The following is a 461373-nucleotide window of genomic DNA, read 5'->3' as shown; positions in this document are numbered from 1 at the left end:
GGGCGATCACTTTTTCGCCGCTGCCCACTTCCGCGACCACACCTGTCGGCAGGCTTAACGGCAGCAATCTCAGCCCGGCGCTTTCCAGCCAGTGGCGAATGCGCCGGGTGGTTTCAAACTCCTGCAGCGACAACTCCGGGTGCTGGTGTAACTCGCGTCGCCAGTCGATCAGTTGTTCCGCAAAGCTCATCCCGCCACCTCCTGTGCTGCTTTGGTGTTTGCGTGGGCCTGCGCCAGCCGCAATACAGAGGTCAGCCGCGCGCTGCCTTCGCTGATCGGCGTGTCGATAATAAATTCATCAATGGCGAATTGCTGATGCAGTTGATCCAGCCCCGCCAGAACCTGCTCTGCTGTTCCGGCGATCAGGGAGGGCTCGCGTTTAGCGATACGCACCGCCGGGCTGCCTGCCTGGCGAGCAAACGCATGGCCTTGCGCCTCGCTGGCGACGCTCACGCGCTGACCGTTTGCCAGCTCGACGCCCCAGACTTCAACCTGTTGCGCCAGCGCATGCGCCTGCTCTTCGGTGTCGGCAACAATCACCTGCACGGCGACCAGCGTGTCGCGCTGGCTCTGTTGCTGCCACTGCGTGACAACGTCACGTAAAAGAGCTTTGTCACCGTTGAGATGGGCGGCGAAAACGAAATTCCAGTCCAGTTTTGCCGCCAGCGCCGCGCTTTCGAGACTCGCGCCAAGCAGAAAACCGTCCGCAGGCTGCGGTGGCAGCGGCGTAGCCAGAACGGTTTCTTCCGCGTGGTCATCTTTTGACAGGGACAACCAGTTATCCAGTTGCGCCAGTTGATCGGCAAAACTGCCCTTTTCGGCGCTGTTTATTCCCTGCTGGAGTGCGCGGGTGGAAAGCGGCAAACCGCCGGGGGCTTTGCCGACGCCAAGATCAACGCGCCCCGGCGCAAGGGTTGCCAGCAGGTTGAAGTTTTCCGCCACTTTGAATGGGCTGTAATGTTGCAACATGACGCCGCCGGAACCGACGCGAATTCGCCGCGTCTGGCCGAGTATCCAGGCGATAACCAGCTCCGGCGACGGGCTGGCCAACTGGGTGGTGTTGTGATGTTCGGCAATCCAGAAGCGGTGATAACCCCAGTTTTCCGCCTGCTGCGCCAGTTGCAGCGTGCGGGCCAGGGCGTCCTGTGCGGTTTCGTTCTCCGCGATGGGGCTTTTATCCAGCAAACTCAGGCGATAAGACATGCAATTAACTCGCGTTAGAAGAGATAACCCCATTAATAGGGCGACGCGCGCATGCTGTGAAACAATTAATTTACATTAAATAAGCAAAAAATTTGCAAAGACATGGATGCCGGTGCTGCGGTTGTCATGATGACTGATAACAACCACGTAATAATTCTGTAAATTTGTTACACATTCTTTTTACTTATACAGGTTATTTCTGTTGCATTTTCCATCGGGTTAAATCATTTGCTCTGCTCGTTACCCTTAACCTCACAATTTCCGCTAATAGTCGGCTGCTATGGCACTGGTATGTTTTGCGTCGCATATCGATTGCGGTTACGATGCTGCGCCATGTTTGGTCTTATCCATACGAAGAAACACTGGAAAGACAAAACATTTTCCCGCGCCAGGCAATCGATTGGTTTTCTGCCTGCCGGGTAGAGGAATTCCGCAAGGTTCAGACAGGTAAACAGGTAACGCAATGAAAACAGACAACAACGTCACGGATCATCACGCCGCGAAACGACGCTGGCTCAATTCTCACGAAGAGGGCTACAACCGCGCGATGGGTAACCGCCAGGTGCAAATGATTGCTATCGGCGGCGCAATCGGTACAGGTTTATTTCTGGGCGCAGGCGCCCGACTGCAGATGGCGGGGCCGTCGCTGGCTATCGTTTATCTGGTGTGTGGTATTTTCTCCTTCTTTATTCTGCGCGCGCTGGGCGAACTGGTATTACACCGCCCTTCCAGCGGCAGCTTCGTCTCTTATGCACGTGAATTTCTTGGCGAAAAAGCCGCGTATGTTGCCGGTTGGATGTATTTCATCAACTGGGCGATGACCGGTATCGTGGATATCACCGCCGTTGCGCTGTATATGCATTACTGGGGCGCGTTTGGTGATGTGCCGCAATGGGTGTTTGCCCTTGGCGCGCTGGCGATTGTCGGCACCATGAACATGATCGGCGTGAAGTGGTTCGCGGAGATGGAGTTCTGGTTTGCGCTGGTCAAAGTGCTGGCGATTGTGGTGTTCCTGGTCGTCGGGACCATTTTCCTCGGCAGCGGTAAACCGCTCGATGGCGGCGCGACCGGTTTCCATTTGATCACCGATAACGGCGGTTTCTTCCCGCACGGCCTGTTACCGGCGCTGGTGCTGGTTCAGGGTGTGGTGTTTGCGTTCGCTTCTATCGAACTGGTAGGTACGGCGGCTGGCGAATGTAAAGATCCGCAGACCATGGTGCCGAAAGCCATTAACAGCGTTATCTGGCGTATCGGTTTGTTCTATGTCGGCTCCGTGGTGTTGCTGGTTCTGTTGCTGCCGTGGAATGCGTATCAGGCGGGACAAAGCCCGTTTGTGACCTTCTTCTCCAAGCTGGGCGTGCCATATATCGGCGACATTATGAATATGGTGGTGCTGACCGCGGCACTCTCCAGCCTGAATTCCGGGCTTTACAGCACAGGTCGTATTCTGCGCTCAATGTCGATGGGCGGTTCCGCACCGAAATTCATGTCCAAAATGAGTCGTCACCACGTGCCTTACGCGGGCATTCTGGCGACCATTTGCGTCTACATTGTTGGCGTGTTCCTGAACTACCTGGTACCGTCGCAAGTGTTTGAAATTGTGCTTAACGTTGCGTCGCTGGGGATTATTGCGTCATGGGGCTTTATCGTGGTGTGCCAGATGCGTCTGCGCAAAGCTATCCACGAAGGCAAAGTGGCGGATGTTAGTTTCAAAATGCCGGGCGCACCGGTGACCTCATGGTTGACGCTGCTGTTCCTGCTCAGCGTGCTGGTGCTGATGGCATTCGATTACCCGAACGGCACATACACCATCGGTTCGATTCCGCTGATCGCGGTGTTGTTGGTTGCGGGCTGGTTTGGCGTGCGTAAGCGCGTTAACGAAATCCACAGCACCGCGCCGGTTCACCCAGATGCCGTACCGAAGACACGTTCGTAACGCGTATAAACGCAAAAAGCCGCAGCGGAAACGTTGCGGCTTTTTTGTTGGTGAAAAAGCTACGCCTGCGCTTGTTTAAAACGTTGCCAGGCGGCAGTAATCTGCGGCGCAATCAACGCATAGTTTTCCTGGGTATTATCCGTTGGCAGCCCTGTCGCCAGCACGCGCTCGTACTCGTCAAAATAGAGCGGTTTCGTAATCGTCAGTGAAAGGAAAAGCTCCCCGCAGGGAGCTTAAGATATCAAACGATTACAGCGCAATACGTATCACATCATCCGGCTGCGTGGCCTCTTTTTCACGCGTTGAAGCCTGTTTCACACTGACGTACAGCGTGTTGCCGTCCGCTGACAGCGCCAGGCTGTTCGGATGGGTTGGCGTGGCGAAAGTTTTCACTACGCGATAAGTTTTGGCGTCGATAACGCTCACCTTTCCCGCTTCGCGGTGTGTCACGTAGGCTTCATTGCGTGTCGGGTTAAACAGCACTGCCAGCGATTCCGGCGCGGCGATTTTCTCCAGTACCTTGCCGTTACGGGTTTCCACAACCAGCACTTCCGGCGCTTTTGAGTCGGTGATAAACGCGCGATGTCCGGCGGTATCAAGGCTCAGGTTGAGATAGAAGTGCTCTTTGCCGTCATCCTGCAATTTTTTGCGTTCAAGGATGCGATTGTTGCGGGTATCAATGGTAATTAACTCACCGTCGGCGTTGGTGGTGTAGAGGCGTTTCGCCGCGCTATCAATAGCAAGGCCAGTGCTATATGTTCCCGTACTGGTAATAGTCGTTTTCAGTTTCAGCGCCGCGCCGTCCACTACCCATACCGCACTCTCTTTCCCGACGCCGGTAATGTAAACCGTGTTGGTCTCTTCATCCACCGCCAGCTCGCGCGGGCTGAGCGGGCGCACCGTTTCCGAGCGCTTACGCGCATCTAACACCACGCGGCCTTTAATGACGCCGGTTTTGGCGTCTACCGCCGTGACGGAACCGTCTGTGGTGTTACCGAACCACAGTGTCTGCGTGCGGCTATTGAGCGTAGCGCCAAACGGTTTTAAATCGCTGTGAATGGCTTGCGTAATGTCAAGCGAGGCCGGATCCAGACGGTAAATCACCCCACCTTTATCCGTTTTGCGGCTCTGCGCGGTCGCCAGCCACAGCGCATTTTCCTGCTGGCTGATGGCCATTTCATAGGCGCCTTTCCCGACGGCTTTGCGCAGCATCTCCTCTGCGGCGTGGGTGTTAAATGACCCCGCCAGCAGTAACGATCCCAGAACCAACGTCCGGCGCAAGCGCGGCGAGCATAATTGACGTAAAGACATGACGACTCCCTTTGTTCAACTTGGTGGTTACGTTTTCACATGCGTCCAGTGCACGAAACGGCGGTTTCGCTTATTGTTATAGTTGAGAATAGTAATCATTAATAACAAGAAAGTGGAGCGTTAATCTTCGCGACGCAGGATCCCATTTCCTCCGTTACACTCGTCGTTAACGTAATGTGCGTTTAAAGTTTTCAAATAATTTACATACGCTTTAACATATTGGCGTATTTCCTTTTTTTGGTTCGTCTTTTAACTTGGTTCCGTCATGAATATCATTTCCGCCACAAAGGTCACCCTGCCGGTGTTATTGCTACCGGCTGCGCTCTCCACTTCCGCTTACGCGGCCGACAACGAACAAACGATGATTGTCAGCGCCACGCCGCAGACCGTTTCCGAACTGGACAGTCCCGCCGCCGTGAGCGTCGTTCAGGGCGATGATATCCGTCAGGCCGCGCCGCGCGTGAATCTCTCGGAATCGCTGAACAACGTTCCCGGTTTACAAGTGCAAAACCGGCAAAATTACGCCCAGGATCTGCAACTGTCGATTCGCGGGTTTGGTTCGCGTTCTACCTACGGCGTGCGCGGCCTTCGCCTGTATGTTGATGGCATTCCCGCGACCATGCCGGATGGCCAGGGACAGACATCGAATATCGATTTAAACAGTGTGGAGAGTATTGATGTGCTGCGCGGCCCTTTCTCGGCACTGTATGGCAACGCGTCTGGCGGGGTGATGAATGTCACTACCCAGACCGGTCGTGAACCGGCAACCATTGAAGCCAGCAGCTATTACGGCAGCTTTGGTAGCTGGCGCTACGGGCTGAAAGCCACCGGCGCGATGGGGGACGGAACGCACGCGGGCGATGTCGATTACACCGTATCCAGCACCCGTTTTGTCACCCAGGGCTATCGCGATCGCAGCGGTGCGCGGAAAAATCTCGCCAACGCCAAACTCGGCGTGCGTATTGATGACGTAAGCAAACTGAGCCTGATTTTTAACAGCGTTGACATTAAAGCCAACGACGCAGGCGGATTAACCGAGTCTGAATGGAAAGACAACCCGCGCCAGTCGCCGCGCGCGCAGCGATATGATACGCGCAAAACCATTAAACAAACCCAGGCGGGCTTGCGCTATGAGCGCCAGATGAGCAGCCAGGATGATTTCAGCGTAATGATGTACGCCGGTGAGCGTGAAACCACGCAATATCAATCGATCCCGCGCGCTCCGCAGCTCAACCCAACCCACGCGGGCGGCGTGATTGATTTAACGCGCCACTATCAGGGTATTGATACCCGCTGGACGCACCGTGGCGAACTGGGCGTACCGGTAACCTTTACCGGTGGTCTGAACTACGAAAACATGAGCGAAGAGCGCAAAGGTTACGAAAACTTTGTGATGGATGGCACCATGCCGGTGTACGGCGAAAAAGGCAATCTGCGCCGTAACGAACGCAACCTGATGTGGAACGTCGATCCGTATCTGCAAACCGCCTGGCAACTGACCGATAAGCTGTCGCTGGATGCGGGCGTTCGTTACAGCTCCGTCTGGTTTGATTCCAACGATCGCTACATTACGGCGCGAAATGGTGATGACAGCGGCGAAGCCAGTTATCACAAATGGCTGCCTGCCGCGTCGCTGAAATATGCCATGACCGAGGGCTGGAATGTGTATGCCGCCGCCGGTCGTGGTTTTGAAACGCCTACCATTAATGAGCTCTCCTACCGCGCGGATGGCAAAACCGGTCTCAACTTCGCGCTGAAACCGTCGACGAACGACACCCTGGAGATCGGCAGCAAAACGCGTATCGGCAATGGCCTGCTGACGGCCGCGTTGTTCCGCACTGATACCGATAATGAGATCGTCACCGATACCAGCACTGGCGGGCGCACCACCTATAAAAACGCCGGAAAAACCCGTCGTCAAGGCGCGGAATTATCCCTCGATCAGCAATTCGCCGGGAACTGGCGGGCAAAACTGGCGTGGACCTATCTTGATGCAACCTATCGCAGTGAGGTGTGCGACGGCGGATGTAATGGCAACCGTATTCCGGGTATCGCGCGCAATATGGGCTTTGCCTCGCTGGGCTGGCTCCCGGACCAGGGCTGGTATGCGGGCGCAGATGTGCGCTATATGAGCGATATTATGGCCAATGACGAAAACAGCGCTAAGGCGCCCTCTTATACCGTCACCGGGCTGAATACCGGGTATAAATTCAGCTATGGCAACTGGATGATGGACGTGTTTGGCCGGGTCGATAACCTGTTTGATCGCAAATATGTCGGTTCCGTTATCGTTAACGAAGGCAATAACCGTTACTACGAACCGGCTCCGGGGCGTAATTACGGCGTTGGCTTATCGGTCGCGTATCAGTTTGAATAATATGCAAGCCCCTGTTAGCAGGGGCTTTTTTTATAGCGATAACGGCTAGGCATGTGACAACAGCGGGAACATCACCTGATGGTCGCGAAACACATTCTCTTTGCCGCTGAACAGAAACAGCGTGTCCTCATCGTCAATTAACGTGCATTCGCATTCGCGGGTTTCTTTGGGCGTAAAACCTAACACCACACGCTGGGTTTGCTGATTCGCTAATGCATTAACGATTTGCGTTAAAGACGAGCCCGATTCGGCAAAAATATCGAAACACAGCAGCGTGCCTCTGTTTTGCGTGGCAATGGCGATAGCCTGATGTTTTTCTGAAAAATAGACGCACGCTTTTAAATACGACGCGCAGTAAAACATCAACAACCCCAGATTGTTATTCATCGGCAGCGCCGAAAAAGGGTTGGATTTCGCGTAATAATGCAGCAACTGCTGCCTGTCGGCGTCGTCGTCCATATCCAGCCGGCGAAAGTCACTCGCCATCGGCGTGGCGCGCAGGGTGTATTGATATTCCCGCGCTTTCTCAAAGCCAAATTTCGGATAGAAATCTCGCACGCTGGCGTTTGCGTATAAATAGATTGCATCGGCCCGGTATTGCCAGTCCTGGATAATTTCCGTCAGCAGGTAACGGGCAAGTCCGTTATTGCGATAACGCTTATCGGTCATTACCGTGCCTATCTGGATATAGCGTTTTTCTGCGCCCATCCAGCATGTGTCGATAACGTTAACCGAGGCATTGGCGATAACCTGGTTGTCATCGACCAGCGCGTAGGGAATGTAGTTTTCTGTCCAGAACCCCGCCTGATACCAGGCCTCGAAGGATAAATCGAAGATATCTACGGCTAAATCAATAAAGCTTTGGCGCAATATGTCGTGCTGTTTTAGTTGTTTTACCAGAGGGTATTTCATACCGCCGTTTCCCATAAAAAAGCCCGGATGCATCGCGCTTCCGGGCTGCTACTGATGCGCGTATCAAAGGTTAAAAGGTGGTCCAGCCCTCATCGCTCGTGGCGATTTCACGCGGTTCGACGCTCTGCTTCACGCCGGGTTTGGCTGTAGGTTTGCCGGTTTTGGCTACCGGTTTTGCGCCATTCTGCTCAAGACGGAACGTGGCGACCAGCTCTTCCAGCAAACGCGCCTGCTCTTCCAGCGAACCCGCCGCCGAAGAGGATTCGCTTACCAATGAGGCGTTCTGCTGCGTGGTGCTATCAAGCTCGCCCACCGCACGGGCGATTTGCTCAATACCGCGGCTCTGTTCTTCGGAAGCAGACGAGATTTCGCCCATGATATCGTTAACACGGGTGACAGACTGCACCACCTGATCCATGGTTTCACCAGCTTTTGCCACCAGTTCGCTACCGACATTAATGCGCGAAACCGACTCGCTAATCAGCTGTTCGATATCTTTTGCTGCCTGCGAGCTGCGTTGCGACAGGCTGCGCACTTCGCTGGCCACTACCGCAAAACCACGACCCTGTTCACCGGCGCGTGCCGCTTCTACGGCAGCGTTGAGTGCCAGAATGTTGGTCTGGAAGGCGATGCTGTTAATCACAGCAGTAATATCGGCAATTTTGTTCGAACTGTTATGAATATCGCCCATGGTATTTACCACTTCGCGCATCACCGTACCGCCTTCGCTGGCGGTTTTCGATGCCTGGGCTGCCAGGCTGCTGGCATTACGGGCATTATCGGCGTTGTTTTTCACCGTGGCAGTCAACTCTTCCATACTGGCCGCGGTTTCAACGACCGCCGCTGCCTGCTGCTCGGTGCGGGAAGAGAGATCGGTATTGCCTTCAGCAATCTCCGTTGCCGCACGCGAAACCTGGCTTACGCTGTTGCGCACTTCGAAAATCATATCGCGCAGCGTATCGTTCATCCGGCCCATTGCACCGGTTAATTGCCCCAGTTCATCCGTGCTCTGCGCACGAATTTTCGAGCTGAGATCGCCACTGGCGATACGTTCCGCCAGCGCCAGGTTGCGATCGATAGGACGTGTAATCTGACGGATAACCCACCAGGAGACGATCACGCCAAGCAGGATAGCAATCACACCGATAATCGCCGCAATGGTACTGGAGGTGTATGCCAGTTCATCGTTGTGCGCTTTCACCAGCGTAATGATCTGTTTGAGCGAGGCGCTGCTCTCATCCCCACCCACTTTCACTTTATCTTCCGCGGCTTTTAATGCCTGGAAAGCGCTGAGATAGTTAAGGCTCAAATCGCGGTATTTCACCGTGTCATCCCACAGGGATTGCAGCGGTGATTGCAGCTCACCTGGTAACTGGCTTACCAGCGCCTGAACGCTCTTCTGCGTGGCGACAAAACGGGCATCCAGCGCCTCTTTAGACTCTTTACCCGGGCTGTAACGTACCACCAGTGCGGCGTCGCGCACCGTGCTGATCGCAAATAACTGTTCGTAAATTTGTGCCATCAGCGCAGGGTCGGCCACCGGCGTGCGCACCAGCGTGGTGTAGCGCGCAGAGAGATCTTGTGCGGCCAGTTTGTCGAGTGATTCGCGCACGGTCTTGATATCACCGGTGGCTTTTTGCATCTCGCCAATCGCGGCCTGGAACTGTTCCAGGTGGCTGGCGACATCGTTGATAATTTGTTTTTCGTTTGCAGACCAGGACATGTCGTCTGCGCTGGTGGTCAGCTCGGAAGCGTGGCGCACGTAGTTGGACATCACCTGCCCTGATTTATCATCGCCATAGAAGTATTTCAGACGGTTAATTTTAGCCTGAAATACTTCAATGTTGATGTTGTACATAAGGTTGGTTTTTTCGTAGACGTCGCGTATTTCTTTAAAGCGCAATACGCTGAGGACGGTGGCAATAGCAACCAGAAAGAGAACTAACCCAAAACCGACTGACAGCTTTCTACTAATTTTTATGTTGCTTAACCGCTGGCTAAATGACATTCCGGACTCCTTGCTAAATCCCAATGTTAGCGCCCAACAACTGCACGCACACATCGTTATCGGCAAAGAAACCAGGGATTTCAGGTGCTGGCTGGTCTTATCAGTCAAAAACGTGATATTGATGCGCCCCATTCGCAAATTTTTCCGGGGAGCATCAATATATAAAGAGAATGATTATGTCGTTGAATTGGAACTCAGCGATAGAATTGTTTGTGAACGATGTTTGCGCCCTCATCAATCGCACGCCATAACGCGCGTTCGCTAGCGAAAGCGTCTCCCTCTTCTAACGCCGCCAACAAATCACTGTAATTTTCGACGCGCGTTAGATCCTCAGAATGTGGATAAAGATAATTGTAACAAGGTCCAATTCGGACCCATAACTGCTCAATCAAGGCGGTTAGCGTCGGCATCCCGGCGTGGCTGTAAACGCTAAAGCGAAACACGCGGTTAGCCTGCAGGCCCTGCTCGGTGTTACCGCTTTTCATTGCTTCATGGAAATTCGCCGCCAGGATACGCAACTCACGAATTTTCTCCTTCGTCATATGCTGGCTGGCAGCGCGTGCGGCCATACCCTCAAGATTTTTACGAATCTGGTTAATTTCGTTATAGCGATCAAGGCTGACTTCCGGCACCAGAAAAGCCTGCGCCGGCGTGGCATGCAGCGCGCCTGCGGAGACCAACCGCAGTAACGCTTCCCGCACCGGTGTAATACTGGTGCCTAATTGATCGGCTATTTCCTTTGTGATGAGTCGCGCGCCCGGTTTAAGCGCACCAATAATAAGCGCACTCTTAAGACTCGCCTCAACTTGCATGGTGAGACTGGTCCGCTGCGCTTTTTCCAAATCAAGCATGTTTGTATCCCGTATAATTTCTTATTTATTCTCAGCCTGGTAGCGTGTCCGTGATTTGTGTCAATGAATATATTATATACACATGCCTGGTCTTGGATGGTCGCGTAAAAGTTAAAACAATTTGTATTTATTATGCACAACTACCAGGAACCGCTTTCACAAGGTCATCAGTTCCTTATGCTTATCTAATTAAAGACGTTTCTCAAAAATTTGCACGATTTCTGATGGCGGTTTTTCACCGCCATCATTCTTTTAGCTGAGAGGCCCGATTTGCACTACGACTTTACCGAAATTTTTCCCTTCGAGCAGGCCGATAAAAGCGTCTGGCGCATTTTCCAGCCCGTCGATCAATTGCTCACGGTACTGAATTATTTCTTGTCGTATCCATTGTTCCATTTCTTGTTGAAATTCATGAATACGATGGCCGTAATCCTGACCAATAATAAAACCTTGCAAGCGAATTCGTTTTTTCAGCAGTGTTGCCATTAATAACGGAATACGATCCGGACCAGCAGGAAGATCGGTGGCGTTATAGCCGCTGACTAATCCGCAAAGCGGAATTCGCGCGGAGGTATTTAATAACGGCAGTACCGCATCAAATACTTTTCCGCCGACATTTTCAAAATAGATATCGATACCTTGCGGGCACGCCGCGGCCAGTTGTTCGGCAAAATCCTCTGCATGATGATCAATGCAGTGATCGAACCCCAGCACATCCACGGCATGACGGCATTTCTCGCTGCCGCCGGCCACGCCGACTACGCGACATCCCTTAATTTTACCGATTTGCCCCACCGTGGCCCCGACCGGACCGGTTGCGGCAGCAACAACCAACGTTTCACCGGCTTTCGGCTTGCCAATATCCAGCAAGCCCATATAGGCGGTAAACCCTGGCATACCAAGAATGCCAAGCGACCATGACGGGTGCGGCGGATTGTCTCCCAGTTTGACCAGGCCTTCGCCGCCCGAAATGTCGTAATCCTGCCAGCCGCTGTAACCCAGCACCCAGTCACCTTCGGCGAAATCCGGGTGCTGAGATTTGACGACGCGGCTAACGGTAGCACCGCACATCACTTCACCAATTTTTACCGGCGGTGAATACGATGGCGCATCGCTCATACGCCCGCGCATATAAGGATCTAACGAGAGAAAAACCGTGCGCAGCAACACCTGCCCTTCGCCCGGCGTGGCGATGCCATCTTCTTCAAGGCGGAAATTATCTGCGACGGGCGCGCCATGCGGGCGGGAAGCCAGCACCCAGCGGCGGTTGCGGTGAGGATCTTGTTTCATTGTTCGCTCCTGTACGTGTCAGACTAACTATTGATACTAGTCCCTGACGGCCAGGAGCGCGTTTACATTACGAGCTGGAAGGATTTAGCCGCACCACCAGATAACGGCAAGGCGTGTCACTTTCATTAATAAAGCGGCAATCATTGGGCGGGCCGAGCTCCAGACAATCTCCGGCGCGCATCTCATGGCGTGTGTCGCCTTCAACGAACACCAGTTCCCCCTCCTGCAACCAGATAAGCTGGCGCGCCAGCGCATAGGCGGATGCAGGCATGGGAATATCGCTCCCGGCAGGCAGCTCGATTTGCACCAGGTCGATAGGCAAATCACTGCGCGGCGAAACGTGACGGCGCAGATAGTGACTTTGCGGATCGCGCCAGACGGGCTGATCGGCGTGGCGCAGCAATTTACCTTCCTGCATTTCCGCGCGCGCAATCAGCGTTGACATACTGATACCAAACGCGCCGGAAAGCCGCGCCAGCAGCGCCGCCGTCGGGCTACTTTCGCCGCGTTCAATTTTGTGGATCATCGCCCGCGACACCCCGGCACGCTCCGCCAGTTCGCTCAGCGACCAGCCGCGTGATTCACGTTCAACGCGAATTCGCGCACTGATCCGTTGATTTATATTGTCTGAGATAGTATTCATAACGTAATACTATAGTGTACAAATTTGAGGTTCAACCATGAATATTCGTTACGCCGGGAAAGACGATTGCGCGGCCATCGCCGCCATTTACAACCATGCAGTGGTTAATACCGCAGCCATCTGGAATGACCAGACGGTCGATATCGACAACCGTATCGCCTGGTTTGAAGCTCGCGCCGCGCTCGGCTATCCGGTGCTGGTCAGCGAAGAAAATGGTGCAGTTACTGGTTATGCCTCGTTTGGCGACTGGCGCGCTTTTGACGGTTTTCGCCACACGGTTGAGCACTCGGTTTATGTCCATCCGGAGCATCAAGGCAAAGGCATCGGCCTGGCACTGATGGAACACTTAATCGACGAAGCCAAACGCATCGGCAAACATGTGATGGTCGCGGGTATCGAAGCGCAAAATCACGGCTCGATTCATTTGCACAGCAAACTTGGGTTTGTGATCACCGGGCAAATGCCGCAGGTCGGCACGAAGTTTGGCCGCTGGCTGGATCTGACGTTTATGCAACTGCAACTTGATGACCGTACCGAACCGGACGCCATTTCATGAATCAGTCGCTCACCCTCACCTTTTTGATTGCCGCCGGTATTGGCCTGGTGGTGCAAAACACCTTAATGGTGCGCATTACCCAGTCGGCGTCAACCATTCTTATCGCCATGCTGCTGAATTCGCTGGTCGGCATTGTGCTGTTTGTCTCTATTTTGCTGATCAAACACGGTGTGGCCGGATTTCAGGAGTTGTACACCAGTGTGAAATGGTGGACGCTTATTCCCGGTCTGCTGGGGTCGTTTTTTGTCTTTGCCAGTATCAGCGGCTATCAGTATGTCGGTGCGGCAACAACTATTGCGGTGCTGGTCGCAAGCCAGCTTATCGGCGGGCTGGTGATGGATGTGGTAAGAAGCCAGGGCGTGGCGCTGAAAGCGCTGATTGGTCCGGTGTGCGGCGCGGTGTTGCTGGTAATTGGCGCCTGGCTTGTCGCCAGACGCCAGTTTTAATTACAGGATCTCGCCACCTTTGGTGAGCTGCTCGCGTCGCGCTTCCATATCTTCCTTGTGCTGCCGACCATGGTGCGCAATTGCCTGACGCAGGCGCTGTTGCTGGGTGTAGCGTTCGTCCCGGCTCAGCGCCGCATCATCGCTAAGCTCAACCAGCAACGTATTCATCCCGATAATAACGCCTTGTTCGATAGCCGCATCAACGCGGGCGATAACCTCATCCAGATGTGACATAGCCTCTCCTTTAATTCAGCTTCGCTTTCGAAAAATCGCTGCCCATCAGGCTGACGGTATAACCGCTGACGTTACTGCGGGTGGCGTAAAACGTTTTGCCGTTAGCCAACGCGATCCACGGCGCCTGCTGGTAGAAAATCTCCTGTGCCTGACCGTACAGTTTGGCGCGGACGGCAGGATCCGCCGTCAGCTTCGCTTTCTGCACCAGGGCATCATATCCCTTATCGCACCAGCGGGCGGCGTTAGATCCGGTTTTGATGCTGTTGCAACCGAGCAGCACATCGGCAAAGTTGTCCGGGTCGCCGTTATCCGACATCCAGCCGAACAGTGCGGTATCGTGTTCGCCTTTACGCATACCAGCCAGATATTCACCCCATTCATAGGAGACGATCTTCGCCTTCACGCCGACTTTTGCCCAGTCTGCCTGGATCATCTCGGCGATGCGCCGCGAGTTCGGGTTATACGGACGCTGCACCGGCATTGACCACAGTGTGGCTTCAAAGCCCTTTTCCAGCCCGGCCTGCTTGAGCAGCGCTTTGGCTTTCTCAGGATCGTAGCTGTAATCCTTCAGGTCTTTATTAAACCCGAGCATGTTCGGCGGCAGCGGTGATTTTGCCACCGTACCTGAACCGAGGAACACCGCATTGACGATTGCCTGTTTGTCGGTCGCATAGTTCAGCGCCTGACGCACCAGCACATTATCAAACGGCTTTTTCTCGGTGTTAAACGCGAGGTAGCCCACATTCAGCGCATCAATGGTATGCAGCGTTAAGTCTTTGTTGTTTTTGATCTGATCAAACTGCACCGGTGCCGGGGCGGGAATTATCTGGCATTCATTGGTTTGCAGTTTCGCCAGACGGGTTTGCACATCCGGGGTAATAGAGAAGATGAGATGTTTGGTAGGCACTTCACCATCCCAATAATTTGGGTTGGCAATGTAGCGGATTTGCGCGTCCGTTTTGTACTGCTGCAAGGCGTACGGACCGGTGCCGATTGGCCAGTTATCGACGTTTTCAGGTGTGCCTTTTTTCAGCATCGCATCCGCGTATTCCGCAGAGAGAATGGAAGCAAAATCCATCCCCCAGTCGGCAAGAAATGCGGCATTCGGCTCATTCAGTACAAACTGAACATGGTTATCATCGATTTTTTTCACTTCTTTGATCAGCTTATCAAGGCCGACATCGGTGAAGTATTCGTAATTACCTTGCGAAACATTATGATAAGGATGTTTCGGATCCATCTGGCGCATCACAGAGAACACAACGTCATCGGCGTTAAAGTCGCGCGTCGGTTTGAAATATTTATTGCTGTTGAATTTTACGCCCTGGCGCAGCGTGAAGGTCCAGGTCTTTCCGTCTTCAGAGACTTTCCAGTCGGTCGCCAGCGACGGTACCGGTGTGTTTTTCACCGGGTCAAAGGTGACCAGGCGGTTATAAAGCACCTGCGAGCTGGCAACAAATGTCGGCCCGGAGCTGGCAATTTGCGGGTTGAAGGATTCCGGTGACGCTTCGGAGCAGTAGATGATTGTATCGTTGGACGCCGCCCATGCGGCACTTGCCGGTAACAGTGTGCTCAGCGCAAGGGCGAGCAGCGTTTTTCCCGTGGACATTATCAGGAGCCTTCTTTTTTTATATGGAGCATTAATCTCAGCACAGCAGATGGGAACTGGCAAATAATGATTCCGCATCAGGTTATTCTAAAGCATTTGTTTTTGATGAAATATCCACCATTATTAATGAATAAATTTGTGTTAAATAAATTTCGTGCCGTCAAGCGGGTTCGGCGCGCTCAATGCGTCGAGAATTCAATGGTTTTGCGCTTTCCTCTGCCTTTTACTGGTAAGAAGTTTGCGTATAGTAGACGCGTGAAGAAGTCTATGGGATGAAAACGTGGCAAAAACTCTCTTGCGTAGCGGCGATTTGGATGATTTCCAGGCCGTTGGCGGCGGCGGTCAGGCCGTATTTGATTCGGCATTGCAAATTCGTGAAGCACTGCGTCTGCGTAAGCAGCAGGCGCTGGTAGATTGTCTGGCAATACCCCAGGTCAATGATGAAGGCGATCGGGTCGACTGGTACTCACCCATCGATGGTCGCGCCCAGGCATGGAAAGCGGCGGAACCCGAGGCGCGCGCCCGTGCGCTGCGTTACCTTGAAAGCACGCTGGACAGCGCCGCCGCGCTAAGTCGCAAATGCATGCAATCACCCAAAACCGCACAGCAACTGTTTGGCTCGCTGCTGGAAAAAGCGCTGCAATTCCCCGGCGAAAACCATGTTTTCCTCGTTGATGGCAAACCGGTCATCACCTTCTGGGGCTTTGTCAATCTCAATGAAAGCGCCCGCGAAAATGTGCTTGAGTGTCTGCAAGAGCCGGAGCCAGAAATCCCAGAAATTATTATCGAACCGGAGCCAGAGCCGGAAGAAGAGCCTGCCGTCGAGGTGACCTTCAGCCAGGCGGATGCACCGCTACTCACGCCGCAAGCGGAAATCAAACCGCAGCCCGTGACCGCACCGCCCGTGCAGGAAGCCGCACCCGTGGTTGCACCTGAACCCGCTCCTCAGCCTGAACCTGTGCCCGTGGTGAAAAAACGCCGCCGCTACGGTCTGTGGGCCTTACCGGTTGCTGCGGCTGTTGCGGCGGCAATTGCCGTGCCGCTGGTGCTCAATCAGCAACAACAAGAACCTGCGCCTGCACCTGCCGTAACCAAAGCAGAGCCGGTCGCAATTGCGCCGCCGCCGATGCAAGCAGAGCCGCTTCCTGAGCTGGCGGTGAAACTGCCGCTGCATCAGGCTGAAATTGTGGCGCCTGCCGCCAAAGCACCGGAAGTCAAACCGGAAGAGAAAGGACCGGTTGTTATCGCCGCCATCCCGAAAGATGTGCTGGTGATGGACGCGTTAGAGGTGAAAATCGGTTCCACCAAATTCCTTAACGGTAACTGGCGTGTGGCGATGGATGTGAAAGATCCGGTCACCGGCAAAGCTCCTGCCGTGCGCTACCAGATCCAGAACAACAAAGGGACGGCGCGTATTGTGATGGGTAAAAATGTAACCTGTCGCGCCGATCTATTCTCCGGACTGCATGAAACCGGCGAACTGCTGATTAAGAGCCGCAGCAACGCACGTTGCAGCGACGGGACGCGTTACCCGATGCCGGACATTTCCTGTAAAGCGAGCAGCAACGACGTCGCGGAATGCAGCGCGCGTTTTGACGCCCACACCACCGTTCCGGTGACGTTCAGAAAAACAGGTGACTGAGTTTATGCTGGTTAATCTTTGCGACTACAAACAGAGCGTGACGCTGATTGCCAATAGCGGCGTGCAGTTTCTTGATTTTGGCCTGACACCACAGGATTCTGCCAGCAGCGGTCGATTTGTGCGTAAAACCGCCAACGGCCCGCTGCTGCGTCTTGATTTCGATCTGGTCAACGAACGTTATACGCTGCCAAACCGCGACGGCGGTCAGCCGGAAGTGGTAAAACCCGAAAGCACGCATTCGCTGCAATATTCGTTGTCGATCCTCGATGGCGTCTGGCTGCCGATCCCTTTCCTGCGCTTTAACCCGCCCCGCACTTTCGTTGAGGGTCCGGATAACTGGGCTCGCGTGCAGATCCGCAAGCTCAGCGAACCGGACAGCGCCGGAAACACTCACCGCGTGGCGCTGGCACTCGACAGCCAGATTAACGGTAACTCGCCTGCCGCACTGGCACCGCTGGAAAACGATATTCTCAATGGCACGCGATTCTCGCTGGCCTGGCGTGACGATGAAGTGGCGGATTTCCTCGATCAGACCTGGGTCGATGGCTGGCTGCGCGAAGCATTTTTGCAATTCATTACGCAACATGAAACCCGCAGCGAGCGCGAAATTAATCAGGCATTGCGCGGTTTTGAATACCAGGCGCACTGGCTGAATCTGATGAGCCTGCTCGGCATGCAATTGCAGGTGCCGGAAGTCAAAATCGTTACGCACACGCTGAGCACTCCGGCGATCCCGGTCGATCTGATTCTGGATGTCGGCAACACCCACACCTGCGGCGTGATCATTGAAGATCACGGCGATGCCAATGATGGGTTGCGCCAGACAGCAGAATTGCAGGTGCGCTCGCTCAGTGAACCTCAGTTCCTGAATGAACCACTGTTTACCAGCCGTCTTGAGTTTTCTGAAGCGCGTTTCGGTAAACAGCACTTCTCTGTTGAGAGCGGTCGCGAAGATGCCTTTATTTGGCCATCGATCGTGCGCGTGGGCGATGAAGCCCGCAAGCTGGCAACGCAGCGCCTTGGCACCGAAGGCAACAGCGGCATCTCCAGCCCACGCCGCTATCTGTGGGACGAAACACCGGTATTGCAGGACTGGCGCTTTAGCCAGATGAACAGCAAAACCCAGCGCGAACCGCTGGCGACCGCCTTCCCGCTCATGAACCTGATGAATGACGAAGGCCAGCCGCTGTATAGCCTGCCGCTGGATGAGCGTTTACCGGTCTTCTCCCCGCAGTACAGCCGCAGCACGCTGATGACTCACATGCTGTGCGAATTGTTGTCGCAGGCGCTCGGGCAGATCAACAGTGTCGCCACGCGTCTGCGTTTGGGCTTTCCGGCCTCTCCGCGCCAGTTGCGCACCATTATTCTTACCCTGCCCTCGGCGATGCCGAAGCAGGAGCGTGAAATTTTCCGTCGCCGTATGTTTGAGGCCATTGCGCTGGTGTGGAAAGCGATGGGCTGGCATCCGCAGGATGAAGACTTCGCTAACCGCAAGCAGCAGGAAAAAAGCGTCGTACCTGTGCCGCACATTCAGATGGAGTGGGACGAAGCCAGCTGTGGTCAACTGGTGTGGCTGTACAACGAAGCGATTTCCCGTTTTTCCGGGCAAACTGAAACGTTTTTCGCCTCGCTTGCCCGCCCGGATCGCGAAGAAGCACCGGGCGCGGTAAAAGGCCGTTCACTGCGCGTGGCCTCCGTTGATATCGGCGGCGGCACGACAGATATGGCGATCACCCATTATCAACTGGATGATGGCACCGGCAGTAACGTCAAAATCACCCCGCAACTGCTGTTCCGCGAAGGGTTTAAAGTCGCCGGCGATGACATTTTGCTGGATGTGATTCAGCGATGTGTGCTGCCAGCGTTACAAACGCAGATGCAGAAAGCGGGCATTACCGATGCCGCAGCGATCATGGCGACGTTGTTTGGCGATTCCGGGCGTATTGATACCCAGGCCGTGCTGCGTCAGCAGACGACGCTGCAATTGTTTATGCCAATTGGTCACGCCATTCTTGCCGCGTGGGAAGAGAGTGACATTAACGATCCGCTTGCCGGGTTGCATGCCACCTTCGGCGAACTGCTCACGCAACTGCCGACGCGCAATGTCATGAACTATTTGAAACAAGCGATCGATCATGCGTTGCCGTCCGGTTCGGCAGAGTTCGATGTGTTGGCTGTTCCGTTGCAGGTTAATTTCCGTGAGTTGCAGGATGCGATGCTGGCCGGGCAATTTACCCTGACCGCCCCGCTGCATGCGGTTTGCGAAGCCATCAGTCACTACTGCTGCGATGTGCTGCTGATTACCGGCCGTCCTGGCTGCTTACCCGGCGTGCAGGCGCTGATTCGCCACCTGCAACCTGTGCCGGTTAACCGAATGATCTGGCTTGATAAATACCGCGTACATGAGTGGTATCCGTTCAGCCAGCAGGGTAAGATCGGCAACCCGAAATCCACAGCCGCCGTGGGCGCGATGTTGTGCAGCCTGGCGCTTGATTTGCGTCTGCCGCGTTTTAACTTTAAAGCGGCGGACATCGGTGCCTATTCCACCGTGCGCTACCTCGGTGTGCTGGATAACGTCGTCAATACCTTGCGCGATGAGAATATCTGGTATCACGATATCGATCTTGATAAACCCGGTGCGAAACTGGACGCGCGTTTACACTTCCCGCTGCGCGGCAATGTGACGCTCGGTTTCCGCCAGCTCGCGAACGCCCGCTGGCCTGCTACGCCGCTCTACACGTTGAGTATCAACTCGCAGGAACTGGCGAAAACCATCGCCGGCGACGGCGTGTTGAATGTCCGTTTGCAGTTCAGCGGCGGCAATAAACAGCATGGGCCGGAATCGTTCACCTTAAGTGAGGCCTGGCTCCAGGATGGTACGCCGGTCGCCGCAGACGCGTTAACTTTTAAACTGAATACGCTGGCCGATCGCCGCCATAGCGGCAGCCATTACTGGATCGACAGCGGGAGTGTGTATCTGAAATGAGTGCGAGCGTAAAAACCACCCAGGCACTGGCGACATGGATCAACGACAATCGCCAGCACGCACCTTTACTGGATGATGATGCCGACGCGCTGCTGTCGCGTCTGACGACTGCCGCAGCCGAGGAAAGCGCGCTGCGTGAAGCGGTCGACGCGCCCTGCACCGTTGGGTTGTATGGTCACTCACAAGCGGCTAAAGCGCATCTGCTGACAGCGCTGTGCGGCAGCGGTAACGGACGGCTTAATGTGCGTCCCGGCGAAAAAACACTGGATTACTTCACTCATATCAATCCCGGCCATGCCCTGACCAGCATGGCGCTGCGCTTTAGTCAGCATCTCGCGCCGATGGATGAGGGTTTCCCGCTGTGCCTGCGCATTATCAGTGAAGCCGATCTGGTGCAGATTTTTATTGCGCATGCCATTCAGCAGCCGGAATTGCGCGCCGTTGATAAATCGGTGATGGAAGACCGCGTCGCGAAATGGCGCTCACTGCGCCAACCGAATGCGGTGCCGGGGATCACGGCGGAAGATATTGGCGCAATTGCCCGCTTCTGGCGCGCGGCGGTGCCGTCATCGCAGCAGCAGATGGACGATGCGCTGTGGTATCAGTTTGCTTGCCTGTTGCCTTCCCTGGATCTCAGCGCCCGCGCCAGCGCCTGGTCGCTGTTATGGGGCGAGCAGCAGGAGCTCACGCAGCAGTGGTTGTCGCTGGCACACACCCTTCACCAGACCGGGAACGCGCAGGAACTGGCGGCACCGCTGAGTATTATGGTGGATACCTTTGCCCTGCCAACCGACGGTTTCTTAACACCATCGGAACCCGGTAGCGGTGAGATCCATGACGAAGTGGTAGTGCATCCGTGGTCAAATGAGCAGTTGCACAACGCGGTCAGTATTCCGCTGGCAACCCTTGCGCTGATTACGCGCGAACTGGTTTTGCCGGTGGAAAACGCGGTGTTAACGGCCGTGGATATTCTCGATATTCCGGCACCGGGTCCACAAGATGGCCAGCCGTTGTGGCGTAGCAAATGCCGCTGGCTGCTGGAAAGCTACCGCCAGCGCCTGCAACCGGATGTGCTGATGATTTGTAATGCGACGCTGGAACGTTCAGCCACCGCGACCACTGCGCGCGCATTATTAAACTGGGTCAAAGAGACGCAATCCGGTCAGGAAACGGCGCTGCCAGGGCTGGTGTGGGCGATTACACCGCAGGATGCGCGCTTTACGCTGGCGCAGAATCTGGACGAAGCCGTTCAGCAGCTTATTGGTAAACCGGGTCAGCACTGGGGAACGTTGCAGGCGCTGGATGCCAGCAGTTTGCAGCGTCTGCTTGAATGGCTGGTGCAGGCGACAGCGCCTGGCCTGCGTCAGCAGCGTTTGAAAGCGCTGACTGAGCGTCATCAGCGTGCCCTTCGCGATCTGCTGCAACCCTGGCTTGCCACCGCAGTAAAAGACGCGGTGGCGCAACGCGCGAGCGCGGAGTCCGTGGTGCGCGAACTGCAAGGCCAGGCTTCACGCCACGGTGAATTGCTGGAAGGTTTACAGCCGGATATGCAGCAGTTCGATACGCTGTGGAAAGTTCAGCAGCCGCGCGAAGAGAAAGTCAGCGGCTTGTTTAATGAATCAATCGATCTGTTTGCTGAATCCGCAGAAAGCAGCGAACCGCAGGCAGTGTCGAAAGATATCGGTCAACAGGCGCATGCTTTGTGGGTCAACCACGTACGCCAGTGGAGCCGCAACGATGATAACGCCGCGCGTTTGGGGCTCAGTCCTGCCGCGCTGCGCCAGATGGCGGAGATTGTTATCGTCAGCAGCTACCGGCTGAATTTACCTGATCAGTTGCAAAAAATTATGCAGCGCGATACCGCCTGCGCCGCGCAACTGTACGCCGCGATTGGTAACTTTGTCGCCTGGCTGGGATACGCGGAGATCGCGCAGGCGGATCGCCCGGAAAGCCGGGTAAACAAAGGCAGCACCATTTTTTCCAGCGGCACGGATGGCGCCACCCAGACGCGGTTAACCCGTCTGAGCGAGCAGCCAGTACACGCCGCCACCCGCTATGTTTATGACTGGCTGGTAGCGTTGTACCACCGGGCTATCGAAAACATTGGTTACAGCCATCCGCTGGATATCAGCCCGGCGGCGCGTAAAAAACTCAAATCCCTGCTTCCCTGAAAATCACCCGGCCATGCAAATGAGCCGGGTTCCTTTTTACTCATGCTCTGCAATAAATGCCGCTAACGTCTGCGCCAGCAAGGCTGGCTGTTCGTCAGACATGGAATGACCGGCACGCGGAATAATGCGCAGCTCAATCCCTTGTCGCAGCACACTGTCGGCATCGTTGTCCGGTAGTGACAGCTCGCCAAAAATCAGCGTCTTGGGGCGCGGAAACCGGGCAAATAACGACATCCACGACGGCTCTATACCATCAACCAGGCTTTTCGCGCCGCGCCACACCGCCCAGGACGCGCTGCTTTGCAGGCTTCCGGCCCAGGCGGTTTTTTCCTGCGCCAGCATTGCCGCGTAGCCGCAGGTGACAAAATCGGCCTCATCCAGGGCCGCGATAATGCGGCTAAACGCCCCGCCACCGGCGTGGAAATTAGGTTCAGATACCGCCAGCGCATTGACACGCTGCGGGATACGCGAAGCGACTTCAATCGCGATACTGCCGCCCATACTGTGGCCGTATAACCAGAAGGCATCGAGCCCAAGATGATCCAGCAGTTCAATCACCACTTGCGCCTGATCGCTGGTGCGATAAGAGAAGCTCGCCGGACGTTCACTGTAACCGTAGCCTGGCAAATCGATAAGAATGGCGCACCTGCCAGCAAACGCCGGATCGGCGACGATACGCGGGTATTCGTACGAAGACGCGCAGCCCAGGCCATGAATAAAAACGACCGGGTCGCCTTTGCCTGGTAACGCGTGCCAGCGCACCTGCCCCTGCGCGTGGAGTGAATAGAGACTGTCCATAACTGCCCTCTCTGCTACAATACTGGTTTTATATACAGTATCACAGCATTATGGCAAGGACACGACTAAAAGAGAGAAAAAAGTAATGCGACGGGAAAACTGATGGGCCAGGTCGCGCCGACTAACAAAGCGCTGAGCAGGCGGATTTTGCGGCTATCTTTGGCGAGAAACCAGGTTGCCACGGCGCATAACACCGCCATGACAACGTAGAAAATAAGCAGTTTGGTGTAAAGTTCCAACGTCTGTCTCCTGTCCTTAGGTAAAACATCCGCCTAACATGTTGCACTAATTTTCAAGGCGTTATCGCTTTCGCCGTCACGCTTTGCTGGCAAAATTTAGAATATGGAAAATAACAGCGCAACCGGGAAGCTCATGGGCCATGTCGACCCCACTAAAAACGCGCTCAGCAGGCGAATACGTTTACTGTCGTGAGAAAGAAACCAGGTAATCAGCGCGCAAATCAGCGCCATAACAAAGTAGAAAACCAACATTTTTTGGTATAACGACATAACAAACATTAACCCAGAAATAACAAAACGAACGCAATATGCTCTTTTTATTGATATATATCAAGTCGATTAAGGATTACCACGAAAGATGTAGCCGCCAGCTTTGATTTAACCTGCTGATAGAGCGAAAAATTCCTCTTGCCTTAGACCTGCTGATACGATTCACACCGCTGTGCCACAACCGGGTTGTAAACAGAGCAGAATGATGATTTATCAGTGAAAGAACGTTTCGGGACAAAGCAGGCTGGCAATATCTGGCGACATGCCGTTATGAAGAAAAAAGGTAAGCATGGTCAATCTTGCCCGTATTAAGGCGATTGGCACTGCTAAATTGTTGCGGAGAAAAATAGACAAGACCGACTCAACGCTGCTGATAAGATTCAGCAAGGTTGCCGTACAGAGAACTGGCGACATGACGCCGCCAGTTAAGGATATGTCAGCCTCTGCTCCATCCTGGATAGGTGCTCAACAGCAGAGTGAGTTTTGCGTGTTACCAGCGTTCCGCTCTGTTCAAATTATAAATTTCGTGACACCTGCTTAATCCTGAAATTTCCCCGGCATCATTCTTTTTAACGTGTTATCCCGCCAGATATAGTGATGCATCAGGGCTGCCGCTGCATGTATACCAACGATGAAATAACCGGTGTTAGCCAGTAACTCATGAATTTCCTTCAGATTGTGTTGTAAAAAAGTATTTTGAACCGCTGCTACTGGCATATTAATAAACAGGAAAACCCACTCTTTTTGCCCAAAATAGAGCGAAACTACGCCAAGAAGAGGAAGTACGATAAAAAGCGCATATAAAATAAAATGTACAACGGTAGCGCTGAGTTTCTGCCATTGCGGCAACGGTGGAACTACCGGTGGTTCCGGCGTGAGAAACCTGAATATCATTCTGACCAGCATCAGAATAAATACAGTAACGCCACAAGTGTAATGAGTAATAGCCATCCAGTAACGTCCTGCAGACTCTTTAGGGAAAATACCCTTAAATTCCATCGCTGCGTACGTTATCGCAATCAGCAGTAAAACCAGCCAGTGTAGCGCTATCTGACTACCCGAATATTTTTTCATTTTTAACTTTCCTGAGAATTAAACGATCTTCTAAGCCAGTACATGGCCGGCGAGTGTGCCGGCGCCCATCGAGACAGCCATTGCCATGGCACTCCAGAACGTGATTCTGAGTATCGCTTTCAGAGGTGGCGCTTTGCCCACAATCGATGAGATATAGCCAAGGAGAGTGAGTGAACATAGTGTTGAAAGGATGACGAAGGGAAAAACCAGTGTTGCGGGCGCTAACCATGCAACAATCAACGGCAACACTGCACCCGCAGAAAAACTCAGCGCTGAGAAAATAGCCGCCTGCAGAGGCTGTGCTGAATTCGTTTCCGTCAGTCCCAACTCCTCACGGGCATGTGCGTCCAGCGCATCCTTTGCCATAAGTTGCTGTGCGACCTGGTGAGCAAGAAGAGGCTCAAGCCCCCGCTGAATGTACAACGAAGTAAGCTCCAGCACTTCGCCCTCGTAATCGTCAACCAGTTCCTTTTTCTCTTGCGCGAGAGCCGCGTTTTCTGTATCCGTCTGGGAGGAAACGGAGACATATTCTCCTGTTGCCATCGACATTGCGCCCGCGACAAGCCCGGCGATCCCCGCCAACAAAATACCTGATGATGGGGTACCCGCCGAGGCAATGCCGAGGACGAGACTCGCTGTAGACACGATACCGTCATTTGCCCCCAGCACTGCCGCCCTTAACCATCCCACTGCTCCGATACTGTGTCGTTCCAGGTGCATTGTCCGGTTTTCCTTTTAATCAATAATTGATAATTCAAACATTACTAATATTAAAAAAGCTGCGTTACTCGATAATTTATTCTTTCAGCCTTAACGTCACATTAAGACCGCATGAGTATAATCTCAAATCTACTTTTTATTTCACGGCGCATCGATATGCGTAATGATAATGGGTGTCAGTAACGTTCAGCATTGACCTGAAAAATCACCTGCCGTGGGCTTCAAATTTATTTGATCGTTTATGTAGATGCTTACTGGAATATTTGCGCATCACAGGAGGTTGATTGCAGATAGTATTCATTCTCTTTCTGCTTTGGTCGCTGATGTTTTCGTGTTGCCTGACAATAACAAAATGGAAAAAAGTCTGACAGCACTCACCATTATCGGCACGGGCGGTATAAGAGAGATGCTGCAATGCTTTTAAACGATGTTTATTGCATCTAAGCACCCAGTAAATAGCGGCATCTGACAACACGGGTTGAGCTGCATATTGTCGCTTTATAGCTGACGCTGACGTTATTAATAATAAAAGACGGTTAATCCGGGCTGCCCTGAGTGTCCTGTTCCCTTCTTGCTGCAAAAGCATTGCGTTGCATCAGCGTGATACCTTAACAGCAATGAAACGACATATCTTTCAATTTACCTTAAGGATTAACTTATGCGTTATTACGGCCGTTAAATAACGCCGGGAAGTTTGGCGAGCTGGGATCATCTCTGATATTGTCTACCGGCAAGGCAGACATCAGATGAAACAAGGTAAGGTTATGCAGAAATATGACGACCTGTGGCAAGCCATAGAAGTTCGGGTGCGTGAAAACAATGACATAACGCACGTCGATATGACCACTGATACCGCCCGGGGCAATGCGGCCCGGCAGCGCATCGCGCAGATATTCGTCCTTGAAGTGTTGCTCTCTCGCCACCGGGAAAAGTACGCCAGCAGTTTCGTTCCGCTTGCCGGTGAAGAGGCGCTTTATCATTTAATATTCAAACGCACCGGCTGGAAACCCTTTGAAGTAAAACAACTCTCGTTTATTGATGCCATGTTCGTGCTGGCGGAGTTATTCCGCGAGGAAACGCTGCCAGCGGAAGTGCGCGCCGTTCTGCGTTCGCAGGGCGTAAAAGATGAGCCCTTCTCGACATATGATTTTTCAGAGAAAGATTGGGCACCGCGCGAAAATGAGGTGTTCCTGAAAAGGTAAGCCTGCAAATTAATTGCATTGTTAAATAAATAAGGGCTCAGATGAGCCCTTATTTTTTAATTCCGCATGGAGAGTGCTGTTTCATTACCCGAGGGACTTTCAACGCGGGCAAAATAAAACTCTTCCCCTTCGCAATAGTAGGTTTCGATTGGCATCCGGGCGCTTGCCGCCCCGCCATCGAGCCCCGTTATCGCCCATTGTACGGAGGTTTCGCCATCTTCAACGGTCAAAAATTCAGACGCGCCCCCTGGTACGAGCACGACTACGATTTTACTCATTACTCTATTTTCCTTGCCTGATTTTTTTAAAAGCCAGACATTCTCACCCAAGGCAATGACTGCCATTTTTCGCGTTGATGACATTCATATGACAACCAATAGGGCAATGTCTGTGTGCGGTCTTATTTAAATGTTTTTATTTCGCCACTCCGCTGATGGCTGGCTATTATTAAACCAGTTTTTCATTAATAACAACACACTTAATTTGCTATGCGATTTACCTCATGTTTCATAAGGAAATAAATGCGATAAACGCCGTCCGTGGCGTTTATTAGCGGATTAATGTTTGATCATCACATGACGTACGACGGTGTAATCTTCCAGGCCGTAGAGCGACATATCTTTGCCGTAGCCTGAGAGTTTCTGTCCGCCGTGCGGCATTTCGCTCACTAACATAAAATGCGTATTTACCCAGGTGCAGCCATATTGCAGACGCGCACTCAGGCGATGCGCGCGCCCCACATCTTTGGTCCACACCGATGACGCCAGCCCATATTGCGAATCATTGGCCCAGCCCAGCACCTGCTCCTCATCATCAAACACCGTGACGCTCACCACCGGGCCAAACACTTCCCGCTGTACAATGGCATCCTCCTGTTTTGCCCCTGCCAGCAGCGTTGGCGGATAATAATAGCCAGTGCCTTCATGTCTTTTACCGCCGGTCACCACGCGAATATGGCTGAGCGCTTTGGCCTCATCGACCGCCTTGCTAACTCGCGCCAGATGCGCTGCGGAACTGAGCGGCCCAAGTTCGGTGGATTCATCGTCCGGCGCACCCATTTTCAGGCTGGCCACCGCCGCACCCAGTTTTTCCACCAGCGCGTCATAAATGTCTTTTTGCGCGTAGATACGACATGCGGCGGTGCAATCCTGCCCGGCATTGTAAAAACCGAAAGTGCGCACCCCTTCCACCACCGCATCGAGATCCGCATCATCAAACACGATCACCGGCGCTTTGCCGCCGAGTTCCATGTGGGTGCGCTTAATCGACGAGGCGGTATGGCCAATAATGTGTTCACCTGTAGCAATCGAGCCTGTCAGGGAAACCATGCGCACTTTTTCATGACCAGTCAGCGGATCGCCGACGGTGCTGCCGCGCCCGAACAACACATTCAGCACACCTGCCGGGAAGATATCTTTCGCCAGTTCCGCCAGTTTTAACGCGGTGAGAGGCGTAATTTCCGACGGCTTGATCACCACGCAGTTGCCCGCCGCCAGCGCCGGGCCGAGCTTCCAGGCCGCCATCATCAGCGGGTAGTTCCATGGCGCAATAGAGGCAACGACGCCCAGCGGATCGCGGCGGATCATTGAAGTATGCCCTTCCAGGTATTCACCTGCCGCCAGCCCATTCAGGCAACGCGCTGCGCCAGCGAAGAAGCGGAACACATCCACTACCGCCGGAATTTCGTCATTCAGTACGCAATGAAAGGGTTTACCGCAGTTCAGTGACTCCAGCCGGGCGAAGGTTTCCGCATTATCTTCAATCATCTGTGCCAGTTGCAGCAGGCACTCGGCGCGTGCCTTCGGTGTAGTTTGTCCCCAACTGGCAAACGCGCGATCGGCAGCCTGCACGGCGGCGTCGACTTGCGCGGCAGACGCTTCGGCGATCTCCAGCAACACGTCACCGGTAGCCGGGTTATAAACAGGCTGCTTCTCGCCTTCGCCGTTAACCAGTACTCCATTGATAAATAGTTGATGTTGCATAGTTCTGTCCTTTCAGCGTGGTCAGTTATTTGCCGGTTCCGGCAATCGTGTCGGTATCACGGGTCAGCCACCAGGCCCCCAGAATCGGAATCATCGTTACCAGCATCACCAGTAACGCCACAACGTTGGTGACGGGCACATCGCGCGGACGCCCCAACTGGTTGAGCAACCACAGCGGCAGCGTACGCTCATGACCTGCGGTAAAGGTGGTGACAATGATTTCGTCAAATGACAACGCAAACGCCAGCATGCCACCCGCCAGGAGCGCCGAACCCAGGTTGGGTAACACCACATAACGGAAGGTTTGCCAGCCGTTCGCGCCCAAATCCATCGATGCTTCGACCAGGCTCCAGGAGGTTCGCCGAAACCTGGCAATCACGTTGTTAAACACCACCACCACGCAGAACGTGGCATGCCCCACGACAATGGTGAAAAAGCCCGGCTCCAGATTGACCGTTTTAAACGCGGTCAACAGCGCAAGCCCGGTGATAATTCCCGGTAAGGCAATCGGCAACAGCAGCAGTAAGGAAATGGCGTTTTTACCGAAAAACTCGCTGCGCCATAAGGCCATTGCAGCAAGTGTGCCAAGAACCAGTGCAATGACCGTCGCCAGCGCCGCGATTTGTAATGACAGTGTCACCGCATCAAGAATATCTCCCCTCGCCGCCGCCACGCTAAACCAGCGCAGCGTAAAGCCCTGCGGCGGAAAGCTGAATGCGGCGTCCTCGGTATTGAAAGCATAGATGGCGATGATCAAAAGCGGAAAGTGCAAAAAAATGACGCCGCCCCACGTGGCGACTTTGAGCAAAAACGGTGCGCGTTCAGAGTGCATCAAACGCTCCCAGGCGTTTTACAAACGCCAGATAAAGGGCGATCAACACCATCGGCACAAGCGTAAACGCGGCGGCCATCGGCATGTTACCAATTGCTCCTTGCTGCGAATAAACCATATTGCCAATGAAATAACCCGGCGGCCCGACGAGCTGCGGCACGATAAAATCCCCGAGCGTCAGCGAAAAGGTAAATATTGAACCCGCCGCCACGCCCGGTATTGCCAGCGGTAACACCACATAACGAAAGGTCTGACGCGGATGCGCGCCTAGATCGGCTGAGGCTTGCAGCAGCGATGGCGGTAAGCGCTCGAGCGCCGCCTGAATCGGCAAAATCATAAACGGCAGCCAGATATAGACGAACACCAGAAACCGCCCCAGCCCGGAAGTGGAAAGCGTATTACCGCCCACGGCGGGCAACGTCAAAAACGCAGCGAGTAGCGGCTCCAGCCCCAGATGGCTTAAAAACCACTGCGCAACACCATCTCTCGCCAGCAGCAACGTCCAGGCGTAGGCTTTAACGATGTAGCTCGCCCACATCGGTAGCATCACCGCGATATAAAAGAACGCTTTCCATTTGCCCTGTGCATAACGGGCCATATACCACGCCATCGGAAAAGCGAGAATGGCGCTCGCCACCGTCACACACATCGCCATTATCAGTGTACGAAGAATGATGTCGTAATTAGCCGGGTTAAACAGCGCCAGCAGGTTGGCGAATGTCAAATCCGGGGCAACCGACATGGTGAAATCATCGAAGGTGTAAAACCCCTGCCACAACAACGTGAGCAGTGAACCTAAATAGACAATGCCAAACCACATCAGCGGGCCGAGCAGCAGCAAAAGCAGCCCGTACACCGGTTTGCGCCAGAAGACAGCGCTAAGATTGACGCGGCGTGGCGAACGTTGCGCAATGCTCATGACCATCTCACCCCGCTCCCTGTAACGGCACCATCGCCTCGCGCGACCAGGAAACCCGCACCGATTGGCCCGGTGCCAGCGTTTCCGGCAGTAACGCATCGGAGAGGTTCGCCTGGCTGACCAGCAACTTTTCCCCCTGCGCCAGCGCCAGTTCAAAACGGGTCGATGCGCCCTGATATTGCACCGTTTGCACCACCGCGCTGGCTTCGATTTCCCCCGGCGTATTCAGGCGAATATGTTCCGGTCGCAGCGAGTAAACCCCGTTCATGCCGCAGAGTTTTTCCGCAAGCGCCGCATCAAACACATTAGACGTGCCGACAAACCCGGCGACAAACGGCGTGCGCGGACGCAGGTAAAGTTCGCGCGGCGTATCGATTTGCTCAATACGGCCATTATTGAACACCGCCACGCGGTCGGACATCGACAAGGCTTCGCCCTGATCGTGGGTGACAAAAATAAAGGTGATGCCGAGATCCTGTTGCAGCTTTTTCAGCTCCAGCTGCATCTGTTCGCGCAGCTTTAGATCCAGTGCGCCCAGGGGTTCATCGAGTAATAACACTCTGGGTTCATTTACCAGAGCGCGGGCGATGGCAACGCGTTGCCGCTGACCGCCGGAAAGTTGCGAGGGTTTACGCGCGTGCACAAAACCGAGCGCCACTTTCTCCAGCGCCTCACGAGCGCGGGCATGGCGCTGTTTTTTGTCCACGCCTTTCACCATCAACCCGTAGGCGACGTTATCGAGAACGGACATGTGCGGAAACAGCGCGTAATCCTGAAAGACGGTATTCACGTCCCGCTCCCAGGGCGGCAGCTCGCTGGCTTCGCGGCCAAAAATACGAATGGCACCGCCGCTGAGCTGCTCAAACCCGGCAATCAGCCGCAGGCAGGTGGTTTTGCCGGAGCCGGACGGCCCCAGCATGGAGAAAAACTCCCCGTCGTTGACGGCGAACGTTACGCCGTCAACCGCCCGGACATCACCATAGACTCTGGCGACATCCAGGAATTCTACCGCATAGGTCATAGCGCACTCCTGGCAGGTTAACGGCCGCCCATAATGGCGATGTAATCCTGCGTCCAGCGGCTATAAGGCACATATTTGCCGCCTTGCGCCACCGGCGTTTTCCAGAAGGCGATTTTGTCAAAAAAGCTGTAGCCGTTGGTTTCGCAGCCCTTTTCACCCAGCAAGGTACTGGCTTTGCACCCTTCCGGCACCACCGGCAGCGAACCAAACCACGCCGCCACATCACCCTGTACTTTCGGCGTCAGCGACCAGTTCATCCATTTATAAGCGCAGTTCGGGTGTTTCGCATCGGCATGCAGCATGGTGGTATCCGCCCAGCCCGTCACCCCCTCTTTTGGAAAGACGGTGGCAATCGGCTGATTTTCCCCTTTCAGGGCATTGGCCTGATAAGGCCACGCGCTGGAGGCCACCACGCCTTCATTCTTGAAGTCACTCATCTGAACTGTGGTGTCATGCCAGTAGCGGTGGATGAGCAGATGCTGATCGCGCAGGGTTTTCAGCACCGCCTGATACTGTGCTTCGGTAAGCTGGTACGGATCGTCAATACCCAGTTGCGGTTGCGTGGCTTTCAGGAACAGCGCGGCGTCGGCGATATAAATTGGGCCATCATAGGCCTGCACGCGCCCTTTATTACTTTTGCCATCTGGCAGATTTTGCTGCACAAAGACCACCGACCAGCTATCCGGCGGCGTCGGGAACGTTTTGGTGTTATACATCAGCAGGTTTGGCCCCCACTGATACGGCGTGCCGTAAGTTTTCCCCGCAACGTTAAACCATTCGCCTTTCACCAGCTTCGGATCAAGCGTTTTCCAGTTGGGGATAAGCGCGGTGTTTATCGGCTGGACGCGTTTCCCCATGATCAGGCGTAAAGAGGCATCGCCAGAGGCGGTTACCAGGTCATAGCCGCCTTTCGCCATCAGGCTCACCATCTCATCGGACGTGGCGGCGGTTTTCACATTCACCGCGCAACCGGTCTCTTTTTCAAAGGCGGTTACCCAGTCATATTGCTTATCGGTCTGACCGCGCTCGATATAGCCAGGCCAGGCGATAATATCCAGCCGACCTTCTCCCTTTCCCACTTCGGTTGGCTCGGCGGCGTGTGCAGTCATCACGGTAAGACCCAGCGCACACAGGCTGCTGCGGGCAAATTTCTTGCTCATTATTCTCTACTCCTGTCGCAATGAAAAAGTGCGGCAGCCTTGCCGTAAATATATCTCCCTTAATAAAAATAGACGGCGCGCTGACGGCATGAATGTGGCCCGTCGGAAATTTCGCAAGGATGTGACAGATGACGCATTGCGTTAACAATGAAAATGCTATTGCGCGCTCTTTTGGAGTATAGACAAGGGGTTAGCGAACGTCCGTTAATCTGTGTTGCTATTCACATTTCCTATGAATACCAGGTTCGGGAGCGCAGAAAATAATGACGGCGCACGTCATATTTACGCCGCCGTTATTTTTAACAGGAGAATAAGTTATTCAGAAAATAAGAAAGACGGGCGCGGTTAATTCATCATCTCGCGAATTAATTGACCCAGTTGCATTACCGCCCGTTCCTCTTTATCGCCCCAGACCCAGGCGCAATTAAAGCGGAAAAACGCACGCCAGTTGTCGGATGTCGAAAACATTTTCCCCGGAGCAATGCTGATATGGTGCGCCAGCGCCTGCTGGCTCAGTTCACCGGCATCCAGCCCGGCGGGCAACTCCAGCCATAAGAAATAGCCGCTCTCATTACGATAGATTTTCACGTCCGGCGGCAGATGGCGCAGCAGCGCCTGCCAGGCCAGATGTTTGCGCTCGGCAAGCTGTCTGCGCAGGCGGCGCAAATGGGCGTCGTAGTGATGCGTCGATAAGTAATCGACCAGCGCCAGTTGCAGCGGCGAACTGGTGGATAAGGTGCTCATCAATTGCAATTGCTGAATACGCCTTGCGTGGCGTCCGGCAGCGACCCAGCCGACGCGAAACCCGGCGACCAGACATTTTGAAAATGAGGAGCAGTGCAACGTCATGTCTTGCGTGTCCCAGGCTTTCGCCGGTAACGGTTGTTCGCGCCCGTAATAAAGCTCGCTGTAAACATCGTCTTCGATCAGCGTGACGTTGTGTTGTGCCAGCAGCGCGACCAGTTGCGCCTTTTTCGCCGCGCTTAATGTAAACCCGAGCGGGTTCTGCGCATTGGTCATCAGCCAGCAGGCTTTTACCGGATAGTCAGTTAATGCCTGCGCCAGCGCATCAAGATCGATGCCCTCTTTTACATCGGTCGGCACCGATAGCGCTTTTAACTTGAGCCGCTCCAGCGCCTGCAACGCGCCGTAGAAACAGGGGCTTTCAATAATCACCCAGTCACCCGGTTCTGTTACCGCCTGTAAGCTGAGATTCAGCGCTTCCAGCGCGCCGGCGGTGATAACAATTTCATCCGGCGAAATGTTCATCCCCTGGCGGGCATAGCGTTTAGCAATGGCGTGGCGCAACTGGCTGTTTCCCGGCGGCAGGTTTTCTATCACGCTCATGGCAGTGGCGCTTTTGCTCACCTTTGCCAGCGACCGATTGAGCTGCGGCATCGGGAACAGTTTAGGGTCGGGAAAGGCGGAACCAAACGGCAGCACCGAGGCATCGCAACTGGCCTGTAACACGTCAAAAATATAGGTATTGATGTCCACCGCTTCATCACGCGTAACCTTAGCCGCCGGCGTGCGCGGTAAGCCGGGCGCTGGCGCGACAAAATAGCCAGACTGTGGCCGCGCAATCACCCGCCCCTGGCTTTCCAGCAACTGATAAGCATGACCGACGGTCATAAAGCTCAGCCCGCTACTGGTCACCTGCTCACGCAGCGACGGCAGTTTCTCTCCTGGACGCCAGACGCCAAGATCAATTTGTTCTGCGATTTGCTGCGCCAGGCGCTGGTATTTTTTCATGATTTTTCACGTGTTAACAAAACACCTACATCATGGCACGCGGTGCGCCATCTTGCTATATCAGTTTATACAAAACAGCTCATTATGCGCACTGTTATGGTTACCGGTTCCCGCTTCGTCTGGACTAATCAGCAACCTGCCATACCCTTTACAGGGAACTGTTATACGAAAATTCCCCGTATCTGTTTCTGCAAGTTCACGCTTGCGCTCATTAACATTGACACCACAACATTGACATTGGGGTTGTGCATGTTTGGTTTAGACGCGTTTTATCTGGCGAGAATACAGTTCGCCTTCACCGTTTCTTTTCATATCATTTTTCCGGCAATCACCATCGGCCTTGCCAGTTACCTGGCAGTGCTTGAAGGTTTGTGGCTTAAAACCCGCAACCCGGACTGGCGCACGCTGTACCATTTCTGGTCGAAGATCTTCGCCGTTAACTTCGGTATGGGGGTGGTGTCCGGGCTGGTGATGGCGTATCAGTTCGGCACCAACTGGAGCGGTTTTTCCCAGTTTGCCGGCAGCATTACCGGACCATTACTGACCTATGAAGTGCTGACCGCCTTCTTCCTTGAAGCGGGTTTTCTCGGCGTGATGCTGTTTGGCTGGAACAAAGTCGGGCCTGGCCTGCACTTTTTCGCCACCTGTATGGTCGCGCTGGGCACCATTATGTCCACTTTCTGGATCCTCGCGTCCAATAGCTGGATGCACACACCGCAGGGTTTTATCGTCGAAAATGGCCAGGTGGTTCCGGTCGACTGGTTCAAGGTTATCTTCAATCCCTCCTTCCCGTACCGGCTGATGCACATGACCATTGCAGCATTCTTAAGCAGTGCGTTGTTTGTCGGCGCGTCTGCCGCCTGGCATCTGTTACGCGGCAATAACACACCCGCTATCCGCAAGATGTTTTCTATGGCGATGTGGATGGCGCTGGTTGTTGCGCCGATTCAGGCGATGGTCGGCGATATGCACGGGCTGAATACACTTGAACATCAACCGGCAAAAATTGCCGCCATTGAGGGCCATTGGGAGAACCCGCCCGGAGAAGCGACGCCGCTGCTGCTTTTTGGCCTGCCGGATATGGAGCAGGAGCGCACGCGTTACGCCGTGGCGATCCCGGCGCTCGGGAGCCTGATCCTGACACACAGCCTGGATAAGCAAGTCCCGGCGCTAAAAGATTTCCCGAAAGATGAACGTCCCTATTCGCCGATTGTGTTTTGGTCGTTTCGCATAATGGTCGGGCTTGGCGTGCTGATGATTGGTCTGGGTGTGGCGGCGCTGTGGCTGCGTTTCAAAGACAGGCTGTATCAGTCGCGGCCGTTTTTATACTTTGCGCTATGGATGGGGCCGGCAGGTTTGATCGCCATTCTTGCCGGTTGGGTCACGACGGAAGTGGGTCGCCAGCCGTGGGTGGTGTATGGCTTGCTGCGCACGGCTGATGCGGTTTCCGCGCATGGCGACTTGCAAATGAGCCTCAGTTTGCTGGCGTTCTTTGTTGTCTACTGTTCCGTGTTTGGCGTGGGTTACAGCTACATGGTGCGGCTTATCACCAAAGGACCAGATGAGCGTGATGAGCACGCGACACAAGGCACACCGGCGCGCCCCCTTTCAGCGGTGGGTGAACATCTCGACGCGGATGAGGATAAATAATGGGCATCGATCTTTCATTAATCTGGTTTGTCATTATCGTCTTCGCCACGCTGATGTATATCGTGATGGACGGTTTTGACCTTGGTATCGGCATTCTGTTTCCCGTCACGCGTGACGCGCACGATCGCGACGTGATGGTCAACAGTGTCGCGCCGGTCTGGGATGGCAACGAGACCTGGCTGGTGCTGGGCGGCGCGGGGTTATTCGGCGCGTTTCCGCTAGCGTATGCAGTGATTGTCGATGCGCTGACTATTCCGCTGACCTTAATGCTGATCGGGCTTATCTTTCGCGGCGTGGCCTTTGAGTTTCGCTTTAAAGCCACTCCGGCGCACCGGCCATTCTGGGATAAAGCGTTTATCTCCGGCTCGCTGCTTGCCACCTTTACCCAGGGGGTGGTGGTGGGCGCGGTGCTTAACGGTTTTCAGGTGACAGGCCGCACATTTAGCGGCGGTGCGCTCGACTGGCTGACGCCGTTTAATCTGTTTTGCGGTGTTGGGCTGGTCATCGCTTATGCCTTGCTCGGCGCGAGCTGGCTGGTGATGAAAAGCGAAGCGCCACTGCAGGGGAAAATGCGCAAAGCCGCGAGAAAACTGTTGCTGGCGATGTTAGTGGTGATTGCCGTGATTAGCCTGTGGACACCGCTGACGCATTCCGCGATTGCCGATCGCTGGTTCAGCTTGCCGAATCTCTACTTCTTCTCGCCAGTGCCACTGTTAGTTGTGGTACTGAGTGCCTGGCTGTGGCGCAGTCTCGGCAACCCGGACTCCCACACGTTGCCGTTTGTGCAGACACTGGGGCTGATTTTTCTCGGGTTTAGCGGCCTTGGCATCAGTATCTGGCCGCATATTATTCCGCCGGATATCACGTTGTGGCAGGCCGCGGCACCTCCGCAAAGCCAGGGCTTTATGCTGGTCGGCGCCCTGCTGATTATCCCAATTATTCTGGTTTATACCTTGTGGAGCTACTACGTGTTTCGCGGCAAGGTGCAACATGGCGAGGGGTATCATTGATGAAACAATCCTTTTTCAACCGGCTGATGTGGATGCTTTTAATCTGGGGAGGCAGTGTGCTGGCACTGTTTGCGGTCAGTATGGTGTTCCGGCTTTTGATGTCGGCGGCGGGGTTTAAATCGCACTAATTGTTCAGGTACAACGGGCGATCCTGGCTAGAAATTTCCGGGATCGTTCACTACGCTTTTTGTTGTCCAATTTAGATTAGAGCTGCGATTTTTCATGCATTTAGGGAGGAATAATGATTAACCTCGTTCAGACACCTTACAACCTCCGATCGGGTTACCCGATTGTCCGCCGTACGCTGGAAGACAAAAAGAAGCTGGTTAAACAAGATGGTTTTGGCCCGGAATCGTGCTGTGCCACCGTCGAATACACGCTGCGCGGTAATTCCCGTTACGCGTTTGGCAATAGCCAGATGCGTATTGAGATGCCACCGGATATTTACACCAATAACTGGGTAAAATTGCATGGTGAAATGGCGGCACTGATTGCGGCGATACGACGCATTGAGAAATCCGGCAATAGTGATGAACAGTTGCCGATCACCAGCGTCTATATCGAATTACGCCCCTGCGAAGCCAACTGCATGCAGGCGCTGCAAAATATCCTTCCTGATAACACCACCGTTTATTTCTCCTTTCTGCACCCCGATCAGGTTGATGAGTGGAAACAAAGCGCCCGCGCGCTTTGTGCTGCATAACACTGACCAGAGACGCTCGCGATTAGCGTCTCTGGTCATCTGCGACGTTACCCGTGCATCACCACACTTTTCTCAACGGGAATACGCGGCATGCGTGTTTTCGCAGACGGCGCAGACATATCGGCATAGCCAAACGAGATGCCGAACAGCAGGCGATAATCAGCAGAAACACCGAGTTCTTCGCGGATCATATCAGCGTGAAAACCCAGTAAGGTTTGCGGAATTCCGGCAAACCCGCGCGCCGTCAGTGACAGCAAAAAACTCTGTGCGTACATGCCGATATCTGAAGCAACGCGGATGTTGTCGCCAAAGGATGGCATAAACAGGAAAGCCGCATGTGGCGCGTTAAAAAACTGATAATTGCGCAGATAAGCCTCCTGGCGCCGCGCTTTATCTTCACGCGCCACGCCTATCGCATCGTAATAAATCCGCGCTTGCTCATGAGCGCGCTCGAAATAGTCGCCGTGAAAATCATCATAGGAAAAGGTGAAATCCGGCGTCTGGCGCCCTTCAAGATCGTTTTCCGTCATCCTTTTTCCAAGACGGTTTTTCGTTGCACCGGAAACCACATGCACATGCCACGGCTGCGTGTTGCAGTTAGACGGGGAAAATTGCGCATCCTGCAACACGTCCTGAATTTGCTCGTCCGTTAACGGCGTTGGTAGAAATGCGCGGGCAGAAAAACGCTGGCGGACGGTTTCATCGAAGGCTTTCACTACAGTGCTCATTATTTTTCTCCGTATTAGGTGTTCGCGTAGCTTAGCGATGAAACTTGTTCGTAAAAACACTACAATTCGCCATGGACCTTTGCATATTACGCACAGATGAATAAGCTCAGTCAAATTAGCGCCCGCTCAATGCAGCTGTTTCTCGCCATCGTTCGAGAAGGAAACTTATCCGAAGTCGCTCGCAACGAAGGTCTGGCGGCCTCATCCTTGTCGCGCGTGGTTCAGCAACTGGAGCTGGCGCTGGAAACCCAGTTGTTGTATCGCAACACGCGCGCGGTGATCGCCACCGAGGCGGGTCATATCTATGCCGACACGTTTCGCACCATGTTGCAGCAGCTTGCGGACGCGCAAACCCAGGTAGGCGAGCGTCGCGACGAGCCTGGCGGGCGCATTCGCATTAATGCGCCGATCTCGTTTGGCCTACGCCATATTGGCCCCAAAATCAGCGAGCTAAGTGAGCGTTATCCACGTCTGCATATCGAATTGAACCTGAACGATGACTATATCGACCCGTTTGCTGATGGTACCGATCTGTTGCTGCGTATTGCGGCGCTGCAGGATTCCGAGCTGCACGGTCGGCTGATTGCGCACCAGCAGTGCCATTTGGTGGCGACACCCGCCTACGTACGTCGTTATGGTCAACCGAGCACGCCGGAGGAATTGCAGTCGCACCGGTTACTGGCGTATCGCGGGAAAAGTGGTTTGCAGCGCTGGCGTTTTCAGCGAGGGGAGAAATCCTGCCAGTTTTCGCCGCAGGCCAAAATCGTTTCCGATAACGCGGAATTACTGTTACAAGCCGCACTGAGTGATGCGGGAATATTACTTTTCCCGGACTGGCAAGTGGGTGAAATGCTGAACCGCAACGAGCTTGTGGCACTCATGCCAGATTTTACCGCCAGTTATTCGCCAACGCCGCAGTCGCTGTGGTTGCTCTACCCCGGCGGGAAATACCCGTCGCTTAACACCCGCACAGTGATCGATTTTTTACTGGCGAGTTTCGGTTCTCCGCCCTACTGGCACTATCTTCCACCGCGCCTCCAGGAATAATCCCGAAGGCGTAACGCTCCATCATCCCTTCACTTTTTTATCGTCAAATCGTCGCCACGCAATAGAACGAGTAAGGATGTAGAAAATGAAAAAGATTGCACTGGTGTCTGCCATTCTGGCGATGAGCTTCTCTTCAATGGTGTTTGCTGACGAACGTCCGCCGCTACCGCCGGAACAGTACCAAAACGGCCAGCACCATAAAGGAGATAAAAAACCGTCGCACGAGGCGCCACCGCCGAAACACAAGCAGGATAAGCCGCCGCGTCCGGATAATAAACACAACGACAAACACAACGGTAAGAAACCGCCACTGCCTGACGATCAACGTCCGGGTGACGACCGCTAATCTATCCTGAAATGCAAACAGGCCTTTCGCCATCACGAAAGGCCTGTTTTTTTATCTTGTTGACACGGTTTTTAAGAACGCTTGCTTAAGAGATTACGATCCCATCGCTTTGGATAACCAGGACTTACAGATGCCGCGGCGTAAATTCCACGGTTTCGCCGGTTTATCCTGATAGCGGTCATACACTTTATCCAGATCGTCCTGGCTGGTGATATTCAAATCTGCCGGAATTTCAACTGCACCACGGGAGCTTATCGCCACATAGTGTTTGCCTTTTTCAAGGAAAAATGCGGTCTCATGGATCCACATCCTGCCGCTGGAATTATCCTGTACGATTAATGTCCAGTATTGATCGCCTTTCAGTCGGCTGGTAAAAAGCCTGTCAACCACGCCCTCCAGCATATTATTACTGATGTAAATCATCTCGGCGGAATTAAAGCAGTCACCTTCTTTGTTATAGCGCTGGAAATAAAAAAGCCCTTGATGAGCCTTATTAGCCTGCGTGTAAACCACTGTCGCGTCGCTACCGGTATAGGCCTGATAACGCTGCGTTCCGAGCGGGCCTGGCGTACAGGCAGACAACAAAAATGCACCCGCGACAAGCAAGGCGCTTAACGTAAATTTACGCATTTCCTCTCCATGAATATCATCAATAAGCCATTTCTTATTATTTCCGCCCAGCTAGATTAACGTATTACGGTTATTAACGCATGATTGTTCTTACCGCGGCGAGATAATTTATGGCTATTCAGGAGAATTGTTTTAGGGACAGTAAAAAAACAGGGTGGCAAAGTGCCACCCTTTGTTTATTTGCGTTTTGGCAACGTTTTTACTAAGTCGTCGGCGCTTATCGACGCCACGACGCTGCCCGGCAGAGGCATTTTCAGAATATGGTTCTTAATTTTGCCAATCACATGCATTTCACACGGACGGCAGTCAAACTTCAGCGTCAGCACTTCGTCGCCATGTACCAGTTGCATTGGCGTTGCACGCCAGCTTTTGATATTCCCTTTCGCCTGTTTCGGGCACAGGTTGAAGGCGAAGCGCAAGCAGTGTTTGGTGATCATCACCGGCACATCGCCCTTCTCTTCATGGGCTTCGAAGGCGGCGTCAATCAGTTGCACACCGTAGCGGTGATAAAATTCACGCGCTTTGTGGTTATAAACGTTAGCCAGGAATGACAAATGCGTTTCCGGGTAAATCGGCGCGGGTGTCGCCACCGGCTTGCGACTGCCGCGCTGGTAATTCGCCAGCCGTGCCTCTTCCAGCATCTCTACCGTTTCGCGGCGCAACTGGTTGAGCAGACTGTTGGGCACAAACAGCGCCCCCGGCAGATTAACGGTGATCGCCTGCGCGTAATACCGGGTTTGCCCCAGTTTCGCCAGCCCGTCTTTCAGGCTTTCCAGCGCTTTTTGCGCATTGTTGGCTTCGTCAAACTGCCCGTCCAGCGTGTGCGTCACGCTAACGCCATCTTCGCTGGTCAGCGTCAGCACCAGTTGCTCCTGCCAGCCGCCAAGCTCAATATCCACGCCGATACGCCGCTCACTGGAGGTTTTCAGTAGTGCCTGCTGCCAGTTGTGGTCAAGGTTACGGTTCAGCGCATGGTGCGGGCGCAACGTTCGCAGCGCATCCGGCATGTCGTTCGGGAATACGCGGTAACGGTTCTCGCCCGTTTTCTCGGCGACGTTGACGCGAAAACCCACCACTTCACGCTTCACCAGCACGTTCAGGCCATCACCGTTGGCCAGCGGTTCCGTCACCTCAACATCGAGGTGATCTTTCGCCACTTTCAGCACTTCACCGACCGGCAAGCCGATAAACTTCGGTGAATCAAACGCGCCGATATCAATTTTGCGTGCGTTGACAAAATAATCGGTGCTGCCGCGATGGAAGGTCTTGTCCGTCGAGGGAATAAAGAAATGTTCGGTACGCCCGGCGGACGCGCGCGCCAGGTCGCCGCGATCTTCAATAATGGCATCCAGCATCTGGCGATAGTGCGCGGTGATATTTTTCACGTAGCTCATGTCTTTGTAGCGCCCTTCAATTTTGAAGGAACGCACACCCGCATCGATCAGCGCCGCCAGGTTGGCACTCTGATCGTTATCTTTCATCGACAGCAAGTGTTTTTCATACGCCACCACGCGACCCTGATCATCTTTCAGCGTATAGGGCAAACGGCACGCCTGCGAGCAGTCACCACGGTTGGCGCTGCGCCCGGTCTGCGCATGGGAGATATTGCACTGCCCGGAGTATGCCACACACAGCGCACCGTGGATAAAGAACTCAATAGTGGCATCGGTCACGCTATGAATGGCGCGGATCTGCTCAAGGTTGAGCTCACGCGCCAGCACAATCTGGCTAAAACCGACATCGGAGAGGAATTTGGCTTTTTCCACGCTGCGAATGTCGCACTGCGTACTGGCGTGCAGTTCAATCGGCGGGATATCCAGCTCAAGCACGCCCATATCCTGCACGATCAGCGCATCGACACCGGCCTGGTACAGGTCATGGATCAGGCTCTGCGCCGGTTCCAGCTCGTCATCATGAAGGATCGTGTTCAGGGTGATAAACACTTTCGCGCCATAGCGATGCGCGAATGGCACCAGTTCGGCGATATCGCGCAGGCTGTTGCCCGCGTTATGGCGCGCGCCGAAGCCAGGGCCGCCAATATAGACCGCGTCAGCGCCGTGAAGAATGGCCTCACGGGCAATGGCGGTGTCGCGAGCCGGGCTTAACAGTTCAAGATGATGGGGGTGCAGGCGCATACAATCGTCGTTATCCATTATGTGCAAAATGGCGGCTATTGTAGTCACAACCGGGGCGTTTCACCACCTGCCGCAGGGGGAATTTGCGCCTGTCGGCAATGCAATGTCGAAATTGCTATTTCCACTGCGTTTCGTACGGCGATAGAGTGGTGGCTCGGACAATTCCTCGTCACGTTTAATCCACCGTACTGCCGGTTGCAGGTGAGGCTGAACTTTCCTGCAGCCCGGAGTATCGCGGGTCAACGTTGTCATGTTATTTATCGTCGTCGTTTTTGGCCGCAGGCGTGCTTGCGGCTTTTTCTTTTGGATAATGAATCAACGAGTGGAAATGCACGGTGTGCGCGGAACTGTTGCGATAGGCATGCGCTTCATCGCCCGCAAAGCGCACGCCCATTCCGCTGGTATATGTTTTCCACTGCCCGCCGAGACATAAATCCAGCGCGCCATTAATGACAATCACGTGCTCAATCACCCCGCTTTCGTGCGGCGTCGATTCACTTATCGCCCCCGGTGCCAGCGCAATTGAGAAGAGATCAAAGCGCAGCTTTTCATCCCACGGGAAAATGGGGGTGATCACCATCGCCTGCTGCTGAGGATCATAGGCGAGCGGTGTCTCGCTCTCCGGTGGAGCAATAAAGGTAGAAAACGGCACGTTCAGGCCGGTGGCAATTTTCCACAGTGTGGCCACCGTCGGGCTGGATTCATTACGCTCAATTTGCCCGAGCATCGCTTTGGAAACGCCCGTCTCTTCTGCCAGCCTGGAGAGGCTCCAGCCACGGCCCTGACGGAGAAGTTTTAAGGTGCTTGCCAGGTAGTCTGCGATGTTCATTACGCCTCCGGGAAGAAAAATCCGGGGCAGTATAGCGCAGCGTTTCTTTTTTAGAGAGCGAAACTATAACCACGCTAAATACCTTAATGTACTGCCAGCTTGTGCGTTATAGCGTCCAGTGATATTTTATGCGGATGCTATAACGCACAAGGATTATTTCATGTCGCACGCCACCTTTTCTCGCGCTTCTACTCTGCCTTTTTCCAGCCTGCTGGCTGGCTTTGTCGCGGTGCTGGTCGGTTATGCCAGCTCCGCCGCCATTATCTGGCAAGCGGCCTCGGCGGCGGGCGCAAGTGCGGTGCAAATTGCTGGCTGGATGACCGCGCTGGGGCTTGGTATGGGTTTCAGTACGCTGGTGTTAAGTCTGTGGTATCGCATGCCGGTGCTTACGGCATGGTCAACACCGGGCGCCGCGCTGCTGGCGACCAGCTTACAAGGCGTTTCACTGAATGAAGCGGTGGGTGTGTTTATCTTTGCCAATGCCTTAATTGTTCTGTGTGGCGTTACCGGGTTGTTCGCCAGGCTGATGAAAATCATTCCTCATACGCTGGCGGCGGCCATGCTGGCGGGCATTTTGCTGCGCTTCGGCTTGCAGGCGTTTAGCAATATTCAGGGGCATTTCATCTTGTGTGGCAGCATGCTGCTGGCCTGGCTTATTTACAAAGCATTGGCACCGCGCTATGCCATTGTCGCGACGCTACTGATCGGAGGGCTGGTTGCGTGGCTAAGTAGTGACGTTGTCACGAAAAATATCACTATCGCGATGGTTGTACCGACTTATACCGCGCCGGAATTCCACTGGTCGTCGCTGGTGAGCATCGGTATGCCCTTCTTTCTGGTGACGATGGCCTCGCAGAATGCGCCCGGTTTTGCCACCATGCAGGCGGCGGGATACCCCGTTCCGGTTACACCGTTGATTATTTTTACCGGCGCGCTGGCGCTGCTGTTCTCGCCGTTTGGCGTTTATTCAATTTGTATTGCCGCCATCACGGCTGCGATTTGCCAGAGCCCGGATGCTCACCCACAGGCAGAAAAACGCTGGCTGGCTGCGGCGGCAGCCGGGGTATTTTACCTGTTAGCCGGTCTGTTTGGCGGCTCGATAACCTCGCTGCTCACCGCCTTGCCATTAAGCTGGATCCAGACACTGGCGGGGCTGGCGCTGCTGGGTACGATGAGTGGCAGCCTGCACCAGGCGTTGATCACCGAGCGCGATCGCGATGCCGCGATTGTCACTTTTCTGGTGACCGCCAGCGGGGTCACGCTGCTGGGGATTGGTTCCGCATTCTGGGGCTTAGCCATCGGCGGGATTTGCTACGGGGCAATGCGCTTAGCGCGAGGCGCGTAGCTGCGAGGGAGTGATACCTTTCGCCACTTTGAAGCGGTTACTGAAGTGGCTGGCAGAGTTAAAACCGCAGGCCAGCGCAATGGTGGTCAGCGGCTGATCGCTGTGAAGCAACAGATCTTTCGCCCGCGCCATGCGCCGTTGCATCACGAACTGGTGCGGCGCAACGCCCATTGACTGGCGGAACATGCGGGCAAAGTGGTATTCGCTCAGCGCGGCCTGCGCGGCCAGATCCGCCAGCAGCAACGGTTCTGCCAGATGCGCATCGATATACTCCAGCACGGAGCGAAGCACTACTGGCGCCAAACCACCCGTTACCGTCGGCAGTTGCCACTGCACGTTGCTGTAGTGCTGAACTAAGTGCGTCAGTAACAGCGTCGAGGCGGTACTCAGCGTTAACTGGTTGGCGTTTTGCTGCCAGTCGCAACCAAGCAAAAACTGGCGATAAAGCGCAGTAATCCGCGCATCCTGGGAAAATGTTTTCTCATCCAGCGTGAACGATGCCGGGCTGCGATCCCACACCTGCTCACCCACTTCACGCAGATGCTCATCGGTGCAGTAAAGGTGCACAAAAGACAACGTATCGCGGATATCCCACACTGATTCGCTCTCTTTCGGCATCAGGCAAAAGCGATCCGGCCCGCCGCCATTTTTCCAGCCGTAGGCCGTTTTGTGATAGCTCTCATAGCCGTCGGCCACGTACAAACTCAGGGTATGGTGATTGCAATATTGGGTAATGTTGTCGCGTTTGTTCGACCAGGCCGCCAGTTGAATGCCAGAGTGTAGCGCCACCGAGTTGTGCAACACGGCGTTGTGTTTACTCAAGTTTTCAAAGGCTTCGTAGTGTTCAGACATTCACGGAAATTATTATAAATTCACCAGAACCCCAGTCTATGAATAGCTGGCGGCGGATACCAGCGTTGTGTAAAGAAAAGCGCAAGAATATGCAAGTCCGGCGCAAACCGGTGCAATCGCCTGCATTGCAGTTTTGCCACACTCAGCCTTCGTTTTACGCACTGGAACTCAACATGAACGCATTGCTGTACGGTTTGGTGGTGGTTATCTGGGGAACAACCTGGATTGCGATTTATCTACAACATGGACCGGTCGCCGCGCCGGTGTCGATCTTCTGGCGCTTTGCACTGGCCACAGTAGTAATGATGCTGGTGTTGCTGGCGCAGCGTAAATTGCGCGCCCTGCCGCTGCGCGATCATCTGTTTTGCCTGCTCCAGGGCTGCTGTGTGTTTGGTTTTAACTTCTGGTGCTTCTATACCGCTGCGGCGTGGATCAGCACCGGGCTGGAGTCGGTGATCTTCTCCATGGCGGTCTTATTTAACGCGGTAAACAGTTATCTCTTTTTTGGTCAAAAGCCCCCGGCACGCTTTTTTGTTGCCGCGATCCTCGGCCTGACAGGGATTGTGACGTTGTTCTGGCAGGATCTGGTCAACAGCGGCTGGAGCATAACGTTACTGCTGGGAATTGGCCTGTCGGCACTGGGCACGCTGGGCTTCTCATTTGGCAATATGATAAGCCTGCGCCATCAGCGCAAAGGACTGGAAACCATCACCACCAACAGTTGGGCGATGCTCTACGGAACGTTGATTATGGGGGCGATAGGCCTGCTGCGCGGTGACGATTTTACCCCGCAATGGACGGCCAGTTATCTTGGCGCGCTGGTCTACCTGGCGTTGTTCGGATCGGTGATTGGCTTTGGCGCCTATTTTACGCTGGTTGGTCGGATTGGCCCCAGCAAAGCGGCTTACAGCACCCTGCTGTTTCCACTGGTTGCGCTGACCGTTTCGACGTTCTTCGAGGGCTATATCTGGCACTTCAATGGCGTTGCCGGGTTACTGCTGATCCTTACCGGCAATCTGGTGATGTTTGCCCGCCCGGAAACATGGCTGGGCGGGCGAGGAGCACGGCGAAAAGCTAACGCTTGCTGATATCAAACATCGTCGCGTCGGTCGCCATATCGTCAATGACTTGTTTCAGAGAATCGACGGTGACCGGCGCATTTTCGTTATTCACATCTTTCCCTTGCCCCTGGCGCACCACTTTCAGCACCGGCGCATTGGTCTGCGCGTCGATGAGCTCGCCTTCAAAATAGAGGTGCGTGTTCATCGTGCGATGCCCGGTTGCCATCTGCGTTCCCGCCACAACCATTGCCACCGGCACCACTTCATAGAACTGCAATCCCTGTTTGCTGGCGTCCACGCCGGTTATCGCCCCACGGAAAATCAAGCTGTGCTGGCCTGGCGATGTTACCAGCGGTTTACGCGACGCGGCGGCAGCTTTCAGCTTGCTGTTGGTGTAGTTAAGAACGCCATCCAGCACCTGTTGATTCACCTGGCTGGTCGGTTTAGCCACTGGATAATAGACCACCGGGTGGTAGACGATACTGTCGTATTTCGCCGGATCAAAACCCGGTGCCACCCAGCGAAGCACCGGTTTACCAGTGGCGGATGTGGTTTCCTTCAGCCCTGAATAATCTTTTAGAAACCCGGAATATTTTTCCGGTTGGGTCACTTTTGACGCGCAGCCTGATAACGCCAGCAGGCCGGAAAAGACGGCAACGCTAACCAATGCATGAGTACGCATGAGGATGTCCCTGTGAGTGCGGAATTGCTCTTAAGGTATAGCAAACGCAGCGGCGTTTTGTGGGGGTAAAAACGGCTGCTTTGGCAACGCCGATAGCCTCAGCGTTAACGCGCAGTGAAATGGGCGAGCAAACCGCTAACGTCCAAGGTTTGCTCACCTGTTAATGGCTATTTCTTCAGATCAACTTGCCAGAAAATATGTTTACCAAACGGGTCAATTTCGTAGCCCTGAACCTCTTTGCGTACCGGTTCGAAAATCGTTGAGTGGGCAATCATCACCGCCGGCATTTGATCATGCATCATCTGCTGCGCTTCTTTATACAGCGCGACGCGTTTATCATGATCGGTGGTGACTTTCGCTTCGGAGACAATTTTGTCAAATGGCGCGTAACACCATTTCGCCGAGTTAGAACCGCCGTTGGCAGAGGTACAGGTAAACAGCGGGCCGAAGAAGTTATCCGGATCGCCGGTCGCCGTGGTCCAGCCCATCAGCGCCGCCTGGTGTTCGCCGCCTTTCACCCGTTTCAGGTATTCACCCCACTCATAGGTGACGATTTTGGTCTGCACGCCCACTTTCGCCCAGTCGGCCTGGATCATCTCGGCCATCCGTTTGGCGTTTGGGTTATAGGGGCGTTGCACCGGCATGGCCCATAAATCGATGGCTGTTCCCGGCACAAATCCGGCCTCTTTCAGCAGCGCTTTGGCTTTTTCCGGATCGTAGTCGTAATCCTGCAGTTCGCTGTCCGCGCTCCAGACGCCCGGCGGCAGCAGGTTTTTCGCGGCGGTGCCCGTTCCCTGGAACACAGCCTGGATGATCGCCGGTTTGTTGATCGCCATCGCCAGCGCCTGGCGCACTTTGACATTATCCAGCGGCGCTTTTTGCGTGTTGAACGACAGGAACCCGGTGTTCAACCCGGCTTTGCTCATCAGCGTGATGTCTTTATTCTCTTTCAGGCGCGGCAAATCGGCCGGATTGGGGAACGGCATGACCTGGCACTCGTTCTTCTCCAGTTTTGCCACCCGCACGGACGCATCCGGCGTGATACTGAAGACCAGACGATCAATTTTGGCTTTGCCCTGCCAGTAGCCGTCGAACGCGGTAAACAGAATGCGTGAATCTTTCTGGTACTGTGCCAGGCGGAACGGACCGGTGCCAATCGGGTCCATATCGACACGTTCCGGGGTTCCTGCTTTTAACATCGCATCGGCGTATTCCGCTGAGAGGATCGACGCGAAATACCAGCCAAGGTCAGCGACAAACGGCGCTTCCGGGTGCGCCAGTGTAAAGCGCACGGTATGGTCGTCGAGTTTATCAATCGCGGTGATCAGCGACCCAAACTCCAGACTTTCAAAGTTCGAGTAAGTACCGTTAGAGACATTGTGATAGGGGTTGTTTGCGTCTTTTTGCCGCATAAATGAGAAGATCACGTCATCGGCGTTGAAGTCGCGCGTTGGCGTGAAGTATTTGTTGCTCTGGAACTTCACCCCTTTGCGCAGATGGAAGGTGTAAACCTTGCCGTCTTCGCTGACATCCCAGCTTTCCGCGAGGCTGGGTTGCAGTTGCGTGGTGCCCACTTTGAAATCCACCAGCCGGTTATAGACCGGCACCGCGCTGGCATCCACGCTGGTGCCCGAGGTATAGAGTTGTGGGTTGAAGTTTTCCGGCGAGCCTTCCGAGCAATAGACCAGCGTTTTCGCCGCCACAGAAGAACTCACTATCATCGCGGCCAACGCCAGAGCAAGTGTTGTCGGTTTGCTAATCATAGTTTTTCCTGTTGTTTTATTGTAAAGGCTTGTTGTTTGCCCTCTCATAAATAACATTAAAGTGAATTTGCAAACACCTGATAATTCGAATAAAGAAGGAATCACTATGACGTCGTCGCTCACCAGTCAATTAACGCATCGCTTCTTTCGCTATCTCAACATCACTAGCCAAAGCGATCCCACTGCCACCACCTTACCCACCACCGTCGGGCAGTTTGATATGGCACGCGAACTGGCTAATGAGTTGAAAACACTCGGTCTTGAAGAGATCGTTATTGACGATCACGCGACCGTCACCGCCGTCAAAAAAGGCAATGTTCCCGGTGCGCCGCGCATTGGTTTTATCACCCATATCGACACCGTGGACGTCGGTTTATCCCCGCATATTCATCCGCAGATCCTGCGCTTTGAGGGACAAGATCTCTGTCTGAACAGTACGCAAGATATCTGGCTGCGCGTTGATGAACATCCGGAGATCCTCGCCTACCCGAATGAGGAGATAATTTTCAGTGACGGCACCAGCGTACTCGGCGCCGATAACAAAGCCGCGGTTACCGTGGTGATGACGCTGCTGGAAAATCTGACGCCAGAACAGCGTCACGGCGACATCGTGGTGGCCTTTGTACCCGATGAAGAAGTGGGACTGCGCGGTGCGAAAGCGCTGGATTTAGCGCGTTTTGATGTTGATTTTGCCTGGACAATCGACTGCTGCGAACTGGGCGAAATCGTTTACGAGAACTTTAACGCCGCCAGCGCGCAAATTCAGTTTACGGGCGTGACCGCGCACCCGATGTCGGCGAAAGGTGTATTGGTGAACCCGTTGTTGATGGCGATGGATTACATCAGCCATTTCGATCGCCAGCAGACGCCGGAGCAAACAGAAGGACGCGAAGGTTATATCTGGTTTAACGGTATCAATGCCGTGCAGAGTTACGCGACGCTGAACGCCAGCATTCGTGATTTCGACAGCGAGAGTTTTGCTAAACGCAAACAGCAAATTGCAGATATTGCGGCAAAAATCGCGGCTCAATATCCCACCGCGAAGGTCGAGTACAGCATCAGCGATACCTACAGCAATATCAGCAACGCGATTGGCGAAGATCGCCGGGCGATTGATTTACTGTTCACAGCCATGGAATCACTGGGTATTACGCCAAAACCGACGCCGATGCGCGGCGGCACCGACGGTGCAGCGCTTTCTGCTAAAGGTTTGCTGACACCAAATTTCTTCACCGGCGCGCATAACTTCCACTCGCGTTTTGAGTTCCTGCCGCTGCGTGCTTTCGAAGCCTCTTATAACGTTGCGCTGCAGCTTTGCCTGCTGGCGGCGCGCTAAAACAGACCGGTGATGGTGTCGCAACGGTGATCACTTCGTAATAATAACCCCATTTAACGAGCCGGATGCGGATCACGCGAATGTGCTGGCTGGCCTTACCATCCGGCATTTGCTGCGCCAGCGGTGACATGCCATCACCGTAATCCTCAAATAGTTTACCGGTGGCGTTTACCAGGCGAATAGCGGAACAGGCGTGGTACAGCGAGTGTTCATAGAAAAAATGGCGGACTGGCAGTAAAAGAACCGGTGGTATCCCTTTCGGCTCTTTTACTGTCGCAGCGGGAAATTTTACGCGGATTTACGTGCCAGCATCGTGGCAAAGCGCAATTTGATACGGTTACCGTTGGCATCGGTGCGATGAAGCTCACCCACTTCTTCGTTGTATTTCAGCAGCTCCCAACCGGCGTAGTAATCGCGCAACTCACCCTCTTGAAAGGCAAACGGGAAACCGACCGTGCACGGGAAATCTGCCGTGTCCATTGCCGCGACAATCAGGTTATAGCCGCCCGGTTTGGTGCAGCGCTGCATATTGGCAATCAGCCCTGGGATGGTTTTCGCTTCCAGAAACATCAGCACTACGGTCGAGAGAATAAAATCATACTCGCCGTCAAAACGCAGGTTATTGAGATCAACCGCCTCGATATGTAAGTTTTCCAGCCCTTCTGCTTCACGAATATTTTGTAAGTTGCTCAGACTGTTCGGGTTTTTATCCCACGCGGTGACATCAAAACCCCGGTTGGCGAGAAACAGGCTGTTGCGGCCATTACCGCAGCCGAGATCCAGCGCTTTACCCGGTTGGACATAATTAACGGCATTAAGCACTTCCGAATGGGTCGGCGTCATGCTGTATTTTTCAGTAAAGTAGTTATCAGTGCGGGTGGTCATGCTGTTCCTCAATACGTCGCGAATTTATAAGTTGCATTTTTTGTGCATTTTATTGGTTTCTCTGGCGGATAGCCAGTGGTGTAAAATTTGCTACGTTTAATTCAGGCAGATGGGGGAAATGTAGCATGAATAAGTATCGGCTCAGTGATGAGCAACGGACAATGCATTACCAGATTAGCGGCGAAAAGCGATCCGTCGCGCTGCGCCAGATTATCGCCCTGCACGATTTTAACGATGTTGTAGCGGGTAGCGCCGGTGGCTGGGTTGATAATGAAAACGTGCTCGATCAGCAAGGAAACTGCTGGATTTACGATGAAAACAGCATGGTTTTTCATGGCAGCGCGGTGCGGGACAATGCGCGGATCACCCAGCCGTGTGTGATTTGCCACGATGTCGTCATTGCGGATAACGCCTGGGTTGACGGCAGCGAGATAAGCCACGGCGCGCAGTTAAGTGACAATGTCACCGTTCAGGCCTCTACAGTGCGCGGTTTATGCCATTTACGCGGCGATGCGCGCATTCTCAGTGGTTGCGACATCATTGCCGCTCAGGGTTTAACGCTGGATAACGAACAGATTTTGCAGATTTACGACAGCGCCACCGTCAGCCATTCGCGCGTGGTGCATCAGGCGCAAATTTATGGCGACGCCATCGTTAATTACGCGTTTATTGAACACCGCGCCGAAGTCTTTGATTTCGCCCTGCTCGAAGGCAACGAGCTTAATGATGTCTGGGTGTGCGACTGTGCCAAAGTATATGGTCATGCGCGTGTGGTCGCCGGGACGCTTGACGATGAGATCCCGACCATTCGCTACAGTTCGCAGGTGGCAGAACACGCCGTCGTTGAAGGCAACTGTATTTTAAAACACCACGTGCTGGTGGGCGGTCACGCTTGGTTACGCGGCGGACCATTGCAACTGGATGAAAAAGTGGTGATTCAGGGCAATGCGCGCATTCACGGCAATGTGCTGATCGAGCACCAGATTGAAATTGGCGGCGATGCGGTCGTCGACGCGCAGGAAGGCGAAAGCATTCTGATTCGCGGGCCGAAAGTGATTAACGACACGCAGCACATTACCCGCACACCACTGGTTGGCTCTTTATAATTCGCTTGTCTGTTATTAATGCCGAAAATATAATCATCCGGCATTTTCCACTATGCCGTAGGCGTTACCGTCATCCAACGCGCCCAGGTTCCTGAGGGTCTCCGCGGAGAAAACAGGATCCCAAATGCAGGCGCGGCACTCACTTCTGATCTCATTTCCCGTTACCTTCCCGGTTGCGGGTTTGTGTCGTCGCCTTTCCATTATTCAACTGGAGAGGACGTTTTATGAACATTAGCGGCAACACTATTCTTATCACTGGCGCAACCAGCGGCATTGGCCGCGCGCTGGCTGAAGCCCTGTATGCGCGGGGTAACCAGGTTATCATTACCGGTCGCCGCAAGGCGCTTCTGGATGATGTGACACGTAACAACCCCGGAATGGCGGGATTCCCGTTGGATGTCGATGACGAAAAGAGCCTTAACGTACTCGTTAAACGCGTCAGCTCGCAGTTTCCCCGACTGAATGTATTGATTGCCAACGCCGGTATTTCAGGCAAAGAAGATTTTGCCGAAGGTAACCCAAACACAGAGATGGCGCAGGCGATCGTCACTACCAATATCCTTGGCGTCATCCGGACTGTCGCCGCGTTCCTGCCGATGATTCGACACCAACCAGCAGCCACGTTGCTGGCAACCAGTTCGGCGCTGGCGTTTGTACCGCGGACGGACTTCCCTACTTACTGCGCCAGCAAAGCCTTCTTGCATACGTGGCTGGTTTGTCTGCGCCATCAACTTCGCCATATTCCTGTTGAAGTACTGGAACTCTCGCCCCCTTACGTGCAAACCACACTTACTGGTGCAGAGCAGGCAACCGATCCGCGCGCAATGGCGTTGCCAGCTTATATCAGTGAAGTGATGTCAATGATTGAGTGCGGCGATCACCCGGGCGGTGAACTGGTGCTGGAGCGTGATAAACACCGGCGTTGGGCTGAAAAAGACGGCACTTTCGCCACACTCTTTGCGACGATGAACCCCTGATAAAAACGAGCCTGCAATGAAAATTCCGTTGCAGGCTTTTTTCACAAAAAAATTTTTTCTTCCGTGTGGAATAAACCCGCTGTTGCTTCGTCTTATCCGCTCATGATTAGCAGGTGAGCGACTATGACAAACACTCCTTTTACGACCGGCCAGATCCTTGCACGTCTTGCAGCGATCGCACTTGTTCCTCTGGTGTTGATTGTGCTGTTCCTGTGGGGCGGAGGCTGGTTAACTCCTGCGCGCCTGAGCGCCGATAAACTGGTTAATGTCTTACAACAAGCGGGAGGCGAACATCCGGGTTATCGGCGAAATCACGCCAAAGGGCTCTGCGTTACCGGCAATTTTATCTCCAGTGGCAATGCCAGCATGCTATCCCGCGCTTCGGTATTTGCCGCAGGTGAAACGCCGGTAATCGGGCGTTTCGCCATTGCCGGAGGAAACCCCGCCGCGCCGGATTATGCCGTGCCCGTACGCAGCCTGGCGCTGGCGTTTCAGTTAGCAAACGGTGAACAGTGGCGCACCGGCATGAATGCAATGCCCTTCTTCCCGGTCTCCACCGTTGAGCAATTCTATGAATTGCAGGTTGCCTCGCTGCCCGATGCGGCAACTGGCAAACCGAATGCCGAGAAATTCAAAACCTTTGTGCAAAAGAATCCGGAGATCATGCCGTTTCTGGCGTGGGCAAAACAGAATGTCCCTTCGTCGAGCTGGGCCAGTGATCGCTTTAATAGTCTGAACGCGTTCCGGTTTATTGATAAATCTGGGATGGCGCATCTGGTGCGCTGGAGCATGGTGCCGCACACCGGTTATCAGCCCATCAGTGCCGAAGAAAAGATCGATAAAAATTTCCTGCAAACGGATCTCAAACAGCGTTTGGCGCAGGGACCACTGAAATGGGATCTGCTGATAACCGTCGCCCAGCCGGGTGACGATGGCAGCAATGCGACGAAAGTCTGGCCTGCCGACCGGCAAACCATCAACGCCGGAACGCTGGTTCTCACCCAAGCCTCAGAACAGCAAAACGGGCCGTGTAATGATATCAATTACGATCCGCTGATCCTGCCGGACGGCATTGCCGCCTCTGACGATCCGTTACTCAATGCGCGTTCTGCGGCCTATGCTAAATCTTACAATGCGCGCACCCGTGAACAATCCGCCCAGGCAGGAGCTCATTTATGAAAAACGTTGCCTATTTCCACCCGGCGCTGCGCGTGCTGCACTGGTTAATGGCGGCGGCGATCATCACGATGCTGTTTATTGGCGTCGTGATGGTTTCCACCGTCTCATCCCTGCACAGCTTGCTGGTATCGATCCACAAACCGCTGGGTTTAATGATTTTGGTGCTGGTGCTGGTCCGCCTGTGGCTACGGTTTTATACTGCGACGCCCACGTTACCGGCGACCCTCGCCGTCTGGCAACGTGCTATGGCGCATCTTTCACACTGGGCGCTCTATGCCATGATGATTGCGCAACCGCTGATTGGCTGGGGAATGCTTTCGGCGGCGGGCTACCCGGTGACTGTCGGCGGTTGGGTGTTGCCACCTATCCTGCCGGTGAATAATGATACTTACGCGCTACTGCGGCCACTGCATTCCCTGGTGGCGCTGGCGCTGTTCGCAACGGTGATGCTGCATTTAGCCGCCGCGCTGTTTCATGCCCTTGTGCTCCGCGATGGCGTTTTTGAAAGTATGTCGGGAACCCGCAAGCGATGAAGGCAAGCTATGCAACTGACTGATGATGAGATTCGTCAGGTGATGCCACATTTGCAACGCTTTGCGCTGTGGCTAACCCGTAACCCACACAGCGCGGAAGATTTGGTGCAAAGCTGCCTGATGAAAGCGCTGACGCGTAGCCCAAATAGTGATGGCGAACGGAGCCTGCGCGCCTGGCTGTTCGCCATTCTTTACCGTCAATTTATTGACGGTGAGCGGCGCAAGCGGCGGTACATGAAAATCCTCGCCTTTTTCACCGGCGAGGAGGCCATCAGCGCGTCGACCGAATCACTGGCAATGGCGGATGATACGCTGGCGGTGTTCGCCACGCTGCCGACCGATTATCGCGCCATTCTGTTGCTGGTGAGCATTGAAGGGCTGAGTTATAAAGAAGTCGCCCAAACGCTAGATATCCCGACAGGCACCGTGATGTCGCGCCTGTCGCGCGCGCGTAAATTGCTACATGAGAAATTAGACGGTACGGCAGCGCCGCTGCCGCTGAGGAGACTGAAATGACGTTGCCACCGGATGAACACGATCTGCATGCCTGGATGGATGGCGAAACCGATGAGGCGACCTCAGCGCGTGTCGAGCGCTATCTGGCAGATAACCCCGCTGCCGCCGCGCAGGTTGCAGGCTGGCGACGTGACGCGCAGCAACTCCGCCAGGCCATGAGCCAGCAAACTATCGTTCTGGAAAAACCGGAGCCACACTATTTACGCCGCCAGGCACGCCAGCAGCGTCAATGGAAACTGGCCACCGCGTTCGCGCTGGTACTGGCGTTAAGCGTGGGTGGTTACACGGGCTGGCAACTGAAAGAGTCGCAAATGTTAATGACGCATCAGCCGATGGAGGACGCGGTCCAGGCCTATAAACTTTTTGACAACGCCGCCGTCACGCCAATGGATGTAGTGGCAAGCCAGCAAACCGAACTCACCCGCTGGGTCGCCCGGTATTTCATCAACGGCAACCAGCCGCCAAATCTCGAACAGTATGGTTTCACGTTATCCGGCGCGAGGCTTATCGCCACCGCGCAAGGCCCGGCGGCGCTGATTATGTATCAGGACAGGAACGGCACGCGGGTCGGCTGGTATATCCGCCCGTTAAGCCCGGTCAAACTTCCGCACGGGGAGCGCGAGGCAGACGATGTGATGGCGCAGTACTGGAGTGATGATCACTACAACTACGCACTGGTCACACCGATGAACTCACCGGCAGTAAACGGCCTGCGCAAAGCGGTTTCACAGGCCAACAGTTAGCGCGTTCAGAATTTATCGACGATCTTCGCCCAAATATTCTGATCGTCGTAGCTGCCGTTGAGAAACTCGGCCTGTTTAAGGCAGCCTTCTAGCGTAAAGCCGTTGCGCAAGGCCACCTGATTGCTGGCATGGTTCGCCACCCGGCATTTGATGACAAAGCGGCGGATATCGCCGCGGCGGGCGTAAAAATCGAGCATCCCTTGCATGGCCTGAGACAAAATCCCCTGCCGCTGGCACGCTTCATCCAGCCAGTAGCCGATATAAGCCGTTTTGTTTAACGGCTCAATCGAATTCAACGCCAGCACGCCCACCAGCACATCGTTGCGCACAATCATGAACATTTTGGCGTAGCCGCGCTGGTGCAACAGCATGTTGCTCTGCGCGGTTTTGCGGGTGTCATCAATGGATGTGACTGAGTGCGGCCAGTTGAGAAACTGCTGTAGCCAGTCGCGGTTTTTGACAATTAACTGGTGCAGATCGTGCACAAACCGCTCGTCGACGGCATGCAGCGCGAGATGGTCATTCACCGGAATAACGGTATCGTCCATTGCGGCTCCATAAAGCATTCGCCCCCTGACGGGGCGAAGTGGGTTTAGCGCATGATGCGGTCATCAACGTAGTGACGTTTGTCCGGCGCAGGCGGGAAGTATTGATAAAGCCAGGTTTCGCTGATGGCGTCGCCCTGGCAGCGCAGGAACAGACGCATGTCTACCGGATCGGTGGAATCATTGGTCGGATACCAGTCGAACAGAATGCGATACCCGTCAAACGGCTCAACATAAAGGATCTCAACCTGTTTCGCTTCCCCGTTTGAAAGCGTAATGACCGGCTCAATGCCTTTCGGCGCGGCTGCTTTCAGGTCACCACCAACAAAATCAATGGCGAAACGACGCGCCCATTTGTCCGGATAGTGTTCGCCCGGCGCCCAGCCTTCCGGGAAGCCGCCCATACCGGTACGGGTGGCGTAAACGCGCGCCAGCGGAGAACGCACCGGCGGCATCGCACTCCAGTACAGGCGGTACTGGAAGGCGAAATCATCGCCCGCTTTGACCGGTTTTTCCGGCTGCCAGAAGCAGACAATGTTATCCAGCGTTTCGCCGGTCGTCGGGATCTCCATCAGGCTGACCGCCCCTTTGCCCCATTTGTTACGCGGCTCGACCCACAGACTTGGGCGTTTGTTGTACCAGCCCATCACATCCTGATAGTGGGAGAAATCACGATCGAGTTGCAGCAGGCCGAACCCTTTCGGGTTTTCATCCTGGTAGGCGTTGAACTGCAATTTTTGCGGGTTGTTCAGCGGGCGGCAGATCCACTCGCCGTTACCGCGCCACATCGCCAGACGATCGGAGTCGTGAATTTGCGGATGAATGGTATCGCAGACGCGGCGTTCATTATTACCGCAGCTGAACATACTGGTCATCGGCGCGATGCCCAGTTGCTTGATGTCTTTGCGCGCATACAGGCGGTTATCGACATCCATGATCACCTGGCTCTCTTCGCAGTGGATCACGAACTTGTACGCGCCGGTAATGCTCGGGCTGTCGAGCAGCGCATAAACGGTAAAGGTGGTATCGGACGCTTTTGCCGTCTCAAACCAGAAGGCGGTGAAATCCGGAAACTCTTCCGGCGTGTCGGTAAACGTATCAATGGCCACGCCGCGTGCGGAAAGGCCATACTGGAAAGTGCTGTCTACCGCGCGGAAATAGCTGGCGCCGAGGAACGAGACAATATCGCGGCGCGCCAGTTCAGGCGCTTTAAACGCGCGGAACCCGGCGAAACCCAGATCGCTTTGCCCTTCCAGCTGTTTGGTATCGACGCCCGCGTCGTGGTAGTTAAACAGCTCCGGACGGAAGTGAATTTCACGCGCCTGGTGTGTCTCCTGGTCGAGGGAGAACATACGAACGCGGCGGCGAAACCCCATGCCGACGTGGAAAAACTGCACGTCCAGTTGGCGGCCATCAACGTTGTTCCACAGCGAGTGCTGCGCATCGTACTGAATGCTGTTGTAAGCCTGCGGCGTCAGGTTCGCCAGCGTGTTGGGGAGCGCTTTAGGCGCACCGCCCCACTGCTGTTGCGCCAGATCGTGCGCCATGGACTGCAGCACGGAGAAATCAAAACGGCGGCTCTGACCATCGGCAATGTCCGTTTCCGCCGCGAACGCCGCGCGGGAAAAGAGCGATGCAACACCGGTGGTGCCGTAAGTTGCGGCAAGGGCCATGGATGCTTGAATAAATCGTCTGCGGTTCATGCCTGGTAACACGTCCTTCTGGTCGTCAAATGGCATTTCGCGATGGCGCGAAACAGCGGCAAAAGCGTTCATTAATGAACGCATCACTCTAGACAAAATTCATTGAGAATCCAATTGTTGGCTGCCGAATATATGAACGAAACATGAAATATTTTCTGTCGATAAGAGCAGCCCGAAAGCGGCGTAAAGATCTGTATAACGGCAGTAGTTTGCGGCGGAAATAAAAAAGCGCCTGCCGGACATCAACGGCAGGCGCCAGAGTGGTCATGCTTTATTGTGCGCTGACACTAACATCAATGCCGGGGAAGTACTTTTCCGCCAGCGTTTTGATGGTGCCGTCAGCGCGGATTTTATCGATGGCGGCATCAAGTTGCTTTTTGGTGGCTTCGTCACCTTTGCGCAGCCCGAAACCGATACCACTGCCGAGGATCGTATCGTCCGATACCGGTTTGCCAATAAAGCCAAACCCTTTACCCTGCGGCTTGCTGAGGAAACCTGCCTGCCCCGCCGCTGACATCACCAGTGAGGCGTCGATGCGACCGTTCAGCAAATCTCCCCACGCCATATTCTGATCTTTATACGACACCACCGTGACACCGTGCTTTTCCCAGTGCTCTTTGGCGTAGGTTTCCTGAATCGATCCCTGCAACACGCCAATGGTTTTGCCTTTCAGCCCCTCTGCGGTCGCTTCCATGCCGTCGCCACTTTTGCCGACCAGTTGCGAAGGAATGCGATAAATCGGCTGAGTGAAATCGATGCTTTTACGCCGCTGTTCGGTAATGTTCATCGCCGAGTTGATGGCATCGAATTTCTTGGCAGTCAGCCCTGGGATCAACGCATCAAACGAGGTTTCCACCCAGCTACATTTCAGCTGCGCCGCTTTGCAGACAGCGTTACCCAGCTCGATATCAAAACCTTCCAGTTCGCCTGACGCGTTGCGGCTTTCAAACGGCGGATATTCCGCTTCCACGCCGTACCGCAGGGCGTTTTCGGCAAACGAGGAGAATGAGCAGAGCAAACCCATGCCCAGACAGAGTGCTTTATATTTCATCATTAACGCTCCTTAGCGTGGCTTAACACGACACAGGGCCTGCGCGCCTGCTCTTAATGTGGCCTCGTCTTTTGCAAAAGAGAGGCGGATCAACTTGTTATCTGTACCATCGGTATAAAACGCCGACAACGGAATAGTGGCGACACCGCAATCAATAATCAGCCTTTTTACCATCTCGCTGTCAGTTTCATCGCTGAAGTGGCTGTAATCCGCCAGCAGGAAAAACGATCCGGCGCTGGGTAGCAGGCGAAACGGCGACTCAGCGAGCAATGTTTGCAAAAGGTCGCGTTTACGCTGGTAAAACGCCGCCAGCGACAGCCAGCCTTGCGGGTCACGCATATGATCGGCAAAGGCGTACTGCATGGGTGTATCGGCGGAAAACATCAAAAACTGATGTACTTTGCAGATCTCATCCATCAGTTCCGCAGGCGCAACGCAATATCCCACGCGCCAGCCTGTCACATGATAGGTCTTGCCAAACGACGAGATAATCACGCTGCGCTCCGCCAGTTGCGGATGCGTTGCCATGCCGTGATGCGGTTCGCCGTCGAACACCACATGTTCGTAGACTTCATCGGAGAGGATCACAATATCAGTATGCCGGGTAATCGCCGCCAGTTGCTCAAGATCGGCGCGGGAAAACACCTGCCCGCTGGGGTTGTGCGGCGTATTCACAATGATCATGCGCGTGCGCGGTGTGATTGCCGCGCGCACTTCGTTCCAGTTCACCGCGAAATCCGGCACCGTCAGTTTGATAGCTACAGGCGTTGCGCCCTGTAAACGGACAATGGGCGCGTAGCTGTCGAATGAGGGTTCAAAGTAAATCACTTCATCACCTGGATGCACCAGCCCGCTGATAGCGGAATACAACCCTTCGCTGGCGCTTGCGGTGATAAGAATTTCACTGTCCACGTCGTAATCTGTGCGGTACAGTTCGCTGATTTTCTGCGCAATCCGCTCTTTTAACAGGCGCAGCCCGGTCATCGACGCATACTGGTTATGATTGGCTTGCATGGCGCGCGTCACCCCGGCAATCAGTTGCGGATCGCAAGGAAAGTTGGGCGCGCCCTGAGAAAGGTTAATCGCATTATGTTCGGCGGAAAGCTGGCCGATAACGGTAAAAATGGTGGTGCCGACATCGGGTAATTTAGAGCGAGTTTTCACCGGGGTACGCAGAGTCATGCCTGATCCTTTCACATAAAAAGTGCATAACCATTCAAACTAAACCCTATTGAGCCGACAACCGAATTGTTGTCATAATAGCCATGAATAAATTGCATAGCTGGAGTTGTCATGTCGCCCCGATCTTTGCCGCTGAATGCCATCGACGCTTTTCTGGTCACCGCCCGCCACCTGAATCTGACGCATGCGGCAAAAGAGTTGTGCCTGACGCAGGGTGCGGTCAGCCGTAAAATCGCCGCGCTGGAAAACTGGTTCGGCTTTCCGCTGTTTGAACGCCACGCGCGCGGTTTACACCTGTCACCGCAAGGCAGCGCCCTGTTGCCGGAGTTGCGCGGCGCGTATGAGCAACTGGTAACTGTCGCCTTTCAGGCACGCTCGCAACAAACTGTGGTACGCCTGAAAGCACCGACCTGTGCGATTCGCTGGCTGGTGCCGCGGTTGGTGAATCTGGAACAACGCTATCCGGAATTACAGGTGGCATTGACGACCACCACCGATCACACCATTAACTTCAAAACAGAACCTTATGACGCGGCGATTGTGTTTGGCACCCAATTAAGCGCCGGGGATCTGCTGTTTGAGGAGGCGTTAACGCCAGTGATTAGCCACGCGCTGGCGCAACGCCATGCGCTGGAAGCCGCCACATTATTGCACCCGACGCGGGATAAAACTGACTGGTCGCTGTGGCTGGCAAGGCAAAACGCTTTTCAGCCCGCCATGAGTAAAAATCAACACTTCGATACCATGGATTTAGCCATTACCGCCGCCATTCAGGGGCTGGGGATGGCCATCGCCGACGAAACGCTGGTTGCGGAAGATATCGAGGCCGGACGCTTGCTGCGCCCGTTTTCACAGAGTGTCAGAACCGGTGCCAGTTACCGCCTGGTGCTGCGGGAAACGGAGAATAAAGCCGCCGGTCTGGCGGCGTTCAGAGAGGGGTTGCTGGCGGCTAATCGAGCTTCACATGGTGGCGCATAACCCGGCGAAAGAAGCTCAGTCTCGCACGCATAAAGCGGTTAACCATGCGAAATCCTGCATGTTTATTCAATCCGATACGTAACAACCGGTCGCGCCCGCGTACGCAAGCCAGCCAGTTGACCGGGCCAGGTAACGCTTCTGTATGGCGCCCGGTCTGGGCGGCAAACCGCACCCAGTAATCGGCAATGTGCGCGGCAAAGGCGAGATCGCGTGGATTGACATAACTGCAGGATGGTTCCGAAAGCATAAGATTGTCGAATACATATGGCACTTCGTTACCGTGCCACGCGCCGTTGATATAGGTGTCGTGCGCCGCTTCGGCGACATAATCAAACCAGTAACGCCAGCAGGGTTGCCCGACACGCTGCTGGGCCTGCATCATCACCAGACCTAGCGTGGTAAAGGCCATATCGCGGCACACCTGGCGACCCAGTTCCGCATCCCCTTTCACTCCCGGATAAAGCAGGCGGATCAGCCCCAGTCCGAGCCGCTGTTCGCGGCGCATCTTTTCGATTTGCCCGGCGAGATCGACGCCAAACTCGGCCATCACGCTGGCTTCATCACTGTTCGACCCGATAATGACCGGCATCGGATGTTGCCGACCGGCGAAAAAGGTATCGAGCATCGGTTCCGGTAACACGCAATCACCCGCGATGGGTGCAGGCGCAATTTTCAATGGCGCTTCCAGCGGCCAGAACGCCTCAGCCGGCAGAGCGCGCAACTGTTCGGCGCTGGCTTTTTCCAACCCAAAATGCGCGGCAATCGCCTCACCTTTTGCCAGCGCGGCCTCGCGCGGCGTATCCGGTAAGGTATAACTGCTCTGAATAATACTTTTATGGAACAACCCTTTTGCCAGCGGCGAGGCCATCAGCGCCATCACACTGCGCGCACCCGCCGATTCGCCAAACAGCGTCACGTTGTCAGCGTCTCCGCCAAACGCGGCGATATTTTCCTGCACCCAACGCAGCGCGGCTATCTGATCAAGCAAGCCGAAGTTGTAAACGCGCTCACCCGCTTCCTCTTCCAGCGCCGGATGGGCGAAAAAACCAAGGTGCCCCAGCCGATAATTGATCGTCACCAGCACCACACCGCGCGCCGCAAGCGCTTTTCCGTCATACGGCGGCAACCCGCCGGAGCCGATAGTAAACCCGCCGCCGTGCAGCCAGACCATCACCGGCAGCGGTTTTGTCCGCGAAGCCGGTGACCAGATATTCAGATAGAGACAATCTTCGGCGAAACGTCCCGGATCACCGCCGCCGAGCTGCTGACAATACTCACTGTTTTGCCAGCTGGCGGCGGAAAAGGCGTCAGCCATGCGCACGCCCTGCCAGGGTTGCGGCGGTTGTGGCGCGCGCCAGCGCAATTCACCGGTGGGTGGCGCGGCAAACGGAATACCGCGCCAGACATGAAAGGTATCCTCACTGCATCCCAGCACACTACCCTGGCGGGTGTGTGCCAGCGGCGTTAATGGATTTTCCATAACAACATCCAGAAATAACTGATTTCTGGCAGATTACCTGTTTTACAGCAGACCGCAACGCCGTTTGCTGCGCGCTTCGGCTTCCGCATAGAGTGTAAATTCATCAAACACCGGGCAACCCAGCGCGGATTCAAACTGCGCCTGGCTGGCGTTGCCGTGGCTGCGCGCCTGCGTTTCGTTGCCGAGGTTAGACTGGAAGATCCCCGCCGCGCTGACCGGCAGAAAATCCTCATAAGTGATGGGCTGTGCCACTACCCAGCCGCGCTCGATCAGCGGTTGTGGATCGTCGCCGGGGCGAATCGCCTGGCGGTGCGCTTCGCCCGTTGGCGTCAAACGGTAACGGAACCACGCCAGCCCCTGCTTACGCAGCAGCATTTCGCTGTCCGGGAAGGCTTTAAACACCTCCTGTAAATGCAACTGATGCGTCAGGTTATCTTTGCCGGTTCCGGCGCTAGTCAACAGTTGATCATAGAGTGCGCGCCCTTTCTGGGTTAACGCGACGCCGCGCTGTTCGATTTCGCCAAAACGCGCGGTATGCGTGCCCTGATGCTCGCCGTTAAACAGCACCGGTTCATCCAGCGCTTTGAAACTGGTCTGGCGCAGCAAAATCGGCACATCGCGACGCGGGGGCCCTTCAATCAGGATTTTCGGTTCAATGCCGTACTCCGGCATCAGCGCCTGAACGCGGTCAATATCCAGCGTGCGTGGCGTTAAGTGATTGATATGGCAGCCAGGGAAACAGACCACATCGGCAATCAGGCGGTGCTCACCATGCAACGCCTGATAGGTTTGCGCATCCACCGTGGCATGGCGGTGCCAGCGGAACGTTTCCAGCGCTTCCTCAACAAAGGCTTTAGCTTGCTGCGGGGTAAAACCGCCATTCAGTTCATGCAGCTCAATTAGCTGGCGGCAAGCTGGGGTGAAAATGTCACGCTTTGTCAGAATGGCGGCGGCTTTATTGCGCAGGGCTTCGTTCCCGATAAGATCCAGGCGCAGCAGCGAGGTAAAAATACGGAACGGGTTACGCGCCAGCGCCGCGTCTTCGATCGGGCGAAAGGCGGTGGAGTGCACCGGAACGCCCGCCTGCGAGAGATCGTAATAGCTGACCGGGAACATCCCCATAATGGCAAACATACGCCGCAAAGTAGAAAGCTCCTCCGCCGTCCCGACCCTGATGGCGCCGTGACGCTCGACATTGAGCCGCGCTAATTCATCGGCGTTGGCCAGTTGTTCATGCAGACGCGGGTTGTTCTCCAGCACCGCCAGATTCACATCCGCTACCAGCTCCAGCAGCGTGCCGTATTGCGGAACTTCCTGCTGGTACATGGCTGACATCGCCTGTGAAAATTGTTCCCGAATCTCATCAGCCGTGATGCTGTACGCCATAGTGTAATCCCTCCAGTGTGTTCTCTCTGGAGTGTAGAGAAGCCTTTTTGCGTGCGTGATGGGAAATTTACAAAGTGTGATCGTGGCAGAAAACGCGCGTGCATAGCGCGGTAACGAACATAACGAAAGATTATGGAACAGCAGCGCAGAAAACCCTTATCAACATGCTGGTTACGTCACATTGCGGGCAGAATCCGTTTGTAACTCAAAGAGATTAAATGTTAATAATATTTTGCTATCTGGTTATCAAAATTAAACAACTTAACTTGCCAGCGGTTCTGCACGGTTTTTAACATCATCTTATGGAAAAAAACGGTCTGTTTTCACAGCGCATTCGTCTGCGCCATTTGCATACTTTCGTAGCCGTCGCTCAACAAGGAACTTTGGGGCGCGCGGCTGAAACCCTTAACTTAAGTCAGCCTGCGCTGTCGAAAACCCTCAACGAACTCGAGCAACTCACCGGTAAGCGCCTGTTTGAACGTGGTCGCATGGGCGCGCAACTCACCCTGGTGGGCGAACAATTTCTTACCCACGCCGTTCGCGTACTGGACGCGGTGAACATTGCCGGGCAGTCACTAAGCCACAAAACCGAACTCAAAAACGACCTGATCCGCATTGGTGCGCTACCCACCGCCGCGCTGGGGATCTTACCGGCGGTCATTGGTCAACTGCATAAACAGCAGCCGGATATCACCATTCAGGTTGCCACTGCCAATAATCCGATGATCCTCGCCGGGCTGAAATCCGGTGAACTGGATCTAGGCATTGGTCGCATGTCCGACCCGGATTTGATGAGCGGCCTGAGTTATGAACTGCTGTTTCTCGAGTCGCTAAAACTGGTGGTACGCCCGCGACATCCGTTGCTGCAAACCACGGTCACGCTAAGCAAAGTGCTGGAATGGCCGGTGGTGGTCTTACCGGAAGGTACCGTGCCACGGCAAAACACCGAAGATCTGCTCGCCAGTCAGAACTGCACGCTGCCGTCTGGTTGCCTGGAGACGCTTTCCGCCTCGCTGTCGCGCCAGCTTACTGTTGAATATGACTACGTGTGGTTTGTCCCTTCCGGCGCGGTAAAAGATGATTTGCGGCTGGGCTCTCTGGTCGCGCTGCCCATTGCGCCGCCCGGTATCGGCGATCCGATTGGCATCATCACCCGCGTGGATAGCCCCCTGCCACCCGCCGCTCACGCGCTGATTGCGGCGATTCGCAAAACGATGCCGGGTTGATCCCGGCGCGCTTATCTTCTCTTCCGGTTGCGCAACAGGTAAACAACGCGTTAATTGTGGGATAAAAATATTTGCCGAAAGCCTCCGGCAGCTCAGTCGATCGTCCATGGCTTGATCTGCTGCGCATCAAGATAGAGGAAGATGATGCCACTCTGGTGAAGAAACTTGACCGCCTTGGCCGCGACACCGACGATCTGATCCAGCTGATTAAAGAATTTGATGCTCAGGGCGTGGCTGACCAGTTTATCGATGATGGGACCAGTACCGATGGTGACTGGGAAAAATGGTGGTCACTATTCTGTCGGCTGTAGCCCCGAGCCGAGCAGCAGAGAATTCTGGAACATACTAAGGCAGACAGGAAGCAAAGCTGGAAGACACCCGCCTCGACCGCAGGCGAACAATGAACCGGGAACAGGTGCAGGCTCTATGGCAGGAAGGCCTGATGCATCAGAAATAGCCCGTCTGCTGAATATTGCCCTCTACGCGGTATATAAAATATCGGGTGAGGAGTAACCCGTATTTTCTTTGTCAGTGGACAATGCTTATTTAAATAAAATTTCGCTATTCTGCACTTTGATTAATTCTACAAATCTGACAGGGAGTCAGCATGATAATCAGCCCGCCATTTGTCCGTCCCCGGAACGCCGCAGAAAGTGACCTGTCATGGGTCAGCAGAATGATGCCCGTGGATATAAACCGGGATTTCCCCCTCAACAGACACGCATCATGGCACGGTGGGGTGCATGTTCTCCACACTGACCGCCGAGAGGAAGGCTACGACCGCATTGAGTTCGTCCGCGCCATTGCAGACGGGGAAGTGGTTTCTTTTCGCTCGCCGTCTTCCACAGCTAAACGCGATACTTTCCCGCTGAATTATGATGGCAGAACCGATGACGGCTATGTGCTGCTGAAACATCAGACCGATATCGGTGAAAACTGTCATGTCGAGTATTACTCACTGTACATGCATCTCATGGACCGACTGGACCCGGCAATCAGGGACGGAGCAAGAGTCTGGCGCAAGGAGCGCATCGGGCAGAGTGGTATGGTTAGCGAAACCAATGCCTTTCATTTTCAGGTGTTCTGTGACAACGAAAACATGCTGAAGCTGACCGGACGCACAACGGCCGAACTCGATATCACCCGGGACGGACGAACGGACACGGTTTACGGCGATATCCATTTTTATCTGCCTCCCGGCACACACTTTTACGAATCTGTATCTGACGCTGCCTCACCGGATACGAACCGCCTTAATGCCGTTCATACCAGTACCGAACCGCTGTTTGTCAGTATGACCTTCGAAAAAGGCGACTGCACGATGCTCACCCGCAGGCAGAACGCCACCACGGCTGCATTGTTCGACACGGTGGGGGAACCGCTGGTGAATACAGATGCTAATCATCTTGATGACAGCCGGAATTCATCGGGAAAGTATGAATACAATCTGTACCGGACAGCCTGCCGTCTGTACCCGCAGAACCCGTCTGCCGGGTTTGAACTGCTCCGCTTCGGCCGGGTCATCAGCGCAGAATATGAAACCCTGACACCTGCTGATGCCCCGCTGTGGCGTACCGTCAGCTTCCCCGGCGGAACGGGTATGGTCAATCTGGCCTCCGCTGATATCAAAAAATTCAGCGATGCCGATTTCCCGCACTGGACGGGCTGGCGGATGGTGGACGATGACACGGATAGTAACAGCCAGTGTCATTCCCCCCTTATCGCCGGATTGCAGGAAAGCGGGCATTTCAGCGACCTGAGCAGCCATCTGATCTGTCATTTTCCGCTGGAATGGAATGCCGCCACCTTTGACCAGCGCTATGCCTGGCTCAGAACCGGTACCGGTGATGTCCCGGCCATATCTGAGGAGGACTATGAACAGCTGAAAAGTCATGCCTCCGCGCTGTGTTTTGACACGGGTGAGCCTGGCACCGGCAGACTGTGGCATTTCCATCCGGTGGCCTTCATCACCCATTTCCGCAAGTGCTGCTGGCTCAGCAGGTCAGAGCTGAAACAGTTTGTTCCCCTGAACGTGATAAGAATGGCTCGTCGTAATAGTTATCTCTGGGAACCCATAGTCTATAGAGATCCGACTGGGAGTATGGCTGATAGTATTCATATTCACCTGAATAAGGGAATGCAAAAGTATCTGATTAATACACCTCTGCGTATTGCCTGCTTTCTTGGGAATGCCATACAGGAAACACAGTGGTTATCCCAAAGAGAAGAGGTTGGAAGCCGACAACTCTGGTATTATCCGTGGCATGGACGTGGGTTATTGCAACTAACTAGTCCAGGTAACTACTTTGACTACTTTAGTTTTTGTGGCCGCGGATACTCTAATGATATAAAAAACAGGTTATCTGCAGAATACAATCGCCTGTATGCAAACAGGAATATCAGACAAATAGATAATCATCTCACAGATACAGAGAATGATATTCCTGACAGTATCAGGATGTGGCGAAATAACGTCAGCAGTAACGATTATGACGTCGTTAGCAGTGCCGGTTTTTATTGGGCTTCGGCTTATATGGCTTATCATTCAGATGCAGAACATGAGCTTGAAAGATGTAGCGTAAATACAAACTCCAGAATAAAAATATACTACCGTAGCCCTGCCTTCTGGAAGGCCAGCGCTTCAGTTAATCTACCTGGAAGAATAAACACTCTATACTCAACTGCCCTCAATGGATTCACTGATCGCTGCTGCATATACGGCAGTGCTATTTCAGTACTCACTGAGCAAAAATTCCCAGACAGCAATGGCAATGTAATAGTCGAAAAACCTGAATCAAACCAGTTAAGGAAAGGGTGATGAACAGAGATCTATTATTCCCTATTTTAATTTTCTTTATCGCACCTCCACTTTTCGCTGCTCAACAACGCAGCCAACATGATGTAGAGTCTGACAATTCTGCATTGAGATTACTTTATAATACTATGACAGAGATGCTTCAAAATGAACCAGGACAAGGGCTGGAAAAAATAGCAGATAAATTCCCATTAAAAAACCATACTGACTTTACAATCAACACAGAAGCATCAATTAAAAAACCTTCCACCAAAATTAGTAATGATGAATGGCAGGCTTTTATCAACACAACTTTCAGTGCTGATTCGGAAAATGGAGAGGTTAATTGCAAACTTGTTGATCTTGATGGTGACGGAGAGCGAGACCTCATTATTAATAGCTACTCAGGTGGAACTGGATTATTTAGCTACACGGGAGTTCTAAAACGGGCGGGTAATAAATTCGTCGATATAAATAATAATACTGAAAATGACACTCAGACTATAACAGGTGCTCTATATTCAGAAAATGGGCGCGGAGCCAATCAGTGGGGACAGTGGGTTCGCATTAATGACCAAGTCTATGCACTTTGGTTTAATGGTGAATATGATGAAGATACCTTTTATTTGTTGCGGCCATTTAATAGAGGCAATAAAATTCCAAGTGTAACTATTTATTATCACTACGAATACGGTAGCTTTTCTATTCAACCGCAAGACGAAGGAAAGCCGTTAAATCCAACATTAAACGATCACGACAAAAAACAGTTAATTAAATCACTCAATACTAAAAAATATTATTTAAAAAAGCAAAAAGAAGAACAGGAACCTATTTGCCCAGTCCCTGCAGGTATATCATCTGAAGATGCAGCGCATTATAGAACTGAAATTGCTGGAAGTTATGTCACTCAACCTGTCGCAGTTATCCCTGTTTGGTTGAACGGGACGTGTTTCATCGGTTCTGTTGAAAGCTATTTTGGTCGTGGTGAGCTAATGACAATTAGTTCACCGAAAGATTTGAATATACTTGGCACTTATTCGATTACGGGGTTACGCCATATAAAATCAATAAAAACCGAATGGAAATCCAGAGAGGAAAACATTCCTTTATAATCGGAACTTTTGAAGATTCAGGAGAACCGGCTGCGCATGACATCCTCTGTCAGCGACGGTAGTAAGATACTGCGGCGTTGATGGAGGATCGTCTGCTAAATTAAAATTAACTATAAACAACGAATTATCGCCTTAACGTACGTTTCCGTTCCGTTGGACCTCAACCCCTTACGCAACTTACACTAACGCTGTAACAATCCGCAGCCGGAAGAAGAGATGAAATTCAAAACCGCTATTAAACCTTACCACGCTGCTGCCGGTGGTCTGGGCTCGCTGGAAGCGACAACGCGCTTCGTTATTGACAGTAAAAACGCGCTGAAAAATATGCGCAACCTGTTGCGCATGAACAAAGCGCGCGGCTTCGACTGCCCCGGCTGCGCCTGGGGTGATGACAATAAAAGCACTTTCAGTTTTTGTGAAAACGGCGCAAAAGCCGTGACCTGGGAGGCCACGCGCCGCCAGATTGACGCCACTTTTTTTGCGCAACACAGCGTGACAGCGCTTAACCGCCAGAGCGACTATTTTCTTGAATACCAGGGCCGGCTGACCGAACCGCTGCGTTACAACCCGCAAACCGATCACTACGAACCGGTTTCCTGGAATGACGCACTGGCTATGATTGGCGAGCATATTAAGGCGATGGATAACCCCAATCAGCTCGAACTGTATACGTCCGGTCGTGCCAGCAATGAATCGTCCTGGCTTTATCAACTGTTTGGCCGCATGGTCGGCACCAATAACTTCCCGGACTGCTCCAATATGTGCCACGAAGCGAGCGGCGCGGGGCTGAAACGCAGTATCGGCGTGGGTAAAGGCACCATTCACCTCGCTGATTTTGATCAAGCGGACGCGATTTTTGTCTTCGGGCAAAACCCCGGCACCAACCACCCGCGTATGCTGCATAGCCTGCGGCACGCCGCCGATCGCGGGGCGCGCATTGTCACCTTTAATACCCTGCGTGAACGCGGCCTTGAGCGGTTTGCCGATCCACAAAAACCGCTGGAGGTGGTCACGCCGATGGCGGGCACAATTAGCTCCGCTTATTATCAGCCCAATCTCGGCGGTGATATGGCGGCGGTGCGCGGGATGGCGAAAGCGTTGCTGGAAACGCAGCGCCAGCGGCTGGCTAACGGCGAGGCGAGTATTTTTGACGATGCCTTTATTGCGCAGCACACCCACGGCATTGAGGACTGGTTTGCGCAAATCGATGCCACCGACTGGCAGACCATTGAACAGCAATCTGGTCTGAAACAGCAGCAATTACGCGAGGCGGCAGCCATCTGGCAGAACGCAAAACGCGTGATTTGTACCTGGGCAATGGGCATTACCCAGCACAAGCACTCGCTGAACACGGTACGGGAAATCACTAACCTGCAACTGCTTGGCGGCCACCTGGGCAAACCGGGCGCGGGGCTGTGCCCGGTGCGCGGACACAGCAATGTGCAGGGCAACCGCACGATGGGGATCGATGAAAAACCGCCGGTCGCCCTGCTCGACAGCCTTGCCCGTCATTTCAACTTCGAACCACCGCGCGAGCACGGGCATCATACGGTGGAGGCCATTTCGGCGATGCTGCGTGATGAAGTGAAAGTGCTACTTGCCCTCGGTGGCAATCTGGCCGCCGCCGCGCCGGATACGCCACGCACCTGTGAAGCGCTGCGCCGTTGCGGGCTGACGGTCTACATCAGCACCAAACTGAACCGCAGCCATTTGATGCCGGGTAAACAGTCGCTGATCCTGCCGACGCTTGGCCGTACCGAAGAAGATATGCAGGCAAGCGGGCGTCAGTTCGTGACCGTGGAAGACTCCTTCAGCATGGTGCATGCCTCGGAAGGTATCGGCAAACCGCTGGCGGCGACACAGCGTTCGGAAACGGCGATTGTCGCTGGCATCGCCCATGCCACGCTGGGCAGTGAAAAGGTCGACTGGCTGGCGCTGGCGGGTGATTACAACCTGATCCGCGATCATATTGCCGCCACTATTCCGGGCTTTAACAACTTTAATGCCCGCTGTGAAGAGCCCGGCGGGTTCTGGCTGGGGAATGCTGCCGCAGATTTACGGTTTAATACGCCTTCCGGCAAAGCGGAATTCAGCGCAGCCGCCCTGCCGCTGTCAGTCTGTCCGGAAACGCAATCGCCGTTTGTGTTGCAGACATTACGCTCACATGATCAGTACAACACCACCATTTACGGGCTTGATGACCGCTACCGTGGGGTTTATGGGCAGCGCGACGTGCTGTTTATGCACCCCGACGATATTCGTTCGCTCGGGCTGAATGATGGTGACCGGGTGGATATTGAAACCCAGTCAACAGATGGTGTGCAGCGCCGCGTTGAGGCTTTTCGCCTTGTCGCTTATGACATCCCGCGCGGCAACCTGGCGGCCTATTATCCGGAAACCAACCCATTGGTTCCGCTGACGCGTTTTGGCGACGGCACCGGTACGCCAACCTCGAAATCCATTCCTGTTATCATCTCGCCAGCTAAAACACGCGAAACGCTGCGTATTGCCTGATCGCAACGCCCGCATTCTGCGGGCGTTCTCTCAAAAAAGCGTGTGCATATTTAACGGGTTTACTACCGGGTTACGGCGCGATCCGCTTGCCGTTGTGATCAACGACCTGCTCCCCGTCCTCTTTCGAGAACGCGCCTTTCTGCGCCTCAGACAGGATCTCCAGCACTACTTCCGACGGGCGACAAAGGCGTGTACCGCGCGGTGTAACAACGATAGGCCGGTTAATCAAAATGGGATGCTCAAGCATAAAATCGATGAGCTGCGCGTCCGTAAAGCGATCTTCTGCCAGCCCCAACTGTTCGTACAGCTCGACATTTTTGCGCAACAACTCGCGCACCGATTTGCCCATCGCGCTTATCAGTGTTGTGAGTTCATCGCGCGACGGTGGCGTCTCAAGGTAGTGAATAATCGTCGGCTCCACGCCGCTGTTGCGGATCAGCGCCAGCGTGTTGCGCGAGGTGCCGCAGTCCGGGTTGTGATAAATCGTAACGTTGCTCATAAATACTCTCACGACAAAGGAAAAGAGAGGCGCAGTGCCAGCGCCATCAGCGTGACAAAAAGAACCGGCAGCGTCATCACGATACCGGTTCGGAAGTAATATCCCCAGCTCACTGCAATCTTCTTCTGCGCCAGCACATGCAACCAAAGCAGTGTCGCCAGGCTGCCAATAGGCGTGATTTTTGGACCAAGATCGCAGCCAATCACATTGGCAAAAATCATCGCCTCTTTAATCACGCCCGTTGCGCTGCTGCCCTCAATCGACAACGCGCCAATCAACACCGTTGGCATATTATTCATGACTGACGAAAGGAACGCGGTAATAAAACCGGTGCCGATGGTGGTCGCCCACAAACCGTTATTGGCCAGCAGATTCAGAATCCCGGAAAGGTATTCGGTGAGGCCCGCGTTTCGCAGCCCATACACGACCAGGTACATGCCCAGCGAAAAGATAACGATTTGCCACGGTGCACCGCGCAGCACTTTGTTTGTATCAATCGCTGCACCTTTTTTGGCGACGGCAAACAGAATCAGCGCACCAACAGCCGCAATAGCACTCACCGGAATACCGAGTGGTTCCAGTACAAAAAAGCCCGCCAGCAGCAGGATCAGCACGACCCAGCCGGTGCGAAATGTCGCCGGATCTTTAATTGCGCGGCCAGGTGCTGCCAGTTTATCCACGGCATAAGTTTGCGGAATTTCACGGCGGAAAAAGAGGTGGAGCATGGTAAGTGTCGCCGCGATTGCCGCGATGTCCACCGGCACCATGATGGAAGCGTAGGCGGTGAATCCCAGGTGGAAAAAGTCTGCCGATACGATATTAACCAGATTCGAGACAATCAGCGGCAGACTGGCGGTATCGGCAATAAAACCTGCGGCCATCACGAACGCCAATGTGGCTCGCGGGCTGAAACCAAGCGCCAGCAACATGGCAATGACAATCGGTGTCAGGATCAGCGCGGCACCATCGTTGGCAAACAGGGCTGCGACCGCGGCGCCTAACAACACAATATAGGTGAACAGCAACCGCCCGCGCCCGTTGCCCCAGCGTGCAACATGCAGCGCTGCCCATTCGAAAAAACCCGACTCATCCAGCAGCAAGCTGATGATAATGACGGCAATAAACGTCGCTGTCGCGTTCCAGACGATATTCCACACCGCCGGAATATCGTTCATATGAATCACACCACAGACCAGCGCCAGCACCGCGCCAAGCGTTGCGCTCCAGCCAATACTCAACCCTTTGGGTTGCCAGATAACCAGCACGAGGGTGAAAATAAAGATGCTTCCAGCCAGTAACATTTCAGACTCCATGACATACGAATTGATGAATATGTTTTGTTATCAACACGAACCCAAAGGCACCGATTTCAGTTTGGCTCGCGTCTCTTCACGCAAGCAATCCCATGCTGTGTCAATTGTTGCCGCCGCCCAGGCGGGCATATGAGGTGACAGTCGATAATGGATCCATTTCCCCGCACGCCGATCAACGACCAGACCATATTCACGTAACATCGCAATGTGCCTGGAAATTTTAGGCTGCGACTCCCCCGCCGCTGCGCAAATATCACACACGCAAAGTTCACCGGCTTCTCTGAGCAACAGCACGATGGTTAACCGCGTTTCATCGGCGAGGATTTTAAAAAGCTGAACGGGTTGCAGCATGCGCTTACCTTAATGATGTCAAACAACAGATATGGTAATTCATATATGTTGCCTTTTGAAGAGGCAACGAGAGTCGCCAGAACATCCCTCCTTCACAGCAATTTTTTGCCCAGCTGCAACCAATGTTAAACAAACATTTCACTCATCGGACACGTATTCATAGCACTGATAAACTCAACAGTATCTATCACAGCGATCGGAAGGTTATTGCCATGCAATATGAAGAACAGCAGCTTATCAACGGCCTTTTCCAGCGTCTGAAACAGACCGAGCAACAGAACGGCCAGCGCGACGCCGAGGCTGAGCGTCAGATAGCGGAATTTGTGCGCCAGCAACCTGCCGCGCCGTACTACATGGCGCAATCGATCCTGATTCAGGAAGCGGCGCTAAAACAGCTCCAGAGCAAAGTTCAGCAACTGGAAAGCGAACTGGCAGCGCAAAAAAGCAAACCGCAAACTGGTGGTGGCAGTTTCCTCGGCGGCCTGTTTGGTGGCGGGAGAAGCCAGAGTCCGCAGCCGGACAATAGCTGGAGTGCTCCACAGCAGCCACAGCAGGACTATTCGCGTGCGGCAGCACCCGCCCCACGCGGAAGCGGTTTTATGGCCGGTGCCTTGCAAACTGCGGCAGGCGTTGCAGGTGGTGTGGTATTGGCCGAAATGTTGACCAGCATGTTCCATCAGTCCCGCCCGGAAGAGATCGTGAATATTATTGAAGAACCTTCGACGGCGGCGGGCAATTCGTCATTTGAAAACGCGCAGAACGACACCTTTAATAATGCTTCCGACACCCGTTTTCTCGATCAGAACGATTCGTTCGGCAATGACTCTTACCAGAACGATGATTTTGATGACACCGATTACAGCAACGATGACGACAGTTTTATTTAACGCAGCACACTCCTGAACCCAGCCCGGTGGCGCTGTCTGCCGGGCAATTTCACCTTTTTTCAAAACCTACCAATTCAGGTGGCATGCCCCTTGCCAACCGGGCATTGATGCTAACCTGTGCCGCGCTCAGCAATAATGAGTCGTTTTTTTCTTTTTTCGGACAAGGAGAATGGGATGTTCATCGCCAAACCTGTCGCACGTACGCTGGCGGTTGCCGCCTGCCTGCTGGCACTGTCAGCCTGTGACGACAAAACCACCAAAACGCAAGAAGCGCAGCCGTCAGCCGAACAGGCCGAAGTGCTGAAGTACAACGAATATATTGCCGCAGCTAACATGACCTCGGCCAACTTCGGTAAACAACTTGCTGAATACCAGAAGTACACACAGCCCGCTTTCGATGGCCAAAAGAAAATGGATGATCTGTTTTTTACTGAACCGCTCTCTATGGGGCGTATTAAAGAACATCTGGATAAAGCGCACAGCATGAAGCCGGATATGCCGGAACTGGATGAACCGGGGCGTCTTTACAGCGAAGCGCTGGCAAAAGCCGAACCGGTAAGCCGTGATATGTACAACTACATCAGCGCAAAAACGTACAAAAGCGATAATGGCGCTCATGGTCGCGAGATCCAGCCCGCGTTATTGAGCAGCATGCAGATGCTGGTCGTTGCGCAGGCGAATTTCTTTGAGGGTATCGAGGCAAAAGATCGTGCGCGCATCAAAGCGGAATTCGAACGTACGCAAAAAGGCACGCTTGAGCACGCGCAAATGGGGATGGTTTACTACCTGAAAGAGAGCCTGGATGCCGCCGGTGGCGTGCTGGATGGCAAAGGGCTGGGCGATAAGAAGGCGGCATTTAAGGATGCGCTCGATCAGTTCAACAACATGGCTACCGCTTACGATGCCAAAGTTCGCGAAAGCAACAAAACGGGCTGCTCGAGTCTTCTGTCTAAAGCCAATGACTATCTCTCCACCGGCCGCGACATTATTGAGCGCACCGAAAATGGCGAGTACGAGAAAGATGCCAAACAGCCAAAACAGTTTCAGCTGATGCAATCGCAGCAGACGCAGGACGCCCAGTCCCTGCTGCAAAACTACAACAACATGGTCAGCGCCTTAAACACCAACCAGTGTTAAGGTTTTGCGCATAAAAAAAGAGGCCTTTCGGCCTCTTTTTTGTTTCTGACTACTCAGAACGTTTCCCAGTTATCACCCTGCGCCAGCGCCGGGCGCTGCGGCTTGAAGGTTTTGCTGGTTGGCGACGCAGTATTACTCGGACGCTCCGGCGCTGCACCCGTTAAACGGAACGCACCCACAGCTTCGGTCAGGCGAGCCGCCTGCTCTTCCAGCGAGGCTGCCGCCGCAGAGGCTTCTTCAACCAGCGAGGCGTTCTGCTGTGTGACGTTATCCATTTCCGTGATCGCCTGGCTCACCTGGGTGATGCCTTTGCTCTGCTCATCAGAAGCGGCGGCGATCTCCAGCATGATATCGGTCACGCGTTTAACGGCTGTGACGATCTCACCCATGGTTTCCCCTGCGGAAACGACCTCTCCGGAACCCTGCTCAATTAAGCTCACGGATTCGCTGATCAGCGCTTCAATCTCTTTCGCCGCCTGCGCACTGCGGCTTGCCAGCGTACGCACTTCACTTGCCACCACCGCGAAACCACGCCCCTGTTCGCCAGCGCGCGCCGCTTCTACCGCAGCGTTAAGCGCCAGGATATTGGTCTGGAAGGCGATGCTGTTGATAACCGCTGTAATTTCGGAAATTTTGCGCGAACTGGTGGTGATATTGCCCATTGTTTGTACGACGCCAGAAACAATCTGCCCACCTTTGGTCGCTTTGCCGGAGGCATCGCGTGCCAGACCGCTGGCGTGGTGTGCGTTGTCGGCGTTCTGCTTCACGGTCGCGGTTAATTGCTCCATGCTGGCAGCCGTTTGTTCAATGGCAGCCGCCTGTTGTTCCGTGCGGGAAGAGAGGTCGGTATTACCGGCGGAGATTTCGCTGGTACCGCGATAGATCTCTTCCGCGCCCTGGCGAACGGTCGCCACCGTCGTGACCAGCGAATGTTGCATTGCTTGCAGATCGCTGCTCAGACGACCAATTTCGCTACGCCCGGCAGGCTCATCGGCTACCGTTAAATCCCCGGTCGCGATGCGTGAAATGCGCTGGGCCGCACGTTGTAGTGGGTTAATCACTACGCTGCGCAATACGGTAAAGGTGATAACCGTCAGCACCAGCGCCAAAGCAAAGGCGGCAGCCATAAACATCAGCCCAAGCTGGGTGCGGCTGTGCGCCTCTTCGGTCAGGCGCTGCGCACGTGCGGTACGGATATCAATGGCTTTTAACAACACTTCGTTATACGACGCATCCAGTTGGCGCGCCTGCTCACTTTCGTGGTTAATGATCGCTTCAAACATGCCGTTTTTGGCATATTTCAGCATCGGTTGCATGCCCGCGATGTAGGCATTAAAGCGGGTGGTGAGATCGGCATCCAGGGCAAGATCCGCCGGGGTTTTGACCGGGCGTTCCATGTATTGATTAAAACCGTCCTGCGACTGCTTAATGCGTTTTTCTGCTTCAGCCACGTTGTTTTTCATGTCTTCCATTTCGGCGATGCGACTGGCCGCGCCGGCGTGGATCAGACTGATACGCGCAACGCGTAAGTTGTTTGAACTGTTGGATAATCCCATGCGCACCTGGATTTCCTGTGTGACATCCTGCTGATCGCGATCCGCTTGCATCAGGAAGTAACCCGCCAGACCGGAACTTAATGCAAATAGCATTAAGATGCCGCCGAGAATGGAAGAAAACAGGGGAACCAATCGAATATTGTGCATAAATCCAATGCCTTGTGTTCTTTGCATCGCTGCTTTTTTATCCATGGCTATCGACTCTCATATTTGTCTGATACGTACAACAGGAATGATATATAGGCATCGGCAATAATTGGATTATTCTTATGGCGAAAAGCGCGTCAACGGTCACAGATTTGGAGTTTGGTTGCGCCAGCGGTGACACCGCTGGCGTGAGGGAGGGCTACTTTTCGCCGAAATGGATAACAGTGCGGATAGATTTCCCCTGATGCATCAGCTCAAACGCATCGTTGATCTGCTCCAGTGGCATACGATGAGTAATGAAAGGATCGAGGCGAATTTTGCCCGCCATCGCGTCTTCTACCATGCCAGGCAGCTGTGTACGACCTTTCACACCACCGAAGGCAGAACCGCGCCATACACGACCGGTCACCAGCTGGAAAGGACGGGTGCTGATCTCCTGCCCCGCGCCTGCCACGCCGATGATGACGCTCTCGCCCCAGCCTTTGTGGCAACACTCAAGCGCGGCACGCATGACGTTCACATTACCGATGCACTCAAAACTGAAGTCCACGCCGCCGTCCGTCATTTCGACAATCACGTCCTGGATTGGTCGGTCGTGATCTTTCGGGTTGATAAAGTCGGTTGCGCCCATCTCTTTCGCGAGGGGAAATTTGTCCGGGTTGGTATCGATCGCCAGAATGCGTCCCGCCTTCGCCTGAACGGCACCCTGAATAGCCGCCAGACCGATACCGCCAAGACCAAAGATAGCGACCGTATCACCTTCTTTGACTTTCGCCGTGTTATGCACCGCGCCAATGCCGGTAGTCACGCCGCAACCCAACAGGCAGACTTTATCCAGCGGCGCTTGTTCGTTAACTTTCGCCAGTGAGATTTCCGCGCAAACGGTGTATTCGCTGAACGTGCTGGTGCCCATGTAGTGATAAATCGGTTCGCCGTTGTAGGAGAAACGGGTGGTGCCGTCCGGCATCAGCCCCTTGCCCTGCGTAGCGCGAACGGCCTGACAAAGGTTGGTTTTCCCCGATTTACAGAACTTACACTCGCCACACTCTGCCGTGTAGAGCGGAATAACGTGGTCGCCTGGTTTCAGGCTGGTAACGCCTTCGCCAACTTCTACAACGATGCCGCCGCCTTCATGACCAAGCACCGCCGGGAACACGCCTTCCGGATCGTCGCCCGAAAGCGTAAATGCGTCGGTGTGACAAACGCCGGTATGCGTGATGCGCACCAGCACTTCACCCTTTTTTGGCGGCGCTACGTCAATGTCGACGATTTTGAGCGGTTGGCCCGGCCCAAAGGCCACAGCTGCACGTGATTTCATAAGTCGCTTCCTTTTTGTGTATGGCTTATTGCTTATTTTAGATAAGAGCGCAGAAGATGGCCGACTTCCGCCATGCGCACCGCACGTTGATCGGCCGTGGTTTCGCCGGTGACCAGTTCATCTTTGAGGTGAATTTCAACCATTTCGCCCATCAGGCCATTGGCTGCGCCGCGCACAGCGGCGATTTGCTGCAAAATCGCGATGCAGGGTTCGCCGCTTTCCAGCGCGCGCTCAAGCGCATCAACTTGCCCGCGGATACGACGCACGCGCGTAAGCACGCGTTTTTTATCTTCTGGTGAATGGGGCATGCGACCTCCTAGATACTATAGGGGGTATGGTAACTTTTATTCTATTACACTGTAAACATTATCTTTTATAGGGGTATCAGAGGGTTAGATGTTTCAGCATAACGACACTGCACGCCATAAAAGACTTTTCACCCCCAGCGCCGAAAATTGCCCCGGCCATGAAGATGAAACAGCCGTAACCAGGAATAACCGCTTTTGTCTTTTACCGGCAATAAAAAAGCCCCGGCGAATGCCGAGGCTGGTGATAAAAAATGGCGTTACCATTTCAAATCTTGTTTTGATGCCTTTTGATTCTCTTTGTACATCATTTCAATAGTCGTGTAGTTACACATGTCCAATGCCGAATGGCAGTATGTCTTAATGACGTTATCCATTATTTTTCGGTCTTTCGCTTGTGAGGCCTCTTTGAATGCGCGCAGATTTTCCTGCTCCATCATTCTTAAAGTCGTTTCCTGACACATATTGAGTTTGCTATTACAATAATCTTTCTGAACGCGATCTTTAATGTACTTAATAACATCCGCCTTCTGCGCCTCGGAACCATCAAAATCCATAGGATGAATGAATTTTGCGAAAGATAAAGAAGGCAGGAAACAGACCAAAAGCAACAGTGATTTTTTCATAAACATCCTTTTATTATTAATCAGAAACATGTCGTTACATTACATCAAATGAGTGTGTTTGGCACTGCCTATTTTTCGTTGAACCACCGGGTTCTTCCCTACACGTTATCGGCTTTGAGCTCGCGGACTGGCTGTCATGGATTGGATTTATTACCTGCCAATGAGTTTTCATTAATAGCCTGCAACAGGCCTTTCGTTTATCGACCAACGCAGTTCGATGTACATATAATTCTTTTATCGCTTGGTGGATCCCTCGCAACACAGATTTTTTGTATTAGATTATCGGCGTATGGTCGTGTCGATGTTATGGGAGAGAGTCAATTTGATGCTTACCGGATACGTTAAAACGCGAGACTGTTTTTTTATCTGTCTCGTTGCTGCATTTTGTCAATTGCTATATGGAATGCCGTTCAATCGTTTAACCATTACCGTTTCTATGCAACATTTCGCACGCTGTTCTCCACGACTGATGAAGCTGATGCCAATCCAATCTCATTCTTTGCGTTTGTCATTATGTTGTTTGTTTATGCATTGATTATTTTTGCGAACGTTAAATTAATTCTTCGCAGGAAAAAGAATTAATTCGCGTTTTAATACAAGCGAATATTGTCAGCCAGCGTTTTGACCGACAATATTTCCTGGTTACCAGTGTATAGCTAACTCCTTGCGAAACTCAGCATCGGTATTACTTCACAAGCGATGAATATATCAGCTTGATCCCCAAAATACTCAGCACCGTGGCCGTTGTTCTGTCCACCGCCGTTTTGATACGCAAATAGACGCGGCGCGGTTTCTCGGCTGAGAGCAGCAGCGCCACCAGCGAATACCAGCCTGCATCTATCACAAAGCTCATCAGCGGGATCACATAATAGAAGATCGTTGGAATAGTGGCTGGCAGCAGTGCGGTGAAAATAGACGCGAAAACGATCGCCGTTTTCGGGTTGCTTAACTGAATAAACAATCCATCTCGAAACGTCTTCCATAACCCTTTGGGTGCGTCGTTATGGCTTAAAGAGAGCGTCAATGGCTGCGATGCGCCACGAAAAATCTTCACTGCCATCCAGATAAGATATGCGCCCCCTGCTATCTTTAGCACCATATAGAGCTCCGGCACCGCATTCAGCACCCTTTGCAGTCCCAGCATCGCCATTAGTGCAAAAGTCGCCGCACCAACCCCCATTCCCAGCGAAGTCACTAAACCATGCACACGTGAGTGCGCCAGTGAATTACGCGCAACGTAAATAAAACTCGGACCAGGGCTCATTACCCCCATCATCAACACAGCGGCAATCGCAATCAGACTGGACAAAAGCACGGGAAACCTCCTGACACGGCGAGAATAAGGTAACGTGATGACTCTAGCAGAGTGAAAACATAATGTATTCATTGGGAAAAGATAAGGATCATTAAAATATATTGTACAAAATCTCGCCTTTTTTGTCTGATATCAAAATCCTAAGTAAAATTAATTAAATATATCGCAGGTTAATCAATGGAATATTAAATATAAAATTTAACTTAGGATTGACATGAATTATTTGATAAGATTTTTCTTAGTTAAGCATTATGCTATTAGCAAGGAGAATTTATGCGCTGGGATATTATGGATATGCTACTTTCCCCAACGACCGGTACAGCGTTTGCCGTCGCCAGGAATAGTGAGCATCTATCGGTTATTGTTTGGTATCGCGGCAACTATTTTTTGCGACCAAACAATTACTTACATACTGATGGCACACGCATATCCATTGACGGAAAACTACAGGACTTTCGCGTTATTCATACCATGCCCTTTTTCCCTGCTATCTGGCGGACTTTAAAAACGAGTTGTCATTGCCCCGGTAATGATAACGTTTCATTACGGAATTGTGAAAAGCAGCAGACGTGTTTATTCGAACTTTGTCCCTATGGAATAAAAATGATTTCCTAGGTTAATATCACGTTGATATTTATTCTCTGACCGGGCAAATAAATATTCCCCTATTGATAAAAGCGAAAGGAAATTCTCGGCGCATTACGCGCAGCAGGTGTACCCTGCTCCATAACAGCTACGCGCAATGCCCTGTTTCAGATTTACCTAATAGCCCGGAGGGATCCTCCGGGCAAGATGTCAGCGTTTTAGCGGTTGCCCTGCGGTTTCACGGGCGCGCAGCACTGTCAGGAAGGTGATGAGCGCAGCGCCCATCACATAGAAGGCCGGCGAAAATTTATCGCCAGTGCTGGTAATGAGCCAGGCGGAGAACCACGGAGTGATGCCACCAAAGAAGGCGACGGCAAAGTTATAGGCGATAGACAAACCACCATAACGCACACTGGTGGGAAAAAGCTCTGCCATTGCGGCGGTACACGCGCCATCAAACGCGGCGATAAACGCCCCCAGCATCACCATCGCCAGCACAGCAGAGAGCACATCGCCATTCGCCATCACCATCATGGCCGGGTAACTCAGCAGAATAAATCCGGCGCACCCGGCCAACATTAACGGTTTACGACCATATTTATCCGACAGATAGCCCATAAACGGTACCAACACCGCCACGGAAAAGAGCCCAATCGTGGTGATGGCGTAAGCGTTAAGTTTTGAAAAGTGCAACTCGGTGGAGAGATAGCTCGGCATAAAAGTTTGCAGCGTCCAGTGCCCGACCGCTTTGATCACCACAAAACCGACACAGAACAGCAATGCGCCCCACGCCGTGGTAACCGCTTTACGCAGCGGCGCGGATTCGGTTTGCCCGTTCTTCATGGCGTCGAGAAATTCTGGCGAATCTTCCAGATGTTTTCGTAAATACAGCCCGACCCAGCCCAGCGGCCCGGCGATCAAAAAGGGAATGCGCCAGCCCCAGTCGCTCATTGTGCTTTCACCGAGCGTTGCCGTCAGCAGAAACACCAGCCCGGAACCTACAACAAAAGCCATAAAACCAAAGTTATCGATCCAGCAGGTAAAATAGCCGCGGCGCTCCGTGGGGGCATATTCAGCAAGGTAGGTTGTCGCGCCCGAGCTTTCCCCCCCGGCGGCAAAACCCTGAATCAGGCGCGTTATCACCAGCAGCACCGTCGCGGTAATACCAATCTGATGATAAGTCGGCAGCAGGCCCATCACGAAGGTAGCGCCGGAGGTGAGCAGGATCACCGTTGCCAGCACTTTTTGTCGCCCTTTTCTGTCGCCCAGCGAACCGAAAAACAACCCACCAAGGGGGCGCATAATAAAGCCCGCGCCAAATACCGCGAACGATGAAAGCAGTGCGACGCTGGGATCACCCGCCTGAAAAAATTGCAGGCCGATAATGGCAGCGAGCGTGCCATACAGGCCAAAGTCAAACCATTCGACAAAGTGACCGATGCCGGTGGCGAGCAGCACTTTGCGTAATTTGCGCGATCCGGCAGTGTGTTCTTGTGTTGCCATCCGATCAAGAGACTCCTGTACTGGCTGTGTCATATCCCCTCCGCCCGATATTGTTTCTATAATAGATATACTATCTACACTGCTTGTACGAATTGCGCACAGCACGGATGGCGTAAAATGTGATTTCCACCCTGCTTTTCAATGTGGAAAGCCCGACAGGATCACATTTTAGACGCGCAGAAATGAAAAAGCCCCGCAGGATGCGGGGCCAGGTAACGAGGAACAGTTAGCCGCGTTTTTTTGGCATCATACGCAGCAGCGTGTTGTCTTTAAAAATGTAGTGATGCGCCAGCGCCGCACCGGCATGTAACGCAATGACAAAGTAACCGACGTTAGCCAACAGTTCGTGGAACTCTTTGAGTGTATCCACCAAATCATAATTCGCTTCTGCGGCGTACGGCATCGTAATACCGAAAGCAATCCACGGACCACCGCGGTTATACATCATCAGCAGGCCAAGGATCGGCAAGGCGATAAACAGCAGGTAAATGACCAGATGCCCAAGATGCGCCAGCCCGGTCATCATCGCGGACGGTTTCGGCATAATCGGTGGCGTCGGGCTTTTTAGCCGCACCAGCAGACGCGCCACCATCAGCACCAGAATCGAAATGCCGCATGAAACGTGTACCAGATTGAAATACGGACGATAGCTGCGCGGGAAGAATCCGCGTAGTTCCATGGCGCAATAAGCGCCAATAACCAGCAGGAATACCAGCCAATGAATGGCGATTTGTAATCCGGAATATTTGCTACGCATAAGGAACCCCAAAACGAACGAACCGGCGTTCAACATACCGGGCTTTCCTTAAAAATTCATTAACTTTTCCTTATCATTTTTCAGTCACTTACCGCAGCCTGTATGTGATTCATTTGCCCTATAACGCCCGCCAGGTTATCACTAAATAAGTGCAAAACAGTGATTGATTACATTCTGATGGAGAGATCTATGAGCAAAATTGGCATTAATGGATTTGGGCGCATTGGTCGCCTGGTGCTACGTCGCCTGCTGGAAACCAACAGCGGCGCGGAGGTGGTAGCGATCAACGATCTGACCTCACCCAAAGTGCTGGCCTATTTGTTAAAGCATGATTCTAACTACGGTCCGTTCGGCTGGAGCGTGGATTTTACCGAAGACGCGCTGATCGTTAACGGCAAAACCATTACGGTATATGCGGAGAAAGAGGCAAAAAATATTCCGTGGCGCAGCGCCGGTGCGGAGATCATTGTTGAGTGTACCGGTTTTTATACCTCGAGCGAAAAATCGCAGGCACACATTGATGCCGGGGCCAAAAAAGTGCTTATTTCCGCCCCCGCAGGCGAGATGAAAACGATCGTCTACAACGTTAACGACGACACGATTAATGCGCAGGACACCATTATTTCGGTGGCGTCCTGCACCACCAACTGTCTCGCGCCGATGGCCAAAGCATTGCAGGATAATTTCGGCATCAAAGTCGGCACCATGACCACCATTCACGCCTACACCGGTACGCAGGCGCTGGTCGATGGTCCGCGCGGTAAAGATCTGCGCGCCTCGCGTGCCGCCGCAGAAAACATCATTCCGCACACCACGGGGGCGGCGAAAGCCATTGGTCTGGTGATCCCGGCATTGAGCGGCAAGCTGAAAGGCCACGCGCAGCGCGTACCGGTGAAAACCGGCTCCGTTACTGAGCTGGTTTCAATATTAGAGAAGAAAGTGACGGTCGATGAAATTCATCAGGCACTGAAAAAAGCCACCGAAAATAATGAATCTTTCGGCTATACCGACGATGAGATCGTCTCTTCTGATGTTATCGGCAGCCATTTCGGTTCCGTCTTTGACGCCACCCAAACCGAGATCACCGAAGCTGGCGATCTACAACTGGTCAAAACCGTCTCCTGGTATGACAACGAATACGGTTTTGTCACTCAACTGGTTCGCGTGCTCGAAAAATATCGCGCACTGTAATCTCACCATCCACGCCGGGGAATGACCCGGCGTATTCAAACCAGGCAACACATGAGAAATATCAGCCCGGAAGATTTACTCACCCTGATGAACGTGGCAGTACAACACGCCATGACGTTCCCCGTCTGGCCGACCGGCGAAGCCCCTGGTGCTGCGGTAAGCCCGGTGCAGTTTCAACTTGAAGAGTGTCATACCGGCCCCTCGCTTTTTGACCGCTCCGTCACCGGCGTGCGCGCACCGCACATTACCGTTTACGCGCCACAAAACCCGAACGGTGTCGGTATTCTGGTCACGCCTGGCGGCTCTTATCGCCGTGTGGTGCTGGATAAAGAAGGCAGCGCGCTGGCACCCTGCTTTAACGCCAAAGGTTACACCCTGTTTGTCATGACTTATCGCCTGCCGGGCGATGGGCATGAGGAAGGCGCGAACGCGCCGCTGGCAGATGTACAACGTGCGATACGCGTTATTCGCGCCCGTGCGCAGGAATGGCGACTCGATCCTGAACGTATTGGCATTATGGGTTTTTCCGCCGGCGGTCACGCCGCGGCCAGCCTCGGCACGCGCTATAACGAGAACGTTTATCGCCCTGTTGATGAGATGGATAATCAAAGTGCTCGCCCGGCGTTTATGGCGCTGGTCTATCCGGTTATTACCATGCACCAGGAGATTGACCACCCGATGTCGCGCCAGCAACTGATTGGTGATACACCGAGCGACGAACAGATCCGCCGCTACTCCGCAGAGCAAATGGCCGATGAAAACACGCCGCCGACCTTTCTGTTGCATGCGGTTGATGACCCGGCAGTGAAAGTGGAAAACAGCGTGGTCATGTTCACTGCCCTGCGCCGCCTCGGCGTGCCGGTTGAGATGCACCTGTTTGAACAGGGGAAGCACGGCTTTGGCATTCGCGATGCGCTGGGTTTACCCGCAGCAATATGGCCGGAACTGATGATGGCGTGGATAGCAACCAAAGTATGAAACGCGCCCCTGCCAAACGCGGGGGCCACGTATATCAGGACTGCAGATAGACCATTTGCGTTTGCAGGTACTCATTCAGACCGTGGCGTCCATCCGCCCCACCGATACCCGATTTGCGCCAGCCCGCATGAAACCCCTGCATCGCTTCGAAATTCTCGCGGTTAATATAGGTTTCGCCAAACTTCAGCCCCCGCACGGCTTTCATTGCTGTCGTCAGATCGCGGGTATACACCGACGACGTCAGGCCATAATCGCTGTCGTTGGCCATCGCCAGCGCCTCTTCCAGCGTGTCGAACGCAACCACCGGTAGCACCGGCCCAAACGTCTCTTCATGCATGATCGCCATCTCCTGGCGCACATCGAGCAGCAATGTTGGCGGGTAAAAATAGCCTTTGCCGGTGACCGCTTTGCCGCCCAGCACCACACGTGCGCCTTCAGACACGGCGCGCTCGACCTTCTCTTCAACGCGTTGCAGTGCCGCCGCATTGATAAGCGGCCCCATCGCTATATCGTTGCGCTGCGCCGGATCGCCAAACTGCACGTCCTTCATGGCTTCGCCAAGTCGATTGACAAAACGGTCATAAATCCCTTTTTGTACATACACGCGTTCGGCGCAGTTACACACCTGCCCGGTGTTGATGACGCGGGAATCAACAATCGCTTTCACGGCCAGCTCAAGATCCGCATCGTCAAAGACAATCGCTGGCGCTTTGCCGCCCAGTTCCAGGCACACTTTGGTGATATTTTTCGCCGCTGCCGCCATGATTGTCTCACCCGCGCCAACGCTGCCGGTCATGCTGACCATCGCCACTTTCGGATTCCTCGCCAGCTCCTGTCCGACGGTTTCCCCGCGCCCTAGCACCAGGTTAAAGACCCCTTTTGGTAAGCCGATATCATGGACAATTTTTGCGAAGGCGATCGCGTTGTTTGGTGTAAACTCGCTCGGTTTAATCACGATGGTGTTGCCGGTAATCAGCGCAGGCGCCATTTTGCGGGCAATCAGAAAGAACGGGAAATTCCACGGCAAAATGCCGGTAGTCACACCCAGCGGACGTTTAAACACGAAGATATTCTCGCCCGGACGGTCACTTTGCAGAATTTCGCCCTCATAGCGCCGCGCCCACTCGGCCATATAGTCGATGTAATCAGCGGTAAAAGAGACTTCCACCTCCGCCAGTTGCTGGATCTTTCCCCCTTCGGCGACAATCTGCGCGCTAATCTCAGACGCTTTTTCACGAATACCCGCCGCGATTTTGCGTAACCAGCCCGCGCGCTCAATAGCGGGCAGCGCTTCCCAGCCTGGCTGCGCCCGTTCGGCGGCGTCAATGGCCTTTCGCGCATCTTCGGCTGTACCATCGGGGATACGCGCCAGGATAGCTTCGGTTGCCGGGTTGATGACATCCAACCACGTATCGCCTTGCCAGCTCACGAATTGACCATCGATAAACATAGGGTGCTGTACCGGTGCTGTCATGCCTCGCTCCTGTAATAACATTGTTTTTAACAAGTGAATTCATTGTTAAAAATCTATCTGCGCGCGGCATTATTCCCATAGCCAGGGGCAGCTTTTGTGAGAGAACGCATAAAAGAGGCGCGAAAAAGCAACAAAACAGTGACAAGGACAGCGGAGGAAATGCCCGTTTGCGGCAGCGTCTGCGCAAACGGGCATTAAGGTTACAACGCGCGGCTGCCGAGCGCAGCAGTAAGGGTTTTATCTGCCATTAAAACCTGCCAGGCAACGTCGACTTCCTCTGGAAAATCAACGTGAACGATAAAATCACGGCCGTTTGGCCCGTAGCCATTAACATCATCGCGCAGGCGCGGCACTTCCCCCAGCAGCAACGATAAATAACGCTCAACCGACCATAAGCCTCGCTGCTGCGGCTGGAATGCGAGACCTTCTGCCGTGTTAGTTAATTGGGGAATAAAACCGGGCCAGCTCAGCCAGTGCGGCGCATCGTGACACTGCTGACTGATGCGGGCAAACGTCGCCATTGTGCGGCGCTGCATGGTGGGATCCTGCACCACCATCACAGTTTTCGGTTTTACCCCCTGCGACATCAGCACATCAATGCTGAACCTGGCGTTTTCGCCGCAGTTAGTGGATTTATCCTCAATTAGGATCTGTTTCGCATCAATCTGCCAGAACAGGCGCGCAATATCGGCCAGGATCGCCGCTTCGCCGCGCCCGGTGGTACGCACGACGTTATAGCGTGGATGCCGTGCAATAGCGGAATAAAGAAAGGTGGTGGAGTGCCCGACGCCACCGCTTATCAGAAGCGGTGTTTGCTGCGCCGCCGCCAGCGCGCAGGCGGCATCGATGGTTGGAATGACAGCATTACCCGCGAGAATGACCACATCAGCCCGCACGGGCGTGGGTTTACCGACAAAATCATTTTGCGCCAGCCATGCACCCAGCGTATTTGCCGCCGCCAGCGTGCGATCTGCTACGGCAGGAAAAGTCGTCATCAGCATAGAACCTCCTTCGCTTTAACTTACAGCCTACCGCGTCAACACCCGCAGAACAGGGGATCACTCCGAATCCTGTTCGCAGCGGTTCAGGTAAGTTTCTGTAACCATTTTTGAAACATGTGCAATAACCCGCGATGTGCGGGTTGCCGCTGTATTTGCAGCCATTTAACTCTCGCGATAAGACAGCCTCTCTGACCCGGCGTTACGTGGGCATAAATGGCACATGTTATGTTCCGCACATTCGCAACGCTAACAAAGCCGTGCATCTTCACCACGTTCCGGTCATAACGCTTTTTCGAAACATACCGCTTCAAGCCGGCCAATATAGTTGCCGTAGTTTTCACGGATCCGAAAGCCGTTGCGCTGATAGAAGTCAACGGCACGCTGGTTGATTTTGCGCGTCTCCAGCCACAGCGCCTGAAATCCGCGTTCGCGTGCATGTTGCTCCAGCGCGCCGAGCAACTGCGCGCCTACGCCGCGCGTGCCGGGACATGCATACATGCGCTTGATTTCGCCGATCCCGGCGGACAATTCACGAACCGCAGCGCAACCCACCGCCACCGCGTTTTCTTGTGCCAGCAAAAAGAAGCCGCGCTCACCTAAGGTTGAGGCGTCAAACGAGGCTCTGCCACTGCTGCCAGTGAGGTGTTGTAGGTAATCAGAAAGCGCGTCCTGAAGTTGCAGGCACGCGGGATCGGTTGACTCGGTAAGCGTAATGGTTAGTGCACTCATTGTGACATTGTCACCTTTGGTTGTTTATTTTTATCAATAAAGCAGATCACTTAACGTCAGTAACCTATATTTTTCTTATGCGCTTGCATTGCCTTTGACGGCACAAGTAGAATCGTTAGCCCGCTAACCATTTACATTAACAACCTTTGTTTTTATATGGATAACTGCTGTTTCCGACACTTTGATGCGCGCACAACTCACCGTCGCGAACGATCACCCTTAGCCCCGGTCAGGAAAATGTAATGCGTTTGCCGAAAAGCGATCCCTATAGCCCACGCGAATGGCAGCCGCATGAAAAACCGATGCTGCTGGGTTCGCCTTCCACCCCCTATCACAGTACCCCTCGCCGTATCGCCTATGGTGTCGTTGGCCTGCTGGTTTGCATGACTGGCGCACTCGGCAACGCGATGGTGACAGCGAATCTACAAAATCTGCAAGGCACGTTTGCCGCCTGGTCGACGGAAATCGCCTGGCTGCCTGCGGTGTATGTGATGACCAATGTGTCGATTAATCTGCTGCTGGTAAAGTTTCGCCAGCAATACGGCCTGCGTGCGTTTACCGAAGGGTTTCTGGTGCTGTATGTACTGGTGACGTTCTTCCACCTGTTTATCAACGATCTCAGTTCTGCCCTGTTTGTCCGCGCCGCCCACGGCATGGTGGCGGCGGCACTCAGTTCGCTCGGTATTTATTATCAAATCCAGGCCTGGCCGGCGAAACATCGTTTAAAAGCATTGACCATTGGTATTACTGGTTCAACGCTGGCCATTCCGATTGCCCGCCTTTTTTCTACCGAGCTGCTGCAACTGGATGAATGGCGCGGGCTGTATCTGTTTGAACTGGGGCTGGCTCTGCTCTCGCTTGGCTGCGTGATCGCCTTAAAATTGCCGCCAGGCGATCGCAAAAAAGTGTTTGAAAAGAAAGATTTCATCACCTTCTTTCTGCTCGCGCCCGGTATGGCGCTGCTGTGCGCGGTGCTGTCGCTGGGTCGACTGGACTGGTGGTTCGAAGCGCCGTGGATCGGCTGGTCACTGGCTGGCGCCGTGGTGCTGATCGTCTCGGCTATAGCCTTTGAACACAACCGTAGTAACCCGCTGCTCAACACCCGCTGGCTCTCCAGCGGCAGTATTGTGCGTCTTGGGCTGATTATGCTGCTGATCCGCATTGTGCTCGCCGAGCAGAACACCGGCGTGTTTGGCTGGCTGCAATATGTCGGCCTGCAAAACGAGCAAATGACCAGCCTGGCGTGGTCGATCCTGGCAGGTATCATCTGCGGTATTACCGCCAGTTGCCTGACAATTAAACCTCAGCGGCTGGCATGGCCGATTGTCACCTCGCTGGCGTTGATGATTATCGCCTCGCTGCTCGATAGCCAGTCGACCAGTTTGACGCGGCCCAATCAGTTGATGTTAAGCCAGTTTTTACTCGGGTTTGCCAGCGCGTTTTTTATCGCACCGGCAATGCTGGCAGGGATTGGCGGCGTGGTGGCGGAGCCGCGCAACCTGGTCAGTTTCTCGGTGCTGTTTGGCATGAGCCAGAATATCGGCGGGCTGCTGGGTTCGGCGATCCTCGGCACGTTCCAGACCTGGCGGGAGAAATACCACTCTAGCCTGCTGGCGGACCAACTCACCACCTTAAACCCGCTGGTTAATGAGCGTTTGCAGTATTACAGCCAGATGTATCAAAGCATGATTGGCGACAGTTCGCTGCTCAGTACACAAGCGGCGACGCAACTGCAAACGGTGTCGACGCTGGAAGCGAATATTCTGGCTTACAACGATACGTATCTGCTGACGGCCAGCATTGCCGCCGCCACGCTGATTTGGATTTTATGGCGCTTGTTGCGCCTGCGCATTACTGCCCGCCTTGTGTTGAAGCGGGCCACTGGGAGCAAATAATAATGTTACTGGAGTGTCTATGAGCCAGCAAGATGCCGCCAAAGAGCGGGCCAACACCCGCAGCAATTTACGTGTGGTTTCTCTTTTTTCCGCCGCCGCGATTGGCCTGGTGGGCGTACTCGTTATTCTTTACGCCTGGCAGTTGCCGCCGTTTACGCGCCATACCCAGTTTACCGATAACGCCTATGTGCGCGGCCAGACGACATTTATCAGCCCGCAGGTGAACGGCTATATCACTGAAGTGCCAGTACAGGATTTCGCGGTCGTGAAAAAAGGCGATCTGATTATGCAGATCGATGATCGAATCTACCGCCAGCGCGTCGACCAGGCGAAAGCCACGCTGGCGATGAAGCTGGCAGCGCTGGATAACAACCTCCAGCAGCGAAAAAGTGCGCAGGCTGTCATTGCCCGCAACGAAGCCGCGCTCGCCAGCGCGAAAGCGCAGGATCTGAAATCGCAGGCGGATTTAAAACGCGTTAAAGCGCTGACCGCAGACGGCTCGCTCTCCATCCGCGAACGCGACGCCGCACTCGCCACCGCCGCGCAGAACACCGCCAGTATCGCCCAGGCACAAGCGACGCTTGAAATGTCGCGTCAGGATCTGCAAACCACTATCGTTAATCGCGGGTCGTTACAGGCAGATGTGGAAAACGCCAAAGCCGCGCTTGAACTGGCGCAAATCGATCTGCAAAACACCCGTATCGTCGCCCCTCGCGACGGGCAACTGGGGCAAATCAGCGTGCGCCTTGGCGCGTATGTCACCGCCGGAACGCACCTGACCTCGCTGGTGCCGTCGCAACGCTGGGTGATCGCCAACCTGAAAGAGACGCAACTGGCAAATGTGGTTGTCGGACAGCCAGTGCGCTTTACTGTTGATGCGCTTGACGGGCGCAGCTACCACGGGCGCGTGGAGAGTATCTCACCGGCTACTGGCGTGGAATTTAGCGCTATCAGCCCGGATAACGCCACCGGTAACTTTGTCAAAATCGCCCAGCGCATTCCGGTGCGTATCCAGGTGGAGGCGAAACCCGACGAGCTGGCAAGGCTGCGTCCTGGAATGTCGGTGCAGGTACATATTGATACGCGGGAGGCAGAGCAATGAAGCGGCGTCTCACCGTTGTCGCATTGAGTCTCACCCTTGCCGCTTGCCAGTCCGTCGATGTTCAACAAGCCCAACCGTCACTGCAGATCCCGGCGGCCTGGCGCAGCGAGGCGGGTCCGGTCAGCAAAACGGATAGCGTCTGGTGGCGCAACTTTCACGACAGCCAGCTAAACCGCTATGTCGACCAGGCACTACGCCACAACAGCGACGTACTGATTGCCCGCGAGCGGGTCAATGAATATCAGGCGCGGGTTTACGCCGCCGACAGCGCCCTGTTCCCTGAGCTGGACGCGGGGATTTCCGGCACCCGTGCGCGTTCCCAATCGGCCGCGACGGGTTTACCCATTTACAGCACCTTGTACAAGGGCAATCTGACGGCCAGTTATAACGTCGATATCTGGGGCGCCAGCCGCAGCGCGTCTCGCGCGGCAGACGCCTCGCTGGAGGCGCAGAAAGCCGCAGCAGCGGCGGCCGATTTGACAGTGGCGACGAATGTCGCTTCCGGTTATCTCACGCTGCTGTCGCTGGATGCACAGCTACAGGTCACGCAATCCACGCTGGCAGCGCGGGAAGACGCGCTCAAACTTGCCCGCCGCCAGTATGAGACCGGCTATACTTCACGACTGGAGTTGATGCAGTCGGATTCCGAGTTACGCAGCACGCGCGCGCAGATCCCGGTGCTGCAACATCAGATAAGCCAGCAGGAAAATGCATTGAGTGTGCTGCTGGGTAATAATCCGGGCGCGGTTAATCGTGGTGAATTTGCAACGTTAACGCCGCTGAAAGTGCCCTCGCAGTTACCGTCGAGTTTGCTTAACCGGCGACCGGACATTGCGCAGGCGCAGCGCCAGTTGATTGCCGCCGATGCCACTCTGGTTTCATCACAGGCGAAATTACTGCCGTCGATTAACCTGACGGCAACCGGCAGCATGCAGGACGATACGCTGCCCGGCTTGCTGGATAATCCGCTGCGGTTATGGAGCATTGGCGGCAGCATTCTCGCCCCGCTGCTCAACCGTCAGGCACTGAATGCGCAGGTCGATGTCTCCATGTCGCAGCGTAATCAGGCGCTTTACACCTATGAAAAAACTGTGCGCAACGCGTTCAAAGAGGTGAACGATAGTCTTGATGCCATCACCCGTCTGGGCGAGCAACTCACCGAGCTTGCCGGGCAAGTCGATGTCGCGCAGGAGACGTTACGCATTGCGCAAAACCGTTATCACAACGGTTATTCCTCTTATCTGGACGTGCTGGACGCCCAGCGCACGTTGTTTTCCACTCAGCTCAGCGCGGTACAGGTCAAAAACAATCTGTTACTGGCGCAGGTGGATCTCTATCGTGCACTGGGAGGTGGCTGGTCCGGGCTGAATTAAGTTTCTAATAAACCAGGAGTAATGCTATGCAGCAGAAGTGGTCAGCGGTTGATGAATACTTAGAAAAACAATTGATTCCAAAAGATGAGATCCTGACGCAGGTGCTGGCAAATAACCAGCGTGCAGGGCTTCCGGCGATTGATGTTTCACCTACTCAGGGGCAATTACTGGCATTGTTTGTGCGCATGACACGAGCGAAGCGCATCCTTGAAATCGGCACGCTGGGTGGTTACAGCACGGTGTGGATGGCGCGCGAGCTCCCCTCCGGCGGCGAACTGCTGACGCTGGAAGCCGATCCGCTACACGCGGCGATAGCGCGCGAAAACCTGCAGCTTGCCGGGGTGGCGCATCTGGTCACCGTCGCCGAAGGCCCGGCGCTGCAAACGCTGGAAAACCTGGGCGACCACCCGCCCTTCGATCTTATTTTTATCGATGCCGACAAACCCAATAACCCGAACTACCTGAAATGGGCAATGCACTATGCCCGGCCTGGCACACTGATTATTGGCGATAACGTAGTGCGTGACGGTGAAGTGACTAACCCTACCACCACCGATGCCAGCGTGCAGGGTGTGCGGAAATTCATTGAGATGATTGGTGCCGATCCGCGCCTGACGGCCACCGCCATGCAAACGGTCGGCGTCAAAGGCTGGGATGGTTTTACGCTTGCCTGGGTGAATGCGTAAGGTTACGGTGCAAATCATTGCCGGATGGCGAACTCGCTTATCCGGCGATGGCTGAAGTGATGGTGTTAGCCCGGTACCCGGGCTAACACCTGCCATCAGGCGCTAATCTGCTCCATTGCCTGCAGGATGCGCTTATCGGAGATGGGATATGGTGTCCCCAGCTGCTGGGCAAAGTAGCTGACGCGCAGCTCTTCGATCATCCAGCGGATCGCTTTTACATCCTCATCTTCCCGGCGTGCCGGCGGCAGTTTATTCAGCCACTGCTGCCAGGCTTGCTGCGTCTGCTCCACTTTCAGCATCTGCGCGCGGTCGCGGTGCGGATCGACAGCCAGTTTCTCCAGCCGCTTCTCGATGGCTTGCAGGTAACGCAACGTGTCACCCAGACGGCGGAAACCGTTGCCGGTAACAAACCCGCGATACACCAGACCGTTCATCTGCGCTTTGATGTCCGACAGCCCAAGCGCCATGGTCATATCAACGCGCCCTTTCAGTCGCTTGTTGATATTGAACACCGCCGTCAGGATCTGTTCGACCTGTTTGGCGATCTCCACTACCGTTTCGTTCAGCTCCGCACGCACTTTCTCATGCAGCGCAGCGAAGCCCTCTTCGCTCCACACCGGGCCGCCTGCCTCGTCGATAAGTTTATCTACGCCGCAGGAGATGCAGTCATCGATCAACTCCAGCATTTTGCCGTACGGGTTGAAATAGAGACCCAGTTTGGCTTTGTTCGGCAATTTTTCGTGCAGATATTTAATGGGCGACGGAATATTCAGCAACAGCAGGCGGCGGATACCACGCCACATCGCCTGTTGCTGCTCCAGCGGGTTATCGAACAGCTTGATCGCGACACTGTCACGTTCATCGACCAGCGCAGGCCAGGCTTTAACCTTATAATTACCGCGTTTTTGCTCGTAGCTTTCCGGAAGCTGACCAAAGCTCCAGATATGCAAACCGCGCTGCTCGATACCGTCATCAGCAACCGCAGAAAGAGTTTCCTGCACTTTGCCTTTCAGGCGCTCTTTCAGTTCGCTCAACGAGCGACCTTCGAGCAGCTTTTTATTTTTGTCATCCACCACGCGGAAGCTGATTTTCAGGTGATCGGGCACCTGATCCCAGTGCCAGTCGTCGCGGTCGACGGTAACGCCGGTCATCCGGCGCAGTTCACGCTCCAGCGCATCCAGCAACGGCAGTTCCAGCGGCGTGACGCGCCCAAGAAACGCTTCGGCGTAGTTTGGCGCAGGAACAAAGTTGCGCCGCGTTGGTTTCGGCAGCGATTTAATCAGCGCAATCACCAGTTCGCGACGCAGGCCGGGAATTTGCCACTCAAACCCGCTCTCTTCAACCTGGTTTAATAACGGCAGCGGAATATGTACCGTGACGCCATCGGCATCCGCGCCCGGTTCAAACTGGTAACTCAGGCGCAGCTTCAGGTTGCCCTGATGCCAGAAGTTGGGGTAATCGAGTTTACTCACCCCTTCAGCGCCCTCTTTGATCAGCATGCTCTTTTCGAAGTTGAGCAGATCAGGGGCTTCACGGCTGGCCTTTTTCCACCAGCTATCGAAATGGCGGGCGGAAATCACCTCGTGGCTGATGCGCTGGTCATAAAACTCAAACAGTGTTTCATCGTCCACCAGAATGTCGCGGCGGCGGGATTTATGTTCCAGTTCTTCCACTTCCGCGCGCAGTTTCAGGTTGTCGCGAAAGAAAGCATGCCGGGTTTGCCAGTCACCCTCGACCAGCGCGTGGCGAATAAAGAGTTCACGACAAAGCGTCGGGTCGATCTGGCTGTAGTTCACTTTGCGCGCCGCCACGATCGGCAGGCCATAAACAGTCACTTTTTCCGTTGCCATTACCGCACCCTGCGCTCGCTCCCAGTGCGGTTCACTGTATGAACGCTTAATCAGGTGCTGCGCTACCGGTTCAACCCACTCCGGATCTATGCGTGCGGCGATGCGCCCCCACAAACGGCTGGTTTCCACCAGTTCTGCCACCATGGTCCATTTCGGCGGTTTTTTGAATAACCCCGAGCCGGGGAAGATGGCAAAACGGGCGTTACGTGCGCCGGTAAATTCCTGTTTGTCGGCATCTTTCATACCAATGTGCGACAGCAAACCGGTTAACAGCGCGATGTGAATTTCGCGGTATTCCGCAGGCTCGCTGTTGACCGGGATCCCTAACTCTTTCACCACCTGGCGCAGTTGGGTGTAGATATCCTGCCATTCGCGCACGCGCAGATAGTTCAGGTAATCGACCCGGCACTGACGGCGGAACTGGTTTGACGAGAGCGCTTTTTGCTGCTCGCCCAGGTAGTTCCACAGGTTCACAAACGCGAGGAAGTCGGACTCTTTATCATGGAAGCGCTGATGCTTCTCGTCTGAAGCCTGCTTTTTATCCAGCGGTCGTTCGCGCGGATCCTGAATCGACAGCGCCGAAGTAATGATCATTGCTTCACGCACACAGCCATGTTTTTGCGCTTCCAGCACCATACGCGCTAAGCGTGGATCGACCGGCAGTTGCGATAGCTGGCGGCCGAGCGGCGTCAGTTTATACGCCGTCTGCTGTTCGTCGGTGGTGATCGCGCCCAACTCTTCCAGCAGGCGCACACCGTCCTGAATATTGCGTTTATCCGGCGCTTCAACAAACGGGAAGGCGGCAATATCACCAAGCCCCAACGCCGTCATTTGCAAAATGACCGACGCCAGGTTGGTGCGCAGAATTTCCGGATCGGTAAATTCCGGGCGTGACAGGAAATCGTCTTCTGAATAGAGACGAATACAGATCCCTTCCGACACGCGCCCGCAGCGCCCTTTACGCTGGTTCGCGGAAGCCTGAGAAACCGGTTCAATCGGCAGGCGTTGCACTTTGGTGCGATAGCTGTAGCGGCTGATGCGCGCGGTACCCGGATCAATGACATATTTGATGCCCGGTACGGTCAGCGACGTTTCCGCCACGTTGGTCGCCAGCACGATGCGCCGCCCGCTGTGTGGCTGGAATACGCGGTTCTGTTCACTGTTTGATAAACGCGCATATAGCGGCAGGATCTCCGTGTGGCGCAGATCGCGCTTGCTCAGGGCATCGGCGGTGTCGCGGATTTCCCGTTCGCCGCTCATGAAGATCAGAATATCGCCTGCATTTTCGCGCCCAAGCTCGTCCACCGCATCAAAAATCGCCTGTAACTGGTCGCGTTCCGTGTCATCCGCTTCTTCGACAATCGGCCGGTAGCGCACTTCCACCGGGTAAGTGCGCCCGGACACTTCGATAATCGGCGCGTTATTGAAATGGCGCGAGAAACGTTGCGGATCGATGGTGGCGGAGGTGATGATGATTTTCAGATCCGGGCGACGCGGCAGTAATTCACGCAGATAACCCAGCAGAAAATCGATGTTCAGGCTGCGTTCGTGCGCCTCATCGATAATGATGGTGTCGTATTGCATCAGCAAGCGATCCTGCTGAATTTCCGCCAGCAGAATACCGTCGGTCATTAGCTTGACCATGGTGTTATCGCTGACATGATCGCTGAAACGCACCTTATAACCGATGCAGCCGCCCGGCTCCGTTTTCAGCTCTTCGGCAATACGGTTGGCGACGGTGCGCGCCGCCAGACGACGCGGCTGGGTATGGCCAATCAGCCCTTTAATGCCGCGCCCCAGCTCCATGCAAATTTTCGGTAATTGCGTGGTTTTACCGGAGCCGGTTTCACCGGCCACAATCACCACCTGGTTATCGCGGATAGCTTCCAGGATAGCCTGCTTTTTCTGGCTGACCGGCAGGTTATCCGGGTAATCAATGGTCGGGCGCGCGGCTTCGCGCTGCGCCACTTTTCCGGCGGCTTCGCTTATCTCTTGCGCCAACGTCTGCAGCAGTGCTTGCTGAGATTCAGGATTTTTAACTTTCTTGCTGCCATGCAGGCGGCGGGCGAAGCGCTGCTGGTCGCGTAGCATCAGGGTGTTGAGCTGCGCGCTGAGATCGGTAATCGTCAATTTCTGTTGTTCTGTCATAGCGTTATTGGGCAGAGCACTGCCGGAAAACATCTTAAGTTCGCAATCGCAGTAGGATAGCACATCGCCGCAATCCTTTTCTTGTTCAAGAAATTCGAACATAGGATTCGATATATTGCGCTATTCATGTAGAGAGTTTGTGAATAGAGTGTCATGACGTCACGGGGCAACCCATTGCAAATACAATAAAGGAAACACCCAATGAGCAAAGTTTTAGTTCTTAAATCCAGTATTCTGGCAGGGTACTCACAGTCTGGTCAGTTGGCCGATTATTTCGTTGAACAGTGGCGTGAAAAACACGCGGCGGATCAAATCACCGTGCGTGACCTGGCCGCTAACCCGATCCCGGTGCTGGATGGCGAACTGGTTGGCGCGCTGCGCCCGAGCGATGCCCCACTGACACCGCGTCAGCAGGAAGCATTATCGCTCTCCGACGAACTGATTGCGGAACTGCAAGCGCATGACGTGATTGTCATTAACGCCCCGATGTACAACTTCAACATTCCGACGCAGCTGAAAAACTACTTCGACCTGGTGGCACGTGCTGGCGTAACGTTCCGTTATACCGAAGCAGGCCCGGAAGGTCTGGTGAAAGGTAAACGTGTCATCGTGGTTTCCAGCCGTGGCGGTATTCATAAAGATACCCCGTCCGATCTGGTTGCACCGTACCTGAAATTGTTCCTCGGCTTTATCGGCATTACCGATGTGAACTTTGTCTTCGCAGAAGGCATTGCTTATGGTCCGGAAGTGGCGACCAAAGCACAGACCGACGCAAAAGCCGCTATCGACAGCCTGGTGGCTGCCTAAGATTTTCCCCTCTCACCTCCTGGTGGGAGGGTGCTTTCTCCCGCTTTTCCGACTATTCGCCTTCCGCAATGTACTCTTTGGTAGTCAACAGAATGGTGGTAAGCGCCTTCTGCAAATGTGATAAATCCAGAGCGTTAAACACATCCCCCAGCACCGGCATTAACGCCTGCTGAACGGCATCATAGGTTGCCATTCCTGGCGCGGTGATTTTGATGGCATATTTACGACGATCATGCACATCCACGGCTCTGGCCAGGTATTTACGTTTCATTAATTGCTTAATAAGCTCGCCGACGCTCGGCTCTTTTAGCCCCAGCCGCGCGGCGATTTCCCGCTGGGTTAATAGGGCTGGCTCGTTGCGGATGAAAACAAGGACCATCCAGCTATTAAAGCCAAGCTCGTACTCTTTTACTTTCTCATCGATCAGCAGACGTAAGTTATGCGAAGCCAGATACAGCAAATGTACACTCGATAAGAGTCCCGGGTTGTCCATAATCGATCCTGGAAATACAGCATAAGAGGCGTGGTGCCGGGTGCCTCCCGGTAGGCTACGTTTGATCCCATAGCCTGCGCAGCAATGTGAAACCGACCAAAGCGCCCCGCCGCATAGGGGGATTCACCACGTTAATCAGCGTCGTTGGTTAAGACGCGTCGACAAGCCTATACCGGGCTAATTATAATGAAAATAGCCAATCACTTATCATTTCTATAAATATTCATTATGTTTAATCCGCATCTGTTACGCTCTTTTTCGGCGCTGATCCAGGCGGGATCTTTCACACGCGCCGCTGACAGGCTTGGCATTACACAGGCGGCGGTGAGCCAGCATATACGCCAACTGGAGCAGCAAACCGGTACGCTGATGTTACGCGGCAAACGCACGCTGGAATTAACCCCGCAGGGTATTGCGTTACGTGAATATTGCCTGGAACTGGAGCAGGCCAACAAACGCCTGATGCACCGGCTGGATGATAAAGCGCATCACGGTGGAGAGATAAGCGTGATAAGCCCAGGCAGTATTGGCCTGCGTATCTACCCGTTATTGCTCAATTTGCAGCAAGCCCGCCCCGAGTTAAGCATCCGCTATCGCTTTGCTCCCGATCACATGGTGATCACGGCGATTGTAGAGAACCGTTTTGAATTAGGTCTGGTGACTCAGCAGCCGGATGACACCCGTCTGATGGCAGATAAATTTACCGAAGAACCGCTGGAGTTATTGCTGCCAGCTGGATTTTCGCTGAATAACTGGCAGGATTTACACACGCTCGGGTTTATTAACCACCCGGATGGCAATGCGATGGCAACACGTCTGTTAAGCCGCCGCTTTCCCGGCAATCCGGGCATTCATACGTTGCCGGTGAGCGGGTTTATTAATCATATTGGGTTGATTGCCGAACCGGTGGCGCGCGGGCTGGGGTTTACCGTGCTCCCCCGCTACGCGCGGCTGGCTTATCCTCGCCAGGCGTTGTTGCAGGTCGACAGCGATCCGGTTCATGTGGTGGATACTCTGTGGCTGATTCACCGTGCCGAGTGGCCATTAACCCGCCGGGCCGAGGAGGCGCTGGCGTGGTTGCGCCAGCATCTTGCGCAGGAAGGTAACGCGCCGCTTACGGTTTCTTCAGCCATTTACCGTTGATGCCCTGCACATAGTCGCCGGGCTTCGCGCGCTCCACCAGTTTCTGACCGGCCATCCTGGCCACGTCATCTACCGCGATGTTGTTACGATCGGCCAGTTGCTGGTAGCTCTCAGTGCGCGCTTTGTTAATGCGCTCCACCAGCGCCAGTGTCTCTTTATCCTGGCTTATCGGCGCGACATATCCATTGAGCGTTTCACCGACGCGCCCCTGGGTGCGGGCTTCATCGAGCGTCAGCGCCTGAGCGGTTGCGCTAAATAGGCCAACGGCCAGCAGCGCGCTTATGACACGTTTTTTCATCATCGCCTCAGAATAAGTCGCTACGGGTTTTCAGCAGGGTTTCCACGTCTTTATCCACTTTGATGTGAATTTCATGCTCAATCTTCACATTCATATTGATGGTGATCGGCTCTTTTGGCGCCGCTACCTCAATGCGCGGCGTGCAGGCGGCCAGCAGCATTATCGCCATCAATACGGGCACGGCTTTCAGGGTTTTCATTTTTTATCCTCACACTCTTCGCCCTTCGCGCAGCGGGCTTGCGGTAGCGCCGCGTGTTGCTCAAGCCATGACTGCAAATTGTCGCCAAAACGTAAACTGCGCCATAAAGTGAATACATTCTCCTCATGGGTATAGTTCAAATTCACGGTACTGCTTTTGCCATCGACAAAACTGGTGCCGCGCAGGGTGGCCTGCAGCGTCAACAGCCCCAAATTATCCAGATTGATCTTCGTCCATGAGCGGGAAATTTCCATATAGCGCAGCCAGTTAATTGCCGCGCCCGCCGCCATGTTGTCTTTCACCACCGCATCGGCGGTATCTTTATCGATCCGCAGCGTCATCGGCCCGGGGTTATGCAGCCAGCCATCTTTAATGATCCATTGCGGGTTATCCAGCCACAGCGGCAGCGCGCCGTCAAACGGCCCGGAAAGCGCAAACTGCTTCGGATTCACTGCGCTTATCAACTCGCTGGCGGAAATGTGCTTCAGACGCAGCAGCGCCGGATCGTGCTGCGGCATACGTAACTGCTGCATAGTCACTTTCCCGCCCAGCACATCGACGCTGACATCGCTTAATACGAGCGGATTTTCCTCACTCCATGGCCACGCGCCCTGCAAGTCGGCGGTGACGTTTTTCGCCGTCACCTGGTTGGTTATCTCACCAATGCGCAGCGAAACCGGCCTGCGGGTGCCCAACTGCCAGCGCCCTTCCCGGTAGCGGAATGGCAGCACAAAATCGACGCCGCGAATTTGGTTGTCCGGTGTCCAGACACTGCCGCTCTTTAGCACGCCGTGACCGCCCGCCTCAAAACCTTGATCCGCTGCGGCGGAAAAGGCGACCTGCGCATACAGTGCGCCATCCAGCAGTTTCATTTTCCAGTCAGGGGGAATAAGCGGTTGGAATACCGAGAGCGCCTGCCGCGGCCACCACGCCTGCCCACGCAAACGCTCGCCATCCCAGCGGCCATTAACCTGCACCGGGCCAATCGTGTCGGCCTGCAACGCGCCCTTAAATTGAAACATGGTCGGATCGTCGCCTTCAACGCTGAATGTCAATGTCGAAGGCGGTAAGACGCTTCCCGCGCTGAAACTGGTTTGCCCGGCATCGAGCGTCAGTGCGCCGGTGAATTGCGGGTTTGTCGCATCACGCACCCACTTCACTGGTGCATCCAGCACTAACCGGGGCGTAGCCATGTGCATCGCGCCATACTGCAACTGGTCAAAGCCGGTCGAGAGATCGTTAAGCGTGATCGTGTTGTCATTCCATTCGCCACGCCCCGCAACATCCCAGCGTGCGTTCATCGGCGTGAAATTGCCGTCGCCCCAGTAGCGCCAGCGCCACAGGCCGTTATCGGGCAGAAAATCCTGCGCCTGGCCATCAAGATGCAGACGGAAATCCCCCATCGCATTTTCATGCGCGCGAAGGATCGCCTGCAAACGCCCGTCAATACCATGCTGAGTGAGTTTGACACCCGCCAGCGGCCAGCGCACTTCATCTATATTTAACGAATCAATCACCCGCCCGCGCGAGCGCAGCAGCGCGCCTGGCGTGAAGGCCAGGTGCGGATCGTCAACACTACCGCTCAGATGGGCGGGAAGCACCGCGTAAAACACCAGATCGCCCTGTTTTGCTTCGCCGGTCAGCTGCAGCGGCATATCGTTATTGTCGATACCAAGACGTCCGGGGCCAATGGTCAGCACCGCATTGCCTTTCCCGGCGTCGCCCTGCGTCAGCACGTTTAACCGGCCACTGAACTGCGCCTTTTCCAGCCCCTGCTGCCAGTTATCCACTTTCAAGCCAACACGACCGCTCAGCGGAAAGCCCTGATAGGGCCAGCTCCAGCGTCCATCGCTGATGGTCAATTGTTCGGGAGTAAGTTGCCACGGCAGATCGAGCAGCGGATCGCCCTGATCGCGCGCCATGACCACCAGTTGCCCTTCGTTATCACGCCAGTCGAGATCGACATCCACCACGCCCGGGTGCTGCGACAGCGTTAAGGTGCTTTCCATATGTCCGTTAACGGGAACACTATTTGGAACGTCCGGCAGGGTAAATTCACCACCGAGCGTAAACGGTGGCTGACCATCGACAAGACGCAGCGCCATGCGGCTAATCGTCAGCGTCTGCCCGCGCAGGCGCGCGCTGAGTTCAACGCGCTCGCCGGAGTAAGTGAGTTGCTGCAAATCCGGTGTCAACGACGCGGATAATTTGCCTGTCCATGTTTTCCACGGCGAGACGGTAAAACGCTCCACCGTCAGCCAGCTGTAAGGGAGCATGGCTTGCCATTCGGCCAGCGTGCGCGGCGCGTCAGAAACCGTTTCACTTTGTGGCAGTTTATTCAGGCAGGCGGTGTTAATATCCAGCGCGCCAATATGAAGCTGCCAGCGGCTGGGGTGTGTCAGTTCGGCGTCCTGTAATGACGCCAGTTGACAATCACCAGCCAGATAGCGCAGATCGGGGATTTTTAACGCATGTCGGGTAAAGCGCGGGCTCTCTTCCATGGCGATACGCGTGCCCGCCGGCAACCAGATCCCGGCCAGCGTCGGCACCCATTGCGCAAGCGTCAGCAGCAGCGTAAGCGGCAGCAGAATGACCAGTAACACCAGTGCGATGGCGGCTTTGTATTTACCCTTCATGGGTAGCTAATATCCTGATTTTGCATGTGATTAAGCCGATTCTGGTGGTTATTGTGGCATGTTTGGCCGCCCCTTTGAAGGCGCGAGCCATTTTAATCATAGTCTGGCGATTGCATTTTCAGTAGTTACAGAGAATAGTGTTTTAATATCATTAATTTATGGATTCAGCTTATGTTCACCAAAGGCTCTTTAATTCGCGGCTGGTTTATCGGCACAACCGTTTTTACCTGCTTTACCTTCAGCGATTATCTCAGCGCTAACTACTTTCACGATTCCAAAATTCCATGGCTTATCGGCGTATTCACCGCCCTGGCGATCAACTGGGGCGCCATTGGCTCGTTGAAACAATTGCGCTAGCAGCGGATATACTGAACTGGATACATTCACCGCGCCCATGGTTGTCAATAAAATTTGAACGTTTACATAATAATTTTAAAACGTGATAATGTGGGTAGAAAACTATTGGAGAAAGTCTTATGAAACTCGCGATATACAGCACAAAGCAATACGATAAAAAGTATTTGCAGCAGGTAAACGAGAAATATGGCTATGATCTTGAATTTTTCGACTTTCTGTTAACCGAAAAGACTGCCAAAACCGCGAATGGCTGTGATGGGGTCTGCATTTTTGTTAACGACGATGGCAGCCGCCCGGTGCTGGAAGAGCTGAAAAAGCTCGGCGTGAAGTTTATCGCCCTGCGCTGTGCCGGGTTCAACAATGTTGATCTCGACGCAGCAAAAGAGCTGGGTTTGCAGGTCGTGCGTGTTCCGGCCTACTCACCGGAAGCGGTGGCGGAACATGCGATTGGCATGATGATGACACTCAACCGCCGCATTCACCGCGCGTATCAACGTACCCGCGATGCTAACTTTTCCCTGGAAGGGCTGACCGGCTTTACCATGTACGGTAAAACGGCGGGCGTGATCGGCACCGGTAAAATTGGCGTTGCCGCCCTGCGTATTCTGAAAGGGTTTGGCATGCGTCTGCTGGCGTTCGACCCGTATCCGAGCGCAGCGGCGCTGGAACTTGGTGTGGAGTATGTTGATCTGCCGACGCTGTTTTCGCAGGCGGATGTTATCTCCCTGCACTGCCCGCTCACGCCAGAAAACTTCCACCTGCTTAACCGCGACGCCTTTGCTCAGATGAAAGATGGCGTGATGATCATCAATACTAGCCGTGGCGGATTAGTGGATTCACAAGCCGCCATAGAAGCGCTGAAAACGCAAAAGATTGGTGCGCTGGGAATGGATGTGTATGAAAACGAACGCGATCTGTTCTTTGAAGATAAATCCAACGATGTTATTCAGGACGACGTGTTCCGTCGCTTATCAGCCTGCCACAACGTGCTGTTTACCGGCCACCAGGCATTCCTGACGGCCGAGGCGTTGATTAGCATTTCCGAAACAACGCTGGAAAACCTGCGCCAGTTACGCGACGGCGAAACCTGCCCGAACGCGCTGGCCTGATTGTCCGGGGTTCCCCTGCCTGCACGGGAACCCTTTCGGACAAACCCCGATGACGCCCAGGCTTAGCCTGTTAGAATCCCCCACGTAATGGATAACCCCTTAGAGGACGAGATGAAGAAAATTATGACTTTGGTTGCGTTGAGCGTAGCGCTTTCTGGCTGCGTGAGTTCCCGCACCGACACATTGAAGCCACAGCAACTGGCAGACCAACGTTTTGTGCTGACCACTGTAAACGGTCAGGCCGTGCAGGGTAATGGCCCGGCGCCGGAAATCCGTTTTGATAAAGACCTGCGCGTGTCCGGCAAAATGTGCAACGGCTTTATGGGCCAGGGAAAACTCTCTGAAGGCAAATTGACCGTCAAACAGATGGGCATGACCATGATGCTCTGCCCTGACCAGCAGCGTAACGAACTGGATCACACCATTAATGCGATGCTCAGCGAAGGGGCACAGGTTGATCTTACTGACAACCAGCTGACGCTGGCGACGGCGACGCAAACCCTGATTTACACGCGCGCGGCGAACGCTCAGTAACTGCCGCAGCTTCCGGTGGCAAGCGACTGTTCACTGCAGCGTTTGCCATTTGGCAAAGCGCACATTCCCACCATTGAGCCATCGAGTTGCCGGGCAACTGACAACGAACCACCAATCATCGCGCAATTCGCCTGACCACCACTTGACATCGCGGCTTTAAGCCCTGGCGCAACATGTGCTGCGGTCGCTTGTTGAACGGGTTCACTGCTGCATGCCGATAATAATAAAGCGGCACATCCTACTAAAAACGCTGCGCGCATTTCTCTCCCCCTGCCCCTGTGTCCTCAGGATAATTAAAAAAAGCGAAACCCAAGCATCATAGGCAGCCAGGCGCAATACGTCGAGAGCTGAAAAGCATCTTTATGTGAATTCGAAACACTTTTTTGCGGTTTTTTGGGCGGGTGAACACAATTCATCGCAAACGGGGATTCATCGGGTATGCCAACTCAGAACCCGTGGCGGATTTCAAGGGGGCTCAACAGGCGACGTTGGCAAGTGCGGCAACATTGTACTCACCTTACGTTATTTCACGTTGTGAGATAACAACACGGTCGCGCCCTGACGATTTCGCCGCGTAAAGCGCCTCATCCGCGAATTCGATGAGTGTCGCTTCGTTACCCTTTAGTGCGGCGGCAGACCCGGCGGCAACACCAATACTCACACTCACGACGCCAAGCGGGCTTTGCAGGTGAGGAATATTCTCAAGCTTAATATTAAGGCCTATCTGACTGGCAATATGCTTAGCGGAGTCCGCATCCGTTTCAGGCAGAATAACCACAAATTCTTCTCCACCATATCTGGCAGCCAGATAAGGGGTTTCGTTAATGGTCTTTTTCAAATTTTCAGCGACAGCTTGTAAACAGCCGTCACCGGCGATATGCCCGTAATTGTCGTTATATTTTTTAAAGTAATCGACATCAATTAATAGCAGTGCAATCTGCTGTTTGTTACTGGCACATTTCGCTACTTCGGCCACTAAAGCCTCATCGAATTTGCGCCGATTCGCAAGCCCGGTTAACGCATCTTCCGTGGCGATAACTTGCAACTCTGCGTTCTCGGACGCCAGAGACGCTTTCGCCTCCGAGATCTCTTTATTGATGCGGATACGGCGGCGAACCTCTTTGATAAGGAAAAAACTGGAAAATACAACGCAGCCCATAAGGAAGAGAATAACAATGGCAAGTATTTCCGCCTGACGGCGCCACGAAGCCATAGCTTCATCCATACTGACGGCCACGGTGGTCACTAACCCATAGCGTTTATTTTTCTGGAAGGAATAGATGCGTTCAATTTTATCAAAGCGCGAAACGGACGTTGCGATCCCTGCGTTGCTCTTTTTCAGGTAAACCGTAAAGAGTGGCGAATCTGAAAGTTCGCGGCCAATAAATTTCGCATCAAAAGGGTAACGAATTAATAAGGTGCCCGTGCCGCTTGTTAACGCAATGGTACCCTCTTTTCCTATATCGAGCTTGCCGTAGGTTTGCAGGAAATTGGCAATATTGAGCGTCAATACCGCAACGCCATTAAATAGCCCCTCGCTATCTTCCAGCCTGCGGCTGACGGTTAATACCCATTGCCCATTGGTCCTGCTCACTACCGGCGGGCCAATAAAAACGTTTCTTGACGGGTTGTTGCGATGGTAGATAAAAAAAGATCGGTCAGCACCATTACTGTTGACAGAAGAGCCATCTCGCAAGGAGATGACTTTGTCGCCTCTTGCATCATAAATCACGATATTGTTGAGCTGTATAAGCAGCTGATCCTGTTCTGATAATATCCGTTTAAGATTAGCTTGTTGCTCAGAGTCCATACCGTAAATTTCGGTTATGTCAGAAATGTTTTTTATCAACATCTCACTTTGGCGAATAATCCCCTCGGAATAGGTATCCAGGGTATGGCTTAAGTTGGAGATATTGGTATTAAGATCGTTAAGCGTATGCGTTCTCGTACTTATTATTTGAGCAACTAACGTAATAGATATTGCAAAGAAAACCACCGTGATAAAAATTGCCGCAGCAAGGCGCTCTTTTTTCATGACATATTTCCCGTAACGACCCCACCTTAAGATTGGCTGTGGCGGTAAATTCTAACCGTTAAAAACCCACGTTCAGGCGTCTACCTATCTTAAGTTTTATAACCTGTTCACAAGCAGTTCAGGCAGCATGAGTTGAGTATAAATACCATTCAGATAACGCTCTTGCTCTATTATTGAGCGGCCCATCACACCCTTATTCGGTAATTTTGCCACGGTACGCTTTTTTTCCTCATTAAGCGTGCGCGCGTTCGCGCCACCAGCAAAGTCGGGGACACTCTTCTGGACAGGATCATCTTCCCGGCGGCAAACGGGGCAAATCTCCCACTGGCCTTTTTTGGCAATCGTTTCACGTCCATAGCAGGGACAGCGTTCAGCCCGACCGCTCATGTCCATCTTCTCGGTTGCTGAGCCTGTTTCATCCAGCAACGTAACAGAAAACGTTCGCCCCCGCGCAATAATGCCGTTTTCCTGGCGCGGTTTAAATGGCAATTCATTGATTCCAGTTATACCTCAGGACACAAAAGCGAAAATTGCGCGCACGTTGGTTTGCTAAAATAAGGAGATAACTACAGGGCTTGTCGCCGTTTCACAAGTTCCTTTCTATTGAGCAATGCAAGGGTGCCATATGATTACTATTGACGGTAATGGCGCGGTCGCCTCAGTCGCCTTCCGCACCAGTGAAGTTATCGCCATATACCCCATTACCCCCAGCTCGACGATGGCTGAACAGGCAGATGCATGGGCCGGAAACGGTCTGAAAAACATCTGGGGCGACACGCCGCGCGTCGTTGAAATGCAGTCGGAAGCGGGCGCGATTGCCGCTGTGCACGGCGCTTTACAGACCGGTGCGCTTTCAACCTCGTTTACCTCATCGCAGGGTTTGCTGCTGATGATCCCCACGCTTTACAAGCTGGCGGGTCAATTAACACCGTTTGTTCTGCATGTTGCCGCACGCACCGTTGCCACCCACGCGCTCTCTATTTTTGGCGATCACTCCGATGTGATGGCGGTTCGCCAGACCGGTTGTGCGATGCTCGCTGCCAGTAGCGTGCAGGAAGCGCAAGATTTCGCGCTTATTTCGCAGATAGCGACACTGAAAAGCCGGGTGCCATTCATTCATTTCTTTGATGGTTTTCGTACCTCGCACGAAATCAATAAAATCGTGCCGCTGGCGGATGACACGATCCGCAACCTGCTTCCTCAAGCGGAAATTAATGCGCATCGTGCCCGCGCGCTCAACCCGGAACATCCGGTGATCCGTGGTACTTCTGCCAATCCGGACACCTATTTCCAGTCTCGCGAAGCGACCAACCCGTGGTACAACGCGGTGTACGCGCACGTTGAGCAGGCGATGGACGATTTCGCCACCGCCACCGGGCGGCAGTACAAACCTTTTGAATACTATGGTCACCCACAAGCCGATCGCGTGATCGTGCTGATGGGCTCGGCGATTGGTACCTGCGAAGAAGTGGTCGATGAACTGCTGACGCGCGGTGAAAAAGTCGGCGTGCTGAAAGTGCGTCTCTATCGCCCGTTCAGCGCCGCGCATCTGTTGTCCGTGTTACCGGAAAGCGCGAAAACCGTTGCCGTGCTGGATCGCACTAAAGAACCCGGCGCCCAGGCCGAACCACTTTATCTGGATGTGATGACCGCGCTGGCAGAAGCATTTAATAACGGCGAGCGGGAAACCCTGCCGCGCGTCATCGGCGGGCGTTACGGCCTTTCGTCAAAAGAGTTTGGCCCCGAATGCGTGCTGGCCATTTTTAATGAGCTGCGTGCGGCGAAACCCAAACCGCGTTTTACCGTCGGCATTTACGACGATGTGACCCACCTTTCTCTGCCGTTACCGGAAAACACCCTACCGTCGCATGCCAAATTAGAAGCGCTGTTCTACGGGCTTGGCAGCGACGGTAGCGTCTCGGCAACGAAAAACAACATCAAAATTATCGGTAACTCCACACCGTGGTATGCGCAGGGTTATTTTGTTTATGATTCGAAAAAGGCTGGCGGCCTGACGGTCTCGCACCTGCGCGTCAGTGAAAAGCCGATCAACTCGGCTTATCTGGTGTCGCAGGCGGATTTCGTCGGTTGCCACCAGTTGCAGTTTATCGACAAATACCAGATGGCCGAGCGCCTGAAACCGGGCGGTATTTTCCTGCTGAACACGCCCTACAGCGCCGACGAAGTCTGGTCACGTTTGCCGCAGGAAGTGCAGGCGGTGCTAAACCAGAAAAAAGCCCGTCTCTATGTGATTAACGCCGCGAAAATCGCCCGTGAATGCGGGCTTGCCGCCCGCATTAACACCGTCATGCAGATGGCGTTCTTCCATCTCACCAATATTCTGCCGGGTGATAGCGCGCTGACGGAATTGCAGGGCGCGATTGCCAAAAGTTACAGCAGTAAAGGTCAGGAACTGGTGGAGCGAAACTGGCAGGCGCTGGCGATGGCCCGCGAATCGTTATTTGAAGTACCGCTGGAAGCTGTTAATGCGCAAAGCGCCCATCGCCCGCCGGTGGTCTCTGATTCTGCACCCGATTTCGTGAAAACGGTGACGGCGGCCATGCTGGCCGGTCTTGGCGATGCATTGCCCGTCTCCGCGCTACCGCCGGACGGTACCTGGCCGGTGGGTACCACACGCTGGGAGAAACGCAATATCGCCGAAGCGATCCCTATCTGGAAAGAAGAGCTTTGCACCCAGTGTAACCACTGCGTTGCCGCCTGCCCGCATTCGGCGATCCGCGCCAAAGTGGTCTCGCCGCAAGCGATGGAAAACGCGCCGTCAAGCCTGCATTCACTGGATGTGAAATCCCGCGATATGCGCGGGCAGAAATATGTGCTGCAAGTCGCGCCGGAAGATTGCACCGGCTGTAACCTGTGCGTGGAAGTTTGCCCGGCAAAAGATCGCCAGAACCCGGATATCAAGGCCATCAATATGATGTCGCGTCTTGAACACGTTGAAGAAGAGAAAGTGAATTACGACTTCTTCCTCGACCTGCCGGAGATCGACCGCAGCAAACTAGAGCGCATCGACATTCGTACCTCACAGCTCATTACGCCGCTGTTTGAGTATTCCGGGGCTTGCTCCGGCTGCGGCGAAACGCCGTATATCAAACTGCTGACGCAACTGTATGGCGACCGGATGATGATCGCCAATGCCACCGGTTGTTCATCGATTTATGGCGGTAACCTGCCCTCGACGCCCTACACCACCGATGAAAACGGGCGCGGGCCGGCGTGGGCGAACTCGCTGTTTGAAGATAACGCCGAGTTCGGGCTTGGGTTCCGCTTAAGTGTGGATCAACACCGCCTGCGCGTTATGCGGCTGGTTAATCAATTTGCGGAGCATATTCCGGCGGAACTGAACGCGGCATTGCATACGCAAGCGACCCCGGAAGAACGTCGCGCCCAGGTGGCTGAATTGCGTACCGCGCTGGCGTCTGTAGAAGGCGCACAACAACTGTTGACCGATGCCGATGCGCTGGTCGAAAAATCGATTTGGCTGATTGGCGGCGATGGCTGGGCGTACGATATTGGCTTTGGCGGGCTCGATCATGTGCTGAGCCTGACCGAGAACGTCAATATTCTGGTGCTCGATACCCAGTGTTACTCCAACACTGGCGGCCAGGCCTCGAAAGCCACGCCGCTGGGTGCCGTAACCAAGTTCGGCGAGCATGGCAAACGCAAGGCACGCAAAGATCTGGGCGTCAGCATGATGATGTACGGCCACGTTTACGTCGCGCAAATTTCGCTCGGCGCGCAGCTCAACCAGACGGTGAAAGCCATTCAGGAAGCAGAAGCCTACCCCGGCCCGTCGCTGATTATCGCTTACAGCCCCTGTGAAGAGCACGGTTATGACCTTGCGCTGAGCCATGATCAGATGCGCCAGCTCACCGCGACCGGCTTCTGGCCGCTGTACCGCTACGATCCGCGCCGCGAAGATGAAGGGAAAGTGCCACTGGCGCTGGACTCGCGGCCGCCGTCAGATGCGCTGGCAGAGACCCTGCTTAATGAGCAGCGCTTCCGTCGCCTGAACGCACAGCAACCGGAGGTGGCTGAACAACTATGGAAAGATGCCGCAGCCGACCTGCAAAAACGCTACGACTTCCTGGCTCAGCTGGCAGGTAAAGCGGAGAAAAACGCGGCAGAATAAGCCAGCCGCCGAAAAAGCCACCGGTTGACGCCGGTGGCTTTTTTAACGCACCGATTTTGCATGACACCCGCAGGAAGCTCGCTGATAATCACGGTTTCAGCCCGCACGGCAAGGAGCGAATTTATGCAGCATCACGCAGTTACCTCATCACGCATCGCTTCTGTCGGTTATGACCAACGCACCCGCACGCTGGAAATCTGTTTTCACGATAAAAGTGTCTACCAGTATCAGGGCGTGCCGGAACGTATCTTTTCCGTGTTTCTTACCGTTGTTTCCAAAGGCCGTTTTTATGATGGCGTGGTAAAAGGCAAATATCCGGAAAGAAAAGTCGCCTGAACAGGTAGCTACCGCTGCGTAAAATTCCTGTCAGGATGAAGATCAGACAACCTATATCAGGAATCGCTATGTCAGCATTCAACCACCCCACACCCTATTACGCAGTGATTTTCACCTCCGTGCGCACCGCTGTTGATGATGGCTACGGCACAATGTCCGATCGCATGATGGCACTGGCGGTAAACCAACCCGGTTTTCTCGGCGTGGATTCCGCCCGTGAAGAGGTTGGCATAACCGTCTCTTACTGGGCCTCGCTTGAGGCCATTAAGAGCTGGAAGATGAATGCCGAACATCTCATTGCGCAGAAAACCGGGCGTGAAAAGTGGTACAACTCGTTCACAACCCGCATCTGCCGGGTGGAAAAAGAGTATTCTTTTCAGGCGCTGGGCGAGTAACTGTGTGCTCGCGCACCACGTACAATGAGCGCAAAACGCACCGCATTGAACAAATAAGCGCACGCTTTTTCGTTACGCTGTATTCGACATTCACCGGAATGTAATGAAAACAAAGCGAGGATTATGATGACGTCCCGGACGCTTGAGCCAACGCCCGCAATCAAACGCCTGCAGTTGCAGGACATCACTGTCACGATACTCAGTGACGGTTACCTTGAAGGCGATTTTGCGCTGTTAAACGGTATTGAAACCGACCATGCCGAAGCGTTACTGACCGCGAGTTGCGCTTCGCCCCTGCCGCGCATGAATATTAATGCCTGCGTGGTCGAAACCGCCGGACACACCATTCTTATCGATAGTGGAACCGGTACGCCCGACGGCGCAAGTGGCGCATTACCGGCTGCCCTTGCCGCAGCGGGCATTGACCCACTATGTATCGACACCATCTTGTTGACCCACGGCCACCGCGATCATATTGGCGGTCTTGCCGGCCCGCAGCAGACCCCGGTTTTCAGTAATGTGCAGCGTCTGTTTGTGCATGAGAAAGAGCTCGCCTTCTGGCGTGATGAAACGCTGTATGCCAGCGCACCGGAGGGCCTCAAGCGCTCATATGACATCGCAAGGAATGCGTTCAGCACTTACGACGACAGGCTGGTGACCTTTAAACAAGAGGATCTTCTGCCCAGTGTTCAGGCGGTGCCGCTTTTTGGTCATACCCCAGGTCACAGCGGTTTTCTGCTTGGCAATGGGAATGACGCTCTGCTTATCTGGGGGGACATTGTCCATTTTCCGCATATCCAGATAGCCCGACCTGACGTCTCGATTGCCTATGATCGCGACCCAGCACTGGCAGCAAAAACGCGCAGCGCCCTGCTGGATCGCGTTGCGGCAGATAATATTGCCGTTTGCGGTATGCATTTTAACTTCCCGACCACGGCAAAACTTAGCCGTAGCGGTAAAAACTACGCGTTGCATTACGCGATGTAAGTTTCTCCGGCAGGAAAACCTGCCGGAACCAGCCTTGCAGAGAAGATCGAATGATAAGCCCCGCTTTACACGCCGATGCGCGCGAAACAGAAATATTGCTCAATGCGCTGCTGGATCTGGTCCGTTCCGAACACGCCTTTCCCTGCTGTTGCCTGCGCGCCATGCAAAGCTGGCAGGTTAATAAGTTTCAGGTTGACGGTGCGACCTTTTCCTTTCCACTGCGCGGCACATTTCGTTACCGCGAGCAGAATCAGTGGCTCTGCGTATCGCCCGGCGAGATGCTGGTATTCCCCAACGCCCGTAGCATCGATATTGAGTGTACGCCCGATCCCGACAGCGGCGAGTTTCTCGCGCTGACAGTGTTAATGGCAGAAGAGCAACTGGAGGCAGCCCGGCTCTTGCTGCGCGTCTTGCCCCCGGCAGAGCCAGGCAACATCGCCGCTGAACGGCTGGCACAATTTATCGCCCCGATGACCCGCTGGGTCGCCGCACTGCGGGCCGGAAACCGCACACTATCAATTCATGCGATGCTTGAGATTGTGCTCAGGTTGTTTGAGATGGGACATCACGGTTTGTTGCGTCTTCAGCCACCGGGTATAGCCATGACGATACGCAACATGGTAAGCGGTGATCCGGCACATCACTGGTCTACCGGTGAGATTGAAGAGCGGCTCAATATTAGCGGCGCCACGCTTCGTCGCCGTCTTGCGGCAGAAAATACCACGCTCAGCGCAGTGATCACCGATGCGAGGATTGCCGATGCGCTTCAGTTACTGATGACAACCCGCATACCGATAAAGTCGGTCGCCGCGCGTGTTGGCTATGCGTCGGTCGCCAGTTTCAGCCGTCAATTCAATAAACGCTACGGCGCTGAACCTTCAGTTTTTCGCTAAAGACGAACAGGCTCAATGGCGTATTAAGCACGCATCGCCTGTGCCCCGTTTCTCTATCAATATTCAGGGCACAGGATTTCGCAGCACACTTGCCTGGCGAAAAGCCGTGTTTCATAAGCCGCAATCAGCGACGCGCAGCGATTCAATTAGCTTTGCAAAACTGCTTAAGGAACACATACCCTGCGCATTCTTCTCACTGCACGCCTTGAGCGCAAGATCCACTCGACCCGGTGGGTTATCCCGCGAGAAAGCGCGCATCTCTCTCATCTCCTGCAAGGTCTGATAAACGAACGAGACCTGAACCCAGTCCGTGTTGTCGCTTACCCGCTTCCAGCGTTCGAAAACCAACTCTCCACCCGGCGGGGTATTATCGGGTTGTGATGGCAGCGACCAGTTAAGATCCAACGCACCACTGAGATTGGCAAGGTTGGTATCATGTCCGGCAATAAACAACACAGAAACAGGAAACGTGATGCCGTAATGATTCTGATCAGCGCCGTTGGTGGTCAATGCCGTGCGTATTAAATCAAGTAAGGGCGTCGCCCTGCTCCGCGCCACTTCAGGTGTTCTTTGTAACAGATCAAACTGGGCATTATGCAGGCTTAATAATGATTGCCATTCTTTGTCTCCAGCGATCCTTCCCCATGCCACGTCCGTCATTCCTTGTGCTTGCTGAAGGAGAAAGATTTCAGTGAGCGTTGAAGAAAGCCCCCACGCGCCAGGCAAGGAGACGTTATCAGGCCTGATGTTAAGTTTGGTGGGAATATCTCTGGTGAATGAACACACATGGTTTTCCCCGGCCGTTTTGCATTTCTCTGAGACAGGGAAATTTAAAACGTGCTCCAGAGCCTGGAAAGCAGGCTGATATTTCTGCGTATATTGCTCAATATTTCCTCCCGCTTTCGTTAAAATCGCCTCTTTTACCGCCGATGTGTTAAATGCGCATTTACCCGTTTTTATCGGGTTAAAAAGCGGGTCTGTCTTCGATTTTTCTTGCTGATAATGCACAGGAATAGGACAGTCAGGTGCCAGCCCCGTCAGGAATGCTTCGCCAGTTTTGCGCGTTCGTTGATCGGTATCGGCAATCACCGCCACACGCCCCGCGTCCGGGCAGGTTTTATCTGTCAGCAACCCGGCATCTGCCAGCCGCAGACGCTGATAATGCCCCAGTGCAGAAATGAGTTGCCCTCCGCGCGGCGTGAGCCATCCCAGCGGCACCTCCCACTGGGGCCACTGAAAAGGTGTCACTTCGCGCATTTGTGGCGTGAACTTGGTTGGCGCGCGCACACCGTGACGGCTAACAATCACCACGCGCTCCAGCTTCATTGCGGAGTCTTCTTTTGCCTGTAATTGAAATGAAAAAAAGAAAAGAATTAACACTCCTGTGCGAACAATCATTGCTCTTATCACTTTTACCTCCCTTCGATAATTAGATAACCGCTTGTTTCTTCACAAACTGATTACACATCCTGGCGAAAATGATTCTACTCCTGTATTGATGAATAGGTTTTATACCGCACCTGAAAAAAGGTGAGCGATGACCCTTTCATTTATTGCCTGCGCCTGGCACCAGCCGTAAAACGTGCTGGTATTCGCCGCCGGAATCCGTACCATACGCGACATACTTTTGCCTGCTGGTTTTTGACTGCCGGCACAAGCCCATTTTCATCGCCAGTTGACAGGCATGAAAGGGCAAAGGGTTTACGAAATTTACGGTGCATGGCGAGAGGAAATGAACCAGGATCAGATAGGCATGCTAATCAACAGTTGCCGTTTTATGATGTGGTTTGCCCCTGCGGTGCCCCTGCTTCCAGAGACAAAATAATGATTGAAAAGCAAGAGATTACAAAGAAAGAACAGTACAACCTTAACAAGTTGCAAAAGCGTCTGCGCCGTAACGTGGGCGAGGCCATTGCCGACTTCAACATGATTGAAGAAGGCGATCGCATTATGGTTTGCCTTTCCGGCGGTAAAGACAGTTACAGCATGCTGGAAATTTTGCGCAACCTGCAACAGAGCGCGCCGGTAAACTTTTCGCTGGTGGCGGTTAACCTCGACCAGAAGCAGCCGGGTTTCCCGGAACATATTCTGCCGCAGTATCTGGATACGCTGGGCGTGGAATACAAAATCGTGGAAGAAAACACGTACGGTATCGTTAAAGAGAAGATCCCGGAAGGCAAAACCACCTGTTCGCTCTGCTCACGCTTGCGTCGCGGCATTCTTTACCGCACAGCGACGGAGCTGGGTGCAACAAAAATCGCCCTTGGTCACCACCGCGACGACATCCTGCAAACGCTGTTTTTGAACATGTTCTACGGCGGAAAAATGAAAGGGATGCCGCCAAAACTGATGAGCGATGACGGTAAACACATCGTGATTCGCCCGCTGGCTTACTGCCGCGAAAAAGATATTGAGCGCTTCTCAGAAGCCAAAGGGTTCCCCATTATTCCGTGCAACCTGTGTGGATCCCAGCCGAACCTGCAACGCCAGGTCATTGCCGATATGCTGCGTGACTGGGACAAACGCTATCCTGGACGCATCGAAACCATGTTCAGCGCGATGCAAAACGTGGTGCCTTCGCACCTGAGCGATATTAATTTGTTCGACTTTAAAGGCATTACCCACGGTTCAGAAGTGGTGAACGGCGGCGATCTGGCTTTTGATCGGGAAGAGATCCCGCTGCAACCGGCGGGCTGGCAGCCGGAAGAGGATGATTCGCAACTCGATGAGCTGCGCCTCAACGTCATTGAAGTGAAATAAGATTATGCCTCTCTGGCGCGCCAGAGAGGCTATTTGCTTTATTTCAGCAACCGCACACGGCAGGTCTTGCCCTTAATTTTCCCGTTCTGCAATTGCTTCCACGCCTGACGCGCCACGCTTTGACGCACAGCGACATAAACGTGGGCGGGGTGGAGGGTGATTTTGCCGATATCCGCGCCATCCAGCCCCATTTCTCCCGTTAACGCCCCGAGCACATCACCGGCACGCATTTTGGCTTTCTTGCCGCCATCAATGCACAACGTTGCCATTTCGGCTTCCAGCGGAACGACCTTGACGTTAGCCGGTGGATTTAGCCAGTTCAGCTTCAGTTGCAGCATCTCGGCCAGAATATTCGCGCGCTGCGCTTCTTCCGGCGCACAGAAACTGATGGCCAGACCGCTGTTACCCGCACGCGCGGTACGTCCGATGCGGTGTACGTGAACTTCCGGGTCCCACGCCAGCTCGTAGTTCACCACCAGTTCCAGTGACTTGATATCCAGCCCACGCGCGGCAACATCGGTGGCAACCAGTACACGGGCGCTGCCGTTGGCGAAACGCACCAGGGTTTGGTCGCGATCGCGCTGCTCCAGATCGCCATGCAGCGCCAGTGCATCCTGCCCGACAGCGTTCAGTGCATCGCACACTTCCTGGCAATCTTTTTTGGTGTTGCAGAACACGACACAGGACGCAGGGCGGTGCTCGCTGAGCAGCTTTTGCAGCAAACTGGCTTTGCCGTTGCGGGAAACTTCAAAAAATTGCTGTTCTACGGCCGGCAGCGCGTCAACGGTGTCGATTTCAATCGTTTCCGGATTGCGCTGCACACGACCGCTAATGGCGGCAATAGCTTCCGGCCAGGTCGCAGAAAAGAGCAGCGTCTGGCGTGAAGCCGGGGCAAAAGCGATAACCTCATTGATGGCGTCGCTAAATCCCATATCCAGCATACGATCCGCTTCATCCATCACCAGCGTTTGCAGGTTATCGAGAGAAACGGTGCTTTTTTGCAGGTGATCCAGCAGGCGGCCCGGCGTGGCGACAATAATGTGTGGCGCGTGCTGTAATGAGTCGCGCTGGGCCCCAAAAGGTTGCCCACCGCACAGCGTCAATATTTTAATGTTCGGCATATAACGCGCCAGGCGACGCAGCTCGTTTGCCACCTGATCCGCCAGTTCGCGCGTTGGGCATAAAATGAGGGATTGCGTTTGAAAACGGCTGGCGTCGATGTGCTGCAACAGCCCTAAGCCAAACGCCGCTGTTTTACCGCTGCCGGTTTTCGCCTGAACCCGGACATCCTTACCTGCAAGAATAGCCGGCAGCGCCGCCGCCTGGACGGGCGTCATGGTGAGATAGCCCAGTTCGTTGAGGTTTTCGATCTGGGCTGCGGGCAAAGTATTCAGGGTTGAAAAAGCGGTCACAATGTTTTCTCGCGATAAAAAGGCATACGTTTAGCAGGCGCGTATCCTCTCAGATCTGCCTTTATAACGCGACATTTTAATCGGTTCTTCATCCGGCGGCGGATCCGGCATCGGTTGCGGGCGAGGAATTGGGTCAGGAACAGGAACCGGGTCCGTAGGCACCGGATCGCTCAACTGTGGGGAGAAAAAATAGAGTGCGTTCATCATTGCCTCCTTTTTGTGGGCTTCCCGTTAAGGGTAGACGGCGAGAACGCAGAGGCAAAAAAAAGCCGACTATTAAGTCGGCGTCGTACGAATCAATTGTGCTATGCAGTAATTCAAAAAAGGAAGTAAGACAATATGGAGCGCAACGCCCATCGCTTGACGTTGCATTCACCTGCGAGATGAATATTGCCCTGAACAGGTGTTTCGTTTATTGACCTCGCTCAATTAATGCGGCGTTTTTATGTTCAATTTTTGTTAAAAAAGTGAAATTTTACAGCCAGTTACTACGATGCAACCACCAGGTAACACCACCGATCAGCACTACCAACATCATGCAAAACAGCGCAAAACCAAAATGCCAACCGCCACCGGGAATACCGCCAAGGTTGACGCCAAACAGCCCCGTTAAAAATGTACTCGGCAGAAACACCATAGCCATCAAGGACATAGTATACGTTCGCCGCGCCAGCGATTCCTGCATTACCTGGGTGATTTCATCAGTCATCACGCCGGTACGGGCGATACAGGCATCGATCTCATCGAGCCCACGACCCAGGCGATCGGCAATATCCTGCATGCGTCGGCGCTGATCATCACTCATCCACGGCAAGCGTTCGCTGGCCAGCCGGGCAAACACATCCCGCTGCGGCGCCATATAGCGACGCATCACAATCAATTGCTTACGCAACAACGCCAGGATGCCGCGCGGCGGAATTTGCTGATCGAGCAGATTGTCTTCAAGGTCGATAATCCGGTCGTGCAGCGATTCAATAAACTCGCTGGCGTGATCGGTCAGCGCATCGCACACATCCACCAGCCAGCCGCCACAATCCGCCGGGCCGGTACCCTCCTCCAGATCGCTGACCACATCATCCAGCGCCAGTACTTTACGCTGGCGTGTCGACACTATCATGCGCTCGTCCATATAAACGCGTACCGCCACCAGTTGATCCGGCCGCTCGTCCGTGCTGCCGTTAATGCAGCGCAACGTAATTAACGTCCCTTCGCCCATGCGACTTACCCGTGGGCGCATGCTCTCCCCGGAAAGCGCCGTGCGCACACTATTCGGCAACACGGGCGTGGTTTCCAGCCACTGAGCGCTCTCTGGGTTGGTATAATTCAGATGCACCCAACACGGGGTGCTTGCGGTAATAACATCATTATCTTCCAGCGGTTTCACGCCGCCTTTTCCGTCCAACAACCAGGCAAATACCGCATCCGGAACGTTCACATCAGTTCCTTTAATTGCTTCCACAGGACCTCCACAATCCGCATGGTGTTTTGGCAAGTCTAGCCATATGGCAACGTTAAGCAATCATCACGCTGAATTTATTAACAAATTAACAAACAATGCAAAAAATAAGGCCCGGTTTCCCGGACCTTTGCATCAATGAGCAGAATCAGAACGAGTGCCAGTAATTTTCCCGCTTACCCAGCAGCGGAGCATTGACGCGTGGCGTGGAAACATTTGCCGGCAGCGCCTCACCCTGCGCTTTTACCGCTGCCAGGCGGAATTTGCCAATGCGTTGCAGCAAACCTTCTACCTGGTGTTGTAAAACATCCGACGAGCCCGCCAGTTCATCCACCATAGTGACGTTACTCTGCGTCACTTTTTCCAGTTCCGCCAGTGCAAGCGTGATCTGCGAGATCCCCTTCTCCTGCTGTAGCGTCGTGACGGCGATTTCATCCATTAATTTACTCACCACACTCGCCCCCGAAACAATCTCGTGCATGTTCTGCTCGGCTTCGCCGACGACGGTCGCGCCCTGATTAACGTTATCGGTGGTGACCGCAATCAGCGATTTAATGTTTTTCGCCGCCTCCGCACTGCGATGCGCGAGACTGCGCACTTCGCCCGCCACGACGGAAAAACCTTTGCCATGATCCCCGGCGCGCGCCGCTTCTACTGCCGCGTTCAGCGCCAGAATATTTGTCTGGAAAGCGATACCATCAATGATGGAAATAATTTCGGTCATCTGATCGGCACAATCGGTTATCGATTGCATATTTTTCGCCACCTGCCCCATTAAATCCCCCCCTTTTTGCGCGCAGGTTGTGGCATCTTTTGCCCGGGTACTTGCGAGGCGGGTATTGTCCGCATTGTTTTTCGTGCTGGAAGCCATTTGCTCCATACTCGACGCCGTTTGCACCAGCGCGGCTGATTGCTCTTCCGTTTTAACGGACAGATCGGCACTGCGTGAGGCGAGCTGCGCCGAAAGCTCCAGTGCGGTATCCGAAGACGCGCGAATTTCTTTCACCAGGCTCGCGATACTGGCAGAAAGGCTGTTAATACCTGGAATTAACCGACCCGCGCAATTATTACCAAACTCAGGAATAACGATAGACAGGTTTCCCGATGTGACTTCTTCTATGCTTTTTTTAACCGTGTTTATCGGCGTCACCAAATATTGCGTCATATAAAACCAGAGAAGCGTCAATGATGTGAGGGAAACAACACTTGTCGTGGCAAATAAAACGATATTTTTTGAGATAGTGATCACTAATGCATTCAAAACAATAAAAGAGACCAGAAGATATAAAATAATAAATGTTCTTACACTAATATTTCTTAACATAGGGAAACCCACCTGAACACCGGGGACGGTAAGATCCTTATAGCATTCGGCATGTACTTTTACACGGCGAAATTGATGCCGAATAATGTTTGCCTTTAAATAATATCAATTTCACTTAAGTTGATTCAAATGAGAAGTTTAAGCGCCGCCAAGCAGATACTTATATAAAAATACACGGAGAAAGCGGAATTGCCTGTTAACATATATCATATAATAAATGATGTATTTCAGAGTGATGAAATTATATTTTTCAGTTTAAGATAAATTCATCACATGATAAATCATTCACTTTATTTAAGTTATTGTTGTTCCAGCCGATGAATAAATGAAGAGCCATTATTAGTTTATTCGCCCCTGTAATAATAAAATTAGCGTAGCCATTAAATTCATTATGTTAGCTGCTAAAATTAGTGCCAGGATTACATATCACCTTTTTTGCCTGTGTGGATTGCATGATGCTCTACGTTTCGTGGGACCCCATTTTGATCGGCATCTCTTTTCTGGTCGCTTTCATTGCTTCATTTGTCGCACTGGATAGCGCAGGCAAAGTTGCGACGTCTGAACCGCGCAGTGCAATATTCTGGCGTTTTTCGGGTGGCGCCACCCTGGGCATCGGTATCTGGTCAATGCATTATGTCGGCATGCTGGCGATGAAAATGCCAGTGATGATGCATTACGATTTAGAGCTGACCCTGCTCTCATTTATTATCGCGATGTTGACGTCAATACTCGCTATCAATATTGCCGTGGCGGGCAAAACACTGCCGACAAAACGTCTGCTGTTCGCTTCCTTACTGCTCGGTACCGGCGTGGTCTCCATGCATTATCTTGGTATGGCGTCGATGATGGGGTTCATCACCATTTACTGGAACGCTGCGCTGATTGCACTTTCGGTAGCCATTGCCTTTCTCAGTGCCTGGGTTGCCCTTTGGCTGGCCTTTAGCCTGCGGCAAAATACCCACGGCGTCTTTATTAACCGCGTCTTTGCAGCACTGGTGATGGGCGGTTCTATCAGTGCTATGCATTACACTGCAATGAGTGCCGCCACGTTCAGTAGCGATGGCACTGGCATTGTGATCCGCGGCCATGCAACGACGCTGATGAGCCATGACGTCGGGGAATTGGGGCTTTCATTATGGGTTGCCACGACGACGCTGGTGATTTTCGGCATCATGCTGTTCATTTCGATGATTGATTCGCAACTGCGGACATCACGTTTGACGGACAGCCTGCGCCAGCTTAATCAGCAACTTGAAAAACAAGCCTATTATGACCCGCTAACGGGGCTGGCAAACCGATCCCAGCTCGACAATCTTCTTGATGCTTGCCTTGGCAAGGCCTCGGCGACACGCAGCACTTTCGCACTGATTTATATGGATTTAGATCGCTTTAAACTGGTTAATGATGCCTGGGGACATCACATTGGAGACCAACTGCTGGTGGCGGTTGCCGGGCGATTATCTGCCTGTATCAGCGAAAAAATGTCGCTGGCGCGCCTGGGCGGCGATGAGTTTACCCTGCTGGTACCGGATACCCACGAAGACGAGGTTGTGGCGCTGGTAAAACACCTTGTCGCCACCATTCAACAGCCCTTTTGCGAGCTGAACCATGTCATTAATGTTTCACTCAGCGCCGGGATCAGTTACTACCCGCAGCATGGCGATACCGCCCATGAGCTGAAACTGAAGGCCGACACGGCAATGTACAGCGTAAAACAGGAAGGCCGTAACAGTTGGGCTGTGTTTCATGCTGGTATGGCGCAGAAAACCGTCGACGATCCGCTGTTTTTGCAGGATTTATCGCAGGCGCTGTCGCGCGACCAGTTTGAACTCTGGTACCAACCGCAGTACCACGCACCGGAACATGCATTGGCAGGTTTCGAAGCCTTGCTGCGCTGGCGTCACCCAACACGAGGGATTTTGCTGCCCGCAACCTTTTTACCCATGCTGGAAAAAACGGGGTTAATCATCTCTGTCGGGCGCTGGGTGATTGATGCAGCATGCAGGCAACTGCAGCACTGGAACAACCAGGGGTTTCGTCATCTGACGCTTGCTATCAACCTCTCACCCAGCCAGTTTGAGCAGCATGATATTTACGACCAAATCACCGATTCACTGCAACGCTACCATATCGATCCCATGCAGTTGACGCTTGAAATCACGGAGAACACCGCGCTGAAAAACATCGAGCGCAGTGTGCAACTGCTTAATCAGTTCGCGCAAATGGGTATCACGGTCGCTATTGATGATTTTGGCACGGGTTACTCCAATATGCTGATGTTGAAACGGTTACCGGCAACAGAGCTTAAAATCGACAGAAGTTTTGTGAAGGATATTCGCGATAACAGTCGCAACGTAAAGATTGTCTCAACGATTATTGATATTGCACATTCCATGAACATGCATGTTGTGGCGGAAGGTATCGAAACGGCCGAGCAGCAGGCGTTGCTGACCAATCTGGGCTGTGCTTACCTGCAAGGGTTTCTTTTCGCTCGTCCTTTACCCGTCGAGAAAGTCGCAGTGCTGCTACAGCAAAAAAGATTTACTTTATCGCTGGAATGTTCAGATTCGTCACAAAAAAAGCCCGCATAAACCCCTAATTTTCAGGTATGTTGCAAGAAAGTCATTAAATTGCCGCTGATGTGTCACTCGTGACCGCGTTGCAACATACATGATTAAGGGGGAGTCGCAATGCTTAAACATCACCTGGATGCGTTGAATGTGCTCTCCACCCCGGTTTGGGTGGTTGCTCCTGACACAGAAGCGTTACTGTTCGCGAATGCGCAAGCGCTGAAAATCGCGGCGGGACGCTCACTCAATGAGATGCGAAACGGAAAATACTCTGCTTATGCGCAACTCAGCCTGGCCATGTACCTGCCCAGCTTGCAAAATCATGAAGATGTGGTCGAAATCTGGAGTGTTTGCCCGGATGGTGAAGAGACCACCATCAGTTGCCGTGTCGTGTTGCGCACGTTAGAAAACGCCGGTGAAGTGCTGCTGTTTGAAGGCATTTCAGGTGCCGCTGCGGCGGCGCTAAAAGCGCACCACTCGCCAACTTATCGCCCGCATAAGCAAGGTTTTTACGCCCGCTTCTTTTACACAACGTCCGCGCCAATGCTGCTTATCGATCCTATTCGTGATGGGTTGATTGTCGATGCCAACCTCGCGGCGCTGCGTTTTTATGGTTATGACCATGAAGAGATGCGCCAGAAACACACCTGGGAGATCAATACGCTTGGGCGCAGCGTATTACCGGTAATGCAGGAGGTATCTCATCTACCTGGCGGGCATAAGCCATTAAATTTTATTCATCAACTCGCTGACGGTTCCACCCGCCATGTACAAACTTACGCCGGACCGATTGAGATCTATGGCAAGCGTTTAATGTTGTGCATTATTCACGACATCACCGAACAAAAACGGCTTGAGCAGGAACTGGAATACGCTGCGCATCGGGACGCGCTCACCGGCCTGCTGAACCGTCGCCAGTTTTATCATTTGACGGAACACATTCTGCCGACGGGGCTGGATTTCAGTTTGCTGCTGGTCGACGCCGATCATTTCAAAGGTATCAACGATCAGTTTGGTCATCAGAAAGGTGACCAGGTGCTGGTTGAACTGGCGCGAATGCTTGAGACGAACTGCCGCTCAGGCGATTATGTTTTCCGCTGGGGTGGCGAAGAGTTCCTGCTATTGTTGCCGCATACCACCACGGATATGGCACTAAACGTAGCGGAACGGATACGTCAGGCCGTTGCCAGTATCAACATCGCGGATCTGCCTGGTTTTACGGTGAGTATTGGTGTTGCACACCACCTGCCTGATGAAGACATGGATGCGCTCTTCAAACGTGTGGATGAGGCTTTATACCTGGCGAAAAATAACGGGCGAAACCGGGTGCTGGCCGCATGATCGCAAGCAAAAAAAAGCGCCCGTCTGACGGGCGCATTGCAGTGATGTTGCTGAGTTAGTGGATACCCAGACGCCAGGCAAAATCAATCTCTTCTTTCAGCTCGCTGTGCGACAGCGTTAGCAAATCCGCAAACTCCAGGCGCAATTGTTTGAGTTTTTTTAAGTATTCCGCCGGTGTCAGCGTGCTTTTGTCGCGACGCAGATATTCAATTGCCAGTTGGGTTGGGTCTAATTCAGTCTCCATAGCATCCTCTTTCGTGGTGAAAACCTGACCACTATAGCACACTACGCTGTCTGTTTTTTGACCAAAATCGTATAAAGGCGGCATTTCGCGAGAGGAAGAGAATTTTAAGCAACCCTCATTTTAAAAGGGAGGCGCACTTGAACGATAAGATTATCTTCCTCAATAACGAAAGGTGGAGTAAACGACTGAAGTATTCTGCTCACGTTGCTTCGCGCATTTTCGTCTGCTCAACAAAACGGGCTTTTTATTGAAAAGTCAGGGAAAAGAGTAAAAATACGTCTCCTTATTTCCTCCATTGTCCCTTCACATTCCCTAAGTAAAATTTTCACCACTCCTGCTTAGACAGGAACCATTCCGTAATCAATGAGTTTCCCCTTACTTCCCGTGACGTAAGGGGATTTTTTTATCAGTGCTTCAAAATATAAAGCGTGCGGCTATACGCCACATCTTCGGGGTTATTGATCGGATAACCTTTCAGCCACGGTTTTATCAAACGCCCGTTGGTGTACTGGTAAATCGGTGCGATTGGCGCTTTTTCCGCCAGAATATGCTCGGCCTCGTTATAGTCAGCGTTTCGCGCTTTGGCGTTAGTTTCCAGCGCCGCCTGCGCCAGCACTTTGTCGTACGCCGCATCGTTGAAACGCGCAATGTTGCCGCTGTTTGTCGAGTTCAGCACCGACAGGAAAGTGGAAGGTTCATTATAATCTCCGACCCACGACGCGCGGATCACATCGAAGTTGCCGCTGTTACGGCTGTCGATATAGGTTTTCCACTCCTGATTCTGCAATTTGACGTCCGCGCCAAGGCTCTTTTTCCACATTGACGCCACCGCAATCGCGATTTTCTGATGGTTTTCTGACGAGTTATAAAGCAACGTCAGTTTCAACGGACGTTGCGGGCCGTAGCCTGCCGCCTGCAATAATGTTTTTGCCTGCGCATTCAACTCGGCCTGGCTCATCTGTTCAATGTGCGAGGGCTGTGGCGTAAATCCGGCGGTAACATCCGGCGTGAAGCGCCAGGCCGGTTTTTCACCGGTTCCCAGCACTTTCTGCGCGATCACCCGCCGATCAATCGTCATGCTCAACGCAAGCCGCACACGCGCATCGGCAGTCGGCCCTTTCTGGGTGTTAAACGCGTAATAATAAGTGCCAAGCTGCGGCGGCGTATAAACCTGTCCGGGAATATCTTTGAGCAACTTCTGATAGAGGTTTTTCGGGAAAGATTCCGTAATGTCGATACCGTTCGCCAGGTAACGTTTGGTGGCCGCAGACTCCTGATTGATCGGAACAAACGTGACCTGCTGGATAACCGTTTTCGCATCATCCCAATAGTGCTTATTGCGTTCGAGCACCAGCTTTTCATTCACCACGCGATCGGCAAGCACATATGCGCCATTGCCCACCAGGTTGCCAGGGCGCGTCCACTCCGCACCGCTTTGCACATTGGCTTTTTGCACCGGGTAAAAGGCAAAGCTGGCGGCTAAACTTGGGAACCATGGCAATGGCCGCTCCAGTTGTACCCGCAACGTGCGCGCATCAACGGCGCTAACGCCAAGTTTATCCACCGCCTCTTTACCTTCAGTAATGCTCTTCGCATTTGCAATGCCCGCAAGCGCAGCAAAACTGGCGAAGGGGGAAGTGGTTTTCGGATCAACCAGCCGCTGCCAGCTGTAGACAAAATCCTCTGCCGTCACCGGTGAACCATCTGACCAGCGCGCGTCATCCCGCAACGTAAATACCCAGGTGCGGTTATCGCTGCTTTGCCATTTACTGGCAACGCCCGGAACGATTTCGCCCTTCTCGTTCTGATTCACCAGCCCTTCAAAAAGATCGCGGATGACCTGGATTTCCGGCAAACCAACGGCTTTCGCCGGATCTAACGTGGCGGGTTCATCTTTAATATGGCGAACGACTTCCTGTTTCTCGGCGAGTTGGGTACCAGGCGGCACATCGGCAGCCAGTGCACTTGCAGAAAAACCGCACAGCCAGAGCGCGCAGCTCAGCGTTGAAACTCGATGCTTCATGGGATCCCCTCATTGGTATGACTTCCCGGCAAAAGATGAGGTAATTATTTGTTTTAACTTGGGAGAATGCAAACAGAGGACAGCGGAAAATTGAGGCTGGACGCCAAATAAACCCTCATGGCATGATTTGCGTCGCATCGCTTTATGCTCAACACTTGCTGTAAGTAAACGACAATAAAAAGGAAGCCTATGCCAGCCACACGCCCGCGAGCTCAACGAGGCGCATTTGCCCCCGGCAGTGAAGAGTTTGGTCGCTCGCTGTTAGGCGCGCCGCTAATCTGGTTTCCCGCGCCAATTGCCACGCGTGAAAGTGGGCTCATCATCGCAGGAACGCACGGCGACGAAAACTCCTCCGTGGTGACGCTCTCCTGCGCGTTGCGCACACTTAATACCGATTTACGTCACCATCACGTAGTGCTGGCAGTTAACCCGGATGGCTGCCAGCTTGGGCTGCGCGCAAATGCGAACGGCGTTGATCTCAATCGTAATTTCCCCGCCGCCAACTGGAAAGCCGGTGAAACGGTGTATCGCTGGAACAGTGCGGCTGAGGCTCGTGATGTCGTGCTGCTGACCGGTGACGCACCTGGTTCAGAACCGGAAACGCAGGCGCTCTGCCAGCTTATCCATCGAATTCATCCGGCGTGGGTCGTAACATTCCACGATCCGCTGGCCTGTGTGGAAGATCCACGCAAAAGCGCGCTGGGGAAATGGCTGGCGGATGGATTTTCCCTGCCGCTGGTCACCAGCGTTGGTTACGAAACGCCGGGCTCGTTTGGCAGCTGGTGTGCAGATATCAATTTGCACTGTATTACCGTTGAATTCCCGCCGATCTCCTCTGATGAAGCCAGCGAGAAATACCTTGCGGCAATGACATCGCTCCTGCACTGGGATCCTCAAAGATGAAGCTTACCGGTGCTAAAATTCAGCGCCGGTTCAACATCCACCGCCAGCCAGGTCGGGCCATCAAGATCGGCAAAACGCACCTTGCTGGCAAGCGGCAGCGCCGCCGCGATGGCGCGCGACGTACAGATCATACAGCCAAGCATCAGCGTAAATCCTTGTTGAGACGCCTCATGTGCCAGCGCCAACGCTTCGGTTAATCCGCCGGTTTTATCCAGCTTGATATTCACCATTTCATAGCGCCCATGCAGATGAGCCAGACTTTCGCGGGTGTGGCAACTTTCATCCGCGCAAATCGGCAAGGGATGAATAAAATTTGCCAGCGCATCGTCCTCGTCGGCTGGCAGCGGCTGTTCCAGCATGGCAACACCGAGATCCGCCAGTAACTGGCATCGTGCGGCAAGCCCTTCACTGTGCCAGGCCTCATTGGCATCCACAATTAATGTCGCTTCGGGCGCGGCAGCGCGAATTGCCACCAGCCTTTCACTGATCAAATGGTCATCCAGCTTAATTTTCAGCAGTTGTGCGCCCTTTTCACTGAGCGCGGCGGCGCTGGCCGCCATCTGTTCAGGTGTACCAATCACCACCGTTTGTGCGGTAACAATGGTTTGCGGCAAACTGACGCCTGCGGATTGAGCCAGCGTGATAGCCGCTTTGCGCGCTTGCAGATCCCACAAGGCGCAGTCAACCGCGTTTCGCGCAGCGCCTGGCGGCAGGAGGGTTTGCAACTCTTCACGCGTCAGGCGGTTTTCCAGTTGCGGCACAATCGTCATAATTTGCGCCACGACAGAGGCCTCACTTTCACCATAACGCGGGTACGGCGTACATTCACCGGCGGCTTTTACACCATCCTCTTCCAGCTCGACCACCACCACGCGCGCTTCGTTGCGCGCGCCGCGCGAAATCACAAATGGCGTATGCAGCGGCCAGGTTTCCTCATACACTTTGACGGTTCTCATTCCTCACTCCTCTGCCGCAGGTCTAAACCAGTATAGATATGAAAATTGGTTTGCCGTGCTCTTCGCGGATGGCATAAACTAGCGCCGACGTTAACTATATGTAAACAGGAAGATATTATGTCACAACTCGTTCATTTTCAGGGCAACCCGGTTCCCGTTGCAGGCGCTATCCCGCAGGCTGGCGCAAAAGCTAAGCCGTTTACGCTCGTGGCTAAGGATCTGTCTGACGTCGCACTGAGCCAGTTCGCTGGCAAACGTAAAGTGCTGAACATTTTCCCAAGTATCGATACCGGCGTTTGCGCGGCTTCTGTGCGTAAATTTAACCAGTTAGCAACTGAGATGAACAACACCGTGGTGCTGTGCATTTCTGCTGACCTGCCGTTTGCCCAATCCCGTTTTTGCGGTGCTGAAGGTCTGAGCAATGTCATTACCCTTTCGACGCTGCGCAGTGCTGACTTCCTCGAAAATTACGGTGTTGGCATCTCTGATGGCGCGCTGAAAGGCCTTGCAGCGCGTGCTGTGGTGGTTATTGATGAAAACGACACCGTTGTTTTCAGCCAACTGGTGAATGAGATCACCAACGAGCCGGATTACACCGCCGCGCTGGACGTGCTGAAAGGTTAATTAACCTTCCGCCCACAAAAAAGCCTCCGCAATGGAGGCTTTTTCTTTTCTACTCGTCGCCCTTCTTCTGGCTCAAGCCATATTCCCGCAGTTTATTGGCAATCGCGGTATGCGAAACGCCGAGCCGCTTCGCCAGTTTGCGCGTGCTGGGATAGTTACGATAAAGCTGGATCAGCACCGAGCGCTCAAAACGGCTGGTGATCTCATCCAGCGAGCCCTCCATGGCATCTTCGCCCACCGGCACGGTAGCGGCGTCATAATCCGGCAGTTGAATATCCTGGGCGCGCAGCTCGTAGCCTTCCAGCTGCGTTAACGCCCGGTAAATGGCATTTTTCAACTGGCGCACATTACCCGGCCAGCCATAGCGGTTGAGCAATTGATGCACATCCTGCGACAATTTTGGTCGTGGAACGCCCTGTTCGTCGGCAAAACGGGCCACAAAAAGCTCAGTCAGCGGCATGATATCCTGAGGACGATCGCGCAGCGGCGGTAAGTTCAGCGTCAGCACATTCAGGCGATAGTAGAGATCTTCCCGGAACAGCCCTTTTTGCACCAGCTCAACCAGGTTGCGCTGTGTTGCGCAGATCACCCGCACATCGACATGCACTTCATGGTCTTCGCCGACACGCCGGAAGGTACCGTCGTTAAGAAAACGCAGCAGCTTCACCTGCATACGCGGCGACATTTCGCCAATCTCATCAAGCAACACCGAGCCGCCGTTCGCCTGCTCGAAAAAGCCCTTTTTTCCTTCCGGTGCGTGACCAAACAACTCACTTTCAACGGACTCTTCCGGGATGGACGCGCAATTGAGCGCCAGATAAGGTTTCGCTGCGCGTGGGCTGGCAAGATGGCAGGCATGCGCCAGCAAATCTTTACCGGTGCCGGTATCGCCGGTTATCAGCAGCGGTGCGGTAAGCATCGCCAGTTTCCGCGCCTGTTCCACCACCTGACGCATTTTCTGGCTCACGGCAACAATCTGACTGAACGCGCTCACATCCTGTTGGCTCAGGTTTTGTAACTGGCGCCCCATGCGAATGGTCGAACGCAGCATCACCACCGCACCAGTCAACACCGGTTCGCCGGTTTCACCTTCCAGGTGCACTGGCGTTATCTCCATCAGGAAATTTTGCCCGGCGATAACAACGTGCTCGTTATGCGAATTTTGCGGGTTACCATCAAGCCAGCGCTGGAAATTAAACCCGCAATCAGCTGTACCGCGTTGTGATTGCGGAGTTTATCGGCATCGAGAGCAAAAAGCTGGCAACTGGCCGGGTTCGCCAGTTCCACTTTGCTTTTCATATCCAGCGACAATACCGGTTCTGGCAGCGCTTCAAGTAGCGCGCTCATCGCGCGGTGTTCGCGCTCGGATGGCATCCACAGCACGGTACGAACATCTGTCACGCCGGGGATGCGGCGAATTTCAGCCATCAGGCTACTAAAGGTGTTAAATTCGAGCGCGGCGAAATTCAGGTAGATCCGCCCGACAGGGTCAATTTCTATCCCGCGCAAGTCGATACCGCGCAGCACCAGTAAATCCAGTAATTCGCGAGTCAGACCAAGCCGGTCTTCACAAAAAACTTCAAGACGCATGGGAGTTCGCCCTTATTCATTCACGTAATGAAAGGATGATAAGCCAGTTCGCGGTTGGCAGGAAGATATCTGTCAACAAATATTGACAGTATGCGGAGAAAAGCGGCACTGCAGCGTAAAGGTAAGCGCGCAGCGCCGATTTTTTAGCCGGTGGGTCGTTTCTGTAGCGTCTCTTTTAACTGGCTAATCAACTGGCGACGAAAATCACCAAGGCGCGGTTTATCATCGTCAAACCACGGCAGCGGACGACACAGTTCCATCGCTTTAATACCGAGGCGCGCCGTCAACAACCCGGCGCCAATCCCCTGCGCGGCACGCGCAGAAAGCCGGGCCGCCAAATCCTGCGATACCCAGTCCATGCCAATTTCACGCACCAGTTCACTGGCACCCGCGAAGGCGATATTCAGCAGCACCAGGCGGAACAAACGCAGGCGGCTGTAGTAGCCGAGTTCAATGCCGTACAGCGTGGCGATACGGTTGATGAGTCGCAGATTACGCCAGGCGATAAAAGCCATATCGACCATCGCCAGCGGGCTGACGGCGATCATCAGCGCGGATTCCGCCGCCGAGCGGCTGATTTCACGCCGTGCCTGCGTATCCAGCACGGGCTGAACCAGATGCGCATACAGACTGACAATTTCACGATCGTTGTGCGTTTCGTGGATCGCCGCATACCAGCGCTGTAGCGCCGGATGCGCCTGGTCGATACCTGCCTGTCGTGCCAGCTTTTCGCAAAAAGCCCGCCCTTTTCCGGTCGCGTGGCTGTGCAATAAATCGCGCGCTTCATCACGTTCCTGCGCGCGCTGGCGCAAACGCCAAAGCCGTCGCCATTCGCTGGCGACCGAACCGACACCCGCGCCAACGATCAACGCACCGGCGGCACAGCCGCCCAGGGCAACCCAGTCCTGAGTCTGCCAGGCATTCATTGCCCACTGCACACCTTGCCCGACCACGCTTACGCCAAACAGCGTCAACCCGGCGGTCACCATTTTGCGCCACAGGCTGCGTTTTGGGCGCAGCGCAGCCTCGACTACCGCCTCGGCTTGCCCCTCTTCCGGCAGTTCATCAACCAGGGCGGGAGCAAAGTTTTCCGCTTGCTTATCATTAAAAGTCTGCGCACGTTTAAACTGCGCACTGCTTTCCGCTTCCAGCGGGCCTGCGAAATCGATTCTCGGTTTTAGCGGCTCGGTCATCGCAATTTATCTCCAATCAAAAACTCCAGCGCCGCATCCAGGCGGATATGCGGCAGCGGCGTATCGACATCCATCGCTGGCGGGCGAAACGCCTCAAAATTAAACCCTTGCTTATCCCAGAACGCCTGCCCCGGCAACCGCGCAGGCACTTCACCAGGGTAGACGGTTAGCGGCGCGCCATCGCTCAGACGATGCCCGCGCAGCGCCGGGATCTTTTCGCCATTCACATCAATGATGCCGCTTTGCGTCGCCTGCACAGAAGCCAGCCCCAGACAATCCATACTGATGCCTTCAAACGCCGCGTTTTGCCAGGCGTCCTGAATAAGCTGCTGCAACAACGACACCATATTGGCGTGCTGATCGACGGTAATATGATCGGCTTTGGTGGCGGCAAATAAGAGTTTGTCAATAACCGGTGCAAACAGGCGGCGAAACAGCGTGCGCTGACCGTAGTGAAAACTTTGCATCAGTTGTGTGAGCGCAAGCCGCATATCGTTAAACGCTTGTGGCCCGTTATTCAGCGGTTGCAGGCAATCAACCAGCACAATCTGGCGATCAAACTTGAGGAAATGGTGTTTATAGAAACCTTTGACGACATGCTCGCAATAGTAGTTGTAACGTTCACGCAGCATTCCGGCGTTGGTATGTTTACCGGCCTGCGCCAGTTTCGCTTCTCCGGTGCCGTCAACGTCCGGCCACGGGAAGAATTGCAGCGCCGGCGCGCCTGCCATATCACCAGGCAGAACAAAACGGCCTGGCTGAATAAAGTGCAGACCTTCGCGTTTGCACTGATGTAAATAGTCCGTCCACGCCGTTGCAATTTCTGCCAACCGGTTTTCATCTGCGGGTGCCAGCGGATCAAGCCCCGCGCACAGGGCGCGCCATTGCGCCGACCACGCCTGACGCTGCCCTTGCAACAAGCCGGTCATTTGCCGCGACCAGCTCAGGTAATCCTGTGCCAGCATCGGTAAATCCAGCAGCCATTCGCCGGGATAGTCGACAATTTCAAGGTAAAGCGTGGAGGTTTCTTTGAAATGGCGAAGCAGCGAATCGTTAGAGCGAAAGCGCAGCGCAAGGCGGATTTCACTGACGCCGCGCGTCGGCGTCGGCCAGACCGGCGGCGATCCATACAACTGCGCCAGCCCTTCGTCGTAGGTAAAACGGGGAATACCAAAATCACGCTGCGGCACGCGTTTTACACCAAGCAGTCGCTCTTCACGCACGGCGCTTAGCAGCGGCAGACGTGAACCTGCGTGAATATTCAGTAATTGATTAACCAGTGCGGTAATAAATGCGGTTTTGCCACTGCGGCTCAGGCCGGTCACCGCCAGACGCAAATGCCTGTCCATTCCGCGGTTAACCAGCGCATTCAATTCGTTACGAAATCGATCCATCGCCATTGCGTTTTGCCTTAGAGCTTTAGCCGTAATTCCTTATTTTATCTCGTTTTGCGACATGAAGCGGCGAGAAAATTTATTCGCAGCTCGCTTCAGCAGCGGCTCCAGCGCGAACGCCAGGAGCAGCTTCACCGGGCGTCGGGCGACGGATTTGACCGCCCAGCCCGCAACACCTGCCGGGCCGAAGCGCAGCGCGCTCAGCAACGCCAGCTTACCGACAATCTGTAAACCGGGTTTGACGTTGCGGTGAATCTGTTGCCAGCGTTGATTCATATTTTTCTCCTACAACTGACGGAAACGGCTGCGCAGCGAAAACGTATCTGAAGTGACATAACGTTCCATCTGGCGCAAACGGGTTTCTCCCGCAGCGAGCTGGGCGTCTACCGCGTCCAGCAATTCGCTGCTGCTCGGTACATTTTCGCTCTCGGCATAATTGTCCGGCAGCGGATCCAGCACAAAAAACAGTACGATGTACGCTGCCACGACAAAGAAAAACAGCCCGAAAAACATCGCCAGAATGGCAAGAATACGCACGACTTTGACGCGAATATCCAGATACTGCGCGATGCCCGCACAAACACCACCGATTTTTCCGCGCTGCGGGATGCGCCATAATTTTTTGTTAAGATCGAGGGTTGCCATTAGCGGTCTCTCCAGTTCGGGTGCTCAGCATCAAGAATATCTTCCAGCGCCTGAATACGTTCGCGCATCCTCGTGGCCTCTTCGGAAAGCTGGAGTAAGCGTTGCTGCTCGTTCTGGTTAAGTTCGCCGCGCGAAGTGCGATTGTTGTAATGCAGCCATAACCAGACCGGCAACACAAACAGGATGAAAAGTGTCAGGGGTATAGCCAGAAACAGCGTGCTCATGTGTACTCCTTACAGCGGATGAGGAGCGGCATCTTCTGATGCCGCCGTTATTATTATTCGTTGTCTTGTTTCATTTTTGCTTTCAACTGCGCCAGTTGCTCGCTGATTTCGTCATCGGCACGCAGTTCTGCAAATTGCTGATCCAGCGATTTTTGCTTACCAAAACCGTGGCTTTCCGCTTCAGCTTCCATCTGGTCGATACGACGTTCGAACGATTCAAAGCGCGCCATCGCTTCATCCAGTTTGCCGCTGTCGAGCTGACGACGGACATCGCGCGATGAGTTGGCCGCCTGATGGCGTAACGTTAATGCCTGCTGGCGGGCCCGGGTTTCGCTGAGTTTATTTTCCAGCTCGCCGATCTCTTTTTTCATCCGCGTCAGGCTTTCATCCACCAGCGTCACTTCCTGCTCAAGCGTTTCAATCAGCGCGGTGAGTTTTTGCTTTTCAATCAGCGCCGCACGAGCCAGATCGTCTTTATCTTTGCGCAGCGCCAGCTCGGCTTTCTCCTGCCACTCGGCCTGCTGCGCGCTCGCTTGTTCAATGCGACGCGTCAGCTGTTTTTTCTCCGCCAGCGCACGCGCTGAAGTTGAACGAACTTCCACCAGCGTATCTTCCATCTCCTGGATCATCAGGCGCACCAGCTTTTGCGGATCTTCAGCTTTTTCCAGCAGTGAATTGATGTTGGCGTTCACGATGTCGGCAAAACGAGAAAAAATACCCATAATCTGTTCCTCTTGATTTCTGTAATCGGGCTCAGCCCTGCTGCTGGACTATTACAAACTCCATGCCAAGTTTTTATCCCTTTGAATATAAAGCAGATGAATAGTTTTACCGCAACGATAACTTAGGCTAGAGTAGTTAATATCACTAACTAGTGGCGAATTTCATCATGTCGGAACAAAAGGATAACTTGCTCGGCGAGGCCAACAGCTTTATTGAGGTGCTGGAACAGGTTTCGCGCCTCGCGCCGATCGATAAGCCGGTGCTGATCATCGGCGAGCGCGGTACCGGTAAAGAGCTGATTGCAAACCGTTTGCACTTTCTCTCTTCACGCTGGCAAGGACCGTTCATTTCGCTCAATTGCGCAGCGCTGAATGAAAACCTGCTGGATAGCGAACTTTTCGGCCATGAAGCGGGCGCGTTTACTGGCGCACAAAAACGCCATCCCGGCCGGTTTGAACGTGCCGATGGCGGGACGCTGTTTCTTGATGAACTGGCCACAGCGCCAATGCTGGTGCAGGAAAAGTTGCTGCGAGTGATTGAATATGGCGAGCTGGAGCGCGTCGGCGGAAGCCAGCCGCTACAGGTCAATGTGCGGCTGGTTTGCGCCACTAACGCCGATCTGCCGCAAATGGTACAGGACGGTACATTTCGAGCAGATTTGCTCGACCGGCTGGCCTTTGATGTCGTGCTCCTGCCGCCGCTGCGCCAGCGCCAGAGCGATATCATGCTGATGGCGGATCACTTCGCGATCCAGATGTGTCGGGAACTGAAATTGCCGCTCTTCCCTGGCTTTACCGATCACGCGCGCGACGTGCTAATGGGCTATTCATGGCCGGGCAATATCCGCGAACTTAAAAACGTGGTGGAGCGCTCGGTTTACCGCCATGGCAGCATCGATACGCCACTTGATGACATCATCCTTGATCCTTTCAATCGTGATATCACTCCCCAACAACAAACCGGACAGGAAGCAGTTGACTTGCCAGCGTTGCCGCTGGATTTACGCAAATTCCAGTTCGATCAAGAAAAAGCACTTCTGCAAACCAGCCTGCAACAGGCGAAATTTAACCAGAAACGCGCGGCAGAGTTACTCGGGCTCACTTACCACCAACTGCGCGCGCTGCTTAAAAAGCACCAAATCAGCTGAAATCGCTGACAATAACAGCAGTCGTAAGCAGACATTTGTACGAAGCCATGGCAAGTGCGATACACTTTGCACATGAATTTAAAATCGTTGAAAAAATCATGCGTCTGGTTTTCTCTTCCCTGCTATTGACCGCAAGCCTGGCGGCAGGTTTTGCGCAAGCGGCGACACCGCTTTCTGAGCAAGCGGATATTCGCGACAGCGGCTTTGTCTATTGTGTCAATGGCCAGGTCGATACTTTTAACCCGCAAAAAGTCAGCAGCGGCCTGATTGTCGATACGCTGGCAGCGCAGCTTTATGATCGCCTGCTGGATGTCGATCCTTATACTTACCGACTGGTTCCGGAGCTGGCGGAAAGCTGGGAAGTGCTCGATAACGGTGCGACCTACCGCTTTCGCCTGCGCGACGGTGTGGCTTTCCAAAAGACAGCCTGGTTTACGCCGCACCGCGCGCTGAACGCCGATGATGTGGTCTTCACCTTCCAGCGCATCTTCTCGCGCAATCATCCATGGCATAACGTCAACGGCGGTAACTTTCCCTATTTCGACAGCTTGCAGTTTGCCGATTCTGTCGACAGCGTGCGTAAGCTGGATAACCGCACGGTTGAATTCCGCCTGAAAAAACCGGATGCCTCTTTTTTATGGCATCTGGCGACACACTATGCTTCGGTGATGTCGGCGGAATACGCCGCCCAGTTAGAGAAAAGCGATCGCCAGGAGTTGCTTGACCGACAACCGGTCGGCACCGGGCCTTATCAACTGGATGAATACCGTGCCGGGCAATATATTCGGTTACAACGTCACGAAAAGTTCTGGCGTGGTAACCCATTGATGCAACAAGTGGTGGTCGATCTTGGTTCCGGCGGCACCGGGCGCTTGTCGAAGTTGTTAACCGGTGAGTGCGATGTACTCGCCTGGCCTGCCGCCAGTCAGTTGACGATTTTGCGTGATGACCCGCGTTTGCGGCTCACGTTGCGCCCGGGCATGAACATTGCCTATCTGGCGTTTAATACCAACAAACCACCATTGAATAACCCGGAAGTGCGCCATGCACTGGCGCTGGCCATTAATAATCAGCGTCTGATGCAGTCGATTTACTACGGAACCGCTGAAACCGCCGCCTCGATACTGCCGCGTGCCTCCTGGGCTTATGACAACGAAGCGAAGATCACCGAGTATGATCCGGCGCAGGCCCGCGAACGCCTGAAAGCGCTGGGGCTGGAAAATTTGACGCTGCAATTATGGGTACCGACCAGTTCACAGGCGTGGAACCCAAGCCCGTTGAAAACCGCTGAGCTGATCCAGGCCGATATGGCGCAGGTTGGCGTTAAAGTGGTGATCGTCCCGGTCGAAGGCCGTTTCCAGGAAGCGCGACTGATGGATATGAATCATGATTTAACTCTTGCCGGCTGGGCAACGGACAGTAACGATCCGGACAGTTTTTTCCGCCCGATGCTCAGTTGCGCGGCAATTAACTCACAGACCAATTTCGCCCACTGGTGCAACCGCGAGTTCGACGAGGTGTTACAAAAAGCGCTGGCTTCACAGCAACTTGCCGCCCGTATTGATGATTATGACGAGGCTCAGCAAATACTGGCGCGTGAATTACCGGTGCTGCCGCTGGCGTCTTCCCTGCGTTTGCAGGCGTATCGCTATGACATTAAAGGCCTGGTGCTGAGCCCGTTTGGTAGTGCCTCTTTTGCTGGTGTTTCGCGGGAAAAACAAGAGGTTTCGCCACCATGATTATCTTTACCCTGCGCCGCCTGTTATTGCTGCTGGTCACGCTTTTTTTACTGACATTCGTCGGCTTTAGCCTGAGCTATTTTACGCCCCACGCCCCGCTTCAGGGCGCGTCGCTGTGGAATGCCTGGGTGTTCTGGTTTAACGGTTTGCTGCACTGGGATTTTGGTGTTTCCAGTATTAACGGTCAGTTGATTTCAGAACAGCTTAAAGAGGTGTTTCCAGCCACCATGGAGCTGTGCCTGCTGGCGTTTGGCTCCGCATTATTGGTAGGCATTCCGGTCGGGATGCTGGCCGGTGTGATGCGCGGCAAGTGGCAGGATAAAATGATCAGCGCCTTTGCGCTGCTGGGCTTCTCCATCCCGGTGTTCTGGCTGGCGCTGCTCTTAACCCTGTTTTTCTCGCTGAATTTAGGCTGGCTACCGGTGTCGGGTCGTTTTGACCTGCTATACGAAGTCAAAACCGTGACCGGTTTTTCGCTGATTGATGCCTGGCTCTCCGATTCGCCGTGGCGCGAAGAGATGATTATCAGCGCGTTACGTCATGTGGTGTTGCCGGTATTAACGCTGGCGGTGGCACCGACCACCGAAGTTATTCGCCTGATGCGCATCAGCACCATCGACGTGTTTGATAAAAACTACATCAAAGCGGCAGCGACGCGCGGTCTTTCGCGGCTAACGATTCTGCGCCGCCATGTTTTGCACAACGCCCTGCCGCCGGTGATCCCGCGCCTCGGCCTGCAATTTTCGACCATGCTGACGCTGGCGATGATCACCGAAATGGTGTTTAGCTGGCCAGGGCTAGGACGCTGGTTGATTAATGCGATTCGCCAGCAGGACTACGCGGCGATTTCCGCAGGCGTCATGGTGGTAGGCTCACTGGTGATTATTGTGAACGTGCTGTCCGATATCCTCGGTGCACTGGCTAATCCGTTGAAACATAAGGAATGGTATGCCTTACGATAGCATCTCTAAATCATGCAATTAAATCATTAAATATCAACCAGATAATAAATATTTATTCTGGTTTTTATTGGTTTTAGTACGCACCGATATACACATTTTTTTCGTAAGCTCCGGCAGTTTGTGTTTTGACAATGGCTGTCGGAGCTACCAACTACCCCTCACATCCCTGCTCCAGCTATTCTCTTATAGTTCCTATGCAGGAAATATCCGGCGTTGTCGGCATATCGACGGCCTCCAGTTCGTCCAGATAATCAAGCCACAGATTGTCCTGAACCCGCTCATCTCCCTTTAGACGCCCAATCACTGCTTTCCCTGGCCACTGTTTACTGTTCATGTAGGCATTAGCTTGGTCGATTCGGTTCTGCTTTTCAACATTTGCGGCCGCCAGTAATTCTTCATGGGTTGGCAGTGAGAATGTCTCCCCAGTGACCCTGACCCGAAATCCTGTGCCATTCAGAAACAGAATGCCGGCATGATCTACACTCCCTGAACGGAGGTGGTGCCGATGAAAAAATCACGATTCACCGAAGAGCAGATTGTCTTTGCCCTGAAGCAGGCCGAACTGGGGACATCCGTGCCGGAGGTCTGCCGCAAGCTGGGCATTTCCGATGCCACGTTTTATACATGGCGCAAGAAATACGGCGGGATTTCGCCCTCAGAACTGAAGCACATGCGTCAGCTGGAAGAGGAAAACCTGCGGCTGAAGAAACTGGTGGCCGATCTGAGCCTCGACAAGGCCATGCTGCAGGATGTGCTGGCAAAAAAGACCTGACGCTGGCACGGCTGCGTGAATGGGGCCGGGAGCTGCAGGCGCGTTACGGGGCCAGCGAACGGCAGGTCTGTTTTGCGCTGCAGGTCAGCCGCAGTTCGTTCCGTTACCGCTCTGTGGCGGCCGATGACAGTGCGCTGCGCCTGCGTATCCGCGAGATCACGGAAACCCGCGTGCATTACGGTTACCGGCGGGTTCACATCCTGCTCAGGCGGGAGGGCTGGCGGGATAACCATAAACGCATTTACCGTCTCTACAGCGAGCAGGGCCTGTCCCTGCGTCTCAAACGTCCCCACCGCAATAAATCGGCACAGCGGCGACAGCCACAGCCTCAGGGGCGGTATCCGAACCATGTCTGGGGCATGGACTTTGTCTCCGATGCGCTGTTTGACGGAAGGCGGTTACGCCTGCTGACGATAATTGATTTGTTCACACGTGAATGCCTGGGGATCTGTGTGGGCCAGAATCTGCGCTCAACGGAAGTGGCGGAGATGCTGAACAGTATTGCACTCAGACGCCCCTTACCACAGTTGCTGAAAACCGATAACGGGTCTGAATTTGCAGGAAAGATGCTGGACAAGTGGGTGTATGAACGGGGGATCCGTATCGACTTTTCCCGGCCGGGAACACCGACAGACAATGCCACGGTGGAGTCGTTCAACGGCCAGCTGCGCCAGGAGTGCCTGAACGAGAACGGGTTCATGTCCCTGGAGGATGCGCGGTGCAAAATCGAGGCCTGGCGCATACACTATAACCAGAGGCGTCCCCATTCTGCACTGGGCTGGATGACGCCATCTGAATTCGCTGAGAAGTCTGCAGGTTGCCAGAATATGCAGCCAGACTTAAGCCGGTTATTCCTGATTACGGCTGGATCATATTCGGGGTCAGGGTCACGATGCAGCTTAATGAGCTATACTGATCTTCAACAAATAATCAACAACTATTAATATATCCTATACACTGACAATTGTGATAAAGTGCATCAAGTAAATCCATATGCAAAAAAGTAGGGCAAAAAAAAGTAATGAGTCTCAATACCTTACAATCAACCGACAATATAAAAACAATGAATAAATACATCAATATTTTACTTGATGCATGTTTTTTATTTATATTTTCTTTACTATTAAACACAACGCTAATTAAACCCGAACTCGGGCTATCACATTTTTCCACGCGACATGAATTAATTCGCTTTGGTTGGTTGGCAAGTCCAGTATTATTTATATATATCACACTTCGCTTACTCAGAAGTTCTGCGATTTTTTCCGGTTATCTAACCATCAGTATAATACTTCTGCTGGATCACATTAATACAGAAAAAACGACACTTACGGGCGAGCCAATTTCATTTAACGACCTCGCCTCAGTAAATAATTTAAGCGTTGCTACTAAATACATAACGTCAAACAGCACTCTATTGTTTTTATCCTTTATCATTCTCGGCATCTTATGTTTTTTTATTGGTAAAAAATCCTCCACAACAAAAAAACACTATGCACTATTGATTGTTTCTTTTTTAATAACAACCCCACTAACTTTCTCCCCTTACGTTAATAATATTTTTGGCGACACAAGTTACATCACTCAAAAAGTTAACTTACTGTTTGTGAAGTATAATATTGCTTATCATCAATGGGACTGGAAATCTAACGTCATCACTCACGGTTTACCTATACACCTCGTGCAGACCAGTGTGCGGGAATCGATACCGTCTTTTTCGGAAAATAATCGAGAAACATATTCAACTTATAAAGCGAATGCAATTTCAGCCTTACATAGACCGAGGACTATTGTTTATATCCTGTGCGAGTCATGCTGGTACGACAGCAACAATTTCAAAACCGAATTTCAGCCACTAATCAATGCCGGATTCAAGGCCTTCCGCGCTACTTCACCGGTTTATGGCGGCGGCACTGCTAACGCTGAATTTGAAATGCTGACCGGCCTGCCAAGCAATTCAGGCGTACTCTCTGGTATTATCTATCAGGAATATTCCAGTCTGCTTAAGAACAATGCAGACACTCTACCAAGTAACCTGCAACACCAAGGGGCTCGATCAGTAGCAGTCCATAACTTTGCACGTGCTTTTTGGCACAGGGATATAGTGTATCAGAAATTTGGCTTTGATAAATTTATAGCGCTCCCTGATATGGGTGAACTTCCATCTGAATATGCAGTGCAAAGAAAGCCATGGCAATGGCAACCTGACGATTTTTTACTTTACCGTTCTGTATTGAACGAAATCAGCAACAATAATGACAAACCTCATTTCTTTCATCTTGTTACCATGTCAACCCATGGACCGAGTGACTTCGATAATGATTTTGGCGAGAAAGCCTATGCATTCAAAGTCCGTGAATCGATGTCCCGAATGATTGACTTTACCGAGAAACTGGCAAGTTTAGATCCTAATGCCCTCGTTGTTGTGTATGGTGACCATAAGCCAGCAATGAACCGTTACTTTTACGAAAACAAAGTTTTCCCCGCAAACTATTATATAAAAAAAGGGGTTAAAGATACTGATTTTTTCTTTAATAAAAATGTCACAGCAAAAGAATACGGTGATGTCCCTGTGTTTATTAAAAATAATGATGAGGAAAGTCTCAACAAACTTATTGCCGAAGCGAATGGAAAACCTTTCTTTTGCTTATCCGCCATCATTGATAAATATTTCATTCACTCAGGCTTGCCTGCCTTTAACTATAATATTGAGCATGGGTGCTTAGCACCACAAGACTATAATTACCAGAACATGATAAAAATAACGCCCTCATGGATTTATGCGCTATCGCTATTTTCATAAGGTTACATTGCAAACTTGAGTCTAAATTGATGACCTCGGTCAAGACCGTGCATCAGTTTAGACTGATGCTTACGCTCTGCTGCAGATTTAGCCCTTATGCAGCCTCCCGCTGGCGGCACACCTCCGGCAAGCTTGCGCGCACCAGCACCCAGCGAATGACAATCCACGCCAGACCGCGAATCGCTTTCTCTATTGGCTTTGCGCCTTTTACTCTTGAGAAGTGGCGACAGTCCGGAGAGAACCAGGCCAGACCGACGCGGCGGCCGACGGTCGCAATTTTTGGTCGAACGGCGTAGACGGACTCGCAGTAGTGCAAACGGGTGGTTTGTCGTGTGCATCGCCACAGCATTCGCATCGTGGTTGATGGCAATGTCCACGCTACGGTCGGTAATCAAGGCTTCATTGACAGTGATTGCATCGATTTTTTTCTGCTTTTCCAGCGCGGCCTGCCGTCGGGTGGCAACCCCTTCCGTCAGCCACTATCGGTATTACTGCCTGCGCTCTCTTGCCTGAGATAAGGATACGGTCGGATAATCGCCAATCATCAGCTGCACAGCTTTGCCGTCCCATCTGTAGCGATAAAAGAATGTTATACTGCCGCTCATGGGCAGCCTGACGTTCAGGTCATGAGAGTCTGAAACAATTTCGATTTTGTCTCTTTCCTTGCCAAGAGTTTTCTTAACCGGGTATCAGTAAACATATGTACATTCCGAAGTTCATATACACATAAGTGTACACATTATCTGTAAATTGAGAACCATCGAAGTTACCTGGATTAAACAGTTTAAAGCAGAGATGCGCGGCCAGGCCGCGCAGATAGCGGAAGCCTTAGAAAAACATAAAACATGTTCAACCAACATAAAACGGATTCATATGCCTTACGATAGCGTCTACAGCGAAAAACGCCCGCCTGGCGCGCTGCGAACCGCGTGGCGCAAATTTTATGGCGATACCACCGCGATGATCGGCCTGTATGGCTGCGGCGCGCTACTGCTGCTGTGTATTTTCGGTCACTGGTTTGCCCCCTACGGCATTGACCAGCAATTCCTCGGTTATCAGTTGCTGCCGCCCTCCTGGTCGCGCTATGGCGATGTTTCGTTTTTCCTCGGCACAGATGACTTAGGGCGCGATGTATTAAGCCGTTTGCTGAGTGGCGCAGCGCCAACCGTTGGCGGCGCCTTTGTCGTTACGCTGGCGGCAACGCTTTGCGGGCTGGCGCTTGGCGTTTTCGCTGGTTGCACCCACGGCCTGCGCTCGGCGGTGCTGAACCATATTCTCGACACGCTGCTGTCGCTCCCGACACTGCTGCTGGCGATTATTGTGGTGGCGTTTGCCGGTCCGCATCTCTCCCACGCGATGTTTGCCGTCTGGCTGGCGCTGCTGCCGCGCATGGTGCGTTCGGTTTACAGCATGGTGCATGACGAGCTGGAAAAAGAGTATGTGGTCGCCGCGCGACTCGATGGCGCTTCGACCATGAATATTCTCTGGTTTGCCGTGCTGCCGAACATTACCGCAGGTATGGTGACAGAAATTACCCGCGCGCTGTCGATGGCGATCCTCGATATCGCGGCACTCGGTTTTCTCGACCTGGGCGCGCAACTCCCCTCTCCGGAATGGGGTGCCATGCTCGGTGACGCACTGGAACTGATTTATGTTGCGCCGTGGACGGTAATGCTGCCGGGCGCGGCAATTATGGTGAGCGTGTTGCTGGTTAATATTCTTGGCGACGGTATTCGCCGCGCGATCACGGCGGGGGTCGAATAATGCCGCTTCTTGATATTCGTAATCTGACCATTGAGGTGAAAACCGGTGAAGACTGGGTAAAAGCAGTCGATCGCGTTAGCCTGACGCTGGCAGAAGGTGAAATTCGCGGGCTGGTTGGCGAGTCTGGCTCCGGCAAAAGTCTGATTGCTAAAGCGATCTGCGGCGTTACCAAAGACAACTGGCGCGTCACCGCAGACCGTATGCGCTTTGATGATATCGATCTGCTGCGGCTCTCCGCACGCGAGCGGCGCAAGCTGATGGGCCACAACGTATCAATGATTTTTCAGGAACCGCAATCCTGTCTCGATCCGTCTGAGCGTGTTGGCAAACAACTGATGCAGAACATCCCTGGCTGGACGTGGAAAGGTAGCCTGTGGCAGCGTTTTGGCTGGCGAAAACGCCGTGCGATTGAGCTGCTACACCGTGTTGGCATTAAAGATCATAAAGATGCGATGCGCAGCTTCCCATATGAGCTGACCGAGGGCGAATGCCAGAAAGTGATGATTGCCATCGCGCTGGCCAACCAGCCGCGGTTGCTGATTGCCGATGAGCCGACAAACGCGATGGAACCGACCACCCAGGCGCAAATTTTTCGCCTGCTCGACAGGCTTAATCAGAATAACAACACCACCATTATGTTGATCAGCCATGATTTGCAGATGCTGAGCAAATGGGCCGATCGCATCAATGTGATGTATTGCGGCCAGACCGTAGAGACCGCGCCGAGCGAAGAGTTGATCGCGACGCCCCATCACCCCTATACACAGGCGTTGATTCGCGCGATCCCGGATTTCGGCAGCGCGATGCCGCATAAAAGCCGCCTGAATACGATGCCTGGCGCAATTCCACTGCTGGAGCAGTTGCCGATCGGCTGCCGCCTGGGGCCTCGTTGCCCTTACGCCCAACGTAAATGTGTGGAAACGCCGCGGTTAGCCGGTGCAAGAAATCATCTCTTCGCCTGCCATTTCCCGCTGAATATGGAGAGTGAGTGAGATGGTCGAAACCTTGCTTGAAGTGCGCAATCTGAGCAAAACCTTCCGTTATCGCACCGGCTGGTTCCGCCGCCAGACCGTTGAAGCGGTTAAACCGCTGAGCTTTACTCTGCGGGAAAAACAGACGCTGGCAATTATTGGTGAGAACGGTTCTGGTAAATCAACGCTGGCAAAAATGCTGGCCGGAATGGTCGAGCCTTCTTCCGGCGAACTGGTGATTGACGATAAGCCGTTGCATTACGGCGATTACACCTTTCGTAGCCAACATATTCGCATGATTTTTCAGGATCCAACCACCTCGCTTAACCCGCGTCAGCGTTTGTCGCAAATCCTCGATTTCCCGTTACGTCTGAATACGGATCTTGAGCCGGAAGTTCGTCAGAAGCGAATTCTGGAGACGCTGCGCATGGTAGGTCTGCTGCCGGATCATGTTAGTTATTACCCCTATATGCTGGCGCCTGGGCAAAAACAGCGTCTGGGGCTGGCGCGCGCATTAATCCTGCGTCCGAAGGTGATTATTGCTGACGAAGCGCTGGCATCGCTGGATATGTCGATGCGTTCGCAGTTAATTAATCTGATGCTGGAATTACAGGAAAAACAGGGTATCTCTTATATTTATGTCACCCAGCACATCGGCATGATGAAACATATCAGCGATCAGGTTTTGGTTATGCATCAGGGTGAAGTTGTTGAGCGCGGCAGCACCGCCGATGTGCTCGCCTCGCCGCTGCATGATTTAACAAAACGTTTAATTGCCGGGCATTTTGGCGAAGCGTTAACAGCCGATGCCTGGCGAAAAGACCGCTGATTCAATAGTTTCAGTGGTCGGATTAACTCATCCGGCGACTCATGATAGAATCGCCGCGTTTTAACGACGATCGCCCCACATGATGGCGCTCGCCACAACAATGAATATAAGGATTAGAGCTATGGGTTTTCTTTCCGGTAAGCGCATTCTGGTAACTGGCGTCGCCAGCAAACTGTCCATCGCATACGGCATCGCACAGGCTATGCACCGCGAAGGCGCTGAGCTGGCATTCACCTACCAGAACGACAAGCTGAAAGGCCGCGTTGAAGAGTTTGCCGCCCAGCTGGGTTCCAGCATCGTTCTGGAATGCGATGTCGCTAAAGATGAAAGCATCGACGCCCTGTTCACCGACCTGGCAAAAACCTGGCCGAAGTTTGACGGTTTCGTTCACTCCATCGGTTTCGCACCTGGCGATCAGCTGGATGGCGACTACGTGAACGCGGTAACCCGCGAAGGCTTTAAAATCGCCCACGACATCAGCTCCTACAGCTTTGTGGCGCTGGCGAAAGCCTGCCGCGAAATGCTGAACCCGGGTTCAGCGCTGCTGACGCTCTCTTATCTGGGCGCTGAACGTGCGATCCCGAACTACAACGTAATGGGTCTGGCAAAAGCTTCTCTGGAAGCAAACGTCCGCTATATGGCGAACGCGATGGGTCCGGAAGGCGTGCGTGTTAACGGTATCTCCGCCGGTCCGATCCGTACGCTGGCCGCCTCTGGCATTAAAGATTTCCGTAAAATGCTGGCACATTGCGAAGCGGTTACCCCGATTCGCCGTACTGTGACCATCGAGGACGTGGGTAACTCCGCCGCGTTCCTGTGCTCCGATCTCTCTGCCGGTATCTCCGGTGAAGTGGTTCATGTGGACGGTGGTTTCAACATCGCTGCCATGAACGAGCTGGAAATTAAATAATCCCCATCGCCCCTTCTCCTGAAGGGGCGTTTTTCGATATGCCATTCTGATATTTATTATCACCTAACAATCTTTCATCCCTCTCCTTCATTACGCCAGGATTAAGCAGCAAAAAAGATCCGGCGACAATGATATGCCGTCGTATCCGGATCGCCACTTTCAGACCAAGGAACGACCATGGAACAACGCCGGATTGAAGGCAAAAGCCACTGGTATCATGAGACCCAGTCAAGTGCCAGCCGTGCACATGCGCTACCGTTGGTTCCCGAAGCCGCCACAGTAAACGACCCTTTTCTGCTCGACCTCGCCCTGCCGGAGAAACAAAAAGCCGACCTTGAAGGCATTGTCTCACCCGCACGTAAACTCTATACCCTGTTATTTCCGCAGCGTGTAAACACCAGCCGTTTACGCACCTTCAGCGCCTATGACCGGCTCAGCACCGCCCTTACGGCGGCGCAGGTTTTCGGCGTTCAACGGTTATGCAATCACTATGCAGCGCGGCTGGCGCCGTTATCCGGTCCGGACTCGTCACGGGAGAGCAACTACCGGCTGGCGCAAATTACCCAGCATGCACGGCTGCTTGCCGCCTCTCCCTCGGTTATCGACGCACGTGCGCGGCAACAATTAGAAGACGTGGGTCTGACTTTCTATGACCTGGTGATCATCAATCAGATCATCGGCTTTGTTGTTTTTCAGGCGCGCGTTGTCGCTATTCTGCAAGCATCGCTCGGCCAACCGGTGCGGTTTATACCCGGCATGGAAACCCAGCAAGAAGCGGACGCCGCACTTTTTAGCGATACCGCCACGGAATGGCAGCCCGGCATCGATAGTGTCGATTTACGTACTGCAAATGCGCCGCAAATGGAGTCACTTGCTCGCTGGCAACCGCTGCCGGAATTACGTCTGCTTGCCCCCTTGTTGGCCCATGAACATCTGCTGCTCAATGAACTGGGCGAAATGAGCGAACAGGTGGCAAAAATCAGCCCCAATAAACAGCAGAGCTGGCTGGTGGCGGCCTACACCGCGCGCATCAACGGCAGCACGTGTTGTTTTACCCGATGTGTGCAACGTGGCAATGACGATGGATTACTGGTGCAGGCACTGCGTGCAGGCAGCCGCGAGCTCAATCGTGTGCTGGCAGGGAAAAACAAAGAGAGCGCCCTGGTACAAGCGGTTCAGATGCTTACCTGCACACCGGACAGGTTTAGCCCCGCGCAATTTTTACAGCTTGAGGAACAAGGCTACAGCCGCCAGGCGGCAATGAGTTTGCTTGTCGCTTGTGCGCTGCACGGCTGGTTAAACCGGCTGCATATCGCCCTCGGGCAAAGCGTGTCGTGACAGGCGGGTATAGCGCTGCGTAAGTGCTCTTGCCACCGGTTGCACAGCATGATTTTGCTGAAACAGCGCTTGCCGCAACAGGAAGAATCGCGTAAAACTGTCAGCCGCTCTTTTAGCCACGAAAATACATAATTATGCTCCAGGACAACCCGCTGCTAGCGCAGCTTAAACAGCAACTTCATTCCCAAACTCCGCGTGCGGAAGGTGTTGTAAAAGGCACTGAAAAAGGCTTTGGATTTCTGGAAGTCGACGCGCAAAAAAGCTACTTCATTCCGCCACCGCAGATGAAGAAAGTGATGCACGGCGACAAGATTATTGCCGTCATCCACAGCGATAAAGACCGTGAAAGCGCGGAGCCTGAAGAGCTGGTCGAGCCGTTCTTGACCCGTTTTGTTGGCAAAGTGCAAAAGAAAGACGATCGTCTCTCTATTGTGCCTGATCATCCGTTGCTAAAAGATGCTATCCCCTGCCGCGCCGCACGTGGCGTTGAGCATGATTTCAAAGAGGGCGACTGGGCCGTTGCCGAAATGCGTCGTCATCCGCTGAAAGGCGATCGCGGTTTCTACGCTGAACTGACACAGTTTATTACCTTTGCCGAAGACCACTTTGTGCCGTGGTGGGTCACCCTGGCGCGTCACAATCTGGAAAAAGAAGCGCCAAATGGCGTGGCGACCGAGATGCTGGATGACGGTTTGCAGCGTGTAGATTTAACCACGCTGGATTTTGTCACCATCGACAGCGCCAGCACCGAAGATATGGACGATGCGCTGTATGTTGCACAGACCGCTGAAGGCGAACTGCAACTGACCGTGGCAATCGCCGATCCTACCGCCTGGATTGCCGAAGGCAGCAAGCTCGACGAGGCCGCGAAGATCCGCGCCTTCACTAACTATCTGCCGGGTTTCAATATACCGATGCTGCCGCGCGAGCTGTCTGACGATCTTTGCTCTCTGCGCGCCAACGAAGTGCGTCCTGCGCTGGTTTGCCGAATGACGCTGGATGCAGACGGCGCAATTAAAGACAATATCGAATTTTTCGCGGCGACCATCGAATCGAAAGCCAAACTGGCTTATGACGACGTCTCCGACTGGCTGGAAAATACTGGCAACTGGCAGCCAACAAATGATGCGATCGCGGGGCAGATCCGCCTGCTGCAGCGCGTTAGCCAGCTGCGCGCTCAATGGCGCCAGAACCACGCGCTGGTATTTAAAGACCGTCCGGATTACCGCTTTGTGCTGGGCGAGAAAGGCGAAGTGCTGGATATCGTCGCCGAGCCACGACGCATTGCTAACCGCATTGTTGAAGAATCAATGATTGCCGCCAATATCTGCGCTGCTCGCGTGCTTCGCGACAAGCTCGGCTTTGGTATTTATAACGTGCACCTCGGTTTCGACCCGGCGAACAGCGAACAACTGGCCGCGATGCTGAAGACGCACGGTATGCATGTTGATGCCGAAGAAGTGCTGACGCTGGAAGGGTTCTGCAAATTGCGTCGCGAGCTGGACGCTCAGCCTTCAGGGTTCCTTGATAGCCGCATTCGCCGCTTCCAGTCCTTCGCGGAAATTAGCGTTGAACCTGGCCCGCATTTTGGCCTTGGCCTGGAAGCATATGCGACCTGGACCTCGCCTATCCGTAAGTACGGCGACATGATCAACCATCGTCTGCTGAAAGCAATTATCAAAGGCGAAACGCCGAAACGTCCGCAGGACGATGCCACAGTGCAAATGTCTGAACGCCGTCGCCTGAATCGTATGGCGGAACGCGATGTCGGTGACTGGCTCTACGCCCGTTTCCTGCAAAACAAAGCCGGTACCGATACCCGTTTCGCGGCGGAAATTATCGATGTCAGCCGCGGCGGTATGCGCGTACGTCTGGTGGATAATGGTGCCGTTGCCTTTATACCGGCGCCGTTTATTCATGCGGTTCGCGACGAGCTGGTGTGCAGCCAGGAAAACGGCACCGTGCAAATTAAAGGTGAAACCGTCTTTAAAGTGACAGACGTTATTGATGTCACGATTGCGGAAGTCCGTATGGAAACCCGCAGCGTTATTGCCCGCCCGGTGCTGTAACGTTTTTTAATCATGGCGCTTTCCGGCTCTGGAAAGCGCCAAATCACTGTTGCGATATCACGCGCATTTTTTCTGAATTCTTCCCACAATCCTGCAAAAGCGACCACAATAAAACCTCAGGCAACTGTTTGTTTACTGCGGGTTTATGTTATTTATTACACATCATTTTTTCGATACCAGGCCGGCTTTTAACAAAACATTCCAAGAAGAAACAACACGTTCATGCCTGATTACCCCCTTTAAAAAGGCGGTTATCCGTCAATAAATTGTGTCCCCGTTGCGCTTTTATGTGGGTTGGGAGATTGCATGAAAGACTTTCAGGAACAGAACCTGCTGTTTCGCTACCTGGGTTCGACAAGCCCCTTTTGGCGTTTAACCGCCGACAGTAACGCTCTGCACTTTGCTCCGGACGAAAACGCCGATGTCAGCCAGGTTGTTGCGTTGAGCGACGAACAAGCTGCGCGCATCCGCGAAATGACGGTCATTACATCCAGCCTATCGATGCATCTCTCTTTATTCGGCGAGGACGTTGCCGTTCACCTTGTCGGCAGAAAAATATCCCGCAAAGCCTGGGCCGGTAGCGCATCGGCATGGCACGATACAACGTCAGTGGCGCGCGATCTGGTGCAAAGCCTCTCCTTCGCAGAGCAGGTTGTTTCCGAAGCGAATTCAGTGATAGTGATCCTCGATAAGCACGGCAATATTCAGCGATTTAATCGCCTGAGCGAAGAATACACCGGCATGAAAGAACAAGAGGTTATTGGGCAAAACGTTTTTAAACTGTTTATGAGCCGCAGCGAAGCGGTGGCCTCAAAACGCAACATCAGCGGCTTTTTTCGTGACGGTACGCCGTATGAAGTTGAACGCTGGGTTAAAACTCGTAAAGGCCAGCGCTTATTTCTGTTTCGCAATAAGTTTGTCCACAGTGGCAGCGGTAAAAATGAAATTTATCTCATTTGTTCTGGTACAGATATTACCGAAGAGCGGCGCGCGCAGGAGCGACTGCGGGTTCTCGCCAACACCGACACGGTGACCGGTTTACCCAATCGCAACGCCATTCACGAGTTAATTAGCGATGCGATAAGCGCGCGCGGAGAAACGCAGGTCGGTGTTGTCTACCTCGATCTTGATAACTTTAAAAAAGTGAATGATGCCTATGGCCATATGTTCGGCGATCAGCTCTTGCAGGCGGTCGCGCTGGCCATACTAAGTTGCCTGGACGAAGGCCAGGTGCTTGCCAGACTCGGCGGTGATGAGTTTATCGTACTGGCAACAGATACCTCACAGAGCCTGCTGGAAGCGATGGCATCGCGCATTCTGACCCGTTTACGGCAACCATTCCGTATCGGCCTTATCGAAGTTTACACCGGCTGCTCGCTGGGCATTTCACTGGCCCCACAGCACGGTAATGATCGCGAAAGCGTGATCCGTAACGCCGACACGGCGATGTATACCGCTAAAGAGAGTGGGCGCGGCAAATTTTGCGTCTTCTCCCCTGAAATGAATCAACGAGTATTTGAATATTTATGGCTCGATACCAATCTGCGTAAAGCGCTGGATAAAGAGCAACTGGTGATCCATTACCAGCCGAAGATCACCTGGCGCGGCGAAGTGCGCAGCCTTGAAGCGCTGGTACGCTGGCAATCGCCGGAGCGCGGCTTGATCCCGCCGCTGGACTTTATCTCGTATGCCGAAGAGTCTGGCCTGATTGTGCCGCTGGGGCGCTGGGTTATGCTGGATGTGGTGCGTCAAGTGGCGAAATGGCGCGACAAAGGCATATTTGTTCGCGTCGCGGTGAACGTCTCTGCGCGTCAACTGGCGGATCAGACGATTTTCAGCGATTTGAAACAAGCGCTGCTGGATCTTAAATTTGAATATTGCCCAATCGATGTGGAGCTAACCGAGAGTTGTTTGATTGAAAACGAGGAGCTGGCGCTGTCGGTTATTCAGCAGTTCAGTGCCCTGGGCGCGCAGGTGCATCTTGATGACTTCGGCACCGGCTACTCTTCCCTTTCACAACTGGCGCGCTTTCCGCTGGATGCTATCAAACTCGATCAATCTTTTGTCCGCGAAGTGCATAAGCAGCCGATATCACAATCGCTGGTGCGGGCGATAGTCGCCGTTGCCCAAGCGCTTAATTTGCAGGTGATTGCCGAAGGTGTGGAGAATGCAAAAGAAGACGCCTTTCTTACAAAGAATGGCGTCAATGAACGGCAGGGTTTTTTATTTGCCAAACCAATGCCCGCTGCCGTATTCGAGCGGTGGTTCAGGCGTTATCAGGCACGTAAATCGCGTTAGCCCGCTTTAAGCGCCACCGCAGCGTGACGATCCTGTAACAGGACTAAACGTTCCATATAGGCAATATCTTTCGGTTGCAAACAGAAAGCCGAATCCACCCAGTCTTCGGTAATATCCATCAGTTCACTGCGTGGTAACTGCAAAACGCGCTGGCGGGCGCGCAGCATTGCCCGCACGCCGTTCAACCGGGGTTGCAGGGTATCGATAAAGGTCCGTGTCGCAAGAAATCCCTGCCCGGATTCGAAAGAGACATCCACCAGCCCTTGCGCTGCATACCACTCTGCGGCATGCGACTCCCCTTTGTAGATCAACTCTTCCGCCAGTTTCATTCCCGAACGGCGCGCCACCAATGAGTAAGCGCCCATGCCAGGAAAAAGGTTAAAGGCGATTTCCGGGAAACCGAGCCGCGCATCGCGCTGCGCCAGCATGAAATGGTGCGCCAGCGCGGCTTCGAAACCGCCTCCCAGCGCGCTACCTTCGACCATCGCCAGCGAAATTGCCCCCGTGTCAAACCCTCTTGACGCGGCGTGAACACAATCCACGCAGGCACGGGCATAGGCGCGCAGTGCTTCGCGTCGGCCATTCTTGATACAATCAACGAAAAATTGTAGATCGCCCCCGGTGTTGAACATGCCGGGAACTAACGATCCCGTTACCCAAAAATCAACAGCAAATCCCGCTTGCCGGACAAGCCAGGAAATATTCATGATCTCCTCAATTAATGCATGGTTGAAGCATGGTCTTGGCCTTGCGCGCAGCATCATCCACACGGTGCGGCGCTCCTCCTCGTAATAGCCAGAAAGCTGTGTAAAGCGTTCATCGTCAGTAAACAGTTTTAAAGTGGTCTGGTTGATAATCGTCATTGCTTTATCCTCCGGTAATAAAAGCGCATTGCGCGCACTGCAAGACTAATCCACAGCCAGAGCCGGCTCTTTGTTGCGTAATGAATATATAATTGCCGCTTATAAGTTTTTGAGATTTCCTTTTTTTCCTTCTCTTTTTAAACTGTTTTCTGCATCATTGAATTCATTCGTTTTTCGACATAAAGGTGAAGGTATGGCAGACATCGACGTGAAACACCTTGCCGGCCGGATAGATACCGTTCTGGATATTCTGGTTGCGGGGGATTATCAATCCGCCATTCGTAACCTGGAAATTTTGAAGGCGGAATTATTGGATCTCGATAACAACGATAAGGCGGCCTCTTCTGGTGCGCCGAAAACGCCCTGGGAAATTTAACTACCCTTATTTTCGCCATTACGCGGCAGCCGGGAATGCGACGCGCGTGCTGGCGATTTCCGTTCTCTAAACCATTATTAGACATTTGTGGCTATGAATTCCCGACAACAACTTATTTTGCAGACGGTCATCGACAAAGGCCAAATGAGCGTTACAGACCTCGCGCGTATGACCGGGGTATCTGAAGTGACGATTCGGCAGGATCTGAATACGCTCGAAAAACAAAGCTATTTGCGCCGTACACATGGTTTTGCTGTGCCGCTGGATAGTGACGATGTTGAAACACGCATGATGAACAACTACACCGTGAAGCGTGATTTGGCTGATTTTGCGGCATCGCTGGTTAGTTCTGGTGAAACCATATTTATTGAAAATGGTAGTAGCAATGCCCTCCTCGCCCGCAAACTGGGCGAACAGCGTGATATCACCATTATTACCGTGAGCAGCTATATAGCCCATCTGCTCAAAGAGGCGTTGTGTGAAGTGATCCTGCTTGGCGGTATTTATCAGAAAAAGAGTGAAAGCATGGTCGGTCCACTGACTCGTCAGTACATTCAGCAGGTGCATTTCAGCAAAGCGTTTATCGGGATCGATGGCTGGCAACCGGAAACGGGTTTTACCGGGCGCGACATGATGCGTACTGACGTGGTCAATGCGGTGCTGGAAAAAGGCAGCGAAGCGATTGTGCTCACCGATAGCTCCAAGTTTGGCGTAGTCCATCCTTATACGCTTGGCCCGGATGAACGCTTTCAGCGGGTGATCACCGATTCAGCCCTTAAGCCGGAAGCGCATCTTCAACTGCAGCAAAAAGGCCTGATTGTCGATATCGTTAACACTGGTGGGTTTCGCTGATCCTGTTAGCCTGCAAGCGCGGGCTATCTGCCTCATATCTGAGACTATTCTGACGTTTCGATTAAGACTATTTACCTGTCTTGTTACCGGTCTGCGCGTAAAATTATTATTAGCGATATAACAGGAAGTGACTATCACTGACGTGATTGAATTACACCTGCGCAGCAAGGTTTCACGGCGAATCTTTAGGTGGGCTCACAGGCACTATACTTAAAGAGAACATTCTTCCGTGAATCGATTATTCAGGAGAAAGTATGATGATGTTAACAAGCAAAAAAATGGCCGCAGCAGTACTGGCAGTTACCCTGGCAATGTCTCTGAGCGCTTGTGGTCACTGGTCTAAACGCGATCGTAACACCGCAATCGGTGCGGGTGCGGGTGCGCTTGGCGGTGCTGTGCTGACGGACGGTAGCACGCTCGGTACGCTGGGCGGTGCAGCTGTCGGCGGTATCATCGGTCACCAGGTTGGTAAGTAATTGGTCATTTAAACGGCGACAATAATAAATAATACTTTCTTTTTCAGGTCTACGTTTCACAGTGTAAATAATAAGGCCGCGGTAATGACTGCGGCCTTTCTGTATTCAGGTTTAACCACCCGCTAATTTCACTTTCATCCCTTTTGCTTCCAGTAATGATTTCAGTAAATCACGTTTATCACCCTGGATCTCAATAACGCCATCTTTCACTGAACCACCGCAGCCGCATTTTTTCTTTAATTCTGCGGCCAGCTTAGCCAGTGCTTCATCATCTTCATCAATGCCCGTTATCAGGCACACGCCTTTGCCTTTGCGGCCGCTGGTCTGGCGCTGGATACGTACCACGCCATCACCTTTCGGACGTGTATATTGCTCTTTTGGCTCGTCAATGCGCCCGGTTTCGGTCGAGTAGACCAGACGGCTGTTGTCGTCTTTCATTATTCCCCCCCTTCCCAACGATGCATTAATCGCTTTAAGGGTTTTCGCCGGGTCGGCAGACTGCGTAACCGGGCGCCCAATCACCATATAGTCTACGCCTGCCGCAAGCGCCTGTTCCGGCGTCATGATGCGGCGCTGATCGCCAGACTCGCTGCCGACCGGACGAATTCCCGGCGTGACCAGTTTGAATGCTTTGCCTAATGCGTTTTTAAAACGGACAGCTTCCTGCGCGGAGCAAACAACACCGTCAAGGCCACATTGCTGCGTAAGACGAGCCAGGTGCTCCGCATGCTCTGCAGGCGATGCGTTGATGCCAAGATCCTGTAAATCACTCGCTTCCATGCTGGTCAGGACGGTGACTGCAATCAGTAACGGCGCATCTTTACCAAACGGAAGCAGCGCTTCTTTCGCCGCCGTCATCATCCGTGCGCCGCCAGAAGCATGCACATTCACCATCCAGACACCTAAATCTGCCGCCGCTTTCACCGCATGCGCTGTCGTGTTGGGAATGTCATGGAATTTCAAATCGAGAAAAATATCGAAACCGCGCTGTTGCAGATCGCGCACCAGTTGCGGGCCGAATAAGGTGAACATCTCTTTGCCAACTTTCAGGCGGCAATCACGCGGATCGATACGGTCAACAAACGCCATGGCCGTGTCGCGGTTATCGTAATCAAGGGCTACTACAATCGGGGAAGCAGTAACGGTGCGGGAAGTCGATAAAACAGTAGACGTCATGATCAGACCTTCTGAAATGAGGGCACCCGCTCAGGCGCGAGAAGAATAAACGGCGAGCATTCTACCCGCGAGCGCATAGAAATAACAGGTTCGATTTTTTGCTGCTAAGCGAATACCAGCGCAGATACTGCATAGTCAAAAATAATTAACAGTATGTTGTAACTAATGAAGGCATTTTTAAAAATTACTGACCATCAAGGCCACGAATCGGTTTTACGGTCGACCACGCGCGGCATGACGGGCAATGCCAGTACATGGTAAACGCGGTGAAACCGCATTTATGGCAGCGATAACGGGGCTTACTGCGCACCTGCTCGCCCACCATTTCGCGCAGCACCATCAGACTCTCTTTGGCGCGCCCCTCTTCGGCTTCGTTGAGGTGGTAATCCATTAGCTTATGGAAAACGCGCATGGTGGGATGCCGCTGCAGTTGTCGCGTAACATAGATCTGCGCCGCGTCAGGCCCATCGCGGCGCTCCATAATGTCTGCCAGCATCAATTCGGCAGTCGCACCGGTGTTTTCTTCCACGCAGCGCTGTAAAAATGCCGCCCACTCATCATTTTTACCCAATTGCTGATAGCAGGTTTGCAGCATTTCCAGCGTTTCGCTGACAAGTTCTTTGTCCTGGTCGATAACACGTAACAGACTGTCCACCGCTTTTGCATAATCGCCATCGGCCATGAACACACGGCCCATCATGATAGAGACGCGCGGGCTGTCACGATCGGCGGCAGCGCCTTTTTTCAGCAACGCCATCGCCCGATCCATCTCTTCATTTCCCATCTGCTGCAGGGCCAGTTCACAGTAGAAATGCGCGATTTCGCCCCGCTGCTTATCTTTGCCGAGTTTCACCAGCCGCTCGGCGACATCAATAGCTTTTTGCCACTCGCTGGTCGCCTGATAAATTTGCAACAATTGCTGAAGCGCACCGATTCGAAAATCGGTTTCATCCACCAATTGGTTAAACATATCTTCCGCGCGATCGTACATTCCTGCGGCCATGTAATCGCGCCCAAGTTGCTGGACTGCCAGCAGGCGCTGATCATAGGAAAGTGAGGCGCTTTCCATTAACGTTTGATGGATACGAATCGCGCGGTCAACCTCGCCGCGAGAGCGGAAAAGGTTGCCAAGAGTGAGGTGCGCTTCAACGGTACCGGTATCCTCTTTCAACATATCGAGGAACAGATCAACCGCTTTATCTTGCTGATTACTCAGTAAAAGGTTAACCCCGGCGACGTATTCACGTGACAGCCGGTTAGCCTCATCCTGTTTTGTCTGTTGAGCATTTCTGCGCCCCATATACCAGCCGTAGGCAGCCGCGACAGGTAACAACAGAAACAACAACTCCAGCATAAAATATTATTCCTTCACTGCCGTTGAGCCGGTTGCAACCGTAACATTTGTGGCAGGAGTAAGCTGGTGCTCAAGACGTTTGATTTTACGTTCGGCGCGCGCCAGAGAAACGCGAACGCGTAGCCAGAAAAGGCCGCAAATCAGCCAGCCGATAATAAAACCAGCAGCAAACAGCACGGCCAGCAGCGTGGAGATCCGGTATTCACCCTGTGCGAGCAAATAGTTGAACGTGACTTGCTGATCGTTTTGCGCGCCAAGAGTGATCGACACAACAAAAATCGCTAACACCAGTAAGAAAATGAGTAAATATTTCACATTACGTCCCGTTATGTGCTGCCGAGCGATGAATTTATATGCAACGACTGCATTCAGCCCTATAAACTACCATTTTAGCGCCCGGCGCGAAATGGAAATGCATGATGTTAAAATCTGATTTGCGGGCGAAACAGCGGAAATCAACCCTCTTGATCGCGAGCAATGATTTCCGGTACTTCCTCCGCAGGCGGCGTGAGCGGGCCACAAATGCGCTGAGCAAGCCAGGTCGCCAGCGTCACAAGCAACCAGGATATCAACGTTGCAACCACCAAATCGCGTGGCCAGTGCATGCCTAACAGCAGTCGGCTACCCATCACACCTGTCGCCCATACAAGCAGTACAGCAATCGTCCATGTCCGTCTGCGTGGCCACAGCAGCCCAACGGCTAATAATGCCCAACTAGCGGCAAACATGGTATGTCCGGAGGGAAACGCGAAACCCGTCTCTTTTTGCCAGTGTTTACGTAAAAACCCAGGAATATCATGCTGGCTGGAGAGTTGTTTTTTCACTAATTCTCCCCGATCCTTACGTTTCAAAGTGTAGAACTGTTCGGCCTGAACATCGTGCGTTTTTTCCAGCCAAAGGACGAAAGGTCGCGGTTCCTGAACACGCTCTTTGACAAAGGATTTAACCCCCTGTCCTGCCAGAATCGCGCAACCAAGAATAACGAACAGCATCACCGCAGCTTTGAGGCGAAAACGCAGGCACCAGAGAAACCACGCGCACAACGCGACATGCGTAATAATTCCCCATGGTTGGGTGACGGTTTCTGTTAACCAGTATAAAAAATGCAGCCACCAGCGGGTTTGCCCCGGCTCCCAGTTCCAGCCGGAAATCCACATTATCAGCGGCATAATCAATAGAATCGCCGCGCCTGCTGTTGTTCGCATTGCAATGGAAAGCATCTTTTCTCCTTCTGATTTCGCGAACCAATATAACTGAAAAATGACATTTCCGCTGAAACCTGCGCATTTGTGCGTTTAAACGGCAATGCGTGGGTCACCAGTAGGCGATGCTTAATGCATTGTGGCAAAATGAGGTTATACAGAAGGCCAACAGGCTAAAGGTGCGCAGTGCACCACTAAAAATCCGGAGATTCACATGCAACTTAAACGTGTGGCAGAAGCCAAACTGCCAACCCCATGGGGCGACTTCCTGATGGTGGGTTTTGAAGAACTGGCAACCGGGCAGGATCATGTCGCTCTTGTTTACGGTGATATTTCCGGGCAACTGCCCGTACTTGCACGCGTTCACTCCGAGTGTCTGACCGGCGATGCCTTGTTCAGCCTGCGCTGTGATTGCGGTTTTCAGCTTGAAGCAGCGCTCAATCACATTGCAGAAGAAGGCCGCGGCGTATTGCTTTATCATCGCCAGGAAGGTCGTAACATCGGTTTGCTGAATAAAATTCGCGCGTATGCGCTGCAGGATCAGGGTTATGACACCGTTGAAGCGAACCACCAGTTGGGTTTTGCTGCCGATGAACGCGACTTCACGCTTTGCGCCGATATGTTTAAATTGCTGGCAGTAGACGAAGTTCGTCTGCTGACCAACAATCCGAAAAAAGTTGAGATTCTTACCGAAGCGGGAATTAACATTGTGGAGCGCGTACCGCTGATTGTCGGGCGTAACCCGAAAAACGCGCACTATCTGGATACCAAAGCTGAAAAAATGGGGCACCTGCTGAAATAAGCGCCCCATCGGTGATGAAACAGGCCTGCAAATGCAGGCCTTTATTTTTAGTTCAACATATTACGGATCACGTAATGCAGAATGCCGTCGTTGCGGTAATAGGTAAGCTCCGTCGACGTGTCAATGCGACAGCGGCACGCCAGCGTCTCCTGTCTGCCATCGGCGCGAGTTAATGTGACGGCTAACGTTCCACCCGGCGTGATGTTTTGCAGATCGACAACGTCCAGCTTTTCCTCTCCCGTCAGTGCCAGCGTTTTTCGCGTGACACCTTGTGGAAACTCAAGCGGCAGGATCCCCATACCAATCAGGTTGGAACGGTGAATACGCTCGAAGGATTCAGCAATGACCACGCGAACTCCCAACAAGCGCGGCCCTTTAGCCGCCCAGTCACGGCTGGAGCCAGAACCATACTCTTTGCCAGCAATCACCGCCAGCGGCGTGCCCTCTTGCTTATAGCGTACAGCAGCATCATAAATAGAGACCACTTCACTGCCCGGCAGATGACGTGTCATGCCACCTTCTACGCCCGGCACCATTTCATTGCGAATGCGGATATTGGCGAATGTTCCGCGCATCATCACTTCATGGTTGCCACGTCGCGAGCCGTAGGAGTTAAAGTCCCGGCGCTCAACACCATGGCTCTGCAAATAGCGACCTGCCGGGCTGTCCGCTTTGATGCTACCTGCCGGCGAAATATGGTCGGTGGTGACCGAATCGCCCAGCATGGCCAGGATCCGCGCACCATGAATATCTTTCACCGGTTTCGGCTGCGCCTGCATATCTTCAAAGAATGGCGATAACCGGATGTAAGTCGAGTCATTCTGCCAGCTATACGTATCGGAGTGCTCAACCTCAATCGCCTTCCACTCCGGCGTGCCTTCGAACACCTCGGCATACTCTTTGCGGAACATCTCAGTAGAGACTTGCTCAACCGCGCGGGCAATCTCACTGCTCGTTGGCCAGATGTCTTTCAAATAGATTGGCTCACCTTTACGGTCATGACCGAGCGGGTCGGTGACGAGATTGATATTCATATTGCCCGCCAGCGCATAAGCCACCACCAGCGGCGGTGACGCAAGCCAGTTCGTTTTTACCAGGGGGTGAATACGCCCTTCGAAATTTCGGTTGCCCGAAAGCACCGCACCAACGGTGAGATCGCCTTCACGGATCGCCTGTTCAATAGGCTCTGGCAACGGCCCGGAGTTACCAATACAGGTGGTACAACCGTAACCGACAAGATTAAAGCCCAGTTCATCCAGATAAGGCGTTAATCGCGCCTGTGCAAGGTAGTCAGAAACCACTTTCGAGCCAGGGGCCAGCGATGCTTTCACCCACGGCTGACGTTTGAGCCCGGCGGTGACCGCTTTTTTAGCCAGCAGGCCGGCGGCCATCAACACACTGGGGTTGGAAGTATTGGTGCAAGAGGTGATCGCAGAAATGACTACCGCCCCGTCCGGCAATTCGTATTTATGACCGTTCAATACATATTCAACCGGTTTACGATCTTTTTGCGCCGTGTTCAGTTCAAGCTCTGAACTGGCGGCAAAGGCTTTCGGCACATCGCTCAGCGCAACGCGATCCTGCGGACGTTTTGGCCCGGCGAGGCTCGCTTCAACATCTTGCATATTCAGTTCAAGGGTACTGGTAAAGACGGGTTCATCGCCCGGGTTACGCCACATACCTTGAGCTTTCGCATAAGCCTCTACCAACGCGACTTGCTCTTCGCTGCGACCACTCAGGCGCATATAAGCAAGCGTTACGCTATCGATTGGGAAAAAGCCGCAGGTTGCACCATATTCCGGGGCCATATTGGCAATGGTGGCACGGTCGGCAAGCGGCAGCGAATCAAGTCCATCGCCGTAAAACTCAACAAATTTACCGACAACACCGTGTTTGCGCAGCATTTGCGTGACCGTCAGCACCAGATCGGTTGCCGTGATCCCTTCTTGCAATTTACCGCTCAGTTTAAAACCGACGACATCAGGGATCAGCATAGAGACCGGTTGCCCGAGCATCGCCGCTTCGGCTTCAATCCCCCCCACGCCCCAGCCCAATACACCGAGGCCATTAATCATGGTGGTGTGAGAATCGGTACCGACAAGTGTGTCCGGATAGGCAACCCACTCTTTATCCTGCAATTCGCTCCAGACCGCTTTGCCGAGGTATTCGAGATTCACCTGGTGGCATATTCCTGTCCCCGGCGGCACCACGCTAAAACGGCTAAACGCCTGCTGGCCCCAGCGCAGGAAAGCATAACGTTCATGGTTACGTTCCATTTCAAGGCGGACGTTCTCTTCGAAGGCGTCATCGTCGCCGAAGTGGTCAACGGTCACAGAGTGGTCAATCACCAGATCCACCGGGGATAACGGGTTCACTTTGGCGGTATCGCCTCCAAGGCGTTTCACCGCTTCACGCATCGCCGCTAAGTCAACGACGGCGGGAACACCGGTAAAGTCCTGCATCAGGACCCTTGCCGGGCGATAAGCGATTTCACGATCGGCATGCGCACTGTTGAGCCAGCCGGCCAGGGCACGAATATCTTCTTCAGTGACGGATTCTTCGTCCTGCCAGCGCAGGAGATTTTCGAGTAAAACTTTTAGCGACTTGGGTAACCGTGAGATATCCCCAAGTTGTTTAGCGGCCAGCGGCAAGCTGTAGTAGTGATAAGTTTTGTTCTCTGCCTGCAACGTGTCCTTACTGGCTTCGCGTAGGGTTGACGACATGTGCTCCTCCTTAATGACAGGGATTGCTTACCCTGATGCTCTTCAGGGTCTGTCATTAAAGATAACACAAACATATCGTAACGTTTTGATAACAACCAAAATTGCTACAAAAGGGAAAATCTTTCAGGAGAAGGGATATAAAAAACCTCGCAGATGCGAGGTTTTTCAATTCATTACCGAAGGGTAGCCCAGACAATCTGTCCCCAGAAAAGGATGGAAACAGAAAAAGCGGCTAACCATGACCAATATTTCATTCCGCAATCATTACGCATAAATTTATTACCAGAAAATCTATTCATTAAAACTGAGTCATTACTCAATTCATTTATGCTGTGTATTAATTAAAGAGTACAAAAGAGCATATCAATGAATAGCCAGGATAATTTCCCATGTTTATTCTGATGATATATTTATTGTTTTTTGAAGTCGTCTTCAGAGAAGGCGTCAATAAAAGCTTGTTGCTGCGGCGTCAGCTTCCAGGAAGCCGGAATAGAGGTCACAGTTTTCTTTTTCGCTTTAGCTGGTGTGTCATGTAATTGACATACTTGCTTAACCGGTTCGAATCGACCCGCTATAGCCATTTTAACCCCAGAATTTCCAGATCAATAACGCAACGACTGCCCAAAACACGGCAGAGCTAAGAAATACCGCCAGCCAGGCTTTACGCTTAAGCTCAGGGTCCCTTTGCGGCTCTTCACTTCCTGATGGCATTGCTAACCTCGTACAATCGACATCACTTATCATTTTGGGTACCAACAATCGGTGTAATTAATCATGAGATGAGACAAATCCTAAAAGAACTTTAGCCGAAAATCCAGTGAATTTACTCACCAATTCCAAAGAAATATTTAATCTTTTGACCCGAAATAAATTATTGAAGTAATAAATTTGCAGAGCGGCAATTTAGTTTCTATTTTTGTCGCTAAATAGTGACAGTGTCGGCGTTAAAATTGTGAAGGCAATCACCCTGAAAGGTGATTGTATCAAAGATGAAGATAATTCTAATTTGGCTTTAGGAGACATTATGGGTATCTTTTCGGGCGATAAGATACCCTCCGGCATTATTTCTGCGGCAACTTAATATCTTTAAACATCGCTTCTATATCTTCATTAGAACGCAACGCCACAGCTGCATCGACAACGTCGCGCGTTAAATGCGGCGCGAAGCGCTGAATAAAATCATACATATAGCTACGCAGGAAGGTGCTGCGACGGAAACCTATTTTTGTGGTGCTGTGGCTGAAAATTTCGTGAGCATCCAGTTTAACCAGGTCCGGATCGGAGATCGGATCCACCGCCATGCTGGCAATAACCCCTACTCCCAGCCCCAGTCTGACATACGTTTTGATAACGTCTGCATCTGTAGCGGTGAAAACGATTCGTGGCGTCAACCCTGCACGATTAAACGCCGTGTCGAGCTCCGAACGACCGGTGAAGCCAAAGGTGTACGTCACCAGCGGATATTGCGCCAGCTCATCGATACTGACGGACTGCTTAGATGCCAGCGGGTGATCGGGTGTCACCACAATTGAGCGATTCCAGTGATAGCACGGTAACATCACCAGATCATCGTATAAATGCAGCGCTTCGGTGGCGATGGCGAAATCAGCATTGCCTTTAGAAACCGCTTCAGCAATCTGTGTTGGCGATCCCTGGTGCATGTGCAATGAAACGCGCGGATAGCGTTCGATAAACCCTTTGATCACATTCGGCAATGCATACCGCGCTTGTGTATGCGTGGTCGCGACATACAACGAGCCCTTATCCGGCCAGGTGTGTTCCCCCGCCACTGATTTAATTGCGTCAACTTTGGACAATACTTCACGCGCAATGCGGATGATTTCCTGCCCGGCGGGCGTCACCTGAGTGAGATGTTTGCCACTGCGGGCGAAGATTTGTATGCCGAGTTCATCTTCCAGCATGCGGACTTGTTTACTGATGCCAGGCTGAGAGGTATAGAGCCCTTCCGCCGTGGAAGAGACGTTGAGGTTGTGATTCACCACCTCGACGATATAACGAAGCTGCTGTAGTTTCATAACAGACCATCCGAAGTACGCAAACGGGGTTATCGCTTAATACGATTTGATAATAAGAAAGCGGTTAGCTATAACAACTATATCATTTATAGCTTCCGTGTATAGCAGCGAACAAAGAATAATAACGCGCAAAGAAAAAGGGCCGGAAAACCGGCCCCTGAAGGTATATGGCTGAAAAAACTACTTTTTCGCTTCAGTCCATTTATTGTCGATATAAAACGCTGACCACCCGGTCGCTTTCCCGTCTTTTTCCGAAGCAACATATTGCTGTTTGGTCTTACGGCTAAAACGCACAATGGTTTTATTACCTTGGGGATCTTCCTGCGGCGCGTCCGCAAGATAGCGCAGTTTTTCCGGCAAACGGTCGCGGAAGCGGTACAGTTCTTCTACCAGCGGCGCACGTGTTTCGCGAGATTTCGGGAACGTATTCGCCGCGAGGAACACACCGGCCGCGCCATCACGCAGAACAAAATAGGCATCCGATTTTTCGCACGGCAGTTCCGGCAACGGTACCGGATCCTCTTTCGGCGGTGCCACTTCACCGTTACGCAGGATCTTACGCGTGTTTTTACACTCGTCGTTGGTGCAAGCCATGTACTTACCAAAACGCCCCATTTTCAGGTGCATTTCAGAACCGCATTTTTCACACTCAACGATTGGGCCATCATACCCTTTGATGCGGAATTCGCCCTCTTCGATTTCGTAGCCATCGCAGGTCGGGTTATTACCACAGACATGCAATTTACGCTTCGGATCGATCAGGTAGCTGTCCATCGCCGTACCACATTTCTGGCAACGGCGTTTGGCGCGCAGCGCGTTGGTTTCCGCGTCTTCGCCTTCCAGCACATTGAGCACTTCGTTTTCCGGCACCAGGTTAATGGTGGTTTTGCAGCGCTCTTTCGGCGGTAACGCATAGCCGGAACAGCCGAGGAAAACCCCGGTACTGGCGGTACGAATACCCATTTTACGGCCACATGTCGGGCAGTCGATGCTGGTCAGTACCATCTGATTCGGACGCATACCGCCCGCTTCAGGATCCTGTTCAGCTTGTTCCAGTTGGCGAGAGAAATCGCCAAAGAAGCTATCCAGCACCTTGCGCCATTCCGCTTCATGGTTCGCCACGCGGTCGAGGCTGTCTTCCATCTGTGCGGTAAAATCGTAATTCATCAGCTCGCGGAAATTTTCTTCCAGACGATCGGTAACGATTTCACCCATTTTTTCCGCGTAAAAACGGCGGCTTTCAACACGTACATAACCCCTGTCCTGAATGGTCGAGATGATCGACGCATAAGTAGACGGGCGGCCAATACCGCGTTTTTCCAGCTCTTTTACCAGCGAAGCTTCGCTAAAACGCGCAGGTGGCTTGGTAAAGTGCTGTGCCGGTGTTAACTCTATAAGCGAAAGAACATCGCCCTTATTCACCGCCGGCAACGTACGATCTTCATCGCCTTTGCGCAGCGCGGGCATGACTTTTGTCCAGCCATCGAAACGCAGGATACGACCACGGGCTTTAAGACGGAAATCGCCCGCGCCCACTGTCAGCGTGGTGGAATCATACTGAGCAGGCGTCATCTGACAGGCGACAAACTGGCGCCAGATCAACTGATAAAGCTTCTGCGCGTCGGCTTCCATGTCTTTTAACGATTCAGCCAGCACCGCGACGTCAGAAGGACGAATGGCTTCGTGCGCTTCCTGAGAATTCTCTTTGCTGGCGTACTGATTAGCGTTTTCCGGCAGGTACTTTTTACCGAAATTATCAGTAATATAGCTGCGCACCATCGACACAGCATCCTGACTCAGGTTTGTCGAGTCGGTACGCATATAGGTGATGTAGCCCGCTTCATACAGACGCTGCGCCATCATCATGGTTTTCTTCACGCCAAAACCCAGACGCGTACTGGCGGCCTGTTGCAGCGTAGAGGTAATAAAGGGTGCACCCGGTTTGCTGCTGGTCGGCTTATCTTCCCGCTCCAGCACTGTATAACGCGCTTTTTCCAGCAGGCTGACCGCCGCCATGGTTTGCTCGCGATTAACCGGACGGAAGGCTTTATCACCTTCATGGGTCACCTGCAGCGGCAGCGTATCGCCATTCGGCGTTGCTGTGGCGGCGTCTATTTCCCAGAACTCTTCCGGCACAAACGCTTTAATTTCGCGTTCACGCTCAACAACCAAACGCACAGCGACAGACTGTACGCGGCCAGCGGAGAGACCGCGGGCAATTTTCTTCCACAACAGTGGAGAGACCATGTAGCCCACCACGCGGTCCATAAAACGGCGCGCCTGTTGAGCATTCACACGGTCAATATTCAGTTCGCCCGGCGTTTCGAAGGCCTGACGAATCGCATTCTTGGTAATTTCATTAAACACTACGCGGCTGTAGCGTTTCTCATCACCACCGATCACTTCCCGCAGGTGCCACGCAATGGCTTCCCCTTCGCGGTCAAGGTCGGTTGCGAGATAGATGTGGTCGGCTTTTTCCGCCAGCGACTTCAGCTCGGAAACCACCTTCTCTTTGCCTGGCAGCACTTCATAATGTGCATCCCAGTTGTGCCATGGGTCGATCCCCATGCGATTGACAAGAGCGCCGCGTTCATCCTTTTTAGGCTTCTTAGCCGTTTTGGCGGAGGCTGAGTCTGCGCTCTTTTTGGGTGTTGAGCCACTGGTCGGCAAATCACGGATATGACCAACGCTGGATTTAACCACATAGTCATTACCCAGATATTTATTGATCGTTTTGGCTTTTGCCGGGGACTCAACGATAACGAGAGCTTTACCCATATTCACCTTTACCTAATTAAATTCTTACAGAAATTCGTCGCATGTCGCTTCAACCCACCGGCGACGAGCATTCAATATTGCGGCGGCGTCAATGGATATCAACCCTTTTTTTAACAAAGCGCGTAAAACGGAGCGTTCAGGTGACTGAGTTTACAGGCTTTTTCGCGCCAGGGCGGAGTAGCACAACGATATTCTGGTCGAATGTCAAGCAAATCTGTTGCCAGATTGACGAAAGCGTCACACTGTACCTGATAAAATTTGTTACGCAACTTTATTAGCATGCAAAGGCGGATCGCGCCAGCACAACGACCGGGCAAAGCCCTTGCAAAAACAGGGAAAAATTGCCCGGGAACCGGGTCAGCGGTAAACTGACGAAATTTTTGAAGGAGTAGAAAAATGCAAGAGACAACTCAGCCAATCGATCGCCAGTCTCTGCTTGAACTGGCTAATAAACTGATCAGTGAGCATGAAGACACACTATCCGGTATCGTCGCAACCGGCGTCAGTCAGCGTAACGGCGTGCTGGTTTTCAGCGGCGAGTATTTTCTTGATGAGCAAGGCTTGCCGACGGCGAAAAGCACTGCGGTATTCAATATGTTCAAATACTTAGCGCATGAACTTTCTGAAAAGTATCATCTGATCGACTAAAAAGAAAACGCGAGGCCTGAGCCTCGCGTTTTTTACATCATTGGTTTTTGCCCGCGCTGCCACCAGCGCATCAGCAAATGATCGATGTTCTCCATCGCACTGCCCGTAAAACGCTCCATCAGTTTTTTACGCTGCTGATAGCGCACACCAATCACTTCGTGATCTTCGATTAGCCCCAGCAGCAGATCATCGCTGGTGCCAATGGCGTCGATCAGTCCTTTATCAAGCGCCTGGGAGCCATACCAGTGCTCACCCGTCGCCACGCTTTCAATGTCCAGTTCTGGCCGCATCTGGTGAACAAAACCTTTAAACAGATCGTGAGTTTCGTTCAGGCTCTCGCGAAATTTCTGCCGCCCTTCTTCTGTGTTTTCACCAAGCAGTGTCAGAGTTCGTTTGAACTGACCCGCTGTGTGCAGCTCAATGTCGATCTCCTTGCCTTTGAGGAAGCGGTTAAAGTTGGGGATCTGCGCCACCACGCCGATAGAACCGATGATCGCGAACGGTGCTGCAACAATTTTATCGGCCACACAGGCCATCATATAGCCGCCGCTGGCAGCCACTTTGTCGACGGCGATAGTCAGTGGAATGTGCTTGTCACGCAGACGTTGTAACTGGGAAGCGGCAAGACCGTAACCATGTACCACGCCTCCCGGGCTTTCAAGACGCACTACGACTTGATCCTGCGGTGTTGCCACCGCCAGCACTGCGGTTATCTCTTCACGTAATGCGTTGACTTCGCCCGCGTCCATGCTGCCTTTAAAATCGAGCACATAGGCACGCGGTGTGCCTTTTTCTTGCTGTTCACTGTCCTTCGCCTTCGCTTTTGCCGCTTTCGCTTCCAGCTTCAGTTTTTTCTTCTGCGCTTTGTGCCAACGTTTCTGTTGGTGCTCATCCAGCAAGGAGACTGACATCTCCTCTTGCATCTCTTTATATTGCTCACTCAAACGGGTGACTTTCAGTTCTCCCCGCTGGCGTTTGCGCTGTGTCAGATTGACAATCAGCACGGCCACAACGGCAATCGCCACCACCACAGTCGCGATTTTGGCCAGAAACAGGCCATACTCAGACAGTAATTCCATGCATACCACCTCGATTACACCACTCGACAATCGCACCAGTGTACATGAGCGATGCTGACACGTCTCGCGTAAGCCATTGGTACAATGTGCCATGTTGCTGAATTTTTTCGTAAAGGTTGCGCAACCTTCCCGCAGGCTGATTGAAATAGGCCTCTGTTTAAGGCATAAAGCCAACATGTGAAGGCGATAACAGGCCCCGGCCTGAGGAGAGAGTGTGCATTATCAGCCACAACGCGATTTGTTAAACGCTCGCATCATTCTGGTAACCGGTGCCAGTGACGGCATCGGTAAAGAAGCGGCGCTGACCTACGCCCGCCACGGCGCGAGCCTCATTCTACTGGGCCGAAACGAAGCGAAACTGCAGCAGGTTGCGCGTGAGATCGAAGAAGAAGGCCAACAGGCGAAGTGGTTTACCCTTGATATGGCAAACTGCACCCCGGAAATGTGCCAGCAACTGGCTGATACTATTGCGGCCACGGTGCCACGCCTGGACGGTGTGTTGCACAATGCCGGTTTACTCGGGAATGTATTGCCAATGAGCGAGCAAGTTCCAGCAGTCTGGGACGAGGTAATGCAGGTCAACGTGAACGCCACCTTTTATCTCACCCAGGCGCTTCTTCCTTTATTACTTAAATCGGATGGCGGCTCTCTGGTTTTTACCTCCTCAAGCGTTGGACGCCAGGGACGTGCGAACTGGGGCGCTTACGCTGTGTCGAAATTTGCCACCGAAGGGATGATGCAGGTACTGGCCGAAGAGTATCAAAACCGTGTGCGGGTCAACTGTATTAACCCAGGCGGTACGCGCACCAAAATGCGTGCCAGCGCCTTTCCGACCGAAGATCCAGACAAACTGAAAACCCCCGCCGATATTATGCCGCTTTACCTGTGGCTGATGGGCGATGACAGCCGCCGTAAAACCGGTATGAGCTTTGATGCCCAACCGGGTCGAAAACCAGGAATTTCACAATGAGCGAAGAACGATATCAGCAGCGCCAGCAGCGCGTAAAAGAGCGTGTCGATGCGCGCGTCGCCGCCGCCCAGGATGAACGCGGGATCATTATTGTCTTTACCGGGAACGGTAAAGGGAAAACCACCGCTGCATTCGGTACAGCAACACGCGCAGTCGGCCATGGTAAAAAAGTGGGCGCTATTCAGTTTATCAAAGGAACATGGCCAAACGGCGAACGCAACCTGCTGGAACCGCTGGGCGTGGAATTCCAGGTGATGGCAACCGGTTTTACCTGGGATACGCAAAACCGCGAAAGCGACACCGCAGCCTGTCTGGCAGTCTGGCAACATGCCGAACGAATGCTGGCCGATCCCGCGCTGGATATGGTGTTGCTGGATGAACTGACCTATATGGTGGCCTATGATTACCTGCCGCTGGAAACGGTACTTGACGCGTTACGCAAACGCCCGGCAAACCAGACGGTGATTATCACCGGACGCGGCTGCCACCGCGATATTCTTGACCTGGCGGATACCGTCAGCGAATTACGACCGGTGAAACACGCTTTTGAAGCAGGCGTAAAAGCGCAACAAGGTATCGATTACTGACGCAACGTAAGTCCGCCGACATCGAAGGCCGCGCTTTTTTGACCTGGGATAAGGGCCGGAAACCTTAACAAGCAGCTTCTGCCAGCGCGTGAGATTTCACACAAGCGATCAGGCTGAACCAAATCAGATTCACATCCAGGGTTTTCGGTTAGCAACGAAAAAGGGGCTTTCGCCCCTTTTCTCTTATTCTTTATTGCAATCAGTCGTTTTTATTCCGCGTACTGCCGGGGCGACGACCACCACCAGACTTGCCAGCCGGCTGGCTGTGGCGTTTCACCGCGCGGCGGATCTGATTCGCTTTCATGCGACGGCGATCTTTCTCCACGGCCACTTTGGATTGCGTTTCCGCGTCCAGCCCCACCAACTCGCGCAGGTAGTTGGTTTGAGCCAGATCAAGTTCCGTCCAGCCGCCGCGAGGCAAACCTTTTGGCAGCGGAATATCACCGTAACGTACGCGGATCAGGCGGCTGACCTGTACACCAACCGCTTCCCACAGGCGACGCACTTCACGGTTGCGCCCTTCGGTCAGGGTGACGTTGTACCACTGGTTAATGCCTTCGCCCCCGCTGAACTTGATGGTTTTGAACGCCGCCGGGCCATCTTCCAGCTGCACACCGCGCGCCAGATCGCGCAATTTCGCGTCATCAACTTCGCCAAAAACACGTACCGCGTATTCACGCTCAACTTCACGGCTCGGGTGCATCAGGCGGTTCGCCAGTTCACCATCGGTGGTAAACAGCAACAGACCGCAGGTATTAACGTCGAGACGACCTACCGCGATCCAGCGTGCGCCGCGCAGTTTCGGTAGACGATCAAAAACAGTCGGGCGTCCTTCCGGATCGTTACGCGTACAGAGTTCGCCTTCCGGTTTGTAGTACGCCAGCACGCGGCAGATCTGCTCCACGGATTCTTTCACCGAAATGAGGTGACCGTCGATACGGATTTTCAGAGCAGGCGTCACTTCCACGCGATCGCCCAGTGTGGCGATTTTGCCGTCCACGCTTACGCGGCCAGCCTCAATAATAGATTCGATTTCACGGCGGGAACCGTGGCCAGCTCGCGCCAGCACTTTCTGTAGTTTCTCGCTCATAGAGCTTCCTTCAGGTGTCGCCTTCACAGGCGTCGAATAGGGTCATCAGGTCGGCGAAGCCGCTGCTGAAATGGCCGCGTAGTATAGCGGCTTGCGTCACTATAAGAAAGGCTTAACGTCGCCAACCCCTTCGCGAATAACCTCTGGTGTCGATTCCGTTAAATCGACTACCGTCGTCGGTTGTTGGCCGAGATAGCCACCGTGGATGATTAAATCCACCACTTTTTCCAGCCGATCTTTAATTTCATCCGGATCGGATTCGGTAAAATCACTACCCGGCAGCATTAACGAGGTGGACAGCATCGGTTCGTTGAGCGTTTCCAGCAGCGCCAGCGCAATCGGGTTTGACGGTACGCGCAGACCAATCGTTTTGCGTTTTTCCTGCAATAAACGCCGCGGCACCTCTTTTGTACCTTTCAGGATAAACGTGTAATTGCCGGGCGTATTATTCTTAATCAGACGAAAGGCCACGTTATCGACAAAGGCATACGTCGACAGCTCCGATAAATCGCGGCACATCAGCGTAAAGTTGTGACCATCCGGCAGGTGACGAATGCGGCAAATACGCTCCATCGCCCCCTTGTCCTCAATTTTACAGCCCAACGCATAACCGGAATCGGTGGGGTACACAATGACCCCGCCTTTACGCACAATTTCTACCGCCTGGTTAATCAACCGCGGCTGGGGGTTTTCCGGATGAATATAAAAAAATTGACTCATACTTCCCTCTCTTTGTTCTGTTGCGGCTGCTCCCATTTCAGCCATACGCCCTCAACACCGGCCGGAAGCCAGAGTTTGCGCCCCAGTTCAATCCATGGGCAAGGCTGATGGAAATCAGAGCCTTGCGACGCCAGTAAACCAAACTGACGGGCATACGCGGCGAGCTGCGTTCTCTCGTTGGGAGCCTGCTGACATTGGGCGACTTCCATCGCCTCACCGCCGCACTGTGCAAAATACGCCAGCAGCCTTTTCAGCCATTTAGCAGAAAGGTTATAGCGACCAGGATGTGCCATTACAGCCGTTCCGCCAGAATGATGAATCACATCAATAGCTTGTTCTATTGTACACCACTGGGGAGGAACGTATCCCGTTTTCCCCCGTGCAAGATACTTTTTAAAAACATCGGCAATATTGCTCGCTTTGCCCTGTTCCACCAGAACACGCGCAAAGTGCCCGCGCGTTACGTTCGCCCCCTGCGCCAGCCGTTGAGCGCCTTCCCACGCACCGGGAATGTGCGCTTTTTCTAAACGTTCAGCAATCAGCTTCGCCCGCTGAACCCGGCGTTCAGATTGCGCCTGCAAAAAAGTGCGCAGCGCCGGGTGGTCAATATCAATATTCAGACCAACAATATGTATTTCGTGGTTTTCCCAGACGGTGGAGATCTCCACACCGCTGATAAGCTGCAAATCCAGTCCTGCCCGGACAATTTCCGCACGGGCTGCAGGAATGGCATCGGTGGTATCGTGGTCGGTTATTGCCAGCGTACCGACGCGCATCTCTACCGCGCGATGGACCAGTTGTTCGGGGGAAAGCAGACCATCAGAGGCCGTCGTATGGCTGTGAAGATCGTAAATAATGGCGTAATTCGTGTCGCTCAAAGCGGCTCCGCTAATTCATCTGGACGTCGGTTTGTCGCCTATCATACAGTCCAGAGAATATTTTCTGAATTCGAGGTTGACTTTCTTTTCCTGAACCAGTTAACTAGTACGCAAGTTCACACGACAAGGTATCGCAAACATGAATGCACATTTCTCTGTTACTCGCTGGTGGCGCACTCCCTGACAAGGGCTGTGAGATCACGTGCGCATTCAGCATACCGATACCAGGCCCGCTCACACAGCGGGCTTTTTTTTGAACAAAATAAATAATGAGAGCGACTATGCAAACGCAAAAACCAGCACTCGAACTTCTGACCAGCAACGCCAGCTACCGCAGTAACCCGACAGCGTTGTTCCATCAATTATGCGCTGCCCGCCCGGCAACCCTGCTGCTGGAATCAGCGGATATTGACAGTAAAAGTGACTTAAAAAGCCTGTTGCTGGTTGATAGCGCATTGCGTATCACCGCACTTGGTGACACTGTCACCATTACAGCATTAACCGAAAATGGTACAGCACTTCTGGGTCTGCTCGATAACGCGCTGCCTGCCGGGGTGGAAAACACCTTGCTGTCCGATGGGCGCGAACTGCGATTCCCGCCGGTCAGCAGTCTGCTGGACGAAGACGCCCGCCTCTGCTCGCTCTCTGTGTTTGATGCTTTTCGCTTATTACAAAATCTGGTCGATGTTCCTTCCGATGAACGCGAAGCCATGTTCTTCGGCGGCTTGTTCGCGTATGACCTGGTGGCCGGTTTTGAAGATTTGCCGCAGCTTACGCACGATCGCCGTTGCCCGGATTACTGCTTTTATCTCGCCGAAACCTTACTGGTGATCGACCACCAGAAACAGCAAACGCGTATACAGGCCAGCTTATTTACCCCTTCAGCACAGGAAAAAGACCGCCTGCTTCAGCGCATCGACACCCTGCGCCAGCAGTTGGATCGGCCTGCCGAGCCGTTGCCGGTCGAAAAAATTGAACATATGCGCTGCGACTGCAACCAGAGTGATGAAGAGTACGGCGCAGTGGTTCGCGACATGCAAAAAGCGATTCGTGCGGGCGAGATTTTTCAGGTAGTACCGTCTCGTCGCTTTACCCTGCCTTGCCCTTCACCGCTGGCGGCTTACGAAGTGCTAAAAAAGAGCAACCCCAGCCCGTACATGTTCTTCATGCAGGATAACGATTTCACCCTGTTCGGCGCCTCACCGGAAAGCTCGCTGAAATACGACGCCAGCAACCGCCAGATTGAGATCTACCCTATCGCCGGCACACGCCCGCGCGGACGCCGCCCGGATGGTTCGCTGGATCGCGATCTTGACAGCCGCATTGAGCTGGAGATGCGTACCGATCACAAAGAGCTGTCAGAACACTTGATGCTGGTGGATCTGGCGCGCAATGATCTGGCGCGCATTTGCACCCCGGCAGCCGCTATGTCGCCGATTTGACCAAAGTCGATCGCTACTCTTACGTCATGCACCTGGTTTCACGCGTGGTGGGTGAACTGCGTCAGGATCTTGATGTTCTGCACGCCTACCGCGCCTGCATGAACATGGGCACCCTGAGCGGTGCGCCAAAAGTGCGCGCAATGCAGTTAATCGCCAAAGCAGAAGGCTCACGTCGCGGTAGCTACGGCGGTGCGGTGGGTTATTTCACCGCCCATGGCGATCTGGATACCTGCATCGTGATTCGTTCTGCGTGGGTGGAGGACGGTGTGGCAACGGTACAGGCAGGCGCGGGTGTCGTGCTGGATTCCGTTCCGCAATCTGAAGCCGATGAAACCCGTAATAAAGCCCGCGCGGTTCTGCGCGCTATCGCCACCGCACACCACGCTCAGGAGACTTTCTGATGGCTGACATTCTGCTGCTTGATAACATCGATTCCTTTACTTACAACCTGGCGGATCAGCTGCGTGCGAGCGGACACAACGTGGTGATTTACCGTAACCATGTTCCGGCGCAAACCTTGATCGACCGGCTTGCGACAATGCAAAACCCGGTGTTGATGCTCTCGCCAGGCCCTGGCGCGCCGTCTGAAGCGGGCTGCATGCCGGAGCTGCTGACACGGATGCGCGGCAAGTTACCGATTATCGGTATCTGCCTCGGTCACCAGGCGATTGTTGAAGCCTATGGCGGCTACGTCGGCCAGGCAGGTGAAATCCTGCACGGCAAAGCCTCAAGCATCGAACACGATGGTCAGGCCATGTTCGCGGGCTTAAGCAACCCGCTTCCCGTTGCGCGTTACCACTCGCTGGTGGGCAGCAACATCCCGGCAGGATTAACCATCAATGCCCATTTTAACGGCATGGTGATGGCAGTACGTCACGACGCCGATCGCGTTTGTGGTTTCCAGTTCCACCCGGAATCGATTTTGACCACGCAAGGTGCTCGTCTGCTTGAGCAAACGCTGGCCTGGGCGCTGCAAAAACTGGAGCAGACGAATACGCTGCAACCGATTCTGGAAAAACTCTATCAGGCGCAAACACTCAGCCAGCAGGAGAGCCACCAGCTTTTCTCTGCGGTGGTGCGCGGCGAGCTGAAGCCGGAACAACTGGCGGCCGCGCTGGTGAGTATGAAAATTCGCGGTGAACATCCCAACGAAATTGCCGGAGCCGCCACCGCACTGCTGGAGAATGCCGCGCCATTCCCGCGTCCGGACTATGCGTTTGCCGATATCGTCGGCACCGGCGGCGACGGCAGCAACAGCATCAATATTTCCACCGCCAGTGCATTTGTCGCTGCTGCTTGCGGCCTGAAAGTCGCCAAACACGGCAATCGCAGCGTTTCGAGCCGTTCCGGCTCATCAGATTTGCTGGCGGCATTTGGTATTAATCTGGATATGAACGCCGATAAATCGCGTTCTGCGCTGGATGAGCTGGGTGTCTGTTTCCTGTTTGCGCCGAAGTATCACACCGGTTTTCGCCACGCGATGCCGGTACGCCAGCAGTTGAAAACCCGTACTCTGTTCAACGTGCTCGGCCCGTTGATCAACCCGGCGCACCCGCCGCTGGCACTGATCGGTGTTTACAGTCCGGAGCTGGTGCTGCCGATTGCCGAAACCCTGCGCGTTCTCGGTTATCAGCGTGCGGCAGTCGTGCATAGCGGCGGCATGGACGAAGTGTCACTGCATGCACCTACACTGGTTGCTGAGTTGCATGATGGCGAAATCAAAAGTTACCAACTCACCGCTGCCGACTTTGGCCTGACGCCGTACCATCAGGAGGCGCTGGCGGGCGGGACACCGGAAGAAAACCGTGACATTCTGACACGCTTACTCCAGGGTAAAGGTGAGGCCGCGCATGAAGCCGCCGTCGCCGCCAATGTCGCCATGCTGATGCGTCTGCACGGCGAAGAGGATTTACAGGCCAACGCGCAAAAAGTTCTGGATGTGCTGCACAGCGGAGCAGCCTACGACAAAGTCACCGCACTTGCGGCAAGAGGATAAAAAATGCAGACCGTTTTAGCGAAAATCGTCGCCGATAAAGCCTTATGGGTAGCAGCGCGCAAGGAGCAACAACCGCTGGCCAGTTTTCAGAACGATGTCGAGCCAAGCACGCGTCGCTTCTACGATGCCCTGCAAGGTGCGCGGACAGCGTTTATTCTGGAGTGCAAAAAAGCCTCGCCCTCCAAAGGCGTGATCCGCAATGATTTTGACCCGGCGCGTATTGCTGCTATCTACAAACATCATGCGTCGGCGATTTCCGTGTTGACGGATGAAAAATATTTCCAGGGCAGTTTTGATTTTCTGCCGATTGTCAGCGGTATCGCGCCGCAGCCAATCCTGTGCAAAGACTTTATTATCGACGCTTATCAGATTTACCTGGCGCGTCACTACCAGGCAGATGCGTGCCTGCTGATGCTCTCGGTACTCGACGATGAGCAGTACCGCCAGCTTGCCGCCGTCGCGCACAGTCTAAATATGGGCGTGTTGACGGAAGTGAGTAATGAAGAAGAGTTGCAACGCGCTATCTCACTGGAAGCGAAAGTCGTCGGCATCAACAACCGCGACCTGCGCGATCTTTCCATCGATTTGAACCGCACCCGTGAGCTTGCTCCGCGCCTTGGCACAGGTGTGACGGTCATCAGCGAGTCTGGCATCAACACTTATGCCCAGGTGCGTGAACTCAGCCATTTTGCCAATGGTTTCCTGATTGGCTCCGCGCTGATGTCCCATGACGATCTCGATGCGGCGGTGAAACGTGTTTTGCTGGGTGAAAACAAAGTGTGCGGGCTGACCCGCCCGCAGGACGCGCAGGCGGCACATCAGGCCGGTGCAATTTATGGCGGCTTGATCTTCGTTGCCAGTTCCCCACGCGCCGTAACGCAAGCGCAAGCACAAGCGGTGATGCAGGCCGCACCGCTGCAATATGTCGGTGTGTTCCGTAATGCCACGCACGAAGAGGTGGTGGCGAAAGTTAACGCACTGAATCTGGTTGCCGTTCAACTGCACGGTGATGAAGACCAGGCCTATATCGATACGCTGCGTGAGCGTCTGCCGGCGAAGACACAAATCTGGAAAGCGCTCAGCGTTGGCGACAGCCTGCCCGCGCGGCGCTTCCAGCAGGTCGATAAATATGTGTTTGATAACGGCCAGGGCGGCAGCGGCAAAAGTTTCGACTGGTCGCTGCTGGCAGGCGAACCGCTGGATAATGTGATTCTTGCTGGTGGCCTGAGCGCAGACAATTGCGTGCAGGCGGCCAAAACCGGCTGTGCCGGACTCGATTTTAATTCAGGCGTGGAGTCGGAACCGGGTATCAAAGATGCCAGCAAACTGGCCTCGGTTTTTCGCACACTGCGCGCTTATTAAGGAAAGAAGATAATGACGACACTACTGAATCCCTATTTTGGCGAGTTTGGCGGAATGTTCGTTCCGCAAATCCTGATGCCGGCGCTGCGCCAGCTCGAAGAAGCTTTTGTCAGCGCACAGAGCGATGCCGAATTTCAGCAACAATTTAACGATCTGCTGAAAAATTATGCCGGACGTCCGACCGCGCTGACCAAATGCCAGAACATTACCGCCGGTACGCGCACCACGCTTTACCTCAAGCGTGAAGATTTGCTCCATGGCGGCGCGCACAAAACCAACCAGGTGCTGGGTCAGGCGCTGCTGGCAAAACGTATGGGCAAAACCGAAATTATCGCCGAAACGGGGGCCGGTCAGCATGGCGTGGCCTCGGCGCTGGCGAGCGCTCTGCTGGGTCTGAAATGTCGCATCTATATGGGCGCAAAAGATGTGGAACGCCAGTCACCAAACGTGTTCCGCATGCGCTTAATGGGCGCGGAAGTGATCCCGGTACATAGCGGCTCCGCCACGCTGAAAGATGCCTGTAACGAGGCGCTGCGTGACTGGTCTGGAAGCTATGAAACCGCGCACTATATGCTGGGCACTGCGGCGGGTCCGCACCCATTCCCGACCATTGTGCGCGAGTTCCAGCGCATGATCGGCGAAGAGACCAAAGCGCAGATCCTTGAAAAAGAGGGGCGTCTGCCGGATGCCGTTATCGCCTGCGTGGGCGGCGGTTCTAATGCTATTGGCATGTTCGCCGACTTTATAGACGAAATGTCTGTTGGCCTGATCGGGGTGGAACCAGCGGGTCACGGTATCGAAACTGGCGAGCATGGCGCGCCGCTGAAACATGGTCGCGTTGGCATCTATTTTGGCATGAAATCGCCGATGATGCAGACAGATGAAGGCCAGATCGAAGAGTCTTATTCTATCTCTGCGGGTCTCGATTTCCCGTCTGTCGGGCCGCAGCATGCGTACCTTAACAGTACGGGTCGTGCCGATTATGTTTCCATCACCGATGACGAAGCGCTGGAAGCCTTCAAAATCCTGTGCCGCCATGAAGGCATTATTCCAGCGCTGGAATCTTCGCACGCCCTCGCCCATGCGCTAAAAATGATGCGCGAGAACCCGGACAAAGAGCAGTTGCTGGTGGTGAACCTTTCCGGGCGCGGCGACAAAGACATTTTTACCGTACATGACATCCTGAAAGCGCGAGGGGAAATCTGATGGAACGCTATGACAATGTATTTAAACAGCTGAGCGCGCGCAAAGAAGGTGCATTCGTTCCCTTCGTCACACTGGGCGATCCGTCTCCGGAACTGTCGCTAAAAATCATTGATACGCTGATTGAAGCGGGTGCGGATGCGCTTGAGCTTGGGATACCGTTTTCCGACCCGCTGGCGGACGGTCCAACCATTCAAAACGCCACGCTGCGCGCCTTTGCCGCAGGCGTGACACCGTCACAATGTTTCGAAATGCTGGCAGCTATTCGCCAGAAACACCCAACGATCCCCATTGGCTTGCTGATGTACGCCAACCTGGTTTTCAGCCGGGGAATTGACGAATTCTATGCCCAGTGCGCAAAAGTCGGCGTCGATTCTGTGCTGGTCGCGGATGTGCCGATTGAAGAGTCCGCGCCATTCCGCCAGGCGGCTTTGCGCCATAATATCGCGCCCATCTTTATCTGCCCGCCAAACGCGGACGACGATCTGCTGCGCCAGATTGCCTCTTATGGCCGGGGATACACCTACCTGCTTTCGCGCGCCGGGTAACGGGCGCGGAAAACCGTGCGGCGCTGCCTCTGCACCATCTGGTGGAAAAACTTACCGAGTATCACGCTGCGCCTGCGCTGCAGGGTTTCGGTATTTCCGCACCGGAGCAGGTGAGCGCTGCCGTAGAAGCAGGTGCCGCCGGCGCGATTTCCGGTTCCGCGATTGTGAAAATCATTGAGAAAAACCTCACCAACCCAACGGCTATGCTGGCTGAACTGAAAGCCTTTGTGCAGAGCCTGAAAGGTGCTACTTTGCCGCGTTAACCTCCCGCACCGCCTGTTGATTCAGGCGGTGTACTTTCCTGTTTATCCGCACATTTTTCCTGACGCATTGTTAAAAGGTTCATATTTTCTGTGGAATAATAATCCTAAAAATTATGAGACCGATAAAAACAACATGCGTGAGATCCCTGATTCCTGCTGGCAACGTCGCTGGCTGGCCCTGCTGCTGACCGGGCTACTTTCCGGTGCGGCTGGCATGTTGATTGCCCTTCTCCTTCATGCCATCCAGCACCTCGCTTTTGGTTATAGCCAGCAATCGCTGATTGGCGGCGCGCCGTTCCTGCAGGGCGTAACGGATGCCAGCGCCCTGCGCCGTTTTGCTTCTCTTGCTGCTGCAGGTGTGGTGGCTGGCTGGGGCTGGTGGCTCCTGGCACACTATGCAAAAAAACGCGTCAGTGTTGGCGCTGCGCTCAAAGATGTTCAACGCCCGATGCCTGCTTTCACCACCATAACTCATGCGCTCTTGCAAGTTGTTACCGTGGCGATGGGCTCGCCGCTAGGGCGTGAAAGCGCACCGCGTGAAGTTGGTGCCCTGTTTGGCGGTGGGATCGCAAGGCATATCGGCTTAAATGTACAAGAAACCCGACTGGTGATCGCCTGCGGCGCCGGTGCCGGGCTGGCGGCGGTGTATAATGTCCCGCTGGCGGGCGCGATTTTTACCCTTGAGGTACTGCTGGTCACGATCAGTTGGGATGCGGTCATTGCCGCCATTGTCACCTCCGCCCTCGCCGCGTTCGTGACATCGCTGGTGCTGGGCAACGAGCGGCAGTATCTCTTTACTGCTCCCGCAGCGCCCCTCTCTTTGATTATCTGGGCAACCTTATCCGGTCCGTTATTCGGCTATGCTGCCAGTCTGTTCCGGCGGATGACCAAAAATGCACGGGCGCAGGTGAAAAGCAACTGGCAGATGCCGGTCTTCTGCTTTATCGCTTTTGCCTGCCTCGGCTTGCTCGCTATCTGGTTTCCGCAATTACCAGGCAACGGGCGCGGTCCGGTACAGCTGAGTTTCGGCGGAGACGTTACGCTGCCGCTGGCGGCAATGTTGATTGGGTTAAAAGTGCTAAGTATCTGGATGGTGCTACGCAGCGGAGCCGAAGGAGGTCTGCTCACGCCCGGGCTGGCGATCGGCGCCCTGCTGGGTGCGCTGATGTTCCTGCTGGTAGGACAGTTTTTCCCCGATGGCAGTATGGCGGAATTCGCACTGACTGGCGGCGCGGCTTTTCTCGCCTCATCCATGCAAATGCCGCTCACCGCCATTGTGTTGCTGATGGAATTCACCGGCATGGATTTCAGCTTTTTTGTGCCGCTGACGCTCTGCGTTGCGGGTGCATATATGACCTGCCGCTATTGTGAGTAGCGCATTTCGGGGCGTTCGTTTGTGGTGCTGAATGTGTCAGCGGGCTTGTCGTGAATGCGCCATAGCTACGCGAAAGAAAGTCAGACGTTGGCATTCGTAATACGTCATTTCGCCTTCTGTTGCGCTACATTGTGTCTGAACAAATGAGAGTTTAACCGCTGCTTACAGTGTCTCTGTGTCTGATGTGCGCAGCGCGAGGGTGTTAGAAAACGGTTTAATACGCTGAAAGATACCCGCATGGTGATGTGGTGCAGAAATGCGTGGAAACTGGTTATCGATAAACCAGTTTCCACAATACGCTTAAAAACGGTAGCCAGCAGAGAACATAAACACCCACGGATCCAGGCGAGTATGTACGCTTTGTTGCTCACCATTCGCTTTAAAACGCACATCCGTATCGATATCCATCCACCATACGGACATGTTAATCAGCCAGTTGCGGTTGATTAAGTAATCCACACCGGCTTGCCCTGCCACGCCCCAGGAGTCTTTCAGGCTCAAATCCGACAGCCCGGCTTCTTTCCCGGTATCGTTAAATTTCTCATCAAAGAAAGTGGTGTAGTTTACCCCTGCCCCAAGGTACGGGCGCAGTTTGCTCTGTGAATCACCGAAATACCACTGCGCCATTAATGTCGGCGGCAGGTGGTGCACAGTGGCGATGTCGCCGGTTGGACCGGTGCCAACGCGGTGACGAAACGGCGTCGCGGCCAGTAATTCAACGCCGATATTGTCGGTCGCCATCCAGCTCATCGTCACACCCAGTTGGGTGTTATTGCTGACATTAAAACTGCCCAGAGCGCCTAAAACGTTATCTGAACCTTCCGTCGGACGTACCGTCGCGGAACCGGCTCGAATGAAAAACTCGCCAGCTTCATGCGCGTATACACCTGTAGAAAGACTACTCAGGATCAATGCTGCCACGGCTAACTTCTTCATATCCACTCCATGTTTAAGGTTTTTATCGCGCCGTGAATATACCTATAACTGAGTACAAAGTGATCCAACACAGATCACACTTGACCCCGTAATTTAACATTCATTGATCTGGGTTAATTTTCACTACTCGCTACACTCATTAACTTTTGTATTTAAATCAATTTTCGCTTTGTGGGGTGGTTAAAAAAATATCTGTTCGCCCATCTTGTGCGCCTTCTTCGGCAGCGATAATTTATTGGCCTGACAATTTATGTTGATGCGTCGTTAAATGCAGGTGCGCTATGAGTGATATCAATCCGTGCATGTCGTGCGGAGCCTGTTGTGCGTATTTTCGAGTCTCTTTCTACTGGGCAGAAGCGGATGACGCTGGCGGCCCTGTCCCGGCTCACCTCACCGAGCCGCTAACCCCCTTTCTGCGCTGTATGAGCGGAACTAACCAAAAGCAGAGCCGCTGCACGGCGCTACAAGGTACGCCAGGCGAGTCGGCCAGCTGCAGTATTTATGCGAACAGGCCGTCGCCATGCCGGGAATTTGCGATGTCCGGCGAAGAGGGAAAGGTCAATGAAGCCTGCGATCGTGCTCGCGCGCGCTACGGTTTAGCGCCTCTTTACAAAGATATGCTTTTCCATACAAGCAGCGATGCTGCCACTGAGAGTGTATTCGGGGTACAATTGCCCGCAATTTAACACCGCTATACTCAAGGAGAGTGCATGTCTATCACGGCGAAGTCCGTTTACCGTGACACGGGGAATTTTTTTCGTAATCAGTTCGTTACCATTTTACTGATCGCGTTGCTTTGTGCGTTTATCACATTCTTGCTGGGGAGCGCCTTTAAGCCCAGTGAAGAGCAGCTCTCCATTTTAAGTGAAGGGGATAATCTCGCAGGCAGCGTCGGGTTGTTTGAACTGGTGCAGAATATGACGCCGGAGCAGCAACAAGTGCTGCTGCGCGCCTCTGCGGCGTCGACATTTTCCGGGCTTGTGGGCAACGCCATTCTCGTCGGTGGTGTGCTGCTGATGATCCAGATGATTTCGGCGGGTCAGCGTATCAGCGCCTTGCGGGCGATTGGTGCCAGTGCGCCACTGTTGCCGAAGTTATTTTTACTGATCCTGCTGACCACGTTTATCGTGCAAATTGGCATCATGTTTGTGATTGTCCCAGGCGTCATTCTGGCGATCCTGCTCGCGTTCGCCCCGGTGATAGTGGTGCAGGATAAAACAGGGATTTTCGCTGCTATGCGTAACAGCATGCGCCTTGCCTGGGCAAATATGCGTCTTGTGGCTCCGGCGGTAATAGGATGGTTGCTGGCGAAAACATTCCTGCTGCTGTTCGCACATAACTTTGCGGTGTTCACTGTGGAAGGCGGCGAAGTGATTGCCAATACGTTGAGCAACCTGATTTCAGCGGCGCTGCTGGTTTATCTGTTCCGCCTCTATATGTTGATGCGTTCGTGATTGTTCCGGTTGCCTGCGTCTGCGGGCAACCCCTTATGATGGAATCGTAGAATGAAGCAGTTTCTTGATTTTCTGCCGTTGGTGGTCTTTTTCGCTTTTTACAAACTGTACGATATCTATGCAGCGACCACTGCGCTGATTATCGCGACCGCTATCGTGCTGATTTACAGCTGGGTGCGCTATCGCAAAGTGGAAAAGATGGCGTTGATAACTTTTGTGCTGGTCGCCGTATTCGGCGGGTTGACCCTTTTCTTCCATAACGATGAGTTTATCAAATGGAAGGTGACAGTGATTTATGCCCTGTTCGCTGCAGCGCTGCTCTTCAGCCAGTGGGTAATGAAAAAGCCGCTGATCCAGCGCATGCTCGGCAAAGAGATCGCGCTGCCGGAGGCCGTTTGGGGCAAGCTGAACATCGCCTGGGCGCTGTTTTTTATTCTGTGTGGTCTGGCAAATATCTACATTGCCTTCTGGCTGCCGCAGAATATCTGGGTGAATTTCAAAGTGTTTGGCTTAACCGCCCTGACCCTTCTCTTCACCGTGCTGAGCGGCGTTTATATCTACCGCCACATGCCCGCGCAGGACGACAAATCCTGAGACTAAAAGCCAGGCCACCGCGCCTGGCTTTTTTCTTTCCGAACGCCCCGCATTCGTAGTAGCATCCCGCCATAAATCCCTCATAGCAGAAGAGATAACAATGACAACCCTTCAGGACACTCCCCAGGGAGATCTTGTTTTACGCACATTAGCAATGCCAGCAGACACCAATGCCAACGGCGATATCTTTGGCGGCTGGTTAATGTCACAAATGGATATTGGCGGGGCAATACAAGCCAAGGAAATTGCGCATGGTCGCGTGGTGACGGTGCGCGTTGACGGCATGACGTTTCTTCGCCCGGTGGCGGTCGGCGACGTGGTGTGCTGCTACGCACGCTGCGTTAAACGGGGCAACACGTCGGTGACGATTAATATTGAAGTGTGGGTGAAGAAGGTCTCGTCCGAGCCAATTGGTCAGCGTTATAAAGCGACGGAAGCGCTGTTTATTTACGTCGCAGTGGATAATGAAGGTAAACCGCGCCCGTTACCTCAGGCATAAGAAAAAGCCTCCTTACGGAGGCTTTTTTATTCCATTGAGGCGCCGCCGTTCAGGCGGAACACGATATTCACAATTAATCCCGAACCCGGTTTCCCGGCCTCATAACGCCACTTGCGCATTGCCGTTTTTACTTCACGCTCGAACATATTTGCCGGTTGCGCTGACAGCACTTCGACATTTTCAACACGGCCATCTGAGGTGACATCAAACTTCACTTTTACCCGACCTTCGATACGCAGCGCTTGCGCGCGGGCCGGATACTGCGGTTGATTACGGCTCAGCGCACGCGGGCCGGCAGGAACAGCCGGCGCTGGCTGGGTTGCCGCCGACGGGGTCGGATTCGCGACCGGGCGCGCGGGCGCGTTATTCTGAAACGGCGAGGCCGGTTGCGGAGTTACCGGTTTGACTTCGCGCTTCGGCTGCTCGACCTTTTTCTCCGGTTTCGGCTTTGGCTTAGGTTTTGGCTGCGGTTTGGGCTTTTCAATCACCACAGGCGCTTCTTTCGGTGGCTCAGGAACCGGCTCAGGCTCGGGTTCCGGCTCAACAACCGGCTCCGGCGGTTGAGCAACTTGAGGTGGTTCCAGATCGGCAGGCGCTACCATAGTGACCGAAATGGGCTGCGCAGGTGCGGGCAGTTCAACGACCTGATGTACCGATGTATAGAGCAGACCCGCCACGACGGCACCGTGAATACCAACAGACAACAGCGTTGGCCAGGGAAAGCGGCGAGGTAAATCGAGGGTCATTGAAGTCATAATCGTGTCAGTTAAAAATCCAGAGCTAGATTTTAAATGCAAATAGCAATCATATTCAACAAGCCATCGCATACGCGGGCAATTTAGTCAGGTAAACGGGCAAAAAAGCCGCATATTTTGCAAGGATGTTACCGCCATTACCATCTTTACATTGCAGTCGTGCCACCTTTCACATACGGTATGGCTTTCTTTTCTGTGAGGAGTTCTGCCCGTGCTGTACGTTATTTTTGCTGAAGATATTGCTGACTCGCTCGAAAAACGTTTGTCCGTGCGCCCTGCCCATCTGGCGAGACTGCAACTGCTGCACGATGAAGGCCGCCTGCTGACTGCTGGCCCAATGCCCGCTGTCGACAGCAACGATCCGGGAGCGGCGGGTTTCACTGGCTCGACGGTGATTGCTGAGTTTGAATCGCTGGAAGCGGCGAAATCCTGGGCAGAAGCCGATCCCTACGTTGCTGCCGGGGTTTACCAGAACGTGACGGTGAAACCGTTCAAAAAAGTATTCTAAAAAGAAAAGACCCGCCACGGCGGGTCTTTTACTTTAAAATCTGCTTCAGAACCTGGCGGCACTTCACATCCGGCTGGTGAGTTCAGCACCTGCGCAAATCGCGGCGTATTAACGAACTCGCCCGACACCGATATATATGCTCGTCTGCTGCGAAAGAGATTTTTTAACAGGCAGATTGCTCTGGCGGTTTATTATTTAATGCCCAACGCTTTTGGAAAAAAGATTAATAATCACCACCCCGGCGATAATTAATCCCATCCCCATGATTGCCGGCATATCCAGTTTTTGCCCGTGTACAAGCCAGCCAGCAAGACCTATCAGCACAATACCGGCACCGGACCAGATGGCATAAATCACTCCGGTTGGAAGAGTGCGCATAGTAATTGTCAGGCACCAGAAGGCAATGCAATACCCGGCGATACTGATAAAGCCGGGTAACAAACGGGTAAAGCTGTCGGAAGATTTCAGCGCCGTGGTGGCAATCACTTCCATCACAATGGCAATACCGAGAAATATAAAGGCTTCTTTATTCATATGGGTTACCGGACAATATTAACGTTTACTGAGCGCCAGACGGGTGGCAAACAGCAAAAAAACCATCCCAGTGCAGCGATCCATCCAGCGTATAACTTTTTCTTTACGCAGGAATGACGCCAATGGGCGCGTGGCAGAAATCAGCAGCGTCGACCAGCAGGTGCCCAGTAAAAGATGAATAAAAACCAAGCCAAACGTCCACGCGATTAACGGTTGCCCCTGCGGAATAAACTGCGGCAAAAATGAGACATAAAAAATGCCCACTTTCGGGTTAAGCACGTTGCCGAACATCCCTTTGATAAACCAGTTTTGCGATTTCGTTTCGCTTGCGTCCACCGCAGCAAACGATCTGCGTGGGCGCAGCAGCATATTCAGGCCCAACCAGCATAAATAGGCAGCGCCGCAATATTTCAGGAGATTGTACGCCAGCTCAGATACCGCGATCAGCGCGCCCAGGCCAAACGCCACCATTGCGCCCAGATAAGACAACCGGTGTTGATCCCCATCTGCGCTTTAAAAGCCTCTTTGCGCCCTTCAACTGTCGCAGTGCGTAGTATCAGCGCCGTATCCAGCCCCGGTGTTAACGTCAAAAGCGTGGCAGCGAAGGTAAAAGCCAAAAGACTATCCATGACCGACATACGACAACTCCCTCTTTAGCATTAAGCCCAGAAACGATCGCGGGCACCTGTTTGGTGCCCGGATATTAAAGATCGTAAATAGCGAATAACAGCACATTACGATGACGGTTTACGCCACATTTCCTGATGGCGTGGATGCGCATATTGCGACGTGATTGCGCTTCCAGCCAGCGCGCTTTACGGCGGCTCATCTGCCGCAGCATACGCCAGCGCCCCACTTCCGTTCGACTACGCTTCATTTTTACAACTCAAAACTTAACAGAAACGCCATTATAGTCCGTCAACTTCGCCAGGCCAGCGCTTTTCAGCGTTTTTATTTGCCAGATGAATGCGGATGCGTACACTCATGAAATACGGTTTTTTTAAAAGGATTTTATCTATGTCCGCTTTTTACACGGTAATGAGTTGGCTGATTGTCTTAGGTTACTGGCTACTGATTGCTGGTGTAACACTGCGCATATTGATGAAACGCCGCGCTGTCACCTCCGCGATGGCGTGGTTATTGATTATTTACATCCTGCCGCTGGTTGGGATCATCGCCTATCTTTCCCTGGGTGAACTGCACCTTGGAAAACGTCGTGCCGAGCGCGCCCGCGCTATGTGGCCTTCCACCGCCAAGTGGCTGAATGATCTGAAAAATTTCAAACATATTTTTGCGACAGAAAACAGCGGTGTGGCGTCATCGCTTTTCAAGCTCTGCGAGCGACGCCAGGGGATCGCCGGGGTTAAGGGCAACCAGTTGCAGCTACTCACCTCGACTGATGATGTTATGCAGGCATTAATCCGCGATATTCAGCTCGCACGCCACAATATCGAGATGGTGTTTTACATCTGGCAACCCGGCGGAATGGCGGATCAGGTGGCCGAATCGTTAATGGCCGCAGCGCGCCGCGGCGTGCACTGTCGCCTGTTGCTGGATTCCGCGGGCAGCGTGGCGTTTTTTCGCAGCCCGTGGGTAACCATGATGCGAAACTCCGGTATTGAAGTGGTCGAGGCGCTGAAGGTGAATTTAATGCGTGTTTTTCTGCGCCGCATGGATTTACGCCAGCATCGAAAAATCGTGTTGATAGACAATTACATCGCCTACACTGGCAGCATGAATCTGGTCGATCCGCGCTTCTTTAAACAAGATGCTGGCGTCGGTCAATGGGTCGATTTGATGGCGCGGATGGAAGGTCCGATCGCTACGGCAATGGGGATTGTTTACTCTTGTGACTGGGAAATAGAAACCGGAAAACGCATTCTTCCCCCGCCGCCTGATGCCAACATCATGCCTTTTGAGGAAGCCAGCGGGCACACCATTCATACCATTGCTTCCGGACCAGGGTTTCCGGAAGATCTGATCCACCAGGCATTGCTAACCGCCGTCTACGCATCACGCGAATATTTAATTATGACCACGCCCTATTTCGTGCCCAGCGACGACCTGCTGCATGCGATTTGTACGGCGGCGCAGCGCGGTGTGGACGTGAGTATTATTCTGCCGCGTAAAAACGATTCGCTACTTGTCGGCTGGGCCAGCCGGGCCTTTTTTGGCGAGTTGCTGGCCGCAGGCGTAAAGATTTACCAGTTCGAAGGCGGTTTGTTGCATACCAAAAGCGTGCTGGTTGATGGCGAACTGAGTCTCATCGGTACCGTGAATCTGGATATGCGTAGCCTGTGGCTGAATTTCGAAATCACGCTGGTGATTGACGATGCTGGTTTTGGTGGCGATCTGGCGGCCGTGCAGGATGATTACATCTCCCGCTCCCGCTTACTTGATGCGCGTTTGTGGATAAAACGGCCGTTCTGGCACCGCATTGCTGAACGACTGTTTTACTTCTTCAGTCCGTTGCTGTAAAACGTGCCCAACAGACGTGAAGAGGTAATCATGGAAATGGATCTGAATAATCGCCTGACCGAAGACGAAACCCTTGAGCAGGCTTACGACATCTTCCTCGAACTGGCAGCGGACAATCTCGACCCGGCGGACATCATTCTTTTCAACTTACAGTTTGAAGAGCGTGGCGGCGCTGAGTTGTTTGATCCGGGCGAAGACTGGCAAGAACATGTAGATTACGATTTAAACCCGGACTTCTTCGCTGAGGTGGTCATTGGCCTTGCGGATACCGATGGCGGCGAGATCAATGACATTTTCGCACGCGTATTACTGTGCCGCGAAAAAGATCACAAACTTTGCCATATTCTCTGGCGCGAATAAGCGCGGAAAGAGAAAAGAAAAAGGGCTGACAGTTGTCAGCCCTTTTTATATGCGTGGATTATAGCGGGTCGACTTTCAGGCAGGAGACCGCATGACGGAAGCTGCCCTCCAGCACCGGACGTGTCTGCGCGCACTCAGGCCCGGCAATCGGGCAGCGAGTACGGAACACACAGCCCGACGGCGGGTTGATTGGTGACGGCAAATCCCCTTCCAGCAACTGTATTGTCTTGTTCTTTTCCCGATCCGGGTCCGGAACCGGCACCGCCGACATCAGCGCTTTGGTATACGGGTGCAGCGGGTTCTGGTACACCTCATCATAAGTGCCTAGCTCTACCGCATGGCCGAGGTACATTACCAGCACACGGTCGGAGATATGCTTCACTACCGCCAGATCGTGAGCGATAAAGATTAGCGACAGCCCCATTTCACGTTGCAGTTGCTGCAGCAGGTTAACGACCTGCGCCTGAATTGATACATCCAGCGCGGAAACCGGCTCATCACAAATGATCAGTTTCGGTTCGAGGATCAGCGCGCGGGCAATACCGATACGCTGACACTGACCACCGGAGAACTCATGCGGATAGCGGTTAATCAGGTTCGGCAGCAGCCCCACTTTCATCATCATCGTTTTAACGCGATCGCGCACTTCCTGGCGCGACATTTTCGGATGATAGGTGCGCAGCGGTTCGGCGATGATTTCACCGATGGTCATACGTGGGTTCAATGATGCCAGCGGATCCTGGAAAATCATCTGGATATCGCTGCGCACGTCGCGCCACTCTTCCTGCTTCATGCCCAGCAGATCTTTACCCAGCCAGGCCACTTTTCCGTCGGTGGCTTTCACCAGGCCAATAATGGCACGGGCGAAAGTTGACTTGCCGCAACCGGATTCACCTACTACGCCGAGGGTTTCCCCTTCGTACAGACGCAGCGTAACGCCATCAACTGCTTTCAGGGTTTTCGGCGGTTGCCAGAACCACTGCTTGCCATCTTTGATGTCGAAATGCACCTTTAAATCGGCGATTTCCAGCAGCACTTTTCTCTCATCAATCGCGGTATTCATACCAGTTCCTCCACCGATTTAAAGCAGGCGCGCAAACGGCCCGGGGCAAACTCCTCCAGCGGTGGAGCACTGTTACAGATTTCCATCGCGTGCGGGCAGCGCGGCTGGAACGGGCAGCCTTTCGGCAGCCGCAGCAAGTTCGGTGGGTTACCCGGAATGGTCAACAACGCTTCGCCTTCCGTGTCGAGGCGCGGTACCGCATTCAGCAGGCCGATAGAGTACGGATGCGATGGCTGGTAGAACACATCACGCGCTTTGCCATACTCCATGGTACGGCCAGCGTACATCACCAGCACTTTGTCACAGATGCCGGCAACAACACCCAGGTCATGGGTGATCATAATAATTGCGGTGTTGAATTCGCGTTTCAGCTCGTTCAACAGGGTCATGATCTGCGCCTGTACCGTCACGTCCAGCGCGGTAGTCGGTTCATCGGCGATAAGCAGTTTTGGTCGGCACATTAATGCCATTGCAATCATGACACGCTGGCGCATACCACCGGAAAACTCGTGCGGATACATGCGCATGCGTTTACGCGCTTCCGGCATTTTTACTGCATCGAGCATTTTGACGGACTCTTCAAATGCTTCCGCTTTGTTCATGCCTTTGTGCAACATCAGGACTTCCATCAACTGCTCACCCACGCGCATATACGGGTTCAGCGAAGTCATCGGGTCCTGGAAAATCATCGAGATCTGCTCGGCGCGCAGTTTGTTCAGCGCCTGCTCCGGCAGGTTAAGGATCTCTTTGCCGTTGAACGTCGCCGAGCCGCCAATGCGCCCGTTCGCCGCCAGCAACCCCATCAGCGCAAACGCCGTCTGGGATTTACCGGAACCCGATTCACCCACGATACCCAGCGTTTCACCGGCACGCAGCGAGAAGTTCAGGTCATTCACCGCCGTGACGTCGCCATCCGGGGTCTGGAAGGTAACACGCAGATCTTTCACGTCCAGCAGGAGATTGGATTGCTGCTGCGTCGCCGACGCGAATGAGGTTTCAGTTATGCTCATAACAGCACTCCTTAACGATCTTTCGGATCGAGGGCATCACGCAGGCCATCGCCGATAAAGTTAAAACAGAACAAAGTGATAACCAGGAAACCTGCCGGGAACAGCAGCAACCACGGCGACACTTCCATCGAGTTCGCACCGTCGCTTAACAGCGCGCCCCAGCTGCTCAGCGGCTCCTGGGTACCCAGGCCGAGGAAGCTCAGGAAAGATTCGAACAGAATCATGCTTGGCACCAGCAGTGAGGCATACACCACCACCACGCCCAGTACGTTTGGCACAATGTGGCGCACAACGATATTCGCGGTAGAAACCCCGCCGACCTGCGCCGCTTCGATAAACTCTTTACGTTTCAGGCTCAAAGTCTGGCCACGCACAATACGAGCCATATCGAGCCAGGAAACCATGCCGATAGCAACAAAAATGAGCAGAATGTTTTGCCCAAAGAACGTCACCAGCAGGATCACGAAGAACATGAACGGGAAGGAGTTGAGGATCTCCAGCAAACGCATCATCACCGAGTCCGTTTTGCCGCCCAGGTAACCGGAGAGTGAACCGTACAGCGTTCCCAGAATTACAGCCACCAGCGCGGCGGCAATACCGACCATCAGCGAGATACGCCCGCCGATCGCCACGCGCACCAGCAGGTCGCGACCGGAAGAGTCAGTACCAAAATAGTGACCGGACTCCATATCCGGCTTGCTGGACATCATGCCCCAGTCGGTATCGAAATAACTAAACTGCGACAGCATCGGCGCTAATGTCACAAACAGGGCTATCAGCAACAATACAATTAGGCTAGCTACCGCAGCGCGGTTATGCATAAAGCGACGGCGTGCGTCCTGCCACAGGCTTCGTCCTTCGACTTCAAGTTTTTCACTGAAGTTTTCCAGCGCCTCGCTGTTTTTCTTACTTAACATCATGGCGAACTCCAGTATTAATAACGAATCTTCGGATCGATAACGGCATAGAGCACATCAACAATCGCGTTAAACATGATAGTCAGCGTACCGACCAGAATGGTAAGACTTAATACCAGAGAATAGTCGCGGTTCAGCGCGCCGTTAACGAACAGCTGGCCGATACCTGGCAGACCATAAATGGTCTCGATAACCATGGAACCGGTAATGATGCCGACGAACGCAGGCCCCATGTAGGAGAGCACCGGCAAAAGCGCAGGCTTGAGCGCATGGCGGAAAATGATTCGGCGCATCGGCAACCCTTTCGCACGCGCTGTGCGGATAAAGTTGGAGTGCAGAACTTCAATCATCGAACCGCGGGTGATACGTGCAATGCTGGCGATGTAGGCCAGAGACAACGCCACCATCGGCAGGATCATGAATTTCAACGCCCCACCGTTCCAGCCACCCGCCGGCAGCCACTTCAGTATGATGGCAAAGATCATCACCAATAACGGTGCAACAACAAAACTCGGGATAACAACCCCGGTCATTGCCAGCCCCATCACCGTATAGTCCCATTTGGTGTTTTGGTTAAGCGCGGCGATAACACCGGCCGTAACGCCAAAGACAATGGCCAGAATAAAGGCCGCCGCACCTAATTTTGCGGAAACCGGGAAGCTTGCCGCTACCAGGTCATTCACCGTGTAGTCTTTGTATTTGAATGACGGCCCGAAATCGAAATGCGCCAGCTGCTTCAGATAACTGAAATATTGCGTGGTGATCGGGTCGTTTAAATGATATTTCGCTTCAATATTCGCCATGACCTCTGGCGCCAGCGCACGTTCACCGGTAAATGGACTTCCCGGTGCGAGACGCATCATAAAGAACGAGATGGTAATAAGAATGAAAAGTGTTGGGATCGCTTCAAGACAGCGACGTAGGATAAATTTCAACATTGCCCGTACCTTCTGGCCTGTGCCTTTTACACATTCTCTTTCAGGCGGTTAAGCCTGCGACCGATGTGTGTTCTGGTGCGATAAAATAAGACACTGTGGGGCAGGTAACCCTGCCCCACTCATTGCCATTAATGCTTGATAATATACAAGTTTTTAACGTAGATATTATCCATCGGGTCTTTACCTGTGTAGCCACCAACCCAGGTTTTTACCAGACGGGCGTTCACATAGTAGTAAACCGGAACGATCGCCGAGTCTTTATCCAGTTGCTGTTCAGCTTTGGAATAAAGCTCACTGCGCTGTGCTTCGTCAGTGACTTTCAGCGTGTCGCCGATCAGCTTGTCAAACGCCGGGCTCTTATAGTGCGCGGTGTTGTTGGAGCTGTCAGAAAGCATGGTGTTCAGGAAGGAGGTCGGCTCGTTGTAGTCCGCACACCAGCCCGCACGTGCAACATCAAAGGTGCCCTGATGACGCGTGTCGAGGAAGGTTTTCCACTCCTGGTTTTCCAGCTTCACGTCTACGCCAAGGTTTTTCTTCCAGATGGAAGCCACAGCAATCGCCAGTTTTTTATGCAGATCGGAGGTGTTATACAGCAGGCTGAACGACAGCGGTTTGTCTGCGGTGTAGCCCGCTTCGGCCAGCAGTTTTTTCGCTTCTGCGTTGCGCTGTTCCTGGGTCATTTTGAACCAGGCCGGTTCAGTCAATTTTGCACCATCGGTGTACGGCGGCGTGTAGCTGTATGCCGGCAGATCGCCCTGGTTTTTCACTTTGTTGACGATGATGTCGCGATCCAGCGCCAGTTTCAGCGCGGTACGAACGCGAACGTCTGTGAACGGGGCTTTCTGGTTGTTAATTTCGTAGTAGTAAGTACACAGGTACGGGTCAACGTGTACTTCTTTAGGGATCTCTTTTTTCAACTTCTGGAACAGTTCGATCGGCATGTTGTTATAAGTCATGTCGATTTCGCCGCTGCGGTAGCGGTTAACGTCTGTTACTTCAGAAGAGATTGGCAGGTAAGTGACCTGGTTAATAACGGTTTTCGCGTTATCCCAGTAATTGGTGTTGCGCTCAAGAACGATACGTTCGTTGACCACCCAATCTTTCAGTTTGTAAGCACCGTTGGTCACGATGTTCGCCGGCTGGGTCCATTTTTCGCCGAATTTTTCAATGGTGGCTTTAGGCACAGCGGAAACAGATGGGTGAACCAGCAGTTTATAGAAATAAGGAACTGGCTCGCTCAGGGTGACTTCAAAGGTGTAATCATCAATTGCTTTTACGCCAAGGTCGCTGGTCGGTTTTTTGCCAGCGATAACATCGTCGATATTGGCGATGTGACCGTACTGCAGATAGCTCGCATACGGAGAAGCGGTTTTCGGATCCGCCAGGCGCTGCCAGCTATAAACAAAATCATGCGCCGTTACAGGCGTACCGTCGGACCATTTCGCATTTTTACGCAGATGGAAGGTCCAAACTTTAAAATCTTTATTATCCCACGTCTCTGCAACACCAGCCGTCGGGTGACCCTGAACATCGGAGATCAGCAGACCTTCAAACAGGTCGCGGTTGATGTTGGATTCAGGAACCCCTTCGATTTTATGCGGGTCGAGAGATTGAACTTCAGAACCGTTGTTACGAACCAGCGTTTGCTTCTCCGCCAGTTGAACGCCTGCCGGTACATCGGCAGCCATTGCCGCGTTACCGGTAATCAGTGCAGTCAAAATCCCCGCAGCTACCAGACTTTTCTTTGTGATGATGGACATTGTGTTGTTACTCCACTCATTATAATTACTGACGTTCACGCCAGCGTGTTTCATCCCCTGTTGGGGGCCTGTATAGCGCAGGAGCTTTTTGGCGCTATCAGACATCTTTTTTTACTGCTGCTATCACCGACTTTTTTATTACGGACTGCTCAAACGGCAATCTTGCGTCGATTCTGTTACGCGCCTCCCCTGTCGAGGCGCGCGGTATTCACTATGACAACCGTTTTATATGAAAACGATTCTCATCTGAGCTGTTTATTCTGCAAATTATAAGGTCGAGAAACATAATGGGCGGAAAATAACAAATGCCCTCTTTTGTCGCCAATACATTTTGCAAATTTGTTAACCATTTCTCTTTTACGACACAGCATCAACCGACAGGCGATAGCTTTTCAGCCTCCCTGTTACTTTTTTATCTATTATTATCAATGAGATAAATGAACATCACCACCATGTGATGTTTTCAGACCGATGCTGTGCTTTTTTGCACAAAAAAGCAACAATTGACTACTTTTTAGCACATTCATCTGCGAGAACATTGAAAGTACTAATATCATTTCAATTATGTCACGGCAAGCCCAATAGTATTATGTGACAGAAATAACAGGTGCGATTGCGCGAATTCCGCACAGCAGAGATTCGTTATACTTATAATGCACTGATAGGAAAAAGATTTTCTGATTAGTGTAATTTATTATACTTTCCGCTGTTTTGCGGATTCGTCATATGTTTTGCTGATTTTGCGCGTTCCTTTACAGCGATTTTTCTATATACAACGGTCATCGCTATATAAAAGAAAGCATAACGACAACCGTTTATTTCCTTATTAAAGGAAGAAGTGAATCAGTTCAGCAAACCAGGAAATAGCGATCTCGCCCCCGCGACAATAAACTCAATACCTAGCGCCATAAGTAATAACCCCATAATACGTGTTATTACGTTGATACCCGTTTGCCCAAGCAAACGCACCAGCCAAGGCGCGATACGAAATAGCCCCCAGGAGCTGAGCGCAAATAGCGCGATCGCCACGGTGAAACCGATCAGATGCTCAACGGTGTGGTAGCGTGTTCCCCAAACTATGGTGGAACTGATTGCCCCCGGTCCCGCCATCAAAGGCAAAGCGAGTGGTACCACGCCGATACTTTCGCGAATGGCTGTCTCTGACTTTTCTTGTTTATTCTGCTTATCTTCCCCCAGTTTCCCGCTGATCATCGACATGGCGATAGTCACCACCAGAATGCCCCCGGCAATACGGAACGAATCGATCGAAATACCAAACAACTGCAATATGGCATCGCCAAGAAACAGTGCCGTCCAGAGAATAATGGCTACGGAAAGATTGGCGGTGAGATTCGTTTTATTCCGCGCGGCGGTCATCTGGTAGCTGGTCATGCTGATAAAAACCGGAATAATGCCGACCGGGTTTACCAACGCAAACAGGCCAATAAAAAATTTAAAATAGAGGGGAAGATCGAACACGATGTGCTCCACAGTAGGTTTTGTAACGGTGTCAGATAAATAACCTATCGGCGCGACAGGAAAATCCATGCAGAAGATACGCGTTTTCGCCGCGCAGTTCATCATGATTTCCGTGGAAATTCGCAGCAATACAGCATGTTATTCAGTTGTGGGAATTGTGATAATCTTAGAGCGCGCCTGGCCATATGCCATTAACATTTGCTACAAACGCCCAAAAATGGACTGCTGAAAGGTGTCAGCTTCGCTGAAATTTGATATAGATCACGCATTGCTTACTCAGAAGTGGGTAATCTTGATGGCACGAAAAGAGCTCAAAAGTGTCAGTAAGTGCGTTGTTTCCTCGAGGCTCTTTCAGTAAATCAGTGGTGGATGGTTTAGCGTTAACTCTTTGTTTTTATGAAACTTACGCAACCTGCAGCCGGTCTGTCTATACTTTCCCATTAGGCAGCTGGTTTACTAAAAGAGTTTAAACATTATCAGGAGAGCATTATGGCTGTTACTAATGTCGCTGAACTTAACGCACTCGTTGAACGCGTGAAGAAAGCCCAGCGTGAATATGCCAACTTTACTCAAGAGCAAGTAGATAAAATCTTCCGCGCTGCCGCTCTGGCCGCCGCAGATGCTCGTATCCCGCTGGCAAAAATGGCGGTTGCCGAATCCGGCATGGGTATCGTTGAAGACAAAGTGATTAAAAACCACTTCGCTTCCGAATATATTTATAACGCGTATAAAGATGAGAAAACCTGCGGCGTGCTGTCAGAAGATGACACCTTCGGCACGATTACCATCGCAGAACCAATCGGCATTATCTGTGGTATCGTTCCGACCACTAACCCAACCTCTACCGCTATCTTTAAATCGCTGATTAGTCTCAAAACCCGTAACGCCATCATTTTCTCCCCGCATCCGCGCGCTAAAGATGCTACCAATAAAGCAGCTGATATCGTACTGCAAGCAGCCATTGCCGCCGGTGCTCCGAAAGATCTGATCGGCTGGATTGATCAACCGTCTGTAGAACTGTCTAACGCATTAATGCATCACCCGGATATCAACCTGATCCTCGCTACTGGCGGCCCGGGCATGGTGAAAGCAGCGTACAGTTCCGGTAAACCGGCGATCGGGGTAGGTGCGGGTAACACCCCGGTTGTGATTGATGAAACTGCCGATATCAAACGTGCAGTAGCGTCTGTACTGATGTCTAAAACCTTTGATAACGGCGTTATCTGTGCTTCTGAACAGTCCGTTGTCGTAGTCGATTCTGTTTATGACGCGGTTCGTGAACGTTTCGCCAGCCACGGCGGTTACCTGCTTCAGGGTAAAGAGTTGAAAGCAGTTCAGGACATTATCCTGAAAAATGGCGCGCTCAACGCCGCTATTGTTGGTCAACCTGCTTACAAAATCGCTGAACTGGCCGGTTTCACCGTTCCAACGACCACTAAGATCCTGATTGGCGAAGTGAAAGTTGTCGATGAGAGTGAGCCGTTCGCACACGAAAAACTGTCACCGACGCTTGCAATGTACCGCGCGAAAGATTTCGAAGACGCGGTTGAAAAAGCAGAGAAACTTGTCGCTATGGGCGGTATCGGTCACACCTCTTGCCTGTATACCGACCAGGATAATCAGCCGGATCGCGTTGCTCACTTCGGTCAGAAGATGAAAACCGCGCGCATCCTGATTAACACCCCGGCTTCTCAGGGTGGTATTGGTGACCTGTATAACTTCAAACTCGCGCCTTCCCTGACCCTGGGTTGTGGTTCCTGGGGTGGTAACTCCATCTCTGAAAACGTTGGTCCGAAACACCTGATCAACAAGAAAACCGTTGCTAAGCGAGCTGAAAACATGTTGTGGCACAAACTTCCGAAATCTATCTACTTCCGCCGTGGTTCTCTGCCAATCGCGCTGGATGAAGTGATTACTGATGGTCACAAACGCGCGCTTATCGTGACTGACCGTTTCCTGTTCAACAACGGTTATGCAGACCAGATCACTTCTGTGCTGAAAGCGGCTGGCGTTGAAACCGAAGTGTTCTTCGAAGTTGAAGCAGATCCAACACTCACTATCGTGCGTAAAGGCGCTGAATTGGCGAACTCGTTTAAACCAGACGTAATTATCGCTCTGGGTGGTGGTTCCCCGATGGACGCTGCGAAAATTATGTGGGTAATGTACGAACATCCGGAAACCCATTTCGAAGAGCTGGCGCTGCGCTTTATGGATATCCGTAAACGTATCTATAAGTTCCCGAAAATGGGCGTGAAAGCGAAAATGATCGCTATCACCACTACTTCAGGTACCGGTTCTGAAGTTACGCCGTTTGCGGTAGTAACCGATGATGCAACAGGTCAGAAATATCCACTGGCAGACTATGCTCTGACGCCGGATATGGCGATTGTCGATGCCAACCTGGTGATGGATATGCCGAAATCCCTGTGTGCCTTCGGTGGCCTGGATGCGGTAACTCACGCACTGGAAGCTTACGTTTCCGTACTGGCCTCTGAGTTCTCTGACGGCCAGGCGCTGCAAGCGCTGAAATTGCTGAAAGAGAACCTGCCAGCCTCTTACAACGAAGGCTCAAAAAACCCGGTTGCTCGTGAACGTGTGCATAGCGCCGCTACCATCGCCGGTATCGCCTTTGCCAACGCCTTCCTTGGTGTGTGTCACTCCATGGCGCACAAGCTGGGTTCGCAGTTCCACATTCCGCACGGTCTGGCTAACGCCCTGCTTATCTGTAACGTTATTCGCTATAACGCGAACGACAACCCGACTAAGCAGACGGCATTCAGCCAGTATGACCGCCCGCAAGCGCGCCGCCGTTATGCAGAAATCGCAGACCATTTAGGTCTGACTTCTGCCAGTGACCGTACCGCAGCGAAAATCGAAAAACTGCTGGCATGGCTGGAAAGCATCAAAGCTGAACTGGGTATTCCGAAATCTATCCGTGAAGCTGGCGTACAGGAAGCTGATTTCCTGGCAAACGTGGATAAGCTGTCTGAAGATGCGTTTGATGACCAGTGTACCGGTGCGAACCCGCGCTACCCGCTGATCTCCGAACTGAAACAGATCCTGCTGGATACTTTCTACGGTCGTGAGTACAAAGAAGGTGAAGTAGCGGTAGTAAAAGCTGAAGCGGCTCCCGTTAAAGCAGACAAAAAAGCGAAGAAACCCGCTTAATGGTTAATGCTAATAAAAAAACCCGCTTCGGCGGGTTTTTTTATTACTAAAGAGAGGAAACGAAAAGCTAACCTCTGAGGCGTTGCTGGATCGCCGTTAGAGATCCCTCGTGCAGGGCTTCTTTGTAGTGTTTGCGGCACACGGATATATAGCGTTCATTGCCGCCAATAACCACCTGCTCGCCTTCGTTATAAGGGCGCCCCTCTTGATCAAGGCGCAGCACCATACTGGCTTTACGACCACAGAAACAGACAGTTTTCAGCTCAACCAGTTTATCTGACCAGGCCAACAAATATTGGCTACCCACAAATAACTCACCGCGAAAATCCGTGCGCAAACCGTAACAAAGCACTGGAATATCCAGTTGATCGACAACTTCAGATAAGGCGTACACCTGCTCGCGCGTTAAAAACTGGCACTCGTCAACCAGCACACAATGCACAGCTTGCTGTTGATGCTCAGCGTTGATTTCGTCAAATAACGACGAGTTGTGATTAAACAAACGCGCTGGTGAGGATAAGCCGATACGAGAGCTAACCTTGCCTGCTCCGAAGCGATCGTCAATTTCGGCGGTGTAAACCACCGTGCGCATCCCTCTTTCCTGATAATTGTAAGAGGATTGTAATAACGCCGTTGATTTCCCCGCATTCATTGCTGAATAGTAGAAATAAAGCTGTGCCATTGCGTGCAAAACCCCAATCAAAGTGTGATATTCCCGGCGCGGAGTGTAGCATATTTTATCTGCTCATCCTGCCGTTGCTCCGCGATTGAAGTAAATCAATCCTCGATAGCAGACTCATAGATATTCCAATAGTTAATCATCTGAGTTGTTACTGCCAAAGAAACAGCAATAAGAAATTCATGATCTTACAAATTTTTTTAATCGGAACATTCTCACCCCAGTATACGGAAATTATTAATAATTTAAGGAAGAAGCACATTCAACGCTGGAATACTCAAGGTCGATATTTATCCATAATGGCTATAAACACGGATCAGATTAATCAGAAGTTTATGCATAAACACGCCGTCAAAGGCGCTGCCAGTACATCGGTATAAGATGTTTTTTGTGCGTTTCTTCAAGAAAAATTTAAGTTAGCGATATTTATAAATCGACTTAATAAAGCGGCATTTTGAATTCCTTACATTCACAGCTATTGCACTGGCGAAATTAACGCTCTATTATTAGCCCGACAAACCACCCCAATATAAGTTTGAGATTACTACAATGAGCGAAGCACTTAAAATTCTGAACAACATCCGTACTCTTCGTGCGCAAGCAAGAGAATGCACTCTGGAAACGCTCGAAGAGATGCTGGAGAAATTAGAAGTTGTGGTTAATGAGCGCCGCGAGGAAGAAAGCGCTGCCGCAGCTGAAGTTGAAGAGCGTACGCGTAAATTACAGCAATATCGTGAAATGCTGATCGCTGACGGTATTGATCCGAACGAATTGCTGAACAGCATGGTTACCGCTAAAACCGGTACTAAAGCAAAACGTGCAGCACGCCCGGCTAAATATAGCTATGTTGATGAAAATGGCGAGACCAAAACCTGGACGGGTCAGGGTCGTACTCCGGCAGTAATCAAAAAAGCAATGGACGAACAAGGCAAACAACTTGACGATTTCCTGATCGAAGAGTAATCAAGCCAGATTTCAAAAGGATCCCGCCGACTGGTGGGATTTTTTTTGACCAAACACACATTCTCTTCACAAATATAGTGTATGGCATTTGGAATATACGTTTCTCAAACGCATATTGCTCAAATCCTGGTCAATTCATTTATTGTTTTTGCGATATCTCCTGCACAGCTCTGCCATAACCTTTTCATTCGGAACATTCACAAATAAAAAAGGCCGGAGATAAGCAGTGCAATGCACTATTATCCCCAGCCTTATTCAGACTAAAGAAAGCGTATTATGCTTTCCCGGCGCCGACGGTTTCTTCGAGCCAGGCTTTAAATTCCTCGCCCAGCGAATTGTGACGAATACCGTATTCTACGAATGCGCGCATATAGCCTAGTTTATTACCGCAGTCATGGCTTTTGCCTTTCATATGATAGGCTTCTACGGTTTCTTTTTCGATTAGCATATCGATAGCATCGGTAAGCTGGATCTCATCACCCGCTCCCGGAGGGGTTTTCGCCAGCAACGGCCAAATTTCTGCGCTCAGAACATAACGACCTACAACGGCAAGATTAGAAGGTGCTACGTTAGCTTTTGGCTTTTCAACCACGCCCACCATTGGAACACTATCACCCGGATTCAGCGTTGCGCCTTTGCAATCTACCACACCGTAAGCGGTAACATCATCCACAGGTTCAACCATGATCTGGCTGGCACCGGTTTCGTCAAAACGTTTAATCATCTCTGCCAGGTTATCCTGGGAGAGATCGGATTCGTATTCATCCAGAATAACATCGGGCAGAATAACCGCTACGGGTTCGTTACCTACTACCGGGTGCGCGCACAATACGGCATGTCCCAGCCCTTTCGCCAGCCCCTGGCGCACCTGCATAATAGTTACGTGCGGCGGGCAAATAGACTGAACTTCTTCCAGCAACTGACGTTTTACGCGTTTTTCCAACATTGCTTCGAGTTCGAAGCTGGTATCGAAGTGGTTTTCGATAGAGTTTTTAGATGAATGTGTTACCAGAACGATTTCAGTAATGCCGGCAGCGATACACTCATTTACGACATACTGAATTAATGGCTTATCAACCAGCGGTAACATTTCTTTAGGAATTGCCTTAGTCGCTGGTAACATCCTGGTTCCCAATCCCGCAACCGGGATTACTGCTTTAGTCACTTTCGAATTTATTGCAGCCATTGAAAATCTCCTGGACTGTCCATGCTTGAACATGTTCATGAATTAACTCGCGTCTGAGTATATCAGTACCAACCCATCGACCAGGTCTGAAAAGGACGCGCTTACATCTAATTAGGACTAATACGCATAAACTGCGGCGATAGTACCACCCGTTTTTATGCGGTGGGTAAATCTATCTGCAATGTATGATTCGATCGCTCATTCCGCGCTCAACATTAAACGCAGACGCCCGCCGGCGCCCCACACCTGACATTGCCAGGAGTCGCACCGCTGGCTCAACTGATTTAAATACGTATTGCCAAGCGTACCGAGAGGCACCCCATTGCTGATTTGAATTTGATGATCGCCGGTATTTAACGTTGCGTTAAGACCAGCCGAAACGAGTATCAGGTTTTTCAATTCACTGTGGTAATAACCCACAAGTAGCGGGAACTGGCCGGGTAAATTAGCCTGGTGCAATAATTGATTTACCTGCTTGAGCAGCGCGCCCATCTCGGGTAAACGCTGGCGCTGGTGAGAAAGTTGTTCTTGCAGTAACCCATTAAATAAGGCGCGCAACAGCAGCGCCGCCAGCACGCCGTTATTTTCTGCACGCGTCACGTCCAGGCAATAAAACGCGAGATCCTGACCTGATATCGGCGCGATATCAAGCACCAGACCGGGGCTTTCAACAGAAACAAGTTGCCGATAATTAACCCGACAGCCGGAAATAACTTGTTGTACCGGTGGCTGAAGTTCCTGCAATAAATTCGCCGCGGCCTGTGGATTATCGACCAGCGCGTCCCAATCCTGGAACAAGCGCTCCTCTTCCTCAACGCGTGAATTAAACATATTGGGATAAAGACAGGCGAAGAGCGTTTCTTTTAATCGATTAAGATCTTTAACGGGTTTAAGAACGACATCCTGAACGCCAAGACGCAATGCTTTGGCGATATCCGCCATGTTTTCTGTCGCCGATATCACAAGCACGGGCGTTTGCATTCCCCGATTGCGTAACGTCTCAATGAGAACAAGGCCATTCATGCGCGGCATTGCAAGATCGCAAATCATAAGATCGGGTTTATTTGCTGCCAACAATTCGAGCGCAACGACTCCATCTTCCGCCAGCAGCGTTATCGCGCCTAAAGATTGCAACCACGAATCCAGCAGAGAGCGGAAAACGGGCTCGTCTTCAACGATCAGTATCTGTTTTCCGGTCAACGGCTGCGTCATCTTATCTCCCCTGCCTGACGATAGATCAATAGTGGCATGCTTCGCCGATAATCGCCTGTCAGAATTTGCTGAAGTCTATAAAAACTCTACTTACGAAAGGGTCCGTACTAACGGAAGCAACTCATCCATTTTCTTTTCTGTCGCCAGTTGCCCCGCTGCAATAGCGGCGTCTGCCCGATGAAAATCGAGTGTCGAAATTTGTGGGCAGAGAGGTTGCAACAGAATATCTGGCGGATCGCCAGCCATACGATTACGTTTGAGCCGGTTTTCAAGCACCTGAATCGAGGTGCTCATGATTTCCATTGCTGTAGGCGCGATTGGCCGTTTTGGCGTTATCCGCCCCAGCCGTTCACGCAGACGTTGATGCCAGCGCTGCGTGGCAACCGTGTCGCTGTCTTTATCATTATTAGAAAGATTCACCGACAGCAGATCTTGCTGCATCAGATGGGCGTCATGCTGCAAATCTACGGCAATCACCACATCCGCACCTAACGCACGGGTAAGGGAAACCGGTACGGGATTCACCACCGCGCCATCCACCAGCCAGTAGCCATTATGCGGAACCGGTGACATTAATCCGGGCATACTACAGGAGGCGCGAACAGCATGATGTAAATCCCCTTCAGTGAACCATAGCTCGCGCCCGGTGCTAAGGTTGGTTGCCACGGCGCCGAAGCGTTTCTGGCAATGGCTAAAATCCGCGAACGGCAACAACTGGCGATACTGATTGAACACGCGTTCACCGCGTAACAGACCACCACGCTGCCAGGAGAGATCCATCAGCCGCAGCACATCCCAGTAACGAAAAGAGCGTACCCATTTTTCCAGCGCCGGCAGACGTCCACACGCGTAAGCGGCACCGACCAGTGAGCCAATCGAACACCCCGCCACAATATCAATTTCGATACCCGCGCGTTGTAATGCGTTAATCACGCCGATATGCGACCAACCTCTGGCCGCGCCGGAACCGAGCGCCAGACCAATTTTTACCTTTCTCATTACGCGTATTTTACTTCCCCCGGCTTACTGTAGCCACAGCGCTACGGCTCAGTTAACATATCGCTACCCTGGCGCCAACGCGCCGTTATTTTTATTCCTGGAATGCTATTTTGTCACAGTCTTGCCCTTGCGGTAGCGCTCTGGAGTATAGCCTATGTTGCCAGCCTTATCTGTCTGGTACGCAGGTTGCGCCGGATCCGTCACGCCTGATGCGATCGCGCTATACGGCTTTTGTGTTACATCAGTCAGAATACCTGGTAAAAACCTGGCACCCATCTTGTGGCGCTGAGGCGTTCCGCCAGCAAATTGAAGCGGGCTTCGCGGCGACCACATGGCGCGGTCTGACGGTATTTGAGCATGCTTACGGCGAAAATGATAATGAAGGCTTCGTCAGCTTTGTGGCGCGGTTTAATGAGCACGGTAAAGACGGCGCAATTATCGAACGTTCCCGATTCTTAAAGGAGAACGGCCAGTGGTACTATATCGACGGAACGCGGCCGCAATTTGGTCGTAACGATCCCTGCCCTTGTGGGTCAGGTAAAAAATTTAAAAAGTGCTGCGGACAATAATCCTGCCAGCACCTTATAGCAAACACCATCAACAGGATTTACCCGGCAATGCATTCAACACAACGTAAAATTTTGCGCACCATTTGCCCAGACCAGAAAGGCCTCATCGCGCGAATCACCAATATTTGTTACAAGCACGAACTGAACATTGTGCAGAATAATGAATTTGTCGATCACCGCACCGGGCGTTTCTTTATGCGTACCGAACTCGAAGGTATTTTTAACGACGCCACATTGCTTGCGGATCTCGATAGTGCGCTCCCGGAAGGTTCTGTACGCGAGCTGAATCCAGCCGGTCGTCGCCGCGTCGTCATTCTGGTCACCAAAGAGGCGCATTGCCTTGGCGATTTGCTGATGAAAGCAAATTATGGCGGACTGGATGTCGATATTGCCGCCGTGATTGGCAACCATGAAACGCTGCGTTCTTTGGTTGAACGTTTTGATATTCCGTTTGAACTGGTTAGCCATGAAGGCCTGACGCGTGAAGCCCATGATCAGCAGATGGCGCAGGCCATTGAAGCGCACCAGCCGGATTACGTTGTACTGGCGAAATATATGCGTGTATTAACGCCAGAGTTTGTCTCTCGCTTCCCGAATAAGATCATCAATATTCACCACTCGTTCCTGCCTGCTTTCATTGGCGCCCGCCCTTATCATCAGGCTTACGAGCGCGGCGTGAAGATCATCGGTGCCACCGCGCACTACGTAAATGACAATCTGGATGAAGGCCCAATCATTATGCAGGACGTGATTCATGTGGATCACACCTATACCGCCGAGGATATGATGCGCGCGGGTCGGGATGTCGAGAAGAACGTGTTGAGCCGCGCGTTGTATCAGGTTTTAGCACAACGCGTGTTCGTTTACGGCAATCGCACGATTATTCTTTAACCATTAATTCAATGCGTTGTTCGGCTTTGCATCGTTACGGGCAAAAAGCAGACAACTGATTCATTTTTCTCGTTTCAACGCTTTACAGCGGCGCGTCATTTGATATGATGCGCCGCGCTTCCCGAGATGGAAGCAGGCCAGTAACAAATAGCTTTACCCGTGGTGGGGTTCCCGAGCGATCATAAGGTAGCTGACTGCAAATCTGCCGTCATCGACTTCGAAGGTTCGACTCGAGTGCCAGCGAGAGAACGTTGCCAGAAGCAACGGCCTGAAGGGTGAGGAGCATTTGCTCCGAATAATCCTTCCCTTTCGTAACATCACAACAATGTAGTAGCCCCGTGGTGGGGTTCCCGAGCGGCCAAAGGGAGCAGACTGTAAATCTGCCGTCATCGACTTCGAAGGTTCGAATCCTTCCCCCACCACCATTATTCATCACAGCGATGTGATAACACCGTTAAGTGGTTCTGATGCGTGCACTTATCGGGAAGGGTGAGAACCTTCGATTAAGGTTCGACTCGAGCGAAAGCGAGAGAACGTTGCCAGAGGCAACGGCCCGAAGGGTGAGGAACGAAGTGACGAATAATCCTTCCCCCACCACCATCTACATCTTGCATCGACAATTTGATTTTCCCCTGGTGGGGTTCCCGAGCGGCCAAAGGGAGCAGACTGTAAATCTGCCGTCATCGACTTCGAAGGTTCGAATCCTTCCCCCACCACCATCTTTAAATAAATCCTCAGTCTCAATAATTGCGCCAATCCTTCACATTCTCCGTTTGGGGAAGGACGAGAACCTACGATTAAGGTTCGACTCGAGCGAAAGCGAGAGAACGTTGCCGCAGGCAACGGCCCGGAGGGCGAGGAGCGCAAGCGACGAGTAATCCTTCCCCCACCACCATCTTTAAATAAATCCTCAGTCTCAATAATGGCGTCAATCCTTCACATTCTCCGTTTGGGGAAGGACGAGAACCTTCGACCAAGGTTCGACTCGAGCGAAAGCGAGAAAACGTTGCTGCAACGGGGAAACCAGGCGCGTCGCGCGGCTGGCAGTCGAAACTTACAGCGGCGGTAACCGCCGTTTCACCGGCGAGCTTTTCACTATCGACGTATTGCACTGCGCATATTCGGCAATGCCATCCAGCAACGTATCCAGTTGCTCAATTGAGCGCACCACCAGCCGCACAACAAAACAGTCTTCTCCCGTCACTTTGTCACACTCGATACACTCCGGCAGTGCCTGGAGCATTTTATCCACCTTCTGCAACATACCCGGCATCGGACGGACGCGCACCAGCGCCTGCAAGCGGTAATCCAGCATGGTCAGGTTTACGCGCGCGCCATAGCCTTCAATCACGCCGCGCTCTTCCAGCCGTTTAACCCGTTCTGCCGTACTGGGCGATGTCAGCCCCACTCTCGCACTTAACACCTTCAGCGACTGGCGGGCATCCTCTGCCAGACAGGCCAGAATCGCTCTGTCGATATCGTCAATAAGGTAATCCATCATCTTCACCTAATTTTTAAAGGAATTAATCGCCATACACCTTACAACAACCATATAAAGCTGGTCGCCGTTTTTTCACAATATGCCCACAACGTTCAGGAGATGAAAAATGAAAACTATCCCTAATGGCACCTGGCAGATGAGCCTGGCAATGCTGATTTCCGGGTCGATTGGCGCATTTGTGCTGCTTAGCGGTCTGCCGGTAATTGATGTCGTTTTCTGGCGTTGCCTGATTGGTGCAGGCGCGCTTTTTCTTTTTATCCGCGTTGGCAGACAACCGTTCACACGCCTTGCGTTCCCGGTGTTACTGCTGGCGATAGCGGGCGGTATCGCGCTGGTGATTAACTGGCTGTTGCTGTTCGCTGCTTACAGCCGCATTTCAATAGGGCTGGCCACCGTGGTCTACAATACCCAGCCTTTTATGTTGGTGCTGATGAGTATGTTGCTCGGCGAGCGCGTTACGCTTACGAAGTGGGGATGGCTGTTACTGGCGTTTTCCGGAGTGGTGCTCCTGTTGCTCAGTGAATTACATCACCCGAACACGCAATGGCTTACCGGCATTGCCATGGCGCTGGGGGCTGCTTTTTTCTATGCTGTCACCGCGTTAATCACCCGCCACCTTAAGCAACTTCCACCGCAGCATATCGCCTTGATTCAGGTATTAACCGGCACGGTAATGTTATTGCCGCTGGTGCATCTGCCTGCGGCCGGCGGGACATTCCCGTGGGGTATTTTGTTAACGCTCGGCATTGTACATACCGGCGTGATGTACCAGTTGTTGTATAGCGCGATACAAAAGCTACCCACCCCGCTGATTGGCTCGCTGTCGTTTATCTATCCGCTGGTAGCGATTGTGGTGGATAACGCGCTGTTCGGGCATACATTAAGCGCGGTGCAAATGGCGGGTGGCGTGTTAATTCTGCTGGCAGCCGCAGGTAATAACCTTGGCTGGGGTGAGCGGAAAAGCGCGCCCGCGACAATGCCAACGCGACAGTAAAAAAAGCCCCGCGTTGCGGGGCTTTTTCTGATTAGCGACGGGCGCGAACAATCTGGTATTTGCGTGTCAGGTACTCTACCGGCGCGCTCCAGATATGCACCAGGCGGGAGAACGGAAACAGCACAAACAGTGTCATGCCCAACACCAGATGCACACGGTAAATAAAGGCCACGCCCTCAAGATGCGCGGAAGCGCCAACATGGAACGTCACAACTGACTGTGCCCAGCCCACCAGTTTCATCATTTCGCTGCCGTCCATATGCTGCGCAGAGAACGGAATGGTCAGCAGACCCAGCGCACACTGCACCATCAGCAGCGACATAATCAGGATATCCGCCGCAGTTGAGGTCGCGCGAATACGCGGGTTGAACAAGCGGCGTTTCAGCAGCAACAAACCGCCAACCAGACACAGCACACCGCTGGCACCGCCGCCAATCATTGCCATCTTCTGTTTCACTTCAATCGGCAGGAAGGATTCATACATCCAGTGCGGCGTTAACATACCGAGGAAGTGACCGGCAAAGATCCCCAGAATACCGATATGGAACAGGTTCGAAGCCAGCGTCATCCCTTTACGATCCAGCATCTGGCTGGAGCCCGCCCGCCAGCTGTACTGACCATAGTCGTAGCGCAGCCAACTGCCGAGCAGGAAAACCGCCCCGGCAATATACGGATAGATGTCAAAGAAGAACATATTAAGGAAGTGCATTAGCGCTCTCCTCCTGTTGTGATATTCAGATATTGCGGTGCAACGGCACCCGCAAAACGACGCTGATGCGCGGTGATATCAGAATCACCGCAGCCCTGTTCGGCGAAGAATTTCACCTGCTCTTCTTCCCACACGGCATCCAGCGCCTGCGGCGTATCATCACGGGCTTCACCGGCAATTTTTTCCGCGACCTGCGCGTTATCCACCTGCGTATTCGCCAGCGATAACAACGCATCGAACAGCGTTGCATAGTGGCTTTCGCGCTGCGCTAAACGTGCTTTTAACAGCGCGAGGATCGGCGCGATATCCTGCAAACCACCAATAGCCTCAGCAAAGGACAGTTGCGCCAGATACTCCAGATAGAGCGGCAGATGATCCGGCAATTCACGGCTATCCAGTTGCAAGCCGTGGCGTTCATATTGCGCCAGCAGATCGACCATCGCCTGCCCGCGATCGCGGGACTCACCGTGGACGTGTTCGAACAGCAGCAGTGAGGTTGCGCGACCACGATCAAACAATTCGCTGTAGTTCGCTTGCGCGTCCAGCAGATCCTGAGACGTCAGATCACGCAGGAAGATGCCAACCTGCTGAGCGTCGGCTTTGGTCAGGTTTTCACCCGACACCAGCGCATCGAAAACTTCCTGCTGATGCTGCCATAAGGCAGCATCCGGGTACTCAAGCAAACGGGAAATAACCACCAGTTCAATCATGGGTGCGGCTCCGTTTTCACTGTCACATCCACCGCGTCAATACGACGGCTGTTGAACAGGTTGAATTTGGTGTCCGAACCGTGGCAACCATCGCCGAAGCTAAAGCCACAACCGTTTTTCTCCGGGAAGGCTTCACGCGCCAGCTCACGGTGGCTCGACGGCACCACGAAACGATCTTCATAGTTAGCAATCGCGAGGTAACGGTACATCTCCTGTGCCTGGGCGGTTGTCAGGCCAACTTCTTCCAGTGCGCGGGTATCTTCAACACCGTCAACGGTTTCCGCACGTTTGAAGTGGCGCATTGCCAGCATCCGTTTCAGCGCCAGCAGAACCGGGCCGGTATCGCCTGCGGTCAGCAGGTTTGCCAGGTATTGCACCGGAATACGCAGGCTTTCAACATCCGGCAGGATGCCATTGCTGCCCAGTTCGCCCGCGTCAGCGGCAGACTGAATCGGTGACAGAGGCGGCACGTACCAGACCATCGGCAATGTGCGGTATTCCGGATGCAGCGGCAGCGCCAGTTTCCAGTCCATCGCCATTTTGTAGACCGGCGATTTCTGCGCCGCGTCAATCACGCTCTGCGGCACGCCATCTTCCAGCGCCTGAGCGATCACCGCCGGGTCGTTTGGATCGAGGAACACATCCAGTTGACGCTGGTAGAGATCTTTTTCGCTCTCGGTGCTGGCCGCATTTTCAATCGCGTCAGCGTCATACAGCAGCACGCCGAGGTAACGAATACGGCCGACGCAGGTTTCCGAGCACACGGTCGGCATACCCGCTTCAATACGCGGATAGCAGAAAATGCACTTCTCGGATTTGCCGCTCTTCCAGTTGAAGTAGATTTTTTTGTACGGGCAGCCGGTTACGCACATGCGCCAGCCGCGACATTTATCCTGATCGATCAGCACAATGCCGTCTTCTTCACGCTTGTAGATGGCACCGCTCGGGCATGTCGCGACACAGGCCGGGTTCAGGCAGTGTTCGCACAGGCGCGGCAGATACATCATGAAGGTGTTTTCAAACTGGCCGTACATCGCCTTCTGCATGTTCTCGAAGTTCTGATCGCGGCTCAGCTTGTCGAATTCGCCGCCCAAATCATCTTCCCAGTTCGGGCCAGCGGTGATTTTGTCCATCCGCTGACCGGTTATTACCGAACGCGGGCGGGCAATCGGCTGATGTTTACCTTCAGGCGCGTTATGCAGGCGCTGGTAATCAAAATCAAACGGCTCGTAGTAATCATCAATTTCCGGCATGTGCGGGTTAGAGAAAATTTTACCCAGCAGCATCGGACGGTTACCCATCCGCGGTTGCAGTTTGCCGTTAATTTTACGGATCCAACCGCCCTTCCATTTTTCCTGGTTTTCCCAGTCGGTCGGGAAGCCGGTGCCCGGTTTGGTTTCCACGTTATTGAACCACGCGTACTCCATACCTTCACGGCTGGTCCAGACGTTTTTACAGGTCACTGAACAGGTATGACAGCCGATGCACTTATCGAGATTCAGCACCATGCCGACTTGTGAACGAATTTTCATTTTGCGCTCTCCTGTACCTGGTCATTGCCTTCGCCATCCAACCAGTTAATGTTCTTCATCTTACGCACCACCACGAACTCATCACGGTTGGAACCGACCGTGCCGTAGTAGTTAAAGCCATAAGCCAGCTGGGCGTAGCCGCCGATCATATGGGTCGGTTTCGGGGTAATACGGGTAACGGAGTTGTGGATCCCGCCGCGCTGCCCGGTAATTTCTGAACCTGGCAGGTTCACAATACGTTCCTGCGCGTGGTACATCATGGTCATACCGGCCGGCACACGCTGGCTGACAACCGCACGCGCCGTCAACGCGCCGTTGGCGTTAAAGACTTCAATCCAGTCGTTATCCTCAATGCCGATCTCTTTGGCATCTTTATCGCTCATCCACACCACCGGACCACCGCGCCCCAGCGTCAGCATCAACAGGTTGTCGCTGTAGGTAGAGTGGATGCCCCATTTCTGGTGTGGCGTCAGGAAGTTCAGCGCTTTTTCCGGATTACCGTTGGATTTCACGCCCATAACTTCTTTCACTGAATGGGTGTCAATCGGCGGACGGTACACCAGCAGGCTTTCGCCGAAGTCACGCATCCACTGATGATCCTGATACAACTGCTGGCGACCAGAGAGCGTGCGCCACGGGATCAGCTCATGCACGTTGGTGTAACCTGCGTTGTAGGAAACGTGCTCATCTTCAAGGCCTGACCAGGTCGGGCTGGAGATGATTTTGCGCGGCTGCGCCTGAATATCGCGGAAGCGGATCTTCTCTTCCTCTTTATTCGTGGCCAGATGCGTATGGTCGCGGCCGGTAAATTCACTCAGCGCAGCCCAGGCTTTAACCGCCACATGGCCGTTGGTTTCCGGTGCCAGCGTGAGGATCATTTCCGCCGCATCGATGGCGGTATTGAGCATCGGCTGCCCTTTCGCCGGGCCGTCCGCTTTGGTGTAGTTCAGCTTACGCAGCAGATCCATTTCGCTCTGGGTATTCCAGGCGATGCCTTTACCACCGTTGCCGATTTTTTCCATCAGCGGGCCGATAGAGGTAAAGCGCTCATAGGTTGCCGGGTAGTCGCGTTCCACCGGAATAATATGCGGCGCGGTTTTGCCTGGGATCAGATCGCATTCGCCTTTTTTCCAGTCTTTCACACCCAGCGGCTGCGCCAGTTCCGCAGCGGAGTCATGCTGAATCGGCAGCGTCACGACATCGGTCTCTTTACCTAAATGCCCAACGCACAGCGCGGAGAAGGATTTGGCGATGCCTTTGTAGATTTCCCAGTCGCTTTTGGATTCCCATGCCGGGTCAACAGCGGCAGAAAGCGGATGAATAAACGGATGCATATCCGAGGTATTCATGTCGTCTTTTTCGTACCAGGTTGCGGTTGGCAGCACGATATCGGAGTAGAGACAGGTGCTGGACAGGCGGAAATCGAGGGTAACGACCAGATCCAGTTTGCCGTCGAGACCGTTGTCGTGCCATTCCACTTCTTCCGGTTTCACACCACCCTGTTTGCCAAGATCCTTGCCCTGAATACCGTGTTCGGTGCCCAGCAGGTACTTGAGCATAAACTCGTGACCCTTACCGGAAGAACCCAACAGGTTGGAGCGCCAGATAAACAGGTTACGCGGGTGGTTTTTGCCGTTTTCCGGCTGTTCCGCCGCGAAACGCAGTGAACCGTCTTTCAGTGATTTAACGGTGTAATCGACCGCGCTCATACCCGCTTTTTCCGCTTCAGCGGCGATACGCAGCGGGTTGGTGCCCAGTTGCGGCGCGGACGGCAGCCAGCCCATACGCTCAGCGCGCACGTTAAAGTCGATCAGATGGCCGGTGTAGCGGGATTTATCCGCTAACGGCGACAGGAACTCCTGCGCAGTTACTGTTTCATAACGCCACTGGCTGGAGTGGTTATAGAAGTAGGAGGTGCTGTTCATGTGACGCGCCGGACGCTGCCAGTCGAGGGCAAATGCCAGCGGCTGCCAGCCGGTTTGCGGACGCAGTTTTTCCTGGCCTACGTAGTGTGCCCAGCCGCCGCCGCTCTGTCCCACGCAACCGCAGAAGACCAGCATATTGATGATCCCACGGTAGTTCATATCGAGGTGATACCAGTGGTTCATCCCGGCGCCGATGATAACCATCGAACGGCCATGTGTTTTATCGGCGTTATCGGCGAATTCACGGGCGATGCGAATAATTTGTGACTGCGAAACCCCGGTTACTTTCTCAGCCCATGCCGGTGTGTAGGCTTTTATTTCGTCGTAACGGGTTGCGCAGTTTTCATCACCCAGACCGCGATCCAGGCCGTAGTTCGCCATGGTCAGGTCGTAAACCGTGGTCACCAGCGCAGTGGTACCATCAGCCAGTTGCAGGCGTTTAACCGGCAGTTTGTGCATCAGGACGTTATCGAGTTCAACGCCGGCAAAATGCTCAGTATTGTCACCACCGAAATACGGGAAGCCGACCTGCGCGATATCGTCCTGTTTACCCAGCAGGCTGAGGTTCAGTTCAACATCAGCACCATTGCTGCCGTCGCGCTGCTCAAGGTTCCACTTACCTTTTTCACCCCAGCGGAAACCAATGGAGCCATTCGGCGCGGTCAGGTTACCTTCGCTATCGAGGGCAACGGTTTTCCACTCCGGATTATTTTGCTGGCCCAGCGCATCCACCAGATCGGCGGCACGCAGCATGCGGCCTGCCGCGTAGTAACCGTCGCGCTCTTCGAGCATCACCAGCATCGGCATGTCGGTATAACGGCGAACGTAATCGGTGAAGTACTGGCTCGGTTTATCGAGGTGGAATTCACGCAGCATAACGTGGCCCATCGCCAGCGCCATTGCCGCATCGGTACCCTGCTTCGGTGCCAGCCACAAATCACACAGTTTGGCGATTTCGGCGTAGTCCGGCGTTACTGCAACCGTTTTGGTGCCTTTGTAGCGCACTTCGGTAAAGAAGTGGGCGTCCGGCGTACGGGTCTGCGGAACGTTGGAACCCCAGGCGATGATGTAGCTGGAGTTGTACCAGTCGGCAGATTCCGGCACGTCAGTCTGCTCGCCCCAGGTTTGCGGAGAGGCTGGCGGCAAGTCGCAGTACCAGTCGTAGAAACTCAGGCAGGTGCCGCCCAGCAGCGAGAGATAACGCGCGCCAGAAGCGTAAGACACCATCGACATTGCCGGGATTGGCGAGAAGCCCGCGACACGGTCCGGGCCGTACGTTTTCACGGTGTAAACGTTCGAAGCAGCAATCAGCTCGTTCACTTCCTGCCAGGAGGAACGCACGAAACCACCGCGACCACGCGCCTGTTTAAAGCTTTTCGCTTTTTCCGCATCTTCGATGATGGAAGCCCAGGCATTAACCGGATCGCTGTGCTGCGCTTTCGCTTCACGCCACAGTTTGATCAGGCGTTTACGCATCAGGGGGTATTTCAGGCGGTTCGCACTATAGAGGTACCAGGAGTAGCTGGCGCCACGCGGGCAGCCACGCGGTTCGTGGTTCGGCATGTCCGGGCGGGTGCGTGGGTAGTCAGTCTGCTGGGTTTCCCAGGTGACCAGACCGTTCTTCACGAAGATCTGCCAGCTGCACGAGCCCGTGCAGTTTACGCCATGGGTAGAACGCACGATTTTGTCGTGCTGCCAGCGGTTACGGTATCCATCCTCCCAGTCCCGGTTGGTGTTTAAGAGCTGGCCGTGCCCATCGGCAAAGGTTTCGCCTTTCTGTTTGAAGTAGCGAAACCGGTCCAGGAATTTACTCATCGGGGGTTCTCCTGTTGGAGCCTGTCAGGCTCTCTTGGTAAATCGACATTGCTGCAATTGCGGCGAAGGTAACCCTCACAAAGACAAAGAGAATTGATGGTGATCAAGCTGCTCAAGCTTCGTTTCTGCACGCATCTGACGGAGTACCCACAAAGAGTTAGGGCTTTCTATTTTTTAATCCATTGATTAATAATGGTTTTATATAAACTCGCAGCGGTACAAGCAGATAATTCCGCGTTCCGGGGTATTAAGGGGTAGATGAACCTGCAAAGTGATGTCTGTCACAGAGGTTTCCGCAGCACGACGCAGTGATAATTTATAGTATGTTGTAACTAAATAGGTGTAAAAAAAAGCGCGGCTTTCACCGCGCAAGGATAATCAACATTTACTGAGTGTTATTGTTTTTTACGCCCGTATATCGCCCAGGTGATCACCACGCAGGCGATATAGAACACGAGAAACACTTTCATCGCCCCTGCCGGTGAGCCGGTCAACGCCAGTGAAGTGCCGAATGCTTTCGGAATAAAGAAACCGCCAATTGCGCCAATTGCCGAGATAAAGCCCAGCGCTGCGGCTGTTTCGGTGGCGGCTTCACGCATTGCTTCGCTTTCACTGCCGCCGCGTTGTTGTACGCGTTCCATGGTTTTTTTACGGAAAATCACCGAAATCATCTGGAATGTCGAACCACTACCCAGCCCGGCCGTCAGGAACAGCACGAGGAAGACGCAGAAGAATGCAGTGAAATTGCCGCCAGTGCCGCCGGATGGCAGCGTCAGGAACAGCAAGGCACTGAAAATGGCCATCAGCACGAAGTTCACCAGCGTTACGCGAGTCCCGCCCAGACGGTCAGAAATCGCACCGCCTGCGGAGCGTGCCAGTGCGCCCACCAGCGGGCCGAAGAAGGCGAAATGCAGGATCTGCACTTCCGGAAACTGGGTTTTCGACAGCATCGCAAAACCGGCAGAAAAGCCGATAAACGAGCCGAAAGTTGCCAGATACAGGAAGCTCATAATCCACAGGTGCGAACGCTTGAGTACCGGAAGTTGCGCGCTAAGCGAGGCTTTAGAGGTCGCCAGCTCATTCATCCCGAACCAGGCTGCCAGAGTAAACACCGCCAGTAACGGTACCCATATCCAGGCCGCGTTTTCGAGGTACAACAACGAACCATCAGGTTGTGCAACACCGGTACCGCCAAAGGCGGCAAAAATGGAAAACGACACCGCCAGCGGTGCAATCAACTGCATCACACTCACGCCGAGGTTGCCAAAGCCACCGTTGATGCCAAGCGCGCCACCCTGCTTCTGTTTCGGAAAAAAGAAGCTGATATTCGCCATGCTGGAAGCAAAGTTCGCACCAGCAAAACCGCACAGCAGCGAGATAATGATAAACGTGCTAAACGGCGTGCTCAGATCCTGTACGGCAAAACCCAGCCACACACACGGAATGATTAAGATCCCGGTACTGAAAGCTGTCCAGCGACGACCGCCGAACACCGGCACCATAAACGAGTACGGTACGCGTAACAGTGCGCCGGAAACGGATGGCAACGCGGTCAGCATAAAGAGCTGGTCGGTGGTAAACTGAAAACCCACTTTCGGGAGATTGACGGCGACTGCGCTAAAAAGCATCCAGACACAGAAAGCCAGAAGAAGACAAGGCACGGAGATCCACAAGTTGCGGCTCGCAATCTTATTGCCCTGCTGTTGCCAGAATGCCGGTTCTTCAGGACGCCAGTCGGTAATAACCCGCGCTGACGAACTCTTTTCCGGGATGGTTGAGTGCTGCATATACACCTCTGCTGATCGGTTTGATGCCTGCCACCTTAGTTTTTATAGCGGTAGTTAAGTTGATATAAATCAAAGGAAAAGCAGCCCATTTCGCGCGTGAAAAATCGCTATGCTCATTTATGAGTAGCGTTTACTGGCAAAAAAGGTGTGGTTTTTCACGGCTCTGACCTTCCCTACTCAGATTGTTCCCACTCTTGTCGGCTCGCTGGCAATAAAGGAGTAATCCTTTAGAGGTATGGGTATACCCCAGGCGATCGCTGACAATAGCACCATCCGCATCGCACGCGGCCGAGGAGCCTTAATCACCTATGCTAAAACGCCTTTTTTCACCGATCTCGCTGGTTAACCAACTGGCGTTGTTGATGCTGCTGTCGACCGCTATCGGTGTGACGGGCATGGCAATATCCGGCTGGCTGGTACAAGGCGTTCAGGGCAGCGCACATGCGATCAACAAAGCCGGTTCACTGCGTATGCAGAGCTACCGCTTGTTGTCCGCCATTCCGCTTCATGAAGACGAGCAATATTTGCTCGACGAAATGGAGTACACCGCATTCAGCCCGGAACTGGCGCAGGCGGCACAGCGCGACGGTCAGCAAGCGCAGCTCGCTGCGTTGCAAAACTACTGGCGCAGCGAAGTCGTCCCGGCGATAAAACAGGCGCAACAACCGGCGCAAGCAGCGGAAATTATTGCGATTTTCGTTGGGCGAATCGACCGGTTGGTGACCTCGTTTGACCGCAGCACCGAACACCGTATTGAACAAGTGGTGGTGATGCACCGCCTCATGGCGATAGTGATGGGCCTGTTATTGCTGTTTGCCGTGGTCTGGCTGCGGGCGCGTCTACTCCGTCCGTGGCAGCAATTACTGAGCATGGCACGTGCGGTCAGCCAGCGTGATTTTACCCAGCGCGCGCGTATCAGCGGGCGGAACGAGATGGCGACGCTTGGCGAAGCGTTAAATAACATGTCGGCCGAGCTGGGCGAGAGCTACGCGATACTGGAACGCCGCGTTCAGGAAAAAACCGCCGGGCTGGAGCAAAAGAACCAGATCCTGTCGTTTTTATGGCAGGCTAACCACCGGCTGCATTCGCGTATCCCGATGTGCGAGCGCCTGTCGCCGGTGTTGAATGGTTTGCAGAATTTAACCCTGCTGCATGATATTGAGCTGCGGGTGTACGATCTGGAAGATGAGGAAAATCATCAAGATTTTACCTGCCAGTCAGATGCGAGCTGCGATGACAAAGGCTGCCACTTATGCCCGCGCAACGGTATTCTCACCGAATCCAGCGGGTTTGGCACCACGCTGAAATGGCGGCTGGCGGATGCGCACATGCAATATGGTTTGCTGCTGGCAACGCTGCCGCCGGGTCGCCATTTAAGCCATGACCAGCAGCAACTGGTCGACACACTGGTGGAACAACTCACCGCGACGCTGGCGCTCGATCGCCATCAGGACAGGCAGCAGCAGTTGATGGTCATGGAAGAGCGCGCCACCATTGCCCGCGAATTACACGACTCCATCGCGCAGTCCCTCTCGTGCATGAAGATGCAGGTGAGTTGCCTGCAAATGCAGGGTGACGCGCTACCGGAAAACAGCCAGCAGTTGCTGGGGCAGATCCGCAACGAGCTGAATACCTCCTGGGCGCAGCTGCGCGAGTTGCTGACCACGTTTCGTTTACAATTAACCGAACCAGGGCTGCGCCCGGCGCTGGAGTCCAGTTGCCAGGAGTACAGCGGTCGTTTCGGTTTCCAGGTGCGTCTTGATTATCAGCTCCCGCCCCGACTGGTTCCAGCGCATCAGGCGATTCACCTGTTACAGATAGCCCGCGAGGCTCTGAGCAATGCATTAAAACACTCCGGCGCAACCGCGGTCAGCGTCGCAGTGCAACAGCAGGAAAACCGGGTAATATTGCGCATCACCGACAATGGTTGCGGTATACCGGTCAATGCTGAAAGGACGAACCATTATGGATTGATCATTATGCGTGACCGCGCGCAAAGCCTGCGCGGCGATTGCCAGGTTCGCCCCGGAGCATCCGGCGGCACCGAGGTCGTCGTGACGTTTATTCCAGAGACGTTTCTCTCATCCATGCAAGGAGATACCCATGAGTAATCAGGATCCGGCCACCATCCTCCTGATCGACGACCATCCAATGCTGCGAACCGGCGTGAAGCAGTTAATCAGCATGGCTCCCGACATCACCGTCGTCGGCGAAGCCAGCAACGGGGAGCAAGGCATTGAACTGGCGGAATCGCTGGACCCGGATTTGATTTTGCTGGATCTCAACATGCCAGGCATGAACGGGCTGGAAACACTGGATAAGCTGCGGGAAAAAACCCTGTCAGGCCGCGTTGTCGTGTTTAGCGTTTCCAACCATGAAGAAGACGTGGTGACCGCATTAAAACGCGGCGCAGATGGCTACCTGCTGAAAGATATGGAGCCGGAAGATCTCCTGAAAGCGTTGCAACAAGCTGCGGCGGGCGAAATGGTGCTCAGCGAAGCGCTCACCCCGGTGCTGGCCGCCAGCCTGCGCGCCAACCGCGCCACCACTGACCGCGATATTACCCAGCTTACGCCGCGCGAACGCGACATTCTCAAGCTGATTGCCCAGGGGCTGCCGAACAAAATGATTGCCCGCCGCCTGGACATCACTGAAAGCACGGTTAAAGTTCACGTCAAACACATGCTGAAGAAAATGAAACTGAAATCCCGCGTCGAAGCCGCAGTTTGGGTGCATCAGGAACGTATTTTCTGACAGGTTACGGGTCTGGCAGCGTCCAGCCCGTGTTACTGTTTTCCGCTGGCGGGATCACCGGCTCCGTCAGCTTCAGTTCGATAGTGTTCGACTCCACGCGCTGCCCTTTCTCGTCTTCCACCAGTGCCGACAACGTCCAGCGGTTGGTCGCGCCTTCTGCGCTATCCCAGCGCGGCATGATCAATGTCCAGCCATCGCCGCTGCGCCCATTGGCCGGCGGCGTGAGGCTTAACGCCTGGGTGTCGCCCTGCCAGGTTATCGAACGTACACCGTGCGTGCTGTTAATTTGCAGTTTCAGCGCCACCGTCTCACCCGGCTGCAAATCCCACGGCGGCGTGGCAAGAAAGACTGATAACGTTTTACGCTGACGATATTCGAAAACCGGTGCATTGTTGCGCGTCGGGCTGTCGTAGCGGCTACCCCGTAGTGAACGGCTCTCTGCCACCTCGCTGGCAGAAAGCTGCTTCCACAGAGGTACACCAAAGCGATAATTCACTTTCAGCCCTAAATCGTTCTGACTAACCCCACTCTCCCCCTGGCGGTGTTCGGCGGTCAGCGTCACCAGCGGAACTGGTGTGTAATTCACCCCCAGTTTCACCGCCACCGGGTTGTGATAGCCCGTCCCGGTGTCAAAAAGATCAACGCTGTTGCCGAAATATTGCTCGACGCTGACGCTGGTATTGAGCTGCTGATAAAACGGCAATCGCGCCTGCGCCGTCACATCATAGCCCCGCGCCATGCGCTGTTGCAGCGTGGCGGTCTGGTACTCCCAGCTGTTTACTGGCTGGTAGTAGTTTGCCGAAAAGCGTAAATATTCACCCCAGGCTTCAGCGCCCAGCCCGGCGCGACCAATATTGTCATCAAGTAGATTGTCGTAAAAAGTGTTGTAACCCAGCAGCCAGTCACCGGCGATCCAGCGCTGACCGACGCCAACATTCCCCACCAGCCCGGCATCCTGCTGCGTTAGCCCAAGCTGGCTCCAGCTGAGATAGCGATTATTATCCTGCAATGGCACAAACCAGTCGCCGTGGCTGCCAGTGAACCCGCCTTCATTATCCACTTTGAAATCCACGCTGGCGCTGCCCCACGGCGAAAGCCAGGACTCCACTTGCTGATTCACTTCGTCGCTAACGACATCGCGCAATTGTCCGAAAGCAAACTGCCGCGCCTGCTCACCAGTGGTCAGGCCGTTATCGTTCATGCTGGCTTCGCCGAACGCTTTCGCCATCTCGGCGAAATGCTTTTCCTGCGCGCCATTTTCCGCAGCCATGCCAAGATCCGGCAAACCGTCGCCGTCATTATCAAAGGGGTTTTCTGCTTGCTGTACGAAGCTATTCTGCCGGGCACTGGCGACGCCGCTTATCAGTGACAGCATCAGAAGTGTAAGGAGAGGATAATTCATACCGTTAAGTTTAACGGTTTTGCCAGGGCTTTACAGCCGCAGACAAAATACCAGGAAAAACCTTATCCCGGCGCTTCGCTGCAGCTACAGTTAATGCACCCCTTACCGGAGAGCTGACATGAACACTAAGCATAAACTTTTGTGCAGTGCGATCCTGTTTTATGCCGCGCAGGCCAGCGCGAACGAGCTGTTTACCCTGCAATCTTCCGCATTTGCGGATAACGCCTTAATGGAGAAAAAATTCGCCGGTAACGCCAGCAATAACCCGAACTGTACCGGCGAAAATTATTCACCGTCGCTGGTGTGGAACAACCCACCTGCCAATACGCAGAGTTACGCACTGGTGGTTCACGATCCCGAAGGCGCGACCGGGCTGGGCGTAACGCACCTTGTGGCGTATAACATCGCCCCGTCCAGCACGGGCTTTGCGCAAAACGATCTGCGCGATGGCAAAGGCTATACGGGCGGCAGGAACACGCCGGGGAATCTGCGCTGGCATGGCCCATGCCCACCTCCGGGCAGCGGCGCGCATCATTACACCTTTACCCTCATCGCAACGTCGCTTAAACCAACGCTGCCCGAAGGGCTTACGCGCGAAGAATTATTCGCAAAACTGAAAGGTCACACGCTTGCCGCTACCGGGCTTATTGGTCGCTTTGGTCAGTAATTGTTGTGACTGCCTTTCGCCCGTTGCCAGGCCGCAGTAGCATAAGCGCCACAAGTCTGTTTATCGAAGGAGTGAAGATGCAAAAGATCGTGATTATCGCCAATGGCGCGGCATACGGCAGTGAGTCGCTATTTAACAGCTTACGGCTGGCCATCGCGCTGCGTGAACAGAGTAGCGACACTGAACTGCGGCTGTTTTTGATGTCCGATGCGGTAACCGCCGGGTTGCGCGGGCAAAAACCTGCCGAGGGCTACAACATCCAGCAGATGCTGGAGATTCTGACGGCGCAAAACGTACCGGTGAAGCTGTGTAAAACCTGCACCGACGGGCGTGGCATCACCGCGTTGCCGCTGATTGACGGCGTGGAGATCGGCACACTGGTGGAGCTGGCGCAGTGGACGCTGGCGGCCGACAAAGTATTAACGTTTTAATATTGCGGCGAGTTTAATATTTTTTTCTTATGGGTGGCGTTACGTCATCAAGTTTGCCTGCTGTGTTGCCGATAGCCCTTTAAGACAACACAGCAGGTACTATAACTATGTTCAGATCGATTAAGTCCCGTATTATTGCAGCAACGGCGGGATGTCTCGCCAGCGCTCTGCTGCTTAACACTATCATTAACTATCAGGTAACCAGCCAGCATAGCCAACAAACCCAGCAGGATATTCTCTCCAGCACCAGCGCCAGTCACAGCATCGCGATTGCCGACTGGGTCGCCAGTAAAATGAACATGATTGCCTCCTTGCAGAGCGTGGCGTTAACCGACGATCCCGTGCCGGTTTTCACGCAGATCGCGCGCGCCGGTGGGTTTATCAACGTTTATGTCGGTTACGCGACGAAAACGGCGAAATTCTCCGACCCGGGCGGCGTACCGGCGGATTACGACCCGACAATCCGTCCGTGGTATCAACAAGTGGTAAAAGCCGACGCGCCTGTCGTTACGGCACCTTATGTTGACGCCAGCACCGGTGCGCTGGTGGTAACGTTCGCCGTCCCGGTCAAAGAGAACGGGACGTTAAAAGCCGTGGTTGCAGGCGATGTATCGATGGATAGCGTGGTAGCTAACGTGCGCGGTATCAGCCCAACACCGAACAGCACCGGTATGTTGCTGGCGAGTGACGGCTCAGTGATTGCCGCCGCCAACGATAAGCTAACCATGAAACCCTTCTCCGAGGCGATTGGCGGTGTCAGCTTCGAACAGTTGCGGGCAGGAAAACGGGTGGCAGGTGTTTATGCCGGCGAAGATAAAGTGCTGCTGGCAAGTCCGGTCAAAGGCACCAATTGGTTGCTGGCGGTGGCGCTTGATAGCGCTGACTCTACCGCAGGACTGCGCGCGCAATTGAAAGCCTCCGCGCTGTCGTTGATTGTGCTGGTGCTGATTGCAGGCGCAGTGATGCACTGGATTGTCTCCACCCTGCTTAAACGTCTGCTGAAGGTGCGCGATGCGATGAACGCCATCAGCAGCGGCACCAACGATCTCTCGCAGCGCTTACCGGTGGATGGACATGACGAGGTTTCGCAAATAGCTCATGCCTTTAACGCCTTCAGCGACAAGCTTTCGGTGGTGATGGTTAAACTGCGCGATTCCAGCAATTCGGTACAAGTGGCCGCGCAACAGATTGCCGCTGGCAACCAGGATCTCTCCGGGCGAACCGAACAAGCCGCTTCCAGTTTGCGTGAAACCGCCAGTGCTGTTGAGCAAATCACGGCGTCGGTGGCGCAGTCTACAGACGCCGCAGCACAGGCCAACGATCAGGCGCATGTAGCCTCACAAGCGGCGTCGCGCGGTGGTCAGGTAGTAACGCAAGCGATCAATACGATGCAGTCGATTGAAGTGGCTTCGGCAAAAATCGGCGATATCACCAGCGTGATTGACGGTATTGCTTTCCAGACCAATATCCTGGCGCTCAACGCCGCGGTTGAAGCTGCCCGTGCGGGCGAACAAGGGCGCGGTTTCGCGGTGGTCGCAGGTGAAGTGCGCAATCTTGCCAGCCGAAGCGCACAAGCGGCGAAAGAGATCAAAACGCTGATCGACTCCACCACCGAAAGCGTGGCGACCGGTTCGCGCTTTGTCCGCCTCGCGGGCGACAGCATGACGGATATTGTCGCCAGCATCGACAGTGTGTCGGTGATCATGCGTGAAATTTCCGTCGCCACCAGCGAGCAGATGAAAGGTATTCAGGAAATTAACCATGCGGTGCTAGATCTTGACCGTATGGTGCAGCAAAACGCGGAACTGGTCGTTGAATCAACGGCCGCCGCTGGTGCGCTGCGCTCGCAGGCGACCGAGCTTGCTGAAACCGCCGGTCATTTCCGCATTTAATCTTTTATCGGCGCGTTTTAACCACGGTTTTACGCGCCGTCCTCTTCCCCTGCCGAATAATGTAATTTTTGTTTAATCGTTACGTCATTATTTGATCAAAATCAGCATTCGAACCCCTCCGTTTGGTGTTATGCACTGAGTGAATTGTGAACAAAGTCACGCACGGGGATCCTTCCCGCACGGATCGCGTTGTTAAAAAACTACGGGGTTAAAAATGGCGGTGGTAAAAGCAAGTCTGAAGTTGTTTGGTGGGGATACAGTAGTTGTTCGTTGTTCCGAAAGTTGTCACATTCATTTGATGAGCGAGAAGAGCCGAACGCCGAACGCTCAAACGGATATTCTGAGTGTCCAGAATCGCGCAAGCGCCTATCTGGCTGTGCCGTACAGCGGTGTCTGGAGTGTACTGATCGACAGCCACAGCCAGTCGCTGGAGCACTCGATCAGCTACGTCGCCGCTTAACGGTTGCGGTTAGCAGGCAAAACCAGGCTGCATTTCGGGGCCTGGTTTTTCTCCCTCCAGCAGCAAACGCACTTTGCCCACCAGATCGTTCAGACAATCATCCTGCATGCCGAGCTTAATCAGCTCCTGTTCCAGTGAAAAAAGATACTGCGCATTCGTGCCGAGGGGACCGCTGGCGGCGGCAATCAGCGGGGCAATGGTCTGCGCACGCGTATCGGATTCATATAGCGGATGACGCGGATCCATAATAAACACCAGCGCATTTACCGTGCGGCCATCATCAAGCGCCAGTTTGCACCAGCTTGGCATGTAACAGCCGGTGATCATTTCACGTTTCCACAACAGCGTCAGCTCATCGTGCAAGGTGTCGTCGGATAAACGGTACGCCACCCCCGTGGTGCGCCCGCCCTCTTTCAGGGCCAGCATGCGTCCAGGCTGGCAGGCGGTGCCGCGACCGGCGGTTAAGCGCAGGCAAAATGCGCGGTGCCAGCCCGTCAGTGTACCGGTGCAGGATTCGTCAAACTCCAGCGCCGGGTTCCACATCAGCGAACCATAACCAAAAATCCACACCGGGCCATCGTCTGGTCGACACGCCAGCGTCGCCGCAAGCGATGCCGCCCGCTGCTCCGCCGACCAAAGTAACGACTCGTCAATATCGCCGAATGCCGTTTTGCAATCTGCTGCTCGCAGAAAATCACGCGTTAACATCTTCTACCTCCGCCACTGCCTGCTTCCGTGCGACTGCTCTACTGCTGCCTTCCCGGCATATGCTGCTTTAAGCGCAGCTTACTACGACCTTATGCAATTCACAGGCCGCTGGCAATAGCGTCAATCCATCGAATAGAGCTATAAATGGCGAAAAGTAATTATTTCAGCGCGTTACTTCTTTTTATGCCATTTGTCATCGTCACCTTTCTGATAATCGTTTTTTACCGCCGCCCAGGCCACGCGGTGCGCTGTCTCCTCGCGGCTGGCATCACCCTTACGATCGTCTTTGTCCTTATATTGCTCCCAGGCGCTGTTAAACGCCTCTTTATAAATTTCCTGCGCATGCGCCGGAAGCACATGTTGCACGCTCTCAGGCAGATCGGATTTCGCTTTATATGGCATTTCACGCTCCTTTTAGCTTAAAAAAGTAAGCCTGGACGACAAACTCCGGGTGCGCCAGGAAAGGGTATAAATTGCCAGATAGTCACCTCTATCGCACTGTAATATCAATACAAATTAAAGGAGAGCGGATATTTCATTTAGTTGACGACAAAACGAAGCGCTGAGGGTAAAACTACGTAAAAAGCCCCATGAAAACAGTGATTTTTGGTATTTTATGAGCCGTTCTTTTTTTCTCTATAATTCGCAAACACCTGCACTGTGATGGAGCATCATAATGACAACAACGCACGAGGCGGTGAAAACCCGCCACAAGGAGACATCCCTTATTTTCCCGGTTCTGGCGCTGGCAGTGCTGCTTTTCTGGGGAGGTTCGCAGTCACTACCAGCGGTTATCAGCATTAATTTATTAGCGCTGGTTGGTATCTTATCCAGCGCGTTTAGCGTGGTGCGCCACGCCGACGTGCTTGCCCACCGGCTTGGCGAGCCCTATGGTTCACTGATCCTCAGCCTGTCGGTGGTTATCCTCGAAGTCAGCCTGATTTCCGCATTGATGGCGACGGGTGACGCCGCGCCGACACTAATGCGTGACACGCTCTATTCCATTATCATGATTGTCACCGGCGGCCTGGTGGGCTTTTCGCTGTTGCTGGGCGGGCGTAAGTTCGCCACGCAATATATGAATCTGTTTGGCATTAAACAGTATCTGATAGCGCTGTTTCCGCTGGCGATTATCGTGCTGGTATTTCCGATGGCGCTGCCAGATGCCAATTTTACGATTGGTCAATCACTGCTGGTGGCGTTGATCTCGGCTGCCATGTACGGCGTGTTTTTGCTTATTCAGACCAAAACGCACCAGAGCTTGTTCGTGTATGAACATGAAGACGAAAGCGATGATGACGATCCGCACCACGGCAAACCGTCCGCACACGGTAATCTGTGGCACACGCTGTGGCTGATTATCCATCTGGTTGCGGTCATTGCCGTGACGAAAATGAATGCGACGCCGCTCGAAGCGCTGCTAACAGAAATGAATGCGCCGGTGGCATTTACCGGTTTCCTCGTGGCGCTGCTGATCCTCTCGCCGGAAGGATTAGGAGCGTTAAAAGCGGTGCTGAATAATCAGGTACAGCGCGCCATGAACCTGTTCTTTGGCTCGGTACTGGCGACGATTTCCCTCACCGTCCCGGTTGTGACCTTAATTGCGTGGCTAACCGGTAATGAGCTGGTGTTTGGCCTTGGCGCGCCGGAAATGATTGTCATGGTCGCCTCGCTGCTGCTGTGCCAAATCTCCTTCTCTACCGGGCGCACCAACGTGCTTAATGGCGCGGCGCACCTGGCGCTATTCGCTGCGTATCTGATGACGATATTTGCCTGACAGGCAGAAACAAAAAACCCCGCACTCGCGGGGTTTTTTTGCTTACTCGGTATCGAGTTCGTCGAAGCTTTTCACCAGATCGTCAATCGCTTTGATCTGTTTTAAGAACGGCTCCAGTTTATCCAGCGGCAGCGCGGACGGGCCGTCACACTTGGCGTTGTCCGGATCCGGGTGCGCTTCAATAAACAACCCTGCCAGACCCGTTGCCATCCCGGCGCGCGCCAGTTCGGTTACCTGAGCACGACGACCACCAGATGCCGCGCCGAATGGGTCGCGGCACTGCAACGCGTGGGTGACATCGAAAATCACCGGCGAGTTGTTGGAGACTTTCTTCATCACGCCGAAGCCCAGCATGTCGACCACCAGGTTGTCATAACCGAAGTTCGCACCGCGATCGCACAGGATCACTTTATCGTTGCCGCCTTCGTGGAATTTATCCACGATGTTGCCCATCTGGCCAGGGCTTACAAACTGCGGTTTTTTCACGTTGATGACCGCGCCTGTTTTCGCCATCGCTTCTACCAGATCGGTCTGGCGCGCGAGGAAAGCAGGAAGCTGGATCACATCCACCACATCAGCCACTGGCTGCGCCTGCGACGCTTCGTGCACGTCGGTGATCACTTTCACGCCAAAGGTCTGTTTCAGTTCCTGGAAGATTTTCATCCCCTCTTCCAGGCCCGGTCCACGGTAAGACTTGATGGAAGAACGGTTGGCTTTATCAAAAGAGGCTTTGAACACGTACGGGATGCCCAATTTCTGGGTCACGGTGACGTAGTGTTCGCAAATGCGCATTGCCAAATCGCGGGATTCCAGCACGTTCATACCGCCAAACAGTACAAACGGCAGGTCGTTCGCGACGTTAATGTCGCCAATGCTGACCACTTTTTGTTTCATAAAATCGCCTTATCGAGTGTGAATCGGAACAAATCTTTAATGCAGGGTAATCTGCTTGTGCGCAATTGAATTGATTTGCGCGCGGATCATTTCGCTTATCGGATCCTCAGGACACTGCTCTACAAAGTAGTTCAAATCATTCAGTGCCACATGGTCACAATCCAGCTGCGCATAAATCAGACCGCGATCGCGGATCTCATACGGATCTTCGGGATTAAACTGCAACAGCGCTTCACTGGCGCGCAACGCCAGTTCCATTTGCTGCTCTTCCATCAGCGCCGACTTCAGTGTATCCAGCAGCTTGCGGATCACTTCGGCGTTATCGGCTTCATCGAGATCTTCATTAAACAGCTCGGCAATCGGACTGATATTACCCTTCAGCCACACTTCCAGCGTGTGTTCATCCAGCGTGTCGCCGTTAAAGGGGTTAATCAGCCACATTTCGCCATCCAGCCATTCGGCGCGCAGGATAAGCTGAGTCGGGAAAATCACCGGCGTCAGCGGAATATCCAGCTGACCGGCGACCCACAGTAAAATCGCGCCCAGCGATACCGCGCTACCCTGACGGTTTTGCAGCACTTTATCCAGCCATAGCGCGTCAGATAAACGGTACACGCCACGCGTATCTTTAAAACCCCATTCGCCGTAAAACAGCTCAACGAGTTTTTCCAGTTGCCAGTCCTGAGGCTTTGCCTGACCTATCTCCTCACGTGCCAGACTGAGCAACCGCTCCAGTTCGTCTTGCACATATTGTGAAGGAAAGTCATCGCGAATCAGCTCGGAAACAAGGATCATCCCGTCGCATAACGGCGCTTTGTTAAATTCGAAATCAGCTAACGATCTCATGTCTTACCCCAGTATCGGTACTTTTGTGGCGGCGAGTTTAATGATGATGTACAGCACCACCAGCCCCAGCAAAAAGGCGATAAAACCGGTTTGCTGGCTGCGCGGGCGATGTCGCCCCAGCGCAATAAAACCCAAAACGATGTAGATGATAACGCCAAACAGCTTTTCAGTCAGCCATGCGCCTTTAACCGTAAATGGCAAATAGCCTGTTACCCATATCAACCCTGCACCGCTTAGCAGCAGCACAGTATCCACCGTGTGCGGCACCACCCGCACCCAGCGGGCGTTAATACGCGGATCACCCGACCAACGCCACCAGTAACGCAAAATAAACAGGCTAATGGTGAGCGCAACAGACGTCAAATGCAATGTAATCAGCAATTTAAAAGCGTTCATTGCCTGTTACTCCTGTAACGGCCATTGCCCCAGCGTCAGGCGTTCGTTATCACCGTAGTCCCGGCACGTTGCGACGTGCTGCCAGCCGTAACGTTCGAAGATAGCGCGAACATCTGCCCCCTGTTGCCAGCCATGTTCCAGCAGCAGCCAACCGCCGGGCAACACATGCTGGCGGGCATCATCAATAATGGTCTGTAAATCTGCCAGTCCGTTGTTAGCCGCCACCAGCGCACTGAGCGGTTCAAAACGCACATCGCCCTGCGCAAGATGCGGATCGTGCGCATCGATGTAAGGCGGGTTGCTGACAATCATGGCAAATTGCTGTCCGTCAAGCGCACTGAACCAGAGGCTTTGCAGGATCTCAATATTGGTGATGTTCAGATGTGCAGCGTTGCGTTGTGCCAGCGCCACCGCATCCGGCATCAGATCGACCGCCGTGACGTTGCAATCCGGGCGTTCGCTCGCCAGCGCCAGTGCGATGGCGCCAGTGCCAGTGCCTAAATCGAGAATGCGACACGGTGAGGAAGGAAGACGCGCCAGCGCCTGTTCTACCAGACACTCAGTATCGGGCCGTGGAATAAGGGTTGCCGGAGAGACAAACAGCGGCAGTGACCAGAACTCGCGAACGCCAATCAGATGCGCTACCGGCTCGCCATTCACACGACGAGCCAGTAATGTCGCCAGCTGTTGCAATTGCCCGGCTTCAAGCAAAGTTTCGCCAAACGCGAGAATAAACGTGCGCGATTTGCCAGTAACGAAACCCAGCAGGATCTCCGCATCGCGGCGCGGGCTTTCGCTCGCGACCAGCTCATTTATCGCCAGGCGCAACCACTGTTGATAATCCATTAGTCCTGCTCGGAGAGCGCCGCCAGCTGGTCGGCCTGGTATTCCTGCACAATCGGTTCGATCAGCATATCCAGCTTGCCTTCCATCACTTCGTCGAGGCGATAAAGCGTGACGTTGATACGGTGATCGGTCACACGACCCTGCGGGAAGTTATAGGTGCGGTTACGGTCGCTGCGATCGCCGCTGCCCAGCAGATTACGGCGGGTTGAGGCTTCTGCCTGCTGGCGTTTCGCGGCTTCCGCCGCGTGGATGCGCGCACCGAGTACTGACAAGGCTTTCGCTTTGTTTTTATGCTGCGAGCGTTCATCCTGGCATTCGACCACAATCCCGGTCGGCAGGTGGGTAATACGGATCGCGGAATCGGTGGTGTTAACGTGCTGACCGCCCGCGCCGGAAGAGCGGAAGGTATCAATACGTAGATCGGCCGGGTTGATATCCGGCATTTCGGCTTCCGGCAGCTCCGGCATCACGGCCACGGTGCAGGCAGAAGTATGAATACGGCCCTGCGATTCGGTTGCCGGAACGCGCTGCACACGATGACCGCCGGATTCAAATTTCAGACGCCCGTAAACGCCCTCGCCGCTGATTTTGGCGATCACTTCTTTAAAGCCACCGTGTTCACCGTCGTTGGCACTCATGATCTCAACGCGCCAGCGGCGGGATTCAGCATAACGGCTGTACATACGGAACAAATCACCGGCAAACAGCGCCGCTTCGTCGCCACCGGTTCCAGCGCGAACTTCGACAAACGCATTACGCTCATCATCGGGATCTTTCGGCAGCAGCAACAGTTGCAGTTGCTGTTCAAGTTGTTCGCCTTTTTCTTTCGCGTCGCGCAGTTCATCCTGCGCCATGTCGCGCATTTCCGGGTCGTCGAGCATCATCTGCGCGGTTTCGATATCTTCCTGAACCTGTTGCCAGTCAGTAAAACAGCGCGACACATCGCTCAGCTGTGCGTATTCGCGAGACAGCGCACGGAATTTATCCTGGTCGGCGATGGTTTGCGCGTCACCGAGCAGCGCCTGAACTTCTTCATGGCGCTCATGCAGGGCTTCCAGTTTGGCAACGATAGAAGGCTTCATAGGCGTAAATGCACCTTTTAATAATAAGAGAGTGTTGTGCTAATCCAGCCCGAGGCTGTTGCGCAGAATATGCAGGCGCTCATCGTCCCCGTCACGGGCGGCCTGCTGAAGAGATTTGGTTGGGGCGTGGATAAGGCGGTTGGTCAGTTTCCACGCCAGGTCTTGCATGATAGCTTGCGGATCGCCGCCCTGTTCAAGCGCGGCAAGCGCTTTGGCGGTCAGCTCATCGCGCGCCGTTTCAGACTGACTGCGGTATTCGCGAATGGTCTCGCTGGCGCTTTGCGCACGCAGCCAGGCCATAAATTCACTGGTTTCCTGGGCGACGATAGTTTCCGCCTGCACCGCAGCGGCTTTACGCTGCGCCAGGTTGTGCTGAATAATACTTTGCAGATCGTCGACGCTATAAAGATAAGCGTTCGCTACTTTGCCCACTTCCGGCTCGACATCGCGCGGCACGGCGATATCCACCAGCAAAACAGGCTGATTACGCCGCGCTTTCATCGCGCGCTCCATCATCCCTTTGCCAATAATCGGCAGCGGGCTGGCGGTGGAACTAATCACGATATCAGCGTCTTTCAGACGCTCATCTATGTCGCTTAACGAGATGACTTCCGCACCGACTTCATCCGCCAGCACCTGCGCGCGTTCACGCGTACGGTTGGCGATGATCATTTTCTGCACTTTATGCTCGCGCAAGTGGCGCGCAACCAGCTCAATGGTTTCGCCCGCGCCCACTAACAGCACGGTGACCGACGCAAGGGATTCGAAGATTTGGCGCGCCAGCGTACAAGCGGCGAAAGCGACTGATACGGCACTGGCGCCGATATCGGTTTCCGTGCGCACACGCTTGGCGACGGAGAATGATTTCTGGAACATGCGTTCCAGATCGCTGGCCTTATCATGCCCGCGCTGTGAATCGGCAAACGCCTTTTTCACCTGGCCTAAGATTTGCGGCTCGCCGAGGACCAGCGAATCCAGCCCGCTCGCCACACGCATTAAATGGCTGACAGCATCATTATCCTGGTGCCAGTAGAGGCTCTGGCGCACTTCTTCTTCACGCAAATGATGATAATCACACAGCCAGCGCACCAGCGCTTCTTGCAGGTTATCCCGCTCTTCAACACTCAGATAGAGCTCGGTACGGTTGCAGGTTGACAGCACCACACCGCCTTGCACCATCGGCTGCGACAGCAGGCTTTCTAACGCCTGGTCAAGCGTTTCCGGCGAAAATGCAATGCGTTCTCGCAACGAAACGGGAGCCGTTTTGTGATTGATGCCAAGAGCTAAAAGGGTCATGAGCGCGGGAATAGTACCAACGTTGATAAGGTTAGACTGCACGCATCATACAGGATGAGTGAGGTCAATAAAAGAGACACTACCCTTTCGGAGTAATTGGTAATTTAATGATTTAAGACAACTTGAACGTAGACGCTGTTTCAGACCGGCGCTAGCATTAAGCGTAATACTGCAACCTTGCAAGGATTTCCCCTCGTTATGACTCTGCCAGACTTTCGCTTTATTCGCCTGCTGCCGCTGGCAAGCCTCGTGTTAACCGCCTGTACGCTCAATGCGCCAAAAGGGCCAGGACAAAGCCCGGATTCGCCGCAGTGGCGCGAACACCAGCAACAGGTGCGCAGCTTAAATCAGTATCAAACGCGCGGCGCGTTCGCTTATATCTCTGACGAGCAAAAAGTGTATGCCCGCTTCTTCTGGCAGCAAACCGGTCAGGATCGCTATCGTCTGTTGCTGACCAACCCGCTGGGCAGCACTGAACTGGAACTTAACGCCCAGCCGGGTAACGTGCAACTGGTGGACAACAAAGGCAAGCGCTACACCGCCGATGATGCCGAAGAGATGATTGGCAAACTGACCGGCATGCCGATTCCGCTTAACAGCCTGCGCCAGTGGATCCTTGGTCTGCCAGGCGATGCCACCGATTATAAACTCGATGCACAATATCGTCTCAGCGAGCTGAACTACACCCAGGGCGGCAAAAGCTGGAAAGTGGTATATGGCGGGTATGACAACAGCCAGCCTTCCCTGCCAGCCAATATGGAGCTGAGCGATGGCAAACAGCGCATCAAGCTGAAAATGGACAACTGGATTGCCAAATGACGACGTGGCCCGCTCCGGCGAAACTCAACCTGTTTTTATACATTACCGGCCAGCGCGCCGATGGCTACCATACGCTGCAAACCCTGTTTCAGTTTCTTGATTATGGCGACACGCTGAGCATTGAACCGCGCAACGATGGAGAGATCCGCCTGCTGACACCGGTCGAAGGCGTGCCAGACGAAGAGAACCTGATTGTACGCGCCGCACGTCTGCTCATGCAGCGCGCGGCGCAAAGCGGTCGTCTGCCTGCGGGTAGCGGCGCAGAGATCGCTATCGACAAACGCTTGCCAATGGGCGGCGGGCTCGGCGGCGGGTCGTCGAATGCAGCCACCGTGCTGGTCGCCCTCAACCACTTGTGGGGCTGCAAGCTGAGCGTCGATGAGTTAGCCGCACTCGGCCTGCAACTGGGTGCCGATGTGCCGGTGTTTGTGCGCGGTCACGCGGCTTTCGCCGAAGGGGTTGGCGAAATCCTTACGCCAGTCAATCCGCCGGAAAAATGGTATCTGGTCGCGCACCCTGGCGTCAGCATTCCCACGCCGGTGATTTTCAGGGATCCGGAGCTGCCGAGAAATACGCCGCAAAGGTCAATTGATACGTTATTAAAATGTGAATTCGGCAACGATTGCGAGGTTATCGCAAGAAAACGTTTTCGCGAGGTTGATGCCGCGCTTTCCTGGCTGTTAGAATACGCGCCGTCGCGCCTGACTGGCACAGGAGCCTGTGTCTTTTCCGAATTTGACACCGAATCCGCCGCTCGTCAGGTGCTTGAGCAAGCCCCGGAATGGCTGCACGGTTTTGTCGCGCGAGGCGTCAACCTCTCGCCGCTAGCGCAGACCATCGCCGGGCAAGCTGAGCTCCGGTGACAACGTCACACCTGTTCCAGACGTTGCATCGCGCTCTTTAATACACCGCATGGATAGAATTCAGCCCTGACCGCACATTTTGGCCGATTCTATCCACCACTGGACGCATGCCTGAGGTTCTTCTCGTGCCTGATATGAAGCTTTTTGCTGGTAACGCTACCCCGGAACTAGCACAACGTATTGCCAACCGCCTGTACACTTCTCTCGGCGACGCCGCCGTAGGCCGCTTTAGCGACGGCGAAGTCAGCGTACAAATCAATGAAAATGTACGCGGTGGTGATATTTTCATCATCCAGTCCACTTGTGCCCCTACCAACGACAACCTGATGGAATTGGTTGTGATGGTTGATGCCCTGCGCCGTGCTTCCGCAGGTCGTATCACCGCGGTCATTCCTTACTTTGGCTATGCCCGTCAGGATCGCCGTGTGCGCTCCGCCCGTGTACCGATTACCGCAAAAGTGGTTGCCGATTTCCTCTCCAGCGTCGGCGTTGACCGCGTACTGACCGTTGATCTGCATGCTGAACAGATTCAGGGCTTCTTTGATGTGCCGGTAGATAACGTATTCGGTAGCCCGATCCTGCTCGAAGATATGCTGCAACTGAATCTGGACAACCCAATTGTGGTTTCCCCGGATATCGGCGGCGTCGTTCGCGCCCGTGCAATTGCCAAGCTGCTGAACGATACCGATATGGCGATCATTGATAAACGCCGTCCGCGCGCTAACGTCTCCCAGGTGATGCACATCATCGGTGACGTGGCAAACCGCGACTGTGTTCTGGTTGACGATATGATCGACACTGGCGGTACGCTGTGCAAAGCAGCGGAAGCGCTGAAAGAGCGTGGTGCGAAACGCGTGTTCGCCTATGCGACTCACCCGATTTTCTCCGGTAATGCGGTAAATAATCTGCGCAACTCTGTGATCGACGAAGTGGTTGTCTGCGACACCATTCCGCTGAGCGATGAGATCAAAGCGCTGCCGAACGTACGTACGCTGACGCTGTCTGGCATGCTGGCTGAAGCTATCCGTCGTATCAGCAACGAAGAATCAATTTCGGCTATGTTCGAACATTAATCATTGCTGTATAAAAAACCCGCTCCGGCGGGTTTTTTTAGCTTTAAATATTATTTGTATGATTTATTAATTAGTTATCGAATGATTTCCAGGGGACGCAAGATCATTGTGAACAGATTGTTCTCACCTCATGTCATGCCTTTTCGCGCGCTAATCGACGCGTGCTGGAAAGAGAAATACACCACCGCCCGTTTCACCCGGGATCTGATTGCCGGCATAACGGTGGGTATTATCGCCATCCCGTTGGCAATGGCGCTGGCGATCGGCAGCGGCGTGGCGCCGCAATACGGGCTTTATACCTCGGCGGTTGCCGGGATTGTTATCGCCCTGAGCGGCGGCTCGCGCTACAGCGTTTCCGGCCCGACGGCCGCCTTCGTGGTTATCCTCTATCCGGTGTCGCAACAGTTTGGTCTGTCGGGCCTGCTGGTAGCAACGTTGATGTCCGGCGTGTTTCTGATCCTCTTCGGGCTGGCGCGCTTTGGACGGCTAATTGAATACATTCCGCTTTCTGTGACGCTCGGCTTCACCTCCGGGATCGGCATCACCATTGCCACCATGCAGATAAAAGATTTTCTCGGCCTGCAAATGCCGCACGTGCCGGAACACTATTTGCAAAAAGTCGGCGCGCTGGTAATGGCGCTGCCCACGGTCAATCCGGGTGACGCGGCAATTGGTATCGTCACCCTCGCCACGCTGGTGCTGTGGCCGCGCCTGCGTTTACGCCTGCCGGGACATTTGCCCGCGCTGCTGGCGGGCTGTGCGGTGATGCTGGTAGTCAATCTGCTCGGCGGTCACGTCGCGACCATCGGTTCACAATTTCACTACGTGCTGGCCGATGGTTCTCAGGGCAACGGCATCCCGCAGCTTCTGCCGCAACTGGTGCTGCCATGGGATCTGCCGGGCTCTGAATTTACCCTGAGCTGGGATTCGCTGCGCGCGTTGCTGCCTGCGGCATTTTCTATGGCCATGCTCGGTGCTATCGAATCACTGCTGTGCGCTGTCGTGCTGGATGGTATGACTGGCACCAAACACAAAGCCAACAGCGAGCTGATTGGTCAGGGGCTGGGTAATATTGCTGCGCCGTTCTTCGGTGGGATCACCGCGACCGCTGCAATTGCCCGTTCGGCAGCCAACGTCCGCGCCGGTGCGACATCACCCATTTCGGCAGTGATCCACTCCCTGTTAGTGATCATGGCGCTACTGGCGCTGGCACCCCTGCTCTCCTGGCTGCCGCTGTCTGCGATGGCGGCGCTGCTGCTGATGGTGGCGTGGAACATGAGTGAAGCGCACAAAGTGATTGACCTGCTGCGCCGCGCGCCGGTGGATGACATTGTGGTGATGCTGATTTGTATGTCACTGACCGTGCTGTTCGATATGGTGATCGCCATCAGCGTAGGGATTGTGCTCGCGTCGCTGCTGTTTATGCGCCGTATCGCGCGGATGACTCGCCTGGCCGTGGTAAACGTCAGCGTACCGGATGATGTGCTGGTGCTGCGCGTGATAGGCCCGCTGTTTTTTGCTGCCGCAGAAAGTGTGTTCAGCGATCTGGAAACCCGTATCGTCGGGAAACGCATTGTGGTGCTGAAATGGGATGCGGTGCCGGTGCTGGATGCGGGCGGGCTTGATGCTTTCCGTCGCTTCGTCAACCGCCTGCCGGAAGGCACGGAGCTGCGCGTCAGCAATCTTGAGTTCCAGCCGCTGCGCACGCTGGCGCGCGCGGGTATACAGCCAATCCCTGGCCGTCTGGCTTTTTTCCCTAACCGCGATGCGGCCTTAGCCGACCTGTCATCATGATGCGCGACGCCGCATCATGACTTCGATCGCCCGTTGTAGCCATTGCAGCACCTCGGGCGTCATCCACGTCCCTTTCATCAGATGCGGCTCCTGCTGCATCGCATTGCGGAATTTTTGCTGCGTCTGCGGATCGGTTCCGGCGTAAGACTGAAACAGTTCCAGCCAGCTAGCAGCCAGCCCCTGCGCCTCGTCAGACTCTGGATCTACTGCCTGGCGTTGAGCGGTATGCAGTTTCGCCACCAGCGGCGGCCACTCCATCATGCGGTCAAAATAGTGCGCGCGGGTAAACGCCATCTCTTGTGGAGACAAATAACGCTGCCAGATGGCGAGCTTACTTTCCGCAAAACTACGGGTAATAAAATCGACCGCTTCCTGCGTAATGCCCGTTTGCTCACGCATTTGGGGTTCCACGCGGTGCATCTCATTTAAGCGGGTCAGAAACTCCGGTTTGTTGGCGGTATCCTGCTCCAGCCGCGTCATCCAGCGGGTTGCCAGCACCATTGCGCGCGGATCATCCACCGGGCACTTCTGTGCTAAAAGGGTTTGTACTTCGCTCACCATTTGCGCCCAGAACCGCTCGCGTGCCTCATCGCGTGAGGCAAACGGTAATTCCTGTAACTCTTGCGGACTAAACCAACGATCGTACATTTTCATTAACTCCAGGGTCTGTAGCCAGGACTCCAGATCGGGCTCCACGCCGCTGGCGAGACCATCACGCAACAGCACAAGCTGTTCGCGCAGAGTGACAATATTGCGCATTTGCTTGTCGAGCAGCGTGATTTGGGCATCCAGTAATTCCGCCAGCGGGCGCGTTTCCCGCGCCAGATAATCCCCGATTGCCGCCAGTTCCATGCCCGCTTTCGCCAGCGCCTGGATCATATGCAGACGTTTGACATCAGCGAGCGCATAAAGCCGGTATCCGGCGGCACTTCGGGCAGAAGGCAAAAGCAGACCAATTTGCTCATAGTGGTGCAACGTACGCACACTAATCCCCGCACGTCGCGCTAACTCCCCCACCTGAATCAACATAGCTGCTCCTTTCTCGCCCACAGACTGGACTATCGAGCCTCACGTTACGTGAGGGTCAAGAAAAAAGCCAAAAAAAACGGTTCCCGCAGGAACCGTTATCGAAACTGATTTTTTAACTATGATGCTGGCGGTCCCTGCGGCAGCGCTTGTCATAATGACGCACCCACCAGTACTTATCGCACACCTGCTCATGACCACTTACGCGGGCGCCAGCGAGCCAGAGAACGGCGCCGAGGAAGATACTCAGCACAGCGCCATGGGCAAAAAACTGCGGCAGGTTAAGTTGTGGCAGCTGGTTTAAAATGGAATAACCAACGCCGACAACCATCACGACCAACCCCAACCCCATAAGCACATTACCGAGCAACGAAGCGTTTTTGCGTTTCATCTGTCACCTCCGGAACGACGGGTTGGATGGGATAACCCCAATCCTTGTGTGTAAAGTATAGACAGTCCCCCTTTTAGCGGTTGCGGGCACGATCACAATTACACATCGATGACTAACACAAATTTACAAATAACCCACTGAACTACTTGAAATTCGAATGGTTGATGTGAGCAATCATTATCATTTTTCGCGTTTAGCCGGGAGAATTTTGTCTTCGCGTCCCGCACAACGTAAACTACGCGCCGGACATTGATCTGGTCAGGAATAAAAAGTGACGATTAAACTGATTGTCGGGCTGGCGAATCCCGGCGCTGAATACGCCGCGACGCGCCATAACGCAGGCGCCTGGTATGTTGATTTGTTGGCGGAGAGAGCCCGCGCGCCGCTGCGCGACGAGCCGAAGTTTTTCGGCTATACCTCGCGCATCAATCTGGCGGGTGAAGACGTGCGCCTGCTGGTTCCCACCACGTTTATGAACCTGAGTGGTAAAGCGGTCGCGGCAATGGCGACGTTTTACCGCATCAACCCGGACGAAATCCTTGTCGCCCACGATGAGCTGGATCTGCCGCCCGGTGTGGCAAAATTTAAGCTGGGGGGCGGTCACGGTGGCCACAACGGTCTGAAAGATATCATCAGTAAATTGGGCAATAACCCCAATTTTCACCGTTTACGCGTTGGAATTGGTCATCCGGGTGATAAAAACAAGGTTGTCGGTTTTGTGCTGGGCAAACCACCGGTTTCCGAGCAAAAGCTGATTGACGAAGCCGTAGACGAAGCGGCGCGTTGTACCGAGATCTGGCTGAAAGAAGGTTTAACCAAAGCCACCAATCGCCTGCACGCCTTTAAGGCGCAGTAAGCGCGTTGCGGCGGCATTTTTGCCGCGCGTAACAGCGGTTACGTGTATAATAGCCAAAGTTATTCACTTTTCTACAATCTGTTTTTCGCAACAGGTTGATTATCAAGATATTAAGGTAATTACATCATGGGATTCAAATGCGGTATCGTTGGCCTGCCCAACGTAGGTAAATCCACCCTGTTCAATGCGCTCACCAAAGCAGGTATTGAAGCGGCGAACTTCCCGTTCTGTACTATTGAGCCGAACACCGGTGTCGTACCGATGCCCGATCCGCGTCTGGATAAACTCGCGGAAATCGTGAAACCGCAGCGCATTCTGCCGACCACCATGGAATTCGTCGATATCGCCGGTCTGGTAAAAGGCGCGTCTAAAGGCGAAGGTCTGGGAAACCAGTTTTTGACCAACATTCGCGAAACAGAAGCTATCGGCCACGTTGTGCGCTGCTTCGAGAACGACAATATCATCCACGTGGCGGGCAAAGTGAACCCGGCGGAAGATATCGACGTTATCAACACCGAACTGGCGCTTTCTGACCTGGATACCTGCGAACGCGCTATCCATCGCGTGTCCAAAAAAGCGAAAGGCGGCGATAAAGACGCAAAAGTTGAGCTGGCTGCGCTGGAAAAATGCCTGCCGCAGCTGGAAAACGCCGGTATGCTGCGTGCGCTGGATCTGAGCAAAGAAGAGAAAGAAGCGATTCGTTACCTGAGCTTCCTGACGCTGAAACCGACCATGTATATCGCTAACGTGAACGAAGACGGCTTCGAAAATAACCCGTACCTCGACCAGGTTCGCGCTATCGCAGAGCAAGAAGGCTCCGTCGTTGTGCCGGTTTGTGCCGCCGTTGAAGCGGATATTGCCGAGCTGGACGACGAAGAGCGTGACGAGTTCATGGCCGAACTGGGTCTGGAAGAGCCGGGGCTGAACCGTGTTATCCGCGCCGGTTATTCCCTGCTGAACCTGCAAACTTACTTCACCGCCGGTGTGAAAGAAGTGCGTGCCTGGACCATCCCGGTTGGCGCAACCGCGCCGCAAGCGGCGGGTAAAATCCATACTGACTTTGAAAAAGGCTTTATTCGCGCGCAAACCATCGCGTATGAAGATTTCATCGCTTACAAAGGCGAGCAAGGCGCGAAAGAAGCCGGCAAGATGCGTGCAGAAGGCAAAGAGTACATCGTAAAAGATGGCGATGTGATGAACTTCCTGTTCAACGTCTAATCACTCCTCTTGCCTGCTGCGGTGTTACTAAATCGCATGCAGACTGGCAAACTCTATAAAATCCACGCAATTGCGTGGATTTTTGTTTTCAGCACATCGCCTGTCATCTCACATAAGCGCAGCCAACATCCCCTGTAGCCTGAAAAAGCCGAAACCCGCGTTTAAACTACGCGGCAGGCTCGTCAGTAGATAATCCCCACTGACAAGCGTTTTTCAGCGCAACATGAGGAATGTTTTTAACGCCCCGTTACTGATTCACCCACACCAGTTGATCAACCCGGAAACCGAGACCTCGCGCGGTATTCAGGTAATCTTGTTTCACCGCCTCGGGCAGCGTTGGCGTGCGCGACAGGATCCACAAATAATCGCGGTTCGGGCCGCTCACCAGTGCGTACTGGTAATTATCGTCAAGTTTAATGACGTTATAGCCGCCGTAAAACGGGCCAAAGAAAGAGACTTTCAGCGCGGCTGTCGAAGGCTTGCCGGTGAAATAAGCTTTCCCTTCGCTTTCGCTCCATTTTTGCTTTTGCGGATCGTAGCCGCGGTTAAGGACGCTGATGCCCCCGTCGCTGCGCTTGCCGTAGGTTGCGGTCACCTGTTCCAGCCCGCGTTCAAAGCGATTCTCCAGACGGGCGACTTCATACCATTTGCCCAAATACCGGCTGGCATCAAAGCCGGTGATCGGCTGAACCCCTTTTGGCGGCGTCGGGGATTTACAGGCAACCAGTGTCAGGGCAATAGCAACACCGGTCACCACAGGCCATAGCTTCATGAGAGCTCCTTTCATTGTCGCAGTTGGCAGTAAAGTGTAGTGCAAACGGTCCGCTCTTCATTCAACTCATTAGTATTCGTAGTATATTGAGAGCATTCTCTCTTATCAGGTTTCCCCCATGTCTTACTCCATCGGCGAATTTGCTCAACTTTGCGGGATCACCCCGACAACGCTGCGTGCGTGGCAGCGGCGTTACGGCCTGCTTAAACCGATGCGTACCGGGGGCGGCCACCGACTGTACAGCGATGATGATGTCCAGCAGGCACTGAAAATCCTCGACTGGGTGAAAAAAGGGGTGCCGGTAAGTCAGGTGAAACCCCTGCTGGCGCGTCCGGAAGCGCACAGGACTAACAACTGGCTCACCCTGCAGGAGAGCATGTTGCAGCGGCTGAAAGAGGGAAAAATCGAATCCCTGCGCCAGCTGATTTACGATTCAGGCCGCGAATATCCACGCCCGGAGCTGATCAACGAAGTGTTGCGCCCGCTGCGCAGCAAAGTTTCAGCCAATATTCCTGCCATGATGACCCTGCGCGAAGTTCTGGACGGCATCATCCTCTCCTACACCTCGTTTTGCCTCGAAGGCGACAGAAAGGCGCCGGGCGATAACTATCTCATCACCGGATGGCACCTTACCGACCCGTGCGAAATCTGGCTCGAAGCGCTTAAACGTACCGGCCAGGGTCACCGTATCGACGTACTTCCAGTGCCGCCCACCACGCTGGCTCCGGAGATTTTCCCGCAGCGAAAGTGGCTACTGGTCACCACCGGCACACTCTCCGCCGCGCGTAAAAAGCAGATCGCGCTCTGGCAGGCCTCTGTCGTCTCCCTCGAAGTTATCTCACTCTAAATTCATTTTTCGCCACTCGCCCGCTTCGCAGCGCAACAGTAAAACGTTGCGGGTCTGCTGCAGGCATTAACATCGCATAATGACGGCATTTTCACCCCATTGAATTTCTTGCTAAATTAAAAATATCCTCAGCAAAACTTGGACAAATAAATTTAATTGTGTAAGTTTGAAGTATGCCGTAATACCACGTTATTTAGCGCCTCCGGAAGGTACATACCTCAGTGCCAACGTTCTCAAAGCATGGGCAAGGCATTCCGCAGGCAGGTGAAAGGCAACGGCAGTCATTACAGGACACTACGTAATACAACCGGGATGAAGACACCCGTCACGACCATTTGCGAAGCGGCATGTTTCTTCATCCATAACGCGCAGTAAGAGGATAACCTCATGAACACGCAACCCATCATTGGCATTAGCGGATGTTTAACCGGCTCGGCGGTACGTTTTGACGGCGGGCACAAACGCATGGGTTTTGTGATGGACGAACTGGCACAGTGGGTGACGTTCAAACCGGTGTGTCCTGAAATGTCTATTGGCCTGCCCGTACCTCGCCCAGCGCTGCGTCTGGTGCAGAACAGCGATTCAGCACTCCGCATGCGTTTCAGCCATGCGCCACATGAAGATGTAACGCAGAAAATGGCTGACTTCACCGGGACATATCTTCCGCAAGTCAGCGCGTTTTCTGGTTTTATCGTCTGTGCCAAATCGCCGAGCTGCGGCATGGAGCGCGTGCGGCTGTATGATGAAAAAGGCAATCGCGGGCGTAAAGAGGGTGTGGGCCTGTTTACCGGCGCATTGCTGGAGCGCTATCCGTGGTTACCGGTTGAAGAGGATGGCCGTCTGCACGATCCGCTGTTGCGGGAAAACTTTGTCGAGCGCGTTTTCGCTCTGCACGAACTCAACACGCTCAAGGCTCACGGGCTGACCCGTCGCGCGTTGCTGGACTACCACAGCCGCTACAAACTTCAGTTGCTGGCGCACGACCAGGCCGGTTACCGTGAGATTGGCCCCTTCGTCGCCTCGCTGCACGAATGGGACGATCTGGACGCCTTCTTTGTGGCATACCGCGAAAAGCTGATGGCGATCCTGAAAAAAACCGCGTCGCGGAAAAATCATACCAACGTACTGATGCACATTCAGGGCTACTTCCGTGAGCATTTGAACAGCCGCCAGCGCGGCGAACTGCGCGATGTGATCCTTCATTATCGCAACGGGCTGCTGCCGATCCTCGCGCCAATAACGCTGCTGAAGCACTATCTGGCCGAATACCCGGATCGCTACCTGTTAAAACAGAATTACTTTGCCCCCTATCCGGACGTGCTTGGTCTTCGCCTGACCGTCAACTGAATACCATCACAAGAAAGCTCGAATGACCCTGATACGGGCTCCTCACGTTCCACGTTTAGACGACATCTCTTGTCGTCTTTTTTTTCGTTGCGCGTAGCGCGACGGCCAGCGGCTCCTTCGCATGTCCTGATTGATATTTCGCTTTAGCACGTCGCGGCAAATCACTACCCGCAGGTCAATGCGCTGCGCAGACTAAGGTCGCATGATCCCACCACGGGTTAGGATTAACGCGGCTTGCCAGCACGGTAAATCGCGCTTTCTGCAACTCCTCCATTAAGTCCGGGAGGGGTTTTAACGTGCGCCAGGCTTGCCCCTCTCTAAGCAGGTGATGATGTTCGGTATCGTAATTCTCCCTGTCTTCCTGATAACGCGGCATCCCGCACATCGAACTGACAATGAAATGTCCTGCGGGTTTGAGCAATCGTCGCACTTCAGCAAAACAGCGTTGCCTTGCCTCGCCGATCAGGCAGTGCAAACAACTGCCATCAATAATCAGATCAAACGTTGCCGCTTTGCACTGAGGAAGATGGCAGACATCACCGACCCAAAAGTGCGCGCGCAGACCTGCTTGCGTAAAGCGTTCTTCAGCCCAGCGGATCGCGGTTTGCGCGAAATCCACGCCCCAGACATCGTCACCCCGCCGGGCAAAATATTCCGCAGCCATCGCGCCATTGCCACACCCCAGCTCAAGAACTGTTGCACCGGGTTGCGGGAGGTACTGGTGCTGCCCAAGCCATGAAAAAACTTGCTCCTGTTGCGCCTTCGCCCTGTGATAACCCTCTCCGGCCCAGGCGGCTTCTCCGTTTGCTATTCGTTCCTGATACTGTGTTTCGTAGATGTTCATTATTAACCGCTACCTTGCCCAAGCCTGTCATCAGTCATATTGTCGATGGGGCAAAACGCGATGAAGCGCGAAAAACGACATAATCCTCACCGTGCTCGCTGCGCGAGCCGCCGCGATTATCTATACTCCACGTCACCTGCCCTTTTCCAGTAAGGTTTCCTGTGTTAGCTACTGTTCTTGTTGCGATTGTCGCCGCCATTCATCTGTACATTCTGGTGCTCGAAATGTTTTTGTGGGACACCAAAACAGGCCACAAAGCCTTTAATCTTAGCGCGGAGTTTGCGCGCGACACCCGCGTGCTGGCTGCGAACCAGGGGCTGTATAACGGCTTTCTGGCGGCGGGGCTATGTTGGGGATTATGGCTGGGTGCAAGCGGCGTGCCGGTTACCCTCTTTTTCCTGATCTGCGTGCTGATTGCCGGGATTTTCGGTGCCGTAACAGCCAGCCGGAAGATACTCTATGTGCAGGCACTTCCGGCGCTACTCGCACTCATTGCCCTGCTGATGCAGTGAATGTTGCTTTTGTCTGTCAATGCCTGGGCTAATGTCACGCCCAGGCACCAACAACGATTATTCACACTTGCAGGTTACGGTGTTTTTCGTTCGGCAAAGTAGTGTGCTGGCGTACTGCCCATCGTTTTTCTGAACATGGTGATAAACGCATTCACGGATTCATAGCCAAGTTTTGTCGCCACGTTTTGCACGGATTCGCCGCTGGCTAACGCCTGCAGCGCAATAATCAAATGGAGTTGCTGACGCCATCGCCCAAAGGTCAGCCCCGTCTCGCGCAACATCAAACGCGCCAGAGAGCGCTCACTAAGCGCAAGGCGCTTCGCCCACGCTTTAAACGTGCTGCGATCTTCCGGATGGCTCACCAGTGTATCGGCCATGGCGCGAATTTTGGCATGCGCAGAAACCGGTAAACTGAAGTTCTGCTGTGGCATGGTGACCAGCTCATCAAGCGTAACCCGGGTTAGCCTCGCGGCATGGCTATCTGGCGGGTAATCGACATTTTCACGGGTTAAGCGATCAACCAACTCTTTAATCAACTGAGAAATGGCCAGCGTGCAGCAGCGATTCGGCAGTGCTGCGGCCCCGGGTTCAATAAAAAGATAATTCAGATGCGCGTTCCAGGTGGCACTGGCGCTGTGAGGCGTGCCGCCTGGGATCCATACCGCGCAGTGCGACGGCACAATCCAGATCTCATTTTCCGCACGACAGGTCACTGCGCCATACAGCGCAATGATTAATTGCCCTTTGCGGTGCGTATGAACCGGCATCTCGGCTTCGTAATCCACAAAATCGAGACGCCGGGCAACTGCCGGGCTGTGCGTGTCATCGGGGTCAAACACGGTTGTGGCGTAGTTAGGCTGCATACGATTGGCAACATTTAGGTATTTTTTGACAGAATAGAGTATTTAATGGCATGCGCAAGCCGGTAATACTTTGCGGCATGAACAAAATCGATTTCTCCCCCAGCCATTTGTTGTGCGATTTATCTGCCCTGCTTCGTCGTACAGGCAGAATGTTTGGTTCAGTCGCATTAACGGGCGATGCCAACGCGTTACTTTATTCCGCCAAGAGCTTTGCAGCGGCGATGCTCGCGTATTACATCGCCCTATCGATCGGCCTGGAAAAACCCTCGTGGGCGATCATTACCGTTTATATTGTGTCGCAAACCTCCGTTGGCGCGTCGCTGAGCCGAAGCGTCTACCGCTTAGCCGGTACGATAGTGGGTGCCGGCGCGACGGTGTTGATTGTGCCCACTTTCGTGAATACGCCGATTTTTTGTAGCGTGGTACTCACCGGCTGGATCACCTTTTGTCTCTATTTATCGCTGCTCGAGCGCACACCCCGCGCCTACGCCTTTGTGCTGGCCGGTTACACGGCGAGTCTGATTGGTTTTCCAGCGGTATTTCACCCCGGCGAGATTTTTGATACCGCCATAGTTCGTGTGCAGGAGATCGGAATTGGCATTTTCTGCGCGGCGCTTATTCACCGTTATGTGTTGCCAAAACGGATCTCCGGCCTGTTCAATAGCAAAATCGCGCAAACACTGAATTCTGCACGTCAGATGCTGGCAGACACGTTGGCGGGAAGTGCCAACGAAGCGGCCGATAATCTGAAACTGGCGCTGGCGTTACAGTTTCTGCAAGGCCTGAGCCACCATATTCCTTACGACTTTGCCTTCTCAGCACCGGTGCGTCATGCGCGCAAAGCGCTGCATGACAAGCTGGCGCGCTTGTTGATCGTCAGCGGTGAATTACACGATCGCCTGTTGATGGTCACTGCGCTGCCCGCCGATATCCAGACGCTGCTGGAAGCGGTGCAAAGCTGGCTCGCCGGGGAAGAGCGTGCAAAACGGAAAATCACCGGGCAAGCGCTGGCAGAACGCAGTGCGACGCTAACCAAACGACTCGCCCCCGCAGAGGCACTGACCTTTGAAACAGCACTCCAGATGAACCTTGTCCGCCACCTGCATGAAGCCATTACGCTTTTGCTGCAATGCGAGCGGCTCGCGGACGCCCTCACGCATGCAAAGCCGGCGCAACTGCCAGCCGAAGATAAACCGGCAAAAGGCTATGTCTTCCACCGCGACAGCCTGTCTGCGGTGCGCACTGCGCTGGGTGCTTTCGTCATTATCCTGAGTGGTTGTCTTATCTGGATTGATTCCGCATGGCCCGATGGCGCGACGGCGGTTTCTATCCTGGGGGTCTGCTGCACGCTGTTTGGCAGTTTCGATACTCCAGCGCCGCACATAGTGAAATATATGGTGGGTTCCGCCTGGGGCGTGATGATAAGCCTGCTTTACAGCTTTGCCCTGCTGCCTCTGGTGACTGAGTTTCCGCTGCTGGTTGCTGTGCTCGCCCCGGCCTATCTGCTGGCGGGATCGTTGCAGGCCCGACCAGCCACCACCTTTATGGCCATGGGGATCACCCTGACGCTACCTATTTTGTGCGAGTTGGGTGCCCACTACAGCGGAGATTTCGCCGTGGCCGTCAATACCGCTATCGCGCTCTTTGCCGCCACCGGCTTTGCGGTGGTCAGTATGAGCTTGCTACAAACCGTGCAGGCTGACGCCGCCATTGAACGCTTGCTACGCGCCTGCCGACGAGACGTTCGACGCAGCGTGAAAGGCGTATTCAAACCCGATGAAACCCACTGGACCAATCTGATGATAGACCGGACCGCATTGTTACTGCCGCGCTTGCAGCGAAGCGGGCACTCCGCAGAGCAAACGCTTAACCAGATGCTGCACGCGTTGCGCATTGGCCTTTCCGTTATGCACTTGCGCCGTTTTCAGGCGCAGAAAGACCGCCAAAAAGCGCATGACATCGGCGAGCTCCTCTCTCTGCTTGTCCGCGATACCGCACCGAGTGCGATACGTCAGCGGATTCAGGCCATGATTGGCCTTACATCCCTGCAACCCCATGAGCAGTCGCGCCAGTTCATTGACTGCCTGGTTAATCTGCACTGCGCATTACGCGAACCGTACACGGAGCGCGCCGATGATTAATGACATGAATCTCGGCGGGGTATACGTCCCAGGCCTGCTAGTGATCGCCCTTGCCGCCCTGTTCTGCACGCTGTTATGGCTACCACTTTTCGCTTTCAGCAGGCGCTATCGCCGTTTGCCATGGCGACCGCTGATGAGTTTATCCACTTATATTGTTACTTTTTTCCTGCTTATGCAGGGGCTGAACGCACTGGGGTTAGTTGTATGAAATCCTTTTTTTCTCTTTTAAGCCGTTATGCACTGACCTTAAGCGCTGTGCTGGTGGCTACCTTCCTCGCTTACATGATGTGGAAACATTATGCGCAGCGTCCCTGGACTCGTGATGGCCGGGTGCGTGCTGATGTGGTGCAGATAGCGCCGGATGTTTCCGGGCCGGTTGCAAATGTCGCCGTTCGCGATAACCAGTGGGTTAATCAGGGCGATGTGCTCTATTCAATCGATCCGCACTGGCTGAAGCTGGCGGTGGTCAGCGCGCAGGCGGATGTCGAGGCGAAACGCCATGAGATGTTGATGCGCCAGGATGCAGCGACCAGGCGGTCACAGATAAAAGGCGTGATCTCCAGCGAAGACTTACAACAAACAGGCAGTGCAGCCAGCATCGCGGCAGCAAATTATCACGGCGCGATGGCGGCGCTGGAACTGGCACAGCTTAATTTAGCGCATGCCACGGTGCGCGCGCCGGTAGCAGGCTACGTCACACATCTCCGGCTGCGTCCGGGGGACTACGCCACCGCCGGGGAAACCAAAGTGGCCATCATTGATGCGAACAGTTTCTGGGTTGTGGGCTATTTTGAAGAGACAAAACTGCGGCATATTCATGTCGGAAATCGCGCGCACATCGCGCTGATGGGCTTTGAACCTGTCTTAACCGGTCACGTTGAGAGCATCGGGCACGGCATCGGCGACAGCAATGATGAAACGGGCGGTCTTGGCCTGCCGGACGTTAACCCCACCTTTAACTGGGTGCGCCTTGCGCAGCGCGTACCGGTCCGTATTCATATCGACGAGCTGCCCGCAGGCGTGGAGTTAGTGGCGGGTTTATCTGCCAGCGTGTCGGTAGAGCCTGCCGGGCGGAAAACCTCTCCGTCGTTACTCGCGCGAATAATCGGTGAATAACCAAAGCGTTAAATGTTGTCTTGATTTTGTCCGCTGGCAGCCTGTTCAGCGCCAGCGGACGAGACTGCAACATCTTATTTAAACAGTTTCTGCACAAACTCGGCATAGGCGGGACGCCAGACATCCATTTCGTGTCCCAGGCCGGGATACTCTTTATAGCTAAACGTGATGCCTTTTTGCTCCAGTTCTTTTTTAAGCCCAGCAATATCCTGCCCGGTGACGGTATCTTTTTCGCCGACCACCACCGTGAAGTTATGCAGCTGCTTATTCACTTCCTGCGGCTTATTGAGCTGCGCTGTCACACCCGCATCCGGTACGGTGGCAGTGGTGACACCACTGAATGTCGCCAGCCAGCCGAAGCTGTCGAGATGGTTCATCCCGGAAACGAGTGCCTGAAAGCCCCCTTGTGAGAGCCCGGCCAGCGCACGTCCACCCGCATCCTTACGCACATTAAAGCGGGCATCGACCAGCGGAATAATGTCATGCATCAGTTCGCGGTCTGCCGCTTTGGCATTAAGCGGATAGAACATTTTGCGCCGCTCTTTCGGCGGATAATTTTCCGGGATCGCCTGCACAATATCCGTTTCCGTATCCGGCACCACCACCAGCATGGGTTTGATTTTCCCCTCGGCCAACAGGTTGTCCATTATCTGCGGCAACCGCCCCTGATCAATGGCGGAAAGGCCGGTATCGCCAAAGCCGTGGTAGAAATAGAGCACCGGCAGCGGTTCGCCTTTACCGCTGTAACCCGGCGGCGTCCAGATATACATGCGACGCTCTGAACGCAGTTCTTTCGCGTGGTAGGTCACCGTCAACAGATCGCCATGGGGCACAGCGCGGTCGTCGAGAATACTGCCCGGCACCAGAATCAGGCTGGTATTGACCTGACGCTGCGGTTTCTGAAACCGGCTTCCGGTATCCACAGAACGAAAACCATCGACATCAAAGTAATATTCGTAAAGATTCGCAGCCAGCGTGGCGCTTTTCCACGACCATATACCATGCTCATCTTTTTGCATGTCGTGTGAGACAACACTGTCCGGGGTAGAACCGGTCACCACAGATACCCGTTTTGCGCCCGGCGCGAAAAGGCGAAAGGTAATACTTTTATCGGCGTTAACCTGGGTCACATACTGACTCACTGGTATTGATAAATCCGGCGTTACCGGTAATGGCGCGGCAACGGCAGGAAGCGTCGCGCCCGCCACAAGCGCGCTGACAGTAAGCGCAAGCCAGGTGATGTTTGTTTTCATATCCACTCCCTCATTCTCTTTTTTGTTAAGGCAGAATTTGTTAGCGCATTCCCGCCACGCTTTAACCTGACGCCAGCACGTGTATTTGATAAATGTCACTCACGCAGGCTGGCAGCAAAAGTTTGCGTATTGAGCGGATTTTTAAAAACCTGTTTCTGTGCGTTTTGCGATATATGTTGCGTAAATCAGCGATTTTTAACCGCTTTGACCGGGGTTAAAAAGAGAGGACGTTCTCTGAACATCAGGCTGAGTTTCTGCACGGCGAGCTTTTCGACATGGGTCAGTGGCGCGAGTGTTGAAGGTGAGACAGGCTAAACGCGACCGGCGCGTTTCGCGAAGGGAATCTGGAAAATGCGGAGCACCCGTCGATGCAGGGTTTTAGAGAACCTCAACCACCGCGAACTCTTCCGCGACAAGTTCCATCTCTTCAGAGAAAAATCCCGCGCGGGTAAAAAAGGCTTTGTGCTCTTTGCGCCAGTATTCAAGGCTTAAATCGCCCTCGCCCTCTTTTCTGGCAAACTCTTCCGTCACATCGCAAAAACGCACCAGGCGCATCGATAGCATTCTGATGACGCATACCGGGGAATGTTGCCCGTCGAGAATAATATGATAACTGCCGATTTTAGGTGCCGGTTCTTCCGCCAGATACGAGGCAAGCGAGCCGCAGGAGGCCGTTTTTCTTCCACTTACCACTAAGCCTGCAAGCGCCTTTGCCATCTGCGGATCATCGCCAAATGACCATGCCTGTGCGCCGGGATACGCGGTTTTTAATTCATCAATGCTCTTCATCCAGAACCTTTTATCGGCGTAACTACGCGGCAATTCGCGTTTGTGTGAACAGTGCGCGGCCTCGTTCCTCATCAATTAACGTAACCGGCAGCGCTTTCAATTTTCAATCACTGCTCTTTTTTGCGCACAAGAGACGTAATAATAGCCGTCAATCCGCCGATAAGCGGCATCGGTCCCGCGCCTGCGAGGAAGTTTTCACGATCGATTTGGTTATCACGGCGAATATCCGCAAAGCGGGCAAGCGCGTTTTTCTCACTGGTCGCGCTGATCTCTTCAAACTGTTTTTCGAACCCCTGCGCCACCAGTTGAGAAGCGGCATCCACTTCCGCGCTTTTCAGCACAACGATTTGCTTACCTTTTTGATAAAAACTGTAATCCGTCATTTCTCACTCCCTCATAGAAAAGATTACCTGACAGGTAATATATCGGGCTTAAGCGAATTCTGAACCTGTTTTCTGCGTAATTTGTTAACATGATAAGAAACGCCTTTTTCTTTCTCTGCCCTGCGCCTTCCTGCAAGGATAATTCGCGTTTTTCTTCCCTTACTCTGACCGCTTTTTCAGTGTCTACCATGGCGTTAGTCGTATTCAGGTTTAGCTTAAGTCTACGTTATTGACCATTCCCCTTCGATAAGCATTCCCTGTGCAGCACGTTTAAAGATGCGATGCCGATAGCCACTCCATCGTCACTCCATATTAGCGGCAATATAAATCAATAAATCCTCTGCAGAATCTTTACTGTCCGCAGGAGGGAAAAATGAACAACTTTAAATATTTCATGAAATACACCGAGTATCTGGGTCGAAAACTTCTAACCGGTATGGTTCCGGATCAACAATTTCACAGCAAAAGATTAAAAAGGATCACGGGCAGAACCCCCGATTTGTTTAATCCGGTGACGCTGAGCGAAAAAATATGCTACCGAATGATGTATGACCATAACCCGCTTTACACGCGGCTGGCAGATAAACTGGCGGTGCGCGATTACGTTTCTGCGCGTACGCAAAGAGTACAATTACCCACACTGCTTGGCGTTTATAAAGACGTGCAAAGCATTGATTTCAGACTATTACCAGACAAATTTGTGCTGAAATGTAATCACGACAGCGGTAGCGCAGTAATATGCACCAACAAGGAAAAGCTCAATATTCCACGCGCGTTGCAGAAGCTGGGTTTTGCCCTGCGCAAAAATATGTATTACACCACCCGGGAATGGCAGTATAAAAATATTAAACCGCTTATATTGTGTGAAAAATACATTGATTTATTTTCCGAGAGAGATAAAAGCCGAACGCCTGAAATGCTGAGAATACATTGTTTTCATGGTATCGCGGGTTTTATCGAAGCGGATTTTACCGATGCTTCCGGTCATGGTTTTATTAATGTCTACAATCGTTGCTGGCAATTGCAGCCCTTTCAGATGGAATATCCCAATACACCAAGGGCGATACCCGAACCGGAATTATTGCACAAAGCGATAACCGCTGCGCAGGAGCTCTCCACCGGGATCGATTATTGCCGAATTGATCTTATGCTACAGCGTGATGTCATTTATTTCAGTGAAATCACCCTCAGCCCCCGACGCGGCAAGTTACAAATCTCACCGCCAGAGTGGGATACCCGGCTGGGTGAGATGTGGAAAATGACCGCGAGACAAACCAACCCGCAGTGGCATACACAGAAAGCGTAATCACTGTTTTTTCCGTAAGGGCCATGAGAGGCGAAAAATGGAATGGCCCTGATCGGTTAACGTGTAAGTTACGTCGCCCTGATGAGCAAGCATGATGGCTTTCAGCACTGATAATCCCAGCCCGCAACCTCCCGGATTGGTGTCCCTTGCGCTGGCGCCGCGCTGAAAGGGGTGAAACATAAATTTATGAAACGCCTCCGGGATCCCCGGCCCCCTATCTTCAATGACGATAAAGTTCTCGTGTTCACCGGCGCCGTGGCTGACAACCATGCTTTTAGAGCTGGCGTATTTTATCGCGTTATCGAAAAGGACTGTCAGGCACTGAATAATTCGCAGCGGATCGCACTGGCATAGCTGAGGATGTAATTCGGTCTCGACGGTAAAATGACTGCGTTTAAATTCCAGCGCAAAGGAGTCCACCGCGCTCTGAATAATCTCCTGCAAATCCACATCTGCAAGCGTTAACGTAAATTCGGCCCCGCCGGATGAACTCACCACCCGCAGATCTTCTATCAGGCTGGATAAGCCCTCTGTTTGCTTAAGAAGGTTGTTAAACAAGGTTGGATTCGGCTCGAATACACCATCAACCAGCCCCTGTAAGCGGCCTCGCAGAATGGTAACGGGCGTGCGAAGTTCATGGGCGATGGCGGCGTTCCAGGATCTGCGCTGTGCATCCATAGTCTGTAGCTTTTCAGCCATATCGTTGAAATCATTAACAAGATTATTAAGCTCGCCCAGATGGGAACTCGCGCAAAACGCCCGCGCACCCAGATCGCCCTGGGCTATTCTGCGCAGGCTGGTCGCAACGGAGCTTAACGGGGTCAGTATTCTTGCCGACAGTTTTACGGTAAAAAAAAGCGAGATCGATAAACTTATCGCGGAGGCAATCAGGATCCATAACCAGTCCAGATAGGTCATCTGATCCTCATTTCCGGCCATTGCCCCGCCGGGAATGTAATAAATGATAAAGGTATAAAACAGGTAGGAGCCGATAACCGAGACAGCAATAACCGTCAGCGTCAGCGAAATCATAAACGCCAGAACCTGGCGGCTTAACGGATGGCCTCTGTTCATTTGTTTTCACCTAACCGGTAACCCATGCCGCGAATACTTTCCGGAACCCCTTTCAACCCGCAGTTTTCCAGTTTTTTGCGCAGCTTGCTCATATGGCTGTCCACAGTGCGATCAAGCGTATCGCCTTCCGGCAGACAGGCGTTGAGCAACTCTTCACGCGAGCAGACTTTGCGCGGATTCCGCGCCAGGTAGGCCAGCAGCTTGAATTCGGTCGTGGTCAGGATGGGAGAGATAATCTCGCCACTGCCATTGATCTCCACATAAAAGTCTTGCGGATACACCGTTAAACAGGCTGTCCGGATAGGCTTATTGTGGAGTTGTTCATGACTACCCTTTGCCCTGCGCAGCACGGCTTCGATACGTGCCACAACCTCTGTGGGATTGAAGGGTTTAACGACATAATCGTCCGCGCCAAGCCGCAGCCCCATCAGTTTGTCGATGTCCTGATCCAGGGCCGTTACCATGATGACCGGAATATTGCTCTCTTTTCGCAGCGAGGAAAGGACAGTCCAGCCATCGAATACCGGCAACTGGATATCGAGTAACACCAAATCGGGCTTTTTCAGCCGGCAGGTATCTATTGCCTGCTCACCGTCCGCCGCGCGCAGGGTGCGCATTCCCGAACGCTGAATATAACTGGTCAGAATATCCGCTATTTCATCATCATCTTCAGCAACAAGAATAAGATAGTTATCGTTCATGATTTCTCCACTCACCCCTGATATGGCAGGCATTCTGTGACCTGTCTTGCGCGAAAGCATACACCGGTGTTTTCGCTGCGGTTAATGCACTGATGCAAATGCCGTTTTTCTAAGCTGTTTCTGAAGCCAGGCAATAACGCGCAGGTCATCAGCGAACATGAGACCCGCTTGTGCGACGAAAGTTGCATCCACATAAGCGCGCTGGCGTCTCATTTTTTCTCAATGCTGACAGCAACATCCGCAAGCGAATATTTACCAGACTGGCATACACACTCGCTCCACATTCGGGTAATCAATTTTCCATAGTCCTGGATAACAATAGAAAGTAAGACATATAAAATAACGCGTTACTGGAAAACGATGACATAAATAAACACGGTAAAAACATGTCATTTCATTACTGGTAGCGCGCGCTCTCGGAGTAGAAATATCAATGAAGTACTTACGGAAACTCACCGTTGAAAAAATCAGTTCATTGATGATATTTTCTTTATGGTTATGGGGAATGTTCTATGTATGGCTTATTTTGATGCACAACGTAGAGGAGAAAGTGGGCGCGACGCTACTTTCATCGCCGTTTATCTATGCTGCGTTAAGTGTTTCTCTAATATTGTTTTTGCTACAAGAAAAAGCAGGTGTACTGAAAGAACTGGCTGTCGTAACCTTCTTTTTGGTTATCATTTTTCTTCATCTTATTCTTATCTTTAACATTCTCTTACTCAGGCTCCCTGATATTTATGACTTTAGTTTTTATTATGAGTGTTTTTTGATTATTTTCCTCGGCGTCACACCGATGTATCTTTTATTAAGAATCATCTGAATATTATTGAATGTGAAGCGGTGAACTTTGCCGATGCGCATGGTGACAAGGAGTAAGAAAATCCTGCATCGTTACATCGCAGGGGAATTAGCCGCCTCCATAGAATCTCCATAAAACATGCATTCTGCGTAAACATCAAAACGATAGAGTGCATCAACGCAGTGTAATCCAGGTACATATCTTAATCGGCTCGCAATAAACGAGCATGAGTGATTAAGCATAAAAGCAGGCCAGGATTGTTCATCCATACCGTGTAGATAATTTTTTATAATGACGTCGATAAATAAAAACCCAGCGTCCTCTACTGAAAATGTGAAAAGGACATTAAAACATCTGGCCGTAAAAAACTGGAAAAAGCTCTCTGTGACTTTTTTGCTGGTTATCGCGGAAAATGTGACCTATTTACTGTATCCCGTGCTGGCAGGCATCGCTATCAACGCGATTCTGGCGGGGAATGCCCTCACAGCCGCGCTGTATGGACTGATGATCCTCTTTATCTGGATCCTCGGTGCAACCCGACGCAGTATCGATACGCGTACGTTTGCACGCATTTATGCCAGCCTTGCCGTATCGGTGATTATTGCTCAGCGTAAATATCAGCTTAATCACTCAACCATCGCCGCGCGGGTGGTGTTATCCCGCGAATTCGTTGATTTTTTTGAGATGCATCTGCCCACGCTGATGACCTCGATTATTTCCCTTTTCGGTGCCGCCATTATGCTGCTCATTATTGAGTTTCACGCCGGGGTGATGTGTGTGGTTATCGTCATTATTTTGTCGTGTTTTCTTAAAGGTTATACCCGTAAAAATGAGTTGCTGTTTAACCGGCTAAATAACCGACTGGAGAAAGAAGTGGACTATGTGCATAAAGCCACCACGCTCTCGCTTAATCGCCATTATTCATCCCTTGCCCGCTTACGAATCAGCCTTTCCGATCGAGAAGCGCTGGGATACCTTGCCATCGGCGCGCTGATCGCCCTGCTCTTTACGCTGACCATCATAGTAATGACCTCAACCCAGGGCGTGAACGCCGGGCATATTTATTCGGTCATGACCTACATGTGGATGTTTGCCACCAGCCTTGATGATGCTCCGCAGCTTCTGGAAAAGTTTTCACAACTTAAAGACATAGGTAAACGCGTCAAGACAGATGATGTTGATACCGGGACATTATCGCCGCAGCAGAAATCTTGATTTTAATGATCTTGCCTTAATTGTTCGGAAATTAATTCATGCCACAGTTTTTTATTGACCGGCCTGTCTTTGCCTGGGTTGTTGCACTGTTCATTATCTTGAGTGGGTGTTTATCCATTCCCCATCTTCCGGTCGCGCAATACCCGGCGGTCGCGCCGCCGAGTATTATTATTTCGGTCAGTTTTCCTGGCGCATCGCCTGACATGATGAATACCTCGGTGGTTTCACTTATTGAACGCGAGATCACGGGCGTAGACAACTTGCTCTATTTCGAGTCCACCAGCGACACCACCGGGATGGCGTCCATCACCGTGACCTTTAAACCCGGAACGGACAGCAAACTCGCGCAGATGGATTTGCAAAATAAGATAAAAACGGTGGAGCCGCGTCTGCCCCAGGCGGTGAGACAAAACGGCGTTAGCGTTGAAGCAGCCGAGTCTGGTTTTCTGCTGATGGTTGGTCTGAAATCCGATACGGGTGCCTATCAGGAGGCAGACCTGAGTGATTATTTCGCCAGAAATATCAGCGATGCGCTTCGCCGCGTGCCGGGCGTGGGTAAGGTTCAGCTATTCGGGGGTGAAAAAGCCATGCGCATCTGGCTTGACCCGGTCAAAATGCACCATTTCCAGCTTTCGGCCAGCGACGTTATCAGCGCGGTTAGCCAACAGAATGTGCTGGTTTCCCCCGGCAGATCGGGAGACGAACCGGCGCTGCCTGGCCAGGACGTCACTTATCCGTTAACCGTGAAAGGGCAACTCACCTCGGTTGCGGAATTTAAAAATATCACGCTTAAAGCGACCACGGACGGCGCGCGTCTGACGCTCGGCGATATCGCGCGCGTGGAGTCAGGGTTACAGAGTTACACCTACGGCATCCGGGAAAATGGTGTTCCGGCGACGGCAGCAGCGATTCAGCTTTCGCCTGGCGCGAATGCCATTAGCACTGCCGCCGGGATTCATCAGCGGCTGGCTGAACTGAGCACCGCGCTGCCAGAGGGCATGGCGTTTACCGTTCCGTTCGACACCGCCCCTTTTGTAAAAGCCTCGATCATCAAAGTGGTACAAACGTTAGCCGAAGCGATGGTGCTGGTTTTTCTGGTGATGCTGATATTTCTGCACAACATCCGTTGCACGCTCATCCCGGCCATTGTTGTCCCGGTGGCGCTTCTCGGCACATTCACTGTGATGCTATTAAGCGGCTATTCAATCAATATCCTGACCATGTTTGGCATGGTGTTAGCCATTGGCATCATCGTCGATGACGCGATTGTCGTCGTCGAGAATGTTGAGCGCCTGATGGCAGAAAAAGACCTTTCTCCGCGCGAGGCGACCCGCGAAGCGATGCGGGAAATCACACCGGCGATTATTGGCATCACGCTGGTACTCACCGCCGTGTTTATCCCCATGGCCTTTGCCAGTGGTTCGGTCGGGGTGATTTACCGCCAGTTCACGGTTTCGATGGCGGTATCGATCCTGTTCTCCGCTTTTTTAGCCTTAACGCTGACACCCGCGCTTTGCGCCACCCTGCTGAAGCCGCAGCAGAAAAATGCGACTTCAGCGGGAAGATTCGCCGCCGGGTTTAACCGTCATTTTCACCTGCTCACTTCGCGCTATACCTCGGGGCTGGGGTATGTGGTAAAGCGAACCGGGCGGATGGTGCTACTTTATGCCGCGCTGTGCGCGGCCCTGCTGATGGGGTTAATCACGCTGCCATCCTCCTTTTTGCCCGAAGAGGATCAGGGATATTTTATGTCCTCGATTCAGCTCCCTTCCGAGGCCACCATGCAGCGCACTCTCTCAGTGGTGAAACGCTATGAAGATGAGGTAGCCGCACGGCAAGCCATTGAAAGCAATATTATGATCCTCGGTTTCGGTTTTTCAGGCTCGGGACAAAACTCCGCGCTGGCCTTTACAACATTAAAAGAGTGGTCATCCCGCAAGGGCATCGCAGCCCAGGATGAAGCCGATCTCATCCAGTCAAAAATGCAGTCCGTACCCGACGCGGTCACCATGAGCCTGCTGCCGCCCGCTATCTCCGATATGGGCACATCTTCCGGCTTCACTTTTTATGTTGAAGACAGAGCGGGCAAAGGCTACGAGGCGCTGAAACAGGCCGCAGACACGCTGGTTTTACAGGCAAACAAGCGTGCAAATCTTGCGGATGTTTATATCGATGGATTACCCGAGGGCGCGTCTATTTCCCTGAACATTGACCGGGAGAAAGCTGAAGCGTTAGGCGTATCGTTTGAGGAGATCAATCAGGCGATTTCGGTTACCTCGGGTTCAAACTATGTCAATGACTACACCAATGCTGGCCGTGTCCAGCAGGTCATTGTGCAGGCCGATGCAGCCTACAGAATGCAGCCTGAAACGCTGTTAACAATAGCCGTCAAAAACAGACTGGGTGAAATGGTGCCGCTTTCCGCTTTTGTCACCTCGTCGTGGCGACAGGCTCCGCAGCAACTCAATCGTTATCAAGGATACCCGGCTATACGCATTACCGGCAGCGCTGCTCAGGGCCACGCCAGTGGTGATGCGATGAAAACCATGGAGCAACTGGCAAAGACATTACCGTCAGGATTTACCGGCGAGTGGGCGGGCAGTTCGTTGCAGGAGAAAGCCTCGGCTTCCCAGTTGCCAGGATTAATCCTCCTTTCTGTGCTGGTGGTATTTCTGGTGCTGGCGGCACTGTATGAAAGCTGGTCAATTCCCGTTTCCGTGATGCTGGCCGTACCGTTGGGGCTTATCGGCGCGCTGATTGCTGTCAGCGCGGCCAGTATGACCAACGATGTGTTTTTCAAAGTGGGCTTGATTACCCTAATTGGTCTCTCAGCCAAAAACGCTATTTTGATTGTCGAATTTGCCCGTCAGCTACGCCACCAGGGGATGAGCACCCTGGAGGCAACGTTACAGGCGTCCCGACAACGGCTTCGTCCGATTTTGATGACCTCGTTAGCTTTCACGCTGGGCGTTGTTCCCCTGATACTCGCCACTGGAGCCAGCGCCAGCACGCAGAATGCCATTGGTATTGGGGTTTTCGGCGGCATGATCAGCGGCACCTTATTCGCAATTTTCTTTGTGCCGGTATTTTTCATCGTGGTGACCACCTTTTTTGACAGGGGTTTGCGATCCTTAAATGAACCCAAAGCATGAGGTATAAACAGGTCGACAAAAACCGGATATGTTGGGGTAAAAGCCCCGGAAAGGGGCTGAACAGGCGTTAACTAGGGTGCGGGGGGAACGGGCGGCGCGGGAACGGGCGCCAGTTCCCTCACTTCCAGCCGGACTTCATAACGCTTGCCGTTTTCCAGCGCCGGAAGATTTTTAACCACATTGTTTAATGCATCGACCGGAGTGGTAGTTTGCTGGACGACACCATAAACCAGCGGTGCCGGGCCAGGTACAGGCGGGCTATCCCTTTGTAACGGTGGCGGTTTGATATCGTACTCTATTGCAGCACTGACAGAAAAAGTGCAGACCATAAAAGCAGTGGCAAACCATGTGCTGGTTACTCTTCTCATGCTGTTCTCCGCGTTTGTGGTTAAAAAAACATCACCAGAGGAAAAGTAGCCCGCCAACAAGAAGGGAATGTGAACGCGTTTCGCAAGAAAGGAAAATTGCCGGACAACATCGCGACATCATTGCCAGAAACGGCGTCGCGGCAGGCATTTCTTTCGCCAGCCATGTACGCTTTCGGCTTCCAGAACGGTAATCAGCATCGTAGCCAGACTGTAGTGGTGTCTATCCGGTGCGTTATGTCAGCTTCGTACTATTCAATAATATTGACATGACATTGGCTGTTGTTATTCCAGGCAAAAAGCACCAGATGCCAGAGCCCGGGCGCTTTACGCGAAGGGTCAATTAAACCATTAAAGCCGAGTGACTCAAGACGATTACGCACACCCCATGAGCCGGGAACACCGCCCTCCTTCACAATCTCCTGCCATGGCGCAATCGCATCTTGAAGATTAATGTCCGCAACCAGTACGGCATCTGCACTCCGGAGATCAAAAATTTTCTTTGCCATAACCCTAACTTTGACTATTTCCAGGCTGGCATTTCTGTTGTCGCGGTGGGATTGCATGGCCGCCTCTACACCTGCCGACGATGAACTCAGGTACAGCGTTGGTTGATGGCTGTCAGAATAGCGCCCTGGCGCTCGGGAACCGGCTAATGCAAAGTGCCGGTAGGCCGGATCAACTGCGCGATAAAAGACCCCGTCAACCTCTGTAAAATGCGTTGTCAGATCCATAAATCTCCTCATTGTGTTCTGAGAAAAAGTCTGCCATGGCAGCGGCGTCGATTCTGCTTCGTTTAATAGCCTGATTTCCGGTCTGCATGCCTGTGCTGATATGAGGATAAATTTGATGCTGCTCAATATGTAGTCCGATCCGCGTTGCAAGGTCAACAAGCGAGGCGTATCACCGTCGATGGCACTTTTGCCATTCTTTGGGGACGGAAACATGGCTGACAGAAGACCACTTAATCCAGACGTCGTCGTACCTAAACCTGGTGGTGGCACACAACCTCGCGATCGCAACAATAACGGCAGGGTTCGTGAGAAACGCTCGGACGCGGGTAAACCGAGAAAATGACGATCGGGGCCACCTTGCGGTGGCCTTTTTGTTTGCCCGATAAGCAAATTGGGATCGCAGTCTCGCTAAGACTTTGCGAAATAATAGGCTTAAGAAAGTACTTACAGGCGAGCAAAACAGACAGCCATGCAGCCATCCGGGTGTGTAAGTGGTTAAAATAAAAAAACATAAACATTGCCAAATCGAACTCGCTATGTCTTAATAGCGCCATCGGTTTGGAATACAGACCTTATGAAAGCAGTTTTAGTAAAGCAGTCCTCAGTTCAAGAGTTATCCAAAGATACCCTTCTTCGTGAGCCTCCTCCTAAGTGCCAAATAAGTCACTCTATAATCACAGGCCATTATCGCCGCGCTTCGTGGCTCATTAATTAAGGAAATATCGATGTCAAATAAAATGACTGGTTTAGTAAAATGGTTCAATTCTGACAAAGGTTTTGGCTTTATCACTCCGGACGACGGCAGCAAAGATGTGTTTGTTCACTTCTCTGCAATCCAGAGCGACAGCTACAAAACCCTGGATGAAGGTCAGAAAGTCTCCTTCACCATCGAAAGCGGCGCGAAAGGCCCGGCAGCTGGTAACGTTACTGCGCTGTAAGCCCCGCCCTTTTTCAGCAGCTTACCACAGCGATGACGGCAAACGGCCTGAGCAGTTAAGCACGACTGAGAATAAAAACCCGCCTGGTGCGGGTTTTTTGTTGCCTGCATGTCGGGAAAACTGACAGCACTGCTGCAAAACAGGCATGGTGCTGTTTTGGCAGGCCAGTAAAGCAACATTGAGAAATATCCTGCCAGACTAATAAATATTGCGAGCCCGCCCACATTTAATTCTCTGCTATCGCCAAAGAACATAGAGCACTAATTAAAACCAGGCTAGCCGGTAATTTTACATGCCTGGCAATATGAACAATGGCACATATAATATATTCCTTCTTAGTTTTACCGTTGCCAATAAAAACCTTTGCTGGCTCATGATTACAACGGTTAGCGAATAAAAGCACCCTGCTTTTTTGATATCCATAATGCAATGTGCCTCATTTACTTAAAATATATTTTTTCACCTTTAATTTTTTCTTTTTTTCATTAAACAAAGTGCGGCAAGTGTCGATAAGTAATTTGATAAGCCCTATCTCCAGCGTCCTCTTAAGAAGTGAAGACACCTGCAACCTGATAAGAAGTGAAAATGAAACCGTCTTTTGAATATTAAGAATTAATATTGAGGATACCTCTATGACAAAGCTGTTACCGTCAATAAAAAACCTGCCTGTCGCTGCCAAGCTGTTTGGTGGATTTGCGGTTTTGATAATTATCATTGTCCTGTCTTCACTTATCAGTATTCAGCAATCCAGCAATATCCGTGACCACGCGTTAAAAGGTAAATTAATTAATGAAATCAGTACGGAGCTAAATACCGCGCGGCGTAACCGTTTGACGTATCAATTAAACCACGATGAAAAATCCCTTGAAGCGAACAAAGTCGCCATCGCCAAAATGGATCAGAAAGCGATTACTGGTCTGGACTACACCTGGGACGATGACGCCCGCGTGTTGTTTGATGAACTGCGCAGCACTATCCCTGAGTACGCCACGCACCGGGACACGTTTGTTAAGCTGGAAAAAGTGACCGTAGAACAGTCACAAAACCTGACAGCAGTTGATATGAAAAGCCTGCTCGATCAATTCAGTACCCGCCTTGAGCAGCAGGAAACCACTTCAAAAAACGAGATAGCGTTGCTGAACCGCCTCAATAACATTTGGGCAACGGCGTATGAAATCCAGTCATCCGCTGGTAAGGAAGGAATGGACATTTTTGCCCGTCAACACGATGAAGCGACAAAAATGCTTAACGCTGAAAATGCAGCGTTTAGCGCTGAAGACAAAACGATGGCGCAGACTTTTCTCAGCAGTATGCAGGGACATGTTGCAGCGTATGCCGCTGCATTAAAAGAGTCGCAGCAGGCGGCAGTGGAATTGACGACCGTTGCGGAAAAAATCAATACCGTGACGTCGGATTTGGTGGTCAGCCAGACGCAGAAAAATATCGATATCATTCAGCGGGTGATGATCATCATGGGTGTAGTTGCCCTTTGCGCCGTACTGACGGGGTTACTGGTCGCCTGGCTGCTTACGCGGCAGATGACGCGGCAGATAAAACACAATCTGACGCTGGCAGAACGTATTGCCGAAGGTGATTTGACCGCCACCATTGAGCCGCAGTCCAAAGATGAACTGGGTCGCCTGACGCTGGCCATGGGCGTGATGAACGATAAGCTTCGCGAAATGATCACCCAGATAAAAGAGTCGGTGGTTCATGTTGCTAATGCCTCATCGGACATTTCAGCAGGCAATACGGATCTGGCCTCCCGTACAGAGCAGCAGTCTGCCGCCGTGGTTGAAACGGCGGCAAGCATGGAGGAGTTGACCTCGACAGTTAAGCGTAATGCCGACAACGCGCGCGAAGCCAGTCAACTCGCGGTGCTGGCGGCGGAACATGCGCGTTCTGGTGGGAAAATTGTCTGGGATGTCGTCAGCACAATGGAGACCATCACCGAAAGCTCAAACAAGATCACGGATATTATCAGCGTCATCAATGGCATCTCTTTCCAGACCAATATCCTTGCGCTTAACGCAGCCGTTGAGGCGGCGCGAGCAGGTGAACAGGGTCGCGGTTTTGCTGTGGTGGCAGGAGAAGTCAGAAGCCTTGCATCGCGCAGCGCCCAGGCCGCCAAAGAGATCGAAAGCCTGATCAAAGAGTCTGTACAACGCGTGGTAACCGGTTCAGAAATGGCCAATAAAGCCGGGACGACGATGGAGCAGATAGTCTCTTCTGTCACCAATGTGAGTGGCATCATGAACGAAATCTCAAGCGCGTCGGAAGAACAGAGCAGAGGTATCGATCAGATTGGTAAAGCGGTCACCGAGCTGGATTCAACGACACAGCAGAATGCCGCATTGGTTCAGGAGTCGTCGGCGGCTTCATCATCACTGGAGCAACAGGCTGAACAGCTGGCACAGCTGGTTTCCGTGTTCAAACTGCGTTCAGATACCGCGAAACCCAAATACACCGTAACGGCGAATCACCGCAAGACTGAACTGAAGCCAGCAACGTCGACAGGTCATAGTGCTGACTGGGAATCGTTCTGACGATTACTCTTTCCAGTAAGTGCCCTCCTGATGAGGAGGGCACGGTTCGCGGCCTGGTCATAAACAGGTAGCTGTCTATTGCCTGTCTGACAGATACGGTTCGACGATAGATACCTTGTGATTGTCAAAATCAATGGTGAGGGTTGAACCAAGAGGCAATGTCAGCATCGGATGCGTGTGGCAACAATCGAAACCATCTACGATCGGAACGTTTTCGTCACCTAAAACTTCCCGCAATACATCGTAAGGCGTCCGACCGCTTCCCGCGTTATCGAATAATTCATGTTTGCCAAGAAGGATCGCACGCACTTTTTTAAATATGCCATTGAGTTTCAGCATGGCGAATGAACGTTCAACGGTGGCAATGTCTTTTAAACTATCTTCAATAAACAGAATGTCACCGGATCGTATTTCAGGCATCCATTCGCTACCCCAGATACCCGACAAAGTATTAAGGTTACCGCCAATAACGCGCCCTGTTTGTAATCCCTGCCCTATAAACCGGCAGTTATTCGCATACAGTGTCTTAGTTCGTACCGGCTCGGCATCATCCCAGTTAAGCCGTTCATCAGTCCATTTCTCCGGTAAAACATAGTCGTAGTGACCGTTATTCTGTCCGCAAAGTATTTCAATAAAAGCGCGATATGTGGCATCAACCAGCGGCGGAAATTCACCAAATGAAGCAACCAACGCCGGGCCATAAAAAGTAATTAACCCTGTACGCGCGTAAATTCCCGCCAGTAACGCGGTGGTATCTGAATAACCGATGATTATTTTCGGGTCCGCTTGCAGGGCGTCATAATCAATATAAGGCAGCAAGGCGTTACTATTATTTCCCCCGATTGTCGACATCACACAGCGAATGTGCGGATCGCGAATAAGTTCGTTGAACTCCTGCGCTCGCTCAGCAATCGTACCGGAGCGATAGAAATCAGACTTGCCGGTCAGGCGACCGGCTTTAAGACGAAACCCTTTCTCCTCCAGGAAGCGTTTTCCACGGCTAAACCGATTTGGAGCCGTGGTGGTTACCGGCGCAGATGAAGAGAAAAAACCAATGGTGTCTCCGACCTGAAGAGGCGGGGCCAGAAGAGGCTTGCTGATATTAATCATTGGGATCCTTGTCTCTACTTACCTGCCAGCTTGCGGGCAAAACCTGTTTAGCACACGTATTTACAGCAACGCCTGACGACAGATTACCGACCTGCACAACGCTGATTTTTACGGGCAGAAGCAAACATTGCAGCGCTATTTCTTCTTATTGAGCATCGATTTTAAATCGGCAAACGGGTTATACGTCGCGGCTCCGACATCTTTTTGCGCGTCTTCGCCCGCCACCACGGTCGTGCCGTACTGATCGGCTTCCGTGTACTTCGAGTGTTCGTGATCATGGCAAAACAGACACAACAGCTCCCAGTTGCTGCCATCTTCCGGGTTATTGGTATGGTCGTGATCGATATGGTGAACCGTTAATTCGCGCAGATTTGAATAGACAAATTCGCGGGAACAGCGCCCACACACCCACGGATAAATTTTAAGTGCTTTCTCACGATAACCGCTTTCCAGCCGCGCGTAGTTTTTTGGGATCAAAGCCATTGCCAGTGCCACCTGTTATAAAAAGAGAGTTTTCTACTATATCCCAAAAAGAGCAGAAAGAGACGGACTGGCGTAACCCGCTGCGGTGAATGTGCTGACAACCCATCGCAGCGAGCCGGATTTTCAAACATATAGACGAGCAGCGGTTTTACCTCAGTTAAACAACCGTGCACGGACAGCCGCTTTATTGCCGCTGCATCGCGGTTCGACACCCGGCAAAGATATCCAGTGCGGGTTGATAAACACGGCTTTGCACAGTGAACAGCCCAAGAATCGAGTGATAGAGATTGTCATGGCTATAGCTGTTGCTATCGGCATGGCTGCGCATACAGGAGAGACTGAGCCCGGCATGCTGTGCAAACGCGGGCGAAAGCCACATCACCAGCGGGACATGAGTTTGCTCCTCGGGCGCAATAATGTACGGCGTACCATGCAGGTACATCCCCCGCTCGCCCAAAGACTCCCCGTGGTCGGAAACGTAAATCATCGCCACATCGCGCTGTGGTGCATAGCCTTGCAACACCTCGATGGTTTTATCCAGCATCCGGTCGGTATAGACCAGCGTATTGTCGTACGTATTGAGCAGCGCCTCGTTACTGCACTTCTCAATCTGATTGCTATCACAGGTAGGGTTGAAGATTTTGGCCTGCGCCGGGTAACGTTCGAAGTACGTTGGCCCATGGCTGCCAATCTGGTGCAATACAATTAATGCGTCCCCCGCCATCGCATCAATGCGCGCTGTAAGCTTGTGCAACAACACTTCGTCATAACAGGTGCCATCTTTATTGACGCAGAGACCGGCAATGTTCTGCGCGGGCATATCATCGGTGGGCACGCGCGCGCAGATACCTTTGCAGCCGCCGTTGTTATTATTACGCCAGAGAATATGGATGCCGGTGCGTTGCAGGATGTCGAGCAGGTTCTCTTCCGTCGCGGCACGCACGTCGTTGTATTGCGAACGGGTCATGCGCGAAAACATGCACGGCAGCGAAATGGCCGTCGCCGTGCCACAGGATGAGACATGTTTGAAACTGATGATATCCTCGCGCTGCGACAGCGTTGGGTTGGTCGGGCGCGCATACCCATTAAGCTGGAAGTTCTGTGCCCGTGCGGTTTCCCCGACCACAACAATCAGCAGTTTTGGCCGCTCCCCAGCCGTACGCGTGGCATCTTCCGCCACCGTGCGTAAAGGCTGCGATTTCACGCTGTACTTGCGTTTCAGGTAACCATTGGTATTGCGGACAACGTTAAACGGCAGCGCCTGGTCTTTTATCTGCATATTGTTGCGCAGCAGCGAAGCGTAATCCTTGTAGAACGCCAGCGTCACGGCGGCAAAAAGGGTTAACGTCACAACAACCTGGCATAGCCACCAGAACAGGTGTTGTACGGGACGGCCAATTTTTTTGCCGGGCAGCAACACCATCGCCGCCGCCGGCACCACGCCCAGAACAAGTAGCGTAAGCACCAGCGGAACAGAAAGATACGAAGTGAGCTCAGCCTGGTTAGTTTCAAAGAAATTCTGCACCATGCTGCGGTCGATCAGCACGTTGTAGCGCAGCATAAAATAGCTGCAACTGGCGCTGATAACAACCAGCGCCGCCAGCAGCGGTTTACGCAAGTACGGCAGCATCATTACCGGTGTCAGCAACACGTTAAAAAAGCAGAACAGGAAAACCGGCAGGCTGATAACAAACAGCAAATTGTGCAGACTGTTGATCTCAACTTTGGACCACAGCGTTTGCCACAGCGCAATATTGCCAAAGGTGGTAAAGAACAGAGCGGCGACCCAGGTCAGTTGCACCGGGTTGAGCCGAAACGACGACAGACGTTGAAACATGCGCGATTCTCAATGGGTTAGAAATGTGCGCAGTATCAACGCCCCTGTGTCAGGAAGTTGTTAAGGTAGCCGGCTCCTTTTTCCCAATGCCGGTTTTCTATGACTCGCCTGCTCATTATCGAAGATAACCCTGAGTTGGTGGCCAACCTGTACGACTTCTTTGAGCCGCTGGGCTACGTGCTGGATGATGCGCGTGATGGTGCCACCGGCCTGCGTATGGCCACGCAGAATGACTACGATGCCATCCTGTTGGATCTGATGCTGCCGCGCCTGGATGGCATGACGCTGTGCAGTAAACTTCGCCGCGAATATCAAAACCCGGTGCCGGTACTGATGCTGACCGCGCGCGACCCGGTCGATGACCGCGTGCAGGGTTTTGCGCTGGGCGCGGACGATTACCTGGTAAAACCCTTTTCACTCAAAGAGCTGGACGCACGTATCCAGGCGCTGGTGCGCCGTGCCCAGGGGCGGCAGGTGCAAGGCACGCTAAGCTGGGAAGATCTGCTGGTGGATACCCGTGCGCCGCAGGCATGGCGGCAAGGCCAGACCATCAATTTGACGCCCACCACCCATAAATTGTTGCTGAGTCTGATGCGCGCCGCACCCGGCGTCGTCAAAAAGCAGGAGATGGAGTACCTGCTGTGGGGCGACGAACCGCCGGAAAGCGGCGCATTGCGCACACATATTCATGATCTGCGCCAGCGAGTTGACAAAAACTTCACATCTGCACTGATAGAAACGGTACATGGCATCGGTTTACGTCTGCACAAGCCCGGGGAGGCTTGCGCAGAATAATCATCAGAGGCAGCGCATCCATTATGAAATCCCTTTACCAGCAGATGACGCTCAATACGCGCATTACTGTTTCATTTGTGCTGCTGATGGTCGCGGTGATGGCATTTGTGGTCGTGGCCGAGCAACTCGACTACGACGAACTCCGCGCCTGGGCGATGGCGGAAAGCCTGCGCGACGAAGCCCCCCGACTGGAAGAGGCGATTGCCAGCGGCAGTCTTCCGGTCATGCCGCAAGGCAGCCAGCTTTATAACGCCCAGACCGCGCCCGATAAGCTGCGCCAGTACACGCCAGGCTACCACCGGCTGAAAGCACCCGACGAACAGCACTTGCTGGTATTCATGCTGCATCACCAGCGCTACTACCTGCTACAGGATGGCAATCGTTATGCCTGGCTGGAGTGGATGATTGACGGTTTCGCGCCGATGATCATCCTGTTGTGCGTGTTGTGCGCCTTCTGGATTGGTCGGTTAACGTCGGCGCGCGTTACCGTTCCCATTACACGGCTGGCCAACGCCGTCGAGCGCAATCAAAAGCCGTTACCTTTTCAGGACGCGAGCGATGAGATCGGCGTGCTGGCGCGCGCGTTTGCCCAACACAGCGATGAACTGGAGCGGTTTCTCCAGCGTGAACGCTGCTTTGTCGGCGATGCCAGTCATGAATTGCGCACCCCGCTGGCGATCATTGGCGGTGCGGCGGAAACCATCATGCATCAGTTACCGGCTAACAGTCATCTGGTGCCAGGCGCGGAGCGGATCGTGCGTACCACCCAGGAAATGCAGCGCCAGTTGACGTGCCTGCTGCTGCTTTCACGCGATCCGCAAACCCTGCCCCGCAGCGAGGTCGCGCTTCGTCCTTTGCTCGAAGAGTGCATCGCGCGCTGCCAGCCCTGGCTGGCAAAAAAGCCCGTCGCGCTGATACTGGACGCCGCGGAGCAGACCCACATACAGACCAATGCCGAGCTGGCGCGCAGCGTTTTCTGGAACCTGCTGCGCAATGCCTGCCAGTACACCGCAGCGGGAGAGATCCGCCTGGCGCTGCATGGCGCAACCCTGACCATTTCGGACACCGGCCCTGGCCTGCCGTCGAGTATCGATCCGCGCCATTTTCAGCGCTTTCAGTCCGGCACGCAGCAAAATGGCGAGGGGCTTGGTTTATCGATTGTGCAACGCATTGTGGAGCATCTTGGCTGGCGCATGACGGTCGAAAGTTCAGATCAAGGCTGCCGCTTTACGCTGGATATGCAGCACATGCGCTAACCACGGCTGTTTATTGCCAGGTTTCTGCTTCCGATACGGTTTTGACAATTTCCTGACATCTCGTTTCGCATACTGCGCGTTCAAATCTTTCTTCAGGAGATGCACATGCAATCGTCAGACCCCTGCGCAACAGGTAAATATTCCCATGGCAAAACCGGCATCGCGCGGATCGTCAGTACGCTTATCTATTCGCGCGACGGTTTTCTTACCGCCGTGCATGGTGAGGCGGCGTTCCGCCAGTTGCTTGTTTTACATAGCGTATTGATGATTACCGCTTTGGTTGTCAACGTCAGCGGGGTTGAGCGCGCGCTGCTGCTGGCCGTGTGCTTTATCAGCCTGTTAGTGGAGCTGCTAAATTCTGCTATCGAAGCGGTAGTCGATCGCATTTCACTGGAACGCCACCCGCTGTCTAAAAACGCCAAAGATATGGGCAGTACCGCCCAAACGACGGCGCTGCTGATGGTCGCCGTTGTCTGGGGAGTGATTTTGCTGGCATAGCCGTTACGCACCGTCTGCATCGTCAGCCGCATTGATGATGCAGACTTACCACTCGTTTGCAGTCGACCACCTTTCACACTCCCCTTCACCAGCACGACAGAATGTTACAAATATGTATCACATGATTGACGTGAAAGCCGATTATTATCCCTTCTCACAGGTATGCGATAAGGCATCTGTTTTGTCTGCCACCCGCTGAAAGGGATCGCAATACACTTTCAGGATGCGGACCCCACCGATACTTCAGGAACGCTGCACCATGGACACAAAAAAGGCTTCTATGCCGTTACGATCGCTGCAGGCACTCTGTTTAGTGAACTTTTTCATGGCGGATGTCAGGGACGGCCTTGGCCCTTTTTTGGGGATCTTTCTCACTGAACATCACTGGCAAGCCGACAACATTGGCTGGATGATGACAGCCGGTGGTCTCGCGGGGCTGGTGGCGACCATGCCTTCCGGGCTGGTCGCTGACGCCACGCGCCATAAACGCGGCATTCTCGTCGCCTGCTGTTTGCTGATCACTGCCGCCACGCTGTTGCTCTGGGCGTTTCCGACTTTTTTTGTCGTTGGTTTTTCACAACTTGTCACTGGCATAGCCGCCGCGTTTATTGCGCCGCTGTTAATGGGCATTACGCTTGGCTTAACCGGCTCGCCAGGGTTTAACCATCAGATGGGCAGGAACGAGGCGTTTAATCACGGCGGAAATATGAGCGCCGCGATGCTGGCCGGCATACTGGTGTGGTACTTCGGTACTGATGCCGTTTTTATTCTGATGACCGGTATGGCAATATGCGCAACGTTCGCGGTATTTGCTATCCGCAATAACGATATTGATAACCGCGCCGCACGGGGTCTCGGTCACAATGAAGATCCGGCAATCGTCCCCCGACTTTCCGCGATTATCACTCACCCCGCCCTCATCGCGACCGGCGTGACGCTGATGCTGTTTCATCTGGCTAACGCGGCGCTGCTGCCGATGCTCAGCATGCGTGTGGCCTCCGCGCCAGGCGGGGAAATGAGCGCCGGTGTGTATGCGGCGGCGACCGTCATTATTTCGCAACTGGTGATGATTCCCGCCGCCTTATTCGCCGCCGCCAGGGCGGGAAAATATGGTTACCCGTGGCTGATTACGGCAGCGTTACTGGTTTTGCCGCTGCGCGCGGCACTGGCCTGCGTCTCGGCCGGGCCGTTTTTTATGATCCCGGTTCAGATACTGGATGGCGTGGCCGCAGGGCTACTGGGCGTGGCGGTACCCGGTTATATCGTTAAATTGCTGGAAGGCAGCGGGCACACCAACGCCGGGCAGAGCTTTATCATGCTATTGCAGGGCACCGGAGCCGCATTCAGCCCGGCGATGACGGGAACAATAGCGGCGAAATACTCCTACAGCGTGGCGTTTGCCGTGCTGGGCGCAATAGCCCTGCTGGCGCTGGTTATCTGGTGGCTACGCCGTCTTTTTTCCGGCGTTCGCACAGCGCGACAGTGTGATTGACGGCCGGCTGAAAAAGCGCGGCGGCGGTTGCAAATTAATAGCGCGTTGGCGGCACGCCGAACATGGCGCGAAACGCAAAGGTAAACGAGGCCGGGCTTGAATAGCCAAGCTCCAGCGCCACCTGCGTCACGCTGCGTTTGTTTTTTAACATCACCACGGATTCCAGCAAACGCACCCGTTTTTTCCATTCGCTGAACGCCACGCCGGTCTCCTTTTTAAAACGGCGTGAAAACGTGCGCACCGACATACCGCTACAGGAGGCCCACTGTTCGATGCTATGCGCGTCGCCGGGCGTTTTCTGGATCTGGCTGCAAACTTTCGTCAGCAACGGTGATACCGGCCAGGAGACCGATAACCCGGCGTCGGGTAAGCCTCTGAGCAGGGAAATCAGCACCTGCACTAACTGCGCGTCATCGCCTGCTGCATCATACTTTTCCGGCACGTTTTGCGTGGCGTAGTGAATATACTCACGCACAAAATCACTCACCACCACCACCTTACTGCCGCTAAAGGGGATAGTGGCGAAATCGGCCTCCACATACAGGCTTTCCAGCAATACGTCGCTGCCGGCAAGAAGACGGTGCGGCACACGCGCCGGGATCCAGACCCCATAAAGTACAGGCACCACCAGCGTCTTGCCTTCAATTTCCACCCGCATACTTCCTTCGCGCGCATAGAGAAATTCCGCGAACGGATGCTCGTGCATGTCCACGCCCGTATCGCCGCGTAAAGGGTAACTGCGAAAGTACACCGGGCGCGGCAAGGTCACCAGCACCGGCGCGGGCTGGCCGCTAATGGGCTGACGAGGCGGCAACACAAGCTTAGAGCACATAACAACCTGACCTCTATTCGATGAAGTTTGTCTTGATAGCACAGCGCAGGCAAAACGGGTTTCCTGAATAATGAGCGGGTCATAAATATATTTCACCCGTTGTAAACAATTTACCAGCCAGCTGCCTGAGCGATAAGCCTTTTTCGCACTGACGGGCAGTGAATGACGGGGAAATTACCGGCTGAGCGCACGCTACGTTGAAGGAAAGATGATGGCTAACGAATGTACCGTCGAGGTGATCAGTAAACCCGGCCACTGGCTGCGGATCGTCCAGGACCTGCTGTCTCAGGCAGGCATCAGGATTAATGGCCCCGAACCCTGGGATATCCGCGTGCATGACACGCGTTTTTTCAGGCGCGTGTTGCAGCAGGGTTCACTCGGGCTCGGTGAAAGTTATATGGAGGGCTGGTGGGATTGCAAACAGCTCGATGCGTTTTTTGACAAACTATTACGTGCCAGGCTTGATGAGCAGCGCCCGGCGCGTTTCGCCGATCTGATGCGCATCGCCGCGGCGCGCATCGTCAACGCGCAGTCCCGTCGCCGCGCATGGCAAGTGGGCGAAGTGCATTATGATCTCGGTAACGATCTGTTTAGCCGCATGCTCGATCCGCATATGCAGTACTCGTGCGGTTACTGGAAAAACGCCGATGAACTCTGTGCGGCGCAGGAAAATAAGCTCGCGCTGATCTGTGAAAAACTGCAACTTAAACCGGGCATGACGCTGCTGGATATTGGCTGCGGCTGGGGCGGTTTAGCACAATACGCAGCGCGCCATTATGGTGTCAGCGTGGAAGGCATCACCATTTCGGCAGAGCAAAAAGCCTACGCCGAAAGCCACAGCGAGGGGCTGGATATTCGCATCCTGTTGCAGGATTACCGCGATCTGGATAAACGCTATGACCGCATCGTCTCCGTCGGCATGTTCGAACATGTCGGTCCGAAAAACTATGCGACCTACTTTAACGCCGTCGATCGCTGCCTGAAGCCGGATGGTCTGTTTTTGCTGCACTCCATCGGGTCGAATAAAACCCTGCATAATGTCGATCCCTGGATAAACAAATATATTTTCCCTAATGGCTGCCTGCCCTCTTTAAAACAGATTACTGAAGCCAGCGAACCCTATTTTGTTATCGAAGATGTGCATAATTTCGGCGCCGATTACGATAAAACATTAATGGCCTGGCATCGCCGTTTTAATCAGGCCTGGCCGCAAATAGCAGGCAATTACTCCACGCAATTTCACCGCATGTTTAATTATTACCTCACCGCCTGCGCGGGCGCATTTCGCGCCAGAAATATCCAGCTCTGGCAAATCGTATTAAGCCGCGGCGTCACCGGCGGGCTGCACGTGGCGCGCTAAAGAGACGCGTAAACAGGTAAGCGCAAACGCCCTCGCCGCCTGCCTGAAATGAAAAATAACGTTATGCCGTTATCTTCGCTGGAAGCTAAATAATATGAACGTAAATTTCTTTGTTACCTGCATTGGGGACGCACTTAAATCGCGCATGGCGCGAAACAGTGTCCTGCTACTCGAACAGTTAGGCTGCCATGTTCAGTTTCCTGAAAAACAGGGCTGCTGCGGTCAACCGGCAATTAATAGCGGCTACATTCGTGACGCCGTGCCGGGCATGAAAGCGCAGATTGCAGCGCTGGAAATCAACGACTACCCGATTATCTCGCCTGCCGGTTCTTGCATGAACGCGATCCGCCACTACCCGGACTGGCTAGTCGATGAACCTGAGTGGGCGATGCGCGCCGCGAAGGTTGCCAGCCGCATGGTTGATCTCACCTCCTTTATCGTAAACCAGCTTGGCGTAACCGACGTCGGCGCACGCCTGCCAGGACGGGCGGTCTATCACCCCTCGTGCAGCCTGTTTCGCAAGCTCGGTGTGCGTGATGAGCCACTCATACTGCTGCGCGAGGTGCGTGAGCTGGAAATTGTGCCGTTTAACGCTCAGGAAACCTGCTGCGGATTTGGCGGCACTTTTTCGGTCAAAATGGCCGAAATTTCCGGCGAAATGGTGAAAGAAAAAGTCGCGCATATCATGCAAGCCAGGCCGGATTACCTGATCGGCGCGGATGCCAGTTGCCTGCTGAATATTGGCGGGCGTTTACAGCGTGAAGGACAGAACGTGCGTGTGTTGCATATCGCTGATGTGCTGATGAGCCGCTAAGGAAACACTATGTCGCTAAAAACCAGCAATGTTCCTTTTTATGACCGGGTACAGCAGCAAATTGACGATCCGGTAATGCGCCACGCTGTGGCCAACGCGCAGGATCGAATCGGTATCAACCGGCAGAAAATGGTCGATGAACTGGAAAACTGGCCCGACTGGCGCTCGCGCGCCGCTGAAATTCGCGCCCATGTTCTCGACAATCTGGATGCGTATCTCTACCAGTTAAGCGAAAAGGTCAGCGCCAACGGCGGTCACGTCTTTTTTGCTGATACGCGAGAAGATGCCACCCGCTATATTTTGCAGATTGCCCAGGAAAAACAGGCACGCAAAGTCGTTAAATCGAAGTCGATGGTGACCGAAGAGATCGGCATGAACGCCGCGCTTGAAGCGGCTGGCATTGAGGTCGTGGAAACGGATCTGGGCGAGTATATTCTGCAACTCGCCAAAGATGCCCCTTCGCACGTGGTAGTCCCGGCCATTCATAAAGATCGCCATCAAATTCAGCAAGTGTTGCGCGAAAAGCTGGGTTATGACGGCCCCGAAACGCCGGAAGCGATGACGCGTTTTATTCGCCAGAAGATCCGCGAGGATTTCCTCAGCGCCGATATCGGCATCACCGGGTGCAACTTTGCGGTCGCGGAAACCGGCACGCTCAGCCTGGTGAGCAATGAAGGCAATGCCCGGCTCTGTACCACCGTGCCAAAAACGCATATTGCCGTGATGGGCATGGAGCGCGTGGTGCCGACCTTCGCTGAGCTGGATATTATCCTGACGATGCTGGCGCGCAGCGCGGTTGGCGCCCGTCTGACGGGATATAACACCTGGCTTACCGGCGCGCAAGGCAGCATGGAGAGCGACGGACCGGAATCGTTCCATCTGGTTATTGTCGACAATGGTCGCTCGCAGGTGCTGGGTTCGCCTTTCCAGGACATCCTGCGCTGCATCCGCTGCGGGGCCTGCATGAATACCTGCCCCGCTTACCGTCATATTGGCGGACACGGTTACGGCTCGATTTATCCCGGCCCGGTTGGCGCGGTGCTCACGCCGTTGCTCGGCGGTTATGATGATTTCAAAAACCTGCCCTATGCCTGCTCGTTATGCACCGCCTGCGATGATGTCTGCCCGGTGCGCATTCCGCTGTCGTCACTGATCCTTGAACACCGCCGCACGCTGGCGGAAAGCGGAAGAACGCCGGCGATGGAAAGGCACACCGTTCATCTGTTCAATTACGCCAACCGCCATCCACGGCTGTGGAAGGTAGGCATGGTCGCTGGCGCGCGCGCCGCCCAATTGATGATCCGCAACGGCAAGATGCCCTTTACCATCTCAGCCATCGGCAAGTGGACGGAGGCCCGCGATCTGCCCGCTGCCGATGGCGAGAGTTTCCGCAGTTGGTTTAATAAACGCCAAAAACAGCATAAAAACGGGGAGCAAGCCTGATGGAAAACCGCGATGCGTTTATGCAAAAAATTGCCGGACGGCTTGGTCGCGAACCGCGTCAATCACCACAACCGTTGGAGTTCACCGGACACGCGCCGCTGATCAGCCGCTATGTCGGGCAGATCCAGCAGCACCCCTGCGACAGTTTTATCGAATACGCGACAACGGTTATGCAGGCTCACTGCGAAGTGGCTCCGCTGGCAAAAATTCCCCAGCTTGCCGAACGGATCTGTAACCAGTACGGCGGCGGTCCGCTGCTGATTAGCGGCGACGCCCGGCTGGCAAATGTCGGCATTACCGCGCATTTGCAGAACGCGTTTCCAGCACATTGCTGGGACGCAGCGGGTGGAGAAGAGAACCTGCGGCGCGCCGCACAAGCCAGTATTGGCGTGGTCTACGCCGAATATGGTCTGTGCGAAACCGGCGGTGTGGTGCTCTTTTCCTCCCCGCTACAGGGGCGCGCTATCAGCCTGCTGCCCACCACCACCGTGTTCGTTATCTATAAGAGCAGATTACTGTACGGCGTCACGCAACTGGCACACGTCTTGCGCCAGCGGGTACAGGAAGGCGAAACGCTTCCCTCGTGTATCAATCTTATCGCCGGGCCAAGTTCGACGGCCGATATTGAGCTGATTAAAGTCGTCGGCGTCCACGGGCCGCTGAATGCCGTCTACTTAATTATTGAAGATTGCTGATGCGGATCTCGCCCGCAAATACAGTGACACGTGACGCTTTTGCGTTTGGGGAGAAATATTGATGGCTTCCCCCAACGCTGCGCATTAACAGCAGGTATTAATATGAGAAAAAAGTCCTCGTTATATCTGATGAGCTTAACCATCCAGGATATTCTCCAGTGGATCGAGAGCAATATTGCCGAACCGTTACCGCTTGGCGTGTTAGCGAAAAAATCCGGTTATTCTGCCTGGCATTTCCAGCGCGGTTTTAAACAAATCGCCGGCATGTCGCCTGGTGTTTACATCCGCTATCGGCGAATGGTGATTGCGAAAGCGTTGCTGAGCGAAACGCATCGCTCTATTACGGATATTGCCCTGCATCTGGGTTATCAGCAGCAATCGACATTCTGCCGCGCGTTTCGCGAACAGTATCAATTAACGCCAAGACAGTATCGCCTGCATGCTCAGGAGCAGGCGACGCAGGAGTAAACCTGTCCCCGCGTTGCCACCAATCCAGGCTACACTGAAACGCTCGACCAGCGCGCAAAGGAAAAGGGATGTCAGTTCAGGATTTATCAAAAATGGGCGCCGCAAACGTGGCGCTTTTTGTTGATGAGCAAGGCCAGCGCGTCATTGAAAAATATCCGGTCAGTGACATCGAGTATGCTTTCTATCACCATGCGGCGCAGCGGCTCAACGCAGCAAAGATTGCCTCGCCAAAGCTGCTATTTGCCGATCCTGCGCGGCGTCTACTAAGGCTTGAGTATATTCCCCACCCGGTTTCTCAGGATACCGTGGCAGGCGATGAGACGTTAGCCATGCTGGCTCGCTTGCATCGCTTTTCGCCCGATGCGTCATGGCGCTATCACACGCATACATGGTCAGTTTACGCACTGGAAAAATCGCTGGCGCTGCTGGCGTTGCCGGAACAGGCATCGCAACAACTGCGCCGTTTTCAGCAATCTAGCGAGGTGCTATTTCGCCAAGTAGGTTTACTTTCCGGCGACAGCAATGCGGGCAACTGGGGGCGCAGGGATAACGGCGAGCTGGTGCTCTTCGACTGGGAACGCTTTTCCATGGGAAGCCCGGCGATTGACCTCGCGCCGCTGATAAAAGGGATGGGCACCACAAACGCTTTTCAGGCACTTGCCGAGCGCTATTGTCGTATTGCGGATCATGCAGCACCGCGCGAACTCGGCCGGGAGATTGCCATCGCCAAAGCGTGGATTGTCACCGAAGTGGTCACGTTACTTGCTGCGCGGCAAAAAACCGATCTCCCACGCTATCTCGAATGGTACCGGGAAAACCTGCCTGGCTGGTTAGCCAGCACCGTTACCCTGCTCTGATCGCGGTGGTTTATTGTTCGGTTCGCGTAGCTTTCACTACGGTTTCGGCATAGGGTGTTATGAGCATTAGCTCATTAACAGGAACCGTATAATGCGTGATCTCCCCCCCACTGCGACACTGCGCGCATTTGAAGTAGCGACCCGCCACCCCACCTTTACCGCGGCGGCAGAAGAGCTGTGTATTACGCAAAGTGCCATCAGCCACCAGCTGAAAAACCTGGAGGAAATCTGGGGATTGCCGCTGTTTCAGCGTGGAAAGACCCTCAGCCTGACGCCCGCCGGTGCCGCGCTTGCGCCGCTGGTGCGTGAATTTTTCAGCAAGCTGGAAACCACGCTGGCGGATTTGCGCGAGCAAAAAGGCCGGGTGCGACTGCGCGTCAACACCACCTACTCTTTCGCACTGAAATGGTTGCTACCGCGTTTGCCGGGCCTGGCGCGCTTACACCCGGAAATTCTGGTGACGCTGGAGAGCACCGATCAGGCCATTAATTTCGCCAGCACCGATGCCGATGTGGCGATCCGCTTTGGTCACGGGAATTATCCGGCGCTGCACACGGAATTTATGTTCCGCGAGCAGCTTTTCCCGGTCGCCAGCCCGGCACTTTTGCAGCGTTTTGGCACACCGGATGAACCGGCCGAACTGCTGCGCTACCCGCTGCTGACGCGCGATGGCGCCAATCTGGTTCCCAAATGGGACGCCTGGTTTAAGCAGGTTGGCGTCAACACCGACGTGCTGCACGAAAACGTGCGTTTCGCCGATACCAATATGACCATTGAAGCCGCGTTACTGGGCCAGGGCATTGCGCTGGCGCGCAGTGGGCACGTTGAAAAAGAGATTGCCGATGGCTCGCTGGTGCGGCTTTTTGACGTCCCTTTTCCGTCGCCCGCCGCCTATTATTTTGTCTGCCCGCAGGGGATCGAAACGCAACCGCACATTGTGACTTTCCGCAGCTGGCTGTTGGCAGAATCACAACAGGCACAACTTAACTATCGCTAAGCATGAGTATTTACTCATGCTTAAATGACGACACTTCACTTTTCATCCGGGCATGTGCTGATTAGCATCGATACATGCCCACTTACCTTGTTTTGCTGACGTTATTCGCCGCGCTGCTCCATGCCAGCTGGAATACGCTCTTACGCGGCGGCACGGATCGGTTATGGTCGATGACCATCATGTGCGCGACGATAGCCCTCACCTGCGTTGTCGTGGCACCGTTTTTGCCATTACCGGCTTATGCCAGTTGGAAATACGCGCTGCTGTCAGCGCTGCTGCATGTCGGCTATAACCTGTGTCTGGTACGCAGTTATCAGAGCGGCGATCTCGGGCAAACCTACCCGATTGCGCGCGGTTCTTCACCGCTGATGGTGACCTCGGCGGCGGCGCTGTTTGCCGGGGAAAAGGTGGCCGTGAACGCGCTGGCTGGCATTGGGTTGATTTCCGGCGGTATTCTGCTGCTTGCCCTGCAACACCGCCGACTGGCGCTACCGGGTCTGAAATATTCGCTGGCCACTGGCGCGTTTATCGCTGCCTATAGCGTGGTGGATGGCATTGGCGTGCGCATCGCCGGTGATGCGATCGCCTATACCGTGTGGATGAGCGCGTTATGGGGCGCGCTGATGCCCGCGCTCTATATCGGGCTTCGCGACGCCAAAAGTTTACTGCGCTGGCGGCCAGGCGTAGTGCGTGCGGCCACCGGCGGGCTGGTTTCGCTACTGGCTTACGGCATCATTATTTTTGCGATGGCGACCGCGCCAATGGGGGCTGTCTCCGCGCTGCGTGAAACCAGCGTCTTGTTTGCCGCGCTACTGGGTTATCTGTTCCTCGGCGAAACCTTAACGCTAAGAAAAGTGCTGGCGTGCACGGTGATTGCGACCGGCACGGTAATGATTGGTTAACCACATCAGGAGAACTCACCATGTCTGATTTTCCGACAATTGCGCTGCTTGGCCCGGGGGCTATCGGCACCACTATCGCGGCGGCGCTGCATGAAGTGGGCCGCGCGCCCGTTTTATGCGGGCGTACCGCGCACCAACAGTTAATTCTGCGCCACGATGAGGGGGAAATTGTGGTGCCCGGCCCGGTATTGAGCGATCCGGCAGCACTGGACAAGCCGTTCGATCTGGTATTTGTGGCGGTGAAAACCACGCAAGTTGCACAGAGCGCCGGCTGGCTGGCGACGTTATGCGATGAAAACACCGTTGTATGCGCGCTGCAAAACGGTGTCGAGCAGAAAAGTCAGCTGGCGCCGCTGGTTAACGGCGCAAGCGTGCTGCCGTCCGTCGTCTGGTTCCCGGCGCAGCGCGAGCCGGATGCGTCTGTCTGGTTGCGCGCCAAACCGCGCCTGACGCTGCCGGATGTGCCGCAGGCAAAACGGGTGGTGAAAGCGCTTCGCGATACACGCTGCGCGGTTGAATTATCCGCGGATTTTACCTCGATCGCCTGGCGCAAACTGTTGCAAAATGCGGTCGCCGGTCTGATGGTGCTCGCCAATCGCCGCGCCGGCATGTTCTCGCGCGAGGATATTACCGCGCTGGCGTTGGCGTACCTGCGCGAATGCCTGAGGGTTGCGCGGGCGGAAGGCGCGGTGCTCAGCGATAACGTGGCCCAGGAGATAGTTGACGGTTTTCACCGTGCGCCAGCGGATTTAGGCACATCAATTCTCGCCGACCGCCAGGCGAATCGCCCGCTGGAGTGGGATATCCGTAACGGCGTGGTGCAGCGCTATGGTCGCACACATGGCATTGCCACGCCCATCAGCGATGTGGTGGTTCCGCTGCTGGCCGCGGGCAGTGAAGGACCCGGTTGATCGTCCGGTTTTGGGCGAAAAAGGGAGCGTGATTCTGTTCATTTCGTCATCAGAAAACACGGTGTGCCAGGCTTAAAGGGAAATTTGTTCGCCTGCAAGGGCAACGCCTGGTTTACCTTCTGACGACGCGAGGAAAGCATGACACAGATATCGTCTCTCTCTGACCACGAAATTCAGCTGCTTGATCGCTACTGGCGCGCGGCCAATTATCTCTCTGTCGGGCAAATCTACCTGCTGGATAACCCGCTACTGCGCGAGCCACTCAGGCCGGAACACATCAAACCGCGCCTGCTCGGCCACTGGGGAACCACGCCGGGGCTGAATTTTATCTATGTACATCTCAACCGCGCCATTCGCCAGCGCGATCTCGATATGATTTATATCTGTGGCCCCGGCCATGGCGGGCCAGGCATGGTGGCCAACACCTGGCTTGAGGGGAGCTACAGCGAAATCTACCCGCAGATAAGCCAGAACGCCGAGGGCATGAAGAAACTGTTCCGGCAATTTTCCTTCCCCGGCGGCATTCCCAGCCACGCCGCTCCCGAAACGCCGGGCTCGATTAACGAAGGCGGCGAGCTGGGTTACTCACTCTCTCATGCGTTTGGCGCGGTGTTCGATAACCCGTCCCTGATTGCCGCCTGCGTGATTGGCGATGGCGAAGCGGAAACCGGCCCGCTGGCCTCCAGCTGGCACGGCATAAAATTTCTTAACGCCGCCCGCGACGGCGCGGTGCTGCCGATCCTGCACCTGAACGGGTACAAAATTGCCAACCCTACGCTTCTCGGGCGCACCAGCGATGATGATTTACAACAACTTTTTCGCGGCTACGGCTACGAACCGCTGTTTGTCAGCGGACATGAACCGGCAAGAATGCACCGCCTGATGGCACAAACGCTGGAGCAGGCGCTGAACAGCATCCGTGACTATCAGCAACAGGCGCGAAGCGGCAACGCGCAGACCACCGTGCCGCGCTGGCCGATGATCATTTTGCGCAGCCCCAAAGGCTGGACAGGCCCGCAGACAGTCGATGGTAAGAAAGTGGAGGATTTCTGGCGCGCGCACCAGGTTCCGGTCTCGTCATGCCGTGAAAACGATGAACACCGACAACTGCTGGAACAGTGGATGTGCAGCTATCAGCCAGACGATCTTTTCGATGCATCAGGGCAACTCAAAACAGAACTACAAGCACTGGCACCGGTAGGCGACAAGCGCATGGGCGCGTCGCCGTGGGCCAACGGCGGTCGTTTACGCCGGGAGCTGGTGACGCCAGACCTGCATCACTACGCCGTCGAAGTGAGCTTACCGGGCGAAACGCAGGCGGAATCCACTGCCGCGCTGGGCGCCTATCTGGCCGCTATTTTCGAACACAACCGCGACAATTTCCGGCTGTTTGGCCCCGACGAAACGGCTTCAAACCGGTTGAGCAAAGTGTTCGACGTAACGAATCGCACCTGGCAGGAGCCGCTTAAACCCTATGATGAACAACTGGCGCGCGATGGCCGGGTGATGGAGATCCTGAGCGAACATCAATGCCAGGGCTGGCTTGAGGGCTATTTGCTGACCGGGCGTCACGGGCTGTTCAACTGTTATGAGGCGTTTATTCATATTGTCGACTCGATGTTTAACCAGCATGCGAAGTGGTTAAAAGTGACGCGCAGCCTGCCCTGGCGCGCACCGATATCGTCACTCAACTACCTACTCTCCTCGCATGTCTGGCGCCAGGATCACAATGGTTACAGCCATCAGGACCCCGGTTTTATCGATCATGTCGCCAATAAAAAAGCGGATGTTGTGCGCATTTATCTACCGCCCGATGCCAACACGCTGTTGTGTGTTGCCGACCACTGCCTGAAAACCTGGGATCGCATTAATGTCATCGTGGCGGGGAAACAGCCTGCGCCTCAGTGGCTCAATCCCGACGAGGCGGCAAAACACTGCGCCGCGGGAATGGGGATCTGGTCCTGGGCCGGCAACGTGCCGCCTGATGAAACCCCGGATGTAGTGATGGCCTGCGCCGGCGATGTGCCGACCATGGAAACCCTCGCTGCGGTCGATCTGCTGCGCCATTACCTGCCCAGGCTGCGTATTCAGGTGGTAAACGTCGTGGATTTAATGGCGCTGCAAACCCAGGATCAGCATCCACATGGCCTGAGCGAAGAGGCCTTCGAAGCGATTTTTACTGCTGATAAGCCGGTGATTTTTGCCTTCCACGGCTACCCGAGCCTGATTCACCGCCTCACTTATCAGCGTAACAATCACCGTCATTTTCACGTGCACGGCTTTATGGAAGAAGGCACCACCACCACGCCGTTTGATATGACCGTGCTCAATGAACTGGATCGTTTTCACCTGGCGCAGGAGGCGATTTTGCGCGTGCCGTCGTTGCAGGGCAACGCGGATGACATCCTTGAGGATCTGGCGCAAAAAATTGCCGCGCACCATCAGTATGTTCGCGAATATGGCGAAGATTTGCCTGAAGTGCAGAACTGGAAATGGCCATCACAGCAAGGCGACGGCAACGCACCGGAGTAAACAGGCACCCAGCCCGCACGTGTCATGCCCCCTGCATTAAGCAGCAAACACGCCGTTCACGACGCACGGCGTGTTTGCATTGGGGGCTCATTGCTGGCGCATCTTTTGGTAGCAGCTATACCTGTTAAGACGATGATTTTGCTCGGGAGGTGTATGGAATATCTGGCCTGGACCGCTGCGGCGGGTTGTTTGTTGTTGTTTATGTCTCTCTCTTACGGCTGGATAAGCCGTGTCCCGGTGCCCATTTTTGGCCTCTATTTGCTGGTAGGCATTGCCTGCGGGCCGTGGATGCTGGGGCTGATTGGCATCGATATTGTTCGCCAAGCCCCGCTTACCAGCCGGATAACCGAAATGGCAATGGCGGCGTCGCTGTTTATCACCGGGCTCAAAATCCGCCTGCCGCTGGCCTCGCCTTACTGGCGCATGGGCATCGTACTGGCGCTGCCCGCAATGCTGTTGACCATTGCCGGGATTATGGTCGCCGCCCATTTTATGGCCAATCTGTCGTGGCCATTATCGCTGGCGCTGGCAGCCATTCTCGCCCCTACCGATCCGGTGCTGGCAAGCCTGGTCGCCATTAACGACGCGCAGGATGATGACCGCCTGCGCATCGCACTCTCCAGTGAAGCGGGTCTCAATGATGGCACCGCGCTGCCTTTTTTGATGCTGGCGCTGATCTGGCAAAAAGCCGGAGGCACAATCAGCGCCGATGAGTGGCTTCACTGGCTGAGTGTCGATCTGCTCTGGGCGCTAGTTGGCGGGCTGGGTATCGGTTTTGTTCTCGGACGCTTAATTGGCCTAGTCGCCACGCGCTCACGCCATGCTCAGGGGGAAGTGGCACCCAGCGACTTTATTGCGCTGGCGCTGATTTGCCTGAGCTTTTCGCTGGCGATGATGCTCAGCGCATCCGGTTTCCTTGCGGCGTTCGCTGCCGGTATCGGCCTGCGTAGCGCGGAGATGAGCGTACAAAAACGCCATAGCAGCGAGGATGATCACGACCTGCCCGCCGAGATGCAGGTGAATCCGCATACCCGGCACGGGCTCGAAGAGCATAACCCGATCAAATCCGTGGGTCTGGTGGTGGGCGATGCGCTCTCCTTTGGCGATACCGTTGAGCGGCTGCTGGCCGCCGGGCTGGTGATCGTGCTTGGTGTGACACTGTCACGCCACTGGGATGCCAACGCGCTGCTGCTGGCCTTCACCGTGTTTATCCTCATCCGTCCCCTCGCCGTCTGGTTGCTGACCTGGCGTTCGGGTGAATCCGTGCTGCATCGGTTAAGTCTTGGCTGGCTGGGCATTCGCGGGATCGGTAGTCTTAACTATATTGCCTATGCCTGGACGCATGGCCTGCAGAATGCGGGGGCGATTACCGATATCGCCATCACTATTGTGACGCTGAGCGTGCTGGTACATGGGATTTCGGTCACACCGTTACTCACCCTGCGGCGAAAACAGGAACAGCGCTGAAAGAGGCATATTCGCACGGCATAACGAGCAAAATATCCTGTGACAATGCGCGTGCGCGCGTATCATCAGACCCAGAGGGAAATAACGGTCATGCGCTGTCCGTTATTTCCTTTTCATGTGTAAAAAAATTTAACTTTTTCTTTTTAGTGCCGATGCCAAATATAGCCACTGACACAGGCTGTCACAACGCGATGATAACGTTTATCCCCTTGAACTTCCGGGTTTCCCCTGTTGTTTCCGGGAGTCAATAATCGATTTGGCGCTTGTTTAGCCAAACCTGGCGCTGACAAGAAAAAACAACAGCGTATTTATCCGCCATCGAACGACCTTCGCGTAGCTATTGCGACGAACTTGCTAAAAGGGACGATGTATTAATGCTTAACACACAGCAGCAATTTACAGAATATATGCAGAAGCTAACTACGCTTATGCAGGGATCAGAACTTGCCTGGGATCGCGCATTTCTCTCGCAACTTGAAAATACCGAACTTCTGCTCCCGGTCATTGGCGCGTTCAGCGCCGGTAAAAGTACGCTGCTCAACACCTTTTTGGGCATGGATATCCTGCCAGTGGGGATCGCGCCGGAAACAGAACTGGCGACGGAACTGCATTATGGCGAAAACCCCTGGCTGCAAGCCATCCGCCATGATGGCAGCGAAGAGCGTTTGCCAGTAGAGGCTCTGGCTGAAGTCAATAAAAACTCAGCGGATTACTCACATTTGCGCCTGCATATCGACAGCCCCGCGCTGAAAGCAATCGCACCTTTAGTGCTGGTGGATATGCCTGGCTATGGCTCGTCACTGGAAAATCATAATAAAGCGCTGGCCTATTATCTTCCGCGCGGTGCGCATTTCATTGTGGTCACAAGCGTTGAAGATGGAACCGTAACACAATCCATGTTGCGTCATCTCGACAGTATCAAAACCTTCGACAGCGATTTTTCCTTCGTTCTGAGCAAGACCAATTTACGTGCGCCAGAACAGGTTCAGGAAGTTTCGGGGTTTCTTGAAGAGCAACTGCAACTCTATTTTGATAAAGACATGAGCGTTATTCCGCTGGACAATAAATCGGCCACGGCTTTTTATGATACCCTTGTCGCGATTGATCCCGAGCGGTTATTCCACAATCTGTTTATCGATCGGCTAAAAGATCAGAATATCGATTTGCTCAGTCAAATTAACTTTGCCAGCAATGTCGTTAAAAACAGCAAAAAAGATAATGATAATGCCATTGTTTCGTTAGAACAGGCGCTGGAAGATCTGCTCAGGCAACGTAATCGCACGCAGCAAGAACTGACCTGGCGCTATTCCGGGCCGCTGATCACCCGCATTATCAACGCGATTGATAGCGATCTGCATAACCAACTTGATCGTCTGGCTAAGCTCACCGCCACCAGCAACGCCCCTTCTGCACTGGAGCGAGAAATTGTCGACATTATGCGTTCGAATTTAACGAACACATTAAAACGAGAAATGGACCAGATTTCTGCCGAGTTGGTCGAAGAGATAGCCGTCAGCCTCGCCCAAAGTAATAACACGATGGTGGCGCTGGATGATAACTGGGCGAAAAATATTGCTGATAAAACAGAAGGAAAGTTGAAAGCTGTCAGCGGTTTCGTCGAAACCCTCAGTGAAAAGTTCCCCAGTAAAGAAGGCGCAGGAAAAGCCTACCGGGTGCTATCCTCCATTCTGGCCATCACCACCAATGTCCTCAACCCGGTGCTGGAGTTAGCCATCGTCTTTTTGCCTGATATTATTCGCTTTTTCTCTTCACTTAACGCCGAGGAAAAAGCGCGCGATAAGCTGATGAATAGTGTGTTCCCGGGCATCAAAAGTGAGCTTCGTAAAGCCTTGCCCGAAATTGTCGACGAGCAATTGCAAACCTTACTGAATAACGTGAGTAATGAGTTTGAAGAGCAAATTAATCAGCAACGCACCTTAATTAGCACCTATCAACAAGAGCGCGAACAACAACAGGCCTCTATCGACCAACAACTTGACGCATTGCAGCAGCTTTCGCTTGCCCTGCAAGCGCTGGCAACAACTTATTTGTATCGTTAAGCAGGACACGGCTATGGAATATCAATATTTGATCGAGAAGACGCAAAAACTCGAAGCGCTCTTTCCCAACGTACTCGATCTCTTTGAACAGGAAATCCAGCAACTAAAGCAGCAACATTGCCTCGATTCGGCCAGCGCGTTATCTGCCGCATTTGAAAAAATCAGTACCGACGGGCGCTTGCTTAATATTGGTATTGTTGGGCGCGTCAAAGCGGGAAAATCTTCGCTGCTCAACGCATTGTTCTTTGACGGGGAAAACGTCCTGCCAAAAGCGGCGACGCCAATGACAGCGGCATTAACCACGCTCTCTTATGGCGAGCGTTTTCGCGCGCAGGTGGAGTTTTTTACGGTCGACGATCTCAAGCAAATCGAACACAATGCAAACAAATATACCTTTGAATTAAAAAAAATAACCGACAGAAAATACGCAGAATTCGCTTCCCGACCGGTCACATCCGCAACATCAGATGAGTCGCGGGTAACGGCGCATATCACCCGGCAAGCGCTGCAGGAAATCCAGAGCTCGCACCCCGAGCTTTGCGCGTCCCATGATCAATATACACGTATGCAAAAATCGGGGTTAACACTTGCAGATCTTGAGTATGTCGGCGTCATTGAGCCAGAAAATCGTGAAGCCCTCTCAACTGAGCTGCTCAACTATGTTGGCGCAGAGGGGAAATATATGCCCTTCACGAAAGTCGTCCATATTTCGATGCCGCTCGCCTCACTCAAGGATATTAGCGTTATCGACACGCCCGGGATGAATGACCCTGTCCAGTCGCGTGAAGCACGCACCGTCGATTTGCTGAAAACCTGCGATGTAGTGTTTATTGTCAGTCCGGCCGGGCAGTTTTTGAATGAAAACGATCTGGAAGTCATGGGACGTATCACCGCTAAAGAGGGTGTGCAGGAATTAGTGTTAGTCGCCAGCCAGATTGATACCCAACTGTATGGCAGTGAAAAGCGCCCTCACCTGAACCAGACGCTTGAAAACATCAAAAACTCGCTCATCAACAGAGCGACCAGTACGCTGAAAAACCTCAAGCAACATCATCCGGAAGTCGGCGCCGTGTTTGACAGTATCATTCGGGCACCGCAAGAACACCTTTTGCACTGTTCAGGTGTGACATATGGACTTTCCCACCGGCTGGCAACGCCCGAGACGTGGGATGCGAACGAAACCAAGACCTGGGACAATCTGACCGACGATTACGCCGATTTTTTTACCTTACAAAACCAACAACTCACCCAACACAGTCTGGCTTTGCTTGCGAACATCGACAACATTCACCGCAAAATCGAGGCGGTTCGCCGCAAAAAAGACGACATTATTCGTGAAAAAATGCAGGTACTGGTCACGCGTAAAAACCAGGTAGTAGCGGAGTTTACCGAGGCGCTTCTGCGACAAATCGAGCAGCGTATGACGCTGATTAACAGCTCAGACTTACACGCGCTGGCAAAACAGAGTGCGGCGCTGGAAAGTAAACGTAATATCCTTGATAAACGCCTCAACCGAGCTTATCGCGACTGCGTAGAACACTACTATCGGGAAGTGATTACCGAACTGAATCGGGAGGCTGATAAGCAGTTCCAGGTTACCCGCAGCGCCATCGGCGACCAAAGTACCAGTGAAACAACGCAATATACGCGCGAAAAACCAGGTGCTTATAACTGGGTTGCGCGCAAGTTATGGGGCGGCGGGACTGAAACAGTTAGCAAAACGGAGACGATTATCCATACCGGCCCGACGTCGGTGGCGTTAAAAGGGTTTGTGCATGAGGTGGGGGAAAAATTAAAAGAAGCCTCCGTTAAACAACATAGCGGCTTAGAAATGGCGATCAGTAAAAATGTGACCCCGCTTATCAAGGAAATCCTCGAGGGAGAATGTGAGGCGCTGATGATTGCCGATGTTATTCTCTCGGTGGCCGCAAAATTGCCGCGTCAGACGTTTTTACTGAATATCCCCGTTCCGCCTGAACTCGCGCCAAAAGGCAAGCTGAAGGGAAATGCGGCCGACGAGTATATAGACAGCGCAGATAATTTTGTCGCCAATGTACGGCGAACCGTTTATGACGATATCGATCACTATTTTTCCCGCATAAAAAACACCTTACCTGACACCATTTCATCAGTTTTTGTCACTGAAATGGACGCTAAAATTCAACAAATTGCGAATCAAGTTAAAAACAGTACCCTGACCCTTGACCGCTTACAGCGCTTTGCCGCGCAGATTCAGGGAGTCAAAAAATGAGTGACGCGCCGCACATTGACAAAGCGGTCTTTACCGACCTTGATACCCTCAGCCATTTCTGGTGCTTTAAGCGTAAGGCGATAGCCGCAACCGTCTCGCGCACGCTGAGTGACTACGAAAAACAGGTTGGCACAATTGTCGCGGAGTTGAAACTCAACCATCAGCAGCAATTGACGCACCTGGAAACGGAGCAGCAAGCGCAGCTACAGCATTTCAATGCGCAACATCAGCATGATATGGCACAACAAAAACAGGTGCTGACCACCCAAATCAACGCGCTCGAAGCACAGCGCATTGAGCAAAACCTGCGTAACGAACGTCTGGTGGAAAAAGTGGCATCGCTTGACGAGACAATCACCAACACGCAAGCGCTGTTATCGCAAAACCGCGCCAGTCTGCACGTGCTCGAGGAACTTAAGCAGCAACTGGACGTGTCGCATCAGCAGCTCCAGCAGGATTACTCCCAGCTTCATCATGATAACCTGACGCTGAGTGAACGCTTCGCACTGCTGCAGTCCATTTTATCTGCGCAACCTTCGCAAAATGCCGGGCTGGAGGCATTTCGCCAGCTACTGCATAGCGACTATGCCGCCTTTGCTGCTGAAGAATCATCGCTGGCGGATGAAGCTGGCGCGTTGCTTATTCTGCAAAACGTGCTGGCCGATCTTGAGCAACTCAACACCTTCCCGGCGGCCTCCGGTAAAACGGTCGTTGGCGTTGCAGGCGGGTTCAGCAGCGGCAAGTCGGAGTTCATCAATAGCTTTATTCAGGATAAATCCCTGAAGCTGGCGACCGGTATTAATCCCGTTACGGTGATCCCGAGTTTTGTTGTCTGCGCGACTGACTCTCGCATCTGCGGCTACGCCAAAAACGGTGGCAACGTGCCTTTAAGCAGCAAGCTGTATAAAGCGTTATCGCATGATTATCTGGCGGCCTTTGGTTTCGATCTACGCACCGTGATGCCGACAATTAGCCTGCAAGCGCCAATGGATGAGGCGTTGTTTGAGCACATCTGCCTGGTTGATACCCCCGGGTATAATCCCGGCGCGGTTAACAGAACGGAAGCGGCCGATCGTACAACAACCCTTGAATTCCTTACGCAGTGCTCCGCAATGATCTGGGTGATTGGTTTGGATCCTGCCGGAACGATTGCCCAGTCTGACATTGAATTTATTCGCCAGAGTGCTTTTGCCGCTGACGATGTTTATGTGGTTCTGAATAAAGCCGATGTGAAACCGCAGGAAGACATTGAGGCGATCATGGAAACCGTGGCCGACGAACTGCTGTTCACCGGGATCGGTTATGCCGGTATGACTGCCTACTCATCGACACGACTGACAAGCTATGCAACCAAGGGCTGCACGCTGGACGCGTTCCTGAAAAGCCATAATACGCGGCGCAACACCACCTCGCCTTATGAAGAGAAAATTGATCGCGTGTTTAGCGCCTATAACAAAGCGTTGCAAAGCGATATCGACAATATTCAATTGTTACGCGTCAGGCTCAAGGATTTGCAATTCAGAACCCTCGCGGATTCCGGTGCCAAAGCGTTAAAAGAGCTTCAGCCCGCGATCGAATTTTTCAACCCGCAAATGGCTGACGAGGCGCGACTACAGAAACTCCTTGAGCGTTCACAGCAGTTAAGCGCCGCCTTTAGGACAGCACTGCGCGAGGCTATTACGCTTACTCAGCAAAGTGATATTGCCCAGCGAAGTACTGCGTTTAACGCCTCGCTGAAAGTGCTTTCCTGATGTACAAAGGCCCTGTCTTCGGGCCTTTTTCCGACTGATAAACGCGGCCAATAAAAAAAACGATACCGAGCACAAGCAGCCCAACGGCAAGCTTTCTGGCAAGTGGGATGAGCTTAAAACCTGACATTGTGGCCCTTTATCGCCACAAAACGCGGCGATGGCGTTACGAAACTGTGCACAGAGGATAGTGCCACTTTTCAGATTGCGGCAAATCACAAAGCCAGCAGGCAAGCGTAAAAAAACCCTGGTGTGGCAGGTGTTGGCAAAGAGATGTTTTCAACAAGTACAAGCCAATAAAGGGAAGGCAAAAAACCGGTATTGGCCGATTATTGCCACCGTCTGGTTTCGCGGACGGTGGCAATAACCCCTCGTTCCTGAGGTCAGATATCATCCGTCGTATGGTGTACAACAATTTCCAGCGTATTGCGGATGATGTCGCTTCGTACCACATCATCCGTGCTTTCGATCATCCGGATTAACTCCAGAATTAACGCCTTATGGGTTATCCGTTCATCGGCTGCGACTATGCGTCTGATGGCGACACCAAGAATGGCTGATTCCTCTGCAAGCTTTTCACCACCGCTGCGAAAATATTCCATGAGCGAAAGATCAGGAAGATTTTCGTACCCATCAGAACTTTCAAGCATAGCCTGGCTCATTTCATTACCCCATGTTGAGTTCATTCTTATCAGCACTTAAGTCAGTGTTTTTTACTACTGCCCGGCTGCTTGTTGCCAAACAGTGGATAAATGTTATCCCTGCGATCCTCATTCCATTCCATGCCTACCGCGTCTTCACCACGCCGCCTTTCGCCGAAGGTGTTATTGCTGATTTCGGCAATAATACGCCCCAGCATCTTGCGCCGTTGGCTGTCAGGTTCACTGCTCTCCATCGAACGCAGCCTGGCTATCAGAGCCTGAGTGCTGATAGGAGAGTTATCTTTCAGGAGCGACAACACGGCCACTCCAATAAGTTCATCTGTCAGTTGCTCTATTTCACTACTGTTCATAACTGCATCTCGGGTTGCCGCCCGTTGCCGAAGTGCAATTGCGGCATAAAGCCAATTCTCATGTGGTAGCGTTCTGCCACAGCTTCTGGCGTCCCGTGAGAATTGACTCAAATAACCAGGTGATTTATCGCGATTAGTCTTTCCATCTTAACGATCAAACAGCAAACCAATCAGCGTGTGATAGTGGCTCTCCTCTTCCGGGCCAGATGCTTTTTCAAGCCGCGACAACAATTTGGTACAAATAGCCTTACGGTTCAGATTGCGGCCTTCGGTCAAGATCTCGACAGCAATGCGTCCTAACGTTTCTTGCTGCGTTGGCAGCGTCGCTTTATCAAAATAGCGCGTAACCGCATTCGCTGTGTTTGGAAGGAAACCATTCTGTTGCATCTGTCACTCCTCTAAAATCCATGAGTCAGGAAAGTACAATTAAAGTTATACAAAGATTGCCAATATGTACATAGAAATTGTACAAAATAGTTAGCCCTCTATAGAAACACTAAATAAATTCATAATAATCAATAAATTATCATGAAAACAAAAGCACTCATACGCGCCAGATTTGTACAAATTACCTGTATCGGTGTCTGCTTTATTGTTAACATTTCTGCATAATCCCCTGCGGTCATACACGAACTATTTGAAAACAAATGGAATAGCGGCGCGACGTCATAGCTATCCTCTGCTAAGGTAAATATTCCTAAATCTCCTGCCGGAACTTCAATGCTTACCACCATCATTTACCGCAGCCACCTGCATGACCATGTCTCGTTTACGCTGCTTGAAGAGATGGTCGCAGCCGCCAATATCAAAAATGGTCAGGCCAGCGTGACGGGGATCCTGCTGTTCAATGGCACTCATTTCTTTCAACTGCTTGAAGGGCCTGAAGAAAACGTTGCGGCTATTTATCAGGACATCTGTAACGATGACCGCCATTACAATCTGGTCGAAGTACTTAGGGACTACGCACCGTCAAGACGCTTCGGTAAAACGGGAATGGAACTGTTCGACTTGCGCGATCACGACCGTGAAGCGGTATTGCAGACCGTGTTTGATAAAGGCACAACGCGATACCAACTGACCTACGGCGATCGCGCGTTGCAGTTCTTTCAGACCTTCGTTGAAGACAGCGAGAAAGAGTTCTACTACGAAATTCCACCGGGTGATGCCTGGGAGTTTATTGACGATGGCAACGCGATACCCCTGCCACCAGGCGTCCCGGACAGCCGTGCCGGTTGCCATTTTGCGTTCCAGCCCATTGTTGACCCCTTTGCCCGCCAGATTGTCTCTGTCGAAGCCCTGCTGCGCACCCGCGTCGGTGGCTCGCCGCAGGACTGGTTCGACGACATGGCCGGGGATGATATTTACACCGCCGATTTACAAAGCAAGCGTGTCGCTTTTGCGATGGCCGCGTCGTTAAAGCTGGGAGTGCAGTCGCTCTCGGTAAATTTGCTGCCCATGACGCTGGTCAAGGTGCCAGGTGCCGCTGAATTTATTGTGCAGGCGATTAAAGAAAACGGGCTGGTTCCTGAACAGATCATCGTTGAATTTAACGAAAGCGCCGTATTTTCCTGCATTGATGCGTTTACCCAGGCGGTAAAAATGCTAAAAGGTGCCGGTATTCGCGTGGCAATCGATCATTTCGGTGCCGGGTTTGGCGGGCTGGTATTGCTGACGCAATTCCAGCCGGACAGAATCAAAATCAACCGCGCTCTGATTGCGGATGTGCACAAAAGTGGCTCCCGCCAGGCCATTGTCCAGGCGATTATCAAATGCTGTACCTCGCTGGAAATTGCCATTTCCGCCGTCGGCGTCGAGAAAGCCGAAGAGTGGATGTGGCTTGAATCGGCCGGTATTTCTCAGTTCCAGGGGCATCTTTTCGCGCGCCCGGATTTAAACGGCATACCGGCTGTCGCCTGGCCAGAAAAAAGAGATGAGATGATATAAGCTGTGCAGCGAAGTTGTACAAAAAAGGATTTGTACAACTTTGCAAAGTTAACTTAGTCTGTGAAAAGAGCACACTGGCGTTAAAGAGTACGAGGGAGCTATGGCTTTTTATAGTATCGGCGAGGTTGCCGAACGCTGCGGGATAAACCCGGTCACACTACGCGCATGGCAGCGTCGCTACGGACTGTTAAAACCACAGCGCAGTGAAGGCGGTCATCGTCAGTTCGATGAGTCGGATATTCAGCGCATTGTGGAGATCAAGCGCTGGATCGATAACGGCATTTCCGTAAGCAAAGTTAAAGCCTTGCTCGACGACAACAAATTCGCCGGGGAAACAAGCTGGGCATCACTGCAGGAAGAGTTGATGTCCATGTTGCGACAAGTGAATCCTTCCCGGCTACGCGCCACCCTTCACACGTTGAGTCAGACACACGCGGCGGATGTACTTATCGACGATATTCTGGTGCCGGTACGCCAGCGGCTCAGTCGTGATAAAAATACCGCGCGTGTAGTGTTAAGCCTGCTGGACGGCGTGTTAGTGGAGTTTGCCGCGTCAGGCATTGCCACCGCACGTGAACAGGCAGCAAAAACGGCGCTGCTGATCGCCTGGGGAAATGACGATCGCACCCATCTATGGCTCGAGGCATGGCGCCTGTCACAGCAGGGCTGGCGCATTGATGTCCTCGCCGAACCGCTCGACTCCCCTCACCCGGAATTTTTTCCCGGCCAGCATCTTTTTGTCTGGACCGGTAAACCGCTCACGCGCAGCCAGTCGCAGCAGCTTACCCACTGGCGTGAACAGGGGTTTGCTATCGCTCCCCATACGGGAAATGACTGAAGTAATGAGCAAAAATACAGTTAATAATCTCTTTCTTATCTTATTTATTATATGGCTGACGCTGTATCTCTTCTGCACTGAAATACCTTACATTAAGGCCTTTAAACCTGATGACATTCGCATACCATTAAATGTTTTTTTTGCAGTTATTGCCTTGGTCATAACCTATATAGATCGTTATTTACACTATCAACCACTGCAGGAAAAACCTTCACAATTACCAGAAACCAAAGGGCTATTTCTTCCATTGGGTTTAGCTGTTTTGCCTGTCACCTCATCTTTGACTGACCTGAGTTATGCCTCACCTAAAAATGTATTTATTCCCTCGTTCGCTTTATTAATACTCGGTGGGCTCACGATGGTGGAGGCAGCATTCATTTGTAATTTTCAGCAGAACCGTAAATTTGCTCTTCTGTTTATTACCCATATTCTCTTTGCCTGTATCTTTATTTCCGCTGCTCTGCTTTATTTGAGAAGCCAGCTAATGTAGTAAGATAAGCTCCCCTGTATCGCAGTTTTATTGCACGTTTTTACCATGTAAAAAAACCTACGTTTTTGCGTAGGTTTTTCGTCATTCAGTTACTACCCCATCTCACTTTCCAGCCGCTGGCGGTGGCGCAAACCGGGGAACCACTTCATCCAGAGGGCTACCACAATCAACGTGCCGACACCGCCAATCGCCGCCGCAGGCACCGCGCCGAGCCACGCCGCCAGCATGCCGGATTCAAACTCGCCGAGCTGGTTAGAGGTGTTGATAAAAATGGAGTTAACCGCGTTAACCCGCCCGCGCATCTCGTCTGGCGTATCGAGTTGCACCAGCGAACCGCGGATCACCATGCTCACCATGTCGAAACCACCGAGCGCAAACAGCGCCAGCAGCGACAGCCACATCCAGCTTGAAAAGGCGAACACCAGCGTCGCCACGCCAAACCCCGCCACGCACATAAACATGATCATGCCAACATTGCGCGTCAGCGCGCGATGGCTTAACCAGAAACCCACCAGCAGTGCGCCAACGGCTGGCGCACTGCGCAGCAACCCCAGACCAAACGGCCCGGTATGCAGTACATCATGGGCGAAAATAGGCAGCAGCGCGGTCGCGCCGCCGAGCAGTACGGCAAACAGATCGAGCGAAATCACTCCCAGCACATCCGGGCGATTGCGGATAAACCCAACGCCGGCAAACAGCGAGGATAACGTCGCCGGCGCGCGCGGCGGTTGCGCCTGTTCATAACGCAGGGTCATCACCAGCAGCAGCGACACCAGATAAAGCCCGGCGGTAACGCTGTACACCACATCGGCTCCCGCTGCGTAGAGAAAACCGCCCAGCGCCGGGCCGACAATCTGCGCCGCCTGGCCGGAAACCGCATTCGCAGCCGTTGCACGCGGCAAAATAGAGAGCGGTACCAACGCCGGCAACATCGAAACCATCGATGGCGACTCAATGGTTTTGGCGCAAGAAATAACAAAGATAAGCGACAAAATCACCCACACGCTGGCATCGCCCTGCCACGTTAACCACGCCAGCGCAGCGATAGCCAGCCACTCGAGAACCTGCGCCAGCAGCACCACGCGACGGCGGTCAAACTGGTCGGCGATATGCCCGGCAGGCAGCGCCAGCGTCAACGAAGGAATAAACTGCACCAGACCAATCATCCCCAGCCAAAACGCACTCTGAGTCTGGGAGTAAATTTGCCAGCCGACGATGATAGATAACATCTGAAAACCGAAGCTGGAACTGGTTCGCGCCAGCCAGAAGGCGACAAACGAACGATGCTGCAATAAACGACCATCACTACCTGGTAACACCGGAGCCATACGTTATTCCATCTCTGTTATTAGTGTCCTGCCGACGGCGCGCCCGGCGCACCGGAACGCACAAACGGCGGGCGGGCAAACCAAATCACCACAACCAGCGCCATAAAACCCCAGCCTAACAGCCAGAAATAGTCGATAGTCGACAGCATATACGCCTGTTGCTCAATAGTTTTATCCACCGCCGCCAGGTGTTGCTGCGTCACGCCGCCCATTTTATGCAGGTAGTCAGTGGCCGCCGGGTTATACACGGAGACGCTTTCCGTCAGGTTGGCATGATGGTAAACCTCACGCCGCGACCAGACCCAGGTGGTGAGCGACGAAGCAAACGAGCCGCCCAATACACGGAAAAAGGTTGCCAGCCCGGAGCCTTCCGCCACTTCGGCACCGTGCAGATTCGACAGCACAATGGTGGTTATCGGCATAAAGAAAAACGCCACGCCGATCCCCATAAACATCTGCACTTCCGCCACGGTGCGAAAATCGACACTGGTATTAAACTGCGCGCGGATAAGGCAGGATGCGCCCATCGTCAGAAATGACAACGACGCCAACAGGCGCAGATCAACTTTATGGGCATAGCGACCGATAAACGGTGTTAACAGCAGCGGTAAAAAGCCCATCGGCGCGGCGGCAAGCCCGGCCCAAATGGCGGTATAACCCATTTGGGTTTGCAGCCACTGCGGCAGAATAATGTTAATGGCGAAAAAAGCCGCGTAACCAAGCGTCAGCGTCGCGGTGCCGATGGCGAAGTTGCGATCTTTAAACAGCCGCAGGTTCACAATCGGGTGCTGCTCCCCCAGTTCCCAGATGACAAACGACGCCAGTGCAATGGCGGAAAGTACCGACATGACAATGATTTCCGTGGCGTTGAACCAGTCCATGTCGTTGCCTTTATCCAGCACCACCTGCAACAGGCCCACACCGAGCACCAGCAACGCAATGCCGATGTAATCGATTGGCGAATGAGAAGTGGTTTCTTCGCGCTCGCGCAGCTGCGTCCAGACCACAATGGCGGCGAAAATCCCAATCGGTACGTTGATATAGAAGATCCACGGCCACGAGTAATTGTCAGTGATCCAGCCGCCGGTGATCGGCCCGACAATCGGTGCGACCACGGTCACCATCGAGAGCAACGCCAGCGCCATGCTGCGTTTGCTGCTCGGGAAAATCACCAGCAACAGCGTCTGACACATCGGGAACATCGGACCGGCAAAAAAGCCCTGCAGCGCGCGGAAGATGATCAGCTCGGTCATGCTGTGGGCAAACCCGCACAGGAACGACGTCAGGGTAAACAGCGCCACCGAACCGACAAACAGCTTAAGCTGACCAAAGCGACGGGTAAACCAGCCGGTCAGCGGCAACGCAATGGCATTGCACACCGCGAACGAGGTAATAACCCAGGTGCCCTGATCCGAACTGACGCCAAGGTTACCGGCGATGGTCGGCAGCGCAACGTTCGCAATGGTGGTATCCAGCACCTGCATAAAGGTCGCCAGCGACAGCGCGATTGTCGCCAGCAGCAGGCTGGGTGGCGTAAACGCCGACTTATCTTGCATAACGTCTCTCTTAGCGGGCGTTTGACGCTACCGCCTGGCTGTTGTCATGAAGAATTTTCGCCACCAGCTGATCGGCGTTGTCCAGGGCATTCTGGTAAACGTCGGTGGTGAAGCGCGGCGCGGCAACCGTTTTCGGCGGCAGCAGATCGCCATCGGGGTTACGAATATCCACGCGAGCGAACATTGACAGCCCCACGCGCAACGGGTGTTTTTGCATGTCATGCGGGTCAAGCGTGATGCGCACAGGCAAACGCTGGATGATCTTGATCCAGTTCCCGCTGGCGTTTTGCGCCGGCAGCAGCGAAAACGCACTGCCAGTACCAATGCCCAGGCTCTCAATGGTGCCGTGGTATTCCACATCATCACCATAAAGATCGGCAGTCAGCGTCACTTTCTGCCCCAGGCGCATGGTGTTCATCTGGCTCTCTTTAAAGTTGGCGTCCACCCACACCTGATCCAGCGGCACAATCGACATCAGCGTGGTGCCGGAATCAACGCGCATCCCCAGTTGCACCGCGCGTTTTGCGACAAAGCCGCTGACCGGCGCAACAATGGTGCTGCGCGCGTTATCGAGGTAACGCTGGCGCAACGTGGCAATCGCGCTTTTGATTTCCGGGTGGCTATCGATAACCGTGTCATCGGTCATCGCCAGGTTAGTGCTTAACGCCTGTTGCGCCGCCGCCAGATCGCTTTTCGCCGTCGCAACCGCATCGCGGTAGTGCGCTAAATCCTCAACGGAAATCGCGCCGCTGGTGGCGATTTTTTGCCGACGCGCATAGTCGTTCTGCGCGGTTTGCAGCGCTGTTTGTTTCGCCGCGACCTGCGCACGGTAGTTATCGACCGTGCTGTACAAGCCGCGCACCTGACGCACGGTGCTGGCGAGGTTCGCTTCTGCCTGTTGCAGGGCGATTTCGGTGTCACTTGGATCCAGTAACACCAACGGCTGCCCTTTTTCGACATAATCGCCTTCATCAACGGAAACCTGCGTCACCGTCCCGCCGATTTGTGGCGTTAAGGTCACCAGATTGGCGTTGACATACGCATCGTCGGTGCTTTCGTAGTAACGGGCATAGAGCAGATACCAGGCCAGACAGCCTGCGGCGATAAGCAGCAAAACAACGAACAGGATAGCGAAGTTGCGCTTACGTTTGCTCGGCGCGCGTTCGGGTTGTGCAGATGAAGTTTGCATCTTGATACCTTTTCAGGACAGCTTAGCGATGTGGGCGGGTTGCCTCGTCCGGCAACATTTTTATCAGGAGTTCAACCAGCAGCCGCGACTCATCGGCGGTCAGGCGGCTGGTCAGCGTACTGAGAATCGAGGCCAGCGCCTCATTCTGAAAACGATCACAAATCACTCGCCCTTTGTCGGTCAGTTCGAGAATGACCTGGCGTTTGTCTTCCGGGTTGGTGGTGCGCACAATCAGATCGCGCTTGGCCATGCGTTCAAGCATCCGGCTCATTGCCCCGGCATCCATCAGCAAATTCTTGCTCACTTCAACCGGGCTATTAAAGCCTTTATAGATACTTATCAATACCTTGAACTGCGCAGCGGTGATATCCGCAGAGGAAAAGTACTGACTTATTAGCTGGTCTTTGAACTGGTTTGCCAGATGAATCAGCAAACCGAGATGAAGTTTAGGGTTGGGAATATCCGTAGCGTTGGTCATGATATTTGCCTGGTCAGTAATTACAAATGAAATTACTGACCAGGCAGTTAACTGTCAATGAATTGTCAAGATAAGCGCACATTTTGTCAGTTCTCACTGCTGCGCTTAGCTACCTGCCCATTTTCCCTTACCGCTAGCGCAGTGGGATAAAAACCTCCTCACAACGTTCGCTTGTTGTGGCACGTTCTGTTGCGGGTTTAACGACCTGTTTTCGCCTTTTCCCTTTTTGGACGCCCCATCGCGCTGAGATAGTTCTTAAACACACTGGTTCTACCGATATGAGCCGCTTGCTGAACGTAAAGAAATGTCAAAAAAGGCGACTAAAAAGCCAACCATACCTGCTAAAAATGAGTGATAGTGACGCATGTGATTAATGAAATCGAAAGTGTATTCCGTTAACTCGTTAATATTAAGGAAAATTTATTTTTATAAAAATAATAACAAGCGAAGCAGTGTGTCGAAAATATATTGAATCGACCCTGTTCACGCCTCGGTTTGACTAAATGAAGCCAGTGTCTAAATTTAATAACAAGCGATACACGTTAGCATGCAAATATAAAGCAGTAAGGATATCAGGATTACTATTTATCTATTTTATTCACCTCACGATAATATAAGAGCGCACCACTCCCCCTGATATTTCTTATTAATTGTATAACTGCTGAATACAGCGGCAGTGTCCCCTTTTTCTTATCCACTCACCCCTGAAAGGATTAGATATGACACCTCAAGAAAATTATCACGACTGGTTACGCGATGCACACGCAATGGAAAAACAAGCTGAGTCAATGCTTAATGCCATGAGCAGCCGCATCGATAACTACCCTGATTTACGCGCAAGAATTGAGCAGCATTTAACGGAAACACAAGGGCAAATAAAATTGCTGGAAACGGTGATGGATCGAAATGATATTAACCGTTCATTAATGAAAGATGCCACCAGCAAAATGGCAGCGATGGGTCAATCATTTGGCGGCATGTTTGCACCGGATGAAATTGTTAAAGGTGCAATCAGCAGTTATGTCTTCGAGCAATTTGAAATTGCCTGTTATACCTCGCTTATTGCCGCGGCTGAAAAAGCCGGTGACAGTGCCAGCATCGATATATTCAAACAGATCCTGGCAGAAGAAAAAGCGATGGCCGAATGGGCGATTAATCATATTCCGGATGTGACAGAACAATTTTTGCTGCGCAGTGCAGCGGAAGGCGTGGAAGCTAAAAAATAATAATTTTGACTTTTCAGGAGGCAAGCAATGTTTCGTCATGTAAAACAACTGCAATACACCGTGCGCGTCAGTGAACCGAACCCAGGGCTGGCCAACCTGCTGCTCGAACAGTTTGGCGGCCCGCAAGGGGAACTGGCGGCGGCATGCCGCTATTTTACCCAAGGGTTAGGAGATGAAGACGCCGGTCGCAAAGAGATGTTGATGGACATCGCGACAGAAGAATTGAGCCATCTGGAAATTATCGGTTCGCTGGTAGGCATGCTCAATAAAGGCGCGAAAGGTGAGCTGGCAGAGGGCACCGAAAGTGAAGCGGAGCTGTACCGTTCGTTAACCGAAAACGGTAATGACAGCCATATTACCTCGCTGCTTTACGGTGGTGGGCCCGCGCTCACCAATTCCGCCGGCGTCCCGTGGACCGCCGCTTATATTGATACGATTGGCGAAGTGACCGCCGATTTGCGTTCGAATATCGCCGCCGAAGCGCGCGCGAAAATCATTTATGAGCGCTTAATCAATGTCACCGACGATCCGGGGGTTAAAGATGCGTTAGGTTTCCTGATGACGCGTGAAGCCGCGCATATGCTCTCGTTTGAAAAGGCGCTCTACTCGATTCGCAATAATTTCCCGCCAGGAAAATTACCGCCAATCGAACAGTACACCAACGTCTATTACAACATGTCGGAAGGTGACGACCCTCGCGGTAGCTGGAACAGCGATGAGAACTTTGAGTATGTCGCCGATCCACAACCGGCTGTCGACGGTGGCGACGGTTCCGCTACCACCACGCTCAGCCCGGAACAACTGGCGCTGGTAAAAGCGATGGCAGAACGCACCAAATCCGATCCGAGTGTTGATCCGCTCACCGGTGCCGAACTCGGCTACGGTGAACCGCAACCGAAATAAGTTCCCCGAAAGCATCTGCCCTGCAGATGCTTTTTTTATCTCTTTTGTAAGGCGCGCAACGCCTGCGCATCGTGGCTGCAAAACGGCTGGATCTCCTCGCCATGCGTTACAGCCAGCTCGCGCAGACGTTGCTGGTTAACCCTACTGGCACCAGTATCCATCGCCATCATCCATTGATAAAAACGCAAGTGGCGTTCCGGCTGCCCGATTGCACGGCTAAAACCATGCTTACCGCCGCACAATAGCCAACCCTGCGACTGCGGTGAACATTCGTATTTGGCCGCGTCGTGCATTATCAATGAGAATGTTCAGTACCATCAGAGAGATTAACGGGCTTGATTTGAATCACCTGCCCCTGTTCCCAGGCATCCGCGCCCTGCGCCACCGGGTGCGCAGGCAGGTCTGCGCGCTGCTGCCTGATAGTCGGGGTGCTCACGCCAAAACGGCGATCGCGGTCAGCAAGCAGCGCCGGATCGAGTTGCCCATCTTGTGTAAATCCCATCATTAGCACGGGCACGCCCAGCGGCAGCGTCTGGTCACGCTCAGTGTGCCAGGTATGCCAGGTTTTGCCGTAGGTATTCACGATATTGCTCATCAGCGCTTTTTCCGCGACAGCTGGTAAACCCGGCGCAATAAGCGAGCCGGATTTCACTTCATAACGGTGGCTATGCCAGAGTTTTTTCTCATCCGGCGGCAGAGTTTTGAAAAGTCGTTCACTGATGATGTATTCCACGCCCATCAGCCGCGCATTCGCGGTATTCCCGTCATAAATCACCGCCTGCATAACGTCATTATTTAACACGGTGACATAATGATGGGCTTCCATTTGCCCTTTCCGTTCGCCGTTATAAAAATGAAAGCCGTCCAGGTAGGCGCTTATTGCCTCAATCGGCGGGCGAGATTGTATTAGCGCCGCGCCTGTTTCGAGGGTTTTCATTTTTGCGGAGGTTTTCTCGCCAGGTATAGCCGTTTGCGGTTCGCTATTATTGGCGCCACAGCCAACAAGCATCAGGGGAATAATAAGATGTAAAGCCAGACGCATTGATCTTTTTCCTTAAAGTCAGGTGGAATAATCAGGTTAGCGTATGCTGCGTATTCGGCCAGTTATATCGTGATAATGTGCAGTTACGTCATTATTAACGAAACGGTAAAAAAGAAAAAATATCTCGCTGCAGATAAGATTATCCGCAAAGCCTGTCCCACGACAGCAAGCAAATGCGTTATCGTCATTTATTTTTCATTGCGCAAACGCCGCGAAATGAACTTATGACATTGCGTGTTTATTCGCTCTGCCTTTTCGGTTGATTAAATTTACAAGACGCAGACAACGCAGCGAAACAGTATTTTGCACACGGTTATGGATATATTTCGATAAAACGTGGGCGTTTAATTTCGCCGGAAAAATACAAACCTGTGTTGCATACGCTTGCAGGCCGCGCCTGCTTGACTTGCTTTTGCCGTCACAAAAAATGCGCTACGCCCTGAAAAAAACCGTAACGGCAGTAGTGGAATTGCTAAGGTTTAGGAGTGGGTAGCGCAGTTAAGCGATTTGCGTCAAGTTTTTACCATTTTATAGAAAGGTATTAACTATCAAATCTGTAGATTCATTCAAATACCTTTATCAGGAAGCAGTGTATATCGTAACGACAGAACACAAGCAAATGGAGCCCGATATGAGCACGTCAGACGATCAATCCCTCTCGTCATCCGTCGAGAAATGCCCCTTTCATAACAAAAGCAATGAAAAAAGTGCAGGCCCGGTAACCAGTAACCGTGACTGGTGGCCTAACCAGTTGCGCGTAGATTTGCTAAACCAACACTCCAACCGTTCTAACCCGCTGGGTGAAAATTTTAACTACCGCGAAGAGTTTAAAAAGCTCGATTACTCCGCGCTGAAAGCTGACATTCGCGGTGTGCTGACCGACTCCCAGGAGTGGTGGCCAGCAGACTGGGGCAGCTATATCGGTCTGTTTATTCGCATGGCCTGGCACAGCGCAGGCACCTATCGCACCGTCGATGGACGTGGCGGTTCGGGTCGCGGTCAGCAGCGCTTCGCGCCGCTCAACTCGTGGCCGGATAACGTCAGCCTTGATAAAGCGCGTCGTCTGCTGTGGCCAGTGAAACAAAAATATGGTCAACAAATCTCCTGGGGCGATCTGATTATTCTGGCGGGCAACGTGGCGCTGGAAAATGCCGGCTTCCGCACTTTCGGTTTTGGTGCCGGGCGTGAAGATGTCTGGGAACCGGATATGGATGTCGACTGGGGTAATGAAAAAGAGTGGTTAAGCCATCGTCACCCGGAAAGCCTGGCGCAGGCCGCTATTGGCGCAACCGAGATGGGGCTGATTTACGTAAACCCGGAAGGCCCGAACGCCAGCGGCGAGCCAGTTTCTGCCGCCTCTGCCATTCGCGCCACCTTCGGCAATATGGGCATGAACGATGAAGAGACCGTCGCGCTGATCGCCGGTGGTCATACGCTGGGCAAAACCCACGGTGCCGCCACGCCGGATAATCATGTCGGGCCAGAGCCGGAAGCCGCGCCGCTGGAAGCGCAGGGTCTGGGCTGGATGAGCAGCTACGGTAGCGGCGCAGGCGCAGATGCCATCACTTCCGGTCTGGAAGTGGCATGGACGCAAACGCCGACCCAGTGGAGCAACTACTTCTTCGAAAACCTGTTCAAATATGAGTGGGTGCAAACCCGCAGCCCGGCGGGAGCTATCCAGTTTGAAGCCAAAGATGCGCCGGAAATTATCCCGGATCCGTTCGACCCGGAGAAAAAACGCAAGCCCACCATGCTGGTGACCGATTTGACGCTGCGTTTCGACCCGGAATTTGAAAAGATCTCGCGTCGTTTCCTCAACGATCCGCAAGCGTTTAATGAAGCCTTTGCCCGCGCATGGTTTAAACTGACCCACCGCGATATGGGGCCAAAATCACGCTACATCGGCCCGGAAGTGCCAAACGAAGATCTGATTTGGCAGGATCCGCTGCCAGCGGCAGTTCATCAGCCGAACGGTGCGGATATCGCTAACCTGAAAGCGGCGATTGCCGAATCCGGCTTATCGGTGAGCGAACTGATTTCGGTCGCATGGGCGTCTGCCTCCACCTTCCGTGGCGGCGATAAACGCGGCGGTGCGAACGGCGCGCGCCTGGCGCTGACGCCGCAGAACGGCTGGGAAGTGAACGCCATCGCTGCGAAGGCCCTGCCCGCGTTGCAAAGCATTCAGAAAACGCTGGCGAAAGCCTCGCTGGCAGATGTGATTGTGCTGGCGGGCGTGGTTGGCGTTGAAAAAGCCGCGGCAGCAGCCGGTGTGCAGGTCAATGTGCCGTTTACGCCGGGACGTGTCGATGCGCGTCAGGATCAAACGGATGTGGACGCTTTCGCACTGATGGAGCCGCTGGCCGATGGTTTCCGCAACTATCGCCGCGTATGGGATGGCATCAGCACCGAAACGTTGCTGATTGATAAAGCGCAACAACTGACGCTCACCGCCCCGGAAATGACCGTGCTGGTTGGCGGCCTGCGCGTGCTGGGTGCCAACTATGACGGCAGCAAGCACGGCGTCTTTACCGACCAGCCGGGTGTGCTGAGCACCGATTTCTTCGTTAACCTGCTGGATATGCGCACCGCATGGAAAGCCGCCGACGAGAAATCAGAACTGTTTGAAGGTCGCGATCGCAAAAGCGGTGAAGTGAAATACACTGCCACGCGCGCCGATCTGGTGTTTGGCTCCAACTCGGTGCTGCGCGCGCTGGCCGAAGTTTATGCCAGCGCCGACGGCAAGCAGAAATTCGTCACCGACTTCGTTGCCGCGTGGACAAAAGTGATGAACCTCGATCGCTTCGACCTGCTGTAATCTCACGCTTTATCCTCAAGCCTGCGACCTGTCGCAGGCTTTTTTATGCCGCGCGTTCGGGAATACGCGCAATCACCTTAATTTCGAAATCAAAACCCGCCAGCCAGTTCACGCCCACGGCTGTCCAGTTGGGATACGGTGGCTGTGGGAAAATCGCCTGTTTGACCTCCATGATGGTGGCGAACTGGTTTTCCGGATCCGTATGAAAGGTGGTGACATCAACCAGATCATCAAAAGTACACCCCGCCGCCGCCAGCGTGGCCTGCAGATTGTCGAACGCGAGGCGCACCTGGGCGGCGAAATCGGGCTCCGGGCTGCCATCGGCGCGGCTGCCAACCTGGCCGGAAACAAACAGCAGATCGCCGGAGCGTATTGCGGCGGAGTAACCATGTTGTTCATACAACGCATGGCGATGAGCGGGAAAAACGGGTTCGCGAGGGATCATAGGGTTACCTTTTATGGCTGGATTTAAGATACACTTCGTATATGAAGTTAATCCACATACACAGCGTATGTCAATTCACATACGCGATGTATTTAAAATGGAGTCAGTATGGTCGTTAAACGTCGCGCGCAAACCATGGAAGAGAACCGCGCCAAACTTATCGCCGCTGCCCGCAAGGCGTTTGCCGAAAAAGGCTTTACGGCGGCATCGATGGATGAACTGACCGCCAGTGTCGGCTTAACGCGCGGGGCGCTGTACCACAACTTTGGCGATAAACAGGGCTTACTTGCCGCCGTGGTGGCGCAGGTCGATGGCGAAATGGCGCAGCGCGCGAAGATGCAGGCGCACGCCACCGATAATGCCTGGGATGCGCTGCTGGCTGAAGGTGTCGCCTATATCGAGATGGCGCTCGATCCTGAAATCCAGCGCATTGTGTTGCTCGATGGCCCGGCGTTTCTTGGCGATCCTTCGCGCTGGCCAAGCCAGAATGCCTGTCTACAGGCCACCCGTATTGCGGTAGCTGACATGGTGGCAAACGGCGAGATGAAAGAGGTGGATGTGGAATCCGCCGCGCGTTTACTCAATGGCGCAGCGTTGAATGCCGCGTTATGGGTTGCCGCCAGTAATAACCCGCAACAGACGCTGCCCAAAGTGATTGACGCGTTTAGCTTGCTGGCGAATGGGCTGCGCGCAGAGAAAAAAAACCCGGCATAATGCCGGGAATAATTGGTAGATAACGAGTTTGAGCGCGGCGGCAAAGTGCGCCGCCGCGAAATCAGGGTAACAACAAATGAAGCCGCAAGCCGGAGAAAACAGAGTCAGTGGCAGGGCTCGCGGCTATTAAAAGGGATAAATATAACGCGGAGATGACATAGCGTCGGTTGCGAATAATCCGCCCGTCGCCTGCACTCCTGAGCCACTGGTGAAGTATGCGTATGCTACCCGAGTGTGTTCAACCTGAAGCGGCTTCTTTCTCCAGCCTGAGCACAAAATGGTTATCGTGACGGGCAATCTTCGCCCCGCTGTTGCCGTAATTTGCCGAGAGCATAAAAAAAGTATCCGCATCGACATCAAATGCCAGCTCGACTTGCTGGTGCTTTCCTGAGCTAATCATTTGATACGCCTGCTTTAAATTATAAGCTTTTGCTATAGCCATGGATAAGTCTCCGCGCATGCTGTTGCTTACTGTAAATCTCGCCTTTACTTTATAGCCTGTTTTGCCGAACTAACCCGCAATTTTTCCACTGAAAATGCGAAAAACCCAGCTGTTATAAAGCAACGTTACTGGCACCAGTAACGCAAACGTCAGCAGCAGAAATCGTTGCGTGGCCGGTGGTGCGGCGGTCTGCGTAATGCTGAGAACAGCCGGCACTATCCACGGAAAAAGCGTAAACACCAGCGCACAAAAAGCACAACTGACCATCACTAACACGCCGGCAAGGGGTAAAAAAGGCCTACGCAAAATCAGACCAACCCCAAACAACATCACCGCCAGTACACCCACCAGTAACAGCGGTAACCAAAGCCAGATATTAAACAGATGCTGACGCCAGGTTTCATGCAGTTGCGTAGTCCACGCCAACAAATCCGCCAGCAGTAATCCGGTGACGATGGCGAGCCACGGCATCACCCGCCTTCCCCACGTTTCCAGCTCGCCGGTGCAGCGCCAGATTATCCACCCGGCTCCCATCAGGCTATATCCACACACCAGCGCCAGGCCGCAATAGAGCGGAAAAGGACGCAGCCACTCAAAGCCGTTGCCGGTAAACTGGCGCCCATCGGTGGCAATCCCCTGTAGCAGCGCCCCCACAATAATCCCCTGCGCCAGCGCTGCCAACAGCGAACCAGCCACCAGCATCAGGTCAAACAGCCGTGGCGCATAGTGGCGATACTCAATTGCCATGCCGCGCATCACCAGCGCCAGCAACATCACAAACACCGGGATATAGAGTGCGCTGAGGATGATGCCGTACGCCAGCGGGAATAGTCCCAGCAAGCCGCCCGCCGTGAGCACCAGCCAGGTTTCATTGCCATCCCAGACCGGCAATAAAGAGAGATTGATAACATGGCGCGACTCCGGGCTGCGCTGAAATGCGCACAGGATGCCGGTGCCCAAATCTGTGCCATCAAGCAGAACATAGATCAGCAAACTGAGCGCCAGTGCAGCGGCAGAAAGTGCATCAAGCCAGGGCAAACGTAAAATATCCGGCATATTACGTCCCCTTCCCGGTGCGTTCGGCAACCTCGGGCATGGCACTCTCTTCATGCCTGACGGGTAAGCGCGACATCAGCTTAAGCAAAAATCCCAGCCCCAACGCAAAGAGCGCAATATAAACCGCCACGGTTACCAGCAATGAGCCCAGAACCAGTTCCGCTGAAACTGGCGCAACGCTGTGCGATGTACGCAGCAAGCCGTAGACCGTCCACGGCTGACGCCCCGCCTCCGTAACCAGCCAGCCCGCGAGCATGGCGATAAATCCGGCGGGTGCCAGCAGCACCATCACACGTTGTAACCAGTGTGCGTGCCACAAACGCCCCCGCAGGCGCACCACCAGCCCGGCAATGCCCGCTGCCGCCATGGCGATGCCAAGCCCGACCATCACGCGAAACGACCAGAACACCACCGGCACCCACGGCAACGCTTCCGCCGGGTACTGGTTGAGTGTATGAATGCGCCCTTCAAGATTGTGGCGCAAGTAGAGCGAACCGATATCGGGAATGGCGACTTCATATAAGTTGCGCCGCTGTTGCATGTCCGGCAGCGCAAACAATCGCAGCGGCTCGCCTTCGCCCGGCGGCGGCGGATCCCACGCACCTTCCATCGCTGCCAGTTTTATCGGCTGATGGTCGCGCGTGTTTTCGCCATGCAGATCGCCAAGCACGATCTGTACCGGTGCCATTATCACCAGCATCCACAGGCCCAGTGAAAACATCTGCCGCGCCGCCGGATGTCGAGCCTCGCGCAGCAGATGCCACGCCCCGCACGCCGCCACCAGGCACGCCGTGCCTAACATTGCCGCCACCACCATATGCGCCATGCGCCAGGGAAATGACGGGTTAATAATCGCCGCCCACCAGTCGACCGGCACAAAGCGCCCATCGGCCGCCACGGCGAAGCCATCCGGCGTCTGCATCCATGAGTTGGCCGCAACGATCCAAAACGCGCTGAACAGCGAACCAAGTGCCACAATGCAGGTCGCCATAAAATGCACCCACGGCCGGACTTTACCCATGCCGAAAAGCACCACGCCCATAAATCCCGCTTCAAGAAAGAATGCGACCAGCACTTCCATGTACATCATCGGGCCGAGCACTGCCCCCGCGCGGCTGGCCAGCCCACTCCAGTTCGTCCCGAAAGCAAACTCCATCACCACGCCGGTGACCACGCCCACCGCCACGTTAAGGGCAAAAATTTTGCTCCAGTAGCGCCATAGCGACAGCCAGTGCGTCTGCTTGCGCCAGAGCCACATCGCCTCAAGGAACATCAAAAAATGCGCCAGACCAATGGAAAAGGCCGCCAGCACAATATGAAAGCCGATAGTAAAAGCAAACTGGCCGCGCGCCAGCAACAGGGCGGTTTCCCCGTTCATTATGCGTCGCTGGGTTTACCGGTCCACGCGGAGATCGGCTTATCAACTGGTTGCTCCATGCGCCGCGCGAAGGCTTTCATCCCACTGAGCAGAGGTTGCAGGGCATGCCACAGATCCTCGTCCTGTAGCATCTTCCACGCGCCCTGCAGACCAGGCGCATTATGCTCGCCCGCCCCGGCAGGCTGACTTAGCGCATCGGCCATATCGCGCAGGCCGAAGGCCAGTTTATACATTTTCTCTGGCGGAATGCTGGAGAGCGCGAGCAGCAGCACCGAGATATTCTGTATCGCATTGAGCGTGCCTTCGCGCTGTAAACCCTTTACTAAAACCTGGGCGATGTCCTGATTGGCACCCACCAAATCATTCGCCAGGCGCAGCACACCATGCTGATGCAGCGACTCCAGCAGCCGCGCCAGTTCTTCATGGGCGTCGGGGCCAATTTTTGCCGGTTCCGGCTGATAATCAATCGCTTTTGCCATCAGAATTTCTCCGGGTGAGGTTCGGTTGCTGGCGGTTCGCGGTAATCGGCGCGCCGCCATTTCTCTTCCACTGGCACCTTGTCAATCGGGGTACGTTTACCGTGGCGGAAATTGTGCTTCGGTAGCGGGTCGGGCAGCGGCGGGCGATCCAGCGTTTCCAGTCGCACGGCTAGCTCTTTATAGGCGGGTGTATTGACAGACGGATCGTGGTGTTCGCCAGTGAGTTTGTTAATGCCATCTTTGCCCTGATGAATGGAGATGAACAGCACCTTTCCCTGAACGCGATCGGTCACCACCACCGGCACCTCAACTTCACCGCGCCGGGAGATAAGTTTTACCCAGTCGCCTTCCTGCAAGCTGCGCGCGCTCGCCAGTTGCGGGCTGATTTCCACAAACCAGTCAGGCGAAAGGCTGGTTGTGCGCCCGCCCTGCCCGCTCTGGTTGGTGGACTGGAAATGCTCCAGCATCCGGCCATTGTTGAGCAATAAGTCATATTCGGCATCCGCTTCTTCGGCGGGCGGTTGCCAGCTCAGCGGATAAAGCGTGGCGCGCCCGTCAGGGGATTTAAAGCGCTCGGTATAAAGCAGCGGCGTGCTGCTGCCATCGGCGTTGATCGGCCAGATTTGCGATTTCCAGCCCTCAAGACGTGAATAGCTCACTCCGGCAAAGATTTCGGCAATACCCGCCACTTCCGCCATGATCTCTTGCGGATGCTGATAGCCCCAGTCATGGCCCATACATGCCGCCAGTTGCGTGAGGATCCACCAGTCCGGGCGGCTGTCGCCAAGCGGCTCCATAACCGGGTAGAAACGCTGAATTCGCCGCTCGGTGTTCACAAATGAACCCTCTTTTTCCACGCTCGGGCAGCCGGGCAACACCACATCGGCAAACTGCGCCGTACGGCTAAGAAACAGATCCTGCACCACCAGAAAATCGAGGTTGGTAAAGCCCTGATGGACATTTTCCGCATCCGCATCGGAAAAGGCGGTTTCTTCGCCAATGACGTACATGGCGCGGATCACCTCCTTGCGCGCCAGTTCGACCATCATAAAGTTATCCTGGCCGACCTTGAGCGACAGGCGTTCAGCCGGTACGCCCCAGGCGTTGGCCCACTTTTCGCGGATCTGCGGATCGCTGACCGATTCGTAGCCAGGGTAGAAGTTTTTCAGGCAGCCAAAGTCGCTGGCACCCTGCACATTGTTATGCCCGCGCATCGGGTAGCCGCCGGTACCGGGTCGGCCATAGTTGCCGGTCACCAGTAGCAGGTTTGATAACGCGGTGCTGGTGTCCGCGCCGTGGCTGTGCTGCGTGATACCCATCGCCCACATAATGCAGACACTGCCCGCCTTGCCAATCAGCTCTGCCGCTTCGCGCAGTGTCTCTTCCTGAATACCGGTGATTTGCGCGGCGTAATCCAGCGTAAACGGGGTTAGCGACTGGCGATAGGCGTCAACCTGGTTGACACGTTCCGCGAGGAAGCCTGCATCTTCATAACCGTGGTCAAACATATAACGCGCCATCGCCGATGCCCAAACCAGATCGCTGCCGGGATGGATGCGTAAATGCAGGTCGGCGCGCTCCGCCATTTCATGGCGTCTTGGGTCGACCACCAGCCATTTTTGCCCATGATGTTTTTTTGCTGCTTTCAGGCGTGAGGCGATCACCGGATGGTTTTCCGCCGTGTTGCTGCCGACGATAATCATCAGTTCGGCCTGTTGTAGATCGTCAATCGTCCCGGCATCGCCGCCATAACCCACCGTGCGAAACAGCCCTTCCGTGGCCGGGTTCTGGCAATAGCGTGATGAGTTATCCACGCTGTTGGTGCCAATAATTGCGCGGGCAATTTTCTGCGTCAGATACGCTTCCTCATTGCTGCCTTTGCTGGAACCAATAAAACCAATACTGTCCGGTCCGTACTGGTCACGGGTCTGTAATAAGCGGCTGGCGACAAGGGTTAACGCTTCCTCCCAGCTTGCCGGGCGAAAACGGTCATTTTCGCGGATAAGCGGCGTAGTCAGGCGCTGCGGGCTGTTAATGAAATCCCATGCGAATTTGCCTTTAACACAGGTGGAGATGCCATTTACCGGCGCATCAACCACCGGCTGCACTTTCAGAAGCTGGCGGTCGCGGGTCCACATTTCAAAGCTGCATCCTACGCCGCAATAAGTGCAGACGGTTTTGGTGCGTTTGATCTCCTGCTGGCGTAACGCGGTATCCATCACCGAAATACCGGAAATAATTTCGGCGCCGGTGGAATTTTCCAGCACTTTAATCACATCTATCAGCGGGCGTTTGAGCGACTGGCGCATCGAGGTGAAGGGTCCGGCATCCGGCTGCATGCTTTTTTCCAGCACTTTAATCACATCTATCAGCGGGCGTTTGAGCGACTGGCGCATCGAGGTGAAGGGTCCGGCATCCGGCTGCATGCTTTTTTCCAGCAGCGCATTGCACGGGCAGACCGTCACGCAATGCCCGCAGCTAACGCAGCTCGAACCGGCAATCTGATTACCGCCGTCCCACAGCACGCGCGGGTGTTCCATGGTGTAATCAATGCTCAGCGTTTCGTTGACTTCCACGTTCTGACAGGCGTCCACGCAGCGACCACATAATATGCATTGATCCGGATCGTAGGTGTAAAACGCGTTGGAGTGATCTTTAACATAAGGCTTGCGCGTATACGGGTAGCGCTGAATGGGAATGTGCATATCCACCATAGTGTTATGCAAGGTACAGTCGCCGGTGTTGTGTTCGCACACGGTGCAATAAAGTTCATGTTTAGCCAGCAGACGATCCATGCCCTCTTCGCGCGCCGCGCGCGCCTGGGTGTCCAGCGAGTTAATTACCAGCCCGTCATGGCTTCGCAGCGTACAGCCGCGCACCAGCTTCCCCTCTTGTTCGACCCAGCACACATCGCAGGTTTGTAACGGATCGAGCGCCGGGTGGTAGCAAACATGGGGCAGCGTGATATTGCAGGTTTCAAGAAAATCGATCAGCGGGACATTTTCCGGGCCAACCAGCGCCCTACCGTCGTACAGGACGGTACATTTTTGCAGGCTCATCTTGCTTCCTCACCAAAAAAAGCTGTACGCGCACTCCCCGGTTCGACAGTTCAGTGAACTTGCAGAAAGTCGTTCCTGTTCAGGGTGACGTATCGGTTATGAGGTTTAAAAGTAGTTGCCGCCTGAGCTACGAGCCAAACGGCAAGATACATTCTGCATCCCTGTTTAAGACTTCTCTTAAAACCATAAGCAATAATGATGATTACCAAAATCAAAATGTAAATTTATGTCAATAAATGCCATTTTCATGCCAATAATTAGATGAAAAAAGGTAGGTAATAACGGACGGTAATATTCGTTTTCTATCCACTTTATGCTAAGTCACTTATTTTAAAGATACATCCCCAATACCGCTTTGTTTAAATAACCAGCAACTACACCTAACGGAGTATTTTTTAACGTAGGAATTTTCACGTTTGACTATTTCCCCACAGCGACTAACTTTAATCCCTGAACGCAGTGAACATGGTTTCGAATATTCATGTTCATATATTTAACAACGAAACGGGAGAAATATTATGGCTGAACATCGTGGCGGCTCAGGTAATTTCGCCGAAGATCGTGAAAAAGCGTCCGAAGCGGGCCGCAAAGGCGGTCAACACAGCGGTGGTAATTTCAAAAATGATCCACAGCGCGCTTCCGAAGCAGGTAAAAAAGGCGGCCAGAATAGCCACAGCGGTGGCCGTAAATCAGGAGATTAATTTCTGATTTAATTTTTTACCGCATCAATATATTTATTTTCTTACTGGCGAGCCGGCAACGGCTCGCTATTTTTAACCCTGAAATTAAAGGTCTTTAATTATGCAGATTAATACGCTAAACGATTTATTTATTCATGGCTTGTCGGACATTTACAGCGCAGAAAAACAACTTGCCCGCGCGTTAGCCAAACTGGCACGCGAAGCCTCTACCACCGAGCTGGTGCAAGCCTTCAAACAACATATGGAAGAGACGCAAGGCCAGATAGAGCGCATCGATCAGCTACTTGAAGCCGAAAGCGGCCTGAAGTTAAAACGCATGAAGTGCCATGCAATGGAAGGTCTGGTAGAGGAAGCAGACGAAGTGATTGAAAGCACCGAAAAAGGTACCATTCGTGACGCTGCTTTAATTGCCGCTGCGCAAAAAGTTGAACATTATGAAATTGCCTCTTACGGTACGCTTTGCACCCTTGCCGACCAATTAGGCTATAAAAAAGCGAAAACACTTCTGGCGCAAACGCTGGAAGAGGAAAAAACCACCGACAATCTGCTGACTAAAATTGCGACCAGCAAAATTAATTCCAAAGCGGAAGTAGAATAAACGTCATTGAGTTAATTCCACCTGAGGTAAACGTATGACACGCGAAGAGAATTATCACGACTGGCTACGTGACGCACATGGGATGGAAAAACAGGCAGAATCGATGCTGGAGGCAATGGCTAAACGCATCGACAATTATCCTGTATTGAAAAGTAAAATTGAAAGTCATTTAGCTGAAACCCGTGAACAAATAGTGTTACTTGAAGGGCTTATTGATCAATGCGGAATATCGCGATCGGTCCTGAAAGATACCATAGGTAAAATGGCGGCGATGGGTCAGGCCGTTGGCGGTGTCTTTAATTCCGACGAGGTGGTTAAAGGCGCAATAGGTGGCTATGTCTTTGAGCAATTTGAAATTGCGTGCTACACCTCATTGATTAGAACGGCTGAAGAATTGGGCGATGTTAACGGCGTGCAGGTGCTGCAAAAAATTGTGGCGCAAGAGATTGAAATGGCGGAGTGGATGCTCCAGCACGTTCCGGAAGTGACAACTCAATTCCTTGATCGCTCCAGCGCGCCCGGCGTTGAAGCGAAAAAATAACCTGCGTTTATTGTTAATGGAGAGACGACGATGCTGCCAAAGCTGAAACGCGTAAGGAATGTGTTAATGAACAACCGTGCCAGTGATGATCTGGGCTGGCAAGTGTTGAGTGAGTTCGAACGCGCCCGGGAGCAAAAACCCTTTGTTGCCGGGCAACCCGCCAGCAACCATGACGAGGCTGAACTGCCAAAACCCGATCTTTCTCTTGATCCCGTACAGGAATATCTGGTCACGACGATGGCTAACCGTAAACAGGCCAGCAAGTAACGCCCCCGACCGCGTTATTCCCTCCCCCTTTGTGTCTTGTTAGATTTGCCCGGAGCGGAGGCTCCGGGTTTTTTATTGCCCTGTCATCCGCCTGCCCCCGAACTCGCTTGACTTAAAATGTAATTAGCGTACGTTTCAGGACATGAAAACATTCCTGATTATTGTTCCTGATGGCGGCATGCTGTTCGAAGCCGCCGGGATAGCCGACATTCTGATGCAGGCCAACCAGTTGCACCCGGATGATACCGCCCAGCCACGCTATCGCGTTGCTGTTGCCACCACCCAGCCACACCAGGTGATCCACGGCCAGTCCGGGCTGAATCTGCTGGCGGATCATCGCCTGCCGGAAATCGATCCGCGCCAGCCGTGGGACACCATCATGATAACCGGTCGCGGTACTGATGCCGAAGAGGGTACGGCGGTTGTGGACTGGCTGCGCCTTGCTGCGCCGCACGCACGCCGTGTGGTTTCTATTTGCGGCGGCGCGATGCTGCTGGCACAAAGTGGGTTGCTCAACGGGCGGCGTGCAACCACCCACTGGCGGTTACTGGAAACCATGCAGAAAGAGTACCCCGCTATCACCGTTGAAGGCGGCCCGCTCTATATTCAGGACGGGCCAGTCTGGACTTCCGGCGGCGTCAGTTCCGGCTTCGATCTCACGCTGGCGCTGGTCGAAGATGATTACGGCTTCTCGCTGGCGCTGGATATCGCGCAGAATATGGTGATGTACCTGCGCCGTCCCGGCGGGCAGTTGCAGTTCAGCCGCTATCAATTACAACAGGCCAGCGGCGTCGGGCCAATCAGCGAACTGCAAAACTGGATCCTTGCCAACCTGGCTGAGGATTTATCCGTTGAGCGATTGGCGGAACAGGTTGCGATGAGCCCACGCAACTTCACCCGCGTCTTCACCCGTGAAAGCGGCGTTTCTCCCGCGCGCTATGTAGCCGAAGCGCGTCTTGCCGCCGCCCGCAACCGACTGGAACAAACCAGTGAAACCCTGGAGCAGATCGCCGCCGCCACCGGTTTTGGCAGCAGCATCAATCTGCGGCGCATTTTCGAACGCCAGTTACACCTCACACCGGGCGATTACCGCCAGCGCTTCCACTGCCGCAAATTGGCGTAAAGTGATCCTTTTTTGTCGTTTACGCCAAACCGTGACCGGCCTACAGTAACTGCAGTTAGTTACCGCACAGGAAGGAGTCAATTATGGTTAAGGTCGGCATTAATGGTTTTGGCAGAATTGGACGCAACGTGTTACGCGCGGCGCTGGGAAACGCAGAGATTCAGATTGTGGCGATTAACGATCTGACAGACAGCAAAACCCTCGCTCATCTGCTGAAACATGATTCTCTGCTCGGCACCCTGCCCGTTCCGGTAGAAGCGGGTGAAGGCCAGTTGTTCGTCGATGGCAACGCGGTGCGTGTGTTCAGCGAACGCGATCCGGGCAACATTCCATGGCGCGATGTTGGCGTGGAAGTGGTGATTGAAGCCACCGGTTTCTTCACCGAACGCGACAAAGCCGAAGTACATATCAGCCGCGGCGGCGCAAAACGGGTGATCATCTCCGCGCCCGGTAAAAATGATGATTTAACCATTGTACTGGGCGTAAACGATAGCCAGTACGATCCCAAACGCCATTTTGTGGTCAGCAACGGCAGTTGCACCACCAACGGCCTGGCGCCTGCCGCGCAGGTGTTGCATCAACGTTTTGGTATCGAACATGGCCTGATGAACACCACCCACGCCTATACCAACAGCCAGGCGCTGCACGACCAGCCGGAGAAAGATCTGCGCGGCGCGCGTGCTGCGGCGCTGTCGATTGTGCCTTACTCAAGCGGTGCGGCAAAAGCGCTCGGCAAAGTGATCCCGGAACTCGACGGGCGACTGACAGGTTACTCACTGCGCGTGCCGGTTCCGGTGGTGTCAATTGTTGACCTGACGGTCACGCTGAAACGTGATGTCACGGTTGACGAGGTGAATGCCGCGTTCCGCGAAGCGGCAGAGGCGGGTCCGTTGAAAGGCATTCTCGGTTACAGTGACGAACCGCTGGTTTCCAGCGATTACCAGGGCGATCCGCGCTCGTCAATCATTGATGGATTATCAACCCTGGTGATTGGCGGCAATCTGGTGAAAATCCTCGCCTGGTATGATAACGAATGGGGCTTCTCGAATCGTTTGGTTGAGCTGGCAAGCCTGATAGCCAAACGCGGTTTGTAACGGCGATACTTCCGCCTTTCACACTATGACGACGCCTCAGGGCGTCGTTTTTTGTTCTGTCTCGGCCAACGCGGCAGCCAGTTGCGCGCGGCGGCGCTCAAGGGTGGCGATTTGCGCCTCAATCGTCGCCAGCCGTTCACGCTGCAACGCGCGCGTTTGCGGGCACATCGTCGCCCCCTCTTCATTGCGCATGCAGGCAGGAAAAGCGGCAATTTCAGCAATGCTAAAACCCGTGGCGATTAACTGCTGGATTTGCCTCACCTGCCCGAGCGCCTGCGGCGGAAAGTAGCGATAACCGTTGCAGGCACGCGTGCTGCACAGCAGACCGTGGCGATCATAATGGCGGATTGATCGCACGCTGATGCCCGTTTGTCGGGCGAGTTCGCCAATTGAAAACATTCTCTTTCTCCCGGTAAATGGCTTGACTCTGACACCAGTGTCAGGGTTGAGGATAGCCGCGAACATTCATCTGGAGGAACATTTTATGCTGTTATCCCCTGGCCGTTATCTCGCTATTTTGTTATTCAGCTTTTCCGCCTCGCTGTTTGCCAGCGACAAGCAGTACACCGTGACCTCGGCGGACGGTGTTGAACTGGCGGTACAAGAGTCCGGCTCGCCGCAAGGCAAACCGATTATTTTTATTCACGGCTTATTAGGCAGCCACCTGAACTGGGAAAAACAGCGTCAGGATCCGGCGTTGCAACGTTTTCGGTTAATCAGTTTTGATATGCGCGGCCATGGTCTGTCGTCAAAACCGACGCAGGCAGAGTCCTACCGCGAGGGAAGCCGCTGGGCGGAGGATGTCGCCGCCGTGATTGCCGCAAGCCATGCAAAAAAACCGCTGCTGGTCGGCTGGTCGCTGGGTGGCGCGGTGATCAGCCATTATCTGGCAAACGTCGGTGATAAAGCTCTTTCCGGCGCGCTATATGTCGATGCGGTGGTAGAGTTAACGCCCGATCAGATCCCGGCGCACCCGCAAGTCTATCAGGCGATGACCTCGGCGGATTTAGCCACCCACCTGGATGGTGAGCGCGAGTTTCTGCAGCTCTGCTTTTATCAGCAGCCTGACGCGATCACCTTTGCGCGCCTGCAAGCCAATGCGGCGATGGCCTCCTGGGAGATGCAACGCGCCGTGCCGTCGATGAAAGTTGCGCTTGAGCAAGGGCTGGGAAAAGCGACAATCCCGGTACGCTTTATCTACGGCAAACACGATCGGCTGGTAAATCCGCAGTCGTCGCTGGCGCGGGCCAGAAGCGTGAATCCCCGGATTAGCGCGGTGTGGTTTGACCATTCGGGGCACGCCCCGTTCCTTGAAGAGCCAACCCGTTTTAACCAGCAGCTGGCAGATTTCGCGGATTCTCTGCACTGAAATACAAAACGGGGCATCACTGCCCCGTTTTACTGGGTTACTTCGACATATCAACCACGATCCTGCCAGTGATTTTCCCGGCGCGCATCCGCTCAAAGATACTGTTGATATTCTCCAGCGGCTCCACGGCAATTTCCGCATGCACTTTGTTGCGCCCGGCGAAATCCAGCGCTTCCTGCAGATCTTTACGCGTGCCGACAATCGAACCGCGCACCGTGGTGCCGTCGAGCACCATGTCAAAAATCGACAGGTCGAATTTCCCCGGTGGCAAGCCGTTGAGTACCATGGTGCCGCCACGGCGCATCATGGTGGTTGCCTGCTCAAAGGCTTTTGGCGATACCGCTGTCACCAGTACGCCGTGCGCACCGCCAAATTCGCTATGGAAACGCGTTCCCGGATCTTCCTGGCGCGCATTGACCACCACCGAGGCACCGAGACGGCGGGCAAACGCCAGTTTGTCATCATCAATATCGACCGCCGCCACGTTCATGCCCATCGCCACCGCGTACTGGATCGCCAGGTGTCCCAGACCGCCAATACCCGACACCACCACCCACTCTCCGGCGCGCGCTTCGGTCATTTTCAGCCCTTTATAGACCGTCACCCCGGCGCAGAGGATCGGCGCGATACTCTGAAAATCGACGTTATCCGGCAAAATCCCGACGTAGCTGGCATCGGCCAGGCAATATTCGGCAAACGTACCGTTTACCGAATAGCCGGAGTTTTGCTGCGAATGGCACAGGGTTTCCCAGCCGCCAAGGCAGTGTTCACAGTGACCACACGTCGAGTAGAGCCACGGTACACCGACACGATCGCCTTCTTTCACATGCTTCACGCCCGGCCCGACTGCCACCACATGACCGACACCTTCGTGGCCGGGTATAAACGGCGGGTTCGGTTTGATTGGCCAGTCGCCATCGGCGGCGTGTAAATCCGTGTGACACACGCCGGTCGCTTCAATTTTGACGAGGATCTTGCCCGGTTCAACAGCCGGCACCATCACCTCTTCAATTACCAGCGGCTGACCAAAGGCTTTCACCACTGCGGCTTTCATGGTTTTCAGTTGCATCTTATCGCCTCATCCTGATGTAGATAATTAATACAGCCCCAGCGGCGAACCGCTGTAACTCACCAGCAGGTTTTTGATCTGCTGATAGTGGCTCAGCGCCAGTTTGTGGGTTTCACGCCCGACGCCCGAGTTTTTGTAACCGCCAAACGCCGCATGTGCCGGGTAGAGGTGGTAACAGTTTGTCCACACGCGACCCGCTTTAATGCCGCGCCCCATGCGCCATGCGCGATTGATATCCAGCGTCCACACCCCGGCGCCGAGGCCAAACTCGGTGTCATTGGCGATACGCAGCGCTTCGGCTTCATCTTTAAACGTGGTGATGCCCAGCACCGGCCCAAAAATCTCTTCCTGGAAGCAGCGCATCCCGTTATGGCCTTTAATCAATGTCGGCTGGATATAGAAACCGTTTTGCAGCCCGTCGCCGTGTTCCACGTGAGCGCCGCCGGTAATGATTTCGCCGCCCTCGTCGCGGGCAATCGAGATGTAAGAGAGGATCTTGTCGTACTGCTCTTGTGACGCCTGCGCGCCAATCATGGTGTCGGTGTCAAACGGGTCGCCTTTGCGGATATTTTCCATGCGGGCGATGACTTTTTCGACAAACTGCGGGTAGATCGACTCCTGCACCAGCACGCGCGACGGGCAGGTACAAACTTCGCCCTGGTTGAAGAATCCGAGCACCACGCCTTCCACCGCTTTATCAATAAAGCCTTCATCACCGTTCATCACATCTTCAAAGTAGATATTCGGTGATTTCCCGCCGAGCTCGACGGTGCTGGGGATGATGTTTTCCGCTGCGCACGAAAGGATGTGGCGGCCAATCGGCGTGGAGCCGGTAAAGGCGATTTTTTCGATGCGTTTGCTGCGCGCCAGCGGTTCACCGGCTTCCGTACCAAAGCCGTGCACCACATTCAGCACCCCTTTTGGCAACAAATCGCCAATCAGTTCCATCAACACGCAGATGCCAAGCGGCGTCTGTTCAGCCGGTTTCAGCACCACGCAGTTGCCCGCCGCCAGCGCCGGTGCCAGTTTCCATGCCGCCATCAGCAGCGGGAAGTTCCACGGAATGATCTGCCCGACCACGCCCAGCGGTTCATAGATGTGGTAGGCAACCGTATTGCTGTCGATCTCTGCCGCTGTCCCTTCCTGCGCGCGGATACAACCGGCGAAATAACGGAAGTGATCCACGGCCAGTGGTAAGTCCGCTCCCATGGTTTCGCGGATCGGTTTTCCGTTATCCCAGGTTTCTGTTAATGCCAGCGCTTCCAGGTTGGCTTCAATGCGATCGGCAATAGCCAGCAGCACATTGGCGCGATCCTGCACGCTGGTTTTTCCCCAGGCATCGGCGGCAGCATGCGCTGCGTCGAGAGCCTTCTCAATATCCGCCGCGTCTGAGCGCGGGAATTCGGCAATCACCTGTCCGGTGACCGGCGAGGTATTGGTAAACCAACGCCCTTCCACCGGGTCAACAAATTCACCGCCAATATAGTTGCCATAACGCTGTTTAAAAGAGACTTTCGCGCCATCAAGGCCAGGGTGGACATATTTCATAAGATGTTCCTCTTTTATTATCGGTACAGGTGAGGCGTCACGCATCGTGGCGGACACAGAGACATAAGCAGTTCTTATGCCAGGTCGTAAAAAACGATCCGTTGCAGGTATGTTTATGTTGATAAAACAAGGGAATAACTGAAAGTCAGGCTTTTGCCGGAATGAAATGACACAAAAAAGCGCGGAACAGGGTGTGGGAAGTGTGTCGCACGTCGCTACATACGGGACACTGTTATGCTACACAACTGTAACATCTCATTTAACGGAGAGTCACATGCCGCCACGCGCCTTGTCCCTCGCTCCTGCCGGGTTGCCCTGCCTGCTTGAAAACTCCTGGCAGCGTAGTCTCAGCTACGGGTTGACCCGCGATGATGACGCCCAGCCCTGGGTGGCGACATCCATGCTGAAAGACGCCCGTGCGGAAAATGGTTGGGTCAACCATCTGGCCGCCCCGCTACTGGCGCGGCTGCGCCCGGAGCTTGCCAGTCATCCGTCGATAATGGTGCTTTCCGACGCAACCGGTCTGGTGCTGGAGACCCACGGCAACCGCGACTTTCTGCAAAAAGCGCAGCGCTATGCGCTGGCACCCGGCAACCTGTGGGGTGAACACGCGCGCGGCACCAACGCGATAGGCACCGCGCTGGCCTTGCAGCGCCATTGTGAAGTCTCCGGTGGCGAACATTATCTCAGCCGCAACGCAGGCTTGTTTTGCTCGGCGTCCCCCGTTTTCCGACCTGACGGGCAAATTGCTGGCGTATTAGATCTCTCGACACCCGCCCAGGCACCGCGCCGCGATGCCGCTGCGCTGATCCGCCGCGCGGTGTGCCAAATAGAGCATGAATGGGCCACCAGCGCGCTCGGTGCCGACCGCTGGCTGCTGAGTCTACATCATGACCCGTCTGTGCTCGGCAGTGCGCAAGAGTTGCTGCTGATTTTCGCCGATCAAACCCTGCTCGGCGCAAACAAGCTGGCGATGGATGAATTTTCGCTGACCCCCCAGCATTTTGGTGAACTCGCTTTGCAAACGCTCTTCCCGGAGGCCAGTTTGCAGGTTGGCGAAACCACCCTCGACGCCAGCAATACCCGGCGCTACTACGCGCGTCAGACGCTTCCTGCACGGCGCTATATTGGGCGCGGCACGGCATTTGCGCAGGATCAGCTGACGAAGGAAAAAGAGAAAGCGCTGCGCATCGTTAATGCCGGGATTGCCTTGTGTGTGACGGGCGAAACCGGCAGCGGGAAAGAGTATCTGGCACGCGAGTTATATGCCCGCAGCCAGTGGCGTACAGGAAATTTCGTCGCCATTAACTGTGCGGCGCTCCCGGAGCATTTAATTGAGTCCGAACTGTTTGGCTATGTCCCCGGCGCGTTTACCGGCGCAAGCCCGAAAGGCTATATCGGTAAGTGCCGGGAAGCCCACGGCGGTGTGCTATTCCTTGATGAAATCGGCGATATGCCGCTGGCGCTGCAAACCCGCCTGCTGCGCGTGTTGCAGGAGAAAAAAGTGACGCCGCTTGGCGCAAACAATGTGTATGACGTCAATTTCACGCTGATTTGCGCTACTCATCAGGATCTCGGTGCTCGGGTGCAGGCCGGAACATTCCGCGAAGATCTGCTGTACCGCATTCAGGAGTTTCATCTGCGCATTCCCCCGTTGCGCGAATGGCAGAATGTTGCTGGGTTTATCCAGAAACTGTGGCAGGAACTGGGTGCAGCCAGCCGTGGACTCACCCTTAGCGCCGAGGTGGTCGCCACGCTGGCAAGTCGCCCGTGGCCGGGCAATGTGCGCCAGTTACTCAGCCAGTTGCGGGTATTGATGGCGCTGGCGGAAGACGGTGATTGCATTACGCTTGCGGATTTACCGGCCGAGATAACAACTCCTCGTCAGCCCGTGGCTGCGGTCACGCCGAAGGATGAGCAGAGCGCGATTGACGAAGCGCAGGGCAATATGAGCCTGGCCGCAAAAAAACTGGGTATCTCGCGCAGCACACTTTATCGGCGGCTGGAGAAAAGGCAAATCAGCAGTTAAATGCGCGACGGGTTAACCGCGGGGTTTTAACCTGGACGGGAATGGTCGCAGACCGAGAGAGAAAAAGGGCGCACCGCGGTGCGCCCTGTTCTTTTTACGGCTTACAGCGCCATATCGTGCTGTGGGGAGGCTTCGCTTTTCGCTTCTGCCGGTTTGTCGGCAGGCGCGTTGCTCTGATCGTTCATCTGAATCACCGGCGGTTTCGTCAGTTGCAGCGTGGCGGCCGTGTCATCCCACACTTTCTGGGTCAGCGCCACATTACCGTTCATCTCCTGGCCGTAGCTCGGAACGATGTCGCGGATTTTGCTCTGCCACTGCGGTGAGTTGAACTGCTCCGGGAACATTTTCTTCAGCACATTCAGAGTGATTGGCGCAGCCGTCGACGCGCCCGGCGATGCGCCAAGCAGCGCAGAGATGGTTTTCTGCTGATCGACCACCACTTCGGTGCCAAGCTTCAGCACCCCACCTTTGTCTTCATCTTTCTTGATGATCTGCACACGCTGGCCGGCCTGGATCAGTTTCCAGTCCTCTTTACGCGCCTGCGGATAGTACTCTTTCAGCGCTTCAAAGCGGTCTTCATCACTCAGCATCACCTGACCAATCAGGTATTTCACCAGGTCGAAGTTGTCGAGCCCTACGTGGGTCATCGGCATAAAATTGCTGGTGGTGGTAGTGCTCAGCAGGTCAAAGAAGGAGCCGTTTTTCAGGAATTTGGTGGAAAACGTCGCGAACGGCCCAAACAGCACCACGCGTTTACCATCAATAAAGCGGGCATCGATATGCGGCACCGACATCGGCGGCGCGCCAACGGACGCCTGACCGTAGACTTTTTGCTGGTGCTGGCTGGTGATCGCCGGGTTTTCCGTCATCAGGAAAGAACCGCCAACCGGGAAGCCCGCGTAGTTATCCGCTTCCGGGATGCCGGTTTTTTGCAGCAGCTTCAGCGCCCCGCCACCGGCACCGATAAAGACATATTTCGCATCAATGGCGTGCTCGTTGCCGCTGTTCACATCTTTAATGGTGACATGCCAGGAGTTGTCAGCATTGCGTTTGAAATCGGTCACTTCGGAAGAGGTTTGCAGCGAGAAGTTGCTGCTTTTTTTCAGACTACCGACCAGCTGACGGGTAATTTCACCGTAGTTAACATCGGTGCCGACCGGCGTCCAGGTCGCAGCGACTTTCTGGTTCGGGTCGCGCCCTTCCATCACCAGCGGCGCCCACTGTTTAATTTGTTGGTGATCGGTGGAGAATTTCATGCCCTGGAATAAGGTCGTTTGCTGCAATGCGGCATAACGTTTTGCCAGATAATCAACATTATCGCCCCAGACGAAACTCATGTGCGGCGTGGAATTAATAAACGCGTGCGGATTATTCAAAATACCGCGCTTCACCTGTGCCGACCAGAACTGGCGGGAAATCATAAACTGCTCATTAATTTCCAGTGCTTTGCTGACATCAATAGAACCATCCGCACGCTGCGGCGTGTAGTTAAGTTCCATATTTGCCGAGTGACCAGTGCCGGCATTATTCCAGCCGTTAGAAGACTCGAGCGCTACGCCATCGAGTTTTTCCACCATCACTTGTTTCCACTCCGGCTGCAGCTCCTGCAGCCAGGTGCCCAGAGAGGCGCTCATGATGCCGCCGCCAATCAGCAGAAAGTCCGTTTTTTGCGTCTCTTCTGCGTACGCGCTGGCCACTGAACTGACGAGTAACGCGACGGCGCTCAGCGAGATAATTGTCTTTTTCATTGCAGGCATAATTATAAGGTTACATAGCAGGTGTGATTTGTGAAAACAGATATTAACGCACTTTTACGTTAATTTAAAATATCATTCACAAATCAGCTCATATCGATAAATATTATTTCGCCGCTTTTTTAAATTAAAAAAAGCAATGGCATATTTTGTGTGGAATTAATATCGGCGGAATTTATTTTAAAGCAGAGAAATATCAAACGACTCCTGGAAAATTAAACGAAAATAAAAAAGCCCGCAAGATGAGTACCTGCGGACTTTTTTGTTATTCAGACATCAGCAAGATGCGTTTTCGCCTCCTGTAAGGCGATTCGCAAATGATCGTTATTCTCGGTTAGCAGATCGCGCGCGCACCAGGCATCCAGGCCGGTCAGCAACATTAAAATAGCCGTGCGACAGTGGTGATCGCAGCTTTCCAGCGCGCTTTTCGCTTGCTCGCGCGAGCACTGCGTAGCCGCCATCACCAGCGTGATTTGCCGCTCTGACCAGTACACATTAGTCGCCTGCACATCCACCCGCAGGTTGCTATAAACACGCCCGGTACGGATAGCAAGACCGGTTGCCAGCATGTTGAGAATCTGCTGCTGGGCAAGGCGCGCTTTCGGTTCGCTAAACCCACTCACCACCTCCGCGCCGCTGTCCGGTGCCAGCACAATATCCGCTAACTGGGCGGCTTCGCTATCGTGGCCGCGACAAACCAGCGCGATACGTGCGCCGAGCGACCAGGCATGGCGCAACGCGCCCCATGTCCACGGCGTTTTACCACTGACCGACAGCGCCACCAGCATGTCGTCATGGCTAAAGTTGATGGCCTGTAAATCGGCGACACCGCGTTCATAATTTGCCGCCGCCGCGTCACGCGCTTGCGCGTTAGCATTGATACCACCTGCCACCACGCCGATGACGCCGTGACGCGTATCCGGGGCAAAACCTTGTGCGGTTTGTATCGCCGCCTGCCCGGACGCGCCCGCGCCAATAATCACCACCCTGCCGGCGCGGTTCAGCGTCGCGCTGGCATTATCCACCAGCCGGGCGATCGCCGGCAAACAGGCGCTTACCGCGTCGGTAACCTGTTTATCTTCCTCATTGATGAGCGTCAGCATATCCAGCGTGGCGAGCCGGTCGATGTCGGTCGTGCGGCGGTTGCGACGTTCCACTAGTGAACCGTTTGGCTTACTGCTCATACCCTGCTCCTTCTGAATGGTTCCACACTCACTATAAGGTTATTTATCTGCCTTACCTGCGAATGGGGTCACGCTTCACGGCTACACCGCGCATTTTGTGCGTCTCACGCCGCTTTAAGATTTTTACGCCTTCGGTGATAATAAATATATTGATGTGAATAATTGGGTTTGGCATGAAAGAGTTAGCGCAGCGGATAAAACCACGCAAACGCCCCATGAAGCTCAGCACCACCGTGACGCTAATGATATGCAGCGTTATCGGTTCGGTGTTGCTGCTGGCCTTTGCCCTGTGGTTCTGGCAAATCAGCAATGCCACGCGTGATGGTGTCAAAGAGACGGCGCTGGCCGTTTCGCGCACGCTGGCTGATTCGCCTGAAATCAAGCGTGGATTATTGTTGCCGCCTGACAGCAACGTGATCCAGCCGCTGACGGAAGCGGTCGCGGCCCGCAACGATCTGCTGTATGCCATTGTCACCAATATGCACGGCATCCGTTATTCGCACCCGAACGCCGGGATCATCGGGCAACACTTTATTGGCGAGGATCTTAACCCGGCGCTGAAAGGCAAAGAGAATGTCGCGGTGAATCGCGGCGTGCTGGCACCCGCATTACGCGTTTTTACGCCGGTCTACAACGACGCCAACCAGCAAATTGGCGTGGTCGTTGTCGGTATTTCGTTGAGCAAAGTTGATCAGCAAGTCAGCCGCAGCCGCTGGGCGGTGATGTGGACGCTGCTGTTCAGCGCGCTGGTCGGCTCACTCGGCACCTGGCAACTGGTGCGTGTGCTGAAACGTATTCTGCTTGGCCTTGAGCCGCATGAGATTTCGGCGCAATTCAAGCAGCGCCAGGCAATGTTACAGTCGCTCAAAGAAGGGGTGATTGCCGTCGATGCTGACGGGCGCGTAACGCTGCTTAACCATGCCGCGCGGCAGATGCTGCTGACCAACGCGCCGGATGGTGCCGCCGGGCACGGGCCATTGCTCGCCGACCTGCTGGAAGTGCTGGAAACCGGCGAGCCAACCCATGACCGCGAGCTCGGTTGCAACGGTCTGCTGCTGCTCAGCAACACGGTACCGGTGCGCAGCCAGGGCGTGGTGATTGGCGCTATCAGCACGTTTCGCGATAAAACCGAAGTGAGCCAGTTGCTCCAGCGGCTGGACGGGATGGTGAATTATGTTGATGCGTTGCGCACCACGTCCCACGAATTTATGAACAAGCTGCATGTTATTCTCGGCCTGTTAAACATGAAAAGTTATGACAAGCTTGAAGAGTATGTGCTGCAAACCGCGCAGAATTATCAAACCGATATTGGCGCGATTCAGCACCGGGTTAAATCCCCGGTGGTGGCGGGTTTTCTGTTAGGTAAAATCAACCGGGCGAAAGAGCGCGGTTATACGTTGACGCTGGCAGATGAGAGTCTGGTGCCGGATAACCCTAATGAGAAGCAAGTTACCGTGCTGGTGACGGTGCTGGGAAATCTCATCGAAAACGCGCTTGATGCCATGAGTAGTCAGCCGGAAGGCGAAGTGGGTATCCTGCTGCATTATCAGGATGGCTGGCTGACGGGTGAAGTGAGCGACGATGGTCCGGGCATTGCGCCAGGTAATATCGACGCCATTTTCCGAAAAGGATTCTCAACGAAAGGTGATAACCGGGGCGTTGGGCTGTTTCTTGCCAGTCAGCAGCTCACCGAACTTGGCGGCACGATCACCGTCGAGTCTGAACCCGGTGTCTTTACCCAATTTTTTGTCCATCTCCCCTGGGATAGTGAAAGGAAGAACGCGTGATAAATGTATTAATTGTTGACGATGATGCCATGGTCGCCGAGCTGAACCGCATGTATGTGGCGCAGATCGCCGGCTTTCAGTGCTGCGGCACGGCATCGACGCTGCGCCAGGCCGAGGAGATGATTAACGATCCGCAGCGGGATATCGATCTGGTGCTGCTGGATGTCTATATGCAGCAGGACAGCGGGCTGGATCTGCTGCCGACCATTCGTGCCAGCGGGCGGGCGATTGATGTCATTATGATCACCTCCTCCGCCGATGCGGCAACCATTCAGACGTCGCTGCACTATGGCGTGGTGGATTATCTGATCAAGCCCTTCCAGTTCCCGCGCTTTGAAGAGGCGCTGACTGGCTGGCGCGAAAAGCGCAAGCTGATGAGCGCACACCCTTATTATGAGCAGTCTGATGTCGATCGCCTTTTACACGGTGGCGCGCCGGAAGCCGCAGACACGCGCCGTCTGCCAAAAGGGTTAACCGCACAGACATTGCGCACCATTTGCCAGTGGATTGACGCCCATCCGGGCATTGAGTTTTCCACCGATGAACTGGCGAATGCCGTGAACATATCGCGCGTATCGTGCCGTAAATATCTGATTTGGCTTGCCCAGATCAATATTCTCTACACCACCATTCACTACGGCGCGACCGGTCGCCCGGTATATCGCTACCAGTTAATTGCCGATCAATACAGCTTGCTTAAGCAGTACAGTCAGTGACCCGGTAACTGTCATCGCACGGCGTAAAGCGGAACTGACGCTGTGAAGAGAGGATAATGTCGCGGTTTTTGGTGACGAAAATCGCTTCAATATCCTCGCGCTGTTTCAGTAACGCACAGCCTTTTTCCACACCGAGACCGAAGATAAGCGTGGTCCAGATATCGCCATCGAGTGAATCGCGGGAAATGATCGTCACGCTGTCGAGTTCGTTATCCAGCGGGTAACCACTGCGCGGATCAAGAATATGGTGCCAGCGTTTGCCATCCTGTTCGAAATAGCGTTCGTACGTGCCGGATGTCACCACCGATTGATTCATCACATCCATCGAACCCACCAGCGCATCGCTGGACGAGAAAGGCTTTTTCAGCCCGATTGTCCAGCTACCTTGCGGTGTACCCAGCGTTTGAACATTCCCCCCCAGGTTAATCAGCCCGTCGCGCACATCCTGCTGATGCAGGTAATCGCGCACCCGATCGGCGATAAAACCTTTAGCGATTGCGCCAAGATCGATCTCCATCCCCGGTTGGGTGAGAAAAACGCTGCTGTCGGCATCATTCAGCACCACATCCTGCGGATGGGTAATGTGCAGCCGCGCGGTGATCTCGTCGGCTGGCGGTACGCGGTCGCCTTTAAAACCGATACGCCACAGCTTCACCAGCGGACCAATCGCCAGATTAAAGGCGCTGTCCTGCACCATGCTCGCGGCTTTGGCACATTTAATCAGTTTATACACCGGGCGGCTGACCACCACCGGATGCTGCCCCGCCGCGTGATTGATATCCATCACCTGCGAATGGGCGCGGTTGACCGTCAGCAGATCTTCGTAACGTTTGATGAGGCCGAAAACACGGGAAGCAAGCGCTTCGTTATCGGCAAAGAGTTTCAGCAGAATGGGAGAACCCATAAGGGTTGCAGAGTAGCTCCAGACACGGTTATCGGACATCACACTCTCCTTAGGGGCTAAATTGAACAGGCCTGCGCAGTGGCAGGCCTGAAGTGTAGCACGTGGTTAAGCGCGTTTGGCGCGCATTGCAGCCTGGTGTCCCGCCAGTGAGCCGAAGATAATAATATCGGCCACCGCGTTGCCGCCGATACGGTTGCCGCCATGCAGACCACCAACCACTTCACCAGCGGCGTAAGCGCCTGGGATAACCTGGTTTTGCGTGTTCAACACTTCGGTTTCAGTGTTGATGGTCACGCCGCCCATGGTGTGGTGCACACCCGGCGCAATCTGGATGGCGTGGAACGGGCCTTCGTTGATCGGTGCACGCAGCGCGGTGGTGCGACCGAAGTCTTCATCGTGCTGTTTTTCCACAAAGCCGTTGTAGCGCTCAAGCGTCGCCAGGAAAGTGTGGTAATCGATACCCAGTTTTTCCGCCAGTTCGCGCGGTGAGCTGGCGCTGGTGACCAGACCACGCGCGATATACTCGTCTGCCGCTTTGTTTTTCGCTCTGACATGCTCATCAAACACGATGTAAGCGTAATGTTCCGGCAGAGCAATGATTGCCGCCGAGACTTTATCGCGGGTCGACATTTCGTTAAAGAAGCGCTTGCCCTGCTGGCTAACGAGAATCGCACCGCCGCCGCGAATCGATTCGGAAATCAGGTATGAGGTGTTCTGCTCAACGGTCGGGTGGATCTGAATTTCACCCATATCCACCGTGCCAGCGCCAATACGTTCCAGCAGTGCAATACCGCCGCCGGTCGCGCCTTTATGGTTGGTGGTGACAAAACCGTCCAGATCCGGGCGGTATTTCACTACCATGGCGCTGTTGGCGCTGAAACCACCGGTCGCCACAATCACGCTTTTCGCTTCAACGATCATGCTTTCCTGCTCTTCGGTCAGCAGACGCACACCACGCACTTCACCGTGCTCGAACAGAATGTCGTCGACTGAAGTATCAAGCATCACATCGATGCCGCGCTTGGTGACATTACGCACCAGGCCGCTAATCAGATAGCCACCGACTGCCGATCCGTCGCGTGGGCGGTGCGTACGGTCAATGCTCATCCCGCCAGTGGTGGTAATGTCGTTAAGCATAATGCCGCGGCGGGCTAGCCATTCGATGGCTTCTGGCGCATTTTCCACAAAGCGGCGCAGCAACGCCGGGTTGTTTTTGTTACCGCCGCCTTTCAGGGTTTCCGCGTAGAACAGCTCTTTGCTGTCCTGAATGCCTTTCACGCGCTGGAAGCGGGTTTCCGCGGCGTTCATCCCCGCAGAGGCTTTAATGGTGTTACCGCCGATGGTTGGCATTTTTTCGACAATCAGTACGCTCGCCCCTTCGTCGTGCGCCTGTATTGCCGCAGCCAGACCCGCGCCGCCGCTCCCGACAACCACAACGTCATAGCGTTTGGCTTCCTGAGTGTCACTGCCCTCTTCTGCCGCCAGCGCTTTGCTGGATTTCACCATCGCTTTTGATACCGCTTTTTTCACCGCTTCGCTCTGGCTGGTGGCGCCAGAAATCGCGTCAACGTGCGGGCTGTTCGCCGTCAGGATGCGGCCACGGATCTCTTCAAAACTGCTGGTGAATTCAACGCCATCAACAGTACTTGAAGCGAGTTCAATGTCGACGATGCGGTCAGTGTCGAGGCTGACATTGATAACCAGCTCGTTGGCATCGTCCTGAACCGTTTCAGCAAAAAGACCTGGCTTAAACTTCGATGCGCCCATGCTCATGTCGCGGATCATCGCTTCAACCAGCGAGAAGCGCCACAGCGGTTCCGGGATATTCAGCGCTTCACGCTGGGTACTATCAATGAACAGCTCCAGGTTTTCACCGTTGGCGATACGCGCCGTCCAGTCCGGGTACGCAATGCACGCGCGACCTACCGCAATCAGGTCATAGCCGTGATCCAGCCCCTGCTCAGCGTCGGCGGCGTTAACGATACCGCCAACACCCATCACCGGCACCTGCGCCAGCGTTGCAGAACGCATGGCACAATATTTATCAATCAGCGGCGTCGGATCGCTGGTGTCGTTTATGGAAGGACGCAGCGCCGCCCCGAGAGAGAAGTGCAGGTAATCAAGCCCCCGCGCCGCCAGTTTTTCCAGCAGGAACAGGGTGTCATCAAAACGGATACCAGGCACTTCCAGCTCTTCCGGCGAGAAACGGTAGCCGATAATAAAGGCATCGTCGGCATACTGACGCGCCATTTTATGGGTGATGTCCAGTACAGCCAGCGGGAACTTCGCGCGGTTGTCGCGGCTGCCGCCCCACTCATCGTCACGCTGGTTGGAGTTTGGCGAGAAGAATTGCTGAATCAGATAAGTATTAGCACCGTGAATTTCGACACCGTCGAACCCGGCCTGAATGGCGCGGCGCACGGCTTCACCAAATTTACCTATCATCCCTTCCACTTCAGCGGTAGTCAGCGCAACCGGGGTGGCCGCGCCATCACGCGGTGCGGCAATAGCGCTCGGGCCAACCGGCGTACGACCACCAATCAGTTTCGGTTCGACCATGCGACCGCCATGGTAAATCTGCAAAATCGCTTTTGAACCTTCGGCTTTAATCGCCGAGGCAATTTTTGCCAGACCGGCGATTTTCTCGTCGTTATCAATACCGATAGCACCCGGAAATGCCAGGCCGAGATCATCGACAAAACAGCATTCAACAATAATGGTGCCGATACTTCCGGCGCGGGCGCGATAATATTCCACCAGTTCACTGCTGACAGTGCCGTCAAAATAACCTGTGCAGGTGGTCATTGGCGCCATTAACAAACGGTTTTTCAGTTCTGCGCCATTCGGCAAGGTAAACGGGCTGAGGATGCGTTCGTTGCTGGTCATAATTAAACTCCAAATCTAAAAATTAAAAACTTTGAATTCGGTGACGGATTTATTTTTCGTTCTGTTTTTTAATCCTGATGTCGTGTATTTAATATACCGTGAATTTTAATTACCAAATTAATTACGTTAGTTATAAAACTATTTAACCACCCTAATAACAGAGCTACCTCCAGTGTATTATCATTTTTAAATATCGCATTCACATGGCTTTAATTACCGGTAACATTGCGATTACTTCACACTTTTCCTTTCCAGCTTTATTCGAATAATAAAAAAGATAAATATTATATAGTTAAAAGAAAAACCTCGTTAATGAGAGTTATTATCAGCACCATTTTTTAACATTTGCGGCAATTTTGTGAAATTAACCACATAATACTCTGTGGGTATTCATTCTATTAAAAAAAGTGCCGTTCGTTTCGTTTTCTTGATCTCAATCAAGAGTATTCACCAATGGAAGAGCAATATATAAATACGCTCAGATTTTTATTTAATGCGATTGAATTTGCGTTAAACAACACATGCCAGAATGTGAAAAGTCTCAATAAAAAATTAAAGTAACTTTTGAAACTAAAATAATCAGAGATTCACTTTCCGCGCATGACCGAATTTTTAACTACTTGTAGATGCTCACTATGACAGAGAAAACAACAACCCCACCGTCTGCTCCTGCAGCCAGTGCAAAAGCCGGAAATAAAAACCGCCTGATAATGATGGCGTTGCCGATTATCGTGGCAGTGCTTCTGCTGTTTGTCCCGGTGCCGGAAGGTTTACCGCCGTTTGCCTGGCACTACTTTGCTATCTTCGTTGGCGTGATTGTCGGCCTGATTTTCGAACCCCTGCCGGGTGCGGTTATCGGCATGACCGGCGTAGTAGTTATCGCGCTGTGTAGCCAGTGGCTGTTATTCAGCCCGGAACAACTGGCCGACCCGAAATTCAAACTTGCCGGACAGTCCTTTAAATGGGCGGTGAGCGGTTTCGGTAACTCCACCGTGTGGCTTATCTTCGGCGCGTTTATGTTTGCCGCCGGTTACGATAAAACCCAGTTTGGTCGCCGCCTGGCGCTGATTCTGGTGAAGTATCTTGGCCGCCGCAGCCTGACGCTCGGTTACGCCATTACGTTCGCCGACCTGCTGCTGGCCCCGTTCACACCGTCAAACACCGCGCGCAGCGGCGGGACAATCTACCCGATTATCGCCAACCTGCCGCCGCTGTACGGTTCCAAACCGAACGATCCAAGCGCGCGCCGTATCGGTTCTTATCTGATGTGGGTAGCGATTACCGCAGCCTGTATCACCAGTTCTATGTTCCTTTCCGCACTGGCACCGAACCTGCTGGCGCTGGCGCTGGTGAAAAGCACCGTTGGCATTAACATCTCCTGGGGCAGCTGGTTTATCGCCTTCCTGCCGCTGGGCGTGCTGTTGATTCTGACCATGCCGCTACTGGCTTACTGGTTCTATCCGCCAGAAGTGAAAATCAATGACGAGGTGCCGCTGTGGGCCAGCCGCGAGCTGGAAAAACTGGGCAGAATGTCACGCAATGAAATCCTGTTGCTGGTGTTTGTCTGCTGTGCGCTGCTGATGTGGATCTTCGCCGCCGACTTTATCGAACCTGCGCTTGCCGCTCTGCTGGTGGTCGTGCTGATGCTGTGGACCGGCGTGTTAACCTGGAACGACATTACCAGCAACAAACCGGCATGGAACACCTTCGTCTGGTTCGCCACGTTGGTTGCGCTGGCCGATGGCCTCTCCACCACCGGCTTTATCGCCTGGTTGGGTAAAGAAGGTGGCCTGCTGATGAGCGGTATCTCTCCGGGGATGGCGACCATCGCCCTGCTGCTGGCGTTCTACCTGCTGCACTATCTGTTCGCCAGCACCACCGCGCACACCACGGCGCTGCTGCCTGCAATGCTGACCATCGCCGCGACAATTCCTGGCATCAATATGGAAGTGGTGGTTCTGGTGCTGTGTACTTCGCTCGGCGTGATGGGCATCATCACCCCGTACGGTACTGGCCCAAGCCCGATTTACTACGGTAGCGGCTACCTGCCGACCAAAGATTACTGGCGTCTGGGCACCATCTTCGGTGCAATCTTCCTGGCCGCCCTGCTGTTGATTGGTTATCCGTGGATCACCATGATGTTCTGATTCGTAACCGCCGGGCATTCCCGGCGGTTTTATTTTTATGGAGTAAAGAGCTATGTCGAACAAACCCTTTGTTTATCAGGACCCGTTCCCGCTGGCGAAAGACGATACGGAATATTATCTGCTGAGCCGTGAATATGTCTCTGTTGCCGACTTCGACGGCCAGCAAGTATTGAAAGTCGAGCCGGAGGCGCTGACGCTGCTGGCGCAACGTGCGTTCCATGACGCCTCCTTTATGCTGCGTCCTTCCCACCAGCAGCAGGTTGCCGCCATTCTGCATGACCCGCAAGCGAGCGAAAACGACAAATACGTTGCTCTGCAATTCCTGCGTAACTCAGAAATCGCCGCCAAAGGTGTGTTGCCGACCTGCCAGGACACCGGCACGGCAATTATCATGGGTAAAAAAGGTCAGCGCGTGTGGACCGGCGGCGGCGACGAAGCCGCACTGGCGCGTGGTGTGTACAACACCTACACCGAAGACAACCTGCGTTATTCGCAGAATGCGCCGCTGGATATGTATAAAGAGGTCAACACCGGCACTAACCTGCCGGCACAGATCGATCTCTACAGCGTGGACGGTGACGAGTATAAATTCCTGTGCATCGCCAAAGGCGGCGGTTCAGCGAACAAGACCTATCTCTACCAGGAAACTAAAGCACTGATTACCCCGGCGAAGCTGAAAAACTACCTGGTTGAGAAGATGCGTACTCTCGGTACGGCAGCTTGTCCGCCTTACCATATCGCGTTTGTGATTGGCGGTACGTCGGCTGAATCAACGCTGAAAACGGTGAAACTGGCCTCCACCCGCTACTACGATGGTCTGCCGACTGAAGGTAACGAGCATGGTCAGGCGTTCCGCGATGTTCAACTGGAACAGGAATTAATGCAAGAAGCGCAGAACCTTGGCCTTGGTGCGCAGTTCGGCGGTAAATATTTTGCTCACGATATCCGCGTGATCCGCCTGCCGCGCCACGGTGCCTCCTGCCCTATCGGCATGGGCGTCTCCTGCTCCGCCGACCGTAATATCAAAGCGAAGATCAACCGCGAAGGCATCTGGATCGAGAAGATGGAGCACAATCCGGGGCAGTATATTCCGGAAGAGCTGCGCCAGCAGGGTGAAGGCGATGTGGCGAAAATCGACCTCAACCAGCCGATGAAAGCGATCCTCGCCCAGCTTTCCGCGTTCCCGGTATCAACCCGCGTTTCGCTGAACGGCACAATTATCGTGGCGCGCGATATTGCCCACGCGAAGCTGAAAGAGCTGATTGATAACGGCGAAGAGCTGCCGCAGTACGTGAAAGATCATCCGATCTACTACGCCGGCCCGGCAAAAACGCCAGAAGGTTATGCTTCCGGTTCGCTTGGCCCAACCACCGCCGGGCGTATGGACTCCTACGTGGATCTGCTGCAATCGCACGGCGCGAGCATGATCATGCTGGCAAAAGGCAACCGCAGCCAGCAAGTGACCGATGCCTGTGCCAAACACGGCGGTTTCTACCTGGGGAGTATTGGCGGCCCGGCTGCCGTACTGGCGCAGCAGAGTATTAAGAGCCTCGAATGCGTGGCTTACCCGGAACTGGGTATGGAAGCGATCTGGAAAATTGAAGTGGAGAACTTCCCGGCGTTCATTCTGGTGGATGACAAAGGTAACGACTTCTTCCAGCAGATCCAGAACAAACAGTGCGCCGGCTGTAACCAGCGTTAAGTAAGATGTGAAAACCCCCGGCGGAGTGTCCGACCGGGGGTTTTTATTGCGCGAATATCAGCGGGTGGTTACGAGTTTTAGATACTGCAATGCTTTCCGCCGCGCGTTATTCATAATCGCTAACCACCAGCAGCGCATAAAGCGTGGCAATGTAACGGGCAGGCTGCTGCTCTTTATAACTGAAGATAACCAGCGTTTTCCCCTGCCCGTCTTCACAGCTATGCGCAGAGCAAAGAAGCGAACCCTCTGGCGCAGAGTAACGCGTATAAGCCTCAGGATTGAAAGTAATGGCTTTGATTCTTGCCGCCACTGCGGCCTGGATATGCTCTGGTAGCCGGGCAAAATCCCCGCTCTGGTAGAGATCCGGCTCAATTGGCTGCTGGCAACGCGGACAAATCAATTCGGCATGTTGATTAAAAAAGCGCGTTTCCAGGCCATCGTGCAGCATTACGCGTTTCTTAATGAACTTGTCGATTTTCATCGTCGTCACCCGCCGGAAAGTTGATCATTCAGGTCGCCCGTTCAGTCATTCCCAGTGCTGATATTAATGACCTGCACTTTGCCGCCGGTGACATCGAAAGCGATATTTTTGTGCGCCAGTGAATACATAATCCACTCTTCGCCATCGCTGTTATCGGTTTCACCCGCGCCATACTGCTCAATCACACGCTGTTTCGCATCGCCGGGCGCTACACCACGCGCGGTATGCAATGCGGGAGAATGCAGCGTTATCTGCCCGATGAGGTAACTGTCGACGCTTTTGCCGCGTTGCTGCCAGTTGATATTGGCGCTGTAGATATCAAAACCCGCAAAAATGTGGCGGTAAAATTTATAGTTTTCCTCGCCAAATGGCACTTCACCGACGAAATCTTCGCTGGCTTGTTTCCCGAGAGCCGCCATTAGATTGCGATCCCACTCCTGCCCCAGGGTGATAGCCTGTTTATTGATTTCCACGGTGAAGTCATTTTCCGTCAGCGGCGTTTGCGCCGCCTGGGCAGAAAAAGCAAACAGCAGCGCAAAAACGGGGAATATTCGACGCATTAACCTTTCCATAGTGAGTCAAAAGAAGCGCTATTTAAGCCAGTTGCCCGCCTGGTTGACAAGCGTTTTACCTGCCTGCGTCACCACCAGTTTCGGCGGGTTGTAATCGACAAGATAAAGCACATCGCCATTACGGAATTCTGCGCCTATTACGCGGTTTTCATTATCCAGCCGCGTTTTACCGTGCAGGCTAATCTGCTGGCTGTCGCGGTTTCGCGCGCCGGTATAAAGCAGATCATCGCAAGGCGTGGTGAACGCGCCGCAATTATTGCGGATCGCAATCATAAAATTATCGGTGCGGATAATTTTCGTTGTCGCGCCAGCGTGAACACGCTCTTTAACCAGCGCGTAATTTTCCGGCGCGTAATAATCACCGTGTTCAGGCGGTTGCGTCAGATGCCACGCCAGTTTGTCATCATTAATAACCAACGTGGCTTTGCCGTTTTTACCGCCGAAGCTCGAATCAAACGTAACGATAGCGGTATTATTTTTAACCTCGCCGCGCAGGTTATCCTGCTGTTCATCCGGGCAATCAATGCGGTTGCCGCGCTGAGTAATAAAGCAATACGAGCCAGTAAGTTTGTTATTCTGCTGGGATAATTTCAGCGTTAATGTGGATTCATTGCTTTCACTGCCGTGCCACTGCCCGGAAAAATCAGCTGCCGACGCGGCGCTGGCGCAACAGGAGAGCAAAAAGCTCGCAACGACAAAGTAAAGCCGCGGAGGAGTTGGATGAATAGCGTACATAATGTGCGTCTGTTCCTTTTCAGCATCACAGAAAATAAGTTGATTCTTAAGGCCCGTAAAAGAACATCAGTGTCGAGAGGTCGTCAAAATCCGCTTTCGATAACACGTTTTTTTCCATGCGATCGTACTGGTAGATAATCCCTTTCATGGGAATGGTCGAGGGGTGTTCTCTGGCCAATGCCATTAATGTTTCAACATCTGAGGGATTTTTGAGCGCTCTGGTGAAAAATTTGAGCAGTAACGCTTCGCCCTCTTCACGGGTTAACAGATTCATGCGTATTTTCTCATTCGGTTAATTCAGTAGAAAAAAGCTGATGGCTGAAATAATTACCCTCGATAACGCCATCAACGCATCTCTGTATTGCAGCACTATTACCTGAGCCTTTGGAACGCACGGGGACATGGCATGCGAATCTACTCATGTGCTTTCCAGATACCTTTTTCATCAAGGAGGATTTTATTGTTTTGTATCACAGTTAAGCTGTTATCAATTTTACTCAGGAGATAGGTAGTGGTGCCGTTTTTAAAGGTGTAGGTAATAACAGGGCAGATTGACTGATCGCAAGATTTTCGCACCGCAAAACCGTGCAAATTGACTTCGGCCCGATCATTTTTACGCACGCCGTAGTACGTTGCTTCGTCACAATTCGCGCCGTTACCACACACCGTGACAACCTTTATCTTAAATTTAGGGGTTTCAAAAAAATCGACGAAGGTCTCAGCCGTTAGACTAACCGTTGGCGTGTTAAACGACACGTCCTGAAAGCGGCTAACCCATTGTTGCAGCGCGTCAGGAATGCGTTTTTCGCCTGTGTTGCTTTTATAGTGAGCAACCGATGCCGTTGGCATTACCCATGCGGCAGAAAGCCTGCCATCCGGATAAATAACAAATGCGGAGGCATTTTCCAGATAGAGATCTTTCAGCCAGCCTTCAACGAATAACCCGCCATCCGCAGTGTGTCGCGGTTCGCCATAGACATCGAAATTACCTGTAAACGCAGCGTAATTCGGCCCTAATACTTTTTTTAACGACGCCTGCACCTGCTTATCTGCGGTGATATTTCCGACGGTTTCGAGCTTGTCAAAACGGTTAATATCAATACCCGCAGAAGCGTCAAATGAGAAAAAAGAGAACAAGCAAACAAAAAGGATCGACAAAAGCACTTTGCCAAAAAAAACATTTCGCATAGATTTAATTCACATCCGTTCTAACGCACTTTAAACTCAGGAACCGGGACTTCACGATGTTTGTATTTATCATAATTGTCGCGCATATCTTTTGCTAACGAGACCATTTCATGAAAATCTCCATATCGACTTAACTCGGCATTGTCGAGAATAAAACATTTTTGCACATCCCACATACTGTTATAGGGCCATATCATGCAAATAAGATATTTATCGTCGCTTTGCAAAATATAGAAATCGCCCTTTTCTTTATGAATAACGTTCACTCCAGCCATAACTACTCCTGATAATTCTATAAAACACACAGGCTAAAAAAGTGCATCGCTAAGCATGGTCCCAGCCAGCTGGCAGGACATAGCGAAAAGGTCCTTCCTTGTGGATATATTGGACAGGTTAATTTACAAAATTGCGGAGGGTCATATTTTTTAAATAAGAGGGTTGCGCATATGGGAAACCAAATCCAATACCGTTACCGTTTTTATCAACGGGTGTGATCCAGGAGAAAGTTTCATCCTTTGAATGCCCGTGCGGAACGTCAATTAGCTTTAATTGTGGGTAGGTTTTCCTGACGTCTTCTAACAAAATATTAGCATTCGCCACATCGTAAGAAATAATATAAACCTTACCCGGATTATCGGGATCAAGGCGAACGCTCATCTTCGTGATTTCTATCCCGCCTTCAATAGAGAAAGGTGCAACTTTTAACCGCTCAGCAATATTTTGATCTTCACGTACGAGCGGCACAGGAATTATTGCATCAAGTTTATTTACATCTTGTCCTACGGTGTTTTTAAGCTGTGTTGCGAATCGCCACAATGATTCAATTTCGGTATTATTTCCTTCCGCAAACAAGTTGGGAGAAGAGAATAAAGCCAGCATAATAAAAGGTATTTTAATGAAATGTCTTACTTGGCATATAAGCATCGTACGTTATCCCATTTGACGAACACTTTATTTTCTCCTCCACGCTATCACTAAACGGCATAACTTCTTTGCTTTTCTCGTTACTAAAACCATTATCAACAGCAGTGGTGCTGGTTTGGCGACGCTCGCCGTTGCGCTCCGGCAGCGCTTCGCGCCCGGCAAGTTTCCAGAAAAGCAGGCCGTCGACCGGCAGCTTGGCCGTGAGCCTGTTCGCCATAACCATGATTCCGTAAAAATCAATCACCGGAAAGCGCACTTGCTGTTGCCTGTGCGTTCGTTTTTTTAGGTGGAAAATTACTGTGCGTAGCGTGTGTTGTTACGGTGCAAGCATTAGCACTTTGAACTGGCTGGGTACAATGCGCATGCCAATGGCATTGGTGGAATTTTGCAGGCTGACGCTGGTTAAACGCGTTGCCGGAGTGCCTTTTAGCAGCACGGTGAATGCGCCGGTCAGGTGGCGCGATGGCCCCATCACCGTACCGGAAGCGACACCCGTCGCCACGCCCGGGTTATCGCCATTAGTCAGCGGTGTAATGGTCGCCATATTGTGCGCAGGCATGCCCATGAACAGAATATTGAGCGCGTTCGGGATCGCGGTTGGCCCCAGCGCGATATCCGGGTACGGGATTGGCGTCGGGGCGGGCATCGGCGTCAGGCAGACATCCGGAAACGCGAGATCAACACCCATCAACTGGCAGTTTGCAAACATCGAATTACCCCATGTGGATCTGTTCAGAATCGACTTTAGTGATCGCTTTCGAGGTGATCACCGTGTTTTGCGCGTGCATACGCAGATAATCATCCGCTTTCATATCCAGTTGTCCGGCGCGCACATGCTCGGTCTGGCGGGTGGTGCGAAACAGATGCTGGCTCATCTGCGTGACCGTCTGCCAGACGGATTCCGCACGTTTGCCAACAATGCGCGAAAGCGTAACCCACGCGGAAATCTTGTCGCCGCTATAGTTCATCTCGCTGATATGGCAATCGCCTTTCGCCGCACTGACATTCAGCGCATCGCTGCTCAGGGTTAACGCGCCCTGGCTTGTGATACGCAAGTCGCCCGGCACACTCAGCTCGGTAGTGTCCTCGTTCCCGCGCTCCAGCACGGCAAGTAACCACATCTGGTTATCGACCGCGCTTATCAGCACCGTATCGCCTGCCTGCGGCGCGATCACGCAGCTTACTGCCCGGCGGCAGTGCCAGCCGCGCCCGTCGCATTCGACCATCAGGCTGCCATCGTCAAAACAGTGGGTGACGCGTGCGGAAAACTGGCCGCCAGGCAGCGTGGCGAGTGTCAAAGGTTGGTTGAGGTTGTTCATTGCGGGTCTCCGTAAATTCGGCTGTGGCGTTCGGCAGTCCAGGCCTCCGCCGCCAGTAACTCTTCGTCGTACTCAAGAATGCCTTTGCGATCGGCAAAACGCGCGCCCTCTTGCCGCGCGCGATGAAAACGGCTGCGTGAGAAGGTCGCGCCGCGAAAATCGGCGTCGCATACCTCCGCGCCGCTGAAATCGGCATAGGTAAAATCGCACAGGGTGAAATCGGCCTGCCGGGCCGTAACGTGTTGCAGGATGCTCTGAAAAAAGCGGCTCTGTTTAAAACTGGCCTGCTGTAATGTCGCACCGACAAAAATCGCCTGATCGAACAGGCTGCTGTGGGCATGTGCGCCGCTCAAATCGGCCTGCATAAATAGCGCCTGCGAGGCGTTAACGTTGTCCAGTCGCGCTTGTTTGAGCGATGCGCCTTTGAAATTGCACTGGGTGAGTTGCGCCCCGCTAAAATCAGCGCCATCAAGCTGGTTATCGGTAAACTGGCAGCCGGTGAACTGATGTTGCGCATAGTTTTTGCCGCGCTGGTCGCAGTTAAAAAATACCGCCCGTTCAAACTGGCTCGCGCTGAGATCCGTATCGCGCAGATCAATGCCGTAGTACGTGGTCAGCAGGTTATGGCAATGATTAAGCTTCGCCCCGTCAAGCGGGCACTCAAACAGTGTCGAACGTTCCAGACGCGCACCGGTAAAAACAGTTTTGTTCAGCGGGCTACGCATAAACTGCGTGCTGTCAAAAGCCGACTGTGAAAAGTCGCAGCCAGTCAATGTGCATTCGTTGAATACGCAACGCAGCAGCGATGTATTACTGAAATTCGCCGTGGCTAAATCGCACTGGTTAAACACGGTCTCTTCGAGGTGTGCCGCAGCAAGCACGGTGCCTGCGAGCTGACATTCGGTAAAGACGCTCTCCTGCAGATTGCAACCTTGCAGGTTGGCCCCTGCGAAAGAGACCTCCTGAAAAATCCCGCCGGATAAATCACATCCGCGCAGATCGCAGCCATCAAGGTTGAGTTCCATAATGGCCTCGCCGCTTTTCACTTTTTGTTGCAGCGCAGCGGCATTTAACTGACTCATATCACCTCCCCGTCGCGCTTCGGCAGGGTTTTCACGCGTTTGTTATAGGCACCATCAAATTTCGTGGTGCTGTCCGCGATAGACTGGGAAAGATCGGCGCGGAATAGATTACTGAAACTGAGATCGGCACCTTCAAGGCGGCTTTTTTGCATCATCGCGCCCATTAAGTTGGCGTCGGTAAAACGCACGCGCCGGAAATCAGTACGCATAAACAGGCTGCCGGTTAGCGTGGCGCCGCTAAAATCCGCCCCTTCGCATTGCGCCTCGCTGAGATCGCTGTTATCCAGCTTCGCACGAACGAAATGAGCGTCCGTCAGTACCGCCTGGCGTAAATTGCTCTGCTTAAGCTGCGCGCCGCTGAAATCTGCACCGCACAACGTGCCTCCGGATGCCACCGCGCAGGTGATAAGCGTGGCGTCACGAAACAGTGCTCGCTCCAGCCGACTCTCTACCCACGAACAGCCGTCCAGGTACGCTCCAACAAACGAGGCGCTTTGCAGTTCACACTGGATAAAACTGCTTTTATTCATTTTTGCCGCGCTGAAGTCAGGTTGCGGCAGCGTAAGTTCCATAAACACACAATTATCCAGCGTCGCATGATGGAATACGCACTGGCTAAAGCCGGTTTTACGCAGCAGCAGGTTTTCCAGTCGCGCATGGCTGAAATCACACGCGTCAAACAACGCATCGGTCATTTCAGATTCTTTAAACTGCGCGCCGGTGAAATTGGTCTGGTGGCACTGCGCCAGCGCGAGGCTCGCTTCGGTGAAGTCGCATTCGCAAAGCGAGGCGCCCTGTAAATCCGTGCGCGCCAGCATCGCGTGGCTGAAATCAGCGCCATCAAGCTGGCACTGGCTGAGGTTCGCACACTCCAGCAGTGCGTTGCGGAAATTGGCGCCACGCAGATCCATGCCGGAGAAATCCGCGCCGGTCAGATCCAGCCCGCTGAAATCGCCGCCCTGCGCCATCGTTCTTTCGGCACGCTGGCGAATAATCAGCGCGATATCGCCAGTCAGTTTGATGGCAGGTGGTTGTTCGGCAGCGGACATCAGATAGAGTTTGTGCAGCGCTTCCCGGCTCTGTTTTAGCTTTTTCTCACTCATGCTATCGGCGTTGCGCTCCAGTAAATCCTGCATGCGCATCATCGATTCCGGCCCGCGCGGCTGGTTTTCCTGCGCATTCATCTGCGGGAAGCGCGCCTCCATCTCTGCTTTGCGTGTTTCGGCCTGCGCCTGCATTTGCTGGGCTTTGCGCTCCATCTCTTCGATAAACTCTGGCAAATCCTCCAGCTTCGGAAGTGCGGGTTCCTCCATCTCCTTGAGCAGATCGGCGGTATCCGCACCCTGCGCTTCCAGCCGCGCACGATGCTGCTCACGGAGCTGTATAGCGCGGTTTTGCTGGTTATCACGCATCGGGCTGTGGTTTTCCTGTACCTCGCTGTCAATCCACGGGCCGATGATATCTTCAGGGATCAGATCTTTTTCACGGAAGGCAAACAGCGCGCCTTTCTCTTTATCCAGACGCTGATGGAGCACTTTGCGATAGTGGTTGACCGAACGGGCAGCACCGGTTTTTTCGAGCGCGGGCATCAGTTGTAAAACGTCTGCGGCATCGTCTTCATTAATACGCTGATTGCCCTGCCAGATAAGCACCATCTGCTCAAGATGAGGGAAAAACCACACCGTGGTAGCGCGCAGCGCGATCTCTTCAAACAGGATCTCATCGCCGCGCTGGCGCTGCATAAAGCAGCGCGCCTGCCACGGCGGCAGCGTGCCTTCCTGTAAATGCTGCTCGGGGTGCATATTCCAGATGCGCCATGCGGCCTGCGGCGGTAACGCATCTTTATCTTCCCACCATTGATCGGGGCTGGCGGCGTTAAATACCCGCCAGTCGATATCGGGCGCAAAACCAGGAAAATCATGCTGCAACCAGCGGGCATCGTAGTTTTTACCCATCCGGCGAAAGCGGCGTGGCCACAGCAGATCCAGCGGGCCGAAACTGGCAGGTTCTGGTTTAGCGCGCGGAGACGTAATACGCTGATTTAAGAGTTCAATATTGGGCAGGCGGCGGAACCGGGTACCGTTGTGGTTTTCTTCCACGGCACCGATACCGTGCGGGTTTTCCTCAAAACCTTCGCCACCGAAAGCGCGACTCCAGTCGAGGCGCATCTGATCAAAAGGTTTGGCAGCAGTCGGGCGCGAACCGGCCCAGTAACGATCGCCGGTGACGGCCAGGGTTTTACTGAGCTCGCCGATTTCAATGCGCACCGCACAGGCGGTTTTATCCTGATGATGGTGCGAGTAAGCAAAGCCGGTAGCGAGGAATTCGGCGCGCGCTTTCGGCATTGCCATATCCAGCACGCCGCCGCTGGTTTGCAGCTCGCTGGCAGCCAGCTGCCAAAGCTCGACTTCAGGACGTAATTTTGGTTGTGCGCCCATATCCAGCAGCGCGAGAACAGAAACACCCAGGTGATTTTGCCCCTGCAGGCGAAATGGGCGATTAAGCACGCTCAGCCGCAGCGGTTTAATAATCTTCATATAACATCCTTTGGAAGATTAAGCGTATCGTTGGCGTTTTTTAACGTCAGGAAAGACCGCCTTACGATGAAATTAGAATACGCGGGGGAGATTAACCTTATTGAGTGACGGATCGCTGCGCAAATACATGACCGGAACGGTTTCGCCCACTTTATAGTTAAGCATCTCCATCGTTTTCACCACGGTGACCACATTTTGTTGGGTGAAAACCCTGCCGGTATGATCGTTAAATTCATAATCCAGTGTGACATTGACGATGCCATTTGGCGCGGGCGTTCCCGCCACGGCCTGAGTTATTCGCGCATTGACATGCACAGGATCGCTAGCGATGCGCTTTTTTATTCGGTTATTTTTTATATCGCGAATAGCGATTTTAATAAAAACAACAACTACCAGCGCGGGTAAAAGATAAGCCAGATACTTAAAATAATCCATTACGTTTCCTGAGATGATTCATCAAAAATAATATCGGCAACAGCGATTTTCTTTGTCAGCAACCCTTGATATTTTATGCGCAGCTTAAGACCCGGTTTTAATCTTGCGATATCGTTTGCATTAATGAAAGCCGCTGCTTTTTTCTTTTGCGCTTTCCGGTCAATCACAATGATGAAGTGAAATAGAAAATATTCGCCTTTTCGCGTTGATTTTAACGGCTCCCATGTTTCCAGCACCCCCTCTTTTTCAGGGCCATACCAGCCACGCTGCGTAGCACAATCTTTAATGAGTTTTGCGTTGCCGGTTGGTTCGCGCAGGCCTTTAACGGTGAGATAAAGAAAAAAAGCCAATACACACCAGGAAAAGAGCGTTGAGTATTTAGCCATTAATTCCATCATTACTGTCAGTGCCTTATTTCGCTAGAACTCAATTTTAATGACCGCTAAACGGCCTTTGTTTCCTTTCTTCACTTTGATTCGCAGTCCAGGTTGGATCAATGGCATCTGAGAAATATTCACCAGTGTTTTAGCAGTGTAGAGTTGATTGTCGCCCGGCAGGTGAAAGCGAATATCATAAAAGAAGTCATTGCCAAATCTATCACCGCTTATTTTGCAGGCGATAAATTCACTTTCAATAATGAACGACAGTCAATAATAAGCAGCACACTGGGTTTTGTTATTGTATGTATTTTATTTCTCAAACATGAAAACATAATGTTTATCATCGACATACATAATTTTTATTTGCATTCCAGGTTGCATTTGTGGAGCGTAAAAGGTATCGATCTTTTCACGACCTTCAATTTTACGCCCTTCCACATTTAAAACATAAGCTACAGTTGTATTCCCTGATTCATCCGTGGAAACAGGTCTGATATTTTCAATCACAGCCATAATCGGGCGGCCTTCACGAATTATTTTCTCCCTTTTATTAACAGAAACAAAACACATAATAACCATCACAGCAAGCATGCCAATCGCTAATAAAACCCCCATCATATTGTTCAATCCTTTTTACATAAATACATAGTCAACAACTGTGCAAATATAATACATAGAAAAACACAGGCTGACTTCAGAACTGATGTAAACATGGTTTTGTCGTAATTTTAGAAAAATCGAATAAAATCCGTTAAGGGTTTTCTGGCAACTAAAATAGTTGCCTAGTTTTTCCTTGTTTTTACCATCTACGGGAGTACGTTTCGGACAGGGCAGACTGAATTGCTATTCCTTTTCACTGATACTTGGCAATTTACTTATCCAGTGGAGAGGGGATTTTCAACTTTATTTTCTTAGGTTCTTTTCTGGAGTAAATCAACGGCACCTTTGCTCCTTTTTGATATTCAGGAACCTTAACTACATCAATAACTGCTTTCCCTTCAGTGTTAACGATTTTATGATCGGCGGTAATAAACCGCACCTGAATAATCGCATTAATAAATGCGGAGTTCTCGCCACTGGAACTACGAATGTTAATAATCTCCCCCTGTGCTTGCCCCGCATCAGCCGGGTCAATTTTAACCGCCCCTCTACCCGCCATGATGATGTTATAGATAAAGAAAACAAACATGCCAAAAAAGACAACAGCAAGGGATAAGTAACATAGTAAGAAATTGCCATTTGGACCTTTTTATCATGCCGTGTAGTTGTTATTAACGCTTTAAATTTTTTTGAAATACAACCCGATAGTATAACCAGTCACGCACACTCAAAAAAAACCAGTTAACTTATTCCATTTCGCTCGGCATAAGAAGTACTTGTTGAGGATCCTGAGGGAGATAGTAAAGCACAACAGTGTTGTTCCTCATGATTTTTATTAAATCCTCTGGCGTAAAGTATCTTTTAGTTGTAACGGTTATAGTTTCATTTTTAATTGTAAACTCGACAACCATACGAAATCGGGTATTTCCCGTGCCTGATGCGCCAATTTTCTCCTTACTTAAAATTTTCGCTTCTGTTCTGATCCCTTCTTTCTTAAATTTATCGTGAACAACACCTGTATGATAACAGTATAAAAAGACACCCATGCAAACAATAAAAATAATTGAGATGGTAACAACGGGAGTGTCAAGCACGATAGCCGCCGTGGTTTAAATAATTAAAACAATATAAGTTAATTTTCACTTTAAAAAAAACGAACTCAATTTAAAACCGATAGATTTATAGCCTACGACATTTAAAAAAGCCGACCAGGATTAGTTTTGCAACTGTTTGATTCGAGTCACCATTTACAAAATGGCTATTCCATATTACAAAATGGCTATTCCATATCTTGAGGAACCAAATAGATTTGTTGAGGATCCTCTGGCAAATAAAATAACTGCACCGTATTTTTTCTCATTACTTTGATCAAGTCCTCAGGTGTAAAATATCTTTTAGTTTGTGCTCTGACGACACCATTTCTTGTTTCAAACTCCACTACAACTTTATATTTAATATTACCCGTGCCGGATACACCGATATTTTTCTTATCAAGAATTCGCGCCTCTACTTTACTACCCTTAGCTCTAAACCTGTCATCATCATAACCGGCCTTCATAATCCCATAAATAAGCCAGGCTATAATTAATACAGTGAGCGCAATAGACCACATAGTTGAATCTGACATCTATTAACCTTAAACAATAACTTTTAACTTATTGAGTTTAACTCTTAGGGTTGGCATATTTATCCGTACAAGCAATCATTGGCGAATTTTATAATAGTTATTGATGTTGATTACTTACGCAACCAACATCGTATATTTGATAATTATCACACGCTTCTATTCTTAACTATCCTCAAAGTCCACTTCAACTACAGCCAACCGATTCTTACTGCCTTTTTTAACTTTAATTTTAAGACCCTTTTTCAAAAGATGCATTTGGCTAGGCCTTATTAGGGTTTTAGCAGTGTACAAATGCGGATCTCCGTCAAGATAAAAATTAATCTCATAGAAAAAATCATTTCCATATCTGGCATTCATTTGTTGCCATGATTCTATTTTTGAATCAAGCAACTCACCTTCCCATTTGTTACTTGATAAGTAAACCTTTATACCAGAAACATCTGTTTTATCTTGCTTTTCTAAAAAGTAAAAAAAAGCAGTCGCAGCAACAGTAACAACAATGCCGCCATACATAAAATACTTTGAATAATCTTCAAGTGCCATTTTGTACCTCAACAATCATGTAATGATATAAAGTGCATTATTTGTAACGTTTATTGTTCTATTGGTAATATTTGTTATGCCAAAATTTATCACCGTTGCATTCGCTTCTTTCTTAAAAAGAGTTTTAGAAAATTCTTTTACTTTAAAAGAATTCGATAACCCATTAAAAGTATTTGTTAAACCTACTGCAGCAAACGCAGTCAATGTTCCAGAAATAGAGTTCCCAACAAAACTTTCGCTAAAACCGGTGACCGTTAATGTATGAAATTTTGGTTTGAAAAGTGCATCAGGAGCCTCAAAAACTATTTGTTGTTTACTGCTGATCTTTATCAAGTTAGGGCTACTGATAGTTATCGTCCCACCATTGACATTTTGCGTCCAGTTACCGCTATTAACATCGACAGTCAATCCCCCTTCAATAGTCGTCATCTGACCACTGTCAAATTTCTCTGTCACCAGCCCGGTAACATGATGCGACTCGGTACCTTCCACCTCCGTGATGCGCCCCTCTTTCACAGTCACAACATCACCGCCGCTGGTGATATTCAGCGTACGCCCATTCTTGATGGTTTCCGTCTGGCTGTTGTTGAAGGTGGTGGTTTCCGCTTCATCTACCGTAGTCGTGCGCTTCGCGCGATAGTGGAACGAGGCGTCGCCGGTGACATCGTCTTTCTGCTCTTTCAGAATGGTCGTCGTACGATTGCCGTCAATGTTGACCGTCTTGTCATTTTCCACCGAGACTTTCATATCTTTTTCGGAATGCAACTCGACAGCTTCGCTCCCGGCGCGATCCTCAAAAAACAGGTAGCTGGCGTTGTCTTTGCTACCGTCTTTACTGCGGGTCATAAAGCCCATGCGCGTTGAATCATCCGGCAGTGTCCACGGCGGCATGCTGGATTCGTTATAGACACGCCCGGTGACGATCGGCCGGTCCGGGTCGCCGTTGATAAAGTCGATCACCACTTCGTCGCCCACGCGCGGGATTTGTACCCCGCCGAAGCCCTGCCCCGCCCAGGCACTCGACACACGCACCCAGCAGGAGCTGGTGTCATCGCCTTTCGCCAGCCGGTCCCAGTGGAATTTCACCTTCACCCGGCCATATTTATCCGTCCAGATACTCTCGCCCTGCGGCCCGACCACTTTCGCCGTCTGCGGACCGTAGGTCTTCGGCCACGCCGTCACCGCCGCCGGGCGGAACACCACCGACGACGGGATCACGGTGAAATCGATGCGGTGCACCGTTTCGCCGTCAGAGCCGCTGGCGTAGCGGTTTTCCTCGAAAAAGTAGTTCGCTTCGGTGGTCAGGTACTCGCCGTTATCACTGAAAAACGGCGCGTTATACAGCGCGAAGGTGTTCCCGGGTGCTACGCCAACCGCCGTGGCGGTGCCCTGAATCTGCTGGTGCTCCACCTGCCAGCGCTCCTGGCGGATACGCGCGTAATACTCCCCGTGACCGTGCTCGACAAAACGCCCCGGCCAGTCATAGACATCAATGCTGCCCGGCTGCGGCGACGCCGGGTTCTGCCGCGCCTGGAACAGCCACGCGTTCGGTTTGCGGAAGTCGTAATCATCGAGGCTGTAAATGCCCGGCGTCACGCTGTCCTCCAGCGCCCACTGGCTGATGCCCTCTTCATCCGTGCTGCCGCCGGACGGCGTCTGGTGATAGGGAATGGTTTCGTAGCCGCTGAAGGGCTGATGTTCGGTCGCCGCGTCAGTCAGCACCAGCACATGGCGGTCGGCTTCGTGGCGGAAATGGTAGGCGATGCCCTCAAGCTCCATCAGACGGCTGATGAAATCGAGGCTCGATTCTTGGTACTGCACGCAGTAATCCCAGGTGCGGTAGCTGCCGGTCAGCTTATCTTCCACGTTCACCTGATATTCGCCGAGCAGCGTTTTCACTATCTGCGGCGCAGTCTGGCCCTGGAAGATACGCAGGTTGCGGTCGCGTTTCATCGGCCACAAATCCGGCTCCACGGTGAGCTGATACACCGCGTAACGCGTTCCCGAAAGTTCAACGGCGCTCACCGCCACGCGGGTGATTTTGCCGTTGATATAGCGCGTACCCATTCCCTGGGTGGGAATATTGACGGTTGCGGATTGACCCAGCAGTTTGCTGCGATCGACCCGCGCATCGGTGCTCAACACCGTCAGCGCCAGCGTAAATGACTCCGACAGCGCTTCGCGCCCGGCAAGTTTCCAGAAAAGTAAACCCTCGACGGGTAACGTCGCCGTGATTCTGTTCTGCATAACGAGAGATCCCTACTCAATGTCTGTCAGCGGCAATCAGCGCACGGTTAAACCAGCACGCTATTTTGCACGATGAAATTTAATACTCTGGATGATTTGTTGATATTGCTTTTGATGTTCTTCGCTGAATTCGCCAGGGCAGGTGCCCACGTAGCTCACCATTTTTTTCCCGGCGGGATCGTCGAGCAAAATTAGCGTTTGGCGCTGGAAGATAACGTGGTTGTCATTTTTAAACTGATAGAAGAGCTCCACGGCGGGATAACCGTCCACTTCCAGCATTTCCGACGATTCAAGATGAAAATCAATGAGCGTCATCTCCAGCTCACGCGTTTTTCGGGCAGCGAGGGCGTGAACTTTATCGTCAGCTTTTGCATTACTTCGCGATACGACAAACGTAAATTCACCGCCACCCTGATTGCTGTGTGTTAATAAATTCATAGTTCTGTCTTTTTAATATAACGAGCGAGACGAGCGTTGTTATTGCTACGAGAAGACATTGCACCATCATGCAATGTGAAAAATGACGCGCGCGGGAATGGCTTCCCGCACGCTACCGGGCGTCAGCCCGGAGGGATCATCACTATTGTGCTTGCGGGTTAATCAGCCAGGTGCCTGGCTGCCCAATAGTAATGGTCTGGCTGCGGGTCTGACCGTTGCCCTGCAGTACCAGGTTGTAACGCCCCGGTTGCAGCTTCAGTGAAGCAAAACCGTTGGTAGCCGGAGAAACAGACTGCGCTTCGCCGTTGAGCGTCAGTTTTTCGCCCTCGTTCATACGCACAAAAATCTGCGCAACCGGCTCTTGCACCGCAGGCGCAGTAGTCTGGCTTTGTGCCTGCGTGGTTTGCGAAGGGGTCGCCGCAGGTGCGGTAGTTGTCTCCTGCACGGTCTGGCGCGGCGGTTCAGCGGCCTGCTGTGTGGTTTGCTGCTGATCGGTGTTGCTGGCATTCTGCGTCGCCGCTGTGTCCGGCGAGGAACTTCCGCCAAACAGTGCCGCCCCCGCAATCACCCCAACGATAACGCCCGCTGCCACCAGCCCCGGCACTTTGTAACGTTTCACGCTACTCAGCGCATCGGTTTTTTCCGGTGTTTCTTCCACCGGCACCAGCATGGTGCCCGGCTGTTTTACGCTCATGACGTCGTCGATGCCGGCGACCGGCATTTCAATCAGCGCGGCGAATTCATCCACCGTTTGCGGACGGTCTTCCATTTTCAGCGACAGCGCGCGGTCCACCGCCTGCAACAGCGTGTGTGAATACCCCGGCAAACCGCGCTGCGTCAGCGGGACATAAGTGTCCTGAATGCTGCGCACCACGCTTACCGGCGGCGGTGAGCCAATAATCAGCGTGTGCAGCACCGCGCCAAGGGCGTAAATATCGGTCCACGGCCCCTGCTCGCTTTCGTTATCGTCGGTGTATTGTTCAATCGGCGCATAACCCGGACGCAACATCGTTTCAGTTTCATCGGAAACCGAGCCAATACTGCGACGCGCAGAGCCGAAATCGAGCAATACCGGCAGGCCGTTATCCTGAATCTGGATGTTATCCAGCGAGATATCACGGTGCAGATAGCCTTCGTCATGAATAGTTTTGATAGCGCCCAGCAGCATCGGCAGCATGCGGCGGATCCACGCTTCATTAATCAGCGTCGGGTTCTTTTCACGCAGGCGGGAAAGCGTGGTGCCGCTGTAAAACACCGTTCCCATGTAGGCGGTGTCGTTCTGCACCCAGAAACGCAGCACATGCAGCAAGTTCGGGTGGTTGAAGCGCGCCAGCAGGCGCGCCTCCTGAATAAAACTGTTCAGCCCGGCGGTAAACGCTTTACTGAAGCGCTCGCTACGCAGCACCAGCGTCATGTCATCATTACGTACCGCCAGCGACGACGGCATAAACTCTTTAATCGCGATGGTTCGCTCAAGCTGGTGATCCTTGGCGCGATAGACGATGCCAAAACCACCGCCGCCGATCACTTCTAAAATTTCAAACTCGTTGAAGCGATATCCCGGTGGCAGTGCATTCGGTACACTCCGGTTGTTATCGTGATCCGTCATATTGGAAAACTCTCTTGATAATGGCTTTACGCCGCAAACTGACAGTGAAACTCACCCTGCTCAAACGTGACCCGTAAGCGCTTATATTGCTCGTCGCGCGCGCTGGCGTCGAGTAATAGCTGGCTCATCAGCGGCAGCAGTGTATTGGTAAGGATGGCGTCCACCATACGGCCGCCTGATTCGACTTCCGTACAGCGGGCAACAATTTTCGCCACCACGCTATCGTCCACTTCCGACACAATCCCGTGGTTGTCCGCCAGGCGGCGCTGAATGCGTTTAAGCTGCAGGCGCACAATCATCGCCAGCATCTCGTCGCTGAGCGGGTAGTACGGCACCACCAGCAAACGGCCCAGCAGCGCGGGCGGGAAAACCTGCAACAGCGGTGGGCGCAGCGCGTCGCGCAGGGCATCCGGTTCCGGCATCAGTTCCGGATCGGCGCACATGCCGGTAATCAGCTCAGTCCCGACGTTGGAGGTGAGAATAATAATGGTGTTACGAAAATCAATATGCCGGCCTTCGCCATCTTCCATCCAGCCTTTATCGAACACCTGGAAAAAGATTTCGTGTACGTCAGGGTGGGCTTTTTCGATTTCATCGAGCAGCACCACGCTATAAGGACGGCGGCGCACCGCTTCGGTTAACACGCCGCCTTCACCGTAACCAACGTAGCCCGGAGGCGCACCTTTCAGCGTGGAAACCGTGTGCGCTTCCTGGAATTCACTCATGTTGATGGTAATAACGTTCTGCTCGCCGCCGTACAGCGACTCCGCCAGCGCCAGCGCAGTTTCGGTTTTACCGACACCGGACGGGCCGCACAGCATAAACACGCCCACCGGTTTGTTCGGATCGTCCAGCCGCGCGCGTGAAGTCTGTACCCGTTTGGCAATCAGTTCCAGACCGTGGCGCTGTCCAATCACGCGTTCGTTCAGGGTATCGGCCAGTTTTAACACCGCGTCGATTTCGTTTTTCACCATCCGGCCCAGCGGGATGCCGGTCCAGTCGGAAACCACGGCGGCGACCACGTTGGCATCGACCGAGGTAAACAGCAGCGGCGCGTCGCCCTGTAGAGCCCGCAGTTCGGCCTGCTGTTGCGTCAGCGTGGCGCGTAAATCGGTCAGCGCCTCTTCCGGCGAGGTGTGTAGCTGCGCGCGCAAGGCAATGATCGCGTCAACCAGCGCCTGCTCCTGCTCCCAGCGCGCCGTCAGTTCGTCGCGTTGTTGCGCCAGTTTTTCCAGCTCAACCTGCAATTTCTCCACACGATCACTTTCACCGGTCGCCATTTTCGCTTCACGGTTGGCAATCTCAACTTCCACGTCCAGCGCGGCGATGCGGTGCAGGCAATCTTCTAATTGCGGCGGCGGTGAACTTTGGCTTACCGCGACGCGCGCACAGGCGGTGTCGAGCAGCGCAACGGCTTTATCCGGCAACTGGCGCGCCGGAATGTAGCGGTGCGAGAGTTTTACCGCCGCGACAACCGCTTCATCCAGCAGCAGCACACGGTGGTGTTTTTCCAGTGCGGAAACGGTGCTGCGCAGCATCAGTACCGCTTTTTCTTCGTCGGGCTCCGCGACCTGTACCGTCTGGAAACGGCGGGTCAGCGCCGGATCTTTCTCAATGTATTTTTTGTATTCCGCCCAGGTGGTCGCGCCGATGGTGCGAAGCTGACCACGTGCCAGCGCCGGTTTCAGCAGGTTAGCGGCATCGCCCGTACCCTGCTGGCCGCCGGCGCCAATCAGCGTGTGGATTTCGTCGATAAACAGAATGATCGGCGTCGGGCTCGATTGCACTTCGTTAATCAGCGACTGTAAACGCGCTTCAAATTCGCCCTTCATTCCCGCGCCCGCCTGTAACATGCCGATATCCAGCAGCCACAGTTGCACATTTTCCAGCGGTTCCGGCACATCGCCTGCTGCAATGCGCAGCGCCAGCCCTTCAACAACCGCCGTTTTACCGACGCCCGCTTCACCGGTCAGTAATGGGTTGTTCTGGCGGCGACGCATCAGAATATCCACCATCTGGCGGATCTCTTCATCACGTCCCACGACCGGGTCGATTTTACCATCGCGCGCCCGGGCGGTCAGATCCTGACCATACTGCGCCAGCGTGCCCTGCTGTTGCGGTACGCCTGCGCCCGCGTCATCGTTCAGCGCCACGGTGACTTGCTGGCTCTCTTTGCTGTTGGCGAAAATGGCGTCGAAGTTATCCAGCAACGCATCGGCGCTGATACGCTCAAACTGCGGCGAAATGCCTTTCAGCACGTTCGCCAGGCTCCAGGTTTTCAGGATCCCGGCCAGCAGATGGCCGCCACGAATGCGCGTCACGCCATATTTTAACGAGCCATACACCCACGCGCGTTCAACGGCGGTATCAATGTGTTCTGACAAGTCGGAAACCGAACTTGCGCCACGCGGCAGTTTGTCCAGCGCTGCGACGATATCGCGCGTCAGCGCCTCTTCATCCAGCGAAAAGTGGCGAATAACCTGCTGCAGATCGCCGTCCGTCTGTTGCATCAGTTGATGCAGCCAGTGAACCAGCTCCACATACGGGTTGCCACGCAGCTTGCAAAAGGCGGTGGCGCTTTCCAGCGAGGTAAATAACAGCGTATCGAGTTTGCCGAACAGAACGGCGCGGCTGATTTCTGACATGAGTTCATCCATTATTCATAATTAGTTTGCAGTCATCCTGACAAGCCAGCTCGTCGTGCGATACGACATGCAGGATGTGTGCGTACGTCAGACCAGGAAACTAACAACGGAGGTTATCCCTCCGGGCTGAAAACTAAATCTCCTCGCGCTTGCGGCCTGGGCTGAGCGCCAAGCCAGGCGCTGTAACCCAGACGCCCGGCCCCGCCAAGCGTGGCACCGGCGACATCTTCACTGCGCAAAATCACTTTCACCGCCCACTGGTACTCAATGCCCAGATACTGGCGCACCCAGTCGCGTAGCGCAGCGACATATTTTTCACCCGGCATAAAACGCCGATAGGTATCAACGGGAAGCGGGCCAATTTCGATGCGAAACTTATGGCACACATCGCGCACAGCTTCGCCAAGAAATGCCGATTGTCCGAGGCGCGGCGCGTGTCGCCCGCCCTGTAAGCGCGCGCGTTCACGTTCGCTGAGCGGCATCCACTGCGGCACGTTTTCGACAATGGTGACCGGCACGTTGAAATAGCTGCGCAGGATCTTCGCCAGTCCTTCCGGGTCGCGTCCGTTACGGGTCAGATGCCCGGCCAGAGCAAAGCGCGCGTGCGGGCTTAAACTGCCTTTTTCCAGTTGTCCTGGCTGGCCCATGCCGATCAGCGAGGCGATGTACTGCTCAAAACGTTTGTTATCCTGGCGATCCAGTGAAACGGTCGGCTGCGCATCGGCCCAGGCGCGATAAAACAGCAGCGCCAGGCGGTGATGAAAGAGATCGGCGAAGGCGCTCAGGCTGTCATCCTGGTGGTGCGCAATACGCTCGCTGGCATATTCAGTCAGGTGAACCGGCAGCGGGCCGTTGGGGCCAAACAGGCCAAAACTCAGAATCGAGACGTCATACAGCGACGAGTTTTCGCGCTGGCGCACGCTTGACAGTGTCGACGGTGCAAAGCCAAGAGAGGGTGTTTGCCCGATGCGCAACGGCTCGAAACGCGGCAGCGGCGCGCGACCCAGCGGGTAACGCTCACCGCCACGCGCATCAACGTGGCGCAGCAGCGTAAACAGATCGTAGCGCCACGGCGTTGCCATCACGTTTTGCCAGAACGCCTCCGGCAGCGCACTGGCGCGCGTAATGACCGGCGCGTTGCTCAGCGTTTCGGTCATATCAGCGCCCTCTTGCCCATGCGCGGCGGCCAGTAACCCACTTCCCCACGCTGCTGGCTCTTAAGCGTGAATTCGGTAAAGCTGTTCATGCCCACCAGTCGGGCAAAAACACGCTCCAGTACGCTGCCAAACAGATACGGGCTGAAGCCGGAAAACGCCTGCTCATCGACCGTCAGTGTGATGCCAATACCGCGCGCGAAAACAATCGGCCCGGGTTCCGGCACCCGGCGATGTACCGGTTCGAGCACACAGTGGCGCACACCTTCAATCTGACGCGCGACCGGCGCTTCTGCCAGCCGGGTATAGAGCCCCAGCAACTGGCGCAGCGCCGCAGCGCCCGCGCCGTCTTCGCCATCCATCAGGCTTAAATAGTTCATCTGCAACTGGCTGATCAGCCGCCAGGTGCTCAACCCTTCCGCCAGCGCCGGACGCGGCGGCGTCGGGCCTTTTCGCAGCTGTAAGGTTTTGACCGGCAGCGAATCCGGTAACACAAACTGGCCGATATCCTGCTGCAACATCAGCGGCAGATCGCGGCTGGTGCACAGCACTTCGGCGGTGATGTAGCGTAACTCTTCACGCCACGGCGCATGCTGTTCATCCACCAGCGAGGCGAACACTTCAGATCCGATGTAGCCGGTACGCGTGCCGTAACGCTGCGCATGTTCTGATAACGCTCGCTGTTCGCGGCGCAGCGAAAAGTAAGCGCCGTAATTCCCCTCATCCTGACTCCAGCTACTCCAGAACGGGCGAAAAGTTTGCTCATCACGCTGCCCATCAATGCTGGCGTGAATTTTGGTCACGGCGTAAATCTCGTAATCCAGCGGACGAATATTATCGACCACCAGATGGTACTCATGCAGGCTGTCGCTCAGCTTCTGGCGTTCCGCCACTTTCGGGAACAGGTTAATCACCGGCGTGCAGTGCAGCGCGAGGTGGCTTTTATCCACCACCCGTTCAAGCTGCGCATCGGCTTTGTCGAGCAGGATGATGATATCGAAGGACTTCGCTTCGCCACTTTGCGCCAGCATCGTGCGCAAGCCATGCAGGCTGATAAACAGGAAACGCGACGGAAAAGCAAAGTACTCCTGCAACAGACGGTAGCCGTCAAAGTTGCGCAGATCGTCCGGCAGCAGCGCCTGGTCTGCGCTAAACCCTTCCTGGCGCAGCGCATCGTCGGCCAGCACCAGCGGCGGGGTTTTCTGCCCGTTCGCCTGACAGAGCATCCCGACCTGGTGACCCATGATCAGTTCGAGGAGTTTCAGCGCCTGCATATCCGGGCCGCTTAAGAAGAACTCCAGACGGTCGAAATCAAGGTGGCTGAGGTTGACCGGGCCGTCGCAACTCAGGCGAATACGCAGTGCGCTTTGCGCCCCGCGCTGGCTTAAACCAACCTGCGCCAGCGGCAGATCGGCGGGTACGCCGCCCAGCTCCACCTGGCTGATTTTCAGCGGCAGCAGCGTGACATCATGCGCGGTGGTGTAGCTACAGGTGACACCGTTCTTTTTCATCACCTGGCTGTCCATCATGGTGCCGCGCGGCACCACAAAACCGTTGCTCAAATCGCCTTTCGCGCTGTCCGGTTGCAGTTCGGCAATCGCCATGGACGGCGTGGGTGCAAGGTAATTCGGCGCGACCATTTCCAGCAAACGCTGGGAGAAACGCGGGAACTCGGCATCCATTTTTAACTGCACGCGCGAGGTCAGAAAGGCAAAACCTTCCATCAGGCGTTCGACATACGGGTCGGAGACGTCCATGCCGCGCATGCCCAGACGCCCGGCAACTTTCGGGTAGCGCCCGGCGAACTCCTGACCCATTTCGCGCAGCCAGGCCAGTTCGCGGTTGTAATATTCGAGTAATTTGCTGTCCATCGTTACCCCGCGTCTTTCAGCTCGAAATGGCCGTTTTCCAGATCCACATCGGTACGAAACAGGAACTCCAGCGGATAAGGCACGCACCACAGGCGGCCTTTGATCTCAATCGACAGGACATTATGCAGATCCAGCGACTGAGTATCGGAGATGCAGCGCACCTGCAAGCCTTGCGGAAGAATGCGCGGTTCAAAATGCAAAATCGCGTCGGTCAGTTTGCGCTGGATATCCTGCCATTCGATATCCGACATGCGCTTACCCGCCAGCGGCGACACGCCAAAGTTCACCACCGAACGTCGCACCTGGTCAAAACCGGAGAGATCCTGCTGCGCTTCGTTATTAATGGTATTGAAAAGCCACTGCAAATCGCGCAGCACATGGCGGCGCAGCGCGGAGTGCGAAACCAGAGTGTTATTCACCGGCTCCTGCACTTTATCCGGCGCGTCATCCGTCAGGCGATCGAGCAGCGACGGCTGCATTTTATCGCGCGCGCCAACGGTCTCTTTCCCGCGCCGTGAGCGCCAGCCGCTACGCAGCAGGTCGCTCTCTTCATCATGCGCAGAGTTACTCATCTGCGGCATCCACGTTAAAACTGACGTTGGCGAGGTCAAGCAGCGAATACTCAGCGCTGTCGTTAAGCCACACTTTTTGCCCCTGCCCGATATAGTGCGGCGCATCGCCTGGCAACTGCTGCCATTCGGTGACGCGACACAGCTTGAAGCGGTCATCGGCATTAACATCCAGCGGATAGCGCGCCGGGATCTGGCACACCTGTTCGCTGCCGTCCTGCAAGCGCACCAGCGTGTGACGCCACACTAAATCGGTGACGCTGGCCGGGGGCTGGAACTGCATCGCGGAAATGGCGCTGAACGGCAGCCAAAAATAACGGCCATTGACAATGGCTTCGCAGACCGGGCCAAAGCGGCAGTCGCCATCCATCAGCCAGTCAAAGCTCAGGGTTTGCCCGTCCTGCGTCGTTAACTGGCCAGGATTGGCGTCGGCCATTTCCAGGGCGGTTTCACGATCCGCACCGGCATTCGCCGCTTCCGGATCCAGCGCGCTGACCATTGACGCCAGCCACGGCCATTGTTGATCCGGCGTAACCGGACGCGCACGCCCTGCCATCACTTCCGCACGCTGGCGCTCGCCTTCAATGGCCTGTTCCAGCAGCGTAACGGTTGGCTGTGCCTGCGGTTTTAACGCCTGCCAGCTTTTTAACTGCGCCAGCGCGCGCGACCAGTTGCCATCAAGGCACAACAGTTGGGCAAATGCGGCGCGCAGATCGGCGTCGCCCGGCTGGGTGCGGATACGGCTTTCGAGCTGCGACAGGCTTTCCTGCAACGATTCGCCCGCCAGCTGTTGAAACAACGTGTTCATCGCCGCTCCTTAATTAACCGTTTTATAGGTGCCAACCGCCGGGTTACGTAGCTGCGGGTGCAGCGAGTCAATCAGCAAAATGTTCAGATGCGTACCCGGTTCAAACCACGGCGTCCACGCTTTGCGCACTTCATCAATACGCGCCTGTAAACGCGCCTGGTCATTTGCCACATCGCGGGAGATCTCCACCGCCACGGTGCCATTCGCCTGCCAGCCATTCAGGCTGTCGACATACGGCAGGATCATCCAGCTCTGCGCCAGCGTGCCTTCGCTGACCACCATACGTTCGTTGTTGACGGTGGTAATCAACAGGCGATCCGCATCCACACTGGCATTCAGACCACTAACCGGGAAGCCGTGCACAAAGGTCATGGTGATTTTCTTTTCCGCACCGTTGCTGAGTTGCGTCACCACGCTGCGCCCGTTCAGCCAGCCGCCCTTCTCACACTTGCCATCTTCTTTGGCGGGAATAAACAGCGCGGGCGTACCGGCGCCGCCCTGCCAGAAGGTGCGCAGGTGGCAGCCATCCTGCAAGGTGAACTCCTGCCACGGCGCACGGCTGGCGGGCGGCGAGAGATCTTCAGCGCGACCGGTTGGCGCAACCAGCCCGGAAGCCGGGGTTGTGGCGGGCGCAGTAGTCGCACCGGTTGAGGTGACCACCGGATCCCACTCTTTGGCTTTATCGGCGGTGCCTTCAGCCAGCGTCGCGCCTTGTGGGTCGGTCAGTTTCCAGCGTACCTGCGTCAGCGTGCCACACTGGTTTTCCAGCAGCGCGCCAAGACGCGGTAAAAAGCTATTCAGTACCGAGGGTTTTTTATCGCCGCTGGCGACAATGCGCAGCGGCAGCGTCTTCGCACACCAGCTTTTTGGCGTGTTATCGGCGATGTTGTCGATCCAGACATCCAGTTTTTGCGAAGGCGATTGCACGATGCGGTAGTTTTCTGCCTGCACGCTGCCACACACTGCCAGCAGAGCCAAACCCGGTAGCCAAAGTTTCATAAAAGTCCTTGTAAGCTGTATCAATCACGAAGAGGGAAAAACTGCGCGGCTTCAGAGAGCGTATGTAAAAGCGTCGTCTCCTGAGGCGTGCCCATCCACACCGCTACGGCGCTATAGTTGTCCTGCTGGGTCTGCGCCCCGACACCGTTTTTCAGCAGGATTTGATTCATCAACGTCAGCCACTCATCGGGCGTATTGACCATGTGCAGCGACTGTTGCATCTGCTCCTCGGTGACGCCGTGCCAGAAACCATCCGTGCACAGCAAAAACGCGTCGCCATCTTCAATCGGCACCACATCACTGTAGCTCGGTTCACGCTCATCCTCGCCCAATCCCAACGCGAAATAGAGCAAGTTACCGTTGATACCTTCGGTCTGGTGTCCGGCGTCTTTCATCTGCTGGACGAGGCTGTGATCGGTAGTGACGTGGTAAAGCCAGCCGCGACGAAACAGATACAACCGGCTGTCACCCGCGTGCGCCCAGTAGGCGAGCTGGTAATCGCGATCGATAAACAGGCTCACCATGGTGGTCCCCATGCGGTGATAATCCTGCACCGCTTTTTGCTCTTCGCGGATGGCGCGGTTCGCGCCATTCACGTATTGACGAATGTACTGGGCATTGAGGTGCTCATCACCGTCGAACCGGGTGATAATGGCGTTTCGCGCCAGTTGCGCCGCCACGTCACCGCCGGGTAAACCGGCGATGCCGTCGCAGACCACAAAGCAGGCGGCGCGCTCGCCGATGGTTTCCCCGGTCTGATCCTGATTACTGGCACGTTCGCCCTGTCGCGAAATAGAGGCCGTGCTGATATTCATTCTTCCGATCCGCTTTGTGAATCTTTGTACTGGTTGACTTCCATGTCGTAAGCGTGGAGGAACGCTTCGCCAAACAGGGTGTGGAAGTCATCGTCAATCTCACCGGCCGTCTGGGCGTAGGTACGTACATAGTAATCCCACAACGCGGCTTTACGGTTGGAGAGCACACCAAGCCGCGCGGTCGCACCGTCGCGTTTGGCGTCATCTTCCAGTTGCTCCGGGTTAAACTGCTGCAACATGGCGGCGATAATCGCGCGAATACCGGAGATCATCCCCAGCTGGTGCGCTTGTAAATCGATCAGCGCATCACGCACCGATTTTTTCGGCGGCATAAAGCCAGGCATACGCGTACCGAACATCTGCATCAGCACGGTTTTACCGGACGGCAGCAATTTGAACGGGTTGTTCGCATCGTCCAGTACCATGGTCATGTCCGCTTTAACACCGCGTTTCAGAATAGAACGCGACGATAACAGCGCGACCGTACCCTGCGAGAACATACTCAGCATCTGACCGAACTGGCGCATGTTTTCTTTATCGAACTGCGGCACCGGCTGCATGTCGCTCAGTCCCATGCCTTCAAGCAGCGCATCAAGCAGCTCACCTTTCAGTACATCGCCGCTGTCGCCGGTGCTGACTGATGGCGTGCTCTTCGCGCCATTGCTCTGGACCGGATCGATACGCAGACGCCCTTTCGGCGTTTGCGCGGTGCTGCGCTGTACCGCCTGCGGGGTTGGCAGCGTGATACCAGCATAATCCTGCGGCTCCTGCACCTCTTCCGGCGCGGCGAGCGGCGCGTCGTCGGCAAACAGCGGCGTCGCACTCAAATCTTCCGGGCGCAGCTCGGTAATGATCGGCTGAGCGGCTGGCGGCGGTTCCGGCGTGTTCAGATCGGTAATGATCGGTTTCGGTTCAGCCGGTTTCTGCGCCGCCAGTTCATCGGCATGCGCCAGCGGCACCGCGCCGCTCAGCAGACCAAGCGGATCGTCGCTGCGGGTTTGCTTTGTGCTACCGCTCCCGCCAAACAACGCCAGCGGATCGAGTTCGTCGCTATCCGGCGAGTGCGGTTTTTGTGCCGGTTCAACCGGCGGCACCAGCGCAGAAGGCGTGGAGTCGTTGAAAATGCTGTCGTTTTTAAACAACTGCTCGTCGTTAAACAACTGATCCGAGGCCAGCGATTTCGGCGTTACCAGCGGTTCATTGTTATTGAGCAGCGACAGCGGATCTTCCGGGTTACGCTCCGGCCCTTTCGGCGCGGCGAACGGGTTAAGATTTTGCGCGTCCTGCGGTTTCGCACGGCTGCTGGAGATGCTGTCGGAGATGGAAAACTCCTGCATCAGGCTGTCCCAGATTTCCGTCGGCACGGACGCCGGAGCGCCTTCTGGCGTGTTTTTCTGCGCCGGAACGGGTGCCGGTTTTGCCACCTGCGGCTGCACTGGCTTCGGGTACATCTCTTCAGCCATGCGGGTGACAGGACGGGTATCCTGAATCAGATCGGTGACTTCAATACGATATTCATCGATGCCAAGAATATCGCCATCCTGCAGCTCAACCTGGCGACCACGTTCCAGGGGGATGTCATTCAGTACGACGCGGGTCACGTTGCCACGGTTGGTGACGCGGCATTCGCCATTGCCGGCAATATGAACAATCGCCTGCAAACGTGAAATGGAACGGTCATTGTCCGGCAGCACCAGATTGTTGTCCGTGCCGCGGCCAATGGTGCCGCCCGGGGGATAAAAGTCGCAGCTACTTTGTGGCGGCTGATGACCGGGTTTACTGGTAATAATAGTGAATCGCATCGCGTATTCCTGCTGGAGTTATGTGCACTCAAACGGTGCCGCTTTAGCTAAAACGGCTGCGTTTGAAGACAAGCGAAAAGAAGGTCGACGTTCGCGAACCCGGCGCAGCCACCGGATAAGTCTCTTGTTTTACTGGATTTTACTGACCAATTCAAAGGTCCGTTGTTGCATCGATTTTGTTAAGCAGGCCTCGTCTGTTTGGCACTGGTTGCGTTTTTTAAGCCAGTCGCGCTGCGCCGCTTTCATGCCCGCTAACGCAGCTTTATCCGCCGGGTCAATTTCTTGCTGTTGCTGCAACTGAATAGTGTAGGCATCGGTCACGCTGCGATCCCAAGAAGAAAGATCATCACTGCTGCAAATGGTTTGTTCAATAGCGTTCAGTTTTGCATCACAGGAAAAACTGGGTTTTGCTTTTTCACCGGATTTCACGCGTTGCATAACAACATAGCTATTATCGAACCAGTTCATTACCGCACTATCGTCTGATAGCAGCGCAACCCAGTTTTTGATCGACACGCCATCAGTCGAAAGATAACCAGACTTACATTGTATAAGGATCGGTGTAATTTTCAGATTTCCCGGTTGTTCGAAACCAAAATCCTTCGCGACCGGAGTCTTGGGTTCGACATAGCGCTCACCGGACGTTTTAAGAATAGCCTCGTCAAGCGTCATCAGGGATTGGGGGGTATACGTAGGCTGCTGGCAGTCGACATCCCATATCAATTCACCATAAGCTGAGTTTCCATCTAAATGAATGACTCTTCCTACATAACGTGGATCGCCAGGGATGGTTGAGACTCTTGCCGTGGCCTGGTGATCCGGTTCAGCGGAAATAATACGCCATGCCCCCAAAATGGAGGCTGGCGTTTCTGCTGCGTAGGCAGCGCAGTAACTCAACGACATCAGTGCGGCTAAGGCGACCCATTTAATGCGAGCCGGGGTAAATCGAATGATGCTTCCTGTCATGTTTCCCTACCATCTCATCCAGTGGCGCACATGCAATACGTACAAGGTCTTACTGCTTAGCAGGGATGGCAACCCGCCATCCCCTTATTACCAGCTACGACTCAGACCCCATCCAGGCTGTGCGCCAGCTTTTCCAGACGATCGTTCATCGATTTTTTCAGGCATTGCACATCGCTATTGCAGCTATTGCGCTGGCTTAACCAGGCTTTCTGTTGCGATTGCAGTTTGTTTTCCAGATCTTTATTACCCAGGCTTACCGCTTCTTTGCGGAACGAACGGTAAGAACGGGCAACGCTGTTATCCAGCGACGCCAGTTCGCGATCGCCGCAGATTGCTTTTTCCGGTGCGGAAGCGGCTTTTGCACAATCAAACGATGCCTGTGGTTTGCTGTTTTTATCCACCGGCGTGAGCAACAGGATGGTGCCATCCGTCCAGTTCAGCAGTAAGCGCTGATTGACGAATGCCAGGCTGGCGCCGCTACCCGCATCACCGTTAGCAAAGTGACCCGATGCGCAGGTAATGTTTTCGACCAGCGTTTTCGCGCTCCCGTCTAATCCCAGCTCATAGGTTTTCGCCGCGTCTTTCTCCGGGATGGACTGCGTGGCAGCGACCCAGGCATCCAGCGTACTGCTGCTTTCTTTCATCGCGGGTGACTGGCAATTCGAGCCGCCCGGAAGCGAAGTGCTGATGCCTTGCGGCGTCACGCTCAGAAAGCGCCCGACAAGGCGATCATCGTTGAACTGATAGTTCAGGGTGCGTTCTGTTTCGGTATTAATAAACGCTTTCTCAACCAGCCACTCGCCCTGTACCGGTGAATTGCCAGCCTGCGCCGCCGAAGAGAGTAGCGCCAGGCAAGTGAGCGTTGCCGCTACGATCTGTTTAGTGTGAGTCGTCATTGATCAATTAGTCCCGTAGTCGCCGTTTAAGAAAAGATTCACTTCAAAATTACGACGATTAATCAAACCCTTCATAACTTTGTGTTTACTGGTGTTCGCGCGTTTAATTTCTGTCATCGCGTCAGAGATCTGCCCACGGTTGATAAAACCAAACACGTTGTTCAGCCGTCCACCGGGGTTATACGCAAAGGAGACCAGCGCGTCGAATTCATACTGCTTGAGCGGCACAAAAATACCATTTCTCACCGCGTTAACGTATGGCGGAACGGTGGCACGCAGTAAATTTGTCTCCTGATCGGCGGTAAGACGCACCAGTTTCGCGTTATCGGCGACAAACTGACTTGCCTGGTCGTCGTGCAATTTGGCGGCTTTACTGATTTTTTCCGCGGTTATCGCATCAATGCCGATTTCAATCATTTTCGCTTTGATAGATTGCTCAGAGCGCTCTTTCATATCGTAGCCCGGCCCGAGCGTCACGCCGCTCGCGCCACCTGGCCAGTGCAGGTAACAACTTTTGTTTGCCCAGGCTTCGCGATGAAAAATAAAGGTCATGCCACTGGCGGAAATATCCATCGCTCCGACAGCCTGTCGCCCGGCGCTGCCTGAAATAGGCGGCTGTGGCGCGCGGGTAGTGACCGGTTTACCTAATGCAGCAAGGGTGCGTCGCCCGACAATTCCATCAACATGTAAATTCTGTTTCGCCTGGAATTGTTTGACGGCAATTTCGGTTTTTAAGCCGAAAATACCATCTTCACCGACTTTCGCTCCCGATTTATTCAGCAGTTGCTGTAACTCTTTAACATTCGTACCACGATCACCCTTGCGCATAACACTCATTCGTTCATCCTCAAAATATTCTTTAATATTTATACGCACTCAAAAGAAACAGCTTTCATAAAAGCGGCTGCGTTTGAGTAGCTAATTATTCTGTTGGGGACAACGTCACTCACTCAATATGAAAAAGAGACAGCCATTAAAAAATAAAATAAGGATTAGGCCGAAAACAACAAGGTGAGCCCTTGCGGGCTCACCACAGCGATTACGCTTCTTTGTTTTCTTTGATGTTCCAGCCAGCGCTGGTTTCAGCACCTTTACCACCAGAAGAGGACTGCTCCCAGTACTGCTGTTTCACTTTCGCAGCCTGGAATGCATAGGTCACACCTACGGTGTCGCCGTTGTCAGCACCGGTGTACTGAACGGAAGTTACCAGCACATCTTCCAGGGTGATGCGTGCATACTCAACCTGCTGGCCGCCTGCTTTGCAGACAGACAGCTCAACTTTGGTCAAGTGTTTGCCGCTGGCGCAATGTTTCAGGATAGCCGTCGTGGATTTATCAATGAGTGCGTTAACATGCAGGTCATTAAAATTGACTTTACCGGCACCGCCGCCACCGCCAACGCTCATGTTTCCAGGTTGTGAAGCACCCCAGGAAAAAGATGTGATATCAGTCCAGCCGGTGTGGTTAGAGTCTTTAGATTCACCCGTAACTCCATCGACCTTCAGAAACATATCAATAGCCATAATATTTACTCTTCGTTAATGATAAATATTGCTTTCGAAAAAGCGCTTATATGGCAAACGGGTAAGCATGGGGCCGAATAAAACCGTCCATATTTTACCTCTGCCTCGTTTGATTCTGAAAAGATTATGCATCTGTTCAGAAACACTCATTCCCTCGATTGAGAGAAAGAATTCATGACATTCTGACGCCAATATAACGACGTGGCGTTACGGAAATAGCACTATCAACGTTCAGATAATTCGCTCGCGTTATTTATTGCGCGATGGTGTGCTTTTTTCACAGCCACCATGATGCTGCGTCATCGCGTCGATAATTAAGCTCGACGCGCGCGCCTGTTTCAGCCTCTCAGGCGGCAAGCTGCGAAAGTAGCTATACACAATTTCATGCAGCGTGATGGATTTGAACCGCCGGTAACTGCACCAGACTGTCCCTTCCGTGGTATCCAGCACGCCTAATAAATAGAGATCGGCTTTAATGCGCTCGCGCTCGTTGCTTTTAGATGTCCACGCGTTGAAAAAGCGCTCGCCGGACATATTCACATCCTGGCTGGTGAGCAACGCCGGGTCGCGCAAAAAATTAGCCGTATCGTCCTGCGGCAACGCCTGTGCACGCGGTGTGTAATCCTGTTCTGCCCAGCTCAACGCTGAACAGAACAACAGACCGGCTAACATAATGCACTGTCGCATCGTCACATCCTTGTGGTTAATGAAGCCGGCCTGTCTGGCTTACGCTTCTTTGGTTTTCAGCGACGGCAGTTTGGATACCAGACGCAGAGAAACCGTCAGACCTTCCAGCTGGTAGTGCGGACGCAGGAAGAATTTCGCCGCGTAGTAGCCAGGGTTATCTTCGATTTCCTGCACCTGCACTTCTGCCGCAGCCAGCGGTTTACGCGCTTTGGTTTCCTGCGAGGAGTTCGCCGGGTCACCGTCGACGTAGTTCATCACCCAATCGTTCAGCCAGCGTTCCATTTCGTCACGCTCGCGGAAGGAGCCGATTTTGTCGCGCACAATGCACTTCAGGTAATGCGCAAAACGGCAGCAGGCGAACAGATACGGCAGACGCGAAGCCAGACGGGCGTTAGCGGTCGCGTCGGCGTCGTGGTACTCCATCGGTTTTTGCAGCGACTGCGCGCCAATAAACGCGGCGAAGTCGGAGTTTTTACGGTGGATAAGCGGCATAAAGCCGTTTTTCGCCAGTTCTGCTTCACGACGGTCGCTGATGGCGATCTCGGTCGGGCACTTCATGTCCACGCCGCCGTCATCGCTCGGGAAGGTATGGCAGGGCAGGTTTTCTACCGCACCGCCGGATTCCACACCGCGAATCGACGTACACCAGCCGTACTCTTTGAACGAACGGTTGATGTTCGTTGCCATCGCGTACGCGGCGTTCGCCCACGAGTAGTTGTTGTGGTTCGCGCCATCGGTCTCTTCTTCGAAATCGAAGCTGTCAACCGGGTTGGTGCGAATACCGTACGGTAGACGCGACAGGAAGCGCGGCATCACCAGGCCAAGGTAACGGGCATCTTCAGATTCACGCAGTGAACGCCAGGCGGCGTATTCCGTGTTCTGGAAGATTTTCGTCAGATCGCGCGGGTTCGCCAGCTCCTGCCAGGACTCCATCTGCATCACGCTTGGCGCAGTACCGGTAATGAACGGGCAGTGCGCCGCCGCGCCGATGCGCGCCATTTCGCCCAGCAGTTCGACATCCTGCGGGCTGTGGTCGAAGTAGTAATCGCCAACCAGGCAGCCAAACGGTTCGCCACCAAACTGGCCATACTCTTCTTCATAGATTTTTTTGAACAGCGGGCTCTGGTCCCAGCCCACGCCTTTAAAGCGTTTCAGGTTGCGGCCCAGTTCCTGCTTGGAGATGCTCATAAAGCGGATTTTCAGCATCTCGTCGGTTTCGGTGTTGTTCACCAGATGGCTCAAACCGCGCCACGCACTTTCCAGTTTCTGGAAATCTTCGTGGTGGATTATCTGGTTAATCTGCTGCGACAGCTTTTCATCAATTCCGGCAATCAGGTTCTGAATGGTGCGGTAGGTATCGCTGGAGAACGTGACGGTGTTTTCCAGAGCCTGTTGCGCCAGCGTTTTCACCGCACTTTCTACCGCTGAACGCGCCTGGTCCGTTTTCGGACGGAACTCTTTGCTGAGCAGCGCGCTGAACTCATCCTGGCTGAAGGCCTGTGCGCCCTGCTGCAGTTCTTGCTGTTGAGAAGGGTTGCTCATGGTTTACTCCTCTTTACCTTGCGCACTGTCTTCACTGTTCGGTAACTGGCTGAGCGATTTCAGCAGGGTTGGATCCTGCAACACTTTGGCAATCAGCTCTTCCGCACCGTTTTTACCGTCCATATAGGTCAGCAGGTTGGAAAGCTGCGTGCGCGCTTCCAGCAGTTTGTTCAGCGGCTCAACTTTGCGTGCCACCGCGTCTGGCAGGAAGTCATCCATGCTGTCGAAAGTTAAATCGACGTTCAGACGGCCTTCGCCGGTCAGCGTGTTGTCGACGTTGAACGCCACGCGCGGTTTCAGCGCTTTCATGCGTTCGTCGAAGTTGTCGACGTCGATTTCGAGGAATTTACGATCCTCAATAGAGGGTAAGTTCTCCACCGGTTTCCCTACCAGATCCGCCATTACGCCCATCACAAACGGAAGCTGGATTTTGCGCTCCGCGCCGTACACTTCCACGTCGTACTCAATCTGTACGCGGGGGGCACGGTTGCGGGCGATAAATTTCTGACCACTGTTACTTATTGCCATGATGTTCTCCATCGAATATGCGCGGTGAAGGTTTGACGACCGGCAACGCGCCTGCCGTCATAACTCGGTACGCGTCAGTCCTGACGCCCAAAGATGTTTTGCAGTTGATTCACGCCATCGGGCGCCAGATCGCGAATAATCTCCATAAAGTCCAGTTCGATTAGCCGCTGCACGCGGTCAATCATCAACGGCGCGGGGTGGCTCGGCTCGTGCTGGGTGAAGTATTGCTTCACTTTTTCCAGCATCAGTTGCGCATCGGCGCGCGTGGTAACCTGCGCGGTTCGCCAGTCGGTATGCGCCGCCAGCGGCGCTGCGACGACTGGTTGCGGCGCGCTATCCGCAGGTGCCGTTTGTTCTGTCGCCTGTTGCTCTTCCGTGCGGTTAGCGCGGCTGACACCAGCAATTAACCCGACCGTTTTGAGTAACTGTTCCATTTCCGGCACCCCGCTTTCGCCCAGTTGTTCGAGCAACCATGTACGGATCGTTTGCAGACGCCCTTCGATTTGGCAGATAGCCTCAATGCCAGGCTGTCCGCCGCGCGTGAGTTCATCAATCAGACGCACCCGGCCGCCAGGGTAGCCTGCACATTCCGTTTTGCTGCCGTCAAGCAACGCCTGCGCGTCGCGCACGTTTAGCTCATCGCCGTTGCTGCGCAGCAGCGTCGCCTGGCGCAGCGTGGTGGTCAGCGAAGATTTATCGCTTAACCCCGCCAGCGCATTAATGCGGTAAAACGGGTCGAATTCACCACCGTCGGTCAGCGAAGGCCAGAGTTGATCCCAGTAGAGCGCCAGCGCCTGACCTAACAGCATTAAACCATCAGCATAGCCTTCCAGCCCGCGACGTCGAGTCCACGCATGGGTTAACGCCATCATCACGCGGATATCTTTGGTACGCGCCAGCAGCCCGGTGGCCAATTTTTCCACCCGCGTCCAGTCTGCCGGTTCGGCGGGAATAATGGTGCTGCCAAACTGCTGCTCGGCCTTGCCGAGGCTCGCCTGCTCCATCGCCTGGAAATCGGCGTCATACTCCAGATTCTCACCGCACGGTTGCTCCGGGCTGACCGGAGCGAGTAACGATTCTATAGTCATCCGCAACCTGCTTATTCTTCAAACATCGGTGGGTAGAGGCCGTGGCGACCAGGTCTTGCGCCACCCGCCGGCTCAAACAACAGCGTGAATAACTGGCCGGTAAAATTGCCGCTGTGCACATGGGTGTAAAGCGGGTAGCCATCGCTGCGGTTGGTCCACCAGAAACTTATCTGGCGCAGCGGATCAAAACATTCGGCGGCCTGTCGCCAGCCGATGGTGGATTCGCCGTCGCCGTCATAACCAATCACATCCAGAATTTCCGAGCGCGTTTCCGGCTCCACCAGTTGCACGGGTGGAATGGAGAGCAGCGCCTGGTCGAGCTGTTCGGGTGAAAACCCATTGCGCACGGCATGCAGCATGGTGCGCCCGAGTTGTTCATACCAGTCGCCCGCTTTCGCTAAATGGCGTGGCGACCATTCCAGCGGGTTAATCGCCATCAACGCACACAGCGGATACTGACGACCAACGCTGTCGCGCCCTGGCAGCAGACAGCCCATTTGCACTTGTTGCCCGCCGAGCATTGGCGGCACAACGAAATTCCAGATCGGCGCATTGCTGAACTGCCGGTCACTTGTACGCTGTTCTTCTTTCTGCCAGTTCATCAACCCCACCTGAAACCAGTGGGACCACTGGCGCTGAAGCGCATCAGGAAAGCGGCGTTGTAAAAAATCGCCCGCACTGGGCAGTTTGCCATACCAGCTAATTGCAGAAGTCGTAGTCATTAGGCGTTCCTTTGCAGTTCAAGGACATGCGAAACGTGGAAGCTGGAACGGGTTGCGGATGCTGTTGGGCGCGAATTCCAGCGTCACCTGATGTCCGTCAACCGTGAATGTCGCCTGGCGGCTCAGGCTGCTGCTGCCGGGGCTGACGCGCGCTTTATCGAAAAAGCGGTTCAGCGCCCAGGCGCCATTGGTCACAAGCGTAGCGGTTGTGCCGTTGGCCAGCCCTAATTGCATCCGCACCTGGTTGGTGCCGCCGGAACCCGGCCAGCTAACGATTTGCACCGCCTGTGGGCCGTGGCTGTAGCGAAGGATTTGCCCGTCCACATCCAGCGTCATATTCAGGATGGTGTTATCCATGCGCACCGTACGCACCGTGGTGCGAAACGACGGTGTTGCGCTGCCGTTGGCAAAGAACGCGTCACGAATCGATTGCGCCTGCTGAAACGGCACCAGCACGCCTTCGCTGCCTGGCAACGTTTTGCCATCGATGCCCGGCATAAAACGCCATGTCGCCTGGGTGGTATCGACTTTGTTGGTCAGGTTGTCGCGAAAAAAGACATCCATCAGGCCGGTACCAGGGGCAAACATGCGCGCCAGATCGTCCGGCGTAACTTCGCTGCTGGCAGAACGCACTAACGGGTAACGTCCGGCAATCGCCTGGCGGCAAAAGCTGCCCACTTCCACGCTGATGCGCTTGCGCACGTTTTCCATATCCCGGCGCTGAGTATCACTGCTCGCGCCAACCGCCATGTTGCTGAACATGGTTTGCAGCCCGCCGGGTAAACGTCCGGCGCTGGCCTGCAAACGGCTAATCGCTTCACCACCCGGCGGTGGCATTCCGCTGTTGGCGGCATCCTGCACGGCGGTCAGGTAACGATAAAGCTCATCAACCTGTTTAAGAAAGTCATCAAACACAATGGTCTTGCCGCCCTTTTCCAGCGGCTGCGCCAGTTCAATGATTGGCGCGAAATGCTCGGTGACACGCTGTTCCGGCGTCTGGCTGGCGGCAGCGTTTGCCGTGGCTGACGCGCCGTCATGGTTGCTGAACAGCGTTTCGAGCATCTGCGTGCCACGGTTACTGCTCTCCGGCGCTTTCTCTTTGCTATCGCCCACTTCATCGCGGCTGAGTTTCAACTGCTGGCTGAGGCTGATAACCAGGCGGCGCAGCGGCGAGTTATTCCCGGAAAGCAGACGCGCGGTGTTGATGCGCTGGTTCAGATCCGCGCTGTTATTCAACTGAATGTCGCTTAAGAAGTTATCCCAGATGGCGATAAAATCACGCGCATACAGCTGGCGTACCGCGTTATCGGTTTGCTGTTTGTCTTCCGCTTGCGTGGTGGAACCGAGCACCCAGACATCATCTTCATGCAGCGAGGCGGTGACCGGCGCGATTTGCGCATTGAAACTGTTCCAGTAACCATCCGGGGTATACAACCCCGGCAGCCCTTCACCGACCGGCTTGCCGCTTTTGCGGGAAAAAACCAGTTCACTCTGCGGTCCGCCAAGCGACGCCAGTGAGACCTGCTTCAGATTTTCATCGCGCTCCAGCAGGCGTTTCAGCCGCCCGTAAACGCGGGTGGAGAGCGGTTGCTGGTTGATTAATGCCTGTTCGCGGCTAATCAGCGCCTCGTCTTTCGCATACGGTGAGGACTGAATTTGCGGCTCCAGCAGTTGCGTCAGGTGCCACTCAAGCTGGCTTAACTGCGCTTTGGTGACGTTCTGCGGCAGGTTACGTTGCAGATTGAGCATCACCCACGAGTGCAGGAACTTACCGTCGTAATGCTTCGGCTGATACAGCATTTGATAGGCTTTCAGCGCCTCATAGCTGTATTCCACATCGCTGCCATTGTCGTTACGCAACCAGGTGGTGATGCGCATCGCCACTTCCGGCAGCAGCATCTGCTGCAGCGCTTTCTGGTACAGGGTTTGCGAGGCATCCGCCACATCGTTACCGCGATACAGCCCCATGCGGCGGGTGATCGGCGGGTTATTGACGTCAAACTTCTCGCTTTCCGGCAGCGCAGAAAGGCCATTAAGCAGCGGCAGCAAGGCAAAGAGATCGCCCTGTTGGCGGTTACGCAGCGCTTTGATTTGCTGGTCAAGCGCCGGTACTTTGGCCTGTACTTCATCCAGATAATCACGGTTGTTGCCGTAGCTGGTAAACCACAAAGCGCTGATAATAATCAGCAGCGCCAGCAGCGCCGCATAACCGGACCAGATCACCGCCCGGCTGCGCAGTTCCCACCAGCGATTTTGCCCGGCGATACCGGCTTCCTGGAAGATAACGTTTTGCAGCAGATGCTTGATAAAGAAGCTCTGCCCTTTCCCGCCCGGCACCGGTGCCTCTTTGCTGACCGAATCCCAGTTGTCACCAGATTTGCCCTGCGGCAGCGACAGCGCGCGGTTAAGCTCGCCCATCACGCGGTCAAACGGCAGGCCTTCTTGCGTACCGCTGGCAAAATAGATGCCGCGCGGCGAGAACTCGGTTTCAAAGTTGGAGCGTGCAAAAATGGTGTTCAGATAGTCTGCCAGCAACGGGCGCAGCGCGGCGAACTCCTGCGGGAACAGAAAACATTCCGCACGAGCTTGCGCATCGCTTTCACGCAGCAGTGTATCCGGCAGAGCCGCGTCCAGGCGCTGTTGCAGCAGCGCGAATTCCTGAATAAAACTGCCCTGCAGGTCAAAATCCGCCAGTTTGGCTTTTTCCCACGGGAAGGTGAAACCCCAGATTTGATCGCGCTGCGCTTTATCAAACCCGGCAAAGTACGCGCGAAAACCTTTCAACAAGTCCGCTTTGGTGACCAGCACATACACCGGGAAACGGATCCCCAGTTGTTCATGTAACTCGGTCAAACGCTGGCGCAGGTTGAGCGCCTGTTCGCGCGATGCCTCGGCTGACTGGGTGAGCAGATCGGCAATGCTGACCGTCACAATCACGCCGTTGATCGGCTGGCGACGGCGATACTTTTGCAGCAGGCCAAGAAATTTCAGCCATTCGCTCGCATCCTGAACCTGCTCGCTCTCCTGCGTGGTGTAACGCCCGGCGGTATCGAGCAGTACAGCCTCGTTAGTAAACCACCAGTCACAGTTACGCGTACCGCCAATACCGCGCAGCGCGGTTTTACCGAAGCGATCGGCCAGCGGGAATTGCAGGCCGGAGTTCACCAGCGCAGTGGTTTTACCGGAACCCGGCGCGCCGATAATCACATACCACGGCAGTTGATACAGATACTGGGTACTGAAGCGCTGCGCCCACTGCCCGCGTTGACCGGGCTGGTTGAAGTGCGCTTTTTTCAACATCTGCGCGGCTTCTTCGAAACGCTCGTTCAGCACCTGATCTTCGTTATTGAGGCGTTTGCGCTCAACTGGATCTTTCGCTTCTTCGCTTTTCAGGTTGTCCATCAGCTTACGGTTGAGCCAGGCGTTGTAGAGACGCGGCACAATGTGGCTGTGAACCCAAATCAGGTACATCACCGCAATGGTTATCATGCGGTTTTGCTCAGACTCAAGCGGGCGGGAGTCCACGACGGAGAGCAGCGGGCCAATCATCCAGATAACTGCGGCCAGCCCCGTCACGCCAAGGAAACCCCACAAAATGCGGTTGGTCAGCAATGAAAGCAACATATTCATCCTTTAGTTTCCTTGCGGCAATCCGTTCAGCTCGGCGGCCGTATTTCCCGGCGACACCAGCAAAGTAATCTCTACGCGGCGGTTACGGGCGCGGTTTTCAGCCGAGTTGTTCGGTGCTATCGGGTTCATCTCCCCTCGCCCTTCCGCTTTCACACGTGCCGGTTGCGACAGGTGTTTTTGCAGCAGCGACTGCACAGAACGCGCACGCTCAAGCGACAACTCGTAGTTCGAGGCGAAGCGCGCACTGCGGATCGGCACGTTGTCACTGAAACCCACCACCAGAATTTTGCCGCTGACGTTATTCATCGCCTGCGCCACGCGGTCGATAACCGGTTCATAGCTTTCGCGTGCCACTGTCGATCCTGAGGCAAACAGGCCATCGCCTTTGAGTGTTACCACGCTACGATCGGCCTCATCGCGCACCGCCACCAGCCCTGCCTCAATTTCCGGGCGCAGAAACGCGCGCAGGTTAAGCACCGGCTGCACGTTTTGTACCGGCTGCTCAATGGCGGCTTCCGGCAACTGGGTCTGGTAGATTTTCGCCAGCACCGGGTTAGTGCTGTCACCCAGACGCCAGTTGAGCACGATATAGAACAGACAGGCGAGAAAACCCGCCAGCCCGACACAGGCCCACAGCGGAATAACCGGACGCCACAATTTGCGCATCACCGGTTGATCTTCCGGATGCGGCGACAGCGGCGGCGGATAGTTGCCGCGCACACCGCGAATCATCTGCCACAAGCGCTGTTTGATGGTTTCCAGTTGCGTGCGGCCATTGTCCATCACCCGGTAACGGCCTTCGAAACCGAGTAACAGGCAGAAGTTGATCAGCTCCAGTAGCGCGATATGCTCGCGGGGGTTTTGCGACAAGCGCGCCAGAAGCTGGAAGAATTTCTCCCCGCCCCAGGTTTCGTTGTGAAACGTCACCAGCAGGCCGCTACCGGACCAGACGCCACGGCTGCCCCACGGCGTGAGCGCCGCCGCTTCATCCAGCGCGGTGCATAAACAGTAACGGGCGCCGACGATCACTTCATAGGCCAGCCCGGATTGCTGGCAGCGCACTTCAAAACGGCGAATCTCATCAATCAGGTGCTGGCGCAGACCACTTTGATCATCATGAGAAACGGAATAGCGGATCTGCGGTATCGCGTTAAGTAGCGGGTTGGCGGCCGCGACCAAAGGATTGTTGCCACTTGCTCCTGCCAGAGCGGCATCGCTGCCGGAGGCTTGTTGTTCCTGCATATTGTGCGCTCGCTGTATTATTCAGTCGGGCTACGGATGGCCCAAAACTCCATATCAAGACCCGGGAATTCACCTGCCAGATGCAGTGCGAAAGCCCCCGATTTCTCCATTTCGTTCCACAGCTCGCCGCCCTTTTCCAGTTCGAAATAGTTGTAACCGGCATGCCACGGAATTTGCGGCGGCGCGACCGGCATGGTGCGCAGCTTCATACCCGGCAGTTGCAACTGCACCAGGTCGCGGATTTTGGTCACCGGCGCGACTTTCATCTGGGCCGGGAAATGAGTTTGCAGGATCTCGCCTGGGACGCTGGCTTTCACTGCCAGCACGAAACCAAACTCGCGCGCCATGGTGGTGGTCGGCAAGGTGGCGATATTCAACCCGTGTGTACGTTCGGTGAGTGGCAACTGGATGGCGTGTTCTTCCATCACCAGCGACAACCCGCTGCGCAGCATCAGTTGTAACTTGCCAAAACACCCGGCCAGATCGTCGTGGTCATAAACCGGCAGCGTCTCTTCCGGCGAGCGCGACGCGGTCCAGGTGGTCAGCTCGGTGGCAAACGCCAGCCAGCTGCGCCACAACTCTTCCGGGTGGATCATCGGCAGCGTTTTCAGATGCGAAACCTGGCCGACATGGTGGTTAATCAACGCCAGCAGCGTGAATTCCACCATTTCAGAGGTATTAAAACGCCCCGGCTGGCGCAGACGCTGGCCAATCTGCTGGCTACGCTGCATCAGCAAACTTTGCAGATCGTTGATAATGGCGTAAATCGCCGGGTTGTTAACCGCATTCAGCATCGGCGGAATATAACGGCTATCAATTCGAACGTGGTTATCGTTACGTTTTTCTATGACATGCGCGACACCGATCGCCGTCCACTCTGCCGAGAGATCTTTTTCCAGCATCAGTTTCAAACGCAGGCGTCCAAACTGCACCGCCGCCGGCCCTACTGACATGGCGTTATCGTCATCGACTTCGCTTTCCCAGGTGACATAACGCGCCAGCGAATCTTTCTCCTCGCTGAAGATCACCTCATCACGCCCGCCGCGACGGGCGGGCAGCGCCAGCACCACGCGCTCATTGTTGATGTTGTCCGGGATAGCCAGCGGTGTGGGCGCCTGGCGAGCATCGTGGAATGAGAAGAAGGTGCCATCCGGCAGTAAACCGCTGGCATAACTCAGGGCAATACAGCCCTGGCGCAGCATGGCGTCGTCGAGTTCGATATCAAGGTAGCCCCAAAGATACGGGCGCTGCAGTGTCCCCCACTCGCGAATATGGTGCTGCAGATAGCTTTCCGCACGCTGAAAGTGATGAGGGCGCAGAAACATACCTTCGGTCCACACGACCTTTTCTGCTTTGTTCATACGGTTTTCCTGTTAAGACTGGCGCTATTTGGAAATCACACGGATGCCATTGACGTCGAGAAAGATGTTGGCTTCCAGTTCGTCTGACGACGATTTCCAGAATTCGTAGAAGTGCGTCTCTCCCTGTACCGGGAGCGGTAAGGACATCCGCCATTTTTTGCCATCCAGCGCCTGATACTCCGCCATCACGCCGATGTAACGCGCGTCGGGCGCACTTTTACCGCTCAGCGTTTTCGACAACTGGCCGGGCATCAGGAAAAATTCATCACTGTTCAGCAGGTTGGCGCCAAGTACGCTATCTGCGTTGTTTTGCAGCGACCAGAAATCGGCGGACATAAATGTCGCGTCCGATTTCAACAGCAACACCCTGACTTTAAGGGGAGCGGACTCATTGATCTGCGGATGAGCCCTGAACTGAAGGTTATAGCTGGTAGGTACGCTGTGTGAAGAGGAGCCACAACCGCTGGCCAGGGTGGCCAGCACAAAGAAAAACACCAGGCTAATCTGGCGTACAACCGAATTATTATTCATACCAGGTACTCGTCACGGCTGGATTAATTGATGATCCACGTTCCGGAGTTGGCGTTTTTGCAAGCCTTACCGCTGCCATCGACAGTCACGCAGGTCTGTTTTTTACGCACTACGCGGCGTTTATCATCGCGCAGGGTTTTTTCGTACAGCTCGCTTTTCACGACGGCACGCATCGGCACATAACCAATCAGCTCTTCCTGACCTTCATCGGCCAGCGCCATCCAGAAGTGCTCAACCTGGCCCAGAACCACGTAGGTTTTACCGGCTTGCAGCTGGCGAATCACTTTGCCGCCGTAATCCGGGGTGCTCATCACCGACGCCGGGTAAAGCGCACGATAGTCTTGTTTGATAGGCTGGAATTCCTTCGGCGGAATAACCGCGTAGCGGTGTGTCAGCGTGACACCGTTCACTTCGCTGGTGACGATAGTGTCATCGGTTGGGGCGGGTTTAGGTGGCGCTTTACAAGCCGAAACGCCAAAGACAAAAAGAAGAGCCAATACCATTCGCATGTTCATAACGTTTTTTTCCATTGCAAATATATTACTGTGTTGACCTGGAGCGTTTTGGAAAGGGTATTTAAATCGCTCTAAATGACGCAAATCCATGTCCAGTTAAACGCTCAGATAATGAATAAAAGGCATAGCTACCGCACGAGTCTGTCGCAGGGACAGGCTGCAATAATATTACTTTTCATTGACTATCGTGACACAATTTTACAGATCAGATTATTCAATTCAATATGATCTCCGACCTGTTGAAATACTATTATTTAATTTTTTTGCAAATTAGGACAATTCTCAAGAAAGAATTTCACTTTAGATTAAAATCCGTAAAGATGCCAACCACCACTTTTATAGTGGTGCACAAAATTTGCATAAATCACTGATAATTAATAGTTATTCTTGCGAGGAACGTAATAGCATATATTTTAAATTACGAGATAGGATGAATCCTAAAAACCATTTTAATGCGATAAACCCTACAATATTTAGTAGTGAAATTTCCTGAATAAAAGTGCGGATTAACTCGAAAGGTAAGCAAATATGTTATTTACATGTCGATAGGCAAAATATATCGAACAAATAAAGATTATTTCCATAGCAAGATAGTCAAGGGTGTAATAGTCCCTGGTGGAAACATTCTTTACTTTCATATGAAATTTTTCCCTGCCTTAAATTATGTAGTCCTACTTAATTCTCGTGAACGTGCAATAAATGAAACCTTTCAGCAAAATTGATACAGCGCACTATTTACCCGCTGCGGGCTTTTAGTAACTAAATAAAAAACACCCTGGCGAACAAGTCTGTAGGCGGCGGTCACTTTTCTTGCGTGGATTGCATAAAAATCCGCCCCTGCTCTGCCAGCCAGACGGGGAAATTGTCTGGAATCGTACAAAATGCCAAACGCGACACACGATTTGTTTCAGATTCGACTATGGTTTTGTGCAAGGTTGATTGCGGTAGCACCGCTGTGCACCCGCTAAGGAGAATAATCGATGACAAGACCTGTTCTACACCGGCCGCGCGCGCTGCTGCTGGTCATGCAAATCGCACTAGGCGGCGCGTTACTTGCCTCTGCGCCTCACGCTTTCGCCGCCGAGGCGCAAAATACGCCGCAGCCACCAGATATCCTGCTTGGTCCGCTCTTTAGCGATGTGCAAACCGCTAAGCTGTTTCCCGATCAAAAAACCTTTGCCGATGCTGTGCCGAAAGGCGACCCGCTGATGATCCTCGCGGATTACCGCATGCAACGCATGCAAACCAGTTTCGATTTACGCCACTTTGTGGATGTGAACTTTACGCTGCCCAAAGAGGGTGAAAAGTATGTTCCGCCTGAAGGGCAAAACCTGCGTGAACATATCGATGGGCTGTGGCCGGTGTTAACACGCACCACCGACAGCGCCGGGAAATGGGATTCGCTGCTGCCGCTGCCAAAACCCTATGTGGTGCCGGGTGGTCGTTTTCGCGAAGTCTATTACTGGGATAGCTATTTCACGATGCTCGGCCTTGCCGAGAGCGGTCACTGGGACAAGATTGAAGACATGGTCACCAACTTTGCCCATGAAATCGATACCTGGGGCCATATTCCTAACGGTAACCGCAGCTATTACCTGAGCCGCTCACAACCGCCATTCTTCTCGTTGATGGTGGAATTGCTGGCGACGCACGACGGTGACGAAGCGCTGAAAACCTGGCTGCCGCAAATGGAAAAAGAGTACCAATACTGGATGGAAGGTGCGGATACACTGCAACCAGGCCAGGCCAATAAGCGTGTGGTTAAGCTCAGCGATGGCAGCGTTCTGAACCGCTACTGGGACGATCGCGATACGCCGCGCCCGGAGTCGTGGCTGGATGATGTGACAACGGCCAAAAACAACCCTAATCGCCCGGCAACCGAGATTTACCGTGATTTGCGTTCTGCCGCCGCGTCGGGCTGGGATTTTAGCTCCCGCTGGATGGACGATCCTAATCAGCTTGGCACCATTCGGACCACCAGCATTGTGCCGGTCGATCTGAACGCGCTGATGTTCAAGATGGAAAAAATGCTCGCCCGCGGTTATCAGGCAGCCGGAGATAGCGCAAAAGCGAGCCAGTACGATGCGCTGGCAAACGCACGTCAGAAAGGTATTGAAGCCAATCTGTGGAATGAAAAAGAGGGCTGGTACGCGGATTACGATCTGAAGACGAAGAAGGTGCGTAATCAGCTTACAGCCGCGGCGCTTTACCCGTTGTTTGTCAATGCCGCCGCCAAAGATCGCGCTGATAAAGTGGCCAGCGCGGCAAAAGAACGGTTGCTGAAACCGGGGGGGATCGCGACCACCACAGTCAACAGCGGCCAGCAATGGGATGCGCCGAACGGCTGGGCACCGCTGCAATGGGTGGCAACAGCGGGCCTGCAAAATTACGATCAGCAGAAACTGGCGATGGAAGTGAGCTGGCGTTTTCTGACCAATGTGCAGCACACCTATGATCGTGAGAAAAAGCTGGTCGAGAAATATGATGTCAGCACCACCGGCACCGGTGGTGGCGGTGGTGAATATCCGCTGCAGGATGGTTTCGGCTGGACCAACGGTGTGACGCTGAAAATGCTCGACCAGATCTGCCCGAAAGAGAAACCGTGCGACAGCGTACCGCAAACGCAGCCGGCACAGCAGCCTGCCGCGAAGGTTGAACCGACGAGTCAACCCTCAAAACAGCAGCAAGCCGTCGCACAATAACAACCGCGCAGTAAAAAGCCGCAACATGATTGTTGCGGCTTTTTTGTCTCAAAACGGATGAACTGGCGGTTAACCTCGTCTGAACAACCGGAATACGGCCAGCACGACAATCGCACCCAGCACCGCGATGAGGAAACTGTGCCAGTTGAAGCCAGTAATATCTCCGCCATAACCAAATTGTGTCGCGAGCCAGCCGCCGACAACGGCCCCGACGATCCCAAGTATACAAGTCAGAATGAAACCGCCTCCATCCCGTCCCGGCATAATCAACTTAGCAATAACGCCAGCAATCAGGCCAAAAACGATCCACGCGAGAATGCCCATGTTTCTCTCTCCTTCTGTTAGTCTTGTTGACGCGCACATACCACTTCGGCGACGCGTTAGCTACAGTATAGTTGTCGGTCATAAAACATTTTCATCTCACAGACTTAATTCAAACGGATTACGAAAATAATTAAGTTATTTGTATTAAGTTCTTGCTGAAAATGCCGATAACGCAACGAAGGTGTGTCAGCCATCAAGGAGCCATTCGGCGTGAGCAATTACAGTGAGCAGTTCTTGAAACAAAATCCTCTGGCCGTGCTGGGCGTGTTACGCGACCTGCAAAAAAACCAGGTGCCCGTTTGCATCACCTGGGGCAGCGGTCAGTTCATCAGCAAGATACTGGAAGTGAATCCAGAAGAGCTGATCATGGATTTTGGTAGTCAGGAGTACGAGAACAACGCAGTACAGCGAGCCGGAAAGGTGACCGTGACTGCTGAAACACATGGCGCCAAAGTCGAATTCACGCTGACAAAGCTTTCTGCCGGCGATTTTCAGGCGTTACCTGCTTTTATTACTCCGCTTCCGGAAACGCTGTGGTTTATTCAGCGCCGTGAATATTTCCGCATCAGCGCCCCGCTCCATCCGGCCTATTTTTGTAAGGCATTGATGCCGGATAAAAGCGAGATCCGCTTTCGTCTGTTCGACCTGTCATTAGGCGGCATGGGCGCACTGCTGGATGGCGAAGCGCCCACCGCGTTGCAACCGGGTATGCGCTTTTCCAAAGTGGAACTGGATATGGCGTCGTGGGGGCAGTTCTATTTTGACGCGCAGTTGATTGCGATTGGCGAGCGTAAAGTCGTTGATGGTAAGAATGAAACCATTGTTACGCCGCGCCTGAGTTTTCGCTTTTTGAATGTCAGCCCGGGCGTGGAGCGCGAGCTCCAGCGCATTATTTTTGCCCTGGAGCGCGAGGCGCGCGAACGCGCCAACCGGGTGCGCTAATTACATCGCATCCATCGCTTTTTGCACTTTCCAGATATAGCGCGGCGCCTGCGGCGCGGGGTGGTTTTCCGCCACATGCTTCATAAACGCGTCTGCGCTTAAATCATTTATCTCTTCTATGGCTTCGCTTCTGTCGGACGAGAAAGTCCGCAGCAGCGCGCCTGCGCCATTCACATACGAGACCACCAGAGCGTATTGCATCACTTTCGGATCGCGAATGCCTGCCAGCGCCCCGTGCTCAAGAATACTCAAATAAGCCGCCCCCATGGAGATGTTGCGTTCCGGGTTTTTGAGTTCGCTGGTGGACGGTTGCCCACTCCAGCCCATATGACGGTAAACTTCGCGCCCGGCGGTGGAGGCTTTAAGCTGCATCAGACCAACAGCGTTTGATTTGCTGACCAGATTCGGGTTACCGCCGGATTCCACGGCAATCATCGCGGTGATCAATTGCGGGCTGACGCCCCAGGCCGCACCGGCTTTTTCGGTGATGGGCATCCACTGCATTGCGCGTTTTACCGGAACTTCCGGGTTCCAGTCCGGGTTACGATAATCCTGTTTTGAACTACATCCGGCGAGCAGTACCACTAAAAAAGCAAACCATCTCAATTTCACGCAAGCTAATCCTTCTATAAGTGTCATCGGCGACGGATGACAACGACACAGGTTAGCGGCATGATAACTGTTTCCCCATAGATGTCAGCAAGGAATTGCCATGTCCACCTTCCACCTGATTGCCCCTTCCGGCTATTGCATTAACCAGCACGCAGCGGCGCTTGGCGTCGAACGTCTTACTTCGCAGGGACATCAGGTTAACAACCAACACGTCATTACCCGTCGTGATGAGCGTTTCGCCGGGCGTGACGAAGAGCGCCTCGCGGATATCAACGCGCTGGCGCAATTGCCGGGCGAAAATATTATCGTGATGCCGGTACGCGGCGGATACGGTGCCAGCCGCCTACTCGCTGATATCGACTGGCAGGCGCTGGTGGCGCGTCAGCAGCATCAACCGCTGCTGATTTGCGGCCATAGCGATTTCACCGCCATTCAACTTGGGTTGCTGGCACACGGGAAGGTCATCACCTTTAGCGGGCCAATGCTGGCGGGAAATTTCGGTGCAGAAACGCTGGATACCTTTACCGCAGAGCACTTCTGGCGCGCTATCAGCAATGAAACCTTTACCATTGAGTGGGATGGTGAAGGACCGCAGTGCGACGTGGCAGGCACCCTGTGGGGGGGAAATCTGGCGATGTTAACCTCGTTGATTGGTACGCCGTGGCTGCCTTCAATGCCCGGCGGCATGCTGGTGGTTGAGGACATTAATGAGCATCCCTACCGCGTGGAACGCATGCTGTTGCAGTTGTTGCACGCCGGCATTCTGGCACAGCAGCGGGCGCTGATCCTCGGCAGTTTCTCGCTGGCGCAACCCAACGACTACGATGCGGGCTACAATCTTAATAAGATGATCGACTATCTGCGCGCGCAATTGACGATCCCGGTGGTCAGCGGGCTGGCGTTTGGTCATGAACCGCAGACCGTCACACTGCCGCTCGGCGCACATGCCCGGTTGCAACATGCTGAAAAGACGCAACTGACCTTAACGGGTCATCCCACGATCTTGATGTAAAAAAAGCCCTTTATGCGCTTATTAAAACGTTGTTTCTGCCGTTATTATATGGCGCACTAATAAACTCGGCCGGTTAACGCCGCCCGGGATCCCCCACGGTGAGGAATAAGGAGAAGCACACCATTGGACGCTGAGGCGATAATCAGTCTGTTTATTTTGGGTTCAGTTCTTGTAACCTGCAGTATTTTATTAAGTTCTTTCTCTTCCCGCCTTGGTATTCCCATTCTCGTTATCTTTCTGGCAATTGGTATGTTGGCCGGTGTTGACGGTATCGGCGGTATTCCGTTCGATAACTACCCGTTTGCCTACATGGTCAGTAACCTCGCACTGGCGATCATTTTACTTGATGGCGGCATGCGTACGCGCGCCAGCTCGTTTCGCGTCGCGCTTGGCCCCGCGCTTTCCCTGGCGACCATTGGCGTGCTGGTCACTTCCAGTTTAACCGGGATGATGGCGGCCTGGCTGTTCAAGCTCAACATTATGGAAGGCTTTTTGATCGGCGCGATTGTTGGCTCCACCGATGCCGCCGCGGTGTTCTCGCTGCTCGGCGGTAAAGGGCTGAACGAACGCGTCGGCTCAACGCTTGAAATCGAATCCGGCAGCAACGATCCGATGGCGGTGTTCCTCACCATCACGCTGATTGAGATGATCCAGAAGCACAACGCTGACCTCGATATCATGTTCCTCGTGCATATTGTACGGGAGTTTGGTCTCGGTATTCTGCTGGGCGGTTTGGGCGGCTATCTGTTGCAGCAGATGATTAACCGCATCTCTCTGCCGCCGGGTCTTTACCCGCTGCTGGCACTGAGCGGCGGGATTCTGGTTTTCGCCTTAACCACGGCCCTGCACGGTAGCGGCATTCTGGCGGTTTACCTGTGTGGTTTTGTGCTGGGCAATCGCCCTATCCGCAACCGTTACGGTATCCTGCAAAACTTTGATGGTCTGGCCTGGCTGGCGCAAATCGCCATGTTCCTGGTGCTGGGGCTGTTGGTTACGCCATCCGATTTATTGCCGATTGCGGTTTCCGCACTCATCCTCTCGGCGTGGATGATTTTTGTTGCTCGTCCTCTGTCCGTGTTTGCCAGCCTGTTACCGTTTCGCGGTTTTAACCTGCGCGAACGCATTTTTATCAGTTGGGTGGGCTTGCGCGGCGCGGTGCCGATTATTCTTGCCACCTTCCCGATGATGGCCGGGCTTGATCACGCACGCCTGTTCTTTAATGTCGCCTTCTTCGTGGTGTTAATCTCGCTGCTTTTTCAGGGAACGTCACTCTCGTGGGCGGCAAAAAAAGCCAAAGTTGTCGTGCCACCAGTTGGCTGGCCGGTCTCCCGCGTTGGTCTGGATATTCACCCGGACAATCCGTTTGAGCAGTTTGTTTATCAACTCAGTGCGGACAAATGGTGCGTGGGTGCTGCGCTGCGTGATTTACATATGCCTGCGGATACGCGCATTGCCGCGCTGTTTCGTGACAATAGCCTTCTGCACCCCACCGGCAGCACCCGGCTGCGTGAAGGCGATGTGTTATGCGTAATTGGCCGCGAAAGCGATCTACCCGCGCTCGGGAAACTGTTTAGCCAGTCTCCGCCGGTGGCGCTGGATCAGCGATTCTTCGGTGATTTTATCCTTGAAGCCGACGCTAAATTTGCTGATGTGGCGCTGATTTACGGCCTGGAAGATGGGCTGGAGTATCGTGAAAGCCAGCAAACGCTGGGCGATATTGTGCAACAACTGCTGGGTGCCGCGCCGGTCGTGGGCGATCAGGTCGAGTTCGCCGGGATGATCTGGACGGTGGCGGAAAAAGCCGATAATGCGGTACTGAAAGTCGGTGTTCGCGTGGCAGAAGACGAGGCGGAATAACCGCCTCGCGTTAAGTTACACCGTCACAACAGGCACGCGCAGCGCCAGGGCGCACATCAATTCATACCCTACCGTTCCGGCCGCCGCCGCCACTTCATCGATTTTTATCTCATTACCCCATAGCTCAACCGGCGTACCGATGCCGGCCTGCGGGCACGGGGTTAAATCCACCGTCAGCATATCCATTGAGATCGCGCCAACAATGCCGGTACGAATGCCATCCACCAGCACTGGCGTGCCGGAAGGCGCGATGCGCGGGTAGCCGTCGGCATAACCGCAGGCGACAACACCAATCCGCTGCTCGGCCTGCGCGCGGTAACGACAACCGTAGCCCACCGTTTCACCGGCTTTCAGCGTCTGCACAGCAATAATCTCGCTGCTCAGCGTCATTACCGGGCGGATCCCGCTGTTGGCGACATCCTGCCACGCGCCCGATGGCGAAGCGCCATACAGCACCACGCCGGGGCGCACCCAGTCATAATGTGTTTCGGGATGCCATAACGTGGCGGCAGAGTTAGCCAGCGAGCGTGGCGCGTCAATGCCCTCCGCAGCCTGCTCAATGCGCGCCAGCGGCGTGGTGATACCGTCTGCCCGCTCCGCTTCAGCAAAATGGGACATCAGCGTCACGGTCGCCACGTTGGTTAGGGCAATGAGTTGCTGGTACACGGTATGAACACGTTCAGGCAGAAAGCCGAGACGGTTCATGCCACTGTTGATCTTCAGGTAAACGTCGAGCGGCGCTTGCAGGCGCGCGTCCTGCAAGGCCTTAATTTGCCAGTTGCTGTGCAGACTGGTCGTCAGGCGGTATTTATCAAACAGCGGTAGTTCATCGGCATGGAAAAAACCTTCCAGCATCAGAATCGGCCCTTTCCAGCCGCGTTCGCGTAGCAAAATGGCCTCTTCAAGATTGAGCATCGCGAAGCCATCCGTGCTATTGAGCGCGCGCCAGATACGATCCAGTCCGTGACCATAGGCGTTCGCCTTCACAACTGACCAGACTTTTGCGGCAGGTGCCGCGCGGCGCACAACCTGTAAATTATTGCTCAGCGCCGTTAAATCAAGCGTGGCGAGAACCGGACGAGACATTCCTATTCCTTCTTCGAATCAGTTATGAGCACCGTGTAAATGCTGCGCACGCATGGGGGTAAAGCCAGGCATATAGCGCGCCACGCTCAAATCATCGGCAGCAATCGCCGGGGTGCTGCCGGACATCAGGTCGCTTAACAACTGACCGGAACCGCAAGCCATCGTCCAGCCAAGGGTGCCGTGCCCGGTATTCAGCCACAGGTTTTTATACGGTGTGCGTCCGACAACTGGCGTGCCGTCTGGCGTCATGGGGCGCAGACCAGTCCAGAAGGTTGCTTGCTCGACAAATCCGCCACGCGGGAAGAGATCGCGTACCACCATCTCCAGCGTTTCGCGGCGTGGTTTCAGCAGTTCAGTATTAAAACCGACGATTTCCGCCATGCCGCCGACGCGGATACGCTGATCAAAGCGGGTAATGGCAATTTTGTAGGTTTCATCAAGGATCGTTGAAACCGGCGCGCCGTCTTCTTCGGCAATCGGGATCGTTAATGAATAACCTTTCAGCGGATACACCGGGATGTCGACGATATTTTTCAGTAAGCCGGTAGACCAGGAGCCAAACGCCATCACATACGCGTCGGCTTTGACCACCTCTTCACCGCACTTCACACCGTAGATGTTTTCGCCTTCGTACAGCAGGCGATCCACCGGCGTGTTAAAACGAAACTCCACGCCCGCCTGCGCCGCCATCTGCGCCAGTTGCTGGGTGAACAGCTGGCAGTCGCCGGTTTCATCATTTGGCAGACGCAAACCGCCGGTCAGTTTGTGTGCGACTTCAGCCAGCGCGGGTTCGACTTCCGCCAGCCGCGCAGACTCCAGCAGCTGATAAGGCACGCCGGCATCCTGTAATACGGCAATATCGCGCGTGGCGTTTTCATACTGCTCCGCAGTGCGAAAGAGCTGCAATGTGCCGCCTTGTCGCCCTTCATACTGAATGCCGGTAGTTTCGCGCAGCAGTTTCAGGCAATCACGGCTGTATTCCGCCAGACGCACCATGCGGCCTTTATTTTCCATATAGTGGCGCGTGTCGCAGTTGCGCAGCATCTGCCACATCCATTTAAGTTGTGATGAGGTGCCATCCAGGCTGATTGCAAGCGGCGCGTGGCGCTGGAACATCCATTTAATGGCTTTTAACGGCACACCAGGAGCCGCCCAGGGCGCGGCGTAACCTGGTGAGATCTGCCCGGCGTTACCGGCACTGGTTTCCTGCGCAGGGCCTGGCTGGCGATCAATCACCGTGACGTCATGCCCGGCCTGGCGTAAGTACCAGGCACTGGTGACACCCACCACGCCACTTCCTAATACAACAACTCGCATATCCCTCTCCTGTGAGTAAAGCACGATCATCTGATTACAAATTGATAACCCAGATGAAAATATTATTCAACATATGGCTTTTTTATGGTGAGCTTCCTCACAGCTTCGCCGTATGACAAGGGTTTCTGTTATTTAGCATCTCCTGCTGCGCGACTTTTCGCCGCAGCATAATATTTCGAAACAATTGTTATTTACGCCGTTGATATGATGAAAAATCGCGAAGAAAAATTTATGGCTTAAGTACAGATTTAATTGCGTGTTCTATGCTTGAAATGAGACGCTCCATACAGAGAGTGTCGTTAACAACGAGGGCGCGCTAATGGCTACGATTGACTCAATGAATAAGGATTCTATTCGTCTGAGCGATGGACCCGACTGGACTTTCGAACTGCTGGATGATTACCTGGCGGAGATTGACCGGGTGGCGAAACTTTATCGGCTGGATACCTATCCGCACCAAATCGAAGTGATCACCTCAGAACAGATGATGGACGCTTACTCCAGCGTCGGTATGCCGATCAATTACCCTCACTGGTCGTTCGGGAAGAAATTTATCGAAACCGAGCGGCTTTATAAGCATGGGCAACAGGGGCTGGCCTACGAGATAGTCATCAACTCTAATCCCTGCATCGCTTATCTGATGGAAGAGAATACCATTACCATGCAGGCGCTGGTGATGGCGCACGCCTGTTATGGTCATAATTCTTTCTTTAAAAACAACTATTTATTCCGCAGCTGGACCGATGCCAGTTCGATTGTCGACTACCTGATTTTCGCGCGTAAATACATCACCGATTGTGAAGAGCGCTACGGTGTGGACGAAGTGGAAAAGTTACTCGACTCATGCCATGCGCTGATGAACTACGGCGTGGATCGTTATAAACGACCGCAGAAAATCTCGTTGCAGGAGGAGAAAGCACGGCAGAAAAGTCGTGAAGAGTATCTGCAAAGCCAGGTGAATATGCTGTGGCGCACGCTGCCAAAACGCGAAGAAGAAATAACCATCGCGCAGGCGCGTCGCTACCCGGCGGAGCCGCAGGAAAACTTGCTCTACTTTATGGAAAAAAACGCGCCGTTACTGGAGTCGTGGCAACGCGAGATCCTGCGCATTGTGCGTAAAGTGAGCCAGTATTTCTACCCGCAAAAACAGACGCAGGTGATGAACGAAGGCTGGGCGACATTCTGGCACTACACCATCCTTAACCATCTGTATGACGAAGGTAAAGTGACCGACCGCTTTATGCTGGAATTTTTGCACAGCCATACCAATGTGGTGTTCCAGCCGCCTTATAACAGCCCCTGGTACAGCGGCATTAACCCGTATGCGCTGGGCTTTGCGATGTTCCAGGATATTAAGCGTATTTGCCAGTCGCCAACGGATGAAGATCGCTACTGGTTCCCGGACATTGCCGGTTCGGACTGGCTGGAAACGCTGCACTTCGCGATGCGCGATTTCAAAGATGAAAGCTTTATCAGCCAGTTTATGTCGCCGAAGATCATGCGTGATTTCCGCTTCTTTACCGTGCTGGATGATGACCGTAACAATTATCTTGAGATCGCCGCTATCCATAATGAAGAGGGTTACCGGGAGATCCGCTCGAAACTGTCGTCACAATATAATCTCAGTAATCTTGAGCCCAACATCCAGGTGTGGAATGTGGATCTGCGCGGCGACCGTTCGCTGACGCTGCGCTATATTCCACACAACCGCGCGCCGCTTGATAAGGGTCGCCGCGAGGTGCTGAAACATGTGCACCGTTTGTGGGGTTTCGATGTGTTGCTGGAGCAGCAAAACGAAGATGGCAGTGTCGAGTTACTGGAACGCTGTCCGTCACGTCCCAACACCCTGTAATGAAAAACCCCTCGACAGAGGGGTTTTCTTTGCTTATCGGCTTTGTAAGGCTAAATCGCCCGGCATTGTTTTCTGCATCCGATGCCAGATCTCACCACTATCATGACCATAGCGGCGCACGACTTCGTAGACTTTGTCATGCTGCGCCTCTTCACACACCTGCGCCAGCTGGTGGTAGAAGCCAAGCGCCAGGCTGCGGGCTTCCGGGCTTGAGAAATAGTGGCGACCAATTCGTGTATATAACCCTTTCATACCATTAAGGATCAAACCATAAATTGGGTTACCGGATGCAAAGGCCAGACCGCGGAAAATGTTGTAATCCAGGTCAGCGAAGGCATCGGCATGATCTTCAACTTCACGCGCGCTGGCCAGTACTTTCAGCGCGTCTTCCGGATGCTGACGAAACGCAGTGCGAATAAAAATCGTGGAAATGTTGGTACGCACCGAAAGCAGGTTATCAATCAGTTGCGGAACACTCTCGTGATCCAGACGCGCCAGCGTTTCCAGAATATTCAGCCCGGAGGTTTCCCAGAAGTTGTTCACTTTTGTCGGTTTGCCGTGCTGAATTGTCAGCCAGCCATCACGGGCGAGGCGCTGTAAAACTTCACGCAATGTGGTACGAGTGACGCCAATCAGTTCAGAGAGTTCGCGTTCAGCCGGAAGAATCGACCCCGGAGGGAAGCGACTATTCCAGATACTTTCAATGATGTACTCTTCCGCGAAACCCGCCGGGCTCTGCGCCTTAATGACCATAGAGAGATTTCCATTACACAGCTAAGCAAAGGACACTCATCATACCAGACCGCACCCGGTGCAGGTAGCGTACCTCATGAAGAAAAAAGGGGATCGAGGATCCATTTTGGTGATTTAACAACGCTTATCCGTAAAAGCAGCAGGGCTTTCATCTGAAATTTTTGCGCCGCAGCGCGCAGGATATTTTGTTGTGGAAATAGCAGCATTTTGTTGCCGGGTTTGACTTTCCGCATGATAAACATTCGATTACGCATTATTTTTTTGCCCGCTAGTGGCCTGCGCAATGATTTCGTTTACACTGCGTTGTCTACGCATCTCCCAGGGAAATGATTATGTTGCGATATTTAAACGGGTGTTCACATGGGCGCGGCGCCTGGATTTTGATGGCGCTAACAGCGTTTGCGCTGGAAATGGTCGCATTGTGGTTCCAGCATGTCATGCTGCTTAAACCTTGCGTCCTGTGTATTTATGAACGTAGTGCGCTTTTTGGCGTAATGGGCGCGGGTATTGTCGGGGCCATTGCGCCGAAAACACCATTACGTTATGTCGCTCTGGCTATCTGGATCTACAGCGCGTGGCGCGGCATCCAGCTGGCCTGGGAACATACCATGATCCAGTTACATCCTTCGCCGTTTATGACCTGCGATTTTGCCGCTCGTTTTCCCAGCTGGCTGCCGCTGGATAAGTGGCTGCCGCAGGTGTTTGTTGCTTCTGGCGACTGTGCCGAGCGCCAGTGGTCATTCCTGACGCTGGAAATGCCGCAATGGTTACTGGGTATTTTTGTCGCGTATCTGGTTGTTGCGCTGCTGGTGCTGATTGCCCAGCCGTTCAAACCGAAAAAACGCGACCTGTTTGGTCGCTAACAGAGCGCTCCTTCGGGAGCGTTTTTTTTGGCTGAATCCGGGTAAAGGCAACATTCGTAAAGTTGAATACCGGCAGGGAAAGGGACGATTCGGATGGCTGGCGTTATTGCACTCGTTTACTTCGCATCAGGGACGGTCTTTTTTACGCAGAAGATTAGGCTGTTCGCCTTTGTCTCTGCTTTTATTCTCTACATGGCCCTGCATATTGCTGCCGCAAGTGCGCTTCTTACCGGGCTGTTGCTCGCCTGTCTGCTCAGCACTTTCGTCATCTTGCTGCCCCTAAAGCGCCCCCGCGACAAGAAAGCTGTTCTTCACTTTTCCCTGCCCTGCTGGTTACTGATTGTCTCGGTTATTTATGACGTTTTTGTTAGTCAGCCCACTCCGGCTTATTAAGAATATGCTCCTGCCAGTCGCGAACTTCTGATTCTTTCACCGCAATGTGGCGCACCGAAATACGCTCCGCGTGCATGGCGGCTTTTGAGCCTGTGCGTAGCGGGTGCCACAGCGGCAACGCCTTTCCTTCCGCCAGCAGGCGATAAGCACAGCTTGGCGGCAGCCATTCGAAAGTGGGGAGATTTTCACGTGTCAGCTTGATGCAGTCCGGCTCATACTCGAAGCGGCGTTCATAGTTGCGGCACTGGCAGGTTTTAATGTTTAACTGACGACAGGCGACGTTGGTGAAATAGATTTCATCAGTGTCTTCATCCATCAACTTATGCAGGCAGCACTGTCCACAGCCGTCACACAGCGACTCCCACTCCGCGTCCGTCATTTGGTCGAGGGTTTTGCTTTGCCAGAAAGGAGTGTCGCTCATGATGAAATCCGCCGTTGAAATCCAGGGTGCACCTTATAACCAGTCTGGCATGCGGATGCAAGTTTTGCCGCCAGGAAAGGCGGCAAATTGCTTTAAAGTACGCGGGTCGTTAATGAAAGCCCGTCAAAACTGACTTCCAGCTCATCACCACTGTTCAACGGCCCTACCCCTTCTGGCGTGCCGGTCAGAATGACATCGCCAGCTTTTAAGGTGAAGAAGCGGCTCATATAAGCAATCAGCGGAATAATTTTATGGATCATATCCGCCGTGGTGCCCTGCTGGCGCATTTCACCGTTGATTTTCAGCCCAAGCGTGGTGTTTTGCGGATCGCTCTGGAATTCCGCTGCCGGGATAAACCCCGAGATCGGACAGGAATTATCAAATCCTTTCGCTTTTTCCCATGGCTGCCCGGCTTTTTTCATTTTGCCTTGCAGATCGCGCAGCGTCAGATCGAGCGCGACACCATAGCCGGCAATGGCTTTTTTCACATGCTCTTCCGTCGCCTGACGCAGCGTTGCGTCAATCAGCACCGCCAGTTCAATTTCATGGTGAACCGAACCAAAATCCTGCGGCAGCGCCAGCGGCTGGCGAATATCGCACAGCGCAGTTTCGGGTTTGATAAACAGTACCGGCTCTTCCGGGGTAGCGCTCCCCATCTCTTTAATATGTTTCGCATAGTTGCTGCCAACGCAAACCACTTTACTCACCGGGAAATCCAGCAGAGCGCCCTGCCAGTTATGATGTTGATACATGGTGTACGACCTCCGGTAACACATTGAACATGAGCGAAAAATGACTATCCGCGCCACCCGGCGGTTTGTCAAATGCCAATATGTTACGGCGATACAAAAGCCATAAATAAGAAAAGGCGGAGCGTTCCGCCGTTATTGCCGCAGGATTATTCTTTACCCTGGTCGGCGAGATGCTGCTTCAATAAATTTTCTTGCGGCGGAGGAAGTTGCAAATAATAGCCCTGCGAAATTAACGCCTCTTTTACTTTTTCTAAATCTGCACCGACTAATTTTTTACGTCCATCAAGCGGCAAAATCATTGCAAGCTCTGGCTGACCGAAACTTTGCATTAATGCTTCCGGCACGCGGGAAAAATCGTCTCTTTTTTCGACGTACAGATAAGTCTGATCGCGTCGGGCACTTCGGTAGATCACACAAAACATACTTTTACTCGGAATTATCGGGAGGTTACTTGCCTGAAAATAATAGTGACTATAACATGCCTGATAGTCTTCGTAATATCACTCAAGATGCGGGTGATAATAGCAAAATGAGTAAGGTCAGGATGTCAAATACGCCCATCGAGCTAAAAGGCAGTAGTTTTACCTTATCAGTGGTTCATTTGCATGATGCAAAACCCGAGGTTATTCGTCAGGCGTTAGAAGACAAAATCGCTCAGGCTCCCGCTTTTTTGCTGCACGCTCCTATCGTTGTCAATGTTTCCGCGCTGGAAGGCGCTGTTAACTGGCCCGCGCTGTTGCAGGCTATCACCACAACAGATTTACATGTGGTTGGCATCAGCGGTTGCAAAGATCCAGAACTGAAGGCTGAAGTTGAACGCGCGGGTCTTCCGTTACTGACGGAAGGGAAAGAGAAAGCACCGCGTAAAGAGCGCGCGCCTGAACCGACGCCGGTTGCGGCGCCGGTCACAAAAACACGCTTAATTGACGCGCCGGTGCGTTCCGGCCAGCGCATTTATGCGCCAAATTGTGATTTGATTGTCACCAGCCATGTTAGCGCAGGCGCGGAGCTTATCGCCGATGGCAACATTCATGTCTATGGCATGATGCGTGGTCGGGCGCTGGCTGGTGCCAGTGGCGATAAAGACGCCCAAATATTCTGTTCTCATCTCACGCCGGAGCTGGTCTCCATTGCGGGGGAATACTGGCTGAGCGATCAAATCCCGGCCGAATTTTATGGCAAAGCGGCGCGTTTGCAGTTGGCCAACGACGCTTTGACAATTCAACCCTTAAATTAAGCCCTTTTAACAAGGAACTCCTATGGCACGCATTATTGTTGTTACTTCGGGTAAAGGGGGCGTTGGCAAGACCACCTCCAGCGCGGCCATCGCTACTGGTTTAGCCCAGAAGGGCAAAAAGACCGTCGTTATCGATTTCGATATCGGCCTGCGTAATCTCGACCTGATTATGGGCTGCGAGCGCCGCGTGGTTTATGATTTCGTTAACGTTATTCAGGGCGATGCCACACTCAACCAGGCGTTAATCAAAGATAAACGCACTGAGAATCTCTACATTCTCCCGGCATCGCAAACGCGTGATAAAGACGCGCTGACCCGCGAAGGCGTCGATAAGGTGCTGGAAGACCTCAAGAAAATGGACTTCGATTTTATCGTCTGCGACTCCCCGGCAGGCATCGAGACAGGCGCATTGATGGCGCTCTACTTCGCTGATGAAGCGATTATTACCACCAACCCGGAAGTCTCTTCCGTGCGCGACTCTGACCGAATTCTCGGTATTCTGGCGTCGAAATCTCGCCGCGCGGAAAATGGCGAAGAGCCGATTAAAGAGCATCTGCTGCTCACCCGTTATAACCCGGGCCGCGTAAACCGTGGAGACATGCTCAGCATGGAAGATGTGCTGGAAATCCTGCGTATCAAACTGATTGGCGTGATTCCGGAAGATCAATCGGTGTTACGTGCGTCAAACCAGGGTGAGCCGGTTATTTTGGATACCAATGCTGACGCCGGCAAAGCTTATGCCGATGCCGTGGAGCGTCTGCTGGGAGAAGATCGCCCTTTCCGCTTCATTGAAGAAGAGAAGAAAGGTTTCCTCAAACGCCTGTTCGGAGGATAAGTTATGGCATTACTCGACTTTTTTCTCTCCAGAAAAAAGAACACCGCTAGCATTGCGAAAGAGCGTCTGCAGATTATTGTTGCAGAACGCCGCCGCAGCGATGCTGAACCGCATTATTTACCGCAACTGAAGCGGGACATTCTGGAAGTGATCTGCAAATATGTGCAAATCGATCCGGAAATGGTGTCGGTGCAACTGGAGCAAAAAGGGGATGATATTTCCATTCTGGAACTCAACGTCACCCTACCGGAAACCGAAGAGACAAAATAGATTCCCTCCCATGCAGGGATAAAAAAAGGCAGAATATTTTCTGCCTTTTTTATTTTATTTCCGCAAATAAGCTGTATTTATTTACAGTATTTAACGCGGGTATTCCGCAAGTAATATTTTCAGCTGATCGGCCATCAATTCCCCGCGCCAGCCGCTAATTAATTCCGGTGACGAATTTTGCGGTTTCAATTTCCAGTGCCAGTTGAGTAGTTGATTAATCTGCCGCCGTGATGCCAGCAGCTCAGCGCTAATGTTCTGGCTTTCGCTGATGGTCTGCACCAGCGCTTTGATAGCTTTAAACGCTTTACGATAACCCGGCATATCCATCAGGTTAAGCAGCGGCTCTGGCAGAGCCTCTTCCGGCAAGGCCTGCGCCTGCGCAACCAGCGCCAGCAGCGTTTTGCCATGGAAGCGGATTTCGCTCCCGGAAAGACCAATACTGTCCAGTTCGCCCATGCTGCCAGGCATGTAACGCGCCACTGCCCACAGATTCTCTTCACGCACCACAAAGTTGACGGCTAAATCGCGCTCACGCGCTTTGCGCAGGCGCCAGTCGGCAAGCAAACGCAGGCAGGCCAGCTGACGCGTACGCAATTGCCACGCGTTGGTAATTTCGCGCCACGCCTCTTCCGGGGCTAACACTTCCTGCCGGCGTTGCATCATCAGGCGACACTCATCCAGCGCGGCATCCAGCCTTCCTGCCAGATCGGTTTCCGCCAGCAATTTTCCGGCGATAGGCAGCAGATACCACACATCGGCGGCGGCGTAATCGCACTGGCGCTCGGTCAGCGGACGCGCCAGCCAGTCAGTGCGGGATTCGCTCTTATCAATCACCAGCCCGGTAAACTCTTCCACCATCGCAGCAAAACCCCACGACAGCGGGCGGCCGCAGAACGCGGCGAGGATCTGCGTGTCAATCATCGGCTGTGGCTGTACGCCAAACGCATTAAGGAACACTTCCAGATCTTCACTTCCCGCATGCAAATATTTGGTCACGGCGGTGTTGATGAGCAAATCGCGAAACGGCGTCCAGTCGGTGATGGCCAGCGGATCAATCAGCGCCACATGTTCACCGTCATACAGCTGGATCAACCCCAGTTGCGGATAATAGGTGCGGGTGCGGACAAATTCGGTGTCCAGGGCAATCGCTGGAAATGCACGGGCAGCTTCACATAACGCTGCCAGCGCATCGTTCGTCGTTATCATCTGGTAATTCACGTCATCTTCTCTTTAGTTGCGCCCATAAAAAACGCCGGCTTAACCGGCGTTAGGGGGGACTCACGCATAGCTCAGGCGTTATTGTCCACTTTGCCACGCGCTTCGTCACGCAATTCTCGCCTTAAAATCTTGCCAACGTTCGATTTTGGCAGTTCATTGCGAAATTCAACCAGCTTCGGCACTTTATATCCGGTCAGTTGACGGCGACAGAAAGCGATCAGCGCCTCTTCGCTCAGCGAGGCGTCCTTTTTCACCACGAAAATCTTCACCGCTTCGCCGCTGTTTTCTGACGGTACGCCAACAGCCGCCACTTCCTGCACGCCGGCATGTTGCATCACCACATCTTCGATTTCATTCGGATAGACATTAAAGCCGGAAACCAGAATCATATCTTTTTTGCGATCGACGATGCGCAGGAAGCCTTCGTCATCCATTACCGCAATATCGCCAGTATGCAGCCAGCCGTCGCGCAGGATCTCATCCGTGGCGTCCGGGCGCTGCCAGTATCCCAGCATAACCTGCGGCCCTTTCACGCACAACTCGCCCGGTTCGCCCGGCGAGACTTCATTGTTGTCGTCATCGACCAGTTTGGCTTCCGTTGAGGGAACCGGCAGGCCGATGCTGCCGCTGTGGTAGTCAATATCGTGCGGATTCACACTGACCAGCGGCGCACATTCGGTCAGACCGTAACCTTCCAGCAGATACTGCCCGGTTAATTTCACCCACCTTTCGGCAACCGCCTGCTGAACAGGCATCCCGCCGCCTGCGGAAAGGTGCAGCGAGGAGAAGTCAAGTTTGCGGAAATCTTCATTATTCAGCAACGCGTTGAACAGCGTGTTCACGCCGGTCATGGCCGTAAACGGATATTTACCAAGCTCTTTCACCAGCCCCGGAATATCGCGCGGGTTGGTGATCAACAAGTTTTGCCCGCCGAGCTCAATAAACAGCAGGCAGTTCATGGTCAGGGCGAAAATGTGGTACAGCGGCAACGCGGTCACCACCAGCTCTTTCCCGCGATGCAGTAGCGGCCCGTAAGTCGCGTTCACCTGTTCAAGGTTTGCCAGCATATTCCGGTGCGTCAGCATGGCCCCTTTTGCAACGCCAGTTGTGCCACCGGTGTATTGCAGGAAGGCGAGATCGTCGGCGACCACTTCCGGTTTGATGTACTGCATGCGATAGCCGGTTTGCAGCGCCCGGCGAAAGGAGATCGCATCCGGCAGATGATACTTAGGCACCAGCCGTTTTACGTATTTCACAACGAAGTTCACCAGCGTCCCTTTCGCCGGGGAAAGCTGGTCGCCCATGCGCGTTAAAATGACATGCCGCACCTGCGTTTTATCAACGATCTTTTCCAGCGTATGGGCGAAATTCGACACAATAACAATTGCGGCAGCCCCGCTGTCATTAAGCTGGTGTTCCAGTTCACGCGGCGTATAAAGCGGGTTGACGTTCACCACGATCATCCCGGCGCGCAAGATACCAAACAGCGCCACCGGGTATTGCAACAGGTTCGGCATCATCAGCGCAACGCGATCGCCTTTTTGCAGCCCCAGCCCCTGCTGTAAGTAAGCCGCAAACGCCCGGCTGCGCTCTTCAAGTTTACGGAACGTCATTACCTCGCCCATGTTGATAAACGCAGGCTGATCGGCATAACGCGCCGTGGAGTGTTCAAATAATTCAACCAGGGATTGATAACGGTCAGGATTGATCTCCGCCGGAACATCGGCGGGATACCGGTTTAGCCAAACCTTCTTCAATGCATCACCTCTAAAATGAGTATTCTTGGTCATCACAACCCCAGTTAATAAACAAGTCGTTAACATAATATTAACTCAGCGTACCAGTTTATTAATTAAGCGGATTGAAGGTTGCGAAGCGCGTCACTAATTATTTTTCTTATACAAAGCCCAATATAAAAAACAGCGGCTTAGCCGCTGTTTCGTTTTCCTGATAAAACAAGAAATTACTCTGTTACGACCGTCTCGACTCGCGCAGGTTCGGGTGGGAACCAGCCCCATCCGCCGTACCCACCGTGCCACGCGCGTGGGTGCGGCCCCGGCCCCCAGTACCACGGGTCGATAGGCTGCGGCGGCAACATCACCTGCTGGGTTAACCGCCAGCGTTTGTAACCTTCCGCCTGCATGACCATAAATTTATACGGTGCATTGCCAATTTTGCCGTCGGCCGTGCCGGTTATCGGGCCAACCACGGTCACCAGTTGATTGCGGAAATCGACAGGATCGAGAAAACCGTTCACGTCGGCAAAGATACGCCCGACGGAGGGTTCGCCTAAAATCGGACGCGCACCGCTGTCGAGCGGTACGGCAGCAATCTCAAGCCGGGTTTTCCCCTGCTGATTCTGGATATCAACGACTTTACCGCCGAAACGGGCTTCCTGGCCGACATACAGCGACGGCGCACTCATCACCCGCACTAAATCATCCTGCGGCGTGGGACTGGTTCCTTTAATCGCGTCAGGCACAGAAACACAACCGCTTAATACCGCGATCGCCAGCCCAGCCAGCAATCCGCGCACAACCTTTTTTTGACCCGCCATGATGCGACTCCTTACCCCAGTGGATACTACTGAGATTCATTCCCGGCCAGGAAGTTTCTTCCATGCCACTTCGTTACGCAAATAAACCGGCTCGGCATGTTCAACAGCGACGGTTTTCTGCGCAGCCAGTAGTTGTCGAGCGATGGGCAGCATATCTTCCGCGGCGGGCAATAAAATCTCGCCGTCGCGCAGGGTTGCCCTACTGTTGTTGCTCATCTCAGGCCATGCGGGCCAGCCAGTACCGACCATCGCCCACTCGCCATCCAGGTGTTGCAGACGTTCGGTTACGGCTTGCGGTTTTACTACTGCTTCCGTCTCTTCGCCGTGCCAGACGCCATTTTCATCGCGCTGATACTCTGCCCAATAGACTTCGCCCATTCGTGCGTCAATCGCTGCCAGTACGCGGGTCGCGCCCGTTTTGCGCCACGCGCCTTGCGCCATCGTCGCCAGCGTTGACACGCCAATCATCGGCAGTTCAGCGCCGAGCGCCAGCCCCTGCGCAATGCCAATGCCAATGCGCACGCCGGTAAAACTTCCCGGGCCACGACCAAAAGCCAGTGCGTCCAGCTGCGTCAGTTTAAGTTCAGCATCGCCAAGCACATCCCTGACCAGCGGCAGAATGCGTTGCGTGTGTTCACGTGGGCAAAGTTCGAAGTGTGCGAAGGTCGTTCCATCGTTCCATAAGGCGACAGAACAAGCTTCTGTGGCAGTATCAATAGCCAGAATGCGCATGGGTATAGCGGTCCATGAAAAACAAAATGGCGCGCATCTTACCACAGTCCGCAGAAAATTACTCCGCCGGGGGCGAGGCAAGGAATTCAACCGCGCGGCGAATATCACGGGTTCGCGGCGCAGGCGGCAGGCTGGCAAGAAACACCGCGCCGTACGGACGCATCACCAGACGATTATCGCAAATGACCAGCACGCCGCGATCGTCAATATCACGTATCAAGCGCCCGACGCCCTGTTTCAGGGTAATAACCGCATCCGGCAATTGAACTTCATCAAAGGGATCGCCCCCGCGCAGGCGGCAATCTTCCATCCGCGCTTTTAACAACGGATCTTCCGGGGATGTAAACGGCAGCTTATCAATAATGACCAGCGATAACGTATCGCCACGCACGTCTACCCCTTCCCAGAAGCTGCTGGTTGCCACCAGTAACGCATTACCGGCATTCACAAATTGCTGCAACAGTTGCCCTTTGCTGGTTTCTCCCTGCAGCAATACGGGCAGGGTCATGGTGGCGCGAAATTGCTCGGCGAGATCGCGCATCATGGCGTGCGAAGTACACAGCATAAAACAGCGGCCATTGTTGGCTTCGATCATCGGCCTGAGCATCGCCGCCAGCTGACGTGCAGCGCCTGGCTGATTGGTCTGCGGAAGATTGCGCGGTACACACAGCAAGGCCTGGCGTTCATAGTCAAAGGGGCTTGGCAGCAACAGCGATTGCGCCCCTTCAATGCCAAGCCGCGCGGTAAAATGGTGCAGATCGTCATTCACCGAAAGCGTTGCAGAAGTGAAAATCCAGCTACCCTTTTTCTGCGCCATCACCTCGGTAAACTTATCCGCTACGGTCAGCGGCGTTAACGCCAGCGTGAAGTTACGTGACGTGCATTCATACCAGTAGCTGTAACCTGGCTGGTTGATCTCTTTGAGTCGTTTCAGCCTCGCACGATATGTCGTCGCGCGTTCGAACGCGGCATCCAGCAGTGCAGAGCGGCCCAGCGACAGCTTCGCCACGTCGTAACAGAGTTCCAGCGCATCATCGAGCAGCAACAGCGCACGTTGAATATGCGCATCCGCCAGCAGCTCGCGCAGGTTACCGCGATAACCCGGCTCACCTAACTGCAGGCGAAAATCTTGTGTGCTTTGCGCCAGACGGTCGGCGCACTTCTGTAACTGTGCGGTATCTTTCAGTTCGGTGCGATAGGCGATGGTGAAATCTTTTGCGAGATCGAGAAGCTGGCGGCTGGAGAGTGACTGACCAAAATACTGGCTGGCGATATCAGGAAGCTGGTGCGCTTCGTCAAAGATCATCACTTCGGCTTCCGGGATCAGCTCACCGAAACCACTCTCTTTCACCACCATATCGGCAAGAAACAGATGGTGGTTGACCACCACCACATCGGCATCCATCGCTTTTTTGCGCGCTTTGACCACGAAACAGTCTTTGTACATCGGGCAGTCGCTGCCCAGACAGTTGTCGTTGGTGCTGGTCACCAGCGGCCACGCCTGAGAATCTTCCGCCACACTGACGCAGGTACTGATGTCACCATCGGTGGTTTGATTCGACCAGGAGCGTAGCAAAATTACATCGCTGAGGGTTTGTACAGGAAGATCGCCGCCTGCCAGCGCTTGCTGTTCGAGACGTTCAATACAGAGGTAGTTGGAGCGCCCTTTCAGCAACGCCGTGCGTCCGGTGAACTCAAGCGCTTTGGCGACGGTAGGTAAATCGCGGCTGTAAAGCTGATCCTGCAAGGCTTTCGAACCGGTGGAGATAATCACTTTTTTCCCGGCGCGCAGCGCAGGGGCAAGGTAGGCGTAGGTTTTACCAGTACCGGTGCCCGCTTCCACCACCAGCGGCTGCGTATTCTCAATCGCCTGTGTGACGGCTTGCGCCATCTGGCGCTGCGGTTCACGCGGTTTGAATCCCGCAATGGCTTTGGCTAACTGGCCGTCTGTTGCAAAATCGTCCGTCACACTACCCCCAGGTTAAATCGCCAGTGATTATGTCAGGGCGAGCGGATTTACGCCAGCCAGGTTTTTATGGCACTCTTGCCCGCGAATTCATGGCAAATAAGAAGGAACAGATAATGACAATTAAGCGTATTGATGCGGAAACCCGCTGGTCTGATGTGGTTATTCACAACCAGACGCTTTACTACACTGGCGTGCCGGAAAACCTCGATGCCGATGCGTTTGAACAGACGGCCAATACGCTGGCGCAAATAGATGCGGTTCTGCACAAGCAAGGCAGCGATAAAACGCAGATTCTTGATGCCACCATTTTTCTGGCCGATGACGGCGACTTCGCCGCCATGAATAAAGCGTGGGATGCCTGGGTTGTGGCGGGCCATGCACCGGTGCGCTGCACCGTGCAGGCAAAACTGATGAACCCGCGTTATAAAGTGGAAATCAAAATCATCGCCGCAGTCTAATTACTCGTCATCGTCATCTTCAAAGCGCGCCACAATCCGTTCGCCGGTATGGCTGGCGCGTAACTCTTCAGCAACCTGCGCAATCGCCTGCCCGCTGCTCATGCCACCGGACATTAATTCCTGAATACGCTCTACCGCTTTTTGCTGTTGCTCGTGGCTGAGGGAAGGTAAACCTGCAAACATTGTCAACTCCTGCTAAATTGTTGGCGCTAATTATTCCATGCGTCGGCGCGCTTCACCAGCGCAGACGCACATGAGTCAGGATCAATGAAGACGTTATCCCCCGCCGTTATTTCGCTGCCGTGGCGCCAGGACGCCGCCGAACACTACTTTGCCCCACTTAGCCACCAGCCCTGGGCTATGCTGTTGCATTCTGGCCATGCTAAACATCCGCACAATCGTTTTGATATTGTGGTGGCCGATCCGCTGGAGACGCTGACGACGCGCGGCGAGGCAACGACCCTTAATGGTAGCGAGATATCGTTGGAAGATCCGCTACACCTGCTACAACAGCGTCTGGATGCCTACCCCTTTCGATGTGAACCTCATGCCGATCTGCCGTTTCAGGGCGGTGCGCTGGGGCTGTTTGGCTATGATTTAGGCCGCCGCTTCGAAGAACTGCCCGCGATTGCCGAACAGGACATTAGCATTGCGGATATGGCAGTCGGGATTTATGACTGGGCGCTGGTTGTCGACCATCAGTTGCAACGTGTGACGTTGCTCAGCCATCGCGATGTTAACACAAGGCTGGCATGGTTACAGGCGCAACGTGAACCGCAGCGCCAGGCGTTTCGGCTGACATCCGCCTGGCAGGCCAATATGACGCGTCGCGAATATGGCGAAAAATTCCGTCAGGTTCAGGCGTGGTTACACAGCGGCGACTGCTACCAGGTCAATCTGGCGCAACGTTTTGCAGCGAATTATTGCGGGGATGAGTGGCTGGCGTTTACCCAACTTAACCGTGAAAACCGCGCGCCGTTCAGCGCTTTTTTGCGCCTTGAACACGGCGCGATCCTGAGCCTGTCGCCGGAGCGTTTTATTCGCCTTGAACGCGACAATATCGAAACGCGCCCGATTAAAGGCACATTGCCAAGACTTGCCGACCCGCAGGCAGATGCGCAGCAAGCACAGAAACTCGCCACCTCTGCGAAAGACCAGGCCGAAAACCTGATGATTGTTGATTTGATGCGTAACGATATCGGTCGCGTGGCGACACCGGGTTCGGTGCGCGTGCCGGAACTTTTCGTGGTTGAACCTTTTCCTGCCGTCCACCATCTGGTCAGCACCGTAACGGCAAAATTGCCCGCCGGGCGCCATGCCAGCGATCTGCTGCGCGCCGCGTTTCCGGGCGGCTCGATCACCGGCGCACCGAAAGTGCGGGCGATGGAAATTATCGATGAACTTGAACCGCAGCGGCGTAACGCCTGGTGCGGCTCGATTGGCTATCTCAGTTTCTGCGGGAACATGGATACCAGCATCACAATTCGCACCCTCAGTGCCTGTGCGGGGAAAATTTACTGTTCCGCAGGCGGCGGCATTGTGGCCGACAGCCAGGAAGAGGCGGAATATCAGGAAACTTTTGATAAAGTTAACCGTATCCTGCGGCAACTGGAGAGATGATTCGTGGAGCAACCGGCTTTAACTCTGGATGATTTTTTATCGCGCTTTCAGCTTTTACGCCCGCAACTCAACCCGGCGGTGGCGAATACACGTCAGGCGGCGGTGCTGGTGCCGGTGGTGCGCCGTGAGCAGCCCGGCTTATTACTGACGCAACGCTCGCCGCTGCTTCGCAAGCACGCTGGTCAGGTGGCGTTCCCCGGTGGCGCGGTTGACAGCACGGATGCGTCGCTAATCGCTGCGGCGCTGCGTGAGGCGCAGGAAGAAGTCGCCATTCCGCCCGAGGCCGTTGAAGTGATTGGCGTTTTGCCGCCAGTTGATAGCGTGACCGGTTTTCAGGTTACGCCGATAGTGGGCATTATCCCGCCGGATTTACCCTATCACGCCAGTGAAGATGAAGTGGCCGCGGTGTTTGAAATGCCGCTCGCCGAAGCACTGCGTCTTGGTCGCTATCATCCTCTGGATATCCACCGCCACGGCAATGCGCATCGGGTGTGGTTGTCCTGGTATCAGCATTATTTTGTCTGGGGCATGACGGCGGGAATTATTCGCTCGCTGGCGCTGCAAATTGGGCGCAGACCTTGACTATACTTTACACATAGCACTTTTGTGACAGCGTACGCGCTATTAGTAAAATCAGGGTTAGCCATTAGTTTAATTCATGTGAATAGTTGAGCTGATGATGGCCTTCCCTCTTACACTATGCGCAGTTATTACATCGTTACTGGAAACGCCGGTAACCCTGTCAGGAGCGTTAATGTGATTAGTCTATTCGACATGTTTAAGGTGGGGATTGGTCCCTCATCTTCCCACACTGTAGGCCCGATGAAGGCCGGTAAGCAGTTCGTCGATGACCTGGTCGAAAAAGGATTGCTGGATAACGTCACCCGCGTGGTGGTTGATGTGTACGGCTCGCTCTCCCTTACCGGGAAAGGCCACCATACCGATATCGCCATTATTATGGGGCTGGCGGGCAATGAGCCAGCCACCGTCGATATCGATGCAATCCCGGGTTTTATCCGTGATGTGGAAAACCGCGGTCGTCTGCTGCTGGCGCAGGGGCGTCATGAAGTCGATTTCCCGAAAGATGACGGAATGCGTTTTCACAGCGATAACCTGTCGCTGCATGAAAACGGCATGCGCATCACCGCGCTGAATGGCGAAAACGCTATCTACAGCAAAACCTACTATTCCATCGGCGGGGGGTTTATCGTCGATGAAGAGCATTTTGGTAAAGAGACCACCAGCTCGGTCAATGTCCCTTATCCGTTCAATTCCGCGACCCAGATGCTGGAGTATTGCAAAGAAACCGGTTTGTCGCTTTCTGGCATGGTGATGCAGAACGAACTGGCATTGCACTCGAAAAAAGAGATTGAAGAGTATTTCGGTAATGTCTGGTCAACCATGCGCGCCTGTATCGATCGCGGCATGAATACAGAAGGCGTGCTGCCGGGGCCACTGCGCGTTCCGCGCCGCGCTTCCGCACTGCGTCGTATGCTGGTTTCCAGTGATAAGCTCTCCAGCGATCCGATGAACGTTATCGACTGGGTGAATATGTTTGCGCTGGCGGTTAACGAAGAAAACGCCGCCGGTGGTCGCGTGGTAACTGCGCCAACTAACGGTGCCTGCGGCATCGTTCCGGCTGTACTGGCCTATTACGACCACTTTATTGAGTCCGTCAGCCCGGATATTTATATCCGCTATTTCCTCGCTGCTGGCGCCATCGGCGCATTGTACAAAATGAACGCCTCCATTTCTGGTGCCGAAGTTGGCTGCCAGGGCGAAGTGGGCGTTGCCTGTTCGATGGCGGCGGCGGGCCTGGCAGAACTGCTGGGGGCCAGCCCGGAACAGGTCTGCGTGGCGGCGGAAATTGGCATGGAACACAACCTGGGTCTGACCTGCGACCCGGTGGCCGGACAAGTGCAAGTACCGTGCATTGAGCGTAACGCCATTGCTTCGGTAAAAGCGATTAACGCCTCGCGCATGGCCATGCGCCGTACCAGTGCGCCGCGCGTCTCGCTCGATAAAGTGATCGAAACAATGTATGAGACCGGCAAAGATATGAACGCCAAATACCGCGAAACATCGCGTGGTGGGCTTGCCATCAAAGTACAGTGTGATTAATTCTTGCTTATCAACGCCGTTCAGCCGAACGGCGTTTTTTTTAACCTTTACTGCAGTTGAGTGATCTTTCACCGATTTATCGTCGCTTCGGTAATTCCCCACTACACTTTGAGTGTTCTGGCATGGAAATCAGGCCAGGGATTTTACAGGCGGCAGCGGCATGCAGACGGCTCAACGGATCATTAAAAGTTACCGACGACGGCGCGCCATTGTTTGCGTGCTGGTTGGCGCTGTCGCACTATTTTTAACCCTCACGTTTCGCTTTATTTCGGAGCGTAATTTAAATCATCAGCGTGTTTACGCCTTTACCAACCACGCGGTCAAAACCCTTGAACGATTGATGCTGCCGCTGGAAGCGGGTCGCAGTGTGCTGGTGCCGCTGGTTGGCATCCCCTGCAGCGATATTCACCTGCAGCTTCGCAAGCTGGCCGCAAGCCTGCAAACCGTGCGATCTATCGGTCTGATTCAAAACGGAACGCTCTACTGTTCGAGTATTTTTGGCCAGCGTGATGTTGCCATTCATCAGCTTCAACCCTCTCTGCCTTCACGTTCGCAAAAACTGGTGCTCACCACTGACCAGTCACTGTTAAAAGATCGCCCTATTTTGATCATGTGGTATCCCACCAGTGAAGACGGGCAAAGTGGCGTGATGGAGGCGGTAAATATTGAGCTGCTGAGTAATTTAATGCTGGAGCCGCAAGCGCCATTAATTACCAGCGTCAGCCTCAGCGTAGGCGGCAAACATCTGGTCGAAGGCAAAGGTGTGCTGGATAATTTACCGCCGCTGGAAAACGAAAAGCGCTACCAACGGGCTTCTGCCCATTTTCCTTTTACCATTAGCGTTACCGGGCCGGGTTCTACGCGACTGGCGCTGTGGCATTTGCCTTCGCAGTTGCCTCTGGCGCTGATGATGAGTTTATTGACCGGTTTTATTGCCTGGTTTGCCACCGCCAGCCGCATGAGCTTTTCCCGTGAGATAAACCTCGGGCTTGCCGGGCATGAGTTTGAGCTGTTTTGCCAGCCATTGCTCAATGCACACAACATGCAGTGTGCGGGCGTCGAAATTTTGTTGCGCTGGCACAACCCACGCCAGGGATGGATTTCGCCGGAGATATTTATCCCGATTGCCGAAGAGCAGCATCTGATTGCCCCGCTGACACGTTATGTGCTGGCTGAGACCCAGCGTCAACTGGCGCTCTTTCCTGCTGATCCTGACTTTCATATCGGCATCAACGCCGCGCCAAGCCACTTGCGCCACGGTGAATTGCTAAAAGATCTCGTCCAGCTCTGGTTTAACAAAAATCCCGCCCAGCAGTTAACCATTGAACTCACCGAGCGTGATGCGTTGCTGGATGTCGAATCCCGTATGCTGCGCGAACTTCATCGCCATGGCGCGAAAATAGCCATTGATGATTTCGGTACGGGTAATAGCTCACTTTCGTGGCTCGAGAAATTACATCCGGACATCCTGAAAATTGATAAGTCTTATACCGCGGCTATCGGTACAGATGCGGTGAACTCGACGGTGACGGATATGATTATCGCGCTCGGCCAACGGCTGAATATCGAGCTTGTCGCGGAAGGTGTGGAGACAACGCAACAAGCGCTGTATTTACGTCAACAGGGTGTGCATATGTTGCAGGGGTTTCTTTTTGCAGCACCGATGCCGGTGAAGGATTTTCCGGCCTGGCTAGCGGGGAATATCTCCCCGCCGCCGGAGCGGCATAACGGCCATGTCACGCCGTTAATGCCGGGATAACGATTACTCTTCTTCGTCGAGAGCGGCTTGCTCTTTAACAATACGGACCAGATCAACACGGTAATCGTTGGCTTCAATCACGGTGATATGCAACGGTGCCATTTCGAAGGTTTCGCCCACTGGTGGGATTTGCCCTCGCGCGGCAATCACCAGACCGGCCACGGTGGCAATGTCTTCGTCTTCATCAATGAAGTTGTCAAGGCCCAGCGTGTGTTGCAGCGCATGTAAATCTGTGGTGCCTTTGACCAGCCAGCCGTCACCATCGGCAATAATTTCTGGCGTTTCATCCGCATCCGGGAATTCGCCAGCGATTGCCTCCAGCACGTCCAGCGGCGTGACCAGGCCCTGCACGACACCGAACTCATTGGTAACGATAACGAAACTCCCGCGTGCCCGGCGCAATACGGCCAGCAGCTTAATCGGATCCAGGGTTTCCGGCACGACAATCGCTGGCGTTGACGAAGCGATGGCGGCGACATCTACGCCCTCTTCCAGCGCGACCAGTATCTCTTTCGCACGCACAATGCCGATGACTTCATCCAGCTCGCCACGGCAAACCGGGAACAGGCTGTGCGGCGAGGACAACAGCTGTTGGCGGATCTGTTCAACGCCGAGATTGGCATCCACCCAACTGATATCACCGCGCGGCGTCATGATGCTACGAAGCGAGCGTGAGGCCAGCGTTAATACGCCGTTAATCATATAACGCTCTTCTTCCGCAAACGCGCCTTCCGGCACCGGTACAGAGGCCTGGCTATCCGCTTCGATTTGCGGGTTCGACTGACGGCGGCCGCCCATCAAACGCAGGATGGCATCAGCCGTACGGGCGCGCAGCGGCAGATGTGACTGATGGCGAATAAAGTTCCGCCGCGCAATCTGGTTAAAGAACTCAATAATGATAGAGAAACCAATTGCCGCGTACAGGTAACCTTTCGGAATATGGAAGCCAAAACCTTCAGCCACCAGGCTCAAACCGATCATCAGCAGGAAGCTCAGACAGAGCACGACCACTGTGGGATGTTGGTTCACAAAACGCGTCAGTGGTTTTGACGCCAGCAGCATCACTGCCATAGCAATAACGACAGCTGCCATCATCACCGGCAGGTGATTGACCATGCCCACCGCGGTGATGACCGCATCAAGTGAGAACACCGCGTCAAGAATTACGATCTGCACGACGACCACCCAGAAGCTGGCATAGCCTTTGCCGTGCCCGCTGTCATGTTCGCGGTTTTCCAGCCGTTCATGCAGTTCCGTCGTCGCCTTGAATAACAGGAACACACCGCCGAATAGCATAATCAGATCGCGTCCGGAGAAGGTGAAATCCCAGACGGAAAAAAGTGGTTGTGTCAGCGTGACCATCCACGAGATCAGCGACAACAGCCCCAGTCGCATCACCAGCGCAAGCGACAGGCCAATAAGACGCGCTTTATCACGCTGTTTCGGCGGCAGTTTGTCGGCAAGGATGGCAATAAACACCAGGTTGTCGATACCGAGAACAATTTCCAGAACAACCAGCGTCAGTAATCCCGCCCAAATCGAGGGATCCATTAAGAATTCCATGACAGGCTCCTGAGAAGAGATGCGTTATTCAGTGTGCGCAAACGCACAAATATGACATTGAACGTCGTTGGGAAATGGCGGAAAACGCCGGGCTGCGTGGCACGAGAAGGCCAAAAAGTGAACTGACGTCGGTGACGATCCATACGGTGGGCTGCTGCCCTATACTCCTGACTAATTAAACGGAGGATAAACATATCAGAGAGACTTTGGAATTTGCAAAGATTTACCGGAATTTGCAATTTGTGTGGATATTTTGCGCTTCGAAATTTCACGAAGAGGAAACCTAAATTACGGATCTTCATCACATAAATTATTTTTTCGCTATCTAAAATAAATCCCGAAAGTCATAGGTGTTCTCTTTAACCCTTATCTGAATCGATTCGGTTTACCGTTACCGGGACAGATTCACAATACATCAATTAATGGTGTGTTAACGACAAGAAGAAGGAGGTAGCAAGTGACCATTGCTATTGTTATAGGCACACATGGTTGGGCTGCGGAACAGTTGCTCAAAACCGCCGAGATGCTGCTGGGCGAGCAGGAGAACGTCGGTTGGATTGATTTTGTTCCCGGTGAAAATGCGGAAACATTGATCGAAAAGTACAACGCTCAGTTGGCAAAGCTGGATACCGGCAAAGGTGTGCTGTTTCTCGTCGATACATGGGGCGGCAGCCCGTTTAACGCTGCCAGCCGCATTGTCGTCGATAAAGAGCATTATGAAGTCATTGCTGGCGTTAATATTCCGATGCTGGTGGAAACACTGATGGCCCGGGATGACAACCCGACGTTTGACGAACTCGTGGCACTGGCGGTGGAGACCGGACGTGAAGGCGTGAAAGCGCTAAAAGCACAACCGGTGGCAAAACCCACACCTGCTCCTGTGGCATCGAAAGCGGCAGCACCGGCCAAACCCATGGGACCCAATGATTATATGGTTATCGGGCTTGCCCGTATCGATGACCGTCTGATCCATGGCCAGGTTGCTACCCGCTGGACAAAAGAGACTAACGTTACGCGTATTATCGTCGTGAGCGACGAAGTGGCAGCAGATAATGTCCGTAAAACCCTGCTGACTCAGGTTGCACCGCCAGGTGTGACGGCACATGTCGTTGACGTCGCCAAAATGGTGCGTGTGTATAACAACCCTAAATACGCGGGCGAGCGCGTGATGCTGTTGTTCACCAACCCGACGGATGTACTGCGCGTCGTTGAAGAGGGGGTAAAAATCACCACCGTCAACATTGGCGGCATGGCTTATCGTCAGGGTAAAACCCAGGTGAATAACGCGGTTTCGGTGGACGAGAAAGATATTGCCGCATTCAAGAAATTGAACGAACGCAATATTGAGCTGGAAGTCCGCAAAGTTTCAAACGATCCGAAACTGAAAATGATGGATTTAATCAGCAAAGTGGCGAAATAACCGCGGCGGCCTGATTGACTCAGTTTTCACACTTACGTCTGATTTAGCTATAGGAGAAGTACAATGGAGATTACCACTCTTCAGATTGTGCTGGTGTTCGTCGTCGCATGTATTGCCGGTATGGAGTCGATACTCGATGAATTCCAGTTCCACCGTCCGTTGGTGGCATGTACGCTAGTGGGCATCGTTCTGGGTGATATGAAAACCGGTATCATTATCGGCGGTACGCTGGAAATGATTGCTCTGGGCTGGATGAACATCGGTGCGGCGGTCGCACCCGATGCGGCGCTGGCGTCGATTATCTCGACCATTCTGGTCATTGGCGGTCATCAGAGCATCGGTGCCGGTATTGCACTGGCCATTCCTCTGGCGGCGGCCGGCCAGGTTCTGACCATTATTGTTCGTACCATTACCGTCGGCTTCCAGCATGCCGCGGATAAGGCAGCCGAAACCGGCAACCTGACGGCACTTTCCTGGATCCACGTCTCTTCCCTGTTCCTGCAAGCTATGCGTATCGCTATCCCGGCGGTCATTGTCGCTATCTCCGTCGGTACCAGTGAAGTTCAGAGCATGCTGAACGCCATTCCTGAAGTAGTGACCAGCGGTCTGAATATCGCCGGTGGTATGATCGTGGTGGTAGGTTATGCAATGGTCATCAATATGATGCGCGCAGGCTACCTGATGCCGTTCTTCTACCTCGGCTTCGTGACGGCGGCATTCACCAATTTCAACCTCGTCTCGCTGGGTGTTATCGGTGCAGTTATGGCGATTCTCTACATTCAGCTCAGCCCGAAATATAACCGTTCAGCAGGCGGCGCTGCTCCGGCTGCGGGTTCTAACGATCTTGATAACGAACTGGATTAACAGGTGAACGACATGGTTGATATGACAAAAACTCCGACTGAGAAAAAACTCACCCAGAGTGACATTCGTGGCGTGTTCCTGCGTTCTAACCTGTTCCAGGGATCATGGAACTTCGAACGTATGCAAGCATTGGGCTTCTGCTTCTCGATGGTGCCGGCGATCAAACGCCTGTATCCGGAAAACAACGAAGCGCGTCGTCAGGCCATTAAACGTCATCTGGAGTTCTTTAACACCCATCCATACGTCGCAGCGCCGGTACTGGGCGTTACGCTGGCGATGGAAGAGCAGCGTGCAAACGGCGCAGAGATTGATGATGGTGCGATTAACGGTATCAAAGTTGGTCTGATGGGACCGCTGGCGGGCGTTGGCGACCCGATTTTCTGGGGTACGGTGCGCCCGGTATTTGCAGCGCTAGGGGCGGGTATTGCCATGAGCGGTAGCCTGCTCGGGCCATTGCTGTTCTTCTTCTTATTCAATATCGTCCGCCTGGTGACACGTTATTACGGCGTCGCGTACGGCTACCGTAAAGGTATTGATATTGTTAAAGATATGGGCGGTGGTTTCCTGCAAAAACTGACCGAGGGGGCGTCAATTCTCGGCCTGTTTGTGATGGGTGCGCTGGTTAACAAATGGACGCACGTGAACATTCCACTCGTGGTATCAGAAATTACCGATCAGACCGGTAAAACTAACGTCACGACCGTGCAAACCATTCTCGATCAGTTAATGCCGGGCCTGGTGCCGCTGCTGCTGACTTTCGCCTGCATGTGGTTGCTGCGTAAGAAAGTTAACCCGCTGTGGATCATCGTTGGCTTCTTCGTTATCGGGATTGTAGGTTACGCCATTGGTCTTCTGGGTCTTTAATATGTGATGTGATAACCGGGGGCTTGCCCCCGGTTTTTTTATGTAAGGAGAAACAATGACGATTACGGATATCGTATTGGTACTGTTTATCGCCGCCCTGCTAGCTTTCGCCATCTATGATGAGTTCATCATGCCGCGCCGCATGGGTACTACGCTGCTGGCGGTTCCCCTGTTACGCAGAAGCCGTACCGATGGGGCTATTTTTGTCGGCTTACTGGTGATCCTCATCTATAACAACACCGCCAATGGCGGTTCATCATTAACCATGTGGTTATTATTTGCACTGGCTTTGCTGGGCATTTATCTATTCTGGATCCGCGCCCCCAAAATCATCTTTAAAATGCGTGGTTTTTTCTTTGCTAATGCGTGGATTGAATATAGCCGTATAAAAGAGATGAATTTATCGGAAGATGGTGTGTTAGTAATGCAATTAGAACAACGACGTTTGCTTATTCGCGTACGAAATATCGACGACCTGGAGAAGATATCTGCAGTTTTACTTAAAAGTCAGTAAGTTAGGATTTTAAAACGCGGAAATTGCTCTGCGTAAATAATCATCAGACTTATAGCCTTTGCTATATTGGTGGGCTGATGCACTTATATTTATTAACGTAATTTTCACCAATAAATCTAAATGTTAATCGTTATCGATAAGTAAACGACATTATATATTGCTGTTGTTGTTTTATATTCTCAAAATATGTTAATGTGCGTCCGTCGTTGGGGAGTAGCCGATTTCCACCACTTGGAAATGTACGTGTCAACATACTCGTTGCAAAACGTGGCACGTACGGACTGAAGCCATCAGTCGGGCGAGACCATTGGCACATCAACTGCTGTTTACTGGGGGCAGAGATGTGTTATATGGAACTCCCGGTCAGGACGCTCACATGAATTTATCTGCCACTCTTCTCCTCGCTTTTGGCATGTCGATGGATGCTTTTGCTGCTTCTATCGGTAAGGGCGCCACCTTACATAAACCAAAATTTTCTGAAGCATTGCGCACCGGTCTTATCTTTGGCGTGATTGAAACCCTGACGCCGCTGATTGGCTGGGGGCTGGGGTTGCTGGCCACGAAATTTGTCCTGGAATGGAATCACTGGATAGCGTTTGTGCTGCTGGTGTTTCTCGGTGGCCGAATGGTGCTTGAGGGAATACGCGGCGATGACGACGGTGAAGCGGAAACACCGCATCGCCATGGGTTCTGGTTGCTGGTGACCACCGCAATTGCTACCAGCCTCGACGCGATGGCCGTGGGTGTTGGCCTCGCTTTTCTACAAGTGAATATTGTGGCGACCGCACTGGCGATTGGCTGCACCACTTTTATTATGTCCACGGTAGGAATCATGATTGGCCGCTTTATTGGCCCCATGCTTGGAAAGCGCGCCGAAATCCTCGGTGGGATCGTACTGATTGGCATTGGCGCGCAGATCTTGTGGAGCCACTTTGCCGCTTAGCTTTCCCGCTGTAAGCAGTGAATTGTAAAATCAGTCTGGCAATGGAATTGCTCCATTGCCGCTAACTTTTCCCACACTTCTGGTTTTGCCCGCCAGGCAAAAGGCGTCATTTGCAATAACGCAACGGCTTGCTGGCCCGTCAATGTCATCTCATAAGAGAGTGAATGCTGTTCCAGCAGTCTGAACCCTGCGATATCGCCGCTGTTTTCCGCATGCAGATGCACCTCATCATAAATAAGCCCCTTTAATTCCATTAGATGTCGCGGTCCTGGCGATGCGGTGATGACAATACCTTCTGGTTTCATTACACGCGCCAGTTCTTGCGCTTTGCAGGGTGCATAGATACGCACCAGACCGTCAATGCAGCCATCTTCAAAAGGTAAGCGATGGCTGGATGCAACACAGAACATGATCGCCGAATAGCGCTTCGCCGCCGCACGGATAGCCGCTTTTGAAACATCCAGCCCTAGCATTTGTGCACCATGTTGCTGTGCAATCGCGGCGAATGACTGGGTGTAATACCCTTCCCCACAGCCAATATCCAGCACCGCATCGGCCAACGGCGTTAGCCGCGCATACAAAATGTCACCAATTGCATCACGTAATGGCTGGTAATGCCCCGCATCCAGAAAAGCGCGACGCGCTTGCATCATCTCCGCACTGTCACCAGGATCTTTTGAGCGTTTATGCTGAACGGGCAAAAGATTAACATAACCCTCTTTCGCAACATCAAACTGATGCCGCTGCGCGCAAAAGAAGGATTTATCTCGACGGTGCAAAGGTTCGTGGCAGAGCGGGCAACTGAAGGCCATAAAAACTCCGGGGCGTTCTTAAAGGGCGAAAGTGTACCGCCATTTGTTATGCCGTGGAAATTAAAAAGCCCCGCACTAAGGCGAGGCTTTATGTCTGACATTGATGCGCTACATGCGCTTCAAGCTCAGGGGTGTCGAAATCAGATAGCAGTTACGTTAACTGCAGCCGGGCCTTTCTGGCCGTCCTGAATTTCAAACTCAACGTTCTGGCCTTCGGCCAGAGTTTTGAAGCCGTTACCCTGGATTGCAGAGAAGTGTACGAATACATCTTTGCTGCCATCAGCCGGAGTAATGAAACCAAAACCTTTAGACTCGTTGAACCACTTAACTTGACCTTTAATCTTTGCCATTTGCAAAATTCCTTAATGTATATACTTCGCCCGCAGGCATTGACTGAGAAAACTGAGACATTACTGCTTGAGGCACTAATATAAGGTTCGGCAGAGAAGCTGTATTCAACGAAACGTGTTTACTCAGGACTTCTTTACTGAAAATGCCACACATAAACAGAACTGTACCTCGATTGACCCAAAACGTGTTATCACATAATACGTAAATTATGGCAAGCCATTTTTAAACATGTCTGGATCCGTCGCACAAATTCTATAGTCATCAAGACTTGTTGTGCACGATTATGCATAACGTTGAACGCTATAACAGCCGCCCTGAACACTAAAAGCAATACTCAAAGAAGCGAATTTATCACTATAGCTCAATAAGTTCCGTTGCTCCATGTCAGTTCCCTCCGCGCTATGCATATAGCGTATATCGTAAGAACTTTTTGCGCATACTTATGCTTTTTTCATAGACCAGGAAGATTCTTAAACAAATATACGCACCAGAGAAACTATTACCTCAAACCGCTATGGATATTTCTTGTGCAAATAAGCAAAGTTGTGCACCAAAATAATGAAATTATGATGACACTGCCTCATAAAAAGGCAAAGAAAACGTTTCGATAAAAATAAAACAACATGATTATAAAAGAACTCATCTTTTTGGCGGGCAGTCTGAATTAACAAAGGGGTAAATACTGGCCAATTTTTAAGATCCGAAAGTTATCATTGTCCGCAGCCGTTTCGCTTAGCACCCCCTGTAGCTCTTTTACGGGTTCATCAAGCGATTCATCCGCCAGCTCAAAAACTCCCCAATGAATGGGAACAGCAAGTGGTGCTCCCAGTTGCTGCCATAGCGTAACAGCGTTTTGTGGATCCATATGGTTCATCGCCATAAACCAGCGCGGCGCATAAGCGCCAATTGGCAACGCGATAGTATCCAGTTGACCTAACCGTTGAGGAATGGTGAGTAATTCTGGCGTGTAACCTGTATCACCGGCAAACCAAAAACGCTGCGTTGATGATTCAATAACCCAGCCGCACCACAATGAGCGATTGCGATCCCATAATGTGCGCATGCTCCAATGTTGTGCAGGCACCGCGGTGTAGGTCATTCCCTGAAAGATAAAACTTTGCCACCAGTCTAACTCAGTAACATGCTGCGCACCGCGGCGGCGAAGCCAATTGCCCAACCCCAGGGGGGCAAAGAAATGCACATTCGGAAAGCGACGAAGCAGCGCACGCACCGTCCATGCATCGAGGTGATCGTAGTGGTTGTGAGAAATAAGAATCGCGTCAAGCTGCGAAATGTCGGCAATCGTGAGCGCTGGCGGTGTCCGACGTTGTGGACCAGCAAAACTTACAGGCGAAGCACGACGAGAAAAGACGGGATCTGTGAGTAGATATTGGCCCTGCAGGCGCAAGAGCATACAGGCATGGCCTAACCACCAGAGGCCATCGTCCTCACCAACAATATCGGCTTTTTGCCACCACTGTTCGATAAATGCTGAGTAACCGCCGGAGGGTGGTCTGGGAAGCCCGGCGGCTTTGCGCTCTTTTCGCCAGCGCTTAACATCTCCAAGTTGATGGGCGGCAGATGCCGAGTTGTTAAAACCTTCCGGCGTGTGGTGCGAGATTGCAGAATCATACCAGGGGTTTTTCCACACCATCTCGCACTCCCAGGCAAACTAGCGCTCGGCGACCAGGCGAATGAAATCATCATCGCCTTTTTCTTTCACTTTTACTGGCTCAACCGCTTCGTCCTTTTCAGGTTCATTTGACTCGCACAAGCGACGCAGCAAAGCATTTTGTCGTTTTTGCTGATCCAGCAGAGCTTCGAGTAACTCGATTTGTTCATTCGTGCGTGAACTGGCGCGATTGATAAAGAACCACAAAACCAGACCGACGAGCAGAACCACCAAAGAAAGGACTATAGACGCAAGGTTGATCGCGCCTGAATTTAATACTTCGTTCATTTCACCACCTCTATATAGACGCGGCATTCTACCACTGACGTCAAGGAAGGAAATCTCTCACTGAAAAAATGCCATTACCAGGGGATGAATTTATTGATGACGCAGATGCCGCTGAAGAATTGTACATCTTGATCACACATTACGTTAAGCATTTGAGTCCAGAGCAGCAGGCAGACCACCAATACGGCAGCCAGAATCAGCCATCTATATTTTCTCACTCCACTCTCCGATACGTTGCAAGGTGTAACCAGGTTATCATGGCTTCCTTAAACCGCGACTAACTGTATCTCCTTTCGGTATTTTTAGGAATGCTGGACTTGTTTCACCAGGTAAATACCGTAGCCTTATGATACAGTCTACCGATGTGCAAGGAGCAAATATGCGTACACTCATACGAAGCGTTATCATTCTGGCGCTGCTGTGGATTGGGCTCTTGCTGAGCGGTTACGGGGTACTGATTAACAGTACGGAAAACGCGGCTGGGCTGGGTTTGAAATGTAAATATGCTACTGCACGAGGCACCAGCACCGCACAATATGTGCATTCCAGTAATGGTTTTTTTGGTCTGGCAAACTGCCCGCTGTTGCGTAAAAGCGATACCGTAGTCGATCATGGCTAACCGTTTGCACAAGAAAAAGCCGCCTTTTCAGGCGACTTTTTTTGTCTTCATTCAGAACGGATAGTCGTTATAACCCATCTGTTCGGAAATTTTCCGCGCGGCATTGTGCAACATTTCAACGTACTCATGCAGACGTTCTTCTGAAAAGCGCAATGTCGGGAACGAAATACTTAAACCTGCGATCACAACACCGAAACGGTCAAACACCGGTACGCCAATACAGCGCAAGCCCTCTTCCTGCTCTTCGTTGTCTTCGCCATAACCCTGCTGACGCACAATATCCAGCATCGGCAACAGATCTTCGGTACTGGTGATAGTACGCTCAGTGCTGCGCTTATACTCAACACCTTCAAGAATCTGCTTCACTTCTTCACGATCGCGCCAGGCCAACAGGACTTTACCAATTGCGGTACTGTACAGCGGGTTACGGCGACCAATACGCGAATACATGCGCAGATTGTACATGGAATCAATTTTATGGATGTAGACAATACTGTCTTCATCCAGCGCACCCAGGTGGATGGTCTCTTTCGTCAGACGAGAAAGCTCACGCATTTGGATATCCGCGCTGCGGATCAAATCAACGTTTTGCAATGCACGCGCGCCAAGCTCAAAAAGCTTCAGCGTCAGGGAATATTTTTCAGACTCCCCTTCCTGCGCGACATAACCTAGTGATTTCATGGTTTGCAAAAAGCGATAAACGGTGCTTTTCGACATCATCACACGCTGCGAAAGCTCGGTGATGCCGATTTCACGCTCTTCTCCGAGCGCCTGCAGAATGCCAAATACCTTCAATACAGAAGAGACAGAATCTGGCTGCTTGTCCAAATCTGCGATTGCCATTAATCACCTCATCGCCTGTGTTTTATAAAATTCAGAATCGGTTTTTATTATAAATTCGTCATCCGGTCACCGCAATGCGCGTTTGTCAACTTCGTTACAAATCTGCGACATAAAACCGGAATGCCAATGATAGAATCATTATACAAATAACTTTGTGACATTAGCCCTGAAATTTCCATGGATAAATCTTCCCTTGATGGCCTGCCCATTCCGCAGCGTTACGGCGCAATTCTGACAATTATCATTGGCATCGCCATGGCCGTGCTGGACGGCGCAATTGCTAACGTTGCTCTACCGACCATAGCAAGGGATCTGGATGCTTCCGCTGCCAGTTCAATCTGGATTGTTAATGCCTATCAAATTGCAATCGTCGTTTCACTACTGACCCTTTCATTCCTTGGCGATATGTTTGGTTATCGCCGGGTTTATCAATACGGCCTGGTGCTTTTTACACTTACCTCGTTACTTTGCGCGCTTTCCGACTCGTTATTGACCTTAACGTTGGCGCGTGTCGCGCAGGGCTTTGGCGGTGCAGCGCTGATGAGCGTTAATACTGCACTCATTCGGCTGATTTATCCCCATCGAAGCCTGGGGCGCGGCATGGGCATTAACTCATTTGTTGTCGCCGTCTCGTCCGCAGCAGGACCGACCATTGCAGCGGCCATTCTTTCTGTTGCTTCGTGGCAATGGTTATTCCTGATCAATGTGCCTCTGGGTATTCTCGCCTTGCTGTTGGCAATAAAATTTTTGCCGCCCAATGCGACACGCAGTGCAAAACCCAAATTCGACCTGCCCAGCGCGGTGATGAATGCACTGACATTTGGTCTGCTAATCACGGCCCTTAGCAGCTTCGCTCAGGGGCAATCCACAACGTTAGTGTTGGTGGAATTGGTCGCATTGTTGTTCATCGGCTCGCATTTTGTTCACCGGCAGTTGAAATTACCCGTGCCTTTATTACCTGTAGATTTACTGCGGATCCCGCTTTTCTCTCTGTCGATTGGTACCTCTGTGTGTTCATTTTGTGCGCAGATGTTGGCACTGGTTTCCCTGCCCTTCTTTTTGCAGACGGTGCTTGGGCGCAGTGAAGTGGAAACGGGTTTGCTGTTAACGCCCTGGCCGCTGGCGACAATGGTAATGGCTCCGCTGGCAGGCTATCTGATTGAGCGTGTTCATGCCGGGCTTCTGGGTGGGTTGGGAATGGTCATGATGGCGGGCGGGTTATTTGCGCTAGCGCTGCTTCCCTCTGCACCGGCAGATATCGATATCATCTGGCGAATGGCATTATGCGGTGCGGGTTTCGGCCTGTTTCAGTCACCCAACAACCACACGATTATCACCGCCGCACCACGCCAGCGCAGCGGCGGTGCCAGTGGCATGCTGGGTACCGCGCGTCTGCTGGGACAAAGCTCCGGTGCTGCGCTGGTAGCGTTGATGTTTAATCTCTTCGAAACGAATGGAACGCATATCTCGTTGCTACTGGCGGGAACGCTCGCCACAGTTGCCGCTGTAATCAGCAGCTTACGGATCACACAGCCGCGCGCCAGTGAGTAAAAAAATTGCTTGTCTAGCAAGTAATTAAATACCGTCGCAAAAATTAATGCCCTGCCCGTTCTGTAGTTTTAAATCCCGAGGCAATAGGCAACACCAAAACCTGTTGCTTACCGCGTCCACCGAACGTGGTTTTCAATTGGCAATAAAAAACGCGTCATTCGACGCGTTTTTTGATTCCAGATGAGCTGTTATTTCAGATATTCACCAGAACGCAATGCTTCAATACGTTTATCCAGCGGCGGGTGAGTCATGAACAGTTCACTCAGCGATTTTGACTTACCATTGATACAGAAAGCCATCATGCTGCTTGCTTCCTGTGGTTCATAGCTGGTTTTCAAACGCTGGAGCGCAGCAATCATCTTCTCACGCCCCACCAATTTTGCCGATCCGGCATCGGCATGGAATTCGCGATAACGCGAGAACCACATGGTGATAATGCTCGCCAGAATACCAAACACCAGCTCCAGCACAGTTGCAACAGCGAAGTAGATCAGCGGGTTGCCGTTAGTTTCTTCGCCATCATCGCGGTTGCCACTGAGGAAACCTGACGCAATCTGCGCAATGATGCGTGAAATGAAGATAACAAAGGTGTTCACGATACCCTGAATCAGCGTCATGGTGACCATGTCGCCATTCGCAATGTGGCTAATTTCATGAGCGATAACAGCTTCGGCCTCATCACGGCTCATGTTTTGCAGCAGACCGGTGCTGACTGCAACCAGCGAAGCATCACGGCGCGCGCCGGTTGCGAAAGCATTGATATCCGGCGCATGGTAAATGGCCACCTGCGGCATCGCGATACCCGCCTGGCGAGACTGCCGGGCAACGGTGTCCATCAGCCAGCGCTCCATATCGTTACGGGGCTGTTCAATCACTTCACCACCAACAGATTTCAGCGCCATCCATTTCGACATCAACAGCGAAATAAACGAGCCGCCAAAACCAAACAGCAGCGCCATAATTAACAAGCCCTGAACGCTGCTCGACTGAATGCCCGTCAGGCTAAGTACCAGACCGAACACCAACATGACGGCCAGGTTAGTCAACAGGAAGAGCGCGATTCGCATCATAATTTTCTTTTAACCTCGACTTAACAAAACGCACTATGCGATTACCCACATCGTATGGGCATGGCGGGTATTTTCAAGCATCTGCGCGGCGTAAGTCACGAGAAAAACACAACTTTACATTTTGTAGTACGTTGCTTACGCCAGAGAAGAGTTGTTAAAAAAACAGGCACAATTTCTTGTGCCTGTTTTATTTTACTTCGCGGGAGCGGGCTGTTCCGCTGGTTGATCTTTTTCCAGATGCGCGAGATCCAGGGCAATATGAACCGTTTCATCGAGATACGGATCGGGCTCCTGATAATCCTTTGGCAAATCGTCCAGTTTTTTCAGTAGCGGCTTGCCTTCGCGTTTGAAGCGATCGTTGAGACGAGAGAGACGAATGGCATCATCTTCTGCATTCTCTTTCTCGCGCTGCGCCAGGTTAAGAGAAACGATGTTACGTTTATCTTTCAACGCATCGAAACGCTCAATGTCCTTCATGATGTACTGGAACTCAGGATCTTTAGCGATCCGTTCCTCATGATCTTTGAGCAGCTCCGCGCCAAACGGTTTTAAATCGCCAGACTTCACGAACGTCGCCGCGTTAATGCTATCCCACGGCAATGCGTTGTCTTCAAATTTTTCGCCGGTTTCAGTAACCTGCGTTCCCGTCGGCATAATAATGTCCGGCGTTACGCCTTTGCGCTGTGTACTCCCACCGTTTACACGATAGAATTTCTGGATGGTGTACTGCACCGATCCCAGCGCCGGCCACTCAGGACGAAGCATCTGATCGTAAATACGGTTGAGCGAGCGATATTGCTGAACAGTGCCTTTACCGAACGTCGGTTCGCCGACGATCAGGGCACGACCATAGTCCTGCATTGCTGCAGCAAAGATTTCTGATGCCGAGGCACTAAAACGGTCAACCAGCACCACCAGCGGGCCTTTATAATAGACCACGCCATCGGTATCGCTGTCTTCACGCACTTTACCGTTGTTATCACGCACTTGTACCACCGGGCCGGACGGAATAAACAGACCGGAGAGCGATACCGCTTCTGTCAACGCGCCGCCGCCGTTAGTACGCAGGTCGATAACCACGCTGCTAACGTTTTGTTTTTCAAGTTTTTGCAACTGGACTTTGACATCGTCAGTCAGACCAACGTAGAAGCCAGGGATGTCGAGAACGCCAACTTTTTCTTTGCCGACGCTCTTCACTGACATTTTCACCGCGCGGTCTTCGAGGCGAATCCGTTCACGTGTCAGTGTAACAATGCGCGTTTTGGTGCCTTTACCCGCCGGCAGGATTTCGAGGCGCACTTTACTGCCTTTTGGTCCTTTAATCAGCGCAACCACATCGTCAAGACGCCAGCCGATAACATCAACCATGTTCTGGCCGGTTTGCCCAACGCCAACAATACGATCGCCAACGCTGATGGCTTTGCTTTTCGCCGCCGGGCCACCCGCGACCATAGAGTTGATCACGGTATAATCGTCATCTCCCTGCAACACCGCGCCAATCCCCTCAAGAGACAGACTCATCTCGGTATTAAATTGTTCGGTATTACGCGGAGAGAGGTAGTTAGTGTGCGGGTCAATTTCGCGCGCAAAAGAGGTCATGGCTAACGAAAACACGTCTTCGCTATTGGTTTGCGCCAAACGACGAATCGCAAACTTATAGCGACGCGTCAGCGTTTCGCGGATCTCTTTCTCGTCTTTCCCGGTCAGCTTCAGGCTGAGTTCATCGTACTTAACTTTGCTGTCCCAGAGCGCGTTCAGTTCCGCTTCATCTTTCGGCCATGGCGCTTTGCTACGGTCAAGATTAAAGGTGTCATTACCGGAAAAATCCATCGGGCGCTCAAGCACTTTCAGCGCGTACTGGTAGCGCTCAAAACGACGCTTCTGCGCAAGGTTGTACAAGTCGTAAAATACGTCCAGTTTACCAGTGCGTAGCTCATCGCCAATCAGGCCTTTTTTCTGGGAAAACTGTTCGACATCGCTCGCCAACAGCACATTGTGGCTGTAGTCGAGCAGGTTGAGATAGCGATTGAAAATCTTCGCTGAAAAAGCGGCGTCTAAATCAAACTGACGGTAGTGAGAGCGAGTAAAACGCGAGGTTACGCGCTCGCTCACCGTAGCGTGCTGGGTCTCTTCCTTTAATACCGGAATTTGATCGGCACGGGTAATATCTTCCACAGCCAGAGCGTGGCCTGTTACGAATAACAGACCAGCCAATGCTGTGCGCTTAAACAAAGTGTTCATGCCAGGCCAGGCCTCCGTTTCAGAACATTAAATGTTCTGCGCGTACAATCATCGACATACCCGAGCTAAGCTGTACGCGAACACCATCTTTCGTGATTTCCAGCACCGTGGCGTCCATCGCATTGTTCCCTGCTTTCACCTTCAGGTTTTGACCAACGCTCAGTACAGATAAATCTGAAACTGGCGTATGGTGCTCTTCCTGCTGAGGTGCACGCTGGGTTTTCGCAACAGGTTTGTCAGTACGAGGTTTGCGTTCAGCACCCTCTTTACGACGCGGAGCCGGGCGGGCTTTACGCTCACGGCGCGGCGCCTCTTCTTGACCTGCGGCAGCAGCGGCTTCTCGTTTTTTAGCTTGCTGTTCAGCACGTTGTGCCTGAACGCGTGCTTTGGCTTCTTCAAGCTGTTTGCGGGCATGTTCTACGTGTTGCTCATCCAGCACGCCACAAGCGTTGCCATCGAGATCCACACGCGCCGCGCCAGCTTTGATACCGTACAGGTAACGCCAGCTTGAAGTATAAAGACGTAAAGCGGAACGAAGTTGGGTTTTGCTGAGATTCATCTCACCCTCAACACGCTCGACGAGATCCTGAAAAATACCGATTTTCAGGGGGCGTGCTTCGCCTTCAGCACTGAAACAGTGAGGGAAACGTTCGGCCAAAAAAGCGATAACTTCTTTACTGCTATTCAACTTAGGTTGATTTTCCATGAAATTTCCTGATTACAACGGACGTTGCCAACAAGCGCAGGCATGAACAGGCGTCATTATAATGACGCTATCGGTAAATGCTACGTTATCCGTTGATTATCCTGCGACGGGTGCAAAGATTTTTTGATAATCGGTCGCCGCAAGAACGTTTTCAAGATGCGAAACCAGCTCGCGCAGCCCCTGTTCATCCTCGGCGGTGAAGCGAGAAAAGACGACGCTGTCGATATCCAGCACGCCAATAATCTGATTATTTACCGTTACCGGCAGTACGATTTCAGAATTACTTGCCGCATCGCAGGCGATATGTCCATCGAACTGATGCACATCTTCTACACGCTGTACGCGGTTTTGCGCAACCGCAGTGCCACAAACCCCGCGCCCAACCGGAATACGCACACAGGCAATTTTGCCCTGGAACGGCCCTAATACCAGCGTATCCGCTTCCAGAAGATAAAAACCCGCCCAGTTCACCCCATCAAGGCGTTCAAATAGCAGCGCGCTGGTATTCGCGAGCGTCGCTAAAAAACTGGTTTCACCTGCCATTAACGCCTGAAAATCGCGGTTTAAGTCCGCGTAAAATTCTGTTTTGTTCATTGTTCAATCACTTTGGTGTCTTACTTCGAAAAACTGCTTAGCCTATTAAAATAAGCATTAAATGCGTTGATGCTCAAGATGTTCCATTCATGAGTTAAGATAGATCCATCTAAACATTTTCTGATACCAGTAATGGCACTAAAGATACAACAAATTACGCCGGGGAAAAAAATCGCCGTTCATCGCGTGGGCGAAGCGCTGCCACGCGCACATTACCAGCGCTGTCCCCAGTGCGATACGCTTTTTGCGTTACCGGTTATGAAATCGCACCAAAGTGCATTTTGCCCCAGTTGTGATGCCAAAGTCCGTGATGGACGAGACTGGTCTTTAACGCGCCTCGGTGCGATGGCGGTGACCATGATCCTCTTGATGCCCTTCGCCTGGGGTGAGCCACTACTGCATCTCTATTTGCTCGGCGTACGTATTGACGCCAATGTGTTGCAGGGTATCTGGCAAATGACCGCGCAAGGCTCGCCCATTACCGGCGCGATGGTGCTGTTTTGCACCGTTGGCGCGCCGCTGGTGCTGGTTACGGCTATCGCCTATTTATGGCTTGGTAACATCCTCGGCATGAATCTGCGCCCCGTGTTGTTAATGCTGGAAAAACTGAAAGAGTGGGTGATGCTGGATATCTATCTGGTTGGCGTTGGCGTCGCCTCTATCAAAGTGCAGGACTACGCCTACCTGCAACCTGGTATCGGGTTGTTTGCATTTGGCGCGCTCGTGATTTTAAGCGTAATGACGCTCATCCATTTGAACGTTGAACAGCTGTGGGAGCGCTTTTATCCGCAACGCCCGGCAAAACGCCCCGATCCCAAATTGCAGGTTTGTCTGGGCTGCCATTTTACCGGTTTTCCAGACGTTCGCGGCCGCTGCCCGCGCTGCCATATTCCGTTAACGCATCGCCGTAAACAGAGTTTGCAGAAATGTTGGGCGTCACTTATCGCATCGTTGATCTTTCTGTTCCCGGCGAACCTGCTGCCGATCTCCGTTATTTATGTCAACGGCACACGACAAGAAGACACGATTATGTCGGGGATTATTTCGCTGGCGCACAGCAATGTTGCCGTGGCAGGTGTGGTGTTTATCGCCAGTATTCTGGTGCCGTTTACCAAAGTGATCGTGCTGTTTACACTGCTGCTTAGCATCCATTTCAAATTTGAACAGGGGTTACGCACTCGTATTTTACTTTTGCGCTTTGTGACCTGGATTGGGCGTTGGTCGATGCTCGATCTGTTTGTCATTTCACTAATGATGTCACTGATTAACCGCGACCAACTCCTCGCTTTTACTATGGGACCCGCTGCGTTTTATTTCGGTGCGGCGGTAATTTTGACTATTCTTGCTGTGGAATGGCTGGACAGCCGCTTACTTTGGGATGCACATGAGTCAGGAAACCCCCGCTTCGCCGACTGAAGCGCGTATTAAAACAAAACGGCGCATTTCGCCTTTCTGGTTGCTCCCGGTCATCGCCCTGCTCATTGCGGGCTGGCTTATCTGGAGCAGTTATGAAGATCGTGGCAACACCATCACGATTGATTTTATGTCCGCCGATGGCATTGTTGCAGGGCGCACCCCTGTTCGCTATCAGGGCGTTGAAGTCGGCACGGTGCAGGACATCCGCCTGAGCGAAGATCTGAAAAAAATCGAAGTCCGCGCCAGCATCAAATCCAATATGAAAGATGCACTGCGCAGTGAAACGCAGTTCTGGCTGGTTACACCGAAAGCGTCGCTGGCGGGCGTTTCAGGACTCGATGCGCTGGTGGGCGGTAACTATATTGGCATGATGCCAGGCAAAGGCGAACCGCAGGAGCACTTCACCGCGCTGGATACGCAACCGAAATATCGCCTGAACAACGGCGAATTAATGATCCACCTTCATGCTCCAGATTTAGGTGCGCTAAACAGCGGCTCGCTGGTCTATTTCCGTAAAATCCCGGTCGGTCGCGTCTATGACTATTCGATCAATGCCAATAAACAGGGCGTAACCATTGATGTGCTGATCGAGCGCCGTTTTACCAACCTGGTGAAAAAAGGCAGCCGCTTCTGGAACGTTTCCGGTGTGAAAGCCGATGTCGGCTTGAGCGGTGCCAAAGTCGAACTTGAAAGCCTGGCCGCTCTGGTCAACGGCGCCATCGCGTTTGACTCCCCTGACGCCTCGCAACCCGCCGCCCAGGACGACGAATATGGCTTATATGAAGATCTGGCGCACAGCCAGCGCGGCGTGCTGGTGAAACTTGATTTGCCTGGTGGTCAGGGATTAAAAGCCGGCTCCACACCGCTGATGTATCAGGGGCTGGAAGTAGGCCAACTGACTAAAATCGATCTCAACCCTGGCGGCGCCGTCAGCGGCGAGTTAACGGTTGATCCAAGTGTGGTGAATCTGTTGCGCGATAACACGCGCATCGAAATGCACAACCCAAAAATCTCACTGAGTAATACCAATCTCAGCTCCCTGCTGACCGGTAGCACGCTGGAACTGGTGCCCGGTGAAGGCCAGCCGCGTAATCAGTTTGTTGTCCTGCCGGCAGATAAAAACCTGTTGCAGGAACCCGGCGTTGTAACCCTGACGCTCACCGCACCGGAAAGTTATGGTATTGACGCCGGACAACCGCTGGTGCTGCATGGCGTGCAGGTCGGCCAGGTGCTGGAACGCAAGCTGACGAACCTGGGCGTGACGTTTGCCGTCGCGATTGATCCGCAGTATCGCGATTTAGTGCACGGCGACAGCAAGTTCGTCGTCAACAGTCGTGTTGATGTCAAAGTGGGGCTGGATGGCGTTGAGTTCCTCGCCGCCAGCGCTAACGAGTGGCTCAGTGGCGGCATCCGCATTCTACCTGGTGCCAAAGGCGAGATGAAAAACAGTTACCCTCTGTTCGCCAACCTGGATAAGGCTCTCGAAAACAGCCTGAGCGACCTGCCAACCACCACGCTGACGCTGACGGCAGACACACTGCCAGACGTGCAAGCCGGTTCGGTGGTGCTGTACCGCAAGTTTGAAGTCGGTGAAGTGATTACCGTGCGTCCACGTGCCAATGCTTTTGATATTGAGCTGCATATCAAACCGGAATACCGCAATTTACTGACCAGCAATAGCGTTTTCTGGGCTGAAGGCGGCGCGAAAGTACAGCTGAACGGTAGCGGTCTCACCGTTCAGGCCGCTCCGCTCTCGCGCGCCATAAAAGGGGCTATCAGTTTCGATAACCTTAGCGGCGCCAGTGGTCGTGTGCGCAAAGGCGATAAACGCGTGCTTTACGCTTCGGAAACCGCGGCGCGCGCGGTCGGCGGGCAGATTACGTTACATGCATTTGACGCCGGAAAACTGGCAGCGGGCATGCCTATTCGTTATCTGGGAATTGATATCGGGCAGATTCAGGATCTGCAACTGATTACAGATAAGAACGAAGTCCAGGCCAGCGCAGTGCTGTATCCGGAATATGTCCAGACGTTTGCCCGCGCCGGGTCTCGCTTCTCGGTGATCACCCCACAAATCTCCGCTGCGGGCGTTGAACATCTCGATACCTTGTTGCAACCCTATATCAATGTGGAACCTGGTCGCGGCGACGCGCGGCGCGACTTTGAAATTTCAGAAGCCACCATTACGGATTCCCGCTACCTCGATGGCCTGAATATCGTCGTCGAAGCGCCGGAAGCCGGTTCGATCAACATCGGCACTCCGGTGTTGTTCCGTGGCATCGAAGTGGGCACCGTGACCGGCATGATGTTGGGAACGCTTTCCGATCGCGTGATGATTGGCATGCGGATCAGTAAACGCTATCAGCATCTGGTACGGAATAATTCGGTGTTCTGGCTCGCTTCCGGTTACTCGCTGGACTTTGGCCTGGTTGGCGGCGTAGTGAAAACAGGGACGTTCAACCAGTTTATTCGCGGTGGTATCGCCTTCGCTACACCACCGGAAACACCGCTGGCACCGAAAGCGCAACCGGGTAAACACTTCCTGCTGCTCGAAAGCGAACCCAAAGAGTGGCGCCAGTGGGGTACCGCCCTGCCGCGTTAAGCCTGCAGGCTCCGGCGTGCTTGCGCCGGAGCCTTTATGTTACACTGCGCGCCTGTTATTACTCCTGTGGTATGCCTCGTGGCTCAAAACGCTGTCTATCTTCCGGATGAATTTCTGGCGCAAATGCGTCAAGCCATGCCGGAACATCTCTCGTTCGATGAATTCATCGCTGCCTGTCAACGCCCGCTGCGGCGCAGTATTCGCGTCAATACGCTGAAAATTTCCGTTGACGACTTTCTGCAACTGGTCGCGCCTTATGGCTGGCAATTGACGCCAGTGCCGTGGTGTGCGGAAGGTTTCTGGATCGAGCGCGATGATGAAGATGCATTGCCCCTGGGCAGCACCGCAGAGCACCTGAGCGGCCTGTTTTATATTCAGGAAGCCAGTTCCATGTTGCCCGTCGCAGCACTGTTTGCCGACGGGGAAATGCCGCAGCGGGTGATGGATGTCGCTGCAGCGCCCGGTTCTAAAACCACGCAGATTGCAGCACGGATGGGCAACACTGGCGCGATCCTCGCGAACGAGTTTTCCGCCAGCCGCGTAAAGGTATTGCATGCCAACATCAGCCGTAACGGCATCAGCAATGTGGCATTGACCCATTTTGACGGGCGCGTATTCGGTCCGGCATTGCCAGAAATGTTCGATGCTGTTTTGCTTGATGCGCCCTGCTCCGGTGAAGGTGTGGTGCGTAAAGACGCTGACGCGTTAAAAAACTGGTCTGTCGCCAGCAACCTTGAGATTGCTGCCACCCAGCGCGAGCTGATCGACAGCGCATTCCACGCCTTAAAACCCGGTGGAACCCTGGTCTATTCAACCTGCACGCTTAATCGTGAAGAAAACGAAGCGATTTGCCACTGGCTACAGGGGCAATACCCGGATGCTGTGGAATTTCTGCCACTTGGTGAACTGTTCCCGCAGGCAAGCCAGGCGCTGACCGCAGAAGGTTTTCTGCATGTGTTCCCACAGATTTACGACTGCGAAGGGTTTTTCGTCGCGCGCCTGCGTAAAACCGCCGCGATAGCGCCGATGCCCGCGCCGACTTACAAGGTTGGTAATTTTCCCTTTGCCCCACTGAAACCGAAAGACGCAGCCCATGTGGTAACGGCTGCTGCGCAAGTTGGCCTTCACTGGGGCGACGAGCTGCATTTATGGCAGCGGGATAAAGAGCTTTGGCTATTTCCGGCACATATCGAACCACTGATTGGCAAAGTTCGTTTTTCACGTATCGGTATTCGTCTTGCTGAGACGTATAACAAAGGGTATCGCTGGCAACATGAAGCCGTTATTGCTCTCGCCGATCTTAACAATCCGCTGGCGTTTGCGCTGACGCTCGCCGAGGCGGAAGAGTGGTATCGCGGGCGCGATATTTACCCGCAAAATCCCCCCACACGTGATGAAGTGATTGTCACATTCCAGGGTCAGCCGCTGGGGCTTGCCAAAAAAATTGGCTCGCGTCTGAAAAACAGTTATCCCCGTGAACTGGTACGTGATGGGCGTTTATTCGCCGGTAATGCGTGACGGTGCGCTAAAAAAACGCATTTTTTGACTGGCGACTTGCTCAGTGTTGTACCAGGCTGAAATGTGGGTGATCTTACTGGTCATACCACATTTTTTTGACGATCAACGGAGAGCATTATGACGAAAACCAGCGTGCGTATTGGCGCATTTGAAATCGATGATGCCGAGTTGCAGGGTGATAATCAGGGAGAGCGAACGTTACGCATTCCCTGCAGTTCTGACCCGGATTTATGTATGCAGCTTGATGCCTGGGACGCGGACACCAGCATTCCCGCGATCCTGAATGGCGAACACTCGGTGCTTTATCGCGAACATTACGATCAGAAATCTGATACCTGGGTTATGCGTCTTGCCTGACCCAAAGGGAACCCGTCCGCAAGACGGGTTATTTACCTGCCTGATTTCCCCTGCCCTCATTCATCCCCTACACTTATCGTTACGTTGTACAGCGCCGAGGATGGAATGTTCGCTCTGGTTTTATTTGTTTGCTACCTGGACGGTGGATGTGATGACATCGTGGTCGATGTCTATAACACGGAACAGCAGTGTCTCATCGCAATGAACGATCAGCGAATGCGCCACGGCGGCTGTTTTCCTGTAGAAGAGTTTATCGATGGTTTCTGGCATCCTGCTAACGAGTTCAGCGATTTCTGATCACTGAACCTGTACCAGCGTCAGTTCGCCGCCAAAAACGGCACCGGTATCGATATAGTGCTGATTGTGTCCATCAAAACGCTGCTTAAGCGGGGTATGACCAAACCAGAAATGATCGGCCCCCGTGATGCGATTTCCTTTACCTGCCAGCAGCTGGTTAAGCCTGTCGCGACGCCAGAGCACGGATTCCCTATCCACCTCCTGCTCCCACAGATACTCCTGTGACGGGTAGTCTGCATGGGCAATCACATTCACCTGGCCCTTGCAACGCAATTCCAAAATGTATGGCAATTCAGCGCAAGCACGCAGTGCTTCGAGCGCCTGTTGCTGCTGTGCTTCGTCAAGCGCGCTAAACCAGCTGCCGCCATTAAGTTGCCACATTGCCATCTCGCCATAACGTAGCGCGTCAATAGCCATCTGTTCATGGTTACCACGCACGGTTCGAAACCAGGGTTTCTTTAGTAATTCAAGACATTGCAGGCTCTGCGGGCCGCGATCGATTAAATCCCCGACGCAGATGAGTAAATCCTGATAGGGGTCAAAATGACGTTCCCGTAAGGCTTGCATTAAGCGCTGGTGGCAGCCGTGAAGATCGCCAACAATCCAAATATGCCGCCAATGAATGCCGTCAATACGCTGATACATATTCATTTCCCCCTGTCTCACCAGTATAGGAAGATCCTGCACGAAGCGAAGAGAATCAGTTTTGCCTCTATTTCTAAATAGAACTTAAACAGAACGGAAATAAAGCTGGCAGCAAGGTTAATTTGTATTTACCTGGCCTCTAAACTAAGCGCTGAACTTTTAGAGGTCTTTCTCCGTGTCAAATCCCAGCCTGAAAGCAGAACTTAACTCAAATCATAATGCGCATATTATTTCCGACCTGGTAAGCGGACGTCTTGTGCCAGGGCCCATCTGGAAAAAACGTAATTACCGCATTAAGTTTTTGTTACGTTCGCTGCTATTCTGGTCGTCCACAAACAGGATGCTTACCGCACTTTCGCAGCGCCCGGATTTTAGCCGCTTACTTGACGCGCAAATAACGCTGCCGAGCAAATCGCATCGCCAATATTTAACGCTCGGGTTAAATGCTTCGCAACGGGCGGACGCCATCATCAGCCACTACGCCTGGCTTGATGAAAAAGTCTCACCGAAACTGGCTGAAGCACTGAGTTCACCCGTACCGGTGCAGATAATTGAATTCACCGGCAAAGATGATGCGCGTTTTAGCGTCTATGCCTCTTGCGCCAGCAAAGCTGAGCGCGAGGGAGAAACCACCCTGTGGATGTATGATGGCGAGCAGACCTTGCTGGCAAGCGTGACCTTTAGTGTGGTTGGTGAAGAAGGCCATCGCGCGCTGGTGATTGGTGGTTTGCAAGGCCCACGCCGAAGCGTCAGCCATGAAGTGATTAAAGTTGCCACCCGCGCCTGCCACGGCATCTTCCCGAAAAAGATGTTGCTTGAAGTCTTAAGCCAGATTTCCCTGCTTTCGGGCGTTTCGGCAATCTATGGCGTCAGTGATAACGGGCACGTCTTCCGCGCGTTGCGTTATCGCCTGAGCAAAGGCCGTCATTTCCACGCCAGCTATGATGAATTTTGGGCTTCAATTGAAGGCGAAAAAGAGAGCGCATGGCGCTGGCGTTTGCCGGTGCAATTCGCACGTAAACCGCTGGAAGCGATCGCCAGTAAAAAACGAGCTGAATACCGCCGCCGTTTCGAATTACTGGACGATGTGATTGTAAAAATTAACCACTTATTTGCGGCATAACAGCGTGTGTTGATAAATCGTCCAGCTAGCGTGAGTTGCTCCCTGGACTGGACGATTGATATTCTCTTGTGCTCGTTGTGGTTTTTGTTCATCAAATCCTCTGGGTTCAACAAGCAGTCTCCTGATGCTTCGCGCCACTGGCCTGTCCTCTCCGTGAAGTCAATGTAATTGTCAGCTGTTTAATATTGCCGCGAGTACGGTGGAGTATTCCTGAACTGCGACAACTCGCTGTGCCAGCGACGCAAAATACGCAAACAATATCAACTAATTATCGAGCTTAAATACCAGCAGACCTAAAGACAAACCTCGCTATTGAGTTTATTAAATGAATCAATCTCCCGACGGTATTCTCCAAACATAAACGGGTTTTTAGCAATATAGATAATCGGTCGCCGCGAGAACTTTAAACCGATAACGAAATGATTGGGTTCTGCAGTAATAAATCGGATACCCATTCTATGGCCAAGTTCAGTCTCTCCTGAGATGACACCGTAGATATAAGCATCTCCCGCATATTCATGTTGTGAAATTTCAGAGAAAGATACCGGCTTTGTAAAAGCAATATTGTTATCACAAAAATCTATCAGCATTTCCTTTGCCGGTTGGTTATTTGGGTCTTTTGCCTGGCTTTCCTTGACGGACTGGCACCCTGTCGGGATTAAGTTACTTTTCTCAAAAAAATTAATGACAGCCTCTTCAAGCTCATTACGTTATATATCGCTCTACCCATAAACCACATGCGCCATGGAAGCTAATAACATTTTTATTTTCATAAAAAGTGCATTCCCTTGAAAAGTCGGATCAACTTATCGGTTATATCGTCGTAATATTTATATTTTTCATCACTATGCGTTGCATGTTGCTGTTTCATGCAATTTATTTTGCGAGCAGTACTCCTTTTGACTTACGAGGATTGCCGCGACCGGAGTGATGTGAAGATGTCAGCGAAGCGCAGCTCCAGAACCAGGGCAAACAGGTCAAAAACGTTTGTTAAAACTGACGTACATCGCGTGAAACTACCAACGGACTCCCGATCAGAACCTCTCCAGTGTAGATGCTTTTTCTTCTGTGCCTCGGGAAACCATAAGCCTGCAACACGTGACGGTTTCCCGTGGCTTACAGGCTGGTTATTTGATGCAGCATAGAGAGGTGTTCTGGCACGCATTGTGTGGTCATAAAAACATCGTAATCACAAAAAAATCCCTGGACGCACGCGGTGCAGAATATGTTATGGTTTGTGGCGATGTATGGTTTTGGGAATTTTCAGGACGAGATAAAGAAACCTGCATAACGTAGAGATAAAAAAAGACCGAACACGATTCCTGTATTCGGTCCAGGGAAATGGCTCTTGGGAGAGAGCCGTGCGCTAAAAGTTGGCATTAATGCAGGCTAAGTCGCCTTGCCCTTTAAGAATAGATGACGGCGTCAGGTTTTCCAGTCCGCGACAAAAGTGGTCAGAAAAATCAGGTTACCGTCACGCTTATGAAATGCAAAAACCGCAAGGCGTGTTTACTCAGGCTTGCGGTTTTTTATTGTGGATCAGCGGATTATCGCTGGATTTTAACAAAGCTTCTCGGCTCGTGTAATAAAAGGCGCAAGACTCATCTTTTCGCCAGGATTGGCAGGATTATCGATCTGGATGATGCTAATCGGCTGAGCAATGGTCTTACCGCTGGCAACTTCTTTTTCAGCAATGTCATTCAACGGGTATTGCACTAGCGTGCTGGGGTTGATGGCATACAATGCATGGCCTGGCCGGCACGTCAGCATGACTTCCTCACGGTTAAATGCCCATTTGTCTTTGCCAATCTCAAAGCGGCTTACCGTAATGACCTGCGGCGAAGCCAGTGCCGTACCTGAACATGCCAGCATTACCAGAACTAATAAACTCTTCTTCATTTTTCCCGCCAGGTTCATTCAAAAAGGTTCCCATGTTGCAAACAAACTTACCGCCGCCAGCACCAGTGCGCCTAGCCCTACTTCGGCCCAGGTCAACGCGATAAAGCGTTGCCGCGCGGTGTCGCTTTGCAGATTCAGCCGCGGCACCAGAACATACCGATTCATCACAGCAATTACTACCATCAGCGCCACAAGCGCACATTTCAACAATAATCCCTGCCCCCAGTGGCTCTGCCATGGCCAAACCCAACCCTGGATTAAGAGTGTATTGATAACGCCAGTGAGGATCACGCCTGCGACGGCGAAATGTCCATACCAGGAAAAGCGCATCATGGCGGCAATTGCCGCTGCACGCCAGGGGCCGCGAGCCAGTTTCATGCAGAATAATACTGGTAACAACCCACCCAGCCACATCGCGGCACACAATAAATGCAATGCGTGATTGCCCCGCTGCGCGACGCCCAACGCGCCTTCCCGCATCGCGGCATGCCCTATTCCGGCGGCCAGGACAAATTGCAGGATCACCAGGAGCAGTATTTTACGTTGCTGTAACGGTTGCATAAGCACGACAACAAGCGCCAGACACGCAACAATAACTTGCCACGCCAGCACGGCTCCGGTTTGCGTGCCAGCAACTGCCAGCCAGATTTCTGTACGCACCACATCCTGCCAGCCATCGCCCATTACCCCGCCCTGCATGGCAAACATTGCTGCTGCACTGACTGCGGCCAGCCACAAACAGCCTCTTTGCCAAAAAAGAAAACGTTGCGCGAAAAGGCGTTGCAGGCTACCCGGCGCTAGCCACACGCTAAATAACGTGCAGCCTAAAACCAGCATCAGGGCCGCAAAATGCACAAAACGCAAGCCAACCAACACTGCAGCTAACATCAGTCACTTCACAGAAAATGCGTACTGGCCACTGGTTTTGTGCCCGTCAACTGAAACGACATGCCAGTTAACGGTATAGTTGCCCGGCGATAGCGGTTCTTCCAGCGGAACAATCATTTGCGTTTTGTCATTCTCATTGCGCTTTATCACGCCAGTCTTGATAATTCGCTGTTGTGCATTGATCACCACGATGCCGCTAAATTTAGGCTCAATGCTTTCAGAAAAGTTTAGTGTTAATGCTTGCGGCGCGGCGGTAACGGCGGCGTCTGCGGCCGGGTACTGCCCTTTAAGATGGGCATGCGCCAGAACAGCAGGCGTAGCGAACAGGCTGACAATCAATGCGATGGCTCGCCAGTGGCGAGAGATTACAGCAGGCATATTGTTCATTCCTTTTAGTTATGCATATGGCACAAAGAATAACGCTGTACAATAATCGCGTCGAGTATCATCGGCGGCGCGCTTGTCTTTCTGCGACAGGCTTAGTAACTTTTGCCGCGTGAACCCAGGAGAACATCATGATTACCAATCTTGCGCAGCTCGAACAACAAGAGATGGACAAGGTCAACGTTGACCTTGCTGCGGCGGGTGTCGCATTTAAAGAGCGTTACAACATGCCAGTAATTGCCGAAGCCGTTGAACGCGAGCAGCCGGAACATCTGCGGAACTGGTTTAGAGAGCGGTTGATAGCCCACCGTCTGGCCTCTGTGTCGCTCTCCCGCCTGCCTTACGAGCCCAAAGTGAAATAATGGAGCAAGGCATGTTACGCGTTATCGATACCGAAACCTGCGATTTGCAAGGAGGCATTGTTGAAATTGCCTCCGTTGATGTCGTCGACGGGCAGATTGTCAATCCCATGAGCCATCTGGTGCGTCCGGACAGACCAATCAGTCCGCAGGCCATGGCGATACACCACATCACCGAAGCGATGGTCGCTCATCAGCCGTGGATTGAGGAGATCGTACCGCACTATTACGGGAGCAACTGGTATGTGGCGCACAACGCCAGTTTTGACCGCCGGGTGCTGCCTGAAATGCCAGGGGAGTGGATTTGTACCATGAAACTGGCGCGCCGCCTGTGGCCCGGTATCAAATACAGCAATATGGCGCTGTATAAATCCCGCAAGCTCAGTGTTCAGACACCTGTGGGGTTGCATCACCACCGCGCGTTATATGATTGCTACATCACCGCTGCACTGCTGATCGATATTATGCAGGTGTCCGGCTGGACACCCGATCAGATGGCCACGGTAACCGGACGCCCCGCTTTGCTGACGACATTTACGTTCGGTAAATACCGGGGAAAATCCGTCTCGGAAATCGCCGATCGCGATCCGGGATACCTGCGCTGGCTGTTTAACAACCTGGAGCGCATGAGCCCGGAGCTGCGATTGACATTAAAACACTACCTCGGCGAAGAGTGATTGTTCCCCTTTCCGGACAACGTTCCCTGCGCCAGGGCGATTAAAAACGCATATTCCAGCGCAACACCTTCGTAGGATTTAAACCGGCCGGATTTCCCACCGTGCCCGGAATCCATGTCCGTACACAGTAACAGCAAATTGTCGTCGGTTTTATATTCACGCAGTTTCGCAACCCATTTTGCGGGTTCCCAGTATTGCACCTGCGAATCGTGAAGACCGGTTGTTACCAGCATATGCGGGTAGGCGTGCGCCGCAATGTTGTCATACGGGCTATAGCTTTTAATGTAGTGATAATAGGTTTCGTCCTGCGGATTGCCCCACTCTTCAAACTCCCCGGTGGTCAACGGGATTGACTCATCAAGCATTGTGGTCAGGGCATCGACAAATGGCACCTGGGCAATAACGCCGTGGAACAGCGATGGACGTTGGTTGATTACTGCGCCCATGAGTAATCCACCCGCGCTCCCCCCCATGCCGTAACAGAACAATGGCGAGCCGTAGCCCTGCGCCAGCAAGCTGTCGGTGACATCAATAAAATCGTTAAAGCTATTTTTTTTGTTGAGAAACTTCCCGTCCTCATACCATGAATGGCCCAATTCGCCGCCGCCGCGAATATGCGCGATAGCGCAGACAAACCCTCGATCCAGCAAGCTTAACCGGCTGCTGCTAAAATCAGCATCCATACTGGCGCCGTAAGAACCATAACCATAAACCAGTAGCGGGTTTTCTCCTTTGCGGAAATGTTTATGGTTATAAACCAGCGACACTGGCACTTCGACGCCATCTCTGGCGTGGATCCACAAGTGCTCGCTGCGATAATCACTGGCATCAAACCCCGCCACCTCCATTTGTTTCAGAACACGACGTTCTCCGGTGTCCATATCCAGTTCAAACAACGTATCTGGCATGGTCATGGATGAATAGCCATAACGCAGGCGTGATGTTTCCGGTTCCGGATTGTAAGCAAGCCAGGTGACATAGGCGGGATCGTCAAACGCGATACCGATAACTTCCCGGGTTTTGCGGTTAATCTGGCGCAAACTGGTCAGGCCGCGCTGGCGTTCTTCCACAACCAGCCAATCAGTAAACAGCGTAAACCCTTCAAGCATCACCTGCTCGCGCGCCGGTATCAGTACTTCCCAGCGCCGTTCATCGCGCACTTTGGTGCGATACAGACCGAAGTTTTTACCATCCCGATTGGATCGCAGGTAAAAAGTGTGCTGGTAGTGATCAAGGCTATATTCGTGATCTTTGCGCCTTGGCAGAAAACGCAGCGGCTGGGCGTCCGGCAGTTCGGCATCAAGGAGGAGAACTTCACTGGTGGTCGCGCTGGCGAGATGAATAGTGATGTAGTGCTGGGAAGTGGTTTTGCTCAGGCCAACATAAAAGGTCTCGTCCTGCTCTTCATACACCAGTTCATCCTGTTGCGAAGGCGTCCCTACGGTGTGTCGCCAGACCTGGTACGGCAGTAATGTTGTGGCATGTTTGCGCACATAATAGAGCGTTTCTGAATCGTTAACCCAGACAAATTCCGGCGAGACATTATCCAGCATTTCCGGATACCAGTTGCCCGTCTCAAGATTGCGAAAACGCAGACCATACTGCCTGCGGGAAAGATAATCTTCAGCAATCGCCATAATAGTATTGTCGGGCGAGACTTCCATACCGCCAAGGGTGTAGAACTCACTGTGCGACGCACGCTGGTTGGCATCCAGTAACACCGACCACTCATCCCACTCGGAACTGAGAACCGACTGACGTTGATAAATCGCATACTCGCTTCCCGGCTCGTAGATGTGCCGGTAACGGTAGCCGTTTTTGATATAAGGCGCGGAGACTTCGCGCTGCGGTATTCGCGAGATAATTTCTGCCAGCACATCGTCCTGCAACGCCTGCTGGGAGGCCATCACTTCGCGCCCGTAATCATTTTCCTGATGGAGATAATCCAGAACATCTGACTGCGAGCGCGTATCGTCCCGCAGCCAGTAATAGTTGTCGATACGCGTATCACCATGCATCGTCATGGCGTGCGGGATTTTTTTTGCTTTCGGCGACATAGCACAATTCTTATTTGGTTTTACATACCTATAAGGGTGGCAAAACCCACGCGCGATGCAAGCGAAACGTAATGTAGATCATGAGCTAAGCGCTAATTTCTGCTTTTTGAGATCCGCCTCGATATCTTCACGCACGTCTTGCGGAATTTTTAACGCGTCGCCCAGCGCGTTCAAATAACTGCGTTCCATAAAGTGATCGATATCGATAACAGCGCAACTGAGGAAGTAAACTTCCAGCGCTTCTTCTTCGTTTTGCACTCCCTGTGCCAGACGCGCGGGGTCAAGCGGCTGGTCTATGGCATTCGCTACCAGTTGCTGTCCTTGCGCTTCCACGCCCGCTTCACGCAATTGCTGTTCTATCGCCGCGCGTTCTTTATCATCAATGTGTCCGTCGCTTTTAGCGGCGAAGACCAGCGCCAGGATCAGCCGCTCAGTGCGTACATCCAGAGGCGTATTTTGCTGACCAAATTGCGGCTCGCCTTGATGCGCATCCCGGATGCGATCCTTGTACTTATTCCACAATACGCTGCCCGCAACGGCACCTCCGCCCACCAGCAAAGCGCCAGTACCATATTTCGCGAGCAGTTTACGCGATGATTTACTGGCGACCAGCAGACCCGCCAGGCCACCTAATGCACCCGGAACCAACAAATTGTTGAGCCCCTGCCCACCTGATGACGGCGTCTGAGTATCACTTTTTTGACCAAGTAACGACTGCAGTTGATTTAACCAGCTCATAGAACCCTCGCTTACCATGACAGTTGTGCGCACAGAGTAAGCGAGGGGGATGTCAGGAAGTGTCTATATCTGAAAAGAATGGGAAAATGCGGTGTTACGATTGCGGCTGATACTCCGCGGTTCCGCCTTTACAATTGATAGTCACTCGATAGTGAATGTCAGTGCTTTTCCCGCGTACGGTTAACGGCACTACCCATTTATCATCCTTGCCAGTAATCTCCTTCGGATTGACCCAGGCGACCGGATCGGCCTGCCCCAGTTTCTTTTGATCGTCAGCCCAACGGACAATGCGATTCTGCAGATAATCCCGCTTAACACTGGCGGCGATGCCGTCTGCCTTGAGTCCCTCGCACGAGGGAAATTTCACCGATTTATCCGTGGCGGCATGCACCGCAATGCTGCCTGCCAGCAAAAGCAGACCGGCGAAAACTCCTGCTATTTTCATGCTTATCTCCTGGTTTTTATCCCTTCAAAGCATGGTACAAATTGCTGGCAGTGCAAGATCAGGCGACTTTCACGCGCTTCGCTGCAGTTTTGATATCCACAGTGTCAGCCGTTTCTGAATCAGAAGAGTCAACCGATGCAGTCGCGTCTTCAGCTTCAGCACCCGGTAACTTACCGGATTTCAGGATGCTGTTAAGCGCCTCTTTTTGCTCGGCAAGCCACAACGCCATCTGATCGCGCGCGTTGTCTTCCAGATCTACCGGCCCTGTTGCAAGCCAATCACCGAGCACTTCGGCCAGATCGAGCATCTTATCGTAAGCATCGGCTTCCTTTTTGCTGGCAAAAGACATTTTTTCCTCACCTTCACGAATGACTACGTATTTAACTTCTACCGCCATGATGCAGCCTCATTTAACTGTTTATTTATACAGTATAGTAGCGCGTTGAAAAAACCACCGCAAGTGATAAAAGACAGACGCAAACGTTTTCGTTTATACTGCGCGCAAATTTTTGCTAACGGTACGATGCTATGACTCTTTTAGGAACCGCGCTGCGCCCTGCAGCAACCCGCGTGATGTTATTAGGCTCTGGCGAATTGGGCAAGGAAGTTGCCATCGAATGTCAGCGTTTGGGTATTGAAGTGATCGCCGTGGATCGCTATCCCGATGCACCTGCGATGCATGTTGCGCATCGTTCGCATGTTATCAATATGCTTGATGGCGCGGCGTTAAAAGCGCTGGTTGAACAAGAAAAACCTCACTTTATCGTGCCGGAAATCGAAGCTATCGCCACCGATATGCTGATAGAGCTGGAAGCGAAGGGTCAGCATGTCGTCCCCTGCGCTCGCGCCACCCGGCTTACGATGAATCGTGAAGGTATCCGCCGCCTGGCGGCTGAAGAGTTACAGTTGCCGACCTCCAGCTACCGCTTTGCCGACAGTGAAGCTGCATTTCAGCAAGCCGTCGCGGAGATAGGCTTGCCCTGTATTGTAAAACCGGTGATGAGCTCCTCCGGTAAAGGCCAGAGCTTTATTAAAAGCGCCGATCAGTTAGCAAGCGCCTGGGAATATGCCCAGCAAGGTGGTCGTGCCGGTGCCGGGCGCGTCATTGTTGAAGGCGTGGTCAATTTTGATTTTGAAATCACGCTGCTGACCATCAGCGCCGTCGACGGCGTACATTTCTGCGCACCGGTCGGCCATCGCCAGGAAGATGGCGACTATCGCGAATCCTGGCAACCGCAACAAATGTCGCCCCTGGCGCTGGAGCGCGCGCAAGCTATTGCCAGCAAAGTGGTGCTGGCGCTTGGCGGTTACGGTCTGTTTGGCGTTGAGCTTTTTGTGTGCGGCGATGACGTTATCTTCAGCGAAGTTTCTCCGCGCCCGCACGATACCGGCATGGTGACTCTGATTTCACAGGATCTTTCCGAGTTTGCCCTGCATGTCCGCGCGTTTCTCGGCATGCCCATTGGGGCAATTCGCCAGTATGGTCCATCTGCTTCGGCCGTGATCCTGCCGCACTTGACCAGCCAGAATGTCACCTTTGATAACGTAAACAACGCCGTCGGTGCTGGCGTGCAGTTGCGTCTGTTTGGTAAGCCGGAAATCGCGGGTTCCCGCCGTATGGGCGTCGCGCTGGCCGTGGCAGACAACGTAGAAAAAGCGGTGGAATACGCGGTTGCGGCGGCCGCGGCGGTGAAGGTCAACGGGTAATCTGCTTCTCCCTGCAGGCGGCATTGATTGCTGCCTGGATGCGTAGACAACTCTCACAGAAGTACCTGCCAGCCCCTTGAGAACTAAATCCGGGGGCAATAAACGGAGTCGCATCTTTTGATGTCCGTAGCCCTGGACGAATCAAAACCATAAAAAAGCCCGGTCGGCGTTAGCTGACTGGGCTTTTTATCAGGCAGACTTCACTTCGGACCCGCCGAAAATTACTGTTTCGCGCCTTCTACTGCTTCGCGAGCCAGTTTAGTGATGCGATCGTAGTCGCCTGCTTCCAGCGCATCGGCCGGCACCAGCCAGGAACCACCGATACATAGCACGCTTTTCAGCGCCAGATAATCACGGTAGTTAGCCGGAGAAATGCCGCCAGTCGGGCAGAAACGTACCTGCGAGAACGGACCCGCAATCGCCTGCAGCGCTTTGGTGCCGCCATTGGCTTCCGCCGGGAAGAATTTAAACTCTTTCAGACCGTAGTCCATACCCAGCATCAGTTCAGAAACGGTGCTGATCCCCGGGATCAACGGGATAGTACCTTCAGTCGCGGCTTTCAGCAGCGGCTCGGTCAGGCCAGGGCTGATAGCAAATTGTGCACCAGCAGCGGTTACTTCTGCCAGTTGCTGCGGGTTCAGCACAGTACCAGCACCGATAATCGCGTCCGGCACTTCCTTCGCGATAGCGCGAATAGCGTCGATAGCGCAAGCCGTACGCAGAGTCACTTCCAGAACGCGAACACCACCTGCAACCAGCGCTTTCGCCATCGGTACGGCGTGCTCCAGTTTATTCACTACGATTACCGGCACTACCGGCCCCGTTTTCAGGATTGCTTCTGCACTCGTTTTCCAGTTTTTCATCAGTGTTTTTCTCTCGCCAGAACTAAAATCTTGTCGTCTTAAAAAGTGATACAGGTCGCGCCCTGTTCCGCGCCGGAAAGTTTTTCCCGCAGCGCACCAAACATTTCACGCCCTGTGCCCACGCGCATCGCGCTAAGGTCAGGAATATGTGGCTGACGTGCGGCAAGAACGTTGTCATCAACCAGCAGCGTTAATTCGCCGGTCTGCCCGTTAACCCGAATCATGTCGCCATCATGCACTTTTGCCAGCAACCCACCATCATATGCTTCTGGTGTAACGTGAATTGCCGACGGCACTTTACCTGATGCTCCTGACAGCCGTCCATCAGTAACTAATGCAATTTTGAAACGGCGGTCCAATAATACACCAAGTGGCGGCATGAGTTTATGTAATTCTGGCATACCGTTCGCTTTTGGCCCCTGATGACGAACAACGACCACACAATCGCGATCCAGCAGCCCTGCCTCAAATGCGGGCAGCACGTCATGCTGGCTTTCAAAAATCACCGCTGGTGCTTCAATCACCTGGTTTTCTACCGGTACGGCGGAGGTTTTCATTACCGCGCGTCCGAGGTTGCCGCTCAGCACTTTGGTGCCGCCATGTTTAGAAAACGGTTTATCAATGCTGGCGATCACGTTGTCATCCAGCGACGCGGCTGCGCCATCACGCCAGTCAAGCTCGCCGTTATTGAGCCACGGTTCGTGGGTATAACGCGCCAGACCAAAACCTGCGACCGTATTGACATCTTCATGCAGCAGGCCACCTTTCAGCAACTCACGCAATAATACCGGCACACCGCCTGCGGCCTGGAAGTGGTTAATATCCGCCGGGCCATTCGGGTAGAGGCGCGCCAGTAAAGGAACAACATCAGAGAGATCGGAGAAATCATCCCAGTTAATGATGATGCCCGCCGCACGCGCCATCGCTACCAGATGCATAGTATGGTTAGTCGAACCGCCGGTCGCCAGCAGCGAAACAATACCGTTGACCACAACTTTTTCATCAATCATTTTGCCAAGCGGCATCCATTCGTTGCCATTGCCGGTGAGGCGCGTTACCTGGCGAGCCGCCGCTTCTGTCAACGCTTTGCGCAACGGCGCATCCGGGTGTACGAACGAGGAACCCGGCAACTGCATGCCCATAAACTCAATCACCATCTGGTTGGTGTTGGCGGTACCGTAGAACGTACAGGTGCCTGGTTCATGATAGGACGCGGCTTCTGATTCCAGCAGTGCCATGCGATCGACTTTACCTTCAGCATAAAGCTGGCGGATACGCACTTTCTCTTTGTTGGCCAGGCCGCTCGCCATCGGACCTGATGGCACAAACACTGCCGGCAGGTGGCCAAACGACAATGCTGCCATTGCCAGCCCTGGGACGATTTTGTCGCACACACCCAGATACAGCGCACCATCAAACATATTGTGTGACAGGCCTACTGCGGCAGACATAGCAATCACTTCGCGGCTCAGTAAGGACAACTCCATCCCGTCCTGACCTTGCGTAACACCATCGCACATGGCCGGAACACCCCCCGCCACCTGCCCGACTGCATTCACAGAGTGCAGTGCTTTACGAATAATATCCGGATAGACCTCGTAAGGCTGATGCGCAGAGAGCATGTCGTTATAAGAGGTGATGATCGCAATGTTGTTGCGCAACATGCTTTTGAGGGAGGCTTTATCATCGGGCTGGCAAGCAGCAAAACCGTGCGCCAGGTTACCGCAGGCGAGTGTTGAACGGCGTACGGTATCGCTTTTCGCTTGTTCAATACGCGCCAGATAGGCTGAGCGGGTTTCACGCGAACGTTCAATAATTCGATTTGTTACGCGTAACATTGTCGGGTTCATAGAGGCTCCTGAAATTTATCTGTCCGGGGAAGCCGCGTTAACAGTGCGATTAGCTTTACGTAACAAGCTGAAAACACCAGAGCGCCGCGCCCCAAAGGCAAAATCGCTTCAGCCAGTGTAATAAAAAAAGCCCCGCTGGTGAATCCAGTCGGGGCTTGAAAGATGAAAAATTGTTCGGATAGCTGAGTTAGATCATGTTACCGGTAAAATTGCGCAACTTTAACCGACAGCTAATCACTCAAACTCGTTCCAGGAACGGCCATCACGGGTGATCATGGCCACCGAGGCCACTGGCCCCCAGGTTCCCGCCTGGTAAGGTTTCGGCGAGTCGTTATCCGCCGCCCAGGCTTCCGTGATGGAATCGACCCATTTCCAGGCTTCTTCCACTTCGTCACGGCGCACAAACAGCGCCTGAATGCCGCGCATCGTTTCCAGTAACAGACGCTCATAGGCATCTGCCAGATGCGTCTGATTGAACGTTTCGGAATAGCTCAGATCCAGCTTGGTGATTTGCAGATTGTGTTTGTGATCGAGACCCGGCACTTTGTTCAGCACCTGGATATCCACCCCTTCGTCCGGCTGCAGGCGAATAGTCAGCTTGTTCTGTGGCAGATCCTGCCAGGACTCTTTGAACAGATTCAGTTCCGGTGTTTTAAAGTAAACAACTACTTCAGAACACTTGGTCGGCAGACGCTTACCGGTGCGCAGGTAGAACGGCACACCCGCCCAACGCCAGTTATCAATATCGACACGGATAGCAACAAACGTTTCGGTGTTACTGGTCTTATTCGCACCCTCTTCTTCCAGATAGCCCGGTACTTTTTTGCCCTGGGCGAAACCGGCGCTGTACTGGCCGCGTACGGTTTTTTCACGCACGTTGGTGCGATCAATACGGCGCAGCGACTTCAATACTTTTACTTTCTCGTCACGAATGCTGTCGGCGCTCAGATCGGACGGCGGCGACATGGCAATCATGCACAGAATTTGCAGCAGGTGGTTCTGGATCATATCGCGCATCTGCCCGGCCTGGTCGAAATAGCCCCAGCGCCCTTCAATGCCCACCTCTTCCGCCACGGTGATTTCAACGTGATCGATGGTGCGATTGTCCCAGTTATTGACGAAAAGAGAGTTCGCAAAACGCAGCGCCAGCAGGTTGAGCACCGTCTCTTTACCAAGGTAGTGGTCGATACGATAAACCTGGCACTCTTCGAAAAACTCGCCCACCTGGTCATTGATTTCCCGCGATGTGGCAAGCGAAGTCCCCAGCGGTTTTTCCATTACCACGCGCGCCGGTTTGGCGTTCAGTTTGGCTTCACCCAGGCCTTTGCAGATTGCGCCAAAGGTGCTTGGCGGCATGGCGAAATAGTTGATGGTAGTGCGATTTTTTTGATCCAGCATCGCGCCGAGACGTTTGAATGCGGACGTTTCGTTGACGTCCAGATTGCAAAAATCCAGACGACCACTCAGCTTGTCCCACAGGCTCTCGTCGATCTTCTCCTTCATAAAGGTTTCAAGCGCTTCGCGAACAACCTTGGTATACGCTTCCTTATCCCAATCAGCGCGGCCCACGCCCAGAATTCGTGTCTCCGGGTGAATTTGGCCCGCTTTTTCCAGTTGGTACAGGGAAGGCAGCAATTTCCGACGGGCAAGGTCGCCCTTGGCGCCGAAAATGACCAGGTCACACGCCTGGGCTGTTTGTATTACCGCCATGTCTTTCTCCTCAGTTGGCTATCCTGGAGCTTCAGCCAGGCCTCAGTTGTAATTTTATTACAGTGCACTGTACTGCTTTTACGTAATTCCCGAAACTGTTAAGCCTTGTCAGGACGTGCGTTATATTGTTGTGACGAAAAAACTGTTCTTTCGCCCTGATAAAGCGGGATATTTGCCCAATACACAGCCGGTAAAATCCGACTCTGATCATGTAATGAAAAAAAACAACAACATTTCTCATCACGACTTACCTTTCTGCGCGTCGCAGGGGTAATATCAAGCTAAACCGCATCACGATTCCATCTATTGGTGTAATCGTTTTACCATGAGCGTTTATCACCCATGAATATGCTGGAAAAAATCCAGTCACGGCTGGAACACCTTAGCAAATCCGAGCGTAAAGTGGCGGAAGTGATCCTCGCCGCGCCGGACCAGGCCATCCACTCAAGCATTGCCGCACTTGCGCAAGAAGCGGATGTTAGCGAACCAACAGTGAACCGTTTCTGCCGCAGCCTCGACACCCGGGGCTTCCCCGATTTCAAACTGCATCTGGCGCAAAGCCTCGCCAACGGCACGCCCTATGTTAATCGAAATGTTGATGAAGATGACAGTGTTGAAGCCTATACCGGCAAAATCTTCGAATCCGCGATGGCCAGTCTCGACCATGTGCGCCAGTCACTGGATATGGCAGCGGTAAACCGCGCCGTAGATTTACTGACACAGGCGAAAAAAATTGCCTTCTTTGGCCTTGGTTCTTCTGCCGCCGTTGCGCATGATGCGATGAACAAATTTTTCCGCTTCAATGTGCCGGTGGTCTACTCCGATGACATTGTGTTGCAACGCATGAGTTGTATGAATTGTAGCGACGATGACGTGGTTGTGTTGATTTCACATACCGGAAGAACCAAGAATTTAGTAGAACTTGCGCAACTGGCGCGTGAAAACGATGCCATGGTGATAGCCCTTACGTCCGCAGGAACGCCGCTGGCGCGTGAGGCAACGCTTGCTATCACTCTGGATGTTCCGGAAGATACAGATATTTATATGCCAATGGTTTCTCGTCTTGCGCAACTCACGGTTATTGATGTGCTGGCAACAGGCTTCACATTGCGTCGGGGAGCAAAATTCAGGGATAACTTGAAGCGAGTCAAAGAAGCACTGAAAGAATCGCGTTTTGATAAAGAGCTGCTTATTAAAAGCGATAACCACTAATAGTAAATATAAAAGCGGTAACCTCTTACGCTGTCCGATCTGACACACCGCCCTTCACAGCAGGGCGCCAAATGACCGGATTTATGTTCACGCAACACCAAGTTGTTTCAGTCAACGGAGTATTACATGTCCAGAAGGCTTCGCAGAACCAAAATCGTAACCACCTTAGGCCCGGCTACTGACCGCGATAACAACCTTGAGAAGGTGATCGCTGCAGGTGCTAACGTGGTACGTATGAACTTCTCACACGGAACACCTGAAGATCATAAATTACGTGCGGATAAAGTGCGTGAGATTGCGGCAAAACTGGGACGTCATGTTGCTATCCTTGGCGATTTACAAGGGCCAAAAATTCGTGTTTCCACCTTTAAGGAAGGCAAAGTTTTCCTGAACATCGGGGATAAATTCCTGCTCGATGCCAACCTTGGTAAAGGTGAAGGCGACAAAGAAAAAGTGGGCATCGACTACAAAGGTTTGCCTGCTGATGTCGTGCCGGGCGATATCCTGCTGCTCGATGATGGTCGTGTCCAGCTGAAAGTGCTGGAAGTCCAGGGCATGAAAGTGTTTACCGAAGTGACCGTTGGCGGCCCGCTGTCGAACAATAAAGGCATCAATAAGCTGGGCGGCGGCCTTTCTGCTGAAGCGCTGACTGAAAAAGACAAAGCGGATATCGTAACAGCTGCATTGATCGGCGTTGACTACCTGGCCGTATCCTTCCCGCGCTGCGGCGAAGATCTTAACTACGCTCGCCGTCTGGCGCGCGATGCCGGTTGTGATGCCAAAATCGTGGCAAAAGTTGAGCGTGCAGAAGCGGTCTGCAATCAGGATGCGATGGATGATGTGATCCTCGCCTCCGACGTAGTAATGGTCGCTCGTGGCGATCTCGGTGTTGAAATCGGTGACCCGGAACTGGTTGGTATCCAGAAAGCGCTGATCCGCCGCGCGCGCCAGCTGAACCGTGCGGTGATCACCGCGACGCAAATGATGGAATCGATGATCACTAACCCGATGCCAACGCGCGCGGAAGTGATGGACGTTGCCAACGCCGTGCTCGACGGCACCGATGCGGTCATGCTCTCTGCCGAAACTGCCGCAGGCCAGTATCCGTCCGAAACCGTTGCGGCAATGGCTCGTGTATGTCTGGGCGCTGAAAAAATTCCAAGCATCAACGTCTCTAAGCACCGCCTGGATATTCAATTCGATAACGTGGAAGAAGCGATTGCCATGTCGGCCATGTATGCGGCAAACCACCTGAAAGGTGTAACCGCTATCATTTCGATGACAGAATCGGGGCGCACCGCGCTGATGACCTCGCGCATCAGTTCAGGTTTGCCGATTTTCGCCCTCTCTCGCCACGAGCGTACCCTCAACCTGACAGCCCTATATCGCGGCGTCACCCCGGTCTATTTCGATAGCGTAAATGACGGCGTGACAGCAGCTCACGACGCAGTAAACTTGCTGCGCGATAAAGGCTATTTGCTGTCCGGTGACCTGGTTATCGTGACTCAGGGTGATGTGATGAGCACCATCGGCACCACGAACACTACGCGAATTCTGACCGTAGAATAAGCGGTTATAGAAAGCAAAAAGGCCTCTCATTGAGAGGCCTTTTTTGTGGGCTATTTTTTCGCAAATAAATCTTTGCGCCTGTAAGGCTCTGTCTCACCCGGTTTCCGCGTTTTAAGCAATTTGAGGATCCAGGTGTATTGCTCAGGATGCGGACCGACAAACTTTTCAACTTCTTCGTTCATACGCCGGGCAATCGTGTTGTCATCGGCAGTGAGCAGGTCGTCCATCGGCGGCCGCACCTGAATAATCAGCCGGTGTGTTTTCGCATCATAAACCGGGAACAGCGGCACCACGCGCGCACGGCACACTTTCATCAAACGGCCAATAGCAGGCAATGTCGCTTTATAGGTTGCAAAGAAATCAACAAATTCACTGTGCTCCGCACCGTGATCCTGATCCGGAAGGTAGTACCCCCAGTAGCCCTGACGTATCGACTGAATAAAAGGCTTGATGCCATCATTACGCGCATGTAAACGCCCGCCAAAACGACGTCGCACGGTGTTCCATATATAATCGAATACTTTGTTGCCCTGATTATGAAACATCGCTGCTATGTTTCGCCCCTGTGATGCCATTAACATCGCCGGGATATCAATGCCCCAACCGTGCGGGACCAGGAAAATCACCTTCTCTTCGTTGCGGTGCATTTCATCAATAATTTCACGACCCTGCCATTCCACACGCGGCAGAATCTTTTCCGGGCCACGCAGCGCCAGTTCCGCCATCAGAACCATGGCTTGCGGCGCAGTGGCAAACATCTCGTCAATAATGGCCTCTCTTTCCGCATCGCTCTTTTCAGGGAAACAGTAGTAGAGGTTGATCTGCGCACGGCGACGTGCGCTTTTGCCGAACTTTCCGGCCAGACGCCCAAGTTTGCCGAGTACAGGATCGCGCACCGACGGCGGGATCATCGCTACGCCCGCAAAAGCCAGCACTCCCAGCCACGCGCCCCAGTAGCGTGGATGGCGAAATTCTTTTTCAAACTCAGGAATATATTCAGCGGTATTTTTTTTCGTTTCCATGCATCTTCCGCAGGCGAGAAATCAGTTTACATAAAATAATGAGATAGTGTAGCGAGGCGCCATCCATCGCACAAAAGAAAAAGCCGATGCGGTTGAGGCATCGGCTTCGGACGCACATTTGTTAAACGAATCAGTCGACTTTTAGCTGAGGTAAAATCTCTTTAACTTGTGCGAGGTAATCCTTACGATCCGACCCGCTTAAGCCTTCGGTTCTCGGCAGCTTCGCCGTTAACGGATTAACCGCTTGCTGGTTGATCCATACTTCATAGTGCAAATGCGGACCGGTAGAACGCCCGGTGTTCCCGGAGAGCGCAATACGATCGCCACGTTTCACTTTCTGTCCGGGTTTTACCAACAGCTTGCGCAGGTGCATATAACGCGTGGTATAGGTGCGTCCGTGACGGATAGCGACATAGTTGCCTGCAGCTCCGCTGCGTTTCGCCACGACGACTTCGCCATCCCCTACTGCGAGCACAGGCGTTCCCTGTGGTAATGCGAAATCAACGCCTTTATGCGGTGCAACGCGACCGGTAACCGGGTTCAGACGACGGGGGTCAAAATTCGAAGAAACACGGAACTGCTTAGATGTCGGGAAGCGCAAAAATCCTTTTGCCAGGCCCGTACCGTTGCGATCGTAAAATTTGCCGTCTTCCGCGCGGATTGCATAATAATCTTTGCCGTCGGAACGCAGACGCACACCAAGTAACTGGCTTTGCTCTTGCTTGCCTTCCAGCATTTCGCGGGACATGAGTACAGAGAATTCATCGCCTTTTTTCAGCTTGCGGAAATCCATTTGCCACTGCATGGCTTTAATCACCGCGCTGACTTCACCGCTGGTTAGCCCGGCGTCGCGCGCGCTGGAAACAAAACTCCCGCCGACCGTCCCTTTCATCACCGAGTTTACCCAATCGCCCTGCTGCGTTTCGCTACTCATTTTGAAGCCGCCATCAACGCGGTCATAAGTACGGGTCTCGCGGCGGGACATCTCCCAGGTCAATCGCTGCAAATCGCCATCCTCAGTCAGAGTCCAGGAGATCTGTTGGCCGATTTTCAGGTTACGCAGCTCTTTATCCGCAGCAGCAAGCTGGCTGATATCACCCATATCAATGCCGTACTGGTTAAGAATGCTGCTCAGCGTATCGCCCGTGGATACTACGTATTCATGTACGCCAGCTTCACTGGAGGTTTTCTCATCGAGTTCATCCTGCGGAATAGCGTCAACATCGTCATCCGATGCAGTCTGGTCGATAGGTTCACTGGCTTCCGGCAGCAAAGAACGGATTTCGCTCTTCGGCAGCTCGATAGCTTTAACAATAGGTGTAACGGATTCGGGGTGATAAACATACGGACGCCAAACGGCGACCGTGAGAGTGAGAACTGTAAGCGACCCCAGCATAACGCGGTGGGGTCGGGGCAGATTATTAAATGCCAGGGCGACAGAGCGGGCTATCTGTTGCACGTATTCACTTCCTCGTTATTCTCCTTTCAGGCAGCTCGCATACTGATGTGAAAGTTGGGCAAGGAACTGCGGATAGCTCTCTTTGCCTAACTTGATGCCGATACCGAGCGGATCCAACGTTCCCATTCGAACGGATGTCCCTCTGGCAACAGCTTCTACGACCGCTGGCCTGAACTGTGGCTCAGCAAAAACGCAGGTTGCTTTTTGCTCAACCAACTGTGTTCTGATTTCATGTAAACGCTGCGCACCAGGCTGAATTTCGGGGTTGACGGTAAAGTGACCGAGCGGAGTCAGTCCGTAGTGTTTTTCAAAGTAGCCGTAGGCGTCATGAAAAACGAAATACCCTTTCCCTTTCAGCGGTGCCAGCTCGTTACCGACCTGCTTATCGGACTGGGCTAATGATGCCTCAAATGCTTGCAGGTTGGCGTCCAGCTTGGCTCGACTTTGCGGCATAACTTCCACTAATTTATCGTGGATTGCAACCGCCGACAGCCGCGCAATCTCTGGGGAGAGCCACAGATGCATGTTGTACTCACCGTGATGGTGATGCTCGTCACTTTTTTCGTCCTGATGATGTCCATCACCATGGTCGTGCTCATCCTCGTCCGACCCTTTCATGAGTAGCGTTTTCACACCATCCAGTTCCGCCATCGTCACTAATTTTTTCGCCGGGATTTGCTGCGCGGAACGCACCATAAAGGCTTCCATTTCAGGTCCGACCCAAAATACTAAGTCCGCGTTCTGTAAGCGTTTTACATCCGATGGACGCAGGGAATAATCGTGCTCTGAAGCGCCATCCGGCAGTAATACTTCTGTCGGCGTCACCCCATCAGCGATTGCTGACGCGATAAATCCCAGCGGCTTTAATGACGTTACAACGGCGGCGTTAGCAGTTTGTGCTGCTCCACCGAGAAGCGCAGCGGATAACGCTGCGCAAAGAAGCGTATTTTTATGTAACATAATGCGACTATTAATCGTAATGAATAAGTGGGATGTGATATTATAACATTCGACAACTTGTGCAACCCCATAAATGCTATGACGAATCTTGTAACGCTCGAAAATATCACCGTCGCATTCGGCCAACGGCGCGTTCTGTCTGATATTTCGCTGAATTTACATGCCGGTAAAATTTTAACCCTGCTGGGCCCTAATGGCGCGGGCAAATCAACGCTGGTACGTGTTGTGCTAGGGTTGGTAGCACCCGACTCCGGGTTGATCAAGCGTGACAAAACGCTGCGCATCGGATATGTGCCGCAGAAATTACACCTGGATGCTACTTTGCCGCTCACCGTTGGCCGCTTTATGCACCTGCGTCCTGGCACCAGTAAAGGCGATATTATTCCCGCACTAAAACGAGTGCAGGCCGCACATCTGGTCGATGCGCCAATGCAAAAACTGTCTGGTGGCGAAACCCAGCGTGTATTGCTGGCGCGAGCGCTACTTAATCGCCCGCAATTACTGGTTCTTGATGAGCCAACCCAGGGCGTTGATGTGAATGGCCAGGTGGCGCTGTATAACCTGATTGACCAGTTGCGTAAAGAGCTGGACTGCGCTGTATTGATGGTTTCTCACGATCTGCATCTGGTTATGGCAAAGACCGATGAAGTGCTCTGCCTGAATCACCATATTTGCTGTTCCGGCACGCCGGAAGTGGTTTCAATGCACCCGGAATTTATCTCCATGTTCGGCCAGCGTGGCGCGGAACAGTTGGGGATTTATCGCCACAATCACAACCACCGCCACGACTTACAGGGCCGTATTGTGCTGCGCCAGGGTAATGGACACTCATGATTGAATTATTACTGCCCGGCTGGCTTGCCGGGGTTATGCTCGCCTGCGCGGCGGGTCCGTTGGGCTCATTTGTTGTCTGGCGCAGAATGTCATATTTCGGCGACACGCTCGCGCATGCTTCTCTGTTGGGTGTCGCTTTCGGTTTGTTGCTTGACGTCAATCCATTTTATGCAGTGATCGCCGTTACGCTGTTGCTGGCCGCCGGGCTGGTATGGCTGGAAAAACGACCTCATCTGGCAATTGATACCCTGCTGGGGATCATGGCGCACAGCGCACTGTCGCTGGGTCTGGTTGTTGTTAGCCTGATGTCGAATATCCGTGTCGATTTAATGGCCTATCTGTTCGGGGACTTGCTGGCGGTAACTCCAGCCGACCTGGTGGCGATCGCCCTGGGCGTTGTCGTGGTGCTGGGAATTTTGTTCTGGCAATGGCGCAATCTGCTGTCGATGACCATCAGCCCCGAGCTGGCATTTGTCGATGGCGTGAAGTTGCAGCGTGTGAAGCTGCTGCTGATGCTGGTCACTGCGTTAACGATTGGCGTTGCCATGAAATTCGTCGGCGCACTGATCATCACCTCACTATTGATTATCCCGGCCGCGACATCGCGACGCTTCGCACGTACGCCGGAGCAAATGGCAGGCATCGCAGTCGGTATCGGCATAATCGCCGTCACTGGCGGACTGACATTTTCGGCTTTTTATGACACGCCTGCGGGCCCATCTGTGGTGTTGTGCGCGGCACTGCTGTTTATCTTCAGCATGATGAAGAAACCCGCTAGCTAAAGCGAAAGGCCGGAAGCAAATGCTCTCCGGCCTTTAACGTTATGGCATTTGCGGCGGCGTTATACCAAAGTGATTCCACGCTCTGACTGTTGCCATCCGGCCTCGTGGCGTACGCTGCAAAAAGCCCTGCTGGATAAGATATGGCTCCAGCACATCCTCAATCGTTTCGCGCTCTTCACCAATGGCTGCCGCCAGGTTGTCCAGCCCGACCGGGCCGCCGAAGAACTTATCAATAACCGCCAACAGCAGTTTACGATCCATATAGTCGAACCCTTCGGCATCGACATTCAACATGTCGAGCGCCTGGGCCGCGATATCAGCGGTAATGTCGCCATCGTGTTTCACTTCGGCGAAATCGCGCACACGCCGTAGCAGACGATTCGCAATACGCGGCGTACCGCGTGAGCGGCGCGCCACTTCCAGTGCGCCCTCGTCGCTCATCTCCAGCCCCATATAGCGCGCGCTGCGCCCCACAATGTGCTGTAAATCTGCCACCTGATAGAACTCCAGACGCTGCACAATGCCGAAACGATCGCGCAGCGGAGAAGTGAGCGAACCCGCGCGCGTTGTCGCGCCGATCAAGGTAAACGGCGGTAAATCGATTTTGATTGAGCGCGCCGCTGGCCCTTCACCGATCATGATATCCAGCTGGTAATCCTCCATCGCCGGATAAAGCACCTCTTCGACAACCGGCGAGAGGCGGTGAATCTCATCAATAAACAACACATCATGCGGCTCGAGATTAGTGAGCATCGCGGCGAGATCGCCCGCTTTTTCCAGCACCGGCCCTGAGGTTGTGCGCAGATTGACACCCATCTCGTTTGCCACGATATTCGCCAGCGTCGTTTTACCTAAGCCTGGCGGGCCGAAGATAAGCAGATGGTCCAGCGCGTCACCGCGCAGCTTTGCCGCCTGGATAAAGATCTCCATTTGCGAGCGCACCTGCGGCTGCCCGATATACTCGTCAAGCATTTTCGGACGAATAGCGCGGTCTGCGACTTCCTCTATATTGGTGCTGACGGGCGTGACCAGACGGTCTGCTTCAATCATCCTCTACCTCACAACGCCGCGCGCAGCGCTTCGCGGATCAGGGTTTCACTGTTGGCGTCCGGACGCACAATCTTACTTATCATCCGGCTGGCTTCCTGAGGTTTATAGCCTAACGCCACCAGCGCAGCAACGGCTTCTTGTTCCGCATCATCCGTCGCCGGGCTCGCCGGAGAGGCCAGCACCAAATCAGCAGCAGGGGTGAAGAGATCGCCGTGCAGACCTTTAAAGCGATCTTTCATCTCGACAATCAAACGCTCGGCGGTTTTCTTCCCGATTCCCGGCAATTTGACCAGCGCCGCAGGATCTTCGCGTTCAACGGCGTTAACAAACTGCTGCGCCGACATGCCGGACAAAATTGCCAGTGCCAGCTTCGGACCAACGCCATTGGTTTTGATGAGTTCGCGAAACAGCGTCCGTTCTTGCTTGTTATTAAATCCGTATAACAGCTGAGCGTCTTCACGTACCACAAACTGTGTAAAAACAACCGCCTCTTTTCCGGCGTCCGGGAGCTCATAAAAGCAGGTCATCGGCATATGGACTTCATATCCCACCCCCCCCACTTCCAGCAGAACCAACGGGGGTTGTTTTTCTACAATAATGCCTCTGAGTCTGCCTATCACGTGACGCTCCTGCGTTAACGGCTGAAAATGTAATGCCGTATGATAAAAAAAGGCTGGATAGATATCCAGCCGAATATACAGTAAAACGCGAGCGCGGTTCAGGAATTCGCGTAATAACCCGCATCCGCAAGATCGGTGAGTAAGTCGCGTTGCACAGGCTGCCAGCCTAAAACGTCGCGGGTTCGCTCGCTGGACGCTGACATATCCGCGGCGGCAAAGGTAGCAAACCAGCCAAAATGGTCGGCACTGCGTGATTCAGCGGGCAGCCCTAGCATGTTGCCAATGGCGATGGCAATCTCCCGCATCGCGATCCCTTCCTCGGCTACCGCATGATATACCGTTTCCGTTACGCCACTTTCCAGCGCCAGCCGGTAGAGCTTCGCCGCATCAAGGCGATGCACAGCAGCCCAGCGATTATTCCCCTCATCCGGCCAGGCGGAGACACCGGTTTTCTTCGCCAGCGCAATCAAAATAGGGATAAAACCGTGATCGCCTACGCCATGAACAGTTGGTGCCAGACGCACACTGGCAGCCCGGACACCTTTTTCGGCCAGAGCCTGTGCCGCCAGTTCGGAACGGCGCAGATAATCCGGCGCGCTGACAGGTTTATCCTTTTCAGTTGCTGCCCGCCCCTGAACCAGCCTTGCCAGTCCCGAGGTCACCAGCATCGGACGATCGCTACCAAGCAGCGCCTCCCCCATCACTTCAATAGCGCGTCTGTCCTGTTCGCAATTTTCCGCAAAACGGGAAAAGTCGTGATTAAAGGCGGTATGGATCACCGCATCCGCACGCGAAGCCGCGTCAAACAAGACAGAATGATCATCTAGCGTTCCGGAAATAACCTGCCCTCCCGCAGTCAGCAGCGGCTGTGCTTTATCCGCATTTCTCGCCAGGCCGCTCACCTGGTGCCCGGCAGCAATCAACTCTGCCGCCACTTTTGCGCCGACCCAACCGGTCGCGCCCGTTAGAAAAACATGCATGCGTGTGCCTCCTGATGTTGACTCGCGCCGTTATCCTTATAAATATCCTTTGTAGTGAAAAGTAGTGACGTTATCGGGGTATAAGGACTAACAGGATGCAAAGCGTTTCTCAGCCTAAAAATCTGGGCAGTTACCTGAAATCGCGCCGCGCGCAGCTTGACCCTGTGGCGCTGGGCTTTCATACCGCGCGGCGACGTACGCCGGGCCTGCGTCGTGAAGAGGTGGCGCATCTGGCCTGTATTAGCGCCACCTGGTATACCTGGCTTGAGCAAGGCCGTGGCGGTACGCCGTCAGCCGAAGTGCTGGAGCGCATTTGCCAGGCGTTGCGTCTTTCTGAGCGCGAACGCGAACACGTTTTTCATCTGGCATTAGGCCGTGCTCCGGGCATGTATTCCATGACCAGAGGAACCGTGACGGAAAGGCTGCAAAAAGTGCTGGACTGTATGGACCTGAGCCCGGCGATGATCCGCAATGCGACCTGGGATGTGCTCGCCTGGAACAAAGCCGCCACGGTGGTGTTATCCGATTACCCGAACCAGCCTGCGCACGAGCGCAATATACTGCGGCGCATTTTTCTTAATCCCCAGGCGCGCGCCGCACAGGCAGACTGGCATTCGCTCGCCCGCTTTCTGGTGGCTGCTTTTCGCGCAGACGCCACCCGTGCCGGAGCGTCCATTGAAATTCGTCCGCTGGTTGAAGAACTCAGTGCGGCTTCACCTGAATTCGCCGAACTATGGCGCAGCAATGATATTGACATGATGGGAGAAGGCACAAAAATCCTGCTTCATCGCGAAGCGGGCCGCTTATCGCTGGAGTTTTCGAGTTTCTCAGTGGAGGGACAACCGGACCTGACAATGGTGGTCTATAACCCGTCAACGCAGGAAGACGCGGATAAAATCCGCTCGCTGCTATAAAAAAAGCGCCGGTAAACCGACGCTTTTTAGCGTAATCGCCCGCGAGCCAGATTGAGCCTTGTGCTGCTCATCTGCAACGCATTCTGGCTGACATGGCAATGCGTGATGGCAATAGCCAGCGCATCTGCCGCATCCGCCTGCGGGTTAGCGGGCAGTTTCAGCAGCGTGCGCACCATGTGTTGCACCTGGCTTTTTTCCGCGCTGCCAATCCCCACCACCGTCTGTTTTACCTGCCGTGCGGCATATTCAAACACTGGCAAATCCTGATTCACGGCGGCGACAATCGCCACACCGCGCGCCTGCCCCAGCTTGAGCGCCGAATCGGCGTTTTTCGCCATAAACACCTGTTCGATAGCGAAAAAATCCGGCTGGAACTGAGTGATAATCTCCGTCACGCCTGCATAAATCAGCTTCAGACGCGACGGTAAATCATCCACTTTGGTACGGATACAACCACTGCCCA

General features: G+C 53.4%; 423 protein-coding genes, 2 tRNA genes, 3 other RNA genes, 12 pseudogenes, 1 riboswitch and 1 other annotated feature (2 of these 442 cut by a window edge). Of the genes and pseudogenes, 192 read left to right on the top strand and 248 right to left on the bottom strand.

The window, feature by feature from the left end; genetic code table 11:
* Positions 1-190 carry the 5' portion of a M20 peptidase aminoacylase family protein gene (locus C813_RS34445; RefSeq protein WP_017456884.1) on the bottom strand. 932 nt of this gene lie to the left of the window's left edge, so only the first 190 of its 1122 coding nucleotides appear in the window; its start codon is at positions 188-190; the stop codon falls past the left edge of the window.
* Entirely contained in the window at positions 187-1203 is a 1017-nt protein-coding gene (locus C813_RS34440; RefSeq protein WP_017456883.1) for an MsnO8 family LLM class oxidoreductase, read from the bottom strand. Before C813_RS34440 ends, C813_RS34445 begins: the two co-directional genes overlap by 4 nt.
* 463 nt (positions 1204-1666) lie before the next feature.
* Between C813_RS34440 and ansP the strand changes: the two genes are divergently transcribed.
* A complete protein-coding gene (ansP, locus tag C813_RS34435) occupies positions 1667-3139 on the top strand; it encodes an L-asparagine permease (RefSeq protein ID WP_017456882.1) in 1473 nt (490 codons plus the stop codon).
* Between the two features lie 249 nt (positions 3140-3388).
* Here the strand turns inward: ansP and yncE are convergent, their stop codons facing one another.
* Positions 3389-4450 carry a 7-bladed beta-propeller protein YncE gene (gene yncE, locus C813_RS34430; RefSeq protein WP_017456880.1) on the bottom strand — a complete coding sequence of 354 codons (1062 nt, stop codon included), beginning with the start codon at positions 4448-4450 and terminating at the stop codon, positions 3389-3391.
* Positions 4451-4715: 265 nt separating this feature from the next.
* Between yncE and pqqU the strand changes: the two genes are divergently transcribed.
* A complete protein-coding gene (pqqU, locus tag C813_RS34425) occupies positions 4716-6827 on the top strand; it encodes a TonB-dependent receptor PqqU (RefSeq protein ID WP_017456879.1) in 2112 nt (703 codons plus the stop codon).
* A 45-nt stretch (positions 6828-6872) separates the two neighbouring features.
* Here pqqU and C813_RS34420 read toward each other — a convergent pair whose 3' ends face one another.
* The 5 genes from C813_RS34420 to C813_RS34400 all read right to left on the bottom strand — a co-directional run bounded on the left by C813_RS34420 (position 6873) and on the right by C813_RS34400 (position 12531).
* Positions 6873-7739: a GNAT family N-acetyltransferase gene (locus C813_RS34420; RefSeq protein WP_025263617.1), complete on the bottom strand. Its 867-nt coding sequence runs from the start codon at positions 7737-7739 to the stop codon at positions 6873-6875.
* 70 nt (positions 7740-7809) lie between these two features.
* Positions 7810-9747, bottom strand: coding sequence for a methyl-accepting chemotaxis protein (locus C813_RS34415; protein ID WP_017456877.1), 1938 nt, complete (start codon positions 9745-9747; stop codon positions 7810-7812).
* A gap of 194 nt (positions 9748-9941) precedes the next feature.
* Positions 9942-10598 (bottom strand): GntR family transcriptional regulator, encoded by a 657-nt coding sequence (locus C813_RS34410; protein ID WP_017456876.1) that lies wholly within the window; start codon positions 10596-10598, stop codon positions 9942-9944.
* A gap of 252 nt (positions 10599-10850) precedes the next feature.
* The gene (locus C813_RS34405) at positions 10851-11888 is read right to left on the bottom strand and encodes an NADP-dependent oxidoreductase (RefSeq protein WP_017456875.1); all 1038 of its coding nucleotides are present in this window, start codon (positions 11886-11888) and stop codon (positions 10851-10853) included.
* 67 nt (positions 11889-11955) lie between these two features.
* Complete coding sequence (locus C813_RS34400) at positions 11956-12531, bottom strand: helix-turn-helix domain-containing protein (RefSeq protein WP_017456874.1); 576 nt, start codon at positions 12529-12531, stop codon at positions 11956-11958.
* Positions 12532-12568: 37 nt separating this feature from the next.
* Between C813_RS34400 and C813_RS34395 the strand changes: the two genes are divergently transcribed.
* Positions 12569-13087, top strand: coding sequence for a GNAT family N-acetyltransferase (locus tag C813_RS34395; protein WP_017456873.1), 519 nt, complete (start codon positions 12569-12571; stop codon positions 13085-13087).
* Positions 13084-13533, top strand: coding sequence for a DMT family transporter (locus C813_RS34390; protein ID WP_017456872.1), 450 nt, complete (start codon positions 13084-13086; stop codon positions 13531-13533). The genes C813_RS34395 and C813_RS34390 overlap by 4 nt, the downstream gene beginning before the upstream one ends.
* Here the strand turns inward: C813_RS34390 and C813_RS34385 are convergent, their stop codons facing one another.
* Positions 13534-13767, bottom strand: a complete 234-nt coding sequence (locus tag C813_RS34385) for a YdcY family protein (RefSeq protein ID WP_017456871.1) — start codon at positions 13765-13767, stop codon at positions 13534-13536.
* Between the two features lie 10 nt (positions 13768-13777).
* Positions 13778-15376: an ABC transporter substrate-binding protein gene (locus tag C813_RS34380; RefSeq protein WP_017456870.1), complete on the bottom strand. Its 1599-nt coding sequence runs from the start codon at positions 15374-15376 to the stop codon at positions 13778-13780.
* A gap of 280 nt (positions 15377-15656) precedes the next feature.
* Here C813_RS34380 and C813_RS34375 point away from each other — a divergent pair, with 280 nt between their 5' ends.
* From C813_RS34375 to C813_RS34365, 3 genes are read left to right on the top strand one after another with little or no spacing between them, the layout of a single operon-like run.
* Positions 15657-17018, top strand: a complete 1362-nt coding sequence (locus C813_RS34375) for an SrfA family protein (RefSeq protein WP_017456869.1) — start codon at positions 15657-15659, stop codon at positions 17016-17018.
* 4 nt (positions 17019-17022) lie between these two features.
* Positions 17023-20004, top strand: a complete 2982-nt coding sequence (locus tag C813_RS34370; RefSeq protein ID WP_017456868.1) for a virulence factor SrfB — start codon at positions 17023-17025, stop codon at positions 20002-20004.
* Positions 20001-22175: a virulence factor SrfC family protein gene (locus C813_RS34365; RefSeq protein WP_017456867.1), complete on the top strand. Its 2175-nt coding sequence runs from the start codon at positions 20001-20003 to the stop codon at positions 22173-22175. Before C813_RS34370 ends, C813_RS34365 begins: the two co-directional genes overlap by 4 nt.
* Positions 22176-22211: 36 nt before the next feature.
* On the opposite strand, the gene C813_RS34360 is transcribed toward C813_RS34365, so the two are convergent.
* The 5 genes from C813_RS34360 to C813_RS34335 form a co-directional block, all read right to left on the bottom strand.
* Positions 22212-22973 (bottom strand): alpha/beta fold hydrolase, encoded by a 762-nt coding sequence (locus C813_RS34360; RefSeq protein WP_017456866.1) that lies wholly within the window; start codon positions 22971-22973, stop codon positions 22212-22214.
* A gap of 65 nt (positions 22974-23038) precedes the next feature.
* Positions 23039-23212: a GhoT/OrtT family toxin gene (locus tag C813_RS34355; RefSeq protein WP_017456865.1), complete on the bottom strand. Its 174-nt coding sequence runs from the start codon at positions 23210-23212 to the stop codon at positions 23039-23041.
* Between the two features lie 96 nt (positions 23213-23308).
* Positions 23309-23482, bottom strand: coding sequence for a GhoT/OrtT family toxin (locus C813_RS34350; protein ID WP_065370610.1), 174 nt, complete (start codon positions 23480-23482; stop codon positions 23309-23311).
* Positions 23483-24019: 537 nt separating this feature from the next.
* Positions 24020-24556, bottom strand: coding sequence for a cytochrome b561 (cybB, locus tag C813_RS34340; protein ID WP_017456862.1), 537 nt, complete (start codon positions 24554-24556; stop codon positions 24020-24022).
* A 30-nt stretch (positions 24557-24586) separates the two neighbouring features.
* Positions 24587-25276 (bottom strand): VIT1/CCC1 transporter family protein, encoded by a 690-nt coding sequence (locus C813_RS34335; RefSeq protein WP_017456861.1) that lies wholly within the window; start codon positions 25274-25276, stop codon positions 24587-24589.
* Positions 25277-26022: 746 nt separating this feature from the next.
* On the opposite strand from C813_RS34335, the gene C813_RS34330 reads away from it, so the two are divergent.
* Positions 26023-26478: an ECs1072 family phage-associated protein gene (locus tag C813_RS34330; protein WP_017456860.1), complete on the top strand. Its 456-nt coding sequence runs from the start codon at positions 26023-26025 to the stop codon at positions 26476-26478.
* 56 nt (positions 26479-26534) lie between these two features.
* Here the strand turns inward: C813_RS34330 and C813_RS34325 are convergent, their stop codons facing one another.
* The 7 genes from C813_RS34325 to C813_RS34295 all read right to left on the bottom strand — a co-directional run bounded on the left by C813_RS34325 (position 26535) and on the right by C813_RS34295 (position 34144).
* On the bottom strand, positions 26535-26822 hold the full coding sequence (locus C813_RS34325) for a hypothetical protein (RefSeq protein ID WP_238593052.1): 288 nt from the start codon (positions 26820-26822) through the stop codon (positions 26535-26537).
* Positions 26823-27035: 213 nt separating this feature from the next.
* Positions 27036-28460, bottom strand: a complete 1425-nt coding sequence (gene patD, locus C813_RS34320; RefSeq protein WP_017456858.1) for an aminobutyraldehyde dehydrogenase — start codon at positions 28458-28460, stop codon at positions 27036-27038.
* A 25-nt stretch (positions 28461-28485) separates the two neighbouring features.
* A complete protein-coding gene (locus tag C813_RS34315) occupies positions 28486-29292 on the bottom strand; it encodes an ABC transporter permease (protein WP_017456857.1) in 807 nt (268 codons plus the stop codon).
* On the bottom strand, positions 29282-30211 hold the full coding sequence (locus C813_RS34310; RefSeq protein WP_407656248.1) for an ABC transporter permease: 930 nt from the start codon (positions 30209-30211) through the stop codon (positions 29282-29284). Before C813_RS34310 ends, C813_RS34315 begins: the two co-directional genes overlap by 11 nt.
* Before the next feature lie 7 nt (positions 30212-30218).
* Positions 30219-31232, bottom strand: coding sequence for an ABC transporter ATP-binding protein (locus tag C813_RS34305; protein ID WP_017456855.1), 1014 nt, complete (start codon positions 31230-31232; stop codon positions 30219-30221).
* A gap of 17 nt (positions 31233-31249) precedes the next feature.
* On the bottom strand, positions 31250-32392 hold the full coding sequence (ydcS, locus tag C813_RS34300) for a putative ABC transporter substrate-binding protein YdcS (RefSeq protein ID WP_017456854.1): 1143 nt from the start codon (positions 32390-32392) through the stop codon (positions 31250-31252).
* A gap of 345 nt (positions 32393-32737) precedes the next feature.
* The gene (locus tag C813_RS34295) at positions 32738-34144 is read right to left on the bottom strand and encodes an aminotransferase-like domain-containing protein (RefSeq protein ID WP_017456853.1); all 1407 of its coding nucleotides are present in this window, start codon (positions 34142-34144) and stop codon (positions 32738-32740) included.
* A gap of 249 nt (positions 34145-34393) precedes the next feature.
* On the opposite strand from C813_RS34295, the gene C813_RS34290 reads away from it, so the two are divergent.
* The 4 genes from C813_RS34290 to C813_RS34275 all read left to right on the top strand — a co-directional run bounded on the left by C813_RS34290 (position 34394) and on the right by C813_RS34275 (position 37507).
* Positions 34394-35794, top strand: coding sequence for a cytochrome ubiquinol oxidase subunit I (locus C813_RS34290; protein WP_017456852.1), 1401 nt, complete (start codon positions 34394-34396; stop codon positions 35792-35794).
* Positions 35794-36804, top strand: a complete 1011-nt coding sequence (gene cydB / locus C813_RS34285) for a cytochrome d ubiquinol oxidase subunit II (protein WP_017456851.1) — start codon at positions 35794-35796, stop codon at positions 36802-36804. Before C813_RS34290 ends, cydB begins: the two co-directional genes overlap by 1 nt.
* The gene (locus C813_RS34280; protein ID WP_017456850.1) at positions 36804-36932 is read left to right on the top strand and encodes a DUF2474 domain-containing protein; all 129 of its coding nucleotides are present in this window, start codon (positions 36804-36806) and stop codon (positions 36930-36932) included. The genes cydB and C813_RS34280 overlap by 1 nt, the downstream gene beginning before the upstream one ends.
* A gap of 113 nt (positions 36933-37045) precedes the next feature.
* Complete coding sequence (locus C813_RS34275) at positions 37046-37507, top strand: hypothetical protein (RefSeq protein ID WP_017456849.1); 462 nt, start codon at positions 37046-37048, stop codon at positions 37505-37507.
* Positions 37508-37554: 47 nt separating this feature from the next.
* On the opposite strand, the gene C813_RS34270 is transcribed toward C813_RS34275, so the two are convergent.
* Positions 37555-38235, bottom strand: a complete 681-nt coding sequence (locus C813_RS34270; protein WP_017456848.1) for a nitroreductase — start codon at positions 38233-38235, stop codon at positions 37555-37557.
* 96 nt (positions 38236-38331) lie between these two features.
* Between C813_RS34270 and C813_RS34265 the strand changes: the two genes are divergently transcribed.
* Positions 38332-39282 carry a LysR family transcriptional regulator gene (locus C813_RS34265; protein WP_017456847.1) on the top strand — a complete coding sequence of 317 codons (951 nt, stop codon included), beginning with the start codon at positions 38332-38334 and terminating at the stop codon, positions 39280-39282.
* An 85-nt stretch (positions 39283-39367) separates the two neighbouring features.
* Positions 39368-39628, top strand: a complete 261-nt coding sequence (locus C813_RS34260) for a hypothetical protein (protein ID WP_017456846.1) — start codon at positions 39368-39370, stop codon at positions 39626-39628.
* Positions 39629-39721: 93 nt separating this feature from the next.
* Here C813_RS34260 and C813_RS34255 read toward each other — a convergent pair whose 3' ends face one another.
* From C813_RS34255 to C813_RS34245, 3 genes are all read right to left on the bottom strand, one after another.
* Complete coding sequence (locus C813_RS34255) at positions 39722-40258, bottom strand: hypothetical protein (RefSeq protein WP_016495976.1); 537 nt, start codon at positions 40256-40258, stop codon at positions 39722-39724.
* Positions 40259-40434: 176 nt separating this feature from the next.
* Entirely contained in the window at positions 40435-42393 is a 1959-nt protein-coding gene (locus C813_RS34250) for a peptidase U32 family protein (protein WP_017456845.1), read from the bottom strand.
* Positions 42394-42646: 253 nt separating this feature from the next.
* The gene (locus tag C813_RS34245; protein ID WP_017456844.1) at positions 42647-43222 is read right to left on the bottom strand and encodes a helix-turn-helix domain-containing protein; all 576 of its coding nucleotides are present in this window, start codon (positions 43220-43222) and stop codon (positions 42647-42649) included.
* A gap of 160 nt (positions 43223-43382) precedes the next feature.
* Between C813_RS34245 and C813_RS34240 the strand changes: the two genes are divergently transcribed.
* The gene (locus tag C813_RS34240; RefSeq protein WP_017456843.1) at positions 43383-44567 is read left to right on the top strand and encodes a benzoate/H(+) symporter BenE family transporter; all 1185 of its coding nucleotides are present in this window, start codon (positions 43383-43385) and stop codon (positions 44565-44567) included.
* Here C813_RS34240 and C813_RS34235 read toward each other — a convergent pair.
* The gene (locus C813_RS34235) at positions 44550-45419 is read right to left on the bottom strand and encodes a helix-turn-helix transcriptional regulator (protein WP_017456842.1); all 870 of its coding nucleotides are present in this window, start codon (positions 45417-45419) and stop codon (positions 44550-44552) included. The two genes, C813_RS34240 and C813_RS34235, sit on opposite strands and share 18 nt — an antisense overlap.
* Before the next feature lie 173 nt (positions 45420-45592).
* Here C813_RS34235 and C813_RS34230 point away from each other — a divergent pair, with 173 nt between their 5' ends.
* A complete protein-coding gene (locus C813_RS34230; RefSeq protein WP_017456841.1) occupies positions 45593-46507 on the top strand; it encodes a DMT family transporter in 915 nt (304 codons plus the stop codon).
* On the opposite strand, the gene C813_RS34225 is transcribed toward C813_RS34230, so the two are convergent.
* Positions 46494-47162 (bottom strand): DUF3313 domain-containing protein, encoded by a 669-nt coding sequence (locus C813_RS34225; RefSeq protein ID WP_017456840.1) that lies wholly within the window; start codon positions 47160-47162, stop codon positions 46494-46496. The genes C813_RS34230 and C813_RS34225 overlap by 14 nt on opposite strands.
* A gap of 167 nt (positions 47163-47329) precedes the next feature.
* On the bottom strand, positions 47330-48925 hold the full coding sequence (locus tag C813_RS34220) for an ABC transporter substrate-binding protein (RefSeq protein ID WP_017456839.1): 1596 nt from the start codon (positions 48923-48925) through the stop codon (positions 47330-47332).
* A 106-nt stretch (positions 48926-49031) separates the two neighbouring features.
* Here C813_RS34220 and pepT point away from each other — a divergent pair, with 106 nt between their 5' ends.
* Positions 49032-50261, top strand: coding sequence for a peptidase T (pepT, locus tag C813_RS34215; RefSeq protein ID WP_017456838.1), 1230 nt, complete (start codon positions 49032-49034; stop codon positions 50259-50261).
* 288 nt (positions 50262-50549) lie between these two features.
* On the opposite strand, the gene tehB is transcribed toward pepT, so the two are convergent.
* Positions 50550-51146 carry a tellurite resistance methyltransferase TehB gene (gene tehB / locus C813_RS34210; RefSeq protein ID WP_017456837.1) on the bottom strand — a complete coding sequence of 199 codons (597 nt, stop codon included), beginning with the start codon at positions 51144-51146 and terminating at the stop codon, positions 50550-50552.
* A 125-nt stretch (positions 51147-51271) separates the two neighbouring features.
* Between tehB and ydcK the strand changes: the two genes are divergently transcribed.
* From ydcK to C813_RS34180, 6 genes are all read left to right on the top strand, one after another.
* Complete coding sequence (gene ydcK, locus C813_RS34205) at positions 51272-52252, top strand: YdcK family protein (RefSeq protein ID WP_025263614.1); 981 nt, start codon at positions 51272-51274, stop codon at positions 52250-52252.
* A 224-nt stretch (positions 52253-52476) separates the two neighbouring features.
* Positions 52477-53229, top strand: coding sequence for an SDR family oxidoreductase (locus C813_RS34200; protein WP_017456835.1), 753 nt, complete (start codon positions 52477-52479; stop codon positions 53227-53229).
* Positions 53230-53352: 123 nt separating this feature from the next.
* On the top strand, positions 53353-54408 hold the full coding sequence (locus C813_RS34195; RefSeq protein ID WP_017456834.1) for a catalase family peroxidase: 1056 nt from the start codon (positions 53353-53355) through the stop codon (positions 54406-54408).
* Complete coding sequence (locus C813_RS34190; RefSeq protein WP_017456833.1) at positions 54405-54941, top strand: cytochrome b; 537 nt, start codon at positions 54405-54407, stop codon at positions 54939-54941. The genes C813_RS34195 and C813_RS34190 overlap by 4 nt, the downstream gene beginning before the upstream one ends.
* 9 nt (positions 54942-54950) lie before the next feature.
* Positions 54951-55457, top strand: a complete 507-nt coding sequence (locus C813_RS34185) for an RNA polymerase sigma factor (protein ID WP_017456832.1) — start codon at positions 54951-54953, stop codon at positions 55455-55457.
* On the top strand, positions 55454-56200 hold the full coding sequence (locus C813_RS34180; RefSeq protein WP_017456831.1) for an anti-sigma factor family protein: 747 nt from the start codon (positions 55454-55456) through the stop codon (positions 56198-56200). Before C813_RS34185 ends, C813_RS34180 begins: the two co-directional genes overlap by 4 nt.
* A gap of 5 nt (positions 56201-56205) precedes the next feature.
* Here C813_RS34180 and rimL read toward each other — a convergent pair whose 3' ends face one another.
* From rimL to C813_RS34160, 4 genes are all read right to left on the bottom strand, one after another.
* Positions 56206-56748 (bottom strand): 50S ribosomal protein L7/L12-serine acetyltransferase, encoded by a 543-nt coding sequence (rimL, locus tag C813_RS34175; RefSeq protein ID WP_017456830.1) that lies wholly within the window; start codon positions 56746-56748, stop codon positions 56206-56208.
* 44 nt (positions 56749-56792) lie between these two features.
* Positions 56793-58448: a glucan biosynthesis protein D gene (locus C813_RS34170; protein WP_025263613.1), complete on the bottom strand. Its 1656-nt coding sequence runs from the start codon at positions 58446-58448 to the stop codon at positions 56793-56795.
* Between the two features lie 271 nt (positions 58449-58719).
* Entirely contained in the window at positions 58720-59499 is a 780-nt protein-coding gene (locus C813_RS34165) for an ABC transporter substrate-binding protein (RefSeq protein ID WP_025263612.1), read from the bottom strand.
* A 12-nt stretch (positions 59500-59511) separates the two neighbouring features.
* The gene (locus tag C813_RS34160) at positions 59512-60681 is read right to left on the bottom strand and encodes a pyridoxal phosphate-dependent aminotransferase (RefSeq protein WP_017456827.1); all 1170 of its coding nucleotides are present in this window, start codon (positions 60679-60681) and stop codon (positions 59512-59514) included.
* Between the two features lie 111 nt (positions 60682-60792).
* On the opposite strand from C813_RS34160, the gene C813_RS34155 reads away from it, so the two are divergent.
* Positions 60793-61659, top strand: a complete 867-nt coding sequence (locus tag C813_RS34155) for a LysR family transcriptional regulator (RefSeq protein WP_017456826.1) — start codon at positions 60793-60795, stop codon at positions 61657-61659.
* On the opposite strand, the gene C813_RS34150 is transcribed toward C813_RS34155, so the two are convergent.
* Both C813_RS34150 and hglS read right to left on the bottom strand, forming a co-directional pair.
* Entirely contained in the window at positions 61631-63139 is a 1509-nt protein-coding gene (locus C813_RS34150; RefSeq protein WP_017456825.1) for a carboxylesterase/lipase family protein, read from the bottom strand. The two genes, C813_RS34155 and C813_RS34150, sit on opposite strands and share 29 nt — an antisense overlap.
* A gap of 42 nt (positions 63140-63181) precedes the next feature.
* Positions 63182-64525 (bottom strand): 2-oxoadipate dioxygenase/decarboxylase HglS, encoded by a 1344-nt coding sequence (hglS, locus tag C813_RS34145; RefSeq protein ID WP_017456824.1) that lies wholly within the window; start codon positions 64523-64525, stop codon positions 63182-63184.
* Between the two features lie 302 nt (positions 64526-64827).
* Here hglS and C813_RS34140 point away from each other — a divergent pair, with 302 nt between their 5' ends.
* The 5 genes and pseudogenes from C813_RS34140 (at position 64828) to C813_RS34120 (ending at position 72171) form a co-directional block, all read left to right on the top strand.
* The gene (locus tag C813_RS34140) at positions 64828-65751 is read left to right on the top strand and encodes a LysR substrate-binding domain-containing protein (RefSeq protein WP_017456823.1); all 924 of its coding nucleotides are present in this window, start codon (positions 64828-64830) and stop codon (positions 65749-65751) included.
* 68 nt (positions 65752-65819) lie between these two features.
* A pseudogene (locus C813_RS47415) lies at positions 65820-66264 on the top strand (recombinase family protein); the annotation flags it as partial.
* 94 nt (positions 66265-66358) lie between these two features.
* Positions 66359-68569 (top strand): M23 family metallopeptidase, encoded by a 2211-nt coding sequence (locus C813_RS34130; protein ID WP_025263611.1) that lies wholly within the window; start codon positions 66359-66361, stop codon positions 68567-68569.
* Positions 68569-69657 (top strand): hypothetical protein, encoded by a 1089-nt coding sequence (locus C813_RS34125; protein ID WP_017457268.1) that lies wholly within the window; start codon positions 68569-68571, stop codon positions 69655-69657. Before C813_RS34130 ends, C813_RS34125 begins: the two co-directional genes overlap by 1 nt.
* A 216-nt stretch (positions 69658-69873) precedes the next feature.
* Positions 69874-72171 carry an FdhF/YdeP family oxidoreductase gene (locus tag C813_RS34120; RefSeq protein WP_017457267.1) on the top strand — a complete coding sequence of 766 codons (2298 nt, stop codon included), beginning with the start codon at positions 69874-69876 and terminating at the stop codon, positions 72169-72171.
* 70 nt (positions 72172-72241) lie between these two features.
* Here the strand turns inward: C813_RS34120 and arsC are convergent, their stop codons facing one another.
* The 3 genes from arsC to C813_RS34105 are packed head-to-tail and all read right to left on the bottom strand — an operon-like array spanning position 72242 to position 74334.
* Entirely contained in the window at positions 72242-72670 is a 429-nt protein-coding gene (arsC, locus tag C813_RS34115; RefSeq protein ID WP_017457266.1) for a glutaredoxin-dependent arsenate reductase, read from the bottom strand.
* Positions 72671-72678: 8 nt separating this feature from the next.
* On the bottom strand, positions 72679-73971 hold the full coding sequence (locus C813_RS34110) for an arsenic transporter (RefSeq protein ID WP_017457265.1): 1293 nt from the start codon (positions 73969-73971) through the stop codon (positions 72679-72681).
* Between the two features lie 42 nt (positions 73972-74013).
* Positions 74014-74334 carry a metalloregulator ArsR/SmtB family transcription factor gene (locus tag C813_RS34105; protein WP_017457264.1) on the bottom strand — a complete coding sequence of 107 codons (321 nt, stop codon included), beginning with the start codon at positions 74332-74334 and terminating at the stop codon, positions 74014-74016.
* A 212-nt stretch (positions 74335-74546) separates the two neighbouring features.
* On the opposite strand from C813_RS34105, the gene C813_RS34100 reads away from it, so the two are divergent.
* Positions 74547-75221, top strand: coding sequence for a DUF2076 domain-containing protein (locus C813_RS34100; RefSeq protein ID WP_017457263.1), 675 nt, complete (start codon positions 74547-74549; stop codon positions 75219-75221).
* 174 nt (positions 75222-75395) lie between these two features.
* Positions 75396-76358, top strand: a complete 963-nt coding sequence (locus tag C813_RS34095) for a DUF3829 domain-containing protein (protein WP_017457262.1) — start codon at positions 75396-75398, stop codon at positions 76356-76358.
* Between the two features lie 53 nt (positions 76359-76411).
* Here the strand turns inward: C813_RS34095 and C813_RS34090 are convergent, their stop codons facing one another.
* The 7 genes from C813_RS34090 to cybB (C813_RS34060) form a co-directional block, all read right to left on the bottom strand.
* Positions 76412-78106: a methyl-accepting chemotaxis protein gene (locus C813_RS34090; protein ID WP_017457261.1), complete on the bottom strand. Its 1695-nt coding sequence runs from the start codon at positions 78104-78106 to the stop codon at positions 76412-76414.
* Between the two features lie 154 nt (positions 78107-78260).
* Positions 78261-79379, bottom strand: coding sequence for an S-(hydroxymethyl)glutathione dehydrogenase/class III alcohol dehydrogenase (locus C813_RS34085; protein ID WP_017457260.1), 1119 nt, complete (start codon positions 79377-79379; stop codon positions 78261-78263).
* 32 nt (positions 79380-79411) lie between these two features.
* Entirely contained in the window at positions 79412-79687 is a 276-nt protein-coding gene (locus C813_RS34080) for a metal/formaldehyde-sensitive transcriptional repressor (protein ID WP_016495945.1), read from the bottom strand.
* A gap of 257 nt (positions 79688-79944) precedes the next feature.
* Positions 79945-80310: a hypothetical protein gene (locus C813_RS34075; protein ID WP_025263610.1), complete on the bottom strand. Its 366-nt coding sequence runs from the start codon at positions 80308-80310 to the stop codon at positions 79945-79947.
* Between the two features lie 685 nt (positions 80311-80995).
* Complete coding sequence (locus tag C813_RS34070; protein ID WP_017457258.1) at positions 80996-81625, bottom strand: LysE family translocator; 630 nt, start codon at positions 81623-81625, stop codon at positions 80996-80998.
* Between the two features lie 795 nt (positions 81626-82420).
* On the bottom strand, positions 82421-83746 hold the full coding sequence (locus C813_RS34065; protein ID WP_407656247.1) for an MFS transporter: 1326 nt from the start codon (positions 83744-83746) through the stop codon (positions 82421-82423).
* 193 nt (positions 83747-83939) lie between these two features.
* Positions 83940-84470, bottom strand: coding sequence for a cytochrome b561 (gene cybB, locus C813_RS34060; protein ID WP_025263609.1), 531 nt, complete (start codon positions 84468-84470; stop codon positions 83940-83942).
* Between the two features lie 189 nt (positions 84471-84659).
* On the opposite strand from cybB (C813_RS34060), the gene gap (C813_RS34055) reads away from it, so the two are divergent.
* Both gap (C813_RS34055) and C813_RS34050 read left to right on the top strand, forming a co-directional pair.
* Entirely contained in the window at positions 84660-85661 is a 1002-nt protein-coding gene (gap, locus tag C813_RS34055) for a type I glyceraldehyde-3-phosphate dehydrogenase (protein ID WP_017457255.1), read from the top strand.
* A gap of 51 nt (positions 85662-85712) precedes the next feature.
* On the top strand, positions 85713-86639 hold the full coding sequence (locus tag C813_RS34050) for an alpha/beta hydrolase (protein WP_017457254.1): 927 nt from the start codon (positions 85713-85715) through the stop codon (positions 86637-86639).
* A gap of 34 nt (positions 86640-86673) precedes the next feature.
* On the opposite strand, the gene aldA is transcribed toward C813_RS34050, so the two are convergent.
* From aldA to C813_RS34035, 3 genes are all read right to left on the bottom strand, one after another.
* On the bottom strand, positions 86674-88113 hold the full coding sequence (aldA, locus tag C813_RS34045) for an aldehyde dehydrogenase (RefSeq protein ID WP_017457253.1): 1440 nt from the start codon (positions 88111-88113) through the stop codon (positions 86674-86676).
* A 200-nt stretch (positions 88114-88313) separates the two neighbouring features.
* On the bottom strand, positions 88314-89114 hold the full coding sequence (locus C813_RS34040) for a YdcF family protein (RefSeq protein WP_017457252.1): 801 nt from the start codon (positions 89112-89114) through the stop codon (positions 88314-88316).
* Positions 89115-89393: 279 nt separating this feature from the next.
* Positions 89394-89843: a GNAT family N-acetyltransferase gene (locus C813_RS34035; protein ID WP_017457251.1), complete on the bottom strand. Its 450-nt coding sequence runs from the start codon at positions 89841-89843 to the stop codon at positions 89394-89396.
* A 242-nt stretch (positions 89844-90085) separates the two neighbouring features.
* Here C813_RS34035 and C813_RS34030 point away from each other — a divergent pair, with 242 nt between their 5' ends.
* From C813_RS34030 to C813_RS34015, 4 genes are read left to right on the top strand one after another with little or no spacing between them, the layout of a single operon-like run.
* Positions 90086-91738, top strand: coding sequence for an MFS transporter (locus C813_RS34030; protein ID WP_017457250.1), 1653 nt, complete (start codon positions 90086-90088; stop codon positions 91736-91738).
* Positions 91739-91757: 19 nt separating this feature from the next.
* On the top strand, positions 91758-92840 hold the full coding sequence (locus C813_RS34025; RefSeq protein WP_017457249.1) for an HlyD family secretion protein: 1083 nt from the start codon (positions 91758-91760) through the stop codon (positions 92838-92840).
* Positions 92837-94213, top strand: a complete 1377-nt coding sequence (locus tag C813_RS34020) for an efflux transporter outer membrane subunit (protein ID WP_017457248.1) — start codon at positions 92837-92839, stop codon at positions 94211-94213. Before C813_RS34025 ends, C813_RS34020 begins: the two co-directional genes overlap by 4 nt.
* A 26-nt stretch (positions 94214-94239) precedes the next feature.
* The gene (locus C813_RS34015) at positions 94240-94899 is read left to right on the top strand and encodes an O-methyltransferase (protein WP_017457247.1); all 660 of its coding nucleotides are present in this window, start codon (positions 94240-94242) and stop codon (positions 94897-94899) included.
* A 95-nt stretch (positions 94900-94994) separates the two neighbouring features.
* On the opposite strand, the gene hrpA is transcribed toward C813_RS34015, so the two are convergent.
* Positions 94995-98897: an ATP-dependent RNA helicase HrpA gene (hrpA, locus tag C813_RS34010; RefSeq protein WP_040016527.1), complete on the bottom strand. Its 3903-nt coding sequence runs from the start codon at positions 98895-98897 to the stop codon at positions 94995-94997.
* Between the two features lie 201 nt (positions 98898-99098).
* On the opposite strand from hrpA, the gene azoR reads away from it, so the two are divergent.
* Positions 99099-99704 (top strand): FMN-dependent NADH-azoreductase, encoded by a 606-nt coding sequence (gene azoR / locus C813_RS34005; RefSeq protein ID WP_017457245.1) that lies wholly within the window; start codon positions 99099-99101, stop codon positions 99702-99704.
* A gap of 52 nt (positions 99705-99756) precedes the next feature.
* On the opposite strand, the gene C813_RS34000 is transcribed toward azoR, so the two are convergent.
* Entirely contained in the window at positions 99757-100197 is a 441-nt protein-coding gene (locus C813_RS34000) for a MarR family winged helix-turn-helix transcriptional regulator (protein WP_017457244.1), read from the bottom strand.
* Between the two features lie 228 nt (positions 100198-100425).
* Between C813_RS34000 and C813_RS33995 the strand changes: the two genes are divergently transcribed.
* On the top strand, positions 100426-101340 hold the full coding sequence (locus tag C813_RS33995; RefSeq protein WP_017457243.1) for a LysR family transcriptional regulator: 915 nt from the start codon (positions 100426-100428) through the stop codon (positions 101338-101340).
* Here the strand turns inward: C813_RS33995 and C813_RS33990 are convergent.
* The 3 genes from C813_RS33990 to C813_RS33980 are packed head-to-tail and all read right to left on the bottom strand — an operon-like array spanning position 101312 to position 104473.
* Positions 101312-101638 (bottom strand): YdbL family protein, encoded by a 327-nt coding sequence (locus tag C813_RS33990; RefSeq protein ID WP_017457242.1) that lies wholly within the window; start codon positions 101636-101638, stop codon positions 101312-101314. The genes C813_RS33995 and C813_RS33990 overlap by 29 nt on opposite strands.
* A 7-nt stretch (positions 101639-101645) precedes the next feature.
* Positions 101646-101837, bottom strand: coding sequence for a YnbE family lipoprotein (locus tag C813_RS33985; RefSeq protein WP_017457241.1), 192 nt, complete (start codon positions 101835-101837; stop codon positions 101646-101648).
* Positions 101834-104473: a YdbH family protein gene (locus C813_RS33980; RefSeq protein WP_017457240.1), complete on the bottom strand. Its 2640-nt coding sequence runs from the start codon at positions 104471-104473 to the stop codon at positions 101834-101836. The genes C813_RS33985 and C813_RS33980 overlap by 4 nt, the downstream gene beginning before the upstream one ends.
* Positions 104474-104644: 171 nt before the next feature.
* On the opposite strand from C813_RS33980, the gene C813_RS33975 reads away from it, so the two are divergent.
* The 3 genes from C813_RS33975 (at position 104645) to hslJ (ending at position 106473) form a co-directional block, all read left to right on the top strand.
* Positions 104645-104830, top strand: a complete 186-nt coding sequence (locus tag C813_RS33975) for a hypothetical protein (RefSeq protein ID WP_017457239.1) — start codon at positions 104645-104647, stop codon at positions 104828-104830.
* A 119-nt stretch (positions 104831-104949) separates the two neighbouring features.
* Positions 104950-105939 (top strand): 2-hydroxyacid dehydrogenase, encoded by a 990-nt coding sequence (locus C813_RS33970; RefSeq protein ID WP_017457238.1) that lies wholly within the window; start codon positions 104950-104952, stop codon positions 105937-105939.
* Between the two features lie 111 nt (positions 105940-106050).
* Entirely contained in the window at positions 106051-106473 is a 423-nt protein-coding gene (hslJ, locus tag C813_RS33965) for a heat shock protein HslJ (protein ID WP_025263608.1), read from the top strand.
* Here the strand turns inward: hslJ and C813_RS46390 are convergent.
* The 3 genes from C813_RS46390 to C813_RS33955 form a co-directional block, all read right to left on the bottom strand.
* Complete coding sequence (locus C813_RS46390; RefSeq protein ID WP_017457236.1) at positions 106467-106733, bottom strand: putative hemolysin; 267 nt, start codon at positions 106731-106733, stop codon at positions 106467-106469. The two genes, hslJ and C813_RS46390, sit on opposite strands and share 7 nt — an antisense overlap.
* Positions 106734-106990: 257 nt before the next feature.
* On the bottom strand, positions 106991-108508 hold the full coding sequence (locus C813_RS33960) for a sensor domain-containing diguanylate cyclase (RefSeq protein WP_017457235.1): 1518 nt from the start codon (positions 108506-108508) through the stop codon (positions 106991-106993).
* Between the two features lie 96 nt (positions 108509-108604).
* Entirely contained in the window at positions 108605-108997 is a 393-nt protein-coding gene (locus tag C813_RS33955; protein WP_017457234.1) for a CPCC family cysteine-rich protein, read from the bottom strand.
* A gap of 136 nt (positions 108998-109133) precedes the next feature.
* On the opposite strand from C813_RS33955, the gene nifJ reads away from it, so the two are divergent.
* The 5 genes from nifJ (at position 109134) to C813_RS33930 (ending at position 115269) form a co-directional block, all read left to right on the top strand.
* On the top strand, positions 109134-112658 hold the full coding sequence (gene nifJ, locus C813_RS33950; protein ID WP_017457233.1) for a pyruvate:ferredoxin (flavodoxin) oxidoreductase: 3525 nt from the start codon (positions 109134-109136) through the stop codon (positions 112656-112658).
* Positions 112659-112781: 123 nt separating this feature from the next.
* Positions 112782-112994, top strand: coding sequence for a KTSC domain-containing protein (locus C813_RS33945; RefSeq protein ID WP_017457232.1), 213 nt, complete (start codon positions 112782-112784; stop codon positions 112992-112994).
* Positions 112995-113062: 68 nt separating this feature from the next.
* Positions 113063-113389: an antibiotic biosynthesis monooxygenase family protein gene (locus C813_RS33940; RefSeq protein WP_017457231.1), complete on the top strand. Its 327-nt coding sequence runs from the start codon at positions 113063-113065 to the stop codon at positions 113387-113389.
* A gap of 123 nt (positions 113390-113512) precedes the next feature.
* Positions 113513-114376, top strand: coding sequence for an MBL fold metallo-hydrolase (locus C813_RS33935; protein ID WP_238593051.1), 864 nt, complete (start codon positions 113513-113515; stop codon positions 114374-114376).
* A gap of 50 nt (positions 114377-114426) precedes the next feature.
* A complete protein-coding gene (locus C813_RS33930; RefSeq protein ID WP_017457229.1) occupies positions 114427-115269 on the top strand; it encodes a helix-turn-helix transcriptional regulator in 843 nt (280 codons plus the stop codon).
* 111 nt (positions 115270-115380) lie between these two features.
* Here C813_RS33930 and C813_RS33925 read toward each other — a convergent pair whose 3' ends face one another.
* Positions 115381-116667, bottom strand: a complete 1287-nt coding sequence (locus tag C813_RS33925) for an AppA family phytase/histidine-type acid phosphatase (RefSeq protein ID WP_017457228.1) — start codon at positions 116665-116667, stop codon at positions 115381-115383.
* Positions 116668-117093: 426 nt separating this feature from the next.
* Here C813_RS33925 and ttcA point away from each other — a divergent pair, with 426 nt between their 5' ends.
* Positions 117094-118029: a tRNA 2-thiocytidine(32) synthetase TtcA gene (gene ttcA / locus C813_RS33920; RefSeq protein WP_017457226.1), complete on the top strand. Its 936-nt coding sequence runs from the start codon at positions 117094-117096 to the stop codon at positions 118027-118029.
* A gap of 38 nt (positions 118030-118067) precedes the next feature.
* On the opposite strand, the gene dbpA is transcribed toward ttcA, so the two are convergent.
* The 4 genes from dbpA to C813_RS33905 all read right to left on the bottom strand — a co-directional run bounded on the left by dbpA (position 118068) and on the right by C813_RS33905 (position 122221).
* Entirely contained in the window at positions 118068-119441 is a 1374-nt protein-coding gene (dbpA, locus tag C813_RS33915; RefSeq protein ID WP_017457225.1) for an ATP-dependent RNA helicase DbpA, read from the bottom strand.
* A gap of 30 nt (positions 119442-119471) precedes the next feature.
* Positions 119472-119645 carry a proline-rich small protein YnaL gene (gene ynaL / locus C813_RS47525; RefSeq protein ID WP_017457224.1) on the bottom strand — a complete coding sequence of 58 codons (174 nt, stop codon included), beginning with the start codon at positions 119643-119645 and terminating at the stop codon, positions 119472-119474.
* 271 nt (positions 119646-119916) lie between these two features.
* The gene (gene zntB / locus C813_RS33910) at positions 119917-120900 is read right to left on the bottom strand and encodes a zinc transporter ZntB (RefSeq protein ID WP_017457223.1); all 984 of its coding nucleotides are present in this window, start codon (positions 120898-120900) and stop codon (positions 119917-119919) included.
* A gap of 145 nt (positions 120901-121045) precedes the next feature.
* Positions 121046-122221 (bottom strand): methyl-accepting chemotaxis protein, encoded by a 1176-nt coding sequence (locus C813_RS33905; RefSeq protein ID WP_017457222.1) that lies wholly within the window; start codon positions 122219-122221, stop codon positions 121046-121048.
* A gap of 455 nt (positions 122222-122676) precedes the next feature.
* Here C813_RS33905 and C813_RS33900 point away from each other — a divergent pair, with 455 nt between their 5' ends.
* Together C813_RS33900 and C813_RS33895 are read left to right on the top strand one after the other, a co-directional pair.
* A complete protein-coding gene (locus C813_RS33900; protein ID WP_025263606.1) occupies positions 122677-124812 on the top strand; it encodes a putative bifunctional diguanylate cyclase/phosphodiesterase in 2136 nt (711 codons plus the stop codon).
* 99 nt (positions 124813-124911) lie between these two features.
* Positions 124912-126132 (top strand): sensor domain-containing diguanylate cyclase, encoded by a 1221-nt coding sequence (locus C813_RS33895; protein WP_017457220.1) that lies wholly within the window; start codon positions 124912-124914, stop codon positions 126130-126132.
* 55 nt (positions 126133-126187) lie between these two features.
* On the opposite strand, the gene C813_RS33890 is transcribed toward C813_RS33895, so the two are convergent.
* Entirely contained in the window at positions 126188-126376 is a 189-nt protein-coding gene (locus tag C813_RS33890; RefSeq protein WP_025263605.1) for a YdiH family protein, read from the bottom strand.
* Positions 126377-126782: 406 nt separating this feature from the next.
* Positions 126783-128399: a peptide ABC transporter substrate-binding protein gene (locus C813_RS33885; RefSeq protein WP_017457218.1), complete on the bottom strand. Its 1617-nt coding sequence runs from the start codon at positions 128397-128399 to the stop codon at positions 126783-126785.
* A gap of 189 nt (positions 128400-128588) precedes the next feature.
* Here C813_RS33885 and mpaA point away from each other — a divergent pair, with 189 nt between their 5' ends.
* Positions 128589-129302 (top strand): murein tripeptide amidase MpaA, encoded by a 714-nt coding sequence (mpaA, locus tag C813_RS33880; RefSeq protein WP_017457217.1) that lies wholly within the window; start codon positions 128589-128591, stop codon positions 129300-129302.
* On the opposite strand, the gene ycjG is transcribed toward mpaA, so the two are convergent.
* The gene (gene ycjG, locus C813_RS33875) at positions 129293-130258 is read right to left on the bottom strand and encodes an L-Ala-D/L-Glu epimerase (RefSeq protein WP_017457216.1); all 966 of its coding nucleotides are present in this window, start codon (positions 130256-130258) and stop codon (positions 129293-129295) included. The genes mpaA and ycjG overlap by 10 nt on opposite strands.
* A gap of 117 nt (positions 130259-130375) precedes the next feature.
* Here ycjG and tpx point away from each other — a divergent pair, with 117 nt between their 5' ends.
* Positions 130376-130882 (top strand): thiol peroxidase, encoded by a 507-nt coding sequence (tpx, locus tag C813_RS33870; protein WP_017457215.1) that lies wholly within the window; start codon positions 130376-130378, stop codon positions 130880-130882.
* Between the two features lie 49 nt (positions 130883-130931).
* Here tpx and tyrR read toward each other — a convergent pair.
* From tyrR to pspA, 7 genes and pseudogenes are all read right to left on the bottom strand, one after another.
* A pseudogene (gene tyrR, locus C813_RS33865) lies at positions 130932-132472 on the bottom strand (transcriptional regulator TyrR).
* Positions 132473-132615: 143 nt separating this feature from the next.
* Positions 132616-133665 carry a YcjF family protein gene (locus tag C813_RS33855; protein ID WP_017457213.1) on the bottom strand — a complete coding sequence of 350 codons (1050 nt, stop codon included), beginning with the start codon at positions 133663-133665 and terminating at the stop codon, positions 132616-132618.
* Entirely contained in the window at positions 133662-135059 is a 1398-nt protein-coding gene (locus C813_RS33850) for a YcjX family GTP-binding protein (RefSeq protein WP_025263602.1), read from the bottom strand. The genes C813_RS33855 and C813_RS33850 overlap by 4 nt, the downstream gene beginning before the upstream one ends.
* Positions 135060-135098: 39 nt before the next feature.
* Positions 135099-135335, bottom strand: a complete 237-nt coding sequence (gene pspD, locus C813_RS33845) for a phage shock protein PspD (protein ID WP_017457211.1) — start codon at positions 135333-135335, stop codon at positions 135099-135101.
* 9 nt (positions 135336-135344) lie between these two features.
* Entirely contained in the window at positions 135345-135704 is a 360-nt protein-coding gene (gene pspC, locus C813_RS33840) for an envelope stress response membrane protein PspC (RefSeq protein ID WP_016495896.1), read from the bottom strand.
* Positions 135704-135928 (bottom strand): envelope stress response membrane protein PspB, encoded by a 225-nt coding sequence (gene pspB / locus C813_RS33835; protein WP_016495895.1) that lies wholly within the window; start codon positions 135926-135928, stop codon positions 135704-135706. The genes pspC and pspB overlap by 1 nt, the downstream gene beginning before the upstream one ends.
* Before the next feature lie 53 nt (positions 135929-135981).
* Complete coding sequence (gene pspA, locus C813_RS33830; RefSeq protein ID WP_017457210.1) at positions 135982-136650, bottom strand: phage shock protein PspA; 669 nt, start codon at positions 136648-136650, stop codon at positions 135982-135984.
* Positions 136651-136802: 152 nt separating this feature from the next.
* Here pspA and pspF point away from each other — a divergent pair, with 152 nt between their 5' ends.
* The 3 genes from pspF to sapB all read left to right on the top strand — a co-directional run bounded on the left by pspF (position 136803) and on the right by sapB (position 140499).
* On the top strand, positions 136803-137798 hold the full coding sequence (pspF, locus tag C813_RS33825) for a phage shock protein operon transcriptional activator (protein WP_025263601.1): 996 nt from the start codon (positions 136803-136805) through the stop codon (positions 137796-137798).
* Between the two features lie 98 nt (positions 137799-137896).
* Positions 137897-139537, top strand: a complete 1641-nt coding sequence (gene sapA, locus C813_RS33820) for an ABC transporter substrate-binding protein SapA (protein ID WP_025263600.1) — start codon at positions 137897-137899, stop codon at positions 139535-139537.
* The gene (gene sapB / locus C813_RS33815) at positions 139534-140499 is read left to right on the top strand and encodes a putrescine export ABC transporter permease SapB (protein WP_016495891.1); all 966 of its coding nucleotides are present in this window, start codon (positions 139534-139536) and stop codon (positions 140497-140499) included. Before sapA ends, sapB begins: the two co-directional genes overlap by 4 nt.
* Positions 140500-140674: 175 nt before the next feature.
* On the opposite strand, the pseudogene C813_RS33810 reads toward sapB, so the two are convergent.
* Positions 140675-140905: pseudogene (locus tag C813_RS33810) on the bottom strand (tail fiber assembly protein); the annotation flags it as partial.
* A 99-nt stretch (positions 140906-141004) separates the two neighbouring features.
* Between C813_RS33810 and C813_RS33800 the strand changes: the two are divergent.
* Positions 141005-142080 (top strand): annotated as a pseudogene (locus C813_RS33800) (IS3 family transposase); the annotation flags it as partial.
* A 212-nt stretch (positions 142081-142292) separates the two neighbouring features.
* Complete coding sequence (locus C813_RS33795; protein WP_017457205.1) at positions 142293-144074, top strand: LTA synthase family protein; 1782 nt, start codon at positions 142293-142295, stop codon at positions 144072-144074.
* A gap of 142 nt (positions 144075-144216) precedes the next feature.
* Here the strand turns inward: C813_RS33795 and C813_RS46965 are convergent.
* Both C813_RS46965 and C813_RS47660 read right to left on the bottom strand, forming a co-directional pair.
* A pseudogene (locus tag C813_RS46965) lies at positions 144217-144412 on the bottom strand (DNA cytosine methyltransferase); the annotation flags it as partial.
* Between the two features lie 57 nt (positions 144413-144469).
* Positions 144470-144774: pseudogene (locus tag C813_RS47660) on the bottom strand (Arm DNA-binding domain-containing protein); the annotation flags it as partial.
* Positions 144775-144947: 173 nt separating this feature from the next.
* Between C813_RS47660 and sapC the strand changes: the two are divergent.
* The 7 genes from sapC (at position 144948) to pdeR (ending at position 154253) form a co-directional block, all read left to right on the top strand.
* Positions 144948-145838: a putrescine export ABC transporter permease SapC gene (gene sapC / locus C813_RS33790; RefSeq protein WP_025263598.1), complete on the top strand. Its 891-nt coding sequence runs from the start codon at positions 144948-144950 to the stop codon at positions 145836-145838.
* Entirely contained in the window at positions 145838-146830 is a 993-nt protein-coding gene (gene sapD, locus C813_RS33785; protein ID WP_017457203.1) for a putrescine export ABC transporter ATP-binding protein SapD, read from the top strand. Before sapC ends, sapD begins: the two co-directional genes overlap by 1 nt.
* 1 nt (position 146831) lies before the next feature.
* Entirely contained in the window at positions 146832-147638 is an 807-nt protein-coding gene (gene sapF / locus C813_RS33780) for a putrescine export ABC transporter ATP-binding protein SapF (protein ID WP_016495888.1), read from the top strand.
* A gap of 121 nt (positions 147639-147759) precedes the next feature.
* Positions 147760-148548 carry an enoyl-ACP reductase FabI gene (gene fabI, locus C813_RS33775; protein ID WP_017457202.1) on the top strand — a complete coding sequence of 263 codons (789 nt, stop codon included), beginning with the start codon at positions 147760-147762 and terminating at the stop codon, positions 148546-148548.
* Positions 148549-148725: 177 nt separating this feature from the next.
* On the top strand, positions 148726-149886 hold the full coding sequence (locus C813_RS33770) for a carboxymuconolactone decarboxylase family protein (protein WP_017457201.1): 1161 nt from the start codon (positions 148726-148728) through the stop codon (positions 149884-149886).
* Between the two features lie 134 nt (positions 149887-150020).
* Positions 150021-151955: an exoribonuclease II gene (locus tag C813_RS33765; protein ID WP_017457200.1), complete on the top strand. Its 1935-nt coding sequence runs from the start codon at positions 150021-150023 to the stop codon at positions 151953-151955.
* A 306-nt stretch (positions 151956-152261) separates the two neighbouring features.
* Positions 152262-154253 (top strand): cyclic di-GMP phosphodiesterase, encoded by a 1992-nt coding sequence (gene pdeR / locus C813_RS33760; protein ID WP_017457199.1) that lies wholly within the window; start codon positions 152262-152264, stop codon positions 154251-154253.
* Here pdeR and C813_RS33755 read toward each other — a convergent pair.
* Entirely contained in the window at positions 154250-155116 is an 867-nt protein-coding gene (locus C813_RS33755; RefSeq protein ID WP_017457198.1) for a crotonase/enoyl-CoA hydratase family protein, read from the bottom strand. The two genes, pdeR and C813_RS33755, sit on opposite strands and share 4 nt — an antisense overlap.
* 193 nt (positions 155117-155309) lie before the next feature.
* Between C813_RS33755 and yciZ the strand changes: the two genes are divergently transcribed.
* From yciZ to osmB, 3 genes are all read left to right on the top strand, one after another.
* The gene (gene yciZ / locus C813_RS33750; protein WP_016495882.1) at positions 155310-155492 is read left to right on the top strand and encodes a protein YciZ/DeoL; all 183 of its coding nucleotides are present in this window, start codon (positions 155310-155312) and stop codon (positions 155490-155492) included.
* 93 nt (positions 155493-155585) lie between these two features.
* Entirely contained in the window at positions 155586-156344 is a 759-nt protein-coding gene (yciT, locus tag C813_RS33745; RefSeq protein WP_017457197.1) for a DNA-binding transcriptional regulator YciT, read from the top strand.
* A 257-nt stretch (positions 156345-156601) separates the two neighbouring features.
* Positions 156602-156820 (top strand): osmotically-inducible lipoprotein OsmB, encoded by a 219-nt coding sequence (gene osmB, locus C813_RS33740; RefSeq protein ID WP_025263597.1) that lies wholly within the window; start codon positions 156602-156604, stop codon positions 156818-156820.
* Positions 156821-156931: 111 nt separating this feature from the next.
* On the opposite strand, the gene yciH is transcribed toward osmB, so the two are convergent.
* The 5 genes and pseudogenes from yciH to pgpB form a co-directional block, all read right to left on the bottom strand.
* Complete coding sequence (gene yciH, locus C813_RS47515; RefSeq protein ID WP_017457270.1) at positions 156932-157258, bottom strand: stress response translation initiation inhibitor YciH; 327 nt, start codon at positions 157256-157258, stop codon at positions 156932-156934.
* A gap of 6 nt (positions 157259-157264) precedes the next feature.
* Positions 157265-157996 (bottom strand): annotated as a pseudogene (gene pyrF / locus C813_RS33735) (orotidine-5'-phosphate decarboxylase); the annotation flags it as partial.
* A 184-nt stretch (positions 157997-158180) separates the two neighbouring features.
* Entirely contained in the window at positions 158181-159350 is a 1170-nt protein-coding gene (gene lapB / locus C813_RS33730; protein WP_017457196.1) for a lipopolysaccharide assembly protein LapB, read from the bottom strand.
* A 6-nt stretch (positions 159351-159356) separates the two neighbouring features.
* Positions 159357-159665 carry a LapA family protein gene (locus tag C813_RS33725; protein ID WP_017457195.1) on the bottom strand — a complete coding sequence of 103 codons (309 nt, stop codon included), beginning with the start codon at positions 159663-159665 and terminating at the stop codon, positions 159357-159359.
* A gap of 140 nt (positions 159666-159805) precedes the next feature.
* Complete coding sequence (gene pgpB, locus C813_RS33720) at positions 159806-160570, bottom strand: phosphatidylglycerophosphatase B (protein ID WP_017457194.1); 765 nt, start codon at positions 160568-160570, stop codon at positions 159806-159808.
* A 196-nt stretch (positions 160571-160766) separates the two neighbouring features.
* Between pgpB and ribA the strand changes: the two genes are divergently transcribed.
* Positions 160767-161354, top strand: coding sequence for a GTP cyclohydrolase II (gene ribA, locus C813_RS33715; RefSeq protein ID WP_017457193.1), 588 nt, complete (start codon positions 160767-160769; stop codon positions 161352-161354).
* A gap of 47 nt (positions 161355-161401) precedes the next feature.
* Here ribA and acnA read toward each other — a convergent pair whose 3' ends face one another.
* From acnA to topA, 6 genes are all read right to left on the bottom strand, one after another.
* A complete protein-coding gene (acnA, locus tag C813_RS33710) occupies positions 161402-164077 on the bottom strand; it encodes an aconitate hydratase AcnA (protein WP_017457192.1) in 2676 nt (891 codons plus the stop codon).
* A gap of 173 nt (positions 164078-164250) precedes the next feature.
* Complete coding sequence (ymiC, locus tag C813_RS47510) at positions 164251-164349, bottom strand: small membrane protein YmiC (RefSeq protein WP_231943027.1); 99 nt, start codon at positions 164347-164349, stop codon at positions 164251-164253.
* 138 nt (positions 164350-164487) lie between these two features.
* Entirely contained in the window at positions 164488-164658 is a 171-nt protein-coding gene (locus C813_RS47370; RefSeq protein WP_017457191.1) for a hypothetical protein, read from the bottom strand.
* A gap of 1 nt (position 164659) precedes the next feature.
* Complete coding sequence (locus C813_RS46375; protein WP_017457190.1) at positions 164660-164821, bottom strand: YmiA family putative membrane protein; 162 nt, start codon at positions 164819-164821, stop codon at positions 164660-164662.
* A gap of 317 nt (positions 164822-165138) precedes the next feature.
* Positions 165139-166113, bottom strand: a complete 975-nt coding sequence (gene cysB / locus C813_RS33705; protein WP_016495871.1) for an HTH-type transcriptional regulator CysB — start codon at positions 166111-166113, stop codon at positions 165139-165141.
* Between the two features lie 180 nt (positions 166114-166293).
* Entirely contained in the window at positions 166294-168891 is a 2598-nt protein-coding gene (gene topA / locus C813_RS33700; protein WP_017457189.1) for a type I DNA topoisomerase, read from the bottom strand.
* Positions 168892-169287: 396 nt separating this feature from the next.
* Between topA and C813_RS33695 the strand changes: the two genes are divergently transcribed.
* Complete coding sequence (locus C813_RS33695) at positions 169288-169539, top strand: YciN family protein (RefSeq protein ID WP_017457188.1); 252 nt, start codon at positions 169288-169290, stop codon at positions 169537-169539.
* 32 nt (positions 169540-169571) lie between these two features.
* On the opposite strand, the gene sohB is transcribed toward C813_RS33695, so the two are convergent.
* On the bottom strand, positions 169572-170618 hold the full coding sequence (sohB, locus tag C813_RS33690; RefSeq protein WP_017457187.1) for a protease SohB: 1047 nt from the start codon (positions 170616-170618) through the stop codon (positions 169572-169574).
* Between the two features lie 214 nt (positions 170619-170832).
* On the opposite strand from sohB, the gene C813_RS33685 reads away from it, so the two are divergent.
* Positions 170833-171588 carry a YciK family oxidoreductase gene (locus tag C813_RS33685; RefSeq protein WP_017457186.1) on the top strand — a complete coding sequence of 252 codons (756 nt, stop codon included), beginning with the start codon at positions 170833-170835 and terminating at the stop codon, positions 171586-171588.
* Positions 171585-172175: a cob(I)yrinic acid a,c-diamide adenosyltransferase gene (gene cobO / locus C813_RS33680; protein WP_016495866.1), complete on the top strand. Its 591-nt coding sequence runs from the start codon at positions 171585-171587 to the stop codon at positions 172173-172175. Before C813_RS33685 ends, cobO begins: the two co-directional genes overlap by 4 nt.
* Before the next feature lie 199 nt (positions 172176-172374).
* On the opposite strand, the gene rluB is transcribed toward cobO, so the two are convergent.
* From rluB to rnm, 3 genes are all read right to left on the bottom strand, one after another.
* Entirely contained in the window at positions 172375-173265 is an 891-nt protein-coding gene (rluB, locus tag C813_RS33675) for a 23S rRNA pseudouridine(2605) synthase RluB (protein ID WP_017457185.1), read from the bottom strand.
* Between the two features lie 99 nt (positions 173266-173364).
* Entirely contained in the window at positions 173365-173985 is a 621-nt protein-coding gene (locus tag C813_RS33670) for an L-threonylcarbamoyladenylate synthase (protein ID WP_016495863.1), read from the bottom strand.
* On the bottom strand, positions 173982-174863 hold the full coding sequence (rnm, locus tag C813_RS33665; RefSeq protein WP_017457184.1) for an RNase RNM: 882 nt from the start codon (positions 174861-174863) through the stop codon (positions 173982-173984). The genes C813_RS33670 and rnm overlap by 4 nt, the downstream gene beginning before the upstream one ends.
* Before the next feature lie 160 nt (positions 174864-175023).
* Positions 175024-175118: a sequence feature (Trp leader region), on the top strand.
* A 26-nt stretch (positions 175119-175144) separates the two neighbouring features.
* Here rnm and C813_RS33660 point away from each other — a divergent pair.
* The 6 genes and pseudogenes from C813_RS33660 (at position 175145) to C813_RS33635 (ending at position 183052) form a co-directional block, all read left to right on the top strand.
* Positions 175145-176706 (top strand): annotated as a pseudogene (locus C813_RS33660) (anthranilate synthase component 1).
* Positions 176706-178301: a bifunctional anthranilate synthase glutamate amidotransferase component TrpG/anthranilate phosphoribosyltransferase TrpD gene (gene trpD / locus C813_RS33655; RefSeq protein ID WP_017457182.1), complete on the top strand. Its 1596-nt coding sequence runs from the start codon at positions 176706-176708 to the stop codon at positions 178299-178301. Before C813_RS33660 ends, trpD begins: the two are co-directional and overlap by 1 nt.
* 3 nt (positions 178302-178304) lie before the next feature.
* Positions 178305-179663: a bifunctional indole-3-glycerol-phosphate synthase TrpC/phosphoribosylanthranilate isomerase TrpF gene (trpCF, locus tag C813_RS33650; RefSeq protein ID WP_017457181.1), complete on the top strand. Its 1359-nt coding sequence runs from the start codon at positions 178305-178307 to the stop codon at positions 179661-179663.
* Positions 179664-179675: 12 nt separating this feature from the next.
* Positions 179676-180869, top strand: a complete 1194-nt coding sequence (gene trpB / locus C813_RS33645; protein ID WP_017457180.1) for a tryptophan synthase subunit beta — start codon at positions 179676-179678, stop codon at positions 180867-180869.
* Positions 180869-181677: pseudogene (gene trpA / locus C813_RS33640) on the top strand (tryptophan synthase subunit alpha). Before trpB ends, trpA begins: the two are co-directional and overlap by 1 nt.
* Positions 181678-181810: 133 nt before the next feature.
* Positions 181811-183052, top strand: a complete 1242-nt coding sequence (locus tag C813_RS33635) for a chloride channel protein (RefSeq protein WP_025263595.1) — start codon at positions 181811-181813, stop codon at positions 183050-183052.
* Positions 183053-183352: 300 nt separating this feature from the next.
* On the opposite strand, the gene ompW is transcribed toward C813_RS33635, so the two are convergent.
* Positions 183353-183988: an outer membrane protein OmpW gene (gene ompW, locus C813_RS33630; protein WP_017457177.1), complete on the bottom strand. Its 636-nt coding sequence runs from the start codon at positions 183986-183988 to the stop codon at positions 183353-183355.
* A 281-nt stretch (positions 183989-184269) separates the two neighbouring features.
* On the opposite strand from ompW, the gene C813_RS33625 reads away from it, so the two are divergent.
* From C813_RS33625 to yciA, 4 genes are all read left to right on the top strand, one after another.
* On the top strand, positions 184270-184674 hold the full coding sequence (locus tag C813_RS33625) for a YkgJ family cysteine cluster protein (protein WP_017457176.1): 405 nt from the start codon (positions 184270-184272) through the stop codon (positions 184672-184674).
* A gap of 24 nt (positions 184675-184698) precedes the next feature.
* Positions 184699-185442: a YciC family protein gene (locus C813_RS33620; RefSeq protein WP_017457175.1), complete on the top strand. Its 744-nt coding sequence runs from the start codon at positions 184699-184701 to the stop codon at positions 185440-185442.
* A gap of 51 nt (positions 185443-185493) precedes the next feature.
* Entirely contained in the window at positions 185494-186036 is a 543-nt protein-coding gene (locus C813_RS33615; RefSeq protein WP_016495852.1) for a septation protein A, read from the top strand.
* Between the two features lie 100 nt (positions 186037-186136).
* The gene (yciA, locus tag C813_RS33610; protein ID WP_017457174.1) at positions 186137-186535 is read left to right on the top strand and encodes an acyl-CoA thioester hydrolase YciA; all 399 of its coding nucleotides are present in this window, start codon (positions 186137-186139) and stop codon (positions 186533-186535) included.
* A 26-nt stretch (positions 186536-186561) separates the two neighbouring features.
* Here yciA and tonB read toward each other — a convergent pair whose 3' ends face one another.
* Positions 186562-187281 carry a TonB system transport protein TonB gene (tonB, locus tag C813_RS33605; RefSeq protein WP_017457173.1) on the bottom strand — a complete coding sequence of 240 codons (720 nt, stop codon included), beginning with the start codon at positions 187279-187281 and terminating at the stop codon, positions 186562-186564.
* A 220-nt stretch (positions 187282-187501) separates the two neighbouring features.
* On the opposite strand from tonB, the gene C813_RS33600 reads away from it, so the two are divergent.
* Entirely contained in the window at positions 187502-187798 is a 297-nt protein-coding gene (locus tag C813_RS33600; RefSeq protein WP_016495849.1) for a YciI family protein, read from the top strand.
* A gap of 195 nt (positions 187799-187993) precedes the next feature.
* Here C813_RS33600 and C813_RS33595 read toward each other — a convergent pair whose 3' ends face one another.
* The 3 genes and pseudogenes from C813_RS33595 to C813_RS46955 form a co-directional block, all read right to left on the bottom strand.
* Positions 187994-188332, bottom strand: coding sequence for an SMR family transporter (locus C813_RS33595; RefSeq protein ID WP_017457172.1), 339 nt, complete (start codon positions 188330-188332; stop codon positions 187994-187996).
* A gap of 18 nt (positions 188333-188350) precedes the next feature.
* Positions 188351-188970 (bottom strand): annotated as a pseudogene (locus C813_RS33590) (LysE family translocator).
* A gap of 65 nt (positions 188971-189035) precedes the next feature.
* Positions 189036-189209 carry a YciY family protein gene (locus C813_RS46955; RefSeq protein ID WP_017457170.1) on the bottom strand — a complete coding sequence of 58 codons (174 nt, stop codon included), beginning with the start codon at positions 189207-189209 and terminating at the stop codon, positions 189036-189038.
* 140 nt (positions 189210-189349) lie between these two features.
* On the opposite strand from C813_RS46955, the gene cls reads away from it, so the two are divergent.
* A complete protein-coding gene (gene cls / locus C813_RS33585; RefSeq protein WP_017457169.1) occupies positions 189350-190810 on the top strand; it encodes a cardiolipin synthase in 1461 nt (486 codons plus the stop codon).
* 30 nt (positions 190811-190840) lie between these two features.
* On the top strand, positions 190841-191170 hold the full coding sequence (locus C813_RS33580; protein ID WP_016495844.1) for an HI1450 family dsDNA-mimic protein: 330 nt from the start codon (positions 190841-190843) through the stop codon (positions 191168-191170).
* A 58-nt stretch (positions 191171-191228) separates the two neighbouring features.
* On the opposite strand, the gene oppF is transcribed toward C813_RS33580, so the two are convergent.
* The 6 genes from oppF to C813_RS33550 form a co-directional block, all read right to left on the bottom strand.
* Positions 191229-192233 (bottom strand): murein tripeptide/oligopeptide ABC transporter ATP binding protein OppF, encoded by a 1005-nt coding sequence (oppF, locus tag C813_RS33575; protein ID WP_016495843.1) that lies wholly within the window; start codon positions 192231-192233, stop codon positions 191229-191231.
* Positions 192230-193243, bottom strand: a complete 1014-nt coding sequence (gene oppD, locus C813_RS33570) for an ABC transporter ATP-binding protein (protein ID WP_017457168.1) — start codon at positions 193241-193243, stop codon at positions 192230-192232. Before oppD ends, oppF begins: the two co-directional genes overlap by 4 nt.
* Positions 193244-193254: 11 nt before the next feature.
* Positions 193255-194163 carry an oligopeptide ABC transporter permease OppC gene (gene oppC / locus C813_RS33565; RefSeq protein ID WP_016495841.1) on the bottom strand — a complete coding sequence of 303 codons (909 nt, stop codon included), beginning with the start codon at positions 194161-194163 and terminating at the stop codon, positions 193255-193257.
* Between the two features lie 14 nt (positions 194164-194177).
* Positions 194178-195098, bottom strand: a complete 921-nt coding sequence (oppB, locus tag C813_RS33560) for an oligopeptide ABC transporter permease OppB (protein ID WP_017457167.1) — start codon at positions 195096-195098, stop codon at positions 194178-194180.
* A 128-nt stretch (positions 195099-195226) separates the two neighbouring features.
* On the bottom strand, positions 195227-196858 hold the full coding sequence (oppA, locus tag C813_RS33555; protein ID WP_025263594.1) for an oligopeptide ABC transporter substrate-binding protein OppA: 1632 nt from the start codon (positions 196856-196858) through the stop codon (positions 195227-195229).
* 843 nt (positions 196859-197701) lie between these two features.
* Positions 197702-198349 (bottom strand): YchE family NAAT transporter, encoded by a 648-nt coding sequence (locus C813_RS33550; RefSeq protein WP_025263593.1) that lies wholly within the window; start codon positions 198347-198349, stop codon positions 197702-197704.
* A gap of 477 nt (positions 198350-198826) precedes the next feature.
* Between C813_RS33550 and adhE the strand changes: the two genes are divergently transcribed.
* The gene (gene adhE, locus C813_RS33545; protein WP_017457164.1) at positions 198827-201505 is read left to right on the top strand and encodes a bifunctional acetaldehyde-CoA/alcohol dehydrogenase; all 2679 of its coding nucleotides are present in this window, start codon (positions 198827-198829) and stop codon (positions 201503-201505) included.
* A gap of 67 nt (positions 201506-201572) precedes the next feature.
* On the opposite strand, the gene tdk is transcribed toward adhE, so the two are convergent.
* Positions 201573-202187, bottom strand: coding sequence for a thymidine kinase (tdk, locus tag C813_RS33540; RefSeq protein WP_017457163.1), 615 nt, complete (start codon positions 202185-202187; stop codon positions 201573-201575).
* A 546-nt stretch (positions 202188-202733) separates the two neighbouring features.
* On the opposite strand from tdk, the gene hns reads away from it, so the two are divergent.
* Positions 202734-203147: a histone-like nucleoid-structuring protein H-NS gene (gene hns, locus C813_RS33530; RefSeq protein WP_017457162.1), complete on the top strand. Its 414-nt coding sequence runs from the start codon at positions 202734-202736 to the stop codon at positions 203145-203147.
* Positions 203148-203421: 274 nt separating this feature from the next.
* On the opposite strand, the gene galU is transcribed toward hns, so the two are convergent.
* From galU to rssA, 3 genes are all read right to left on the bottom strand, one after another.
* A complete protein-coding gene (galU, locus tag C813_RS33525; protein WP_017457161.1) occupies positions 203422-204333 on the bottom strand; it encodes a UTP--glucose-1-phosphate uridylyltransferase GalU in 912 nt (303 codons plus the stop codon).
* Positions 204334-204531: 198 nt separating this feature from the next.
* Positions 204532-205545 carry a two-component system response regulator RssB gene (gene rssB, locus C813_RS33520; RefSeq protein WP_017457160.1) on the bottom strand — a complete coding sequence of 338 codons (1014 nt, stop codon included), beginning with the start codon at positions 205543-205545 and terminating at the stop codon, positions 204532-204534.
* Positions 205546-205635: 90 nt separating this feature from the next.
* Positions 205636-206544, bottom strand: a complete 909-nt coding sequence (rssA, locus tag C813_RS33515; RefSeq protein WP_017457159.1) for a patatin-like phospholipase RssA — start codon at positions 206542-206544, stop codon at positions 205636-205638.
* Positions 206545-206654: 110 nt separating this feature from the next.
* Here rssA and C813_RS33510 point away from each other — a divergent pair, with 110 nt between their 5' ends.
* From C813_RS33510 to C813_RS33480, 7 genes are all read left to right on the top strand, one after another.
* Positions 206655-207113 carry a YchJ family protein gene (locus C813_RS33510; RefSeq protein ID WP_017457158.1) on the top strand — a complete coding sequence of 153 codons (459 nt, stop codon included), beginning with the start codon at positions 206655-206657 and terminating at the stop codon, positions 207111-207113.
* Between the two features lie 48 nt (positions 207114-207161).
* Entirely contained in the window at positions 207162-208004 is an 843-nt protein-coding gene (gene purU, locus C813_RS33505) for a formyltetrahydrofolate deformylase (protein WP_016495830.1), read from the top strand.
* A gap of 193 nt (positions 208005-208197) precedes the next feature.
* Positions 208198-208314, top strand: a non-coding RNA gene (locus C813_RS33500) — RtT sRNA.
* Between the two features lie 30 nt (positions 208315-208344).
* Positions 208345-208429: transfer RNA gene (locus C813_RS33495), tRNA-Tyr, on the top strand.
* Between the two features lie 43 nt (positions 208430-208472).
* Positions 208473-208604, top strand: a non-coding RNA gene (locus C813_RS33490) — RtT sRNA.
* A gap of 34 nt (positions 208605-208638) precedes the next feature.
* Positions 208639-208723 (top strand) — tRNA-Tyr (locus C813_RS33485).
* Between the two features lie 43 nt (positions 208724-208766).
* Positions 208767-208899: non-coding RNA, RtT sRNA (locus C813_RS33480), on the top strand.
* Positions 208900-209058: 159 nt separating this feature from the next.
* Here C813_RS33480 and C813_RS33475 read toward each other — a convergent pair.
* Complete coding sequence (locus tag C813_RS33475) at positions 209059-209502, bottom strand: Lrp/AsnC family transcriptional regulator (protein ID WP_025263592.1); 444 nt, start codon at positions 209500-209502, stop codon at positions 209059-209061.
* A gap of 109 nt (positions 209503-209611) precedes the next feature.
* On the opposite strand from C813_RS33475, the gene C813_RS33470 reads away from it, so the two are divergent.
* Complete coding sequence (locus C813_RS33470) at positions 209612-210499, top strand: DMT family transporter (protein WP_017457156.1); 888 nt, start codon at positions 209612-209614, stop codon at positions 210497-210499.
* Positions 210500-210530: 31 nt separating this feature from the next.
* Here the strand turns inward: C813_RS33470 and narI are convergent, their stop codons facing one another.
* The 5 genes from narI to C813_RS33445 all read right to left on the bottom strand — a co-directional run bounded on the left by narI (position 210531) and on the right by C813_RS33445 (position 218977).
* A complete protein-coding gene (gene narI, locus C813_RS33465) occupies positions 210531-211208 on the bottom strand; it encodes a respiratory nitrate reductase subunit gamma (RefSeq protein WP_017457155.1) in 678 nt (225 codons plus the stop codon).
* Complete coding sequence (gene narJ / locus C813_RS33460) at positions 211208-211918, bottom strand: nitrate reductase molybdenum cofactor assembly chaperone (protein ID WP_017457154.1); 711 nt, start codon at positions 211916-211918, stop codon at positions 211208-211210. The genes narI and narJ overlap by 1 nt, the downstream gene beginning before the upstream one ends.
* Entirely contained in the window at positions 211915-213450 is a 1536-nt protein-coding gene (narH, locus tag C813_RS33455; RefSeq protein WP_017457153.1) for a nitrate reductase subunit beta, read from the bottom strand. Before narH ends, narJ begins: the two co-directional genes overlap by 4 nt.
* Complete coding sequence (locus C813_RS33450) at positions 213447-217190, bottom strand: nitrate reductase subunit alpha (protein ID WP_017457152.1); 3744 nt, start codon at positions 217188-217190, stop codon at positions 213447-213449. Before C813_RS33450 ends, narH begins: the two co-directional genes overlap by 4 nt.
* A 395-nt stretch (positions 217191-217585) precedes the next feature.
* Positions 217586-218977: a NarK family nitrate/nitrite MFS transporter gene (locus tag C813_RS33445; RefSeq protein ID WP_017457151.1), complete on the bottom strand. Its 1392-nt coding sequence runs from the start codon at positions 218975-218977 to the stop codon at positions 217586-217588.
* 308 nt (positions 218978-219285) lie between these two features.
* Between C813_RS33445 and narX the strand changes: the two genes are divergently transcribed.
* The gene (gene narX, locus C813_RS33440) at positions 219286-221088 is read left to right on the top strand and encodes a nitrate/nitrite two-component system sensor histidine kinase NarX (RefSeq protein ID WP_017457150.1); all 1803 of its coding nucleotides are present in this window, start codon (positions 219286-219288) and stop codon (positions 221086-221088) included.
* Positions 221081-221731: a two-component system response regulator NarL gene (gene narL / locus C813_RS33435; protein WP_016495820.1), complete on the top strand. Its 651-nt coding sequence runs from the start codon at positions 221081-221083 to the stop codon at positions 221729-221731. Before narX ends, narL begins: the two co-directional genes overlap by 8 nt.
* Positions 221732-221735: 4 nt before the next feature.
* Here narL and C813_RS33430 read toward each other — a convergent pair whose 3' ends face one another.
* Entirely contained in the window at positions 221736-223106 is a 1371-nt protein-coding gene (locus tag C813_RS33430) for a YchO/YchP family invasin (RefSeq protein ID WP_017457149.1), read from the bottom strand.
* A gap of 145 nt (positions 223107-223251) precedes the next feature.
* Between C813_RS33430 and C813_RS33425 the strand changes: the two genes are divergently transcribed.
* The 4 genes from C813_RS33425 to C813_RS33410 all read left to right on the top strand — a co-directional run bounded on the left by C813_RS33425 (position 223252) and on the right by C813_RS33410 (position 226583).
* Positions 223252-223800, top strand: a complete 549-nt coding sequence (locus C813_RS33425) for a YbhB/YbcL family Raf kinase inhibitor-like protein (RefSeq protein WP_017457148.1) — start codon at positions 223252-223254, stop codon at positions 223798-223800.
* 77 nt (positions 223801-223877) lie between these two features.
* Positions 223878-224231 carry a DsrE/DsrF/TusD sulfur relay family protein gene (locus C813_RS33420; protein ID WP_016495817.1) on the top strand — a complete coding sequence of 118 codons (354 nt, stop codon included), beginning with the start codon at positions 223878-223880 and terminating at the stop codon, positions 224229-224231.
* Between the two features lie 107 nt (positions 224232-224338).
* Positions 224339-226123, top strand: a complete 1785-nt coding sequence (locus C813_RS33415; protein WP_017457147.1) for a methyl-accepting chemotaxis protein — start codon at positions 224339-224341, stop codon at positions 226121-226123.
* A gap of 214 nt (positions 226124-226337) precedes the next feature.
* Positions 226338-226583 (top strand): DUF1883 domain-containing protein, encoded by a 246-nt coding sequence (locus tag C813_RS33410; RefSeq protein ID WP_016495815.1) that lies wholly within the window; start codon positions 226338-226340, stop codon positions 226581-226583.
* Between the two features lie 9 nt (positions 226584-226592).
* Here C813_RS33410 and C813_RS33405 read toward each other — a convergent pair whose 3' ends face one another.
* Positions 226593-227291 (bottom strand): gamma-glutamylcyclotransferase, encoded by a 699-nt coding sequence (locus tag C813_RS33405; RefSeq protein ID WP_017457146.1) that lies wholly within the window; start codon positions 227289-227291, stop codon positions 226593-226595.
* Positions 227292-227462: 171 nt separating this feature from the next.
* Entirely contained in the window at positions 227463-227693 is a 231-nt protein-coding gene (gene chaB, locus C813_RS33400; protein WP_016495813.1) for a putative cation transport regulator ChaB, read from the bottom strand.
* 274 nt (positions 227694-227967) lie between these two features.
* Here chaB and chaA point away from each other — a divergent pair, with 274 nt between their 5' ends.
* A complete protein-coding gene (gene chaA / locus C813_RS33395; RefSeq protein ID WP_017457145.1) occupies positions 227968-229068 on the top strand; it encodes a sodium-potassium/proton antiporter ChaA in 1101 nt (366 codons plus the stop codon).
* A gap of 42 nt (positions 229069-229110) precedes the next feature.
* On the opposite strand, the gene kdsA is transcribed toward chaA, so the two are convergent.
* Genes kdsA through hemA form a run of 6 tightly spaced genes read right to left on the bottom strand, consistent with a single transcriptional unit; the run spans position 229111 to position 234428 of the window.
* Positions 229111-229962: a 3-deoxy-8-phosphooctulonate synthase gene (gene kdsA / locus C813_RS33390; protein WP_016495811.1), complete on the bottom strand. Its 852-nt coding sequence runs from the start codon at positions 229960-229962 to the stop codon at positions 229111-229113.
* Positions 229963-229998: 36 nt separating this feature from the next.
* A complete protein-coding gene (gene sirB1, locus C813_RS33385) occupies positions 229999-230808 on the bottom strand; it encodes an invasion regulator SirB1 (RefSeq protein ID WP_017457144.1) in 810 nt (269 codons plus the stop codon).
* Between the two features lie 3 nt (positions 230809-230811).
* On the bottom strand, positions 230812-231204 hold the full coding sequence (gene sirB2 / locus C813_RS33380) for an invasion regulator SirB2 (protein ID WP_017457143.1): 393 nt from the start codon (positions 231202-231204) through the stop codon (positions 230812-230814).
* Positions 231205-231210: 6 nt separating this feature from the next.
* Positions 231211-232050: a peptide chain release factor N(5)-glutamine methyltransferase gene (prmC, locus tag C813_RS33375; RefSeq protein WP_017457142.1), complete on the bottom strand. Its 840-nt coding sequence runs from the start codon at positions 232048-232050 to the stop codon at positions 231211-231213.
* A complete protein-coding gene (prfA, locus tag C813_RS33370) occupies positions 232050-233132 on the bottom strand; it encodes a peptide chain release factor 1 (RefSeq protein WP_017457141.1) in 1083 nt (360 codons plus the stop codon). The genes prmC and prfA overlap by 1 nt, the downstream gene beginning before the upstream one ends.
* A gap of 39 nt (positions 233133-233171) precedes the next feature.
* Positions 233172-234428: a glutamyl-tRNA reductase gene (hemA, locus tag C813_RS33365; RefSeq protein ID WP_025263590.1), complete on the bottom strand. Its 1257-nt coding sequence runs from the start codon at positions 234426-234428 to the stop codon at positions 233172-233174.
* 198 nt (positions 234429-234626) lie between these two features.
* On the opposite strand from hemA, the gene lolB reads away from it, so the two are divergent.
* The 4 genes from lolB (at position 234627) to dauA (ending at position 238977) form a co-directional block, all read left to right on the top strand.
* Complete coding sequence (lolB, locus tag C813_RS33360) at positions 234627-235247, top strand: lipoprotein insertase outer membrane protein LolB (protein WP_017457139.1); 621 nt, start codon at positions 234627-234629, stop codon at positions 235245-235247.
* The gene (ispE, locus tag C813_RS33355; protein WP_017457138.1) at positions 235244-236110 is read left to right on the top strand and encodes a 4-(cytidine 5'-diphospho)-2-C-methyl-D-erythritol kinase; all 867 of its coding nucleotides are present in this window, start codon (positions 235244-235246) and stop codon (positions 236108-236110) included. The genes lolB and ispE overlap by 4 nt, the downstream gene beginning before the upstream one ends.
* 125 nt (positions 236111-236235) lie before the next feature.
* Positions 236236-237183 (top strand): ribose-phosphate diphosphokinase, encoded by a 948-nt coding sequence (prs, locus tag C813_RS33350; RefSeq protein ID WP_017457137.1) that lies wholly within the window; start codon positions 236236-236238, stop codon positions 237181-237183.
* Between the two features lie 108 nt (positions 237184-237291).
* Positions 237292-238977 (top strand): C4-dicarboxylic acid transporter DauA, encoded by a 1686-nt coding sequence (dauA, locus tag C813_RS33345; RefSeq protein ID WP_071957269.1) that lies wholly within the window; start codon positions 237292-237294, stop codon positions 238975-238977.
* Here dauA and C813_RS33340 read toward each other — a convergent pair.
* Together C813_RS33340 and ychH are read right to left on the bottom strand one after the other, a co-directional pair.
* Complete coding sequence (locus tag C813_RS33340) at positions 238972-240006, bottom strand: MerR family transcriptional regulator (protein WP_017457135.1); 1035 nt, start codon at positions 240004-240006, stop codon at positions 238972-238974. The two genes, dauA and C813_RS33340, sit on opposite strands and share 6 nt — an antisense overlap.
* A gap of 112 nt (positions 240007-240118) precedes the next feature.
* Positions 240119-240394, bottom strand: a complete 276-nt coding sequence (gene ychH, locus C813_RS33335; RefSeq protein ID WP_016495800.1) for a stress-induced protein YchH — start codon at positions 240392-240394, stop codon at positions 240119-240121.
* 271 nt (positions 240395-240665) lie between these two features.
* Between ychH and pth the strand changes: the two genes are divergently transcribed.
* The gene (gene pth, locus C813_RS33330; RefSeq protein WP_017457134.1) at positions 240666-241250 is read left to right on the top strand and encodes an aminoacyl-tRNA hydrolase; all 585 of its coding nucleotides are present in this window, start codon (positions 240666-240668) and stop codon (positions 241248-241250) included.
* Positions 241251-241376: 126 nt separating this feature from the next.
* Entirely contained in the window at positions 241377-242468 is a 1092-nt protein-coding gene (gene ychF, locus C813_RS33325; protein ID WP_017457133.1) for a redox-regulated ATPase YchF, read from the top strand.
* Between the two features lie 247 nt (positions 242469-242715).
* Here ychF and C813_RS33320 read toward each other — a convergent pair whose 3' ends face one another.
* Positions 242716-243240, bottom strand: coding sequence for a lipocalin family protein (locus C813_RS33320; RefSeq protein WP_017457132.1), 525 nt, complete (start codon positions 243238-243240; stop codon positions 242716-242718).
* A gap of 118 nt (positions 243241-243358) precedes the next feature.
* Here C813_RS33320 and C813_RS33315 point away from each other — a divergent pair, with 118 nt between their 5' ends.
* Both C813_RS33315 and C813_RS33310 read left to right on the top strand, forming a co-directional pair.
* Complete coding sequence (locus C813_RS33315) at positions 243359-244087, top strand: MerR family transcriptional regulator (protein WP_017457131.1); 729 nt, start codon at positions 243359-243361, stop codon at positions 244085-244087.
* 387 nt (positions 244088-244474) lie between these two features.
* Entirely contained in the window at positions 244475-245434 is a 960-nt protein-coding gene (locus C813_RS33310) for a YbgA family protein (protein ID WP_017457130.1), read from the top strand.
* 175 nt (positions 245435-245609) lie between these two features.
* Here C813_RS33310 and C813_RS33305 read toward each other — a convergent pair whose 3' ends face one another.
* Positions 245610-246278 carry a class I SAM-dependent methyltransferase gene (locus C813_RS33305; protein WP_017457129.1) on the bottom strand — a complete coding sequence of 223 codons (669 nt, stop codon included), beginning with the start codon at positions 246276-246278 and terminating at the stop codon, positions 245610-245612.
* 161 nt (positions 246279-246439) lie between these two features.
* Here C813_RS33305 and C813_RS33300 point away from each other — a divergent pair, with 161 nt between their 5' ends.
* Positions 246440-246790, top strand: coding sequence for a DUF1304 domain-containing protein (locus C813_RS33300; RefSeq protein ID WP_017457128.1), 351 nt, complete (start codon positions 246440-246442; stop codon positions 246788-246790).
* A 74-nt stretch (positions 246791-246864) separates the two neighbouring features.
* Here the strand turns inward: C813_RS33300 and C813_RS33295 are convergent, their stop codons facing one another.
* Positions 246865-247653: an AraC family transcriptional regulator gene (locus tag C813_RS33295; protein WP_017457127.1), complete on the bottom strand. Its 789-nt coding sequence runs from the start codon at positions 247651-247653 to the stop codon at positions 246865-246867.
* Between the two features lie 77 nt (positions 247654-247730).
* Between C813_RS33295 and C813_RS33290 the strand changes: the two genes are divergently transcribed.
* The 3 genes from C813_RS33290 to C813_RS33280 are packed head-to-tail and all read left to right on the top strand — an operon-like array spanning position 247731 to position 250910.
* A complete protein-coding gene (locus C813_RS33290; protein WP_046199716.1) occupies positions 247731-249794 on the top strand; it encodes an FUSC family protein in 2064 nt (687 codons plus the stop codon).
* Positions 249787-250002 (top strand): DUF1656 domain-containing protein, encoded by a 216-nt coding sequence (locus tag C813_RS33285; protein ID WP_017457125.1) that lies wholly within the window; start codon positions 249787-249789, stop codon positions 250000-250002. The genes C813_RS33290 and C813_RS33285 overlap by 8 nt, the downstream gene beginning before the upstream one ends.
* Complete coding sequence (locus C813_RS33280; RefSeq protein ID WP_017457124.1) at positions 249999-250910, top strand: HlyD family efflux transporter periplasmic adaptor subunit; 912 nt, start codon at positions 249999-250001, stop codon at positions 250908-250910. The genes C813_RS33285 and C813_RS33280 overlap by 4 nt, the downstream gene beginning before the upstream one ends.
* Before the next feature lie 74 nt (positions 250911-250984).
* Here C813_RS33280 and C813_RS33275 read toward each other — a convergent pair whose 3' ends face one another.
* From C813_RS33275 to C813_RS33265, 3 genes are all read right to left on the bottom strand, one after another.
* Positions 250985-252163: an esterase gene (locus C813_RS33275; RefSeq protein WP_017457123.1), complete on the bottom strand. Its 1179-nt coding sequence runs from the start codon at positions 252161-252163 to the stop codon at positions 250985-250987.
* 378 nt (positions 252164-252541) lie between these two features.
* Positions 252542-252952: an ASCH domain-containing protein gene (locus C813_RS33270; RefSeq protein WP_017457121.1), complete on the bottom strand. Its 411-nt coding sequence runs from the start codon at positions 252950-252952 to the stop codon at positions 252542-252544.
* A gap of 107 nt (positions 252953-253059) precedes the next feature.
* Positions 253060-253335, bottom strand: coding sequence for a hypothetical protein (locus C813_RS33265; protein ID WP_017457120.1), 276 nt, complete (start codon positions 253333-253335; stop codon positions 253060-253062).
* A gap of 373 nt (positions 253336-253708) precedes the next feature.
* Between C813_RS33265 and C813_RS33260 the strand changes: the two genes are divergently transcribed.
* Positions 253709-254641: an ATP-grasp fold amidoligase family protein gene (locus tag C813_RS33260; RefSeq protein WP_017457119.1), complete on the top strand. Its 933-nt coding sequence runs from the start codon at positions 253709-253711 to the stop codon at positions 254639-254641.
* Here C813_RS33260 and C813_RS33255 read toward each other — a convergent pair whose 3' ends face one another.
* Complete coding sequence (locus C813_RS33255) at positions 254642-255715, bottom strand: ATP-binding protein (RefSeq protein WP_017457118.1); 1074 nt, start codon at positions 255713-255715, stop codon at positions 254642-254644.
* Complete coding sequence (locus tag C813_RS33250) at positions 255712-256416, bottom strand: response regulator (RefSeq protein WP_017457117.1); 705 nt, start codon at positions 256414-256416, stop codon at positions 255712-255714. Before C813_RS33250 ends, C813_RS33255 begins: the two co-directional genes overlap by 4 nt.
* Positions 256417-256849: 433 nt before the next feature.
* Between C813_RS33250 and crrC the strand changes: the two genes are divergently transcribed.
* From crrC to C813_RS33235, 3 genes are all read left to right on the top strand, one after another.
* Complete coding sequence (gene crrC, locus C813_RS33245) at positions 256850-257236, top strand: colistin resistant protein CrrC (protein ID WP_017457115.1); 387 nt, start codon at positions 256850-256852, stop codon at positions 257234-257236.
* A 270-nt stretch (positions 257237-257506) separates the two neighbouring features.
* Complete coding sequence (locus tag C813_RS33240; protein WP_017457114.1) at positions 257507-258430, top strand: ABC transporter six-transmembrane domain-containing protein; 924 nt, start codon at positions 257507-257509, stop codon at positions 258428-258430.
* 38 nt (positions 258431-258468) lie between these two features.
* Positions 258469-261582, top strand: coding sequence for a multidrug efflux RND transporter permease subunit (locus tag C813_RS33235; RefSeq protein WP_017457113.1), 3114 nt, complete (start codon positions 258469-258471; stop codon positions 261580-261582).
* Between the two features lie 71 nt (positions 261583-261653).
* On the opposite strand, the gene C813_RS47155 is transcribed toward C813_RS33235, so the two are convergent.
* Positions 261654-261950, bottom strand: a complete 297-nt coding sequence (locus C813_RS47155) for a hypothetical protein (protein ID WP_071908157.1) — start codon at positions 261948-261950, stop codon at positions 261654-261656.
* 248 nt (positions 261951-262198) lie between these two features.
* Positions 262199-262681, bottom strand: coding sequence for an RES family NAD+ phosphorylase (locus C813_RS33230; RefSeq protein WP_017457112.1), 483 nt, complete (start codon positions 262679-262681; stop codon positions 262199-262201).
* A gap of 725 nt (positions 262682-263406) precedes the next feature.
* Between C813_RS33230 and cspE (C813_RS33225) the strand changes: the two genes are divergently transcribed.
* Positions 263407-263619 (top strand): transcription antiterminator/RNA stability regulator CspE, encoded by a 213-nt coding sequence (cspE, locus tag C813_RS33225; RefSeq protein WP_016495754.1) that lies wholly within the window; start codon positions 263407-263409, stop codon positions 263617-263619.
* 632 nt (positions 263620-264251) lie between these two features.
* The gene (locus tag C813_RS33220; protein WP_017457111.1) at positions 264252-266165 is read left to right on the top strand and encodes a methyl-accepting chemotaxis protein; all 1914 of its coding nucleotides are present in this window, start codon (positions 264252-264254) and stop codon (positions 266163-266165) included.
* Between the two features lie 75 nt (positions 266166-266240).
* Here C813_RS33220 and C813_RS33215 read toward each other — a convergent pair whose 3' ends face one another.
* From C813_RS33215 to C813_RS33205, 3 genes are all read right to left on the bottom strand, one after another.
* Positions 266241-267275, bottom strand: coding sequence for a S66 family peptidase (locus C813_RS33215; protein ID WP_017457110.1), 1035 nt, complete (start codon positions 267273-267275; stop codon positions 266241-266243).
* 135 nt (positions 267276-267410) lie between these two features.
* Entirely contained in the window at positions 267411-267758 is a 348-nt protein-coding gene (gene yajD / locus C813_RS33210) for an HNH nuclease YajD (protein ID WP_013365700.1), read from the bottom strand.
* 184 nt (positions 267759-267942) lie between these two features.
* A complete protein-coding gene (locus C813_RS33205; protein ID WP_017457109.1) occupies positions 267943-269595 on the bottom strand; it encodes a phosphoethanolamine transferase in 1653 nt (550 codons plus the stop codon).
* A gap of 99 nt (positions 269596-269694) precedes the next feature.
* Here C813_RS33205 and C813_RS33200 point away from each other — a divergent pair, with 99 nt between their 5' ends.
* The 4 genes from C813_RS33200 (at position 269695) to C813_RS33185 (ending at position 273636) form a co-directional block, all read left to right on the top strand.
* Positions 269695-270390 carry a response regulator transcription factor gene (locus C813_RS33200; RefSeq protein ID WP_017457108.1) on the top strand — a complete coding sequence of 232 codons (696 nt, stop codon included), beginning with the start codon at positions 269695-269697 and terminating at the stop codon, positions 270388-270390.
* 23 nt (positions 270391-270413) lie between these two features.
* Positions 270414-271646 carry a sensor histidine kinase gene (locus tag C813_RS33195; RefSeq protein ID WP_017457107.1) on the top strand — a complete coding sequence of 411 codons (1233 nt, stop codon included), beginning with the start codon at positions 270414-270416 and terminating at the stop codon, positions 271644-271646.
* 105 nt (positions 271647-271751) lie between these two features.
* Entirely contained in the window at positions 271752-272144 is a 393-nt protein-coding gene (locus C813_RS33190) for a diacylglycerol kinase (protein ID WP_017457106.1), read from the top strand.
* A 280-nt stretch (positions 272145-272424) separates the two neighbouring features.
* On the top strand, positions 272425-273636 hold the full coding sequence (locus tag C813_RS33185; RefSeq protein WP_025263587.1) for an MFS transporter: 1212 nt from the start codon (positions 272425-272427) through the stop codon (positions 273634-273636).
* Positions 273637-273670: 34 nt separating this feature from the next.
* Here the strand turns inward: C813_RS33185 and C813_RS33180 are convergent, their stop codons facing one another.
* Positions 273671-274468 (bottom strand): helix-turn-helix domain-containing protein, encoded by a 798-nt coding sequence (locus C813_RS33180; protein WP_017457104.1) that lies wholly within the window; start codon positions 274466-274468, stop codon positions 273671-273673.
* Positions 274469-274679: 211 nt separating this feature from the next.
* On the opposite strand from C813_RS33180, the gene cfa reads away from it, so the two are divergent.
* From cfa to C813_RS33110, 14 genes are all read left to right on the top strand, one after another.
* Positions 274680-275828: a cyclopropane fatty acyl phospholipid synthase gene (gene cfa, locus C813_RS33175; protein ID WP_017457103.1), complete on the top strand. Its 1149-nt coding sequence runs from the start codon at positions 274680-274682 to the stop codon at positions 275826-275828.
* A 94-nt stretch (positions 275829-275922) separates the two neighbouring features.
* Entirely contained in the window at positions 275923-276642 is a 720-nt protein-coding gene (locus C813_RS33170) for a (Fe-S)-binding protein (protein ID WP_017457102.1), read from the top strand.
* 9 nt (positions 276643-276651) lie between these two features.
* Positions 276652-278085 carry a LutB/LldF family L-lactate oxidation iron-sulfur protein gene (locus C813_RS33165; protein ID WP_017457101.1) on the top strand — a complete coding sequence of 478 codons (1434 nt, stop codon included), beginning with the start codon at positions 276652-276654 and terminating at the stop codon, positions 278083-278085.
* Complete coding sequence (locus tag C813_RS33160; protein WP_017457100.1) at positions 278085-278780, top strand: LutC/YkgG family protein; 696 nt, start codon at positions 278085-278087, stop codon at positions 278778-278780. Before C813_RS33165 ends, C813_RS33160 begins: the two co-directional genes overlap by 1 nt.
* A 102-nt stretch (positions 278781-278882) precedes the next feature.
* Complete coding sequence (locus C813_RS33155) at positions 278883-279248, top strand: helix-turn-helix transcriptional regulator (RefSeq protein ID WP_017457099.1); 366 nt, start codon at positions 278883-278885, stop codon at positions 279246-279248.
* A 68-nt stretch (positions 279249-279316) separates the two neighbouring features.
* Positions 279317-280105: a phosphotransferase gene (locus tag C813_RS33150; RefSeq protein WP_017457098.1), complete on the top strand. Its 789-nt coding sequence runs from the start codon at positions 279317-279319 to the stop codon at positions 280103-280105.
* 91 nt (positions 280106-280196) lie between these two features.
* Positions 280197-281102 carry a transcriptional regulator GcvA gene (gene gcvA / locus C813_RS33145; RefSeq protein ID WP_017457097.1) on the top strand — a complete coding sequence of 302 codons (906 nt, stop codon included), beginning with the start codon at positions 280197-280199 and terminating at the stop codon, positions 281100-281102.
* Between the two features lie 74 nt (positions 281103-281176).
* Complete coding sequence (locus C813_RS33140; protein ID WP_017457096.1) at positions 281177-282004, top strand: DMT family transporter; 828 nt, start codon at positions 281177-281179, stop codon at positions 282002-282004.
* A 20-nt stretch (positions 282005-282024) separates the two neighbouring features.
* Entirely contained in the window at positions 282025-282915 is an 891-nt protein-coding gene (locus C813_RS33135) for an oxidoreductase (RefSeq protein WP_017457095.1), read from the top strand.
* Positions 282916-283053: 138 nt separating this feature from the next.
* Complete coding sequence (locus C813_RS33130; RefSeq protein WP_017457094.1) at positions 283054-285447, top strand: phosphoketolase family protein; 2394 nt, start codon at positions 283054-283056, stop codon at positions 285445-285447.
* 153 nt (positions 285448-285600) lie between these two features.
* Positions 285601-286914: a cation:proton antiporter gene (locus C813_RS33125; RefSeq protein ID WP_017457093.1), complete on the top strand. Its 1314-nt coding sequence runs from the start codon at positions 285601-285603 to the stop codon at positions 286912-286914.
* Between the two features lie 428 nt (positions 286915-287342).
* Positions 287343-288974, top strand: a complete 1632-nt coding sequence (locus C813_RS33120; RefSeq protein ID WP_238593049.1) for a dynamin family protein — start codon at positions 287343-287345, stop codon at positions 288972-288974.
* Between the two features lie 13 nt (positions 288975-288987).
* Positions 288988-291225 (top strand): dynamin family protein, encoded by a 2238-nt coding sequence (locus C813_RS33115; protein WP_017457091.1) that lies wholly within the window; start codon positions 288988-288990, stop codon positions 291223-291225.
* Positions 291222-292976, top strand: coding sequence for a dynamin family protein (locus tag C813_RS33110; RefSeq protein WP_017457090.1), 1755 nt, complete (start codon positions 291222-291224; stop codon positions 292974-292976). The genes C813_RS33115 and C813_RS33110 overlap by 4 nt, the downstream gene beginning before the upstream one ends.
* A 380-nt stretch (positions 292977-293356) precedes the next feature.
* Here the strand turns inward: C813_RS33110 and C813_RS33105 are convergent, their stop codons facing one another.
* The 3 genes from C813_RS33105 to ycgZ form a co-directional block, all read right to left on the bottom strand.
* Entirely contained in the window at positions 293357-293635 is a 279-nt protein-coding gene (locus tag C813_RS33105; protein ID WP_170829933.1) for a biofilm development regulator YmgB/AriR family protein, read from the bottom strand.
* 41 nt (positions 293636-293676) lie between these two features.
* Positions 293677-293985 (bottom strand): hypothetical protein, encoded by a 309-nt coding sequence (locus C813_RS47150; RefSeq protein ID WP_025263585.1) that lies wholly within the window; start codon positions 293983-293985, stop codon positions 293677-293679.
* Between the two features lie 147 nt (positions 293986-294132).
* Positions 294133-294372: a regulatory protein YcgZ gene (gene ycgZ, locus C813_RS33095; RefSeq protein ID WP_016495733.1), complete on the bottom strand. Its 240-nt coding sequence runs from the start codon at positions 294370-294372 to the stop codon at positions 294133-294135.
* Between the two features lie 333 nt (positions 294373-294705).
* On the opposite strand from ycgZ, the gene C813_RS33090 reads away from it, so the two are divergent.
* The 3 genes from C813_RS33090 (at position 294706) to C813_RS33080 (ending at position 297257) form a co-directional block, all read left to right on the top strand.
* The gene (locus C813_RS33090) at positions 294706-295929 is read left to right on the top strand and encodes a diguanylate phosphodiesterase (protein WP_017457087.1); all 1224 of its coding nucleotides are present in this window, start codon (positions 294706-294708) and stop codon (positions 295927-295929) included.
* A 100-nt stretch (positions 295930-296029) separates the two neighbouring features.
* The gene (locus C813_RS33085; protein WP_017457086.1) at positions 296030-296767 is read left to right on the top strand and encodes a MerR family transcriptional regulator; all 738 of its coding nucleotides are present in this window, start codon (positions 296030-296032) and stop codon (positions 296765-296767) included.
* 4 nt (positions 296768-296771) lie between these two features.
* Complete coding sequence (locus tag C813_RS33080; RefSeq protein ID WP_040016519.1) at positions 296772-297257, top strand: hypothetical protein; 486 nt, start codon at positions 296772-296774, stop codon at positions 297255-297257.
* Between the two features lie 92 nt (positions 297258-297349).
* Here the strand turns inward: C813_RS33080 and C813_RS33075 are convergent, their stop codons facing one another.
* The 4 genes from C813_RS33075 to C813_RS33060 are packed head-to-tail and all read right to left on the bottom strand — an operon-like array spanning position 297350 to position 301808.
* On the bottom strand, positions 297350-298585 hold the full coding sequence (locus C813_RS33075; RefSeq protein ID WP_017457084.1) for an MFS transporter: 1236 nt from the start codon (positions 298583-298585) through the stop codon (positions 297350-297352).
* A gap of 20 nt (positions 298586-298605) precedes the next feature.
* Positions 298606-300141: a DHA2 family efflux MFS transporter permease subunit gene (locus C813_RS33070; RefSeq protein WP_017457083.1), complete on the bottom strand. Its 1536-nt coding sequence runs from the start codon at positions 300139-300141 to the stop codon at positions 298606-298608.
* 10 nt (positions 300142-300151) lie between these two features.
* Complete coding sequence (locus tag C813_RS33065; protein ID WP_017457082.1) at positions 300152-301330, bottom strand: efflux RND transporter periplasmic adaptor subunit; 1179 nt, start codon at positions 301328-301330, stop codon at positions 300152-300154.
* 22 nt (positions 301331-301352) lie between these two features.
* Positions 301353-301808 (bottom strand): MarR family transcriptional regulator, encoded by a 456-nt coding sequence (locus C813_RS33060; protein ID WP_017457081.1) that lies wholly within the window; start codon positions 301806-301808, stop codon positions 301353-301355.
* A 719-nt stretch (positions 301809-302527) separates the two neighbouring features.
* Between C813_RS33060 and C813_RS33055 the strand changes: the two genes are divergently transcribed.
* Together C813_RS33055 and C813_RS33050 are read left to right on the top strand one after the other, a co-directional pair.
* Positions 302528-303034 carry a ferritin-like domain-containing protein gene (locus C813_RS33055; protein ID WP_017457080.1) on the top strand — a complete coding sequence of 169 codons (507 nt, stop codon included), beginning with the start codon at positions 302528-302530 and terminating at the stop codon, positions 303032-303034.
* A gap of 27 nt (positions 303035-303061) precedes the next feature.
* The gene (locus C813_RS33050) at positions 303062-303937 is read left to right on the top strand and encodes a manganese catalase family protein (RefSeq protein WP_017457079.1); all 876 of its coding nucleotides are present in this window, start codon (positions 303062-303064) and stop codon (positions 303935-303937) included.
* Between the two features lie 35 nt (positions 303938-303972).
* Here C813_RS33050 and C813_RS33045 read toward each other — a convergent pair whose 3' ends face one another.
* Both C813_RS33045 and C813_RS33040 read right to left on the bottom strand, forming a co-directional pair.
* A complete protein-coding gene (locus tag C813_RS33045) occupies positions 303973-304230 on the bottom strand; it encodes an MBL fold metallo-hydrolase (protein ID WP_017457078.1) in 258 nt (85 codons plus the stop codon).
* A gap of 2 nt (positions 304231-304232) precedes the next feature.
* Entirely contained in the window at positions 304233-304979 is a 747-nt protein-coding gene (locus tag C813_RS33040) for an OBAP family protein (protein WP_017457077.1), read from the bottom strand.
* A 631-nt stretch (positions 304980-305610) separates the two neighbouring features.
* Here C813_RS33040 and katG point away from each other — a divergent pair.
* Positions 305611-307794 (top strand): catalase/peroxidase HPI, encoded by a 2184-nt coding sequence (katG, locus tag C813_RS33035; protein ID WP_017457075.1) that lies wholly within the window; start codon positions 305611-305613, stop codon positions 307792-307794.
* Positions 307795-307837: 43 nt separating this feature from the next.
* Here the strand turns inward: katG and C813_RS33030 are convergent, their stop codons facing one another.
* Complete coding sequence (locus C813_RS33030) at positions 307838-308239, bottom strand: RidA family protein (protein WP_017457074.1); 402 nt, start codon at positions 308237-308239, stop codon at positions 307838-307840.
* 108 nt (positions 308240-308347) lie between these two features.
* On the opposite strand from C813_RS33030, the gene C813_RS33025 reads away from it, so the two are divergent.
* Positions 308348-308953, top strand: a complete 606-nt coding sequence (locus C813_RS33025) for a TetR/AcrR family transcriptional regulator (protein ID WP_017457073.1) — start codon at positions 308348-308350, stop codon at positions 308951-308953.
* 238 nt (positions 308954-309191) lie between these two features.
* On the opposite strand, the gene C813_RS47365 is transcribed toward C813_RS33025, so the two are convergent.
* From C813_RS47365 to fdhF, 5 genes are all read right to left on the bottom strand, one after another.
* Positions 309192-309353, bottom strand: coding sequence for a hypothetical protein (locus C813_RS47365; protein WP_017457072.1), 162 nt, complete (start codon positions 309351-309353; stop codon positions 309192-309194).
* Between the two features lie 111 nt (positions 309354-309464).
* The gene (locus tag C813_RS33020) at positions 309465-310451 is read right to left on the bottom strand and encodes a cytochrome d ubiquinol oxidase subunit II (protein WP_017457071.1); all 987 of its coding nucleotides are present in this window, start codon (positions 310449-310451) and stop codon (positions 309465-309467) included.
* A gap of 1 nt (position 310452) precedes the next feature.
* Positions 310453-311829 carry a cytochrome ubiquinol oxidase subunit I gene (locus C813_RS33015; protein WP_017457070.1) on the bottom strand — a complete coding sequence of 459 codons (1377 nt, stop codon included), beginning with the start codon at positions 311827-311829 and terminating at the stop codon, positions 310453-310455.
* Entirely contained in the window at positions 311829-312308 is a 480-nt protein-coding gene (locus tag C813_RS33010) for a DUF1641 domain-containing protein (protein ID WP_017457069.1), read from the bottom strand. The genes C813_RS33015 and C813_RS33010 overlap by 1 nt, the downstream gene beginning before the upstream one ends.
* A complete protein-coding gene (gene fdhF / locus C813_RS33005) occupies positions 312308-315367 on the bottom strand; it encodes a formate dehydrogenase subunit alpha (RefSeq protein WP_017457068.1) in 3060 nt (1019 codons plus the stop codon). The genes C813_RS33010 and fdhF overlap by 1 nt, the downstream gene beginning before the upstream one ends.
* Positions 315368-315885: 518 nt before the next feature.
* Between fdhF and C813_RS33000 the strand changes: the two genes are divergently transcribed.
* The 6 genes from C813_RS33000 (at position 315886) to gap (C813_RS32975) (ending at position 319691) form a co-directional block, all read left to right on the top strand.
* The gene (locus C813_RS33000; RefSeq protein ID WP_016495712.1) at positions 315886-316068 is read left to right on the top strand and encodes a con-10 family general stress protein; all 183 of its coding nucleotides are present in this window, start codon (positions 315886-315888) and stop codon (positions 316066-316068) included.
* A 100-nt stretch (positions 316069-316168) separates the two neighbouring features.
* On the top strand, positions 316169-316666 hold the full coding sequence (locus tag C813_RS32995; RefSeq protein WP_017457067.1) for a YciE/YciF ferroxidase family protein: 498 nt from the start codon (positions 316169-316171) through the stop codon (positions 316664-316666).
* A gap of 34 nt (positions 316667-316700) precedes the next feature.
* Positions 316701-317207, top strand: coding sequence for a ferritin-like domain-containing protein (locus tag C813_RS32990; protein ID WP_017457066.1), 507 nt, complete (start codon positions 316701-316703; stop codon positions 317205-317207).
* A gap of 66 nt (positions 317208-317273) precedes the next feature.
* Entirely contained in the window at positions 317274-317474 is a 201-nt protein-coding gene (locus C813_RS32985; protein WP_017457065.1) for a hypothetical protein, read from the top strand.
* Positions 317475-317616: 142 nt separating this feature from the next.
* Positions 317617-318597 carry a GlxA family transcriptional regulator gene (locus C813_RS32980; protein ID WP_017457064.1) on the top strand — a complete coding sequence of 327 codons (981 nt, stop codon included), beginning with the start codon at positions 317617-317619 and terminating at the stop codon, positions 318595-318597.
* Between the two features lie 83 nt (positions 318598-318680).
* Entirely contained in the window at positions 318681-319691 is a 1011-nt protein-coding gene (gene gap, locus C813_RS32975) for a type I glyceraldehyde-3-phosphate dehydrogenase (protein ID WP_017457063.1), read from the top strand.
* Between the two features lie 36 nt (positions 319692-319727).
* Here gap (C813_RS32975) and C813_RS32970 read toward each other — a convergent pair whose 3' ends face one another.
* Positions 319728-320090, bottom strand: coding sequence for a MerR family transcriptional regulator (locus tag C813_RS32970; RefSeq protein WP_017457062.1), 363 nt, complete (start codon positions 320088-320090; stop codon positions 319728-319730).
* An 85-nt stretch (positions 320091-320175) separates the two neighbouring features.
* Between C813_RS32970 and C813_RS32965 the strand changes: the two genes are divergently transcribed.
* Entirely contained in the window at positions 320176-321060 is an 885-nt protein-coding gene (locus tag C813_RS32965; RefSeq protein WP_017457061.1) for an alpha/beta fold hydrolase, read from the top strand.
* A 37-nt stretch (positions 321061-321097) separates the two neighbouring features.
* On the opposite strand, the gene adhP is transcribed toward C813_RS32965, so the two are convergent.
* Both adhP and exaC read right to left on the bottom strand, forming a co-directional pair.
* Positions 321098-322129, bottom strand: coding sequence for an alcohol dehydrogenase AdhP (gene adhP / locus C813_RS32960; protein ID WP_017457060.1), 1032 nt, complete (start codon positions 322127-322129; stop codon positions 321098-321100).
* Between the two features lie 27 nt (positions 322130-322156).
* Complete coding sequence (gene exaC, locus C813_RS32955; protein ID WP_017457059.1) at positions 322157-323677, bottom strand: acetaldehyde dehydrogenase ExaC; 1521 nt, start codon at positions 323675-323677, stop codon at positions 322157-322159.
* Between the two features lie 274 nt (positions 323678-323951).
* Here exaC and C813_RS32950 point away from each other — a divergent pair, with 274 nt between their 5' ends.
* Positions 323952-325706, top strand: coding sequence for a sigma-54-dependent Fis family transcriptional regulator (locus C813_RS32950; protein ID WP_017457058.1), 1755 nt, complete (start codon positions 323952-323954; stop codon positions 325704-325706).
* Positions 325707-325807: 101 nt separating this feature from the next.
* On the opposite strand, the gene mqo is transcribed toward C813_RS32950, so the two are convergent.
* On the bottom strand, positions 325808-327463 hold the full coding sequence (gene mqo, locus C813_RS32945; RefSeq protein WP_040016477.1) for a malate dehydrogenase (quinone): 1656 nt from the start codon (positions 327461-327463) through the stop codon (positions 325808-325810).
* A 266-nt stretch (positions 327464-327729) separates the two neighbouring features.
* Positions 327730-328644 carry an N-acetylmuramic acid 6-phosphate etherase gene (locus tag C813_RS32940; protein ID WP_017457056.1) on the bottom strand — a complete coding sequence of 305 codons (915 nt, stop codon included), beginning with the start codon at positions 328642-328644 and terminating at the stop codon, positions 327730-327732.
* Between the two features lie 173 nt (positions 328645-328817).
* Between C813_RS32940 and C813_RS32935 the strand changes: the two genes are divergently transcribed.
* On the top strand, positions 328818-330431 hold the full coding sequence (locus tag C813_RS32935) for a sensor histidine kinase (protein WP_017457055.1): 1614 nt from the start codon (positions 328818-328820) through the stop codon (positions 330429-330431).
* Complete coding sequence (gene dcuR, locus C813_RS32930) at positions 330428-331147, top strand: two-component system response regulator DcuR (RefSeq protein ID WP_017457054.1); 720 nt, start codon at positions 330428-330430, stop codon at positions 331145-331147. Before C813_RS32935 ends, dcuR begins: the two co-directional genes overlap by 4 nt.
* Here the strand turns inward: dcuR and C813_RS32925 are convergent.
* Entirely contained in the window at positions 331128-332090 is a 963-nt protein-coding gene (locus C813_RS32925) for an FAD:protein FMN transferase (protein ID WP_017457053.1), read from the bottom strand. The genes dcuR and C813_RS32925 overlap by 20 nt on opposite strands.
* Before the next feature lie 66 nt (positions 332091-332156).
* Entirely contained in the window at positions 332157-334937 is a 2781-nt protein-coding gene (locus tag C813_RS32920) for a flavocytochrome c (protein WP_017457052.1), read from the bottom strand.
* Between the two features lie 635 nt (positions 334938-335572).
* Here C813_RS32920 and C813_RS32915 point away from each other — a divergent pair.
* A complete protein-coding gene (locus C813_RS32915) occupies positions 335573-337084 on the top strand; it encodes an anion permease (RefSeq protein WP_017457050.1) in 1512 nt (503 codons plus the stop codon).
* A 52-nt stretch (positions 337085-337136) separates the two neighbouring features.
* Positions 337137-338786 (top strand): class I fumarate hydratase FumA, encoded by a 1650-nt coding sequence (fumA, locus tag C813_RS32910; RefSeq protein ID WP_017457049.1) that lies wholly within the window; start codon positions 337137-337139, stop codon positions 338784-338786.
* Positions 338787-338892: 106 nt separating this feature from the next.
* On the opposite strand, the gene C813_RS32905 is transcribed toward fumA, so the two are convergent.
* The 44 genes from C813_RS32905 to C813_RS32690 all read right to left on the bottom strand — a co-directional run bounded on the left by C813_RS32905 (position 338893) and on the right by C813_RS32690 (position 381396).
* A complete protein-coding gene (locus tag C813_RS32905; protein ID WP_017457048.1) occupies positions 338893-339267 on the bottom strand; it encodes a hypothetical protein in 375 nt (124 codons plus the stop codon).
* Positions 339268-339308: 41 nt separating this feature from the next.
* Positions 339309-339827 carry a hypothetical protein gene (locus tag C813_RS32900; protein ID WP_017457047.1) on the bottom strand — a complete coding sequence of 173 codons (519 nt, stop codon included), beginning with the start codon at positions 339825-339827 and terminating at the stop codon, positions 339309-339311.
* A 30-nt stretch (positions 339828-339857) separates the two neighbouring features.
* Complete coding sequence (locus tag C813_RS32895) at positions 339858-340574, bottom strand: hypothetical protein (protein WP_017457046.1); 717 nt, start codon at positions 340572-340574, stop codon at positions 339858-339860.
* A 46-nt stretch (positions 340575-340620) separates the two neighbouring features.
* Positions 340621-340848: a hypothetical protein gene (locus tag C813_RS32890; protein WP_017457045.1), complete on the bottom strand. Its 228-nt coding sequence runs from the start codon at positions 340846-340848 to the stop codon at positions 340621-340623.
* Positions 340849-340988: 140 nt separating this feature from the next.
* The gene (locus C813_RS32885; RefSeq protein WP_139164752.1) at positions 340989-341711 is read right to left on the bottom strand and encodes a hypothetical protein; all 723 of its coding nucleotides are present in this window, start codon (positions 341709-341711) and stop codon (positions 340989-340991) included.
* 71 nt (positions 341712-341782) lie between these two features.
* Entirely contained in the window at positions 341783-342037 is a 255-nt protein-coding gene (locus C813_RS32880) for a hypothetical protein (protein ID WP_017457043.1), read from the bottom strand.
* A 118-nt stretch (positions 342038-342155) separates the two neighbouring features.
* Positions 342156-342641: a hypothetical protein gene (locus C813_RS32875; protein ID WP_017457042.1), complete on the bottom strand. Its 486-nt coding sequence runs from the start codon at positions 342639-342641 to the stop codon at positions 342156-342158.
* 13 nt (positions 342642-342654) lie between these two features.
* A complete protein-coding gene (locus tag C813_RS32870; protein WP_017457041.1) occupies positions 342655-342942 on the bottom strand; it encodes a hypothetical protein in 288 nt (95 codons plus the stop codon).
* Positions 342943-343002: 60 nt separating this feature from the next.
* Positions 343003-343395, bottom strand: a complete 393-nt coding sequence (locus C813_RS32865; protein WP_016495682.1) for a DUF4150 domain-containing protein — start codon at positions 343393-343395, stop codon at positions 343003-343005.
* 4 nt (positions 343396-343399) lie between these two features.
* Positions 343400-344005 (bottom strand): DUF3540 domain-containing protein, encoded by a 606-nt coding sequence (locus C813_RS32860; protein ID WP_017457040.1) that lies wholly within the window; start codon positions 344003-344005, stop codon positions 343400-343402.
* On the bottom strand, positions 344002-345087 hold the full coding sequence (locus C813_RS32855; RefSeq protein WP_017457039.1) for a pentapeptide repeat-containing protein: 1086 nt from the start codon (positions 345085-345087) through the stop codon (positions 344002-344004). The genes C813_RS32860 and C813_RS32855 overlap by 4 nt, the downstream gene beginning before the upstream one ends.
* Entirely contained in the window at positions 345084-347624 is a 2541-nt protein-coding gene (locus C813_RS32850) for a DUF2169 family type VI secretion system accessory protein (protein WP_017457038.1), read from the bottom strand. The genes C813_RS32855 and C813_RS32850 overlap by 4 nt, the downstream gene beginning before the upstream one ends.
* 72 nt (positions 347625-347696) lie before the next feature.
* The gene (locus tag C813_RS32845; RefSeq protein ID WP_017457037.1) at positions 347697-348059 is read right to left on the bottom strand and encodes a DUF3592 domain-containing protein; all 363 of its coding nucleotides are present in this window, start codon (positions 348057-348059) and stop codon (positions 347697-347699) included.
* On the bottom strand, positions 348059-348457 hold the full coding sequence (locus tag C813_RS32840; RefSeq protein ID WP_017457036.1) for a hypothetical protein: 399 nt from the start codon (positions 348455-348457) through the stop codon (positions 348059-348061). The genes C813_RS32845 and C813_RS32840 overlap by 1 nt, the downstream gene beginning before the upstream one ends.
* Positions 348458-348748: 291 nt before the next feature.
* Positions 348749-349057, bottom strand: a complete 309-nt coding sequence (locus C813_RS32835) for a hypothetical protein (protein ID WP_017457035.1) — start codon at positions 349055-349057, stop codon at positions 348749-348751.
* Positions 349058-349310: 253 nt separating this feature from the next.
* Positions 349311-349628, bottom strand: coding sequence for a hypothetical protein (locus C813_RS32830; protein WP_025263582.1), 318 nt, complete (start codon positions 349626-349628; stop codon positions 349311-349313).
* A 157-nt stretch (positions 349629-349785) separates the two neighbouring features.
* The gene (locus C813_RS32825) at positions 349786-350133 is read right to left on the bottom strand and encodes a DUF3592 domain-containing protein (RefSeq protein WP_017457033.1); all 348 of its coding nucleotides are present in this window, start codon (positions 350131-350133) and stop codon (positions 349786-349788) included.
* A 185-nt stretch (positions 350134-350318) separates the two neighbouring features.
* The gene (locus tag C813_RS32820; protein ID WP_017457032.1) at positions 350319-350666 is read right to left on the bottom strand and encodes a DUF3592 domain-containing protein; all 348 of its coding nucleotides are present in this window, start codon (positions 350664-350666) and stop codon (positions 350319-350321) included.
* Positions 350667-350828: 162 nt separating this feature from the next.
* A complete protein-coding gene (locus tag C813_RS32815) occupies positions 350829-351209 on the bottom strand; it encodes a hypothetical protein (RefSeq protein ID WP_017457031.1) in 381 nt (126 codons plus the stop codon).
* Positions 351210-351224: 15 nt separating this feature from the next.
* Positions 351225-353456 carry a type VI secretion system Vgr family protein gene (locus C813_RS32810; protein WP_017457030.1) on the bottom strand — a complete coding sequence of 744 codons (2232 nt, stop codon included), beginning with the start codon at positions 353454-353456 and terminating at the stop codon, positions 351225-351227.
* 60 nt (positions 353457-353516) lie between these two features.
* Positions 353517-353894 carry a DcrB-related protein gene (locus C813_RS32805; RefSeq protein ID WP_016495669.1) on the bottom strand — a complete coding sequence of 126 codons (378 nt, stop codon included), beginning with the start codon at positions 353892-353894 and terminating at the stop codon, positions 353517-353519.
* Between the two features lie 142 nt (positions 353895-354036).
* The gene (locus C813_RS32800; RefSeq protein ID WP_017457029.1) at positions 354037-355503 is read right to left on the bottom strand and encodes a serine/threonine protein kinase; all 1467 of its coding nucleotides are present in this window, start codon (positions 355501-355503) and stop codon (positions 354037-354039) included.
* Between the two features lie 26 nt (positions 355504-355529).
* Positions 355530-358148, bottom strand: a complete 2619-nt coding sequence (gene tssH, locus C813_RS32795; protein ID WP_025263581.1) for a type VI secretion system ATPase TssH — start codon at positions 358146-358148, stop codon at positions 355530-355532.
* 113 nt (positions 358149-358261) lie between these two features.
* Positions 358262-359305: a type VI secretion system baseplate subunit TssG gene (tssG, locus tag C813_RS32790; RefSeq protein WP_017457027.1), complete on the bottom strand. Its 1044-nt coding sequence runs from the start codon at positions 359303-359305 to the stop codon at positions 358262-358264.
* Entirely contained in the window at positions 359302-361173 is a 1872-nt protein-coding gene (gene tssF, locus C813_RS32785; protein ID WP_017457026.1) for a type VI secretion system baseplate subunit TssF, read from the bottom strand. The genes tssG and tssF overlap by 4 nt, the downstream gene beginning before the upstream one ends.
* A 2-nt stretch (positions 361174-361175) precedes the next feature.
* Positions 361176-361745 (bottom strand): type VI secretion system baseplate subunit TssE, encoded by a 570-nt coding sequence (tssE, locus tag C813_RS32780; RefSeq protein ID WP_017457025.1) that lies wholly within the window; start codon positions 361743-361745, stop codon positions 361176-361178.
* The gene (locus C813_RS32775) at positions 361738-362550 is read right to left on the bottom strand and encodes a type VI secretion system accessory protein TagJ (protein ID WP_017457024.1); all 813 of its coding nucleotides are present in this window, start codon (positions 362548-362550) and stop codon (positions 361738-361740) included. Before C813_RS32775 ends, tssE begins: the two co-directional genes overlap by 8 nt.
* Positions 362551-362559: 9 nt before the next feature.
* Complete coding sequence (locus C813_RS32770) at positions 362560-363549, bottom strand: hypothetical protein (RefSeq protein WP_017457023.1); 990 nt, start codon at positions 363547-363549, stop codon at positions 362560-362562.
* A 20-nt stretch (positions 363550-363569) separates the two neighbouring features.
* Positions 363570-364364 carry a PP2C family protein-serine/threonine phosphatase gene (locus C813_RS32765; protein ID WP_017457022.1) on the bottom strand — a complete coding sequence of 265 codons (795 nt, stop codon included), beginning with the start codon at positions 364362-364364 and terminating at the stop codon, positions 363570-363572.
* The gene (gene tagH, locus C813_RS32760; protein WP_017457021.1) at positions 364361-366166 is read right to left on the bottom strand and encodes a type VI secretion system-associated FHA domain protein TagH; all 1806 of its coding nucleotides are present in this window, start codon (positions 366164-366166) and stop codon (positions 364361-364363) included. The genes C813_RS32765 and tagH overlap by 4 nt, the downstream gene beginning before the upstream one ends.
* A gap of 129 nt (positions 366167-366295) precedes the next feature.
* A complete protein-coding gene (locus C813_RS46820) occupies positions 366296-367132 on the bottom strand; it encodes a lysozyme inhibitor LprI family protein (protein WP_083200616.1) in 837 nt (278 codons plus the stop codon).
* A gap of 101 nt (positions 367133-367233) precedes the next feature.
* Positions 367234-368028, bottom strand: a complete 795-nt coding sequence (locus tag C813_RS32750) for a lysozyme inhibitor LprI family protein (RefSeq protein WP_017457019.1) — start codon at positions 368026-368028, stop codon at positions 367234-367236.
* 3 nt (positions 368029-368031) lie between these two features.
* Positions 368032-368865: a peptidoglycan-binding protein gene (locus C813_RS32745; RefSeq protein WP_017457018.1), complete on the bottom strand. Its 834-nt coding sequence runs from the start codon at positions 368863-368865 to the stop codon at positions 368032-368034.
* A 202-nt stretch (positions 368866-369067) separates the two neighbouring features.
* Entirely contained in the window at positions 369068-369550 is a 483-nt protein-coding gene (locus C813_RS32740; RefSeq protein WP_017457017.1) for an Hcp family type VI secretion system effector, read from the bottom strand.
* A 249-nt stretch (positions 369551-369799) separates the two neighbouring features.
* Positions 369800-370237: a Rap1a/Tai family immunity protein gene (locus C813_RS32735; protein ID WP_017457016.1), complete on the bottom strand. Its 438-nt coding sequence runs from the start codon at positions 370235-370237 to the stop codon at positions 369800-369802.
* Positions 370238-370276: 39 nt separating this feature from the next.
* Positions 370277-371779: a type VI secretion system contractile sheath large subunit gene (tssC, locus tag C813_RS32730; protein WP_017457015.1), complete on the bottom strand. Its 1503-nt coding sequence runs from the start codon at positions 371777-371779 to the stop codon at positions 370277-370279.
* A gap of 3 nt (positions 371780-371782) precedes the next feature.
* Positions 371783-372307: a type VI secretion system contractile sheath small subunit gene (gene tssB / locus C813_RS32725; protein ID WP_016495653.1), complete on the bottom strand. Its 525-nt coding sequence runs from the start codon at positions 372305-372307 to the stop codon at positions 371783-371785.
* Positions 372308-372381: 74 nt separating this feature from the next.
* Positions 372382-373395: a type VI secretion system protein TssA gene (tssA, locus tag C813_RS32720; protein WP_017457014.1), complete on the bottom strand. Its 1014-nt coding sequence runs from the start codon at positions 373393-373395 to the stop codon at positions 372382-372384.
* 11 nt (positions 373396-373406) lie between these two features.
* On the bottom strand, positions 373407-374117 hold the full coding sequence (tagF, locus tag C813_RS32715; protein WP_017457013.1) for a type VI secretion system-associated protein TagF: 711 nt from the start codon (positions 374115-374117) through the stop codon (positions 373407-373409).
* A gap of 18 nt (positions 374118-374135) precedes the next feature.
* A complete protein-coding gene (tssM, locus tag C813_RS32710; RefSeq protein WP_017457012.1) occupies positions 374136-377747 on the bottom strand; it encodes a type VI secretion system membrane subunit TssM in 3612 nt (1203 codons plus the stop codon).
* Positions 377748-377750: 3 nt separating this feature from the next.
* Positions 377751-378989, bottom strand: coding sequence for a DotU family type VI secretion system protein (locus tag C813_RS32705; RefSeq protein WP_017457011.1), 1239 nt, complete (start codon positions 378987-378989; stop codon positions 377751-377753).
* A 17-nt stretch (positions 378990-379006) separates the two neighbouring features.
* Positions 379007-380350 carry a type VI secretion system baseplate subunit TssK gene (gene tssK / locus C813_RS32700; RefSeq protein WP_017457010.1) on the bottom strand — a complete coding sequence of 448 codons (1344 nt, stop codon included), beginning with the start codon at positions 380348-380350 and terminating at the stop codon, positions 379007-379009.
* A 24-nt stretch (positions 380351-380374) separates the two neighbouring features.
* Entirely contained in the window at positions 380375-380881 is a 507-nt protein-coding gene (tssJ, locus tag C813_RS32695; RefSeq protein ID WP_016495647.1) for a type VI secretion system lipoprotein TssJ, read from the bottom strand.
* Positions 380882-380904: 23 nt separating this feature from the next.
* On the bottom strand, positions 380905-381396 hold the full coding sequence (locus C813_RS32690; protein ID WP_017457009.1) for a hypothetical protein: 492 nt from the start codon (positions 381394-381396) through the stop codon (positions 380905-380907).
* Between the two features lie 980 nt (positions 381397-382376).
* Between C813_RS32690 and C813_RS32685 the strand changes: the two genes are divergently transcribed.
* On the top strand, positions 382377-384098 hold the full coding sequence (locus tag C813_RS32685; RefSeq protein WP_017457008.1) for an alpha,alpha-trehalase: 1722 nt from the start codon (positions 382377-382379) through the stop codon (positions 384096-384098).
* 69 nt (positions 384099-384167) lie between these two features.
* Here the strand turns inward: C813_RS32685 and C813_RS32680 are convergent, their stop codons facing one another.
* Complete coding sequence (locus tag C813_RS32680; RefSeq protein WP_017457007.1) at positions 384168-384422, bottom strand: GlsB/YeaQ/YmgE family stress response membrane protein; 255 nt, start codon at positions 384420-384422, stop codon at positions 384168-384170.
* 210 nt (positions 384423-384632) lie between these two features.
* Between C813_RS32680 and ycgR the strand changes: the two genes are divergently transcribed.
* Entirely contained in the window at positions 384633-385364 is a 732-nt protein-coding gene (gene ycgR, locus C813_RS32675; protein ID WP_017457006.1) for a flagellar brake protein YcgR, read from the top strand.
* Here ycgR and emtA read toward each other — a convergent pair whose 3' ends face one another.
* Positions 385365-385976: a membrane-bound lytic murein transglycosylase EmtA gene (emtA, locus tag C813_RS32670; protein ID WP_017457005.1), complete on the bottom strand. Its 612-nt coding sequence runs from the start codon at positions 385974-385976 to the stop codon at positions 385365-385367.
* Positions 385977-386076: 100 nt separating this feature from the next.
* Between emtA and ldcA the strand changes: the two genes are divergently transcribed.
* Positions 386077-386988, top strand: coding sequence for a muramoyltetrapeptide carboxypeptidase (gene ldcA, locus C813_RS32665; RefSeq protein ID WP_017457004.1), 912 nt, complete (start codon positions 386077-386079; stop codon positions 386986-386988).
* 123 nt (positions 386989-387111) lie between these two features.
* A pseudogene (locus C813_RS32660) lies at positions 387112-388779 on the top strand (potassium/proton antiporter); the annotation flags it as partial.
* A gap of 81 nt (positions 388780-388860) precedes the next feature.
* On the opposite strand, the gene dadX reads toward C813_RS32660, so the two are convergent.
* A complete protein-coding gene (dadX, locus tag C813_RS32655; protein WP_017457002.1) occupies positions 388861-389931 on the bottom strand; it encodes a catabolic alanine racemase DadX in 1071 nt (356 codons plus the stop codon).
* A gap of 18 nt (positions 389932-389949) precedes the next feature.
* Positions 389950-391290 carry a D-amino acid dehydrogenase gene (locus C813_RS32650; RefSeq protein WP_342027624.1) on the bottom strand — a complete coding sequence of 447 codons (1341 nt, stop codon included), beginning with the start codon at positions 391288-391290 and terminating at the stop codon, positions 389950-389952.
* 277 nt (positions 391291-391567) lie between these two features.
* On the opposite strand from C813_RS32650, the gene C813_RS32645 reads away from it, so the two are divergent.
* Positions 391568-393100, top strand: a complete 1533-nt coding sequence (locus C813_RS32645; protein WP_017457000.1) for a SpoVR family protein — start codon at positions 391568-391570, stop codon at positions 393098-393100.
* Between the two features lie 33 nt (positions 393101-393133).
* On the opposite strand, the gene fadR is transcribed toward C813_RS32645, so the two are convergent.
* Entirely contained in the window at positions 393134-393853 is a 720-nt protein-coding gene (gene fadR / locus C813_RS32640; protein ID WP_017456999.1) for a fatty acid metabolism transcriptional regulator FadR, read from the bottom strand.
* 332 nt (positions 393854-394185) lie between these two features.
* Between fadR and dsbB the strand changes: the two genes are divergently transcribed.
* Together dsbB and C813_RS32630 are read left to right on the top strand one after the other, a co-directional pair.
* Entirely contained in the window at positions 394186-394716 is a 531-nt protein-coding gene (gene dsbB / locus C813_RS32635; RefSeq protein ID WP_017456997.1) for a disulfide bond formation protein DsbB, read from the top strand.
* A gap of 93 nt (positions 394717-394809) precedes the next feature.
* A complete protein-coding gene (locus C813_RS32630) occupies positions 394810-395109 on the top strand; it encodes a hypothetical protein (RefSeq protein ID WP_017456996.1) in 300 nt (99 codons plus the stop codon).
* On the opposite strand, the gene C813_RS32625 is transcribed toward C813_RS32630, so the two are convergent.
* The 3 genes from C813_RS32625 to C813_RS32615 all read right to left on the bottom strand — a co-directional run bounded on the left by C813_RS32625 (position 395084) and on the right by C813_RS32615 (position 396704).
* A complete protein-coding gene (locus C813_RS32625; RefSeq protein ID WP_017456995.1) occupies positions 395084-395530 on the bottom strand; it encodes a YcgN family cysteine cluster protein in 447 nt (148 codons plus the stop codon). The two genes, C813_RS32630 and C813_RS32625, sit on opposite strands and share 26 nt — an antisense overlap.
* 92 nt (positions 395531-395622) lie before the next feature.
* A complete protein-coding gene (locus tag C813_RS32620) occupies positions 395623-396282 on the bottom strand; it encodes a fumarylacetoacetate hydrolase family protein (protein ID WP_017456994.1) in 660 nt (219 codons plus the stop codon).
* 146 nt (positions 396283-396428) lie between these two features.
* The gene (locus C813_RS32615) at positions 396429-396704 is read right to left on the bottom strand and encodes a YcgL domain-containing protein (protein WP_017456993.1); all 276 of its coding nucleotides are present in this window, start codon (positions 396702-396704) and stop codon (positions 396429-396431) included.
* Positions 396705-396826: 122 nt separating this feature from the next.
* Between C813_RS32615 and minC the strand changes: the two genes are divergently transcribed.
* Genes minC through minE form a run of 3 tightly spaced genes read left to right on the top strand, consistent with a single transcriptional unit; the run spans position 396827 to position 398624 of the window.
* Positions 396827-397519 carry a septum site-determining protein MinC gene (minC, locus tag C813_RS32610; RefSeq protein WP_017456992.1) on the top strand — a complete coding sequence of 231 codons (693 nt, stop codon included), beginning with the start codon at positions 396827-396829 and terminating at the stop codon, positions 397517-397519.
* A 22-nt stretch (positions 397520-397541) separates the two neighbouring features.
* Positions 397542-398354 carry a septum site-determining protein MinD gene (gene minD / locus C813_RS32605; RefSeq protein ID WP_017456991.1) on the top strand — a complete coding sequence of 271 codons (813 nt, stop codon included), beginning with the start codon at positions 397542-397544 and terminating at the stop codon, positions 398352-398354.
* Positions 398355-398357: 3 nt separating this feature from the next.
* Positions 398358-398624, top strand: coding sequence for a cell division topological specificity factor MinE (gene minE / locus C813_RS32600; RefSeq protein WP_017456990.1), 267 nt, complete (start codon positions 398358-398360; stop codon positions 398622-398624).
* Between the two features lie 90 nt (positions 398625-398714).
* Here minE and rnd read toward each other — a convergent pair whose 3' ends face one another.
* From rnd to C813_RS32575, 5 genes are all read right to left on the bottom strand, one after another.
* Positions 398715-399842 (bottom strand): ribonuclease D, encoded by a 1128-nt coding sequence (gene rnd, locus C813_RS32595; protein ID WP_017456989.1) that lies wholly within the window; start codon positions 399840-399842, stop codon positions 398715-398717.
* Between the two features lie 71 nt (positions 399843-399913).
* Positions 399914-401599, bottom strand: coding sequence for a long-chain-fatty-acid--CoA ligase FadD (gene fadD / locus C813_RS32590; protein ID WP_025263580.1), 1686 nt, complete (start codon positions 401597-401599; stop codon positions 399914-399916).
* 206 nt (positions 401600-401805) lie between these two features.
* The gene (locus C813_RS32585) at positions 401806-402399 is read right to left on the bottom strand and encodes a Slp family lipoprotein (protein ID WP_017456987.1); all 594 of its coding nucleotides are present in this window, start codon (positions 402397-402399) and stop codon (positions 401806-401808) included.
* A gap of 36 nt (positions 402400-402435) precedes the next feature.
* Positions 402436-403131: a tRNA (adenosine(37)-N6)-threonylcarbamoyltransferase complex dimerization subunit type 1 TsaB gene (gene tsaB, locus C813_RS32580; RefSeq protein ID WP_017456986.1), complete on the bottom strand. Its 696-nt coding sequence runs from the start codon at positions 403129-403131 to the stop codon at positions 402436-402438.
* A gap of 58 nt (positions 403132-403189) precedes the next feature.
* Positions 403190-405100, bottom strand: a complete 1911-nt coding sequence (locus tag C813_RS32575; RefSeq protein WP_017456985.1) for an ATP-dependent DNA helicase — start codon at positions 405098-405100, stop codon at positions 403190-403192.
* A gap of 113 nt (positions 405101-405213) precedes the next feature.
* On the opposite strand from C813_RS32575, the gene C813_RS32570 reads away from it, so the two are divergent.
* Positions 405214-405558 carry a RidA family protein gene (locus C813_RS32570; RefSeq protein WP_017456984.1) on the top strand — a complete coding sequence of 115 codons (345 nt, stop codon included), beginning with the start codon at positions 405214-405216 and terminating at the stop codon, positions 405556-405558.
* Here the strand turns inward: C813_RS32570 and C813_RS32565 are convergent, their stop codons facing one another.
* Positions 405559-405741: a YoaH family protein gene (locus tag C813_RS32565; protein WP_017456983.1), complete on the bottom strand. Its 183-nt coding sequence runs from the start codon at positions 405739-405741 to the stop codon at positions 405559-405561.
* An 84-nt stretch (positions 405742-405825) separates the two neighbouring features.
* Here C813_RS32565 and pabB point away from each other — a divergent pair, with 84 nt between their 5' ends.
* The 4 genes from pabB to C813_RS32545 all read left to right on the top strand — a co-directional run bounded on the left by pabB (position 405826) and on the right by C813_RS32545 (position 411058).
* Entirely contained in the window at positions 405826-407178 is a 1353-nt protein-coding gene (pabB, locus tag C813_RS32560) for an aminodeoxychorismate synthase component 1 (protein ID WP_017456982.1), read from the top strand.
* 3 nt (positions 407179-407181) lie between these two features.
* On the top strand, positions 407182-407760 hold the full coding sequence (locus C813_RS32555) for a CoA pyrophosphatase (RefSeq protein WP_017456981.1): 579 nt from the start codon (positions 407182-407184) through the stop codon (positions 407758-407760).
* Between the two features lie 174 nt (positions 407761-407934).
* On the top strand, positions 407935-409299 hold the full coding sequence (gene sdaA / locus C813_RS32550) for an L-serine ammonia-lyase (RefSeq protein WP_017456980.1): 1365 nt from the start codon (positions 407935-407937) through the stop codon (positions 409297-409299).
* A gap of 160 nt (positions 409300-409459) precedes the next feature.
* Complete coding sequence (locus tag C813_RS32545) at positions 409460-411058, top strand: EAL domain-containing protein (protein WP_017456979.1); 1599 nt, start codon at positions 409460-409462, stop codon at positions 411056-411058.
* A 3-nt stretch (positions 411059-411061) separates the two neighbouring features.
* Here the strand turns inward: C813_RS32545 and yoaE are convergent, their stop codons facing one another.
* Positions 411062-412621, bottom strand: coding sequence for a CNNM family cation transport protein YoaE (gene yoaE, locus C813_RS32540; protein ID WP_017456978.1), 1560 nt, complete (start codon positions 412619-412621; stop codon positions 411062-411064).
* 457 nt (positions 412622-413078) lie between these two features.
* Between yoaE and manX the strand changes: the two genes are divergently transcribed.
* The 5 genes from manX (at position 413079) to mntP (ending at position 417226) form a co-directional block, all read left to right on the top strand.
* Entirely contained in the window at positions 413079-414041 is a 963-nt protein-coding gene (gene manX, locus C813_RS32535) for a PTS mannose transporter subunit IIAB (protein ID WP_017456977.1), read from the top strand.
* 63 nt (positions 414042-414104) lie between these two features.
* Positions 414105-414905: a PTS mannose/fructose/sorbose transporter subunit IIC gene (locus C813_RS32530; RefSeq protein ID WP_017456976.1), complete on the top strand. Its 801-nt coding sequence runs from the start codon at positions 414105-414107 to the stop codon at positions 414903-414905.
* 12 nt (positions 414906-414917) lie between these two features.
* The gene (locus C813_RS32525; RefSeq protein ID WP_025263579.1) at positions 414918-415769 is read left to right on the top strand and encodes a PTS mannose transporter subunit IID; all 852 of its coding nucleotides are present in this window, start codon (positions 414918-414920) and stop codon (positions 415767-415769) included.
* A 55-nt stretch (positions 415770-415824) separates the two neighbouring features.
* A complete protein-coding gene (locus C813_RS32520) occupies positions 415825-416283 on the top strand; it encodes a DUF986 family protein (RefSeq protein ID WP_017456974.1) in 459 nt (152 codons plus the stop codon).
* Positions 416284-416479: 196 nt separating this feature from the next.
* Positions 416480-416653, top strand: a riboswitch (yybP-ykoY riboswitch).
* A 6-nt stretch (positions 416654-416659) separates the two neighbouring features.
* A complete protein-coding gene (gene mntP / locus C813_RS32515; protein WP_017456973.1) occupies positions 416660-417226 on the top strand; it encodes a manganese efflux pump MntP in 567 nt (188 codons plus the stop codon).
* On the opposite strand, the gene rlmA is transcribed toward mntP, so the two are convergent.
* The 6 genes and pseudogenes from rlmA to mgrB form a co-directional block, all read right to left on the bottom strand.
* The gene (gene rlmA, locus C813_RS32510; protein WP_017456972.1) at positions 417223-418038 is read right to left on the bottom strand and encodes a 23S rRNA (guanine(745)-N(1))-methyltransferase; all 816 of its coding nucleotides are present in this window, start codon (positions 418036-418038) and stop codon (positions 417223-417225) included. The genes mntP and rlmA overlap by 4 nt on opposite strands.
* A 140-nt stretch (positions 418039-418178) precedes the next feature.
* Complete coding sequence (gene cspE, locus C813_RS32505; protein ID WP_001062678.1) at positions 418179-418388, bottom strand: transcription antiterminator/RNA stability regulator CspE; 210 nt, start codon at positions 418386-418388, stop codon at positions 418179-418181.
* Positions 418389-418400: 12 nt separating this feature from the next.
* A pseudogene (locus C813_RS47145) lies at positions 418401-418542 on the bottom strand (DUF2627 domain-containing protein).
* Between the two features lie 511 nt (positions 418543-419053).
* A complete protein-coding gene (locus C813_RS32500; RefSeq protein ID WP_017456971.1) occupies positions 419054-420043 on the bottom strand; it encodes an MBL fold metallo-hydrolase in 990 nt (329 codons plus the stop codon).
* Between the two features lie 18 nt (positions 420044-420061).
* A complete protein-coding gene (locus C813_RS32495) occupies positions 420062-420349 on the bottom strand; it encodes a YebO family protein (protein WP_017456970.1) in 288 nt (95 codons plus the stop codon).
* A gap of 74 nt (positions 420350-420423) precedes the next feature.
* Complete coding sequence (mgrB, locus tag C813_RS46355; RefSeq protein ID WP_017456969.1) at positions 420424-420567, bottom strand: PhoP/PhoQ regulator MgrB; 144 nt, start codon at positions 420565-420567, stop codon at positions 420424-420426.
* 161 nt (positions 420568-420728) lie between these two features.
* On the opposite strand from mgrB, the gene C813_RS32485 reads away from it, so the two are divergent.
* Positions 420729-420968 (top strand): YobH family protein, encoded by a 240-nt coding sequence (locus C813_RS32485; protein ID WP_017456968.1) that lies wholly within the window; start codon positions 420729-420731, stop codon positions 420966-420968.
* A gap of 51 nt (positions 420969-421019) precedes the next feature.
* On the opposite strand, the gene kdgR is transcribed toward C813_RS32485, so the two are convergent.
* Complete coding sequence (kdgR, locus tag C813_RS32480; protein ID WP_017456967.1) at positions 421020-421811, bottom strand: DNA-binding transcriptional regulator KdgR; 792 nt, start codon at positions 421809-421811, stop codon at positions 421020-421022.
* Positions 421812-421988: 177 nt separating this feature from the next.
* Here kdgR and C813_RS32475 point away from each other — a divergent pair, with 177 nt between their 5' ends.
* Positions 421989-423362, top strand: coding sequence for an MFS transporter (locus C813_RS32475; protein WP_017456966.1), 1374 nt, complete (start codon positions 421989-421991; stop codon positions 423360-423362).
* Between the two features lie 188 nt (positions 423363-423550).
* On the opposite strand, the gene htpX is transcribed toward C813_RS32475, so the two are convergent.
* The 4 genes from htpX to C813_RS32455 form a co-directional block, all read right to left on the bottom strand.
* A complete protein-coding gene (gene htpX / locus C813_RS32470; RefSeq protein ID WP_017456965.1) occupies positions 423551-424432 on the bottom strand; it encodes a protease HtpX in 882 nt (293 codons plus the stop codon).
* 192 nt (positions 424433-424624) lie between these two features.
* Complete coding sequence (gene prc / locus C813_RS32465) at positions 424625-426673, bottom strand: carboxy terminal-processing peptidase (protein ID WP_017456964.1); 2049 nt, start codon at positions 426671-426673, stop codon at positions 424625-424627.
* A gap of 19 nt (positions 426674-426692) precedes the next feature.
* Positions 426693-427379 (bottom strand): RNA chaperone ProQ, encoded by a 687-nt coding sequence (gene proQ, locus C813_RS32460; protein WP_017456963.1) that lies wholly within the window; start codon positions 427377-427379, stop codon positions 426693-426695.
* A 96-nt stretch (positions 427380-427475) separates the two neighbouring features.
* A complete protein-coding gene (locus tag C813_RS32455; protein ID WP_017456962.1) occupies positions 427476-427973 on the bottom strand; it encodes a GAF domain-containing protein in 498 nt (165 codons plus the stop codon).
* Between the two features lie 132 nt (positions 427974-428105).
* On the opposite strand from C813_RS32455, the gene yebS reads away from it, so the two are divergent.
* The 5 genes from yebS to C813_RS32430 all read left to right on the top strand — a co-directional run bounded on the left by yebS (position 428106) and on the right by C813_RS32430 (position 434163).
* Entirely contained in the window at positions 428106-429389 is a 1284-nt protein-coding gene (gene yebS, locus C813_RS32450) for a membrane integrity lipid transport subunit YebS (RefSeq protein ID WP_017456961.1), read from the top strand.
* Positions 429358-431991, top strand: a complete 2634-nt coding sequence (locus C813_RS32445; protein WP_017456960.1) for a PqiB family protein — start codon at positions 429358-429360, stop codon at positions 431989-431991. Before yebS ends, C813_RS32445 begins: the two co-directional genes overlap by 32 nt.
* 36 nt (positions 431992-432027) lie before the next feature.
* Positions 432028-433509 (top strand): 16S rRNA (cytosine(1407)-C(5))-methyltransferase RsmF, encoded by a 1482-nt coding sequence (gene rsmF / locus C813_RS32440; RefSeq protein ID WP_017456959.1) that lies wholly within the window; start codon positions 432028-432030, stop codon positions 433507-433509.
* A 117-nt stretch (positions 433510-433626) separates the two neighbouring features.
* Positions 433627-433866: a YebV family protein gene (locus C813_RS32435; protein WP_017456958.1), complete on the top strand. Its 240-nt coding sequence runs from the start codon at positions 433627-433629 to the stop codon at positions 433864-433866.
* Between the two features lie 105 nt (positions 433867-433971).
* Positions 433972-434163, top strand: coding sequence for a YdfD/YebW family protein (locus tag C813_RS32430; protein WP_017456957.1), 192 nt, complete (start codon positions 433972-433974; stop codon positions 434161-434163).
* Here C813_RS32430 and pphA read toward each other — a convergent pair whose 3' ends face one another.
* A complete protein-coding gene (pphA, locus tag C813_RS32425; protein ID WP_017456956.1) occupies positions 434164-434808 on the bottom strand; it encodes a protein-serine/threonine phosphatase in 645 nt (214 codons plus the stop codon).
* Positions 434809-434983: 175 nt separating this feature from the next.
* Between pphA and C813_RS32420 the strand changes: the two genes are divergently transcribed.
* On the top strand, positions 434984-435931 hold the full coding sequence (locus C813_RS32420; protein ID WP_017456955.1) for a VirK/YbjX family protein: 948 nt from the start codon (positions 434984-434986) through the stop codon (positions 435929-435931).
* A 293-nt stretch (positions 435932-436224) separates the two neighbouring features.
* On the opposite strand, the gene C813_RS32415 is transcribed toward C813_RS32420, so the two are convergent.
* The 4 genes from C813_RS32415 to yobA all read right to left on the bottom strand — a co-directional run bounded on the left by C813_RS32415 (position 436225) and on the right by yobA (position 439096).
* Positions 436225-436521, bottom strand: coding sequence for a hypothetical protein (locus C813_RS32415; RefSeq protein WP_017456954.1), 297 nt, complete (start codon positions 436519-436521; stop codon positions 436225-436227).
* Between the two features lie 970 nt (positions 436522-437491).
* Positions 437492-437830, bottom strand: coding sequence for a YebY family protein (locus C813_RS32410; RefSeq protein WP_025263575.1), 339 nt, complete (start codon positions 437828-437830; stop codon positions 437492-437494).
* A gap of 18 nt (positions 437831-437848) precedes the next feature.
* A complete protein-coding gene (copD, locus tag C813_RS32405; RefSeq protein WP_017456951.1) occupies positions 437849-438718 on the bottom strand; it encodes a copper homeostasis membrane protein CopD in 870 nt (289 codons plus the stop codon).
* Between the two features lie 3 nt (positions 438719-438721).
* Positions 438722-439096: a CopC domain-containing protein YobA gene (yobA, locus tag C813_RS32400; protein ID WP_017456950.1), complete on the bottom strand. Its 375-nt coding sequence runs from the start codon at positions 439094-439096 to the stop codon at positions 438722-438724.
* Positions 439097-439233: 137 nt separating this feature from the next.
* Here yobA and C813_RS32395 point away from each other — a divergent pair, with 137 nt between their 5' ends.
* Together C813_RS32395 and exoX are read left to right on the top strand one after the other, a co-directional pair.
* Entirely contained in the window at positions 439234-439464 is a 231-nt protein-coding gene (locus C813_RS32395) for a DNA polymerase III subunit theta (protein WP_017456949.1), read from the top strand.
* 11 nt (positions 439465-439475) lie between these two features.
* The gene (exoX, locus tag C813_RS32390; protein WP_017456948.1) at positions 439476-440138 is read left to right on the top strand and encodes an exodeoxyribonuclease X; all 663 of its coding nucleotides are present in this window, start codon (positions 439476-439478) and stop codon (positions 440136-440138) included.
* Here exoX and ptrB read toward each other — a convergent pair.
* From ptrB to C813_RS32370, 4 genes are all read right to left on the bottom strand, one after another.
* Entirely contained in the window at positions 440120-442195 is a 2076-nt protein-coding gene (ptrB, locus tag C813_RS32385; protein WP_017456947.1) for an oligopeptidase B, read from the bottom strand. The two genes, exoX and ptrB, sit on opposite strands and share 19 nt — an antisense overlap.
* A 78-nt stretch (positions 442196-442273) precedes the next feature.
* Positions 442274-442933 (bottom strand): tellurite resistance TerB family protein, encoded by a 660-nt coding sequence (locus C813_RS32380; protein WP_017456946.1) that lies wholly within the window; start codon positions 442931-442933, stop codon positions 442274-442276.
* A gap of 94 nt (positions 442934-443027) precedes the next feature.
* Complete coding sequence (yebF, locus tag C813_RS32375; RefSeq protein WP_017456945.1) at positions 443028-443378, bottom strand: protein YebF; 351 nt, start codon at positions 443376-443378, stop codon at positions 443028-443030.
* 58 nt (positions 443379-443436) lie between these two features.
* Positions 443437-443775: a YebG family protein gene (locus C813_RS32370; RefSeq protein ID WP_017456944.1), complete on the bottom strand. Its 339-nt coding sequence runs from the start codon at positions 443773-443775 to the stop codon at positions 443437-443439.
* 131 nt (positions 443776-443906) lie between these two features.
* On the opposite strand from C813_RS32370, the gene purT reads away from it, so the two are divergent.
* A complete protein-coding gene (gene purT / locus C813_RS32365) occupies positions 443907-445085 on the top strand; it encodes a formate-dependent phosphoribosylglycinamide formyltransferase (RefSeq protein ID WP_017456943.1) in 1179 nt (392 codons plus the stop codon).
* Positions 445086-445306: 221 nt separating this feature from the next.
* On the opposite strand, the gene kdgA is transcribed toward purT, so the two are convergent.
* From kdgA to zwf, 3 genes are all read right to left on the bottom strand, one after another.
* Positions 445307-445948, bottom strand: coding sequence for a bifunctional 4-hydroxy-2-oxoglutarate aldolase/2-dehydro-3-deoxy-phosphogluconate aldolase (kdgA, locus tag C813_RS32360; RefSeq protein ID WP_007371596.1), 642 nt, complete (start codon positions 445946-445948; stop codon positions 445307-445309).
* Between the two features lie 38 nt (positions 445949-445986).
* Positions 445987-447798: a phosphogluconate dehydratase gene (gene edd, locus C813_RS32355; protein ID WP_017456942.1), complete on the bottom strand. Its 1812-nt coding sequence runs from the start codon at positions 447796-447798 to the stop codon at positions 445987-445989.
* Positions 447799-448032: 234 nt separating this feature from the next.
* Positions 448033-449508 carry a glucose-6-phosphate dehydrogenase gene (zwf, locus tag C813_RS32350; protein WP_017456941.1) on the bottom strand — a complete coding sequence of 492 codons (1476 nt, stop codon included), beginning with the start codon at positions 449506-449508 and terminating at the stop codon, positions 448033-448035.
* A gap of 342 nt (positions 449509-449850) precedes the next feature.
* Here zwf and C813_RS32345 point away from each other — a divergent pair, with 342 nt between their 5' ends.
* Both C813_RS32345 and pyk read left to right on the top strand, forming a co-directional pair.
* Complete coding sequence (locus C813_RS32345; RefSeq protein WP_017456940.1) at positions 449851-450720, top strand: MurR/RpiR family transcriptional regulator; 870 nt, start codon at positions 449851-449853, stop codon at positions 450718-450720.
* 126 nt (positions 450721-450846) lie between these two features.
* A complete protein-coding gene (gene pyk, locus C813_RS32340; RefSeq protein WP_017456939.1) occupies positions 450847-452289 on the top strand; it encodes a pyruvate kinase in 1443 nt (480 codons plus the stop codon).
* A gap of 50 nt (positions 452290-452339) precedes the next feature.
* Here the strand turns inward: pyk and lpxM are convergent, their stop codons facing one another.
* From lpxM to znuA, 3 genes are all read right to left on the bottom strand, one after another.
* Entirely contained in the window at positions 452340-453311 is a 972-nt protein-coding gene (gene lpxM, locus C813_RS32335; RefSeq protein ID WP_017456938.1) for a lauroyl-Kdo(2)-lipid IV(A) myristoyltransferase, read from the bottom strand.
* Positions 453312-453441: 130 nt separating this feature from the next.
* Positions 453442-454770, bottom strand: a complete 1329-nt coding sequence (mepM, locus tag C813_RS32330; RefSeq protein WP_017456937.1) for a murein DD-endopeptidase MepM — start codon at positions 454768-454770, stop codon at positions 453442-453444.
* A gap of 15 nt (positions 454771-454785) precedes the next feature.
* Complete coding sequence (gene znuA, locus C813_RS32325) at positions 454786-455730, bottom strand: zinc ABC transporter substrate-binding protein ZnuA (protein ID WP_040016512.1); 945 nt, start codon at positions 455728-455730, stop codon at positions 454786-454788.
* Positions 455731-455808: 78 nt separating this feature from the next.
* On the opposite strand from znuA, the gene znuC reads away from it, so the two are divergent.
* Positions 455809-456564, top strand: a complete 756-nt coding sequence (gene znuC / locus C813_RS32320) for a zinc ABC transporter ATP-binding protein ZnuC (RefSeq protein WP_017456935.1) — start codon at positions 455809-455811, stop codon at positions 456562-456564.
* On the top strand, positions 456561-457346 hold the full coding sequence (znuB, locus tag C813_RS32315) for a zinc ABC transporter permease subunit ZnuB (protein ID WP_017456934.1): 786 nt from the start codon (positions 456561-456563) through the stop codon (positions 457344-457346). Before znuC ends, znuB begins: the two co-directional genes overlap by 4 nt.
* A 39-nt stretch (positions 457347-457385) precedes the next feature.
* On the opposite strand, the gene ruvB is transcribed toward znuB, so the two are convergent.
* The 3 genes from ruvB to C813_RS32300 form a co-directional block, all read right to left on the bottom strand.
* Positions 457386-458396, bottom strand: a complete 1011-nt coding sequence (ruvB, locus tag C813_RS32310) for a Holliday junction branch migration DNA helicase RuvB (protein ID WP_017456933.1) — start codon at positions 458394-458396, stop codon at positions 457386-457388.
* Between the two features lie 8 nt (positions 458397-458404).
* The gene (ruvA, locus tag C813_RS32305; RefSeq protein ID WP_017456932.1) at positions 458405-459016 is read right to left on the bottom strand and encodes a Holliday junction branch migration protein RuvA; all 612 of its coding nucleotides are present in this window, start codon (positions 459014-459016) and stop codon (positions 458405-458407) included.
* A gap of 98 nt (positions 459017-459114) precedes the next feature.
* Positions 459115-459996 (bottom strand): SDR family oxidoreductase, encoded by an 882-nt coding sequence (locus tag C813_RS32300; protein WP_017456931.1) that lies wholly within the window; start codon positions 459994-459996, stop codon positions 459115-459117.
* 95 nt (positions 459997-460091) lie between these two features.
* Here C813_RS32300 and C813_RS32295 point away from each other — a divergent pair, with 95 nt between their 5' ends.
* Positions 460092-460910, top strand: coding sequence for a helix-turn-helix transcriptional regulator (locus C813_RS32295; RefSeq protein WP_017456930.1), 819 nt, complete (start codon positions 460092-460094; stop codon positions 460908-460910).
* Between the two features lie 26 nt (positions 460911-460936).
* Here the strand turns inward: C813_RS32295 and ruvC are convergent, their stop codons facing one another.
* On the bottom strand, positions 460937-461373 hold the 3' portion of the coding sequence (gene ruvC / locus C813_RS32290) for a crossover junction endodeoxyribonuclease RuvC (protein WP_017456929.1). Its footprint extends 85 nt past the window's final position; only the last 437 of its 522 coding nucleotides appear in the window; the start codon falls outside the window, past its right edge; the stop codon is at positions 460937-460939.

Source organism: Kosakonia sacchari SP1, from assembly GCF_000300455.3.
In the GTDB taxonomy this organism is placed as follows: Bacteria; Pseudomonadota; Gammaproteobacteria; order Enterobacterales; family Enterobacteriaceae; genus Kosakonia; species Kosakonia sacchari.
Note: the sequence above shows the minus strand (reverse complement) of the source record. Positions and strands in the feature narration are given on the sequence as shown.

What these genes read in the sequence shown, in the direction of transcription:
- tdk (WP_017457163.1), bottom strand. Translation starts at nt 202,187, where the DNA reads ATGGCACAGCTTTATTTCTACTATTCAGCAATGAATGCGGGGAAATCA.
- C813_RS34065 (WP_407656247.1), bottom strand. Translation starts at nt 83,746, where the DNA reads ATGACACAGCCAGTACAGGAGTCTCTTGATCGGATGGCAACACAAGAA.
- C813_RS32735 (WP_017457016.1), bottom strand. Translation starts at nt 370,237, where the DNA reads ATGCGACAGTGCATTATGTTAGCCGGTCTGTTGTTCTGTTCAGCGTTG.
- lolB (WP_017457139.1), top strand. Translation starts at nt 234,627, where the DNA reads ATGACTCTGCCAGACTTTCGCTTTATTCGCCTGCTGCCGCTGGCAAGC.
- fabI (WP_017457202.1), top strand. Translation starts at nt 147,760, where the DNA reads ATGGGTTTTCTTTCCGGTAAGCGCATTCTGGTAACTGGCGTCGCCAGC.
- tssG (WP_017457027.1), bottom strand. Translation starts at nt 359,305, where the DNA reads ATGACCGAAACGCTGAGCAACGCGCCGGTCATTACGCGCGCCAGTGCG.
- C813_RS32740 (WP_017457017.1), bottom strand. Translation starts at nt 369,550, where the DNA reads ATGGCTATTGATATGTTTCTGAAGGTCGATGGAGTTACGGGTGAATCT.
- ychF (WP_017457133.1), top strand. Translation starts at nt 241,377, where the DNA reads ATGGGATTCAAATGCGGTATCGTTGGCCTGCCCAACGTAGGTAAATCC.
- C813_RS32985 (WP_017457065.1), top strand. Translation starts at nt 317,274, where the DNA reads ATGAACAACCGTGCCAGTGATGATCTGGGCTGGCAAGTGTTGAGTGAG.
- C813_RS32970 (WP_017457062.1), bottom strand. Translation starts at nt 320,090, where the DNA reads ATGTTTTCAATTGGCGAACTCGCCCGACAAACGGGCATCAGCGTGCGA.
- rluB (WP_017457185.1), bottom strand. Translation starts at nt 173,265, where the DNA reads ATGAGCGAGAAACTACAGAAAGTGCTGGCGCGAGCTGGCCACGGTTCC.
- pspB (WP_016495895.1), bottom strand. Translation starts at nt 135,928, where the DNA reads ATGAGCACGCTGTTTCTGGCTATACCCCTGACACTTTTCATCCTGTTT.
- purU (WP_016495830.1), top strand. Translation starts at nt 207,162, where the DNA reads ATGCATTCAACACAACGTAAAATTTTGCGCACCATTTGCCCAGACCAG.
- C813_RS33595 (WP_017457172.1), bottom strand. Translation starts at nt 188,332, where the DNA reads ATGAATAAAGAAGCCTTTATATTTCTCGGTATTGCCATTGTGATGGAA.
- C813_RS33280 (WP_017457124.1), top strand. Translation starts at nt 249,999, where the DNA reads ATGAAATCCTTTTTTTCTCTTTTAAGCCGTTATGCACTGACCTTAAGC.
- C813_RS32685 (WP_017457008.1), top strand. Translation starts at nt 382,377, where the DNA reads ATGACAAGACCTGTTCTACACCGGCCGCGCGCGCTGCTGCTGGTCATG.
- kdgR (WP_017456967.1), bottom strand. Translation starts at nt 421,811, where the DNA reads ATGGCAATCGCAGATTTGGACAAGCAGCCAGATTCTGTCTCTTCTGTA.
- C813_RS34315 (WP_017456857.1), bottom strand. Translation starts at nt 29,292, where the DNA reads ATGCACTCTGAACGCGCACCGTTTTTGCTCAAAGTCGCCACGTGGGGC.
- chaB (WP_016495813.1), bottom strand. Translation starts at nt 227,693, where the DNA reads ATGCCATATAAAGCGAAATCCGATCTGCCTGAGAGCGTGCAACATGTG.
- C813_RS34360 (WP_017456866.1), bottom strand. Translation starts at nt 22,973, where the DNA reads ATGGACAGTCTCTATTCACTCCACGCGCAGGGGCAGGTGCGCTGGCAC.
- ansP (WP_017456882.1), top strand. Translation starts at nt 1,667, where the DNA reads ATGAAAACAGACAACAACGTCACGGATCATCACGCCGCGAAACGACGC.
- C813_RS32415 (WP_017456954.1), bottom strand. Translation starts at nt 436,521, where the DNA reads ATGCTGATAGATTTTTGTGATAACAATATTGCTTTTACAAAGCCGGTA.
- C813_RS32625 (WP_017456995.1), bottom strand. Translation starts at nt 395,530, where the DNA reads ATGAGCGACACTCCTTTCTGGCAAAGCAAAACCCTCGACCAAATGACG.
- C813_RS46955 (WP_017457170.1), bottom strand. Translation starts at nt 189,209, where the DNA reads ATGAAGCGTAGTCGAACGGAAGTGGGGCGCTGGCGTATGCTGCGGCAG.
- C813_RS34120 (WP_017457267.1), top strand. Translation starts at nt 69,874, where the DNA reads ATGAAATTCAAAACCGCTATTAAACCTTACCACGCTGCTGCCGGTGGT.
- C813_RS32875 (WP_017457042.1), bottom strand. Translation starts at nt 342,641, where the DNA reads ATGCTGGCTTTATTCTCTTCTCCCAACTTGTTTGCGGAAGGAAATAAT.
- C813_RS32530 (WP_017456976.1), top strand. Translation starts at nt 414,105, where the DNA reads ATGGAGATTACCACTCTTCAGATTGTGCTGGTGTTCGTCGTCGCATGT.
- sohB (WP_017457187.1), bottom strand. Translation starts at nt 170,618, where the DNA reads ATGGAATTACTGTCTGAGTATGGCCTGTTTCTGGCCAAAATCGCGACT.
- C813_RS33320 (WP_017457132.1), bottom strand. Translation starts at nt 243,240, where the DNA reads ATGAAGCTATGGCCTGTGGTGACCGGTGTTGCTATTGCCCTGACACTG.
- C813_RS33040 (WP_017457077.1), bottom strand. Translation starts at nt 304,979, where the DNA reads ATGCGTCTGGCTTTACATCTTATTATTCCCCTGATGCTTGTTGGCTGT.
- C813_RS33895 (WP_017457220.1), top strand. Translation starts at nt 124,912, where the DNA reads ATGCTTAAACATCACCTGGATGCGTTGAATGTGCTCTCCACCCCGGTT.
- C813_RS34000 (WP_017457244.1), bottom strand. Translation starts at nt 100,197, where the DNA reads ATGGACAACCCGGGACTCTTATCGAGTGTACATTTGCTGTATCTGGCT.
- hemA (WP_025263590.1), bottom strand. Translation starts at nt 234,428, where the DNA reads ATGACCCTTTTAGCTCTTGGCATCAATCACAAAACGGCTCCCGTTTCG.
- C813_RS32445 (WP_017456960.1), top strand. Translation starts at nt 429,358, where the DNA reads ATGAGTCAGGAAACCCCCGCTTCGCCGACTGAAGCGCGTATTAAAACA.
- C813_RS34290 (WP_017456852.1), top strand. Translation starts at nt 34,394, where the DNA reads ATGTTTGGTTTAGACGCGTTTTATCTGGCGAGAATACAGTTCGCCTTC.
- kdgA (WP_007371596.1), bottom strand. Translation starts at nt 445,948, where the DNA reads ATGAAAAACTGGAAAACGAGTGCAGAAGCAATCCTGAAAACGGGGCCG.
- C813_RS34325 (WP_238593052.1), bottom strand. Translation starts at nt 26,822, where the DNA reads ATGGCAGTCATTGCCTTGGGTGAGAATGTCTGGCTTTTAAAAAAATCA.
- C813_RS33855 (WP_017457213.1), bottom strand. Translation starts at nt 133,665, where the DNA reads ATGACCGAGCCGCTAAAACCGAGAATCGATTTCGCAGGCCCGCTGGAA.
- C813_RS33015 (WP_017457070.1), bottom strand. Translation starts at nt 311,829, where the DNA reads ATGAACGGGGAAACCGCCCTGTTGCTGGCGCGCGGCCAGTTTGCTTTT.
- cydB (WP_017456851.1), top strand. Translation starts at nt 35,794, where the DNA reads ATGGGCATCGATCTTTCATTAATCTGGTTTGTCATTATCGTCTTCGCC.
- C813_RS33980 (WP_017457240.1), bottom strand. Translation starts at nt 104,473, where the DNA reads ATGAAGGGTAAATACAAAGCCGCCATCGCACTGGTGTTACTGGTCATT.
- C813_RS34170 (WP_025263613.1), bottom strand. Translation starts at nt 58,448, where the DNA reads ATGAACCGCAGACGATTTATTCAAGCATCCATGGCCCTTGCCGCAACT.
- C813_RS34330 (WP_017456860.1), top strand. Translation starts at nt 26,023, where the DNA reads ATGAAACAAGGTAAGGTTATGCAGAAATATGACGACCTGTGGCAAGCC.
- C813_RS33130 (WP_017457094.1), top strand. Translation starts at nt 283,054, where the DNA reads ATGACACAGATATCGTCTCTCTCTGACCACGAAATTCAGCTGCTTGAT.
- C813_RS34080 (WP_016495945.1), bottom strand. Translation starts at nt 79,687, where the DNA reads ATGCCCCATTCACCAGAAGATAAAAAACGCGTGCTTACGCGCGTGCGT.
- C813_RS34335 (WP_017456861.1), bottom strand. Translation starts at nt 25,276, where the DNA reads ATGCACCTGGAACGACACAGTATCGGAGCAGTGGGATGGTTAAGGGCG.
- C813_RS34265 (WP_017456847.1), top strand. Translation starts at nt 38,332, where the DNA reads ATGAATAAGCTCAGTCAAATTAGCGCCCGCTCAATGCAGCTGTTTCTC.
- C813_RS32570 (WP_017456984.1), top strand. Translation starts at nt 405,214, where the DNA reads ATGACAATTAAGCGTATTGATGCGGAAACCCGCTGGTCTGATGTGGTT.
- C813_RS32380 (WP_017456946.1), bottom strand. Translation starts at nt 442,933, where the DNA reads ATGAGCTGGTTAAATCAACTGCAGTCGTTACTTGGTCAAAAAAGTGAT.
- C813_RS33670 (WP_016495863.1), bottom strand. Translation starts at nt 173,985, where the DNA reads ATGAGTCAATTTTTTTATATTCATCCGGAAAACCCCCAGCCGCGGTTG.
- C813_RS34110 (WP_017457265.1), bottom strand. Translation starts at nt 73,971, where the DNA reads ATGTTACTGGCTGGAAGCATCTTTATTTTCACCCTCGTGCTGGTTATC.
- gap (WP_017457255.1), top strand. Translation starts at nt 84,660, where the DNA reads ATGAGCAAAATTGGCATTAATGGATTTGGGCGCATTGGTCGCCTGGTG.
- C813_RS34095 (WP_017457262.1), top strand. Translation starts at nt 75,396, where the DNA reads ATGTTCATCGCCAAACCTGTCGCACGTACGCTGGCGGTTGCCGCCTGC.
- C813_RS46820 (WP_083200616.1), bottom strand. Translation starts at nt 367,132, where the DNA reads ATGACAGGAAGCATCATTCGATTTACCCCGGCTCGCATTAAATGGGTC.
- pepT (WP_017456838.1), top strand. Translation starts at nt 49,032, where the DNA reads ATGACGTCGTCGCTCACCAGTCAATTAACGCATCGCTTCTTTCGCTAT.
- C813_RS33970 (WP_017457238.1), top strand. Translation starts at nt 104,950, where the DNA reads ATGAAACTCGCGATATACAGCACAAAGCAATACGATAAAAAGTATTTG.
- tssJ (WP_016495647.1), bottom strand. Translation starts at nt 380,881, where the DNA reads ATGAATAATAATTCGGTTGTACGCCAGATTAGCCTGGTGTTTTTCTTT.
- C813_RS33060 (WP_017457081.1), bottom strand. Translation starts at nt 301,808, where the DNA reads ATGACCAACGCTACGGATATTCCCAACCCTAAACTTCATCTCGGTTTG.
- pqqU (WP_017456879.1), top strand. Translation starts at nt 4,716, where the DNA reads ATGAATATCATTTCCGCCACAAAGGTCACCCTGCCGGTGTTATTGCTA.
- C813_RS32545 (WP_017456979.1), top strand. Translation starts at nt 409,460, where the DNA reads ATGCAGACGGCTCAACGGATCATTAAAAGTTACCGACGACGGCGCGCC.
- C813_RS34015 (WP_017457247.1), top strand. Translation starts at nt 94,240, where the DNA reads ATGCAGCAGAAGTGGTCAGCGGTTGATGAATACTTAGAAAAACAATTG.
- C813_RS33985 (WP_017457241.1), bottom strand. Translation starts at nt 101,837, where the DNA reads ATGAAAACCCTGAAAGCCGTGCCCGTATTGATGGCGATAATGCTGCTG.
- znuB (WP_017456934.1), top strand. Translation starts at nt 456,561, where the DNA reads ATGATTGAATTATTACTGCCCGGCTGGCTTGCCGGGGTTATGCTCGCC.
- C813_RS33010 (WP_017457069.1), bottom strand. Translation starts at nt 312,308, where the DNA reads ATGGCAAAAGCGATTGATTATCAGCCGGAACCGGCAAAAATTGGCCCC.
- C813_RS32630 (WP_017456996.1), top strand. Translation starts at nt 394,810, where the DNA reads ATGGCTGGCGTTATTGCACTCGTTTACTTCGCATCAGGGACGGTCTTT.
- kdsA (WP_016495811.1), bottom strand. Translation starts at nt 229,962, where the DNA reads ATGAAACAAAAAGTGGTCAGCATTGGCGACATTAACGTCGCGAACGAC.
- C813_RS33410 (WP_016495815.1), top strand. Translation starts at nt 226,338, where the DNA reads ATGGCGGTGGTAAAAGCAAGTCTGAAGTTGTTTGGTGGGGATACAGTA.
- C813_RS33090 (WP_017457087.1), top strand. Translation starts at nt 294,706, where the DNA reads ATGCTTACCACCATCATTTACCGCAGCCACCTGCATGACCATGTCTCG.
- C813_RS33140 (WP_017457096.1), top strand. Translation starts at nt 281,177, where the DNA reads ATGCCCACTTACCTTGTTTTGCTGACGTTATTCGCCGCGCTGCTCCAT.
- C813_RS32745 (WP_017457018.1), bottom strand. Translation starts at nt 368,865, where the DNA reads ATGAGTGTTATGCGCAAGGGTGATCGTGGTACGAATGTTAAAGAGTTA.
- C813_RS32455 (WP_017456962.1), bottom strand. Translation starts at nt 427,973, where the DNA reads ATGAACAAAACAGAATTTTACGCGGACTTAAACCGCGATTTTCAGGCG.
- C813_RS34160 (WP_017456827.1), bottom strand. Translation starts at nt 60,681, where the DNA reads ATGACTCTGCGTACCCCGGTGAAAACTCGCTCTAAATTACCCGATGTC.
- C813_RS32615 (WP_017456993.1), bottom strand. Translation starts at nt 396,704, where the DNA reads ATGTTTTGTGTGATCTACCGAAGTGCCCGACGCGATCAGACTTATCTG.
- ldcA (WP_017457004.1), top strand. Translation starts at nt 386,077, where the DNA reads ATGTCCACCTTCCACCTGATTGCCCCTTCCGGCTATTGCATTAACCAG.
- C813_RS33215 (WP_017457110.1), bottom strand. Translation starts at nt 267,275, where the DNA reads ATGATTAATATCAGCAAGCCTCTTCTGGCCCCGCCTCTTCAGGTCGGA.
- C813_RS33315 (WP_017457131.1), top strand. Translation starts at nt 243,359, where the DNA reads ATGTCTTACTCCATCGGCGAATTTGCTCAACTTTGCGGGATCACCCCG.
- C813_RS33580 (WP_016495844.1), top strand. Translation starts at nt 190,841, where the DNA reads ATGGAAATGGATCTGAATAATCGCCTGACCGAAGACGAAACCCTTGAG.
- C813_RS32565 (WP_017456983.1), bottom strand. Translation starts at nt 405,741, where the DNA reads ATGTTTGCAGGTTTACCTTCCCTCAGCCACGAGCAACAGCAAAAAGCG.
- sapC (WP_025263598.1), top strand. Translation starts at nt 144,948, where the DNA reads ATGCCTTACGATAGCGTCTACAGCGAAAAACGCCCGCCTGGCGCGCTG.
- cls (WP_017457169.1), top strand. Translation starts at nt 189,350, where the DNA reads ATGTCCGCTTTTTACACGGTAATGAGTTGGCTGATTGTCTTAGGTTAC.
- C813_RS32915 (WP_017457050.1), top strand. Translation starts at nt 335,573, where the DNA reads ATGACAGAGAAAACAACAACCCCACCGTCTGCTCCTGCAGCCAGTGCA.
- C813_RS32485 (WP_017456968.1), top strand. Translation starts at nt 420,729, where the DNA reads ATGCGTACACTCATACGAAGCGTTATCATTCTGGCGCTGCTGTGGATT.
- znuA (WP_040016512.1), bottom strand. Translation starts at nt 455,730, where the DNA reads ATGTTACATAAAAATACGCTTCTTTGCGCAGCGTTATCCGCTGCGCTT.
- C813_RS32835 (WP_017457035.1), bottom strand. Translation starts at nt 349,057, where the DNA reads ATGATGGGGGTTTTATTAGCGATTGGCATGCTTGCTGTGATGGTTATT.
- C813_RS32995 (WP_017457067.1), top strand. Translation starts at nt 316,169, where the DNA reads ATGCAGATTAATACGCTAAACGATTTATTTATTCATGGCTTGTCGGAC.
- sirB1 (WP_017457144.1), bottom strand. Translation starts at nt 230,808, where the DNA reads ATGAGATCGTTAGCTGATTTCGAATTTAACAAAGCGCCGTTATGCGAC.
- oppD (WP_017457168.1), bottom strand. Translation starts at nt 193,243, where the DNA reads ATGAGCATAACTGAAACCTCATTCGCGTCGGCGACGCAGCAGCAATCC.
- hrpA (WP_040016527.1), bottom strand. Translation starts at nt 98,897, where the DNA reads ATGACAGAACAACAGAAATTGACGATTACCGATCTCAGCGCGCAGCTC.
- C813_RS34240 (WP_017456843.1), top strand. Translation starts at nt 43,383, where the DNA reads ATGTCGCACGCCACCTTTTCTCGCGCTTCTACTCTGCCTTTTTCCAGC.
- azoR (WP_017457245.1), top strand. Translation starts at nt 99,099, where the DNA reads ATGAGCAAAGTTTTAGTTCTTAAATCCAGTATTCTGGCAGGGTACTCA.
- C813_RS32990 (WP_017457066.1), top strand. Translation starts at nt 316,701, where the DNA reads ATGACACGCGAAGAGAATTATCACGACTGGCTACGTGACGCACATGGG.
- pspD (WP_017457211.1), bottom strand. Translation starts at nt 135,335, where the DNA reads ATGAATCAACGCTGGCAACAGATTCACCGCAACGTCAAACCCGGTTTA.
- cysB (WP_016495871.1), bottom strand. Translation starts at nt 166,113, where the DNA reads ATGAAACTACAGCAGCTTCGTTATATCGTCGAGGTGGTGAATCACAAC.
- C813_RS32295 (WP_017456930.1), top strand. Translation starts at nt 460,092, where the DNA reads ATGCAAAGCGTTTCTCAGCCTAAAAATCTGGGCAGTTACCTGAAATCG.
- cspE (WP_016495754.1), top strand. Translation starts at nt 263,407, where the DNA reads ATGTCAAATAAAATGACTGGTTTAGTAAAATGGTTCAATTCTGACAAA.
- C813_RS34180 (WP_017456831.1), top strand. Translation starts at nt 55,454, where the DNA reads ATGACGTTGCCACCGGATGAACACGATCTGCATGCCTGGATGGATGGC.
- fumA (WP_017457049.1), top strand. Translation starts at nt 337,137, where the DNA reads ATGTCGAACAAACCCTTTGTTTATCAGGACCCGTTCCCGCTGGCGAAA.
- ribA (WP_017457193.1), top strand. Translation starts at nt 160,767, where the DNA reads ATGCAACTTAAACGTGTGGCAGAAGCCAAACTGCCAACCCCATGGGGC.
- C813_RS33070 (WP_017457083.1), bottom strand. Translation starts at nt 300,141, where the DNA reads ATGCAAGATAAGTCGGCGTTTACGCCACCCAGCCTGCTGCTGGCGACA.
- C813_RS32800 (WP_017457029.1), bottom strand. Translation starts at nt 355,503, where the DNA reads ATGACGGATCACGATAACAACCGGAGTGTACCGAATGCACTGCCACCG.
- C813_RS32925 (WP_017457053.1), bottom strand. Translation starts at nt 332,090, where the DNA reads ATGTCCGATAACCGTGTCTGGAGCTACTCTGCAACCCTTATGGGTTCT.
- yebS (WP_017456961.1), top strand. Translation starts at nt 428,106, where the DNA reads ATGGCACTAAAGATACAACAAATTACGCCGGGGAAAAAAATCGCCGTT.
- C813_RS32865 (WP_016495682.1), bottom strand. Translation starts at nt 343,395, where the DNA reads ATGTTTGCAAACTGCCAGTTGATGGGTGTTGATCTCGCGTTTCCGGAT.
- C813_RS32500 (WP_017456971.1), bottom strand. Translation starts at nt 420,043, where the DNA reads ATGGTGTGGAAAAACCCCTGGTATGATTCTGCAATCTCGCACCACACG.
- gcvA (WP_017457097.1), top strand. Translation starts at nt 280,197, where the DNA reads ATGCGTGATCTCCCCCCCACTGCGACACTGCGCGCATTTGAAGTAGCG.
- C813_RS34165 (WP_025263612.1), bottom strand. Translation starts at nt 59,499, where the DNA reads ATGAAATATAAAGCACTCTGTCTGGGCATGGGTTTGCTCTGCTCATTC.
- copD (WP_017456951.1), bottom strand. Translation starts at nt 438,718, where the DNA reads ATGTTAGCTGCAGTGTTGGTTGGCTTGCGTTTTGTGCATTTTGCGGCC.
- C813_RS47155 (WP_071908157.1), bottom strand. Translation starts at nt 261,950, where the DNA reads ATGAGAAGAGTAACCAGCACATGGTTTGCCACTGCTTTTATGGTCTGC.
- C813_RS32845 (WP_017457037.1), bottom strand. Translation starts at nt 348,059, where the DNA reads ATGGATTATTTTAAGTATCTGGCTTATCTTTTACCCGCGCTGGTAGTT.
- C813_RS34050 (WP_017457254.1), top strand. Translation starts at nt 85,713, where the DNA reads ATGAGAAATATCAGCCCGGAAGATTTACTCACCCTGATGAACGTGGCA.
- ymiC (WP_231943027.1), bottom strand. Translation starts at nt 164,349, where the DNA reads ATGCGTAATGATTGCGGAATGAAATATTGGTCATGGTTAGCCGCTTTT.
- C813_RS33205 (WP_017457109.1), bottom strand. Translation starts at nt 269,595, where the DNA reads ATGTTTCAACGTCTGTCGTCGTTTCGGCTCAACCCGGTGCAACTGACC.
- C813_RS34190 (WP_017456833.1), top strand. Translation starts at nt 54,405, where the DNA reads ATGAAAAACGTTGCCTATTTCCACCCGGCGCTGCGCGTGCTGCACTGG.
- C813_RS34035 (WP_017457251.1), bottom strand. Translation starts at nt 89,843, where the DNA reads ATGAGTGCACTAACCATTACGCTTACCGAGTCAACCGATCCCGCGTGC.
- C813_RS33430 (WP_017457149.1), bottom strand. Translation starts at nt 223,106, where the DNA reads ATGCTGTCACTGATAAGCGGCGTCGCCAGTGCCCGGCAGAATAGCTTC.
- C813_RS33235 (WP_017457113.1), top strand. Translation starts at nt 258,469, where the DNA reads ATGCCACAGTTTTTTATTGACCGGCCTGTCTTTGCCTGGGTTGTTGCA.
- dsbB (WP_017456997.1), top strand. Translation starts at nt 394,186, where the DNA reads ATGTTGCGATATTTAAACGGGTGTTCACATGGGCGCGGCGCCTGGATT.
- C813_RS33615 (WP_016495852.1), top strand. Translation starts at nt 185,494, where the DNA reads ATGAAGCAGTTTCTTGATTTTCTGCCGTTGGTGGTCTTTTTCGCTTTT.
- hglS (WP_017456824.1), bottom strand. Translation starts at nt 64,525, where the DNA reads ATGGCGTACAGCATCACGGCTGATGAGATTCGGGAACAATTTTCACAG.
- ispE (WP_017457138.1), top strand. Translation starts at nt 235,244, where the DNA reads ATGACGACGTGGCCCGCTCCGGCGAAACTCAACCTGTTTTTATACATT.
- C813_RS33305 (WP_017457129.1), bottom strand. Translation starts at nt 246,278, where the DNA reads ATGAACATCTACGAAACACAGTATCAGGAACGAATAGCAAACGGAGAA.
- mqo (WP_040016477.1), bottom strand. Translation starts at nt 327,463, where the DNA reads ATGCCTGCAATGAAAAAGACAATTATCTCGCTGAGCGCCGTCGCGTTA.
- oppB (WP_017457167.1), bottom strand. Translation starts at nt 195,098, where the DNA reads ATGTTGAAATTTATCCTACGTCGCTGTCTTGAAGCGATCCCAACACTT.
- C813_RS32345 (WP_017456940.1), top strand. Translation starts at nt 449,851, where the DNA reads ATGAATATGCTGGAAAAAATCCAGTCACGGCTGGAACACCTTAGCAAA.
- C813_RS32525 (WP_025263579.1), top strand. Translation starts at nt 414,918, where the DNA reads ATGGTTGATATGACAAAAACTCCGACTGAGAAAAAACTCACCCAGAGT.
- C813_RS34025 (WP_017457249.1), top strand. Translation starts at nt 91,758, where the DNA reads ATGAGCCAGCAAGATGCCGCCAAAGAGCGGGCCAACACCCGCAGCAAT.
- C813_RS32430 (WP_017456957.1), top strand. Translation starts at nt 433,972, where the DNA reads ATGTTCGCTCTGGTTTTATTTGTTTGCTACCTGGACGGTGGATGTGAT.
- C813_RS34385 (WP_017456871.1), bottom strand. Translation starts at nt 13,767, where the DNA reads ATGTCACATCTGGATGAGGTTATCGCCCGCGTTGATGCGGCTATCGAA.
- arsC (WP_017457266.1), bottom strand. Translation starts at nt 72,670, where the DNA reads ATGAGCAACGTTACGATTTATCACAACCCGGACTGCGGCACCTCGCGC.
- C813_RS33065 (WP_017457082.1), bottom strand. Translation starts at nt 301,330, where the DNA reads ATGCAAACTTCATCTGCACAACCCGAACGCGCGCCGAGCAAACGTAAG.
- patD (WP_017456858.1), bottom strand. Translation starts at nt 28,460, where the DNA reads ATGCAACATCAACTATTTATCAATGGAGTACTGGTTAACGGCGAAGGC.
- C813_RS32520 (WP_017456974.1), top strand. Translation starts at nt 415,825, where the DNA reads ATGACGATTACGGATATCGTATTGGTACTGTTTATCGCCGCCCTGCTA.
- C813_RS33425 (WP_017457148.1), top strand. Translation starts at nt 223,252, where the DNA reads ATGAACACTAAGCATAAACTTTTGTGCAGTGCGATCCTGTTTTATGCC.
- ynaL (WP_017457224.1), bottom strand. Translation starts at nt 119,645, where the DNA reads ATGAACGCACTCTATTTTTTCTCCCCACAGTTGAGCGATCCGGTGCCT.
- pphA (WP_017456956.1), bottom strand. Translation starts at nt 434,808, where the DNA reads ATGTATCAGCGTATTGACGGCATTCATTGGCGGCATATTTGGATTGTT.
- prmC (WP_017457142.1), bottom strand. Translation starts at nt 232,050, where the DNA reads ATGGATTATCAACAGTGGTTGCGCCTGGCGATAAATGAGCTGGTCGCG.
- C813_RS34440 (WP_017456883.1), bottom strand. Translation starts at nt 1,203, where the DNA reads ATGTCTTATCGCCTGAGTTTGCTGGATAAAAGCCCCATCGCGGAGAAC.
- C813_RS34105 (WP_017457264.1), bottom strand. Translation starts at nt 74,334, where the DNA reads ATGCTGCAACCCGTTCAGCTTTTTAAAATCCTCGCCGATGAAACGCGG.
- C813_RS34040 (WP_017457252.1), bottom strand. Translation starts at nt 89,114, where the DNA reads ATGCTGATGACGACTTTTCCTGCCGTAGCAGATCGCACGCTGGCGGCG.
- yebF (WP_017456945.1), bottom strand. Translation starts at nt 443,378, where the DNA reads ATGAAAATAGCAGGAGTTTTCGCCGGTCTGCTTTTGCTGGCAGGCAGC.
- C813_RS34365 (WP_017456867.1), top strand. Translation starts at nt 20,001, where the DNA reads ATGAGTGCGAGCGTAAAAACCACCCAGGCACTGGCGACATGGATCAAC.
- fadR (WP_017456999.1), bottom strand. Translation starts at nt 393,853, where the DNA reads ATGGTCATTAAGGCGCAGAGCCCGGCGGGTTTCGCGGAAGAGTACATC.
- C813_RS46375 (WP_017457190.1), bottom strand. Translation starts at nt 164,821, where the DNA reads ATGATAAGTGATGTCGATTGTACGAGGTTAGCAATGCCATCAGGAAGT.
- C813_RS34075 (WP_025263610.1), bottom strand. Translation starts at nt 80,310, where the DNA reads ATGAAAAAATCACTGTTGCTTTTGGTCTGTTTCCTGCCTTCTTTATCT.
- cybB (WP_017456862.1), bottom strand. Translation starts at nt 24,556, where the DNA reads ATGAAAAAATATTCGGGTAGTCAGATAGCGCTACACTGGCTGGTTTTA.
- C813_RS32680 (WP_017457007.1), bottom strand. Translation starts at nt 384,422, where the DNA reads ATGGGCATTCTCGCGTGGATCGTTTTTGGCCTGATTGCTGGCGTTATT.
- C813_RS33085 (WP_017457086.1), top strand. Translation starts at nt 296,030, where the DNA reads ATGGCTTTTTATAGTATCGGCGAGGTTGCCGAACGCTGCGGGATAAAC.
- C813_RS32900 (WP_017457047.1), bottom strand. Translation starts at nt 339,827, where the DNA reads ATGCGTCGAATATTCCCCGTTTTTGCGCTGCTGTTTGCTTTTTCTGCC.
- C813_RS32935 (WP_017457055.1), top strand. Translation starts at nt 328,818, where the DNA reads ATGAAAGAGTTAGCGCAGCGGATAAAACCACGCAAACGCCCCATGAAG.
- minD (WP_017456991.1), top strand. Translation starts at nt 397,542, where the DNA reads ATGGCACGCATTATTGTTGTTACTTCGGGTAAAGGGGGCGTTGGCAAG.
- C813_RS34255 (WP_016495976.1), bottom strand. Translation starts at nt 40,258, where the DNA reads ATGCGTAAATTTACGTTAAGCGCCTTGCTTGTCGCGGGTGCATTTTTG.
- crrC (WP_017457115.1), top strand. Translation starts at nt 256,850, where the DNA reads ATGAAGTACTTACGGAAACTCACCGTTGAAAAAATCAGTTCATTGATG.
- C813_RS32805 (WP_016495669.1), bottom strand. Translation starts at nt 353,894, where the DNA reads ATGAATTTATTAACACACAGCAATCAGGGTGGCGGTGAATTTACGTTT.
- C813_RS34260 (WP_017456846.1), top strand. Translation starts at nt 39,368, where the DNA reads ATGAAAAAGATTGCACTGGTGTCTGCCATTCTGGCGATGAGCTTCTCT.
- pspC (WP_016495896.1), bottom strand. Translation starts at nt 135,704, where the DNA reads ATGGCAACCCTCGATCTTAACAAAAAATTATGGCGCATCCCGCAGCGC.
- yoaE (WP_017456978.1), bottom strand. Translation starts at nt 412,621, where the DNA reads ATGGAATTCTTAATGGATCCCTCGATTTGGGCGGGATTACTGACGCTG.
- C813_RS33200 (WP_017457108.1), top strand. Translation starts at nt 269,695, where the DNA reads ATGACTCGCCTGCTCATTATCGAAGATAACCCTGAGTTGGTGGCCAAC.
- C813_RS34150 (WP_017456825.1), bottom strand. Translation starts at nt 63,139, where the DNA reads ATGGAAAATCCATTAACGCCGCTGGCACACACCCGCCAGGGTAGTGTG.
- tssA (WP_017457014.1), bottom strand. Translation starts at nt 373,395, where the DNA reads ATGACTATAGAATCGTTACTCGCTCCGGTCAGCCCGGAGCAACCGTGC.
- C813_RS33075 (WP_017457084.1), bottom strand. Translation starts at nt 298,585, where the DNA reads ATGGCTCCGGTGTTACCAGGTAGTGATGGTCGTTTATTGCAGCATCGT.
- C813_RS34195 (WP_017456834.1), top strand. Translation starts at nt 53,353, where the DNA reads ATGACAAACACTCCTTTTACGACCGGCCAGATCCTTGCACGTCTTGCA.
- zwf (WP_017456941.1), bottom strand. Translation starts at nt 449,508, where the DNA reads ATGGCGGTAATACAAACAGCCCAGGCGTGTGACCTGGTCATTTTCGGC.
- C813_RS32645 (WP_017457000.1), top strand. Translation starts at nt 391,568, where the DNA reads ATGGCTACGATTGACTCAATGAATAAGGATTCTATTCGTCTGAGCGAT.
- ychH (WP_016495800.1), bottom strand. Translation starts at nt 240,394, where the DNA reads ATGAAACGCAAAAACGCTTCGTTGCTCGGTAATGTGCTTATGGGGTTG.
- C813_RS33340 (WP_017457135.1), bottom strand. Translation starts at nt 240,006, where the DNA reads ATGTTGATTCAGGTGGGGGAGTTAGCGCGACGTGCGGGGATTAGTGTG.
- acnA (WP_017457192.1), bottom strand. Translation starts at nt 164,077, where the DNA reads ATGTCGTCAACCCTACGCGAAGCCAGTAAGGACACGTTGCAGGCAGAG.
- tagF (WP_017457013.1), bottom strand. Translation starts at nt 374,117, where the DNA reads ATGACTACGACTTCTGCAATTAGCTGGTATGGCAAACTGCCCAGTGCG.
- C813_RS33405 (WP_017457146.1), bottom strand. Translation starts at nt 227,291, where the DNA reads ATGTTAACGCGTGATTTTCTGCGAGCAGCAGATTGCAAAACGGCATTC.
- C813_RS34395 (WP_017456873.1), top strand. Translation starts at nt 12,569, where the DNA reads ATGAATATTCGTTACGCCGGGAAAGACGATTGCGCGGCCATCGCCGCC.
- ompW (WP_017457177.1), bottom strand. Translation starts at nt 183,988, where the DNA reads ATGAAGAAGTTAGCCGTGGCAGCATTGATCCTGAGTAGTCTTTCTACA.
- C813_RS34235 (WP_017456842.1), bottom strand. Translation starts at nt 45,419, where the DNA reads ATGTCTGAACACTACGAAGCCTTTGAAAACTTGAGTAAACACAACGCC.
- tonB (WP_017457173.1), bottom strand. Translation starts at nt 187,281, where the DNA reads ATGACCCTCGATTTACCTCGCCGCTTTCCCTGGCCAACGCTGTTGTCT.
- C813_RS32920 (WP_017457052.1), bottom strand. Translation starts at nt 334,937, where the DNA reads ATGACCAGCAACGAACGCATCCTCAGCCCGTTTACCTTGCCGAATGGC.
- C813_RS33290 (WP_046199716.1), top strand. Translation starts at nt 247,731, where the DNA reads ATGAACAAAATCGATTTCTCCCCCAGCCATTTGTTGTGCGATTTATCT.
- C813_RS33925 (WP_017457228.1), bottom strand. Translation starts at nt 116,667, where the DNA reads ATGATTGTTCGCACAGGAGTGTTAATTCTTTTCTTTTTTTCATTTCAA.
- ptrB (WP_017456947.1), bottom strand. Translation starts at nt 442,195, where the DNA reads ATGTCGCCGAAAGCAAAAAAAATCCCGCACGCCATGACGATGCATGGT.
- C813_RS33935 (WP_238593051.1), top strand. Translation starts at nt 113,513, where the DNA reads ATGATGACGTCCCGGACGCTTGAGCCAACGCCCGCAATCAAACGCCTG.
- znuC (WP_017456935.1), top strand. Translation starts at nt 455,809, where the DNA reads ATGACGAATCTTGTAACGCTCGAAAATATCACCGTCGCATTCGGCCAA.
- C813_RS33475 (WP_025263592.1), bottom strand. Translation starts at nt 209,502, where the DNA reads ATGGATTACCTTATTGACGATATCGACAGAGCGATTCTGGCCTGTCTG.
- C813_RS33050 (WP_017457079.1), top strand. Translation starts at nt 303,062, where the DNA reads ATGTTTCGTCATGTAAAACAACTGCAATACACCGTGCGCGTCAGTGAA.
- narL (WP_016495820.1), top strand. Translation starts at nt 221,081, where the DNA reads ATGAGTAATCAGGATCCGGCCACCATCCTCCTGATCGACGACCATCCA.
- C813_RS34270 (WP_017456848.1), bottom strand. Translation starts at nt 38,235, where the DNA reads ATGAGCACTGTAGTGAAAGCCTTCGATGAAACCGTCCGCCAGCGTTTT.
- C813_RS34350 (WP_065370610.1), bottom strand. Translation starts at nt 23,482, where the DNA reads ATGTCGTTATACCAAAAAATGTTGGTTTTCTACTTTGTTATGGCGCTG.
- C813_RS33975 (WP_017457239.1), top strand. Translation starts at nt 104,645, where the DNA reads ATGTTCACCAAAGGCTCTTTAATTCGCGGCTGGTTTATCGGCACAACC.
- C813_RS34420 (WP_025263617.1), bottom strand. Translation starts at nt 7,739, where the DNA reads ATGAAATACCCTCTGGTAAAACAACTAAAACAGCACGACATATTGCGC.
- cfa (WP_017457103.1), top strand. Translation starts at nt 274,680, where the DNA reads ATGGCTAACGAATGTACCGTCGAGGTGATCAGTAAACCCGGCCACTGG.
- C813_RS33415 (WP_017457147.1), top strand. Translation starts at nt 224,339, where the DNA reads ATGTTCAGATCGATTAAGTCCCGTATTATTGCAGCAACGGCGGGATGT.
- C813_RS33025 (WP_017457073.1), top strand. Translation starts at nt 308,348, where the DNA reads ATGGTCGTTAAACGTCGCGCGCAAACCATGGAAGAGAACCGCGCCAAA.
- prfA (WP_017457141.1), bottom strand. Translation starts at nt 233,132, where the DNA reads ATGAAGCCTTCTATCGTTGCCAAACTGGAAGCCCTGCATGAGCGCCAT.
- trpCF (WP_017457181.1), top strand. Translation starts at nt 178,305, where the DNA reads ATGCAGACCGTTTTAGCGAAAATCGTCGCCGATAAAGCCTTATGGGTA.
- fdhF (WP_017457068.1), bottom strand. Translation starts at nt 315,367, where the DNA reads ATGAGCCTGCAAAAATGTACCGTCCTGTACGACGGTAGGGCGCTGGTT.
- tssC (WP_017457015.1), bottom strand. Translation starts at nt 371,779, where the DNA reads ATGAGCAACCCTTCTCAACAGCAAGAACTGCAGCAGGGCGCACAGGCC.
- C813_RS33310 (WP_017457130.1), top strand. Translation starts at nt 244,475, where the DNA reads ATGAACACGCAACCCATCATTGGCATTAGCGGATGTTTAACCGGCTCG.
- C813_RS47365 (WP_017457072.1), bottom strand. Translation starts at nt 309,353, where the DNA reads ATGATTAGCTCAGGAAAGCACCAGCAAGTCGAGCTGGCATTTGATGTC.
- yciA (WP_017457174.1), top strand. Translation starts at nt 186,137, where the DNA reads ATGACAACCCTTCAGGACACTCCCCAGGGAGATCTTGTTTTACGCACA.
- C813_RS34130 (WP_025263611.1), top strand. Translation starts at nt 66,359, where the DNA reads ATGATAATCAGCCCGCCATTTGTCCGTCCCCGGAACGCCGCAGAAAGT.
- ycjG (WP_017457216.1), bottom strand. Translation starts at nt 130,258, where the DNA reads ATGAGAACCGTCAAAGTGTATGAGGAAACCTGGCCGCTGCATACGCCA.
- C813_RS33255 (WP_017457118.1), bottom strand. Translation starts at nt 255,715, where the DNA reads ATGAACAGAGGCCATCCGTTAAGCCGCCAGGTTCTGGCGTTTATGATT.
- rssA (WP_017457159.1), bottom strand. Translation starts at nt 206,544, where the DNA reads ATGAGAAAGGTAAAAATTGGTCTGGCGCTCGGTTCCGGCGCGGCCAGA.
- C813_RS34220 (WP_017456839.1), bottom strand. Translation starts at nt 48,925, where the DNA reads ATGATTAGCAAACCGACAACACTTGCTCTGGCGTTGGCCGCGATGATA.
- C813_RS33945 (WP_017457232.1), top strand. Translation starts at nt 112,782, where the DNA reads ATGCAGCATCACGCAGTTACCTCATCACGCATCGCTTCTGTCGGTTAT.
- C813_RS33450 (WP_017457152.1), bottom strand. Translation starts at nt 217,190, where the DNA reads ATGAGTAAATTCCTGGACCGGTTTCGCTACTTCAAACAGAAAGGCGAA.
- rssB (WP_017457160.1), bottom strand. Translation starts at nt 205,545, where the DNA reads ATGACGCAGCCGTTGACCGGAAAACAGATACTGATCGTTGAAGACGAG.
- pyk (WP_017456939.1), top strand. Translation starts at nt 450,847, where the DNA reads ATGTCCAGAAGGCTTCGCAGAACCAAAATCGTAACCACCTTAGGCCCG.
- C813_RS33930 (WP_017457229.1), top strand. Translation starts at nt 114,427, where the DNA reads ATGATAAGCCCCGCTTTACACGCCGATGCGCGCGAAACAGAAATATTG.
- yncE (WP_017456880.1), bottom strand. Translation starts at nt 4,450, where the DNA reads ATGTCTTTACGTCAATTATGCTCGCCGCGCTTGCGCCGGACGTTGGTT.
- C813_RS34400 (WP_017456874.1), bottom strand. Translation starts at nt 12,531, where the DNA reads ATGAATACTATCTCAGACAATATAAATCAACGGATCAGTGCGCGAATT.
- C813_RS32690 (WP_017457009.1), bottom strand. Translation starts at nt 381,396, where the DNA reads ATGAACATGCGAATGGTATTGGCTCTTCTTTTTGTCTTTGGCGTTTCG.
- tpx (WP_017457215.1), top strand. Translation starts at nt 130,376, where the DNA reads ATGTCACAACTCGTTCATTTTCAGGGCAACCCGGTTCCCGTTGCAGGC.
- C813_RS33620 (WP_017457175.1), top strand. Translation starts at nt 184,699, where the DNA reads ATGTCTATCACGGCGAAGTCCGTTTACCGTGACACGGGGAATTTTTTT.
- minC (WP_017456992.1), top strand. Translation starts at nt 396,827, where the DNA reads ATGTCAAATACGCCCATCGAGCTAAAAGGCAGTAGTTTTACCTTATCA.
- cobO (WP_016495866.1), top strand. Translation starts at nt 171,585, where the DNA reads ATGAGCGAAGAACGATATCAGCAGCGCCAGCAGCGCGTAAAAGAGCGT.
- C813_RS34155 (WP_017456826.1), top strand. Translation starts at nt 60,793, where the DNA reads ATGTCGCCCCGATCTTTGCCGCTGAATGCCATCGACGCTTTTCTGGTC.
- C813_RS33110 (WP_017457090.1), top strand. Translation starts at nt 291,222, where the DNA reads ATGAGTGACGCGCCGCACATTGACAAAGCGGTCTTTACCGACCTTGAT.
- C813_RS32750 (WP_017457019.1), bottom strand. Translation starts at nt 368,028, where the DNA reads ATGACGACTCACACTAAACAGATCGTAGCGGCAACGCTCACTTGCCTG.
- C813_RS33135 (WP_017457095.1), top strand. Translation starts at nt 282,025, where the DNA reads ATGTCTGATTTTCCGACAATTGCGCTGCTTGGCCCGGGGGCTATCGGC.
- C813_RS33150 (WP_017457098.1), top strand. Translation starts at nt 279,317, where the DNA reads ATGTCAGTTCAGGATTTATCAAAAATGGGCGCCGCAAACGTGGCGCTT.
- C813_RS33420 (WP_016495817.1), top strand. Translation starts at nt 223,878, where the DNA reads ATGCAAAAGATCGTGATTATCGCCAATGGCGCGGCATACGGCAGTGAG.
- minE (WP_017456990.1), top strand. Translation starts at nt 398,358, where the DNA reads ATGGCATTACTCGACTTTTTTCTCTCCAGAAAAAAGAACACCGCTAGC.
- C813_RS33165 (WP_017457101.1), top strand. Translation starts at nt 276,652, where the DNA reads ATGTCGCTAAAAACCAGCAATGTTCCTTTTTATGACCGGGTACAGCAG.
- C813_RS34020 (WP_017457248.1), top strand. Translation starts at nt 92,837, where the DNA reads ATGAAGCGGCGTCTCACCGTTGTCGCATTGAGTCTCACCCTTGCCGCT.
- tehB (WP_017456837.1), bottom strand. Translation starts at nt 51,146, where the DNA reads ATGACCACCCGCACTGATAACTACTTTACTGAAAAATACAGCATGACG.
- C813_RS33900 (WP_025263606.1), top strand. Translation starts at nt 122,677, where the DNA reads ATGCTCTACGTTTCGTGGGACCCCATTTTGATCGGCATCTCTTTTCTG.
- sirB2 (WP_017457143.1), bottom strand. Translation starts at nt 231,204, where the DNA reads ATGAACGCTTTTAAATTGCTGATTACATTGCATTTGACGTCTGTTGCG.
- osmB (WP_025263597.1), top strand. Translation starts at nt 156,602, where the DNA reads ATGATGTTAACAAGCAAAAAAATGGCCGCAGCAGTACTGGCAGTTACC.
- purT (WP_017456943.1), top strand. Translation starts at nt 443,907, where the DNA reads ATGACTCTTTTAGGAACCGCGCTGCGCCCTGCAGCAACCCGCGTGATG.
- edd (WP_017456942.1), bottom strand. Translation starts at nt 447,798, where the DNA reads ATGAACCCGACAATGTTACGCGTAACAAATCGAATTATTGAACGTTCG.
- exoX (WP_017456948.1), top strand. Translation starts at nt 439,476, where the DNA reads ATGTTACGCGTTATCGATACCGAAACCTGCGATTTGCAAGGAGGCATT.
- C813_RS34415 (WP_017456877.1), bottom strand. Translation starts at nt 9,747, where the DNA reads ATGTCATTTAGCCAGCGGTTAAGCAACATAAAAATTAGTAGAAAGCTG.
- C813_RS32810 (WP_017457030.1), bottom strand. Translation starts at nt 353,456, where the DNA reads ATGCAGAACAGAATCACGGCGACGTTACCCGTCGAGGGTTTACTTTTC.
- C813_RS33185 (WP_025263587.1), top strand. Translation starts at nt 272,425, where the DNA reads ATGCCGTTACGATCGCTGCAGGCACTCTGTTTAGTGAACTTTTTCATG.
- C813_RS33295 (WP_017457127.1), bottom strand. Translation starts at nt 247,653, where the DNA reads ATGCAGCCTAACTACGCCACAACCGTGTTTGACCCCGATGACACGCAC.
- C813_RS32705 (WP_017457011.1), bottom strand. Translation starts at nt 378,989, where the DNA reads ATGCAGGAACAACAAGCCTCCGGCAGCGATGCCGCTCTGGCAGGAGCA.
- ydcS (WP_017456854.1), bottom strand. Translation starts at nt 32,392, where the DNA reads ATGAGCAAGAAATTTGCCCGCAGCAGCCTGTGTGCGCTGGGTCTTACC.
- C813_RS47150 (WP_025263585.1), bottom strand. Translation starts at nt 293,985, where the DNA reads ATGAACAGTAGTGAAATAGAGCAACTGACAGATGAACTTATTGGAGTG.
- C813_RS32435 (WP_017456958.1), top strand. Translation starts at nt 433,627, where the DNA reads ATGACGAAAACCAGCGTGCGTATTGGCGCATTTGAAATCGATGATGCC.
- C813_RS34225 (WP_017456840.1), bottom strand. Translation starts at nt 47,162, where the DNA reads ATGCGTACTCATGCATTGGTTAGCGTTGCCGTCTTTTCCGGCCTGCTG.
- C813_RS33625 (WP_017457176.1), top strand. Translation starts at nt 184,270, where the DNA reads ATGAGTGATATCAATCCGTGCATGTCGTGCGGAGCCTGTTGTGCGTAT.
- sapB (WP_016495891.1), top strand. Translation starts at nt 139,534, where the DNA reads ATGATTATCTTTACCCTGCGCCGCCTGTTATTGCTGCTGGTCACGCTT.
- C813_RS33055 (WP_017457080.1), top strand. Translation starts at nt 302,528, where the DNA reads ATGACACCTCAAGAAAATTATCACGACTGGTTACGCGATGCACACGCA.
- C813_RS33940 (WP_017457231.1), top strand. Translation starts at nt 113,063, where the DNA reads ATGTCAGCATTCAACCACCCCACACCCTATTACGCAGTGATTTTCACC.
- C813_RS33155 (WP_017457099.1), top strand. Translation starts at nt 278,883, where the DNA reads ATGAGAAAAAAGTCCTCGTTATATCTGATGAGCTTAACCATCCAGGAT.
- C813_RS34310 (WP_407656248.1), bottom strand. Translation starts at nt 30,211, where the DNA reads ATGAGCATTGCGCAACGTTCGCCACGCCGCGTCAATCTTAGCGCTGTC.
- tssB (WP_016495653.1), bottom strand. Translation starts at nt 372,307, where the DNA reads ATGGCAATAAGTAACAGTGGTCAGAAATTTATCGCCCGCAACCGTGCC.
- yciT (WP_017457197.1), top strand. Translation starts at nt 155,586, where the DNA reads ATGAATTCCCGACAACAACTTATTTTGCAGACGGTCATCGACAAAGGC.
- cybB (WP_025263609.1), bottom strand. Translation starts at nt 84,470, where the DNA reads ATGCGTAGCAAATATTCCGGATTACAAATCGCCATTCATTGGCTGGTA.
- C813_RS33160 (WP_017457100.1), top strand. Translation starts at nt 278,085, where the DNA reads ATGGAAAACCGCGATGCGTTTATGCAAAAAATTGCCGGACGGCTTGGT.
- C813_RS34410 (WP_017456876.1), bottom strand. Translation starts at nt 10,598, where the DNA reads ATGCTTGATTTGGAAAAAGCGCAGCGGACCAGTCTCACCATGCAAGTT.
- oppF (WP_016495843.1), bottom strand. Translation starts at nt 192,233, where the DNA reads ATGAATACCGCGATTGATGAGAGAAAAGTGCTGCTGGAAATCGCCGAT.
- prc (WP_017456964.1), bottom strand. Translation starts at nt 426,673, where the DNA reads ATGAACACTTTGTTTAAGCGCACAGCATTGGCTGGTCTGTTATTCGTA.
- htpX (WP_017456965.1), bottom strand. Translation starts at nt 424,432, where the DNA reads ATGATGCGAATCGCGCTCTTCCTGTTGACTAACCTGGCCGTCATGTTG.
- tssK (WP_017457010.1), bottom strand. Translation starts at nt 380,350, where the DNA reads ATGAACAAAGCAGAAAAGGTCGTGTGGACCGAAGGTATGTTTCTGCGC.
- C813_RS33220 (WP_017457111.1), top strand. Translation starts at nt 264,252, where the DNA reads ATGACAAAGCTGTTACCGTCAATAAAAAACCTGCCTGTCGCTGCCAAG.
- C813_RS32980 (WP_017457064.1), top strand. Translation starts at nt 317,617, where the DNA reads ATGAAAACATTCCTGATTATTGTTCCTGATGGCGGCATGCTGTTCGAA.
- C813_RS34305 (WP_017456855.1), bottom strand. Translation starts at nt 31,232, where the DNA reads ATGACCTATGCGGTAGAATTCCTGGATGTCGCCAGAGTCTATGGTGAT.
- C813_RS33125 (WP_017457093.1), top strand. Translation starts at nt 285,601, where the DNA reads ATGGAATATCTGGCCTGGACCGCTGCGGCGGGTTGTTTGTTGTTGTTT.
- ydcK (WP_025263614.1), top strand. Translation starts at nt 51,272, where the DNA reads ATGAATAAGTATCGGCTCAGTGATGAGCAACGGACAATGCATTACCAG.
- pabB (WP_017456982.1), top strand. Translation starts at nt 405,826, where the DNA reads ATGAAGACGTTATCCCCCGCCGTTATTTCGCTGCCGTGGCGCCAGGAC.
- C813_RS32765 (WP_017457022.1), bottom strand. Translation starts at nt 364,364, where the DNA reads ATGAATATCAGCACGGCCTCTATTTCGCGACAGGGCGAACGTGCCAGT.
- yobA (WP_017456950.1), bottom strand. Translation starts at nt 439,096, where the DNA reads ATGCCTGCTGTAATCTCTCGCCACTGGCGAGCCATCGCATTGATTGTC.
- C813_RS33190 (WP_017457106.1), top strand. Translation starts at nt 271,752, where the DNA reads ATGCAATCGTCAGACCCCTGCGCAACAGGTAAATATTCCCATGGCAAA.
- mntP (WP_017456973.1), top strand. Translation starts at nt 416,660, where the DNA reads ATGAATTTATCTGCCACTCTTCTCCTCGCTTTTGGCATGTCGATGGAT.
- C813_RS33890 (WP_025263605.1), bottom strand. Translation starts at nt 126,376, where the DNA reads ATGGAGACTGAATTAGACCCAACCCAACTGGCAATTGAATATCTGCGT.
- C813_RS32860 (WP_017457040.1), bottom strand. Translation starts at nt 344,005, where the DNA reads ATGAACAACCTCAACCAACCTTTGACACTCGCCACGCTGCCTGGCGGC.
- tssH (WP_025263581.1), bottom strand. Translation starts at nt 358,148, where the DNA reads ATGTCAGAAATCAGCCGCGCCGTTCTGTTCGGCAAACTCGATACGCTG.
- C813_RS34245 (WP_017456844.1), bottom strand. Translation starts at nt 43,222, where the DNA reads ATGAACATCGCAGACTACCTGGCAAGCACCTTAAAACTTCTCCGTCAG.
- yciH (WP_017457270.1), bottom strand. Translation starts at nt 157,258, where the DNA reads ATGAAAGACGACAACAGCCGTCTGGTCTACTCGACCGAAACCGGGCGC.
- C813_RS34085 (WP_017457260.1), bottom strand. Translation starts at nt 79,379, where the DNA reads ATGAAATCACGTGCAGCTGTGGCCTTTGGGCCGGGCCAACCGCTCAAA.
- narH (WP_017457153.1), bottom strand. Translation starts at nt 213,450, where the DNA reads ATGAAAATTCGTTCACAAGTCGGCATGGTGCTGAATCTCGATAAGTGC.
- C813_RS33960 (WP_017457235.1), bottom strand. Translation starts at nt 108,508, where the DNA reads ATGAAAAAAGAGCGCCTTGCTGCGGCAATTTTTATCACGGTGGTTTTC.
- rimL (WP_017456830.1), bottom strand. Translation starts at nt 56,748, where the DNA reads ATGGACGATACCGTTATTCCGGTGAATGACCATCTCGCGCTGCATGCC.
- C813_RS46390 (WP_017457236.1), bottom strand. Translation starts at nt 106,733, where the DNA reads ATGCGCGCAGCGTTTTTAGTAGGATGTGCCGCTTTATTATTATCGGCA.
- C813_RS33795 (WP_017457205.1), top strand. Translation starts at nt 142,293, where the DNA reads ATGAGTCTCAATACCTTACAATCAACCGACAATATAAAAACAATGAAT.
- chaA (WP_017457145.1), top strand. Translation starts at nt 227,968, where the DNA reads ATGACAACAACGCACGAGGCGGTGAAAACCCGCCACAAGGAGACATCC.
- aldA (WP_017457253.1), bottom strand. Translation starts at nt 88,113, where the DNA reads ATGACAGCACCGGTACAGCACCCTATGTTTATCGATGGTCAATTCGTG.
- C813_RS34250 (WP_017456845.1), bottom strand. Translation starts at nt 42,393, where the DNA reads ATGCGCCTGCACCCCCATCATCTTGAACTGTTAAGCCCGGCTCGCGAC.
- sapF (WP_016495888.1), top strand. Translation starts at nt 146,832, where the DNA reads ATGGTCGAAACCTTGCTTGAAGTGCGCAATCTGAGCAAAACCTTCCGT.
- C813_RS32495 (WP_017456970.1), bottom strand. Translation starts at nt 420,349, where the DNA reads ATGAACGAAGTATTAAATTCAGGCGCGATCAACCTTGCGTCTATAGTC.
- C813_RS33275 (WP_017457123.1), bottom strand. Translation starts at nt 252,163, where the DNA reads ATGAAAACAAACATCACCTGGCTTGCGCTTACTGTCAGCGCGCTTGTG.
- C813_RS32585 (WP_017456987.1), bottom strand. Translation starts at nt 402,399, where the DNA reads ATGGCGGGTCAAAAAAAGGTTGTGCGCGGATTGCTGGCTGGGCTGGCG.
- trpB (WP_017457180.1), top strand. Translation starts at nt 179,676, where the DNA reads ATGACGACACTACTGAATCCCTATTTTGGCGAGTTTGGCGGAATGTTC.
- C813_RS34030 (WP_017457250.1), top strand. Translation starts at nt 90,086, where the DNA reads ATGCGTTTGCCGAAAAGCGATCCCTATAGCCCACGCGAATGGCAGCCG.
- tagH (WP_017457021.1), bottom strand. Translation starts at nt 366,166, where the DNA reads ATGCGATTCACTATTATTACCAGTAAACCCGGTCATCAGCCGCCACAA.
- hns (WP_017457162.1), top strand. Translation starts at nt 202,734, where the DNA reads ATGAGCGAAGCACTTAAAATTCTGAACAACATCCGTACTCTTCGTGCG.
- katG (WP_017457075.1), top strand. Translation starts at nt 305,611, where the DNA reads ATGAGCACGTCAGACGATCAATCCCTCTCGTCATCCGTCGAGAAATGC.
- trpD (WP_017457182.1), top strand. Translation starts at nt 176,706, where the DNA reads ATGGCTGACATTCTGCTGCTTGATAACATCGATTCCTTTACTTACAAC.
- C813_RS34280 (WP_017456850.1), top strand. Translation starts at nt 36,804, where the DNA reads ATGAAACAATCCTTTTTCAACCGGCTGATGTGGATGCTTTTAATCTGG.
- pspA (WP_017457210.1), bottom strand. Translation starts at nt 136,650, where the DNA reads ATGGGTATTTTTTCTCGTTTTGCCGACATCGTGAACGCCAACATCAAT.
- yajD (WP_013365700.1), bottom strand. Translation starts at nt 267,758, where the DNA reads ATGGCTTTGATCCCAAAAAACTACGCGCGGCTGGAAAGCGGTTATCGT.
- hslJ (WP_025263608.1), top strand. Translation starts at nt 106,051, where the DNA reads ATGAAGAAAATTATGACTTTGGTTGCGTTGAGCGTAGCGCTTTCTGGC.
- C813_RS34200 (WP_017456835.1), top strand. Translation starts at nt 52,477, where the DNA reads ATGAACATTAGCGGCAACACTATTCTTATCACTGGCGCAACCAGCGGC.
- C813_RS34090 (WP_017457261.1), bottom strand. Translation starts at nt 78,106, where the DNA reads ATGGATAAAAAAGCAGCGATGCAAAGAACACAAGGCATTGGATTTATG.
- oppC (WP_016495841.1), bottom strand. Translation starts at nt 194,163, where the DNA reads ATGATGTTAAGTAAGAAAAACAGCGAGGCGCTGGAAAACTTCAGTGAA.
- C813_RS33765 (WP_017457200.1), top strand. Translation starts at nt 150,021, where the DNA reads ATGCTCCAGGACAACCCGCTGCTAGCGCAGCTTAAACAGCAACTTCAT.
- C813_RS32475 (WP_017456966.1), top strand. Translation starts at nt 421,989, where the DNA reads ATGGATAAATCTTCCCTTGATGGCCTGCCCATTCCGCAGCGTTACGGC.
- galU (WP_017457161.1), bottom strand. Translation starts at nt 204,333, where the DNA reads ATGGCTGCAATAAATTCGAAAGTGACTAAAGCAGTAATCCCGGTTGCG.
- C813_RS34295 (WP_017456853.1), bottom strand. Translation starts at nt 34,144, where the DNA reads ATGAAAAAATACCAGCGCCTGGCGCAGCAAATCGCAGAACAAATTGAT.
- C813_RS32820 (WP_017457032.1), bottom strand. Translation starts at nt 350,666, where the DNA reads ATGTCAGATTCAACTATGTGGTCTATTGCGCTCACTGTATTAATTATA.
- C813_RS32395 (WP_017456949.1), top strand. Translation starts at nt 439,234, where the DNA reads ATGATTACCAATCTTGCGCAGCTCGAACAACAAGAGATGGACAAGGTC.
- C813_RS32300 (WP_017456931.1), bottom strand. Translation starts at nt 459,996, where the DNA reads ATGCATGTTTTTCTAACGGGCGCGACCGGTTGGGTCGGCGCAAAAGTG.
- tssF (WP_017457026.1), bottom strand. Translation starts at nt 361,173, where the DNA reads ATGGACAGCAAATTACTCGAATATTACAACCGCGAACTGGCCTGGCTG.
- C813_RS32620 (WP_017456994.1), bottom strand. Translation starts at nt 396,282, where the DNA reads ATGTATCAACATCATAACTGGCAGGGCGCTCTGCTGGATTTCCCGGTG.
- C813_RS32840 (WP_017457036.1), bottom strand. Translation starts at nt 348,457, where the DNA reads ATGATGGAATTAATGGCTAAATACTCAACGCTCTTTTCCTGGTGTGTA.
- C813_RS34100 (WP_017457263.1), top strand. Translation starts at nt 74,547, where the DNA reads ATGCAATATGAAGAACAGCAGCTTATCAACGGCCTTTTCCAGCGTCTG.
- C813_RS33195 (WP_017457107.1), top strand. Translation starts at nt 270,414, where the DNA reads ATGAAATCCCTTTACCAGCAGATGACGCTCAATACGCGCATTACTGTT.
- proQ (WP_017456963.1), bottom strand. Translation starts at nt 427,379, where the DNA reads ATGGAAAATCAACCTAAGTTGAATAGCAGTAAAGAAGTTATCGCTTTT.
- C813_RS33905 (WP_017457222.1), bottom strand. Translation starts at nt 122,221, where the DNA reads ATGTTAAGAAATATTAGTGTAAGAACATTTATTATTTTATATCTTCTG.
- sapA (WP_025263600.1), top strand. Translation starts at nt 137,897, where the DNA reads ATGCGTCTGGTTTTCTCTTCCCTGCTATTGACCGCAAGCCTGGCGGCA.
- C813_RS33755 (WP_017457198.1), bottom strand. Translation starts at nt 155,116, where the DNA reads ATGACGATTATCAACCAGACCACTTTAAAACTGTTTACTGACGATGAA.
- C813_RS33115 (WP_017457091.1), top strand. Translation starts at nt 288,988, where the DNA reads ATGGAATATCAATATTTGATCGAGAAGACGCAAAAACTCGAAGCGCTC.
- sapD (WP_017457203.1), top strand. Translation starts at nt 145,838, where the DNA reads ATGCCGCTTCTTGATATTCGTAATCTGACCATTGAGGTGAAAACCGGT.
- lapB (WP_017457196.1), bottom strand. Translation starts at nt 159,350, where the DNA reads ATGCTGGAGTTGTTGTTTCTGTTGTTACCTGTCGCGGCTGCCTACGGC.
- C813_RS33240 (WP_017457114.1), top strand. Translation starts at nt 257,507, where the DNA reads ATGACGTCGATAAATAAAAACCCAGCGTCCTCTACTGAAAATGTGAAA.
- C813_RS33230 (WP_017457112.1), bottom strand. Translation starts at nt 262,681, where the DNA reads ATGGATCTGACAACGCATTTTACAGAGGTTGACGGGGTCTTTTATCGC.
- tssM (WP_017457012.1), bottom strand. Translation starts at nt 377,747, where the DNA reads ATGAATATGTTGCTTTCATTGCTGACCAACCGCATTTTGTGGGGTTTC.
- narI (WP_017457155.1), bottom strand. Translation starts at nt 211,208, where the DNA reads ATGCACTTCCTTAATATGTTCTTCTTTGACATCTATCCGTATATTGCC.
- C813_RS33120 (WP_238593049.1), top strand. Translation starts at nt 287,343, where the DNA reads ATGCAGGGATCAGAACTTGCCTGGGATCGCGCATTTCTCTCGCAACTT.
- C813_RS32880 (WP_017457043.1), bottom strand. Translation starts at nt 342,037, where the DNA reads ATGGCTGGAGTGAACGTTATTCATAAAGAAAAGGGCGATTTCTATATT.
- C813_RS33000 (WP_016495712.1), top strand. Translation starts at nt 315,886, where the DNA reads ATGGCTGAACATCGTGGCGGCTCAGGTAATTTCGCCGAAGATCGTGAA.
- C813_RS34380 (WP_017456870.1), bottom strand. Translation starts at nt 15,376, where the DNA reads ATGTCCACGGGAAAAACGCTGCTCGCCCTTGCGCTGAGCACACTGTTA.
- ycgZ (WP_016495733.1), bottom strand. Translation starts at nt 294,372, where the DNA reads ATGCAACAGAATGGTTTCCTTCCAAACACAGCGAATGCGGTTACGCGC.
- exaC (WP_017457059.1), bottom strand. Translation starts at nt 323,677, where the DNA reads ATGAAATATGTCCACCCTGGCCTTGATGGCGCGAAAGTCTCTTTTAAA.
- narX (WP_017457150.1), top strand. Translation starts at nt 219,286, where the DNA reads ATGCTAAAACGCCTTTTTTCACCGATCTCGCTGGTTAACCAACTGGCG.
- C813_RS33045 (WP_017457078.1), bottom strand. Translation starts at nt 304,230, where the DNA reads ATGCACGACGCGGCCAAATACGAATGTTCACCGCAGTCGCAGGGTTGG.
- dadX (WP_017457002.1), bottom strand. Translation starts at nt 389,931, where the DNA reads ATGTCTCGTCCGGTTCTCGCCACGCTTGATTTAACGGCGCTGAGCAAT.
- rsmF (WP_017456959.1), top strand. Translation starts at nt 432,028, where the DNA reads ATGTTACACTGCGCGCCTGTTATTACTCCTGTGGTATGCCTCGTGGCT.
- topA (WP_017457189.1), bottom strand. Translation starts at nt 168,891, where the DNA reads ATGGGTAAAGCTCTCGTTATCGTTGAGTCCCCGGCAAAAGCCAAAACG.
- C813_RS33445 (WP_017457151.1), bottom strand. Translation starts at nt 218,977, where the DNA reads ATGCAGCACTCAACCATCCCGGAAAAGAGTTCGTCAGCGCGGGTTATT.
- C813_RS33470 (WP_017457156.1), top strand. Translation starts at nt 209,612, where the DNA reads ATGAAAACTATCCCTAATGGCACCTGGCAGATGAGCCTGGCAATGCTG.
- cspE (WP_001062678.1), bottom strand. Translation starts at nt 418,388, where the DNA reads ATGGCAAAGATTAAAGGTCAAGTTAAGTGGTTCAACGAGTCTAAAGGT.
- rlmA (WP_017456972.1), bottom strand. Translation starts at nt 418,038, where the DNA reads ATGGCCTTCAGTTGCCCGCTCTGCCACGAACCTTTGCACCGTCGAGAT.
- C813_RS33170 (WP_017457102.1), top strand. Translation starts at nt 275,923, where the DNA reads ATGAACGTAAATTTCTTTGTTACCTGCATTGGGGACGCACTTAAATCG.
- C813_RS32940 (WP_017457056.1), bottom strand. Translation starts at nt 328,644, where the DNA reads ATGAGCAGTAAGCCAAACGGTTCACTAGTGGAACGTCGCAACCGCCGC.
- C813_RS34390 (WP_017456872.1), top strand. Translation starts at nt 13,084, where the DNA reads ATGAATCAGTCGCTCACCCTCACCTTTTTGATTGCCGCCGGTATTGGC.
- C813_RS33995 (WP_017457243.1), top strand. Translation starts at nt 100,426, where the DNA reads ATGTTTAATCCGCATCTGTTACGCTCTTTTTCGGCGCTGATCCAGGCG.
- C813_RS33285 (WP_017457125.1), top strand. Translation starts at nt 249,787, where the DNA reads ATGATTAATGACATGAATCTCGGCGGGGTATACGTCCCAGGCCTGCTA.
- C813_RS33180 (WP_017457104.1), bottom strand. Translation starts at nt 274,468, where the DNA reads ATGTGCTCTAAGCTTGTGTTGCCGCCTCGTCAGCCCATTAGCGGCCAG.
- lpxM (WP_017456938.1), bottom strand. Translation starts at nt 453,311, where the DNA reads ATGGAAACGAAAAAAAATACCGCTGAATATATTCCTGAGTTTGAAAAA.
- C813_RS33770 (WP_017457201.1), top strand. Translation starts at nt 148,726, where the DNA reads ATGGAACAACGCCGGATTGAAGGCAAAAGCCACTGGTATCATGAGACC.
- C813_RS33990 (WP_017457242.1), bottom strand. Translation starts at nt 101,638, where the DNA reads ATGAAAAAACGTGTCATAAGCGCGCTGCTGGCCGTTGGCCTATTTAGC.
- ttcA (WP_017457226.1), top strand. Translation starts at nt 117,094, where the DNA reads ATGATTGAAAAGCAAGAGATTACAAAGAAAGAACAGTACAACCTTAAC.
- narJ (WP_017457154.1), bottom strand. Translation starts at nt 211,918, where the DNA reads ATGATTGAACTGGTGGTTATTTCCCGTTTGCTTGAGTACCCGGATGCT.
- C813_RS33030 (WP_017457074.1), bottom strand. Translation starts at nt 308,239, where the DNA reads ATGATCCCTCGCGAACCCGTTTTTCCCGCTCATCGCCATGCGTTGTAT.
- pgpB (WP_017457194.1), bottom strand. Translation starts at nt 160,570, where the DNA reads ATGCTTTCCATTGCAATGCGAACAACAGCAGGCGCGGCGATTCTATTG.
- C813_RS32370 (WP_017456944.1), bottom strand. Translation starts at nt 443,775, where the DNA reads ATGGCGGTAGAAGTTAAATACGTAGTCATTCGTGAAGGTGAGGAAAAA.
- C813_RS33850 (WP_025263602.1), bottom strand. Translation starts at nt 135,059, where the DNA reads ATGGATCGATTTCGTAACGAATTGAATGCGCTGGTTAACCGCGGAATG.
- C813_RS32895 (WP_017457046.1), bottom strand. Translation starts at nt 340,574, where the DNA reads ATGTACGCTATTCATCCAACTCCTCCGCGGCTTTACTTTGTCGTTGCG.
- C813_RS34185 (WP_017456832.1), top strand. Translation starts at nt 54,951, where the DNA reads ATGCAACTGACTGATGATGAGATTCGTCAGGTGATGCCACATTTGCAA.
- C813_RS33260 (WP_017457119.1), top strand. Translation starts at nt 253,709, where the DNA reads ATGAACAACTTTAAATATTTCATGAAATACACCGAGTATCTGGGTCGA.
- C813_RS32950 (WP_017457058.1), top strand. Translation starts at nt 323,952, where the DNA reads ATGCCGCCACGCGCCTTGTCCCTCGCTCCTGCCGGGTTGCCCTGCCTG.
- pdeR (WP_017457199.1), top strand. Translation starts at nt 152,262, where the DNA reads ATGAAAGACTTTCAGGAACAGAACCTGCTGTTTCGCTACCTGGGTTCG.
- tsaB (WP_017456986.1), bottom strand. Translation starts at nt 403,131, where the DNA reads ATGCGCATTCTGGCTATTGATACTGCCACAGAAGCTTGTTCTGTCGCC.
- C813_RS33695 (WP_017457188.1), top strand. Translation starts at nt 169,288, where the DNA reads ATGCAAGAGACAACTCAGCCAATCGATCGCCAGTCTCTGCTTGAACTG.
- C813_RS34140 (WP_017456823.1), top strand. Translation starts at nt 64,828, where the DNA reads ATGGAAAAAAACGGTCTGTTTTCACAGCGCATTCGTCTGCGCCATTTG.
- C813_RS32830 (WP_025263582.1), bottom strand. Translation starts at nt 349,628, where the DNA reads ATGTTTGTTTTCTTTATCTATAACATCATCATGGCGGGTAGAGGGGCG.
- C813_RS33250 (WP_017457117.1), bottom strand. Translation starts at nt 256,416, where the DNA reads ATGAACGATAACTATCTTATTCTTGTTGCTGAAGATGATGATGAAATA.
- C813_RS34275 (WP_017456849.1), top strand. Translation starts at nt 37,046, where the DNA reads ATGATTAACCTCGTTCAGACACCTTACAACCTCCGATCGGGTTACCCG.
- C813_RS32775 (WP_017457024.1), bottom strand. Translation starts at nt 362,550, where the DNA reads ATGAACACGTTGTTTCAACAGCTGGCGGGCGAATCGTTGCAGGAAAGC.
- C813_RS32770 (WP_017457023.1), bottom strand. Translation starts at nt 363,549, where the DNA reads ATGAAACTTTGGCTACCGGGTTTGGCTCTGCTGGCAGTGTGTGGCAGC.
- C813_RS33020 (WP_017457071.1), bottom strand. Translation starts at nt 310,451, where the DNA reads ATGCCGGATATTTTACGTTTGCCCTGGCTTGATGCACTTTCTGCCGCT.
- C813_RS34230 (WP_017456841.1), top strand. Translation starts at nt 45,593, where the DNA reads ATGAACGCATTGCTGTACGGTTTGGTGGTGGTTATCTGGGGAACAACC.
- C813_RS34370 (WP_017456868.1), top strand. Translation starts at nt 17,023, where the DNA reads ATGCTGGTTAATCTTTGCGACTACAAACAGAGCGTGACGCTGATTGCC.
- C813_RS33080 (WP_040016519.1), top strand. Translation starts at nt 296,772, where the DNA reads ATGAGCAAAAATACAGTTAATAATCTCTTTCTTATCTTATTTATTATA.
- mpaA (WP_017457217.1), top strand. Translation starts at nt 128,589, where the DNA reads ATGCCAGCCACACGCCCGCGAGCTCAACGAGGCGCATTTGCCCCCGGC.
- tssE (WP_017457025.1), bottom strand. Translation starts at nt 361,745, where the DNA reads ATGAGTAACTCTGCGCATGATGAAGAGAGCGACCTGCTGCGTAGCGGC.
- ruvB (WP_017456933.1), bottom strand. Translation starts at nt 458,396, where the DNA reads ATGATTGAAGCAGACCGTCTGGTCACGCCCGTCAGCACCAATATAGAG.
- C813_RS33635 (WP_025263595.1), top strand. Translation starts at nt 181,811, where the DNA reads ATGCGTGAGATCCCTGATTCCTGCTGGCAACGTCGCTGGCTGGCCCTG.
- C813_RS33270 (WP_017457121.1), bottom strand. Translation starts at nt 252,952, where the DNA reads ATGAAGAGCATTGATGAATTAAAAACCGCGTATCCCGGCGCACAGGCA.
- C813_RS32890 (WP_017457045.1), bottom strand. Translation starts at nt 340,848, where the DNA reads ATGAATCTGTTAACCCGTGAAGAGGGCGAAGCGTTACTGCTCAAATTT.
- C813_RS32815 (WP_017457031.1), bottom strand. Translation starts at nt 351,209, where the DNA reads ATGGCACTTGAAGATTATTCAAAGTATTTTATGTATGGCGGCATTGTT.
- C813_RS33105 (WP_170829933.1), bottom strand. Translation starts at nt 293,635, where the DNA reads ATGAGCCAGGCTATGCTTGAAAGTTCTGATGGGTACGAAAATCTTCCT.
- C813_RS33265 (WP_017457120.1), bottom strand. Translation starts at nt 253,335, where the DNA reads ATGACGGATTACAGTTTTTATCAAAAAGGTAAGCAAATCGTTGTGCTG.
- C813_RS33885 (WP_017457218.1), bottom strand. Translation starts at nt 128,399, where the DNA reads ATGAAGCATCGAGTTTCAACGCTGAGCTGCGCGCTCTGGCTGTGCGGT.
- nifJ (WP_017457233.1), top strand. Translation starts at nt 109,134, where the DNA reads ATGATTACTATTGACGGTAATGGCGCGGTCGCCTCAGTCGCCTTCCGC.
- C813_RS32965 (WP_017457061.1), top strand. Translation starts at nt 320,176, where the DNA reads ATGCTGTTATCCCCTGGCCGTTATCTCGCTATTTTGTTATTCAGCTTT.
- C813_RS32410 (WP_025263575.1), bottom strand. Translation starts at nt 437,830, where the DNA reads ATGAAGAAGAGTTTATTAGTTCTGGTAATGCTGGCATGTTCAGGTACG.
- C813_RS47370 (WP_017457191.1), bottom strand. Translation starts at nt 164,658, where the DNA reads ATGGCTATAGCGGGTCGATTCGAACCGGTTAAGCAAGTATGTCAATTA.
- C813_RS32905 (WP_017457048.1), bottom strand. Translation starts at nt 339,267, where the DNA reads ATGAAAATCGACAAGTTCATTAAGAAACGCGTAATGCTGCACGATGGC.
- C813_RS32855 (WP_017457039.1), bottom strand. Translation starts at nt 345,087, where the DNA reads ATGAGTCAGTTAAATGCCGCTGCGCTGCAACAAAAAGTGAAAAGCGGC.
- C813_RS34405 (WP_017456875.1), bottom strand. Translation starts at nt 11,888, where the DNA reads ATGAAACAAGATCCTCACCGCAACCGCCGCTGGGTGCTGGCTTCCCGC.
- C813_RS34125 (WP_017457268.1), top strand. Translation starts at nt 68,569, where the DNA reads ATGAACAGAGATCTATTATTCCCTATTTTAATTTTCTTTATCGCACCT.
- yciZ (WP_016495882.1), top strand. Translation starts at nt 155,310, where the DNA reads ATGGCAGACATCGACGTGAAACACCTTGCCGGCCGGATAGATACCGTT.
- adhP (WP_017457060.1), bottom strand. Translation starts at nt 322,129, where the DNA reads ATGCAACTGAAAACCATGAAAGCCGCAGTGGTGAAAGCCTTTGGTCAG.
- C813_RS32850 (WP_017457038.1), bottom strand. Translation starts at nt 347,624, where the DNA reads ATGAAGATTATTAAACCGCTGCGGCTGAGCGTGCTTAATCGCCCATTT.
- adhE (WP_017457164.1), top strand. Translation starts at nt 198,827, where the DNA reads ATGGCTGTTACTAATGTCGCTGAACTTAACGCACTCGTTGAACGCGTG.
- gap (WP_017457063.1), top strand. Translation starts at nt 318,681, where the DNA reads ATGGTTAAGGTCGGCATTAATGGTTTTGGCAGAATTGGACGCAACGTG.
- oppA (WP_025263594.1), bottom strand. Translation starts at nt 196,858, where the DNA reads ATGTCCATCATCACAAAGAAAAGTCTGGTAGCTGCGGGGATTTTGACT.